Below are 429,963 nucleotides of genomic sequence, written 5' to 3'. Positions count from 1 at the left end.
GAGCCGCACACACAATTCGCTACCATCGCCTCGAAGCTTTCGATGCATGGAAAATTGCGGCCTGTTTCGCCTGAATATCTACGAGCCCCTGGCCTTTCCGGCCAGAGAAACTTAACGTGACAACACCTAGCGAGCAGCCATGGCAATGTCGGGAACGGTAGTAGTCCCGGCCCAACTTCAACGAAGATTGAGCCGGGGTGCTGTTAGTAGTCGGTGATCTTTTTCATGTAGCGGCGACCGTCCAGCATGACCTGTTCACGTTTCGCCGCCAACTTATAGGCAAATTTCCAAAGAGCATCGAAGAAAATCAACGGCACGAAATATCCCTTGAAAGTGTCATCTATGTCAGCGAGATCGAGTTTCGCTGCATCCAGCACCAACATATTGTCCGGCTCGCCGAAACGGTACAGGAAATCCCGGCCACGCTCGGCCAGCGCACGCGTTTCATCGAGCCCAATCATGACGACGAAGCAGGCATTTTTATCGACGACTTCGAATGGGCCATGGAAGAACTCATTGGCGTGGATAGCTTGCGAGTTGATCCACAGCATTTCCATGAGCACGCAGATGGAGAATGAATAGGCTGCGCCATAAACCGGACCGCTAGCCATGGTGTACACGACTTTTTCGCGGCCATAGCGCTCTGCATATCTGGTAAAGGTTTCATCAAAATGCTGCTGACCGCGTTCAATGGCCGGTTGCAGTGCCGGCAGGCTTTCCAGCAGTTTGGGCAGCAGGCTGGTCTTGTCGCGTAAATCGACAATGCCCGCCAGCAACATGTAAAGCACGCTGTAATTGCTGTCGGCACCATCGATCGGGATGCCGGTGGTGTAGGACGCCTGGTATTGCAGCACGTGGTCGGCGGCGGCGGCGAGCGGCGATTGCGGATCCAGCGTCAGGGAGATTACGCAGGCGCCCCGGCGACGGGCATGTTCTGCCGCCCGCACCGTTTCCTTGGTGGTGCCCGTCTGGGAGCACAGAATGACAATGGCATCGCTGTTGAGGCGACGCGGGTCGCGTGTGACGAACTCGTCGCCATTATAGACATCAGAGGTCAGCAGTCCCGAATGGCGATCCAGAAAATACTTGCCCGGATGCATGATTGACAGCGATCCGCCGCAGGCAACCAGAAACACATGCGAAAAATCCCGCTGCGCAAGCGCATTCAAGGTTTCAGCAATATCGGTAGGAAGTTGTTTGGGCATTCTATTCCTCTTTTCAGCGTCTTGAAGAGCCCGGCTGTGCCGATCGGCAGCCGTTCCGGTCCAGTGCAACATTTCCCGGTACCAATCCCGCGATACGTTGACAGTTCTACTTTAGTGTGCGAACGTTCTCACATCTTGTCAATTGGGAAAATAAGAATGATCAAAATCGCGGCGATGGGCGACAATGTCGTCGATTGTTACATTTCGCGTCGGGAAATGTTTCCGGGCGGTAACTGTGTCAATGTCGCTATCCATATGAGCCGTTTTGGGGCCGAGGCGGCCTATATCGGCGTGGTTGCCGCGGATGCGGCCGGAAGGGTCATTCAGACCGCACTGCGCGACGAGGGGGTCGATACTTCGCATCTGCGTATGGAGGCCACAGGCAAGACGGCCTATTGCATCATTGGTCATCGCGGCAATAATGATCGCTATTTCATCCGCTTTGATCTCGGAGTGTCGATGTTTGAGCCGAGCGCTGCCGATATTCAGTTTGCGCGCCGGTTCGATGCCGTCCATATCGGTCAGTCGAGTGGCCTTGACGGCTGGCTGGATGCTATTGCGCCGCAACGCCTGTCCTATGATTTCTCCATCCGTCGCGACGTGGAACACTATCGACGCATCGGCCCGAAATGCTTTCTGGCCGCTGTTTCGGGCGGTGAGCTTTCGCCGGACGAGGTTACGGCGACCATTGGCTGCCTGCGCGAGAGCGGCGCGGATTGGGTGCTGGTCACCCGCGGCACCAAGGGCGCAGTTCTTGCCGGTGCGCAAGGGGTTTTCCATGCCGAAGCAACGCCGATTGTGGCGGTTGACACGTTAGGCGCTGGCGACAGTTTCATCGCCCGCACCCTTTATGGCCTGGTGAAGGGCGAGGCGCCCGCAACATTGCTACAGGCGGCGTCACGCGTTGCTGCGGCGACATGTGGCCAATATGGCGGTACAGGTCATGCCGCGCCGATTGATCTCGGCGAGCCTATAGCCGAGTTGCAGGATTGAGTCGGCTGCGCATGTCTTTTTGAGGTTAAGGCCGGCCAGATCAACCGGGATGGTGGGCGAGCGAACAGCGCGGCTGCCATTCGGCATGCAGCACAATATCCTGCTGCGCCCGATCGGCGCTATCGAGCCGCTCCAGGACTAGACGCGCCGCGGCTTCGCCAACTTCGAGCAGTGGCTGCCGGATTGCCGTCAGTTTAGGGGTAAAGAACGACATCCAGTCCAGATCGTCGAAGCAGACCACGGACAGTTGCTGCGGAATGGAAATATCGAGTTCGCTGATCGCCAGCATGGCGCCGGCTGACATCAATCCATCGGTGGTAAACAGCGCTGAAGGCGGGTTTTCCCGGGTCAGCAACGCGATGGCGTGCTGGCGGGCAATATCGATCGAATAGCTGCCCACCTGGGCAACGAGACTCGGATCAAAGGCGATCCCGGCTTCCTCATGCGCTTCGATATAGCCGAGCAGACGTTGCCAGCTCGGATAAAGCGATGAAATATCGATTTTCTTGTGCTGGCGGTCGTGAAGAAATGCGTTGAGATTCTTGTAGCGGCCATGCTCGAGTTCCGCCAGTACGCCAATGCGACTATGGCCGTCGAGAATCATTTGGGTCACTGCGGCGTGGGCGGCCTGGCGGCCATTGACGGTCACCGAATCTGCCTTCAATCCCTTGACGCGGCGATCGATCTGGACCACCGGACAGCCGCTGGCAACGACATCGTGCAAGTGCTGCGCCTTGAGAATATCACAGGGCGCAATGATGATGCCGTCGGCCTGCTTTTCGCGCAGAAGATCCACTGCCTCCAGCTCACGATCGATCGATTCATCGCTGTTGGTGACGATCAGGCCAAAGCCGCGCGCACGAACCACATCGGAAATACCGCGCAGAATACTGGCGTAAAACGGGCTTTGCATGTCGCCCGCGACAACGCCTATGGTCTTGCTGCGCCCGGTGATAAGACTGCGTGCCAGCAGATTGGGGCGATAGCCCAGCGTATCAGCGGATTTCTTCACCTTGTCGCGGATTTCTTCGCTGGTATAGCCATAGCCGCCCAATACCCGTCCGGCGGTCGCGGTGCTGACGCCGGCCAGGCGCGCCACATCGGCAATGGTCGTCTTGTCGGCGCGTCGTTCACTCATGTCTGCGCGTTCCTTCCAAGCAGTTGCACGCTGCTCAATACCTGTACCGTTTCATAGGCGAAGTTGGGCCTGATCTCAACTTTCAACTTGACGGATGCGATCAATCAATGGCTATATTGTGAGAACGTTCGCATATCATTATCAGCAACGCAAGTAGAAGACGAGCCTCGCACGGGGATAAAATTCCAATCAAAAGGGGAGATAAATGACCAATCGTCGCAAAACCGCATCCCGGCGCATGATGGTAGCGCTGGCGGCGCTGGCCACGGCCGCCGGCATCACCTCGCTGCATGCCGCACCGATCAAGGCACTACAGGACGCTGTGCCGGAGAATTACAGGAAGGGCGTCAAGATTGCTGCCTTCAATGACTGGCCACCGGACGAGTTTGTCGAAGACGGCGTCCTGAAAGGCTGGAGCATCGACATGGCCAAAGCCATGTCGGAACGCATTGGCGTGACATTCGAATTTACCGCAACCAGTTTCGACGCCATCATTCCGGGCCTGGCCAGCAAGCGTTTTGACGCCGGATTTTCTTCCTTCGGTGTGACGCCGGAACGGCTTGATTCGCTTGATTTCATTCCTCAGCGTAAGGAAGGCACTGCCTATGCCTTCTTGAAAGGCAAGGACTTTTCCATCAAGTCGGAAAAAGATCTGTGCGGCCATAGCGTTGCAGTGATGACAGGTGCCTGGGACTACCAATATCTGAAGGAAAAGAGCGCGGAATTGTGCGAATCCGCCAGTGAGAAGCCGATTAACCTGCAGCAATTCACCACCCAGAACGCCGCCGAACTGGCTGTGTCCTCGGGGCGTGTTGAGATGGTGGCGGCCGGATCGGCAAAAATGCACTATATGGCCAAGATTACGGGGCGCTTCAGCGTATCTGAACTGGTCAGCAATCCGGTCTTCAACGGCATTGGCGTGCGCAAGGGTGATGCGCTTGGGCCAGTTTTCCGTGATGCCATCCAGTCCATGATCGATGACGGCTCCTACAAGGAAATCATGGCAAAGTGGGGCGTTGATGGCGCCGGCACCCTGGAAAAGGCGGTTCTGGTTACTAAGGACAATCCGGAGCCAAAATAGTCAGGGCCGATTGAATGAGAACGCCCGTCAGCCGGCGGCGGTGCGAATACAGCCGCGGTCCATTGCGCAAGGGCCGGCCCGGAACACGGGCCGGCGGGTTTGGTAAGTTCGAATACGAATTTCGCTAAACACGATACGGTAGTCTGGAGTAAATCATGGCAAGAACAGCAAAGACGGTCGCGCATCGGCCGGATATACATAGTGTCAAACCGATACCCGTGCGCCATCCGTCTCGATGGATCACCGGCGCCGTGCTCATTCTGATCGCATTGAGTTTTGTCAATATGCTGGCGACCAATGAGAACCTGCAATGGAACATTGTTGTGCGCTACATGTTTCATCCCGACATTCTCGCTGGCTTGGCGCGCACGCTGTTCCTGACTTTTGCCGCAATGATCTTCGGTTTTGCAATCGGCATCATACTGGCCGTGATGCGCCTTTCGGCCAATCCGGTGCTGCAATGGGCAAGCTGGCTGTGGATATGGTTCTTTCGCGGCGTTCCACCCCTGGTTCAGCTGATTTTCTGGTACAATCTGGCGCTTCTGGTTCCCAATCTGACCATTGGCATTCCGTTCGGGCCGACATTGTGGTCCTGGGACATGAACACGCTGATCACGCCGATGAGTGCAGCACTGCTTGGCCTGTCCTTTACAGAAAGCGCCTATGCCGCCGAAACCATCCGCGCTGGCATCCAGGCGATCAATCCGGGCCAGACCGAGGCCGCCGCGACACTTGGCATGACGCGGTTTCAGATCATGAAGCGCATCGTGCTGCCGCAGGCAATCCGTATTATCATTCCGCCGATCGGCAATGACACCATTTCAATGCTGAAATTCACGTCGCTGGTCAGCGTGCTTGCCTTGCCCGATCTGCTCTATTCGGCGCAGATGATTTATTCGCGCACATATCAGACTATTCCGCTGCTGATCGTGGCTACGATCTGGTATCTCATCCTGTCAACCGCCCTGACTATCATCGAACACCATATCGAGAACCACCTGAAATCCCGGCAGATCACCCGTTCCGCGTCATTCCTGTCCAGACTGCTGCCCTTCAAATTTGCGCTTGGATATCAAAAATGAATGAAACGCCCGCGAGCTTGCCACTGCTGCAGGTGGAAAGACTGACCAAATCTTTTGGCAATCACCGGGTGCTCGACGGCATCGACATAACGGTGGAAAAGGGGGACGTGACCTGCATTGTCGGCCCATCCGGCTCCGGCAAAAGCACATTGCTGCGCTGTCTGAACTATCTCGAAGTGCCGGATTCGGGTGCCGTGTTGCTGGAAGGCGAGCCGATCGGCATGCGTTGGCAGGGTGAGCGGCTTTATACGATGTCCTTCAACGAACTGGCACGCCAGCGCCAGAAAATGGGCATGGTGTTCCAGGGCTTCCATCTCTTCCCCCATAAGACCGTGGTGGAAAACATCATCGAGGCGCCTATGATCGTGCGTAAGATTAGCCGTCAGGCGGCCATTGCTGCGGCGATGAAGTTGCTGGAAAAAGTCGGCCTTACCGAGCGCGCGAATTATTATCCCGACCAGCTCTCCGGTGGGCAGCAGCAACGCGTGGCGATTGCCCGTTCATTGGCCATGCAGCCTCGGCTGATGCTTTTTGATGAACCCACATCAGCTCTTGATCCGGAACTGGTCGGTGAGGTTCTGGCGGTGATGCGCCAGTTGGCCGAAGACGGCGTGACCATGATTGTCGTCACGCATGAAATGAACTTCGCCCGCGAAGTCGCCGACCACCTGATTTTCATGGATGGTGGCGTGATTGTTGAATCCGGCCCGCCTAAAAAGGTTATTGGCAATCCACAACATCCGCGTACTAAAAGTTTTTTGAAGCGCGTGGCGTGACAGGAACGAATGATGATAATTCTCAATGCACAGCAAACCGAAGCCGCGCTCGATTATCCGGGATTGATCGAAGCCTTGCGTCAAGCGCATGCGAGCGGCAAACGACCGCAAAGCGACACGACCGTGCTTCAGGATCGGAAAAGCGCAGACAACCAGTTTGTGTCCCTGGTAGCTTGGCTCGAAGGGGAGGCGGTTGCCGTCAAGCTGGTCGGTGTTTTCCCTGCGAATGTCAAACTTCCTGTGGCCCAACCTTCGATCCAAGGCACGGTAACGCTGTTCAGCGGTCAGACCGGCGAAGCACTCATGGTCTGTGATGGCGCCATTGAAACCTTCAAGAAGACGGCGGCAGATTCGGCACTTGGCGCCAGCCTGCTGGCGCGCAAGGACGCCCGTACCTTGCTGGTGGTTGGTGCCGGGGGGCTAGCGCCCCATGTGGTGCAGGCTCATTGCGCCAGCCGACCGTCGATCGATCAAGTCTTTATCTGGAACCGCAACTTCGACAGGGCGGAAAAACTTGCCAGCCGACTTGACATTGCTGGCGTCGACATCGTTGCCGTGGAGAATCTCGATAACACAGTATCGATGGCGGACATCATATCGTGTGTCACCATGTCGACCAATCCGCTGGTTAAGGGAAAACTCCTCAAAGAGGGCGCTCATGTCGATCTGATCGGTGCCTATATGCCGGACATGCGTGAAGCCGATGATGACGTGTTCCGTCGTGCCGGACGGGTATTTGTCGATACGCGCCATTGCTGTGATGGTTCGGGCGAACTCGGAATTCCGCTCGCCACTGGACTGATCAAGCATGAGCAGATCGAAGCTGATTTGATTGAGCTATGTCAGTCAAAACATCCGGGCCGCAGCGATGATCGCCAGATCACGGTCTACAAGAATGTCGGTGGCGGGCATCTCGATCTGTTTACCGCGCAATATCTGTACAGCACTTTTTAGCGGCGGTGGGGCACGTTTAACACACACGATATTGAACACCGGATGGTTGCGAAGGCCCGTTGTTGACTGGCAATCAAAGCTCTCTACGACCGCTTTACGCATTCATCTTCGCATTTAAAACGTGTCTGTCTGTTTCCAATAGCAGACATTCCGCTGAGCAACTGAAATTAACATTCATTCTGAAGGATCTGTTGCAAACGTTTCGTCAACGAGCATTGATATAGGGTTTCCAGCTCTCTAGAAGCTGGATTATTCGATGTTCAAAGGCCATCATTTCGATAAGTCCGTCATCCTTCTGTGTGTTCGATGGTACCTGACTTACAATCTGAGCTTACGCAATCTGAAAGAAATGATGGCCGAGCGCGGCATAACGATGGACGAATTCGGTCTGCATGATTATGCTCCGCTTAGCGTATTCCCTGGGAATATTTCTGACATTAGATCAGCAATTCACCCGCATTATGCGAACATAAAGAAAACTTTTGCTTAATGCCATCACCGCCAGCGCTTAACTGTGTGGATATCATTACGACGCAGGAAGGCGAATTTTCGCTCATGTTCTGTTGAGAGAGCGGCTGCGTGCGGCACCGCTCCCATAAGGTGGCTAATGTTGGGCGCGGTTCTCTTCACGCTTCCATCCAGACCTGATTGAGTATCCTGGCGGCCAGCGCGGCCTTATCCTGGGGCAGAAATCTCCCATAGTGGCTCGCCACCATGTCCGGCGTATCCTGGATTGCATAGCTGGCCTGTTCGTAGGAGCCGGTTTGCTTCAGAATATGAGTAGCCGGGACGTCCCGGACATTGTGCGGACCATGCGGAAGCAATCCTCTTATCGCGCCGCGGTCCGTATAAGGATTATAGATACCGTATCGCTGAATTGTGAGCCGCCAAGCCTCGTAGAATGTCGTTTGATCATAGTCTGCATCCTTGCTGTTTGTCTTGACTGTTTTGACAAACAGCGTGCCCGGATCGCGGGCATTTCTCAACAAGACCGCCCGGTGCCGTTCAATGTATTCATTCAGGAATTTATAGAGGTCGAGCAGATCGGGTAAAACCAGACGAAACGGCTTCGCACCAAAGAAAGACGAATTTGAATTCTTGAACGCATTGGAAGGTCACTCCTCCGAGAGTGCCGCAATTCTTTCGAGAATAAGCTCGCTTGCATCCAGAATATCTTTAGCAAGCGCTGCTTCCGCGGCCTCCGCATCACGCGCTTGGATTGCTTTCACGACGATATAGTGATCTTCAATCATGTGACGGCCGCCATACTCATATATGCCTGCAATCAGCGGACCCATCTGGAGCCAAAGGGTTCCAAGGATTGTAATCAGCGACGGCATCCGCGCAATTTCTGCAAAAGCCGAGTGGAAAATCTGGTTGCACTCTAGAGCATCTTCCCAGCGCTGCTCCTTAATCGCGATCTCGTTGTCACTAATAATGGACCAGAGCCGGGCAATATCTTCGTGTGTCGCTGCAACAGCAGCGCGGCTGACCGCCAGCCCTTCCAGTCGCACCCGAATATCGCGTATCTCGCAATAGCGTTCCGGTGTCAGGATGGGCACGCGCACGTCGCGCGGTGTTTTCTGGATGAGGGCGTTGTCCTGAATGAGCCGAAGCAGTGCATCGCGAACCGGCGTGACCGATGTGCCCAGCGAAGCCGCCAGCTCGCGAATGGTCAGCCGCGTGCCGGGGGCAAACTTGCCACGCATCAAGGCTTCCGAGAGTTTGCGATAAACGACATCGCCTAGGTTCTCGTGCACTAGAGTCTGCAATTCAGCAATTTTGTGCATGCGTGCGCTCTCCACTAACATCCAATATGGCTTTTTATCATATTTGTAGTTTGATGCATCAAATATGTTGCACGAAGGTAAAGTTATCTATAGCTTCCTTTAAAAGAACGATCAGCCTCCACGATTTCGTGTGTCGACAGCATAAGCTTTGCTGTCTCGGGCTGCATCTGGAAATAAGAGGCCGTAATAGCCGGTCCACCGGCTTTGAAAGGGAATTACATGACGAGACAGCCCAATTCCGTTGAAGCTCGCGACATCGCCTATCATTTCCATTCCAACACCAATGCGCGTCGTCACGAAGAAATCGGCCCAGCGGTGATCGAAAAGGGTGATGGCATCTACGTCGAAGACAATAACGGCAAGCGTTATATCGAGGCGATGGCGGGCCTTTGGAGCGTCGGCGTCGGCTTTTCGGAAAAGCGTCTTGCAGATGCTGCGCACAAGCAGATGTTGAAGCTGCCTTATTCGCACACTTTCACGCACCGGTCGCATCCCCCCGTCATCGAGCTAGCCGAAAAGCTGATCAGCATCGCGCCGGTTCCCATGAGCAAGGTCTATTTCACCAATTCCGGCTCGGAAGCTAATGACACCATCATCAAGATGTTGTGGTTCCGCGCCAACGCCATGGGCCAGCCACAGCGCACCAAGGTCATCGGTCGCAAGCGCGGCTATCATGGTGTGACGATTGCATCGGCAAGCGCCACCGGCCTGCCGGTCAATCACAACTCGTTTAATCTGCCGCTGCCGGGCTTCCTGCATACGACCTGCCCGCATTATTACCGTGATGCACTGCCGGGCGAGACGGTCGATGAATTCACCACGCGTCTTGCCAAGGATCTGGAAGACATGATCCTCGCCGAGGGACCGGAAACGGTTGCAGCCTTCATTGGCGAGCCGGTGATGGGGGCAGGCGGCGTCGTTGTTCCGCCGGAAGGTTACTGGGAAAAGATCCAGGCCGTGCTGCATAAATACGATATTCTGCTGATCGCCGACGAAGTGATCTGCGGCTTTGGTCGTACCGGCAATATGTTCGGCTCGCAGACCTTCAATATGAAGCCGGATATTATGACGCTGTCGAAGCAGATTTCGTCGTCCTATCTGCCGATCTCGGCTTTCATGTTCAATGACCGCGTCTATCAGCCGGTGGCGGATGAAAGTGCACGCCTTGGTGTATTCGGTCACGGCTATACGGGCTCGGGTCATCCGGTTGCGGCTGCGGTTGCGGTTGAAAACCTCAAGATCATCGAAGAGCGCGATCTGGTGACCAATGCGCGTGAAACAGGCGCCTATATGCAAAAGCGCCTGCGTGAATTGGCCGACCATCCGCTGGTTGGTGAAGTGCGTGGCGTTGGCCTGATTGCCGCGCTTGAACTGGTTGGTGACAAGGCAACCAAGGCGCCACACGAAAAAGTCGGCACACTGGGTGGTCTCGCCAATGCGGCGATGTTCGGCAATGGCGTCATCACGCGCAACATGGCCGATGCGATTGCGTTTTGCCCGCCCATGATCATCACGCCTTCGCAGGTGGATGATGTTGTCGCGGCAACGAAGAAGTCGCTGGATGAAACGCTGGCCGCAATCGGTCGGGCTTAAAGGCAAAAATCTGAACGAGCGCACCGGGCTTTAATAGCCCGGTGGCGACATGCATTAAAATGTGATTGGATACATTTGAGGCTTATAAGTAGATTATTCAGCGTCAAATGAGAAAAAATAAAACATAATGTATCCAATCTCATTGACAGGGTGGTCATTCTATATAAGCGTTAACGAATAAAAGAAGGCAAAATCGCCTCACAAAATCAACCGCAGAGGGCAAAATGGGAGCTCGTCTCGATATGAATCTGAAATATGCTATTGGCTCGTCCATACTGGCGCTGGCTGTCTCGTTTTCAGCAACCGCACTTGCTGCAGATGGATCCGGAAAATGGTGGCCCTTCAAGATCCAGTCCGCGAAGGACGGTGATCTGAAGTCGGTCTCTGAAATTGAATACACGCCGCTGGAGAAGGCAGAAAAGCCGTGGAACCTCTGCGTTCTCTATCCTCATATTCAGGATGGCTACTGGGTGTCGGTCAACTACGGCATGGTAGAGGAAGCCAAGCGTCTGGGCGTCAATCTGACGATCTATCAGGCTGGCGGCTACACATCACTTCCCAAGCAAATCTCGCAATATGACGATTGCGTCGCGGCCGGCGCGGATGCCATTCTGATTTCGCCAATCTCGGAAGCGGGCGTCGCTGCGAAGATCACTGAAGGCATGAACAAGGGCATCGTCAATATCGCTGTGGCGAACCCCATTCTCGAAACGCCGATCACTGCCCGCGTCACACCAGACTTCTATCAGAAGGGCTATCAGACCGGCGAGTATGCCAAGAAACTTCTTGGCGACAAGGAAGGGAAAGCAGTTGGTTTCCCCGGACCTCAGGGTTCCGGATGGGCGGAAACCTACATGAGCGGCTTCCGGGATTCCGTCAAAGAAGGCAATATCAAGTTGCTGGCCGAGCAGTTTGGTGAGGCCAGCGTTCCAGCACAGTTGCGTCTGGTAGAAGATGCACTGCAGACCTATCCCGATATGAACGTGATCTGGGGTGGGGCCCCAACTGCCGAAGCTGCGATTGGCGCGGTGGAAGATGCCGGGCGTGACGATGTGATGATCGTTTCGTCCTATGAAAACCAGACGATGCTGGATGCGGTCAAGAGCGGAAAAGTTGTTGCTTTTGCAACTGAGTATCCGGTCATGATGGGTCGTATTGGCGTTGATCTTGCTGTTCGTGCCCTTGAAAAGAAACCGCACGAGAAGGTGCTGCTCGTTTCTCCTGGTATTGTCACGAAGGACAATATCGACAGTTTTGATACGACGCAGATCTTCGCCCCAGCCAATACGCGTCCGGTATTTTCGGTCAACGCCAAGTAGGCTGCGTTTTCAGGCAGTTTCGCCTTTCAACAATGCGACGTCGTCTGGCCTCGAAAGAGGCCGGGCGGGGATCATTGATCGGGAATGAACATGCTTCACATCAAAGGGCTGACAAAGAATTTCCGCAACATTGCCGCGTTGAGCAACGTTGAGCTGCACCTGAAGCCTGGCGAGGTCCATGCGCTTCTCGGTGAGAATGGTGCGGGGAAGTCGACGCTCATCAATTTGATCGTTGGAACTTTCGAGCCGTCGGCGGGTGAGCTGACGGTGAATGGAAAGACCTACAACAAAATGAACCCCGCACTTGCGCGTGAACTTGGTATCGCGTCGGTGTTTCAGGAGTTCAGCCTTGTTCCGGATTTGACGGTACTGGAAAATTTGTTTTTGGCGCGCGAAAAGAGTGGCAGGCTTTTCCTCAAGAAAGCGGCTATGCGCGCCGAGGCCCAGCAGTTGCTGGATGAGCTGGAGTTTAATGTTCCGCTGGATGCGATGGTCGGGCATCTGTCGCGTGCTCAGCGGCAAATGATCGAGATTGCCAAAGCGCTTCGGCTTGACCCTAAAATTCTCATCCTTGATGAGCCGACGGCATCGTTGACTGATGGTGAGGCGGAAAAGCTGTTCCGCACTATCCGGCGATTGAAGGAAAAGGGCGTCGGCATCATTTACGTATCCCACCGCATGGCGGAACTACGCAATCTCTCTGATCGCGTGACAGTTCTGCGTGGCGGTAAATATATCGGAACGGTGAATACCGGTGAGATCAGTGACGAAGGTTTGATCGAGATGATGATCGGACGCCCGGTCTCGGAACTGTTTCCAAAGATCACAACCAGTCCGACCGAAGTTGCTCTGAAGATCGACAGGCTTTCGGTTGAAAACGGTACTGTCGTCGATGCCAGCATTTATGCGCGAGCGGGTGAGGTTGTTGGTCTTGCCGGTTTGGTCGGTTGTGGGCGCTCGGAATTGTGTCGCGCCATCTTTGGTCTCGAAACGATATCGTCCGGACGCGTTGAACTCCATGGCAAAGTGGTAGAGCGTCCGACGCCTCCAGTCATGCTGGACAACCATCTTTGCTATTTTCCTGCAGACCGTGGCGAGGAAGGATTGGCCTTGATCCGCCCCGCCCGCGAGAATGTAACCATGGCTGGCTTAAACCTGCCAAGTCTTTCCATTGGCCCATTCTTCAAGCACAGAAAAGAAGCGTCAGTGGTCGCTAGTCCGCTGAAGGAACTGGCGCTTAGCCCCTTCGATCCCGAAAGGCGTGCGCGAGCATTTTCGGGTGGAAACCAGCAGAAAATCATGCTGGCGCGCGGTCTGATGAAGGATTTCGACGTCTGTATTTTTGATGAGCCCACGGTGGGGATCGATGTGGGCGCCAAGGCCGATGTCTACCGATACATCAAGCGTCTCGTGGAGGGCGGTGCCTGTGTCATTGTCTCCACTTCGGAATTGCCCGAGCTGATCAATCTGTCGACACGCATTTATGTCATGCATGAAGGTCGGATCATGGCGGAAATCCAGGAAAATGAAAAATCCGAAGCGAGCGTATTGTCTCACTATTTTGGGGAAAGCGCCGGGAAGGAACTGATAGCATGACGGATACCGTCGCCCGACAAGCTGCCCCTCATAGCGGGCCGCATTTTCTCCAGCGGTTTATCGCCAGTGGCGGTATCGTGTTTACGTTCCTGGCATTGTCCCTGATCATTACCTCGCTGATAGCGCCGAGCTTTTTGAACCGGCTCAATCTGATCAATGTGATGAGAAATTTCTCATTTCTGGCGCTGCCTGCTCTCGCGCAGATGCTGGTTATGACAATCGGCGGCTTCGATCTCTCGGTTGGTGCTGTCGTTGCCGGAGGAACATTGGTTACAGCCACGATCATGCTTGTCGTGGGACCCATGTTTCCGGGAATGGAACTCTACGTAACATTGCTTGTATTATTGGCTGTCCTCGCACTTGGTGGACTGGTGGGGCTTATTAATGGTGCGTTAGTTGCGACCTTTAACATTTCGCCCTTCATGGTCACGCTGGCGGTGACTTCCATCATCATGGGCGTCGCGCTTTATTTCACGCAAGGTATTCCTGTTTACGGCGTGTTTGACGGCTTTATCAAAGGCATCGGTCGAAATCAGATCATGAACATACCAGTGATCATGATCATCGTTCTTGCCGTCGCGATACTTTGTGTCGTGATGCAGCGTCATACAGCTTTCGGACGTCATATCTATGCGGTTGGCAGCGATCCCCGTTCAGCACTTCTTTCCGGCATCAAGGTCAAGCGTGTGATCGTATCCACTTATGTGCTTGCCAGTGTTCTCGCGGCTCTGACCGGTTTTCTGATGACGGCTCGGCTTGGGTCCGGGCAGGCTACCATCGGCAGCACGCTGGCTATGGAAACAATCGCCGCTGCTGTTATTGGGGGCGTGTCACTGCGTGGCGGGGTAGGGCGAGCGGAACTTGTTGTTCTAGCAGCATTGTTCCTGACGGTGATCGGCAATGCGATGAACCTGCTTCAGATAGACAGTAAATTTCAGACGTTGATGCTTGGCGCGGTGTTGATCGGCGCTTTGGGGATCGAACGTTTGCTTCAGGTGAGGAAATGACCATGTCCGACACCACGACTTCCCGGCCTGTCATCAAAAGATCCATGTCGATTTCACATCGCCTCACCAGCCTGGTTTTGCCGCTTGCAATCCTTGCCACTCTCCTGTTGTTCGGCTTGGTGGAACCGCGCGTCTGGTCGCTCGGCAACATCCAGAACATCGTCGTGCAGGCGAGTTTTCTTGCAATCTTTGCGATGGCGCAAACCTTCGTCATTTTGACACGCGGTTTCGACCTTTCGCTTGGCTTCAATATTTCATTGATCAGCGTGGTTTCGGCCATGGTGATGGTCAATGGTGGTGACGGCACGTCCGTATTGCTTGGAATGGGCGCAGCGCTTCTTGTCGGAGCAGCAATCGGCCTGACGAATGGCGTGCTCATCGCCGGGTTCCAGCTCAACGCTTTGGTGGTGACGCTGGGTATGGCCAATATCATCCTTGCTCTGGCTTCGACTGTCAGCGGTGGCTTCCCGATTACTGGCTTGCCTCCAGTCTTCAACGCTGTGCTCTCGCAAGGAAAATTCCTTGGTCTGTCCGCGCCCATATGGGTGCTTGCATTGGTCTTCATTGTGCTCGGTTTTATCCTGACCGCCACCAAATTCGGTCGTAGTCTCTATATCATCGGTGCGAACCCCAAGGCTGCGCGGGCGGCCGGTATTCGGGCAGCGCCTGCTGTCATCTTGGCCTACACCGTTTGTGGGCTGCTGACGGCCATTGGAGCGATTATGCTGACGGCACGTACAGGCTCTGGCGAACCCAATCTTGGTGGAAATCTCACACTGGAATCCATCGCAGCGGCAGTTGTTGGTGGTGTGCGCCTTACCGGTGGTGAGGGCGGCGTGACCGCAGCCCTGATTGGAGCACTTTTCATCACGGTTCTTTCCAACGGTATGAACCTCATTCAGGTTGATGGCTATCTCCAGCAGATATTCCTTGGCCTCATCATCATCGTTTCTCTGGTCGTCGTACAGCTGCAGACACAGCGTTAGTCCAGGGCTTTCGTATTCGCATTACGGGCGGCTTCGCCGTTCATTTATCGACCCCAAAAGAGATATCTTGAGGATCAAATGACATATCAGGTTTGCATCGATATTGGTGGTACCTTCACGGACTGCCTTGTTTCGAACGAAAAAGGTGAAATCTCGATCTTTAAATCGCCGACGACACCGGGCGAATTCGAGAAGGGGTTTATCAATGTCCTCCATGTTGCCGCCGAAGGTTATGATCTAACCCCTGATGCCTTCTTCAAGCAGGTCGACCTTATTGTGCATGGTTCCACCGTTTCGACCAACGCATTGGTTGAGCGTAAAACCGTCAAGGTTGGACTGATCGTTACCGAGGGCCATCAGGATGTACTTGTTCTGCGCGAAGGTCCACGCAAGGGGGCGTTTCAGTGGCGGCTGGATTATCCCGAAGCTTATGTGCCGCGTCACCTGACACGCACCGTCAGTGAACGCATTGATGCGCGTGGACGCGTAGTCACGGCGCTCAATCGCGATGACGTTGTGAAAGCAGCGGAAGACTTCAAGAAGCTCGGAGTCGAAGCGATTGCCGTAGGTCTGCTGTGGTCCGTGGTTAATCCGGAACATGAGTTGGAAATACGCCAGATATTGGAAGAGAAGCTGCCGGGCGTCGCCATCACGCTCAGCCATGAAATCAATCCGATGCCGCGCGAATACAAGCGCATCATCGCCGCTGCAATCGATGCTTCGATCAACCCCATCGTCAAGCGCTATATCGAAAAGCTGCGCCTTGCACTGGACGAGACCAACTTCGGCGGTGAGTTGCTGCTGGCTAATTGTGTTGGCGGTATGATGCCGGTTGCAGAAATGATCCGGAAGCCGATTTACTCGGTCATGTCGGGTCCGACTCTTGCTCCAATGGCCGCGCTTGCCCTTTCCGACGAGCCAGACATTATTGTGGGTGACATGGGTGGAACGACATTTGATGTTTCCGCTTTGCGCAACCATCAGATCATTGTGACGCCTGACAGCATGATCCATCATGACAGTCTCGGCATTCCCAAGGTTGACGTGCGCTCGGTGGGTGCCGGTGGGGGGTCAATCGCGTCGGTAGATGCTGGCGGTCTCTTGCATGTTGGGCCCCATAGTGCAGGCGCGCGTCCGGGGCCTGCCTGCTACAACAAGGGTGGCGAGTTGCCGACAGTTACTGACGCCAATGTCGTTCTGGGGATTGTCGATCCAGACTATTTTCTGGGCGGCAAAATGCAGTTGCGGAAGGATTTGGCCGAACAGGCCTTGTCGAAGGTTGCAGGCGAGCTTGGGGTTTCCAATGAGGAAGCTGCCTATGCCATCTACACGACCTCGAACCACAACATGGTGGCCGCAATTGAAGAAATCACCGTGCGCGAGGGAATCAACCCGCGTGACAGCTTCTTCGTTTGCGGTGGCGGTGCAACCGCTATACATATAGCGGAGATGGCCGATATTCTCGGTCTGAAACGTTATATGATCCCCCGCTTCATGGCCGGTCTTTCGGCTTTTGGCGGTCTGATCTCGGATATCCGTCGCGAGGATACCGGCGTGCTTTTGACCTCGAGCGAACGCTTCGATCCGGAAGGTGTCAACGCAATCCTGTCGCGGCTGATGGAGTCCGGCGACGGGTTTCTTGATGAGGCCGGTGTTACGCGTGAGAACCGGCGCTTCGAATTCAGTTTCATGGGACGGTATGAGTATCAATCCTTCGAGATTGAAGTTCCGTTCACGCCTGAAAATGGCCAAGTCACGCAGGCCCAATTGGCAGAATTCGTTGAAGCATTTCACAAGATGCATGAACGCATTTATTCCATTCGCGCGGATGGTGATGTGGTCGAGTTCACAGCCTGGAAATTGCGTGCGATTGGCAAGCGTACCGGACAGGACGTTTGGCTCAGCCATACGCTGCATAGTCAGGACGGTGCGGTCCAACCGAAGGGTTTCCGCAATGTGTACAGCCACGAAATCAAGGCGAAAGAGGAACTGCCGGTCTACGAACTGGCGGGACTTGGCGCTGGCGCGCAACTTGCAGGGCCGTGCATCGTCGATGCCGAAACCTTTACCGCCTACCTGAAGAAGGGGCACGACGCCACCGTGGATACATATGGCAACCTTGTTGTCCAGGTAGCCTGATCAGAAAGGTTCAGTGATGAATATGAGCACAAAAATATCTGATACGGGTGCGGCCCGTCGCGTAGATCCGTTTCTTATGTCCGTTCTCAAAAGCCGTTTTGAGGCTGTGGTGCGCGAGATGACGCTTGTCGTCATGCGCGCGAGCCGGTCGGCTGTTATCAAGAACGCGCGCGACTTTTCCTGCGCTATCCTGACCTATGATCATCGCCTGGTATCGGTTGAAGACGCTTTGCCTATCCACGTCATGTCGATGGATTTGGCGACACGCCCGATCACTAAACTCTTCGACGATATCAAGCCGGGTGACATCTTCTTCAACAATTGTCCTTTTACGGGCGGCACGCACCATGCCGACTTGATTGTGGCTATGCCGGTTTTCTATCAGGGCAAACCGCTATTCTGGATGATGGCACTGTCGCACCATGCTGATACCGGTGCGCCGACGCCATCAACCTATCTCCCATTCGCGAAGAACATCTTTGAAGAAGGGATGCACTGGCCCTGCGTGCGCATTGCAGAAAACTACAAGGAAAAGGCGGATATTCTGCGCATTGGCTCCATGCGCAATCGCGTGCCGGAAATGTGGCTTGGCGATGTGCGTGCACAGATTGGAGCCTGCCGCACTGGTGAGCGTCGAATTCACGAATTGCTGGAACGCTATTCACCGGAAACGGTGATGGACTTCGTGGAAGACTGGTTTGATTATGGTGCGCGATGCGCAAAGGCCGCCATTGCGAAGCTTCCTGCTGGTCAGTACAGCTACGAAATTCGTCACGACCCGGTGCCCGGCGTTGCCGACGAAGGCATTCCCGTCAAATTGACCATCAATGTCGATCCTGAAAAAGGCGAGATAGTCGTTGATGCGCGAGACAATATCGATTGCGTTCCAGGCGGCCTTAATCTGTCAGAGAACACAGCGACCGGATCATGCCGCATTGGTGTGTTCAACAATCTTGATGAAAGCGTCCCACATAATGAGGGCGCGAAATCCCAGATCAAGGTATTGTTGCGAGATGGTTCCGCAATCGGCAGGCCCAAATATCCTGTTGGAACTTCCGTTGCCACGACCAACGTCAATGACCGGTTGATGATTGCTGGCAATGCGGTGTTCTCCCAGATGGGCGCGCCATATGGTCAAGCCGAAAGCGGCTCGCATCTGCCAGCAGGTGTTGGGGTCATTTCAGGCCAAGACCCGTACAAGGATGGCAAGGGCTATGTGAACCAGGTCTTTGTCGGATATGCCGGTGGAGGCGCTTTGCACGGCCATGACGGCTGGCTAACCTATTGCGGCCCGGCAAATGCTGGTTTGATCCAGCTGGACTCTGTTGAGGTCGATGAATCGATGTATCCCATCATCATCGAGCGGCGCGGTGTTGTTCAGGACTCGCAGGGTTATGGTGAGTTTGAAGGGGCACCGACAGTTGGCGGCGTTTTCTACCCGCTCGACCATGATATGACGATTGTCTACGCCGCCGATGGCACGACCTTCCCGCCACGTGGCGTCTTGGGCGGCGGTACGGGCAAGGCTTCGGAAACGGTCAAGATTGTGGGCCAAGGCAAGGAAGAAACGCTGCCCGCTTTTGCGGAAGTCGTCATTGAAGACGGAGCGAAGATTGCTTTTACAGCTTCGGGCGGTGGCGGTTACGGCGATCCGCTGAAACGCGATCCAAAGCGCGTGCTTGCAACCGCAAACCGTGGCTGGTTGTCCCCGGAAGCTGCCGAAAAGGTCTATCGCGTTGCTTTGGTTTCCAATGATGAGGAACCGGGCACCTTCAAGATCGATCTCGAAAGAACGGCGAGCCTCCGCGCTTAGAGCATCAGCAGACTATAGCGAAGATAGGCCCCCGCATTGCTGACTGTGATGCGGGGGCTATTGTTTGAGCTAGAGCATTTCCAGCAAAAGTGCTTAGCGTCTACACAGGGAAATCAGTCCACTGGACTGATTTCTGATCTTGCTTCGATGCGTGGGATAATGCTTAAAAACAAATAGATAGAGCGGTTCCGCGATTCCGTTTTAACCGGAACTGCTCTAATGACGGCGCAAAAAAGAAACGGCACTCCAACGGAGTGCCGTTTTATAATGTCTGTTTGGTCAGTACAGATTACACCGCGTGTCGTTCCGTGACGAATTTGGTCGTGAGATAAGGTTCGATGGCTTCGCTACCGCCTTCGGAACCATAGCCACTGTCCTTGACGCCACCGAACGGCACTTCCGGCAGAGCCAGACCAAGGTGGTTGATGGTCAGCATGCCAACCTCGACGCGGTGTTCGAGTTCGGCAATCCGTGCTGCCGATTGCGTGAACGCATAAGAAGCAAGGCCGAATGGCAGGCGATTGGCTTCGCTAAAGGCTTCTTCCGCATCGGAGAACGGAATGATCAGTGCCACTGGGCCAAACGGCTCATCATTCATGATGTTCATATCGCGCGTGATATTCGTCAGAACCGTCGGTTCATAGAAATTGCCGGAATTGCCGATGCGTTTGCCACCGGCAGCAAGATTGGCGCCCTTGTCTCGGGCATCGGCCACGAGCGCTTCAATTGCTTCCACGCGACGTTGCGAAACGAGCGGCCCCATGGTGCTGTCGGCTTCGAGACCGGAGCCAACCTTGACGCGACCGACTTCCTCAAGAAACACGTCGACAAACTGATCGACAGCCTTGTCCTCAATCAGGAAGCGGGTCGGAGAGACGCAGACCTGGCCGGCATTGCGGAATTTCGAGCGACCCATCGTGGTTGCTGCTGCCGCGATGTCGGCGTCACCAAAGACCAAAACCGGTGCATGGCCGCCAAGCTCCATCGTGGCGGGCTTCATATGCGCACCTGCCAGCGAGGCAAGGTGCTTGCCGACCGGAACCGATCCGGTAAACGAGACTTTGCGGATGGCCGGATGCGCGATCAAATAGCTCGATATGTCGGCTGGTACGCCATAGACGAAGTTGACGACGCCAGCAGGAAGACCAACCTCATGCAGCACTTCGGCCAGAACAGTTGGGGAAGCGGGGGTGTCTTCCGAAGGCTTGACGACGAGCGAGCAACCGGCGGCGAGCGCAGCGCCCAGTTTGCGGGCCGTCTGTGAAACCGGGAAGTTCCACGGTGTGAAGGCAGCCACCGGGCCGATCGGCGTCTTGAACACTGTCTGGCGAACGAAACGGTCGCGCGCAGGGATGATGCGACCGTATGCGCGCCGGGCTTCCTCGGCGAACCAGTCGAAAATATCGGCGGAGACGTTGATTTCCGCGAGTGCTTCGGCGAGCGGCTTGCCCTGTTCGAGCGTCAGTAGATGCGCAGCGTCCTTGGCACGCTCGCGCAGCAGTGTGGCGGCCTTGCGCAGAATATTCGAGCGTTCGAAGACGCTCATATCGCGCCAGATGTGGAAGCCGCGTTCGGCAGCTAGTGCTGCCGCTTCAAGTTGGGCTTTCGAGGCAACGCCAACCGTTCCGATGGTTTCATTATTGACCGGATTGAGTACGGCGATGGGCGTGCCGCCTTCGCCTTCTACCCATTTGCCATCGATGAACAGTCTGGTGTCGCGGTAGTGAGAATTGGTCATGACGTACTCAATTGCCTGTTTGCAAGCGTTGAAAGATCAGGTTTCCGATAGGTATGGCAGACGTGGCGGCAGGTGATGGTGCATTGCACACATGCAACACACGTTTTGTCTGGTGGAACTTGAAGTCGTGAATAAGCTTACCGTCTCTCGAAACGGCTTGCGCCCTTATCCCTGCCCGGTAAGGCCGAAGGTCGCTTTCCTGCAGGGATGGGCAATATTTCCGGCACTTTTCCAGATAGCTCTTCTTAAACAGGCTATCCTTCATTTCTTCCAGGCCGGACGAGAGATGGGCGGTGATTACCTTCCAGAAACCCGGAAAGGCCGCATAGGTCGCAATATCGCGCAAGTTGGCCGAGAATTTTGGATAACCCTCGCGGGAAAGACCCAAAACGGCATTGGGACCGACGGTCAGGCTGCCATCGATCATCGGCGTCAGATGTATGCCGAGAAACGGCATTGAAGGATCGGGCACCGGATAGATCATGCGTTCGACAAGCTTGTTCAATTCGGGCCGCAAGGCGTAATATTCGCCGCGAAAAGGCACGATCTGGAAATCGATATCGACACCGGACCGGCGGGCAAGGCGGTCGGCCTGCAGACCGGCGCAGGCGATAACCTGCCTGCTTTCCCAAACCTTGTCGCCTGCATGAACGCGCGCGTTATCCGCCCGTTCTTCAATGCGATCCACACTGATATTGAATTCGATATCGCCGCCCGCGGCGCGAATGAGATCGGCCATGGCGCGGCAGACCGCGCGATAATCAACAATACCGCTTTGCTCGACCAACAAAGCGGCAAGTCCGGTCACAGCGGGTTCGAATTCGCGTAATTCACCGCCACTGAGACGGCGGCAGGTGATGCCGTTTGCGGCGGCATTGGTTTCAAGGGCTGCAAGGCGCTGCACTTCCAATTCGTTGGTCGCCACGACAAGCTTGCCCGGAACGCGATAGGCTATGTTGTTTTCGTCACAAAACTGCTTCGTCATGCGTTCGCCAGCGCGGCAAAGCTCTGCCTTGAAGCTGCCGGGCTGATAATAGATGCCCGCATGGATCACACCGCTATTATGGCCGGTCTGATGCATCGCAACGGCGTTTTCCTTTTCCAGCACCAGAATGCGGGCTGAAGGCTCTCTCCTGACAATGGTGAGCGCCGTGGCAAGGCCGACAATACCGCCACCAACGAGACAATAATCATACATGCGAAGAACCGATGTTTGTTGTATGATGCATCATGAATTAATGGCACGAAGCGACATTGGCGTCAATTGGTTTACTGAGAGGACGCCTCAGCTACCAATGAGATGGCTCCGTGAAGCCAGGTTCGTGACAGGGATATCTAGAAAGAAATGTCAGTAAAGGCCGTGCGGTTCCGTTCCAGTTCCATGCGGGTGCGGCGAATGTGGCTGTAAAGGGCTCTTTCTGAATCTTCGACATCTCTTCGCTTGATGGCTTCCATCAGAAGCCCGTGCTCGCATTGTATGATCCAGAACCGTTCACGGCCCAGCAGCGTTGTGTAAGCGCGCCGATAATGCTGTGTCGTATTCCAGATGCGCTCGATCATTGGAATGAGCGTAGGCATGGCCGTCGCACGATAGCTCGCAAGGTGAAATTGACGATCAAGCCGCAGGAATTCTTCCACATCCGTCGTGGCGTCTATGGCGCGACAGATCTCTTCAAGGCCGAGAATATCCTCATCGGTCAAGTGTGGGAGGCTTTCGCCAAGCGCAAGCGGTTCGATCCGCTCGCGAATCTTCCACATCTCCACACACTCATTGATGTCGACACGCGCAATCCAGACACCACTATTGGGAACGATGACGACGAGGCCTTCGCTTTCGAGCTGCTTGAGAGCCTCCCGAACGGGGACGCGGCTCGTGCCGAATTGTTCGGCAAGTTCCTCTTGCCGGATGCGCAGTCCGGGCGCGAACTCGCCGCTCAGAATCTTCTGGCGAATTTCACCCGTTACTCGAAGACCCAACGTGGTTTCATTCATAAAATGGCCCCTTCTATGTTCTGACCGTGCATCAGAGACGCCAGATATAGCAGACAATGTTCGGCGCTCGTCTACTACTTTCACTGTCGGACGAAGAGGCGATCACGACGTCGTGCCAACCGAACTCCAAAGTCGACGCGTCAGACCTTTTTTATAGGCCTTGCCATTCGGGAAGGATACGAGCTCGAGTTGCATTCCCCAGGGTGTCAGGAAATAGACCCAGGTTTGCCCTGCACTCGGACCATCTCTCCGCACAACGGCTCACCGAGAATGCGGACATCATGCATGCGCAAATACTGCACAGCCGAATCAATATCGTCGACATAGAAGGCAAGGTGGTGTCCTCCGACGTCGCTATTGCGCGGCTGGACCGGGTTTTGGTCTGGTGACGAATACTCAAATATCTCGAAGTTGGAGCCATTGCCGCAGCGCAAGAACTGTAGCTTCTTCATGACCGCGCGTGGATGCACGTTAAAGATGTTGTCGCGTTAACTGGGCTGCAGTTGCCTGCCTGACGGGTTGGGCGTAAATTTTGGTGATGCAGACATCAGATATCATCTTCAAGCGCCACCGTTTTCCGCCACAGATCATTGCTCATACGGTATGGCTTTATCTGCGGTTCAACCTTAGTCTGCCTTAAGTTGAGGAAATGCTGCTTGAGCGTGGAATCGACGTATCATACGAGACAGTTCGTCATTGGATCGCCAAGTTCGGACCCCAGATCACACGCAACTTGCGGCGGCGTCAGGCGCGCCATGGCGGTATTTGGTATTTGGACGAAGTGGCCGTCAAATGCGCTGGAGAGAAATTCTGGCTCTGGCGTGCAGTGGATCAACATGGCTTTGTTCTCGAAGAAATCTTACAGAAGCGTCGTGATAAAAGGGCGGCAAAGCGACTGCTCGTGGTGTTAATGAAGCGCTATGGCTTTTCTCCCCAAAGGATCATCACCGATAAGCTCCGCTGCTACGGTGCAGCAAAGGCAGAAGTGGCACCCGGCCTTGACCATTGGTCGCACAAGGGCCTCAATAATCGGGCCGAGAATAGCCATCTGCCGTTTAGGAAACGGGAACGAACCATGCAAGGCCACCGATGTCAGACATCCGTGAACCGGCGGAGTGGCCCAGAAAGTGAGGGACGGATCAAGATTATAAAGTCCGATGCGGCTCGGCCGGCTCGCAAAATCAGGGACGCCCGGCTCAACGCAGACTCGGTCGCCCACCGTAAGATTGTGAACATTTGCACCACAGGCAATGACAGTGCCAGCTCCCTCATGGCCGAGGATCATCGGTTTCTTAACGATGAATGGACCGATGCTGCCATGACGATAATAGTGAACATCGTTGCCACATATGCCAACGACATCCGTCGCGATGCGCACATCGCAATCGCCAAGCGTCAAATCGATATCGATATCGCGCAAAGCCAGTTCGCGTGTCTTTTCCAGAACAAGTGCGAGAGCCATGTTAATCCTAGATACTTGTATAGCCAGCGTCTGCAGTGACAATCGAGCCAGTCATCAGGCTTGAGGCGTCTGAGGCAAGGAACTGGACGATGGAGGCGATTTCCTCCGGTTTGCCCATGCGACCAGTGGGGGTCAGGTCGAGCCAGCGCTCAACCAGCCCCGGCTGATTTTCAAGTCCATGCAGCAATGGCGTTTCGATATAGGTTGGCGCAACCGCATTCACCCTGACACCTCTTTTGGCCCATTCGACTGCGAGTGAGCGTGTGAGGTGGTGTACCCCCGCTTTCGAGGCGTTGTAGTGGCATTGTGGCTGCGGTACATTAACGATATGTGCCGACATCGAACCGATATTGATGATTGAACCCTTGCCGTTATCCAACATTCGACGACCAAAGGCTCGACAGGTGCGGAATACGCCGCTGAGATTGACCTCAATGACACGATCCCATTGATCGTCCGTCATGTCTTCAGCGGCGACATTGTTGACGATACCTGCATTGCAGACGAGCACGTCAAGTGGCTGTATGTTATTCGCCAGCGCGTTCAACTGAACGCTGTCAGTAACATCGAGCTGCCGGGCGCTTGCAGACCCACCGATTTCTCTTGCGGTGGTCTCGGCGCGTGACAGATCAATATCGGTGCAGACCACCGTCGCCCCGGTTTGCGCCAGGGCTTGCGCACAAGCTGCACCTATTCCCTGACCGGCCCCTGTTACCAGTGCCAGCCGACCGCTCAAATCCATTCTTGCACGATAGGACATTTTTGTTCTGCCGTTCCTAAATCAAACCGCGTTTGGCCATGTCTCGCATCAGCGAGCGCATACCGTAAGCCCATGGATACGCCTTGTCCGACGTCGTGACGACATTGCGCAAGGTTCCAAGTGTTGGCGTCGAAATCTCGACGACGTCACCTTCTTTGTGGGTGAAGCCACTGCCTTTTTCCGCACGATCCTGCGTGGGAGCAAACATGGTTCCCAAAAATAGCAGGAATCCATCAGGATATTGATGGCTGGCATTGATGGTCTGTGCGACCAGATCGGCAGGTCTCCGGCTGATCTCGGCCATATTGGAGCGCCCTGACATTTCAAAGCCGTCTTCTCCTTTGACGGACAGTTCAAGTGTTGCATTCTCAATGTCACCGAGCGTAAATCCAGCGTCAAACAGGCGGATGAACGGGCCGATGGCGCAGGAAGCATTATTATCCTTGGCCTTGCCGAGGAGGAGCGCTGATCGACCTTCAACGTCGCGCAGATTGACGTCATTTCCAAGTGTAGCGCCACGTATATTGCCGTTTTTGTCTACCGCTAGCACGATTTCGGGTTCGGGGTTGTTCCACTTCGAAATCCGGTTGACGCCGACTTGCGCGCCATGGCCAACGGCAGACATGGGCTGCGATTTGGTGAAGACCTCAGCGTCAGGTCCAATACCCACTTCAAGATATTGCGACCAAAGCCCTTCTTTCTCCAAGGCAGTCTTTACCTCAACGGCCTGCTCAGAGCCAGCGCGTATGTTGGACAGGCTTCCGCCGATCAGTTCACCGATGCGCTTGCGGATCGCGTCGGCTTTTGCCGGGTCGCCTGACGTCCGCTCATCGATGACGCGCTCGATCATGCTTTGCGCAAAAGTGACCCCACATGCCTTAAGCGCCTGGAAATCACAAGGAGCAAGCCATGAATGGCGAGGTGATCCGTAACCAGTTTCGTACGGAGAAAGAACGAAATCATCAGGCTTGCCGAGCTTTTCGCCCTGTAGACCATCAAAGCGTACTGCGGGATCATTGTCGAGGAAGTCGCTAACTGAGATCACCGAGTTTGTGACATCAATCACTTCACAATCGCGAATGATGACAACACTGGGCGCTGACAGATCGGCGCGCCATACACGCCCGACCAGGCGGGCCTTTTCATGAGAATCGGGAAGCATGCTTCTCCTCCTTATATGTAGTAAAACTATTTAATTTGTTACTGTTTCGTCAAGGTGTAATCAGCCTTTGATGCGGACATCCTTGCCGACTTCGACCGGAATCCACAGCGAATATCGTCGGAAAGTCACTATATTCAACTGTTTTTGTCACCTAAAATGTTTTCCTGCCGCCGGTCTCTTTTTTCGGATTGGCAAACCAGGCACAACGCGATATGTAGTTATGCTATATCAACGATCCTTGTGAACGTTGACGGCTCGGAATTGGGTGGAGAAAATCATGACCGATGCGATCCTATCGCGGATCGATGGCAAGCTGTTCATCGACGGAAAATTCATAGAAGGACGCGGCGCACGTATCGACGTCGAGAATCCGGCGCGTGGCGAAGTCATCGGGCAGATTGCGGCAACGACGCCCGAAGAAATCGAGCAGGCAGTCGCAAGCGCGCGGGTTGCATTTCGTTCATGGTCCAAGGTTCCGGCCAGGGAGCGGTCACAAGCTCTCCACAGGCTCGGCGACCTGATATCCGCCGATGCCCCGCGCATGGCCCAGATCATGACGCTCGAACAGGGCAAACCGCTCAATGAAGCCAAAGGCGAAATCCTCAAACTGGCCGAAGCGTGCCACTTTTATGGCGAGGAGGCTGTGCGCGTCCTGGGCGAAATCGTACCCAACGATCAGAACGGTTATCAAAGCCAGGTCATCCGCGAACCGATCGGTGTGGTCGGTGCAATTACACCCTGGAATTATCCTGCCGAACTTGTTGGGTGGAAACTTTGCGCAAGCCTTGCTGCTGGTTGTACGATCATCATCAAGCCGGCAGAAGTCACACCCTTTACCGCCTTGGCCATTGCTGAAAAGGTGGCGGAGGCCAAGATTCCAGCAGGCGTCGTCAATGTCTTAACCGGCAAGGGCTCGCTCGTTGGCCAGGCACTCGTCGAGCATCCAGACGTTGACAAGATCGCCTTTACCGGCTCAAGCGCGGTTGGCCTTCATATCCAGAAGTCCTGTCCAACCGTAAAGCGCCTTTCTTTGGAGCTTGGTGGCAATTGTCCGCTCATCATAACCGCCAGCGCCGACATTGATGCGGCAGTGAAGGGGGCAGTGCGCCGTTCCTTCCGCAATATGGGGCAGATTTGCATTGCAATTAATCGTATCTATGTGGCGCGCCCGCTCTACGAGACTTTTCTCGAAAAATTCGCGGTTGCCGCCAACGCATTGACCATCGGCGACGGTCTGATCGAACCGGCTGCCGATATTGGGTCCATGGCTTCGCTTGCGCCCCTTGAAAAAACGCGCGAGCACCTGGCTGATGCATTGCAAAAAGGTGCAAGGCTCCTCGCCGGCGGCAAGGCGCCGGAAGGTGAAAAATTTGCCAGGGGGTTCTTCTTTTGCCCAACCATTGTCGCCGACTGTACTCATGAAATGAAGGTCATGAGTGAGGAAACCTTTGGTCCGCTTGTCGGTGTGGCGCCTTTCGACGGGCTGGAAGAGGCTGCGGCCCTAGCAAATGATACGCCTTATGGGCTTGCATCTTATGTCTATGCGCGCGACTTGCAGGAGATCTATCAGCTATCAAGCGACCTTGATTACGGTAATGTCGCCATCAACAATGTCGACGCGGGTATCATGAACGCGCCTTATGGAGGTCGTAAGCAAAGCGGGATCGGCTATGAGCATGGCCGGGAAGGCTTGCTGGAATATTTCAATTTCAAGCATATCCGCCTGCATCACGGCGTCGGAGCCTGACTTCATGACGTCCGCACTTCTAGGTATCGACATCGGAACTTCGGGCTGCAAAGCGCTGCTAGTGTCCGTCGAAGGCGATATTCTGGCCTCCAGCACCGCCACCTACGCGCTGTCGCAGCCTCGTGCCGGTTGGACCGAACAAGATCCCGCCCTTTGGATTGAGGGTGCGCGCAAGGCAGTGGCAAGCGTGATGGCGCAGTGCCCGGAGATTGAACTTCTCTGTGTCGGCCTTTCAGGTCAAATGCATGGCCTTACACCGCTTGACGAAAATAGAAAAATTCTGCGTCCGGCAATCTTGTGGAACGATCAGCGCAACGCTGCTGAAGTGGAGGAAATCACAGCAAAGGCTGGCGGGCTGGATGCTCTGATCGGCCAGACAGGCAATCGCATGCTGGTCGGTTATACCGGGGGCAAAATCGTCTGGATGAAAAATCATGAGCCGGATCTCTTTGCAAAACTGCATCATGTGCTCAACCCCAAAGATTATCTGCGCCTGGTGTTGACGGGAGAACTTGCAACGGAAGTATCGGATGCGTCTGGCACCGGGCTTTTCGATGTGCAACAGCGCAAATGGGCATCGGGGCTGATCGAGACGCTCGATATTGACCCTTCTTTCTTACCCGACTGCCATGAATCTCATGAGATTTCCGGTCGCATCAACGCTTCTGGCGCAGCACTCTTCGGGCTTCCGGTAGGGGTACCTGTAGCGGGCGGCGGCGGCGACAGTGTCATTCAGACCATTGGTTCAGGCGTGATCGAACCTGGTCAATTGCAAACAACAATCGGTACTGCTGGTATTCTGGCAGCGGCCCTGGATAAGCCCGTTCCAAGCGCGGACGGTCGCATCCAGATGTTCTGCAATGTCGCCCCTGCAAAATGGCATGCCATGGGCGTATCACTGAATGCGGGCGGAGCAATGGGTTGGTTCCGGTCAATCCTTGCCGATACCGGGCATGGTGACGATCTTACCTTCGATGCGGTAGCAAAAGCTGCTGCCTCCAGCACTCCAGGTGCGCGCGGACTATTATTCCTGCCTTATCTCAACGGTGAACGTTGTCCGCATCCAGATCCTGCAGCACGCGGTGCCCTCATCGGTCTCACAGCACGCCACACACTTGGCGATGTCTCGCGTAGTGTCATGGAAGGCGTTGTTCACGCCTTTTATGACATGCATGCGCTGATGAAATCTATGGGGATCGAGGGCCGGGTGATCAAGGCATCTGGCGGCGGCGCCCGATCACTATTGTGGCGACAAATTCAGGCCGACATGTTCGGTTGTGATGTGGTGACGACAGAAGGTGCTGCGGAAGGCGGGGCTTTTGGCGCGGCACTGGTGGCGGGAGTGGGAGTGGGCGTATGGAAGGACACGACTGAGGCAGCTGGCATCTTGCGCGAATTGACGTGTCAGAAGGCTGATCGTGCTGATAGTGCTGTCTATCACAAGGCACATGAAATCTATCGAGGGCTTTATCCTGCACTCTCCCGGAGCTTCCACGCTCTCGGCGATCCCGTTTTTGCTGGCTGACCGTCGAACAGGTCCAACCAAAGGATTTTTCCAGTTATGAAACAATATTCAGCTTTGATCTTCGATCTGGATGGAACGCTGATCGATAGTGCGCCGGACATCACCGCAGCGGTGAATGTCTATATGGTATCCAAGGGCTGGCCAGCACTATCCGTCGAATATGTCGAAACCTTTATCGGCAATGGTCCACGCCGCCTGTTGAAGGACATATTCATTGATCAGGGCCTGCCCTTTGACGATGCAACCGTGGATGCTGCGGTTCAAAGCTATATTGAAAACTATCATCGCAACCCGGCCGAGAAGACACGTTTCTTCAGCCACGTTCGCGAAGATCTGCAAAGCCTGCATGCTGCCGGTTTCAGGCTGGGCATCTGCACCAACAAGCCCCACGCCTTGACTCAGGAAATTTTGAAAATCCTCGAGCTCGATCGCCTCATCGAGGTGGCGCTTGGTGCAGACGCGGTGCCAGCCTGCAAGCCCGATCCTGGCCATCTGCGCGCCGTTGTCGAGCGCATGAATCTTAACGGTGCCAACTGGGCCTATGTGGGTGACACCAATGTCGACAAGGCGACGGCGGAGGGCGCGGGGGCCACTTTCTTCGTCGTGCCGTGGGGCGGTGGAGCGGATGTAAATGTCGAGCCGCATCAACGGCTTGCGCGTATCGCCGATCTCATGGAGTATCGTTCACATTAAATAGTGGGACGACGAAGGAACCAATTTCATGACGGTTAGCCTGTTACAGCGCATATTCCATGAAACAGACGGAATGGGGGCCGCCGAACGGCGTATCGCCGAATTTGTGAGCACGTCTCCTGGCGAGGTCATTCATATGAGCATGGCCAAATTGTCCGAGCGCTGTTCGGTCAGTGATCCGACCATCATGCGCTTTTGCCGCCGATTCGGTTTCGATGGCTATCAGGATTTCAAGCTGCATCTGGCACAAAGCCTCGTTCCTTCTGCACCCTTCGCCTATGAACAGATCATCCCCAATGACGGCATAGAGAATATTGTCCGCAAGACCTGTCGCAATTCCCTCAACGCCATCCAGCGTGCTCTGGAGGATCTCATTCCCCAGCAGGTTGAACAGGCTGCCCTGCTTTTGCGCGATGCCGCATGGACCGGTATCTACGCCAGCGGTATTTCTGAAGTCACAGCGATTGATGCCGAACACAAGTTCCAGCGCCTCGGCATGCGGTGTGCGGCGGTCATGGGGCGCAAGAAGCAGTGGATGCATGTCGAAGGTTCGCGACCGCACGAAGTCGCGCTGATCTTTTCGCAGTCTGGTCACACCAAGCAGATGGTGGAGCTGGCCATTGCAGCAAGAGCGGGGGGCGCGCGTGTCGTGTCGATCACCGCAGCCGAAAGTCCGCTCGCCCGTGTCACGGACGCGCTGATTGCCGTTCGTCCCTACGATCAGACCGAGTTGATGACACCGCTCGCATCGCGCCTCAATCATCATCTCGTCGTCAACATGCTCGTCACGGCAATTGCAGTGTCAAGCGGCAGCGAATTTCCCGATCAACTGCCAGCCCTCGATTCCTGGCTGACAGACAAGATACGGGACTAATGATCTAAACAACCGCCGCAGTCGTCCACAACGGCTCCGGCCAATCGGCAGGAAAGACAAATGTCCGCAGAGCAAAATGAAGCCAAGAAAGTCGCAGGTCGCCGGGTCATTGAGGAATTTGTGCGAGACGGCATGAAGCTTGGCCTTGGATCGGGAACCACCTCGCATTTCTTTGTGCGTGAGCTAGGGAAATATGTGGCTGATGGCATGAAGCTGACCTGCACCACGACGTCACGTTCGACGATTGACGTCGCGCGGGAAGTGGGTATCGCCATTACGGATCCAAACGAAATTGGCGAGATCGATCTCACCATCGATGGGCCGGACGAGATCGACCGCCAGTTCAACATGATCAAGGGCGGCGGTGCGTGCCTCTTGTGGGAAAAGATCATCGCACATGCATCAAAGCAGATGATTACGGTTTGCGATGAAACAAAAATCGTCGACACGCTCGGGGGCTTTCCTCTCCCCGTGGAGGTTGTGCAGTTTGCGTGGAAACAGACTGAGCGGATGGTGGATCGCATTTTGCACGAACATGGAATTACTGCCGAGATCGCCCGCCGCATGCGTGACGGTCAGCCTGTGGTAACCGATAGCGGCAATTTCATCCTTGATTGCAAATGTGGCGCGATCACCAAACCGGCTCCCCTCGAAACTGAACTCAACCGCATACCCGGCGTCGTCGAAAATGGCCTGTTTACAAGAGAATCCGCCGGTATGGTGGTCGGTTGTTTCGACGGCACATCCTACGTCAAGTTGCGATAATCTAGTAAAACTTCAAATGGACTGACGTGGCTGGATCCTGTCTGGGCTCCAGATAATCCTAATTTGCGCCGAAAATTGGCATAAGATGACGATTCTTCGGTTTGGGAGGTGCCGTTTAACCTGAATTTTCCTGAATCAGCTTGACAAGCTTGCTGAATATGTAGTGAAACTATATATATGCACTTTGGGAGGTGAATATGGGTATCGATCTTAAACTCAACCGGCGCCACGTTCTGGCAGGGGGGCTCGCACTTGGAGCGGCGGCATTTGCCGGCCGCGAGGCATTCGCGCAAGACCGGGTCTTTCTGCCGTTCAGCAACAAAAGTCTTGACTACTATTTTTTCGTTATCGAGGAAGAGGCGGTAAAGCGTGCTGTCGAAAGCCGCAAATGGTCGTTCCAGGCAACCAATGCCAATTTCGACAATACAAAGCAGCTCGAACAATGGCAGAGCCTGATGCTGTCCCAGCCTGTCGGTCTGGTTGCCGATCCGATTGATAGCCAGGCGATCGTGAGCGCGATCCGCCGCTACAATCAGAAAAAGATACCCGTCGCCATCATCGATACGCCTGCAGATGGCGGGGATGTCGCTATCACCGTCAGCTTCGACAACTATCAGGGCGGTGTCATGGCCGCACGCGAGATCATCGATCGGTTGACCAAAAAGCACGGTAGCCCGCGCGGCAAGGTCCTCAATTGCTATGGAGCACTTGCGAGCGTCGCCTGGCGTCAACGCAAGGAAGGAATGGACGCCGAATTCGCCAAGTATCCTGACATAACCTATATCAGCCGACCCACCGAAGGTCAGCTTGATCAAATGCTTTCCGTAACGTTGTCGACGCTTTCCGAACATCCCGATCTTGATGCCGTTCATGCTCCCAGCGACTCGCCCGCACGCGGCATCACAACTGCCCTGCAGCAAAAGAATCGCTGGAAAAAGGTCGGTGAGGAAGGCCACGTGATTTTCGTCACCATCGATGGCGAGCCGGTTGCAGTCAGAGGCATTCAGGACGGTTACATGGACGCCTGCGTGTCACAAGACCCTATTGCCTATGGTGAGATTGCCGTGGAACTCTTGGAAAAGCACGCAATGAAGGGCGAGGAAGTGCCGCTTGGCGCGTATGAAAATAAGAAATATTTTTGGGAGAAGGGCGAGATCGTCAAGGGTGATACCGGTCCAACCCTCATCATTCCACCTTTCGTCATCAATGGCGACAATGCTGCCGACAAGCGCCACTGGGGCTACGTCGCAGAAAAGGAATGGGGCGTTCCTTATACCTGATCGTGACATACGACGCCCGCGCAACAAGGGTGGGCGTCGTTTCGCATGTGATTGGCGTGCGGTCGCAGGCGGCGGAGAAGTATCATGACAAATATCCAGACAAATGGGCGCGAAAAGGATGCTGGCAAAAGCAACATTGCCTTGCGTGTCGACAACGTTACCAAACGATATGGAACCTTTACGGCGTTGCGCTCCGTTAGCCTCGATATTAATCGCGGCAGTATCCACGGACTGCTCGGCGAAAACGGCGCCGGCAAAAGCACGCTAGTTGGTATCATCTCTGGGCAGCGCGCACCCAGCAGCGGAACGATCTATCTCGATGATAAACCGGTGCATGGCGCAGACGTTAAGGCCATGGAAGAAGCCGGCGTGTTTCTGGTCACGCAAGAGCCTATGATTATCGATCACATCTCTGCCGCCGAGAATCTGATGCTAGGCATTTGGCCTTCCCGAGGCGGCTTTGTGCGTTGGAAGAAGCTGAAGACAGATGCCGCACGAATGTTGAAAGATTCGGGAATTGATCCAACCGTCAATGCCGGCAGGCTCAACGCCGTTGCAAGGCGCAAGCTCAATATCCTGCGCGCCATGTTCTCAGGCGGTAAAGTCATCATCCTCGATGAACCGACTGCCGCCCTTACCGTTCCCGACCGCAGGCAACTGTTCGATTTCATGCGTCAGTTGAAGAGCGAAGGCGTCACCTTCATTTTCATCTCGCATTATAATGACGAGATTCTCGAAATCTGCGATGCGGTTTCCGTCCTGCGCGACGGCTTTCTTGCCGGTGGCAGCCAGGATGTGCAGGCGATGACGTCCGAGCAACTATCCGAACTGGTGCTCGGGCGCGGCCTCGACCTGTTTCAGCGCGAGCGCAAAATCTTCGGTTCTCAAACGTCGGCAATCAGTCTGCGCGGTGTTATCGCCCATCATGTCGATCTCTATGAACTTGATATCCGGCCAGGCGAGATCGTCGGTTTTACCGGCTTGCCAGGTGCCGGCGCAAAAGAACTTGCGCGGGCGATATTCGGCCTCAACCGTGCGAGGGCTGGAACGATCAGTTTTGACGGTGGACCACAGGAAAGTCTACCGCAGCATCCAAAGGCAGCTTTCAGCAAGGGTGTCGCCTATCTGTCCGACGATCGGCGCAAGGATGGCGTTGTTGGCCATTTATCGATCGCTGAAAACATCGCACTGTCCTCACTCGATCGGCGTGCGTTCCTGGGTTTTGTCAAACGCGACCAGGAAGCGCGTCTTTGCGGCGGATATTTCTCCAGTATGGGTATCAAGGCGCAAAGCGCTGCCGCAGCAGTGGATACGTTGAGCGGTGGTAACCAGCAGAAAGTATGCCTCGGTCGTGTTCTTGCGACACAACCAAGGCTTCTTATCCTCGACGAGCCGACACGTGGTATCGATGTCGGCGTCAAGCAGGACGTTTTGCGCATCATCGATGAACTCAGCAACAAGGGCGTCAGCGTTATCATTGTCTCGACCGATACGGACGAATTGGTGCGCGCAGTCGACCGTGTCTGCGTATTCCGCCAAGGCTCCATCGAGGAGATCGTGACCGGCGACTACATCACCACCGACAATCTGCGCCGCCTTTCACAGGCGTGAGCGCAACATCGGTAAAGGAATAAGAGAAATGAGCACTGTCATGACAGCCACTGCGGCCAAAGAGGTCAAACCTAACGAAAAAGCGACACATAAAATCGTCGGCTGGGTTCTCCACAATGTGGTGTGGATCTGGCTGGTGGCGCTAGTCCTCGGTTTCGGGCTGTTCAATGAGTTCTTTCTGACCCTGATGAACATGCAAAACATCACGGTGCAGGCGACGGTTCTCGGAATGCTGGGACTGGCCGTAGCCCTCCCGCTGCTCGTGGCGGAGATTGACCTGTCGATCCCAGCTAATCTCGGATTTTCGTCTGCAATTGGAGCACTGGCCTATTCCTATCTCGGAATGCCCTGGTTTCCCGCTATGCTGGTTGGTGTCGCGGTTGCAACGCTCATTGGCTTCTTCAATGGCCTTTGTATCACCAAGCTGCGAATGGTCTCGCTCATCCAGACGCTATCGATGATGATCATCCTGCAAGGCGCGCTCCTGGCGCTGACGCAAGGCAAGACCCTGACAAATCTGTCCGACGGATATGTCTGGATCGGTCAGGCATCGGTTGCCGGATGGCCCGTTATGCCGTTGATTTTCGTTGTCGCTCTGATCGCGATCGGCGTCCTGCTACGCATGACCATTCTTGGACGTTCCATCTACGCAGTTGGCGGTAACCCGCAGGCATCCAATTCCGCAGGTATTCGCGTGGACCGTATCAAGATTATTGCCTATACGATCTCCGGCTTCCTAGCAGGTGTGGCTGGATTCCTACTTGCCTCGTGGCAGATGGCGATCACTTCGAACCAAGGCTCCAGCTATCTTCTTTATGCGATCGCCGCACCGATCATCGGTGGCGTCAGCGTTTTCGGCGGACGGGGAAACGTGGTTGGGATTCTTGGAGGCGTTCTGCTTCTTACCGTCATTCAGGTCGGACTGGCGATCATCAATATACCCTCCTTTTATGTCGGCATGATTGGCGGCTTCATGATCTTTATCGCTGTTGCCATCGATGCAATCAGGGTGCGCTACTTCGCCTGACCGGCCTCGATACTGCCTGCAGGAACTAAACAAACATGCCTGATCTCGTCGCAAAACTCCGCCATATCGTCGGTCGTCGCCATGTCTTGATCGGCGATACGCAAACCCGGCGCTTTCGCCAGGGATATCGGTATGGTGGAGGCAAGGCTCTTGCAGTCGTGCGTCCGGGCACGCTTCTGGAGATGTGGCATGTGCTTGAAGCATGCCACAAGGCGGGAACGATTATCATTTGTCAGGCCGCAAATACCGGACTGACCGGCGGTTCCACGCCGGTACCGGAAGGCTACGATCGGCAAGTTGTCATCATCAATACGATGCGCCTACGCCGCCTTGATCTTATCGCCGAGGGCGCGCAAGTCATTTCGCAACCCGGCGTCACTCTTGATCAGCTTGAAAAGTCACTGCGTCCCGTCGGAAGAGAGCCGCATTCGGTGATCGGCTCTAGTTGTATCGGTGCTTCAGTTACTGGTGGCATATGCAATAATTCTGGCGGGTCACTGATAAGACGTGGACCAGCCTATACGCAACTTGCCCTGTTCGCCCGAATTGATGCCAATGGCGATTTAAAACTGGTCAATCATCTGGGCATCGATCTGGGGAAAACAGCTGAGGAAATACTGAGCAGACTGGATAAAGGTGATATTCCTGCTGCCAACGTAGACCAATCCTCGAATCTTTGTGCCTCGGATCACGAATATTGCAATCATGTGCGCGATATTTCGGCCACCACGCCGGCGCGTTACAACGCCGATCCACGTAGGCTCTATGAGGCCTCGGGATCGGCAGGCAAGCTTGCAGTATTCGCATTGCGGATCGACACATTCCAAGCTGACGACAAGACACAGGTTTTCTACATCGGTTCCAACGATCCAGGAGAATTGGAAAGCATTCGTCGCGATATGCTTTCAACCTTTGAAAATCTCCCCGTCGCGGGCGAATATATGCATCGCTCAGCTTATGATCTGTCACGACGCTACGGCAAGGACCTATTCCTATTCCTTCAAGCTTTTGGTACAGACAAGATCCCCTTGGCTTTCGGCATCAAAAGTCGTTTTGACGGCATAATAGAAAAGCTTCGTCTCGGCAGCGCAATCAGCGATCGCATCTTGCAATTCGTAACCGGTCTGTTACCCGATCATCTGCCAACCAGGCTCAACAGTTTCCGAGATGGTTACGAACATCACCTGCTTTTGAAAATGGGAAACGAGGGTATCGATGAAGCGCGCCGCTATCTGGCCGAACGCTTTCCAACCTCACATGGAAATTACTTTGAGTGCACCGACGAAGAAGGCAAGGCGGCTTTCCTCAATCGGTTTGCTGTCGGCGGGTCGGTAGTTCGGTATCGCGCTGTTCATGCAAAGACAGTGGAAGATATCGTAGCCCTCGATATTGCCTTGCCGCGCAACGCGCTCGACTGGTTCGAACGTCTGCCTGCCGAACTCGAAAAGAAAATCGATGTCACCATGTACTGCGGCCACTTCTTCTGCCACGTTCTGCATCAAGAATATCTGGTCAAGAAGGGGCAGGATTGCCAGGCTTTGAAAAAGGACATTCTTGCCCTGCTGGAGCAACGCGGAGCGAAGTACCCCGCTGAACATAATGTGGGGCATATGTATGAGGCTGAGGAATGCCTCAAGCAGTTTTATCGGGACCTGGACCCCACCAACACCTTCAATCCGGGGATAGGCCAAACAAGCCGTCTCTTAAATTGGCAGGAAGCCGGACATCATTCGCGCTGTTAGTCAGTTTGTTGAATGAAAAGGTAAATCCGCGCCAATTGGTCGAATGCTTTCCTTTAAGAAAAGCAAATTCCTGATGCGGCTATTTTCGGCCTCACAACACCTGTCTTTAAGCGAAGAATGCAATGCGACGTCTCATGCTGTTAGACGATCGGCGGTCGCTGGAGAATCGTAACATTTTTGCAGTCGAAGTATGACTGCGCGCCCATCACAGCTAAACGAACAGGAGAATGCGTTACGATTCTTGACTGGCAATCAAATTAGCTGCGACCGATAGGGGAACTTCTTTCTGTTGCCAGACAATTCAACCTCCCTTACCAATGTAGGAGGACACGCCCGCCAATCATGCCGAGAAAGCCTGTGATGGCGATGCCGAGCGTGTACCAGATTGCAATAAACGGCATTCCGGATTCTGGACAGTGTAGTGAATAGATAAGAACTCCTACTGCGCCAGCAACGATACCGGCGACAAGACCGGTCAGAGCAGGATCGGCCGGAGCAAGCCGCCGCATGGCAGTAAGCAGAAATCCGAGCATGGGAAGAGCTATGAGAACAATCAACCACGGACAGACCAACGCTGTCCGCCCCCATATCAACACCTCTGCTTGTCCGGGCTCGGCGTTCAGCAGCTGGATTGATGCAACGCCTGCAAGACAAGCCAGAAGTATCGCCAGCGGCAACCAGTGCAATCCCGTGCGAACGGGCCGCGACAAGGTGAATAATGCGGGCATCAGTATCAATAAAAGCAGGACTGCGTAGCCGAATTTCATCCAATAGGCTGCCGTCGTCATCGCCAACAACAAATCCTGACGCACGCCAAGGAAAACCAGCATAATCGCAAGCCCGCATACAATGCCTCCCGTCGCATAGCGCAAGAAAAGCTGGCGCATTGCATGAGGGCCAACCGGTTTGACATCTGCTGTCAGCTTGTCGATCAGATCATCGGTCATGCCCTTTGCCTCCAAATCTTTTCGCTATTGTTGCAAGACCGCGGTGGATGGCGACTTTGACCGCGCTCTGGCTCAAGCCGGTGTCACGTGCGGCTTCATCTATGGATTGTCCCTCGATTTTTACTTTGCGGATCAAACCTGCCGTGCGTTCGGAAACACCGCTCAACATCCGGTCCACATCCATGCGCGCATCGGCGGCTTCAGCATCATCGGACACAGGAACATCCTCTTCCAGAGGTGTAGCAGTCTCGCGCCCGTGACGGCGTAGATGATCGACAAGCTTGTGATGTGCAATTCCATTCACCCAAGGTAGAAACGCCATGCCTCGATCATAGGTTATGCGTCGGGTATGGATCGCCAGCAAAGTCTCCTGAATAAGGTCCTCCGCTTGCGATTTATCGCCGAAAAGACGCCGTAGAAAATAAGGTTTCAGTCGGCGCGACAAATCCTCAAGCAAGGTCCGATAGGCTGCCTTGTCTCCGTCGAGCGCCAATATCATCAGTTTTTTCAACCTCTCTTCGTTCGAATAGGTCAGGTTACAACTCCCAATCACCGGCATATTCGTGAAAGAAGCGGAAAAGGTTACATTTTCCAATGAGGTGATCACATCGCCGTGATCGGTGTAACCATTTGCCTCTGCCTGTCGAAACTCCTCCTGTTACGCGCCGCTGGCGCCCAGATGAACAGGAGTATCGTCATGACCATCAAACAGAACATCATCGTCCTCCCTGCGCTCGCCCTGCTTGCCGCTATATCTTTCACGCCGGTTTCTTTCGCGCAAGACGCGATGAAAACCGACACCATGAAGTCTGACACTATGAAGAAGGATTCCATGGGCAAGCATGACGCCATGAAAGGCGACGCCACGCATAGCGATACAAAAAAGAAAATGAAGAAACATGACGACAAAGCGATGAAGAGCGATGCCATGAAACAGGACGCGATGCAGTCCGACTCCATGAAGAAGCCACAGTAATTGTTCTGGCCCGCCAGTCTTCCCTCACGATTGGCGGGCAAATTACCGGAGCGCAACATCATGAAACAGCTCGTCTATCGCCAGCGTCTGCTGACGCGCCTCACACACTGGATTTGGGCTGCAAGCCTCTTCTTTCTGCTGCTGTCCGGGCTGCAGATATTCAATGCGCACCCTACGCTCTATCTCGGCAACGAATCCGGTTTCGACTATGATAATGCCATTCTGGCAATTTATGCCGTCGATGGCGAAAGCGGCCCTGAAGGTCGTGTCGATATCTTGGGTAAAAGCTTCCAGACAACCGGTTTTCTCGGCGTATCGGGAGCCACAAGCGCTCCCGACTATCAGGCATTTCCCCCAGCGTTGACCATTCCATCCTATCGCGATCTGGCAGCCGGACGTGTGGGTCACTTCTTCTTCGCCTGGGTTCTGGTGGGCACGCTCATGCTATGGCTGGTCGGCAGCATTCTGAACGGGCATTTGAAGGACGATCTGTTGCCATCTGCATTCGATATACAAAGCCTACCCCGTGATTTTCTCAACCATCTCAAGTTTCGCTTCCAGCATGGGAAAACATACAATCCTATGCAGAAACTGACCTATTGCATGGTGTTTTTCGGGCTTTTCCCGATGGTTATAATTACGGGGCTGGCCATGTCTCCCGGCATGGATGCCGTACTGGCGCTGACGGAATGGCTCGGCGGACGCCAGACAGCCCGCACTCTTCATTTTGTAGCCGTTTTCCTGCTTTGCGCATTCGTCGTCATTCATATCGTGATGGTGCTTGCGGCAGGTCCGTTCAACGAAATGCGATCGATGATTTCTGGTTGGTATCGCGCCGATCTTCCGAAAAAAGACGAGGACAGGCACCCATGAGCAAGCTGAATCTTTCCAGGCGAAAGTTCTTAACTTTTTCCGGAGCCGCAGCTTCTTCCATTATGTTGAGCGGTTGTGATGCTTTCGATTTTGTTGGCAACAACGAAAGCGCTACACGGCAAGTCCTCGAAAAGGCGAACGATCTGACCTACCTCATTCAACGGCAACTGCAGGGACATAATGCACTTGCAAGGGAATATGGGGAAAGCGAGCTGCGTCAGGGTCAAAAACCGAATGGTGAAACCAATCCTGCAACGGAAGAATATGAAGCACTTCGCGCAGCCGATTTCTCAGACTATGTTTTGCAGGTTACAGGTCTCGTGGAAAAACCGACAAGTTTTTCGCTAGAGCAACTGCGCAACATGCCAGGGCGCACCCAGATCACCCGCCACGACTGCGTGGAAGGCTGGAGTACAATCGCCAAATGGACAGGCGTCCCCTTGAGCCAGATTCTCGATGTGGCACGCCCCACGTCATCCGCGCGCTTTGTCGTCTTCCACTGCTTCGATAGGGTAGACGGCGCGAAAGGGGCAGCGTCATGTTATGGCAGCATAGATCTCATCGACGCCCGCCATCCGCAGACTATATTGGCCTACGGTCTCAACAATCAGGCCCTTCCGGTGGAGAACGGAGCTCCGCTTCGTCTGCGCGTAGAGAGACAACTTGGATACAAGATGAGCAAATACATCAAGTCGATTGAGCTTGTCTCGAGTTTCGCAAATATTCAGGGTGGGAAAGGCGGATACTGGGAGGATTATGGATATGATTGGTACGGTGGGATATGAAGCGTTGAAACCGCCCGAGCCACTAGTCAATAGAAGCTGTTTTGAAAGGCCCAATTGGCACCACTAGCAGGTAATTCAGGCCCATATCGATCTGTGCGGAACCAAGCCAAATGGCGCTGTATTTGATCCATAATTGGGTCGAAAGATGTGTAAGGCCGCTTTTGAGCTTATACTCCAAAAGTCGCCAGCCCGTTCACGGTCCCGTTCCAGTCATTCAAAGGCTGATGGCCAGCGGCTCATGTCCGTTCGCTGAAATACAGTGAACAGAACTACTTGCAGATTTGTATATGTATGGGTTCTTCTTCGCTGCTACCCAGTTCCATACATTGCTGTTTCGAACAGAAAGTCCAGCCTCCACTCGTCTTGCCAGACGCAGCAAGAAGGATTTCCGGCCTAGGAGGAATGGCCGGGTGATAAACATACCAACCATCTTTCAGAACCGCATCCGCTGGCGGATCCATCCCCGCGCCGGAGCCCTTGATGCGGGCTTCCGACAAGACCAGCCCCTGAGATGAGACATTCCAGGACTCCTGCCATGGCACTTTCTCGACGCTGTGCGTCCATGAGAGAACAAAGCTCGTGGCGGCGATTTTCAGTACGCCGCCAGCCGTTGCAATGCATACCGCCATCAACCGGATGTCGCGACAACGGAAGGCCGCGACCTCCAGAAATGCCACGCAAGAAAGGCCGTACAGGCAGCAAAGCCGAGTTCATCGCTATACGGATATGTCGCGAGCATGAGCGCAATAGCAGCAAACGCCCATATGCGCTCCCATATGTTCAGCGGCGTCCGAAGATGACCGATCGCGGCTGCGCCCCAGAGCACGATACTAAGAAGCGCCTTGATGAACATATAGGCGAATGCAGGCCAGAAGCCGAATTTTTCTGAAAGCGGTCCGCCCTCTTGGAGCATGATGACCGGTTCATACACCGCCATGAAAGGCACGGCGAATCCCGCGACTGCGATCCGGATCGCCTGCATGCCGATCTTCATGCCGGACTCGCGCGCAATCGGCGCTGCCGCAAAAGCAGCAAGCGCTACCGGTGGAGTGAGATCCGCCATGATGCCAAAATAGAAGACGAACATGTGCGACACCAGAAGTGGTACTTCAAGGTGCAGAAGCGCAGGCCCCGCGATCGACGATGTGATGATGTAATTTGGAATGGTCGGAATGCCCATGCCAAGCACAAGACACGCCAGCATGGTTAGCACCAGAGAGAAAAACAGTGAGTTTTCTCCAACACTGACGATCACGCGCGCGAAAGTCGACCCGGCTCCGGTAAGCGCCAGAACACCGATGATGACGCCAACAAGGGCGCAGGCGATACCGACGGGGAGCGCGTTCTTTGCGCCTTCAGCGAGACTTTGAAGACAAAGGCTGAGCGTTTCGCGACCGCCTCGCACTAGAAAGTTAATCGCTACCAGAAGCGCGACAAGCACAATGATAAGCGTTATCCCGCGCAGACTGTAGCCGAAAATGTTGAAGGTTGTACCGAAAGCCGCTCCCGACATAACGCCGAGTGCAACCCAGAACAACACGCGCAAAGGCGTCGACATGGGGCCGGAAATCGGCACGCCCAGAATGATAAGGGCGGTCAGGCTGAGGCCGACAGTGCCAGCAAAAAGTGGCGTATAACCGGAGAAAAGCAGCCATACCAAAGCGATCAGTGGTAAAACAAGAAACCAACGTTTTCGGATCGCCTCAAGAGCGCTGGGCATTTCGCTTTTGTTGAGACCTTTCATCTTGAGACGCCGCGCTTCAAGATCCACCATCACGAAGACAGTGATGAAATAGAGAATTGCCGGAACGATTGCTGCTTTGACGATCTCGACATAGGGCAGACCAAGCGTTTCGGCCATGATAAAGGCGACTGCCCCCATGACCGGCGGCATGATCTGGCCACCCATTGACGCCACCGCTTCGACGCCACCCGCAAAGGCGGGGCGGAAACCTGAACGTTTCATGAGAGGAATGGTAAAGGCGCCGGTGGTCACGACATTGGCGACGCCGGACCCGTTGATTGTTCCCATCAAAGCTGAGGAGATGACCGAAACTTTTGCGGGGCCGCCTCGCGATGCGCCGACCGTGCCCATCGCAATGTCGTTGAAAAGCTGGATCATGCCAGCGCGTTCAAGAAAAGCCCCGAACAGGATGAACAGAAAAATATAGCTCGACGAGACATAGATCGGCGTGCCGTAAATTCCCTCGGTTCCCAGGAACAGAACCTCGACCACCTGCTCGAAATCATACCCGCGATGATTGAATGGCTGCGGCAAATATTGGCCGAACAAACCATACGCCAGAAATATCGCGCAGATGAGCGGCAAGGTCCAGCCCATCATCTTCTTTCCCGCCCAAAAGACGAGTGCGATGACCAGAATACCGATTACAATATCCGGCGTGTTGGGTTCGCCCGCCCGGATCACAAGGTCGTCGTAGAAAACCCAATGATAAAGGCTAAGCGCGAAGGCGAGGATTGCCGCCAGCCAGAACGCCGCCCGTTTCGCAGCCGTCGTGCTCGCATTGGCGTAAAGGCCGAAGAGAAGCAGCAGCAGAAATCCGACATGGACCGAGCGGACCACCTGACTGGGCAATGGGGAATAGGCGGAAGTCCAAAGCTGAAAAACCGAAAAAGCCACGGCAATGGCAAAGAGGACTTTTGCTCCGGTGCCTGCACCCCAGGCAGGAATATGTTCGGCCGATTCTACGGCGCTGTTCTCGCTCTGCGTCATGGACAAACCTTCATCCGTTTATGCATGTTGGAAACAACGGTTTCGGAAACGACGCCATGAAGAAGAATCGGGCCTCAACCGCCAAAAAGGGGGACGGCGCCCGAGATTGTTACGCGGGCGCCAACCGACGAAAGAGCTCAAACCAGCCTATTCGATGCCTTTTTCCTTGTAGTAACGCAATGCGCCGGGGTGGATCGGGACGGGTGACACAATGGTACTTTTGTCGAGCTTGATCGACTTGGCCGAAGAATGGGCGGCAGCCAACTGGTCAAGATTTTCAAACAGACCCTTGGTCATCTGGTAAACCAGCTCTTCGTTCAGATCAGGGCGAACGATCAGATAGTTGATAACAGATGCGGTGGTGACATCCCTGTCCTGTCCGCTGTAGGTATCCGCCGGTATCGTGTTGACCTGATAAGGCGCGCCGATTTTCTCGATGATGTCGGCGGGAACCTCAACAACGTTGATGTCCACAGAGTTGGCGAGGTCGCGCAGCGAGGCGACGCCAAGTCCGGAAGATTGCAAGGTCGCATCCAATTGGCGGTTCTTCATCAGCTCGACAGATTCTGCAAAGGGCAGATATTCAATCTTGCCGAGATCGTCATAAGAAAGTCCGGCAGCCTCCAGAATGGTGCGCGCATTCAGTTCGGTTCCCGATTTGGGCGCGCCGACGGAAAGACGTTTTCCTTTGAGATCGGCCAATGTCTTGATGCCGGATTCCTTGGAGGCGACGATCTGGACATAATTCGGATAGATCGCGGCAAGGGTGCTGAGATTGGTGAGCTTCTTTTTAAAGCCCGCAGCTTCATTGCCTTCATAAGCGTCGCGCAGGGAATCTCCCAGCGTGAATGCGACTTCCCCGCGACCGCTATTAATTAGGTTGATATTCTCGATGGACGCCTTGGTCGCCTGAACCGAGGGGCGCACATCGGGAATGCTCGAATAGATTTTTTCCATCGCAACCCCGAGCGGATAGTAGACGCCGCTGGTGCCGCCCGTCAGAATATTTACAAATTCTTCAGCGCGTGTTTGCGTTACACCGACGGCTAATCCTAGAGCCATGGCCAGACAAACAGTAGGTTTACGATTAAAAAATTGCATGCTTCCTCCTCACCTCGAAAGATACCGCTGGACTTTCAGTTCAGCGGTCAGACAAAAGTCTATGCAGAATGCTTTTCTGCCATATTCGAAAATGTCCTCCCACAGACTTGCCGAACGCTACAGCATTCTTTTTAAAATCCCAAACTGTTTTGGAAATCTGACGTCATCAATATAGATTCGTGCTTTATAAAGCAGCATACGAAGCCGAAATATCGCTGATACTATATATATAACGTATTGTATTTATTATCAATAATAATAATATTTAGATGGGAATCAAATATATAAATTTAATAATTTCAATTATACATTGAATAAGTGGCGAAAATTTCAATTTTGCTGAATGGGTAATTCTTTCAGGGCGGCAGCAGCGATCGAAGACCGATAGAGCGCTTGACAAGCGATAGCTAGCTTTTCATGCTCCAAGACATAATTTGAACAAAATTAACGAGGGAACGGAGAGAAACATGACAGTGAGAAAGTTCAGTCGTCGAGCAGCATTTGCTGTTGTTGCAGGCATGGTTGCCGTTGGAACGGGCATTGCTTTCGCGCAAACTCCTGCGTTTTTTCGCATCGGCACCGGTGGAACGGCAGGCACCTATTACCCGATCGGTGGGCTGATCGCGAATGCTATTTCCGGTGCCGGGGATAAAGGTGTCCCTGGATTGGTGGCCACCGCTGTTTCATCCAACGGATCGGTCGCCAATATCAACGCGATACAATCTGGTTCACTGGAGTCTGGCTTTACGCAGTCGGATGTTGCTTACTGGGCTCACACTGGCACTGGCTTGTATGACGGCAAGGGCAAGGTCGAAGATCTGCGTCTGATCGCCACACTTTATCCTGAAACCATACATCTGGTAGCGCGTAAAGATGCAGGGATCAAATCTGTTGCCGACCTTAAGGGGAAGCGCGTTTCGATTGATGAGCCGGGTTCTGGTACGATTGTTGATGCTCGGATCGTTCTTGAGGCCTATGGCCTGAGTGAAAGTGACGTGAAAGCAGAGCATTTGAAGCCAGGTCCGGCGGGCGAGCGTCTGAAGGATGGCGCGCTCGATGCTTATTTCTTCGTTGGTGGATACCCCACGGGAGCGATTTCGGAACTTGCTACATCGAATGGCATTTCTCTTGTTCCGATTTCTGGCCTCGAGGCTGAAAAGATCAGAGAAAAATACACGTTCTTCTCACAGGATACCGTGCCAGCGGATACCTACAAGGATGTTGGACAGACAGAAACGCTCGCCGTTGCGGCCCAGTGGGTGACGAGCGCAAAGCAGCCGGATGAACTGGTCTACAACATCACAAAAACTCTCTTCAATGATGCAAGCAGGCAGGCTCTTGATGCCGGTCACGCAAAAGGCAAGCTTATCAAGCTTGATACAGCAACCACCAGTCTTGGAATTCCGCTGCACCCGGGTGCGGAGCGGTTCTACAAGGAAGCAGGTGTTCTCAAGTAAGCCTATCCTTTCCAAGTGGAATGAATGGACGCGTTGAAACAGTACTCCGAGATGCGGGCACCAGACCGGTGCCCGCGCAAGGATGGGTTTCATGATATCCAGATGGATATGAAACTAACGAGGGCTGGTGTGGTGAACGGACAAGAAACGAAACTTTCGCCCATGGAATTGGATGAGGCCAAAGCGCGAGAGCTTGAAGAGCAGTTCGATTCCGAGATACGGTTTCGCCCGCTGGCACCGATTGCCGCTCGTATCGTCGGGTTCCTGCTCATCGTTTTATCTTTGTTTCACTACTATACTGCGGGTTTCGGCCTTTTGACGGAAATGGTGCATCGCGGGATCCATCTTTCCTTCGTGTTGGGCTTGGTTTTTCTCGTCTTCCCCTTTTCGCGCAAAGGTTATGATCAGCCTGAAACCTCTTCGCTGCTAAGGCCTCTCGGTATTTCGATCATTGACTGGACGTTGGCGATTATCGCTGTTGTGGCAGTACTCCACGTCCCTTTAATACCGCTTGACGATCTTGCTTTCCGGGTTGGCAACCCGACCACCATAGACGTTGTTCTTGGAGGTTTGTTGGTCGTAGTGCTTTTGGAGGCGACACGGCGTTCGGTGGGCTGGCCGCTGCCCATTATCTCAATTCTGTTCATGCTTTACGCGCTCTATGGACGCTACATGCCCGGCATATTGGTTCATCCAGGTGCGTCTGTAAGCCAATTGATTGATCATCTTTATCTGACGACACAGGGCATCTATGGTATCGCGCTCGGCGTCGTTGCCACCTATGTCTTCCATTTTGTCTTGTTTGGTGTTTTCGCGACCCGTATCGGTTTGGGCCAGTTGTTTCTTGATTGTGCAGCCTGGGTGGCAGGGCGCTTCGCTGGCGGACCTGCAAAGGTCTCGATTTTTGGATCCGCGCTGTTCGGTATGATCTCTGGTTCTTCAGTCGCCAACACGGTCACGGTGGGTTCTTTGACTATCCCTGCAATGATCCGGCTTGGATATAAAAGGCATTTCGCGGCAGCGGTGGAATCGGCATCCTCAACGGGGGGGCAAATTACGCCTCCGATCATGGGCGCAGCTGCGTTCCTGATGATCGAGTTTCTCAACTTGCCTTATACGACTATCATCCTGGCCGCTATTGTGCCGGCCTTTATGCATTTTTTCGGTGTGTTGATGCAGGTTCATTTTGAGGCCAAGCGCAATGGTTTGCGCGGCATGACCAGGGAGGAGTTGCCAGATCTCGGTGAGGCCTTTAAGCGCGATTGGCCGACAGTCATTCCACTCGTGGTGCTGATTGGTGTGCTGTTGTCCGGCTATACGCCTTATCTCGCGGCCTTCTGGGGGATAACCTTGTGTATTGCGGTCGGCCTTCTTAATCCCCGCAAGCGCATGACGGTGGGGGAGATACTAGACGGTCTGCGAGACGGTGCGAAATACGCTCTTGCCGTTGGTGCAGCGGCGGCTACTGTCGGCATTATAGTGGGCGTGGTGACGCTCACTGGGGTTGGTTTCAAAATTTCCTATATAGTAACATCGACAGCCGCCCAGCTCGCTGGTTTTTTTGGGACGATCCTGCCAGTCACTTGGTTTGGACCGCAGAGTCTCACACTCCTTTTTACGCTCATAATGACCGGAATTGTCTGCATCCTCATGGGGTGCGGCATTCCGACAACGGCGAACTACATCATTATGGCCACGATTGCCGCACCTGCTCTGGGGCTTCTGGGTGTGGAGCCTATCGTCGCGCATTTCTTTGTATTCTATTACGGCGTTCTGGCCGACATAACACCACCGGTGGCGCTCGCCGCCTATGCAGCTGCGGGTATGGCGGGGGCCGATCCATTCAAGACCGGTAATACCGCGTTTCGCCTCGGATTGGGCAAAGTATTGGTGCCATTTGTCTTCGTTTTCTCGCCGTCCCTGTTATTGGTAACATCCAATTTCAACTGGCCTGACTTCTTTATAGCGTTTTTCGGTTGCGCCATCGGTATTACCGCACTTGGCGCTGCGCTCTCTGGCTTTTTGTTGGTGAGAACAAAGCCTTGGGAGAACATCCTGATGATCTTGGCGGCGGTTCTATTAGTCGCACCGGAGATTTACTCATCGATGATGGGCTTGCTAATGTTAGTTCCGGTTGGAATTCGGCAATTTTCTGGGTTAAAGACAGCAAAGATGCCTGAAGCCCACTGAAGCTCTTCCATCCAATGCAAATTGCGATGCCCCATGTTACTCTGCCCGCAACCCTCACGATATATATTGTGCCAAATGTTGAATATGACGATGGATACTGCGGTCAGTAGAGAAAGAATTGTGGCGAGAGTTGGCGATAGGACGCCGCATCTCCCGAGACAGAATTTTGACTGGCAATCTGGAAATGCATGCAAGGGCAGATGCTTTTGGCAAATTGAATGACTTTTTGTTTTTGTCTCAGGTGGTAATGCGTAGTTCGATGTTAGCATCAATTCGAGAGCCCTTTGCATTGAGTTCAAGTTCTGGTATGAATTGTTCACACCTGATATGATGCATTGCTAAAGAGAAGAAGAATGGCCAACATCGAAAAACGCACGATTAGCCTTCCTAGTGAGCAGGCAGCCTTCATCGAATCCAAAGTCAAGAACGGTGATTACGCTTCAGTCAGTGAGGTTGTTCGTGCTGGTATTCGAGCATTAAGAGAGCGGGATGAAGTGATTGAACGGTGGTTAAATAATGCGGTTTCTGCATCTTACGATGCGATGAAATCAGATCCATCCCGTGCGGTGACCGTTGATTCTGCCTTTGCCTCAGTTCGTAATCGACATGCTGAACGCGTGAAAGTTCGCAAGTGATCTGCAGATCCGTAGTCTTGTCCCCGGAAGCGGAAACAGATCTTGTGGCTCTTTATGATTGGATAGCCGAAAGAGCATCGCCTGATACCGCACTTGGATACATTGATAGGCTCGAGAGCTATATACGCGGCTTCGACTACGCTTCTGAACGTGGCACTTTGCGGAACAATATACGCGAAGGGCTGCGAACCGTTGGGTTTGAACGCAGAGTAACGATCGCGTTCAATGTCACTGCGCAAGAAGTTATTGTGCTTGGCTTATTTTATGGTGGCCAAAATTGGCAGGAAGCCTTATCTGAGCACTGAAACCGTGATCGTCGTTCTTGACTTTTACTCGGCATAAGAGGGGCTTGATGCGGATACTTATGATCTTGACTTTGAATCAGAAACATAAATTTGCCACTCAATTTGCTCCGCTTACGAAATTCGGGACATATCCGCAAAAACGCTCTGCCGATCCGGAATTGCGTTTAGAAGGCCTCGAAGTTTGAATTGAAGGCGTCACATCGCTTGCCAAAAAGAATACCACGGCGGTCAATGCGTGAAATGTCGAAGTCAGCTTGTGAACAGATTATTGCACTGCCGTTGCTGGGGACGAGGGGCGGGTAGGCTCGGTATTCCATGGGCCGCTCTCGCATCGGCATGATCACGACGAGCCATAAGGCGTGATTTTCGTCTCGGTGACGCTAGACTGAAGGCGTTTGAAAGCTAAGGGAGGAATTCCGATGCCGAGATTTCTGGCTGTTTATACGATTAATTCTGAAGACCTCGCATCCTTTCGACGCCTGTCAAAAGCGGAGCAGGATGCGGTCGATGCGAAGGGAATAGCACAGTGGAGGGCATGGGAAGAACGGCACGCTGCGGTCATCCTGGATCGCGGCGGCATGGTGGGGAAGACGACGCGTGTGACGAAGCAGGGGATCGCTGAAGCCAAGAATCCGTTTTGCGGTTATCTTGTGGTGGAAGCTGAAACGGCGGACGCTGCGGCCAAGCTATTTCTGGATCATCCGCATATTACGGTGTTTCCAGGTGATGGCATTGATATCATGCCTATTGTAACCTGATTTTCTAATTGTCCATCGCTGCCGAACCGGGCCGATCAAGCGGGGCGTTCGGTCAAGGCAGCGCTTATCCTGGATTAACGCCAGAGAAGGGATGAAGCGGACACTCGAAATGCTATAACCTTGGTGACTTAAATGACCCATCCCCACGACCGGCATTGTCCTCGCGCCATTGGCTTGGGGTGACGCCTTCCCATACGCGGAAGGCGCGATAGAAGGAGCTGGTGTCCTGATAACCGAGCAGATAAGCGATTTCCTCGGTGTCGTTGACTCCACTGGCCAACATGTCGCGACCCAGTTCCTGCCGCGAGGCTTCCAGCAGGTGCCGGAATGAAGTGCCCGCCTCGGCAATGCGCCTTTGGAGAGTTCGCGCGCTGAACCCCAACGCGTCCGCCACATCGGCCAGTTCCGGCTTGCCGCTGGCCAGCCTACGCTTGAGCACGATCTTGACCTGTTCGGGCAAGGAGCTTTGCGCGTCGATCTCCTTTAACGCGCTGGATAATGCCGGTGTCAGAATGGCCAGTAGCTCGGGATTGTGCCCCGCAAAGGGCCGGTCGAGATTGGCAGCGTCGAGGACCAGAACATTGCGCGATGAGTTGAAGATGACCGGAGCGGCGAAATAGTCCCGATGAGCTTGGCCCAGCGGCCCGGAGCGGGTCATCTCCACCCGGATCGGCTCGATATGCCGGCCGGTGCCGCGTCGTCCCAGCTCCAGTATGGCGGCAAAGGTCACATCGGCTGCTGCATCCGGCTCCAGTTCGACGGCATGGATCCAGTCCACCAAAACCTGCGCTTCGCGGCCTTTTTCGACGAGAGTGAGTTCCTCGGGCGTGCAGAGCCGTTTGAACCGGGCCAGACGCACAAGACCATCGCGAAAATCCCTGGCGAAGAAGGCCGACATAGTGGCTGGCGGATGCACGGATGTGTCGGTCTCGATGGTCAGAGTCAGGCCGATCGCTGGATCACCGGTCAGCTCTTCAAGGGCACGCCAGAGCGCAAAGTATTGTGCCGTCGTCACCCAAGCGTCGTCTGAGACGTGCAATGTCACCGGCAGCTTTGCCTGTCGGAGCAATGCGGCGGGCGGGATGCGGGCGCGCTCTACAGCGCGCCAGAAGGCGTGAGGAATCTTGCACTTGTCGACAGGGAACCTGGACATGATAACCTCCGCTTTTCTCTTACATCTGGCTCTTGATCATACGGTCGAAAATGCGGTCGCCGAGCCATTTGCGGATCCAGATCATCGGCTTGGCATAAGCGCCGACCGCATAGCGGGTCTTCGGGCGCGATGATGCTATGGCCTTAGAGACAGTTTCTGCGATGACGTCCGGGTTGGTGCCGCGATTGTGGCCGTAGCTGGACTGCATCGACTTGACCACGCCGTTAGCGATCTTTTCATAGGGGCCGTTCTTGGAGCGCTCGGCAATACCCTGCTGTCCGGCATCGCCAAAGCCGGTTTCGATCAGGCCGGGCTCGATGATGACAACGCGGATACCGAATGGCTCGACCTCAAGGCGCAGGCTGTCCGACCAGCCTTCCAGCGCATGTTTTGTTGCATGATACCAAGCCCCGAGCACGGTGTAGATCTTGCCGCCCATGGACGTTATGTTGACGATGGTACCGGCTTTCTTCTCGCGCATGGCGGGCAGAAGCAGCTGCGTCAGGCGCGCGGCGCCGAACATGTTGACCTCGAACTGGTAACGAGCTTCATCGAGCGGGATTTCTTCCACCGGTCCATAAAGGCCGAACCCGGCATTGTTGACGAGAACATCGACGCCGCCGGTCTGGGCCAGAATGGTTTCGACGCCCGCCACGATCTCTTCGTCCTTCGAGACGTCGATGCGCAGTGGCTGAGCACCGAGGTCGGCGAGGTCCGCCATTTTGTCGACACTGCGCGCCGAAACATAAACCTGATAGCCATCGTTGATCAGGCGCTTTGCAATAGACTTGCCCATGCCCGACGATGCGCCGGTGACCAGAGCCGTCTTCTTTCCTTTGGTGAACATCTCAGCCTCGCTGTGTTTCGATGACCAAGAGGTAGGCTGTGTTGCGCGACAATACATTATCGTAGTACGCCAGCACGATAGCAAATTACGCCAAAATGTTCGCAATCTCCTCAAATACCAATGTATCGGCCAGGCAAATCCGGGTTGCCCATTTAACGGTAATAAACGCCTGTCCTGTTTTCTGGCGGTAATTCCAAGTGCGTCCACCGAAACCTGAGCGACCGCTTTGGTCCTCTTAGCTGTCTGTCGGTAATGCGCCCTCATGTCGGACGTTCGAGTTGTCGGAAAGTTTGCTGAAAGCGGTCGTTTCTCTTTTAATATTAGTAGCGACCGCGAAGGGCGGGAAAGCGGATAGTTTGCTCATTAGCAGCCTATGCGAGCAGCGGACGTCGCTTCGCGCTCGCCGTAGTTTAAAGGCATTACTGCAGTCGGTTGTGGGGGGCGCCGCAAATCACATTCCAGCCGACAGCCTTGTGCCCAATAGTTGCCGGACTGTAACGGGCGTAAAGCTCTTCGATTAAGCGGATCCGATTAATACCAAATGCAGACCTTCTGTTTTGATTGAATTCATCCGAGGTAAGTTGGAATGCGCAGCAGAAGCGCTCATCCATGAACGGAAATAGAAATTGGAACGAACGGGTTCTTTGGCCCTGTTAACATCGCGGGTTGTCAAGGTGATTGCTATGTCCTTTACGCTTAAAAGGGTTTGGTATTTTCAAATAACCCTTCGAAAAATTAGTCGTCGCTTCGCTGAGAATGCGAGATCTGCGAATATCGGAAAATCACACAGAATGTTTGGTGTTGTTTGTTAAATAACGACATTAGATATATTGCAGAAACGATTGAAATTACATTTCATTTTGCAGATTTTAATTTGAACTATACATTTATTGAATGGGGTTGATAAAAAGTATTCCAATATACGATGAATAATGAGAATATAAAATCTGACAATTAACGTACTTAAGTCCGCTGATAACAATAGCTGCCAATGGCTTGTAGCTTTTGGATGGAGAAAAACCGCTGACTCCATGACAGTCGGCGGCCTTTCATTTCAAGAACCCAAAGTGGCTTTTAAAGTCGATTATTTGTAAGCGGAAACCACGATTTCAATCAGCGTGTCGCTGCCCAGATCGGCAACGCCAACGGTTGCACGGGTTGGCAGCTGCGAAGGATCGATCCATTCCTTCCAGACCTTATCCATTTCAGGCTTCTTGCTGAGGTCTGTTACGAAGATGGTGGCTGCCAGAAGCTTGGTCTTGTCCGTGCCTGCCTGTGCCAGATAGCTGTCGAGCTTGGCGAGGATTTCGCGGGTCTGACCAGCCATATCCAGGCTTTCGTCATCACAGGTGGTTCCACCGACATAGACAATACCGTTGTGTTCGACGACGCGATGCATGATCGGCGTCTGAATGAAACGCTCAGCCATAGTTTAATCCTTTCAGATGGTTAGGGAATTTTCCGGCTGCTCGCTGGTAACGGCGAAGACAGCATCGGGGGTTTGGGGTAGGGCTGCGATTTCACTGAGCGGCACCGGTTTCACCGGCGCGCGCAGACGATAGAAGCCGACATTTTCCGGCGCGCGGTTTTGCACCTCGGCCAGAATTTCTGTGACGGTGGAACTGCACAGGCGCCCCTGACAAGGCCCCATGCCACAGCGGAACATCGTTTTCAGCTGGTTCGGGCCGGCGATGTTACAGGCCGCCGCGTCGCGGATTGCGCCTACGGTCACTTCCTCGCAACGGCAGACAATCGTGTCTCTGTTCGTCGGTGCGCGAAATGCCGGTGCAGGCTGGTAAAGCGCATCGATAAAGGATCGACCACGTTCGAAACGTCGCGCCAGCGCTTTCAGCTTTACGATTTTTGATGCCAACGATGTTGCCAGTGCCGGAAAGATATCCTGACAGGCCGCGAGCGCAGCGATACGCCCGCTGGGCTCGGCAACCAATGCACCGCCAATGCCGCTACCGTCACCAGCGATGTAGATGACCGGTATGGACGAACGCCCGCTACCGTCGAGTTGCGGTTGAAAACATTTCTGACCGTCGTTCCAAACCAGAGCGCAGCCGGAAGCATTGGCGAGAATGTTGTTGGGGATCACCCCCTGATGCAGGAACACGCTATCGACAGCAAGTCTGTGAGTCTTGCCTTTGGCCGAAAAGCGGATCGCTTCGGCTTCGTCTTTTCCTTCAATGGCTATTTCGGTGACACCGGAATAAACCGGCACCGACTTGCGCACCTTAAAAAGCAGGGAAAGCCCCTTCAAGGCATAGGGCGAGAAAAGGAATGAAAGCAGGTTCGGTGCAGCTTTCGCGTAATTTGCGCCGGGTGTCGTATCGAGCAGAGCAGCAACCTTGCCGCCCGCCTGCAACAACTGCGCGGCGAACATGTAGAGGAGCGGACCGGTTCCTGCCAGAACCACACGTCCGTTGGGCAGGAGGCCGGAAGTCTTCAGCGCAATCTGTGCCGCGCCAACGGTCATTACACCCGGCAACGTCCAGCCCCTGACAGGCATCGGACGCTCCATTGCGCCGGTCGCGAAGATCACCCGGCGCGCGGAGACAATCCCGCTCTTGCCGCCCACTGACACACGCAGTTCGACGCTGTTGCTGTCGTCGCCATCCCGTGGCTCCACACTCCAGACGAGAGCCTGTGGCACATAGGTGGCATTGCTGGCGATAAATGCTTGCAGGACTTCTTTGCCCCGCCAGTAGTCGGTGCCGAGAAACGGTTTGCGGGCAGTCGTATTGTGTTCAATGCCACGGTAAATCTGGCCGCCGGCGGCAGGGTTCTCGTCAAACAGGACCACTTTGGCGCCAGCGATACTGGCTTCCGCCGCTGCCGACATGCCTGCCGGTCCCGCGCCGATAATGGCAAGGTCGTAAAACGCGTCGAGCGCATAAATATCAGAAATTCTCTTGAGCATGGTGATCATGGTTCCACCCGACGTGCGCCGGTCTGCGAAGAAATGACCATTCCATCGACAACGGGCGTCATACAGGCTTGGCGGTTCTGAACACTATCAATGGTGACTAGACACTCGAAACAGATACCCATCAGGCAGTAGGGCGCTCGCGGCTGATCACCAACGACGCTATCTCTGAGCCGGATGATACCCTCTCCAAGCAGTGCTGCAGCGACAGTTACATTGGCAGGCACCGTCAAAGTGCGCGCATCGAATGTGATCGTCACGGTTTCCTCTGGTGTCTCAGTTTTCAGGAACATTTTAGGAGACATGAAACCTCCGGCCGGAGAACGCATGACCAGCAAGTTGTTTGGCATCGGCTGCTATTTCCTGCGCCACGATCAGGGCGTGGTTGGCTGCAAGCGTGACGCCGGAATGGCACATGACGACATACGCGCCCTTGTGGCTTTCGGATTGTTCGTAGACAGGCAAGCCGTCCGGTGTCTTGACACGAAATCCGGCCCAACTGCGAATGACATTGACATCGGCCAGATGGGGGAACGTCCGCACCGCTCTGTTGGCCAGAACTGCGCTGATATCCTGATTGGTGGCGATCTGATCCGTATGGGTTTCCTGACTGTCGCCGATCATGACACCACCCTCATCCGCCTGCCGCAGCGTCGCCGCTGTATAGGGGAAGAAGGGCGCGCATTTCTCCGTTACAAGAATTTGACCTTTGCTGCGCACAACCGGCGCATCGAGACCGACACTCTTTGCAAGCTCTGCATTGCCGTTGCCCGCAGCCAGAATGACGCGTTCCGTGAAGACTTCACCCCATGTGCCACTCAGGAGAAAGCCGCCGTTTTGCGGGGTGATGGACGAGACTTCACAATGCGGTTCGTAGGAAGCACCGAGGTTGATCATGCCCGTATGCAATGCGCGAAACAGGCGCAGTGAATTCACGTCGCCGTCCATCGGCGAATAGATCGAACCGATCACATCCCGGCAGATGGAGGGGACCATTTTAGCAGTTTCCTGGTGGTCGAGTACAACGTGTTCCGGGGCGTCATTGCCAAGCTCTCGTGCTACTGTCGCGACGTCTCCGGCAAACATTTGAAGCTCGCGCTCGTCGAGGCAGAAGGTAAAGGCACCGGTCTGTTTCAACGCCACATCAAGCCCGGTGACATCCCGCAATTCATCTGCGAAAGCGGGCCACAGGCGCGCAGATTGCATTGTCCAACGGGCATAGTGTGGTGCCCCTACGCCTTTGCCCTGTACCCAGATGAGCGCGAAATTGGCACGGGATGCGCGCAGGGACAGGTCTTCCCCATCGAGAAGCATTGGACGCAGACCAGATCGGGCGAGACCCCAGGCGATGGCAGAGCCAACCAGTCCCGCTCCGATAATGATTATGTTTTGGTCCGGCAATCTGCGCATTCGTAAATTCAATCTGTTGTCACAGCGTCGTCAGTGTTGGGCCTGACGAGAGCCAGGCCCGATTGTGTTGGCTCAGTTTTGCGGGCTTACGTCCACCTTGAACCACTTCTCGGACAGCTTCTTCACCGTGCCGTCGGCAATCGCGGCCTGAATGGCAGTATCGAAGCGACCCTTCAGGGCGGTATCTTCTTTGCGCAGACCGACACCGATCATGCCGAAGACCTTGCCCGAAAACAGCGGGCCAGCCAGCTTTGCGCCCTTCATGTCGTCCTTTTCCAGCGCAGCCGCAAGAACTGTGGCATTGGCGACAACCGCATCCACACGACCGCTGGTCAGGTCGAAATTGTGTTCTTCGGCGGTCTTGTACTCACGCACATCCGCGCCATCCTTGAAATATTGCTCCATGAAGGCCGAAGCGGTTGTGGAACCCTGAACGCCGACGGTCTTGCCGTTGATTTTCTTGGCGATTTCTTCGAGAATCGGCTTTGCTGCATCGGAATCGACATTCAGCGGCTTGCCGCCTTCCGGCAGATCGGCGAGGTCGCTGTCTTCCATGACTGCGAAGGAGTTGATGGCCGCCGCATAAGGTGACGAAAACGCAATCACTTCCTCACGCTTCGGTGTGATGCTCATGCCCGCCATGATGGCGTCATACTTGCCCGCGGTCAGCGATGGAATGATGCCGTCCCAGTTCTGGGCGGTGATTTCGCATTTCGCTTTCAGGCGCTCGCAAAGGTCTTTGGCGAGATCAATCTCGAAGCCCTCCAGCACACCGTTCGGGCCGGAGAAATTCCACGGCGCATAAGCACCTTCGGTAGCGATGCGCACAACATCTTCGGCATGCGCGGTCGGGGCAACGGCGAGAACGCCGAGGATGGAAAGGACGCATTTCAGTTTCATATGTTCACCTCTGTTAGAAAACCGATTGATCGGTTCATGCGTTTTGTTTGGAAATGAATTGCCGGAACCGTTCGCTTTTGGGGTTGCCGAAAACCTCGTCGGGCGCGCCTTCTTCTTCAATCACGCCCTGACGCAGAAACACGACACGGCTGGAAACATCGCGGGCGAAGCCCATCTCGTGGGTCACGACCAGCATGGTGCGCCCATCTGCCGCCAGATCGCGCATGACCTTCAACACCTCGGCCACCAGTTCGGGGTCAAGCGCGGAGGTTGGTTCATCGAACAGCATGATCTTCGGACGCATCGCTAACGCGCGGGCAATTGCGGCGCGTTGCTGCTGGCCACCAGAAAGATGCGCGGGATAGAAGTTGCGCTTATCGGCAATGCCGACCCGCTCCAGCAGTGCTTCAGCCTCGGCAATGCACTCCGACCGGTTTCGCTTCTGCACATGGATAGGCGCTTCGATCAGATTTTCGAGGATAGTCAGGTGCGACCACAGATTGAACGACTGAAACACCATCGTCGCCTGACCGCGCAGCCGCTGAACCTGTTTCGCATCGGCTGGACGCGCTGCGCGCCCGGGCTGTTGGTCGAGCTTGTATGCCTCGCCGTGAATAGCCACACTGCCTGCATCCGGCACTTCAAGCATATTGATGCAGCGCAGCAGAGTGGATTTGCCTGAACCTGACGCACCCAGAATGGAGATGACTTCACCCTGGTGGGCCTGCAAGGAAACTGTATGCAGAACCTTGTGCGCACCGTAACATTTCTCGAGGTTCTTGATCTCGACCGCAGGCGTTTCGAAACGTTGCATTATGAGTTCCCTCCGGCGGCATGCACGATGACAGGCTGACGCTGGGCCGCCGACGAGCGATATTCCAGCAGTTTGAAAATTCTGGTGACTACGAAGTTCAGGAGGAGATAAATCGCGCCTGCACAGATGAAGACTTCGACAGGGCGATAGGTGGCGGAAATCAACTTGGCCGCCAGCCCCGTTACCTCCATCATGGTGATGGTTGATGCCAGTGCGGTGGACTTCACCATCAAGATGACTTCGTTCGAATAGGCGGGCAGCATCTGTCGCAACGCTTGTGGGGCCAGAATGCGGCGGACGAGGGTGAAGCCGCTCATGCCATAGGCGCGCGCCGCTTCGATCTGCCCGGTCGCAACCGACAGAACACCGCCTCGAATGATTTCGGCGCTATAGGCAGCCGTATTGAGTGCAAGAGCCAGTACTGCGCACCAATAGGGTTCCCGCAAAAACGGCCAGAGAAAGCTCCGGCGCAGTTCTGGAAACTGGCTGAGGCCGTAATAGATGATGTAGAGCTGCACGAGCAGCGGGGTGCCGCGCAGCACAAAGATATAACCTCGCGCAATGAGGTCCAGTATCAGATTGCCCGACAGACGCATCGTAGCCAGTATGGTGGCCAGCACGGCGCCACTGATAACCGACAGCGCCATCAGTTGCAGCGTCAGCGGAATACCCCGGCACAGCTGAACGAAACTGTCGAACATGAACGGCAGGTCGACAAAGCTCATACTGCCCTCCGGATGCCGCGCATGACGCGCTTTTCGGCGTTATTGAACAGCAAGCCCGATATGAATGTGATGACGAGATAAAGCAGCCCGGCGGTCAGAAAGAAGGTGAAAGGCTTGCGGGTTGATCCAGCGCCGATTTGCGCCTGACGCATCAGCTCAACCAGTCCTACGACCGAAATCAGTGCCGACTCTTTCAAGACAAGCTGCCAGACATTGCCAATGCCCGGAATGGCAAAGCGTGCCGCCTGCGGAACCATAATGCGGCGAAACAGCAGACGCGGTGGCATGCCATAGGCCTTGGCAGCTTCGATCTCACCTTTGGGCAGTGCCAGCACTGCGCCGCGATAGACTTCAGCTTGGTAAGCGCCAGAAACCACGCCGATGGCCAGTGCACCGGTGATGAAGATTGGCGCACTGACGAAGCCTTGCCCGCCGAACAACGCGCCGATCTGGCTTAACACAGCGCTACTGCCGAAATAGAACAGGTAAATGACCAGAAGGTCGGGGATGCCGCGAAGCACTGTCGAATAGCCGGCAGCCGCAATTCTGAGAATGCGCTGCGATGAAAATGAAGCGGCAGCGGCAATCATACCGAACACCGCACCTGCCGCAAAGCCGCAAAAGGCTACCGCGAGTGACATGCCGGTGGCCCGGAGCATATCGTAGCCCCAGCCGTCTTCAGCAAAACCCATCAAATCCAAATATGCGCTGACCGCACCCAACTGCCTAGTTCCCTTTTTATGTCCGGTCCTTTTGCTGCGCCGGTACGTTTATGGGAGTGGTTTGACAGCGGGGATCAATACAGTCAAATTCGAAATGAAGCCTCAAGCATAACCAAATATTATGGTGAAACATGAACCTGCGTCAGGTCGAAGCGTTCCGAACCGTCATGCTGACCGGAAAAATGACGGCTGCGGCGGAACTGATGTCGATCACCCAGCCCGCCGTGAGCCGCCTTATCCGTGACTTTGAGATCGACACGAAACTCAAGCTCTTCAACCGTCGCGGAAACCAGTTGGTCCCAACACAGGCGGCCATGACGCTGTTGCAGGAGGTGGAGCGGGCTTATGTCGGGCTCAATCGCATCCGGAGTTTCGCCGACGAGATCAACCGTCAGAATGCGGGCATGCTGCGGATTGCGGCTATGCCTGCGCTTGCAAACGGGATCATGCCGCGCTTTCTCGCCCGTTTTCTCAAGGCGCGACCCAATATCCATGCCTCTCTCAACGGTATTCCTTCCGCGATGGTTGTTGAGGCCGTCGCATCTGGTCAGGTCGATCTCGGTTTTGCCGACGGTCCGCTCGACAGACCCGGTTTCAATATTGAAACCCGGGCGATACCGGCGGTTGTCGCTGTCCCGCTAGGGCATCGTCTTGCAGACTATCCGGAGGTTTCACCGGATGATCTCGCCGATGAACGTATGATCACGCTGGAGCCGGGGTCGCTGTTTGCCATGCGCGTGGAAGTTGCCCTAGCGCGCATTCCACGGTCGGCCACCATTGAGACACGCCTGTCGCACACAGCGCTGACGCTTGTGGCTGAAGGTGTCGGCATAACGATCATCGATCCGTCGTCGGCAACCGATTTTCGCGGACGTGGTGTGGCGATCCGACCTTTCACAAGCTTCGTTGACGCCGGATTTTTGGCCATTCGTCGCAGTAATGGTCCTCATAACAGTCTCGCTCAACGGTTCATAGACGAGTTCTGGGCCTATCATGAAACGCTACTTGCACAGCCATGAAGATAGGGCTTCGGGGCTCAATCCTGGTAGATGCGCTCCTCAAGGGGCGTTGATGCAATAATAGATTTCAGTCCGGCCAGCATGGCCTTTTCCGCCTTGTTGAGGTTGGCTTCAGGATTGTGGATCAGGAAAACATCGATGGCAGGCGGGTTGTCGTATGGCGGCAGACGCCAGAGAAGGCCGTCATCGATCTCGCGTCGCGCGACGTGTAATGGAAGTGGGCCGATGCCAAGCCCGGTGATGATCATCCGACGCACTTCCTCAAGGCTCGACGAGGTGCCGACAACATCAGGTGAGAGTCGCGCCTCACTGCGCAACAGGGCTACGGGTCGTAGCGCGTCTGCAATATGATCGGTCTGGAACGAAACCGATGGTTCTCCCTTCAGATCGGCAAGGGTCAGTCCGGACTGGCCAAACATCCGGTGCCGGGGGCCGCAGAAAAACCCGAAGAACTCACGATAGACCATGGTGTAGTCCAGCGCGGGGTCGCGATTACTCACCAGACCAAGGCCGAAGGAAGCGCGTTTCTCGCGCACAAGCCGCGCGACCTCTGTACTTGCGGATACGTTGATCGTCAGTGTCGCATTGGGATGCTGTTCATGAAACCGCGCAAGCGCCTGATCGAAGATCGGCGATATGATGTGGCTGGCGACAGAGATGGTGACATGGCCAGTCACATTGTCACCGACCCCGCGCACCAGTTGCGGCAACTGTGAAATGGCGCCAAACACCTCGATACTTTGCTCGTAGAGCAGTTTGCCAACGTCCGTCAACTCAAAATGGGTTGCGTCGCGCTCCACCAGCCGCTGGCCGATGCGGTCTTCCAATCGGCGCAACGCATTGCTTACGCTTGGTTGTTTGAGGTTGAGACGCTCTGCCGCGCGGGTGATGCTTTTCACCTCCGCGATTACCACAAAACTGCGCAGAAGGTTCCAGTCCAGATCCCAGACAAGGCGTTCGGGGCGATGTAGCGACATGGCATCATCCATTCATGAAATCTATGTAATCTATTCCCATTATCTATTTGCTAAATGCATTCATAAAAGCAATCATGAATATTGGAAGGCATCAAAAAGCCTCAAGAAAAACAAACAAAGGGAAGTCGGGAACAGCATGTTTAACAAATTCACGGGTTTCATTGCCGCGGCCGCGATTGCCACCGCCGCAGTTTTTGCGGTTGCGCCTGCACAGGCGGATGATCTTGAAAAGATCAAGGCAGCGGGCGAGTTGAAGATCGCCATGAGCGGCCAGTACCCGCCGTTCAATTTCGTCAATGAGAAGAACGAAGTCGTGGGCTTCGACGCTTCCATCGGTTCGGCGATTGCCGAGCGTATGCAGCTTAAGCCACAGCTTATCACCACCGCATGGGATGGTATCGTCGCCGGCCTTCGGGCAGGCAAGTTCGACACGGTGGTCGGCTCCATGACGATTACGCCGGAACGCGAGAAGGCCGTGGATTTCGTAGGACCTTACTATCACGCGGGCCGCGCGGTTTTCGTGAAGGAAGACTCTACAGTTCAAAAGCTCGACGATCTCAAGGGCAAGACACTGGGCGTCACACTTGGTGAAACCCATGAAAAATGGGCGCGCGAACAGGGCGGCTGGACCATTCGCACCTATAAGGGGCTGCCGGAACTGATGCTCGAACTGAATGCCGGTCGCGTCGACGCTATCGTCGTCGACAACATCCCGGTCATGGTGGCGATCAAGGAAACCGGCCAGAAGGTCCGTAGGCTCGATACGCCTGATATCGAAGGCGGCAGCGTCGCCATCGGCATCGCCATCCGCAAGAACAATCCCGAGCTGAAGGCTACGATGCAGAAGGCTCTCGACGAGATCATGGCCGACGGCACCTATGAGAAGATCTCGATGCAATGGGTCGGCAGCGATATTCGCTGATACGTCATCCCGGCCCGGCATATGTCCGGGCCGGTTGAGAACCGATTGACCGGAGTTTTCCGATGGATTTTGCGTTGATGCAGCGCGTCCTCCCGTTTTTTCTGGAGGCGGCATGGGTGACTGTCCAAATTTCTGCTCTGGCCCTGGTGTTGGGTCTGGCCGTCGCAGCGGTCCTCGTTAACGGCCGTCTGTCCCGCTCGGTCATCCTGCGATGGCTTGCGGCAGCCTATGTGAGCGTCTTTCGCGGAACACCTTGCCTTGTACAGCTCTTCATTCTCTATTTCGGCGGTCCACAGATTGGCATTAATCTGGAGCCGTTTGCCGCTGGTGTTATCGGACTGGGGCTGAATATCGGCGCATACATGTCGGAATCGATCCGCGGCGCAATTCAGAGCGTTGATCGCGGCCAGACGGAAGCCGCCCGTTCCATCGGCTTTGGGCGAGGGCAGACGATGCGGTTCGTCGTGCTGCCCCAGGCCGCCCGGCTGATGATCCGCCCTCTCGGTGTCAATACGATTGCGCTCCTGAAGGGCTCTGCGCTGGTTTCCACCATTTCAGTGGTTGAGCTGACCTATACGGCGCAGCGTTTCATCGGTTCAACCTACAAACCGTTCGAGATTTTCGGCGTTGCAGCCGTTCTCTACATGATCATCATCTATATCGTGGCGCGCGGGGTCGATCTTCTCGACAAGCGCTTCGCGGCGCAGTGAGGGAGGACTGGATGCAAGCTCTCGATTTGAGCATCGTCGCACCCTATACGGATCTACTTTTGACAGGGCTGTGGTGGACGCTGGTTCTGACCGTAGCGTCGGCTTTCCTCAGCTTCGTGCTCGGTATCGTATTTGCGCTGGTGGTGCTTTACGCGCCTAAGATTCTAGCATGGCCGGTGCGGTTCTTCATGTGGCTGTTCATGGGAACACCGCTTCTGTTGCAGCTGTTCCTGATCTATTTCGGGCTAGTTCAGATCGGTATTGATATTCCGGCACTTGGCGCGGGCATCATCGGTCTTAGTCTGCACTTTGCCGTCTATAATGCCGATATCATCCGCGCGGGTATCGTGGCGGTCGATCCGGGTCAGATGGAAGGCGCGCGTTCCATCGGCTTCAGCCATGGTCAGGCTTTGCGCTACATCGTCATCCCGCAGGCGGTGCGCAATACGATCCCGCCCATCGGCAACAATATGATCGTTCTTTTGAAGGATACGTCACTGGTTTCGATCATCGGCATTGCCGAACTGGTGCACAGCGCGCAGCTTGCCATCAGCGAAACCTTCAGCCCGTTCGAATTCTACATCACCATCGCCGCCATCTACTACGTGGTCAATCTGATTCTGGAAGCCAGCCTGCGGCGCATTGAAAGAAAAGTGGAGGTCACGCGATGAGCAGCCCCAAAATCGCAAAACCGATGGTCGAAGTGAAGGGTGCTCGCAAAGCCTATGGCGAGCTGGAAGTGTTGAAAGATATCGACCTTTCCGTGGCGCGTGGCCAGATCGTCGCCATCATCGGCCCCAGCGGCTCCGGTAAGAGCACGCTTCTGCGCTCGATCAATCATCTTGAAACGCTGAATGGCGGTGAAGTCTGGCTCGATGGCGTGCAGGTCAATCAACCTCTCACCGGGCAGGCTTTCGAGAAGCACATCAATGCCGTGCGCCAGCAGATGGGCATGGTGTTTCAGCACTTCAACCTGTTTCCACATTTGACAGTGCTGGAAAACATCACGCTCGGCCCCATCAAACTCAAGGGCATGATGAAGGACGCTGCTCGTACTCTAGCACTGGAGCTTTTGAAAAAGGTCGGGCTTGCCGACAAGGTCGATGTCTATCCCTCGCGGCTGTCCGGCGGTCAGAAGCAGCGTGTGGCCATTGCCCGTGCGCTCGCCATGCAGCCGAAAGTGATGCTGTTCGACGAAGCGACGTCGGCGCTCGATCCCGAGCTGGTGGACGAGGTCAATGCTGTCATGAAGCAGCTCGCCGCTGAACATATGACGATGCTGATCGTCACGCATGAGATGCGATTTGCGGGCGAAGTGGCAGATCGTATCCTATTCATGGATGGCGGTGTGGTGGTGGAAGAGGGGCGGCCGGATCAGATTTTGAGCAATCCGGTGCAGGAGCGTACCCGCTCCTTCCTCAAGAAATATCTGGCTGCGTGAGGTGATGGCATGAACGAGAGAAACGGCAATGAGTTTGCCGATCTTAGGGAATTTCCCGATTTCGGGCTGACCCCGGCGCAGCGACGCGAAGCCGTGCTTGGGCATTATTATGAATATCCCGGCATGGACGGGCCGCGTGGCGAAATCTGGTGCTACACCGATGCCTATTCTTATCTGCCTGGCACAACGGTTCATTTGCAGGTGAGTGCGACCGCGTCGCGTTTCGATATCGAAATCGTGCGGGATGGGGCGGTTGAAACGCCTGTCTTCTCAAAGCGCGGGATAGACTGCAAATGGCAGGAAACGCCTGCCCAATGTTCCGTTGTGGGCTGCGGCTGGGAGACGACATTTTCGTTCAAGACGGATGAGAACTGGCCTTCCGGTGCTTATCGCATCACGCTGAAAGCCGAAGGCAATGACGGTCAGCTGATCCATTGCCACCATCTTTTCATCCTGCGGCCTGTGGCAGGCCGTAAGCCCGGTCGTATCCTGCAGGTTGCAGCGACCGGCACGTGGACGGCCTATAATACCTGGGGCGGTTCCAACCACTATCAGGGCATTACCGGGCCGAATGGCGATCAATACGCGACGACGGTGAGCATCGAGCGTCCGTTCTGCCGTGGCTTTGCGCTGCTGCCGTCCGATGCGCCTCGCGTGCCGCTGGAGTTTGTAACGCCGCCTGCTGCTCCTCCACGCTATCCGCATATGGAATGGGCCTTTGCCAATGGCTATTCCAAGAAATATGCCTCATCCGGCTGGGCCAGCTATGACAGCCTGTTTTTCCGCTGGGCTGAACGAAAAGGCTTTGCGATTGATCTCGCCAGCCAGCATGAGTTGCATTTCTCGCCGGAAATCCTCGACGGTTATGATTGCGTGGCCTTTGTCGGTCACGACGAATACTGGACATGGGAAATGCGCGATGCCGTTGATCATTATGTCGATGACGGCGGCCGTGCGGCCCGTTTTGCAGGCAATTTCATGTGGCAGACGCGGCTTGAGAATGATGGCAAGCGCCAGACTTGCTACAAATATCGCGCCCGCGCTGAAGACCCGGTCTATCGCTCCGCCGATCCACGCCGCACCAGCGGTTGCTGGGAAGCGACGGAAGCCGGACGGCCAGCTGCCGAAACCTTCGGCCTCAATGCGCTGCGCGGGCTTTATGTCGGCTGGGGTGGCTGCGCCCCGCGTGGCGTGCGCGGTTTTCCGGTCTATCGCCCGGAACATTGGGCCTTTGCGGGAACCGGCATCTATTACGGTGATCTCTTGGGCGCTGACGGTCACGCCTTCGGCTATGAGGTCGACGGGCTCGACTATGTGATCCGGGGCGGTCTGCCTGAACCAGAGGAGGGCAGCGGCGCACCTGATGGATTGCAAATTCTGGCGCTCGGCATGTCGTCTCTCAAGGAAGAGAGCGCGGATATTCCAGCCGACGACCAGTTCCTCTCCGATGCCGATGCCAAATTCGTGGCCGATACGCTGATCGGCGACAATGGCGATGCAGCCGTCGAACGTATCAAGCGCGGCTGCGGCATGATCGTCAATTTCCCGCGCGGCAAGGGCGAGGTTTTCCACGCAGGAAGCTGCGAGTGGGTCGCGGCTCTCAAACGTGGCGACCGCATGGTCGAGCGTGTGACCGCCAATGTTCTCAACCAATATCTCAAGCGCTGACAGAGTAACGCAATGCTCAACACAAAAGCACAGAACGAACGCCCGGCATCGCATCTTTTCTACCAGTCGCGCCTGCGCAGGCCGCTGGTGGATCGTGCCGAAGGTATCTACATCTGGGATCAGGACGGACGCCGGGTCATCGACGGCTCTAGCGGCGCAATGGTGGTCAATATCGGCCACGGCAATCGCAACGTGCTCGACGCCATGAAAGAGCAGATGGATCGCGTCACCTTCGCTTATCGTCTGCACTTCGAAAATGAACCGGCGGAAGATCTGGCGCGCATGGCCGCCGAGCGTATGCCGGAAGGTCTGGACAAGATATTCTTTGTTTCCGGTGGTTCGGAAGCGGTGGAATCCTGTATCAAGCTTGCCCGCCAATGGGCGGTTGCAACCGGGCAGGGCACGCGCTGGAAAGTAATTTCGCGTTTTCCATCTTATCACGGCGGCACGCTTGGCGCTCTGGCTGTCACCGGCTATGCGGCCTTAAGCGAGCCTTTCGCACCCATCATGCGCGAAATGCCGAAAGTCCTGGCACCGACCGCCTATCTCGACCGTGACAATCTCACGATGGAACAGCGCGGCCAGAAATATGCTGACATGCTGGAGGAGAAGATTCAGGAAGAAGGTCCTGAAAGCGTGCTCGCCTTCATCATGGAGCCGATCGGCGGAGCGTCGACCGGCGCGCTGGTCGCGCCCGACAGTTACTATCCGCGTATCCGTGAAATCTGCGACCGCTATGGCATCCTGCTGATCCATGACGAGGTGATGAGCGGCGCCGGACGCACCGGCAAGTTTCTGGGCGGCGACCACTGGAACTGCAAGCCTGATCTCATCGCGCTTTCGAAGGGTTTCGCCTCGGGTTATTGCCCGCTTGGCGCAATGGCGGCGCCCGGACGCATCGTGCAGCCGGTTCTGGATGCTGGCGGTTTCCTGCACGGCTTCACGTATGCAGGCAATCCGCTGGCTTGCACGGCAGGCAAGGCGGTGCTTCAGGAGATTGATCGTCTCGATCTGGTCGGCAATGCCGCCCGTATGGGCGATGCGCTGAAGGGCGAGCTGGAAGGATTGGCGAAGCGCTTCCCGTTCGTCGGTGATGTGCGCGGCAAGGGGTTATTGCTGGCAGCCGAATTCGTGTCCGATCCCGAGACCATGAAGCCGTTGCCGAAGGAACTGAATGCCCATCAGCGCATGGTGGATCTTGCGTATGAGCGCGGGCTCATCATCTATTCGCGCCGCACGCGCGGCGGTGTTGAAGGCGATCATTTCCTCGTTTGTCCGCCGATGGTCGTAAGTCAAGAACAAGTTGGCGAGATCACCGCGATCCTTGGCGATACGCTTGAGGTTCTGTCGCGTGAACTCAAGCTGCCCGTGAACGCTTAAGGAAACCGGATCATGACCGACAAAAAGAAAACACAGCGCAAGGTGATCATCACCTGCGCAGTGACGGGCTCCGTGCACACTCCAACTATGTCGCCGCATTTGCCGGTTACGCCGGAGGAGATCGCCAGTGAAGCCATCGCGGCGGCGGAAGCGGGCGCATCTATTCTGCACCTCCATGCTCGCGATCCCCATGACGGCAGACCATCCGCCAATCCGGATCTGTTCATGCAGTTCCTGCCGCGCATCAAGCAGTCGACCGCGGCGGTGGTGAATATTTCCACCGGCGGCTCGTCATTGATGACGCTGGATGATCGTCTGGCCGCGCCGCTCAAGGCGCAACCGGAAATGTGCTCTCTCAATATGGGCTCGATGAATTTCGCGCTGTTTCCAGCCCTCGACAAGCCACGCGAGTGGAAGCACGCCTGGGAACCCGAGCTATTGGAGGCGACGCGTCATTCGATCTTCAAGAACACCTTCGCGGATATGGAAGGCATTCTGACCAGTCTCGGTCAGGGCTGCGGTACACGCTTCGAGTTCGAATGCTATGATGTCGGGCATCTCTATTCACTGGCTTATTTTCGCGACCGTGGGCTGGTTACCGGTCATCTGTTCATCCAGTTCGTCTTCGGTATTCTGGGCGGCATCGGCGCAGACCCGGAAAACCTCATGCATATGAAACGCATCGCCGACAAGCTTTTCGGGGACGACTATTCCTTCTCGGTTCTGGCAGGAGGCAGGCACCAGATTCCAATGATCACAATGGCGGCGGCCATGGGCGGCAATGTGCGTGTCGGCCTGGAAGACAGCCTCTACGACGGACGGGGAAAGCTGGCCAGCAGCAATGCCGATCAGGTTCGGCGCATCCGCAGCATCCTTGACGGCCTGTCGCTGGAAGTTGCCACGCCCGACGAGGCGCGCGACTATTTGGGGCTGAAGGGTGGAGACAGGGTGGCGTTCTGATGCCAAAGATTGAATTGGGTGGCAAAGCGGGCGTTGTGATCCGGCTTGCCGAACCTTCCGATGCCGAACGAATTCACGAGGCAATCCGCGCAATGGGTGCGGGGCTGGGTGCTGCGGGCAAAGTCTCCAGCACGGTGGAAGATTTTCGCCGCCATGGCTTCGGTCCCAACGCGGCTTTTACCAGCCTGATCGCCGAGGTGGACGAGGCATTTGCGGGGCTGGCGCTTTTCTTCCCGATCTTCTCGACATGGCTCGGAAAGCCCGGTGTCTTTGTGCAGGACCTCTATGTCGATCAGGCGTTTCGCGGTCGTGGTGTGGGCGAGGTTCTTCTGCGCCATGTCGCTTCCTGGTCGACAGCACGCGGCGGCGTCTATCTGCGGCTGGCGGTGGATCGGGACAATGTTGCCGCGCAGCGCTTTTACCAACGGCTGGGTATCGGCTGGATCGAAGCCGATCTCGATCATGGCGCTTATGGCGAGGATTTCGCCCGTCTGGCGCGTATCAATGCAAATTAGGGAGCAGTCATGAAAGCCTTCTACGCTGTTGAGCAAACGCTTCACGATCCGAAAGCCTTTCTTTCCAGCGGCGCGCCGAAGCCTAACCCCGAGCAGCCGGAGCGCGTCGAACGTCTGCTCTTTGGCGCAAAGGCTGCGGGCTGCGAGATTATCCGTCCGCAAAATCATGGTCTTGGCCCGATCGCTGCCGTGCACACACCGGAATATCTGGAGTTCCTGCAGCATATCTATCCGCGTTGGCGGCGCATCGAGGAAGCTTCGGAAGAAGTCATCCCGAACATTCATCCGTTGGCGCGTGACGGTCGTTATCCGGCATCTGCCGTCGGGCAGGTCGGCTATCACATGGCCGATACCGCTTGCCCGATAGCTGAACACACATGGGAAAGCGTGTGCTGGAGTGCCTGGAGCGCGATTGACGCCGCCAATGCATTGCTTGCGGGCGAGGTCGCGGCCTATGCGCTCTGCCGCCCACCGGGGCATCATGCCTTTGCCGATGTTTCAGGCGGCTTTTGCTTCGTCAACAATTCGGCGGTTGCCGCTCAGCATCTACGCTCGAAGACCGAACGCGTGGCAATCCTCGATGTCGATCTGCATCATGGCAATGGAACGCAAGGCATCTTCTACGCTCGTCCCGATGTGCTGACAGTTTCGATCCACGCCGATCCGCTGCGCTTCTATCCGTTCTTCTGGGGCCATGCCGATGAACGCGGTGAAGGCGCTGGGCTCGGGTACAATCTCAATCTGCCCCTACCGCGCAAATCCGGCGATGCCGAGTTCCTTGCATCACTCGATACGGCTTTCCGCCGTATCGAAGCTTTCGCGCCAGATGCGCTGGTGGTGGCGCTTGGTCTTGATCCGTTCGAAGGCGATCCTTTCGGCGGATTGTCGGTCACCACCGGTGGCTTTGGACGCATTGCGGAAGCAATCGCAAAGCTTCGTCTGCCAACTGTAATCGTGCAGGAAGGCGGTTATCTTTGCGATGCTCTGGGTGATAATCTCACCGCTTTTCTGGGTGGCTATCAGTCGGTGGCGCGATGAGCGGTCTTGTGACTTTTATAGGCGTCGTACATCCGTGGATGTGCGACGTCATGGGACATATGAATGTTCGGCATTATGCCGGGATGTTCGATGATGCGAGCTTTCAGCTCTTGGGCCACATTGCCGGGAAAATTCCGGATGAGAGTTTCGGTTGGGCGGATGTGCGCTCGACAACGGACTATAAAAAGGAAATGCCAGCCGGAGACTTGCTGACGATCCGCTCACAGGTGTTGAAGGTCGGACGTTCATCAATCACGTTTCGCCAGACAATGGCTGGTTCGCTTGATGGAGAACTGCGCGCCATCAATGAGACAACGTCCGTCTGTTTCGACAAGATTGCGCGACACTCACTTGAACTTGAGCCAGCAATGCGAATGCGAGCGGAAAGGCTCATGTAGGGCCACAATCTGATCGGCTAGCCGCAGGCATGATCTGCTGCCAAATGGCCGCTAACTCCGCTCATAACGCATAAGCGGACGGTCAGCGTCCGGCCCCAAATGTGACGTCTAGCCTAGAAACGTTATTAAGTAATTCAGACAGATAGCATTCGCATTTTAAGATCGTAGGTTCACATCCCATCAAGGCGTTTTGTGATTGTGTTCGGCACAGTGATAAAGGCGATTCTTGACAGGAATCCGCAGTCCTTGAGAATGAAGCACTTCCGACAATTTCTAAGCTTTCCTGATGCTTCGCGCTTTCGATTAGTAGGTTACCCAGTATTCCCAGTTCAGAAGATTTTGGTTTAACGACACCACAACAGTAGCTTTCCGCCAGACTTTAGGTATGCAAAATCGGCATACCGATCAGCGTACTTTCGATTTCTGCTTTCGAGGTGCGGCTCATATAATGATGTATCATTCATCAATATGTCAAAAAATCCAAGAGGACACGATTATATGGCGTATGTAACTGCAGAAATTCGAGCTTCGAAAGTATATCATGGATATGATGAGGATCGGAAAGCTGTCATCGATGATCTTGGCGCGGGAGGATTTGTAACAAAACTCATAAAGGTTTCCAGAATTTTGTCGGTTACCGAAGATTATATTTTTATTGAGTGTCCTCACAACACCGTTCAGACGTGGGAGTATAAGGGAACGCTGGAGGATTTCAGGTTGAAACTGCGTCAGGCGGGGGTCGCGGCGGAATGAGTGCTTCTCCTGCACGTGGGGTTTGAAAAATGAAAATTGTGTCCGTCAACGTTTACTATGTGCGCGGACAGGGCCTGAAGCCCGTTCTGGTGAAAATTCAGACGGATGAAGGCATATCCGGATTAGGTGAGGCCGCCATTTCCTATGGAAGCGGTGGCACAGCTGTTGCGGGTATGATTAAAGATCTGAGCGAACGGTTTTTGCTGGGGGCTAATCCGCTGTCCATCAATCGGATCGTTTCGGACATGTACGACCAGGCGTTCTGGTTAAAGAACCCCGGCGGAATTGCTTGTGCCGGGATGAGCGCCATGGAACAGGCGCTGTGGGATATTCGCGCCAGAGCGTTGAATGTGCCAGTATATGAACTCTTTGGCGGAAAAATTCGCGATGAACTGAACTACTATGCGAATGGCTGGTATTTTGGAGCGACATCCAACTCAGACCTGATTAGAAAAGCTGCCGACGCTGTTGACGACGGACATTATGCCCTGAAGTTCTATCCGTTGGCGCAGATACAGCCAAATGGAACATTGCGGCATCCAAATGGTCGATACTCTGACAATCGTGACGCCGTCACCGCTGGAATCGAACGCGTGCGCGACGTACGAAAGGCGATCGGTTCCGATATCAGGCTTATGCTTGATTTCGGTGGCGGCATTTCTATCGCAGATACCATGCGGTTTTGTGAGCGTATCAAAGAATATGATATCGAGTTTGTGGAGGAAATCACCGATCCCGGCGACCTCGGTGCGTTGTCTCAAGTCGCTTCGTCGATTGATATTCCGATTGCGACTGGAGAGCGGCACTATCTCAGACAAGGTTTTCGCGATCTTCTTGAGAGACGTGCGATCAGTATATTGCAGCCCGATATTGGCAATGCGGGTGGTTTCGCGGAAGTCCATAAAATATCAGCGATGGCTGACGCCTATGGTTTGAAGGTGCAGCCGCATGTGTGCGGAAGTTCTATCGCAGCCAACATCGCGACCCACATGAGCGCCTGTTTGCCCAATTTTTATGTTCAAGAACATTTCCCATATTGGGCTAACATACCCGGATATATTGAAGTGGCTACCGTGCCCTTCGAGGAAACGGTCAGGAACGGACGCCTTCCGATCTCAGAACACATTGGGTTTGGAGTCGAGCTGCATGAGGATGTAATGAAGGAACATCTTTGGGCTGTTATCCGATAAAGGCCGTTACTTCATACTGACGGGTGAACTGCAATCTAACATCGCTATTGTCTGCTATTTCGTTTGCCCTTGGCACTGTTGTAGGCGAGTGTGTGCCACAACTGAAGTGCTGGGATTAAATTTGATGAAAAAGCCAGGGAAACAAAACTGGGAAGTAGGGATGAACCTCATCTACTTTTCAGCCTTCCGGGCAGTGATGCTAACTGGAACGGTAAGCGCCGCTGCTGAACTTATTGGGCGAAGTCAACCCGCCGTCAGTCGGCTTCTGAATAAGCTTGAAACCGAGTTGGGTGTCACCTTGTTTGAGCGCAGAAAAGGGTTGATCACGCCGACATCGGTTGCCCACCTTCTTCTGGATGAAATCGATAGAGCGTATACATCTCTCGATTCTTTGCGAAATTTTGCGGCAACTGTTGCCGAAGGTGAAACCAGCCGTATAACCGCGGCTGTAATGCCCGCCCTTGGGATAAGTTTCATGCCCCAGGCGCTAAAGAAGTTTAAAGATAGCTGGCCTCAAACACGTGTGCAGCTGAATATACGGCTTTCTGCCAAGATCGAAGAATGGGCGGCGTCCCAACAGCTGGATTTTGGTCTTGCTGAACTCCCATTCCGCAGATCTGGCTTTCAAACAGAAGTTTTCAGCGATGCCGCTTATATTGCTGCGGTTCCACGTGACCACCATCTCGCGAGCCACGAAAAAATTGAACCACCGGATCTTCGAAACGTACCATTTGTATCATTTGCATCATTCACTGCAGCTGGCCCGATTATTGCGCAGGCATTCCGCGCTGCAGGTGAAAAACTAGACCCAGCTTATGAAACAACGATTTCCGCTGCGGCATATGAATTTGCCAAAATTGGCTTGGGGGTCGCGCTTATAGACCCTTACACGGCCATTCACCAACTTGATGATCGGGTAACGCTGGTGCCATTCCTGCCTAAAATACCGTTCAACGTGGCGCTTCTTCGCCCTTATTCCCGTCCACAAAGCCGCGTATCGGAAGCGCTTCTGGACCTTCTTTTCAGCGAGCGAGACGCAGTGTTGGCGAAGTTGCCGCACTTTTGACGGATAGGAATCTTTAAGTTGCCAGACTTCCGGGGTCTCAATCCATTATGCATTTACTGCATAATGGAGGCCAATTTTTCTATTTTGAGCATTCCGAATTAGCTGCTGTACTCGCCCGACGCCGAGGAAGGAAGCAGTTAAATGAATATGGAGGCCGCACGGGACGAAAGTTATGATGTGATTGTCATTGGCGGCGGTATCAACGGTACCAGCGCAGTCCGCGAACTCTGCGCCGCTGGGTATAAGGCCTTGCTTGTTGAAAAGGGTGATTTCGCAAACGGCGCGTCGAGCAGATCGTCCAGGATACTCCACTGCGGTCTCAGATATTTTGAGACGAGACATCCGGTCCGCACGTTCGCATCCTCGCCTCTGAAGTTGAAGAACGCGATTTCCATGGCGCGCGCCGCTATGAATGCGCGGGAAGAACTGGTGCGTCTCCAACCAATGCGATGCAAGCCTTTCAAAATGTGCTTTCCTTTATACGAAGCGGATGATCTGCGTGGATGGCACCTGGACATTGGGCTTTCGCTCTTGAAGCGTCTTGGATCGGGTCGACTCCCGCTGAAGTACCAACGGCACAAGCGCAACTTTGATAGCTCAGTGCCTTTGGCAAAGGACCTTCGAGATCGGAAACAACTGAAGTCGATAGCGACTTACCGCGAATACATCATGGACTGGCCCGATAGGCTTTGCGTCGATGCGGCCATCGAAGCAGAAAAGCTCGGCGCTGATGTCCGCTTGTTCACCAATGCGAGCATCAGAGAAAAAAACTCTGATGGGCTGTGGCGGGTCGATCTTAGCTCTGCAGATCGTGAAATGAGCAGCGTGTTCGCACCTATCATTCTCAATCTTGCCGGAACTTGGATCGATGACGTTCTACAGGGGGTGTCCGGGGAGGGGAATGATCGTCTGATTCACGGGACGAAAGGCGCGCATATAGTCGTTCGTCTTCCGGATTATTATCGTGGTCATGGGGTTGCGGCGCTTAACCGATTGGGAATGCCGATTTATTGTCTGCCGTTCAAGGAGGACCTTTATCATATTGGCCCGACCGAAACCTATTTCGAAGGCGACGCTAGTAGCGTTAGGGCCGATGACGTCGATATTGAGTTTCTACTCGATGAAATCAATTTTCTTCTCCCTACTCTCAAACTGACGAAACAGAACGTCGAATTTACCTGGGCCGGTGTGCGGCCGTTGACCTTCAATCCCAAAAATCCTGACGGCGACAGAGTTCGGCAAATCCATGATTTGAAGGGCAAAGGTCATTCGGGAATTTTCGCGATGACCGCCGGACCGGTTATGAGCCATATGAGTGCAGGAAGGGAGCTGCTGGCAACGGTAGATGCAAACATTCCGATGCGGCCTGATCGGCAAAGAAGGCTATTGCAGCAGACGAATACACCGTTGACAACCGATGAAGGCACGTTGTCGTTTCGGCATTATGTCTCGCGAGAACATGCCCAGGATCTGAAAGGTATCTTCTATACCCGTAGCGGCATAGGTTGGGGGCGGCACATAGACCGAGCCACTGCAACTGATGCGGCCAGTGAAATCGCGGATTTGCTAGGATGGGAGCCAGAGCAGATCGAGCGCGAAGTAGACAAGTTTCTTCAATACCAACGGGAAATTCACCGTTCGGGAGAACCTGCAAAATCCTAACGAAACAAAAAAGAGGAGTGAACTGAAATGGGTATGCGCAGACATCAAAATCTTGCTTTGGTGGCAGTTTCCACGCTTACTATGGCGATTTCGCTTTTTGCAAGCCAGGCTCGTGCTGATGGCGAGCGATTGAAGGAAATCCTGGAACGCGGCACTCTCCGTGTTGGTTTGCAAGGGGCTTTCAAGCCCTGGTCTTTCCCAGGTGCGGATGGCAATCTTCAAGGTATCGAAGTTGATCTCGCCAAGAGCGTCTCGGATGCGCTGGGTGTCAAACTAGAGCCCGTCATTATAACATCTGCGAACCGCATGCAGTTCCTCCAACAGAACCGGATCGATCTGATTGTCGGCGGTATGTATGATACTGCGGAACGTCGTAAGGTCATCGGCATTATTGAACCCGCTTACTGGGCCTCGGGGCCGACCTTGCTTGCCAAGAAGGGTGTCATCAAAAGCTGGGACGACATTGCTGGAAAGCCGGTGTGCGGAAAGCAGGGAAACTACTATAATCAACAAGTCGAACGGCAACTGAAAGCAAAGTTGATTGCATTTACCGGAAATTCCGAAGGTAAGGAAGCGCTGCGCGCCGGACGTTGCATTGCCTGGGTCTACGATGATGTCAGCATCATGGCTGATCTCGAGACACCAGAGTGGCAAGATTACGAAATGCCTGTTCAGGCCCTCTATAATAATCCGTGGGCTGCTGCTGTCCCGCTTGAAGAGCGCGATAAGGGCTGGGGCGCATTCATGGCGGGTATGGCATATCGCTGGCAAGCTGATGGTACGCTGATTGAACTCGCCAAGAAATGGAATGTCGCACCGTCTGATTGGTTCACCGAGCAGAATAAGAAGCTCTATTGGGATACCGCTTATCTCGAGCCGAAAGAGTAAGGCCGGTGCTTTCTGATCAGCAGTAGCTCGGAGTGAAGATGATCGAACATATATCAAGTTTCTTCCGCAATCTGAACGAGACTGCGGGCTTGAACTTTATCGTCTTCTATGACGACTACGAGTTCAGCCGCTTTCTCGAAGGGGCGTTGATTTCCCTGCGGCTTATGGCGTTTTCCATCTTGCTGTCGCTGGTGATCGGCGTGTTGGGAGCTTGGGCACAAACGTCAAAAAGCGCGATAATTCGCGTGGCGGTTGATGCCTATATCCAGGCGTTTCGAAATACACCTCCGCTGATCCAGCTTTTGTTCTTCTACTTCGGCCTGGGCGCGTTCACGCCAGCCGTGGACATGGGGGGATATTACGAGCCCATTATCTCTTCTTTTGGTTGGGCTGTAATCTCGCTTGGTATCTTTGGGGGGGCGTTCAACGTCGAGATATTTCGGGCCGGCCTGGAAGCCGTTCCTGAAACGACAAAAGAAGCCGCTGAAAGCCTCAGCTTTTCGAGCTGGCAAATCTATATGTATGTGACACTTCCACTGGCGTTTCGCATTAGCCTGCCAGCTTTGACGAATAACCTGGTGAGTTTGGCCAAAACAACCTCGCTTGCTTATGTTATCGCCGTTCCAGAAATGACCTATGTCCTCAATCAGGTTTGGTCGGACAACATCAACGTGCCTGAGATGATCCTCGTGCTTTTTGTGTTCTATGTCGCGGTCGTGAGTATTCTCGCCTGGGGCCTCCACGCTCTCGAACGCCGTTTGGCATTACCGGGGTATGGACATGAATAAGCGCGCTTTCACAATCGTTCCTTCGCACTACGGCGTAACGGCATTCTCTACCGCTCTGTCGTTGCGATACGGAATTGTTCTCGTTGCAATGTTTTTCGGATCATTGTGTGTTGCTTATGCGCAAACAATGAGTGCCGGAACGCCGACCGCAGTCGAGACACTTTTCGGGTGGGTTCCATTTATCTTGCGTGGCTTTTTGCTGAACCTCTATATGAGTTTTTTAGCGATGGCTTTGGCGACGGTTCTCGGAATTCTGCTCGGTCTCATGCAGATCAGCTTGTTCTGGCCGGTAAGAGCCATTGCGCGCTTGGTGACGCATCTCCTGAGAAACTCGCCTTGGCTCGTTATTCTCTTCATCGCCATGTATATGATGCCAGAGGATTTTCGTCTTCCGGGCGGGATTGTGATACCGTTTCCTGGCTGGATGAAAGCAACCGTCGCTTTTGCGCTGCCCGTCATGGGCAACATAAGCGAGATCGTCCGTGGCGCGGTTCGTTCCATTCCGTCGGGGCAGTGGGAATCGGCCGAAAGTCTTGGCTTTACCCGTGTTCAGACACTTTGGAACATCATATTGCCACAGAGCTTCCGGCGTTCAATACCCCCATGGATGAACTGGTATGCGCTACTCACGCTCTCCACTCCGATGGCCTCTATTTTCAGCGTCAGAGAGTCTGTTGCCAACGCACAGGCTGCAATGGAAGCGTCGGGCGGACGACCGGAATTTCTCTTTCCGTTCTATCTGTTCCTTCTCTGTCTGTTCTTTGCGTACATCTATCCAATCGCACTTCTGACAAGGAAACTGGAGAAAAGATATGCTGCATAATGAGATTATCGATGCACCCCCTCTGGTTTCTCTAAAGGATGTGCACAAGGCGTATGGCGATCTGGAAGTTATTAAAGGGATAAGTCTTGATGTTCGCAAGGGCGAGGTGATCTGCATCATCGGTCCGTCGGGTTCGGGCAAATCGACTCTCATACGTTGTATCAATGGCCTAAGCCCAGTGCAGAAGGGCTCGATAATCGTCGCCGGGCAGGAGGTGAACGATCCCAAGCTCGACAAGCTCGCATTGAGGCGAAAGGTGGGAATAGTCTTTCAGCAGTACAATCTGTTTCCGCATAAGACGGTTTTGCAGAACGTCATGATGGCGCCGATCAAGGTCCTGCGTGAACCAAAACAGGAAGTTGAGGAACGGGCGCGTGCTCTGATTGCAAAAGTCAAACTTACTGGTAAGGAAAACCAGTATCCCGGCCAGCTGTCAGGTGGTCAGCAGCAGCGCGTTGCCATCGCGCGAAGCCTGGCCATGCGTCCTGACGTTATGCTTTTCGATGAAGTTACCGCAGCGCTCGATCCTGAAACCGTCAAGGAAGTATTGGCGACGATAAAGGAACTCGCGTCCGACGGGATGACCTGCATTCTGGTTACTCATGAAATGGGCTTCGCACGCGAAGTGGCCGACCACATCTACTTCACGGATCGAGGTGTGATCGTCGAGCATGCTCCACCGAAAGAGTTCTTTACCTCAGCCAAGGATCCTCGGACCCAACAGTTCTTAAGTCAGATATTCTAGCCGAATTACGACACGACAATCATCAGTAGCATCAGGAACATGCCAGGCCGAGCGCCAGGTATGAACGGGTTTCTATAAACCAAAAGGAAAAGCTATGTACCAGCAAGCCACCAACGGTGTCAAAAATGACCCACTGCTGCAGCCGCTGAAAATCAAGCATCTTGAACTTCGCAATCGCATCATGAGCACCAGCCACGCGTGTGGTTTGGAGATCAGCGGGCTACCGCTTGAAGCCTATCAGCGGTATCATGAAGAAAAGGCCAAGGGTGGAATAGCCCTGTCGATGTTCGGTGGATCCTCCAATATCGATATCGACTCCCCGAATGTCTTTCGGCAACTGAATGTTGGAACAGATGACATCATCCCACATTTTCAGCAGTTTGCCGAGCGTATGCATCGCCACGGCGCTGCACTCATGTGTCAGATAACCCATCTCGGTCGACGCGGCGAAAGTTATGGTGGCGATAGGCTGGCGATGATTGCACCGTCCCCTCTCCGGGAGACGCTTCATCGCAACATCCCCAGAGAGATGGACGACCATGATATTAATCGCGTTGTGAAGGCATTTGCCGCTGCGGCGGTACGATGCAAGGAGGGAGGGCTGGATGGCATCGAGACGCATGCCGGCGGTCACATGATCGGGCAGTTCCTGTCACCGATTTCCAATCGCAGAACTGATCGCTTTGGCGGTTCGCTCGAAAACCGAATGCGGTTTCCGCTGATGGTGCATGAGGCAATCAGAAAGGCCGTCGGTGATGATTTTGTCGTTGGTATCCGCATGGCAGTGGATGAGGGGCCCGATGGCGGCATGGGTTTTGAGGAATCTCTGAAAGTTGCGCAAGCACTTCGCGATATTGGCGGCATTGATTTTTTCAATGCGATTTATGGCATGATGGACACGACCCGTGGTCTGGCTGAGGACGCTATGCCAGGAATGGGATCGCCACTTGCGCCCTGGGTCGAGCCGGTCGGACGCTTCCGGCAGGAGCTCGATATTCCGGTATTTCATGCCGCACGTATTTCCGACGCTGCTTCCGCCCGATACGCTATCCGTGAAGGCAAAATGGATATGTCGGGCATGACCAGAGCGCAGATCGCTGATCCATACCTTGCAAGTAAAATAGCATCGGGACGGGAAAACGAAATCCGGCCATGCGTAGGTGCTACACATTGCCAGTCGCCGCATCGTCCTGCGTGCCTCCATAATCCGGCAACGGGCAGAGAAACGGTCCTGCCTCAGGTCTTTACAAAAACCGACAGCGGCAAACGTAGGGTCATCGTGGTCGGCGGAGGGCCCGCAGGCCTTGAGGCAGCCAGAATATGTGCGGAACGGGGTCATGAGGTTTCGTTGTTTGAAGCGGCACCCGATTTCGGCGGTCAGCTTCTTCTTGGCGCGAAGGGATCGTGGCGCGGTGACCTCATCGGTATCGTCGAGTGGCGGGTGGCTGAACTCAATCGTCTTGGTGTGTCGCTACAAACGAATGCCTATCTTGATGAAAATGAAATCCTGGCACTGAATCCAGATGTCGTCTTGCTAGCAACGGGCGGCATGCCGCAAATTGATCTTCTGCATGGCGGTGATCTATGCGTTTCTACCTGGGATATCCTGGCTGGTCAGTCCAGACTATCAGGTGAAGTTCTTGTCGTTGATGGTACCGGACGACATCCAGCCCCCTTGGCGGTCGAGAAGGCCGTTGGTGCAGGAGCCAGGGTACAATTCGTAACGATTGATGCCCAAATCTGTGAAGAACTGACTTATGCCGAACGGGTACGCTGGAAAAAACTATTTTTGAAATTCGGCCTGTATCCCAAAACTGAAACACGTTTGACGGCAGTCGACCGCCAGGACAACCGCCTGATCGCAACTCTTGTGAACGACATTACCCGGGAAACAGAAACAGTTGTGGTCGATCATGTTGTTGTGGAGCAGGGGAGTATTCCGTCCAACGAAGTTTTTGAAGCGCTTCGATCCAGTTCTTCAAACGACGGTGTGACCGACCTGCAGGCCATGGTTGATGCCAGACCGCAGCCCAACCACGAAAGACCTGGATTTGAACTTCACAGAATAGGAGATGCTCTGGCCAGCAGAAACATTCACTCCGCGATGTTGGATGCAATTAGAATATGCAGCTCGCTTTGAAAACTTTGGGAGCACACTCAGCGTCCGAATTTATCCAGCAGCTGATACCATGCGGCTACTGTACGGACAGCCGGCGCTCTCATAGAGAAAAATGGGATGTCTTCCGGTTTCTGGCGCCGCATCAGCGCCAGATCGGGCTTTTGGCCTTGCAAAAGATCAATCACGTAGCGTCCGAGAAGACTCGACATCGCGATTCCTGTTCCATTGTAGCCAAGCGAGAACCCGATATCCTTGTCGATCAACCCAATCTGCGGAAGACTGTTCATCGTCATAGCGACAAGCCCCGACCATTCATTGGCGATCCTGCAGTCTTTCAGCTGCGGGAAGATTTCAAACATTGCTCTCTCAAGGGTCGCGTAGGCGGCTGCCGAGTCATTTCTGCCAAATGCGCCCCTGCCGCCGAAAAGCAAGCAGTCCCCGCCTCGTCGAAACCAACGCATCATTCTCCGCGTCTCGCTGTAGCTCCGATTCTTGCAAAGAATTTCATCAAAAACAGAACTGGGCAACGCTTCCGTCGAGATGATCGCACTCCGGAACGGTATGATCGTCTTACGCACATTGCTGGTAGCGGTCGTGATGTCGGAATAGGCATTCGTTGCGATCAGAATCTGTTTGCAACTGATCGATCCGGTTTTGGTACAAACGAGTTTTGTCGAACCGTGTTTCACAATGCGAAGAGCGGGACTATTCTCATAAATGAGGCCTCCGGCCAGAAGCACGGCATTGGCCAAACCCCGACAGTAACAAAGAGGATGAATGGTGCCAGCGTGAGAGTTCAAAACTCCTCCGTAAAAGCGCGTACTTCCGGTCTCTGTCGCAACTTCACTAGCTCCAAGCACTGCGATGCTCGTATCGCCGAACATGTCCCTGATCGTCTTCGCTTCTTCCACGAGCGCCACGAATGCGGTCTCGTTATGCGCACAGCGAATGTTCCCGGTTTTCGTCAGTTTCGCTTCCCGGATCTGAAACCGCTCGACATAGCTTTCAACGCAATCCATCGCTTCGTGACCGAGCACGTTCATGCGTTGAGCGATTTGCCGACCGTGAGTTTGCGCCATGGCGCTTAACGATACACGATACTTCGTCGATACCACGCCGCCGTTTCTTCCAGAGGCGCCGAAGCCGACTTCTTCTGCTTCGAGAACAACTGGTTTCAAACCAAGTTCAATCGCTCTTATGGCTGCAGAAAGGCCGGTATACCCACCTCCGATGATGACGACATCGGCGGAAATGTCGTCCTCCAATGCTTTGCAGTTCAGAGGTGGCGTTGCGGTCTCGCGCCACAAAGATCGAGGCAGATTGAGTTTTCGCATCTGGAAAATACCTGAGTTTACCTACAAGTTATTTTCTCTCGCTTTCGACAGCATCGGCGAGTTCTCGCAAGGTCGAAAAATGGAAATCCGGCACCGTGACTTCTTTGGGAACGGGTGTTCCACCGAAGCCCTTGAGGCCCTTTCGACGCTCGATCCAGCAGACCTTGTACCCGAGCTCCTTAGCGACGCCAATATCGTGATACTGGCTCTGGGCAACATGCAGGATTTCATCTTGCTTGAAACCAAATGCCGATTGGCGCCCAAGATTGTAGGAAAAGAAGCGTGGATCCGGTTTTGGATACTTGGCGTCGTCAGCAGTGACGCTGTCGTGAAACGGGTTGCCGAGTTTGTTCGAATTGGCGCTGAAGCCGACACGATCATAGTTGGTCATCGCAACCAGTCTAAAATGCCTACGCAATCGTCTGAGCGCTTCAGCGGAATCCTCGAATGCGGGAAAATCAAAAAAGTGGCTGTGGAATTTGTCACCTGCGGCGCTGTCGCCGGACAGTCCAAGTTCCTTCGCAGCGTAGAGATAAACGTCGCGCATGACCTCACTTGCGCGGCCAGGAAATTTCTCTCTTGCTTTCAGATAGGGCTGGAAAATCTGATCATCACTCAGCCTCTTCGCGGCCTCTCCGCCTGCGACGCGGAAACCATCCAGAATACCCTTCTCGAAGTCGATGCAGGTTCCGACGATATCAAAAGTCAGAACTTTAAAATTTTCGAAGGCCATGAAAGTTGTCTCTCCTGTTCCGGGCAAAAGCCAGTTGTCGGGCTACAGTGGGATGCTTTTGGTCCTTCTATCAATTCCAATAATAATCACCTCTGGGGTTACATTTTCTAATGTCACATATTCGACGACTCCTTCCCTCGCTCAACGCACTCGTCGCCTTTGAAGCGGCAGTCCGATGCGGAACATTTGCAAACGCGGCACGTGAGCTTGGAGTTACAAGTCCCGCAGTCAGCCGCACCATCGGGCGTCTGGAGCTTCATCTTGGAATGCAGCTTTTCAAGCGTACGCCGACGGGAGCAGAACTAACGGAACATGGAGGTGATCTTTTTGCGGAAGTCTCGAAGAGCTTTTCAAACATTGAACGTGTTTTGGCTGGACTAAGACAAAATGCGCAAACGAAGCGACGTACAGTGCGAATATCAGTCTCGGGGGCTTTCGCTACGCATTGGTTTATGCCGCGGATGAACCAATTCCAGGCGCTGTTTCCTGATGTAGACATTCAGTGGCAACTGATCATTGGGCCGCTCGATTGTCCGGTTAACGACGCCGATATCGCGATGCGGTTCGACCCGAAGGTGGATGACCGGTATCGAATTTTTCCACTTATGCCAGAGTTTCTGTTGCCAGTGCGATCTCCGGTTTTCGATTTCAATTCGACACAGTCCCAATCGGGTTTGAATCAGGTGATTACTCTTAGTGGGTCTCAGTTCAGATGGGCAGATTTGTATTCCGTTGATGCGCTGAAAGAGATAGCCCGTGAACTTCAATTCTCGGATTACAATGTCGTTGTACAGGCCGCGCTGATGGGACAAGGCAACGCAATCGGCTGGTTAAGTGTGGTGTCGACCCTGCTAGCCAACGGCTCGCTTGTTCCATCGCATCCTGTTGTCGTTTCAACAGGCCGACGCTGTGATCTGGTGACTTCGATCAAGCCGGATGAATGGATCATTCGCGATATTTGCGACTGGATTATCGATGAATATCGACGGGATGTGAATGAGATAAATAAGACATATGAAGGGCTGATCGACGAATTCTGAGATTTGCTCCGGTAGCGGCAATCCTGATTTTGCTGTCAAATTGAGCAAAAAATCGCGGCGTGTTTCTATCCAAAGCGCGTATGATGTGATCTTGACTGCCAATCAGGTCAAGCCAAGCAGTTCTTTCTTCCAAACTTTTTTCGCATGTTTTCATCATTAACGATGACGGAATGAAGTAGGGATGCCAAATTCCTCCATGAATTTGTCGTTTCTAACAAGCTTTTGCTTTGCTCCCTAACTCTGATCAGAAGTCCCGCATGGTCTTACCACAACCGCGCTGTCCTGCAATAATTCAAGGCGTAGGAGCGCTGCCTTGCAGATTAGCCGCTTTGATTGGAGAGGAGCGACAATCAAATGCCCGGTCGCGGCGTGGCGCATGACTTCGATCGGCACGCCGTAAATCACCTGCACCCCGCTTGGGCTCCATCACACCGGCGGGTCTTGTTTGGGCAATGAGGAGCGACCACTGTGCAGCGCGAAGATGGAATCGCAGAAGCGCGCTGCCATGACGGTGCGATGCCGTTCAATTCAATGGCTTTCTCCACCTTCGCTCGGTCGGTTTCGCCAAAGCGGTTTCATGTCCGCTTGGAAAATGCTCCGGCGAACATTCTGTCACGGGTATCTCACTAATTCACGATTTTCGTGAGCCTGGGAAAAGCAAATCGACAACCTTGGCAGCCGTCGGTTGCGGTTCATGGTTGGTAAGGCCCGGACGCTCGTGGGCTCCGATGAAGACATAATCTGGCTTTCCGGGCTGCTTGACCATAAAATCGATCCCGATAACGGGGATGCCGATTGTCTTCGCTGCCTGGTGAACAGGAGCAGTCACGCAGTGGGACGTACCGACGCCATCTGTTAAAACGATTTAAACAGGCTGGAGAAGGCCACTCAGATGGAATGTCAGCCGAGAGCGCACCTGTTCCCAGCCGTCAAATTATACCGTTCAAAAGCCCCAGGTCGTCAACAGGGACCTATCACGCACTTTCATCGGAACGAGAGGGCTATCACTGCCATCCAAATGGATGGAGACAGTGGAGCACAAGGCTATGTGAACTAATCTTGCTCGTGGATGATCCAAAACTTCTGCAGATCGGTAGGATTGCTCCACGCGGCGATAGCGTCGGGACGAATAAGGAAAATGTCCCCTGCCGCAAACGTCACGCTTCCTTCGTCAGGGTTGGACAAGGTAACCTCGCCGTTGCGCAGCATCATCAGTTCGGAAAAGGAATAGGTGATAGGATGGCGAGCATAAGGCGTAGTAGCCCAAATCCCCCAGGAAAGTGGATCGTCACTCTGGAATTCGTGACGATGGGTCGTAGGAGCGGGCGTTGTGAGCAGCGTTGCATTGGGCGCGCCACCGGGGACCATGGGATGGTCAAGGTCGAGTTTGGTGAATGACACTGGCGCGGTCCCCTGATGAATCGTGAGGATTACGCAATCGGCCGCCTGTGCCTTCCATGCAAAACTGGACGCGGGTAGGCTCGCGGCCTCACCCTTGGCCAGCACGATTTCGAAACCGTTACTGTCCACGAGCGATAAAGAGCCCTTACGAACCATTACAATAGAGGGGAACAGGCTTTTTGTCCCTTTTCCTTCTCCTGAAAGAACAGCGCGTCCGACGCCGAAGGGTTCAGTAGACTGTCCATTCAAAGTGAGGGCTTGGAAAGCTGCTTCCAAATCCGCGGCGCAAGAGGGCGCAATTCCCAGATTGATTACGTTTTTCAACAAGTTCAGTGCTTTCTGCAGAGGGTTTATTTCGATGCGAATCCAAGACTGTCCTTGACCCAATACCAGCGGATGCCAACATCCATGACGGGTTTGCGGATCGCGTGCCAGGAAAGGCGCGGTATCTGCGTGGTGGGATAAACCATGGGGCGGCCTTCGGCGATGTATTCGGCATACATCTTGCCAAAAGCGGTCGCCATCGCTACGCCTCGGCCGTTATAGCCAAGCATTGCGTGCAAACCTGGAGCGGGATTGTGAAGATGAGGCAGGCCATCCATCGTTAGCGCCACATGACCGGACCAGTGATAGTCGATGCCAATGCCATCCAGTTGCGGAAACAGCCTCACCATTCCGGCCTTCAGCGCTTCCATGAGTGCCTTCTTTTCGTTCATTCCCACGGCGCCGCGTCCGCCAATGAGAAAACGCCCGTCTACTGATTGACGCATATAAAAAGCAATCTTGCGCGTTTCGGAAAGTACCACACCCCCCGGCATGATTTCCCCGCGTTGCTTTTCTGAAAGGGGCTCTGTCGCGATCAGCATGCTTTGCACAGGAAGAATGCTTTGGGCGAGACCCGGCACGAGTTTGTCGGTGTAGGCGTTGGTTGCGACGAGGGCCTCTCTCGCGCGAATTGCTCCACGCGCCGTCCGTGTGACCCAATCGCCGTTTTCGTGCGTGAGAGACGTGACGGACGAATCTTCAAAAATCTGAACGCCGCGTGCCGAAGCGGCCCGCGCCAGCCCTCGGGCATAATCCAGCGGTTGTAAGGCGCCGGCGCGTGGATCACGCCATCCACCGAAATAGCGCTCCGTGCCGGAAAGTCTGGCAATCTGCTCGCGGTCCAATATCTCGACTTCGACGCCTTGCGCCTGCCATTGTCGGGCACGCTTGTGAACGGCAGCGGTTGCAAGCTGAGAATGTGCGGCCTGAATCCATCCGGCGCGAACGGGCGAGCATAGGATAGCGTGTTCGCGCACAAGGCTAAAGACAAGATCGGCTGCGCCGCCTACAAGATCGATCATGCGCTTGCCATGTTCGAGCCCATAGGTCGCAATAAGATCTTCCGGATCGTGCTTCAAGCCGGGGATCACCTGTCCGCCATTACGTCCAGATGCACCGAAGCCGACATGACGCGCCTCAAGGACCACGACCGTCTTGCCACGCTCGGCAAGGAACAATGCGCTTGAAAGACCCGTAAAGCCGCCGCCGATAATAACGACGTCCGCATCGTGTACGCCGTTCAGTTTGGGATGGTTCGGCTTTGCTTCGCCAGCTGCGTTCCACCAGAGCGAGCGCGAGAAGCTCTCAGGACTGCTTGCCATTTTCATCTTTCTCCAGCGTTTTTTGGCCTGCCAGGTGATTTCACTCGGGTTTGTTCACCCAGAGAACGAAAGCTTCCGCTTCACTATTATTGAAGAATCTGTGGCGGGTCGTTGAAGGCAGGGCAAATCCGTCACCTGCCGAAAGCAGATATTGAGCATCTTCAATCTGCAACGTGAAACTGCCCGAAATGACGTACCCCAGCTCCTCGCCGGAATGGGTATAGCACTCCTCACCAGAACTCCCGCCCGGAACGATCCGCACCGCGAAGGATTTCATGGTTTCAATGAGTTCTGGCGAGGCGCGATGCTTGATGACACCGCCGCCGTTCAACACTTCGGGCTGTTCGCCCGCCCGCAACACATAGGGATTGGCGCGCGCGGCTGCTGCGAACCCCTGCGGGTCAATGAGCTGCGCCGGACTCATGGAGAGCACATCGGCAATCGTGTAAAGGGTGCGCACAGTTGGCGACACCAGGCCGCGTTCAATCTGAGACAGCGCCCCTGTCGACAGGCCAGACACTTCCGACAGATAGCCAAGAGTGAGGCCCAGTGCCTGCCTGCGCGTACGGATACGTACTCCGATATCCCCCGCATCGTTCGGTGTGGGTTCGCTGATAGGGGCGATCCGCGATATCTCTGCCTTGTTCACTTTTGGCATCTTTTAATGGCTCTCGCTACGAACTTGAATGAATCGGGGTTGATTAGTGTTTAGTATTCTGCTTCATAATCTCCAGGGATTCAATAAACTAAAAAGAAAATCCATCCAGAACATGGAGGGGACATGTCAGAAATGGCTCACAAGGATACGCCCTACTGGTGGGAGGCCGCCCCGCCGCGCAGCGTCGGACAGCGTGCCATCGAGCCGGACTGCGATGTAGCCATAGTTGGCGCCGGTTATGCGGGCCTTTGCGCTGCACTTTATCTGGCGAGAGCCGGGCGCAAGGTTCAGGTTTTCGAGCGGGAACAACTCGGCTTCGGAGCTTCCAGTCGCAATGGCGGGTTTACCAGCGGCAATATTCGTCCCGATGACAAAACACTGATCCGCAAATTCGGTATGGAACGGGCGGTAAAGATTGCTTCTGAAGGCCATGAAGCACGCCGCTTCATGATCGATTTCCTGGCAAAGGAAGGTGTTGATGCGGATTTCAGGCTTGTGGGCCGATTCAGCGGAGCGATGACGCGCGCAGAATATGACGCCATGGCTCGAAGCGCCGAAGCTATCCAGCGAGCAACCGGTGTCGAATCCTATGCGGTTCCTTTTAGCGAGGTTCACCAGCATATCGCGACCGACCTCTATGCAGGGGGTAGCGTGCGCATGGATATTGGCGGCCTCCATCCAGCAAAGTTTCATTCAGAACTGGTACGGCTGGCGATTGCTGAAGGGGTATTGATCCACAGCGAATGTCGCGTGGAAGGCATCGATCAAGGAACTGGTAGAAAAACCGTAATAACTGCACGCGGTCGTGCTCGGGCGCGCGATGTCCTTGTTTGTACAAACGGATATACCGATCATTCGGACCGCTGGCTGCGTCAGCGATTGGTGCCGTTGCGTTCGCGAATAATCGCAACCGAGGATCTGGGCGAGGAACGTGTAAGCGAGTTGGTGCCAGGATTGAAAATGCTCACCGACACCCGGGCGATGACCTACTATTTCCGCCCATCACCGGATGGGCGACGCATCTTGTTTGGTGGCCGGGATGTTACGAGCCGCGGCGATCCAGATAGCGCTACGCAACGCAACTATAAAGAAATGTGCAAGATTTTTCCGCAGCTGGAAGGTGTCGGTATTTCGCATAGCTGGTTCGGCTATGTGGCCATGAATCGAGACATGGTTCCACGAATTTTTCAGCGTAGGGCAGTGCATTATGCAACAGGCTTCTGTGGTTCGGGTGTTGTCTGGGCGCCATGGCTCGGCTTCAAGGTCGCACAGAAAATATTAGGCGTTCCCAATAGCGCAAGCAGTTTTGACTTCCGTGCGCCGCAGTTTGTGCCGACCTGGCGTGGAAAAGCCTGGTTCATGCCGCTGGTTTTTGCCAGCCTTGAACGAAAGGATCGCAAGTTGGAAGCAACAGCATCCAATGAACGGGTGTTGAGAAACAGTGCCGGCTTCCAGGGTAGACGCAAGTGAGCAACGCCAACGCTGCCTACAACGGACTTCACTTTAACAAACGCGGGCTCAAAACCGCCGTTACGAGTAACAGGCTTATCGCTGCATTTAGGAAGGAGAATGCCATGCGTCTCAAGAAAATTTTCGGTTTGGCAGCTTTGGCGGTCGTCATATGTGCCGCGACGTCTGCCTTTGCTCAGGAAACAGTCAAAGTAGGTTCTTCACCTACCGGTTTGCCTTTTACCTTTGTGAACACGGAAACTAAGGCTATGGATGGCGTGTTGATCGATGTTGTCAAGGCCATCGAACCAGATATCGGTATCAAGGCGGAATTCGAGGCCGTGCAGTTTTCAGCGCTCGTGCCGTCGCTCACCGCGAACAAGATCGATATGATTGCTTCGGCAATGTTCATCACTGAAGAGCGCGCAAAAGTCGTGGACTTTTCCGATCCGGTCTATGGCTATGGTGAGGGCGTTTTCGTGCCGGTTTCCGATGACACGACTTACAAGACCTATGCGGATCTCAAGGGTAAGACCGTAGGCGTGCAGGTGGGGACCACCTTCGTCGACCTGTTCAAGAAGAGCGGCCTGTTCAGTGAGGTAAAGGTCTACAAAGGCATTCCCGATATCATTGCCGACGTGAATGCCGGGCGCATCGACGCTGGTTTCGGGGATGGACCGATGGCTGCCTATTACCTCTCTCAAGGCCGGTACCCCAAGGTGAAGATGGTCGAGAGTTATGAGGCTTCGGCCGGTGGCGAATTCGGTCTGGCTCTGCGAAAAGGCGACGAACGTATGTCCAAAATCAATGCAGCTATCGCTCGCATCAAGTCGGACGGCACGCTTCAGAAAATTCTTGCGAAATACGGACTGAAATAATTCCGATGTGATCATGGGGATGATCCCCATGATCAAAATTTCAGGTGTGCTCCGCGCGCGTCCAAGCAAAAGCTCTCCACGCTTTTCGGTCTGCGCCCGAAACGGGGCTACCGGCCGTAGCGCCTCATCCCCGTCTGATCGCGCCAGTTAAACAGAGTTAAAGCTAATGCAAAATTTCCTTATGGACATTCGCGAGTTCTTCCCGATCTTGCTGGAAGGCGTGAAATATACACTCCTCGTGACCTTGGGCTCCCTTGTCCTTTCTACCCTTCTGGGGCTTGTCTGGGCGTTGATGCGGGTGTCGGGAATTCGCTGGCTGTCGACCATTGCCGGGGCTATCGTCAATGTAATCCGCGGCATTCCTATCCTGGTGCAGCTGTTCTATATCTACTTCGTTCTACCGGAATTCGGCATTGCGCTTTCCGCTCTTCAGGCCGGTATCATAGGTCTCGGAATTGCCTATTCTGCCTATCAGGCAGAGAATTTCCGTGCCGGCATCGAAGCTATCGACCATGGTCAGACGGAAGCTGCTCAGTCCATCGGTATGGGCTGGTTCATGACGATGCGCCGCGTGATCCTCCCGCAAGCCGTTCGAGTGATCCTCCCGCCTTACGGCAACATCATGGTCATGCTTTTGAAGGACAGCTCGCAGGCATCGGCCATAACGGTTGCCGAACTGACCCTGCAAGGTCAGCTACTCGCTTCTTCGACCTTCAAGAATATGAGTGTCTATACGCTAGTTGCCATGTTCTATCTCTGCCTAAGCTTGCCGCTGATGATGGCTGTCGGGCGTCTTGAAAAGCTCTTTAGTAAAAGAAACGGACATTGATCATGGCGATGATTGAAATAAAGAACGTCACCAAATCCTATGGTCCGCTTCAGGTCTTAAAAGGCATCAGTGCTGAGGTGCAGAAGGGCGAAGTCGTCTGTCTGATTGGCCCTTCCGGCTCTGGAAAGTCGACGATGCTGCGCTGCCTGAACGGGCTCGAAACCTATCAGGGTGGCGACATTTTGATCGTAGGTCAGCGGGTTGACGCGAAGGATCGATCGATCCGCAATCTCCGCACACGTATGGCGATGGTTTTCCAGCGGTTCAACCTGTTTCCCCATCGCACGGCCCTCGAAAATGTCATTGAAGGACCGGTTTACGTCAAAGGCGAAAACCCAAGTGAAGCTCGTAAATACGGCCAACACCTGCTTCAGCGCGTAGGTCTAGGAGACCGGGCCGACCATTATCCGGGCCAGCTTTCGGGCGGTCAGATGCAGCGTGTTGCGATTGCCCGCGCCTTGGCGATGCGACCGCAGGCGATCCTTTTCGATGAGCCGACGTCTGCGCTCGATCCTGAACTGGTGGGCGATGTGCTCGATGTCATGCGCAGCCTTGCTGACGAGGGGCTCACCATGCTGGTCGTAACGCACGAAATGGGCTTCGCCCGCGACGTGGCTGACCGAGTACTTTTCCTTGATGGCGGCGTCATCGTGGAACAGGGTAATGCAAAGCAAGTGCTCGGCGCGCCACAGCATCCGCGTACGCAGGACTTCCTGCGTCGCGTTCTCAATCATTGATTTATATGGATGCGCGACGCGGGCTGCGTGTCGCGCAAGGGGAGGCGTTATGGCTTTCTATTGTTCCCTCGACGCGACCCGCACCGGGGTGATCCGCGATGTATTTGCGCGCGAATTGCCGGAAGTGGAGTTCCTGTCCGGGGAGTTGGATGCCGATGCTTCGGCAAGGGTACGTCATTTGTTATGTTGGCAGGTTCCTGAAGGACTGCTGGATCGGTTCCCCGCGCTCGAGATTATTTTTTCGAGCGGGGCGGGTGTAGAGCAATTTCTGGAAGCAGGTATCCCTTCTCATATCCGCATTGTCCGCATGACTGAGCCGGGTCTTGCACGCATGATGCAGGAATATGTGACACTCGCGGTGCTGGCACTATTCCGACAGTTGCCCAGTTATTTGCAACAGTGTCGTAACGAGGTCTGGCAGACCTTGCCTCAGCCGAGCGCGCGTCACAGCCGTGTAGGTGTAATGGGGCTTGGATATCTTGGGCAAGCTGCGTTGACGGCACTCAAGCCTTTTGGTTTTCCACTGTCCGGCTGGAGCCGAAGCGAGAAGAATATTGATGGCGTGCAGTGTTTCTCCGGCGCGGAAGGACTTAAAGCATTCACTGCGCAAACAGATATACTCGTCTGCCTGCTGCCGCTCACGGCAGAAACGGAAGGCTTGATCAATGCCGAATTTTTTGGCTGTTTGCCCACGGGGGCAAGCGTGGTTCTGGTCGGTCGCGGGCCGCAGACGGATTATGACGCGCTTCTCGCGGCGCTCGATAGCGGCCAGCTTTCCTCCGCCTTCATTGATGTAACAGCACCGGAACCGCTCCCGTCCGGACATCCACTCTGGTCTCATCCAAAGGTGATCGTTACCCCGCATATCGCTTGCATGACTGACAGCCAAGGTGCGGCAGACGTACTCGTTGAAAACCTGGAACGACTGCGTAGGAGCGAAGCGCTGTTCGGCGAGATCAACCGCGAGCGAGGATATTGAAGCATAGGATGCAGTGGCGGAGTGGACTTGCTTCGGAAAAGTGGAGAGGTTTTCATGAGTTGAAAGGAAACCTTTATGACGAAGCGAGGGTTATGTCGCAAATTTTTCATCAGGTTAAAAGCGGCATGATCTTCAGACGCAATTATGCTGCAAGCTCCGCAAAGACCTCGAATGGCGAGCGGTTGTCATTTGCGAACTGCTTCTTGCGGATCATATGTGCCACTTCGATGCCCGCGATTGTCGCTGAAGCCGAATGAAATGCCTTGAAGCCCAACATGTGTTTGGCAATTCGCTTGATAAACCGGTGATCCTGCTCAAGGATGTTGTTGAGATATTTAACCTGCAGGATTTCAATCATCTTTCTTTGACCGGTGATTTTCAGGATTGTGTTTACAGCTTGTGCTCCGGCCAGATTGGCTCCGCTTTTATCAATGACAATTTTGTCTGGAACACCGTTGGCTGCAATGGCTTTCTTGAAGAAACGCCGTGCAGCACCGAGATTTCGGCGTTCGGCGAGCATGAAATCAAGCGTTTGTCCGTCACAATCAACGGCTCGGTACAGATAGGTCCATTGACCACGAACCTTGATATAGGTCTCGTCAACACGCCATGACGCAAGCGTTCGACGTTTACGCTTCTGTGCCTGATCTGCGATCTGTGGCGCGTAACGGACAACCCAACGGTTCAATGTTGCATGGTCAACGCTCACACCACGTTCGGCCATAATTTCCTGCAGGTCACGATAGGACCCGGGATAGCGCACGTAGAAGAAAACGACGTAAAAGATGACACTTTTAGGAAAATGAGCCCCTTTGAAATCGATTGCCATACCCTGTCACCTCACTCAATTATGCGCTCCGAAGGGACAGTAGCGCAGCAGAAGTGAAAATTTCGCGACAGAACCGTCATCCGACATGTTGCTGTTTGGGCGACGGGATAGAGCGGCTCCAACCTTCCTGTTTTAACCGGAAACGCTCTATATTTTTCGGCGTGGAATCGTGCTCGAATAGATGTTCAACGACTGCAGATAGCGGTCCGCATTTGTCAGGGCTTCCACAGATTGGGAGCGGTTGCGGTTGGCCAGAAGACCACAAAGCACTTCGGAAACGGCCAGCGCAGGGGTCAATGTATGAAAGAAGGTTTGGCTCTCGGTCGAAATCAGTACGCTCTGATTCGCGATTGAGACCAGCGGCGAAACCTCGCTGTCGGTGATGGCCACAATCGACATGCCTTTTTGCCGGGCTGCTGCGGCAAGTTCCAGGGTCTGCAAGGCGTAAGGATTGATCGAGATGACAAACAGGGCGTCGTCGGATGTCGCGCGCATGAGTGCGTCGCCGCCAGTTCCGGCGGGGCCGTCCAGATGGATGGTTTTGTCGCCAAGCAATGTCATCACGTAATGAAAGTTCCAGGCGACGGAATGGCAGGATCGCAGTCCGAGAACATAGACGCGACGCGCTTTCAAAAGGTAGTCGGCTGTGGCGTTCAGTTGTCTGAGAGATTGCGGCTCACAGAGCCGGGCGATCTGGTCTGACAGCCCATGAAGCATACGGCGAGCAAGATCGTTAGTGCCCGCGCTTGAGTCGTCAACGTTGTTTTGAAGCGCACGGGCGGCGAAACCGTCTGCGCTGATTCGGATGACTTGAGCATGGTGGGAGCGTATTTCCTCATAGCTGTTCAGGCCTAGGAATTTGGTCAGGCGCGTGATCGTCGAAGGCTGCACGCCTGCATTGCGGGCCAGCTCCCGCATGGACACGAATGCAACATCCTGTGGATGTTCCAGGATGTATCGTGCAGCCTGCTGGAGCTGATGTGACATTTCGTCAAAGCGTGCAATGATGCGTGCCCGCAGAGGGTCTTCTTGCAACATTTGTATCGTCTTTCGTCCGATAGGGTTCGACAGAATTCAATGGTGTCGAGAAAAAAGTCAAATAATTTCGGAAAGTTATGTCGCTTTTTTCGAAGCCGCCAGGACGAGCTGAATGTTTCATAAATGCATAAAAAATACGTTTGTGCCTACAAAACAGACAATAAAACAAATGTTGCAATCCCGGGCAAAGCCTGCAACAAATGTGTCGAAACGCAGACCGATGAAAGTCTTTTAAGAACAATCGAGAGATACATGACAAGAATTCTCCACCGTTCCATCAGCGCCAGTTTGCCAAGGGCTGTAGCCGGACAGGGCATCTATATCACGGACAGTGAAGGGCGCAGCTACATCGACGGGTCGGGCGGAGCTGCCGTCAGTTGTCTCGGTCACGGCAATGCGGAAGTCGCTGGTGCCATGAAGGCGCAGATCGATCGCATCAGCTATGCGCATACATCGTTCTTCACGACCGATGCGGCTGAATCTCTTGCTGATCGTCTTGTCGCTGCAACGCCGGGCGGGCTGGATCGTGTTTATTTTGTCTCGGGTGGGTCCGAAGCGGTCGAGGCTGCTTTGAAAATGGCCCGCCAGTATTTCGTCGAAACCGGACAGCCCCAGCGTCGCCATATCATCGCCCGGCGCCAGAGCTATCACGGCAACACGATCGGTGCGCTCGCGACGGGCGGCAATGCGTGGCGTCGCGCGCAGTTCCAGCCCATCCTGCCCGAGACCCACCACGTATCTCCCTGTTATTCCTATCGCGATCAGGGCGCGCAGGAAGATGGGGCGGATTATGCGACGCGTCTGGCAGCGGAACTCGAAGCCAAAATCATTGAACTCGGCGCAGATGAAGTCATTGCTTTCGTTGCCGAGCCGGTTGTGGGCGCAACGCTGGGTGCGGTTGGCCCGGTCGCCGATTATTTCAAGAAAATCCGCGCCGTTTGCGACAAATACGGTATCTTGCTCGTCCTTGACGAAGTCATGTGCGGCATGGGGCGCACGGGTACGCTTTTCGCGTTTGAGCAGGAAGGCATTGTTCCCGATCTTGTCACGATCGCGAAAGGCCTGGGAGGCGGCTATCAGCCGATAGGCGCGGTTCTTCTGTCCGAGCGGATTTACCGGGCTTTCGCAGACGGGTCCGGCATGTTCCAGCACGGCCATACCTATATCGGCCATCCCGTGGCGGTCGCTGCCGCCGACAAGGTCGTCGAAATCCTTTCACAAACCGACATCATCGACAATGTCGTCCGTATGGGCGACCGGTTGCAGGCCGGTCTTGAAGCCGCACTCGGACAAAATGCAAATGTGGGCGACATTCGAGGGCGAGGGCTGTTCAGCGGAATTGAGATTGTGGCTGACAGAGACACCAAGGAACCGTTCGATCCCACGAGGAAGTTGCACGCTAAGATCAAGCGCGAGGCCATGGAACGTGGACTCTTATGCTACCCGATGGGCGGCACGATTGACGGTATTCGTGGCGACCATATCCTGCTGGCGCCGCCTTACATCATTCAGCCTGAAGAGGTCGATCTGATCGTTGATCGGGTATCGGCAGCAATCGACGCTTCGCTTCGGAGCTGAAGGATGTCCCACCGCATCGTATTTGCCGGTTTCAATCTTGAGTCCGTCACGGCCGTACCGCAGATCGTCGGAATGCAGGATTTCGAACGCGTATGCGTTCGCGGGTCAGCTCTGATCGAGCAGTTTCGCGGCACGAATACCGTTCCCGGTGGCGTCATCAAGATTTGTGAGAATAACGGTGTCGAACTGATACCGTTGTTCCACACATTGCTTGGCGCATTGGGACCGGCTGCCGATGAGGCGATTGAATTCTATAAGAACGAGATTCTGGCTGGGCTGGATCGATCCGGCGATATCGACGGCATCATTCTGTTCCTCCACGGTGCCTGCTGGGCACCCGGATATGAAGATGTCGAGCGCTTCATCATCGATGCCGTTCGCGACAAAGTGCCGAATATGCCCATTGCCGTCGCCCTCGACTATCATGGCAATATCGACCGGGCGACCTTGCGCAATGCCGATATCGCCGTCGCCTATGGGCACTCACCGCATATCGATATGGGTGAGACGGGAGAACGGGCCGCCACTGCCCTTGTGAGAACGATCAAGACCGGCCTTCGCCCCGGTCTTGCCGTCGCACGTCCTGACATTGTGATTCCGTCGATCATGTCGGCGACCTCGTTGCAGCCTCTGGCAGCCATTATTGCGCAAGCACGTGCCACAGAGGCTGAGAGCGATTGCGATATTTCCGTCATGGCGGGGTTCTCCTATGCCGACAGTCCGAATACTGGTATGTCGGTTATCTGCATGGATTGGTCCGGCGAGATGGTAGCCCAGCGCAAGGCGGACCGGTTGTCGTCGACGCTTCATGAAAACCGTCGGGCACTGCTGGCTGCGGTGCCGGTCTCAGGCGTGGAAGCGGCGATTGCGGATGTCGAAAAACGACCGGCTCAAGGACGGCCCATTATTCTGCTCGAACATGCAGACCGCATGAACGATTCCACGCATGTTCTGCGTGCCTTGATTGACAAGAATGTGGGGCGTGTTCATGTCCCCTTTCTCCTCGATCCGCAGACGGCGCAAGAAGCCCATGCGGCCGGAGCCGGTGCCGGGATTGTTGCCAATCTGGCCGGCAAGACGGACCCTGCCACGGGCGGACCATTGCAGGTCGCTGCCAAGGTCGTCTGGAGCGGCCAGAAATCTTACCGCGTTTCCGGCCGTTATCAGAAAGGCTCGTCGGTCGATCTTGGACTAACTGCCCTGATCGATGTCGGACCAATCCGGATATCGGTGGTTTCCCATTTCGCCTTCGCGGTCGATGGCGATCCATTCTACATTTTCGATGAGCGTCCTGAAGACTACGATGTCATTCTCTTGCGTTCGAAAACCCACTTCCGCGATTTCTATGAACCGATCGCCGACCGCATCATTGTGGTCGATACGCCCGATCTCGGTCCGGCGGATGTGCGCCTGATCCCCTATCGACAGCTCGATACCTTGGATGTCTTTCCGTGGAATGAAGCTTCTTCCAACCATAAAAATAATCTCTCCAGAGGTGTAAAATGACTATTTATCACAAAGGCCTGCCCGCCATCGGCCTTCTGGCGGCAAGCATGTTCGGTGCACCGGCATTTGCCGAAACCACATTGACTGCGGTCATGCAGGCGCCGCTGCGGACACTCGATCCGGCGATCAGCACGGCCCAGATCGTCCGGACACACGGCTTCATGGTCTTCGATACCCTGCTCGGGATGGATGCCAATTATCAGCCGCAGCCGCAGATGGCCGACTATACGGTCTCCGACGACAGGATGACCTACACGCTTACGCTGCGGGACGGCCTGAACTGGCACGACGGGTCGCCGGTCACCGCCGAGGATTGCGTTGCCTCGCTGAAACGCTGGGCCGAGAATGACGGGGCAGGCCGCACCTTGATGGCGCATGTCGCCTCGATCGATGCGGCTTCCGACAAGCAGATCGTCATCAAACTCGCCAAGCCATTCGGTCAGGTTCTGGAACTGCTCGCCAAGCCTTCGCCGATCCCGCCGTTCATGATGCCGAAGCGTCTGGCCGAGACCCCCAAGGGTCAGCAGATTTCCGAAATGGATGGATCGGGTCCCTTCAAGTTCGTCGCCAGTGAGTACCGACCGGGCGATCAGGCCGTTTATGTCAAAAACACCGACTATAAGCCTCGTTCCGAACCGATGAGCTGGACCGCGGGCGGCAAGATCGTCAATGTCGATCGGGTGGTCTGGAAAGCCATGCCCGACATGCAGACTTCGATCAATGCGTTGCAGTCCGGCGATGTCGATCTCATAGAACAGGTGACGACCGATCTCGTGCCGCTTCTGGAAGCCAACAGCGATGTGAAGGTCGGCGTCATCAATCCGCTCGGCAATCAGGTTACGGCGCGTCTCAATCATCTGTTGCCGCCTTTTGACAAGCCTGCCATCCGACAGGCGGCAATCTATGCTCTCGATCAGGAGCAGCTTATGCAGACGGCCATAGGCGATCCCAAATATTACAAGCTCTGTGCATCTGACTATGGATGCGATGTGCCGCTGGCATCGGATGCAGGTTCGGAATTCATTTCCGGTACGCCCGAAGAGCGGATGGCCAAGGCAAAGGAGCTTCTCAAAAGTTCCGGTTATGACGGCACGCCGGTGCTGATGATGCAGCCCACGGACTTAACCGTGTTGAGCACCCAGCCCATTGTTGCCGCCGAGCGGCTGCGCGAGGCCGGTTTCAAGGTCGATATTGCATCAATGGATTGGGCAACGCTCCAGTCCCGCAAGAACAGCACGGCTGCGGTGAAAGATGGCGGCTGGAACATGTTCTTCACCTATTGGGGTGTGACTGGCATCTGGAATCCGCTTGTCAATGTTCTGCTGGATGGTACCGGCAAGGACGGAACGTCCTGGTCCGGTTGGCCGAAGAGCGATGAAATCGAAAAACTCCGTGCCGATTACCTTGTAGCTCCGACACTTGAAGAGCAGAAGGCAATTGCCAGCAAAATCCAACAGATCGCCTATGAAGATGCCTTCTACTACAACGCTGGTGAGTTTCAGTCGGTGGCAGCGTGGCGTGCTGAGTTGAAAGATCTGCAGTCGGGTCCGATCACGCTCTTTTGGGGAGTCACCAAGTAACCCAACCAGAAGGCCGGTACTGAACAGGCATAAGAGCCAACGATAGGGCGATCGGATGATTTATTATTTTGTGCGAAGAGTTTTGATGGCGATACCCGTCATGTTCTTCGTCGCGCTGTTTGTATTCCTGCTGCTGCGACTTACGCCGGGCGATCCGGCGCAGGCGATTGCGGGCGATCACGCGACGCTCGCCCAGATCGACGCGGTCCGCCAGACCCTTGGTCTGGATGCGCCGCTTGTCGAACAGTTTTTCACCTGGTCCGGCAATCTCATTCGCGGCGATTTCGGTGTATCGCTGATCTCGCAGCGACCGACGCTGGAAATGATCGGCCAGCGCATTGGTCCGACGCTCTCTCTGGCCGTTGTCGCCATGCTTCTGACCGTGGTGATATCTCTTCCGCTCGGTGTTTTGGCTGCCTGGCGCCATGGCGGCATTATAGACCGCGCGGTCATGTCGATTTCGGTTCTTGGTTTCTCGTTGCCGATCTTCGTGATCGGTTACATTCTGATCGCGATTTTCGCGGTGCACCTGAAATGGTTTCCGGTGCAGGGCTATAAGTCGATTTCCGATGGTTTCGGACCGTTTCTCTATCGCATCTTCCTGCCGGGATTGGCGCTTTCGTCGATCTATATCGCCCTGGTTTCACGAATGACCCGAGCCTCAATGCTCGAGGTTTTAAAAGAGGACTATGTTCGGACAGCCCGCGCCAAGGGTTTGTCGGAAGTGGTGGTGCTTTTCCGACATGCACTGCGCAATGCGGCAATCCCTATTCTCACGGTCGTCGGTAGCGGTTTCGCGATGATGATATCCGGTGTGGTCGTAACGGAAACAGTGTTCAACATACCCGGCCTTGGACGACTGGTCGTGGATGCGGTGCTCTCGCGCGATTATCCGCTGATTCAGGCGATTATTTTGCTCACCGCAGGCACCTATGTTCTGATCAATCTGATCATCGACCTTTCCTATGCTGTGACCGATCCGAGAATCCGCTATCAATGAGTGAAACCTTGACCTTAAGCTCCCTGACACCTCGTCGTCGATTGATCGAGAACGTCCCGCATTGGACCACGATAGCGGCGTTGATCGTACTCGTTGCAATCGTCGCTATGGCGATATTTGCGCCATTGCTGGCAAATTTCGAGCCCACAAAACTCAACCCCGCCATGCGGCTCAAACCCGCCTCTGCCGAATATTGGCTGGGTACCGATAGTTTCGGGCGCGACCTCTATTCCCGCGTTGTCTATGGTGCCCAGGTTTCCCTGCTGGTTGGCGCCGGTGTGGCAATCGGTTCGTTGGTGATCGGCCTTCCACTCGGCTTGATTGCGGGCTGGTTCAGAGGCGTCGATGCGGTTCTGATGCGCATGATGGACGGTTTGATGGCCATACCCGGCATTCTTCTGGCAATCGCCATTGTTGCATTGACCCAGGCGGGGCTGGTGACGGTTATCCTCGCCATTATGCTGCCCGAGATTCCACAGGTCGTGCGTCTCGTGCGCTCGCGTGTCATCGCCGCGCGAACCGAAACCTTCGTGCAAGCCGCGACCCTTCTTGGCACCCCGACGCCAAGGCTTATCCTGCGCCACCTGTTGCCGACGACGATTGCTCCGCTTATCGTTCAGGGCACCTACATCTATGCTTCGGCAATCCTGACCGAGGCCGCACTTTCATTCCTCGGCGTGGGCATCGGTACGGAAATCCCGACCTGGGGTAATATCATGGCCGAAGGCCGCCTCTATTTCGCGCTCAATCCGTGGCTTGTGTTCTGGCCGGCAATCGTGCTGTCGCTTTGTATTCTGTCTATCAATCTGCTGGGCGATGCGCTGCGTGATCGTCTCGATCCTAAAATGAAGGGGAGGGCCGGTTGATGGCTGAAATAGCACATAAGGGCTCGCCCGTACTCGCGGTTCGCGGATTGAAGGTCGCGACCAAGGGCAAGCGACCTTCTCCAATCCTGCATGGTATCGATTTTGACGTCTATCCCGGAGAGACCGTGTGCCTCGTCGGAGAATCCGGATCGGGCAAGTCGGTCACGTCCCTGGTGACGATGGACCTGTTGCCCAAGGAGGAGTTGCAGGTCGTCGCAGGCGAAGTTTTGCTGAACGGAGAGGACATTCTCAAATCGAATGCCGCCCGGACGAAGGCCCTGCGTGGCGCAGAGATGGCTATGATCTTTCAGGAGCCGATGACCGCGCTCAATCCCGTTTTGACCATCGGTTTGCAGATGGATGAAGTCTATCGTGCGCATCGCAAGATGTCGCCGAAGGATCGTAAAAAGGCGGCTCGCGATGTTTTCGAGTCCGTGCATCTGCCCGACCCTGCCAGAATTTACGACAGCTATCCGCATCAGCTTTCGGGCGGCCAACGTCAGCGCGTCATGATCGCGATGGCGCTGGCGTTGAAACCCAAGCTTCTTATCGCTGATGAGCCGACCACCGCACTGGACGTTACCACCCAGAAACAAATCCTGTCGCTTATCCGGGAACTGCAGGAGGAGCAGAATACGGCGGTTCTGTTCATTACGCATGATATGGGCGTGGTGGTTGATATTGCGGATCGCGTCTGTGTCATGTGTCGCGGCGAGATGGTTGAAACCGGCCCCGTCCATGACGTTCTCGCAAGCCCACAACAGACCTATACGCGTGAACTCTTGAGTGCCGTCCCATCTTTGACCCCGCGCCCGATGCGGGAAAAGCAGGATGCCGGTAATGTCGTGGATGTCAAAGGCCTGGAAAAAATCTACGAGACCGGCAGTTTTCTGGATCAGTTGCGCAGAAAGCCGCCGCTTCAGATCAAGGCCGTCGTCGATGTGAGCTTTTCCCTGTCGCCGGGGAGAACGCTGGGCATTGTCGGCGAGAGCGGATCGGGTAAATCGACGGTTGCGCGTTGCCTTCTCCGCCTGGAGAACCCGACAGACGGTGCCGTCATGGTCAATGGAGAGGACATCGTTCCGCTGCGCGGCGATCGGGCGTTGTCCCGGTCGAGGCGCGCCGTCCAGATGATCTTTCAGGACCCGAACCGTTCTCTCAATCCGCGGCTTCGTGTTGATGAAAGCCTGATAGAGGGGCCGTTGAATATGGGAGAGACAAGGCAGAGCGCAATGCAGCGGGCCGCCGATCTGCTGCAGGTTGTTGGTCTTCCGAGTACCAGTCTGGAGCGCTTTCCACATCAGTTTTCCGGCGGGCAAAGGCAGCGTATCGCTATTGCGCGCGCATTGATGATGGAGCCGGATGTCATCGTTGCCGACGAAGCTGTTTCGGCATTGGACGTTTCAGTACAGGCGCAGGTGCTCGACTTGCTGGCGGAAATACAGCAGCGCTGTAATCTTGCAATCCTGTTCATTACGCATGATCTACGCGTGGCTGCCCAGATTTGCGACGATGTCATGGTGATGCAACGTGGCAAAGTGGTCGAATATGGGGCCGCGAACGAAATCCTCGCCAATCCACGGGAAGACTATACGAGAGCGCTTATCGAGGCAGCTCCCGGCCGTGATTGGGACTTTGCCGCAGGGCGGCGCATTATGGAAGTTGCATGATGATATCAGCCAGTCTTATTCAATTTGATGTGGTGCCGCTTGCCGCTGAACGGAACATCGAACGGATGTGCACGTTCATCGAGACCGAGGCCGCACATGGGGCCAAGCTGGTGATTTTTCCGGAGCTTTCCAATACTGGCTATGTCGAGCCGTTGGTTCCCGGTGGGCCGATGGTGAGCGCCGTACCACATTACGGAAAGGCATTATACGACGCTTGCGCCGATCTCGACGGACCGCAGGTCCAAAAACTAAAAGATATGGCCGCGACTTATGATGTCATGCTGGTGGTCGGGCTTGGCATAAGGGACAGGCGTTTGGCCGGTGTCATGCACAATGCTTCACTTCTGATTACCCCGGCCGGTGTGGAAGGGGTCTATGTCAAGATCCACCAATGGCACAATGAGAAACTCTACTTCACCAGAGGTGATCGTATCTCGACCTATCCCGCGCTCGGCACGCGTCTGGGCATGCAAATATGCTATGATATCCGGTTTCCTGAGATCACACGGATCATGGCCTGCGAGGGCGCGGGCATCATAACATCCATCTGGGCATCGTTCGGCGCTACGTCGGAGCCTGTAGCAGACGAGGGTCTGTACATTCATCGCGCCTATACGCGAGCGGTTGAAAACGGAGTCTATTTTCTAAGCTGTAATCGAGCAGGATCGCATGGGGACCAGCGTTTCATGGGGCGCTCTTGCGTCATCGCTCCGGACGGTCGTGTTGTGGGCAATCTCGCGCATGACCGTGAGGATGTTCTAAGGGTTGAACTCGACCTTGACGACATTGCGCGTTATCGCGCCGCAACAGGCATCTGGACCGACCGAGCTCCGGAACTCTATGCGCAATACGCATCTTCATTTGACAAAACACGATAATAATGAGATCGCAATGACCGATACACCATGCCTTCCCATAAAGGATTCCGATTGGCCTGCAGCAATCGAGGACCTTCGGTCCGGCTTTGCCGGTGCTTTGAATGTCTATCGTACGATGGCGTACCATCCGGATCTCGTGCGGGCTTGGGCGCCTTTGCGCCAGCATATCGTGAAGGATAGTGCACTGGGTCTGGAGCGCTCAGAGCTGGTTATTCTGCGTTCAGCATATCGCATGGGGTCTGCTTACGAATGGGCGCATCATTTGAGCCGTGCGCGTGCGCTTGGAATGTCCGATGAGCGTATTGCTGCTATGCGATCCTCGCCTACCGGAGACGATGGTCTGATCGCAGAAGCGGTCGATTGTCTTTTCGATAAAAGGCGTCTGCCCCGCGATCTTGAAGAAAAGCTGGCCAGCCGAATTGGAAGAGCCGCGGTGTTCGATTTGCTCGCTACGGTTGGCTTTTACTCAGTTCTTGGTTACATCCTCATGACATATGAGACTCCGATTGATGAAGCCGTCGCCAGAGAAATTGAGATTGCACCACTTTAGGTAGATCTGATGGGATGGACGCCTCCGGCTACGTCAAGGCAGGCATAGTTCGAAAATGAAAAGGCATAGCACCGCGCCCGGCGTCGAGTTACGGAAATAGAAGACATGTTCCTGGTCAACCCACCGCGTTTCCAAGGTACCTGACATCTGTTTCCTCGGGTTTACCGTTCCAATCACGGCGTCGGTCCTGATTGATTTCAAGGGAGGGTTATTTTCCCTGAAAAAGAGCGCCCAGTGCCGGTAAAAGCGCGTAAATGTTCTTGACTGGCAATCAGGTGGGGGTGTCTGGGGAAAACGCCTGCTTCTCTAAATTACGACTAGTCCAAATTGTCTGTTTCCATTCCGGTCATTTAACGCTTTTCCTTAGCTTTACATCCAATCAGAGTGACGGCATTTTTGTCCTGATTGGGATCACTTGAACATGATATCGACGGGGGTCACGTTCTTGAGATCGATTTAGCTTCGGAATTGAGGCTGATTTGAATGTTCGTGCGTTAAATTCTAATCAGGTCTCGATTTCACAGCTGGGAGATATCATGGATGGTTGCGAAGGGCCGTCAGGAAATCCTGAACCGAAGCGCGCAACGGTTCGTTTCGCCGATGAAAGGCGACGATAGAGACCTCCGGCATATCGTTGATCGGCAGTGAAACCAGTCCCTGCATGGCGTAATCCTGCGCAGTCATCGCATCCACGACGCCGACTCCACCGCATGCACGAACCAGACTGCAAACAGTTCCGCAAAACGGCACAACGCATACAGGATCATAGTTTAGTCCTTGAGCGGCAAAGGCTGTGCGAATGGTGCCGCCCATGGGCGACCAGTCTGCATTGTAACAAACCAGCGGGTGTTTGGCGATAATCGCGCAGGTAAGTGACTTCAATCTAGCCAGTGGATGATCCGATTGAATGACTGCAACCAAAGGGGTCTGTCCGACAATATAGGAGTGAAATTCGGCCTTTGGCGGTAAAGCCATTTGTAAACCGATGTCAGCCTCCTCTTTGCGCAGGTCCTCTTCGGGTGTGTGAACCTTCAAAAGTAGGCGCTGTCTCCAGTCACGGTAACCTGCATTAAGAAGCACCGGTCCGATAAAACTTTCAACGAGTGCTGGCGTTGCAGAAATCGCCACTGGGCGGGACGCGCGATGACGCAAGGTGGATAATTCAGAGCGCACAAGGGTGTGCGTCGTGAAAATTGGCATCGAGAGCGCAAAAAGCTCATTTGCCTCGCGTGTCGGTTCAAGACGATTGCCGGTACGATGAAAAAGCGAGAAGCCGAGCCTGCTCTCCAGGCGCTTCAATTGTCCGCTCACACTGGGTTGAGATATTCCCAGCAAGCGCGCGGTTTCAATTGTCGTTCCAACGCGCATGAGCGTCCCGAACAGTTCCAGTTCACGCAAATCCATTATCAGCCTATTAATAAGAGATAGCAGATTTATTATTATCCATACGGGTGGTTGTTGTCTAATTTCTTTGTTGAAGAAGCGGTGGCTATAAAAAATAAGGGGATGCCGCTTCAATCACAGCAAATGGTGTAGGAGCACTTTCATGCTTTCCAGGCTCGGCCTAAAAGGCCTTTTTCTCGCCTCTGTCTTTTCGCTTTCCGCTCTCACGGCGCAAGCTGATCCACTGCGTGTCGCTATCGGTTTTGATCCCATCACACTTGATCCGATTGCAACCAGTGACAATGGTTCGATCTGGACCCAGCTGCTCATTTTCGACACGCTCGTTCGCCCGGACAAAACCGGCGAAAAGCTTGAGCCGGGCCTTGCAGAAAGCTGGACCGTTTCTCCGGATGGGCTGACGCTGAAGTTCAAGTTGCGGGATGCCAAGTTTTCTGACGGCACGCCGGTGACGGCCGAAGACGTGAAATTCTCTATTGAACGTGCTGCTTCCAAGGAATCCGGATGGGGTCGGTTCTATCGTCCGATCACAGGCTTTGAGATCGTCAGTCCGCATGAAATCACGATGAAGCTCGCCGAACCTTTTACGCCGGCCTTCAACAATCTGGGGCTTTTTGCCGCTGCGATTCTACCCAAGGCGCAGGTGGAAGCCAAGGGAGCGGCGTTCTTTGATGCGCCCGTTGGATCAGGTCCTTTCCTGCTGAAGTCCTGGGTGCGGGGCTCGAAGGTGGAGCTGGCTAAGAATCCGCATTACTGGCAGCAGGGCAAGCCTTTCGTTGACGAGGCGCGTCTCGATGTCGTCACCGAACCATCTGCACGCGCCATCAAGCTTGAGGCGGGCGAAGTCGATGTGGCGCTCGATCCGCCCGTCAATCAACTAAAGGAGCTTGGCAATAAGGAAGGTATCAGTGTTGGCCAGACCATCCCTTATCGCGCCGACTTCGTGCAGCTCAACACCACACGCAAACCCTTTGATGATGAACGTGTGCGTCAGGCACTGAATTATGCGATTGACAAGAATGCACTGGTACAGGGCGTGCTTTATGGCGCTGGCAAGCCAGCTGCATCAGCCATGCCTGTCATGGCCTATGCCGATGCGAATCTAACGCCTTATCCTTATGACCTGGCCAAGGCAAAGGCGCTTTTGACTGATGCGGGTTACGCCGGCGGCTTTGAGGCCCAGCTTGTGGTCGACTCAGGCGCCGCAACCAGCCGCAATGCAGCTATTGCACTTCAGGCGATGCTGCAACAAATTGGTGTCAAGCTCAAGGTACAGATGCTGGAAGGCGGTACCCAGTGGGAAACGACCAAAGCGGGCAATTACGATATGTCGGTGTCCTACACCACCTCCGATACAATTGACCCCGATCAGATCATCGGTTTTGTCGCCGTTAATCCGGAACGCGCGAATGCCTACCACACCCAGTGGAAGAATGATCGTCTCAACGAGCTTTACGCGGAAGAGCGAAAGACCGCTGATGGGGAAAAGCGTGGTGCTATGTTTAAGGAAATGATCGGTATCCTGCATGACGGCGCACCGTATATTTTCCTCTATCATCCCGCGACAGCCTGGGCGGTGCGCAGCAACGTGAAGGGCTTTGAAGTGCTTCCCACTTCAAACTTCCGCCTTGAGGATGTGAAACTCGAAAAATGAGGTGAGCCATCGCCTCGCGATTCAGCGCCTGCGGGTCGATTAAGGATAGCAGGCGCGAATCCCGCCGCCTATCACGGTTACGGCATTTCCCAGAGCCATGCGGCCGGTCAATTCCGCAAGGTACGGCATTCTTAATGAAGTGAGCCATCGCCTTTTCGAGAGATACTTTCGAAGTCCGGGCGGTACGCCAAAATCGAACGCCAGCGAACGCAATGATTTTTTCCATTCTCAAACGTCTGCTGATGCTGATCCCGGTTCTGTTGGGGATTACACTGATCAGTTTTCTGCTTCTTCAGATAGTGCCGGGCGATCCGGCGTCCCATGCGATGGGAACCCGCGCCAGCCCTGAAGAATTGCAGGCCATGCGTGAACTCTGGGGACTCGATAAGCCGTTATGGGTCCAGTACATCTATTTTCTGCGTGATTGCCTGACGGGGAGTTTCGGGGTTTCGATCTTCCACAAGCAGCCAATCATCGCTCTGGTGATGGAGCGATTGCCCTTCACATTAGCAATCGTGGCTTATTCAACCATTATAGCGCTTCTGATCGCCCTCCCGTTCGCCATTGTCGCCGCGATTTATCGCGGCCGGTTCATCGACAACGTCATCCGTCAGGTGTTTGTGGCGCTCATTGCCATGCCGCCGTTTTGGCTTTGCTATATGCTGATTATCTGGCTAGCGCTTGGCATGGGCTGGTTCGCTACCGGTGGTGTCGGCACTGGCTTCTGGATCAACATAAACCGGCTTTTCCTGCCCTCTCTGGTTGTCGGTCTTTCAACCGCAGCCCTCATACAGCAGAGTCTGCGCGCTGCGCTCATAGACACGATGAAGGCTGATTATATCGACACGGCCCGCGCAAAAGGTCTTCGCCGTCCGGAAATCTTTCTGCGCCATGTGCTGCCAAACAGCCTTATCTCAACAATATCCATCATCGGCGTGCGGGTAAGCTGGATAGTCGGCGGCACCGTCGTGGTCGAGAAGATCTTCTCTGTACCCGGTCTTGGAAGCCTGTTGATCGATGCCATCGTTTCGCGCGATCTGCCCGTCATCCGCGGCCTGACCGTCTTCTTCGCAATCATGGTTGTGATTGTAAATTTGATTACCGACATCTGCTACGCGCTGGCCGATCCACGCGTCAGGATGGAGTAGACCATGTCCATTCCCGGCAAACTTCTGCACACCTGGTCCGGTGCAATTGGCCTGCTCATGCTGCTGATCACACTGGCCGCTACTGTCCTGACACCGATATTGTCACCTTACGATCCCTTCGCGCTCGATTTTGCGGGCGCGATGCAACCGCCGTCTGCGCTGCACTGGTTCGGCACCGATAATTTCGGGCGCGATATTTTTACCCGCATTCTGGCGGGCGCCGTATACGATCTGCGTCTGGCGCTGATCTGTGTCTTCGGTCCCATGATCATGGGTGTGATGATCGGTCTGATCGCAGGTTACTTCGGCGGGATTGTCGATGCGGTGCTGATGCGTATCACCGATATCGTCTGGGCTTTTCCATTCTATGTCCTCATCCTGGCTATAGTCGGGGTGCTTGGGCCCAGTGAAACCAATCTTTATATCGCCTTCTTCATCGTTAACTGGATCGGCTATGCGCGCATTGTGCGCGGTGAAACACTGCTTGTGTCGCGGCTGGAATATATCGACGCCACACGCGTTTTGCGATTTGGCAAGCTGCGTGTGATGCTGCGCCACATCATGCCCAATGTCGTCACGCCGGCGATTGTCTATTCAATGTCCGATGTCGTGCTCACCGTTCAGGCCGTGGCCGCCATGTCCTTTTTCGGCCTCGGTGTGCAGCCTCCCGCGCCGGAATGGGGCCTGCTGATCGTCGAAAGCATCGATTATATGCGCGAGGCGCCCTGGATGACCATTTTTCCGGGTCTCGCCATCGTCTGGATCGGCATTGCATTTTCGCTGCTTGGCGAAGGTCTGTCCACCACGCTGAAACCGAAGGGGTAAGTCATGAGCCTTCTTTCTGTCCGCGACCTCATGACCGAGTTTGGCAGCCCGTCGGGTGTCGTTCGTGCCGTCGATGGCATCAGCTTCGATGTCAATCCCGGTGAAATTTTTGGAATTGTGGGCGAATCCGGCTGTGGCAAGTCAGCCACCTGTCGCTCGATCCTGCGCCTTTTTGGTGGTGCCGCCGCGCGGGTCAGCGGCGGTCAGATACTGCTCGAGGGCGTCGGCGACCTCGTTCCGATGAAGGAAAGAGCACTCTCAAAGATCCGCGGAAGCGATGTCGCCTTCATTTTCCAGGATCCGCTGACGGCGCTCAATCCGACCATGCGTGTCGGCAAGCAGATCAGTGAAGTCATACGCCGCCACAGAAATGTCAGCAAAAAGGCAGCCCGCGAGGCGGCGCTGCAACTGTTGCGGGATGTCCATGTAACGTCGCCGGAGCGCCGACTTGACGCCTATCCGCACGAACTTTCAGGAGGCTTGCGTCAGCGGGTGGTTATCGCGATGGCTCTCGCGTTGCGCCCGCGTCTGATCATAGCCGATGAGCCTACCACTGCGCTCGATGTTACCGTACAGGATCAGATATTGCGGCTCCTCAAAGAACGTCGAGACAGCCTTGGTGCCTCAATCATCTTGGTCACCCACGATCTTGGGGTCGTCTCCCAGATCTGCGATCGTATGGCGGTGATGTATGCCGGGCGTATGGTGGAAACGGGCACGGTGCGCGACGTCCTGGACAAGCCTTCGCACCCCTATACGAAAGCGCTGCTCGCCGCGCTTCCGGGTCAAGCCGCTCGCGACCAGGAACTTGTTCCCATTCAGGGAGCTCCCCCAGGGCTCGTCAATCCGCCTGATGGTTGCCGCTTTGTGCCACGCTGTTTCCGTGCCCAACCTCGGTGCGCGATCGGACGCCCGCCGGCGCTGGAGTTACGTGGCGGCTCATCCTTCGGTCATCTCGATGCGTGCATTCTGAATGAGGTTGCCAATGTCAGTGCTTGATTTCCGGAAGATCGAAAAGAAGTTTCCCGTCAGGCGCAGCCTTCGCGATGTTATTGCCAACCGTCCGCCTGTCAGTCTGCATGCGGTGCGTGGCGTCGACCTTGGTATCGAGCAGGGAGAAATACTCGGCATCGTCGGAGAATCCGGATGTGGCAAGAGCACGCTCGCGCGCATAGGCGTCGGACTGCAGCCCGGCAGCGCAGGGGAGGTGGTGTTCAATGGCCGTCGGCTTGACGGGCCGGACCGTGATGGCCGTCTTCAGATGGTCTTTCAGGATCCCTATTCCTCGCTCAATCCACGCATGACAATTGGCGCGCAGCTGGAAGAAGTGATCTCCCATTATCACCGCAATATTCCTGCCGGCGAGCGTAGGCAGCGGGCGCTTGACGTACTCGGGGAAGTCAATCTGGTAGCCGAAACGGCGTTGAAATTTCCGCATGCTTTGTCCGGCGGACAAAGACAACGCGTCTCGGTGGCGCGGGCACTCTGCGCCAATCCGCAGGTTCTGTTTGCCGATGAACCGGTCTCGGCCCTTGATGCCTCTGTTCAGGCGCAGATCATCAATCTTATGAAACGGCTCAACAAAGATAAGGGTTTGACCATAGTCTTCATTTCCCATGACATGAATGTAATCCGCTATCTGTGTGATCGCGTTGCAGTCATGTATCTGGGTGAGATCGTTGAATTGCAGGACAGTGCCGCCCTATTTGCTTCTCCCCGTCATCCTTATACAAAGGCTTTGATTGCAGCTGTGCCCGATGTTCGCCGTCCGCAGGCAACAGGCGAGCCGATCAGTGGTGAGATACCCGACCCCTTTGCCGTCCAGCCCGGTTGCCGTTTTGCGCCTCGTTGCCCGATTACCGAAGACATCTGCCACCAAAGCCAGCCCATGCAGCATCTTGTCAACGGCGGGCTGGTCCGCTGCTGGAAAGCTGAGCGCGCCTAAACCGTGAACGTCCTGATAGAAAGATCATCCAGTGTTCTTTGAAGATAATTCTGATTGGTCGCGCCGCTGTGAAGTCATCACCAGCTGCCTGACTGACACGTTTGCCGACCGCGGCCTGCGGGCCGACAATTTTGGTTTCGTCGCATTGCGTCAGAAAGGTCCCGGTGAAAAGCCGGATGGCTTTTCATATCGTGGCGACTGGCGCTGCTACCCCTGCAGTCTTGTCAAAGCATTTCATCTGGTCCATGTGCTCAACGCTATTGACCATGGCAATGTCGCCGATCATGAAGAACTGTCTCGCGCCATGCGTGACATGATCCTGTGGTCATCCAACACCGGAACCAATTATGTCATCGACATCATTACGGGTACGACCGGCGATACCATGTTGGAAGGCTCCCAGTTCAACGAATGGCGGGAAAAGCGCGAGCACCTCAACAGCTTCTTTTCCGGGCTCAACTGGCCAGAGTTCGAGGGTTGTAATATCACGCAGAAGCTGATGGACGATGTGCGCTATGGGCGTGAGGCTCAATATGCAGGGCTTGCGGGAGAAAATCTGAACGCGCTGACGCCGCTTGCCGCAGCGCGTCTGTTCAGCGCGCTTTTCTCCAGTCAGCTTCCGCTCTCAGCCGCTTCTGAAAACAGGGCAAAACAGACATTGCTACGTGACCGCAATAGTGCCGAAGCCAGACAGCCGCATTTTCAGGTTACCGAATTTCTTGGTGGCGGTATTCCTGCTGATGCGCAGATATGGAGTAAAGCGGGGAAGAATACCTGGACCGGTGATCCCAAAGCATCCTATTACAAACACGATCTGATCCGAATTGCCGTCACCGGAAAGTCTCCTGTCATCATCTGCCTGATGACACAGGGTAAAGAAATCTGCGAAGAATATCCGGAGGCATTTCCAGAGATTGGAGAGCTATTCTTTGAAACTCTCCTCAACGATTGACAGCCTCGACAACCTAGCGGAAAAATTTTTAACAGGCTATTGCTATGCTCAAAAAGCGAACAGTTTACCTCAATGGAAACTTCGTTCCCCAAGACGAGGCGAATATTTCTGTATTTGACCGCGGCTTCCTGTTTGCCGATGCTGTCTATGAAGTTGTGTCAGTCATTGATGGCAAAATTCTCGATTTTGACGGACATGCAGCCCGATTGGATCGCTCACTTTCCGAGCTGCGCATCCGTCAGCCGCTTCACCGCCAGACGCTTCTTGATATTTTGCGGCAACTGATCATAGAAAACCAGCTCGATCAGGGACTGGTCTATCTGCAGATATCCAGAGGAAACCCCGGCGACCGGGATTTTGCGTTTCCAGACGAAGCCGTTCAGCCGACAGTTGTGATGTTCACACAAGCGGTGTCCAATCTGATTGACGGGCCAAAGTCAAAGACAGGGGTCAAGGTGATTTCTGTGCCCGATCTACGGTGGGCGCGTCGTGATATCAAGACTGTGCAGCTGCTTTACCCCTCAATGGCAAAAATGTTGGCAAAGCAAGCAGGCGTAGATGATGCGTGGTTCGTTCAAGATGGTTTTGTTACCGAGGGCACTGCCAATAACGCGTATATCGTTAAGGACAACAAGGTGATTACCCGTGCACTGTCTAACGATATTCTGCATGGCATTACGCGAACCGCCCTTTTGCGCTATGTGGCTTGTACGACGCTGGAAATTGTTGAACGCAGTTTTACTATTAAGGAGGTGATGGAGGCTGACGAAGCGTTCATCACTGGCGCCTCGACATTTGTCACGCCCGTAATTGCAATCGATGGTGAATCGATTGGTACCGGGAAGCCAGGCCAAATTACACGCGACCTGCGCGCGCTTTATATTTCCGAGGCACGAAAAACCGCCATCTAGAAGGGATTTTGAGTCGGCCGCGATATCCAGAACCGTTGGACAAAGAATAGTATGTTCGGAACTAATGGCCACTACAAAGACGAAGGTTAATTCTATTTCTGACTGGCAATCAGTTCACCACCCCCAAGATTTGTACGAAATGATACCGTGTGAATCAAATCAATACCGATATATCGCTAACGCCCATGCCCTCACGGATGTGTCGAGAGAGTTCTTCAACAAATTTGTCCGGGTTTGTGGCAAGTGCAACTAACCGCGCGTGCCGGTCTGCTATTCCCGCAATATTCAGTTCATGTTTCTGGACATTCAGCATGGCCAGTTCAATCTGATCCTGTAATGCATGATACGACTCCAGAAGACGCCTGTGATCAGCGCATTCGATCAATATCTCATGAAAGCGACGGTCGGCCGCTGCCAGCGACTTGAGATCTCGGTTCTCGGCAGCCGATGCGATAGCAGGTATGGCCGCCGCTAAAGCGGAAGATGTATAACTTCTTTGAAGCGCTAAACGGGCTCCCATGACTTCAAGAGCCGTACGCAAGGTGGCCAGTTCGAAAATATCTCGTTCATTGAAGCTAACAACGATATAGGAACGGTTGGGTGATTTCTCGATCAATCCACCCCTCTCGATTAGCCTCAGGGCCTCACGCAGCGTTGCGCGGCTGACGCTGAGGTCTGATGCTATGCTCGATTCGCGTACCCTTTGTCCTGCTGGCAATTCCCCACTTAGAATTTTTCCTCGCAGACTGGTGGCTAAGATCTGCACCATGTCGCCGGTACGTCCTTGCGGATCGTTTTGCTCGTCTGAAGGCGTAAAATTATTAGACATGGCTCCATCTTTTCTATATGTGTCGACAATAAAATAAAAAGTGCCGACACTTTCATATCGGGAACTTAGAGGGAAATTGATTCCCATGGAGGGGAAATTATGGATGAACATACCGCTCGACAAGTGACACGCAACATAATGCCGCTGCTCGGGATTAGCTTTTTCGTATCAATTCTGGACCGCGTGAATGTTGGATTCGCGTCTCTAACAATGAACGCTGACATAGGCCTTTCGGCTGCAGCTTATGGTTTTGGCGCAGGTATCTTCTTTCTTGGCTACTTTGCATTCGAGATTCCTAGCAATCTCATTTTGCAGAAGGTCGGCGCGCGCCGATGGATAGCGCGTATCATGGTCACATGGGGCCTTCTTTCCATGTGCATGGCTTTGGTACAAGGCCCTTATTCCTTCTATGCGGTCCGTTTCCTTCTGGGTCTTGCCGAGGCCGGTTTTGTTCCCGGTGTCGTCTATTATATGAACCAGTGGTACACGAAACGTGAGATTGGCAGGGCAACCGCGATCTTTTTCGCGTTCGGGCCTATTGCGAATGCTGTTGGTGCACCGCTGTCAACAGCGTTGATCGAGGCCTTCGACTGGCGCTGGATGTTTATCATCGAGGGTATACCTGCCATCATCCTCGGTATTGTTGTCTTTCTGAGGTTACCTGATCGCGTTGAAGACGCAAAGTTTCTTAACAATAGCCAGAAAAGCGTACTGCGCGCACAGTTGCAGGCGGAAGGCAATTCTGCTGCAAAGCATGCCTCGCCACTGTCTGCATTAATGGATTTGCCTACACTTGCGCTCGCGCTCCAGTATTTCCTTATCCTGACAACTGGCTATGCGCTTAACATGTGGCTTCCGCAAATCGTTCGCGAACTGGGTGTTCAGACTTCGATGGTGGGCTGGGTGGTGGCTGTCCCCTATATAGCAGCCGCGCTCGCGATCTATTTCTGGAGCCGGTACACGAAATATACGGATGATCGCCTGTTTTACGTGCTCATCCCCTGTGCTCTTGGGGCATTGGGGTTTGTGATAGGTGCTCTGACGACAAATCCGCTGATTTCGATGTTCGCGTTCTGTTGTGTTGCGGCGGGCATTTATGCCGGCGGGAGTGCCTATTGGGCGCTGCCGCGGCCTGCTGTATCAGGCGCTGCGGCGGCGGCCGCGATCGCACTGGCGAACTCACTTGGAAATCTCGGCGGATTCACCGGTCCCTACCTGTTCGGGATCATTCGCGATACGACCGGTAATTATGAATATGCGCTTTTCGTCGCGGCTGCTTTTCTTCTGTCGGGAGGGCTCATGAGTTTCGTGAACATCCGGCTTGCACGGCGGCGTGAGGCGCTAATTGTTGCTGCCCGCTAAAACTGTGTGGAAGGAAAGAAATTTCAGTCTTCTAACGCTTTTAAAAGGAATGGATTCATGGAAAGTTTTCGTGCTCGCTGCAAGGCACGCTCACCGCTGATAGGAACGTTTTCCGCTATCCCCCATCCTGTCGCGGTCGAAGTGACGGCTGCCACCGGGCTTGATTTCGTCTGCATAGACTGGGAACATTCGCAGATCAGTCGTGAGCGTATTGAGGATCTGATCCGGGCTTGCGATGTTCACTCTGTGCCGGCTATGGTCCGGGTACCGGGTCATACACCGGAAGCGATTGCGGCTGTGCTTGATGCCGGTGCGCAAGGTGTTCTTGTGCCGCGCGTATCAACGGCTCACCAAGCACGGGCCGCAGTTCAGGCAACGCGCTATCCGCCGATCGGCGCTCGAGGGGTTGGACCTGGTCGCGCCGCGGCCTATGGCTATCGTATTCCAGACTATCTAACCGCAGCAAACGATGCCATCGCTTTGGCGATCCAGGTCGAAACGGCTGAAGGTCTGGCCAATATCGAAGAGATCTCAGAAGTTGATGGTGTCGATGTGATTTTCATAGGCCCCGGAGACCTGTCCGTTTCCATCGATGCGATGGGACCGAATGGTCGCGAAAAGCTTGTTGCTGCGATTGAAAAGATCACAAGAACAGCAATTTCTACGAACAAAGCCGTAGGCATTTTCCGCCCGGATACAAGCGACATAGCCGCTTGGTACGGGAAAGGAATCTCGTTCTATCTGCTCGCAAGCGATACGATGTTTCTCGGCGCTGCAATGGCTGGAGGCATATCGCAAACGCGAGCCGCGCTCACTGAAACGGAAAGGAAATCTGCATGAAGATCGTCAAGTGTGATGGCGTTCTCGCCGTTGAGCCGGAACAACATGCCTATCTTGCGGAGCTCGATGCGGCCTTCATAGAAAAGACACTTCTCAATGAAGAGGAGCTGATTGAGGAATGCTACGACGCAGATGCGTTGATGATCTTGCGGGAACCGGTGACTGAGCGTGTTTTGAAGGCGCTGCCAAAACTCAAAGTCATCGGTCGTTTTGGTGTAGGACTCGATTCCATTGATGTCGAGGCCTGTACACGGGCAGGAGTGCAGGTCACTTATGTGCCAGACTCCAATCTGGACGAGGTCAGCACTCACGCCGTGGCAATGATGTTGGCTCTCGCTCGTCGGCTGAAGCGCTACGACACTGCAGTGCGTGAAGGCCGATGGCAAGCTATGGTTGACGGCGAGGGGATTATTCGGCCATCGCATCAAACGCTCGGTTTGATCGGTTTTGGTCAAATCGGTCGTATGACGGCACGCAAGGCCTCAGCATTCGGGTATAAGATCATCGCTTACGATCCCTATATGGCTGCGGACCGCATTGCTGCGACCGGTGTGGAAGCAGCCACGTTCGAGGAAGTGATAACTCAATCCGATATTGTTTCGCTTCATGTTCCCGCCACGCCTGAAACACAGAATATCATCTCACGAGACGTGCTTGCACGAATGAAGAAGGGTGCGATCCTAGTCAACGTTTCCCGCGGCGGCCTTGTGGATGAAGGAGCGTTGGCTGACGCACTCCAATCGGCACACCTGTCTGGCGCCGGCATTGATACGCTGGTTCAGGAACCGGTAGGGATGGACAACCCGCTTCTGAGCGTGGAAAACCTCCTTCTTTCTCCACATGCTGCACATTATTCCAAGCAGTCTTATTCAGAGGTGAGAAACAAGGTATTCGCAGACGTAGTAGCCGTGTTGCGCAATCGGGCACCAAGGTACGGATTTAATTCAGTCCTTAAGAGGGATTGATCTCCTGGTCATGCTGCTTTCAGTAATGACGAGAACAATGGCCTTGGCGCCAACTATATCAGGTGGCAAGACATAGAGCCTCTTCCGCCTTGTGTGCGGAAGAGCATCTTGTTCTTATTTAACTATCAGCGGATCGCCCATTACGGGGGCAGCGGTTCATACCTTTTCAAGGCGTAGCGAATGCTTTAACGACAGTTGGTTTCTTGGCTGGATATCAGGTGACTGTCCGCTTGTCGTTTTATGCGGTCAAGCTGAGTCAGGCGCCCCGTTGCTGCGGGCAGCAAAATAATACCAATTAACCTTAAGTTTGCGGCGAAGGGCGGCGGGTATTGAGCCTGTTTGTGCACCGGGCTGCGTGCCCAGTGCATATCAATCTGTGTTCTGAAATCTGCCACACAAAGAATCAACAAACGCGGCTATCCCACAAGCCGTTATCGTCGCAATCGGCAGAAGGCTCGTAACCACCGCCTCCTCCGTGGCTTATGGAGGCATCAAAAAACGTTATAGATAAAGTTGCTGCGCTGGAGTTTAGTCTAGCTAATTATAATAGCTGGTTCAGTGCTACAGCGGCATCACCATCGATAATGAGGCCGTTGACGATGCCACTTTTCAGAAGCGCTTTGGCCGCAAGCGCTTTCTCCTGCCCGGCGATGAGCAGCACGACTTGAACCTTCTTCAGTTCGGCAAAGCTGAGAGCGATGGTGCGCTGATTCATCTCGTGCTCGACCTGCTGCCCGTCCTTGTCGTAGAAAATGCCATTGGTGTCACCAATTGCACCGGCGGCACGCAGGCTTTCCAGTTCGGATTTGCTGAGCATGTTCTGGCGGCGCAGCAGTGAGTCCTCCGTCAACTCGCCAGCGCTAATGAAGCAGACGGAGGCTGTGCGGGCAATCTCCAGCGCACGCGCCACAGAACGTTGCGAGATGAGGACTTTTCGATCTTCTGCGGAATCAGCAATGAACGGAACTGGCAGGAAAAAGCCTTGCCCGCCCGTGGACCAGAATGGCCGCTGCGACGAGAGCCTGAGTCGAGAATGCCACGAGAATAAGTACAAAACCTTTGCGCCGTTGATGGGCAGGCAGATCACCTGAACAGGCGGTGGTGACTGCTCCATTCGTTGATCGTTTCCGACCACTCTTTGCAATAGAACGCGTAAGCAAAAGGTGTACCGGCACGCAGAGAAACAAATGGAGGCAAGCGAACAGCAAATAGGTCTGTTGCCAGGTAATCCAGTGCTGAAGCGTTGTTATGATGGGCCAGAAAATTGTCGAGGCAAAGCCTGCAATCAGTGTCAGATAGGTAATGCTACGCTGGGCAACATTTGGCGCTAATTGCACCAATAATGCAAAAGCTGCTCCATACTGGACGAGATTAGCGGCGATTTCGATGATCGTCAGCGCGCCTGCAAACGCCAAGGCATTTGGAGAAAACGAACACAGTACGAGAGAGATGGCGGCCAGTATCGAGCCTGTCGTCATCATGCGACCTGCGCCGTAACGATCAATCCATTTGCCTAACCAGGGAGCCAGAAAGCCCCCGGCTAGCAGAGCAACCGACAGCGCTCCGAAAATCCATTCGTTGGAAACGGAGAAGTCCCGCGCCATGGATGGCGCGAGAATACTGAAGGAATAATATAAAGTGCCGTAACCGATATTCTGGGTCAGTCCGAGACCGGCAATGGCCGCAATGGGAAACCGTTCAGCGCTCATATTGATTTCAACGAAACACGCTTTTCGAGTTTGACCGCTTCTTCCTGGCGCTCGCTATATCGGTCTGTGAGGTGATCCGAGATGCCCCGTGTCAGAAGTGTAAACTTCATTAGTTCTTCCATCACATCGATCACGCGATCATAGAACGATGAAGGTTTCATCCGTCCAGCGTCGTCAAATTCCTGCCATGCCTTTGCGACGGATGACTGGTTTGGAATGGTGATCATTCGCATCCAACGCCCAAGAATGCGCATCTGATTGACAGCGTTGAAGCTCTGCGATCCCCCTGAAACCTGCATCAATGCCAGAGTTCGGCCCTGCGTCGGACGAATTGCTCCGCCCGGCAAAGGAATCCAGTCGATCTGCGATTTCATGACGGCGCTCATGGCTCCATGACGTTCTGGACTGGTCCAGACTTGCCCTTCTGACCAAAGCATTGCCTCACGCAATTCCTGAACCTTCGGATGCTCTGCCGAACCGTCGTCTGGCAAGGGAAGACCATTGGCATGAAAGAGACGCGTTTCAGCGCCCATCGCATCGAGCAGACGCTGCGCTTCCAGCGTCAGAAACCGACTATAGGAACGATCACGAAGTGAGCCATAGAGCAAAAGGATACGAGGCTTATGCTTTGGAAAGTCGGCGCGTAGTGCATCCAGGTTGGGCAATGCGAAGGAATTCTGATAGAGGTTCGGCAGGTCCATGTCAGCGCGACTTTCTTTCATAGGTGATGACTTCTCCGTCCTCTTTGGTGAATGACGACACCGGGTTTTCCAGAATGTCGAGAACCAGTTCTGACGGACGGCACAGTTTGGTGCCAAGCGGCGCTTCCACGATTGGACGATTGATCAGGATAGGATGCGTCATCATGAAGTTGACCAGTTCGTCATCGGTCCAGTTGGGATCGGACAATCCCAACTCGGCATACGGTGTGCCTTTCTCGCGAAGGAGTTGGCGAGGCGACATCTGCATTGCAGTGAGCAGTTCGACCAGTCGTTCTCGCGATGGCGGATTTTGCACATATTCAATGACGACAGGCTCTTCGCCGCTGGCGCGGATTATCGCCAATGTGTTGCGAGAGGTCCCACAGTTCGGATTGTGATAAATCGTAACAGACATCAGAGTTTTCCTGTTTCGGTGACTGGCTTTTGATTGGCACCGCGTTCGTACCACCCCTTTGAGCGGTTCACGATCCAGACGACCGAGAGCATGACGGGCACTTCAACAAGAACGCCAACCACTGTTGCGAGCGCCGCGCCAGATGAGAAGCCGAATAGGCTGATTGCTGCTGCTACTGCCAGCTCGAAGAAGTTGGATGCGCCAATCAAAGCTGACGGACCAGCAACGCAATGTTGCTCGCCTGAAATTCGATTCAACAGATAGGCGAGGCCAGAGTTGAAATAGACCTGGATGAGGATCGGGACGGCCAGCATCGCAATGATCATGGGCTGTGCGATGATCTGCTCTCCTTGAAATCCGAAGAGCAGAACAAGTGTCGCCAACAGCGCAATCAGGGACAGCGGCTGTAGTGTTCTGAGCATTGCATCGAAAGCTCGTTGTCCACCGCTGGCGAGAATACTTCTGCGCAGGATTTGCGCGATAATCACCGGAATGACGATATAGAGGACAACCGACAGAACGAGCGTGTCCCACGGGACAGTAATTGCCGACAGTCCGAGCAGTAGCCCGACGATAGGGGCAAATGCCACAACCATGATCGCGTCGTTCAAGGCGACCTGGGATAGCGTGAAATGCGGCTCGCCCTTGGTCAAGTTGGACCAGACGAACACCATTGCTGTGCAAGGGGCGGCCGCCAGAATAATCAGACCAGCAATGTAGGAATCGATCTGGTCTGCAGGCAGATAAGGGCGAAACAGCCAGCCGATAAATAGCCAACCGAGAAGTGCCATAGAGAATGGTTTGACGGCCCAATTGATAAAGAGCGTGACGCCAATGCCACGCCAGTGCTCAGTGACCTGTCTCAATGCGTTGAAATCGATCTTCAGCAACATGGGGATGATCATAAGCCAGATGAGAATAGCAACCGGAATATTGACCCTGGCGACTTCAGCAGATCCGATTGCATGGAATACTGTCGGAAAGAAGTGCCCCAGAGCTACGCCAGCGACAATGCAAAGAGCCACCCAGACAGTCAGATATCGTTCGAATATGGACATCAGTTATTCTCCACATTCCAGGTTGCCTTGCTCAAAATTGAACGCACGACGTTACCCGTGCTCAAGCTGAGCACGCTATAAACCCTAGCTGTCATTGTATCAGTCCGTTTGGTGGAAGGCCGAATTCGTCGGTCTCGTGTTATTGTGTAGTCGCTTTCGGTTCGCAACAGGGTGTTAGGCTTTGTATGAGAGGTTCGCAGAGTTCAGCACTACCGCCGCAACAGTCTTTGATCATGAAAAGGGTCAGTTCGCGAAAACGGTCGAGGTCGGCGCGATAGATAATCGAACGGCTCTGACGTTCACCTTTTATAAGTCCAGCGCGAGATAATATCGCCAGATGTGCAGACATCGTATTCTGCGGTACATCCAGCATGCGCGCCAGTTCACCAGCAGGAATACCCGTAGGTTCGTGTTGCACCAACCTCCGGAATGTATCCAGTCGTGTCGGTTGGGCCAGGGCAGCGAAAGCTGTTATTGCTTCTTCATTTTCCATATATCCAGAATAATGGATATAAAGAGACTGTCAATAGGCAAAGCTGTTTCGAAACGTTGTCGCCAGTTCGTAAAATTGTCCGGCTGTCCAGCCCCTAAGCCGCCCGGAGGCGTATTGCGCAGGAGTTGGGGAAGTCACAACAATAGTTGGTACAGCAGTATTCACACATTGGCAGCATTATTGATATGGATAGCCGCGGATCGCTGTTGAGAACCGCAGCTTATATGACCAAGGAAGCATTTTTAGCGACGCAGCCAGTCTGAGTTAACGGCGATGGAACTGCAGCCATATTTGCTTTCTCCTTACATGAAGCGCATGATGCTCAAAACGGCAGTAAGTGAAACGGGTGCTGTCGTTCAGGTTTCAAATACCTGGCCCGCAACAAAGGAGGACAAAATGTCTTCCATCGCGTTGAATTCCAGAAACATCACTATGATTTCGCGACTTCTAAGGGAGGCTCGTAAAACCGGCGACACACAAGATTTGCGCACTGATGCTGCACGTTATCTGACACGTCGATTTCAGGAGGGAACACGTGACGAAGGTCGACTACAGATCGCCCTGACACAATTTATCAAGAAACATCGAAGAATGGCAAATGCCGTCCATCGTTGCGATGACGAAGGCGACGCAGTAAAAAGCGAAACGTAATGGCCCTTTCATTTCCAAACCCCAGCAGAAGTTTCGATGATCTTGAGATGGGCGTGCGATTTGTCGGCTACGATGGAATGACCTCCGTCCCATTTCTAATCGATAAGCCCGCCCTGGAGAATAATGGCGTCATTGCAGCGACGGAATCATCGCTTCTTGCCGCCTTCGACGTCTCACGGAAACTGATCTACGATGCTGCTCGCGAGGTCTATTCACAGGCTCGGCAAACTTCCTATCGCATCACCGTGGAGGACATGAAGTAGCTTTTTATGCAATGATTGACCCGATCTGCCGTCGCAATTCAGCCTCAGTTGCTTTGCTCAAATTTAAAGCGCATGGTGCATGTCTCGACAGCTTTTGAAACGGGCGCTGTCGGTTGCGAGTGCATACTCCAGCCCCAATACAAGGAGGACGAAATGTCTTCCAAAATTATCAAGCCCTACTTTGGACCTACCGACTTTCGAATGATGCGTGAAATACTGCGACGCGCCGGCTATCGGCTTTACGATACCGCAGAAAACCGTGCCGCTCACATATCCGCAGCAAGGCTACTCATTCAGGAATTTCAATCTGGGCACCCACCATCGCGAGCGATGTCGCAGCTTTCTCGGCAACATCCCTGTAAGAATGTGGAAGTATCTCCAGCGGTGATTTGAACCATCACTGGATTGGTCCGGTATGAAAGAATTAGTTAATTCCTCAAAAACAGGAAGTTTTCAAAATGCCCCGTGGTCAGAAAAGAAGTAACCGAGAAATAAGAGAGCCAAAGAAAGATAAGGTCAAGGAGAAAACTGCGTCAACAGATGTCGTTTCAGGTCGCTTTCCTACTCCTGCCAATGACTTGATCAAAACCAAACGGCATTAGTTATAGCTGTGTCTCCCACTTTTCTTGGTGAGGAGACACAGCCCCTATCGGGGGTACAATCATGCCAACGTCTACATTTAGTTCAATAGGCAATTTGTATTGCGAAGGAAAGAACCTCGGTTCTGTTAGCTACAGTATTTCCATACTCACGGAAGGCGAGAAGACGTTTACAAAGGGCGTCTTGTGGGCAAGCATGGACATACTCCGGCAGGCCTATCTAGGAGATCTTGTTCAATTATCATCGGAAAAAGGCAACGGTTTGCTGAACGTGGATGTAAAGAACGTCGGAATACATGGAAACTCTGACTTCATTATAGTTGGAAAGCAGACGTTTTAGGATATCGCATACCAGTACTTAATAGACGTAGGAACCGAGCACCCACGCGACCAATCCGATGTCGATGCATATGATGAGAAATGCGATCAGATACACGCTCAATTTACGATCCAAAGATTTTTGGGCTGACATTCTATCCTCGCCAGATTGATCACGTGTCATTGAGACGATGCCAGCCCGGTAAGTTCCTCGTGAAACAGGCCTCTCGATCCCCACTCGAAGTCGCCGTATTAAGCCCGACGTCACGAAACGCGGATTATCAGCCATGGGCCAACCTCAATCGGAGCCGCTTTCGAGGAGGCCATCGCAAGACCAAGGATTTTGCAGTGACTTGCGGGGCCGTATAGCCCCCCTCATTCTCCCAGGCTTCCAGTTCTCTTTGATTAGATTGTGATAGCCGTTGGGCGCGAATTGCCAAAAGCATGTCCAGCATCTGCACAGGATTATGGCTTCCGTCGCTGAAAATTTCACAAAGGTGTTTGGCGGCTTCCATGCGAGTCTCTGGCTTTTCGCAACCCTCCAGCGAATATCCGGAACGTTGCAGGAAAGCACGTAGCGAAGGGAAATCTTCTGGGCCAAAGTAGGATAGACGTGAAGCGGAAGACATCGCATGTCCCCTTCATTTTGGGGCAGGAGATTGTTCTCTCCCAACGACAGCGCCCGTTTCAATTGCTGTGCATAATAAACAGTGCGCCTTTTCGAATTAAAGCGCAAGCAGACATGTAATATTTATTTATTTATTTAAAAATAATCGGCTTAGAATTTTTATCAGATAATCATGAGACGGAGAAAATCAACGCGTTGCATTATACTTTTGCATCTTCTCAATTTCATGAATGAATTTTTCCGCATACTGCGCTGTATTAACGTAGTTCAGCTCATTGGAGCCAAGAATATGATGATGCGTGAATACTGCTTTAAGTCGATCCAGAAATTTGGGTTCGGTCTCGGCTAGATGCCCGATGAGAACCTGAAGTATCTGCTCATGTGCAAGAACCTTTCGTTCTAGAGCTGTGGTGTCATTAGCCATTGCGTTTGCTCCTCGGTAAAGAATGACGTGGCGACCTGGTACGTGAGAAACCGCCGCAAGAACGCCGGAGAATATTCGCAAGCTGCGACCAATCTTTAGATGGAGAAGTCATTTGTTCATGAGCATTTCTGAGATCGCTTCTGCTGGCCGTCGTGTCCTCATCATGCCGTGGACGTACAGAAACAGTTTCCAAATTAATGCTATGGGTAAGTTGTTTATTCATTATAGCCTCCTCGTTCGGTTTCCCGGCCACATTAAAGCGCCTTGGCGAGTTCGTTGCCGCACGCAGTAGCGAGCGCGGTATTGGGTTGCTGTGCTCCCAACGGTGTCGCCCACCCTGTCTTCTCGATAAAGGTACCGCGGGAGTAAGCTGGTGCGGCCTTAAAGTCAGCCAGTATGTTTACAACGGCCGGATCGTTTTTCGATTTTTCAAGACAGTAAGGCGTTAGAGCGAGTGCTACCCCGTCGGTCATGTTGGATGCAATCAGGCGCTCAGAAGTGCCTTGTGTTACCCACCCACCTACGGAGAACCCGACAGCAATTGCCGCAATGGCACCAACCGATGCGCCGCCGAGTGCGGGCTTTAACCAATCAAACTTGTTCATGATGGTATCCGATCTTCAGTGATCGAACGCACATAATTATGCGTTGGATTTTGATTATAGCACCAATGTAATCAACTTTTGCGAGAATTCTATATAAATTTTAATTTTAAGTTGTCTTGCGTCGCCGAGTTGAATTTTTGTGCTTACATAATTTTTCCGAACCGAGAAAACTCCCACTGCTAGTGCACCACCTTTTCCAAGCGTGGCCTTACTGGTTGCGAGATTTCACGGGCTTTTGCAGAATACAGTGTGCTCGTTATTGGAACATAGCCACCACCCGTTTGTTGTGCTGAAAATGATAAAGACATTGGGCACATGACAGATCTTAAAAAACCATACCATTCGTCGAGACAGTTTGCTGCGGGCGTGAGACTTTGTGATCTCCCGTCGCAAGTTATAGCAGAGGCGTTGAAAGACGGTTTGAGAGTGAGGTTCTCCAACAATAATGCAGACACGTTTTCGGAGCTTTTGGCGCGCCTCGACGCTGCAGAGAAAAAATATCGCGAGTGAGCCGTCGCTTGATTTTCTCGATTCTAAAAATAAAATTTGTTTGCCAATGACATATGACTTCCAGCCTCGCACGTTTTCGCTACGGGGTTCTTTTTACCGCGCCAAGATCACGTTTTAATAAAAAGAAAGTCAAGACCTTGTAAAAATGCTTGGTTAGCGCTAGATGATACGCATCGAATTTGTTATCGAACGACGTGGCTGAAATTTAAAGCCCTTCTTTTTCTCTCAAATCGTAAAACTCGCAGCAAATTAATTTTCGTTATTATTTAACCGTTCGATTTGAAGGATATTCAATATGACCAACGGAACAGTAAAATTCTTTAATGGCACAAAAGGCTTTGGATTTATTCAACCTGATGATGGCTCTCCGGATGTATTCGTTCATGTTTCGGCTGTTGAGCGTGCAGGTTTGCATGCACTCAATGAAGGCCAGAAAGTAAGCTTCGAACTCGTAGCGGATCGCCGCTCGGGCAAGAAGGCTGCCGATAATCTTCAGGCTATTTGATTGGAGCAATGATATTGTCTCGGGTCTTTGACCACGGATGTACTGGCATTGCTCGTTGAGACAATTGGAAGGTCGGGTCTGCCCGACCTTTTTTATTTGGTCCTTTTTTTCTGACCCGAATGCGGATCCAACAGCCGGAGGGACAGTATAAGATGGGCGAGCCTACCAAAGAAACGATCTTCAAGCAGCCTCGCACACGTATGGAAACAAAAAACGCTGTGACCGACAAGACTGCCAAGGGCATTCTGGAAAACGAAAGAGCAGCAGTTAACGCAAAAACCGCCCGGCTCCGAGCTGCACGTTTGGAGCGCGAGCGCACCAAATTTTCAAAAGAGTAGGATAGAAATTGCAGGTACTCGTTAGAGATAACAATGTCGACCAGGCACTCCGTGTACTGAAAAAGAAATTGCAGCGCGAAGGTGTCTTTCGTGAAATCAGAGAACGTCGCGCTTATGAGAAGCCGTCAGAAAAACGCATCCGCGAGAAAGACGAAGCCATCCGTCGCGCTCGCAAAGATGCAAAAAAGAGAGCGCAACGCGAGGGCCTTTTGCCAAAGCCGAAACGAAAGGCCGCGCCGATGCGGCCACGAAATGCGGCGGCCTCAATTCTTAATAGCCACTGAGTTGCTTTGTTGACTCTCAATTAGCGCGCAATATTAACCCCTTATCGGGGTCCAATCTTCACCCCATTGTAGACGATTAGCGCTTGGCCGGCCCGGCGCTGGCCGGGGTTGCAGAGGGTAGGCCAAGCGCGGGTGATGTGTATCTTCGCTATAGCTTTGAGAGCGGTTTTTGAAGCGCCAGGACTCATTTCCGGTTTCCACGATCTCGCAGTGATGGGTCAGGCGGTCGAGAAGTGCTGTTGTCATCTTGGCGTCACTGAACACCGACGGCCATTCATCGAATGCCAGGTTCGTCGACGATGATCGAGGTACGCTCGTAGAGCCTGCTGATGAGGTGGAACAGGAACTGACCTCCGGCCTGCGCGAACGGCAGATAGCCAAGTTCGCCGAAGATGATAAAGTCGAGGCGTGTGAGATAATCGGCTATTCGACCCTGCTTGCCGTTGCGCGTTTCCGTTTCAAGTCGATCGACCAGATCAACGACGTTGAACAAGCGGTCGCGGGCGCTGTTGCGTATGAGTGCCCGAGCAATCGCGATAGCTAGATGGCTCTTGTCCGGTCCCGTGCCGCCGACGAGAGCAACGTTGCGCTGATCGGCAACGAAGGTGCCGGTGGCCAGTTCCCGCACCAGGATTTCATTGACGGGCGTGTCGGCGAAGTCGATGTCTTTTGCCAATGGCAGCTTGGCAATTCTGAGCTGGTAGCGAATGGACCGGGCCTGTTTCTCGTCGATCCAATTGCAGGAGGTCGCCTACGACGCGCGATGGTTCGTGCTGCCTCCTGATGCCATTGCCCATGACCTCGTCGTAGGCGCTGCGTATTCTGTAGAGCTTCAGCGTGCTCATCAATTCTAGAACTTGCGTGCGTTCCATCAACTTATCCTCCTGAGCCTGTCGTAACGGGCGCAGTCGGCGACCGGCTCATTGGCGAAGCGCATTCAGGATTTGCAAGATCGCAACGGGCAGAACCCATGCGCGGAACGGAGCGCCGTTGCGCAGAGAAGTTGCCTGGCGGGTCTCTTCTCAACATAATGGAGCGATTGGCAGCCAGCCATAAACGCCTTCCAACTCTTTCGGCTTCGCGAAATAGGGAAATACACTATCCGAGAACGGAGTTGATGGCTGCTGCAATAGCAGCATCGCTAACGGGCTTGCGCACGATGGTTATGTCACAAAGCTTTTCGGGAATGAGCACCCTGTCGCTATAACCTGTGGTGAACAGAAAAGGAATCTTCAGTCTGAGAAGTAATTCGGCGATATTCTCCGAAGTACGGTCCCCCAGATTAAAATCAAGGATCACTAGATTGGGTTTCGATCTTTCAATAATCTCAAATGCCTCTGGAGCGTTAGAGGCAAGATTAATATCTTCCGCACCAAATCTCCGCAACGTGTTTTCCATATCAAGAGCGATCAGGCTCTGGTCTTCGACAACCAAAATCTTCATTCCGTTCATATGAACTTTCTCAACAACTCCTTTTTGAAGATCTGGCGTAATTAACTCATCGGTCAATTTCGTCACATATAAGGATGGAACAGAAAACTGTGCCCGAAGTCCATCCCGGTGGTATTCGATCTTGGCTTTTCCGCGGAGGTCGTACTCAAAAGAATTTCGAATTAGCTTGCTACCGAATCCGGTCTGTGAGGGCCAAGTAACGGATGGCCCTTCGGTCTCGCTCCAGAAAATCTCGCAGTCGCCGGAGGCTTGCTGTTTCCACCTGATAGTCAGGCGTCCTTGTGGAATTGAAAGCGCGCCATACTTCGCCGCATTTGTTATCATCTCGTGAAAGACCATGGCGATAACGCTGAATGCGCGTTGATCGAGATGAACCGGTGGACCTTCCAGAGTTATGCGACCAGGGGCATCACCATAAAGGTTGACCTCGGTTTTGAGCAAATCTGCTAGCGAACCGCCGTTTTTGCCGTCCAAAGACAGGTCGTGTGCCGATGCGAGCGCACGTAATCGTCCTTCAAGCGTTTGAGCGTAATCAGCAACATTTGTCGCGTTAGCTCCCGTCTGAAGCGCGATTGACTTCACCAGAGAAAGAATATTTTTCACACGATGATTGAGTTCGGCGTTTAACACCTGGCGTCGCTGTTCGGTTTTCGCTCTTTCCTGTTCAGACAACTCATTTTGCCGGAGTATAACGTCACGCAAATAGGTGCCAATCGACTGAGCTACCGAAAGGTCTGTTGCTGTCCAGGGCGTTGAACGCCCGCGAACTTCTTCCCGCCAGGTATCAAAGCTGCCTCTCGGCGTTAATCTGGGGCCGAAAGGCGTTTCAACGGTGGTTTTCACCGGCTCGCCCGCCCACTCGATAGCGTGCGCCTCTTCGTTGCGGAACAAAACAAGATAATCATTGAACGCCATCGAAAGTGGTATTGCCAGCAGGCCTGCAACGCTTCCGGCATAATCGGCCAAGTGGGCCCTGATTTCCTGACTTGCCCAAAGCTCGCGTCGTGATTGACGGCTTGCGGTTTCGAGCACTTGGCGAGTTTGATGTTCGTTGAGTACGTCGCCACTTTGAAGCCATTGCCCATTCATCCATAATGCAGCTCCGTTGCCGCCAACCAATTCGGAAAACCGGCTGAGTTGTGCCCCCAGACTCTCGCGAATTTCGTCACTGATGCTTAATTGGGATACGATCGCGTCGAGCTTTTCTCGTGCGTCCGCGGTGAGTTGCAATGTTTTGCGTCTTTCACAATCGGCAATATGTAACGAAAAATACTGCCCGAACAGTTCAGCGCCTATGCGTAGGGGAAGAGGGGTGACTTTAGGGCTGTCGTGATGACAAGATATCAGGCCCCATAATGCTCCATCAACGACAATCGAAATCGACAACGAAGCGGAGACACCCATATTCTGCAGGTACTGGCAATGGATCGGGGAAACACTACGCAACTGTGCAAAGGACATGTCGACAGCGGGTTCGTCTGCCGCCAGTGAGGGACAAAGTGCGATCGGCTGATAGGACGTGTCGGAAATCATCCTTATTGTATTGATAAGATAAAGACGCCGGGCTTGAACCGGTATATCCGACGCCGGAAAATGTTGTCCCATAAAGCTGCAAAGCATGGGAGACTTTGCCTCTGCGATGACGCGACCGGCTCCATTATGGAGAAATCGATAAACCATCACGCGGTCGTAACCCAGCATTGCTCTTACAAGGCGCACGCCCGTTGCTGCAGCTTTGTCTACCGTTTCCTCGCGACCAATGCGATGAATGACGCTGCGTGTGAGATCAAGCGCCTGACGGGCACTTTGCCCACGATCCGCGCAGGGCTCTATTTCGACGAATGTTCTTCCCTTGTGTGTATGGATCACAGCGTCAAAGAGCAGGGATTTGCCTGGAAAGCGCAGGCCAAGTACGACAGATGACAAGCCCGGCTCTCTCGCTTTTGCGGCTGCATTACGGAAATCATGGGCATTTTTCTCGCCAACAATCAAAGAAATGGCGATGCCAGGGATCAAATCCCCTCTATAGCCCGTTATGCATGGAATATTGGCAGAAGCAAAAAGGAGATTTTGGCCAGACTGATCCATAACCAGCATTGCGCCGTGCGGTTGGATCGAACCTGGAATGTGGATTGGTTCGCGGTCACAATTAGTGAGATTGACAGGTTCGGACACATCCATTGCGGCAGAACTTTCCCGGACTTAACCGTTCGTGAGCGCACCTTTTCCAGGATTGCTAAATTATCTGAGAGCTGAAAACGGCAAGACGTTGTGACCGCTGACAAACGAAAACATCCATTGAGATTGTATTATTAATGATGGAGCACACAAACAAACACGTCTTTTCAATGGGTTACGTTAAGTACGTCTAAAAGTAACATAGACCGAAAGGATCGTCCGTCCACTATTGGACACAACGGTCGCGAAAAGAGGAACTCGACTGTATGAATTTAACATCGACCCACGAGATGTCGGGCAATTTGCTTCTGATGATGCTCAATGAGGAGGACCGACAAAAGCTGCTGCCGCATACGGTCTTCTACGAACTTGAAGCGGAGGCTGTTTTGCAGAAGGCGGGAGATGACGTTGTTCACACATGGTTTCCGTGCGGGGCAGCGCTCGCGAGTTTTCAGCGCTGGGTCGATGAAGACAATAGCGCCGTCGAAATCGCGCTGATAGGAAGGGAAGGGGCTGTGGGGGGGATTGTGTCGAACGGAAGTCTGCCCGCCTATGCCACTGCCATCGTTCGTAACTCGGGAAGTTTTGTCAGGATCAAAACGGCCGCACTCGAACAGTTGAAGCTGGATTCCATTTCGCTTCGGCACTGGTTTTCCCGCTATTCTGATTGCCTGATGGCTCAGGTATTTCAAACGGCTGCGTGTAACGCGACCCATACCATAACCCAGCGAACTGCCAAATGGCTGCTAGCAGCAGCAGAACGAACCGGCACAGATCAATTTGAGATGACGCACGATCAGTTGTCAGAAATGCTGGGAGTTGGCAGGACTTTTGTAACGCGCATTATTGGTCAATTGCGTAACGAGGGCATTATTGCCACCAGACGCGGATTGTTCATCATAAATGATAAAAGCGCTTTGAAGCGCAAATCCTGCAGATGTACGCAGGAAATCGAGGAGCATTACGACGCCGTAATGCACGGAATTTATTCATGACGTTTTCCTCGTTCACTGCTTGAACTGCTCACCATCTAGAAAGCCTATCTGGCAATGTCGGCAAAACGATATTACGTAGTCTTCACGAGCCTAACGAACGATGGAAATTTTTTCTAATGACCCAACACACTGTCCCGCAACGCCGTTGGGATTTGAAAGCCGCTACCGCGCCCCACCACGACCGAATTGACAGACTTGGTTCGTTATATGGCATGTTCGATTCATTGAATGCCTACAGGAAATATCTAAAGGCCACCTGGCACAGCAGATTGATTCTGGAAACATTGCTGGATGAAAGTGAACTGAAAAGAATATTCTCAGATTGGGATAAACATAAAATTCAATCTGACCTTCAACAGGATTACGCGGACCTGTCCGACGGGGAAGAACTGAAGAGACCGGAATTGAAGTTCCCCGTTGGAACGCGTGTTGATTTGCCTGCCGCGATTGGCACGCTATACGTGCTCGAAGGTTCCGCATTGGGGGCGACATTTCTCATCCAAAAGACTCGATTGCTTGGTCTTGGCGACGAGTATGGTGCGCGTCATTTAGCAAAACAGGTCGGAAATTTAGCTGGATGGAAGAAGACCGTTTCTTTGCTGGAATCCGTACCGCTCGACAAACAGGATGAAAAGCGGTGCATCGAGGCGGCGATTTACAGCTTTCGTACGTTTGAGATCAATTACGAGAAAGCATTTGGTGAGCCATAAGATCGCGAGTAAAATAAGAGCTTGTTCAGCTGTTATGAATTCACTTAGCTAATGCATGATTTATTGCTAAAAAGTCAGAGTTCGAGAGTGCTGCTTGCGATGACGCCCTACATTTGAAATCTGGTGTGATCCAGATTAAATCTGTTTGCGTATAATGCTGATGAACACAAAAGTTTCATTCCTCTCGCAACAGTGGCACATGGAAGCTCAGCATAATTTACAGGTTCTGGCTTCGCTACTTCTGAGCGGATGGGGTTTAATACGGATGAATGGACAGACCGCACCTGAAGACCAGCCCTCAATGGAGGAATTGATGCTGGCGGTCAGTTCCCGACGCGATGTGGACGCTTTCGAGGTGATTTTCAAGCATTTCGCACCCCGGGTGAAGGCTTATATGGCCAAACTGTCTGCTGATACGCAAACAGCGGAAGAATTAATGCAAGAGACTATGATTGCGGTCTGGAACAAGGCAGATCAGTTCGATGTTGCCAAAGGAGCCTTGTCCACCTGGATTTTCACCATTGCACGAAACCAACGCATCGATGCAGTGCGACGCGCCCGGCGCCCGGAGTTCGACCCAACCGATCCGGCCTTTGTGCCCGATGAGGAACAGCCCGCTGACCTGAGGATTGCCGAGCGGCAATCCGCCAGCCAGTTGCGCGCTGCAATGGCCGACTTGCCGAAGGAGCAATCCGCCTTGCTTGAACTCGCTTATTTCGAGGAACGCACGCATAGCGCCATCGCAAAGAAGCTGAACCTCCCGCTTGGTACGGTTAAATCCCGCCTGCGGCTGGCATTCAACAAATTGCGCGCAGCGCTCGATAATTCGGGAGCGCATTGATGGATATCAAGCATCATTTGAGCGACGAACTCCTTTCAGGCTATGCTGCGGGCACGTTGGCCGAGGGTTGGAGCATCGCAGTCGCCACGCATCTTGCGCTCTGCCCGGCCTGCCGTTCAAGGTTCAAGCAGTTTGAACAGATTGGCGGTCAGCTTCTTGACGCGGTTGAGCCGCAGAAACTCGAAGCATCCACATGGGATAGTTTCAAAGACAGGTTGCAGAAGACACCGCAATCAAGGGAACCTTCTGCACCGCGCTTCGAGATAAAGCAGCCTGCCGTGATACCGGAACCACTGCGATCCTACGTCGATGGCGATTTGCCGGACCTGAAATGGAAATCTCTTGGCCGGGGTGCCTATCAGGTGCCAATTGAAACTCGAGACAGCGAAACGCAGGTTCGACTTTTGCGAATTCCCGCAGGAAAGCCGGTGCCAGAACATGGGCATGGCGGTCGCGAACTGACATTGGTGTTGAGCGGCAGTTTCCATGATGGAACCGGGCTCTTTGCGCGCGGTGACATTGAGGAAGCGGACGCTGATCTCGTGCATCAGCCGATTGCCTCGTCGGATGGCGACTGCATCTGTCTTGCGGTGACCGACGCACCGCTAAAGTTCCAGAGTTGGCTTATGCGGCTTGTGCAGCCATTGATTGGCATCTAAAGAAAAGGCGGCATGATTGCCGCGTATTTGATTAGTTCAACACGACAATTGCCGTGTTCAAGGCTGTCGCCAGCGATAGCCATATGAGGTAAGGCACGAATAGCAGTGCCGAGATGCGATCCGGTTGCCATGCGCGAATGATAAACAAAAGCACACAAAGCCAGACGCCGATGATTACGACAAGCCCCAGCACGGTCATGTGAGCGCCGAAGAAAATAGGCGTCCAGACGAAGTTCAATACCATCTGACCAAACCACGGTCCGCGCCGCCGCCAACCACGATCGTTTATCCATGTGCGCCAGCCTGCAGTGGCAATGAAGATATAAAGTATCGTCCAGATGGGGCCAAAGGCAGCGTTAGGCGGGGTAAACCAAGGTTTTTGAAGCGCTGCATACCATTCGCCCGGCGGAAAACCCATACCGATTGCCATTCCTACAACAATGATGACCAGGACGAAGGCGGCCAGAAGACCCCATTTTTGCATATTCTTACTCCAATCTAGCCGCTGATCCGCGACGTAACCCAATAGCCAACATAGGCTGACGCGGTAGACAGGACAGTGCCCCAGACCATGTCTGCGATTGTCAGGGTCCATGACCAGTTTTTCAAAGTGGCCTGATTGGTCAGATCATAAGTCGCATAAGCGACAAATCCGAGAAGCGCCCCGTGAACGAGTGTGACTGTACCACTACCGGCCAGAAGTCCGGGCTTGACCGCGAAGAAAACCAGTCCAAACACGAAAATCACATAGAAAACGACAGCTGGTGCGAGACGAAAACCCGGCGCAAGCATGTCACCCATGACAGGGCGGTAAAACACGTTCGCCATATTGGACAACCAAAAGGAGTCGATTGCCAGAAATGCAACCGCTGTGACCACATAGGCTATGAGATAATCTTTCATCGATAGCTCGCTCTCTTACTTGATGCGGGTCCAGCCCACATTGCGACACAGGAGGCCAGCCAGAACGCAGCCATTGGTCGTCATAGTGTCGCCGTCAACTTTCACGCTGATCTTGTAGGTCAGGTTGCGTTGCGGATCGAAAGCCGTACCTGAATATTGCCCGTCCGCAGTTTCGTTGATGCTCATCACCAGCCGGTCGCCGGTTTTCTCTTTTGGTGTTCCGGGCTTGATCCAGGTGTTGGTCGCGCAGATATCCTTGCCGCATCCCGCTACTCTCACCCGCGCGTTGCCATCTCCGCGCGCCCAGTTACCGTTGATCTCAGCCGGCTGCGCCGAGAAGGGAAACAATACCATCATCATGCCGACCGTCAGTATCCATTTCATCGACGCTTCCTTCGTTAGTAGGTGTGGAGTCTACGCGTGTTCAATCGTGTAGAGCCCAACATTGATTGCACCTTCCTCGAACCCACCTTCGCAATAGCAAAGGTAGTATTCCCAAAGCCGCCGGAATTTATCGTCAAATCCAAGCTTCTCGATTTCAGGCCAGTTGGCGATAAAGCGCTGACGCCATTCGGCAAGCGTAAGCGCATAGGAACGGCCGAAATGCTCGGTCTCCTTTAAAACCAGACCGGCCTTTGCAAGGTCGCGTTCAAGCACTTTATCCGACGGCAGAAAGCCTCCCGGAAAGATGAATTTCTGGATGAAATCGGCCTTGCGACGATAGTTTTCGTAGCGTGTTTCTTCTATCGAAATGACTTGCAGGACGGCTCGACCGCCGGGCTTGAGACAACGCTTCAGGGTTGCGAAATATTCAGGCCAATAGGCTTCGCCAACGGCTTCAAACATTTCGATTGATACAATGCGGTCGAACTGGCCCTGAATATCGCGGTAATCTTGCAAGCGAAGGTCAACGGCTTCGCTGAGCCCGACGTTTTCAACTGCGGCTTTTGCCCAGGTGAGCTGCGACGGCGACAGGGTTATTCCTGTCACATGGGCATTACGACAGTTTGCGAGATAGCCAGCTAAGGCACCCCAGCCACAACCGATCTCCAGAATTCTTTCGCCGCCCTCAAGCGCCAGTTTTTCAGAAATATACTGCAACTTCTGCTCCTGGGCACTTTCAAGGCTATGGGTCGTCTCAGTCCAGATCGCTGATGAATAAAGCATCGAGTGGTCGAGCCACCGGGCATAGAAATCATTGCCGAGATCGTAGTGGGCTTCGATGTTGCGCCGGCTGCCGCGACGCGTGTTTGCATTGAGCAGATGGCCGATACGGTTCAGCGCTCGCGTCCAACCAGATCCGCGTAATGTGGATATAAGCGTATCGCGATTGCGCGCCGCAAAACGGATGACCGATGTGAGATGGGGCGATGTCCATTCGCCTTCGATATAGGCTTGGGCAAAGCCGATATCCCCGCCCGTCAGCAGGCGACGCAGGCTGTTCCATTTAACAATTGCAATTTTGGCTTCCGGTCCGGGCAATCGACCGTTAACGGCAATGACCTCACCGTCGGGCAGCGAAAGCACCAATCGCCCATGCTGAACCTGCTTCAGCAGGCGTTTCAACACGATAGCCGAGGGGCTGAAAGCCGGTCGTTCAGTCCGGGTTGATGCCGATAGTTGATGATATTCGTCGAGCTGGCTCATGCGGCCTTGTTCCTCTGCTGGGCGGTCTCGTTACGAACAGATGTGATGGAAATCTCAGGCGCTGCGGGTCGTTTGCGTAAACCGATGCCCTTCAACCATATTTTCAGCGCTTCCCAGTGAATGCCGCCAATCACTTTCAAGGTGAGAAACGGAATCGAAAAAAACGCACGCAACAAGGTGGCGTCGCTTAGCTCAACCCGGCGTGCCAGATGGCGGGCCGTCAAAAGCAGGCCTTCATCATCAAAACTGTTGATGCGGATGGAAAGCTGGTCTGCGGGAGGCGTGACTTCAAACTCATATCGCAGCTTCATATCCATGAAGGGCGAGACGTAAAAAGCCTTGTCGCAGCTTTGTACGATGCGTCCGTTATCGCAGTTCTGGACCGGGATCATATAGCCGTGGCGCTGGCGGAAAGTGTTATCAACCTCCCAGAGGACCGCCACAAGCTCACCGCCACAATTATAGCAGAAGAAAACACTGAGCGGGTTAAAAGCCCAGCCCGCAATACGCGGCATTGTGAGCAGGCGGATCGCACCACCATCAGGTACTATTCCGGCTGCCTCCATGGCGCGTTCCACTTGCTTGCGTAGCGGCTGGGCGGATCCGTCGCCTCTGTCTTTCCTGTAGAAAGAAAACAGATTGAAACGGTCGAGCGAAAACAGCTTCAGTTTGCAATCAAGCGCTTCCAGCTCATCAAGGTCGAGCAGGAGCGAGTAGATTTTATAGGCCAGCTTATGAACCTTCGGTCGTAAACGCGCATGGGTCACATGGCCGGGAAACAGTGCGGACTGGAAGTTCTCGGTCATGCCAGCGCCCTTTCCCAAATAGGGAAACTCTGGCGAACGATGCGCCCGCTTTCGTGCTCGACCTGCCATGGACGGCGCAGGCCGCCCAGATCTTCTGCCACGGCAAGACCTGCCTGAAGGCCGTCCTCATGAAAGCCGGAGCCGAAATGCGCGCCGCAAAACCATGTCCTGCGCTGCCCCTGCAAGGACCAGATTTCTTTCTGCGCACGATCTGTTGCCATGTCGAAAATCGGGTGTTCATAGATAACGCGACGGATCACCAGTTCCTCGCGTGGTGCACGACAAGGATTGAGCGTCACAAAAGTCTCGGGCGCTTGGCCCAGCGGTTGCAGACGGTTCATCCAGTAAGTGATGGATGGCTGCGCCTGGCCAGTTGCTGCATTGGTTAGGTAATTCCAGCTCGACCACGTCGCACGGCGTTTGGGCATCAGCGAAATATCGTTGTGCAGCACCGCTTCATTTCGTGAATATTGAAACGCGCCGAGAATGCGGCTTTCATCCGCGCCCGGATCGGCCAACATCCGCAAAGCCTCATCGGCATGTGTGGCAATCACAACATCGTCGAACACATGGGAAATACCGTTTCCGTCGATCAACTCGACGGAATGTTCGGCGCGTTGCACGGATTTGATCGGCGTTGAGAGCCTGATCCGGTCTGCATAGGGCTTTGTGATCCGCCTTACATATTCCCGACTACCGCCAGTTACCGTACGCCAGATTGGCCTGTCACGAAGAGCTAGAAGGCCGTGATTGCAACAGAAGCGGACGAAGCTTGCAGCCGGATATTGCCCCACTTCCATGGCAGGGGTAGACCAGATCGCTGCCGCCATCGGATAAAGATGATCTTCACGAAAAGCCCGGCCATAACCATTGCGTGCAAGATAATTATCAAGCGAAACATCGCCCATGAACCTCAGGTCTTTGGGCGCATTGCGATAAAATCGTAAGAGATCGCGGATCATCGACCAGAAGCGTGGACTGACCAGATTGGAGAACTGGGCAAAGAGGCCTAGGCCGGTACCGCCGGAATATTCGTAAGCGCCATTTCCGATTGAAACAGCAAACGACATGTTCGACGCGGCTGTTGGAACGTCAAGCGCGCGAAACAGGGCAGTCAGATTGGGATAGGTCACTTCATTATAGACAATGAACCCGGTATCGACGGCCACAGGACCATGACTGCTCTCAAATTCGACGGTGTTGCTATGACCGCCAATACGGTCCGATGATTCAAACAAAGTCACATCATGCCGTTGCGACAGTAGCCATGCAGCAGATAATCCAGAAATCCCGCTGCCGATGATCGCGACGCTGAGACGTTTGGAGCTACCCGGACGGTTCGTGATATCCATAGTCCCTCTCTTCACCGCGCGTTGAGCTGCGTATGTGCTACATTTTCGTCGTTTTACGTTTTGAGAAGAAGTTTGGTTCAATCCGCGACGAAACTTTTTTATTTTTTTGAGCCGCTTAAGAAACCAAGCAGACAAACAGAACGTATTGCATGAGGAAAAGCGAACTCCCAATAAAGGTCCGCCATGCAACCCGGTCTGCTCTTAGTTGTTGCCATCAGCCTGTCTGCCATCATGGCATTTGCCTGGGCGCTTGAACGAAAGACCGGCAAAAGCGGCTGGATCGACGCTATCTGGTCGTTTTCAGTGGGGGTGGGCTCAGTCATAGCCATTATTCTTGCAGATGCGACATGGCAACGGCGCTTAGCTGTAATGATCCTCATTCTGGTGTGGTCGCTGCGTCTTGGCTTTCATATCGCCAAGCGTAGCATGCGCCATGGCGAAGACCCGCGTTATGCAAAGCTGCTAAAAGAATGGGGCGAAAACGCTTCCGTTCGCTTATATTGGTTTTTGCAGATACAGGCTCTCGCAGCCTTCATTTTGATTCTGGCTGTCTATCTCGCTGTGGTTGGTCGCCCCGGTTTTCCATATGTCTGGGACATGGTCGGGGTTGCAATCATCGCCATAGCGTTGATTGGTGAAGCGCTGTCTGATGCGCAGCTTGCGCAGTTTCGCATGACTCCAGAAGCCAAAACAGAAATTTGCGAAACCGGTCTTTGGGCTTATTCCAGACATCCCAACTATTTCTTTGAATGGCTGTTCTGGTGCGCGTGGCCGTTGATGGCAATTACCGGATCGCCATGGAGTTGGCTGTCGCTGCTTGCTCCGATCCAGATGTATTGGCTGCTGGTGCATGTCTCCGGCATCCCTGCGCTTGAAGAACACATGCTGAGATCGCGGGGTGAAAAATTCCGTACTCTGCAAGGCCGGGTCAACGCGTTTTTCCCTGGTCCCCGAAAAACCCCGGGAAGATTACAGCGTTCGTCATGAATATGGTGAGATTTTTGCGTCTGAAAACATGCCCTGCAACCGTTTAACGAAGGATCAAAGAATGACTGCCAAAGCGCTTGTATGGTTGCGCAACGATCTGCGCCTTGCTGACAATCCTGCCCTCCATGCCGCATTCAAGCTGGGTGGCGCGATCACGGCCCTTTTTGTGCATGAGTCCAATCCGCAATTGCGTGTCCCGGGCGCTGCCGTCCGTTGGTGGCTGGAACAGAGCCTGGACTTGCTGGCAAGAAGTCTCAATGAACGAAATATAGAGTTGATTGTTGCCGACGGCGAAGCGCTCAATATCATCGAACAATTAATTGAGGAAAACAGCTTTGATACCGTTTTCTGGAACCGTCGTTATGCTCCTCAAGAGCGAGAAGTCGATGCAATCATCAAATCCAGCTTAAAGGACAAAGGACTGCGCGTGGAGTCTTTTGCAGGCAATCTGCTAGTGGAACCCTGGGAGATCAAATCCGGCAACGGCGGATCTTATCAAGTTTTTACACCATATGCCAAATCACTGCGCCAGCATGGTGTGAGCAGACCACTACCCTCGCCAGACCGAAGAGTCGAGACGACGACCGTCAAACACACGCCCAAGCAGAAAAACTACAAAGAGGCTGTCTGGTCCAGAAAGATGAGCGGTCTTTGGAAGATCGGCGAAACGGCTGCCATTGACCAACTTTATCATTTCTTTGATACAACTATTCGCGATTATGCCGGAGATCGTGATCGTCCGGACGTTGAAGGTACATCAAAACTATCGCCCCATCTCCGTTTTGGCGAAATCAGTCCACGACAAGCATGGCATGCTACACTGTCACTCATGGATCATGATCAAAGCACTCACGCTGGCGGTGAAAAATTTCTTTCTGAGCTGATCTGGCGCGATTTCCATTATCATCAGCTCTATTATCGTCCTGATATTGCCGAAAACGACATGCGCGACACATTGGCTGATATCCGCTGGCTCAACAATCCGGAGGCGATTGATGCATGGAAGACAGGCAAGACCGGTATCCCAATGATTGACGCTGGTATGCGTCAGCTTTGGGCGACAGGCTGGATGCACAACCGTGTAAGAATGCTGGTGGCATCGGTTTTAAGCAAGAATATGCAGATCGACTGGCGTGAGGGCGAGAAATGGTTCTGGGATACGTTGGTGGACGCGGATATAGCCAGCAACCCGGGGAGCTGGCAGTGGGTCGCTGGCTGTGGTATGGATGCGGCACCTTACTTCCGTGTGTTCAATCCGGTTTTGCAGGGCGACAAATTTGACATGCATGGCGTCTACGTACGCAAATGGGTTCCAGAGATCGCCGCAATCCCGGATCGCTGGATCCACAAGCCATTTGCGGCGCCAGAGCAGATTTTGCGAGAAGCTGGGGTTGTTTTGGGGCAAACCTACCCGCTTCCCGCATTTGGTCTGCCCCCTTCAAAGTGATCCTTCATAAAGTATGGCTTATGAGCCTCAGAAGGACATTGAAATGGTAGCGAAAAGACACAAGGCAGAAGAGATCGTCACGAAGCTTCGTCAGGTTGACGTGTTGAATGCGCAGGGAAAATCGATGGCGGAAGCAATCCGGTCGATAGGTGTGACGGAAGTTACATACTACCGTTGGCGGAGCAATATGGCGGTTTGAAGGGCGACCAGGTAAGGCGCCTGAAGGAGCTGGAAGCGGAGAATGCCCGGCTCCGGCGCGCTGTTTCCGATCTCACCTTGGACAAGACGATTTTAGCTGAGGCCGCCAAGGGAAACTTCTGAGCCCCGCCCGTCGCCGCGCTTGCGTGGACCATGTGATCGATGACCTGAAGGTGTCCGAGAGACGGGCGTGCCGAGTCTTGGGTCAGCATCGTTCCACGCAGCGCAAGATCGCAAAGACTCCGGATGATGAAGCAGCGTTGACTGCGGACATCACGGCGCTCGCCCTCCAGTATGGTCGCTATGGCTATCGCCGCATCACGGCGATGCTGCGCCAGGCTGGATGGATCGTGAACGTCAAGCGGGTTGAGCGCATCTGGCGACGGGAGGGGCTAAAAGTGCCTCACAAGCAACCGAAGCGCGGTCGGCTGTGGTTGAACGACAGCTCGTGCATCCGGCTTCGACCGGAATACCACAACCATGTCTGGTCCTACGACTTCGTCGAGGATCGCACGCACAACGGCAGGAAAATCCGCATGCTCAACGTGATCGACGAGTTCACGCGAGAATGTATCGCCATCAGGGTCGAGAGAAAGCTGAAGGCCGTCGATGTCATCGACGTGCTTTCCGACCTCTTCATCCTACGCGGTGTCCCCACCCATATTCGTTCCGACAATGGCCCGGAGTTCATCGCCAACGCACTCCGAGAGCGGATCGCAGCAGTCGGGGCCAAAACCGCCTACATCATGCCGGGCAGTCCGTGGGAAAACGGCTATTGCGAAAGCTTCAACTCGAAGCTCCGTGACGAACTGCTCAACGGCGAAATCTTCTATACACTCAAGGGGGCGAAGATCATCATCGAAAACTGGAGACAGCATTATAATACCGTGAGGCCTCACTCATCGCTGAGCTATAGGCCACCGGCACCCGAAGCAACGGTCTGGTCTCGCCGAAATGGACCGGCGTCAACACCAATAGTGGCCAGAACGCCAAGTATGCACTAACATTCCAAACGGATCACCCCATCGGGGCAGACCAGCAGCTACTGCGCGAGTTTATTGTCCCAATTCCTATCAGAGGTTCCACTCAGGTCTTCTGATCACCCAGGCAAGACGAGGGGTTTTATCTCATATCCGTTTGCTTCATTTCGCTTGATGTGGCTGAAGGCCGGAGCCGGAAAGTGATAGGGCGCGATGACCCAGTTGTTCAGCGCACAGGTTTCCAGAAGTTTGATCCGCGTTTGGACCGACTCCTCCGGATTTATGCAAAAATTCGATGCCGGAGCATTATTAGGCAACTGGATAGGGTGATGTATCGCATCTGCTGTGAAGACAATAGTTTCATCGCCGCTGCCCAAGATCAGACCGATCATTCCGGAAGTGTGGCCAGGCAATGCAATTGTTTGAAGACCGGCAACGATTTCGCCTGGTTGCACCGCCAAATAGCCGGGGCCGTCGATGATTGGCATGACACTATCTTGCCAGGCGCCATGGAGTAGATTCGACGAATTGGACGTTGCTTGGGCTTTAGCCAACATTGCTTCAAGCTCTCGTGCCGGCGTAACATAAGTCGCCGAAGGAAACGTTGGGCGCCAGCCCCCCCTAGAGTCTGCAATGGTGTTCCAGCCGACATGGTCGGCGTGTAAATGGGTATTGATGACGAAATTAATATGATCGGCATCTAAACCAAGTCCTTCCAGAATGGCAAGAAACGGACCATTCAACCTATCCCATGCGGGTCGATCGGGGCGGTACTTACCATTTCCGATCCCAGTATCTATTAAAACATTTCCAGCACGGGATTGGACAAGATAGATATTGAAACTAAGCGATAATGTATCGGCAAGTCCGTTATCGGCGCTATTCATCGGAGATGTCGGATAGGACTCGTTCCGAGTGAATTGCATCTCACCAAAAAGCTTATCACGCCTCCATTGAACGGGACCGAGATCCGGAATGCAAGTTACAAGCGTCTCGTCCTCAAGTGCCAGTTGTTCAAGGCTGATGCCCAAACTGGCAATCCAGATGTGATTGTGCTTCATAATGCGGGCTCAAGTTTACATTCATCGGCAAACACATCTCCGGACATCTCAGCGATCTTATCTTTCGTCACCAAACTGTACCCACCCTTCCCATCATTTTCGACGCGCATAGCATACCAATCCTGAACCGGATGCTGATTTTTGCCAAACGCAAAGTTACCTCGAACGGATGAGAAATCAGCCTTCAACATTGCAGAACGAAACTTTTGGGGGTCCTTAAAATCACCGCCGGTATGTGCCAGTGCCGCTCCGATAGCCCGCGCTGTATCATAGCCTTGCGCTGCATACATGGTTGGGGTCCGGCCGTACTCGCCCTGAAATGCGGCAACGAACTGCTTATTGGCGTCGTTGTTCAGATCGACATTCCAGGAACCCGAGACATTGAGGCCCTCTGTAATTCCTCCAAGAGAACGCAGGATGGCATGATCCATGGATGGCTCAGCAACCACCATTGGTATCTCATTTAACAGGCCTGACTGCTGGTATTGACGAAGAAACGCAATCCCCAAAGCACCAGGGTGAAACTGGAATACTACGTCAGGTTTTGCAGACCTTATGCGCGCCATTTCCGCTGCATAGTCGATCTGGTCCAGACTTGTGTAGACCTCTTCTATAATTTCTCCCTCGAAAGTACGGCGAAAGCCCTCGACCGCGTCCTTACCTGCCTGGAAATTCGGAGCAAGCACCATAGCTCGCTTAAAGCCGAGAGCCTTTGCATTGCGCCCCGCGCTGCCCTGCATACTGTCGGTGAGCCATGACATGACGAAATAGTTCGCATTGCAGTTAACACCGGCAAATTCAGTGGGCCCGGCATTAGGGCTTATCACGATCTTACCGGCGTCGATTACCTCGGGAATGATAGCCGAGGCCACATTCGAAAAAATCATACCGGTTATGATATCGGCTTGCTCGTCATATAGGAACCGGTCCGCCAACTGGCGGCCTGTCGATGGCTTCAGTCCATCGTCGGCGATAACAACATCGACCTTTTGGCCACCCAGAAGACCATTGCCCTGTTTAACCGCGAGATTGAAGCCGTCGCGCACGTCTTCGCCGAGATAGCCTGCAGCGCCGGTCAGGGTGGTAATAAAACCTATTTTCACGGCGTCGGCCGCATGCGCGTGAGTGCCCCCAAGAGTAGACGATACCAGAAAGGCGCCCGCGATATGTTGCAATTTAGAAAGTCGCATCCATTCAGTTCCTCATTTGACCATAATCGTAAGAGCATGCGGCGAGTTAGCCGCATATCGAAGTAGCAACCGGCAAGAACACCAACATCATTCGATAGTGCTGCATTCCATCATATGTCGAACCATTATCCACTGTCATAGGAGAGATGCCAGACTGGCGGTCCCGCAATGGTCTAGAGACTATTGACCAAACGATGCGAGACGTTCTTCACGACCGTATAGTGATGCAATCCTTCTGCTCCGCCCTCGCGGCCAAGCCCACTATCCTTGACACCACCGAACGGTGTCTCAGCGACAGATGCTTCGAGCGTATTGATCGAGACGTTCCCAGCTTCCAGACCCGACATAAGACGGTCCACATTTTCCGCGGAGTTCGCAAAGCCATATGCGGCAAGACCGAAGGGCAGCGAGTTCGCCTTTTCAATAGCCACATCAAGGGACGGCACTGGATTGATCAAGGCCAGCGGACCGAAAGGCTCCTCGGACATCGCACGGGCATCGCTGGGCAATTCCGCCAGAGCCGTCGGCGGGAAGAAATAACCGTTGTTCTTCAGACGGCGACCGCCAAAAAGCAATTTTGCACCCTTGGCTTCGGCATCGCTAACCAACTCTTCCAGCGCCATAATGCGACGATCATTGGCAACAGGCCCCATCTGCACCCCTTCCTCCAGTCCGTTACCGACACGGATTGACTGCGCCGTTTCAATAAAAGCTGCAGTAAAACGCTCATAAAGGGTTTCATGAACGAAGAAGCGTGTTGGGGAGGTACATACCTGGCCTGAATTGCGGTACTTTCGGCGTGCTGATGCGATGCCCGCCAGAACCGGATCGGCGTCCTCGCAAACGATGACCGGGGCGTGGCCGCCGAGTTCCATAAGAGCGGGCTTCATATGACGCGCGGCGATTTCGGTCAAATGCTTGCCGACAGCTGTTGATCCGGTGAATGCGATGGCCCGAATTTCGGGGCTGGGGATGAGAAATTGCGAAATATCCGCCGGAACGCCGAAAACCAGATTCAACACACCTGCTGGCAGCCCTGCATCTTCAAATGCGCGCGCAATATGCGTAACTGCAGTCGGCGTTTCTTCGGATGCCTTCAGAATAATGGAGCAACCGGCAGCCAGAGCGCCCGCAATCTTGCGAGCAGGTTGGCTCATTGGAAAATTCCATGGTGCGAAAGCAGCGACTGGGCCGATTGGCTCATGCACAACAATATAGCGAATACCGGGCGCGCTTGGTATGACACGGCCATAGAAGCGAATGCACTCCCCCGCATCCCATTCGAAAAATTCGCAGCCCCGGATGACCTCAAGCCGGGCTTCAGCTATAGGCTTTCCGTTTTCGAGCGTGATCGCGCGTGCGATCTCTTCCTGCCGCTCGCGCATAAGCGCCGACGCCTTCATGATGATCGCAGCGCGGGCCGCCGGCGCAGTGTTGCGCCAGACCTGATATCCGTCCCAGGCTGCCTGAAGTGCCGCCTCCAGGTCCCCCCGTTCCGCCACCGCAACCTGGCCGATCTCGGTCTCGTCTGCAGGGTTGATAATTGGAAGCGTATTGGCGCACTTGCGCCATTCGCCGCCTATGAAAAGCTGTACGTCGGATTTTTGCATCAGAAAGCCTCTGCAATCTACTAGTTGGGCCAAGCCCAGATTATCGTTACGGATAGAATGAGGGGGTTTAATTCATGTGACAATTCATATTGAAACTATATATCCATGAGTTTTATCACATGAGTTTGTATGAGTGTCGGCGAATTTTTCACGCACCAAACTGCCAGCCGCGCAGAGCCGCGCGACCACAAAACTTCTTCTAGAAGCCAGTCAACCGATGTTGCGAATCCCGGCGAGCAGGGCCTGCGACATCTCGGTTTCTGGCGAGCACCAGTCCATCAGAATATTGTAATGGTTTCGGTTCGCGACCTCGATTGCCTTCACCCTTCCGCCAGCCACAGCCCAGCAATCGGCATAAGCGCGTGACTGGCGTTTGAAGCCGTCCGCTTCATGCTCTGACCATGCTACGGTTATCGGACACCCACCCACAGGAATGCTCCGGATGGGACTAAGTTGATCGACATCAATAGGACTAAGATTCAGCCACTCCTGCGGGAAAGTTGCAGCCACAGGGGCAAGCTCGAAAAGCCCGCTGACCGGCATGGCAAACTTGACTACATCCTTTGGCAAACCGAATTTGCCCTGCCATCCCTCAGAAAGGAGCGCGCCCGCAAGGTGACCGCCGGCAGAGCTTCCCCCGACCGTTATCCGGTTCGGATCAAGACCATAGTCCCGACCGTGACGCCAAACGAAGGCCAGAGCAGAGCGTACCTCCCGCGTAATTTCGGCAAGAGATACTTCGGGTGCCAGACGATAGTCGACGACGACCGTGGCAATGCCTTCGCGCGCAAGCATTCCAGCCATCATGGCGGAATCTTCCTTGGACAGCGCCCGCCAATAGCCACCGTGAATGAATATAAAAACCGGATTTAGTCCGCCGCTTGACGAAGGGCCGAAAATATCGATCCGTTGCCCGCTTTCTTCGTCGTAAACCACGTCGAAATGCTGCCCCCAATGAACTCGCGGCTCAACACTTGCCTGGCGGTAGCGTTTCATTTCGGCGGCAAAGGTTTCCGGCGAAACGGTAGCTTTGGCATTATAATCGCGATCAAGGCGAGCGGGGTCTAAACCCGTTTCTTCAGCCAGATGCCGAATGTAATGTTGGTTCTTGTTCATGTCTTCATTCCAAGGCTGCTTCTCGCTTTGGGAGAGTGTGTTTCTAAATTGCCGTGGTGGCGACCCGGTTGTCGATAAGGCGGACGAGATTTAGCGCCGTCATTTCCGATGATTTCGGATTGGTCGCGAGCGGGCCGTTTTCAAAACGCAGGTGCATCCTGCCGAAATCGCCTTCGGCAATGATTTCATGCATGTTGAGGCGTGCTGCCGGGTCTGCGACCAATGAGACACGGGTACGATCGAGACCAATCCCGGCAAGCGAGGTAATCACCGCGACATTGGCATTTTGCGGAAAGGCGTCTGCAGCCTTACGGGCCGTATCCGTAAAGAACGTGGTTGCCTCCGTGATTTCATCGAGCGGTATCAGTTGGGCGGCTTGTGTCCCCGCCCAGGCTTTTGCAGGTTTGATGATGCGATGTTCGACGCTTGCAATGGTAAGACGGTTTGCTGCCGAAAGCGCGTCGATCCCGCCAAGCGCGCCGGGTGGAATAATCAGTTTCGCACCGCGGTTCGCCGCGATGTCTTTCAATCTTTGAAAGATCGCATCATCTACGAACGCCGATGTCGATGAAACCGCGAAATCCATTCCCGCGGAAAGAGCCGCTTCACCCCATGGCAAGACGCTTGGGCGCCCCGCAACTTCCACGACAAGTCTTGCGCCGGTGGCTGCGAGTTCGGCGGGATCTTCGATCAGTATGGCGCCGACAGGCAGTCCGTCACGAGTGACCGACCGGTCGCGAACCGCGACTGCACCGATTTTGACTGGACTTTTTCGCTCGGCGAGGAGTTCCGCAACCCGTTTGCCGATAGCTCCCCATCCAATCAGGACGATTGACTCAGATACCCACATAAGCATGCACCTGATCTTGGTCACGTTCGAGATCGGCGCTCGTTCCACGCCAGACTGTTCGGCCTTTTTCGACAATATAATGGCGATCCGCCAGCCGCTTCAAAACGGCGATATTCTTGTCTATCAGCAGGATCGATTGGCCCATTTCGCGCAATTGCATGATGCAATGCCAGATTTCCGTGCGGATGACGGGGGCAAGTCCTTCCGTCGCTTCATCAAGGATCAGAAGATGCGGATTTGTCATCAGCGCACGCCCGATTGCCAGCATTTGCTGCTCGCCGCCCGACAGTGTGCCGGCCGTCTGGTCCGCCCGCTCCTGCATACGTGGGAAAAGCGCATATATCTTGCTGAGATCCCACGGAGACTGCCGCTTGCATCGGTTTGAAGCGGTTGCAACCAGATTTTCCCGCACCGTCAATGTCGGAAAAATCTGTCGTCCCTCCGGCACAAGGCCGACGCCAAGACGCGCCACCTTTTCTGGGCTGTAGCTGGTCGTGTCTCGCCCTGCAATCTGGACTTTCCCCCCTTTGGGGGCGAGGAGACCCATCAACGTGCGTATCGTGGTCGTCTTGCCCATGCCGTTACGGCCCATGAGGGTTACAAGTTCTCCTTCGTTTACTTCGAGCGAAACGTCGAACAATACCTGTGAGTGGCCGTAAGCGGCCTGCAATCCATCGATTTTTAGCACAGTTCCTCCTCTCCACCGAGATAGGCTTCCCGCACAGCTTCGCTCGCCCGTATGTCTTCCACCGTGCCCGTTAGGATGACGCGGCCATAGACCAGCACAGATATGCGGTCGGCCAGCGCGAACACCGCCTCCATGTCGTGCTCGACAAGCAGCATCGAAACCGTTCCCCGCAATCCCTGCAGAAGCTCGATCATTTCCTGGCTTTCGACATGGCCGAGACCGGCCATCGGTTCGTCGAGAAGCAAAAGTTTCGGCTTACCGGCGAGCGCCATGAGCAGTTCCAGCTGCTTGCGTCCGCCACTTGAAAGATCGCCTGCTAGTTTTTCCGGGTGATTGGCCAGTCGGCTTTGGGCGAGAATTACATCAACCTCATGCCAGATGGCGCTGCGGCCTTTCAGACTGTCGAGAATCCTGAAATTATGTCCCTCGCGCGCTTGCACCGCCATGGCGATGTTCTGGCGCACACTCATTTCATTCAGAAGTGTTGATATCTGGAATGTGCGTCCCAACCCGCGACCGACACGTATCGCGGCGGGCAAGGTGGTAATGTCCTCCCCCATCAGGCTGATCGTCCCTGATGTGGGCGTAAGCTCACCGCAAAGCTGGTTGATAAGTGTAGACTTTCCTGCGCCGTTCGGGCCGATCAGGGCATGGATATGCCCTTCCGTGACGTCCAGTGTGACATGATCCGTCGCGACCAGCCCTGCAAAACGCTTCACCAGATTACGGACTTGTAAGATCGCAGTCATGCGGTCACCTCCACTTTGCGGTCCTTGCGAGACAGACGGCAAAGCGCACGCCAACCACCGACAATGCCGCCTTTGGTTCCCAAGACAAGGACAAGCAGAATGATGCCCATGGCGAGCTGCCAATGCTCAGTCCAGGAGGCGAGATAATTCTGCAGGATCAGGAATGCGGCTGCACCCCAGATGGGACCGAAGAAAGTGCCGACGCCACCCAGAATGACCATCACCATCAACTCGCCCGATTTAGTCCAATGCAGTGTGTCTGGGCTTGCAAACCGCATGAAGATGGTGAGAAGCGCTCCAGCCAGACCCGCGCCCATTCCGGCAAGAACAAAGCCGTAGAGCTTGTAGCGATAGGTTTCGATACCCATGGCGGTCATGCGTCGCTCGCTCTGCCGAATACCGGACAGCACCGCGCCGTAGGACGAATGCACGACCCGCCAAAGAAAGCCGAAATATAAGATCATCGAGACGAGGATGACATAATACATCGTCGTCTTATCCCGCAGGCTGAAGCCGAAAAGATCGTTTGCCCGGCGGACAATGATCCCGTCTTCGCCACCATAGGTCTTCAGCGAAACGAAGAGGAAGAAGAGCATCTGGGCGAAGGCGAGCGTAATCATGATGAACTGCACGCCCGAAGTACGCAGCGCCAGAGCTCCAATGATCAGTGCCGCAAGTCCCGCTACCAGCATTGCTGCAGGAACAGTGATCAGAAATTGATCAGAACCCGGAATAAAACCGAAGAGCAGCGTGTCTTCTGCATGGTGAAAATAGAGAATCCCGACGACGTAGGAGCCGATCCCGAAGAAGGCGGCGTGACCAAAAGACACCATCCCGCCATAGCCGAGGATGAGATTGAGGCTGGCCGCAGCGATAGCATAGATCATGATCCGGGCGACAAGGCTTGACGCAGCCGGCTGCCCCAATGCGTCGGCGCCGAAAGGAAATAATGCAAGCGCCCCGCAGCCGAGAAGAACGAATAGAAAGCGATATGACATGTTTCAGGCTCCCACCGGAAAGAGGCCTCTCGGGCGGAACAGAAGAACGATAGCCATCAACAGATAGATACCCATGGAGGCGATGCCCACGCCGAGCGCGTCTGCCTCGGCGCCGGCCATGAACTGGCGCAGTATTGAAGGCAGAAATGCACGCAGGCATGTATCTATGATGCCGAGCGAAATACCAGCAATGAAGGCTCCCTTGATCGAGCCGACGCCGCCGATTACGACAACCACAAAAGTGGCAAGCAATATCTGCTCTCCCATGCCGACTTGAACGGCGAGGATCGGCCCGGTCATGAAGCCGGCAAGGCCCGCGAAGGCAGCCCCGAGCGCGAACACCATTGTGTAGAGAAGACGGATATCGACGCCGAGAGCACGCACCATATCGCGATTGGTCGAGCCTGCGCGGACCAGCATGCCAATGCGGGTGCGGTTTATGAGCAGGTAAAGCCCGCCAGCCACCATCAGACCCGCTGCAATGATGAGCAGTCGAAACGGGGGGTAGCTCAGGCCTGAAAACAGCTCGATCGGTTGAGAGAGCGATGCGGGCAACTGCGTGAAAATTGGCTGGCGACCAAAAATCAGCACGGTCAGTTCATTGAAAATCAGAATAAGCGAGAAAGTCGCAAGCACCTGATCCATATGATCGCGTTGATAGAGTTTTCGCATGACGCCGAGCTCGATCACGATACCGGCAAGCGTTGCTGCCAGAACTGCTGCCGGCAGGCCCAGCCAGAAATTTCCTGTCTGCACAGCCACCCAGGTCCCGATGAAAGCGCCGATCATGTAGAGCGAGCCATGAGCGAGGTTGATAACGCCCATGATCCCAAAGATCAGTGTTAGGCCTGCTGCCAGAAGGAACAACATGACGCCATAGAGAAGGCCATTCAAAAGTTGCTCGAAGATGAGTGTCATTGGAGGAAACGACCTTCATAAAAAATAAAAAGAAGCGTTGCGCGCACTTTCGCACGCGCAGGGCGGTGGCTGTCAGAGCTTGCAATCTGCAGAATAGGAATCACCGTAATTTTCGATCAGCTTCTTCTTGATCTTGGTGGTCGGCATACCATCGTCACCCTTCACGATCTCGAGGAGATACCAGTCCTGCAACGGGTGCTGGTTCGGGCCGAAGGAAAAATCGCCGCGCACCGATTGGAAATCCGCCTTCCGCAGCGCTTCACGCACTGCATCGATATCGTCAACGCCACCGGTCTTCTTCAACGCAGAAGCAATCAGGCGAGCCACATCGTAGCCTTGCGTTCCGTAATATGTCAGCGGGCGGTCAGGGTAAGCGGCTTTCCACTTAGCGACGAGTTCATTGTTTGCGACATTGTCCATATCCGGGCTCCAATGGCTGGTAGCCATGAGGCCGACCGAAGCATCGCCCAATGATTTAAGGATCACAGCATCGCTGGATGGCTCGGACAGAACCATTGGAATCTTACCGAGAAGACCAGCCTGCTGATACTGGCGCAGGAATGCGATGCCCATGCCGCCCGGATGAGACTGGAAGACCACATCAGGATTGGCGGCACGTATCTGCGCCATTTCGGCTGAATAATCGGTCTGATCGAGTTGGGTGTAGATTTCACCGACAATCTCCCCCTTGAACCGACGTTTGAAGCCGGCCAGCGCATCTTTGCCCGCCTGATAGTTTGGTGCGAGAATAAAAGCGCGCTTGAAGCCTTCCTGTTCCGCCGCGATCCCGGATGCCTCATGAAGCGAGTCATTTTGCCACGAAACCACGAAATAATTCGCGTCACAGGCCTTGCCCGCCAAGTTGGACGGCGCAGCATTGGCGCTGATATAGAGGTTGTCGTTGTCGACGATATCCGGCACCGCTGCGCCGGCAACATTCGAGAAGATGATGCCGGTAAAGAGCTTGACGCCGTCCTCCGACATGAACCGTTCGGCGATCTGACGCCCGTTGCCGGGCTTGGCTGCATCATCTTCGACCTTCAGTTCAACCGGTACGCCGCCGAGCTTGCCGCCTTCTGCATCGATGGCAAGCTTCATGCCATCGCGCACGTCTTGACCGAGATAGCCTCCTGGACCTGACAAGGTCGTTATCACGCCAATCTTGACTGGTTCGGCGGCAGTCGCGCCAGTTGTCAGCCCTGCCAGCAGGCCGATCATCAGGAGTTTCTTTTTCACTTCATTTCCCCTTATGTTTTATGCTTGTGCATGGGCGCCCGGCAGTATCGCCGGGCGTGCTCTTGTTAGAGCGCCACCCAACCTTCCGGCGGGTTCTTTCCGGGATGAACGGTTTTGCAATGCGGGCAGGTACGCAGCTTCTCATCGTTGTAGAAAGCGGCGTAAAGAGGCGGCAGATCGTCCACGATGGATTCCAGATCAACTTCAGCACGGTGAACGAGGCCGCTGCATTCGAAACAATACCATTCGACGGCATCAAGAGCGCCTTCAGGACGGGCTGGTTCGATAACCAGACCGATCGAGCCTTCTTGTGGGCGCTGCGGCGAATGGCGGATATGCGCTGGCAGAAGGAAGATATCGCCTTCGCGGATCGGCACATCGTAAAACTCACCCGTCGACGTATCATGCAGCTTCAGCAGCATGTCGCCTTTGAGCTGATAGAAGAACTCTTCGACCGGATCGTCGTGGTAATCGGTGCGCTTGTTTGGACCACCGACAACCGTAACCATAAGGTCTGCGTCCTTAAACACCAGCTGATTGCCGACAGGTGGCTTCAGCAGGTGCTTGTGTTCATCGATCCATTTCTGAAAATTAAAGGCGCTCAGTTTTGTCATTCTCGTTCCCCTTTTCGGTTCGATCAGGATAGTTTGAGACCGCAGCCATCAAATGCCTGCCGGACTGCCCTTTTCTCGGCATCGGTCAACTCAAGCATCGGCGCACGAACAGGCCCGCCGACCTGGCCGAGCAGCTCTTGCCAGTATTTTTGGTGCGAGGTGGGCTTTTCAGCCGGTCGTGACGACTTGAAGGCGTGCCGGACAGGCTCCAGACTTTGCCAGACGGCGCGTGCCTCATCAGCTTTGCCAGCAAAGGCCAGATCGGTATAATCGCGCATGCGGCGATCAACACTTGTCTGCAGCGTGTAGGGCGGCGAAGAGCAGAGATATAGCTGCCAGCCCAATTCGAGAATATTGTCCAGCCACTCATCTTCCGATGCAGTCGAAACCAGAATGCGGTCGCCCGCCAGTTCGGTGAGCTTGCGATACATGTCGCGCGGGACCGAATATTTGATTGCGACGACGGTTTCGATGTCGGCCAGACGGTTGCAGAGTTCGGGGCTCATCAGATAGCCACTATCGGGATGCGACCAGAGCGCAAGGCCGATATCCACCTTTGAGGCGATCGTTTCATAATAGCGCATCAGTGTGTCGTCTTGCGCGCGCAGGAAGTGCAGGACAGGCGCATGGACGACGATATAATCGGCGCCACAGGCCTGTGCATGCTTGGCCAGATCGATGACCACATCCATGTTCTGGTCTGAGCAGGACATGATCGTCTGCGCCTTGTCACCAACTGCCGAGACAGCCAGGTCGAACATGCGTTTGCGTTCGTCAACCGACATGGAGAAAAATTCGCCCTGCTTTCCCGCGACGAAAAGTCCGTCAATGCCGAGATCGTTGACCCAGTGGTCTACATTCTTGCGGAAGCCGCCTTCATCGATCGATCCATCCTCATTGAAAGGCGTGTTTGCCGCAGCCCAGATACCGCGCATCGTAGCGCGCGAGTGGGCTTTGGCGTTCTGACGGTCATACTTCATCGGAAACCTCGCTTCGGGGGCGGGTCAAATCAAAACCCGCGTCTTCCTGATCGAGCCCGACTTTCTTTCATTCGAGAAGTATTGTAAGTAGAATATATTCATAATAAAAAACTCATAAGTGAACCAATGCGCCCCACTCTCCGCCAAATTGAATGTTTCCAGGCCGTGGTCGAACTGGGCAACTTTTCTCGCGCAGCCGAGCGTGTCAGAACGACTCAGGCTAATCTTTCGCATACAATCCGGGATCTCGAGGCCGTGCTGGATGCGCGGCTTTTCGACAGGACGACACGGCGCGTTAGTCTGACGGATGCAGGCCGTGCCTTTGCCGAAGGTGCGCTTGCCGGTCTCGCAGAAATTGATCGCGCCGCCGAAACGGTGCGCGATTTGGGAAAGTTACGGCGGGGCCAGGTCAGTATAGCAGCTCCACCTTTGCTGTGCACAACAGTGCTTCCGCGTCTCGTTCGCCTGGTGGCTGATGAATATCCCAATCTCGTTATCAAGATTGACGATGTGGGGCCTGAAACTGTCATAAAACAGGTGCGCAATGGGCGTTGCGATCTTGGCATCGGCACATTTTCGGGTGAAGACTCGGATGTTGAGAGCCAGACTGCGCTTCGGGATCAGTTGATGGTTTTTGTATCTCCAGAACATGATTTTGCTGGATATAAGCAGGTCTGTTGGTCCGAACTCGACAATCAGCCAATCATCACGCTCACCCAGAAGAGCAATATTCGACTTTTGACCGAACTTGGCTTTGAACAGGCGAAACTGGCACTGCGGCCCCATATAGAAGTCAACCAGATTCATACGGTTCTCTCTCTGGTCGAGGTCAATGCCGGTATCGCCGTTCTGCCCGCCTACGCTTTTACTGCTTTGCGCGGTCGTGGCATTGTAGCTCGCCCTCTGACGGATCCGGCTGTTATACGTGAAGTTCGTCTCATCGCTCCCCGAGATCGTGAGCAATCTGCGGCCACTATCGCAGTTCGTGCGATCTTGCGGAACCTTCTTCGTCAGATGATTCCCGAAATTCCCGGACCTGACTCAAAGACCAAGAAGATTTGACCGAATCAACAGCGGCGCTTTCTAAACCTATTGTGCTGCAGGTCATTCGTTGGACTGGGTAGGGACGGCGAAACTGCCGGGGCGTCGCCGATGGGTCGCAGCGTTCCGTGCTGCTTGCGCAAAAATACCCGTCATCAGTTCCAGCGTGCGCGCTGCGCCTTCCAGGCGCTGAGCCAGTTCCGGTACGTGCTGCACCGCATCTATCAGCAGGGCAGACCGCACTTCGGCATATCTGTCGGTGACGTCCTTTCCCAGCGCGGTAGCTTCATAGGTCACGCCCGCGCGACCACTTCCATTACGCTCGACCAGTCCGCTCTTGATCAGCTTGCGCAGACTATATTGGATGTTCGGGATATCCTCGCGATTGGTCATATATGCAAGATCATGTATGCTCTTGGGCCGGTCGTTCATTCTGATCGTGTGGAGTAGAGCATTCTCCGGCCCGCTCGCTGCAAAATCTATGACCGAGGAAAGGCACTCGGTCTGCCAACGGCCAAAAGCCTCGAATGTGCGCATCAAGGCGTATTCAAATTCTACGACGTCGATTTCCAGTGGGGTATGGGCCAAGTGCCAGGTGCGGTCGAATTTGTCCATGCTCTTGTTCTTGCTTCTGCGCGCCATGTGAATCTCCCTTCCAGGAGGATGCAGCAGCGTTCCTCTTGCGTCTACATAAAATATCAAATAGATTTTCTATTATAAAATTCATCGTAAGGAGGAGAACGATGACAAATTCCCAAAACCGCATGTTTAATTCGGATACGTTCCTACTTGGGACTTTTGCCACCAACTGTTCCAGCGGGTTGACGGTTTCGAAACTACCGGAGCGTTGGAATAATTCCTGGGACAACAATCTGCGATTGGCGCGGATGCTCGATGACGCCGGTATCGACTTTATGCTGCCGATCGCCCGCTGGGTTGGTTACGGCGGTGAAACGAATTTTCATGGCGGCGTTCTTGAAACCATGACCTGGGCAGCGGGCTTGCTTGCCATGACGCGCAACATTACGATTTTTGCGACGGTCCACACCACCGCCAACCACCCGATGGTGGTGGCGAAGCAACTCGCCACGATCGACCAAATTGGCCATGGTCGTGTCGGTCTCAACATTGTCGCGGGATGGAACAAGCCCGAATATGAGGCGCTGGGACTGACACTGCCCGACGACCACGCGACCCGGTACGGGTATGCGCAGGAATGGTATGATATCGTCAAGGCACTCTGGACCCGCACCGAAGCTTTCGACTGGGATGGCACCCATTTCAAATTGAAGAATATTCTGGGCGACCCTCGTCCATCGCGGCAACTGCCGATTCTGAATGCCGCGGGTTCCGGAGAAGGGCGAGCCTTTGCGGTCCGCAATGCCGATTTCCTGTTCACTCCAGCTATAGACCTGTCCCGTTCCGCGGAAGAGATTGCCGCACTGAAGCAGCAAGGCAGCGATGCTGGCCGTGACGTTAATGTGTTGACCTTCTCCCATGTCGTCTGCCGCCCGACTGAAAAGGAAGCTAGGGAGTTTTTGGAATACACCGGTAAGAACAACATTGACTGGGCGGCTGTGGACAACCTCGTGCGACTGTTGTTTAGCCATGCGCAGTCCTTCCCGCATGATCTGCTCGCACTCATTCGCGACCGCATGGCGGCCGGTCACGGAGGGTTTCCTCTCGTCGGTACGCCGGAGCAGGTTGCGGACGGCATCACCGCGCTGCATCAGGCGGGTTTTCGCGGAACCACGCTTTCCTTCTTCGATTACGCTGAAGAGTTTCCTTATTTCCGTGACAACGTCCTGCCGATCCTCGAGGCGCGCGGTATTCGCCCGGCACATCGTTCCGCCGAAGCGGCTGCGTAACGCGACGGGGAGACATATCATGTCGGATGGACTTACCTTCCACGACATGTCCGGCGAACAGAGTGTGGCTGCGTTTCGCGCTGCCATGCGGCTGGTCGTTGGCAATGTCAGTCTTATCACCGCTGGCGTGGGGACAGACCGGTCGGGCCTTGTCGTCATCTCGATGGTGTCCTTGTCGGCACAACCGCCGAAAGTCATTGCCTGTATCAACCGATCGTCCTCGACATGGCCGATCATCGAGCGCTTCGGTCATTTCGGCGTGAGCGCGCTCGGACCGGAACACCAGGCATTGGCGGAACGTTTTTCGGGCTTCGGCGGCATCAAGGGCGCCGATCGCTACGAGGGCGCGGAGTGGATGACGATGGCCACCGGCGTGTCGCTGCTCAAGGATGCGGTCGTGGTGTTCGACTGTAAGCTTGATGAAATGATCGATCGCGGTTCACATTCGATCATTATCGGCTCGGTCAAAGCTGTGGGCACCAAAGATGAGGGTGGGACTTTAGCCTATTGGCGAGGCGGTTACAGACCGTTGCATGTTGCGGCCTGACGCCGATGTACGGTGCGGCTCTGGCCGCACCGTCCGTTATGGCCGCGCCACGACTTTCACACCAGTTTAGTCTCAGCAAAAACCGGACGATCATGGAACCCGGTTCATACTTTTGTTGATGCTCTGGTCCGCTTTCTACGGGTTACGGTTGTGCGGGGCACAGGCGAGGCGTTTCCAAGTCTCTCTTGTGGGGAACTTTCGGTAGATGGCTCCTGATCGGCAAAGGTCGGGATGTCGAGATTAGTCAGGACACGGCGCAACAAACTGAAGAGCTGAGCCGTTTCGGCTTCGTCAAAACCTGCAGTGATGGCCTTCGCATGGCTAGCCGCTGCCGGAGCGAGCTGGTGGTAGATATGTTGTCCACCTTGGGTCAGTTCGACCTGGACCACGCGGCTGTCGTGATCAGAAATGCGACGGACAACGAGTCCATCCCTCTCCATCTGATCAATCAGCCGGCTGAGGGCCGATTGTGGAATCAAGGTCAGCTGCACAAGTTCGCCCATATTGCGAGCGCCTTTGTTCATGATGACCATCAACACTCGCCAGCGCTGAACGGTTACGCCGAAGGGGCGCAGTCGCTCCAAAAACTGTTGGTTGAGACCTGCCGTTATCAGATTAAAAAGTGAGGGAAGGAACTCTTCCAGTTCCAGCGTGCGCGATACTGGCCGGGCGGAAATCTTGGAGTCTTTCTCAACCATGGTGCCTTGCCTCACTTCCTACTTTCTATGTCTGTTCGTAGCGAAGCCGTCTTTCGTCCGCAACCGATGCATTGCTTCCACCGTCAACAATGGGGCGTCTGTTCCCACAACCAGGGTCTCATGCAAAACGGTCACAATTCCCCGGTCGGGTTTGGAACGCGACAATGTCTTATCTATAACGGTAGCGCGTATTCTCATCGTGTTGCCAGAAAGCAGAGGTTTGTGCCAGCGAATCTTGTCAAGGCCCGGTGAAGGCATGACTGCATCGTCCCAAAGGTGCAGATCGAAAAATATTTTAAAGCTTAGCGATAGGGTATGAAACCCCGATGCGATAACCGATGGAAGTCCCACCGAAAGTGCTGCAGCATCCTCAAGGTGGAACGGATTGGGATCGAAACGCTGAGCGAAGTCCAAAATTTCCTCGCGGCTTACGGTATGAGGGCCTGCCTCGAAAATTTGCCCGACAGTGATGTCGTCAAAGAACAATCCCGACATATTTTCCTTTCCGCCGACGAGGCGATCCGCTGGATAGCTGCCTCAAAATAAAGCCGACTACCGGACTCGACACATAAATATGATTTGTCATATAAATATGAAAAAGACAACTGCCTTACAACTTGAGCTTAGCGGCACCAACATTCAGCGGCCGTGCCGTACCGGACCAGAGCGAACTGCGCGATGAAATATGAATAATCATATATTGTATTGAGGGAGAAAAGAAAAATGGCGGAACGCTCATTTGCCAAAGAAGTCGAGGACCTGCGCCTTGGTGAGGGGGAAATTTTCAGGGGTGAGGGCATTCTCGCTATCACCAAGGCTTTACTCCAGTCAGGCGTTTCCTATGTCGGTGGCTATCAAGGTTCGCCGATCTCACACCTCATGGATGTGCTGGCCGATGCCAAGGACGTCTTGAACGAACTGGACGTCCATTTCGAATCGTCGGCGTCGGAAGCGGCAGCGGCGGCTATGCTGTCGGCCTCGGTGATGTATCCGCTACGCGGCGCGGTCACATGGAAATCGACAGCGGGCACCAACGTCGCCTCGGACGCGCTTACTAACCTGGCCTCCGGTGGCGTCATGGGCGGGGCGCTGATCATTCTGGGTGAAGATTTTGGCGAAGGATCATCCATCCCCCAAGAGCGCAGCCATGCCTTCGCGATGAAGTCACAGATGTGGCTTCTGGATCCACGTCCCAATCTAGAATCAATCGTCAAGTCAGTGGAAGATGGCTTCGAACTTTCGGAGGCCTCCAACACGCCGGTCATGTTGCAGGTCCGCATCCGCGCCTGCCATGTGCATGGTCAGTTCGTCACGAAAGCAAACAAGCGGCCCACGTTCACCTTGAGGCAAGCGCTTGAAAATCCGAGACGCGATGTCAGCCGTGTGGTTCTGCCACCCGTCTCTATCTACCATGACAAGGAGAAGCTCGAGCAGCGTTGGCCGAATGCGGTGGACTTCATCCGAACGCGCAAGCTCAACGAGTTCCTGGGACCTGCCGACGGTGACGTCGGCATCATCCTGCAGGGAGGCATGTACAACAGTGTCATGCGCGCGCTGCAATTCCTTGGGCTCGCAGACGTTTATGGCGGATCGCTCATTCCGCTCTACGTTATGAATGTCACTTATCCGATGATCGATGACGAAGTGGCCGAATTCTGCGTCGATAAGAAGGCAGTCATCATGATCGAAGAAGGCCATCCCGCTTTCATCGAGCAGGCACTCATCACCGCGCTCCATCGCAAGGACATCAACACCAAGGTCCACGGTAAGGACATACTGCCACTCAGCGGCGACTACACTGCGTCGGTGATTGAAAAAGGGCTGCGCACATTTTTCAACATCCACGCGCATAAGCTTTTGGGTAACCGTTCTGAAGCGCCGGACGCTACTCCGATACTCGATAACGAGAAGGTAAAAGCTCTCCAGGAGATCGTTCCGCCTCGCCCGGCCGGTTTCTGTACTGGTTGCCCCGAACGCCCAATCTTTGCCGCCATGAAGCTGACTGAGCGAGAGCTCGGCCAGCATCATGTGTCAGGCGATATAGGGTGCCATATCTTCTCTGTCCTGCCTCCGTTCAATATAGGCGGCAACACGATGGGTTACGGCCTGTCCGGCGCGGGTGCTTCCGCCTTCAATGTTGAGGCCGACAAGCGTTCAATCGCTGTTATGGGTGACGGCGGCTTCTGGCACAACGGTCTCTCGACCAGTATAGGCAATGCCGTCTTCAATAAGCATGATGGCGTAATCCTGATAGTCGACAACCACTATTCAGCGGCCACCGGCGGCCAGGACATCCTGTCGTCACGCGCTCAAAATCCCGATCGCTCTACCAACAACGCCATCACCGATGCCGTGAAGGGTGTGGGCGTGAAATGGGTGCGCCAGATTGATCGCACTTACGATGTTGCCAAGATGCGCGACACGTTGAAGGAAGCTCTGACGACTGACGAAAAGGGTCCGAAAGTTATTATCGCTTCTTCCGAATGCATGCTGAACAAGCAGCGCCGCGTGAAGCCGCAGTTCAATAAGGCGGTGAAAGACGGCAAGCGCATGGTCAAGGAACGCTTCGGCGTCGACGAAGATGTGTGCACCGGCGATCACGCCTGCATCCGCCTTTCCGGCTGTCCCTCGCTCTCCGTCAAGCACACTGACGATCCATTGAAGGACGATCCGGTGGCGGCGATCGACAACAGCTGCGTCGGCTGTGGCAATTGCGGCGAGGTTTCCGAAGCCGCTGTGCTTTGCCCCTCCTTCTACCGCGCCGATGTCATTCACAACCCGACCCGTCGCGACCGGTTTATGGCTAAGATTCGGACTGCAGTGATCAGCTTCTTTCAACGTCGCGCCGACCGTCGGCGTGTAACCTTTGCGTGAGATCATCATGATTGACGTAACCTCTCCGAAACTTACTGAAGTTCCATTCAAGCGGCCGATCTCGATCGCGATCCTTGCCATGGGCGGTCAAGGCGGGGGCGTACTCGCCGACTGGATCGTCAACATGGCAGAGACCCAAGGCTGGGCGGCGCAATCCACTTCGGTGCCAGGCGTAGCACAGCGCACTGGTGCGACGATCTACTACATCGAAATGCTTCCTGATTTTGAGGGAAAGCGGCCAATCTTCTCGCTGATGCCGACCCCCGGTGACGTCGACGTAGTGCTGGCGTCCGAGTTCATGGAGGCCGGGCGTGCCATGCTCCGTGGCATTGTCACGCCGGATCGCACGACGCTGATAGCTTCGAGCCATCGCTCTTACGCGGTTGTCGAGAAGCAAACTCCTGGCGATGGAACTGGCGATCCGGTCGCCGTCGTCGAAGCAGCCGGTATCGCGGCCAAGAAAATCATTGCGTTCGATATGCAAACACTTGCCGAAAAGAGCGGCAGCGTCGTTTCCTCGGCGATGCTCGGAGCGCTCGCAGCAGCCGAGATTCTACCGTTTCCGCGCTCGGCTTTCGAAGATACAGTCCGCGCTAGTGGCAAAGGGGTTGAGTCGAGCCTTAAGGCGTTTTCAGCCGCCTACGATCGCGCGCGCGAAGATCGTCGTGATCCGATTACCCGTTCGCCCGAAAAGAACTTCTTGCCGCTACCGGTAACAACCGCAAACACCGAGCTAGACGCTATCGTGGCGCGCATTCGCTGTAGATTCCCGCAGCATGCGCAGGGGATACTGTTTGCGGGCGTATGTCGGCTGGTAGACTATCAGGATCCTGCCTACGCGATGCAATATCTCGATCGGATGGAACGGATTCTTGGCGAGGATATCGCCAATAGCGGATCGGTACAGAATTTCGGCTTCACCTGTGAAGTGGCAAAATATCTCGCGGTCGCGATGGCCTATGACGACGTCGTGCGCGTTGCCGATCTTAAGACACGCAGCAGTCGTTTCGAGCGTGTGCGCAAGGAGATCGGTGCCAAGGATGACCAAATCCTTTATATGACGGAATACATGCATCCGCGCATGGAGGAAGTCGCGGGCACCCTGCCAGCCTGGCTCGGCGGGATGATTGAACGCCGACCACGGCTTTATCAGGCGCTGGACCGCATAATCAACAAAGGCCGTCGCGTGCAGACCGGCACCGTCTGGTGGTTCCTGACGCTTTACGCGGTGGCCGCGACGAAGCGCTTTCGTCGCGGCAGCCTGCGATATAAGCGGGAAATGGCTCACATTGATACCTGGTTGGGTGTCGCTCTGCCGCTTCTGTCGATCAACTATCAACTTGCCTGTGAGGCTGTGACATGCCGCCGTCTGGTAAAGGGCTATTCCGACACGCATGCGCGCGGGAACTCCAAATTCGACCGGATTATGGCCTTGGTTCCGCAGCTTGTGCAGAAGCCCGACGGTGCCATTTGGCTTCGCCGCATTAGGCAGGCTGCGATGCTCGACGAAAATGGTGAGGCGCTTGAAGGCGCGATCAAGACTTTCGAGAGCGCCTACGCACCTTGAGAAACGGCGCTGGGCTCGCTTCGGCCCATTCCCAACGAATGGACCCGCACAGCAGACAGCTGGGGCGGGTCTTCCGTTGTGTTCGCGCTTTTCGCCGCGATCCCAATATTTGAGGCATATGCGAAGGAAAAGGGGCGCGGTTTCCACGCCCCTTTCAGGTCGGTCATCCAATTGTTCCCGGAGGAGCACTCGCTTACACGTTGACCCCATATCGCTTCAGCGTTTTTGCCGCCACCGCGCGCAAGATACGATCGAAGAGAAACCCGAGGCAGCCAAGGACGATGATGCCCACGAAAACCCAATCCGTCCGTCCATAGTTTCGTGCATTCCAGATCAAGGCACCGAGCCCTTCCTGGGCCGCGACGATTTCCGCAGAAACGATGGTGAGGAACGAGTTGCCCATCGCGATCCGCGCACCGGTGATCATAAAGGGCACCGTGGAGGGAACGACAACGGTCAGGAGTGTCTGGACCCTCGTCGCGCCGAGGCTGGCAGCCGCCTTGATGCGCAGATCGGAGTCCGCCATAGAGCCCGCGAGCGCATTGAGTGTTACGGTGAAGACGGTCGTGTAGAAGATCAGCGCAATTTTTGAAGCTTCGCCCGGTCCGAGCCAGATTACGCTTAGAGTGACGAATGCGATCGGTGGAATGAAGCGGAAAAATTCGATGTAGGGATCGAATATTTGCCGAACAAGGCGAAAATAGCCCATAGTCATACCGAGGGGGATGCCTACCGCAACGCCTGCCGCCCAGCCGCAGAAAATCCGGAAGCTGGAGGCGGTGATAGAGGTCCACAACGTTCCATCTTCAACCAGCTCCCAGAAGGCGATTGTTGTGAGGGCCGGTGAGGGAAAGAAGAGAGGCGACATCCTGAGACTGAGGATTTGCCACACAAGCAGGCCGCCGAGGATCGAAAGAGCAACGATTACTCCATGTGAAAGGCGGGCGCGCGCCGATTGCGCCCCGAGGACCTTGGGGGCCCTATCGGCCACAGAACGTGAGACTTCGTTCAAACTCATGCCGCCGCCTCCGTCAAAAGTCCTTGCGCGATCAATGTACGGTTGACCTCCGCTGCAATGTCCTGTCTCAAGCTCTCGATAAGTTCAGCCGCGCGGGGATGCGACAGGTCGCGAGGATGCGGGAGATCGATATTCAAGATCGTTTTCACCTTAGCCGCTGGTCCTGCCGTCATTGTCACTACCCGGTCGGCGAGAAGAATGGCCTCGCCAATGTCATGCGTGACAAAGATGATTGTCGCGCCTGTCTCACGCCAGATTTTATCCACTTCCCGTTGCAGCACCTCGCGTGTTTGGGCGTCGAGGGCGCCAAATGGTTCATCCATCAGGATCACCGACGGTTCGTTTGCAAGTACGCGCGCAATCTGGGCGCGTTGTCGCATTCCCCCTGAAAGTTCACTTGGGAATTTTTGTGCAGCATGCGAGAGCCCGACCATGCGGATATAAGCTTCGGCCTTGGCGGATCGTTCGGTCTTTGATACGCCGCGCAGGCGCGCGCCATATTCGACGTTTTCCTGGACCGTGAGCCAGGGAAAGAGCGCTTCCGAACTCTGAAAGACGACACCCCGATCAATGCCGGGGCCGTGTACAGGTTGACTATCGACGAGCAGCCGACCGGTGACAGGAGCAAAGCCGGCGATAGCGTTCAGCAAGGTCGACTTGCCGCAGCCGGAGGGGCCAAGCAGACAGACGAATTCGCCGGGCTTGATCATGAGGTCGACACCGCTAGTAACGACATGATCACCGATTTGAATGCCAACGCCCTCGATAGTGACTGAATTTCCTCTCGACATCGCGGTCATTCCTTAAAAAATCCCTTTTGAACGTAGTTTTCGATGTTGACGCGCTGCGGTGTGCGCTTCTGCTCATAAAGGAAATCGGCGATGCCAGCGAGGCTGACGAGGTCGGCTTCGGAGAAGTCTCGCGTCTGGAAGGACAGGCGTTCAATCAGAGGCACCGTGTCAGCTGCGCGCATTCTGGTTGCTTTCTGGAAGTCGATGGCAGCGGCGTTCCGATCAGTGGTGATATCGCGATTGACTTCGGCCACGACAGCCAGGAACTTCTTGGCTTCTTCTTGATGCGTCTTTAGCCACTCGCCCTGAGCACTAAGCCACATAGTATAAACGTATCCTACGTCGCCACTTGTCAGAAGTGTCTTGCCGCCTTGCTGCCTTCCCTGCTCGTTGAAGGGCGGCCAGCCGAAGAATGCGTCCACATCCCCGCGCTGGAGCAGGGCCGGAAGATCGGGAGCGCCGGCGGGCACAAGTGTCACAGCGGAGGGATCGAGTTGATACTTCTTGAGTAACATGACGGCAGCATATTCGCTCACCGTCCCCTTGATCACGCCGAGCTTCTTAATCTGGCTGGGATCACCAATGTCAGGACGGCTGATGAGTTCCAGATGGGTCCCTGACTCGCTGACGACAGCAAGCGGCTTGATGTCGGCCCGGGCCAGCCGTATCATCACAGTCTGGTCGGCTGCAATCCCAAAGGTTGCCTGACCCGCGACGACGGCGTCCATTGCGTCGCCTCCTTGCGCCATGCGTAAGAGCTTGACGTCTAGACCGGCCTTTTCAAAGAGCCCCCGTTGTTCGGCGACATAAACCGAGATGAAAGCAGGATCCGTACCAAGCGCGACGGTCAGCGTTTCCGCCTTCGCCGCTGTTGCAGTCAAGGCAAGGCCGCAAAAGGCCGCGTTGATTAGATTTCGAATGATTGACATGCTGCTCCCTCAATTTTTTTTTAATAGCGCACCGTGGCGGGCGCGTTTTACGGCGGCGGCTCCAGTTAGAGATCCACAACAACGACAATCAAACAGTAACGGTGGTCCGAAACAACGGAACGAAAAGGTATTAATCCATTAGAAAAATACATGATTGCCGACCTGAGCGGGAACAACCAAATTTGGGATAGGAATTTGTAACGTCTTAGCGCTGTGCAAATGGCGATAGACCGGACTATCAGGTGTAAGGCTGTCTTTGTAACGGAGTTGGGTGTTTGGTTCCGTCATGTGATGGTGTGGTTTGACGATAAAGGCCTCTGGCCTTAAGTTGTTTGGTAAAGTTTATGGGGTCAGCCAATCACGCACAGGCCGCCCGGAACGATTAAAACTTCGCCGGGACAGGAGCTTCAAAGCGATGTTGAATTTCCAGCTATTCAGATGGACTTTGCGATACTGCGGATGGCCATTGGTTTTCTTCTCCGGGCTGATTGGCGCTAAATTCGCCTTCGACAGCGAACACCCTATGGCATTGTTCACCATAGTGTACGCTGTCGCTGTCGCTATGCTGTTTATTATGGAACGCATTAGTCCGTATGAAGGTAGCTGGCTTGAGGCGGATGGTGAGACCTGGAATGATATCGCTCATACGTTGTTGACTAAGGGACTTGTTCAACTCGCCGCACTTGGTGCGGCGCTGTTCCCTATGATAGCTGCCAGCTTCCTGCAGCCGCTGGCTACGCTTCAGTTCAGCTTTTGGCCGACCACATTGCCTTTTGTGCTACAGGTGGCATTAGCCGTCATAACTGCAGAGTTCGGCCTGTATTGGTCGCATCGCATCGCGCACGAGCGGCTGTTCTTCTGGCGCTTCCACGCACTGCACCACTCCGTGACCCGGCTTTGGGTCGTCAATACCGGTAGGTTTCATGTCATCGACTCGCTGTTCAAGGTCGGGCTAAGCCAAGCTCCGCTTTATTTCCTGGGTGCGCCATTACAGATATTTTGGTGGTTAGGTGCCGTCACCGCCTTTGCAGGCATTCTCACCCATTGCAATGTCGACATGAGGACGGGGATATTTGACTATGTCTTTAGTACGCCTCGCCTCCATCGCTGGCATCACTCAAAGGACATTCGCGAAGGAAACACCAATTACGGCGAGAACATTGTCTTGTTCGACCAGATTTTCAGGACCTATCACAATCCGGATCGACCGTCATCTGCAGACATCGGCATCAAAGGACAGGTCGCAAAGGGATTCCTTGCTCAATTGGCACAACCTTTCTCGAAGGATGGTGTTCGTCAAATCCTTGGTTTGCCTTCAAAAAATTGATGGCGTGGCATTATCAATGCCGTTCAGGATGGAATATATGTCAGCGTTGCTTGCGGCACGCCAACCTGGCGGCAAATATTGCTTGAATCAACCCCGCCAAGTCAGGAAGCGCTTCTCGATCTGTCCGATGATGAAGTTGACGATAAGTCCCATCACAGAAAGGATTGTGACGCCGGCAAACAGCTTTTCAAGATCATAGAGCGATCCGGCTTCAAGGATATATGAACCGACGCCGAACTGGGCACCGAGCATTTCGGCTGCGACCAGCAGAATGATGGCGATGGAGATCGATACTCGCAATCCGGACAGGATTGCCGGAAAGGCAGCGGGCAGGATGATCTTGCGCACGATAGACCACCATCCAAGTCCGAAGCTTTGCCCCATACGCACAAGCGAACGATCCACATTATCGACTGCGCCGTACGTGGCAACCACGGTTGGCGTAAAGGTGCCAAATGCGATGAGCATATATTTCGACATTTCGTCGATGCCGAACCAGATTACGAAGAGCGGCAAAAGCGCGATCTTCGGGATCGGAAAAAGAGCGGCGACGAGCGGCACCAGACCTGCGCGGACATAGCTGAATAAGCCGATCATTACGCCCAGACTGACACCGACTGCGATGCCAAGGCTCGCGCCGATGATAAGCCGCCGCAGCGATGGCAGCAGATGCTGCCATAGAAGGCCGGTCTGCCAGAGCTGGACGAAGGTTTCCAGCACAGCAGATGGGCGCGGCAGTGTCAGATTGGATATGAAGCCGCTGCGAGTTCCGATTTCTGCCAGTGCGAGCAGCGTTATGAAGAGGATCAATGCCATATGGCGCACCGGCTGGGGTGCGAAGCCGCCACCCCGGAAGGGAACCGGGCGTACACTTTGGTCGGGCTGCTTTATCTTTGCGACTTCAACCATTGATCAACTCCTGATCCGCTGCCTGCGCTTCAGCCCGCATCAACTCCCAGAGCTGTTTCTGCTTTTCTTCAAGGACGGGATCACCAAGATGGCGCTCCGAAAGGGGGATATCGATATCGACAATCTCTCTGATCCGTCCTGGCCTTCGTGAAAGTACCACGACCCGATGGCCGAGCCGCACCGCCTCGTTAAGATTGTGCGTGACATAAACGGAGGTGAAAGGCTGGCGTGTCCAAAGCGCAACCAAGTCGTCCATCAACAGTTCCCGTGTCTGGCTGTCGAGCGCGGACAAAGGTTCATCCATCAACATCACGGCGGGGCGCACCGATAAGGCGCGTGCAATTGCCACGCGCTGACGCATACCACCCGACAATTGCTTCGGCAAAGCCTGCCGGAAATCTGAAAGCCAGGTGCGTTCCAGTACATTGGTTATGATCCGGTCCATCTCTGCTCGGCCAAGTCCATGGTCCTCCAGCACGAGTTTGATGTTTCCTTCCACGGTGCGCCATGGCAGAAGCGCAAAATGCTGGAAAACATAGGTGAGGGGATTGAGTGAATCCTTCGGCGGCGAACCGATCTGCAGCACCTCACCCGAAGATGGTCGTTCAAGACCGCCCAGAAAACGCAGAAGAGTGGACTTTCCGCAACCTGACGGGCCGATCAGGCAGACGATCTGTCCCTGCGGGATGGTGAGCGAGACATCTTTTAGAACTTCGACCGCACCATAAGAATGGCCGATGTTCTTAAGCTGCAAATCCATTTCAACTCCAGTTGGAAAGTCCGCCCTCCGATATTAGCATCCCCGTTTGAGATGCCTGTCTTCGGGCTTGGTGCCCGACCAACCGCCGGGCACTGAATGTTCGGTCTCGCTCGATCTCAGATCGTCTTGACGTAGGATGTGTCGAACAGCTTTTCCTGCGTGACCGCTTCCTTCACCATGCCTTCAGACCGGAACCAGTCCAACTGCTCCACGCAGCTGTTGAGCGACAGGGCCAAACCCTTGTTGATGCGCATCGCGCCATCGATCAGGTTCTGTTTTGCGGTCTCGAACGGACTGTCGCTTTCGACATATTTGTGCACGATCTTCGCAATATCGTCGCGTGCTGCATCGTCTGCCGTATTGTCTACAAAGGCGGCATTATAATCATCGATTGCCTTGGAATAGGCTTTGACGAAGGCTTCCGTCATGGCGCGCTCGTCACTCGCATTCTTTGTGGATGTGAATGCCGTTGTGACCTGATAATCCGGTGCATAATCGGAGACGAGGCCGATCTGCTTTGCCGCGCCTTCGCGGATGAGCTTTTTGGCGATATTGGGCTGGATTGCCCAGGAATCGATCTGCCCGGTCGACAGAGCACCAACAACAGCGCCGAGCTTCTGCAAGGGACGAAGCTGGATTTCAGAAAGCGGAGTATTGTTGGCCTTGGCGATCTTGTGCGCCATGAAATGGAATGACGATCCCGCCGTGGTGATCCCGAAACTGTGTCCTGCCAGTTTGGACGGTTCAGTCAGTCCGCCTACGTAGGCCTTGTTGGAGGCCAGAATGACGTTTCCGGTGATGCCTTTTTCTTCTGCAAGCGCGCCGCCGATCACCTTGATCGCGCCTTTGTCGGCGAGACTGATCAGACCGCCACTCATCGCCGTCACACCGAAATCGGCATCGCCAGATGCGATGGCGACGGCCATCGGCTGCGCGGCTTCGAAGAACTTCAATTCGATATCGAGACCGGCATCTTTAAAATAGCCTCGCTCATACGCGATATAGCTCGGCGCGTGGCTCGCCAGATGGAGCACCGCCAGATTACGTGCCGCGGCGCGGGCAGGCGACCCGAAAGCCGTGCTGACGCCCAATGCACCAAGTCCCATCAATGTCTGACGGCGTGTCAGGGTGAAATCCATTCTGGCTCTCCTCCAATGCGAATGTTAGCCCGGCACAATAGATTTCCCGCTAAGCCCGACAAACAAAATTTCATTACGTCTCTACCATGAAAAATATGGAAGATTGCTTCGCATAAAGCCACGTGGGGGGATTTTCAATAAGATTAACGACTAACTTCCTTCGCGATAATCGATGCACCGGCATCGATTTTAAGCAGAAATGGAGCTAATCGTGCCAATATGGAAGCCGATGCGGTCTCGGGCAGCAAATGACCGCCCGCCAGAGCTTCGCCGTCAACATCGCTGGCCCAATCCGCCCAGATATCGAGCGGTTCACGCCCGCCGCCATAGCGTCGGCCCTCTTCCCAGAAGACCAGCGCCGGCACGTGAATACGCCGACCTGCTACCCGATCCGCAAGATCGTCGGTTTCATCCACGCCAGCGCCGGCACGGTAGTCCTCGCATATCCAATGCCGGACGTCAGCGTTGTCAAAGGCTTTTCGATAATCTTCAAGTGCAAGTGGATGCAGCTTGTCGAGACCGTGCGCCATTTTCTGTAGGGTGGTATCGATCATAAAGCGCGGATTGCCACACAATAGCATTTCAGGCAGTGGCTCGGGCTGGGCCAACATGAACCAATGCCAGGCACCCATACCGAATGCTTTGCTCGCACCTTCCCACATTTCGGGTGTCGGTACGACCGTGACAGATACGAGCCCAAGCACCTTGCCCGGATGGTCCAGTGCCATACGATAGGCGACCCGACCGCCGCGATCATGCCCGACCACAACAAACCGGTCGTGACCGAGCGTCTGCATCAACTCGACCAGACTTGCGGCCATGCGTCGCTTGGATCCTGCACCAGTTGGATTGGAAGTGATGCGACTGCGCCCATAGCCCGGCAAATCCGGGACAACGACAGTGTAGGATTGCGCCAATACCGGTGCGATCCGGTGCCATGCGGCCATGGTTTCCGGATAACCGTGCAGCAGCAGGATCGGCATACCTTGTCCGCCTGTCGTGACAGCAAAACAGACCCCGTCCGTTTCAACATATTGCATTTCGAAACCGGGGAAGAGTTGCTCGATTGCTGGTTTCATTACTCACCATCTTAAGCTTGCCTGAAGCGAATTCAGCCAATCTTATAGACGCCTTGCCTGGCTCCGGACAATCAGGATCAAAATGAGGTACGTAAATCAAAAAATGCTTGCTATTCGTTTTTCTTCACGTATCAATTGTTCCTGAGGATAGGGCGGTATGTTTTTTGCATGCTGTCCGATGGGGTGATCTGGGCGCAAATGCCTTTGGGAGGATCAGCCATTCAAAGAATAAACAGCTCCGAAGTGGGCTGTTTTGTTGTGCCGAACTCCGGGGGGCAATGTGTTCGGGGGCGCGGTTTGGTATCAGCCGGTCGTAAGCCGGCGTTGTTTGGAGGAGGTTTGCATGAAACGTCGTAATTTTCTGACCGGCGCGCTGGTTGCCGCAGCTTTGGGCATAGGCGCGATGACATCCACGCCGGTGTATGCTTCGCCGGAAAATCCGGTCATCGGCTTTTCCATTGATGATCTTCGCGTCGAGCGCTGGGCGCGTGACCGCGACTATTTCATTGAGGCGGCAGAAAAGCTAGGCGCCAAGGTCAATGTGCAATCTGCTGACGGTAACGAAGAAAAGCAGGTCAAGCAGGTTGAAAACCTGATTGCGCAGGGCGTTGATGCCATCGTCATCGTGCCGATGAATTCGAAGGTTTTCGATGCGGTCGTTGCCGATGCGAAGGCATCCGGTATCAAGGTTCTTTCCTATGATCGCCTGATCCTCAATGCCGATATTGATGCCTATATCTCGTTTGACAATGAGCGCGTCGGCTTCATGCAGGCGGAAGCCGTCCTGAAGGCCAAGCCCGAAGGCAATTATTATCTCCTCGGCGGCTCGCCGACGGATAACAACGCCAAGCTCCTCCGCGCCGGTCAGGAAAAGGCTCTCAAGGAAGCCATCGATTCCGGCAAGGTGAAGGTGATTGGCTCACAGTGGGTGAAGGAATGGAGCCCGACTGAAGCACTCTCCATCATGGAAAACGCTCTGACGGCCGCACAGAACAAAATCGATGCGGTGGTAGCTTCAAACGACGGCACTGCCGGTGGCGCCATCCAGGCGCTTGCCGCGCAGGGACTGGCCGGGAAGACTGCTGTTTCGGGACAGGATAGCGACCTTGCCGCCGTCAAGCGCCTGATCGACGGTACGCAGACCGTAACGGTCTACAAACCGCTGAAACTCATTGCTTCCGAAGCAGCCAAGCTGACCGTCCAGATGGTCAAGGGCGAAAAGCCTGAGTTCAATTCCAAACTCGATAATGGCGGCAAGCAGGTCGATACGCTTCTGCTGACGCCAACTGCCGTGACCAAAGACAATATCGACATTTACGTCCAGGATGGCTTCTACACCAAGGAGCAGATATCCGGGAAATAAGTCTTTGGGCTGATCGCCTGAGCCCGTCTCAGACGATCAGCCCAACAGAATAGTGCGATCAGAAGTTTTGAAAAATGTTCAACTTCCGGTCCCGCCAATGTGTCGATGCTGTCTGTGACAGCGTTGTCTGGAGTAATTCCGCCGTGGGAGATGGTGTCGGCGGTCTTCGGATGGCTTATTCTGCTGCAACACTGCAAGGTCGTATGCGATGTCCGAATATCTTCTAGAGATGCGCAATATCGGTAAGGACTTTAACGGCGTGAAAGCGCTTGACGGTATTTACCTGAAGGTGCGTCCGGGCGAGTGCGTCGGCCTTTGCGGCGAGAATGGCGCGGGTAAATCCACGCTGATGAAAGTGCTTTCTGGCGTCTATCCCTATGGCGCCTGGACCGGCGAGATTTTGTGGGAAGGCCAGGAGCTGAAGGCCACAGGTATTCGCGATACAGAAGCGGCTGGCATCGTTATCATCCATCAGGAACTCATGATGGTGCCGCATCTGTCGGTTGCGGAGAACATCTTTCTGGGATCGGAGCCGACGAGCGGGGGCTTCATCGATTATGACCAGATGAATGCGCGTGCGACGGAACTTCTGGCGCGCCTCAAGATACACGACATCAATGTAGCACTTCAAGTCTATCATTATTCAGGTGGCAAGCAGCAGCTGATCGAGATCGCAAAGGCGATCAACAAGAATGCGAAGCTTCTCATTCTGGATGAACCGACATCGGCGCTGACTGCAGCCGAAACACGCGTTCTTCTCGATCTCGTCAAGGACTTCAAGGCGCAGGGAATGGCCTGTGTCTACATTTCCCACAAGCTGGATGAAGTGGCTGAAATTTCCGATACGGTGACAGTCATCCGCGACGGCACGCATATCGCCACCAAACCCATGGCGGAACTCACCACGCCAGCCATCATCACCATGATGGTGGGGCGCGAGATGAAAAACCTGTTCCCGCGCGAGCCGCACGATATTGGCGAAGTCATTTTCGAGGCCCGCAACATAAATTGCTGGGAGGTGACTAATCCCGATCGCAAGGTGGTCGACAATGTTTCGTTTGCGCTTAGGCGCGGGGAAATCCTCGGTATTGCCGGGCTCGTGGGCGCGGGGCGGACCGAACTGGTGTCAAGCCTCTTCGGTGTCTGGCCCGGAGCGCATGAGGGGCAGGTCTTTCTGGAGGGCAGGGAACTGAAGATCCGCACGCCGCGCGATGCTGTTCGACAGGGCATCTGCATGGTGCCGGAAGACCGCAAGAAGGACGGCATTCTGCCCATCATGCCGGTGGGCTATAATATGACTGTCTCGGTGCTGGATCGTTTTTCCCTGTGCGGATTGCTCGACAAGGAAGCGGAACTAGCGACGATCCAGCGTGAGATTTTGCGTCTCAAGGTGAAGACTGCCGATCCAATGTTGGAAATCGCGTCACTGTCCGGTGGTAACCAGCAAAAGGCGGTGCTGTCGAAGATGATGCTGCCGGACCCCAAGGTGCTCATTCTGGATGAGCCGACACGGGGCGTCGATGTTGGCGCGAAATATGAAATCTACAAACTGATCTTCGCGCTCGCGAAACAGGGGGTTGCGGTGCTGATGGTCTCTTCGGAAATGCCGGAGGTACTCGGCATTAGCGATCGCGTATTGGTGATCGGCGAGGGCAGGTTGCGCGGCGACTTCGCCAATGAAAATCTCACGCAGGAGCAGGTGCTTGCAGCTGCAATAGGCAAGCCCATAAGCAATGTTGCCTGACCCTCGAAGAACGATTGGTTATCCCGCATTCTTCGGGCTCCAGTTGTTCAACTCCTTTCTGGAATACTCAAATTTGACCGGTGCATGATATGACATTGACGGGCAAAGGCCTCCGAAAGTTTCTCGCGGAATATAAGATCGTAGCTCTCCTGATCGTGGTCGCGCTCATCTGGGCGTTGTTTGCAGTACTCACCTATGATCCGGAGATGGGGCGTTCGCAGTTTCTGACAGCGCGCAATTTTTCTAATCTCCTGCGCCAGATGGCGATCACGGGAATGCTGGCGTCCGCGATGGTTTTCGTCATCGTCGCCGGTGAAATTGATCTTTCGGTCGGGGCGCTTCTGGGGCTTCTAGGCGGCATTGCCGCCGTTCTCGATGTCGTTTACGGATGGCCGCTATGGGCGACGATCAGCACCGTTCTGGTTCTGGGTGTGGCACTTGGCGCTTTCAACGGCTGGCTGACCGCCTATCTTGGCATACCCTCCTTCATTGTTACACTTGGCGGACAGCTCGTCTTTCGCGGTATAGTGCTGGGTATCATGGGCGGCGTCACAATCGCGCCGATCTCGCCAGAATTCAAATATATCGGGCAGGGTTACCTGCCGGGTTGGCTTGGCAATCTCAGCGCAATTGCGCTGTTCGGCGTTCTTATCCTCATGACGCTACGTACGCGGGCCAGCAAGAGCAAGCATAACCTCCAGACACTTTCGCCCGCTATGGAAGTCGCGAGGCTTCTCGGTATCGGTATCCTGATATTGGGCTTCATCCTGATCCTCAACAGCTATCAGGGCGTACCGGTCCCGGTGCTGATCCTGCTGGTGATCCTTGGCGTTTTCACTGTTATCGCAAAACAGACGGTGTTCGGTCGTCACATCTATGCGGTTGGCTCCAATACCGAAGCAACCCGCTTTTCAGGCGTGAATGTAAACTTCGTCAAGATGGCAGTCTTCGCCTTGATGGGACTGATGGCGGCGGTGGCTGGTCTGACGACCACCTCGCGCCTCGCGGCAGGCACACCATCAGCAGGTATGGGGGGAGAGCTGGATGCCATTGCCTCCTGTTTCATCGGCGGTACTTCCATGCGCGGGGGCGTCGGTTCTGTGCTCGGTGCATTGGTGGGCGCGCTCATCATGTCGAGCCTCGACAACGGTATGTCCATGCTCGGCGTCGATACATTCTGGCAGCAGATCATCAAGGGCAGCATTCTTGTTTTGGCTGTATATCTCGACATCGTATCTTCCGGCACACGGCGCGGATGAGTGTAGTCCGATATACAGGGCGACCAAACATAGCGGGCCTTGCCGCTTGCTATAGTCCAGATTCAATGCGGTAGTTTTGACGACTAAAGGACTATGAATTGTTGTCTCTTTGCGAAAGAATGTGATCCAGCATCTGATTTCGTTGAGTGCGCAATGGGCTTCCATTGGACTCTGCTAATAACTTTTGCGCACGGCAAACCGTCGGGTGCCAAGCGGCATCGTCCATACCTGATGGACTGCATCAATCTTGCCCTTCTTCGAGCAGTGAAAAGTTGTTTCAGGCAAGCGGAATTCTGAATTCCAATCTGAACACGGGGAGTGCCGTTGCCCCAAGATGTCCGTAACCTTGGATCAGAAGAAACCCCTCAAAACGCTGCCCGTGTCCAGAATCTTTAAAATATTCGTATTGACCGTCTTGATACACCAGTTCCCTTAGCTACTCTCACTGTGCAAGCGGTACAGAGAATGAGTTCTAGCCACCGCTTATAGCGCTGTAATCGCTAACTTGATCTGATCGAAGCTTTCGGTATCGACCGTTCTTGCGGTCAATGAGTTCGGCATGGCTGCCCTGTTCGGCAATTTTACCGTCTTCGATCACTATGATGCGATCAGCATTGACGATGGTTGCAAGCCTGTGCGCTATCACCAGCGTCGTGCGGCCCTGCGACAGTTCGGCAAGTGATTGCTGGATGGCGCGTTCAGTCTCGGTGTCGAGCGCGGAGGTCGCTTCATCAAGGATCAGAATCGGCGGGTTTTTCAGGAAAATGCGTGCGATGGCGAGACGCTGCTTCTGTCCGCCCGATAGTTTCACGCCACGCTCGCCAATGACTGTGTCCAGACCATGAGGAAGTGAGGCGATCATCGTGTCGAGCCTTGCACGGCTAGCCGCGTCCAGGATGTCGGCTTCGGTGGCGTCGAGGCGTCCATAGGCGATGTTCTCACGGATCGTGCCGGCGAACAGGAAGACGTCCTGTTGCACGATGCCAATGTTAGAGCGCAGGGACCTCAAGCTCATGTCGCGAATATCTGTGCCATCGATGCTGATCGCGCCGACCGGCACCTCATAGAAGCGAGGCAAAAGCGAGCATATCGTTGTCTTGCCCGCGCCCGACGAGCCGACGAAAGCGACGGTCTCTCCGGCGCGGATGGAGAGGTTTATTCCGTCGAATATAAGCTTGCTCGAATTGTAGCCGAAGCGAACATTTTTATAGTCAATGTCACCAGTCAGCCTCTGGATGGAGCGTGCCTGTGGCCGGTCTGCGATATCCGGTATCGTATCCAGGAACTGCGTATATCGCTGAAAGCCCGCAATGCCCTTCGGGTATGTTTCAATGATCGAATTGATCTTATCGATCGGTCGGAAGAACACTCCAACCAGAAGCAGGAAGCCGACGAAGCCGCCCGCCGACAGTTCGCCGCGCACCACGAACCATGCGCCTGCCAGCATCACAACGACCTGCACGAAGCGTGTTGACAGGTAGGACAGTGACATGGACGCCGCCAGAGCCTTGTAGGTTTCCAGCTTGGTCATCAGATAGTTTTGGTTGTTCTCAGCAAACAGTTTCCGTTCATGATCCTCGTTGGTGAAGGCCTGCACTACCCGGATACCGCCGACGTTTTCCTCAATGCGGGCATTGAACTCTGCCACACGTTCGTAAAGCGCGCGCCAGGTTTTGGTCATACGCTTGCTGTAACGAGTGGAAAAGATCGCAGTCACGGGCACAATGGTTGCGGTGATCAGCGCCAGCGGCACATGCACCGACATCATCAAAATAAAAGCGCCGATCAGCGTCATGAGTGCGATGAACAGATCTTCCGGGCCATGATGGGCGACCTTGCCAATCTCCTCGAGATCCTTGGTCAGTCTTGCGACAAGGTGGCCGGTTTTCTGGTTGTCGAAGAAACCGAAAGAAAGCTTTTGCAGATGGTCGAAGGCTTTCCTTCGCATTTCGGTTTCGATCTTGAGACCAAGCATATGGCCCCAATAGGTGACGATGACCTGAAGACCAGCATTGACAAGATAGATCAGGAACAGGCCGAGAGATGCCAGCGCAATCATGCCCAGTTGGTTGGTGGGAAGCAGGCGGTCGATGAACAGCGTCACCGCGACCGGAAAGGCCAGTTCCAGTAGTCCGGCGACGACGGCGCTGGAAAAGTCCAGCACGAACAGCCCACGGTGTGGCCTATAATAGGATGTGAAGCGTTTTAACAGGCCAGCCAAACTGGATCCCTTTCGTTTGGTGTCTTTCAGTAAATGTTGCGAACAACGGAATGGTCCGACGAATTTTTCCGGTGGAAGCTGATTAAGAAGCCGGTTTTGGTGTGACCGGAGATCGTGATGCGCTTGTCTTCATGTTCCCTCTCGGCACGATGAGCGGAGTACCAGCGACTGGATCGGGGATGACCATGGCCGGCAGTCCGAAAACGCGTTCGACCAGTTCGGCATCGACGATGTCTGCCGGGGCGCCCTCTGCTAGGACGGCGCCGTCTTTTATGGCGATCAGGTGCGTGGCATAGCGGCAAGCATGATTGAGATCATGCAGCACTGCGATAATTGTTCGCCCCCTATCATTAAGGTCAGCCAGAAGATCTAGCAGCTCGATCTGATGGGCGATGTCAAGGAAAGTGGTCGGCTCGTCGAGCAGAAGGATCGGCGTTTCCTGCGCCAGGACCATTGCAACCCATACGCGTTGACGTTGGCCGCCGGAGAGTTCGTCCACCGGTCGACCGGAAAGTTCGGTGACACGGGTTGCTGCCATCGCGGCGAGGACGGCTGCCTCATCGGCTTTCGACCATTGGCGCAAAAAGGACTGATGCGGATAACGACCGCGAGCGACCAGATCGGCAACCGTAATGCCGTCCGGTGCGATTGATGACTGTGGCAGCAGCCCGAGCCGCCGGGCGGTTTCCTTGGCCGGTATATCGGTAATGCTTTTGCCGTCAAGGATCACTCCACCGGCAGAGGGTGTTATAAGCCGCGACAGAGCTTTGAGCAGCGTGGACTTTCCACAGGCATTCGGCCCGATGATCGCAGTGAAGGAACCATCCGGAATTGAGACTGACAAATCCTTTGAAATTGTCCGTTCGTCATAGCGCAGCGTCACTGCGTCCGCATGCAGCCTGTAGCCAGAGGGGAGGGTGTTTGCACCATTCATTTGCGACCCTCGCGAATAAGAAGCCAGATGAAGTAAAGACCACCAACACTAACTGTCGTGACGCCAACAGGAAGCTGAACGCCGAATGCGTGCTGTGCAGTCCAGTCAGCAACCAACAGCAGAAGCCCGCCCATCAGTGCTGACGGAATGAGCGCGATACCAGCCGAACGAGTAAGCATGCGGGCGATCTGGGGCGCCGCAAGTGCAACGAAAGAAATTGGTCCGGCTGCGGCTGTGGCGATTGCGGTCAGCGCTACGCCGACGATCATTAGTGAAGCTCGTGTACCGTTGGTGTTGACGCCGGACGCTTTCGCCACATCGTCACCCATTTCGAGTTGCCGCGTGGGGCGGGAGAGGAAGCAGGTCAGCGGCGCGACGAGGCCCAGCACGACCACGACCGGCAGAAGTTGTTCGAACCCCAGGCCGTTCAGCGAACCGGCTCCCCAGATGGCAGCCGACATCGCCATTTGAAGATCGGCCTCCCGTATCATCCACGTGTTAAAAGCCGACAGCATGGCGGCAACACCAATACCGACAATGATCAGCCGAAAACCCTGCACGCCACGCCGGTAAGCAAGAAGATAAACCGCCACCGCCGTCAAGACACCGCCAATCAGGGCCCCGGCGGCGGTCTCGTAATAGCCCCCAGACAGAAGCAGGATGACGACAAGCGCTCCGGTATGGGAACCGGCCGAAAAGCCAATAATGTCGGGGCTACCCAGCGGATTGCGCGTCAAGCTTTGGAAGATGGCGCCGCTCATGCCGAGCGCGCCACCAAGCAGCAAGGCGAGCGCGACGCGCGGTAGCCGCCATTCCACCACGATCATCCGGACCATGTCGTCGCCCCCACCGGCGAGCGCGCCCAGTACATCAGACACGGCGATCGGGTATTTGCCGCTCGCCAGCGATGCCGCCGCAATCACAGCGGCCAGTATCAGCAGTAAAAAAACAGCAAATATCGTCCGCAAGTCCAAACGGGAAGAAAATCGGTCGCCGAATAGACGTATCGCACAAGTTCGAGGGGCAAAGTTGGGCGCAGAAGCAGCGGTATCCATCATAAACCGCTCGCCTTCGGTCGTCGTGCGAACAGGATCAGGATGGGTGCTCCGATAAATGCGGTGACAATTCCAGCTTCCAGTTCACCGGGAAAGACCACAAGTCGCCCGAGAATATCGGCGGCGAGCAGCAAGGTTGGTCCGAATATGATCGTCATGCCGATAATCCAGCGTTGGTCGGGACCTGTGAACCAGCGTACGACATGCGGGACCATCAGACCGACAAAGCTGATCGGGCCAACTGCCGCTGTTGCCGCTCCGGCAAGCAACGTTACCGAGAGAACGACAAGAACCCGTGCGCGGTGGATGTCGGCGCCAAGTGATTGAGCCAGCTCATTTCCGAGCGCGACAGCGTTGAGTGGTCGGGAGGCAACAAGGCCAAGGACCATCCCGATTACCATGAACGGTGCGACCGTTGTCACGACATTCATATCGCGACCGGCGAGTGATCCGATTGCCCAGAAGCGCATCGTGTCGAAAGCACGCGGATTGAGCAGCGTGATCGATGAAGTAATGCCAGCGAGCACCGCTGATAGCGCCACGCCTGCGAGCACCAGACGAACAGGCGTTGCCCCCTCCCGACCTGTTCCGCCTAGAATATATACGAACAACGTCGCGCTGATCGCGCCCGCAAGCGCCGCCAACACGTAAGCATTGAGCGAATGAAACCCGAACATGCCTATCGCCACTGTGACGAAAAAGGCTGCTCCGGCGTTGACGCCCAAGAGCCCCGGATCGGCTAGGGGATTGCGCGTCGCCGCCTGGATGAGCGCACCGGACATGGCAAACGCCGCGCCGCATAGAAGCCCAAGCAGGGTTCGCGGCAGACGATAATCATGAATGATGATGTGATCCGGCAAGTTGGGATCGTAGGCGATAAGGGCGTTGAGGACGGACGCCGGAGCAATTGGTCTCGTGCCGACCAAAAGGCTGAGGGTTGCCATGAAACACAGCAGCAGCACGCTTGCCGATAGGACCCATCCTTTGGACGTAACGCGGATCGAGGAAGCTGGTGCGGTAAGGCTGGATAAGTTCTTGCTCATCCGCGCGACTGTCCTTCGATCCAGTAACCGACCGAAGTTATTCTGTCCTTGCTGATTCCGACAACATCCCGGAAATGTTTACGCACTTCCGAAGCGGCTGTCGCTTCGCCTGCGATATAGAGGTAGCCATCTCCTTGCGGTAACTTGATAGTCTGCGCGATGTCCAGCAGCCGTGTTGGTTTGGAGTCCTTCCCGAAACTGTCATACCAATAAAGCGAGACATCTTGCCCAGCTTGTAGCTCCTGCCTGTCGTCTTGATGCGGCAGCTCGATATGCGCCGAGATCACATTCGACGTTCCCTGTTCTTCGATGATGCGCGCCACGGCTGGCAAGCCCGTAATATCGGCCAGTAGCAGAGTTCATCCGCTTTCGCCCGGCGGAACGAAGCGTCCGAAAGGAGCGCTAACCACGATGCTATCACCGGGGCGGGCTTCCTTGGCCCAGCTAGCGGCTACCCCGTCGTCATGGATGACAAAGTCAATCGTTAAGATGCCTGACGCTGGCACCCATTTACGCACCGTATACGGGCGGGCCGGGGAGAGTTCGCAGGCTGGGGGCGACTTCCATTTGCCATCCAGCAAGATAGGGAGTTCGACCCTGCCACCCGGCTCTACGGGGAACATAAGCCGGGTCCATTCATCTGGCCTTCCACTTGATTGGAACTCCGCCAGACCCTGACCTCCGAATTCGATGCGGATCATGTGTGGAGAGACGCGCACAACCGATATGACCTCGGCGATAAAATACTCATTCATGAAAAGATTCCTTGGCTTTTTCAGCACGGAACGCGGCTTGCGCCAGACGTGGAACAAGCCTTGGGATTTCATAAGGGATTGACAGAACGCTAAGCGCCGACATGGCCCAGACTGACGACGGGTCAACAAGGGCGATGTAGCTGCCGCGCTGCACGACGCGCAGCGTTCGAAATAATGGCTGTTGTTCGGCTACGTTCTGGTTGCCGCTCGTGTACCACATGATGAGAATGTCGGCATCCAGGCGGTCCATCTGCTCCGCGCTCACAGCCAGCAAGGTCCTGTTGGGGTAATGCGTCGATAATGATGCAATCCCCGGAGCCAGTTTCAGACCAAGTTTTTCGAAAGCGGCAACGCGTGGATCGGTGGAGAGATAGACGGAAAATCCGTTGAAGTAGGTTCCAATAGCAAAGGTTTTTCCTGTAAGCACAGGATTTTCAGCGCGCGCGGAGGCGAGAACGCGCTCGACATTTGTCACGAGGTCGCTTGCTTCTGCGGGACGGCCAAGGGCGGCACCCACCAGTTCGGTCTGCTCTTCGAGTGTGGCTTGCCATGGTCCCGATCTATACACCACGGTGGGCGAGATCCGGGAAAGCATCCGATACTCGTTGGCATTTATCCCCGAGGAAACAGCGAGGATCAGGTCGGGCCCAAGACGAGCGACTTCCTCGAAATCCAGGTAAATGCCGGAAAAAAGTGTCGGCCTTTTTCCACTTAGTCGCTCTTCGTTCCACGGTGCAATGCCGCTCTCGAATATAGAACGGCGCGGCATCCAGAGCGGGGGCTTGGCCAAGGCTATGGCGATATCGTCAGAACCCCAGCCGAAAGTCAAAATACGCTGTGGTTCGGATGGCACCGTCGTGGAGCCAAACGCATGTTCGACAGTCACCGGGAACGATCCGGACCGCGAAGTATCGACCGTCGCGGCGCTCACTGTCACAGTTGAGAGGATGAGCGCCAGCAGAGCAATTTGAATGAATAAGCTTCTCAGCCCATATCTGCGCCAAGTCGCCGAATTCGGCCATATGATCCCTGTGATTGCCACCACCATCGGTCGATCAGAACTTATGCGTGAGGCTCAGCGTGACGTTCCTTGGCGCTCCGATAAAATTGCCATAGGCCGTCGAGGTGCTGAGCTTCGAATAATAAGTTTTGTCGAAGACATTGTTCACATTGAGCTGCATCGCGGTGCTGTCGTTGAAGTCGTATTTCGCCATAAGGTCGACCACGGCATAGGCGGGTTGTTCCTTATAAGACGTCGTTGCGGTGTAGTAGGTTTTGCTGAAAGCTCGGACGCCGCCGCCAACGGTCAGGCCCTCCAATTTCTGGTCGAAATCATAGGATGCGTAGAGCTTGAACATGTTTTCGGGCGAGACGGCAGAATTATAGATCTGACCTTCCTTGGTCCCTTCCACATATTCTGCCTTTGCAAATGTGTAACTCGCCGACACGTTCAACTGGTTGGTGATCTTGCCATTCAGCTCGAATTCGACGCCCCGTGTTCGCACTTCGTCGGCAGCGGTGTAGCAAGATGGGCTGCCAGCGCACGCTGTCCCATAATAGATCGGCAGATTGTTTTGATTGGATTGGAAGATCGCGACCGACGCATTGAACCGATCATCAAAGAAGCTGCCCTTTACGCCAGCTTCAACGTTGCGGCCCTCAATCGGTGCAAGAATGCTGCCACTCGGATCGTAGTAAGGTTGCGGCTGGAAGATTGAGGTGTAGCTTGCATAAACTGAAACCGTATCGGTCAAGTCGTAGACAGCACCGACATAGGGTACGAACTTCGCATCTTCCGAGAGCGAGACTTTTTCGACCGGGGAGTTATAATCGTACCAGCTGACACGAGCCCCAAGAATGAACTTCAGATCGTCGGATATCGTAAAGCGGCCCGCGCCATAAAGGCCGGTCTCCGTTATTGTCGGGTCCGTGTTGTAATAATTGGTCGTCATACTTGGCTTACTGATCGCCGAAGGGTCCCAGTTAAAGATATCGACCGCATAAGCCGGTGCGCTGAAAGCCGAGTAGGAGAAATCGTCCCTATGGGTGCTCGCCCCAAAAATCAGATCATGTGTTCGACCAAACAGTTCAACGGGGCCGGAAAACCGTCCATCAATGGCATAGGACTTACTATCGCCATCGTAGATGCGGTCGTTCTTTAGGTAGGTTCCGTTGCTGTAGGTAAGATAGGATGATTCAATCGTGCCACTGCTCCACGAATACTGGGCCGTAACATTTGCTTTCCAGTCGTTGCCGAAACGGTGCTCAAGATCGAAATAGGCGGTCGTCTTGCGCTTGTCGGAATACTCCCAGTCACTGCCGAGGTAGTCCTTTGCCGTCCAATCGTAAAAGGATCCATCGGGCCTGGTCGGATAACCTCCATTCCCGTATCCATCGACATGCTCTTTCTGATGGCTGATACCAAGGCTCGCAGTCGTGTTCTCGGTAAGGTCGGCCTCAATAACCCCATAAAGGACAAAGTTGCGTTGGTCATTGTAGTCCCGGTATCCCTCGCCACCAAGAAATGAACCGGCAAACCGTCCCCGGACAGTTCCTTCTTCGTTAAGGGGGCGAGAGGCGTCAACTTCAATGCGCCCGTTTCCCCATGACGAACCAGTCGTCGTGACAGATGTTTGAGCGACGTCGGTGGGCTTTTTCCGCACCAGATTGATCGACGCGGACGGGTTGCCAGTACCCTGTAGCAGGCCGGTTGCTCCACGCACAACCTCAATCCGGTCATAAAGGATGAGATCGTCCTGGGTGGTTCCGTCTCGCGAAAACGTCGTCACAGAATTCGTCAGTCCATCATACTGAATGCTGTTGACCAAAGAACCACGAGCATAATACTGCCATCGGCTATCACCAAAATCGGGCGTGGCTATCAGGCCAGGCACGTCGTTGATGGCCTGATCCAGCGACGTATAGGCCTTGTCCTTGATCTTCTGATTGGTGACCACGCTGACCGATTGCGGCGTTTCTTTAATCGATAAAGGCAGGCCCGTTGCCGAGCTCATTTCGGGTATCGTATACGCTCCTGTTCCTTCGGTTGTTACGCCCTGACCCTGGACGGTAATTGTTTCCAGTATCACGGAGCCATCCGGTGACGTGGCGGTGGCGGCATGATCCGAACCGATGATCCGAACCGTATTTTGATTGGTAAAGGTATAAGTGAGGCCGGTGCCGGAGAGAAGCCGTTGCAAAGCGACTTCTGGCGACAGGGCGCCGTTTACCGCGGTCGATTTCTTGCCCGAGGCGAGGGAGGATGTAACGAAAATCCCGAGCTTCGTCTGGCGCGAAAAAGCGATCAGTGCCGTCGAGAGTGATTGGGCTGGGATATTGAATTTGGTCGATGTTGCCGATGTCGTGGCGGATTGCGCTTTGGCTTGCTCGACAGCTGGAACGGACATCATGGCCGTCCCGGCCAGCAGAAATGTGACTATGCCCGCTGACCGTCTTATGCGCGCGCTATTTCCGTCACCCATTCCCGAAACCTCGTCTCCAGATTGCATGGAGACCGGTACAAAAGTGGTCTCCTATTGTTGAAGACGCTGAATTCGGAAAAAGTAATTAGTCGTTTCTCGTATTTTTTTCAAAATCATCATTTTTGCGCAATTGCGACCAGCAGATTGGTCGCGCGATAAACCCGCAGATTGAGGCTTTCGGCAATTGTGTCGAGCGCTGCATCGGGGCGATGTGTGTCAAAAACCGCCGTCACGCGAAGATTGCCAGCATCCCCGCTTAGCAACTGGATGCGGCCATGGCGATAACGCTGCAACTCGGCGATTACCTGATTAAGAGGAGCGTCATTAAACACCAGTTGGTCGTGACGCCACCCCTGAACGGTTTCGAGATCAGCATTTTTGACAGGCGATACGCCCTTCGCATCGTAATGGACAAGATTGCCTTCGCTCACTCTTTTTCGGTCGCCAGCCGCACTCACCTCAACCGTGTTATGCGTGACTGCAACCGTTACGCCATCCTCGATCTTGACGTTGAACGCTGTCCCAAGGACTGCGACCTGTCCACCGCCGGCCTGGACGACGAAAGGTCTTGCGGGATCCTTGGCGACGGTAAAGAAGGCTTCGCCCGTCAAGAGCTTAATGGTACGGCGCTCACCACTGTAATTCACATCGATGGCGCTCGATGTTCCGAGTTCGATCTGTGAGCCGTCTTCCAGACTGACGGTCTGACGTTCACCCACGCCTGATCGGTAGTCAGCCATTATACCAACCGGGACCAACTGCCAGCTGGCGATCAGCGCCAGCGCAAGACAGGCGGCGAGCATGACCTGCCTCCAGGAAGTGCGGCGCGCCGCTCCCGCAGCTATGCCGGGCACTCGCGAACGGTGCGACGCAGCGCGGACTGTCGGGCTTTCAGAGGTCAATGCTTGTTTTCCCGGGAGAAGATCGAGACCTTCCCAAACGCGCTCGACCTCCAGCCAGGCACGTTTATGCTCCGGATCGGCGTCAAGCCACTGTTCGAAGCGTTGGCGATCATCCTCGGTGACATCCTCATCCCTGAGGGTCACGAACCATTGGACGGCCTCGTCCTCGATCAGCTGTTTGTCCGCAGTCCCCATCATCTCTCCTGGACGATTGGCTGCATTTTATGGCGCTTACGCTTCACTCGAATCCTCTGCCTCAAACGTTCACGGCGGCTGCACACCATTCGAAGTGTGGCCGTCCTATTTACTTAGACGATTGCCGGAAGAAAACTAATTAGTCGCGCCGTGCATTATTTTCGCGCAACCGGGACTTCAGGCATCCGAGCGCTTTTACCATATGAACCATCACCGTATTTTTGGCGATGCCCAATTTGTCGGCGATTTCCGCGTAGCTCAGTCCCTCGAACTTATGCAGGATGAGGACCTCCCGGCATCGCGCTGGCAGTTCCAGCAAAGCGGCGTTCAGTGCCAACGCATCCTCGCGGGAGATCATCAATGCGTCCGCAAGCGGCTGCGGATCGGCGTAACTGTCAACAATGAGGGCGTTAGGGTCTATTACCGCCGCTGCGCGCCGTTCAACACGATGAACGTCGATGGCGACCGTCTCGGCAGTGCGCTGAACATAGCTCTTGAGGTCCCGGATATCATTGCCGGGCGAACGGAGCAGGCGAATGAATGCTTCTTGGACGGCATCGGCCGCGCTTTGGGCCGACATTCCCTTGCCAACCAGCATGCGCTTCAGGCGGTTCTGCTCTTCAGCGTAAAGTGAAGCAATGCTGGTGAAATTCTGGGTCATTCCGAATACGCGATACCTTGGGACACCGGCACTCCTTAGGGCCGGTCAGATCAAGAACTGCCTTTCTGTATCGAAACCAAAATTTGCGTGCAACGACAGAGATTTAGAGAAATTCTAACCAATGGGTTGTCTTACATAGCCCGCAAGATAAAACTTGCATTAAAAAGTCATGTTTCATGCTGATTTTATTGAAAGTTGGATTTTACATCCTGAGTAAATAGGCCGGACACGCGGCCATGAGATGGGCACATTAATTTCCGCTCTGTTGCCAATTGGCAACGGTATTTGGCGTTATGAGCAACTGCAGAAACAGAACGACAGCCTTCGTAAGATGGCGGATGCGACCTGTTCATCGCATCCGCTATGGCTTTGGATCAGGGACGAGAGGCCTCGCCCGAAATGCCGTTACCGCTGGCGGCAACCACAACCTTGTCATTATTCAGGCTGAAGCTCTCGCGGGTGACAACCAGAATGATGGCCAGAATGATCGCTTCCATGATCGCGAAGGTCAGGAAAGCGCTGACAAAAGACCCACCCGAAACCTTGATGACCACGCCCATGACCCAGGGCGATATGAAGGTCGCAAGAATGGCGAAAATCTCGGCATAGCCAACCGCTGCCGTCGCCAGCTCTTCAGGATATTTTTCGCTGAGGAATGCAAAGATCGCACCGCCGCCGAAAAGTGCCACGCCGCTCAAAAGCGCCATCAGGATGAGCCAGCCGAAGCCAAGCGGTATCGCCATGCCGACGGTGAACATTACCGCGACGAGGACGGCAAGCACCGTTCCGAACTTGATCATCCCTGTTTTGTTCAGGCGGTCGGCGGCGTAACCGCCGATGACGAGAAACACCACCTGCGACAGCCCCATCAAGGTGCCGATCAATGCCGCATCTTCCACGGGCATCTGATGCACAGCAATATATCCGGGAATGACCCAGGTGGCGGTTCCGGCAATGGCCATCGTGCAGGCCGAAATGCCCAGGCTGCCGACGATAATCCATTTCGAGCGGAAGATGCTGGCCAGTGACGCCGTCGAGGTCTGCTGCTTTTCCGGTTCCCAGCTGAAACCCTTATAGCCGATATGAGCCGGATTGTTGCGGGTGAAGAGCAGCACGGCAGCCGCCGTCACCAGCGTTCCGATGGCAAGAATGGCGAAGAAGGTGCGCCAGCCATAGGTGATGGAAAGCGGAATGCCAATCGCGAAGTCCAGCGTGATTGCAAGACTATAGGCCGCGAGGATCAAGCCGATCATGCTGCCGCGTCGCTTCTGCGGGAACCAGCCGATGATGAGTTTCATATTACCGAGGAAGATTGCTGCATCGAAGAAGCCGATGAACAGGCGGAGGGCAATCAGCTGGGCGTAGGTTTGCACATAGACTTGCGCCACCATGCCGATCGCGGTGCAGAACAGGCCGATCAGCAGCAGCGATCGGGCATTCATGCGGCGGCTCAATTGCGACCAGACAATCATGCCGAGACCATAGGTCAGCGCGAATATCCCCTGTGCCAGGCCGGCCTGCGCGGAATCGAGCTGAAGTGTTTCCGAGATGAAAGGTATCACCGCCGCAAAGGCGTACCAGTCGGCGGCGAGAAACATCTCACATAACAGCGCCAGCGCCAGCATGCCCCATTGCCAGCGCTTTATTCTGGATTGATCGAAGTCCGATAGGCTTTCCCATTGCATGGTTTGGTTCCCCTTATTTTTACCTGCAACTTCATGATGCTCCCAGGCGGGAGCGTGCGGTCCCCAATGCTTGAAAACGGACCTCAGACCGTCGACAGGAAATCGCGCACAAGTGTCGCCGCCGCTGGCGTCTCTTCAAACAGCAGATGGCCGGTCGCGCCGAGCGTCTCCAGACGTGCGCCACTGATCCCGCGCTTCCATTCTTCGGCATATTGCGCGGGGATAACCCGGTCTTCCTCGCCCCAGAGGATCAGGGTCGGCATATTCAGCCGGTGCAGCCACTGGCCAAGCTTTTTATTGCCGCGCCCATCGGTCGCGTGGACCCGCGCCAGCGCGCCCATTTCGCGGCCGAGCGCTGCATCGAAACGGCTATCGGGCGCAGATGGAAAATAGCGGAGTGCGACTGCCGGATCATGCGTGAGATGGGCAGGGATATCGGCTGGCGCGACTTGAAACAGATCAGGAAGAGGGATTGCCGGAAGATCGAGACCGGCAGGTGCCGCGAGAAACAGACCGGTGAGCCTGTCCGGCTGCCTGATCGCGTATTCGGCTGCGATCCAGCCCCCCAGCGAAAAGCCGCCAAGGCCGAACTGATCCAGCCCCAACGCATCGAAGAAATCCATGTAATGGAGCACATAATCGCCGATCTGCACGATATCGGCATCATCGTCGCTTTCACCGAAATTGGGATGAAACGGAATGATGAGCCGGTTTCGCGAAGCAATGTCGGTTAGGCTGTTAAAGCCGGGAAATGTCCCGGTTCCGTGCAGAAAAACGATGTCCTTGCCTTCACCCTTCACAAGATAAGTGATGGTTTTGCCTCGGATTTCGACCGTGCGCTTTTCAAAACTGCTCGAGTAATTCAACATCTTTCCACCTTATGCCGCTGGCTTGGTGTGACTGGACCAATTGCTTTCTTATCTGGTCGACGGCGCTGTCGATCCGCTCTTCGAGGGCCGGAGGCAACAGCCCGTCCGGTTCCAGTTCCACCGAACAGGCATAAATACCGGTTGCGACGGTTCCGGCTTCGAAAAAGCCGAATAGCGGACGCAGATGATGCTCGACGACCAATGCGTGACGATGCCCGCCGCCCACCGCGCACAGCACGGTCGGGCGACCGCGCAGCGCAAATGGATGCACGAGATCGAACACATGTTTGAAAAGACCGGGATAGCTTCCCTGATAGACCGGGCAGCCGACGATCAGAGCATCGCAATGCTCGATCTCCGAAATGAGGCTTTCGGACTGCCGGTCCAGTGCCTTGCGATTGACGGTAAACAGGTTCGGCCCGGCATGGGACAGGTCCAGATGCGTGACTGACACATCGTTTTCCGCTTCCAGCTTTGCGGCAATCGCCTGGGTTAGCCGGTGAACTTTCGTCGGGCGATCACACCCGACGAAGCTGACAATATTTCGCATCATGGCTGGTCTCAGTTTTCGCTGATGCCGAAAACGGTCCATCGCGCATCGGGTCCAGGCAGGCCGAGCAGACCCTTGCCGCATTCCTCCACGATCTGGTCAGCGAGCAGAATATGCTGGGTGCCGGAATGGATATCGCGGTAAAAGCGCTGCATGGCCGTGTTGTGCAGCGATGCACCGCGCGCTGCACGATGCGCGAACGTCGCCACATCGGAAACGATATCGTGCATATAGCGCAGAGAGAGCTTCACCATCGTCATCTGGTCGAGCGATGGAACACCACCGGACGCAGTGGTCTGTGAGACATCTTCCCATGTTTCGATCGCAAGCGCTCGCGCCGCCCGATAGCGGGCTTCCGCATTGGCAAACTGGAACCGCAGGCTGGCACTATCCGCACTCTTGCCGAACGGGTCCTGCCGCTGGCGGATCACCTTGGCGAGTTCGTCGAGTGTCCGGCGACCAACGCCAATGGCCCAGCTCGTATGGGTGAGGGCGCTGTAGCCCGCCAGTCCGAGATGGCCCTGCGTCTGACCGCGTTTTGGCGCGGATTGCGTGAAACTATAGACCATGGAATCCGGCACGAAGAGGTCTTCGTCGGTTGCCAGCGTGTAGTCGAAGCTGCCGGTCGCGCGCAGGCCCAGCACATCCCAATTGCCGAGCAGCTGAATTGTCGAGCGCGGGTGATGCGCGACGATGATCTGTGGTGCGCCAGTTTCGTCTTTCAGCAGCGCTTTGCCGCTCGGGTCCTTGGGATCGAGCAGGAAACAGCCGGAATGAATCCATTCCGCGTGAAAGATGGAGCTTCCATAGGCCCAGTTGCCGCGGATCATGTAGCCGCCATCAACCTTGCGGGCGAAGCCGCGCGGCACGCCGTTGCCTGCGATGGTGACATCGACGCCATCCTTGAAGACATTGGCAATCCCCTCATCGTCGAGGTAGATCGCCATGGTCGTGCCTTCCATATTGTTGACCATGGTGCACCAGCCAGACGATGCATGGGCATAGGAAAGCGCGGACATAATCTTCATCGCATCGATGGGTCGCAGTTCCGCGCCGCCAACCTCCTTCGGAAACAGCATCGTGTAGAAGCCGCCCTTGCGCATTGCGTCCACGACGTCATCATGCATCCGCCCGAGTTGTTCCGCTTCTTCGGCCTTTTCTTCAATCAAAGGTAGAATGGCTTGCAGGCGATCGTTGAAGCCCTGAATGACTGCGGAATAGTTGTCGGCGGTGTGAGCCCGGTGCACGCTGGTATCCAAAACGGTTCCCCTTGATTTAGTCGTTGTAAGCGGGAATGATACGAACAAGAGCGGGAACAAACATTCCCCCCGAATGGGGGGGGCTTGGGAATTCGGGAGATAGAATGCCCAGGGAAATACTATCGATAGACGAACGGGTCTCTGCAGCGCTTTCTGTTGCGGAGAGCCGTAATTATGACGATTATACAATAGCTTGCGATTATTTTGCCGCGCATGTGCTGCGCGTGCGTTCGCTTGGAATTTATTTGCTGGAGAATAATCGGCCGCGCCTTTTTCACAGCATCAACACGCCCACAGGCTTTCTTCTCGAATATCAGAACGGGCTGGCAGATTCAGATCCGATGATTGCAGCTGTGGTGCAGAATGCCAGCGCGGTTGCGGGCTCGCGATTGCCCCAGAATGCAGCAGGCAATGTGCCGCTGATGCGCACGCTGCTCTATCGATGGAATTACAATGATAACTTGTGCTGTCCGATTTATGTCGGCGGCAACATCCAGGCACTGATTTATGCCGCTGGTTTCGAAATGCATGCAACGCAGCTTGAAGAGCAGGTTTCATTGTTGTGCCGTTCGTCGGCGCTTGCCTTGCGCAATATTCAGGAAGGGTATCCGGCGAAGACGCCCGGCGCCAATCTGACCAGCCTTTCTCCGCGTCTTTCGACAGTCGCCCGGTTGCTGGCGGCTGGCAATACCAACAAGCAGATTGCACGGCATCTGGAACTTTCGCCCCATACGATAAAGGATTATGTCGATGATCTGATCAAACGCTTCGGTGTCCATAACAGAACCGAAGTGGCCGTGATGATCAACCGCATGAACGGCGGGACGAAAGCCGAGCAGGCCAGCTTTGCCTTGTCAGGACATGAACAGCGTGGCCTTCCGATAGAGCATTTCTGAAAACCCTTTTGGCTCTGTCACGGGCAGAGAAGTGGAGGGCGCGCTTCAACCCTCCTCAACGAACACCTCGTCGCGTTTCTTGCGTATTGATGGAAGCAGCACGACCACGAGAACCGTTGCGGCTATGGCGAGCAGAATTGCGCTGATTGGCCGGGTGAAGAAGGTTGCCGGGTCGCCGCGTGACAGGATCATGGCGCGACGCAGATGTTCTTCCAGCAACGGTCCGAGCACAAAGCCAAGCAACAGGGGAGCCGGTTCGCAGCGCAGTTTAGCCAGCAGATAGCCGATGAAGCCGAAGAAGGCGACCGCATAGAGGTCGTAGACATTGGAATTGACGCTATAAACCCCGATGGCACAGAAGGTCATGATAATGGGAAACAGCACATAATAGGGCACTGTCAGAAGCTTCACCCACAGCCCGATCAGCGGCAGGTTCAGGACGATAAGCATGAGATTGCCGATCCACATCGACGCGATCACGCCCCAGAACAGGGCGGGCTGCTCTGTTGCAACATTCGGGCCCGGAACGATACCCTGAATGATCATGGCGCCGATCATCAATGCCATCACCGGATTGGCCGGAATGCCGAGCGTGAGCATGGGAATGAAGGATGTCTGTGCACCGGCATTGTTGGCGGATTCCGGTCCTGCAACGCCTGCAATCGCGCCTTTGCCGAATTCCTCTGGCGTCTTGGAGATGCGCTTTTCCACGGTGTAGGAAGCAAAGGAGGCGAGAATGGCGCCGCCGCCTGGCAAGATTCCAAGCGCTGAGCCGATGACCGTTCCGCGCAGGATCGGGGCTGCCATGCGTTTGAAATCGTCTCGTGTCGGCATCAGCCCCGTGACCTTCGCCATCAGCACTTCGCGCGAATGTTCGCTTTCAAGATTCCGCAGAATTTCGGCAATGCCGAACACGCCGACCGCAACGGCTACGAAATTAAGGCCGTCGGCATATTCCGTAATACCCAGCGTGAAACGCGGCGCGCCGGTGTAGATATCCGTACCGACAAGGCCAAGCAGAAGTCCCAGAACGACCATGGCCAAAGCTTTGATGATCGAACCATGCGCCAGCGCTACGGACGAAACCAGCCCCACGACCATCAGCGAGAAATATTCCGCTGAGCCGAATTTCAGTGCGATTTCAGTCAGCGGCGGAGCGAAGACCGCCACCAGAAAGGTAGAGACTGTACCGGCGAAGAATGACCCGATTGCCGCGATTGCAAGCGCTGCACCCGCGCGCCCACGGCGCGCCATCTGGTAGCCGTCGATGGCGGTCACGGCGGATGAGGATTCTCCCGGCATGTTGATGAGAATAGCGGTCGTTGAACCGCCATATTGGGCACCGTAATAGATGCCAGCAAGCATGATCAGTGCGGAAACCGGGTCGCCGATCTGAAACGTGACTGGAAGCAGCATGGCGATGGTGGCCGTGGCGCCGATGCCGGGCAGGACGCCGATCAACGTGCCGAGGAGTACGCCTATGAGGCAAAAGCCGAGATTAGCCAGCGTCGATGCGGTTGAAAAGCCGAGCGCGAGATTGCTGAAAAGTTCCATGCTCATGCCCCCTTAGAATGGCCACCAGGGCCCGAAACGCTGATAAGGCAGCGCGAGCGCATAGCTGAACACAATGACGGAAAAGACCGTGATCGCAGCAGCGAGAATGATGGCTGCGAGCGGCTTCATGCGCATTGAGGCGAAAGAGGCGATAAGGCAGGTCAGGCATAGCGAAGGGACAAAACCGAGACCACGAACGGTCAGGCCGAAGAATATCGGCGCGGGCAGAATGAAGAAAAGGCCGCGCCATGCGATTGGGCCCATGGGCTCGCCGGAGACCCGTGTAGCCTGGATGAGAATAACCAGTCCAAGCAGGATCAGAACACCGGACAGGACAAGCGGGAAATATCCCGGTCCCATGCGAAGCGATGTCCCTAAGTCAAGACCCAGCGATTGATAGGCAAAAAAAGCGCCGGTCAGTGTGAGAAGGGCACCGCACAATCCGTTGGTCGGATCGATCGATAGTTTCCGCGAAGACTCGTTCATGGGCCAATCATCTTTCGGATTTGCCGTTGAAAGGGCTATGCCGGTGGTTCGGCATGTGAAGTCTGTCCTTTATCCCGGTGGCTGCGGTTTTAACGCGCAGATGCGGGAAACGATACTAGTGGTCTGATTCCAACATTTGCATCCGTTGGTTCACGCGCTGAGCAAATGTTGGAATCAAAAAGACCACTAGCAAGTATGTGTATCTAGTGGATTTTTCGAATTTGACGTTTGAAACAGCATCTATGTCAGCCGGGATTCAAACGTCAAATTCAATCCACTAGAGGCGCGTTAAAAGGCGCGCCTCTAGTATTTGCCCTATGGTCAGTCTGCGTATTGTCCCGCAGCTTCGATGACCGGCTTCCACCGCGCGACTTCGGACTCGAGCTTGGCCTTCAATGCGGCTGGGGTTGCGTCGGAGTCCGATGACGGCTTCGTGCCCAGTTCCGCGAAACGGGCAACCACATTCTGATCCTTCAGGGCCAGTTGAAGCGATTTCGACAGTCGCTCGGTAATGTCAGTCGGAGTTCCCTTGGGTGCATAAATGCCGTGCCAGATACCAACTTCCATACCGTCCAGACCAGCTTCCTTGGTTGTCGGAAGGTCTTTCAACACGTCCAGACGTTCAGGGGATGTCACAGCATAAGCCTTGATCGTGCCGGCCTGAATCTGCTTCGTCGTGTTGGTCGTTTGATCGCACATGATGTCCACCTGACCGCCGAGCAGATCAGTCATGGCCGGGCCTGTTCCCTTGTAAGGAACTGTGACGAGCGGAGTTTCAATCGCGCTCATGAAAAGCATGCCGCAAAGATGCGATGCTGCGCCGATACCGGCATTGGCCACTGTCACGGTGTCCTTGTTGGCCTTGGCGTAATCGATCAGTCCCTTGAGATCGGTGGGTTCAAGATCCTTGCGCGCAACAATGGTCATCGGAACTTCCGTGACAAGGCCGACATATTCGAAGGCATTCAGCGTGTCATAGGCGAGCTTGCGATAGAGCGTGGCGCTGGTGGCCATGCCAATATGGTGCAGCAGCAGCGTATAACCATCCGGATCGGCGGTTGCGACACGGCCTGCGCCAAGTGTTCCACCTGCGCCGCCAACATTTTCGACAATGACCTGTTGTCCAAGATCCTTGGACATCGATTCCGCGACAAGTCGCGTCACCGTGTCTGTCGGTCCACCGGCAGCGAATGGCACGACCATAGTGATCGTTCGTTCCGGATAATTTTGTGCGTGCGCGGTGAAAGCCGCAGTGGAAATAGCAAGTGTTGTCGCCAGAGTGGCGATAAGCTTTATCATAGTGTCCTCCCAGACTATGTTGCGACGGGCGAGCCCGCATTATGAATTTAGTCCCCACGCCTCTTCGGGCGCTTCGGGTAATCTGATGCGATATTATTCAGTCACTGCAATGAAATGCTTATGCACTGAATTTTCTCTTGAATCGGCGCAACTATCCGTTGCTGTTTAAATTGAATGTAGATGCATCCCGGCGGATTGCCAATGCCCGGACTTCAATGAAAGCACTTATACTACCAAAGTCTGGGTAGCCTGTTCCTCGCGCTTGGACATCGCGTCCATACATTGTCTTGCAGACGTGCAGGAGAACGACACTGCCTTCTATTCGTCCGCACCGTTGCGAAGCAGTTATGAAAGAAGAGATGGCACCGAGCGGGTTTTCAATGTTAATCACATTGGCGGGTCTGGTATTTGTGAATCTTACGCAAATCTATTGCTCGTCGCGCGGAATACCAAAATAATGCATTATATAATATGTGGGCGAGTTCGCGTCAGAAATCGGCGGTTGTAGAGATTCTCGAGCGTTTACGCCGAAAATCGCTTTAAAATGGCGCTTCTAGCGTCATTAAATACCCGAGATCGCTCCCAATATTTGGAATTTTTATCCCGATTGCCAACAGATGTTTTGCAAACCGTCTCCAATGCATAATGCATTATCGGTTGACATTGGGTGCGAACCGTATTTAGATTTCGGCAAGTCATCCATTTAAACGATTTGGGAGGATCGAGGTATGGCTGGTATCAAGTCAGTGCTTGGCGCTGCTTCAGCATTCTTTTTAACGATGGTGTTGCCGGGCGCGGCCCAGAATATTGGCATCGATGAGGCAAACAAGATCGTAACAGTGGGTGCATTCACCCCTGTAACGGGGCCAGTTCCATTTTATTCAATTCTGACGCACGCGGCAGATGCACATTTTCAGCATGTCAACGAAACGGGTGGCGTCGAGGGCTGGAAGATAAAATACGTCACACAGGATGACGGTTATGAACCTGCGCGGTCCGCCGCAGTAACCCGTCAGATGGTGGAAGGCGAGGGTATTTTCGCTCTGGCCGCGTCTGTAGGAACTGCGACCAATGCTGCTGTTCTGCCATATGCTGCAGAAGTTGGCCTATCGCTGATAGGTCCCATTGGCGGTGCTTCGGCTTTTTATGTGAATGACAAAGTGTTCCCGCTCTTGCCAGACTATGGTTGGTCGGCGGCGATGAATGTCGATTATGCAGTCAATGATCTCGGCAAAAAGAAGATTGCTCTTCTTTGGGAAAATGACGAGCTTGGTAAATCCGGCAAACGCGGATTCGACCTTTATATGAAAGAACATGGTCTGGAAGCCGTAGAGTCTGTACCGTTCGATGTGAAGACGACCAGCTTTGCCGCACATATCCGTCGCGTTGAACAGGCGGGTGCCGATGCCGTGGTGCTTTTCGGCTCAAATGCGAACCTTGCCGCAGCATTGAAAGCAGCCGATCAGGTAGGGTTCGAAACGGCCTGGTTTGCACCGTTCTTCACAGCCGACCCATCCACCTACAAGCTCGCCGGCAAGCTGCTCGATGGTGTTTATTTCTCGTCATGGCTGTTGCCAGTGACCAGCGATGAGCCGACGGTTGCTGCATATCGCGAAGCCGTGGGCAAATACTATCCAAAAGATCCGCAAGGTGTGTTCGGCCTCAATGGCTGGAGCAATGCGTCGCTGTTCACCGAAGGGTTTCGCGCGCTGGTCAAAAGTGGCAAGCCTTTGACCCGTGAAAACCTGACGCTGGCGATGGAGAGCCTCAATAATGTGACGGTGGGTGGCGCCAAGGGCGTGAGCTTTATCAAGGGCGATCATCGCGGCACCCGCGCGGAGGGTATCATTCAGGCGCAGGACGGTAAATTTGTTCTGGTGCGTGATTTCAAGCCCTATCCAAAGGTCGTCTTTGAGGCCAAAACTAACTGACACGCGTGCCGTCTCTGGAGGATGGGGAGACATGCGTAAGAGATAGAGCGGTTCCAACGACGACGCGTTAATCGGAACCGCTCTAGAAAATGAAAATGGGAAGGGTAGGAGCATGCAGAAAATTCCGCTGAGCGGTCCAGCGCAGTTGCAAGGTCAGGTGGCCATTGTAACGGGCGGTGCCGGGGCGATAGGCCGAGCCACAGTTATGGCGCTGGCTGAAAGTGGCGCCACAGTGGTGGCGACCGATCTCGCTGAGAGCGCCGATTACGGGCATCCATCGATTGATTATCGCAAGCTGGATGTGACCTCGCGGGAGGCTTCGTCTGCACTCGTTCGCGACGTTAAAGCTCAGTATGGTCGGGTCGATATTCTGATCCTATGTGCCGGAACCATTTCGAACCGCTCGCTTGCCGATGCAAGCGACGATGAATGGCATTCTATCCTCAACGTCAATCTTTTGGGCGTCGCCAACCCGCTGCGGGAAGTCCTTCCGCTGATGGAGGAACAAGCCTACGGCAAGGTTGTGGCGCTGGGGTCTATTGCCGCCAAGATCGGTGGCGTCGCCTCCGGTCCGGCCTATATCGCGGCAAAATCCGGTGTCCACGGCGTTATCAAATGGGTCGCCAAGAGTTTCGCCTCAAAGGGTATCTACGCCAATGTCGTAGCGCCCGGTCCCGTCGAGACACCGATGTGGGAAAGCGTAACGCAAAAGGCGGCGCCATCCGCCAATGGAAATGTCCCGCTCGGTCGTTTTGGTCATCCCGACGATATCGCCCAATCTATTGTCTTTCTTGCGTCGCCACAGTCGAACTGGATCACCGGTACGGTCCTCGACGTGAATGGCGGCATGTTGATGGATTAAGATCATGAGCACGGAAACGATCGGTTTCATCGGACTTGGCGTTATGGGCGGGCCAATGTGCCGCAACGTGGCCACAAAGCATAAGGGTCGTGTACTGGCGCAGGATTTGTCTGCGGAAGCCCTGGCAGCGCTCTCGGACACCAAGGCCGAGGCGGCAAGTTTCGAAGATCTGGCCAAAACGGCCAGTCTCGTCTGCCTTTCCCTGCCCGGCGGGCCGCAGGTGGAGGCGGTGACGGCTCGTCTCGTCGAAGTCGGGTTGCGTGCAGGTGCGATTGTCGTCGATCTTTCCACGACGCCGGTTGCTGTCGCACGTAAAGTCGGTGCGGAGTTAGCCACGCACGGAATTCACTTCGCTGATGCACCGGTGGCGCGCACGCGCGACGCTGCGCAACGGGGCGAATTGTCGATCATGGTCGGCGCTTCACCAGAGAATTTCGCCCGGATCGAGCCGGTCCTGCGCTATATGGCGACCGATATCACCCATGGTGGCGACATCGGTGCAGGGCAGGTACTCAAACTCGTCAACAACATGCTGGTCTTTGAGAATGTGGTGACGATTGCCGAAATGCTGGTATTGGGCGAAAAGGCGGGCGTGTCGCCCAAGATATTGATCGAGGCTGTTTCCAAGGGCTCGGGCGATAGTTTTGCGCTGCGCAATCACGCGATAAAATCCATGCTGCCCCGTGATTTTCCCGACAAGGCATTCTCGCCGGAATATGTGCTGAAGGATATCGGCTACGTCTTTGAACTGGCCGAGCAGACCGGCGTGCCGCTTCGCGCTGCCGATGTCGTGCGTCGCTATTATCAGGATGCGATAGACCAAGGCCACGGCGGGCAATATTATCCCGGTGTCATTCGTGTGGTCGAAGCCGGGCAGACGAAGGAGCGCGACGATGCAGCTTCTTAGCGATCTGTTTCCGCTGGTCTGGTCGGGCCTGATCATGGGTTGCCTCTACGCATTAGGCGCCATGGGGCTGGTGATGATTTTCAAATGCTCCAAGGTCGTGAATTTCTCGCATGGCAATGTCGCGGGTCTCGCCGCCTTCCTGATTTATGGTCTGTCGAGCGGTGCATTGTTAAGCCTCTCATGGGGCACGTCAGTTCTCGTGACGCTTGTGGCACTGGTGGCAGTCGCTTGTCTGGTCTATGCGCTCATTTCGCCGCTGGTCTTCAGCTCGGATCTGACCGCGACGATTTCGACGCTTGGCATCGGCCTGATCGCGCAGGGCGTAACCCTCGTCGTGTTCGGCGCTGATATTGTGTCTCTTGACTTGCCGATCCCGGATTTTCGCTTCGCAATTCTTGGACTGCGCATTACCGGCTATGATCTTACCGTGTTGGGCGTTGTAGCCATCACCATCGTCACGCTGTTTCTGATTATCGATCATACCAAGCTCGGCATTGCGTTCCGGGCGATTTCAGCCAATCCTTTTGCGGCAGAGGTTTGTGGTCTGAGCTTGCGCAATGTGCATCTTTTCGCCTGGGCGGTTGCAGCGGTTCTCGGGGTTATCGGCGCGTTGCTGATCGTGCCGACCACTTTCCTCAGCGTAACCACTGTTTCGGCCTTCATGTTGCAGGCCTTTGCTGCGGCAGTGCTTGGCGGGTTCAGTTCTTTGCCGGGAGCATTGATCGGCGGCGTGCTGATCGGCGTTTTGATGAACCTCTTCAACTATTATGTCTCACCGCAATTCAGCTCGACATTCCTGCTTGGATTGATCCTTGTGGGGTTGAACCTCTTCCCCAATGGCGTTCTTGCCGCAGCCGGTGGAGGTTCGCGTGTCTGACATTCCACTGCGTGTGCAAAACAATAGCATGTCCGAGATGATGCTGCTTTTCCTGGGGCGACCCGCTGCTGTCGTGCTGGCGTTGATCCTGATCGTGCTGCCACTGATTGTTGCGCCGTCCTGGCTGTTCATTCTGGGCATTTGCTATGCCAATAGTCTCGGCGTTCTCTCGGTCAGCTTTCTTGTTCGCTATGGCGGCGAAGTGTCCATCGGCCACTCCGTTTTCATGGCAGCCGGGGCCTACACGGTGGCCATTCTGGAAAAGCACTATGGTGTTTCGATCTGGCTTTCGTTGCCGCTGGCCGTGATGATCGGTGCCGGACTGGGGGTGGCCTTTGCCTGGCCGTCGCGCAAGCTCTCAGGGATCTATCTTGCAGTCACGACCATGGCGCTCGCGCTGGCACTGCCTGAGATCATCGATGCCGGTGATCGGTGGACCGGCGGCTATGAAGGGCTTTATGTGTCGCAATGGTTGCTGCCGTTCGGCACGCTGAACATGCAGCGTTATTATTTTGCCCTCGTGCTGCTGCTGGCCGGCGCCTATGTTCTGGTGCGGCTTCGTCAGTCGCGTCAGGGTATGGCGATGCTTCTGGCGCGCACCCATCCCGCTGCCGCCGATGCGTTTGGCACCAGAAAAGGCTGGGCCCGCATGAGCACCATGGCAATCAGCGCCGCTCTGGCTTCCACCTCGGGTGCCGCGCTTGCCTATGCCAGCGCCACCGTCTCCCCGAGCGGCTTTACACTTTGGTCCTCGATCTTCCTGTTGGTCGGTTCGGTGGTGAGCCTCTATGGTCTGACGCTTGGACGGGCACTGATCGGCGGCGCATTTTTAACGCTCATTCCGCAAATTCTTGCCAGTCAGGGTGCGTGGATTCCAGTCTTCTACGGCACCGCACTTCTAGCGGTCATTTTGATCGGATACCACGGACCACGCATGAAGGCAGTCTTTGATCGGCGCCGTGCGGCGAGGAGGGCCTGATGTCCCATATGTCCCTTGTTGCCAAAGACATTCAGCTTGCATTCGGTGGGATCAGGGTTCTGCAAGGTCCGAGCCTTGAGCTGAACGCCGGTGAGATTACCGGCCTTATCGGGCCAAATGGTGCGGGTAAAACCAGTCTTTTCAATTGTCTGGCCGGAGCATATCGGCCGCAAAGCGGCTCCATCTCATTTGCCGGGGAAGAGCTTTGCAACATGCCATCGGCGGCGCGCGCCGAACGTGGCATCGTCCGAAGCTTTCAGACCGTGGCCCTTTGTCCGGATTTGACGGTCGTCGAAAACGTGATGATGGGGCTTGCCCGAAATTACAAATCGGGCTGGCTCAATGCGTTCTTGCCAATGGCACGGGGGCATCGCGAACGGGAGGAAATGCGGACGCAGGCCATCGCGGCGCTTGAAGGTTTTGGTCTTGCCAATGTTGCGGATGAGTTTCCGGCGCAATTGCCGCCCGGCAATCAAAGGCTCGTGGAAATCGCCCGCGCTATTGTCGGAAAGCCGAAGGTTTTGCTGCTGGACGAGCCAGCGGCTGGCCTCAACAATTCCGAAACGCGCGATCTGGCGCTTGCTCTGGAAAATCTTGTGTCGCCTGAACTCGTCATGGTCGTGGTGGAACATGATATGGATCTGGTCATGTCGCTCTGCGACCGCATCCATGTGCTGAACTTCGGTCAACTCGTCGCAAGTGGTACACCGGACGAAGTGCGCAATGACCCGGAAGTAATCCGCATTTATCTGGGAGGCGATGATGACTGATCTGCTTTCGGCGCATGACATTTCGGTTTTCTACGGTGTTCGGGCGCAGGCGGTTGAGAAGGTTTCCTTTAACGTCGGGCCGCGCGAGGTTGTGGCTCTGCTGGGGGCAAACGGCGCGGGAAAAACCTCGGTCATGCGTGCGCTGGTCGGCCTAGTGAAAGCAAGCGGCGAGATCATCTTCGACGGCGCGCCGATTTCCGGCCTGTCCACACGCGAGCGTGTTGCACGCGGCATTGTCTATGTGCCGGAGGGTCGCGAGATTGTCGGCTCGCTGACGGTGCGTGAAAATCTGGTTCTCGGCGGCTATCAGCTTTCTTCCGGTTTGCGGAAAAGCCGCATGTCCACCGTGCTCGACCTTTTCCCGGAAATCGCCAACAAGGTGGATCGACCGGCTTGGCAGCTTTCCGGTGGTGAACAGCAAATGCTGGCTATCGGGCGCGGCTTGATGGCTGGGCCGAAACTGCTGCTTCTGGACGAGCCTTCGCTCGGTCTCGCGCCGCTTCTGGTCAGGCGCGTATTCGACCGCTTGACGGCCGTTCGCGCAGAAAGCGATCTCTCCATCGTGCTGGTCGAGCAGAATCTGCAAATGACCATGCGCCTTGCCGATCGCATCTATTTTCTGCGTTCGGGCCGCATTGTCGGACATAACCATAAGCAGGAACTGCAAAGTGAAGCGGCCCGGCAGCAAGTCATCGACGCTTATCTGGGCGCAGGCCAGCATCTCGTAGCATGAGGCAATAATGATCCCTGAATACGAAATCTTCGGCATTCGTTACGGCACCAATCCGGGCCGCAAGCGTGGGCAGAGCTTCATCCTCGAAGCCGAGCCGACCGCGCCGCTGGCGATGGATTTTTATTGCTGGTTTTTGCGCAGCCGTGAACGTGTAATCGTGATCGATACCGGCATGGACCCGAAGAAGGCGGAAAAGAACGGCCATACAATGCTGGTCAATCCGCCCGACGCGCTGCGGCAATGCGGCATCGATCCGGATCAGGTCGATACGGTGATCCTGACCCATTTCCATTACGATCATACCGGCCATCTGGCCGCTTTCCCCAATGCGAAATTTCATCTGCAGACGGAAGAAATGCATTATGTCACCGGGCCGTGGATGCAGCGCCACTGGTTCCGCCATGCCTATGCGGTGGACGAAATCTGTCAGGGCGTGGAATTGCTGCACAAAGGCCGCCTGCACCTGCATGACCGCGATCTTGAGATTGCGCCCGGCGTCAGTGTGCACTGGGTCGGCGGACATTGCGCGGGGCAGGAGATCGTACGCGTCAATACTGCACGCGGCTGGGTCGTTCTCGCGTCGGATGCGCTGCATTATTATGAGGAATATGAGCGTGGCGTGCCCTATTCGGTCGCGTTCAATCTTTCAGACATGATTGCGGGGCACGAAAAGATACGCGCTCTTGCCGATAGCGACGATCACGTTTTGCCTGCTCATGATCCACGCGTGGCGCATATCTATCCCGAGGCCGGTGTCGGGCCGAAAGGTTCGGTGTTCCGGCTCGATCTTGCGCCAAAAGCCTCCGCCGTCTGAATTGTTTGCATAATGCATGGTTTTTGGGGTATCTCGATCACAAAGGGCCTTTTGAAGGGGAAATCGCGTGCAATATCAGACCAAGGAAGAACTTGTTGCCGATTTCCTGCGCGAAGGAATCATTTCGGGTCGTTTCCCGCGTGGCTCCAAGCTCAAGCAGGTCGAGCTGGCCGAGATGCTAGGCACGTCGATTACGCCGGTGCGGGAGGCGATGAAACTTCTCGAAGCGGAAGGTTTTGTCGATGGCAATTCGCATCGCGGTGCGATTGTGGCGCCGCTCGATATCCATGCGACCGAGGAAATCGTCGATTTGCGCGTGACGCTGGAGTGCAAGCTGGCGCTGAAAGCACTGCCGCTTTTGGACACAGAGGCAATCGACGAGTTGCGCAAGCTGCAAAGCCAGATCGAGGAAGCGTCCGCCAAGGGCGACCGCGAAGCCGTGCGCGTGATCAATTATCGCTTTCACGAGCGCATCTATATTGCCGCCGAATTGCCGCTGACGCTGAAATTCGTGCGCACTTTATGGGCGCGATACCCGTTCGACCTGATCAACCGGTTGGACAACCGCATCGGACGGGCGAGGGACGAGCATCAGGACATGATGCAAGCCATTCTAGCGCGCGACGAGGCCGCGTTGATTACGTCGTTACGGGTTCATATCCGCTCAGGCTGGGACGAGTTCAAGGCAAGTTACAAGTCCAGTTAACAGGACCAGTATTGCTGCGCTCCCAGCCTCATGATTTTCACAGAGGAAAGGGAGTAGCGCAATGACGCTCAAGAGCATGTTGCTGGTTATGGATATGATGAACGATCTCGTTCATCCGGATGGGGCGGGTGCGAAAACCTATGTGCCCCTTATGCGGGAGCGGGACGTCTATGGCGCAACAAAGCGCGCTATTGCGCGCGCTCGTGCGGGGAAGGTGCCGGTCGGCTATGTCCGCGTCGGCTTTTCACCCGATTATCGTGAAGTCTCTGACCGTTCCCCCGTATTCACGGGCGCACGCAAGGCGGGCATTTTCAAGCTCGGCAGCTGGGGCACCGAAGTCTATGCCGATTTTGCACCCGAAGCGGGCGATGCGGATATCGTCAAGCATCGTGTCAGTCCGTTTTACGGCACAGCGCTTTGCCCTTTGTTGAGCGCCAGGGAAATCGGGCGTCTGGTGCTGGCCGGAGTTTCAACAAATGGCGTTGTGTCGGCTGCGGTGCGCGAGGGCCACGACCGCGACTATGAATGTGTCGTGCTTGAAGACTGTTGCGCCGGTTCCACAAGTGAAGAGCACGAATTTGCGTTGGCCGGGCTGCGCCGATTCTCAAAAATCATGACCTCCGCAGACTTCTGATACGCGATGCGTATCTCGGCGTAACGAGCAATCAAAATAATGCATTATATTTTGATTGCTGTGCTGCAAATTTTGAACAATTCCCGGTAATTCGCCGAAAATCGTTCGGTCCGTTCATTTTGGCGATTGACGACCCAAAAGATAATGCACAATATACAAACTGAGGAGAGATCTTGGAAAGATCGATAGAAGCGGCAGGCCTGGCTCGCGTGCTTCGTGTCAGTCAGGCCAGGCTTTAGGAGGATAAAGTGACGACGATTGAGCTTGAAAAGAAGAATGTGGTCGAGGTTGGTGGTGCACCGGCGGAGGGTCGTATTACGGACGAATCCGTTGCGGCTGCACGCAGCATGATCGGGTTGCAGCTGCGCCCGGAAGGTCCGTATCTTCAGGATGCTTCCACCGACACGTTGCGCAACTGGTGCAACGGTATCGGCGATCTCAATCCGCTTTACCGTGAGCAGGAATATGGCCGCAACAGCCGTTTCGGCGGTCAGGTTGCGCATCCGATGTTCCCGATGGCTTTTGGCTGGGTCGGTCGTACCCGTTGGGGTCTGCCCGGTGTACACGGTTTCTATGCCGGTAACGACTGGGAACTGTTCCGTCATATTCGTCCGGGCGACCGCATCTCCGCCATCGAACGTGTTGTCGGCGTCGAGGAAAAGGAATCAAAATTTTCCGGCCGTCTCGTGCTGCAATATGTCGAGGCAAGCTATTTCAACCAGCATGGCCAACTCGTGGCACGCGCCCTTGGCACCTGCACGCGCCACGAACGCAAGGCGGCGCGTGATACCGGCAAGTACAAGGACATTCAGACCCACGAATATACGCCGGATGAATTCGCCGAGTTGGACGAAGCGATCATGCGCGAGCCGCAGAATATTCGCGGCGCGAATGTGCGTTATTGGGAAGACGTGAAGGAGGGAGAGTCTCTCGATCCGATCGTTCGCGGCCCGCTTTCACTGATGGATACGATGGGCTTCCTCGTTGGTTGCGGTCGCGGCCACACGCATGGCGTCGTGTTCATGGCGGCCATGAAACACCCGGGCCATTTCTTCCGCAATCCGGAAGCGGGTGGCGGTATCGAATATACCGGTATCGGCCATCACCGTGAATCAACCGCCAAGGAAGTCGGTGTGCCGGGCGTTTACGACTACGGTCCGCAGCGTTCGAGCTGGATGGCAACACTTGTCACCAACTGGATGGGTGACGCAGCCTTCCTGAAGCGCTGCCGCACCGAAATGCGCCGGTTCAACACCATGGGCGACAGCACCTGGTGCCGCGGCAAGGTTACCCGCAAATATGTCAAGGACGGCCATGCACTGGTCGATATCGAGATCAGCGGTGAGAACCAGCGCGGCGAACTGACGACGCCGGGTCTGGCAACCGTGATCCTGCCGTCGCGTGACCCGAATATTCGCGTTCATCTCGACGGTTCGAACCTCGATCTCGGACTGCCTGTGGTTCGCTAATCTTTGGAGAATACCCCCATGGTACAAGCACTTCCGCTCCATGGTATCCGGGTCGTGGAGGTTTCCTCCACAGTTGCCGGGGCCTATGCCGGACGCCTCCTCGAGGCCATGGGGGCAGAGGTTATTTTGATCGAGCCGCCCACGGGCAGCCCTTTGCGCACGGTGCCGCCGATCATTGGCGACAGTGCTGTGGGCGCTCTCTTTGCCAGCCTTTCCGTTGGCAAGCGGTCCGTGGTGCTCGATCTGTCTGATACGCAGGACCAGATGGATTTCGATGCCCTTGTGGCATCGGCAAGTATTCTGATCGATGACACCCCACTGGATCGACGCCAGCAATGGGAGCTTGATCAGGGTTCCATTGCGGTCCGTCATCCGCATCTGGTGCATCTTTCCGTGCTGCCCTTCGGGGCCGCTGGTCCCAAGTCAGGCTGGAAGGGTGAGGAAGTCAATCTCTTCCATGCTGGGGGCGAAGGATATCTGATGCCAAATGGCTTGTCCACCAATATGTTTCCCGACCGTGCGCCGATTAAAGTACATGGCTACTTCGCCGAGCGTCAGGGTGGGGTTGCGGGCGCGTTGGCTGCGCTGTCTGCCCTCTGGTCAGGGCAGGGGCAATTTGTCGATGTGGCGGTTCAGGATGCCAATATTGCGGTCGGCGCCTTTGCGATCCAGCGCTATGGTGACGGTTCTCTAGAACACCGGTCGACGCGGTCTTTCCGTTATGGCGGGGTGATCGAATGCGCCGACGGTTATGTCGAGCTTTTGACCCTTGAAGAGCGGCAATGGGAAGGTCTGGTCGAATTGATGGGGCGGCCCGAATGGGCACTGAACCCCACATTGTCGGATTCTGTCGCCCGCAGTGTGCATGGGCCGGAAATCAACGGGCATATCCGGCAATGGGCCAAGGAACAGTTCGTGGAAGAACTGGTTGCGCAGGCGCAACGCCTGGGTGTTCCGATGGCCCGCTACAATACACCGGCTCAGGTTGTTTCGGGAAAGCACGAGCAGGCGCGTGGCATTTTCGCCGGGCTGAATGTGGGCAGATTGAAGGATCTGCCATTGCAAACTGCACCATTTCGCTTTGGTAAAGATCCGCTGCCGCTTTCGGGAGTGGTCCCGGAACTTGGCGCCGATCAAATTTTGGCCGAACCGGACCAATTCAGTTCAGATAAAAGGGCCAGTCCAGGCAGGAGGGCGAGCGTATGAAACCCTTGCAAGGCATCCGAATTGCGGATTTCACCGTCCACGCCGCTGGTCCGTTCTGCACGCATATGCTGTCGCAGCTCGGTGCGGAATGCATCAAGATCGAAAGTGCCGCGCGCCCGGATATTTTCCGCAAGCCACATGCCGTCTACGGCCGCTTTGGCCCGGCGACCTTTGATCAGGTGGCATCGAACAAATTATCCGTTCGGCTCAATCTCAAACATGCCGAAGGTGTGGCGCTGGCCAAGCGGCTCGTTTCCATCTCGGATATTGCAGCTGAAAGTTTTCGAGCCGGCGTGATGCAGCGCCTTGGTCTCGGTTACGATGCGCTCCGTGAGATCAAGCGCGATATCGTTATGGTGTCCATTTCATCGTCCGGCCAGACCGGACCGGATTCGCATTTTGCGGGTTACGCGCCCCTGTTTGGCGCCTGGGGCGGGCTTGGTTATCTGACCGGATATCGTGATGGTCCGCCGGTCGAGATGCGGCATGTCATGGACCATTCTGTCGGGCTCAATGCAGCCTTGGCTACAGTTTCCGCGTTGCACAAACGGCGTCTTACCGGTGCTGGCAGTCATATCGACGTGGCGGCGCGAGAAGTTGCGACCTCCATGATTGCAGAGAGTTTTCTGGCGGCAGCCGCTGGGCACGAACCGGGACGTCTAGGCAATGAAGATGCAATCTGCGCGCCATATGGTGTTTATGCCAGCGCTGAACATGACCGTTGGATCACGCTTGCAGTGCGTACCGACCTTGAATGGCAGGCGCTGGCACGCGTCATGGATAAGCCTGAACTGGCCAATGCCGCTCGCTTCGCCACGCCTGAACAGCGTCATGCAGCCCGCGCGGAACTTGACGGTATCGTCGGCCAATGGCTAGCCGGTTGCGAGCCTGAATCCATTGTCGAAACGCTACAGAAAAACGGCGTTGCGGCACATATTTCATGGACCGCGCGCGATTTGGTCGAAGATCAACATCTGCGTTTTCGCAGGGCCATTGTCGATGTGCCTGAAGGCGATGCGGGAACCGTCCGCGCAGCTATTGGAGCACCCGCACGGTTCAGCCGTTCGGACAATCCTTCGATCGATCGCGGGACACCGAAGCTCGGCGAAGACGAGACATATGTTTTTGGCGAACTTCTGGGCATTTCAAGTCGCGAATATCGAAGACTTGTGGATGACAAGATCATTCACTGAAACGACAGGGCGGACAGATGGATACGCGTGTAAGTGATTTTTCTAACGTAATCGGGCGCAGTGAAAGCCGAACGGCAAGGATCGGACGAGAGCGGGCGGAACAGCTGGCGGCAACGATTGATCTCGCCGAGATTCCCGGCGATGGAACAGCTTTGCCGCCCGGCTGGCACTGGCTGTGGTTCAATCCTTTTGTGAAGCGCTCCGAAATCGGTCCCGACGGCCACCCGAGAAAAGGCGGTTTCTTGCCCGATGTGGGTCTTCCGCGCCGCATGTGGGCTGGCGGGCGCATGACCTATCATGCGCCGCTCCCTTTCGAGGTAATGGCTGAGAAGACAAGCACGATCTCCAACGTTGTAGAGAAAAACGGCAAGGCTGGCCGGTTGGTCTTCGTAACGGTTCGTCACCAGATCAACGCCGATGGGGTTCTTTGCATCGAAGAAGAACAGGATATTGTTTACCGCGAAGCGGCAAGCCCAGACGCGAAGGCTCCAACGCCCACGTCTGCACCGGAAGGCGCACAATGGGACCATGAGATCGTGCCTGATCCTGTTCTCCTGTTCCGCTATTCGGCCCTCACGTCCAACGGTCACCGTATTCACTACGATGTTCCTTATGCCCGCAATGAAGAACACTACCCCGACCTTGTCGTACATGGACCACTGACGGCGACATTCTTGCAGAATTTCGCTGGTGAAATTCGCAAAGGCGCAAGGCTGAAGCGCTTTGCGTTTCGCGGTATGTCGCCCTTGTTCGTTTCCGCACCGTTCCGGCTGCAGGCAAAAACGGGCAGCCAACCGGACGTATTGGAGCTTTGGGCTGTCGGACCGAACAATGGCCTGGCCATGCAGGCGGAGGTAGAGTTCGATGTCTGAGCGGCGACCGTTCGAGATAGCGCGCAGCTTTCTGTTCGTGCCAGGTCATCGGCCCGAACGTTTTGCGAAAGCAGCGGCTACCAATGCCCATCAGATCATCATTGATCTGGAAGATGCTGTGGGACCCGCTGAAAAAGATGCAGCACGCGGCCATGTGGTCGAATGGCTCGCACAGCGCGGAACGGGATTGGTTCGCATCAATGCAGCCGATACGCAGTGGTTCGAGGATGATATCCGTGCACTGGCCGATATACCGAACCTTGTGCTTGTACTGCCGAAGGCAGAACCGGAAACGGTGCAATCGCTCGCCGCGCTTGCACCGAAGACGCCAATCATTGCTCTAGTTGAAACCGTGGCAGGCCTGTTGAATCTGGGCGCGTTGGCTCGGATGCGATCCGTTCGTCGCATCGCCTTCGGTCATCTCGATTTTGGGGCCGATGCGCGCATTCCCGGTACAGGCGGTGTTCTCGACATGGTGCGCTTTCAAATTGCACTGCATGCGCGCGGTGCCGATCTTCCCATGCCGATCGACGGTGTCACTGTGGAACTGACCGATGAGGCGGTGATCGCTGCCGACGTCGCACGCTGTCGCGAACTGGGCTTCGGCGCTAAGCTTTGCATTCATCCAAAGCAGGTCGATGCGGTCAACCTTGGCTTTGCACCGTCCAATAGCGAGCGCGACTGGGCGACGCGGGTGATTGCCGCACTTGAGGCTGCTGGAGGGGCGGCGGTGCAGGTTGACGGCAAGATGATCGACAAACCGATGATGACGCGCGCGGCTGCCATATTGGCGGAAGCGGCATGAAGAATTTGATAAGGGTCGAAGGGGAGGTTTCCATGTCGCACAAGGGTGTTCTGTCTGGAAAACGGGTGATTGAACTTGGCTCAATGATTGCAGCGCCGTTTGCCACCCACATCCTTGATGAAATGGGGGCCGAAGTCATCAAGATTGAACCCCCGGAAGGCGAAACGACGCGCCACCTTGTGCGTGGCGGTCCGAGCGGCACTTTCATCGCATATAATCGTGGCAAGCGCAGTCTCTGCCTCAATCTCCAGACTGAGGAAGGTCAAGCCGCGTTCCAGAAGCTGGTGGTCAGCGCGGATGTGGTTTTGCACAATCTATCGCCGGGTGCGGCACGCAAGCTTGGCGTGACATGGGAGGCTTGCCGGGCGCTCAATCCCGACATTATCTTTTGCCATATCCGCGGCTATGGCGCAGGGCCGATGGCCGAGGAAATCGCGTCAAACCCGATTGCGGAGGCTGCAACCGGCGTGATGTTTTCCAATCGTATCAATGGTCGCCCTTCGCGGCTTGGGCCGTCTTATCTCGATCAGTTCGCGGGCTGCTATGCAGTGATTGCGGTTCTAGCCGCCATGCTGGACAAAAGCGGTTCGCCAGAGCGTCGAAACATCGAGCTTGGGCTTTATGAAGCCGGTCTGCATATTGCGGCCCGGGAACTTGTCGGCGTTCAATTGAAATCGCACTTGCTGGGACGTGCAGAAACTGAACCGTCGCCGGAATTTTCAATTCCCGGTTATGGTGCTTATGAAACCCGCGATGGACGCTGGATTTATCTGGTGATGCTTTCCGACGAGCACTGGCGTCGCTTCTGCCGTTCGACGGGCCTTGCTCCCGATCCGGAACTGGCAACGTTACGTGATCGTCGCCGCAATCGCGAAAAAGTCGAATCTGTAGTCGCTGTTGCGGTGTCGCAATTCGATTATGATGGGATCTCTGCCGCTCTCGGTAAGGAGGGTGTCGGGCATACGGAAGTCTTGTCCGCTGACCGGGTGCTGGCGGCCGCGCAGGCCCGCGAACCGCAGAAATATGCAGATATCGCTTTTGCAGATTATGCCTTCCAGTCGCCGGATTTTCCGGTGCCTGTCTGTCGGGACACCTCACCGGTCGGCGAGCCACCACGCCTTGGCGATCACACGCGTGAGGTACTGGCCGGATTGGGGTATAGCGAGGGCCAGATTGGCGCGATGTTGGATGCTGGTGCAGCCTTTGCTGCCAATTCCGACAAACCTCTCTGGTCCAAAATCGGGGCTGGCAATTCTCTGTAGGCGAGCCTAATTTGTCGCTTTCCCTGGAAAGCAATAGTTGAGGACCCATGTGTGACGGCAGTTCTTACGCGCTGCCGTATCTTCTACGAAATTGAACCGATTACACTGCATAAATTCCGAATTGAATTGAATATCTCGTATATAGCTACGGTCGAGTTATGCCTAAATTTACCCGTCCCGTTAGATAACGGCAATGAGGGGTAAAATGAAAAAATTTGCAGTTGGTGCCACTTTCGCGGCCATGTTCACCGGACTGTTAAGCGCCGCACCGGTCCACGCTGAAGATATCGCTATCGGAGCTGTGGTTCCACTCTCCGGTGCAAGCGCCACCACCGGCAAGGACCAGAGTCGCGGTATCGAGCTTGCGGTCAAGGAAGTCAACGCCAAGGGCGGCGTGCTTGGCAAGCAGTTGAAGGTTATCGTTGAGGATTCCGGCGGCAAGCCGCAGACTTCGATTGACGCGGCCAAAAAGCTGGTATCGGTCGACAAGGTGCCGATTGTCATTGGCGAATATTCCTCCGGCAACACCATTCCGCTTGGCCAGTATCTGGTTCAGGAAGGCATGCCCCACATCAATCCGGCGTCCACCAGTGGTCTCGTTCGCGGAATTGGTGCGACATCCTATAGCGTCGTCGGTCTGGACAATGTCTCGACGGAATTTGCTGCGCAGGACGTCATCGATCATGGCTGGAAAAAGGTCGCCGTGCTGGCGATGAACAATGCTTTTGGCCAGGGTGTTGCGGAAGAGTTCAAAAAGCACTTCACCGCGAAGGGGGGCGAAATCGCAACGACCGTCATGTATACGATTGGCCAGTCCACCTATCGTCGTGAATTGCAGCAGGTGGAAGCCACCGCTCCCGACGCCTATGTCTTCACCGCTTACGGTACTGAAGGCGCGCTCATCATGCAGGAAGCTTATGAGCTGGGAATGCAGCAGGGCAAGCCGTGGTACTCCATCCTGATCACGATGATGAACAAAGATACGCCCGCAGAGTTCAAGGTTGGCCTCCGTGGCATGGACGTGGGCTATATCGGCGAGGGTGGTGCGACCTACAAGGTCGAATATGAAAAGGCCTACGGCGAAGGCTTCCTGTCTGCTTACGGCGGCTATGCTCATGATGCCGTTCTCTTCGCAGCGGCGGCTCTCAACAAGGCTGGCAGCACGGACAGGGCAGCCGTACTCAAGGCGATTGAAGAACTTGGCAAGGAAGGGGTCAAAGGCGCAACGGGCGAGATCCAGTTCGACGCCGATGGCCAGCGCACGCACCAGCCTTATCTGAAGTTCAAGGTCGAAGGTGAAAAGCTCGTCGCCTACGATTGATGGTTAGCAGAGATACCTGCCGCAAGACCTGCGGCGGGTATCGCCTGTTGGACCGGACTGCCGTCCGATGGCGGTGGTTTCGGGGCTTCTTTCCTTTTCACACAGTTCCGGACCAAGGCACACTTGCGCCGGAACTGTCCAGATGGACATGTCTATGTTTCAATTCCTCTTCGACGTCCTGATCAGGTCCGTCGATCTGGCGCTGATTGCCGTCGCATTGAGTGCCGTTTACTCCCTGATCAAGTTTCCCAATGTCGCACTGGTCCAGTATGCGGTGGTCGGCGCCTTCGTTGCCATGTCGCTGCACGCGGTGGGACTGCCGCTCTTCGTGGCCGGGCTCATCGCGGTGTTCCTTGTCGGTTTGCTCGCCGTCGCCCTGAATGTTCTCATTTTCGAACGTCTGTTGAAGGCGGATTCAGCTATCGCGCTGATCGGCTCACTGGCCTTGAGCATGATCCTCTCGGCTGTGTTCCTGCTCACCTACGGCCCGACGGCTTATCGTTTTAAATTGCAGGTGTCGCCCGCAATGCGCGTTCTCGGCGCGCGCATTACTGATCATCAGATCACGACATTGGTGGTCACGGCAGTCGCACTTGGCATTTTCGCGCTCATTCTGTTTAAAACCAGTCTCGGTCGTGAAATGCGCGCGACAGCGACGAATGGTGTGCTTGCTTCGGCCACAGGTATCGACACGCGTCGGGTGACGAACATTGTCGTGTTCCTTTCCGGTATCCTCGCGGCGCTCGGCGGCATCACGCTTGCCATGCGCGGCAGCGTCAGCATCGACCTCGGCACGAATATGATGTTGCCGGTTTTCGCCGCGGCCATTCTCGGCGGGCTTGGCAATGCTTTGGGCGCAATTGTCGGCGCGATCATCATTGCCGCAGCAGAAACGGTCATCACCAACACCAATATCGGCCCGCTGATCGGATCGGATTTCTACTTCCTTCCAGCCAGTTACGCTCCGGTTGCATCATTCATCATCCTTGTGGTGTTCCTGCTGTTCCGCCCGCGCGGCCTGTTTACCAGCGAGGTGAACCGTGTTTGATTTCTTCGTGCATGTCGCATCGATTGCCTGTCTCTATGGAATTCTGGCGCTCAGCCTCAATCTGCAAGCGGGTTTCACAGGGCTCATCAATTTCGGGCTGATTGCGCTTTTCGGTTGCGGCACCTACGGCGCGGCTCTCGCGAATGGCATGGGCTGGCATCCCTTGGCTGGCCTACCTCTCGGCGTCGCGATGGCAGCAGTTTTCGGGCTCTTCTACGCTCGCCTCGGACGCAAGCTGTCGAGCGACTATTGGGGGATCGCCACTCTGTCCATCGCGGAAATTTTCCGCATAACCCTCACCAACGAGCAGGCGCTGACCGGCGGTGCGCAGGGCATTTCCGGTTTGCCTCTGCTGTTCGCCGAACTGAAACCTTACGACGGCGCAGCGCGACTGGTCCTCTATGCCCTCGTTCTGTTGCTGGTCTGGTTTATTTGTCAGCGCATTGTAAGAAGTTCCTATGGTCTTGCGATGAAATTGACCCGCGAAGAGCCGCAACTGGCCCGTTCTCTTGGTTACAATCTCGACGCTATCCGTCGCACGGTCATGCTGGTCAGCAGTGCCATTGCTGCGATTGCAGGCTTCCTATACGCGCATTACCTCACTTTCGTCGGTCCCGATCAGTTGGTAGCGCCTGAAACATTTCTGATCTGGTCGATGGTGATCATCGGCGGTATCGGCAACAATTGGGGTGTGGTCGCAGGCGCTATCGTCATGCAATTTGCCATGGCTTATGTGCCGTTCGTCAAGGATATGCTGGACCTGCCAACCGACTTTGTGGCGGCTGCGCGGCTCCTCATTGTCGGGGGCGGCCTTCTCGCATTCCTGCTCTGGCGGCCCAAGGGTCTGTTCCCCGAAAAAATTGGAGGCAGCTATGGCCGGTAAGCTTCTGGAACTCAGCAATGTCTCCAAGGCATTCGGCGCTCATCGCGTGCTGGAAGGCGTCAATTTCAACGTCGCAGCGGGCGAAATCGTAGGCCTGCTTGGGCCCAATGGTTCGGGCAAGAGCACTGCACTCAACATTATCTCCGGATTCCTCTCGGCGGATGGTGGCAGCATCCGCCTCGGTGGAGCAGATATAACCAACGGTTCGCCACAACGCATCACGGCGCAAGGTCTCGTGCGCACTTTCCAGCTTCCTTCCATGCCGCACAAGATGACGGTTCGGGAAGTGCTGCAGGCGGGTGCAAGCGCCGAGGCCAGCCTCGGTTCTATCTTCAAGGCGTTCCGGTTCGACAACGAACTGGAAACGCTGCTGGAAGCCTTCCGCTTGACGCATGTTGCTGAACTTCCCGCCAGCGCTTTATCCGGCGGGCAGAAAAAACTGCTTTCGGTGGCAACAGCCTTGCGTAGCCGACCAAAACTGCTCTGCCTGGATGAACCGACTGCCGGTGTTCACCCCAATCTCAGAGCCGACATGGTCTCGATCCTCAAGCGCTATCGCGATGCCGGTCTTGCTATCCTGGTGGTTGAGCATGACATGCTGTTCATCCGCGAACTTTGTTCACGCTGTGTGGTTCTTGATCGTGGCGAGATCATTGCAGATTGTACACCGCGGGAACTGGAAGACAATCCGCGGGTTGTGGAAGCCTATCTCGGGAAGGCGGTTGAAAAGGGGAAGACAGCATTATGATCGAAGCCAAGGACATTCGTGCTGGCTATGGTGACGGTGCCGATATTCTTACGGGCATTTCGCTCACAGCCAATCCCCGTGAAATCGTGACTATCCTGGGACCCAACGGCTGTGGAAAGTCGACCCTTCTGAAAACGATAGCCGGTTATGTGCGACCGCGTGCAGGTAGCATTGCGTTTCACGGCCAAGACGTCAGCAATGTGCCGATCCACGAAAAAGTGCGGCACCACAAGGTCGGTTATGTGCCGCAAACGGATAATGTTTTCGGAACGCTCACCGTCTTTGAAAACATCATGCTGGGTGCGCGGCTCTTATCCAAGCAAGAGAAGGAAAATCGCTTCAACACACTCATGGAGCAGTACCCGGCGCTTGCCGGCAAAAAGAACCGCAAAGCCTCGGCACTCTCCGGTGGTGAGCGGCAGATCCTGTCGCTGGCACGGGCGCTCATTGCGGGGCCGGAAATCCTGTTACTCGACGAACCGTCCGCAGGGCTGTCGCCTCTAATGATGCATGATGTCTTCGACGCGATTGCTTCGATCCGCGACAGCGAAAACATGTGCATTCTGATGGTTGAACAGAACGCCTTTGAAGCGCTGGGCATTGCTGATCGTGCTTATGTGCTTTCACTGGGTCAGGTGGCGCTAACCGCGAGGGCGTCAGGCCTGCTTGACGATCCTGCAATGCGAAAGCTCTATCTCGGTGCAGAAATAGAAACGGCTGCCTGAAACGCACTTTCCAGACAGCGGACCTATTTATCGGAGAAGGGGCCCTGGCCCCTTTTCGTATTTGATCAAAGAAACAGCGACAGCGCGCCGTCGTTTTTGATTTCTTCCATAACGGCATAAGTGCGCGTTTCACAAACGCCCGGCCAGGCGAGGACAATCTCCCCCAGAAAGCGCCGATAGGACGCCATATTAGGCAGCCTCGTCTTGACCAGATAGTCGAAGCCGCCAGCGACCATGTGGCACTCCAGCACTTCCGGCGCAAGTCGCACAGCGCTTGCAAATTTCTCGAACACATCCGGGGTTGTTTTATCTAGCAGGACTTCAATGAACACCAGCAAATCGAAGCCGATCAGAGCCGGATCGAGTCTGCAACCGAACCCAGTAATAAAACCGTCGCGTTGGAGACGGCGGAAGCGGTCGCTCATGGACGTTTGCGGAATGCCAAGCCGATGGGCAAGGTCACTATTGGTGATACGAACTTCAGATTGCAGGATCGTCAATATACGACGGTCCGTCTTGTCGAGATCAGGCAAACTTTTCTCCCCGATTTACCAGCTTGCTTGCATTTACGAGCGTGATAGGGCGATTGGCGGTGGCTAATTGCCCGTCAATAGAGTTACAGGAATCACAGCGGCTCGATGTTGAAATATGACCACCAGCCCTTATCGAACGAGCGTTCTCGGATTGATCCTTAAATTAGTTTAATAGATCAATTATTGGTTGTTTACTGGAAGTTTTTTCTAATTTAGCATATATATGCGACATGGCTGAAATTTCCCCGTTGTTTTTCAATAAAGATTGCTGAAATATCTCATATATTTATGAGATGTATATAATTCTTTTGAATTGATACTCGGTTATTCGCAAATTGGAGAGAAATATACTTCATTGCCCCCGCTGCCAAAGGCTCGAACGCTACAAGCGTTTCGGTGGTGCGGGGGAAGTCGCCTATTTGACGGGCGATCGCAGAAGTCAGTCTCGGGACGGGCTTCGCTCGCGGTTTAGGCGATGCGAAGCTCACTTTCAAAAATATTATTTAAGAGGATTCTAAAATTAAGGCGTTTGTATTTATTAACAAAAGATGTACTAAAAAGCCGAGCTATTAACGGTTACACCTCCTGCTTCCACAGTTGATTATATTTTAGAAATATATAGAAGTTTGGAATTTGAGACGACCATTGGGGCGGCCCAAATCGGGGAGAATGGCTGTGCTGAAAAAGCGTTCTTCGGCTTCAATCGGGGTGGAATTATGAAGCTAAAGGGGGACTGTGAATGATCGGACCTACAGCATCTTTGGTGAATCGCCCATCGCATGGGTCTGAGAATTCCTTTGGTACTTTTGATGCAAATTTGAAAGCACGTAGCGTGCTCATCCGTGGTGGCCGAGTGGGTAAGTATAAGGGCATCGTTGGCGGAATAGCGCCTTGTGAAGCAAGTTTTGCGCTGTCTCTATCTGCTTTACCAGCCGTTTCAGCGGCTGTGTTTGCATCACTCTTTGTTTGGTCGTCGCCATCCTTGGCAGGTAACTGCGTCCCATCGGGTTCTGGGGCCTGGACTTGTTCTGGCCCTGCTTCTGGCACCGGAAGCGATCCATCGGTTGGTATCTCATCCTCTCCGCATATAACGATTGTCACGCAGCCGGGATTTGGCCTTTCGACCGGCGCCGACCCGGCCCTTATCGTCGACTCAAGTGGCGGAATAAGCATAACGGACGAAAATGCTTCTTCCATCACGTCCTCTGGTGGCCGCAGCATTGATGTCTACAATGATGTTTCAGGCGACGTCTCGATCACGTCGAATGGCAGCATAACCGGCACTGATGCTATTTATATCGCCAACGCTGGCGCGGGTTCCACTACCGTCACAACTTCGGGTATGGTGACTGGAACAACCAATAACGGCATCTCCATCGTTAATTACAGCGACACAATGGATCTGACCGTAAGGCAGGCGGCCGGAACGATCATTGGTGCTGTAGACGGAATTTATACATCCCAGAACGGAACTGGCGCAACCACGATTACTGTTGCTGGTGATGTGAACGGCACGAGCGCAAACGGCATATCGGCGATAAATGCAGCTACCGCGACAAACATCACTGTTACCCAGACAGCCGGAACTATCACCGGTGGGACGGATGGGATTCACTCAACCAACTACGGAACTGGTGTGACGGTGATCGGTGTCGCCGGTAACGTGAACGGTGGGAGTGACAATGGCATTTGGGCAGAAGCCTTTGGCGCCGCGACAGATATCACGATCACCCAGGCAGCCGGTAGCACGATTACCGGTTATACGCATGGCATTCGCGCCGATAATTGGGGCGCCGGCGCTATATCGATAACGACCGCCGGGATTGTAAACCAGACCCAGACAGGTGCGTCTAATAGTGACACCTATGGTGTCTATGGCTACAATGGAGCATCTGCGACGGATATTGTCCTTATGCAGACAGGGGGATCAATCTCCGGCAATTGGTTCGGCATGTATGCCAAAAATGAAGGGACTGGTTCTACGACAATCGTAAGCTTCGGCGATGTAACGGCGACTGTATCTGGCGGTCTTTATGCATTCAACGCCAGTTCAGCGAAGGACATCATTGTTAATCAGACATCTGGAACGGTCAAAGGTGGAGACTATGGTGTTTACGCAGACAATGCGGGAATCGGTTCGACCACGGTTTCGTTGTCCGGCAATGTGACTGCTTCCGGTGATTATGGTGTCCGTGCAACTAATGGCAGCAGCGCCACCGAATTGACGGTAAAACAGACAGCGGGCGCCATTGCTGGCAGAACTGGTATTTTGGCACAGAACAGGGGTACTGGATCGACGTTGGTCAGCGTTGTGGGTACAGTAACCGGCGGTGCGGGCGCGGGTATTCAGACGATAGCAGCAAACGGCTCGACGATCGATATTGCAGCTTCTGCAACAGTCAAAGCAACATCCGGGATCGCCATTCGGGATGGCGGTGTTGCTGGTAATCCAACCGCATCAGACGCGATTGGCGGTAATGTCATCGTCAATAGCGCCGGAATGGTAACCGGTGATGCGATCCTTGGCCTCGGCAACGATACCTTCAATCTGGCTGGTGGAAGCTATGCCGGTAATATTTACGGCGATGACAGGGACGATCCCCAGAGCAATGACGGTATCGCCAACCATGAAGGCAATGATACGTTTAACTGGACGGGCGGCAAACTGACTGGTGGTTTCTACGGTCAGGACGGTTCCGACACTGCAACGGTGAGTGCATCGACCTATGATGGGTCGCAGGTGCTGGACGGTGGCGATGACACCTCCGTCGCCGATGGCATGATTGATACGCTTACGCTCAAGGGTGTGACCGCGACCACGAATGGCGGCAAGATCACCAATTGGGAAGTCGTCAAGCTGGACGGTGTCAATCTGTCCATCGATAATGGTGCATGGCATGTCGGTGAACCGGATGAAGGAACAACTGGTGTGTTCCTGAACAACGGTTCCACCCTTGACGGCATGGCGTCGCTCGACTTCGACGGCAATATGGCGATAGATTCAAGCTCGACTTTTGTTGGTACGGGCGACGGAGCCGGGGTTTACGCGTTCAGCGGCGATGTGACCAATGCCGGAACCATCACCACGGTCGATGATGCCGTGGGCGATGTTGTGATCATCGGTGGAAATTACAACGGCAATGGCGGACAGATGCTGTTCGATGTTGCGCTCGGTGATGACAACTCCAAGACGGATATGATCATCGTCAATGGCGATACATCGGGCACGACAAATGTTGGCGTCAACAATGTAGGTGGAACCGGCGCGCAGACCAATGAAGGTATCCGTATCATCGAAGTGAACGGCGCTTCCAATGGCTTGTTCTCACTCATCGGCGATTATACGGTTGGTGGCAAGCAGGCGGTCGTTGCGGGCGCCTATGCCTATCAGCTCTATCAGGGTGGCGCTTCGACGCCGACTGATGGCAACTGGTATTTACGTTCGCAATTGACCGATGTATCCAATCCATCAACAACGCCGACAGCGCCGCTCTATCAGGCCGGTGTTCCGACCTATGAAGCCTACCCGCAGGCATTGCTCGGACTGAATGGCGTGCCCACCTTGCAGCAGCGCGTTGGCAATCGTTTCTGGGCCGGTAATGGCAACAAGGTCGTCGCGCAGGGCGCCGATCCGGTCGGCACACCTTATGCCGCTCCCGAAGAGGCAGGCGTTGCGATTGAAGGCAATGGTGTATGGGGCCGCATCGAAGGCGCCCATAATAGCATCGAACCGCGTTTTTCGACCTCTGGCACCGATTACGACCAGAACGTCTTCAAACTTCAGGCCGGGATTGATGGGCTGTTGACTGAAACGGAAAGCGGCAAGCTGATTGGCGGCGTCACAGTCCATTACGCCCATGGCAAAACCGACATCAATTCTGTTTATGGCGATGGTGAGATCAAGACGGACGGGTATGGCTTTGGCGGCACGCTGACCTGGTATGGCGAGAATGGCTTTTATCTGGATGGTCAGGGCCAGATGACCTGGTACACGAGCGATCTCGACTCTATTCTCGCCCGCAGGAATCTTGCCGATGGCAATGACGGCTTCGGTTATACGCTGTCGCTGGAAAGCGGCAAGCGCATAGCCATCGATCCCGCCTGGTCGGTCACGCCGCAGGCCCAGCTGGTCTATTCCAATGTCGACTTTGATGCGTTCACCGATGCATTCGGCGCACGGGTCAGCCTCGACCGGAGTGAAAGCCTGCAGGGCCGTCTCGGCCTGACGCTTGACCATGAGAACTCATGGCAGAATGACAAGGGCTTGCTCAATCGCACCCACGTCTACGGCATCGCCAATCTCTATTATGAGTTCCTTGAGGGAGCCCGGGTCGATGTCCAGGGGGTAAGCTTCGCCAGCCGTAATGACCGTGTATGGGGCGGTCTGGGGATCGGCGGAACCTATAACTGGGATGATGATAAGTATTCGATCTATGGCGAAGGTCTGGTCAACACCAGCCTGAATAACTTTGGCGACAGCTATTCTGTCAAGGGACAGGTGGGCCTGCGCGTGAAGTGGTAATAGGGTCGTTTTAGCCGGTCCTGAAAACCCGAACTGTGATAAAGCCGCTGTCGATCCGCGATGTGATTGGCAGCGGCAACTTGTATTCTTTCAGCATTGCCAGCGCCATGAGAGAGTCCCTCCGCTCATTGGATCACGGTTAGTCCAAACGTTCGCGGGTGCCCAGCGACAACTCTTTCAAGATAATTGCGCATGAGGTCGCTCCTGCATCTCACGCCCCCAAGGATCTTTCGCTAAGGCGGCTTGCTCTGCCGACTTTGGCCACGAGATTGATTGTGGAATCGCGGCCCCTTTCGGCCGCTTCAACGGAGGCGTCAATGGCCGGGACAAGTGTGTCCAGCCGAGTCTTGTCGCCGACTTTGGCCGGACCAATGGACTGAGCGCCCTCCAGACCTCCGTGCAGCATGTGGCTGAATCAGTTTGGGTCAATCTTATCGGAACCATCAGGCTTTTCCGCGAATGCGGTGAACATCACACCGTAAAGCGGTCTCATCGAGCCGAGACGATGTGGACCACCGTGAACAACGGGATTAAACTCTTGTAACTTTAAAAATACAGTTGTAAATGTGCCAAAGATCTTAATGTGCGGAGCGAAATTCATGGCGTTTCGCACATCGATTTGCGGGCAGGTGAGGTTGCCTGGCCTGATTTTGCTTAGGGAGGAATCTAATGAAAAAATTCGCTACTTTGCTGGCGCTTGCCGCCTTTGCATTGCCGACTGTCGCAATCGCGCAGGATGCGCCGGGAACGACGAAGAAGGATAGCTATCGCTTCGTTATCGTGCCGAAGGTCGTGCATCCCTGGTTCGACAAGGTCAATGATGGCGCGCAGCAGGCCGCAGCAGCGCTCAAAGCGCAGACTGGCGCGAATGTTGAAATCGTTTATTCGGCTCCGCAGAGCGCGGATGTCGTACAGCAAAACCAGATCATCGACAGTGCGCTGGCAACCCGTCCTGACGGTCTGGCGCTGGATCTGCTCGACCCGTCTGGCAATCGGGCATCCCTCGAAGAAGCGCAGGGACAGAAGATTCCGCTCGTCCTGTTCGATTCCGTGCCGCCGGAAGGCATGGCTATTACCCATATCGGTTCGGACTTCTGCGAGCAGGCAAAGATCGCCGCGCGCCGTCTGGTCGAGGTGCTTGGCGGTGAAGGCGAAGTCGCGATCATGATGGGCGTGCCGACGGCGCCTAATCACTCCATCCGCGCCGATTGCCATCGTCAGGTATTCGCCGAGCATCCGGGAATCAAGGTTGTTGCTGAAGGCATCGACAATGACAGCATCGAAACCGCTCAGCAGCAGGCAGCCGCAATCATGCAGGCCAACCCAAATCTGAAGGGCTGGGTCGCATCGGATGCCGCAGGTCCGATCGGCATCGGTCAGGCTATTGTCGAAGCTGGCAAGCAGGGCAAGGTCACGCTCGTCGGTCTCGATAACCTGCCGGAAATGCTCGACATGATCCGCAACGGCGTTGCTGATAGCTCTTCGGCATCGCAGCCGGAATTGCAGGGCTACTGGTCGGTCATGGTGCTCTGGGCCCAGGCAACCGGCGCTCCGGTACCGGGCTATATCGATACCGGCAACGCATTCCTGACCAAGGAAAACGTGGGTAATTAATCCCACCGATCACGCTACAGGAGCGTGGAGTTTCTCCGCGCTTCCTTTGTCCAATGCTGTCCAGGATGTCCCTCTATGGCTTATCTTGAAACGCGCGGCCTCGGCAGGGATTTTCCCGGTGTGACCGCTCTGGATGGGGTCGATCTCCAGATTGAGCTCGGACGCACCCATATTCTTGCTGGCGAGAACGGCGCGGGTAAATCCACCCTCGTGAAAATTCTGACCGGGACCGATCACGCATCGCGCGGTCAGGTTCTGATCGATGGGCGCGATCCTGCGTCAGATCCGACGCTCTATAAGAATGTGGCCTATGTCCCGCAGGAACTGACTCTGTTTCCGCAGATGAGCGTAGCCGAAAACCTGTTCCTGCCATTCAGCCGGACAGGTCATGGCGGTTTTTTGGTCAATCGCACGGCGTTGATGGAAGAGGCCAAGACATATCTCGACCGGTTCGGTATCGAAGCGCATCCGCATCAGCTGGTTGCCAATATATCGGTATCCGACCAGCAGCTTTTGCAAATTGCGCGGGCCTGCACCAATTCTCAGATGAAGGTTCTCATTCTGGACGAACCGACATCGTCACTGACGCGTGTCGAGGTGGAGCGCGTTTTCAAGGTTATTCGAAGCCTGCTCGATCGTGACCATGCGATTGTCTTCATCAGTCACAAGATGGATGAAGTCTTCCAGATCGGTGATGATTACACGGTCCTTCGCAATGGCACAAAGATTGAGAGCGGCAAGATCAGCGACGTGACGGAGGCGGATCTCATCCGCGCCATGTCTGGTCGCGATCTCGCGCTGGACGAGCATTTCCGACCGACGGGCGAGATCGGCGCGCCGATCATGGAAGTTCGTGGACTTTCGGGCCCGCGATTTGAAGACGTCAGCTTCGATCTGCGTAAGGGCGAAATTCTCGGTTTTGCCGGACTGGTCGGCGCTGGCCGTTCGGAAGTCATGCAAACCATCTTCGGATTTCTCAAGGCGCGCGCCGGAAGCGTGAAGGTTGAGGCCAAGGATTGGGCATTGAACGACACGTCGCGTTCCGTGGCCGGCGGCATGCTTTATCTGTCGGAAGAGCGCAAGCATCACGGGATTTTCCCGCTGTTGTCGCTGCGCGAGAATATCGGTCTGTCGGTGCTTTCACTGACCAGCGGCTCGCTCGGCATCAATGACCGCCGCGAACGTAACATTGTTCAAAAGATCATTGACGATTACGGTATTCGCACCTCCGGCATGGGCAAGCGCATATCGCAACTTTCGGGCGGTAATCAGCAAAAAGCGATTATTGGGCGCGCTATGGCAACGCGGCCGCGCGTGCTGATCTTCGATGAACCGACCAAGGGCATTGATATCCGCACCAAAACCGAAATCTATCGCATCATGAAGAATCTGGCCGAGGAGGGCGTGGGCGTCATCCTGGTTTCCTCGGAACTGAACGAACTCAAGAAATGCGCAAGCCGTATCATCACGATGCACAACGGGCGCATTACCGGCGAGTACGACGCCACCGAAACCAACAATGAAACACTCGTAGGCGCGATCTTTGGAACAGAGGTAAAAGCCGATGCAAACTAAACCGCTTTCCAACTTGATACGCACGCCGCTTGCAGGCGTCTTCTTTGCCCTGCTGGTGATTTTCGCCCTGTCGGCGGTGATTTCGCCCTATTTCCTGACGCCATATAATCTTTCCGTCGTCGCACGCGGATTGGCCTTTGTGGGTCTCATCACCATTGCCCAGTCGATGCTAATGGTATTGGGAGAACTCGATCTGTCGCTGGGCGTCATCGGCGGTCTGTGCGGCGTCGTCTCCGGCATCCTGATGGTCAAATTGGGAATCGAGCCTTATACCGCCATGCTGTTGGCACTGTGTCTCGGCGCTTGTCTTGGCCTGCTTAACGGCTTGCTGGTCACCGTTCTTGGCTTGCATTCGCTGGTTCTCACCATCGGTACGGCGGGTATTTTCGGCGGCGCTAATCTGGTGCTGACGCGTGGTGTCGCGATTACCGGCATACCGCGTGAGGTACAGTTTTTGGGACGTGGCGACCTCTTCGGCGTTCCGGTGCCGTTTCTGGTGATGATCGCCGCACTTCTGGTTGCAACCTTCGTAATGCTGAAAACGCCGTTCGGTCGCTATATGTATGCCATTGGCAACAACCGCGACGGTGCACGTATGCTGGGTATCCGCGTCAACAAGGTACGCCTTCTGGTGTTCGTCGTGGCGGGCGCCATCGCGGCACTGGCCGGCGTGTTGATGGTGGCGCGTCTGGGAACGGCGCAACCGTCCATCGGCGATAGCTGGGTTCTGGCCCCGATTGCAGCCTCTGTCATTGGTGGTGTCGCAACCACGGGCGGCATCGGCAGCCCGATTGGAGCGATCCTTGGCGCAGGTATAATCGCCATCATCGAAAACATCATCGTGCTGTTTGGCGTCTCGCCTTACTGGCAGGGGATTGTGTCCGGTGCGATTGTGGTTCTCGCTATTTCCTTTGATGCAATCTCGCGCCGCTATCTACGACGCGATGCCAACTAAATCCGCCGCTGAAGTTTGATGAGAGATACGAACATGAATGAACAGGTCAGAACCAAAAAGCTGATTAATGCGCCGGAAAACATCATTGCGGAATTGATTGAAGGCATGGTTGGCGCTCATCCGGATATGCTGCGTGTCGAAGGCGAGACCGGTCGGGCCGTGGTGGCCGTTGATGGTCCCCGCGACGGCAAGGTTGGTATCGTTGTGGGTGGGGGCTCGGGACATGAGCCTGCCTTTGCCGGGTACGTCGGTCGCGGACTGGCTGATGCCGCGGCGGTTGGAAATATTTTTGCCTCGCCATCGCCATCGCATATTGCCGAAGCGGCGCGCGCGGCGGATGGTGGTGTCGGTGTTCTCATGCTGTACGGCAATTACACCGGCGATGTGCTCAACTTCACAATGGCAGCGGAAGAGCTGGCGCAAAGCGGAATGGATGTGCGCCATGTGGCTGTTGCCGACGATGTGGCCTCCGCACCGCTTGACCGGAAGACGGAACGGCGCGGCATTGCAGGCGATTTCTTCGTCTTCAAGGTTGCCGGTGCCGCCGCTGATCTGGGTGAGCCTCTGGCGCGCGTCGAAGCACTGGCGCAGGCCGCGAACGACGCGACACGCTCGATGGGTGTAGCCCTCAGCCCGTGTTCCTTGCCACAGACCGGCAAGCCGAATTTCACCATCGGCGACGAGGATATGGAAATCGGCATGGGGCTGCATGGCGAGCCGGGTATCCGTCGCGAAAAACTTGCGCCTGCCGATGCTGTTACTGACGAATTGATGGCGTCCATTCTGGAGGAACTGGCTCTCAAGCGTGGTGACCGTGTTGCGGTTCTGGTCAACGGACTTGGTGCGACATCGCAGATCGAGCTCTATCTGGTTTTCCGTCGGGTCAAGCAGTTGCTGGATGGCAAGGGCGTGAGCATCCACGCGTCCTGGGTGGGCGAATATGCAACATCGCTCGAAATGGCTGGCGCTTCCATTACGCTGATGAAGCTCGACGATACATTGCAGGCGCTGCTTGATCATCCGTGTCATACGCCTGCGCTGACGGTCGGTGCCGTGCAGCCCAAGGAGCGTCTGGCCAGTCGCAGCCATAAGGTGGAACATACCGCAGAAACTCGCGATCCTGCCCAAGACGCGCCGCGTGAGCTGATCAAGGATGGTGATGTGACGCCAGCCATTTTCAAGATCATGATGGCCAATGTCGGCGAGCAAATCATCGCCGAGAAAAACTGGCTATCGGAGCTGGACGGCGTTATCGGCGACGGCGATCATGGCATCACGATGGAAATCGGCTGGAAGGCAGTGCAGCACGCGCTGGAAGACGCGCCGGAAGACGAAACCATCGAAGCCATCTGCAAGCGCATGGCCAAGGCATTTCTCGACGCGGTGGGCGCATCCTCGGGGCCGCTCTACGCGACGGCATTCCTGCGGGCGGGTACTGCGGTATGCAACCGGTTGAACCTTGATGGTGCGGGCATGGCCGATTGGCTGGCGGCGGCTTGTCAGGGCATTCGTGATCGTGGCCGCGCCGAGCCGGGCGACAAAACCATGATCGATGCATGGGTTCCGGCTGTGGCTGCCGCTGCGGAAGCCGCAAAGCAGGGTCGCTCGACGCTGGATGTCCTCCTTGCGGCCCGCAAGGGTGCAGAGGCTGGTATGCAATCGACGGCTGCCATGGAATCGCGTCGCGGTCGTTCCGCAAAACTCGGTGAGCGTTCCGTTGGCCATATCGATCCCGGCGCAGCATCGACATTTGTGACGCTGCGCGCCATGGCGGAAGCATTGCAGGCATCCGCGAAGAAGTAAGCAATTGCTTGCAGGGGTTGCTTAACGTGGCCCCTGCAACAAAGCCCGGGCTACGCCTTCATTGGTGACGAGGCGATTGACATATCCGCCCCGCAATATGGCGCGGATGATTGGAATTTTATTGAGACCACCAGAAACAAGAACCGAGACGGGTTTGAGTTTCAGCTTGTCCGGCGGCAGGGCGATAATTGAATCATTGAGAAAATGTTCGATCGGTCGTCCCCGAGCGTCGAGAAAGCAGCCCATGAATTCTCCGACTGCGCCAAGTTTCAGCACCGTATCGAGATTGTCTTTGACAACCCGGATATGTGTCAGCGACGTTTCTTGCGTCAGCGGGCCGCATGAAACAAGCCCGATATCGGCAATCTCAGTTCTGGCCAGAACATCGGTCAGTTCATCATTGAGCAGCAGCGCATTGCGGCTTTCCGGGTTTGCGCAATAGATTGGCGCGGTCAGGTAGTGACATTCCACGCCCAATGCACGGGCAAAATCCGTTGCCACTTCGAACGTGTTTGTCGCTGAACCGCTGGTGACGCCGCCAGTTAATCCGACAACCCAGCTCTCGGGCTTGGGACGCAGATGGAGCCTGCGAACCGCAAAGCTCAAGGTTCTGCCAGAGCCGATCCCGACGCCCATGTCGCGCCCTTCAATCAGTTCCGACGCCATTGTGCCTGCGGCTTCACCGATAACCCGCTTCTGCTCGATATAATCGTTGAGATCGGGCACGACGACCGCCTCGACCAGATCGTATCGCGCCGCTACCTTCTCAGCCAGTTCAATGCAGTCTGTCAATGGCAGGTTGACGTTGACTTGCACCTGTCCAGACTCACGCACATGCCCGATGATCTTGTTGACCTTGAGCCGGGTGATGTTCATCCGCTGTGCAATTTCTTGCTGGGTCTGCCCACCGATAAAATAGAGCCAGGCAACGCGCGCGCGTTCCAGCTCGTCATCCAGCGATCCGAAATCCTCGTTCATTTCCGTGCCTTGCACATTGCGCGCGCCTTCAGCTGCCATCCGTCTCGAAACAGTATCTCCACTCATAGCAGGCATATCAATGCTGGCAACCGGCCAGTTTCGCAATGGCAGGAAGCGTGTTCAGGCATGGAATGGAACATGACTTCTTTCAAAGGCGGTATCGGGCGCAATGAGGCGGCGACTCGCTTTGCAACACGATGCGGCCCGGAATCCCCGGAAAGGAGCTATGTCGCCGAAACATAGTAATTACAAGGAGATGGCTAATTGCCAACGATCACGAAATAAAAAAATTGAACACAAAATCACATTTAAATCGTTATAATGTTATAGCCACGTTGTTAATATCTCAGGATGATGTTAGTGGGCTCTGGCCTGCTGACCTTTCTCACGAATATGCGTGCGGCAGGCAAAAAATCAGTGATTGGCAAGGAGGTTGCCGCCATGAATTTCGCCTCGCCCGTATTCGACATGCTGCAACTGGCAAACTGCATCGAAGACGACGTGATTGGCTTGAACGGCTTCGGCGCATCCGCGTCGATGCACGGCGAAATTTCTTCTGGAGCAAGGTGAATAATAATGGCTGGCAATTTTGCGCCGCTGGTTCTGGCTGGCGATAATGACCGCATCGAGGCTGATACCGTTGGAAACTATCTCGATGGCTGGGCAGGGCAAGATGTTCTGCGACTGGCGACAGCCAATGCGATCAAGGCCATTCTCGCGGGGTCGAGCAGGCTTGCCGGGCGCATTGCACGCGGTTCGTTGCCGGGTGATCCGGGAAAGCTTGTTGGCGTCAACAGCGATCAGGATCAGCAGAAAAGCATCGATGTCGGTTCGCACAATCTGTTTGTTGATTTGCTGATTGAAGCGGGTGCGGCCTCCGTTTTATCGGAAGAAGCTGATCTGCCCGTGGCAGGCAAGGCTGATGGTCTGATTGCGGTTGCCATCGACCCGCTGGACGGTTCCGGCAATGTAGGTCTCGGCGCGCCGCTCGGCACGATCTTCTCGTTCTTCCCCGCTGATACGGACGAACCCTTCCTGCAGCCGGGCAGCAGGCAGATTGCAGCAGGCTATGTATCCTACGGCAATTCTGTCGATCTCTGCTTTTCGGTTGGCGATGGCGTGATTTTCGCCACCTTCGATCCGGCGAGCGAACTATTCCAGATTACGCGCCGCAACGTGACCCTGCCAGAACGCGCGTCGGATATTGCGTTCAACGCATCCGTTCAGCGGCATCTTTCTGCGGGCATGCAGGCCTATGTGAATGACGTCTTCCTCGGTAAGGACGGGCCGCGCGGTCGCAATTTCAACATGCGCTGGCTCGGCGCGGCGGTTGGCGACATGCATCGCATCATGCAGCGCGGCGGCCTCTTCTTCTATGTGGATGATCGCCGTGCGGGCTACGAAAAGGGCCGCCTGCGGCTCGTTTATGAAGCAAATCCGATCGCTTTCCTTTGCCGGGAAGCAGGCGGAAAAGCAACCAACGGTTCGACCGCTATTCTTGATATTCTGCCGCAATCCTACCATGAGCGAAGCGCGCTCGTGTTTGGCGTTGCTGAAGAGGTGGATGTTCTGGGTGAATATTACGCGCGTGAGCGCATCTGACCGCGACTGGTAGGGAGACTGAAAAATGGCACGCATCACACTGCGTCAATTGCTCGATCATGCAGCCGAAAAAGGCTATGGCGTTCCGGCATTCAACATCAACAATATGGAGCAGGCGCTGGCGATCATGGAAGCGGCAAATGCCGTCGATGCGCCGGTTATCTTGCAGGCATCCCGCGGTGCGCGTTCTTATGCCAATGATATCATGCTCCGCCACATGATGGATGCAGTGACGGAAATCTATCCGCATATTCCGGTTTGCGTCCATCTCGATCACGGCAATGAAGCTGCTACCTGCATGACGGCCATCCAGGCAGGGTTCACCTCGGTGATGATGGACGGCTCGCTTAAAGCTGACGGCAAGACGCCTGCCGATTGGGACTATAACGTCTCGGTCACCCGCCGCGTCAGCGAAATGTCGCATCTCGGCGGTATTTCGGTGGAAGGTGAACTGGGTGTTCTCGGTTCGCTGGAAACCGGTATGGGCGATGCGGAAGACGGCCACGGCGCGGAAGGCAAGCTCTCGCATGATCAGCTTCTGACCGACCCGGATGAAGCGGTGAAATTCGTCCGCGAAACCAAGGTCGATGCACTGGCCATTGCCATGGGCACCTCGCACGGCGCATATAAGTTCAGCCGCAAGCCGGACGGTTCCGTGCTGGCCATGAATGTGATCGAAGAAATTCATCGCAAGCTGCCGAACACGCATCTTGTCATGCATGGTTCGTCGTCTGTGCCGGAAGACCTTCAGGAAATTATCAACAAGTTCGGCGGCAAGATGAAGCCGACCTGGGGTGTGCCGGTCGAGGAAATCCAGCGCGGCATCAAGCACGGTGTGCGCAAGATCAATATCGACACGGATAACCGCATGGCAATGACCGGCCAGATCCGCCGCATCCTGCAGGAAGACCCAAGCGAGTTCGACCCGCGCAAATATCTGAAGCCAGCGATGGCCGCGATGACCAAGCTTTGCAAGGACCGTTTCGAGCAGTTCGGCACCGCCGGACACGCATCCTCTATCCGTCCGATCCCGCTTGCCGATATGGCAAAGCGCTATCTCGACGGCTCGCTTGATCCGAAGTTCAGCTAAGCTTTAAGCTTGCTGTAAAAATAAAAGCGGACGGTTTCCCGTCCGCTTTTTTTGTCATGTCCTGACGAATAAATCAGCACTTGTTGTACTTGGCGTCGACATCGTTGATGGCGTTCACGTTTCCAGCCGAGCGACCGTTTTCGTCAAAGGTCTGGGCGAGGAATGCATCGGCGATGGTCTTGGCGACTTCCGATCCGATCACGCGCGCGCCCATGGTGATGATCTGGGCGTTGTTCGACAAGGCGGCGCGTTCAGCCGAATAGGTGTCATGCGTCAGCGCTGCGCGAATGCCGGGAACCTTGTTGGCCGCGATGCAGACGCCGATACCGGTGCCACAGACGAGAATGGCGCGGTCATAGGTGCCGTCCAGAACAGCCGATGCAACGCGGTCGGAAAGATTGGCGTAGAACGCGTCGGCGCCAGCCTCGGTGCGCGAGATTTCCGAAACCTCGAAACGGTCCTTGAGGTGGTCGGCGAGAACCTTGGCCAGACCTTCGCCAGCGCTGTCTCCTGCTACTGCAATTTTCATGATCTCACTCCTTAACTAGTCTGAATTCTCAATTCACTTGAATCTTGGCTGCGCATTTGGCCAGAATGTCGAGATAGCCCTCGACGTTCCAGGCGGAGCGTCCGATGAAGAGGCCATCAATATGCGGGCAGGCGATCAGTTCTTCGCAGTTGCCGGGATTGACTGAGCCGCCGTAAAGGCAGGGAACGCGGCGGCCGAGAATGCCTTCAGCGACGGCGATAATTTCTGCCTGTCGGGCATCGGCATAGTCGGCGGAAGCGGGAATGCCGTTTTCGCCGATGGCCCAGACGGGCTCATAAGCGAACAGGATTTCGGCCTGCTTTTGCTCGTCCGACAATTTGGACAGCGCGCCGCGCACTTCTTCCGCGAGAACCTCTGCCGCCCGACCGCTTTCACGGTCCTCCAAGGTCTCGCCGATGCAGATCAGCGGGATCAGCCCGTGGCGCACCGCAGCTTCAACCTTGAGGCCAACAGTCTCGTTGGTCTCGCCGAAATGCTCGCGCCGCTCGGAATGGCCGAGTTCCACAATGTCGAGATTGCAGTCTTTGAGCATCAGCGGAGAAATTTCACCGGTCCATGCGCCTTTATCAGCCCAATGCATGTTTTGTGCGCCGACCTTTACGGATGTGTCGGACAGGATTTCCTTCACTTCGCGCACAGCCGTGAACGGTGGAATGATGAAACGCTGAATATCAGCTGATCGTTCGCCGTCAGCGGCCTTCAGCGCGTCGGCAAAGGCCCGCGCTTCCGCCAGCGTCTTGTTCATTTTCCAGCTCGTTCCAACCCAAAATCTGGCCATGCCCAAATGCTCTTTCCTAGTCTGCTATTGTCAGTTTGATCCCAGCCTGTTCCAGCTCGGCTGTGATTTCGCGGCCAGGGGATGTATCGGTGATGATGGCATCGAAATCGGCGAGGTCGGCCATGACATGTAAAGCGGGGCGCCCGAAGCGCTGATGATTGACCAGAAGGCAGGTGCGTGTCGCCGAAGCGGTCATTGCGCGTTTGGTGCGCACGACATTTTCGTCCATATGATATACGAGTCTGCCATTGACGGCGGGTGTCGAAATGAAGGCGATGTCGGCACTCAGATGTGACAGTGCCTCTTCCGTCAACAGGCCGAAAAAAGCGTTGAACTTGGGCGAGAAAACACCGCCGAGAGCAATGAGATTGATCCCGCTTTCGCCTTTCAGCTCATCGATGATGACCGCGTTATTGGTGATGACGGTCAGCGGCCGCTTTTCGGGAAAAAGCCCGCCCAGAACCGCAGCCGTGGAACCGTCATTGATCATGACGGTCATGCCCGGCTCGATCAGTTCCAGTGCCGCTCTGGCCATCTGAAGCTTGGCTTCATTGTCCTGGCGCACGCGAAATCGAAAATCGCTTTCGAATTGCGAGCCTGCATCCATTGTCGCGCCGCCACGAACCTTGCGCAAAACACCAGATTCTTCCAGCGAATCCAGATCGCGATGGATTGTCATTTTGGACACGGCAAAGCGATCCGACAGATCGTCAAGATCGACGGACTGATTTTCAATCAGTAAATTTATGATCGCCTGTCTTCTGTCGTCGCGCTTCACGCTTGTGTCCGATCTGTCTCGCGAAACATTCAACGACGATAAATCACAAAATCACAAAAAAATCTACAATAAATGTGATTTTGTGACGTTTTCACGTTCGCTATTCGACGAGGAATTTGGCTGTGCGCTCATCGGTGATCAGGCCGTAAAGACGCCCGCTTTTCAGGACTGCTCGAATGGCTTCGGCTTTCGGCAAGCCGCCCGCAAGGGCGATAATGCGGCTCATATCCGCGTTTTCAACCGACGCGGCGATGGTGCGTGCGGTGAGACCGGTTTCCAGTCGCTTGCCATTAGCATCGAAGAAATGTCCGAGCATTTCGCCGACGCCACCGAGATAGGCGATTTCTTCGACTTCGGCGAGTTCGATCATGCCGGATGTCACGAGTTGCGCCTGCGAATCCACAGTGCCGATCCCGACTATTTTCAATTCTGCCCGGCATCCCATATCGAAAACAGTGGTGACGCCGCGCTGGGCAAGCAGCACTTCGCGATCTTCAGCCGTGTTGGCGAAGAACGGCACCGGCATCACATAAGCGGGCATGCCGGTTTTTTCCGCGATGCGATGCATCACGTCATGGGGATTGGCGGCGAAATTGCGTGTAAGGCCGCCGAGAAGCGAGACAAAGCGCAAATCATTTGCCACAACGCGCGGCATATAGTTGACCGCAGCCGACAGGGTGCGGCCATGGCCGATACCGATCACCTCATGGTCGCCATGTTCGATTTCGCGGCGAAGAAAATCCGCGCCCGCGTGGCCAAGCGCGGTGAGGGGCAGGCCTTCCTCACCGATATCGGGTACGACTTCGCAATAATCGAGATCGTATCGATCTGCGAGACGGTTCTCCAGATCGATACACTCGGTAATGTCGCCGTCGATGGTGACCTTGACGGCACCATCCGCAACCGCCTTGGCGATGAGACGATGCGCCTTCACGGAAGGTAGCCCGAGGCGCTTGGCAACAGCCGACTGGGTCATGCCTGCAACAAAGTGGAGCCAGGCTGCACGAAGGGCGAGGGAATCGTCTGCATCTGCCATTTCGAGCTGTCCGGTCCCTTCGCAGGTCAGGCGCGTTTCAATCTGATCTTATCAGAGGCGCGCGCCTTAAGGTCTTTCACTTGAAGCATTATCCTGTCGAACGTGGTGGCGCTTCGGTCGGATTCTGCCCTTCTTTATATCTTCAAATCCTTGACGCCGGTGTCAATGTGCGGGGCCCAGAAAGCCACACTTTCCGCAATCTGCGGAATGACTTCGCGGTCGTTCGGTTCGCGTTCCTTGAACGAGAGTTCGAGGCAAATTTCATTGTCTTGGGCACCGCCCTCGGCGAAAGCCTTCAGCAAAGGTTCCGGCTGAATGCGACCCTTGGCGTTGAAGGCCGCGGTGAACGGACGATGGCCGCCTTTATCCATCAGGCTCTGCTTGATGTGGATGATCGGCGAAACTTTTGGCACCGCGCGTGCCCAGGCATAGGGGTCAAAGTCGTCCGGATTGGCCGATGTGACATCGCCGTGGTCGATATCCGCCATCATCCACATCGGGATCGTCATATGTGCAGCGGTCAGGCGATCCTGAAGTTTCATGCATCCGGCGATGGTTTCGCCGAATTCCCGACCGATACTCATCGGCTCCCAGAATACATAATCCAAACCGGCACCGGCTGCATGGTCGGCCACTTCCGCCCAGCAGTCGATTGCAATGTCTATAAGCTCCTCGCGACGCGCGGGATTGTCAAAGTCTTTATAGGTGAAGATCGCAAACTGTGTGCCGACCGATTTGCCGCCAAGGTCGCCGATAATATCGGCAAATGTCTTGAACCAATCGACATAATAGCGACGCACTTCGCTGTCGGGATGGCCGAAGTGATTGAGGCGACCATAGGGCCCTGTCATGCCCGATGTCACGCGAACGCCTGTCCGCTGCAAGGCCTTGTCCATTGCGCGCGTCAGACGGCGGATCGTGGAGGCTTGCCAGCTGGGATTGATGAATTCATGGGTCAGCTGAAGATCGCGGAGGCGCAGATCGCGGGCCACTGTTTCGATTAGATCATCAGGCTCGGCAAAGCGATTGACCAGCGGGTTGGTGTTCAAAGAGAGCGTAAGGGCCATGTCGTCCTCAGGCAGCAATATGTGTGTTGTCGAACCACTCCGTGACGGCAGCGCGTTCGGCTTCAGTCAGATGCAGGTAGTGCTTGGTGCGGCGGTAGAGAATATCTTGTGCCGTCTTCGCCCATTCTTTTGCGACCAGATAGCGAATTTCGGCCTCGTAAAGATTGCCGCCAAAATGGCGGCCAAGGCCTGGGAGGCCAGCCGCACCGGCGACGACATCCTTGGTCCGCGCGCCATAAAGGCGACCGTAATGGTGCACAAGCTGACGTGGCATCCAGGGATAGCTGTCGCGCAAGCTATTGGCGAAGGTTTCGTAATCGGCGTTGGGTATTTCACCGCCGGGTAGCGGCGCGCCATGCGTCCAGTCGCCCCCCATATTGGGGAAAATATGCTTCAGGCGATGCAGGCCCCGCTCGGCCAATTCTCGGAATGTCGTGATTTTACCGCCGAACACGTTCAGAAGGGGTGCATCGTTGGTTTCATCCAGGTCGAAGACATAGTCGCGTGTGACAGCCGAAGGGTTGCCCTTGCCGTCATCGAACAATGGGCGCACGCCTGAGAATGCGTGCAACACATCTTCCCGGCGCAGCTTTTCCTTGAAATAGCGGTTCACCGCGGCGAGCAGATAATCGATTTCCTTTTCCTCTGCGGCAACGTCTTCCGCGCGGCCCTCATAGGCAATGTCTGTGGTGCCGATCAGCGCCTTGTCGCCTTCATAAGGGTTGATGAAAATCACGCGCTTGTCGTGGTTCTGAACGAGATAGGCATTCGAACCGGCCCAGAATTTGGGCACGATGATATGGCTACCCTTGACCAGACGCACATTCCGGCTTGAGTTCGATCCGGCCACATTGTGGATAACATCCGTTACCCAGGGGCCTGCGCAATTGACGATGCAGCGGGCGCGGAAGCTGCGGTTTTTGCCTGTATCGCGGTTGCGCGTTTCAACGATCCAGCCGCCTTTTTCGCGGCGCGCCGACACGACCGGCGTGCGGGTGAGGATGGTCGCCCCTTTTTCAGCGGCGCCCAGCGCATTGAGCGCGACAAGCCGGGCGTCATCGACCCAACAGTCTGAATATTCGAAGCCCTTGGTATATTGGTCGAGAATCGGTGTGCCTTCCGGGTCGCGCCTGAGATCGAGCGTGCGGGTGCCGGGAAGTTTCTTGCGTCCGCCGAGATGATCGTAAAGAAACAGGCCAAGCCGCACGAGCCATGCCGGACGGTCCTGCGGGCTGTGGGGCAAAACGAAACGCATCGGCCAGATGATGTGCGGCGCCGCGTTGAGCAGCACTTCGCGTTCGATCAGCGCTTCCCGAACAAGACGGAATTCGTAATATTCCAGATAGCGCAGGCCGCCATGGACAAGTTTACCGGAACGTGACGAAGTGCCTTCCGCCAGATCGTCCTTTTCGGCCAGAACGACCTTGAGACCGCGCCCGGCAGCATCGCGCGCAACGCCTGCGCCATTGATGCCGCCGCCAATCACAAACAGGTCACAAGTTTCCGTCTCAGCCATTGCATGCTCCTTGGAATGCCGATGTTTCGGCACGTCTCATCATATTGCGCCAATCCGCCCGGCCTTACCTGTCGGCGGCCAGTTGGTCCCAAACCGGCGCCAGCGCCAGCCGGGATTCCCGATAGGCGAGATAAAGCTCTTCATAATGCCGTGCGCGGGAAGCGTCGGGTGCTTCCGGGGTTCCGAGCAGAGGCTCCACCCATTCGGCGATACAATCATCCATCGTCGCATAGGCCCCAATGGCGACAGCAGCCATCATTGCTGCACCGGCTGCGCCAGCTTCCTCGCGGGAGGAAACGCGAACCGGCGCATTGACGGAAGCGCTGAGTGTGCTGCGCAAAGCGCGTGATCGCGCGGCGCCGCCCGTGATGCGCAGTTCGGCTGGCATGTCGCCCATGGCGGCATAACAATCGCGCGTTGCCATGCCCAGTCCTTCGACCACGGATCGCACCAGTTCGGGGAAACGATCACGGCTCGAAAGACCGATGAGGCTTGCGCGCGCGCTGGCATTGACGAAAGGTCCGCGTTCTCCTGCCTCTGAAATATACGGATGATAGAGGATTGCACCCGGGCGGCTTGCATTGAACCATACGTCGAGGCGCGGGATAAGGTCATTCAGCGAAACAGGCTTGTCCGGTGTCGACATGAGGTCGGCGGCCACCTGCAATATCCAGTCGATATTGATCGTCGCGCCCATATTGGTCTGAACTTGCGTCACAATGCCGGGAATTGGCAATGCGATAACATAGCCGGTGCCTTCCCGATTGAGGTGAATGTCGGCGATCGGCTTTGCGCGCATATGCACGCCTGTCGAGCCGATGGTGGAGCAGCCCGCATCGGTGGTCCCGCCACGAACGCCAGCACCGAGTGCAGTCATGGCCATGTCCACATAGCCGAGGCTGACAGGCGTTCCGGCCAGCAAGCCGGTTGCGGCTGCCGCCTCTGCACTCAACGGATGCATGGTCTGTGTGCCGTCGATGATTTCAGGCAGAAGCTTGCGGCGTTTTTGCAGGCCCAGTGCTTCAATGACGACATCGTCATATTGACGGTTGCGAAAATTGCCGAAGGTGAAGCTTGCTTCCGATGGGTCGGTGGCCCGAATGCCGGTGAGGTTCAGATAGAGCCAGTCCTTGCAGTGAAGCGCGACCTCGGTCTTGTCGAGCAGTTCTGGCGCAACGCTATCCATATGCGCCATCTGCGAGCCTTGTTGGCATGTATTGAGTCCCGTGCCTGTCGCTTCGAAGCGCGCACGGTTCATGGGGCCAGCGGCAAGCCGCGTCACCGTTGTGGCGGCGCGCGCGTCGAGCCAGATCCAGGCATCGGTAACGGGCTGGTTGTTTTTGCCGACAAGCCAAGTGCCGTCGCCCTGGCCGGTGACGGCGATCGCCGCCGCGCGCTCGCGCAGGTTGGGAACTTTTTCTGCAAGGCCGAGCAGGGCGCTGGCGCAATCTTTCCAGGTTTGTGACAGGGACTGGGTCACTGCACCGTGATCGCCGGTATCGTATTTGTTGCGTACGGCGGCAGACTCGATCTGGTGTCCGTTGAAATCAAACGCGACTGCTTTGAGAACGGATGTGCCAGCATCGATCCCGATGATGAGATCACCTTTATGACGCATGGCCGCTACACGTATTTATCGACATCTGGATTCCTCCCACGACTGAAATGCGTCGCCGCAACCCTGTTTTTAATGAAATCGGGCATTCGCGTTTAACTGAGATAACATAGCGGCTCGGCAATGTCTGTAAAATTTTTATGTGTACGAATTATTTTTCACAAACTTGTTAGCCGAAGGGAAGTCACTTCGAGAAGTGAGGCGATTTTTGACCCTTTGGCAGCGGGAAATCGTTCGCGCTTTATGATATAATATATTGAAATAGCATGTTTTTTTATTGAATCTCTCTACGAGAGAGCTAAGCCTCAATCCGGTCGTCAACAGCCGCGATGGCATTTAAATATGTGGATTGAAACAGTCGTTTCTGGTGCCATAACGGGCGGATTTCTCGCCGAAAAACGAACTTCCCCCGTCTGTTCCAAAACATCGGATTGACAGTTATCTATGTTTATAACATCATAATTGGAGTTAATAACACGTCGCTATCATAATGCATGGGGCGATGCCTGTTTCCAGTAGGCACGGAGGAGCGGAGCCCTGGGACCGCGTGGAGGATGTCATGATTTTGTCCGTTGTCCCGGTTGCCGCGCGAGTGGAGAATTTCGCTGGCTCGATCTGACGGCAGGGCTATTCGCAAACAGGTGAGTGTTCACGGCGGTCAGAACTGGCCGCGATCCGTTCCGACAATTCGGCAGGTTTGAATAATGAGTGCACAGACTAATCAAGTTTCGCGAGCTTCGCCCAAGCAAAACCGCGCCATTCTTTGGAGTGTGATTGCGGCTGTGGTCGTTATAGGCGCGATTGGCTTCGATACGAAGATCGTCAAGATCGGTTCTGATTCCGATGTGCGTCAGCAGGCATTTTCGCCTGAGGCTTATGGCGCTTCAGAGTTTCCGAAGGTTAAGTCGAGCATTATCGAACGCGCCGCCGATGCAGCCGAAGTTGGAACGGCGCTGGCAGCCGACAAGACTGCGGCAGGTAAAAAATATGGCGTCGGCAGCGTCAATCCGGTCATTCCTGTGAAGTTCACCGGCGTGGTTGAAGAGCGCAAATCGAACTATAATGTGATCAAGGTCGATGGCTTGCCTGAAGGCATGGCGATCCGGGTCCAGACCGGTCCCGCCGTCAATGGCACGGATTTGCGCGATGCGACCGGCACAATCGAATTTGGTCAGTTCAAGAACCAGATCGAGTTCCAGAATGCAGGTTCTGCGCTCAACAACGAAATGAAGAAGCAGGTTCTGCAAGGCGTGGATGCCGACAATCTCGTCGGCAAGACGGTTTCGGTGACCGGCGTGTTCAAGCTCGTCAATCCAAAGAACTGGCTCGTGACGCCAGTAGAGTTCGCAGTCAAATGAGCGCGGCACCAACAATCGAAAATCCCGGAATTGAAGGCAAGAACGGTGATGTCGTTCTGGCCGCGCAGAATGTCGCCAAATCCTATGGCCGCATTCACGCTCTCAAGGGTGTGAATTTCGAGATACGTCGCGGCCAGGTCACCACGCTTTTCGGCGAAAACGGCGCCGGCAAGTCGACTTTGATGAAGGTGCTGTCGGGAGTTATTCAGCCGACATCCGGCACGATTGTGCTGGACGGCGAACCGGTGACATTCAATTCGTCGACGGAAGCGCGTGACCGAGGCATCTCGATCATCCATCAGGAACTGAGCCTCGCACCCAACATGAATGTGCGTGACAATATCTTCATGGGGCGTGAAATCCGCACGCCGACTGGCGTAAATTTCGCCGAAGAAGAACGCCTCACGCGCGAACTCATGAAGGAACTGGAAGAAGATATCGACCCGCTGACACCGGTAGAAGAGTTGCGTCTCGGCCAGCAGCAGATTGTGGAAATCGCCCGGGCTCTTTCGGTCAATTCCCGCATTCTCATCATGGATGAACCGACCTCCGCATTGAGTGCATCGGAAGTCGAGGTGCTGTTCAAGGTCATCCGCGATCTGACATCGCGTGGCGTTGCGATTGTCTATATCTCGCACCATCTCGAAGAAGCGCTACAGATCACCAATCATGCCGTCGTGCTGCGCGATGGAACGATGACGGCCTATGCGCCGCGCAACGAAATCGATCTGGAATGGATCGTTCGTAACATGGTGGGCGAGAACTTCGATCTTGGGTCTCCTCCAACCGGATATGAATGGGGGGACGTTGCTCTTTCCGTAGAGAACCTGACGGTTCCAGATCCTGCTGGCGCGGATTTCGCGCTGGTTGACCGGCTGTCGCTCAATGTGCGGGCAGGCGAAATCGTTTGCATCTATGGGCTGATGGGTGCGGGTCGCACCGAGCTTCTCGAAACGGTTGCCGGTCGTTTGAAGGCCAGTGACGGTCGTGTGCTTCTCAAGGGCACCGACGTCTCGGGTTTTTCCATCGCCCAACGCATCGAAAAGGGGCTGGTTCTGGTTCCGGAAGATCGCCAGCGTGATGGTCTGGTCCAGACGATGACAGTCGGAAAGAACCTGTCACTGGCCAGCATAGCCGAGATCACCAAAGGCCTCTTCACGTCCCGAAAGAGCGAGAAGAACATCATCGATCAGTCGATCAAAAATGTTCATATCAAGACCGACGGGGGTGACGCGGCGATCGGGTCGTTGTCCGGCGGTAATCAGCAGAAGGTCGTGATCGGCAAGATGCTGGCCACCGAGCCCGAAGTAATCCTGCTGGATGAACCGAGCCGGGGCATCGACATCGGCGCGAAGGCCGAGGTGTTCAAGTTGCTGGCCGAGAAAGCCAAGCAGGGGCTGGCGGTCATTTATACGACTTCCGAAGTTGGTGAATGCCTTAGCATTGCTCATCGCATCATCGTGATGCATCGGGGGCGCATCTCAGCCGAATTTGGTTCGGATGTCTCCAAGGAGAAGATCATGGCCGCCTCGGGCGAAGCCATGGTTGGTCATTGAAAAACTGCTGCATGTCCTCGGTTTTCGAGCGGGCATGCGCAAGTCGAAAAGTTCGAGCACCTGATCTGATGTTACCAGATCGCTGGAATGCTTTAGTTATGGAGCACTGATAGAATGTCAGTCACGAGCACAAAAGACAAAGCGGCAACCCCAGGCGGGGCGAAGCGGAAAACCAATATCGTGCATCTGCTGCTCGAAGGTCGTGCATTTTTTGCTTTGATCGCAATCATCGCTGCCTTTTCGTTCCTGTCGCCCTATTATTTCACGGTCGACAATTTCCTCATCATGTCTTCGCATGTGGCCATTTTCGGGTTGCTGGCGATTGGCATGTTGCTGGTGATCCTGAATGGTGGCATCGATCTTTCCGTCGGTTCCACTTTGGGGCTTGCAGGTGTCGTTGCGGGTTTCCTGATGCAGGGCGTGACGCTGCAGGAATTCGGCATCATTCTGTATTTCCCTGTCTGGGCCGTGGTCATCATCACCTGTGCATTGGGGGCGTTTGTCGGCGCTGTTAATGGCGTACTGATTGCTTATCTGCGGGTTCCAGCCTTCGTGGCCACGCTTGGCGTGCTCTATTGTGCTCGCGGTGTCGCCTTGCTGATGACGAATGGTCTGACCTACAACAATCTTGGTGGCCGTCCGGAACTGGGGAATACCGGCTTTGATTGGCTCGGTTTCAACACGCTTTTCGGCGTTCCGATTGGCGTTCTGGTTCTGGCTGTGCTGGCGATCATCTGCGCCGTCGTTCTCAATCGCACTGCGTTCGGTCGCTGGCTCTATGCTTCGGGTGGAAACGAGCGGGCGGCAGAACTTTCAGGTGTTCCGGTCAAGCGGGTCAAGATTTCCGTTTATGTGATTTCGGGCATCTGTGCTGCCATTGCCGGTCTCGTCCTGTCGTCGCAGCTGACCTCTGCTGGTCCAACCGCCGGTACAACCTACGAATTGACGGCAATCGCAGCGGTCGTCATCGGCGGCGCGGCGCTGACAGGCGGACGCGGCACCATTCAGGGTACGCTGCTCGGCGCTTTCGTTATCGGCTTCCTCTCCGACGGTCTGGTGATCATCGGCGTATCCTCCTATTGGCAGACCGTCTTTACCGGCGCGGTGATCGTGCTCGCGGTTTTGCTCAACAGCATTCAATACTCCCGACGATAGGAATAGGGCCAGGTCCGATTTCGGATGGGCCGTATTCCAAGGGCGTATCGAAAGGTTCCAAGACGGCGATCAACCTCAAAAGCCTCGCCCAATGGAAATGATACCCGCCGGGCAACCGGCACAACACAAACAAAAATGTTACGGGAGTGAGACATGTTTAAGAAGGGTATGCGCGTTCTGTTCGCTGCTGCAGCGGCACTGCCGCTTATCGCCAGCGCTGCCTGGGCTGAAGGTTTGATGACGATCATCGTCAACGACCCTTCGAACCCATACTGGTACACCGAAGGTGAAATCGCCAAGAAGACGGCTGAAGGCCTGGGCTATTCGGCTGTCGTTGGCGGTCACAAGGGCGACACCAACACCGAAAGCAACCTGATCGACACCGCGATAACCAACAAGTCGGTTGCGATCATTCTTGATCCGGCAAATGCTGACGGCTCGGTTGGGGCGGTCAAGCGCGCTGTCGCAGCAGGCATTCCGGTGTTCCTCGTCAACGCCGAAATCAATCAGGAAGGTCTTGCCAAGGCACAGCTCGTTTCCAACAACGCGCAGGGCGCTGCAATCGGCGCAACCCAGTGGGTTGAAAGCGTTGGCGACAAGGGCAAATATGTCGAATTGTTCGGTGCGCCATCGGACAACAATGCGGCAACCCGCTCGAATGGTTACGAAACGGTCCTGTCGCAGTATCCGGATTTGGTGAAGGCCGGTAAAGATGTTGCCAACTGGAACCGCACCCAGGGCCACGACAAGATGCAGGCCCTGTTGCAGGCCAATCCCGACATTATCGGTGTCATCTCCGGTAACGACGAAATGGCTCTTGGTGCAATCGCTGCTCTGAAGAAGGCTGGCAAGCTGGAACAGGTCAAGGTCGGCGGTTTCGACGGTTCGCCGGATGCGGTCGCTGCGATCAAGGCCGGTGAGCTTCAGTACACCGTGCTGCAGCCGGTTGCCATTTTCTCGGAAGCTGCCGTCAAGCAGGCTGACAGCTTCATCAAGACCGGCAAGACCGGTGTTGATCAGGAAAAGCAGCTTTTCGATTGCTTCCTGATCACCAAGGATAATGTCGACAAATATACGGCTCCGTTCGTTCTCGAGCAGTAAGAGCATAGACCGGAGCGCCGGCTCTAACCGGCGCTCTGGATATCGTTCCCCTTTTTGTCTGGCGTAGTCCGCCAGAACCTGTCAGTGACAACGAAATAATGGCTGGGAACGGATGGCAGGCATGACGGTGAGCAACAAGGCAAGCATTGACAATCTGATGACAGATCAAGTGCCGAACGACAGTCGGCATGCGCGTCAGCTGGTGCGCCGCCAGCAGATCGCGGAGACTGTGATGGCCGAGGGGTCGATGCGGATCGAAGATTTGACGGAGCGTTTCGGCATCAGCCTGATGACGGCGCATCGTGATGTCGATGAACTTGTCAGCCGGGGACTTTTTCGCAAGACGCGTGGGGTCGTTTCCGCAGCACCCACCAGCCTGATCGAAGCAAGCGATCTTTACCGGGTGTCGCGGCAGTCGGAAGAAAAGAAACTGATCGCGGAAGCCGCGATGCAATTTGTCGAACCGGGGCAAGCCATCTTTCTGGATGACTCGACCACTGTTCTGCAAATGGTGCCGCATCTTCAGGCCAAGACGCCTTTGACCGTTATTACCAATTCGCTGATCCTGATGAACGAAGTTCGCGATATGCAGGACATCACGCTGATCGGTCTGGGTGGGCAGCTTTACAACTGGTGCAATGCCTTTGTCGGCGGCATGACGATCCATGAAATCCGTCGCCTGCGTGCCGATGTGGCGTTCATCTCGATCGCCGCAATCACCGACGATCTGTTGTTTCATCAATCGACCGAAATGGTTGAAACCAAAAGAGCGATGCGCGAATGCGCAGCAAAAAGTGTGCTTCTGGCCGACCACACAAAGTTCGAACGGCGCGCTTTGCATAATTTCGGCGCCCTGAGTGATTTCGATGTGGTGATCGTCGATGAAAACACGCCCGAGACGCATATCGAACATATGCAGTCCCAGGAAATAAATGTCGTCATCGCCCGTTCGGGCGGTCAGAAAGAATAACAAAATCGCGGCGAACGCGTTTTGCCGAGCCTGCATTACCATACCAGGAATACGATCCATGCCCTGCCTGTTGGGAATCGATAGCGGACTGACCGTCACGAAAGCCGTATTGTTCGACATTGACGGCAGGACGCTGTCAGTCGCGCGCCGCCGTGTCGCCCAGTCGTTTCCGCATCCCCGTCACGTCGAGCGTGACATGGACGAATTCTGGAATGCCACCGCGGACGCGATTGCCGAAGCGATTGCCACGAGCGGCAGGCCTGCTTCCGATATTCTGGCCATCGCCACCACTGCCCATGGCGACGGTATTTATATGCTCGACAGTGAACACCGCCCGCTCGGCGCGGGCATTCTGTCGCTGGATAGCCGCGCTGTCGATATTGCGGAAAACTGGGTGAACGGTGCCGTCGCAGAACAGTCCATCGCCATTACCGGACAATTGCCGCATGCTTCCGCACCTTCGGCCATTCTCGCTTGGGTAAAAGAAAACGAGCCTGAGCGCTTCAGTCGTATCGCACATGTCATCGCCTGCAAGGACTGGCTCCGGTTCTGCCTGACCGGCGAGGTTGGAACGGATCGGACCGAAGCGTCCACCTCCTTCACGGATGTGCAGAGACAGGATTATTCACGCGACGCGCTTGCATTGTTCGGACTGGAAGCCCTTTGGAACGCGTTGCCACCCATGTCGCGTTCGGACGAGATCGTGGGTGGCGTTTCTGCGGCTTGCGCGGCGCGCACCGGTCTTGTTGCCGGTACGCCGGTTGTTGGTGGTCTGCATGATGTTACGGCATCGGCGCTTGGCGTTGGCGGGTTGAAGATGGGCACTGTGGCGGTGGTCGCGGGAACCTATTCGATCAACGAGACGCTATCCTCCGAACCGCATGTGAATCCGAACTGGTTTTGCCGCAACGGTATCGCGCCGGGGGAATGGAACAACATGTCGATCTCGCCAGCGTCAACGGCGAACTACGACTGGTTTCTCGATAAGCTCTGCCCATCCGAGCGGCGTCTATCGGAAGAGACAGGTCGCTCGATCCACGACATGTTGCGCCCGGAAATAGATGCTGCACTGGCAAAGCCCTCAACAGCATTGTTCCATCCTTATCTTTTTGGTTCGCCTTATGGCGCCATGGCAAGCGGCGCTTTTTTCGGTCTGCGCGGCTGGCAGGAACGCGGTGATATGTTGCGCGCCGTATGGGAAGGGATTGCCTTTAATCACCGCATCCATGTCGATCATCTCAAGGAAGGGTTCGCCATCTCCGCTGCGCGGTTGACGGGCGGGGTATCGCGCAGCCCGGCCTTTGCGCAAATGTTTGCCAATGTGCTTGGGATGCAGGTGACCGTCACTGAGACGGATGAGGCAGCAGCCTGGGGCGCAGCGCTTTGCGCAGGCAAAGGCGCGGGTGTTTTTGCTGACGTTTATAGCGATCCGCGCGATCTTGACGCGATCGGCTGCACTTACACGCCAGATGCGGAGCGCAGCACGCAATATGAAAAACGCTTCGCGCTGTTCAAGGAAATTGCCTCGGCGCTTGGACCGTTATGGCCTAAAATTGAAGCCCTTTCGGATTGAAGACAGAACGAATGTATAGCGCGCGATTGCGCAGACAACAGATGTAAAGACGGTGAAATGAACAGTTTCGTAGGCCCTGCCGAAATGAAGACCCGCATCGCCCAACTGGAAGCGGATGGTGTTGACGTCCTTATTCTTGGCGCGGGCATCAACGGTGCGGGGCTGTACCGGGATTTGTGCGAACAAGGCGTGAATTGCCTTATCGTCGACAAAGGCGATTTTGGATCGGGCACCAGTGCCGCACCGTCGCGGCTGATCCATGGTGGTTTGAAATATCTGGAAACCGGGGAATTCGGTCTGGTTGCGCAATCCACGCTGGAACGAAATCTGCTTTTGAAAAACGCGCCGCATAATGTTGAGCCGCTGCCGACCTTTATTCCTGTGTTCTCGTGGACCAAAGGGATCACCGCGGCCTTGCGCACATTGTTCGGTTCCACAACTGCGCCGCGCAGTCGCGGTGCCGTGCTGATCAAGATCGGCCTTGGCCTCTATGATTATTTCGGTGCGCGTGAGCGCGTTATGCCGCGCCACCGTTTTGTCCTGAAGAAGACCGCAACGCAGGAAATGCCGTACATAACGCCCGCGATTGTCGCAGGCGGTATCTATCATGACGCCAAGGTCAGCCGACCCGAGCGGCTGGTCTATGAACTGGTCAGTGACGGACTTCAGGCCAATTCAAAAAGCGCGGCTGCGAATTTCACAGCCTTGGTCAAAGCCGGTGATGGGGCAATCAGCTTTGAAGGTCCAGACGGCGCGGCATTCTCAGTCAGGCCGAAGCTTGTGATCAACGCGGCTGGCCCGTGGATTGACCGGGTGAATTCTGCGCTTGGTAAACCCACCAAGATGATCGGCGGCACTAAGGGGTCGCATATTCTGATCGACCATCCCGAACTGGTGAAAAGCCTTGTTGGAAGGATGATTTATTTCGAGGCCGATGACGGTCGTATCTGCCTTGTTTACGACTATCACGGTCTTGCGCTGGTCGGTTCGACCGACATTCCTTCCGACGATCCGGACAATGTGCGCTGCGAGGACGATGAGACAGATTATTTCATTGAAAGCCTGCGTTCACTGCTGCCGAAATTGCAGTTCGACCGCAATCAGATTGTCTACACCTATAGCGGCATCCGCCCGCTGCGTGCGTCCAATGCCTCAGAACCGGGGTTGATCAGTCGCGATCACTCGGCGCCGGTGATTGAGCCCGATCCGGCGCGTCCATTCGCAATCATCTCGCTGGTAGGGGGCAAATGGACGACGTTCCGGGGGTTTGCCGAAGAGGTTGCGGACACGGTCTTGCAACGGTTGCAACGCACGCGCCTCCGCTCGACGCGCAATCTCGCAATCGGCGGCGGTAAGGATTACCCGCTGGATGACAATGCGCGCCGTGCGTGGGTCGCAAAACAGGCAAGTACAACGGGCCTTGAAGCTGCGCGTGTCGAGCTATTGCTCAAGCGTTACGGCACGACAGCGGGCTCCATCATCCGGGACGAAGCCAAAGTCGGTGTCACCTATTTGCCCGAGACGGATACGGTGAGCCGCGCCGAGATTGCCTGGATCGCTCGCAATGAACTGGTGGTTCATTTGGCTGATGTTGTGCTGCGTCGCACAACGCTTGCCATTGACGGCGCGCTGACCGCCGATAATCTGGCTGCGATTGCGGATATTCTGGCGCTGGAACTGGGTTGGGACGAAGCCCGCAAGGCTGAGGAAATTGAATCGGTGACCGCAGAACTCGCCAAGCGCCACAATGTCATTTTGGCGGCGCGGCCCGCAAAGCGGCGCTGAACCTTTCCAGAGATACGCGACCGGGAGGATGTCGCGTATCCGCTGCTTTCCGCGCTTTGGCTTAAAGCGGTATCGACAGAACTCTATAGGGTTCGAGCGAAAACGCCCTCTTACCTTCTATGCTGACACTCTGCTCTTCTGGCGTGACATTCACGAGCCAGAGTCCACTCTCAACCGCGAAGGCAAGAACGTGGGCCGGGCGGGATGAATGATAGGCGCGCCATTCTTTTCCGGCCAGTGCGGACAAGGCTTTCACGCTGTTGAAAATCGGGCGTGTACGCCCCGCAGGCGTGGGTTCGTTTTCATGCGCAACCAGCCCGAAGGGGCCGGTCAATGTTGATAGCGTCAGACAGTCGAGATTTGCATCTAGCACCCGCGCTGCATAGGCAAAGGCAAATGCTTCCGCGAATTTGCCATTGTGGCGCGGATCGCGATTGGCCATGGCGATACGTTTGCCATTGGGGTTGTCCATCGTCCGGCTCCCATAGGGATTCTGGCGCATGGGAATGGTCGATGGGCCGATGCGGTAGGGTTTGTCGCCATAAATGGCGCGTACCGAACGCGTAATGAAGGCCAGCGCCTCCAGCGTTTGCATGACGCTCAGGTCGTCGGCGGCATGCACGATTGGATTGGTGCAATGCGTCACAAAATCGATCAGGGCGCCCGGCACGCGCTTGCGGTTCAATTCCGTGAAATAGCTCAGCATACCGCCGCCGAGGTTAGCACCCGGAAAAGCGGTGCGCGCGGCGTTATAGACTTCTTCCAGTGGTGGGCAAGGCGGCCAAGCGCTGCCGGGCGGCGTGGACTGGCGATCTATTGACGGTGAGACAATGATAGCGTCGGGCGCAAAGCCTGCTGCTTTCATTTGCGTCGCAATCTGGGTGGTTTCGTCGATGAGTGACCCTTCACAGGGAAGTGCGATCTCCAGCGATGTGCGCCCCTTATATCCAGCGGCAAGAGCAGCAAAGTCTGCAAATGCTGTTGCGTCATGTCCGGCGTGTGGATCGTAATGGAACAGCAAATCCTGCGGAGAGATTTCGCTTAGCAGGCCGGACGAAGCAAGGCTCGCCTTGGCTTCTTCCGGAGTGATGATGATGCCGATACTTGGCATGATGCCGCGCGCGTCGTCAGGCGTAATGAACACTGGTTCGGTGTTTGAAGTGACGGCAGTGGATGCACTCGACCGCTTATCGTGGATGGTCAATACGACCCGCTGATGGATTGGTTCGTTGGCTTCAATCCGATAGGGCCAAGGCAGCGCGAGAGGGCGCACATAGGTTTTATAGGAGGCATCGGACCAGTTGCGCTGATCCTCCATCTCGAAGACATCGCCTTCCATACGGCATTCGACCAACACACCCGGAAGGGCTTCATGGGTGATGGCGCGCATATCCTTAAATGGTTGCCACGGCTCGATGAGATCGGGCAGATGGTTCTGTACATGCGTTCCATCGACATGTTCCACCGTAACCGGCGAACCGGCAAGCCCGACAATCGGATGCAGAATACAAAAGCCGCAGCGGTTGGTTTCGAAGCCGGTTGTCGTTGTAGCCACAGCGTCGAATGTTAGTGTGCCACCAGTATCTGCCGATATGGTCACAGCAACCAATAGCTCGCTATCGCTGGGACCGCTGACATAGGCCTGATAGGCGACAGTAAAACCAGCGGCGTTTCTCTCTACGGTGAAGTCGCGAATAGAAGGGGCATATGTCCCCCAGTCGCGGTCGCGTACGAGATAAGACACCGCGCGCAGCACTTCGACACCATCATAGGTGATGCAGCGCAAATTCCCATCGCTCAGATCGACTGCGAGACGCCCAGCTTGCAGGTGCAGTGGCCGGGCATCGGTTTCTTCCGTGCCATAAAGCAGAAACGGATCGACGCTGCTCATCCCAGCATAGCCTTCACATCGACGCGGTTGCCGCTGGCCGCACTGTCATAAGCTGCATCCACCAGCGCGAAGGTTTTGAGATTATCGGCACCCGACGTTGATGTTTCCGCGCCGGAGGCAAGTTTGTCGATCCAGTGTTGCTGGATCGCGAAGACGCTCTCCTGAATATTGTGCCAGGGACGCGATGCCCAGGACAGCAGTTTGGGTGAAACGTCCGAAACGGTTGTGCCTCTGGCATTGATGACTTCCAGACGGTATCCCTGATAAAGCCGGATTGAGCCTGCTGTGCCATCCAGTTCGATGAGGGTTTCCGGGAAGGGGTCAACCTGAAGTCTGGTCGCATAGCTGACATCGACGACGGATGTGGCGCCATTTTCATGGTCGAGCAAAATGGTCGCGACGTCCTCGCCCTTAATCTTCGGGTTCACGCGTTTGGTCCGCGCGACGAGGCTTGCTACATCACCGAGAATAAAGCGCGCAATATCGAGCGTGTGAATGCCGAGGTCTTCGATGATGAAGCGCTCGCCTTCCGCAAGATACGGCTGGCCTGAGAAGACGTCGAAGCCAGAGCGGAAGGAAAAACGCCCCCAAAAGGGATCGCCTATCGCGCCGCTATCGAGTGCTTTCCGAACGGCCTGTATCGGTGTCTGCCAGCGGAAATTCTCGTGAACCATCAAAGGAATACCGGCATCTTGGCACGTTCTCACCATGGCCTTAGCGTCCTCAAGCTTCTTGGCAAAGGGCTTTTGGCAGATGGCGGGTACTTTATGTGCAGCGGCCATTTCAACCAGCATGCGATGGCTTCCAACTGTCGTGGCTATATCGACAAAATCGATATTTCCATCGGCAAACAGCGCCTCGGCATCGGTATAGCGACGTTCGATCCCGAACTGATCGCCAACGATCTTCAGTCGCTCGGGGTCGCGGTCGCAGATCGCCACGATTTTTGCGCCGGTAACATCGTTCCAGGCGTGCATTTGGTTGATTGCGAAGAAGCCGCAGCCGATGAGCGCGCCCTTGAATTCGGTCATTATCCTGCCTTTGCCATTTGCATGAGCGTGACGCGCTGCTGAAGGCGGCGCTGTGCCTGGTCTACAACCACGGCGATGATGATGACGAGCCCCTTGATGACCATCTGCCAGAAGGACGACACCCCCATCATGACCAGACCATCAGAAAGAATCCCGATCACGAAAGCGCCGATAATCGTTCCACCGATGGTACCGCGCCCGCCCGACATGGAGGTTCCACCCAGAACGGCCGCCGCGATGGCATTGAGTTCAAAAGAGTTTCCAGTTGCCGGGTGCGAAGCCATCAGTTCAGACGAAATGATAAGACCGGCAATGGCGGCGCAAAAGCCCGAAAACATGTAGACGAACATTTTTACGCGGTCGACGCGGATACCGGACATGCGCGCTGCGCGTTCATTGCCACCCACCGCGAAAATCTGTCGTCCCAACGGCGTGTACCGGGCGACATAGGCTGCGCCCAATGCAACGACGATCAGAAGCCAGATGGAAACCGGCAAGCCGAGGATGCTGCCCGCGCCGAGAAAGCCGAAGCCGGTGGTGCCGAGATCTTCTCGCCCGACGAGGTTCGGGAAGGTCTGGCCGTCAGACGACAACAGAGCAAGGCCGCGCGCGACATATAGGGTTCCGAGCGTGGCGATGAATGGCGCCACGTTGAGCCTGGTAATCAGGAGCCCGTTGATGAAGCCGACCGCGACACCCACAGCCAGTGTGATGAGCGATATCTCGATCACATTGAAATAGATTGTATAGCCGATGCCCAGATCGATGCCGTAGATCAAAAGACCACCGGCGACCATGCCACACAGGCCGACAATCGAACCGACTGACAAGTCGATCCCGCCCGTGATGATGACGAAAGTCATGCCCATGGCGAGAAAGGCGTTCAGCGCCACGTGTTTCGACATCAAAATGAGATTGGCTGTCGAAAGGAAGTTCGGTGCGGCGAAGGAGAAAAAGATGAAAACTGCAAAAAGCGCAATGAATGTCCGCAGCTTCATCAGCGTCAGCAAGGCCGATCCGCTCGAAAAGGTTGGGTCAGTGGCTGCCGTGGCGGTTTTGGCTGTCATGACGCGAGTTCCTTGGTTTGCAGATCGTGGTTATGGCCGTGGCCCTTGGCCGAGGCCGCTATGATATCGGCTTCCGTCGCATGCTCGCGGTCAAAGATGGCAATCAGCTTGCCATTGCTGAGCACGGCGATGCGGTCGGATAAGGCCATGACTTCTTCCAGATCGGAGGTTGAAAACAGGATGGCCAAGCCGTCGCCAGCGAGGCGACGCATGGTGCGGAAAACATCCGCTTTTGCGCCAACGTCGATGCCGCGTGATGGCTCGTCCATCAAAAGCACTTTCGGATTGGTCATCAGCGCTTTGCCGATCACAACCTTCTGCTGGTTGCCACCCGACATCGAAGTCACTTCGAAATCCGGGTTCGGGGCTTTGATGGCGAGATCCTTGATGGCCTGCCTGACGGCTTCCTTCTCACGCTTCGGCGCAATGTGGAACAGTTTCGTAAGCCGATCGAGACTGGCCATTGTCAGGTTGCTGGCAATCGACAGAACCTGCACCAGACCCTCGCGCTGACGGTCTTCGGGAATAAGCGCAAGTCCACGCCTTATGCGGCGTGTCGTATCGCGCTCGGTCACTTCCTGCCCGTCTATGAAAATATGGCCGGTCGAATGGCGGTGCTGACCCATGACGCATTCAAAAAACTCGGAACGGCCCGCACCCATAAGGCCGTATATTCCCAGAACTTCACCGGCGTGGACCGACAAGGACACATTATCGACGGCAAGGCCGCCTGTGGCGCGGGGCAGGGTGATGTTTTCGGCGCGGAACCGCTCTTCGCCTATCGTGTGGTTCACCGATTTGGCAAAATCCTTGGCATCGGAGCCGATCATGGAACGCACGATCCATTGCGTATCGATGTTCCTGACTTCTTCCTGCCCGGTGATCTTGCCATCGCGCAGCACAGTGATGTAATCGCCAATGCGCATCAGTTCTTCCAGACGATGCGAAATGTAGACGATGGCGACGCCTTGGCTTTTGAGTTCGGCGATGACCTTGAAGAGAATATCGACCTCGGCGGCTGAGAGCGCAGATGTCGGTTCGTCCATGATGACGATGCGCGCATCAAGTGAAATGGCTTTGGCGATTTCCACCAATTGCTGCTGGCCGATGGGAAGATCGGAAACCAGCATATTGGCATCGATGCCAGCATCCAGACGCTTGAGATATTCGTTGGCCTTTTGGACCTGCGCCTTGTGATCGATGCCGCGTACTCCGCGCATGATCTCACGGGTGGCGAAAATATTCTCGGCCACGGACATATTGGCGAACAGATTGAGTTCCTGAAAGATCATCGCGATGCCGCACTTTTGCGCATCGGCAGGACTGTCGAAAACCACCGGTTCACCGTCGAGAATGATCTTGCCCATGGTCGGGCGCTCAACACCGGCGATGATCTTCATCAATGTGGATTTGCCAGCGCCGTTCTCGCCCACCAGCACATTGACCGATCCGCGTCGCAATTCGAGATTGGCGCGTTTGACGGCGACGATCCCCGAATAGACTTTCGATACGTCTTCAAGTTTGAGGACGATATCGTCTTTGATTGGCTGCTCCGCTTCCATGGCTCACTTCTCCAGCGCAATGGATACGGGCGTGAAAAGCGGTAACTGGCCCTTGGATGGCATGGCGAAGGCGCCACTGGCCTTTACTTTCATGCCGACCAGATTTTCGCGTGGCAGCTTCGACAAAACTTCGTCGTTGACGCGGGTATTGAACGATTTCCCGAACTGCGCCCATTCGATCTGGTTGCGGAATTCATTGAAGTTCACAAAGCTCAAGCTGTCGCGAATGGCCGTTCCGCGAACGGTTGGTCCGATCTGAACACGCGCATCCGCCTTGCCATCGCCATTGCTGTCCACATCGACATAGGCAGCCCGCGATTTGGTCTCGGCGCCAACAACCGTACCTTCCAGCTTGGTTGCGAAGGTCCAAGGCGCGTTGCCCTGCTTTTCGCGGTGGCCGAATTTGTTTCCCGCCGCGTCAGCGTCGGTATTGGCTGCGGTCATGACTTCATCAAGCGTCACGGTCTTTTCCGCGAAAAACGGTTTGACCTTGGAATCCCAGATGTCGGCAACCGAGCGGTCCGGGTTGAAATTGTCACCGCGGGCGACTGCGGCTTCCTCAGCTGTTGGCGTCTTGATGATTTTGCAGCCCGAAAGCGCAACACCACAGGCCAGCACAACAATGGACGCTGACTTCAGCACTGACATGAAGATATCCTCGGTATAGGGAATATGCCGGGAGCATTACGGCTCCCGGCTCTCAACTTTCCGGGGCTCAATCCTTCAAAGCGAAGGTTTCGAGCTTTTCCGCATTGTCGCCATTGATCAGCACGCAATCCATCAGCTGCTTCTCTTCAGCAGGCTTTTTGCCCGACTTGATGAATTCGTCAGCCTGAACGACAGCGGTTTGCGCCTGCGCGTAAGCTGGCTGGAGGACGGTGGCCTTGATGCCGCCAGCCTTGATGGAGTCGCGCACATCGTTGGAGCCGTCGAAGCCGACGACGATCACGTCCTTACGACCGGCCGCTTCGAGAGCTGCCCAAGCGCCCATCGCCATCGTATCGTTGCCTGAAATCACGCCTTTGATGTCCGGATTGGCCTGCAGAATGCTCTGCATTTTGGTGAAGGCTTCCGGCTGGCTCCAGTTGGCCGACTGCTGTGCGACCATCTTCATATCCGGATAGTCGTCGATAACGTCGTGATAGCCCTTGGAGCGGATGCCCGCATTGAGATCGGCTTCGCGGCCAAGCAATTCCACGTAATTGCCTTTTTCGCCCATCAGCTTGACGAATTCTTCCGCGCCGAGCTGGGCGCCCTGATAGTTGTTGGAAACAATCTGCGAGACGGCAATGCCGGTCGCATTGATTTCACGGTCGATCAGGAAGGATGGAATGCCTGCATCCTTCGCCTTCTGCACTGCAGCGATAGACGCTTCGGACCCGGCATTGTCCAGAATAATCGCCTTGGCGCCACGCCCGATTGCCGTATCGACGAGCTGAGATTGCTTGTTTGCGTCGTCGTCGTGAACGAGGATCAGCGTTTCATAGCCAAGTTCCTTTGCTTTTGCCTCTGCGCCCACGGCCTCAGCCTTGAAGAACGGATTGTCGTGTGACGGCGTGATGATCGCGATGAGGTCCGCCGCCCAGGCTGGCATGACTGTGCCTGCCGACAGCGCACCAGCGACGATGGCCAGCGCGATACCGCGCGTCAGTTTCCTGCGTGTGAATTCCATAATTTCCTCCCAGTGTGTTCAGCCCTGTTCCCAGCAGGGCAGTGAAGGAGGGCGCTTGACCCTCCCGTTGATTATCAGGTGATACGGCGAATGCTTTCGGCGATCTCCTGCGGTTCAAACACGTTTTTCCAGTCGTCGCGCATCAGCGCGGGTATGCCGAACTCGATTGCCTTGTTGCAGGCATCCGAGAATACGCCGTCGACTTCCTTGAAGATGACCGCGCCCAGAACATTCATATGGCCGAGCAGGAAGTCGCGGGCCGCTTCTTCCGGTACGCCACGCCGCACGCATTCGTCCATTGCCTGGCGCATGACGACGAGAAGTGAGGCGCAGACGGTTTCCGAAAGACCCGGCTCCAGCATCGCCATTTGTTCGACCGTGACGCGATGCGAGCGCATGACGGGGGCCCAGATCACCTTTGCGATTTCTTCGCCCAGCGCGTAATCCGTTTCCGGCCCCTGCATGAGCGCCGAAACGATATGCTGCTTGGCGAAAAGACCACCGAAATGATCCTTCTTTGCCTGCATGTCCGTCTCGTCGTTGAAGATCGGCGGATGGCATGGGTGGGTGACGAAATAGGTCAGATCGGCGCGTTCGGGCAGATGACCTGCGAAGGGAGCTGCCGCGTCAAGCGCGATCACCATGGTGCCGGGCTTCAGCTTGTCGATAATGCCTGCGGCCACTTTTCCGATGAGGGTGTCCGGCACGGCCAGAATGACAACCTCGGCGCCTGCAAGGCCCTGATCGGCATCGACTGTATCGATGCCCAGATCGTTCTTCAGACGCGCCTTGCCTGCATCGCTGACTTCAATATGGCGGACGTCGAAGCGCGAGCCCTTCAAGTTCTTGGCCAGACGGTAACCCATCTTGCCGCCTGCGCCGAACAAAGCGATTGCTGTCATGGTTGAATTTTCCTCCGGTGTCTTTGGTAACTTAACTGGTATAACCAGTCAATGAGTATTCCAGATTTCAGTTGGGTAAACCGTCGCGTATTTGGCTGAAATAATTGTCAGCGCCGACCTGTCCGCCTTTCAGTGCGATTTGCAGGCCATTGGTCGCAGTATCGCCACCATGCGCAGTGCAAAGCGGCGAGCCGGGTGTTTGCGGAAGCGGCAGCAGCGTGGTCAGCGCATCGACATGCAGCTCGCGCAGGGCGTGACTGGACGTGTCGCCACCAGCTATTACGGCGCGCGGCAGTTTTTCGCGCTCAACCAGACTGCGCAGGATCGAGCCCAGAATGCGCGCCAGTCGATGGCGGCTCCCGGCGATACGGTCGATTTCGCGACCGCGATCAGCAGAGGGGCCGAGCGCCGTGTTGAGAATGACGCTTCTGCCAGCCTGCAAGGTTTTTTGCGCATGTGCGACGGCGGTTTCCATCGCCTGCGCAGCATTTTCGCCAAGGAGTTCGAGCGGATCGAGATCGATGCCGACAAAACCGGCTGCGGTTGCGGTGCGGATCTGGCGTTCGGTCGTCGGCGAAACGCTGCCCGACACCACGGCGATACGATCCACTTTGCCCGGCAGAGGAAAATCTTTCCGAGCGCCGATCAGGCCCGCCTCCCGCCATGCGGCAAGCAGCGCATATTCGATGCCCGAGGAACCGGCGACAAACCAGCCTTGGGGGGCACGTAAACGCCAGATTTGTTCACCTGCGCGCAACTGGCTTTCGGTGCTATCCACATCGAACAGCACCATGCCGGTCGCCTTTTGCGTGATCGCGTCGATACGCTTATCCGCTTCAGATGCGGCCAGCGCTGCACTATCAACCAATTCGGCTTTCAATGTCGTTTGTTGGGCCAGATGCAAACGCAGATCTGCTTCATGCATCGGCGTCACCGGATGACGGCTCATCACCGGATGGCGATCAATCCGGTAGGTCTCACTCTGATAGGCGGCAAAGAGATTGCCGAAGGATGTGTAGCGCTTGAGTTGCGGCGCACCGACGATCAGCGGAACATAAGCCTGCTGGAAGACCGATTTTCCGATCTCGATCGCCTTGCCGATATTGCCGACATGCGGCGCGGAATCGAAAGTGGAACAGACCTTGTAGTGGCAAATTGCGGCATTGAGGCTACGCAGCCAGTCGAAGGCGGGGGTCAGATGCGCCTCCATCCAATCCGGGGTTTCGCTGCGGCTGGTGCCTGCGAGACCGATGGCCCGGCAATGGCCAAAGCGCGATAGAAGCGCGTCATCCGGCTTGTTCATGAACAAGACAGTTTCGATACCATTCGAACTGAGCGCTTCCATTACATCCGTGGAACCGGTCAGATCATCTCCGTAATAGGAAAGCAGCGGTGCGAGGCTGGTCATCCTTCGCCTCCATTGCCGAATTTCGCCAGCGAGGCTGCAAGTTCGGGGTGGTCTTTTGCGTAAACCTCAAGCGGAATGTCGGCCACTGCGGCCTCCCACGCCTGCTGTACAGCGCGAACCCCTGCTGCAGGTCCGCCGGGATGGCTGACGATTCCACCGCCGCACAAATAGAGGAGGTCGGTGGTGCGGCCCGTGCGTGCATAGGTTTCCGGTGCCTGTCCGCCCCATTGACCGGAGCCTGCAACTGGCAGCGGGCAATCGGAGGGATCGAAGAGCGGTGTACTGATCGCCTTGAACGACGAGACGAAGCTTTCGTCCGGCTCCCAATATTTCACGCGAATGCCATTGATCTGAAACTGATCGACGCCGAGCAGGCGCCAGAACTGCTGATAGACGCGGAAATCCATGCCGGCGCCCGGATTGCGGGTCAGAACGTCCCAGCCGTTGCGATGCGCATGCAGGACAAGACCCGAGCGCTTGCGCAGGAAACTCATGCCGCCGAAGCCGATGGAGTTGATATTGACCACGGCGCAATTGCCACCCGCTTCGAGCACCATGTCATGATTGCGCATCATCTCGTCGGGATCGGCATGCGAGATGCCGAAGGCATACATGACCTTCTTGCCGGTCTTCTGTTCGTGATCGAGAATGCGCGGCATGATTGCCGCAATGCGGTCTTTCAGCGGCGAATAAGCGGGGCTCATCAGCTTTTCGTCGTCCTTGATGAAATCCACGCCGGACCTAATCAATTCGCCCACCAGTTCCGCCGTTTCATGGGGGCGCAGGCCAAGCGCGGGCTTGACGATGGTGCCAATGATCGGACGCTTTTCAACGCCGGTGAGCTTGCGGCTTCCCTCAATACCGAATTGCGGGCCAGGATGGGCGTTACGGAATGCCTGTGGCAGCTTCATATCGACGATGCGAATGCCGGTCATGCCCTTGATCGAATAGACCCCGCCGATGGCGATGGTCATGAGAGCGGCGAGATCGGTGCCGACCGCATCAAGCGGAAAAGCAATATCAACATCGGCGCGCCTGATCGGGCCGTGATCGCGTTCCAGTTCTGGCCAGGCTGGAACCTGCGCGTCTTCCAGAGGGCGGATATCCAGCACCTTGGCGGCGACGCGGGCCTTCAATTCCTCCGTTTCACCGGGAACGGCAACAAAAGTGCCGGTGGATTGATCGCTGGCGATCTTGGCCGCCATCTTCTCAATGTTGCCGGTGCTTTCTATGCGATAGGTCAAGCGGATGTTCATCGGAATTGCCGTCACTCGCTGTTTTACTCGCGCCAGCGAAAAGCGCATGGCGTTTGAATGCAAACTGGTATAATGAGTATTCCAATATGTGCAAGAGGAAAAATTGTGAGCCCCTGCACGTGGGTGTGGGTAACGGCTTTCATCTGCGCCGTTGAAGATGCATAAGGGAACAAAGCTCATGACTAGTGAGATGCCATGACCCAGCCAATCGAACCTATCGTTCGCCGTAAATTGTCAGACGAAGTTTTTGACCGGCTTGAAACCATGATCACGTCGGGCGAATTGCTGCCAGGCGATGAAATGCCATCCGAACGGGTTTTGATGGAACGCTTCGGTGTGGGGCGTCCGGCGATCCGCGAGGCAATGCAGTCGCTTGCTAAAATGGGTCTGGTCAGCATTTCGCATGGAGAGCGCGCGAAGGTTCTCAAGCTCACTGCAAGGTCGATATTTCAACAGGTGGACCCGACCGCGAAGATCATGCTCGCGCAGTCGATGGATACGCTCGAGCATCTGAAGAGCGCGCGTATCTTTTTTGAACGCGGCATTGCACGTGAGGCGGCGCAGAAGGTGACTGCGCGCGATATTTCCGAATTGCGGGATATCATTGAACGGCAACGGCAGTCATTGGGTGATGCCGATGCGTTCATCGCCGCGGATATGGAGTTTCATATTCGCATAGCAAAGATTCTGGATAATCCGATCTTTGTGGCGGTCAGCGAAGCCATGCTGGCGTGGCTGAAAGAATACCACACACACATGCTGATCTGGACCGGCAAGGAAAAATACACGCTTGCCGAGCACACCGAAATTCTAGACCGCTTGGCTGAAAATGACGCTGAAGGCGCCGAGGCGGCAATGCTGGCGCATCTGAAGCGTTCACGCGACTTATATGTGAAGTGATCGACCGTTTTGGGTGAATTCCGTCGTAAGTTTGCATTGAGTACGGATTTTTCTGCTGCGTCTGCCCCAGACGTACATATTCCGATATATTTGCTTTTCCGGAAATAGCAGCATGTATAATATTTATTTATTAATTATTATATTTTAAATATATTTTGGTGGAATCCATGAAATATATTTGAATTACTGCGCAATGAAGGCGGGAGCCTTCGTTGATTGTGTCAGTTTTGCAATTAATTAATGTCACTCTTGCCAATTTCAATTTATGTGGTGTAGCTTAAATAAGGGAATGCTGCATCTATCCGCTCTATATCAAAGGTATATACCTGACCGGAGGACCAAAGCATGAAAGCTCAAACTGAGCTTGCGTCACAGATAATTGGTTCAAATCGGCTTGAGAGTTTCGCTGACGGTCCGCCGTCGGGCGGGTAGCGTACGCACTACCAACTGGCACCAACACAATCATTGAGCTCCATTCATCCGCGACTTGTTCTTGGTGGATGACGTTTGAATTGCGGTGCAGTGCATAAAACTGAATAGCATGCGTCTTTATCATCCCCGACAACAAAGGAGAATTGCCGTGACTTTTGTTAAAGCCAAGGATGGAACAGAGATTTTTTACAAGGATTGGGGCCCGAAGGATGCGCAGCCGATTCATTTCCACCATGGTTGGCCATTAAGCGCCGACGATTGGGATAATCAGATGCTATTCTTCCTAAAGGAAGGCTTCCGCGTTGTTGCTCACGATCGTCGCGGCCATGGCCGGTCGAGCCAGGTCAGCGAAGGGCACGATATGGATCACTACGCGGCCGATGCTTCGGCCGTCGCGGAACATCTCGATCTTCGCAATGCCATTCATATAGGCCACTCAACCGGCGGCGGCGAAGTCGCTCGTTATGTCGCCCAACACGGCCAGCCACAAGGTCGTGTCGCCAAAGCCGTGCTGGTCAGCTCTGTTCCACCACTGATGGTGAAGACAGAGAATAATCCTGAGGGCACTCCGATCGAGGTGTTCGATGGTTTTCGCGCCGCTCTCGCCGCCAATCGCGCACAGTTTTTCATCGATGTGCCGGCCGGCCCTTTCTATGGCTTCAACCGCACGGGAGCGGAGCCTTCACAAGGCGTGATAGATAATTGGTGGCGGCAGGGCATGATGGGCAGCGCCAAGGCGCATTATGAAGGCATAAAAGCCTTCTCGGAAACTGACCAGACTGCGGACTTGAAAGCGATTACAGTCCCGACCCTAGTGCTTCAGGGCGATGATGACCAAGTCGTTCCCTATAAAACTGCCGCGCTTATGCAAGACAAGCTGCTGCAAAACAGCAAGTTGATCATCTATCCGGGCTTCTCGCACGGAATGCTAACGGTCAATGCAGATGTGGTTAACGCCGATTTGCTCGCTTTCATTCGCAGCTAAATGATGGATGCGCCGGTATTTTCCGGCGCATTTCACTTTGATTCATTGCGCTTGGCTTTTTGCCAGATGTTGAAAGTTGAACTATTGGAGCGGCGGTTCAAAAAACCAATTGCTCAATTTCCTTTTAATGTGGCCCAGAACATAGGCTGCATGATGAAATTCGGAACGGGAAGTACGTTACGGTAAAGTCGCCTCCGCAGATCGGCGGGCAGGAAAGCCGAGAATAACCTCTATACGGGATAGTTTTTGGGTAAACGCAGCCTGTTTCCAGCACTGTGTTCACCCTCGTTATATTTAAACAGGCTCAACGATATCAAAGGGACTGGCACAAGCGGGTTTTAGCTACACGACTTCAATTCGCCCCTTCATATTGGGATGAAACCGGCAATAGTAATCAATGTTGGCTTTGTCCGTGATGACCCTACTCGCCCGTTTCCCGGGTGGTATCATGATTTCCCATCCACCTTGAACTGCAGCGGTAGGAGCCATCGGGTCCTTATTTGTCCACTCAACGGTCCAGCCTGCCTTTACTTTGACAATGCTCGGTTCCCCACTTCCGTTATGATATACCTTTGTAGGTCCGCGCGTCAGCGATATTGGAAAAGTTCACCATCAGGAACCGGCTTGCCGGTTATCGCGGCTGTGATGTTTTGCGATGCGATCATGGCAAAGGTAATTCCGTTGCCACCGAAACCCATGGCTGCGAATATGCGTTCATATCCCGGTACACGGTCGATGATCGGCAAGCCATCTTTCGTAATTCCGAATGGCGAGGACCAGATATAATCTGGCTTATCGATCGCAATTCCGGTGAGGTCTTTCAGCTTTTTCGCGATGATGGCCGCTTTATATGCCAGCTTCTTTGGATCGTGGCTGCTTTCTTGCGCCTGCTCGTCTTCACCCCCGGCGATGATGCGCCCAAATGCATCGGTTCTCAAATAAAGATAGGGATCAGCAGCTTCCCAGACGAGCATGTTGCGCATCCAATTGGGCACACCAGACATAGGCTTAGAAGCGATTGCCCAGGTCGATATGATGCTGTGCCATTCGGTTTCCATCTGGGGGAGATATTCATAACCGGTGCAAAACACGGCATGTTCCGCAACCAGAACTTCGCCCTTTCGGGTCGCTAGAGCTACGCCGGAGGGCATCTCAGCCATATCGGTGATCTCGACAGGAGAAACAATATGGGCATTGCGCGTCAGCGCCTTGTGCAGAAGCCCGGCGGTCAGCTGTGCTGGATTGGCAGATGCGGAAACATCCGACAAAATCGCGGCGGGACGATCCACTCCGAAGCGCGCAATCAGAGCTGCGCGGTTGAGATAGTCGGCTTTGATGCCGATCTCGTTGCGCGCGACCACCTCTTTGGCCAATGATTGTGCGCCCATTTCGTTGCCTGCGAGATAGAGCGCTGACTTGCGATGCATCTGACAATTGATCTCAAGCCGGGCGGACAAATCGATCAAGTCCTGCACAGCTTGTGCTGACCGAATCCAGGCCGCATTGGCTGGTGCGGCTCCGATTTTCCTGCGCAGTTGCGTGAGAGGTATGTCGATTTCATGCTGGATCATTGATGTGGACGCCGAGGTTGATCCGCGTACAGGTGGCCGGCGGTCAACGATCAACACGCTTTTTCCACTGCGGGTCAGTGCTTCCGCCATCAAAGCCCCGGAGATGCCTGCGCCGATGACGATAACGTCAAAAGACTGATCGGGAAGATGCCGGTACGCTCGCACCCTGGAATTCGGAGTTTTTATCCAGAAGGGGATTCCGGTTCGCAACTTGTCTTTGCGGGTTGCAGCATCATGATCTGCCATGAACAATCTCCTCCAAAGATACGTGAGAACGGGATTTATGAGCGTTTGTGGCAGCCATTGATCTGATCGCGGACTGAAAAGCTGGAACATCTGCCATGGTAATAGGTTTTGAGGCAAACAGTTCCCTTAAAATCATCGAGGTGCAGGCATGACCAAGTCCAAAAAGTGGTCGGCAGAAGTGACCGAGCATAGCGATGCGCTGACACTGGAGCCGCATATTTTCGAAGATAATGATCCGAAGAAGATTGCGCTTTCACTGAAACGTTCGGCCGATCACAGTCGAAAGCGCAAAACCACTCCATTCCAATCGGCGATGTCGATGCTGACTTTTTATATCAATCGTGCTGGCACAAAGCTGCCGAAAGAGCGCAAACGAATATTGGAGCTGGCGAAAACTGAATTGCGCAGTGCTTACGGAAAGCCGGAGAAACGTTAGACAGCCGACGGAACAATCGCCTCTGCGACAGGTTCGGCCCTTCTGGAAAAGAGGAAGGAAATCCGATGAAAACGCTGCAACCCGATACCGCAAATGCTGCCCAATTCAAGAAGAAGGCTCTGGAATTGCAATCGGGCGATCCCCCGGAATTACCATCGCCTGAACCCGAAAAAGTCCCCCAGCAGCCGCCGGATACCATACCCCAGCCCGATGGTGATCCCATTGGTCCTGACGAACCGGACCAAATACCGCCGCTTCCCGATCCCGGGCCACCTTCGCCGGAACCGGACAACCCAAGCCAGCCCATGATGTTTTAATGGCTACCTGGATAGGGGTGGTTCTTCAATAAATGGGCAAGATGGACACAATTTGCAGCGACCATTTTCGTCGTTGAAGCAACGACTTCGGGAATTGTGTTGAGATCGACGAAGTTGGTTGATTGCATCGCTTCACCCACCCAATAGGTGACGGCATTCGCTGGCAAGGTAAAACCAACATCGTTCAAAGCCTGATATAGCTCTGCGGATACGTGATGAGCTCCATCCTCATTGCCAACCACAACCACCGCAGCAACACAGTCATAGGAAGGCATCCGGTTCTTATCGTCTGTTTCGGAAAGAAAGGCATCCATGCGTTCCAAAACACGTTTGCAGATGCTGGATGGCTGTCCGAGCCAGATCGGGGTGCCGAGAATAAAAATGTCCGAATCTAAAATCTTTTGCCGCACCATGGGCCATTCATCTTCGTCGCTTTCGCGGGATGACACACCCGGCTCGATATTGAATGCGCTCAATCGCAGATGTTCGGTCTCTACCCCATATGGAATGAGATGAGAATCCAGATAGCGTAACAGTTCATCGGTCGAGGACGGCGTATGATCCGCCTTGCCTTTCAATGTCGCATTCAGCGCGAGCGCCTTGAGGGGGATGGGGATTGGAGAAGTCGTCGTCATTACGTATCTCTATTTTTCTTCGTGGTGTTGGACTTTGGCTCGCTTAAAGCATCGGAGAGATTTCTGCGGTCGGGATCTGACAGGCTGTGTCCCGCTGCATCGCGTTGTTTGTCGGGATTATCTTCTGCCGGTTCATAACCGCGCGGTCGGTTTTCCGGTGGACCTTCCCATTTTGGTTTTTGATCGGTCGTTCCCGGCTTCGTTGCATGTTTTCCCATTGTCCAGCCTCCATTGATTAGGGAGGTCTAACTTCTCAAAACCACATATGTTTCGAACCAAATCGGTTTCTGTCGAAAGACTTGCGGGAACGCAGTCTACTTCGGGCGGTGTTGTTTTGCTCTTCGGGTCGCATTACGCAGCAATTCCTCAACATTCACTTTTGTAGTTTGTTCTCCGTTTTCGTCCTCAATTGCCGTCCGTATCGCTTCGACTTCGCTTTCGGTGAGGTGTTCAATGCCGATAAGCTGTGAACGCGCGCCTTCCAGACAACGGATGACTTCGTCCAGCTTCGCCTCCACTGCCGTGGAATCGCGGTTTTGCGAATTCTGGATCAGAAAGACCATCAGGAAAGTGATGATCGTTGTGGCTGTGTTGATGACAAGCTGCCAGGTGTCGGAAAAGCCAAATATCGGACCCGAACAGGCCCATATGAGTATGAACCCCAAAGCAACGCCGAACGCATAGGATGTCCCTGCCAGTTCAGCGATAGTCTGGGAGAGACGAGTGAAGAACTTTTCCATGGCAATTGCTCCTCCAGGATAGTGGAAGCCGACACAGCGCTCCATTGAAACTTATTTGACTGGGATCGGTTCCTTCGTGGCGAAGTCTATAAAGTAAAACGGCGTTGTCGAATTCCGAGGCTCCGGAAGAATTCAGCAAGAGGTCGCCGGAACATTTGCTCTACGAGATCGTTGGGCCAGGGAGGTTTATGGCGATGATTACACCCAACAAAACCACCGGTAGTGCCCGTGTCGATAGAGCGCCGGGCGGTCAGAAAGCGGAATCTGAACGGCGCCGCGGATTGCAGGAAGGCCGTATCTATCTGATCTGGTGGATGGTCATTCTCGCGATCATCTGCATCGGTTACGCCACTACGTTCTGGATATGACGAGGAAGCCCAGCCGCACAAGCTTATCAAAAGCCAATCGATTGAGGACACCATCATGACTGAGCAAGAGCAAAACCCGACTCCGTTGACTGAAGATGAGGATATCAAGTTTCTCGCCGAGAACTCGGATCTTTCGCCGCTACAGGCACGAGAATTGATCGAACGTTTGGGACACCGTGACCGGCAGAAGCTTCTCGCAGAGGCCAAAAAGTTCAAGGCGGAAAGCTAGTGTGGTGTCGGATGACAGTTGCCCGGAACAAGTTCGCGGTTCTGCGAGTTTACCCGAACAGGTAATCTGACACGGAATGAGGAAGCCATGGCTATCCGCGCAAACTGGAAAGGCCAGCTGAAAGTCGAGCAGCTTTTGATGCCTGTCGGTCTTTATACGGCGGTATCAACCTCCGAGCGGGTTTCGTTCCATCTGGTCAATCGCAAAACGGGCAATCGTCTCAGCCGCGAATTTGTCGACAGCGATACAGGCAAACCTGTTCCGCGCGAAGAACAGATCAAGGGATATGAAATCTCTTCCGGTCGTTATGTGAGTTTCGATGATGATGAAATCCAGTCGGCCATCCCGGACAGCAACAAAACGTTGAATATCACTCATTTTGTCAAATATGGTGATATCGATGATGTTTATCTGGATCGCCCCTATTATCTGGCGCCTGTTGATGATGACGAGGTCTTCTCGCTTTTTCGCGACGGTATGAAAGCCGAAAACGTTGCGGCGGTCGCAGAGGCGGTGCTTTTCCGCCGCGCGCGCAAAATTCTCATCCGCGCGGAGGGCGATGGATTGATCGCAACGACGCTTAATTTTGATTATGAAGTTCGTCCTGCGAACGAAGCTTTTTCAAATCTCGAAGCATTCAAATTCGACCGGGAAATGCTCGATCTGGCTAAGCATATCATCGACACCAAGATGGGCCGTTTCGATCCCTCAAGCTTCGACGACCGTTATGACGCGGCGCTTGCCGAGCTGATAAAAGCGAAGATCGAAGGCAAGCCGCTCAAAAAGCCTGCCGCTCCAAAGACTGCTGACGTGATCGATCTGAAGGAAGCCTTGCGTAAGAGCGCAGCCATGAGCGCGCCGAAGAAAAAACCGGCGAAAACTGCGACAAGCAAAGCGAAGCCCCGAAAGGCCGGATGATGGGACAGCCGCTTGAAACCTATAACAAGAAACGCGACTTCAGCCTGACGAAAGAGCCGCGCGGCAAGGCGGGGCGGAGCAAGGGCGACCTTTTTGTGGTGCAGAAACACGACGCGCGCCGGTTGCACTATGATTTCAGGCTCGAAATGGACGGCGTGTTGAAAAGCTGGGCGGTCACGCGTGGACCAAGTCTGGTGCCCGGTGAAAAGCGTCTGGCTGTCCATGTGGAGGATCATCCTCTCGAATATGCCGGTTTTGAAGGCACAATCCCCAAGGGCGAATATGGCGGCGGCACAGTCATTGTCTGGGACAATGGGCAGTGGAAGCCAATCGGCGATCCACACAAACAGTACAATAAGGGGCACATGGAATTCGAACTGGATGGCGAAAAGCTCAAGGGCCGTTGGCATCTCTTTCGAATGCATGGAAAGCCCGGTGAAAAGCGCGAAAACTGGCTGCTCATAAAGGGGGAGGATGAGTTTGCGCGGGAGGCAAACGATCCGGATATTCTCGAGGAAGAACCGCAATCGGTAAAAACCGGGCGGGTTATTGCCGAGGTGGAAGATGAAGCGCCGGGCTGGTCATCCAAAACCGGGCCTATCGCTAAAACCCGCGTTGCCAAAGAAAAGGCGCAACCTCTGCCGAAGCTCGCCAAAAAGGCTGCGATGCCGCAGTTCATCGAACCGCAATTGGCGACGTTGGTATCCGCTGCTCCAGAAGGGAGCCGCTGGATTCACGAAATCAAGTTTGATGGCTATCGTATTCAAGCGCACGTTTTAAACGGCAATGTCGTGCTTTATTCGCGCAGTGGGCTGGATTGGACCGAAAAATTCGGCCAAGCGATCACAAAAGATATTCTGGCGACCGGCGTCGACAATGCCATTTTGGATGGAGAAATTGTGGTGGAAAGCGGCGCGGGCTTGTCGGATTTTTCCGCGTTGCAAAGCGATTTGAGCGAGGGGCGTTCGGATCGCTTCGCCTATTATCTCTTTGATCTCCTCTATCTTAATGGCCGCGATTTGCGTCAAGTGCCGTTGGTCGAGCGCAAGGCGCTGCTGGCAAAGCTTATCTCCCCTTCGATGGCCACATTACGCTATAGCGAGGCTTTTGATGCCGACGGAGAAGCTGTGTTGAACAATGCCTGCGGTCTGGGGCTGGAAGGCATCGTCTCGAAGCTGAGCGAGGGCCTTTATAGTTCGGGACGCAGCAAAGACTGGCGCAAATCGAAATGCATCGGACGACAGGAATTTGTCATTGCGGGCTTTGTACCTTCCAGCGCAACGCGCGATGCCATCGGTTCGTTGTTGCTGGGCGTTCAGGAAAAGAGAGGTCTCGTTTCGGTCGGGAGGGTCGGAACCGGATTTTCGGTCAAACTGGCCAAAGATCTTTATAAAAAGCTCAACGCGATGCGTCAGGAGAAAAGCCCCTTTGCCACGACGCTGACAGCTGAAGAAAAGCGCGGCGCGATATTCGTCAAACCGCAGCTCGTCGCAGAGATCGAGTTTCGCGCATGGACCGCAGACAGGAGATTGCGCCACGCGTCTTTCCGCGGCTTGCGGGACGACAAGGCCGCGAAGGAGGTCATCTTGGAGAAAAGTGCCATGCCAGCCCGGCCCGAAAAAGCAGCTCCCGAAGAAGCCGATGTGAAGCTCACCCACCCGGACCGTGTGTACTGGCCGAAAGAGGGTATCACCAAACAGGGATTGGCGGATTATTACGCCGAGGTCTGGCCGCGCATTGAGCCGTTTATCATCAATCGGCCACTGGCTTTGCTGCGCTGTCCGACGGGCATAGATGGTCAGCACTTCTTCCAGAAACATGCCTGGAAGGGTCTGAACGAACATATTGTCGAGGTTGATGATCCGTCTGAGAAGGATGAAGAACCGTACATAGCAATCAAGGATTTCGACGGTCTGATCGGTTTGGTGCAGGCCGCCACGCTGGAAATACATCCATGGGGATCGACCCCTAAAAACTGGGAACTGCCAGATATATTGACGATGGATCTTGATCCCGGAGACGGTGTCGCTTGGGAGCGCGTCGTCGAAGGCGCTTTTGAAACAAAGGAGCGGCTCGAGAAACACGGCCTCACCACTTTTATAAAAACGTCGGGCGGCAAGGGGCTGCATGTCGTTGTGCCGTTAAAACCGAAGGCCGACTGGGAAAGTCTGAAGGCTTTCACCAAGGCAATCGCCGACGAGATGGCGGCGGATAATCCTGATCGCTACGTATCAACCATTTCCAAAGCCAAACGCAAAGGCAAAATCCTCATTGATTACTTGCGCAATCAACGCGGTATGACTGCGGTTGCGCCATACTCGCCTCGCGCTCGTCCGGGTGCAGCGGTTTCCATGCCGCTCGCATGGAATGAAGTAAGCCCGGCAATCGGTCCGACCCATTTCACCATAGTGAACACGCCGACGCGGCTTGCGGCTTTAAAGAACGATCCTTGGGAGGATTTCCGCAAAGCGGCAAAACCTTTGCCGAAGTGGTAAGAGAACGCGCCAAAATAAGCAGTTAGCGCTGTTTTTTCTCGTTGGCGAGACTTTTGCGCAAAGCATCCATGATGTTGATAACATTGCCGCTGGTCGGCGGGGGCGTGGCGCTGGATTTGGCCTTTGCGGGTGCTTTTGTTTTCTTCTTCTTGGCGGCTATCATCGATTTCAGATTCCTCTGAACCGGGTCCTTCAGCAAATCCGGATTCCAGTCTTCCGTCTTATCCTTGATCAGCTTACGAACCATGGAAAACAGCTTTTTATCGGGCTTTTCGCCCCCGATATTTGAAAAATAATCCTCAGGTTTTCGCACTTCATCGCCGAAATGCAAGGTCCATAAGACAATACCTGGTCCACGTGGCTCCAGAAGGACGGCTCGTTCGCGCCGGTACATCACCAGTCGCGCCAAGCCGCAGACGCCGCTTTTGTCCATCGCTTCCCGAATGACGGCAAAGGCTTCTTGCCCAACCTTGTCAGCGGGTGAGAGATAATGGGGCTTGTCGTACCAGATCCAACCGATGCTATCGCGTTCTACGAATTTATCGATATCGATGGTGCGTGTGCTTTCGAGGGCCACCGCTTCCAGCTCATCATCTTCAAGGAGGATATAGTCGCCTTCCGCTTTCTCAAAGCCCTTGATCTCGTCCTGATCGCGCACAGGCTTGTGCGTCACTGAATCGACATAGCGGCTGATGACCCGATTGCCTGTTTTGGCGTTGAGCGTGTGAAAGCGCACTTTCTCGCTGTCGCTGGTCGCTGGCATCAACTCGACGGCACAAGTGACGAGCGACAGTTTCAGATAGCCTTTCCAGAATGCGTGCGGCACCGTTTCATCCCCTTTCAGGTGGAGGATAACCAATTGAAGGCTGGAAGGTTCCGGTTCAGGGCCGCGCTGGAACCTGATAGGCGTTTGGGTGGTTATCAGCGAAGGAGATTCCGCCACAGCCATTTCGGGGAAGCACCATTGCTCGAAAAATCGCCGATCCCGCATCGCCTGATCCATGTCACTGATACCGAGCCGGGCCTAAAGCGCATTCGTTGCGGCACGGGCTTTCGTTATCTCGATTGCCATCGACATGCGGTCAGTGCGGGGGAAAAGGTGCGGATAGCGGCCTTGGCCATTCCACCCGCATGGAACGACGTCTGGATATGTCTCGACCCGTATGGCCACATACAGGCTACAGGCCGCGACGCACGGGGCAGGAAGCAGTATATCTATCATCCTGCTTGGATAGCAGAGCGCGGACAGAGCAAGTTTTCAAGCTTGCAGGCTTTCGGTCAGAAGCTCAGCGGTCTCCGGCAAAAGATCGACGCAGACACGCGGCGACGTTCTCTCGGTCAGGAAAAGGTGGTCGCAACCGTCATCTGGATGATGGATAGACTGTTGCTGCGCGTTGGCAATCCCAACTATGCGCGGGAGAACAACAGTTTTGGTATCACCACCTTGCGCAATCGCCATGTCAAGGACGACGGAGCAGGCTTGCGTCTGGTTTTCACGGGCAAGTCGGGCAAGAGCTGGAACCTGAAACTGTCCGACAGGCGGATTGCACGGATTGTGCGGTCAGTACAGGAGCTGCCGGGGCAGCAAATGTTCCAATATATCGATGACGAGGGAGCCCGGCACGCCGTTTGCTCGCAGGATATCAACGATTATCTGCGAGACGCCATGGGGGCAGAATTTACCTCCAAGCATTTTCGCACCTGGGCTGCGACCGCAGAGGCAGTTGAAGCACTCTGCTCGACGGAATTACCTGAAAGCGAAGCGGCCAGAAAGCGCGCGCTCAATCAAGTGATTGACGGTATCGCGCAATCGCTTGGCAATACGCGGGCGGTTTGTCGCAGCGCCTATATTCATCCGGGCGTTATCGAGCATTGGGAGCAGGGGACGCTAGCTGGCGAAGTGGAGGCCGCCGGAGCGAACCGACTTGTGGCGCCTCGGCTGAGCAAAGCCGAACGCAATACGCTGAAATGGCTGATGGCGAATGCCTGAATAACGGAACTATTTCTCCCACATCTGGTTAGTCGTGAACTGACAAGGAAGGACGCAATTATGAAAACGGCCAAGTTTCTGCTCGGAATTTCGGGGTTAGCACTGGGATTTGCTCTGGCAAGAGCAGCATCGCCGCAAGTGCCCAAAGGCGTTGTGCCGGTGAAACCGTTCGATCTTTCCCGCTATCTTGGAAAATGGTTTGAGCTTGGCCGTATTGAAAACCGCTTCGAACGCGGTCTCACGCGCACAACGGCGGAATATTCTCTGAACGCTGATGGAACCGTCCGCGTCGTCAATAGCGGGTTTGATCCATGGAAAGGCCGTTCGACAAGTGCGACCGGTACTGCAAAATTTGTAGGCGCGTCCGACGAAGGTGCGTTGAAAGTGTCCTTCTTCGGCCCATTCTATGGCGGTTATAACATTGTTGATCTTGATGAGAATTACGAGTGGGCGATCATCGTCGGGTCAAGCCGCAACTATTTCTGGGTGCTTTCCCGATCCACAGTTCTCACCGAGGAACTGAAGGCCCGTGCGGTAGCCGTGGCGTTGCTTCTGGGGATTAATCCCGACGCGATCCACTGGATACCGCAGGAGAAGCCGCTGTAGAGGCCGCTCATTCCACAGGATGATTTGCCATCTCCCTGCAGGATGCGGCGCAGCGTTCGCAAGCCGCCACACATTCTTCCATACCATCCAGCGCGCGACAGCTTTCCGCGCAGTCGTCGCATATCCGGGCGCAGAGCCTGCATAGCTCATTGCGGATGGGGCTCTTAAGCATCATCACGTGCGCCGCAGTACGACAAAGTTCGGCGCAGCCCAGCATGGTTCTGAAATGTTTTGGTTCGACATGTGCGCCTCCACGTTCCAGACAATGGTTGGAAGCCATCTCGATACAAGTGCGATAGCAGTCGAGACAGGCGGCGATGCATTCGGTCTGCTTGGCATCGTGCATTTTCCGGTTCCTCCTTTGACATGTTCGAACCCCAAACCACGAAATGGCGTTATTGTTTCAAATGGAACAGAAGCGTATTTTTGCGGTTATGCCTCGGGATGCTCCAGGAGGAGAGCCGATGGCTAGTGGAAAATGGAAAAAGCGAATCCGTCGGGCCAAGGGTGGCCACGAACTGGAGCAGGCGGCAGCACTTCCCTATCGGTTTGAAAATGGCCACCTTAAGATCATGCTGGTCACGTCCCGCAGCACGCATCGCTTCACCTTGCCGAAAGGCTGGCCGATGAAAAAGCGCAGCCTCGCCGACGCTGCACGTATTGAAGCCCTTGAAGAAGCGGGGATTGAAGGAAAAGTCAGCCGTTCTACGATCGGCCACTATCTGTATTGGAAGCGCCTGAAAAGAGTTTTCATCCCGGTTAAGGTGAGGGTCTATCCGTTGCATGTTCAATGCGAAAACGCCCGTTGGCCAGAACAGAAGCAGCGCCAGCGCAAATGGCTTTCGCCGGATGAGGCGGGTCTGCTGGTGGACGAGCCGCAATTGATGAGCTTCATTGCGTCCCTCGATACCGATCATCGAGCCTAATTTTGTGGGAACATAAACTGCGCTTGTCGGTTAGGTGCCGGTCTGAGCCCAGAAAACTCGTCCAAAGGAGAATGAGATGGACGATTATCACATCCCCAAGCAACTCCGACAAGAGCATAAAAAGACATCAACAACGCCTGATAAGAATTCCGAAAAGTCGAAGGACCAGAAGGCCACTGACAGTCTAAGGGACCGCGATGACAAGGAGCATTGGCTCTACGCGCAACGCGTGCCAGACAAATGAGAACGCTCCTTCTCTTGGCCATCGGTGTGGTGTTGCTTCTGGTGGTAGGGTCTCTATTTTATCCTTCCACCGATGACGATGCTGGAACACAGCCTTCGCCCCATTCTTTACAGACGGATCCTCCCGATTGAAGCGCCCGCTTAAAGCGGGCGCTTTCTTTTAGAGAATCGGCTTTCCGCCCGTGACTGCAATGGTTGCGCCTGACGTATAGCTCGATAGTGGATCTGCCAGCATGACATAGGCGGAGGCAAGTTCCGCAGGTTGGGCGGGTCGTTTCATCGGCGTCTGTTTGCCGAATGATGCAACAGCCTCTTCCGGCAATGTGGAAGGGATCAGGGGCGTCCATACCGGACCCGGCGCCACCGCATTGGCGCGAATGCCTTTTTCAGCCAGCAATTGCGCAAGCCCAGCAGTGAAATTCTGGATAGCGCCCTTTGTCGTTGCATAAGCCAGCAAGGTTGGGTTGGGCATATCCGAATTGATCGAAGCCGTGTTGATGATCGCGGATCCCGGTTTCATATGAGGCAGGGCGGCCTTTGTCAGATAGAACATTGCGTGGATGTTCACACGGAAGGTCAGATCCCATTCTTCATCGCTGATATCTTCCAACGCGTTAAAACTGGCCTGATGCGCGGCATTATTGACCAGGATATCGATCTGCCCAAATTCTTTGGCGGCGCGCTCTGCAATTTCCCGGCAGGTCTGGGAACGCTGAATATCGCATTTCATCAAAACGGCCTTGCGGCCTTCTGCCTCGATCAGCGACCGCGTTTCAAGCGCATCGGCCTCTTCCTGAAGATAGGCGATCAGAACATCAGCACCTTCTCGTGCAAAGGCGATAGCTACCGCGCGTCCGATCCCGCTATCGCCGCCCGTGATGATGGCTTTTCGTCCTTCCAGCTTGCCAGAACCCTTGTAGCTTTCTTCGCCATGATCAGGCTTGGGATTCATCTTTTCCGTCAAGCCGGGCATGGCCTGATGCGGCGTATCGAAGGGAGGGGCGGGATATTGTTTATTCATAACGGGTTGTCCTTCCTCAGCATTATTATCGCTTCGGATCTAACCACCGGAATCCTCCGGTGTTCCCATCATGTGGCGTAGAATGTGTCCGTGACGTTCGGGACTACTGTTCCAGACCGCGACGACGAAAAAGAGCTTCGGCAATGACCGACAGATCATTGTCACGATTACTCAGCACGAAGCCGGTAAAGCCCTTGTTATCACTCGCCGGATTCATGGACAGGGCGAAAATGAACGGCGTTGATCGCGTTTCAAGCGCATCGACGAGCGGCAATACAGTTGCCGGCTCCAGCGCCACATCAAGTATAGCGGCGTCGACTTCTTCGTTTTGGAGAAAATGGAGCGCTTGCTCGGTGGTGTTGACGGGGCCAAGAATTACAGCACCAATCGCACCAAGTTTGCGACCGGTTTCCTCCGAAAGAAGAAAACTGTCTTCGAAAACGAGAATGCGCTTGCCCGAAAATGAATACATGGCCCTATCATTTAGACTTATCATAACAAGTAGTTAGTTAGTCATGTCCGAAGGCAAAACGCAAGATATCGGGCGATGGTTTTGCGCTTCAATCAAAACGCTATGAACAGGCAGTTCGACAGCTTTTCTTTCATCAACCATCGACGATATCGTGCAGCTTATGGCGGGCGCGATGCAGACGGCTTTTCACTGTACCAATCGAACAAGCGCAAATTTCAGCTGTACGTTCATAGCTTTTACCTTCCAGCACCACCAGCGAAAGCACACGGCGATATTTCTGTGGCAAGGTTTCAAGCGCGATCTGCACATCATGTGCTTCGAGCGTATATTCCTGTGAAGCACCGACGCTTGCGGTCGGCGATATACATTCGGCAACACCGGGCGCTTCTCGCTTTTGCAACCGGATGCGGGTGCAAAATGTGTTGCGCATAATGGTGAAAAGCCAGGATTTCAGCGGGGAATAAGGGATATATTTCTCCCGGTTTGCCAGGGCTTTAACGAGCGTTTCCTGTACGAGATCTTCGGCATCTTCCCGTTGGCTATAAAAAGTGCGCGCAAATGCGCGCAATGCCGGGATCATATCAACAAGCTCGTCCGGTTCCAACGTGTAGTCGGAATGGAGGGGGCAAGACATCAGTCTGACCTTTCCGAACCACGGTTCGGTTTGAGTGTGGGGCGGCTTATGCCGCCCCTTTTTTGTCACGAGTTCTTGTGGCTTTGCTGCCCCGCCTTCACATGCTGCTCGTGTGAGCCGCCGCGTGAGGAAGACTGCTGATTATTGCCACCGCTAGCCTGCTTGCCGTCGTTCTTATGGCTTTGCTGACCAGCCTTGACATGTTGTTCGTGGGTGCCACCCTGGGTATGGCTTGGTGTATGACTCTGGGCCATTATCTTTCCTTCCGGTGGGTTTCATGCTTTCCAAGGTTGTTGTGTCGCGCGTGACATAAGCCTAACCCGACCGGCGCGCCGATGTTCCGTGCTGTCGTTGTAACAAACTTCACGTTTGTCCAGAGTTCGGATTAATTGGCAAAATCCGCAGCCATCGCGAGCTCTTTGAGGAACAAGGCGCGTTCTTTCTCGAAATCCGGTCGGCTTCGTAGCCGCAGCAGGTAGGAAGGGTGGATGGTGACGAGCAATTGGATATGCTCACCGTAAGCGAGCAAGCGCCCGCGCATGTCCGCTATCCGAACTGGCTTTCCCGACAGGGATTGCACGGCGGTCGCTCCCAGCGCCACAATAAGTTGCGGGTGGACCAGTTCGATCTCCTGCTCGAGCCACCAGCGACACGCCTCAATATGGCTGGTAGAAGGGCGCTGATGGAGCCTTTTCTTGCCCCGCTGAATATGTCGGAAATGTTTGACCGCGTTGGTGAGATAGCAACGATCGCGTGAAAGGCCTACTTCCGCGAGGCAGCGTTCAAACATCTGCCCTGCCGGACCGATCAAGGGGCGACCGCCTTGATCCTCCTTATCTCCCGGCTGTTCTGCAACGAACATGATACCGGCTCCCACCGGCCCTTCGCCAAAGACTGTTTGCGTCGCATTTTTGTATAGCTCGCAACGCCTACAGCTAAGTGCTTCATGCCGAACGGAGGCCAGGGTAGCCTCCGTAATTTTTGTCGCCGGACGTGTCATTGCGCCCCCGTTGCAGAAGCAGGAGGTTTCGATTCCGTGGATGCGGGCGGCTTGCTGTTGTCATCCATGAAACCCCTGCCGGGGGTCAACTGGCCGTAAAATTCGACCGCTGCCCAGACAATCATCGCCAGCACCAGACTGACAATAAGGATCAGGAAAATCCGGCTTCCCTTCCGGCCTTGCCGGGCATCCTTGGGAGTAACCTCCTTCATGCTGGCTGCTCCACTTCTAAATTATGTCCATCGGCGGCGTTCTTGCTCGATCTGGTCGGATGTGTATGGCGCGCCAGAAGCGCTGAATCCTTCCCAACCTTCATCGACATAAGCATTGCGCCGTTTCCTGATGTCCACACGCGCCCACTCGTCGAAAATCGCTTCCACTTTTTGACGGTTTTCTTCGTCGCACCGAACGACGACCAGCGTGCTGCCCCGGCGGATCGCTTCGGAATAGGCTTGCGCTTCTTCCTCCGGAATGCCGCTTTCCATCAGCGCTCCGACAATGCCTCCTGCAACACCGCCTGCAGCTGCACCACCGACCAGCCCGACGAGGGTGACTGTGAGCCAACCGCCGGCAACGACGGGCCCGACACCGGGAATTGCAAGCAGTCCCAGCCCCGTCAGCAGTCCGGCTCCGCCGCCAGCTACCGCCCCGACACCAGCGCCAGTTTCCACGCCTGTGATGGTGGATTGATCTTCTCTGACAGCATCATCGGCATATTGGCCGTTGGTATTGTTGGATATCAGGCTGATATCGTCAGCTGAAATACCTGCTTCTTGCAGTGCCCTGACAGCGTCGAGCGCTTCGTCATGATTATCGAAAAGACCGGTGACATGTACCATTGTCATCTCCTTCGTTCGTTTTGGGCTGCGTTATTATTGCGTGGTTACGTTGCCCTGAAAGTCGAGTTGAACTTTAAAGGGCTGTCCATCACGCGCCGCTTCGGCGCGCCAGATGCCATCTTCGCCCAGTTTGAGGTTCATGATGTTGGTGTAACCTGCGTCGGTGAAACGCTGCTTTGCCTGCTCTTCGGTGAAACTGTTCTTGCCCGGAACGGGTGCGTTCGGATTGGTCTCGCCTGGCGTTGTAACCGCAGGGGTTTGCGGCTCATCAGAGGGCGCCGTTTGGGCGAAGGCAGTGGTGGCAATAAGAACAAAAGCAACGGCTGCTGGATATCGGACTGAGCTTTTCATGGAATTCCTCCCTTCATCGTGAGAGGTGTCCTAACCAGCGAGAGGCTAGGATGTTCCACTGCCTTGTGTTTTGATCCAAAAGAGTTGGATAATGGCCGTAAGTTTCTGGTTTTACGCTGTATTCTAACGGGCGCCGAGAACCATTTCCCTGATCCAGCGTGTCAGAAGATGGTTATAAGTCTTCTGGTGAACAGCGTCCTCAAGAGCGTGGTCTGCACCATCCAGCATACGCAGGGTCAGTGAATGAGAATGGATGAAAGCGCTTTGATAGCTGGCGATGGTTGGATGGGGTACAATTGTATCGTGTTCGGACTCAACGAGCAGGACGTCCCCGCGAAACTCCCGTGCCTGACGGAGCGCCCGATTTTCCTCCGCTCCGACCAACGCCGAGCGATAGGATTGGAGATCAACCCTATCAAGTTGCGCTTTCGGCAATTGCCAATAACTGTCGCGATAAAGGGCAGGGGCTCTGAGAGCCAACCACCTGACGGGCCGAAATTCCGTCAATAGCGTCGCCAGATAACCGCCATAGCTGCTTCCGACGACGACAATCGAACCATCCTCTACGATCTTCAGGCTTGCCAGCCGGTCATAGGCGGCAATGACATCATCGAGATTCTCTCCGCGCGTTACGGTCTTGTTGCTGGTGACTGTATGTCCGTGACCGCGCATGTCGAATGTCAGGCAAACGCAACCGAGTTCCGAAATTGATTTAGCCCGTTCGATATCGCGTTCCTGATTGCCAGCCCAGCCGTGGAGAAACAAAACGCCTGGAATGGTTGTGTCCGGTGAGATGACCGTGGCGTCCAGTTGGACTTGGTCTACATCAATGGTGGTAGCATTACGGATCATGATAGAGTTTCTCTATTCGTGCATATTTATGGAGCGGCTGGCCGATATCGTCCTCGCCCGCATACACAACAAAATCATCGGCTGCGAACCGGGGTTCTGCACCGAAAGTCTCGCGTGCGACAACCTTCAAGGCGCTGACGGAACTGTCCGCAGTCATCGCCTCCAGAGCGAGCATTTCCGCGGGAGAAGCCCCGCCCACTCGCCATGATTGCTCTAGCACCCCGCAGCAAAAGCCGTCTTCCGTCACGGGTCCGACCAGAACGTCATAGTTTTTACGCGAGGCGACGAGGCCGAAATGCTGTTCGGCTGCGGTATCGTAGCGTTGCGCGCCTTCGATAATTCGATGGGCGACAGGCATGCGCAGTCGAATTCGCAATGCATCCCAGCCTCCGCGTACCACATAGAGCCGACTTCCCGCATAAACGGTCTCGCCATTGAGGTCGCTCGCGGTATATTGGCGACCGAGATAGCTCATGGTCAGACCGGCAAGACTGACCTGCCCAACCGAATAAGTCGATGAGTTTTCAATATCTTCCTCAATTACCATTCCTCTAGCGATATCGCTTTCCGAAAGCGTTTGAAGAAACAGGTCCAGTTCGTGGTTGTTTTGAAAGACACTTTGCTTTTTGCCGCCCGATGCATAGGGATCTTTCAATCGGATCTTTCGCTTGTCGAGAAGAAACGCACCCGCTTGCGCAGCATGGTCATGCGAGAAAACGGAGTAACCGGAGAGGGCAGCACCTTCCAGATCCTTCGCGAATTGGGGCATCCAGCCGGTCGGCAGAGCGTCTTCTTCGGTCCAGGCGGGGTGTGTCGCCAGTTTGGTCGTCATGAATTCCTGATCCACACAGCCACCCCAAAACTGATCGGCATCGAGTTCGGGGTGGCTTTGTCGGATAAGCGAGAAAGTCGGCACAAAGAATGTCCGCACTGCGTCGTCGAAATGCTGCACAGTGGAACCGAGACGGATTCCTGTCAGTTTCGCCAACCGTTCAGCGATGGCCTCGACACTGGCAACATTATGCCGCCTGTCGGAAGACTGGCTGACGACGCAAATTTTCTCGTAGCTGTCCATTAAACTCAGGCAGCTTCGGCGTGACGATTGGCTGACGTTTCAGCAAGCTGGGTCAGGTCCTTGTCGGTCTGGCCTTCTTCCTGCAAGGTTTGATCGAGCAGCTTGGCCACATCATTGTAGCCCAATGTTTGCGCCCAACGCTTCAGGGTGCCGTATCGGGTTATTTCATAGTGCTCAACCGCCTGCGCGGCAGAGATCAGGCCTGCATCCAGAGCGGGGGTCTCGGAAAATTCATCCATAATCTCTTCGCCCTCGGCAATGATACCCTCAATCGCTTCGCATGTTTTTCCCTGTGCGCGCTTTCCGAGAATTTCGAAACATTGCTGCAAGCGTTCGACATGCCCTTCCGTCTGCTCATAATGTTTCATGAAAGCATTCTTGAGCTTTTCGTCTTCGGCGGCGCGCGCCATTTTCGGTAAGGCTTTCAATATCTTGCGCTCAGCATAGTAGATATCTTTCAGCGTATCGTAAAAGAGGTCCTCAAGTGTGCGTTGCTTGGTTCGGGCCATTTCCAACTCTCCCTTTGGTGTTTCAGATGTGGATGCCGCTCCGTTACAGCGACAGGCCTGCCCAACCCATCAGGCCGCTAAATGTTTCATCGTCCCGATAATTCTTGCAGGTTGACGTTCAGGACTTGGATGCGTGTTTCGGCTTTCCCTTTTGCTTGGTGGAAGCCATTCTCTCGAGTTCCGTCTCGCTCATGGATTTTTCCATTTGCTTGGACGCGCCTTGCAAACTGCTTTTGGCTTTGTCTCCGCGTTTTGCGGCGAGGGCCGCCCCGGCGGCCTGTTGCTGTGCTTTCGATTTTGCGGGCATGTCTTTTCCTCCGGCATCAATGCGCTCATTGGAATGGAGTGCTTGGTCCGCTACGCACAGACGCGAAGCGAAATAGCCCTACCAAACCGCGCGATACGGAGATTGTTCCAAAAGGAATGACGACAGATAGCCGATTACTTGCGACCGCGCTGTTCGTCCCTGCATTTCTTCGCGTCCTGACCTGGCACACACTTTGTGTGCTTCTCAATCCGGTCTTTACGATCATGTTTTGGTGGTTGCGCTTTTTCAGGAACGGGTACGTTCTCTGGTGCAGCAGGCTGCTGATTGGACGAAGGCGGCGGGTTTCCCGGCACCTCAGGTTCCTGTCCACCCGATTGGGTCGGCATGCCGGGTGTTTGCGCAGACGCTGCAGTCGAGGCGACTGCAAAAGCTATCGCGATAATGAACTGTTTCATTGCTCTATCCTCATCGCTGCAAGATGAGTAGATCAACAGTCTCGCTGGAATAATGTTCCGACAGGTGCGATGCACCCACAGAGTCGCTGATGCGGGTTTTAATTGTCAGTGAAGCAAAATGGCGGGCGGATTGCTGGGGCCGGCCTCGCCACTTTGCTCCTGATCGAAATCGATCAGCGGTTATTTATCAATGCCTGAACAAGATCGGCTTCCAGATCTTCCGGGTCTTCCAGACCGATGGAGATGCGAATGAGCTGAGCGCCAATGCCCAGATCATTCTTCTGGTCTTCTGGCACAACCGCATGTGTCAGTGAAAACGGATGCTGAATGAGGCTTTCCACACTTCCGAGGCTGACAGCGAAGTGGAAATAGCGGGTCGAAGTCAAGATGCGTTCGACGCGTGCAAGGTCACCTGCGACTTCTATGGAGATGACGCAACCGAAATTGATCATCTGATCCGCCGCCAGTTTATGCTGCGGGTGGCTTTCCAGACCGGGATATACTACCTTGGTCAGCCCCAGTTCTTGAGCTCTTTGTTCGAGATGAGTTGCAAGCTTCAGCGCGGTTTCCGATTGCCGGATGCTGCGAATTTCCAAGGTTTTCAGCGAGCGATGCAAAAGAGCGCAATCGGTCGGCGACATCACGGAACCGAGCGCATTTTGCAAATATTTGACGCGTTCTGCAAGCCCGGCGGGAGCGTTCGAAGAGACCGCAACCACTCCGCCGAGAAGATCGGAATGCCCGTTCAGCATTTTCGTTGCCGAATGGACGACCACATCAATTCCGTAGTCTATCGGGCGCTGGCCAGCTGGCGAGGAGAAGGTGCTGTCGCAAACCGTGATCGCGCCAACCTTGTTGCCGAGTTCCGCGACCAGAGAAAGATCAACGATTCGCAGTGTTGGGTTGGATGGTGTTTCAAACCAGAGCAGAGCGGGCTTGTGATCGGCGACGGCCTGGCGAAGAGCGGCTTCGTCGGAAAAATCCACGAAACTGACATTATGCGCCGCCGTGATCGGCTTGACGTCGGCAAGCAGTCGATAGACACCGCCATAGAGATCGTTATGCGCCAATATCGAGGATCCCGCCGGGAGCGCTTCAATTAATGTCGCCGCTGCTGCAAGGCCGCTCGGAAAAACGAACGCGGCTTCTGCACCTTCAAGGTCTGCGAGGCAGCGTTCCAGACCATTTCGGGTTGGATTGCCGCTGCGGGTGTAGTCGAAACCCTTGCTCGCTCCAATCCCGTCCTGCACATATGTCGTTGCATGGTAGATCGGAGGGATCACGGCTCCGGTCAAAGGATCTGGTTCCTGACCGATATGGATCGCGCGCGTTGCAAAACCAGCCTGATTGCGGGGAGGGTTCTTGGCCAATTTTCCGTCTTTCTATCGTTGGTCTGTGGTGCCGGTTTTGCGCATCAACCGCTCCCCGGATCGATAATATTTTTTGTGTCCAGCCGAACATCGTTCGTGTTTCAATAAGCGATCAATTCGCTCGTATCCTTCAAATAAAGCGGGTGGCCGGGCGAGCCATTATTTGTAATCTTCAGCGCATGGAGCTTAATATTGTTGTTGCGCAGCGCATTCGTGATGAGCTCGCCATGATGCGCCAACTTCTTGTGCAGTGATCCATAGGCCATCACCACGATTGCTGCATGTTTGGCCTGTTCGAGAATTGTCTGAACATTCTCCTCGGTGCAAGGAACAACGCCTTCTTCCAGCAACATTTTTGGATGCGTGGCGCGATAATCCATCACGTTGCATTTTACATAGCGGCTGTAGCCCCAGCGGCGCGTAAACTTCTGCTCTTTGAAAACCGTTGGATCGTCCACATCATAGGCTGCAGTGCTGGGGTTCATGCCGATCCAGAGCACATATCCGTCTTTATCTCCACCGTCCCATTCGCGCGTCAGAAGACGACGGTATCGACCGCATTCGGAAAAGACTGCGTCGCCTCTGATCTCCGGTTTAACCTTCAAGCGAACCTTGCCGCCTGGGTCATGGGATTCGTGATTCATCATCGCTGCGTCTCGAGTTTCCGTGGTCGTCATGTCTTTCTATGGAGGATTTAGCATCCGATGCGCTGAACGCCTAGCGTATTATAATGTGAAGTAGAATTTGCGACCGGGCCGCTCGCCGACCTCGCCTTTGCAGCAGTGCGAGATATGCAGATGATGAAAGGAAGACAGCGGTAAGCCGCCTTCCTCCCTATGGAGTTGTCAGGCACTGACTGGTTGACGCGGGCTGCTATTCTTTTGGGATTGTAGAACCGTTTCTGCGCTTCGATTTACAGAATAAACATAATGAAATGCATCGGCTCTGCCACCTATCAGGCATATATCGTGACGGTTCCAGCTCCACTGTTCCGCATCAAGCATTCTCTCGAACTTTGACGATGTGGTTGCCGACCAGAAACTTGCCGCCCCTGTCGGGATCAGAGCTCTTCCCAGGACGGCGAGGCCGCTTCCAGAATAAATCGCATTGTTCTGTTCTCTTACGAGAAAATCAGGACCATTATCGGTATCCATCAAAATCAAATCATATGCCGCAGGCCGCTGTCGTAACGTCTCCATGACGTCGCCAACCTGAAGTTCAACACGATGATCCCGAATTGGATGGTCGGCCAGATGACCGATGACGGAACGGTTCCATTCGACAATTTCAGGAACGAGTTCACACACGGTTATCTGCGTGTCCTGCGGAACAAAATCGAGCGCTGCTCGAAGCGTGAAACCCATGCCAAGCCCACCGATGAGAATTCTCTTGGGCGTGTGATTTAAGAAGCGCAGTGAACGTTCAGCGAGAACAATCTCCGATTGGAAATTGACGTTCGACATCAATTCCAACCCGTTATATCGAATTTCATAGATATCGCCTCTTTGTCGCAACAATATTTCGTCGCCAGCGTCATTGCCGGCGCGCGCCAACTCAGTCCAGATAGCCATTCAAAAACCCAAACGTTGAAAAGAACGACTGGCCCTGCCAGTGCGAACTAGGTGTTTCGTAGTGATGGGAGTGTCGGGGTCGCTGCAAACTTATGTGTGCAGCAACCCGATGGCATCGTCTGATCTGGCATCCATCATGAGAGGAAATGCCGACACATTCTTCAAACCGTTGGAAATATTGAGCAAGATTTGAAAAATATTCGTCATATCAAAATTCTTGATCACATCCTGATTGTGTAATGGCCTTCTTTTAGTACCAAAGTGGCTTTTTTTATCAAGATGCTCGGGTGAAATGTCGCACAAATCCGGCATGGCTTCAGCAACGTTCGACGTTGACCGTTATTTTCTTTGATAGGTGATCTGTTCGCCGTCTTCCTTGGTAAAGGACGCAATCGGGCTTTCGAGAATATCGAGGACCAGTTCTGATGGACGGCAGAGTTTGGCGCCAAGTGGCGTTTCAACGATCGGGCGATTGATCAGGATCGGATGCGCCATCATGAAATCGATCAGCTCATCATCCGTCCATTTGGGATCGGAGAGGTCCAATTCTGCATAGGGCGTGCCTTTTTCCCGAAGGAGCTGGCGGGGTGTCATCTGCATTGCGGTGAGCAATTCAGCCAGTCGTTCGCGTGAAGGCGGATTTTGAACATATTCGATGATGACCGGCTCCTCTCCGCTGGCGCGGATCATAGCCAGTGTGTTGCGAGAAGTGCCACATTTCGGACTGTGGTAAATCGTAACAGTCGTCAAAGTTTCCCGTTCAGAGTCCGTAGGCGCGGATTATCCCGCCTTCATCTATGAAAAGGAACCTCGTTTCAAGGCAACAGTGGCTGACCTGCCAGAAAAGATTAGGGCCGCTTAGCTGCGGCCCCGACTGTTCTTTATTTAGCAACGATTGCCTGGATGCCGGCGAGTGCACATTCGGCATCCGTTGCGCCCGACGGTGCGCCGCCGACGCCAATTCCGCCCACTAGCGCATCGCCGATCTTGATCGGCAGCCCGCCCGCCTGGATGACGAAGCGTGAATCCATATCCCGCATGCCGCTATTGGCTGGCTTCGACGCGATAAATTCTGCGAGTTCGCCGGAGTCACGGCCAAGAGCTGCCGCCGTGAACGCTTTTCCTGTGGCGCTGTTGCCAGTGTGCGGGCCGGAAAGATCGGCTTTCAGCAGCACCTTCGTCGATCCATCACGCGCAACAACTGCGACGCTCACATTGTTGCCCTTGGCGACACATGCATCGAGTGCAGCCTGAGCGGCTTTGGTTGCCAGATCGAGCGGCAGATAGGGCGTCGTGGGAAGGGTCTGAGCGAAAGCGGTAGCCGGAGCCAGCGACAGAGCGATAATAGCAAGTTTGCGGATCATGGTCGTTCCTCAGTTTCGATGGGTGTGATCTAACTCTGCCCGCCCTGAAACTGAATCCGTAGCCTTTGCGATCTTATCCGTAGTTCTACGGATTTGCACTTCCTTCGAGCCACAGGCGAGTCATTTCCGCTTGCGATGTGGTGCCCAGTTTCACGCCAATGGCTGCACGGTGACTGTCGATGGTGCGTGGAGATAATCCAAGACCATCCGCAATCTGCCGGGTGGTGAAGCCTTGCGCAATACGGTCCAGCACATCGCGCTCGCGTGCTGTCAACATATCGAGCAAGGCAAGTGTTTCGGCTCTCAGCGCCTTGCTGCCCAGCTTGTGGTCCAGCAATTGCTGGGCTTTCTGGATCGCATCGATCAGGTCCTGCTCATCGACGGGTTTGGATAGATAATCTACAGCGCCATTGCGAAAAGCACGGCGGCAGGCTTCGATATCGCCGTGGCCGGAAATAATGATCACAGGCCAGTCGATTTCCTGCGCAGCCAAAACTTCCTGCAGTTTAAGGCCCGTCATCACCGGCATACGAATGTCGAAAATCAGGCATCCGGGCGTCAGTCGTGGCAATTGCGCCAGAAATGCAGACGGATCGGCAAAAGTTTTAACCTCGATATCTATGGTCGAGAGCAGAAGGCTGAGGGCCTTTCTGACTGCTGCATCGTCATCGACGAGGTAAACAGGCTGAACCATTAATTTCAACTTTCTCTGTCGGCAGCCATCGGAAGCACCACGCGAAATAGCGCGCCGTGTTCCTGTGGGATATAGGAAATCTCGCCGCCGAAGCGTTCAACCAGACGTTGGCTCAGCGCAAGTCCAAGGCCGGTTCCCTCGGGACGGTTTGTCGTAAACGGCGTGAAAAGGCGAGGCAGCAGTTCGGGCGCGACACCTGGGCCGTTATCCTGAACCTCCAGAACCGCCATGGTTCCTTCCGTTTTAAGCGACGCTGTTACGTGCCGATCACGATCATCGTCGGTGTCACGAAAAGACTCGATGGCATTGCGCAGAAGATTGAACATTACCTGCTCCATTTCCACCGGGTCTACTGCGGCCAACAAGGGGCTTTCAGGCATCAGAAGGTCTAACCCGACACTTTGCCGTTTTGCTTCTGAGGCCAGCAAGGTTTGTACATTTTGCAGTGAAAGGCGCAGGTCGGCTTTGATGTTTTCCCTGCGTTGCGGACGCGACCAGTTGCGCAACCGATCCAGAATGGCCGAAGCGCGGCGCGCCTGATCCACCATATCGTCAAGCGCACTCGCAAGCGCCGTTGTGTTGTTGCGGCTCAACAGGCGGCGTCCGGCCTGCGCCCCAGCGAGAAGCGCCGTCAGCGGCTGCGTCAATTCATGCGCCATACCGCTTGCCATTTCACCCATCGTGTTGACGCGCGATGCATGGGCCAGGCGGGCTTCAAGGCCGCTCAGTTCTGCGCGACGCTCCGCATGGCGTGTGCGTTTGATTTGGCGAATGATGACCAGCCCCCCGAAGAAAAGCAGGTTTGTGAGAACGAGGATCGGGATCAACTGGTCCAGAGGCAGCAGAGCGGCCCATCCCACCTTCATGGCGGTTTCGAAAAGAAGCGGCTGAGAGGCGCTTCCCAATTGCTTGGAAAAGAGCGCTGCGCCAAATGATACTGGGTTGCTGAAAAGAATTGTTCCATCCGGCATCAGAAGACGGCGCGCAACACCGCTACGGCGCCAGAATGCATCGTCCGAGCTGATCAGGGCGTCAGCATTGATCGATAGCGCCAGCCCATCGTGGGGATCGTCGTTATTCGGGCTGCGCTTTATAATCAGGTAATGCCCGGGACGCGCCGCTGGTGTGATCAGTTTCGGAACGCCGCTCGATGAGAGTGCCGCCGCTCGTATGGTTGCGGTCAGCTCCGGTTCCAGCTCTCTTGTGCCGGTGACAGGCGCTGACGGGTCGATCGGCACAAGTTGAATTTCATCGATCCGTGGATAGAAACGTGTGATGGTCGTAGCGACTTCGAGAAACACGTCGTCTTGTGAGAGTTCGGCAGTTCGCACCTTGGATTGGGCTATCGTCGAAAGCGCAGTCAAATGGGCATCATGCTGAACCGCACGTTGAGAAGCTTCACGATGTAACGTGAAACTGGCTGCCTGGAGTTCGGACAACAATTCGGATCGCTGATAGACTGCAAGGCCGCTGGTCACCAGAAAATTGAGCAGAAGCCATATGATAAATGGGAGCAAGGCAGAGCGGAACCGCGCCCATATGCTTCCATTATGCAGGTTCATAGTTCCATCCTGATACCGATCGCTATTCCGGCAAAACATATCGATACTGATTTGCTGCGCCAACAGGAAATCGTCCTGCGTTCAGGTTCCAGTCATCTGAGCGAGATTATCAACGGTCATAGGGCTGCTGGTGTTTCGCAATAGCGCTATTCCGGTGGCAGATGGTTTGTTCTGAAAGGATATCTTGATCATGGATTTCATGCGTCGCTCATTTTTGTTGTCCGGTGCGGTGCTGGTGCTTGCGGTATCCGCATGTCAAAAAGAACAAGTCCCGGCTGCGCCCAAAGCTCAGGCTGGAATTTGCAAAAAAGATGTCGCAGAAACCCTCGCTGGCAAGGATAGACTTACCGACGCCGCCGCCATGCAGCTGACAGGCGCAACCATCGTCCGCCAAGTGAAGCCCGGCGATCCGGTTACGATGGATTTCAGGCAGGAGCGCATTACTATCGAAACAGACGCCACGACCGGCAAAATCAGTCGTGCATATTGCGGTTAGCTGTTTCTCATAGCTGGGACGCAAATAAACAGCGCAAGAGAAACTTTGCCAATCAGCTAAGTTTTCTCTTGCGCATTGTTCCGATATCTGAATAGTTAGCAATATGGCTAAGCATGATCCAGATCTTTCATTATTGTTCCACGCGTTGGCAGACCCGACACGACGGTCGATCCTGACCCGTTTGGCCGGTGGGCCCTCAGCGGTGACGGAATTGGCTGGTCCGACGGGGCTGCGCCTGCCGACGGTGATGCGACACCTTTCCGTGCTGGAAGAGGCCGGTTTGATCGTCTCATCGAAGGATGGACGAATACGTACCTGCGCTATCCGCCCTGAAGCTATGGAGCCAGCGCGCAGTTGGATGGATGAACAGCGCGCCATTTGGGAAGCACGTCTGGATCGGCTGGATGCGTTTGTGATGAATGTGATGGAGGAGCGCAAGAATGACACGGATTGAGAAGCCCGGTAGCATGGGCGTAGCAGCAGCAGGTGACAGTCGTTTTGCAACGCTTACCTTTGAGCGGAACGTGGCGGCGCCGGTATCCGTTCTGTGGCAGGCGTGGACCGCACCCGCCGCACGCGCGGTCTGGGCTGCGCCAAACTCTGCCGTCGAAGTGGAATTTCTGGAAGCCGACACACGGATCGGCGGTCGCGAGGTTTCGCTATGCAGGGTGAAAGGTCAGCCCGACATTCGCTGCGAATGTGGCTGGCTCGAATTGCAGCCCGCGTTGCGCAGCGTGAATTACGAAGTGATCTCCAGCGAAGGCGTGAAGCAATCGGCAGCATTGGTCACGGCCACCTTTGCCGATAAGGGGGAACGCAGCAGTGTGGCGGTGACGGTTCAGCTGTCTTCGCTGGCCGGGAATATGGAGGCGGGCTATAGCGAAGGCTTCGGCGCGGGTCTAGACAATCTGGCACAAGCCGCCGAGCGCACCATGGTGTTGCAGAAAATCATACGGGCGCCGCGAGCGGTTGTCTGGAAGGCATGGATGAACCCCGAGACGTTGCCGCTTTGGTGGGGGCCGGAAGGTTTTTCGTGTCGCACAAAGAGGATCGATCTTCGTCAGGGCGGCGAATGGGTTTTCGACATGATCGGCCCGGACGGCACAGCCTATCCGAACCACCACCGCTATTGTGAGGTCAGGCCGGAGGAACGGCTGGGCTATACGCTTTTGTGGGGTGAGAACGGGCCGAAACATGCCGATGCATGGGCCGCGTTCGAGGATCAGGACGGGTTTACGAAAGTAACCTTAGGAATGGTCTTCAGCACAGCGGCTGAATTCCAGGATGCCAAGGGCTTCGGAGCGATTGAGCTGGGGACGGAGACACTCGGCAAACTGGATCGTTTTGTCACAACGAAATGAAATTCGCCAGTTCAGCTCTTAAAGCAATCGATGGCGCATTCGTGGGAGGCGGTCGGTTGTCTCCTACGAATGCAGCCCTTTGATCTGTATGCCCACAATTTCTTTAGCCAGGGCAATCCTGTCGGCGTCGGTATCGACGCTTCTGGGTTGATACCAGATCGACAGCCAGTTGATGGCGCCGAGCACTGCTTTGGCCGCTATCGACACGTCGACATGGCGAATGCTGCCGTCCTCGATGCCTTCGCGAATGACCTGCTTGAACAAATCCTCAAACCGGCGTCTGATCGAGATCAGCTCGTTGAGCGTTCTGCGCTGGTCAGGTGTGGTCGCCGCGAGCTTGTGCATGTGAACGCCTTGCACCACCACAGCTTCGAAAGCGACGTTGTTCATCATGGCAAGCGCGTGAGCGGTGAGCATCTCTTCAAGCCGGTACAGGCCTGAGCCATTCAGCGTCATAACCGGCTCAACGGCCTTGAACAGTCGTTCCATGCCTTCGCGGTGCACGTCGAAGAACAAATCCGTCTTGGAAGAATAGTAATGATAGATACGCCCCTTGGTGGAGCCCATCCTGCGCGCCACATCATCAATGCTTGTGGTCGAAAAGCCTTGTTCCATGAAACACTGGGCGGCGGTTTCTAGGATCACGACATTCCCGGTACTGTCCGTGCGGTTAGATCGGCGGCTGTCAGCCATCTGCTACTCCGATTTATGCGTAGGTAAGCGGCAACCAAGCCTAGCAAATTTCGTAAGGAAAATGCCACTAGACAAAGCGATGTTCAAGTGCATACTACTCAGTATGTTGTTGATTAATGCGACCGCGTTCCATTTTTCAGCGCTCGGAGGACAAAAATTTGGAAATACAGCCTAATTCTGCTGCGTCTGCGCGCTCCGCAAGCGCAGAAAGCCAGCTCCTGTACTCGGACTGGATCAAGATCGATCAGCAACTTGTGGATCGGTTTGCGGATGTGATCGACGATCATCAATTCATTCATACAGACCCCCAACGCGCAGCGACTGAAAGTGTGTTCGGTGGCACCATCGCACACGGGTTTCTTGTGCTCGGCCTATTGACCAAGCTCAGCCGCGAGGTTTTGCCGGAGGTTGCAGCCGGTACGGTTGAAATCAACTATGGCTTCGACAAAGTCCGCTTCCTTTCGCCAGTGAAGGTGGGTTCTTCCATCCGTGGCGTGTTCAGTTCCAAATCGGTGCAGCCGAAGGGTAGCGGTCAGCTCCAGACTCTTGCAGCGACCGTTGAAATCAAAGACGAAACCAAGCCAGCACTCGCCGCTGACTGGCTCATACTGACAGTAGGTTGAAGATCACATGGCCATTTCTTTTGAAAATCGTGTTGCAATTGTAACGGGTGCGGGCGGCGGGCTTGGGCGCGCTTATGCCCTCGAACTGGCAGCGCGCGGCGCAAAGGTCGTCGTGAACGATTTCGGTGGCAGCCGCGACGGCACCGGGGGGGCATCGGAGGCAGCCGAAAAGGTCGTTGCGGAAATTCGATCCAAGGGCGGTGTCGCCATTGCCGACGCCGGCAACGTCACGAAGTTCGAAGACATGCAGGTGCTGGCGAAGCGCACGGTCGAAGAATTCGGTCGCATCGATATTCTCATCAACAATGCCGGGATCTTGCGCGACAAGAGCTTCGCGAAGATGGATATGGCCGATTTTCGCGCCGTGGTTGACGTGCATCTTATTGGCTCGGCCAATGCCAGTCGGGCGGTGTGGGACGTCATGAAAGGCCAGAACTATGGCCGCATCCTGATGACGACCTCTACGTCTGGCGTTTATGGGAATTTCGGCCAGTCCAACTATGGTGCGGCCAAGGCAGGCCTCGTCGGCCTGATGAATGTGTTGCATTTTGAAGGCGACAAATACGACATTCATGTCAATGCGATTGCCCCGACTGCTGCAACGCGCATGACCGGCGATGTGCTGGATGAGGAAATGCTGGTGCGCCTCGCACCCGAAAACGTCGTTCCGGCTGCTCTCTTCCTCGTCAGTGAACAGGCGCCAAGCCGCACTGTGCTTCTGGCTGGTGCGGGAACTGTGGCCCGTATGGCGATTGTGGAAAGTGAAGGCGTTTATCTGCCGAAAGGCGAGCGGACACCGGAAGCCGTTGCGGCTGCTTTCTCAAAGATCGATGACATGACTAATTTCATCGAGACGGATGCCGGTTTGGCGCATGTGGACCGCATCATCGCGACGTCCCGCGCCAATGAGGTTATCGAATGACGGCGTCAAAACCCCGACCGAAGGCTGAACCCCGGTCAGCCTATCGGGAGTTCTACGATATGCAGACGCGCTGGAGCGACATGGACATTTATGGCCACGTCAACAATGTCGTCTATATGCAATATTGCGATGCGGCATTGAACCGGTCGCTGATTGCGTCTGGTGCTCTGGAGTTGAACGGCTCTACACCCATTGGTATCGTTGCGCGCAATTCAACGAATTATTTCTCCGAAATTTCCTATCCTGACAATGTCGTTGTCGGGGTTCGCGTCGAGCATATCGGCAATACCAGTCTGCTGTGGGGTTTTGGCATCTTCAAGGATGACGAAGAGTTGACCGCCGCTGTAAGTGAATATGTGCATGTCTATGTAGACCGAGACACGCGACGGCCGGTTCCGCTGACTCCGGAATTGAAAGAATTGGCCGACAGGCTTTACGTTTCGGCGTCAGTGGAGGAGTTTTGATGAGAGAAGCTGTCATAGTATCAACTGCGCGCACACCGATTGGCAAAGCCTATCGCGGAGCCTTTAACGACACGTCTGCGCCAGCGCTGGCGGGTCACGCGATTGCCGCTGCGGTTGAGCGCGCGGGCATTGATGGCGCGGAAGTAGAGGATGTGGTTCTCGGTGCTGCGCTTCAGCAAGGCACGACCCACATGAATATCGCCCGCACGTCCTTGTTGCGGGCTGGCCTTCCGGTTTCAGTTCCGGGTCAGTCTATGGATCGTCAATGCGCGTCGGGGCTGATGGCTATCGCAACAGCCGCCAAGCAGATCACCGGCGATGGTATGACGATTGCTATTGGCGGTGGTGTGGAGCAGATTTCACTCGTGCAGAACGAGCATATGAATGTCTATCGCTGGCGTGATCCCTGGCTGACGGAGCATCTGCCCGCCACTTATATGAGCATGATTGAGACGGCGGAGATCGTTTCAGCGCGTTATGGTATATCGCGTGAGGCGCAGGATGAATATGCGCTGCAATCGCAGCAACGCACCGCGGCTGCACAGGCCGCAGGCCGCCTGAACGCCGAGATTGTCCCGATCCAGTCCACCATGCTGGTCAAGGACAAGGCCACGGGCGAGGTCTCCGCAAAAAGCGTTGAGCTGGCCATGGACGAAGGCAATCGCCCCGAAACCACACTGGAAGGTTTGCGCGGGTTGAAGCCGGTCTTTTCCGGGGGGCAGACAATAGCGCAGGGTGGCTTTATTACCGCTGGCAACGCCTCGCAATTGTCGGATGGTGCTTCGGCATCTGTTTTGATGGAAGCAAAGGAAGCGGAAAAGCGGGGCCTATCTCCGCTTGGTGTTTATCGCGGAATGGCGGTCGCCGGATGCGAACCTGACGAGATGGGTATCGGCCCGGTTTATGCCGTACCGAAACTGCTAAAACAGCATGGCCTGACGGTTGATGATATCGATCTGTGGGAACTGAACGAAGCCTTTGCGGCACAGGTGCTTTATTGCCGCGACAAGCTTGGTATCGACAATGAAAAACTGAACGTAAGTGGCGGCGCTATTTCGATTGGCCATCCTTATGGAATGTCGGGCGCGCGTATGACCGGGCATGCCCTCATCGAAGGCAAGCGGCGCAATGGACGTTACGTGGTGGTGACCATGTGCGTTGGCGGCGGCATGGGCGCTGCGGGCCTGTTCGAAATTTGCTGATAGATACGAAAAAGGCCGGTCAAACCGGCCTTTTTCATGATGTTACCAGCGGCGCTATCAATAAGCGGCTTTATAAATCGCCAAGGCATCCGCCTCAGTGACCTTGCGCGGATTGTTGACCAGAAGCCGCGTCTGTTTCATTGCGTCGCGCGCAAGCAGGGGCAGATCGTCTTCCGTAATATTCACTTCGCGCAATGTCTGCGGCACGCCGAGCTCACGGCTGAGATCCGCCAGTTTTTCGACAAAGGCTTCAGCACGTTTTTCTGCCGACACGGTGCTCAGTTCCGGGAAAACGTCTGCTGCAATTTCCGCATAAATGTGGCTGGCTTCCGGCAAATTGAAGCGCAATACATGCGCAAGCACGAGTGCGTTGGACAAGCCGTGCGGCACATGGAAATGCCCGCCAATCGGGTATGCGAGTGCATGCACAGCAGCAACCGGAGAATTGGCAAAGGCCTGACCGGCAAGCAACGATCCGAGCAACATAGCGGCGCGTGCGTCGCGGTTGCCGCCCTCAAAGACCGCAGTGCGAATATTGGCGCCGAGCAGTTGCAGGGCGTTGCGCGCCAGCGAACGCGACAAAGGATTGTTGTTGGCCGAAGCTGAAGCATAAGCCTCGATGGCATGGACCATCGCATCGATGCCGGTGGCAGCGGTTACCGCTGCTGGCAAGCCGACAGTCAAATCCGCATCCAGGATTGCCATGTCAGGCAATAGCAGCGGGGAGACAACGCCCTTCTTCTCCGATGCTCCCGTGGTGATGATTGATATCGGTGTGACTTCCGATCCCGTGCCCGCCGTCGTTGGTACCAACACGAGCGGCAGGCGTGGCCCGCGCGCGATGTTCACGCCGTAAATGTCGTTCAGCGTTTCACCGCTTTTTGCCAACAGGGCGGCAACCTTTGCAACATCCATTGATGAGCCACCGCCGATGGCGAGAACGCCAGTCGCTTCGTGGGTGACGATCTGGTTCTTCAGCGCCAGAACATTGCTTTCCGGTGGGTCGGCCTGCACATCATCGAAGATCGAAACGGCAATGCCCGCCTGCTCCAAGGCGTTTGTCGCTGGGGACAGCAGTCCGAGCTTACGCAATCCTTTGTCGGTGACGATAACAACGCGCTTGCCCAATAGGTGTCCGGCAATATCGACAATCTTCGCCAGCCCGCCGGTTTGCAGCACGATGGATGGCGTTGTGTTGAAGATGAAATTTTCCATGATGTTCAGGTCTTTCGATTTTGAGAGATCAACTCGCGCGCTTCACCTTGAGCTCGCGATCAATCGTATCTCCAGTAATGCCTTCGCTGCGTAGTACATGTTTCTGAATTTTACCGCTCGAGGTTTTTGGAAGAGATTCCAAAATTCGTACATAGCGCGGCACCATGAAGCGGGGCAGACGACCTGCGAGAAATTCCAGCAGTTCTCCGGCGACGATTTCCTGCCCTTCGACAGGGGTTACGGCGATCAGAACTTCATCCTCGCTCAGTTCACTCGGGACTGCGATGGCTGCGCATTCCTTGACGGTGTCGTGGAAAAGCACTTCGGCCTCCAAAGCGAAGGAGGAGATATTTTCACCGCGCCGCCGGATGACGTCTTTCAGGCGATCCACGAAGAAATAAACACCGTTTTCATCCTTGCGAAAGCTGTCTCCAGTGTGAAACCAGCCATTGCGCATGGCTTCGACGGTAGCTTTCGGATTGTTGTAATAACCTTTCATCAACGCCCAGGGGCGGTCGGAGCGGATGACCAGTTCACCAGCCGTGCCATCCGGCACTTCGATGTCGTTTTCGTCAACCACGCGCAGCTGATACCAGGGGCGCGGCTTTCCGGCGATTCCCTTTTGCGTGATGCCGGGTCCAGCAACAAGCGGGCTGGCGATTTCGGTCATGTTGTAGATGGTCCATGCCTCGACGCCGAATCTTTCCGCAAATAATGGGCCATCCTCGCCGAACGGGGTAATGAAGGCGCGCCGCAGCGGGTGGTTGCGATCATCCGATGAAACCGGCTGTTTCAGAAGGAAACTCGCCATGACGCCCAGCAACAGGCAATAGGTCGAGTTCGTATCCCGAACGGCCTGCCAGAAATGCTGGGTTTTGAACTCGCGCATCATACCGATGGAAAGGCCACGCGCCAGCATCGCATAGACATAAAGGGTGGAGCCGCAATGGAAGATCGGACCGCAGATCATGCAGCGATCCGTTTCATCGACGCAGTCAAAGGCGTCCGGGCCCATCGTATAAAGCTGCACATAAGAGGTTACGACGCCCTTGGCGTTGCCCGTCGTACCCGAGGTGTACATGATGGCAAGCGTGTCCCACGGCTCAATCGGCTTGTCGAGAACAAGTTCGGTTTCGCTGACTGTTTCCACGTCAGACAAAGGCAGAGTTTCCACACCATCGACTGCACAGCTAACAGAGCCTTCGACCACCAGAACCTTGCGCAGTTTGCCGGGTGCGACATCCAGCAATCGTTCCACCAGATCGGCGTGGGCGATCATCAACGGTGCATCCGCATCGTCCAGAATATGTTCCAGAGGGCGACCGAGTGCTGCGGTGTTGATTGGCACATAGACTGCGCCGATATAGTTGATTGCGAACCAGGTGGTGAGCAGATCCGGGCCATTGCCCATAAAACAAAGCACGTGATCGCCGCGTTTTACGCCATGGGATTGCAGCGTTGCCGCGCGCTGGCGAACTCGGTCGCGGGTCGTCTTGTAATCCCACTCCGTCGACGGCCAAAAATGCACGAATGGTGCCGTGGGGCGCTCGGCTGCATATTGATCGAGAAGATATCGCAACACGGAATGGTTACGGTTGAGCGCGCGCTGGTCTGGCGTCATGTTCTGAATTCCTCCTACCCGGCCACAACTAAACCTTCAAAAGAGGGCAGTTGCAAACCTGTTTGGAATATGCAACATACTCGGTAGTATGTCAAAGCGAAAACATCTGGGAGGATGGAAATGGCCATAGTCGATATCAAGCGCGAGGGACCGATTGCGGTGGCGCGCTATGACCGCGGCGGCAAGGCCAATGCTCTCAATGAAGAATCGATCAAGGCGCTCATCCAGGCAGCGGACGAGTTATCGGCGGATGACAGTGTTCAGGTCGTTATCATCGCCGGAACCGAAAGCCGCTTTTCCGGCGGCGTCGATCTGAAAGACGAGAACCTGTGGCGCACCAGTGCGGGCGCCGTTGCACGCCACACGGCCATGTCGCTCGGCGGCGTCATGTGCGATCGGTGGCGGTTGTTGCCGCAGATCACCATTGCAGCGGTTGAAGGTCCGGCAGTTGGTGGTGGCGGCATCCTGGCCTTGGCAGCAGATTTCCGCGTTATGGCGGAGGGGGCCTTCTTTCAGTTTCCGGAAGTCCGTCTGGGCATGACGCTGGGTTGGGGCGGGCTGCCCCTCCTGTCATCGCTAATCGGCCCGACGCGCGCCAAGCGGGCGCTTTTCGCTAATGACCGGATCGGCGAACAGGACGCGCTTCATATGGGTCTTTGCGACAAGATTGCCCCGGCGGGCGGTGCGGTCGAAACCGCCAAACTCTTCGCGCAGACCATCGCCGAATGCCCGCCGTTGGCCTTGCGGATGACGAAACGAGCTATTGATCAAGAACACCGCGCCAACTGGGCTGCGCCTTATGAAGCCGACCAGTTTTATCTGGCGAGACTGATTGCGGAAAGCAGCAGCCAGTCGGGCTGACACCGTTGTAATTTGGGAGGAGGAAAACATGAAAATGAAATCAATGATGCTTTCGGGTGTGTTTGCCACCATGATGCTCGCAAGTCCGGCTTTGGCAGAACCGGTTCGGCTGGGCGTGCTGACGGATATGTCCGGCATGAACTTCGACCTGGCAGGCGAAGGTTCGGTCGTGGCCGCAAAAATGGCGGTGGAGGATTTCGGCGGAAAGCTGAATGGGGAGCCCATCGAGGTCATCGTCGGCGACCATCAGAACAAGCCGGATATCGGTTCGACGCTGGCGCGCAGCTGGATCGACGAGAAGAACGTCAAAGCCATTATCGACGTGCCGACATCATCGGTCGCCATGGCGGTTCAAGAGATCACGCGTGACAAGGACATAGCGTTTCTGGCGTCCACGGCAGGTTCCTCGGACCTGACCGGCAAAGCCTGTTCGCCAACGACGGCGCAATGGACCTGGGACACCTATTCGCTCGCCAATGGCACCGGTCGCGCCATGACGCAGGAGGGCGGCAAGAAGTGGTACTTCATTACCGTTGACTATACCTTCGGCCATGCGCTGGAACGCGATACAGCGGAAGCCGTCAAGGCAAGCGGTGGCGAAGTGGTGGGCGCGGTGCGTCATCCGCGTGAAACCACTGATTTTTCCTCCTTCCTGCTACAGGCGCAAGCATCGGGCGCTGACGTGATTGCTCTTGCAAATTCGTCGGGCGATACGATGACCGCCCTCAAGCAAGCCAGTGAATATGGTATTACCCAGGGCGGCCAGAAGATCGCAGGCATGTTGCTGTTTCTCTCTGACGTTCATAGCGTTGGCCTCGAAACTGCAAAAGGCCTGACGCTGACCACCGGCTTTTACTGGGATTATGATGATCAGACCCGTGCCTGGTCGAAGCGTTTCGGGGAACGGATGAACGGTAAAATGCCGACGATGGTTCATGCAGGCGTTTATTCGTCTGTCATGAATTACCTCAAGGCGTCCGAAGCGGCAAAATCCACCAGCGGCAAGGCCGTGCTCGACAAGATGCGCACGATGGATATCAGTGACTTCTTCGCTCGCAATGCAAAGCTGCGCGCCGACGGTCGTATGGTTCACGACATGTATCTCGTTCAGGTCAAGTCACCTGAGGAATCCAAAGGTCCGTGGGACTATTACAAAGTTCTGCGCACCATCCCCGGTGACGAGGCATTCCGTCCGCTCGACAAGGGCGGCTGCCCGCTTGTGACGCAGTAAAGAGGCTTTTTGGATGACAGCTTCGACTGGCAATGTGACGGCTCTGCGTGAAGCAGGGCCGGCGACCTCGACTTCTCTATCGCAGGCCGCTGCGCGTCCTGTTTTGTCGGCGCGCGGCTTGGGCAAGTCGTTTGGCGGCTTTTATGCGGTGAAGAATGTCGATCTTGATGTGGAACATGCCCGCGTTCATGCGCTGATCGGCCCGAACGGGGCTGGCAAGACGACGGTGTTCAATCTTCTGACCAAGTTTCTGCAGCCGACAAGCGGCGAGATCACGCTTCTGGGCGAAACCATCACCAAAACCGACCCGGCCAAAGTGGCGCGGATGGGACTGGTGCGTTCGTTTCAGATTTCGGCCACCTTCCCGCATCTCACCGTGCTGGAAAACGTCAAGGTGGCGCTGCAACGCCCGAACGGTCTTGCCACGCAATTCTGGCGTTCGCTTTCCGCGCTGGACCGGCTGGATGCGAGAGCCGTCGAGCTTCTGGAGCGCGTCGGCCTTGCCGATGCCCGTCATGCACTGGCTGCCGATCTGTCCTATGGCCGCAAGCGCGCGCTGGAAATCGCCACCACGCTGGCGCTTGATCCGAAAGTGCTGCTGCTGGATGAGCCCATGGCCGGCATGGGCCATGAAGACGTTCACACCATTGCCGCCCTCATTGCCGATGTCGCGAAGGACCGCGCCGTTTTGATGGTGGAACACAATCTCAAGGTGGTGGCCGATATCGCCCACCATGTCACGGTGCTGCAACGCGGCGAGATCCTCGCCTCCGGCAGCTATGCCGATGTCTCGAAGGACGAGCGCGTGCGCACCGCCTATATGGGAACCGAACATGAATAAAGGCCAACCGCTCCTGTCCGTGCGCGGGCTGAATGCCTGGTATGGCGAAAGCCATGCCCTGCATGGCGTCGATCTCGACATCTGGCCCGGCGAAACCATCACGCTTCTGGGCCGCAACGGCGTCGGCAAGACGACAACCTTGCGCGCCATCATGGGCATCATCCGCAAGCGCACCGGCACGATCACGCTGGAGGGCAAAGACATCATGCGCGTGCCTTTGCATCGCATCGCCCATGCGGGTCTTGGCTTCGTGCCGGAAGAGCGCGGCATCTTCGCCACGCTCAGCGTGCACGAGAACCTGCTTTTGCCGCCGGTTGTCGCAAAAGGCGAGCAGAGCTTGATGTCATTGGACGAGATTTACGCGCTTTTCCCGAACCTGCATGAGCGGCGCAACAGCCCCGGCACCAAGCTGTCGGGCGGCGAGCAGCAGATGCTGGCCATTGCGCGCATCCTGCGCACCGGCGTCAAGGTGCTGCTGCTGGACGAGCCGACCGAAGGTCTGGCGCCTGTCATCGTGCAGCGCATCGGCGATGTGCTGGTGGAACTGAAGAAGCGCGGCATGACCATCCTTCTGGTCGAGCAGAACTTCCGCTTTGCCGCGAAGGTCGCAGACCGCTTCTATCTGATGGACCATGGTGTGGTGACCGAAAACTTCCCAACCGCCGAACTGCTCGACCGCATGGCGGCCCTGAACGAAGCGCTGGGAGTCTGACATGACAATGATTTTTGGAATCCCTCTGCAAGCGCTTCTCGGCCAATTGCTGGTCGGTCTCATCAACGGCTCGTTCTATGCCATGCTGAGCCTTGGCCTTGCCATCATCTTCGGGCTGTTGCGCATCATCAATTTTGCGCATGGCGCACAATATATGCTGGGCGCTTTTGTCGGCTATCTGCTGTTGAGCTGGCTTGGCATCGGCTATTGGCCAGCGCTTATTCTGGCTCCGATCATCGTCGGTCTCGGCGGCGCGATTGTCGAGCGCGTGGCGCTGTCACGGCTTTATAATCTCGATCCGCTCTATGGCCTGCTCTTCACCTTCGGCCTGGCGCTCGTGATCGAAGGCACGTTCCGCTATTATTATGGTGCTGCCGGACAGCCCTATGCGGTGCCCCCGTCGCTTGCAGGCGGCAATAATCTCGGCTTCATGTTCCTGCCGAATTATCGCGCCTGGGTGGTGGTGGCTTCGCTGATCATCTGCCTTGGCACCTGGCTTCTGATCGAAAAGACAAAGCTTGGCGCTTATCTGCGCGCCGCCACCGAAAACCCGACACTGGTCAAGGCCTTCGGCATCAATGTGCCGCTGCTTCTCACCTTCACCTATGCGCTGGGTGCTGGCCTTGCGGGCGTTGCCGGCATCATGGCGGCCCCGATCTATCAGGTCAGCCCGCTGATGGGCTCGAACATCATCATCGTGGTCTTTGCCGTGGTGGTTGTCGGCGGCATGGGCTCAATCCTCGGCGCCATCATCACCGGCTATGTGCTGGGACTGGCCGAAGGGCTCACCAAGGTCTTCTACCCGGAAGCCTCCAGCATCGTCATCTTCGTCATCATGGCTATCGTCCTTCTGGTGCGACCCGCCGGACTGTTCGGGAAGGAGGCCTGATATGGCTGATACCGCTCTTAAAGCAACGGCTGCAAGCCATAGCGCCACCCCGACCCGCAAACCGGCGATCAACAGCCTGTCGGCCACCATCCTCATCATCGCCATCGTCGCACTGGCCGCAGCACCCTTCGTGGTCTATCCGATCTTCCTGATGAAGATGCTGTGCTTTGCGCTGTTTGCCTCGGCGTTCAACCTGCTGCTTGGGTTTACCGGCATTCTCTCGTTTGGCCATGCAGCCTTCTTCGGCGGCGCGGCCTATATCACCGCGCATACGGTGAAGGAATGGGGCGTGACACCGGAAGTGGGCCTGATCCTCGGCATTCTTGCCGCCGCAGCGCTTGGCCTCGTCATCGGCTATCTGGCCATTCGCCGTCAGGGCATCTATTCGACCATGATCACGCTGGCGCTGTCGCAGATGTTCTTCTTCTTCTGCCTGCAGGCTGCCTTCACCCATGGCGAAGACGGCTTGCAGGGCGTGCCGCGCGGATATCTGTTTGGCTTCATCGATCTCAACAATCCGATGAACATGTATTACTTTGTGCTGGCGCTGTTCGTGCTCGGCGTGTTTGCCATCTGGCGCATCATCAACTCGCCCTTCGGCATGATCCTGAAATCGGTGCGCGAGAATGAAAACCGCGCCATATCGCTCGGCTACTCCGTCAATCGCTACAAGCTGGCCGCTTTCGTGATGTCGGCTGCTCTTGCGGGCCTTGCAGGCGGTCTGAAGGCCCTCGTCTTCCAGTTTGCAACGCTGACTGATGTAGGCTGGCAGATGTCGGGTGAAGTGATCCTGATGACGCTGCTTGGCGGGATCGGCACGCTGATCGGGCCCATCGTCGGTGCAGCCTTCGTCGTCGCCTTGCAGAACTATCTCGCAACGTCCGACTTCCCCGTCACAATCGTCACCGGCATCATCTTCATGGCATGCGTCATCCTCTTCCGTAAAGGTATCGTCGGAGAGTTTTATGCTTGGCTGGAGCGGAGGAAATAAGCATGAGCGAAGCGTTGCCCATCTATCGCACAAGCGTTTCGCCGGGCTGGATAGACTACAACGGTCATATGGGTGACTATGCCTATGGTATCGTCTTTTCGGATGCCGCCACTGCCTATATGGACCGAATTGGCATTGATGCCGCCTATCGTGAGGCAATTAATGCCACGCTCTATACCCTCGATAGCCGTATCGGATATTTGAAAGAATGCCACGTCGATGAAACATTGAACGTCGAGCTGTCTGTCTTGAATGTCGATCACAAGCGTATGCATGTTTTTATGCGGATGCTGAATGGAGACGGGGAGGAAACGGCCTTCTGCGAGCAGGTTTTGATGCATGTCAGCCGAGCGTCGGGATCGCCGCGTTCAAGCAAAATGCCTGAGTTGGTACAGGAGAAGCTATTTGCCGATCTTGAACTGTCCAAAGCCACCATCAAGCCCGATTGGATCAATCGGCGGATCGGTTTGGAAAAGCATCGTAATTGAGCTACGCCAGCGGCTGCGGTACATGCAGACTGCTCAAGCGTCACACGGCGTATACCTTGGTATATGCCGTGTACCATAATGCACCTTGCAAAACCCATGCATTTTCGTAGCTCGCGAAAGGCGCATCTGGTAAAGAGATGCCGTCGGAGCAACAAGCTCCTTAACACAGGAAAACACAATGCCAAGCGACAGTAGTCGAAAGCTGTCGCCACTGGGGTTGTTCGACGAGAGCTAATCTCATGCTCTTGCCCGGACGCTCGCAGTGGCGCGTCATGAGGTAAGAGATGAATATTGCAGCCGCAATCGCCAATTTTGGCGCGCGCTTTGGTGTGCCTATGCATTCTATTAGCCGCAAAACCGCTCGCAGCAGCGTAACCACTTATAGCCACGTGTTTGAAGTCGATGTGAACCGTGACGGAGCCATCGGGAAGGCTCCCCAGCTGACAACGATCTGGTACGTCAATCCTAAAAACGGACGCGTGGAATGTCGCTGGACAACAGACCCCAAAGAGATTGCACACTATAGGTCGTTGCCGGTGCTGGAACGTTTCGGCCTGTTGCTTGCTGCCGGGCAGCAGAACCGAACGTCAACCTGGGTGCATTGATAAGCGAAATCATTCAAACAGTGGAATTAGACCATGGACGATGACCCCAGCAGGCCCGCTCGGTTATTGCCGGTAGCGTTAATCGAGCAGGCTTTTCACAATCTTGACAGGAAAACAAACCGGACGTCGCTTCGACGGTGCGGCATGGCTTGGCATATCCCTTAAGGGGGGCATGTCAGCGCTCGTGCCGGACGTGGCGGCATGAGGATAATGACATGAACGCCATATTGAAACAGCCCGTATCTGCCGCTGCCCGCAAGGACGACAGGAAACTGTCAATGCGCGCCGTGCGCGAGGCACAAAACAGCGTTGATACGACGCTCGCAAATTTCAGGACGACCATCAACGGCCTGACTGAGACTGAAGCGAAACACCGCCTGATCAAGGACGGACCCAATCATGTAGCACATGAAAAGCGTCCGCATGCGTTGGTACAGTTTCTGCTCGCCTTCAAAAACCCGTTTATCGCCGTGTTGGTAACGCTTGCGGCTATATCGTTCGTTACGGATATCATTCTTCCGCTGCGCAACGGCGAAGACCCGGAATATACCGGCGTGACGATTATCTTGACGATGGTGTTCCTCAGCGCATTGCTGCGTTTCTGGCAGGAATTCCGCTCCGGCAAAGCTGCGGAAGCGCTTAAGGCCATGGTGCGCACAACTGCAACAGTGTTGCGCCGTCAGGGAAGCGGAAACGCACAAGGTGTGGAAGCAAAACTGGTCGAAGTTCCCATGGCCGAACTCGTCGCAGGCGATATCGTCAAGCTTTCAGCTGGCGATATGATCCCTGCCGACGTGCGACTGCTTGAATCGCGTGATCTGTTCGTCAGTCAGGCGGCCCTGACGGGTGAAGCTCTACCCGTTGAAAAATATGACACGCTTGGCGCTGTTGCTCAAAAGTCTGCCGAGGCTAAAGCAACCGTCGGTGATCAGATGGACATGCTTGATCTGCCGTCGGTCTGCTTCATGGGCACAAATGTTGTCAGCGGCACAGCGACTGCTGTCGTGGTCGCAACCGGCGCACGCACTTACTTTGGTTCGCTTGCGAAGGCGGTTGTGGGTTCGCGCGCAGAAACGGCCTTTGATCGGGGTGTTAACAGCGTGAGCTGGCTTCTGATCCGCTTCATGCTGGTAATGGTGCCGGTGGTCCTGCTGATCAACGGCTTTACCAAAGGGGACTGGCCTGACGCCTTCATGTTTGCGCTCGCTGTGGCGGTTGGTCTTACACCCGAAATGTTGCCGATGATCGTTTCCTCGAACCTCGCCAAAGGTGCTGTCGCAATGGCGCGCCGCAAAGTCGTGGTGAAGCGTCTGAATGCCATCCAGAATTTCGGGGCGATGGATGTGCTTTGTACAGACAAGACCGGCACATTGACTCAAGACAAGATCATCCTCGAACACCATCTTGATGCTAACGGCCAATGTGATCCAAGTGTATTGCGGTTGGCATGGCTCAACAGCTACCATCAGAGCGGCGTGAAGAACCTTATGGATCAGGCCGTTATTCGCTTTGCCGAAGACAGCCCCTCAAGCACTGCTTCAGCTCGGTTCTACAAAAAAGTGGATGAACTGCCGTTCGATTTCGTTCGTCGCCGCTTGTCGGTTGTGGTTGAAGGTTTTGGTGGCGAGCATCTGCTGGTCTGTAAAGGCGCAGTGGAAGAAATGCTGGCGATCTCAACCTCAATTCGCGACGGCGATGAAATCAAGCCGCTGGATGATGCGCGCCGTAAAGCGCTTGTCGAACTGGCACGCGATTACAATCGTGATGGTTTCCGTGTGCTGGTGGTCGCCACACGAGAGATCGATCCGTCTTCCACCGTGGCGCGCTATGATATCCCGGATGAGAAAGAGCTGGTGGTGCAAGGCTTCCTCACCTTCCTCGATCCGCCAAAGGAAACTGCACGTCCCGCTATTGCCGCCTTGGCCGAGCATGGCGTTGCCGTCAAAGTACTCACTGGGGACAATGATGTCGTCACCACAAAGATCTGCCGTGAAGTTGGACTGGAGCCGGGCACGCCAATTCTTGGTCGAGAAATCGAGAAGATGAACGACGAAAAATTGCGCGCGACGGTTGAGGAAGCCACAGTTTTTGCAAAGCTCACGCCATTGCAAAAATCACGGGTTCTCAACGCGTTGCAGGCAAATGGTCATACGGTTGGGTTTCTTGGCGATGGTATCAACGATGCCCCAGCGTTGCGCGATGCGGATGTGGGTATTTCGGTTGATAGTGGCACTGATATTGCGAAGGAATCTGCCGATATTATCCTTCTCGAAAAGAGCCTGATGGTGCTGGAAGAGGGTGTTCTCAAAGGGCGTGAAACATTCGGTAATATCATCAAATATCTGAATATGACCGCCAGCTCGAATTTTGGCAATGTGTTCTCCGTGCTGGTGGCGAGCGCTTTCATACCGTTCTTGCCGATGCTGGCAATTCATTTGCTGATCCAGAATCTGATGTACGACATTTCCCAGCTTTCCCTGCCATGGGATCGCATGGACAAAGAGTTTCTGGCAAAACCCCGGAAATGGGACGCCCGGAACATCGGTCGTTTCATGATTTGGGTAGGGCCGACGTCATCGATCTTCGACATCACGACTTTCGCGTTGATGTGGTATGTCTTTGCGGCGAACACGCCGGACATGCAGTCACTGTTCCAGTCGGGCTGGTTCATTGAGGGCCTGCTGTCGCAGACGCTTGTGGTGCATATGCTGCGCACGCAGAAAATACCGTTCATCCAAAGCACTGCCGCTTTGCCCGTGATGCTGATGACCGGTTTGATCATGGCGCTTGGCATCTACATTCCATTCTCGCCGCTTGGAACTATGGTCGGCTTGCAACCGCTACCCTGGGCTTACTTCCCATGGCTGCTCGCAACGCTGTTCGCCTACTGTGTTGTCGCCCAAGGCATGAAGAGTTTCTACATTCGTCGCTTTGGTCAGTGGTTCTGATGTGACGCTGTCGGTGCCTCGCAGCGTCACATCGAAGGAAGTGGCCAGCAGCTATGCTGCTGGTCACTTTTTCATAGAAACGACTGTGTGGCTCGAACGCATGCCGGATCTTGCGAAGTATCATGGTAGATCAAACCAAAGGATTGGAGCTATAAGGTTCAAATGAAGCTTCAAACTTAACACCAGAGAGGAGCGCTAGATGCGAATGAAAGGCCTTCACCGCATGTCTCCGCAGGACATTGCGGCATCTCTGGTACTCGCCATTTTCTGCGCCACCATTTTCGTATTCGACACAGTCACCGATTACGCGATAGCCGCCGCTGTTTTCTATACAGCTATTGTGCTGGTTTCGGCCAGATTGTTCTCGCACCACACAGTGATTGGTGTCGCCGCTGGCTGCATCGTCTTGACTGTTGTAAGCTTCGGTTTGACGCGCTCGGGCTCTTATAATGTTGGTTTCATCAACACGTTGATCAGCATTGTGGCCATCGCGTGCACAGCATATCTGGGCCTGAAACTGGTCGATGCGGAAGCCGAAGCCCACGAGACGCGGGAACGCTTGTTGCGACTTGCACGACTGACCACCCTTGGTCAGCTGACCGGCTCTATTACCCATGAAGTCAGCCAGCCACTGGTTGCAATCGAAACCAGTGCGGGCGCCGGCCACCGTTGGCTGTCACAAACTCCGCCAAACGTGGCGCGTGCTCTATCAACGTTTGAGCGGATATCTGCAGATTCTCATCGTGCGAGTGAAATCCTTGATCGTGTTCGCCGCTTGTCCAAAGGCGAAAAGCCAAAGATCGGGCGCTTTGATTTCAACATGGCTATCCGTGAAATGGCCGATCTGGCCGCAGCAGAGCTTCACCGGAATGGGATACGCCTTCAACTTGACTTGGCGAGCGATCTACCGTCCGCTTGGGCAGATCGGGTGCAAATACAGCAGGTTATCGGCAACCTGATCCTCAATGCCATTGAAGCAATGGCGGGGACGGATAGGGACGATCGGTTTCTCCTGATAAAATCCCAGTTCGGCGTAAATGCCAGCTTGCGGTTTACGATAGCTGATACGGGATCAGGTCTCACGAATGCAACGCGAGAACGCCTTTTTGATGCGTTCTGGACCACGAAAGACGGCGGCTTCGGGTTGGGGCTGACGATCAGCCGCACTATCATAGAGGCCAATGGTGGTCGTATCTGGACCGATGCCCAAGGTGCATTGGGTGCCGGGTCGAATGGCGTGACGTTTCTGCTGGAAGTGCCAGCGGTCAGGATGGGCGAGCAATGACGGCTACACACGAGAACGCAGCGGTCGTTTACATTATCGATGACGATCTCTCGGTTCGGCGCGCCTTGGAAGATTTATTTGCTTCCATCGATATGAAGGTGATCAGCTTTGAATCTGTGCGGAGTTTCCTTGATTTCGAACGCCAGTCCGGCCCGTCCTGCATGATACTTGATGTGCGAATGCCGGAGCAGACAGGTACGGATTTTTTCGCCCAGATGACAGGCCTCGGTATTCGTATTCCGGTTATCTTCATTACCGGTCACGGCGATATCACCATGGGCGTCAATGCCATCAGAAACGGGGCTGTTGATTTTCTGCCGAAACCATTTCGTGATCATGATCTGTTGGACGCTGTCTATCGGGCCATCGACGGCGATAAGAAACGTTTGCAGGACGAACAAGCGCGTTCTGAGATTCACGACCGTTGGATGAGCCTGACAGCGGGCGAACGCGATGTGTTCACGCTCGTTGTCCAAGGTCTATTGAACAAGCAGATAGCCGCTCAACTCGAGGTGAAGGAAATCACCGTGAAGGTGCGTCGTGCGCATGTCATGCAGAAGATGCAGGCAGGATCGCTGGCCGATCTGGTGCGTATGTCCGCTCTGATCGAAACCTAGCAAAACGTAGTTCGCTACACACACAGAAAATGTGCTGTTTGTTACTGTAACAAACTTCATTTTCCGTGCGTTTAAGATACCCTTTTCGATATGAAATGGGGAAACTTGCGATGTCGATCTTCACGCGTACAGGTCTTGGACTGCTGTTGTCCTTCGTTTTGATGAATGGCGTTGCAGCGCAAGAGCATCAGTCGGTAAACGACGCCAATAATCCCCTGACACCGAAGATTACCGTCAACTTCCATAACTATTATGTGCCGGAAATATATGGATTATCCGGTCGGCGGTCCAATCAGTTTCTCCTGCGTGGACTGGTGCCAGCGGAGATAGTCGGTTTGCCGCAATTGTTACGGTATACGCTACCCATCGCCACAGCGCCGGAGTTTCCCGACGGATATGTGACAGGATTGGGTGATCTGACGCTGATGGACATTTTCATTCTCCCCAAGCATGGAGACATCACATTCGGTGCGGGGCCGATATTGGTTATCCCAACCGCGACGGATGACGCACTTGGCAGCGGAAAATGGCAGGTCGGGGCGTCGGGCGTAATCGTTGCGCCGCAAAGTTGGGGTCTTTTGGGCGGCCTGGTGACCTATCAAACATCGTTCGCAGGGCATGGCGACCGAGAGAGGGTAAGCTTGGCAACCGTCGAGCCGATCATCAATTACAATCTGAAGGATGGCTGGTATCTTCGCTCGACAGCAACATGGAACTTCAATCTTGAGGACAATGAAGGGTATATTCCGGTCGGTTTGGGTATCGGTAAAGTTTTCGAGCTTGATAAAGGCATCACCATGAATGCGTTTATCGAGCCGCAATATACGGTTTGGCATCAAGGCGACGGCGCGCCGAAATGGCAGATATTTGCGGGCGTCAATTTTCAGTTTCCTGTTAAAAAATAATAGTGCCTCGTCGCGGCTTTTGTGCGGCGCGTTTGAGCGTATCAAAACTTGTTTGAGGCAAATTGCTGTCTCAGCCATTTGGCAGCGGGTCCGTGCGGGCGGAGCTTGTTCCAGACCAGTTCAAGCGCCACGGGATGGGCGCCACCGTCGAATTGCAGTTTTGGGATAACAAGTTCATCCGCCAATGGTGAATCCCTCAATATATGTTCCGGGATATAAGCCCAACCGATGCCCTGTTTCAGAATTTGCAGAATGACCCAGTGGCTTTCCACCCACCAGACCTCGGCGGCCACGCGAAGCCTGTGTTTTTCGTCCTCGTCACTGCGTTTGCGAACCATGATCTGCCGGTGCGTCCGCAGGTCTTCCCAATTCACGGGGCTGCTCGCAAGGGGATGGTTTCGACCGCAGACAAGCACAAGCGGCACCCAGCCAATGGTCTGGAACCCGAGTTCGGGCTGTATCTGATCCAGCCGCCACATGACGCCAAGATCAACCTTGCCGTTTTTAAGCAGCCCGGCGATCACGGATGAATGCGGAAACTGCAATTCGAGTTCGACATGGGGATAGTGCTTCGCAAACGCGGCGAAAAGGGCGGCGACCGCCGGTTCGGGATAGAGTTCATCCAGAGCAACCACAAGGCGGGACTCGACATGCTCATCGAAGTTTCGTGCGACTGAAATGAGATGTTCACGCCGATCCAGCATCAGACGCGCTTCGGGCAACAGCCTCGCGCCTGCTTCGGTCAGTGCCGGACTGCGCGTCGCTCGGCTGAAAAGTTTGACGTTAAGATCGTCTTCCAGAGAGGAGATCAACACACTGACGGCTGACTGCGCTTTGCGCAGATGGCGGGCCGCAGCCGAAAACGATCCGTGTTCAGCAGCGGCAACAAACGCTTCCAGTTGGTCCAGCTCGACATTCATCTATCGCAAATCCAGATAGTATCTAACTTTTAAAATCCATAATAATAGATAGAAAGGGCGCACCAATATCAAGGAATAAATAAGTGCGTAGTTTTGCAGATCGTGTTCGCCATGCGGCGATGTTTGAAATTATTGGACTGGCAATCTTCATTCCATGCTCGGCGATTATTTTTGATAAGCCGGTGGATGCGATGGGTGTCATCGGCGTCATATCCGCCACCACCGCGACTATCTGGAATTTTCTTTTCAATCTTGGATTTGATCGGGCTTTGCTGCGACTGAGGGGAACGGTGCATAAAACTATGCCCATCCGCGTTGCACATGCCATCTTGTTCGAAGCGGGTCTGATTGTGCTGCTGATACCGTTTATTGCCTGGTATCTGGGCATTTCGATCATCGCCGCGCTGATGATGGACGTGGTGATCGTGCTTTTCTATCTGGCTTATGCCTTTGTTTTCAATATCGCTTATGACTGGTTGTTTCCAATTTCATCACAGCTTCCGGAGAAAAGTGCCGCTTAAAACTGTGCGGTGAGGCACTATTCTGCCTCACCACATTCTATGACGTCAAACTGGCAAACGGTGACGCACCAAAGTTGTCCAATAAGAGCAACCCCAGGCAATAACATCATCGTTGAAGTCATATTTGGGGTGATGGAGATTGGCGCTTGGGCCGTTGCCGATATTGATCATCGCGCCCGGAACTTCGTTTAGCATGAACGCGAAGTCTTCGCCGCCAAGTGTGGCCGGCATGTCGCGCGTGACACGATCAGCGCCAGAGACGGCTTCGGCAGCAATGGCTGCAAGTTCGGTTTCGTGCTCGTGATTGACGGTCACGGGATAGTTGCGCTGATAGTCGAGCGTTGCCGTTGCTCCGAAAGCATCGGCAATGCCCTGCACTGCACGGGTCAGTTTTTCCTCGATGTGATTACGCACGTCCTCGCGAAGCGTGCGAACCGTGCCGGTCAACCGGATTTTCTGCGGAATGACGTTGAATGCATCGCCTCCCTGAATAGTCGTGATCGAAATCACGGCAGAATCCAGCGGATCGATGGTGCGCGCTGTCAGGGTCTGGATTGCCTGAATGAGAGCGGCTGTCACCGGGATTGGGTCGATGGTCTGATGCGGTGAGGCCGCATGTCCGCCAACACCTTCAATGGTGATGTCTAGAACGTCGACTGATCCCATGATCGGGCCGGAATTGATGGTGAAATGCCCGACCGCAAGGTTTGGACGGTTGTGCATGCCATAAACTTCGTTGACCGGCCAGCGCTTGAATAGGCCGTCATCGATCATCGCCTTGGCGCCAGCGCCGCCTTCTTCGGCAGGCTGGAAGATCACGATAACCGTGCCGTCGAAAGCGCGACTTTGTGCCAGTTCGCGGGCCGCACCGAGAAGCATCGTCGTGTGGCCGTCATGACCGCAGGCGTGCATTTTGCCTGGCACTTTCGAAGACCATTCCGCGCCGGTTTCTTCCAGGATCGGCAGCGCATCCATGTCCGCGCGCAAGGCAATGGCACGGCCAGACTTGTTGCTCTGACCGCGTATGACGCCGACAACGCCAGTGCGCCCGATGCCGGTTGCGACTTCATCGACGCCAGCCGCACGCAGTTCATCGGCAACCTTGTCTGCCGTCCGGTTTACATCGTAAAGCAGCTCCGGGTTTTCGTGCAGGTCACGACGAAATGCGACGAGTTCATCGAGCTGGTTCGACGTCCAGTTTTCAACCGGCATATCAGGCTTCCTTCGTATTTTCTTCGGTGGCGTCGAGACGATAGCGAAAATCGCAGTGGCTCGCGCCCTTCATGATGGTCTGCGTGCGTTCCAGCTTCATTGCGGGATTATAGCCGATGCAAAAATCGCCATCGCGATTGCAGGAAAGCAGATGCCCGATATGGCCAAGGCCCATCTCGCGGTACATTTCCGAATAACGGCAGCGCGTGACATTGAAATCGAAATGGTTTTCGCCCTGCGAAATCACGTCGATTTCCAGCGCGTTTTCCTTCGTCCACAGCGGCTGGATGTCGGCAAAATCCTGGATCGTTGGCGTGCGGCCCAGTTCTTCTGCAAAGCTTTTGCCCTGTTCAATTGCCGAACGGCTGACAGCTTCGCCAACTACAGCTTGGGCTTCTTCGTCACCGGAACGTTCGCGCAGCACATCATAGATGTTCTTAATGACCATCGCCTCAATGCGGCGGCGTTCGAGAATTGGCATTTGATTCATGGACCTGACCTTTCACATGAATAAGCTGATTTAGAGATTGGGTTCGGTGAGATCCTTGCGCCGAAGCCAGGCGAGATAGAAAGGCGCGATTTTCCGCGCGACTTTGTGAAAAGGCAATGGCGCGGCCTCTGAAACGGGCAGCGCAAGCTCCTGCACCGATTCTCCATCGAGCGCACGCGCGAATTCGCGACCAAGTGATGTGCCAAGCGCGACGCCACGTCCGTTGCAGCCGATCCAAGCCCAGCCATTGGTGCCAAGCTGATGAACGCGTGGGAAACGATCCCACGTCATGCCGATAAAGCCGCTCCACACATGGGTGATTTCCGGTTCCCCGAGGGCGGGAAAAGCTTCCGCCATGCCGCGCGCAGTCTTGCGCTTTACGCGCTCGGCGACATCGTAGTCACCCATCACAATGCCGCCGGTGATCAGCCGGTTGCGCGCATCGTAGCGGAAGAAGCGCAGGTCACCACGCGTATCGGAAACCGCCTGCCGTCCGGGCAGAATTAACGCGCGCAGATTATCGCTGACGGGTGCGGTTGCCATCTGCCATGAGAGTACGGGCACGATTGTCCGGGCCAGACGCGGGGCAAGCCTTTCGCGAAGCTCGCCGGTATAGGCATTGGTGGCGAGCAAAAAGCCTTTGGCGCGCACTGTGGCGTTGTCGGTATGCACTGCCCAATGATCGCCGACTTGCCGATAGGATGTAACCGGGCTTTGCTCGTGAATGATTGCGCCATGGCGCTCCGCAGCAGCGGCAAGACCGCGCGCGAAGGCCAGCGGATTGATATGGCCACCGGTCGGGTTGAACATGCCGCCGTACCAGAAATCGCTGCCGATCAGTTGCGATGTCGCGGATCGGTCAAGAAATTCCGCCGGAAAGCCGAACCGCTTCCACGCCTCGACACGCATTTGCGAAAGCTTTACCCGACCCGGCGAATGGGCGGGCTGGAACCAGCCTTTTTGTTCGGCTTCAGCCTCGATATTTTCATCGCGCACGATGGAAAACAGAATATCAGCGCTATTGCCGATCAGGCGGGCAAAGCGTTCGCCCGCAGCGCCATAGCGCTTGGCAATCGCATCCGGCTCGGCGGACGTCATGGTCGGGATGACTTGGCCATTGTTGCGACCGGAAGCACCCCAGCCGACCGCATTGCCTTCCAGCAGGATGACGCGCTTACCACGCTTTGCCAGATGAAGTGCTGCCGACAGACCCGTGAAACCACCGCCGACGATAACAACATCGGCTTCCGCGTCACTGGTCAACGGCTTTGCAGCTGTGCGGGGAGGCGCCGTGGCGGCCCAGATAGAGGGCGGAAATTCTACTTTTTGCATGGCGTCACGCATTCTCAAAACGAGGTGGCGTCCAGTTCTTGCCGGGGATCGAGGCAAGCAGGCGCTGGGTATATTCGTGGCGCGGATTGGCGAAGACTTCAGCCGTCGGGCCGGTTTCGGCGATCTCGCCCTTGGACATCACGATGATGCGGTCGCAAAGCTGGGCTGCGACGCGCAAATCATGCGTCACGAAAAGCAGCGACAGGTTCAGCCTTTCACGCAGGTCGGCCAGAAGGCGCAGAACCTGCGCCTGCACCGAGACGTCGAGCGCGGAGACGGGCTCGTCGGCGACAATGATGCGCGGCTCCAAAGCGAGTGCACGGGCAATGCCGATGCGCTGGCGCTGCCCGCCCGAAAACTCGTGCGGAAAACGGTCGGCGGCGGCAGGCGAAAGCTCGACCAGTTCCAGAAGTTCGCGGGCCTTTGCGTGCGCCTCAGCCTTCGGTACACCATGGACAATGGGGCCTTGTGCGATCAGGTCCACGACACGGCGTCGCGGATTGAGCGAGGCCATCGGGTCCTGAAAGACCATCTGGATATCCTTCCGCATGGCGCGCACTTCACGCGGGCTTGCGCTCAGAAAATCCTTGCCGTTCACATCGACCGTGCCGCTGTCTGCTTCCAGCAGGCGCGTGACGATGCGCGAAACGGTCGTCTTGCCCGAACCGCTTTCACCGACGACGCCCAGCGTTTCGCCTTGGCGCAATTCGAACGAAAGGTCCTTTACGGCGGGCACGGCACTGCGTTTGCCGGTTAGCAATCCGCCACGCGCCTTGAAGGTTTTGCGTAAAGCGCTTGCCTTGAGAATAATCGGTTGGGCTTCAACTGACGGCTTCGGTTCGGGCGGGGTGAGTGCGGGAACCGATGCGATCAGCGCTTTCGTGTAAGCATGCTGGGGATGGTTCAACACCTCATTTGCAGGGCCTTGCTCAACCAGCTCACCAAGTCGCAACACGGCGACGCGGTCGGCGATTTCCGCCACCACACCAAAATCATGCGTGATGAAGAGAATGCCCGTGTCATGCTCGCGTTGCAGATCACGGATCAGCTTCAGAATTTGCGCCTGCGTGGTCACGTCGAGTGCTGTAGTCGGCTCATCGGCAATGATGAGCCGCGGCTTCAGGATCAGCGCCATGGCGATCATCACGCGCTGGCGCTGCCCGCCGGATATCTGGTGCGGATAGGCGTTAGAGGCGGATTCCGGATCGGGAATTTTCACCTCTGCAAGCATGTCTAGCACAGCGGCACGGCGTTGCTTGCGGCCAAGTTTGGTATGGAGGCGCAGCACTTCATCGATCTGCCAGCCAACTGTCTTCTGCGGGTTGAGCGCTGTCATCGGCTCCTGAAAGATCATGCCGATGCGGTCGCCGCGCAGCTTTTTCATGTCCGCTTCACTGAGCGAATAAAGGTCAGTGCCTTCAAGTCTGATCGTACCATGCGTCACGCGCACATGTGGTTCCGGCAAAAGGCGCATGATCGCGCCTGCCGAAAGCGATTTGCCGGAACCGCTTTCGCCAACAAGGCAGACGATTTCACCGGGATTGATGGTCAGTGTCAGGTCCTGCAAGGCAAAAGAACGGTCGGCGCCCTTCGGCAGCGCGATTTGCAGGTTGCTGATTTCGAGAACGGGTGCGGCGGTCATTATTTCTTCTGCCTCGGATTAAGCGCGTCGTTCAGGCCTTCGCCAAGCAGACTGAAGGAAAGAACGGTGAGCAGAATGGCAATGCCGGGAATGACCGAGCAGAACCAGTCGGTGCGGAGCACGGCGCGGCCCTGGCCGATCATGTTGCCCCAGCTGGCATAATTAGGATCACCGAGACCGAGGAAGGCGAGCGCGCTTTCCATCAGGATGGACGTGGCCATAACGACAGATGCGAACACGATCACCGGCGGCAAAGCGTTTGGCAGTATTTCGCGGAAGATGATCGATATATTGCCGACGCCCAGATTGCGCGCCGCGTCGATGAATTCGCGCTGGCGCAACGCCAGAAATTCGGCGCGCACCATGCGTGCAGGCGCGGTCCATGAGACAATGCCGATGCAGATGATGATGTTTTCGATGGACGAGCCGAAGATCGCCACCAGCGCCAGAAGCAGCACGAAGCTCGGCACGGTTTGAAAGGCTTCGGTGATGCGCATCAGCACATCATCCACCCAGCCGCCATAATAACCGGCAAGCGCACCGATAACGATGCCGATGACAATCGAGATCAAGGTCGCGACAACGCCAATCAGAAGCGATATCCGCGCACCGTGGAAAATGCCAGCCATAATGTCACGCCCGAGTTGATCGGTGCCAAGCGGCGTTGCCGCATTGAGGAATGGCCAGACAAGCGGATCGCCAGCGCGGCGCAGCGGGTCGCCGGGCGCAATGACATCGGCCAACAGCGCGATCAGAACCACGGCGATGAAAAGGACAAGGCCCAGCACGGCAGCGCGGTTGCGGCTGAAGCGCTGCCACAGAACTTTCGTGCGGGAGACCTGTGGGCGGGTGAGGGAAAGGTCCTGGGATGTCATGACAGTTCGATCCTGGAATCAAGCCGCGCATAGATGAGATCGGTAATGAAATTGACGATCACCACCAACACCGAGCACAGGAAGATTATACCCATCAGCGTGTTGAGGTCGCGCTTGATCACCGAGGTATAGGCAAGCTGGCCAAGGCCGGGCAGCGAGAAGATCGTTTCGATCACAACCGAGCCGCCAAGCACGGTGGAAAACTGAAGGCCGAGCAGCGTTACGACCGGCAGGAAAGCGTTGCGCATGATATGATGGAACATCAGCCTTGCGCCGCTGGCGCCCTTGGCGCGGGCGGTGCGGACATAATCGAGGTCGGCGACTTCCAGCACGCTGGTGCGCATCAGGCGCATGTAGAAGGCAAGATAGATCAGCGAAAGCGCCGTCGTCGGCATGACGAGGTGCACTGCAATATCCCAGACATTCTTCCAGCCGGTATAAAACCCGCCCAGCGTCTTGTAACCGCCAACGGGCAGCCAGCCCAGCTTGACGGAAAAGATAAACATCAGGATGAGGCTGAGAAAGAAGCTCGGCATAGCGTAGAAGACAAGACCGAGCGTCGAGATGACATTGTCGGTCAGCGAATAAGCCTTGCGCGCAGCAAAGGCACCAAGCGTGATGCCGAAAATGAACGCTACGGAAAGCGAAGAAATCATCAGCAGGAGCGTCGGCACGAGCCGCGCCATCAGCACGTCCAACACGGGCAGTTCATAGACATAGGACCAGCCGAAATCGAACCGAGCCAGCTTGGTCATGTAAATCCACAGCTGCACCCAGACTGGTTGGTCCAGACCGTATTCCGTGCGCAGATTGGCGACGAATTGAGGGTCTGCACCGCCCATGTCACCGACAAGCGCGTCAACCGTGTCGCCAGGCGCAAGCTTGATGAGCAGAAACGCCCCGATCATGATGAGAAGGATGACGGGAACCGCCTGCAAGATGCGGCGCAGCGCAAAGGTCAGGATTGGGGGCAGGGACATTGCGGATTATCCTGCAAGATATTCATAGTCAGCATTCTAAAACTGGTGAACCGCTGCCGGGTGACCGGCAGCGGTTGGCATTGCTTATTGGTCGATCCAGAGATCGTACCAGCTTGAAGAATCCCACCGTGGCGTGTTGTGGTGGTTTTTGAGAACCTTGTTGGTCACGCCGACGAACGGATGTTCGATGGCGAAGATGACTGGCAGGTCTTTCATCTCAAGCTGCTGGATCTGGTGATAGAGATCGGCGCGCTTGGCCGGGTCGAGCTCGCTTGCGGCCTTGTCGATCAGGCTGTCCATTTCGTCAGACTTATAGTCGAACTGGTTGGACCATGCCGTGCCGACCGGAGCGCCGGAGCGCAGCCAGACGGTGGTGGAAACAGCCGGATCGGAACGGAACTGGTGCCAGCCGCTTGCCGTGTCGAAATCGTGATCGCGATAGACGCCGTTCAGGAAGCCCGGTGCGTCATTGGTCAGGATTTCAACGTCGATGCCGACTTCCTTCATGGCTTGCGCATAATATTCAGCCCAGAGCTGAGTATATTCGCCCCATGGTGCCGGACGATGGCGCAGCTTGAAGCGGACGCCGTTTTCTTTGACGGGATACCCAGCCTCGTCGAGCAGCTTCTTGGCCTTTTCCACGTCATATGGATAGGTCTGGACCTGATCGGTATAATTTGCACCGCCAGCGCTCGGGATCGGACCGCGACCCGGCTTGGCGTAGCCGCGCATGATCGTCTTGATTGCAAAGTCGATGTCGAGTGCGTGATAGATCGCCTGACGAACCTTCAGATTGGCAAGGATCGGGTTGCGCAGGTTGAACTCGATGGTCGAGTGGGCAACGTTGTTTTCGAAACCCTTGGTGCCTGTGTCGAAGCGGCCATCCTTCTGGAGGCGCTCGGTGTCCGACATGGAAATGCCGTTGAAAGCGGTTTCCATCATTTCGCCAGCCTCAAGCGCTGCCGCTGCCGCTGCCTTGTCCGGCATGAAGCGCCAGATAATGCGGTCGAGGTAAGGATATTCCTTGCCGCGCCAGTAATCATCATTGCGCTCGGCGATGATGTGCTGGCCGCGCTCATATTCGACAAACTTGAACGGACCCGTGCCGACCGGCGCGGAGTTGTACTTGTTCTTCAGGATGTCGGTGCCTTCATAAAGATGCTTCGGCACCGGATGGCCGAGATCAGGCATCGCGGCGACCAGCAATTCCAGCGGCATCGGCTTGGAATAGCGGAACACGGCGGTATGCGGATCGGTGCAGTCGACAGCTTCGAGATTGGCCTGAAGCGTGGTCGAATAGTTAAGCAGCTTCTTCCAGAGGTTCATTGCGCTGAACGAAACGTCATCGCAGGTGAATGGCTGGCCGTCGTGCCAGCGCACATTTTCGCGCAGCTTGAAGGTGATGGCCTTGCCGTCTTCCGATGAAGACCAGCTCGTTGCCAGAACCGGCACGTAGCCCTCGTAAGTGCGGTCGATCAGCGGCTCCATGATGCGACCGGTGATCTGGTAAACGCCGGTCGAGGCGCGCAGCGCAGGGTTGAGTACGCCCTGCTCGGTATTCATATGGACAATGACCGTACCGCCGCGCTTCACTTCTTCAGCGTTGGACGACGCCGTAGCAAGTGAAAAGGCTGCGAGAAACAGGCCAAGGCCAGCTTTTCTGATATGCATTCTATGTTCCCCTGAAGGACGTTGAGGAGGGCTTTCCGGCCTCTTTTCCCGCACGTCCCGATATTGTTCAAGCCCCTGAAACTGCTCTTTAAAGCAGCATTCAATGGCCTTTTCCTTATGCAAGCACCGTTATGCTAGAATCCGCTATGATTTTGTCAAGATAAACTAATTTGTGCGATAAAATTAGTATAATTTCTCGATAACCATGCGTTAATAAATGTCGATTTTCTATCTTGGAGTTTGTTGATGAGCCAGATTTCTCCCGAACAGAGTGAAAATGCGGGCAAAACAAAACCCGGAGCGGTCTGGGTCACCGGCGCCGGTTCGGGCATCGGCGCTGCAATGGCACGCCGTTTCGCAAGCGAGGGTTGGCCGGTGGCCCTGACAGGCCGGAAGGCGGAAGGGCTGGCCATCATCGCGGATGAAATTACTTCTGCAGGCGGCGAGGCCCGGATATTCCCGGCTGATGTGCTCGACCGCAAGGCGATGACAGATGTCGCTGAAGCGATCGTCGAATGGACCGGGCGTCTCGATGTTGTCTGCAACAATGCTGGGCTTAACATTCCGCGCCGCAGCTGGTCGGATATCGATTTCGATTCATGGGATGATGTCATTGACATCAATATCAAGGGCGCGATCAACGTGATTGCAGCCGCGCTTGCACCAATGCGGGCGCAGGGTGGCGGCCTGATGATCCATACATCTTCCTGGGCGGGGCGTTTTTCGTCGCCCGCTGGCGGCGTACCCTATGGCGCCTCCAAACACGCGCTCAACGATTTGAGTGCGAGCCTGAACGCGCAAGAGGGACAAAACGGTATTCGTTCCACGGTGCTTTGTCCCGGTGAGGTGGCGACGCCGCTTTTGGCGCGCCGTCCGGGTTTCGATCTCGCGCGCATGGATGACGTCATTCAGCCGGAGGATATGGCCGAAACCGCGCTCTATGTCGCCAGAATGAATCCGAAGGTCACAATTCATGAGATTGTGCTGGCGCCGACAAAGAAATAAGCCTCAACTCTTAGCATCTGATTTTATCAAAAAAGGAAACTCCATATGTCTCACCCGGTAAAAGGCGTCGACCACGTTTTTCTGCTGGTTAATGATCTGGAGAAAAGTGCCGAGCAATACCGTCGCTTCGGATTCACGCTGAGCCCGCGCGGACTGCACAGCAAGGAAAAAGGCACCGGCAATTACACGATCATGTTTCCGGAAGATTACTTCGAGCTTCTAGGCATTGTTGCCGAAACCCCGGGCAATCAGCACCAGCGCCAGAAACTTGCGGCGCTAGGTGAAGGACTGCATGCCATCGCCTGCCGGATCGACAATGCACGCGAGGCAAAGGCGGAGCTAGCAACACTCGATATAGCGACGGGCGAAGTTGGCACATTCCAGCGCCCGGTGCAGCTGCCGGGCGGCGGCGAGGGCGTCGCAGCGTTTGAAACAGTCTCTTTTGCCGACAGCGAAGTTCCGCAGGGCATGGTTTTCATGTGTCAGCACAAGACCCGCGAAACGGTCTGGCTGCCGGAGCTGATCGAACATGAAAATGGTGCTATCGGTCTCTCGGCTATCGTCATCATTGCTGCCGATCCTGAAACGTCTGCTAAAGGTTTTGCCCGTCTTTTCAAGGCCGGGAAAGCGGTTGAGCAGGATGGCGGATGGAAGGTTCTGACGGGGCCGAACTCGGCCGATCTACTGGTTCTCGATCGCGAGAAAGCGTTGTCATTTTATCCGAATGTCGATTTGGACAAAACACCTGCCAGTGCTTTTGCAGCCTTGCGCATTCGCGTGAGATCACTGGATAAAGCGCGTGCTGCACTGACCGCACATGGCGTGTCCTTTGCGTCAACGGCGGCAGGCGTGGCCGTTCTGCCCGAGAACGCCAGCGGCACAATTCTGGAATTTTCAGAGCAGTAGGCGTTGTGCCCGTAAAGGACTCAAGGCGCGGTTGCCATAAACCGCGCCTACAAGCTACGGTCGAAATGATCCAGTCGCGCAATTGAAATGATTGCGTTGATAACTTTCAGTTGGCTATTTTTTACGCAAATGCTCGATAACATTGCATTTTTGAATGTCATATCTTTTTCTGTAGCGTCATTTCAGGCGCTTGGTATTTGAAAAGAAGGTCGCCCCCCTTTTTCGCGCACAATTAATGCTTAATACTTATTCAAATTGATCAAAAATTATTCTAGAGAGTGATCATTATGAGATTACATACCGACTCTGGAGATGAAATTTTGGTCAACGTCCATGAAAAGCTCGAGCCCATTCTCGAAGATGTCCTCCATCGCAACGCGGGTGAAATTGAATTCCACCAGGCCGTGCGAGAGGTGTTGGAAAGTGTTGGGCGCGTCATTGCGAAACGACCATATTATGCCGACAATGCCCTGATCGAACGCATTTGCGAGCCGGAACGGCAGATTATTTTCCGCGTGCCGTGGGTTGATGATCAGGGTCGCGTACAGATCAATCGCGGTTTCCGCGTGCAGTTCAATTCGGCGCTTGGACCTTACAAGGGCGGGATTCGTTTCCATCCTTCGGTCAATGTCGGCATCATCAAGTTCCTCGGCTTCGAACAGACGTTTAAAAACGCGCTGACCGGCATGCCGATTGGCGGCGGCAAGGGCGGCTCGGATTTCAACCCGCGTGGCCGTTCCGACGCTGAAATCATGCGCTTCTGCCAGTCCTTCATGACCGAACTTCATCGTCATATCGGCGAATATGTGGACGTTCCGGCGGGCGACATCGGCGTTGGTGGACGCGAGATCGGCTATATGTTCGGCCAGTACAAGCGACTGACCAATCGCTATGAAGCTGGCGTATTGACCGGCAAGGCGCTGTTCTACGGCGGTTCCAGGGCGCGCAAGGAAGCAACCGGTTATGGTGCGACCTATTTCGTGCAGCGCATGCTTCAGGCCCGCAAACAGGATTTCGATGGCAAGCGCGTTGTCGTTTCCGGTTCGGGCAATGTTGCCATCTACACAATGGAAAAGGTGATCGAGTTTGGCGGCAAAGTGGTCGCCTGCTCCGATTCCAATGGTTATATCGTTGACGAGAACGGTATCGATCTTGATCTCGTCAAGGAAATCAAGGAAGTGCGTCGCGAACGTATTTCCGAATATGCACGCCAGAAGGGCCAGTCCGTCCATTACATTGAGGGCGGCTCGATCTGGAATGTTCCCTGCGATGTGGCCATGCCGTCGGCAACGCAGAACGAGTTGACCGGCAAGGATGCCAAGACGCTTGTGAAGAATGGCGTTATCGCTGTCGGTGAAGGCGCTAACATGCCCTCCACGCCTGAAGCGGTGAAGATTTTCCAGGATGCGAAAGTTCTCTTCGCGCCCGGCAAGGCTGCCAATGCGGGCGGTGTGGCGACTTCGGCGCTTGAAATGCAGCAGAACGCATCGCGCGATAGCTGGACCTTCGAGCAGACGGAAGCGCGTCTGGCTGAAATCATGCGCAATATCCACGATCTTTGTGCGGAAACCGCCGAGGAATATGGCACGCCGGGCGATTATGTCCTCGGTGCCAATGTCGCCGGTTTTGTGCGGGTGGCAGAAGCCATGGATGCTCTGGGCATTATCTGATTGAACAGGAGGGCGGGGCCATAGGGCTCCGCCTTCAACTTTTCTACGCGGCTCATTATAGAATGACAGTTGCTTCGGTATGAGCTTGCGCTACCATTATTTCCCATCAGAGTTGTTGCTACCATTAGCCAGCTTCCATTTTTGGAAGATGGATTGCCGCGATTCTCGGCAGTTTCGGCGAACCGTCGACGGGTTCGTCATTTTGCTCAAATTGCTCCCACAAATTTTGCAAAATCCACGGCTTGAACGGTTGATCCATCAATGGAACTCTGCTCAATAGTTCTATGAAAGCGGTGACTTAGGGAGGGGATCGCTGAATGTCTGTAATGCCCGAATTGCGTGCTGATACCATAATTTATAACGGCACGATCTGGTGTGGATACGAAGAGGGCACAGTCGAAGCCCTGGCAATCTGGCAAGGCAAGGTGCTTGCCACCGGCACTAAAGATCAGGTCTGGGGCCTCAAGGGCGACAAGACGCAGTTGATCGATCTGGAAGGGCGTTTCGCCACACCGGGACTAAACGATTCTCATCTTCATCTGATATCGGTCGGGCTGACGCTCAAATGGATTGATGCAACGGCTGATGCCGCACCCACGCTGGAAAGTCTTCTGAATGCAATCCGCGAAACGGCCGCTTCTGTTCCTCCGGGCACCTGGATCAAGGCGCGCGGCTACGACCAGACCAAGCTGGATATTGGTCGTCATCCGCATAAATCGGAACTTGATGCGGTTGCGCCAGACCATCCCGTGATGCTCGTGCGCGCCTGCGGTCACGTTTCGATCTTCAACTCGAAGGCCTTCGAACTTGCAGGGATCGATGAAAATTCTCCGGTTCCCGACGGCGGCTTGATCGAGCAGCGGAACGGCGTGCTGACCGGCATGGTTGCCGAAAATGCGCAAGGCGCGGTTCGCAAGGCCATCCCGACCGCGACGACAGAGGAAATGATCGAAGCTATCGAAGCAGCAGGCAATCTGCTGCTTTCTTACGGCATTACCAGCGTCATGGATGCAGCGGTCGGGCAGGTTGCAGGTTTCGACGAAATTCGCGCCTATAATATTGCCAAGCTGCAAAAGCGTTTGCCGGTGCGAACGTGGCTGGTACTGCTGGGCGATCCGGGCCCGTCAATCGTTGAAAAATGCTATGAGGCCGGGCTGGTCTCCGGTGTCGGTGATGACATGCTGACCGTTGGCGCCGTCAAGATATTCCTCGACGGTTCTGCGGGCGGTCGCACGGCCTGGATGAGCAAACCATATCTGGGTGACGACAACAATATTGGCGTGCAGATTTTGCCCGATGCGGAGCTTGAGGCACTTGTGCTTGATGCGCACAAGAAGGGATATCAGCTTGCGTGCCACGCGATTGGTGATGCTGCCATCGGGCAGCTCATCACCGCTTATGAGAAAGCTTTGACTGCCTATCCAGACCCGAACCGCCGTCATCGCATTGAGCATTGCGGATTTTCAACGCCGGAACAGCATGCGCGCATGCAGAAGGCGGGCATTTATCCATGTCCGCAGCAAGTCTTCATCTATGATTTCGGGGATGCCTATATTTCAGTTTTGGGCGAGGAGAGGGCTCTTTCAAGCTATCCGCTCAAGACGTGGAAAGACCTTGGTTTCAAACCGGCAACGGGAAGCGATGCGCCGGTCTGTCATCCAAATCCCTATCCCAACATCTATTCGATGCTGACGCGCGAAACGGGCAAGGGAACGGTGATGGATGCGCGACAGCGTGTGACCATTGAAGAGGCTCTTCAGGTCTATACGGAATATGGCGCGTTTTCGCAGAAGCTAGAAACCGTAAAAGGCAAACTGATCCCGGGACAGGTGGCTGATATTGCAGTCTTTTCGCGCAATATGCTCACCGCGAAGCCGGAGGAAATTCTCAACGATACGCATTGCGTGCTCACCCTTCGCGAAGGTGAAGTGGTGTTCGAACGTTCGTAGGGAGAACAGGCAGCGTAGCCTCGGTTGCGCTGCCTGAATACGTTCATTCATCCGATCTACAAAAATCAGAAGGGGAAGATCATGAGGAAATTTGCGTTGCTTGCGGCGGTGTCCGTCGCATTGTTGGCCGGAACTGCGGCCTTTGCTGCCGATACGCCGCGCTCGGGAGGCGTCGTCAACTTCGTTGCGCCTTATGGCGACAGCTTTTCGACACTGGATATTCAGGCTTCGCCTGCAACACAGGACGAATTCTACGCCAAGGCCATTCATCGCACGCTCTATGACTGGGATGCGGATCTGAACAAGCCGGTTCTGGCGCTGGCGACAGATGTAGGTGTTTCGGACGACAAGCTCGTCTATACTTATAAGCTGCGTCAGGATGCATTTTTCCATGACGGCAAGCCATTGACGGCAGATGATATTATCTGGAGCTACACCCGGATAATGGACCCGAAGAAGGCCATGCCTCCAGCGCGCTATATTGCGGAAATCAAGGGCGCTGAGGATTATGCACAGGGTAAGGCCAAGGAAATTTCGGGTCTGAAGAAGATCGACGATCACACGCTGGAAATCACGTTGAAGCAGCCGATTGATCCGGGCTTCCAGTTCATGCGCAACAATACCGCAATCTATCCTGTGGGTCAGGGCGACAGCGAAGAGTTTCAGCGCCATCCGATCGGTCTTGGACCTTACAAGTTTGCCGAATATGTGCCCGGCTCGCGTCTGACGGTCGAGAAGTGGGACAAATATTACGATAACGGCAAGCCCTACGCCGACAAGATCAATATCATGATCATGGGCGATGCGGCAGCGCGCGATGTTGCCTTCCGCAACAAGGAAATCGATGTGGCCGTGCTCGGGCCGGCACAATACAGCACCTATCGCGCGGATCCGGAACTCGGCAAAAACATGCTCGAAGTTGCTGAAGCCTATACGCGTGCCGTCGGCTTCAACCCCGATTTCAAACCGTTTCAGGATAAGCGCGTCCGTCAGGCGATCAACTATGCCATCGACAGTGATCTGATCATCAAGCGTCTCGTCAAGGATAAGGCTTACCGTGCGGTTGGCTGGCTCCCGAACTCGTCGCCTGCTTTCGACAAGGATGCCAAGCCCTACCCCTATGACCCCGAGAAGGCAAAGGCTCTGCTCGCAGAGGCCGGTTATCCGGATGGTTTCGAATTTGAACTCACTGCCACGCAGAATGAAAGCTGGGGCTTGACCATTGTTCAGGCCATCATCCCGATGCTCGCAAAGGTTGGGATCAAGGTGAAAGCAAAGCCTGTCGAAGCATCGGTTCTTGCCGATGTGGTTCCAGCCGGTAATTTCCAGGCCTATATGTGGTCGCTGGAAAGCGGCCCGGACGCATTGACGGCGATGCAGTGCTTCTATTCCACGACACCGCAGTCGGCCTGTAACTATCAGAAGTTCTCCAACGCGGAATTCGACAAGATTGTCGATGCCGCGAAAGCAGCCAAAACCGACGAAGAGAAGAATGAGCTTCTGAAGAAAGCCAACAATCTGTTGCAGGACGAAGCGCCAGTCTGGTTCTTCAACTATAACAAGGCTGTCATGGCGCATCAGCCATGGCTGCATGGTTTGCAGCCAAATGCGGCCGAGATTGCAATTCAGTCCTATGAAAAGCTTTGGGTCGACGACACGGTTCCGTCCGGTCGTTAATCCGAGCTTCCATGGATCGGCCCGCTCGTTTTCGGGCGGGCCACAAATCCCCTTTGCTCCGGCGTTTCATCGCTGATCCGAAAGGAGGACTGCGTGCTCTATTTTATTGTCCGCCGCGTCTTGCAGATGATACCGACAGTTCTGGCGGTATCGTTGCTGGTCTTCGTCATATTCAGCGTTGTTCCGGGCAGTATTGCTTCCGGCCTCGTCGCCAGTGGCAAAGGCACGAGCGACCCGAAACTGGTCGAAAAAATCACGCAGGAATTCGGTCTCGACAAACCCGTTCACGTGCGTTTTGGCAATTATCTCGTGCAATTGGCGCAGTTCGATCTCGGTACGTCCTATCGCTCGCGGCAGCCCGTTGTTTCGCTTATTCAGGAGCGCATGTGGCCGACATTGAAGCTCGCCTTTGCGGCCATGGGACTTGCGATTTTGATCGGTGTGCCGCTGGGCTTTCTGGCCGCGCTCAAGCCCGGAAGCATACTCGATAGCACGACCATGATCGGCGCGGTGTCGGGCCTTTCCATGCCGCAATTCTGGCTTGGTTTGCTGGCGATGTATCTGTTTGCGCTGACACTCGGCTGGTTACCAAGCTTCGGTTATGGCGATGGAGGCATACGCAATATCATCCTGCCTGCTCTGACTTTGGGCGTTGCGCCCTTGGCGTTGCTGGCGAGAACCACCCGTGCAGCCGTGCTGGAAGTGATGGGGGCCGATTTTATCCGCACGGCGCGTTCAAAGGGCATGAACAGTTTCAGGCTGGTGAAATGGCACGTCATGCGCAATGCGCTGGTGCTGATCATCACGACCATCGGTCTGCAATTCGGATCGATGATGGGGCAGGCCGTGGTGGTGGAAAAGCTTTTCTCCTGGCCGGGGCTTGGTTCATTATTGATCGACAGTGTTTCGCTGCGCGATATCCCGGTGGTGCAGGGTGCAATTCTCGTGATCGTTTTATGGTTCCTCGTCATCAATACGATCGTTGACATTCTCTACGCGGTCATCGACCCGCGTATCAGCCACGAGTGACGCCCATGAAGCTCCGTTTCAATCTCATATTCGGCGGGCTGGTATGCATCATCATTTTGATGGCGGCAGTCTTTGCACCGCTGCTGGCGCATTATAATCCGGTTCTTGATGCCGACCTGATGAATGCCGAACTGCCGCCCGACGCCCAGTTCTGGTTCGGGACCGACGCACAGGGGCGAGACGTCTATTCGCGTATTCTCTATGGCGCGCAAGTGTCTCTGACGGTTGGTATCGTCTCACAGTGCATCAACACGGTGATCGGCCTTAGCTTTGGCATATCGGCTGGCTATTTCGGCGGCTGGTGGGATGATTTTGTCAACGGGTTGACCAATCTGATGCTTGCAATCCCGTCACTGATCTTTGCGCTCGCCATCATGGCGGTTCTCGGTCCGGGCCTGCCAAGTCTCTTGCTGGCGCTTGGGCTGACAAACTGGTCATGGACGTGCCGCATTGCCCGCAGTTCCACGCTTTCCCTCAAGAAGCAGGGCTATGTGCAGGCTGCAAAGATGCTCGGCTACAGCGATATTCGCATCATGATCACGCAGATCGTGCCGAATATGATCGGACCGATCCTCGTTATCGGCACGCTTGGCATGGGCGACGCCATCCTTGCAGAGGCGGCACTTTCCTATCTCGGGCTCGGTATCAGCCCGCCAGATCCAAGCTGGGGAAATATGTTGACCGACGCCCGCGAACTGATCGTCAGCGCGCCATGGGCGGCAATCTTTCCGGGTCTGGCGATTTTCTTCACCGTGCTCGGCCTCAATCTGTTTGGCGATGGGCTGCGCGACTGGCTCGACCCGCATATGAGGACACGCAAGGTATGAGCGAAGAAGCACTTTTGGAGGTGGAAAACCTTCGCATCGATATCGTTTCCGGTTCTTCCCGGCACAATGTGGTGGAAGACGTGTCTTTTACCATTGGCGCGGGTGAAACCTTCGGCCTCGTGGGGGAATCCGGGTGTGGTAAAAGCATAACGGCCTTGTCGATGATCGGCTTGCTGCGCAAACCGCTGGCGATTACCGGCGGCGCCATACGCTTTAAAGGGCAGAATCTGGCTGCCCTGCCGTCCCGCCAGTTGCGCAAGCTGCGGGGCAATCGTATCGCCATGATTTTCCAGGAGCCGATGACGGCACTCAACCCCCTATCGCCGGTAGGGCGGCAGATCGCGGAAATGTTTGTGCTGCATCAGGGCGCGACATGGCATGAGGCTGAACGCAGGGCCGTCGAAGCGCTTGCAAGTGTTCAGGTTCCGGCACCCGATCAACGGGTCAAAAGCTATCCCCATCAGATGTCGGGCGGCATGCGCCAGCGCGTGATGATTGCGATTGCGCTGGCCTGTGATCCCGATCTTCTGATTGCCGACGAACCGACCACAGCACTCGACGTGACGGTACAGGCGGAAATTCTGCGTCTGATGCAGGATCTTTGCACCGCCAGAGGAACGTCTGTGCTGATGATCAGCCACGATCTGGGCGTCATTGCCAAAATGTGCCGTCGTGTTGGCGTCATGTATGCCGGGCATCTGGTCGAGGAGCGCATAACGGCGGGGCTGTTCCGACATCCGTCGCATCCCTATGCGCACGGACTTCTGGCATCGCTGCCACAACTCGGTTCGCGCCAGAAGGAAGGTCAACGGCGACTTCAGGAAATCGAAGGCGTCGTGCCATCTATTTCCGCCTTTCCAAAAGGCTGCCGGTTTGAGCCCCGCTGCACACGCGCAACCGAAATATGCCGTGCGGAAAAGCCCGGCTGGACTCCGCTTCAGGATATGGGTGTGGTGAGGTGTTTTCATCATGAATGACATGCGTTCAACCCAGACGACCGATGCGCTCGTTACTATTGACGATCTATGCGTCTATTTTCCCGTCAGCGGTGGACTATTCAGCCGTTCCAGGCAGTTGCTGCGCGCTGTCAACAATCTCAGCCTGACGCTCAATAAGGGCGAGTGCCTGTCGATCGTTGGCGAATCCGGCTGTGGGAAATCCACCCTTGCGCTTTCAATTGTCGGGTTGCAAAAGCCGACGAGCGGCGAGATTTACTTTGCAGGCCGTCCGATCACTGGCAAGAACGAGCCATCGCGGCTTGAACGCTCGCAAATGGCGCAAATGGTGTTTCAGGACCCGTTCGCTTCGCTCAATCCGCGCCAGACCGTTTATACATCACTCGCTGCGCCTTTGCGGCTGCATGGGGTGGCATCGCGCAGCGAAGTTAACGGGCGGGTCGAAGATATTTTGCGGCTTGTTGGTCTCAAACCCGAGCATGCGAAACGTTTCCCGCATGAGTTTTCCGGCGGTCAGCGTCAGCGCATCGGCATTGCGCGGGCGCTGTTGCTCAATCCGAAGGTGATTGTCCTTGATGAGCCTGTTTCGGCACTTGATGTTTCCATTCGCGCGCAGATCATCAATCTGTTGCTGGAATTGAAGGAAAGGCTTGGCCTGTCCTATATCATGATCAGCCACGATCTCAGCGTCGTGGAGCATATGAGCGACCGCGTGGCGGTGATGTATTTCGGGCAAATCGTCGAAAGCGGGCCATGGGACCGGATTTTCTCCAACCCCACCCACCCTTACACAAGGCGATTGATCTCAGCTATTCCCGATCCGATGACCGAACTTTCCGGTGGGCGTCTGCTCGACGATGGCGCAGCGCCGCCGGCGCCAGAAGGCTATATGTTCTATCCGCAGGGTTTTGGTGGGCATGATGTCCACCAGATACCACCGCCCACGCAATTCATCGACATTGGCGGCGGGCAGCGCATTCGCGTTATTGAGAGAGCGTGAGAAGCAGCGCAGATTGATATCACGCCGATATTGAAATGGGTCGCAGAACGCCCACCAGCATTTCTGTTGGAACGTCATCCGCTTCGCCTGTGACGGCGAAGCGGATGACCAGAATTAATATTACTTCGGCGGAGCCACCGCGACATAGACGACACTGTGTCCGTTATACTTTGGCTCGAACCAGTTTCCGTTGCAGTCCTTATAACTTATGCCGTTGACCACAACGTTGGTACAATCTGGCGGAACATTGGCAATGACCGAACCGATGGCGGCGATAATTTGCCCCGTCGTATCTGGTTCATTTCGGACGGGATGAACAAGACGAAAGGTCAGGAGGCCATTCTCAATTTGATCTCGGCGGAGATTATAACGGACAAGTCTGCGAAATGCGGACAGCCTCGCATTGATCTGACGAACCTCAAATTGCCTGTCCCTGCCTTGAAAGACAACAAACATGCGCTCGAAAAGCGGTTCGGCAAGGTAAGCGCCAAGCAATTTGCGCGTTATTCGAACGAACATAAAGTTTCAGGTGCGGCAGTTGAGCAGTCGCTGGTGTACCAGCTGGATGGAGACCGGATTATTGGCGTGGCGTTCTCCCAGGCCGCAGCGAAGTAGCATATCTCGTGTCCAGTCAAGCATAGGTAAGAAAGTCGGGCATATGGGATTTCGCTTCGCGTTAGCCATGTTCATTGCCATACGGAATGTCATGGGTCTCGCGATTGGTATTTTCGTCTTATCGGCTCCATCATTTGCACAGTCTGCGAGCGACGATATCGATGAATTGGCGCGGAAAGTCTCCAACCCCGCTTCCTTCATGATCAGTGTGCCAGTTCATTCTGATATTGTTTTTGGTCGTGGAAGCGGAAAGGTGCGGGGCTTCTCTCTCTCGATATCGAACCAGTCATTCCTATGCGGTTCAATGATCGCTGGAACGTTATTTCCCACACCGATATTCCGTTAGTCTATTTGTAACCCGTTTGGCGAGGTAGGCAGCACTTTCGAGATCGGTGACAATAACGTACGTTCTCTTTGACTCCATCCGCCCATGGCCCATTCATAGGGGCGATAGGGCCGCTGTTCTCGTTCCCAACGGCGGCAGACGACTTGCTGGGGTCTGGTAAGTTCTCTCTCGGGCCATCGGGTTTGCTGCTTTATCAAACAAGTGCAATCACGACTGGCCTCTCGGTAAACCATATCTGGTCCGTTCTTGGGGCGGATAGCAGGCCGGACATGAACCGAACCGAACTCCAGCCGTTTATGGGCTGGCATATCGGCAAGGGACGAACAATTTCGGCAAATCTTGAAGCTGACTATGACTGGACAGCCGATCAATGGACTGTGCCAGTGTCGGGGGCATTCTCAAAGATCGTGAAGCTTGGCGATCAAACGATGAGCCTGTCGCTTGGAGCGAAATACTGGCTGGAAGGTCCATACGAAGGCCCCAAATGGGGAGAAAGGCGGCCGTAACCTTCCTCTTCCTCCAAGCGGTCAAATAGCGCGGTTGCCACACACCGGAACACGGTGTCAAAGTCCAGCGACCTTTTTCAGATCATCGACAGCGCCGGGGGCGGCTGCAAATACAGGATGGCCTTTCAGGATATTCTCGCCGTTCACAGGGAATGGATGGGTGTACCCGCCAGCTTCGCGCACGAGGCAAAACCCAGCCATGCAATCCCATGCGTGCATGTAAGGCTCGTAGTAGCCGACAAGCCTGCCTGCCGCCACATAGGCGATCATTAGGGCGCCCGACCCGTTGCGTATGAAAGTGCCACCGGCTTCCAGCAGATTTTCGACGATCTTCGCCACGTTTTGCGGAGTGACATAGTTATTTGCGCCAATGCCTGTGACTGCGTTTTGAAGTGTCTTCGTTGAATCGAGCGCCAGTTTCTTGCTATTCAGCGTCGCGCCAAGACCTTTTGCCGATGCATAGAGCTCATCGAAACAGGGTGCCTTGATAACGCCAATGACAGGCTCGCCGTCTTTCAAAACGGCAATCGACACACACCAGTTTGGCATACCGTTTACGAAAGGGCTTGTTCCATCAATGGGGTCTACAACCCAGGTAAAGCCCGATGATCCGTCGTTCAGTCCGTATTCCTCGCCAAGAAACCCGTCTTCCGGAAATTTTTCGGAAACAAGCGTGCGAATAAGCTGCTCCACTTCCCGATCAGCAATGGACACAACGTCTTGGGGATCACGTTTGAATTCTATGGTCAGCGCTTCGCGATTGTTGAAGTAGTCGAGCGCCTTGGCGCCAGCCGCCTGCGCAATGTCTTTGGCAAGCGCCAGCCGCTTTTCCAGGTCGTATTGGAGATTGTTGGTCATTCTTTGCTTCCGGCAAGAGTGATAATCGGCACGTTTTGGCGGGCTATTGATTGATAAGCGCAAGCCCGCGTGACTTGAAGTGTATCGAGACATCCGTGAGCGTTGGCAAGGCCTGTTCCGCTTCGGGGTCAACTATGAAGAGCTTGCCATGTTCGGTTTCGATCTCATACTCGATGTGATCGCCAAGATAAGCGGCATGCGCCACGCGCCCCGGAAAATCGCCTCCGGCGAGCGGCTGCAGGTTAACGGCGTTCGGTCGGATCGCCAGTTGTGCGGCCCCTGTTTTGGCGTTACGCGCAGCGACACGGTGGGTCATTGCGCCAATGCGTATGACGGCCTCGTTATTCTCGGTGGCGATCACTTCGCAGGGCACGACATTGGCCTCGCCCATGAAGTCCGCGATAAAAGCCGATGCCGGTGACTCATAGAGTTCACGCGGTGTGCCTTTCTGCGCAATATTACCATCCTTCATTACGATGATCGTATCGGATACGGCCAGTGCTTCATCTTGATCATGCGTTACATAGACTGCCGTGAAACCAAGCCGTTGCTGCAATTCGCGGATTTCCGTGCGCACGCGCCGCCGAAGCCGTGCATCGAGGTTGGATAGCGGTTCGTCGAGAAGCAGCACTTGTGGTTCCAGCACCAGAGCACGCGCCACGGCCACGCGCTGCTGTTGTCCGCCCGAAAGCTCGGCGGGCAGTCGGTGGCCCATGCCGCCCAAACCAACCAGCTTCAGTCCTTCTTCTGCTCGATCGCGGGCTTCGGCTTTCTTGATGCCGGAAGATTCCAGCCCATAGGCGACGTTATCCAGCGAATTCATATGTGGAAACAGTGCGTAGGACTGAAACACCATCGAAACATCGCGTTCATTGGCTGGCAGATTGGTAACATCCTTGCCGCCGATCAGAATGCGGCCCGAGCTTGGGTGTTCCAGCCCCGCAAGCAATCGCAATGTGGTGGTCTTTCCACAGCCTGAAGGGCCAAGCAGAGTGACCAGCGTTCCCGGTTCGACAATCAGGGACAAATCGGGCAGGGCGGTGAAGTTTCCAAATTTCTTGGAGACATTCTCGAATGTGACGGAGCCGGGGCGGATCGTCGTCATGCTACTTTCTCCTGATTGGCGGATTTGATCGGCGTGACAGCGGCGACACGATTTTCTCGCCTGAGTTTTCGTTCTCCGACAAGCAACTGAAAGCCGGTGATGATGACGATCATCACCACAATCAGCATTGAGGAGTAGGCAATGGCGACCCCGAATTGCCCATTTTCAACCAGTCCGACGATGTAGGATGTCGCCATGTTATACTGCGCGGACACCAGAAAGATGACGGCGCTGATCGATGTGATCGCGCGCACGAAGGAATACACCAGCGCTGCGGTTATGGCGGGGCGCAGGAGTGGCAGAATGACCTTGCGAATGGTGCGGAAGCTGTTTGCCCGCAAGGTCAGGGAAGCTTCATCAAGGCTTTTGTCGAGTTGGCTCATTGCAGCGACGCCGCCCCGAACGCCGACAGGCATGTTGCGGAAAACGAAGCAGGCGATGAGGATTGCTGCAGTGCCGGTCATTTCGAGCGGCGGCAGATTGAACGCCATGATGTAGCTGACACCGATCACCGTGCCCGGAATTGCAAAGCTCAGCATCAATGCGAATTCGAACAGATTGCGGCCGACAAAGCGTTGCCGAACAATCAGATATGCGGTGAGCAAGCCAACAGCGGCTGTGAGCGGCGCTGAGATCAGCGAGATTTTCATGGTGGTCCAGAACGAGTTCCATGCAACACCGGTCCATGCAATGCCGGTCTCGGTCCAGCCAATGGAGAAGGCGCGGGTATAATGCTCCAGCGTCAATGTATTATCGAGCCCCCACTGGCGTACAAAGCCGCCGATAAGGATCATGAGATAGACGATGACGGTGAATATCATCCACGGAATAACCAGCGCATAGACGCCGACTTTCAACCCGTGTGGCAAGGCGGCATGCATGCCTGAATCGCCCTTGCCGGTCACGGTTGCGAAATTTTTGCCCGCGAGCCAAAGGCGCTGGATAAGAAATGCGGTGAGCGTGAAACACAGCAACACCATGGCGAGGACAGCTGCGCGCGATGGATCATTTTGCGCACCCACCACTGCAAAGAAGATTTCCGTCGACAGCACGCCGTTGCTGCCGCCCAAAACCATCGGATTGCCGAAATCGGCCATGCTCTCGATGAAAGCGATAAGGAAGGCGTTGGCAAGGCCCGGTGCCATCAATGGCAGCGAGACCCTTCGGAAAGTGCGCCAGCGGTCTGCGCGCAAGGTTTGCGACGCTTCCTCCATCGACGGCGACACACCCTCAACAACGCCGATGAGGACCAGAAATGAAATCGGCGTAAAGGAAAGAACCTGCGCAATCCAGATGCCGGTCAGGCCGTAGAGCCAACGCCCCGGCTCGACACCGAATATGTTTGAGATCTGTTCCGTGACCACGCCCGCGCGCCCGAACAACAAGGTAAGGGCCAAACCGACGACGAAAGGCGGCGTGATGATTGGAAGGATGGTGAGAAGTCGAAGCCCTTTCTTGAAAGGGAAGTTTGTGCGCGTCGCCACCAGGGCAAAGGCAAGGCCCATGATTGTAGAACCAGAGGCCGTCATCAGTGCAAGCCATAAGGTGCGCCATGCGACACCGCAGCGGCCTTCCCCCACCACGCAGGCGAGGCTCCAGATGGAGGAATCTTGTATGTTTCCGATGAACCCCTCCGGCTTGAATGAACCGTCGAAGTCCTGAACGGAACCGACAAACATGCTGAGCACCGGGTAGAAGACAAATACACCTACCAATGCGACGAGCAAGGTAATGGAGGAAACGACGAAAGCATCGCCTTTCATCACGCCACGTTCAGCAAGACCGAATGCGAAAATTAGCAAAAAGCAGAGAGAGGTCAGGATTGCGCCTGCACCAAAGGCTGGTTGTCCATCGGCGAGCGTGCCAAAGAGACTTTCACTGATTGTCCAATTCCAACCGGAACCGCCAACGGCCAGCCCTTGAAGGACGAGAAACCCCAGACCAAAAAGGCTTGCCCAGATCAAAATGGAACTGCGCCTGCCGACAGGCAAGGCTATGCGGGCAATTGCACAAACAAGCATAAGGGCCGCCGCCACGCCGAGCCAGGGACGGGAAAAAGCAACGATTTGCAGGATGCCGGGTGCAGTTGTGCTTTCGCTGAACAGGTCGCCAAGCCAGCCAAAACCAAGAAAGCCGTCTTCTATCCGATACCAGGGCAGTAAGACGAAGGCCACCAGCGCAAATGCGAGAACAATATCCAGTCTGCGGTTTTGCTGTACCATAGTGCGTCCGCTTCATTTCGGGTCTTGGAATTGTTGCGACGAACGGCGAAGCGTTAGCTGCAACGCCATTCAGGCAGACGCGTTGCCGGAAGCGGCAACGCGTTCAAACGGTGATCGAAGGTTTAAAACCCATCAGTTGGCGTGCGCGCCAATTTCCTTGTCCCAGCGCTCCAAGAGCTCCTTGCGTTTTGCAGGGTCACCATAGGTCTTGAAGTCATAATCGATGAGTTTGATGTCTTCGAAGCGCGGCGATTCCTTCGGCACTTCGGCAGACTTGTTCGATGGAAGCTGGAAGGATTTGGCATCCTTCATATGAGATTGTACTTCCGCGGTCAGCGCCCAGTCATACCATTTCTTGGCATTGTCGAGGTTCTTCGCGCCTTTAATGATGGACATGGAACCGATTTCGTAACCGGTGCCCTCACACGGCGCGACGGATTTGACTGGGAAACCTTCGGCAGTCATCGACACCGCATCATGCATGAAAACGATACCAATGCCGGTTTCACCACGCGCGGCGGATTTGACTGGTGCCGAGCCTGATTTGGTATATTGGGAGACGTTCTCATTGAGCTTCTTGAGGTAATCATAGGCCTTGTCTTCGCCCATGATCTGCACCAGCGTTGCAAGCGCCGTATAGGCCGTGCCGGAAGAGTTGGGATTGGCCATCTGAATTTCGCCCTTGTAGGACGCATCCAGCAAGTCAGCCCAGCATTTTGGTTCTTTGAGCTGCTTCTTGGCAAGAATATCGGTATTGTAGCCCCAGCCGAGCGCGCCGGCATAGACGCCAACCGTGCGATAGTTCGCGCTTTCCGCCTGCTTCTTGGCCCAATCCTGCAACTGATCAAGCATCGGTGATTTATATTCGAGCGTCAGCCCTTCGCCAGCGGCCTGCAAATGGGGATCGCCCGTGCCCGCCCACCAGATATCTGTTTTTGGATTGCGGGCCTCTGCGCGAACCTTGGCATAGGTTTCGCCTGAAGAAAGTCGCACCATGTTTACACTGATGCCGGTGTCTTTTTCGAACATGTTTTTCATTTGCTCGCAGATCACTACATCTGCCGAACAAATCAGATTGAGATTGCTAGCCGCTTGGGCCGCAAAAGCCATTGACGAAATGCCAGCGGCAAGCGCCGTAACCAAAAATGTCGAACGCATTCTTTCCCTCCCGTTTTACGACGCCTCCACGCCGACGTTTTTGCAAACGTGTGCACAGTCTTTGCCTTTTATCGATAGCTGTCAACGGTTTTGCAAAATTCATTCTGAATTTTTCAGAAATAGTTCAATTGTTCTGTTTGTTGCGAAAATATGCACAGCCGTGCAGGGTACGAACTAATTGCATTGGCGATTATATATGAATCGTATATGGTATGTGTATAACACAGCAAATTCGGAGCCAACGATGGGTATAGTGAAGATCGCCGATGATCTGCATGAAGAATTGCGCAAGGCGAGCGATGTCATGTGTCGTTCGATCAACGCGCAGGCAGAATACTGGATGAAAATCGGCATGCTGGCGCAGGCCAATCCAGATATGTCATTCAACGAAATCGTGCAGATGCAGTTGCGCGCCGCCCAGGTGGAAATTCCGGTCATGGCTGTACGGCCATCATGACCAAGACGCCCGCCGAATTGGAACAGATGGCGATTTCAGGAGCGCTGTTGGCTTCTGTTTTCACACTGCTGGACCGTACACCGCTTGCCGGCATGACAACGATGCAGGTCAACGATCTGGTTGAGGGTTACATTACGGATGAGTTGAAAGCGCGACCCGCCAGCAAAGGACAATATGATTATCCCTTTGTGCTGAACTGCTCGAAGGACGATGTCGTCTGCCACGGAATGCCGTCCCATGATGATGTTATCGCTAAAGGCGAGATCATCAATTTCGATATTACGCTTGAAAAGGGTGGCTATATCGCGGATTCCAGCAAGACTTACATGATCGGCGACGTCGCGCCGTTTGCCTCCCGTCTTGTACGCGTGACTTATGAAGCCTTGTGGAAAGGCATTGCAGCGGTTCGACCCGGCGCCACGTTGGGCGATATTGGTTATGCCATTGAGCGTCATGCCAAGCGGAACGATTACAGCATTGTGCGCGAGTATTGCGGCCACGGCATCGGACGAGAGATGCATGAAGAACCGCAGGTTCTGCATTTCGGCAAACCGGGTACGGGGGTTCGCTTGCGCGAAGGCATGGTTTTCACCATCGAACCAATGCTCAATCAGGGAACGGCCAAGGTGAAAACCGAAAAGGATGGATGGACCGTCGTTACACGCGACGGAAAACTATCGGCGCAATTCGAGCACACAGTTGCCGTCACCGGCAATGGCGTGCGTGTGCTGACCTTGCGTCCGGACGAAAAGAAAATGCTGGCAGCCATAAAGCATGCAGTATGACTGCCGGTTTGGCTATCGATTGTTCTCACGCCGCCATGTCTGGAATTTCTGCTCGAATTTCTCCTTGGTGCAAGGATAGAGCCCAATTATCGCTTCACCGTTCTTGACCTCTTCGAGCACGAAATCTTCGTATGTTTCCATCCCGATGCATTCCTCGGCGATTTCTTCGCAAAGATGCGCCGGAATGACCATGACGCCATCCGCGTCGCCGACCAGCACGTCTCCGGGAAACACGGCGGCGTCGCCGCACGAAATCGGTACATTGATGTCGATGGCTTCGTGCAAAGTCAGATTTGTTGGCGCCGACGCTTTTGCGCAATAGGCGGGCATGGATAATTCGCCAATTCCGGTCACGTCACGAAAGCCGCCATCGGACACAATGCCTGCCGCGCCACGCAGCGCAAGTCGCGTTACCAGTATCGACCCGGCGGTTGCCGCGCGTGCATCCTTGCGTGCATCCATAACCAGCACCCAGCCGGGCGGGCAGGTTTCGATGGCAACGCGCTGTTTGTGATCAGGATTGCGGAAAACAGTGATCGGGTTTCGATCTTCACGCGCGGGAATGTAACGCAAGGTGAAAGCCTGCCCGACCATGTTTTCGGGCTTGCGCGCCACTTGAAGCGCGCCTTGAATGAACTGATTACGCAAACCGCGTTTATAAAGCGCCGTAGCAACCGAGGCCGTCGAAACTTTCTTCAGCTTGGCGCGGGTTTCTTCCGAGAGAACATAATCGGTCATGGTCTGCCTCTTAATAGATCACCGGTTCATCAACCGGACGGCCAAAATCGGTTTTCAGAAAATCGAAGTCGCAACCCTTGTCGGCCTGTTCCACATGTTTGGAAAACACAAAGCCGTAGCCACGTTCATATTTGGGTTCAGGTGTCTTCCAGGCGGCGCGGCGTTCAGCCAGTTCTTCGTCTGGAACAAGCATGTTCAGGCTGCGGGCGGGGATATCCAACTCCACCATATCGCCGGTCTTAAGCAGGGCTAGCGGCCCTCCAATGAAGGATTCCGGTGCAGCGTGGAGCACACAGGCGCCAAAACTTGTCCCCGACATGCGAGCATCGGAAATGCGCACCATATCGCGCAGGCCGAGCTTCAAAAGTGCCTTCGGCATCGGGATCATACCCCATTCCGGCATGCCCGGTCCGCCTTGTGGACCGGCATTGCGCAAGACAAGCACGGTGTCCGGCGTCAAGGGATAATCGGGATCATCAATGATCTTTTTCAGCTCGGGGTAGCTGTCTGCAACCAATGCCGGGCCTTTATGACGATGGAATTTCGGGTCGCAGGCCGCAGGCTTGATGACAGCTCCATCAGGACACAGGTTCCCCTTCAATACCGCCAGTGACCCCTCATGATAGACGGGGTTGGAAAGCGGGCGGATAACATCATCGTTCCAGACCTGGACCTTCTCCAGCCCTTCCACCAACGCGTCACCTGTTACGGTGATAGCCGTGGGGTCGAGCTTGTCCGTGAGTTGTTTCATCAATGCGCGGATGCCGCCCGCATAATAGAAATCTTCCATCAGATATGTCGTTCCGGATGGTCGAATATTGGCAATCACCGGTGTGGTGCGCCCGATGCGGTCGAGGTCGTCCAACTCCAATGGAATACCTGCGCGCCGCGCCATGGCAATCAAATGAATGATGGCATTGGTTGAACAGCCGGTGGCCATGGCGACGATAACGGCATTTTTGACAGCAGCAGGTGTAATGATCTGATTGGGTTTCAAATCGTCCCAAACCATATCAACAATGCGGCGTCCGCATTGGGTCGACATGCGTTGGTGGTTGGCGTCGGCTGCCGGTATGGACGATGCGCCGGGAAGGGAGAGGCCCATGGCTTCGGCAATCACGGTCATCGTCGACGCGGTGCCCATCGTCATGCAATGCCCATAGCTGCGCGCAATACCGCCTTCAATGCCTTGCCATTCTTCCTTACCGATGGTGCCTGCGCGGCGCTCGTCCCAGAACTTGAACATGTCAGTGCCCGACCCTAGCGTTTTCCCGGCATAATTGCCGCGAAGCATTGGACCTGCGGGCAGGAAAATGAAGGGTAGACCGGCGCTTGTTGCCCCCATGATGAGTGCAGGCGTGGTCTTATCGCATCCGCCCATCAAAATGGCTCCATCGACCGGATGCGAGCGCAGCAGTTCTTCGGTCTCCATCGCGAGCATGTTGCGATAGAGCATTGTTGTGGGTTTCACGTAGCTTTCAGACAAGGACAGAGCGGGCAGTTCAAGGGGAAAGCCGCCTGCCTGCAATATGCCGCGTTTGACCCATTCGACCCTGTCCTTGAAATGGGCATGGCAGGGCTGCGCATCCGACCATGTATTGATGATCGCGATGATGGGCTTGCCCTCCCAGTCCACCGGATCATAACCCATCTGCATGGTTCTGGAACGATGGCCCGAAGAACGCTGATCATCCGGCAACATCCAGCGCGCAGAACGCAGATCGGCATATTGCTTCCTGGGCATTTCAATATCTCCCCGAAAATTTTCGGCCCTGCCTGTTATCAGCGAGCCTGCTTTAGTTGTGACTGTGCCCCACGGATCGGCGCATGAAAGCTAATCGCCACGCGTATAGTCTTGTGCTGTGAAAGCGCCGCCCTGATAGCGCCGCGTGATCGAATCGCCAGTTTCGGCGAGGTCGCCAAAACGCGAGGCGTCATCCTGCGGCACATAACCGATGCGGCTGGCATCGTCCTTTTCCCACCAGCGCCCGGCATTGGCGGAGATCCCCCAGACGACGGCAAAGCCGGTTTCCTGCGCCTCGACAGATCCGATCAACAACCGCACAAGATCGTCTTGCGAAAGCCAGGTGGCGAGGTGTCGTGCTTCGGTTGGTTCAGGAAGGCAGGAGCCTATGCGCACGTGAACGCTTTCGACGCCGTGTTTGTCGAACATCATTTGCCCAAGCAGTTCACCATAAGCTTTCGACAATCCGTAATAGCCATCAGGCTTGAAGGGATCATCGCTGCTCAGCACCGCATCGCGTTCATAAAAGCCAATCGTATGATTGGAACTTGCAAAAATCACCCTTTGCTTTTCAGCGCGCGCAGCCTCGAAAATATGTGTAACGCCGAGAAGGTTAGCACGGGCGATCAGATTGTAAGGCTTTTCGATACTGATGCCGCCAAAATGCAATATCGCATCGGTTCCGCAAACCAGTTCGGCAACCGCATCGGCATCGCTCAGATCCGCCTGTATGAATTCTGCACCTTCGGGCAAGGCATCGGGGAATGGTTCAATGTCGGATAAGCGCAGACGGTAACCGGCTTGTGACAGTTTTCGGGTGAGCATACGGCCAAGATTGCCGGAAGCCCCGGTCAAAAGGAGGTGTTTCATTCAATTAAATTCCCTTCATGCGCGCCACTTTTGCCCCGGCAACGGTGCTGGTTGCGAGATGCACACCGCCCGATTGCGGAGCTTCGGCCAATTTGTCGGCGGGCGCCAAGCGATGCGAAGTCAGCGCGATCTGCTTCAGACCGGGACCGCAGAAACAAGGCATTGTCGGTGCCGGAACCGGAACCGAAAAGCTTGCGAGCAGATTTCCATCCGCATCGAAGCGATTCAGGACACCAGCCGACACACCCGCACTCCAATAAGCACCTTCGGCATCGCAAGCGCCGCCGTCCGGTCTGCCGGTACCTTCGTCGAGGTCGCGAATGCGTCTCTGGTTGCTAATACGGCCCGCCATGCGGTCAAAGGCGTAACGGTCGATCCATGGTCCCCGGGAATCCGTATGGAACATCGTGGTCGCGTCCGGTGTCCATGCAAGGCCGTTTGAAACCTCAAATCCCTTTGCCATGACCGCAGCTTGCCCATCGGCAGTAACACGATAAAGTTTCGCGATAGGTTCGCGTGTCGGGCGACAATCCATGCTGCCGATCCACAGCGCACCGTCGGGACCGATCTTGCCGTCGTTGAGCCGCGATGTTTCTGGCTCATCATAGCCGCCCCACAGGAGTTGCCTGTCACCGCTATCTGGGTCGAACAGAATGACTTCGCGTGCCAGCGCGACGATCAGCTTGCCGCTTTCGGCAAGCGCGACGCATGGAACTTCGGCTTCAAAGGTCCAGTCTCGAACCGGGCCATGTTCAAGATCGATTTCGTAAAGCTTGCGCCCATTGATATCGCAGGCAAAAAGCTTCGCCCGGCGCTCGTCCCAGACGGGGCTTTCCATCAATGCGCCGCGCAGATCGGCAATACAGTGAAACGGTCCAATCATAATGCGTCTGTCTTTCTGCGGATAACATCCGGGTGGTTAAGAACGAAATCGGAGAGCTCCAAGCCAAGCCCGGCCCCTTCAAAGGGATAGATCATCCCGTTTTCAATCCGTGGCATCACCGTGACCAGATCGCGATACCATGAAGTGTAATAGGCCCGGACCGACTCTTGATAGATGGCATTGGGCGCATTGAGCGACAGGTGAATGGAGGCTGCGAAAACGACTGGTCCCGTGCAGTCATGCGGCGCAATAGGGCGCTGGAAGGCTTCGGCCATGGTGGCGATCTTCTTCGCTTCGGAAAGTCCGCCGCACCATGAAATATCCAGCATCACATAATCGGACGCATCGGCGCGCAGGACGTCGAGGAATTGAGCGCGGGTTGCCATTGTTTCGCTTGCACAAACCGCAATGCCGGATTTCTGGGCATAGACCGCAAGCGCTTGCGGATTCATCATTTTGATCGGGTCTTCCGACCAGAACGGGCGGAACGCCTTTAGCTCGCGCGCAATGGTCAGCGCCGATGTCAGGTCCCACATGGAATGGAATTCGACCATGATTTCCATTTTGTCGCCGACAGCACTACGTATCTGGCGGAACGGCTCCAGAGCCTTGTCCAGATCCTGCGCATGGATGAAGTTTCCCCCCGAAGCCACGGCGAATGGATCAAACGGCCATATCTTCATAGCCGTTATGCCTTCGGAAAGAAGACTTTCGGCAAGCGCGCCCGCGTCACGGTGAAAGGCAAGCTGGTCCTCGTAAGGTCCTTCCTTGCCTTCGTCCGTATCGCCGATATAGCGACGCGCACCGCTTTTGTTATAGGTGTAGCCTGCACAGGTATTGTAGGTGCGGATGGAGTGTCGCGACAACCCGCCCAGCAGCTGGTGGATGGGCTGGCCGGCGACCTTGCCAAAAATATCCCAAAGCGCGATGTCGATGGCGGACGCGGCGCGAATTTCCACGCCGGAAGACCGAAAGCCGACATAAGGCTCCAGCAGGAGTTTGGATATCCGGTCGATCTCCAGTGGGTTCTGCCCGATCAGTTGCGGTGCGATATCACTATGGATATAGGCCGCCACGGCATTCGCGCCGCGAAACGTCTCACCCAGACCCACAATTCCCCCATCGGTGTGGATTTGAACCCACAAGATGTTGTTGAGGTGCGGCAACTGCACCGTCTCCACAGCCGTGATCTTCATCATAGGCTCCTGTTCAGTCTGTCACGTTAATGCGCGGATGGTTGACGGTTGCGCGCGACAATTTGCGTGGGGTTGACGAAGCGCAGCGCCAAAAGAAGCCATACCAGCGAAGTCACCATGTAGATCACGGCCATGGCGTCGATGGATTGGACGGAACGAACACCGGCTGCGAACACCGAATAATAGAGTGCCACGACGAGTGTTTGCGATGTTGGGCCCGCTGTCAGGAAGGTAAGTTCGAACATGGCCACCGTTCGTACCAGAACCAGAAGCATGGCGGCGAGAACACCGGGCAGCAACATGGGCAGGAGCACATGGATGAAGAGTTTGAATGTTCCAGCGCCGAAGACCCGCGCCGCCGCCTCAACCTTGGGGTCTATCTGTTCAATGAAAGGGATCATGACGAGAATGACGAAAGGTACGGTCGGCACGAGATTGGCAAGAACGACACCCCAGAATGTTCCGCCGACACCGAATTTATAAAGAACGGTCGCGAGCGGAATACCGAAGGTTATTGGTGGCACGAGCAACGGCAAAAGGAAGATCAGCAGCACGAATTTCTTACCGGGGAAATCGCGTCGCGCCATGGCATAGGCGGCGGTCACACCGAGAATGCCGGATAGGATCACAACGGCAAAGACCACCTGAAACGTCACCAGCAAGACCTGATCCAGCTGGAATTCCGCCCATGCGGCTGCATACCAGCGTGTCGTGAAGGCATCCGGCAGCCATGTGCCAAGCCAGCGGGTGCCGAAACTCGACACGACGACAGCCGTAATAACCGCCAGAACGTTGAGGACAAAGAAGCCGGTGACAAGCCAGACGGCGGTGATCCAGAGTTTGGAGAGAAGGGATGTGTCGCGAACCATGATTTATCCCTTTCCGCCCGCTGTCGAGCCACGATAGAAAAGTGAGCGGACGCCAAGAAGTGCGCCAACGACGAGCAACTGTACCGCTGCCATGATCATGGCAATTGAAGACGCCATGGAGTCGTCATATTGCTCGAACGCGGCCTGCGCCGCCGCAATGGATATGACGCGCGTAGGGCCGGATGGAGCGCCCAGAAGCACGGCGGATGGGAATACCGCGAAGGCCTGAACGAAGGTGAGGCAGGCCGCCACGACCAGACCGGGAACCAGCAGGGGCAACATGACATATCGAAAGCGCTTCCAGCTATTGGCTCCATGGGTGGCCGCCGCCCGTTCCAGTGCCGGATCGATGCCGGTTATATAGGAGAGCGTCAGTAGAAACGTGAATGGAAAAACGGTGATGACAAGTGAAGCGAACACACCCCAGTAATTATTGGTCAGCTTCAGCGGGCTGTCGATCAGGCCGATGAAAATCAGCGTGCGACTGAACCAGCCTTGAGGACCGAGATAGTTGAGAAGACCTTCCGCGATCAGAACTGTGCCAAGCGTAATGGGCAGGACAAGTATGGTCGTCAGCAGCCGCTGGCGTCGCATCAATCGAACGCGCAAGGCGATTGGTACGGCAAACATTACACTGATGATCGTCACCGGAACAGCAAGCCAGAGGGTCGCGCCGATGGTTTTGTAAAGAAATGGATCGGAGAAGAATTTGGCGTAGTTGGCGAGCGCGCCGCCTCCATCCAGCGGGTTGAACGACAGCACCAGCCCATAGAGGAATGGGTAGATGAAGACACCCACCACAAACAGCAATGCTGGGAGGATCAGTAATGTCACACCGTCGAAGCCGCGATTGGCGAGCCTTTGTCGCAGACTGGGCGTTAATGGCGCCTCGGCGTATCGCTCCTGAGCTAGATCAACCATGCCTCAGTCCTCCGCCGGAAAGACGAGTGCATTGGCTGCATCAATGCCGAGCGCAATCTGGCTGCCCGGTTCGACGCCTTTCGGGCCGTGAAAGATCAATTCCAGACCTGTTTGCGTGCGCGCTGTGCCCACATATTCGCGACCGCGATATTCGATGGTTTCAACGGTTGCCTGCAACGTATTCTGATGGCCCGAGCCGGAAACGACATCGTCGCCGCGTGCCATCAAAACGGCTTCATCGCCAGTTTTTAAGGCGTCAACCGCACGTCCCGTCAGCGCGTTACCAGCGACGTCAATGGTTGCCTGACCATTTTCGATGCGCGTGACCTTGCCGGGGAGGGCGTTTCTGAACCCCATGAAGGCTGCAACATCTCTGTAGAGCGGCGCTTCATAAAGTTCGTTGGGCCTGCCGACCTGACGAATTTCACCATCGCGCAACACCACAATGCGGTCTGCAAGCGACAGGGCCTCGTCCTGATCGTGCGTAACGTAGATCGTGGTGGAACCAAGCTGATTGTGGATGCGACGAATTTCGGCGCGCATTTCGAGGCGCAGTTTTGCATCGAGATTGGATAATGGTTCATCCATCAAGACCAGAGGAGGTTCAATGACAATTGCGCGGGCGATAGCCACGCGTTGTTGCTGACCGCCAGAAAGCTGTCCGGGGAGTTTTTCTTCCTGCCCCTGCAGGCGCACCAAAGCCAGTGCCGCTCGCGCGCGCTTTTCGATCTCGCTTTTGGCGAGCCCGCGCATTTTAAGGCCAAAGCCGACATTTTGCAGAACATTCATATGCGGAAACAGCGCATAGTTCTGGAAAACCATGCCAAAGCCCCGATCCTCGGGCTTCAACTGGTCAACGCGACGATTGTCGATATAGATGCCGCCGCCCGTCGTGCCGAGAAGACCGGCAATACAATTGAGAGCCGTAGATTTTCCGCAGCCGGAAGGGCCGAGAAGTGCGATGAACTCGCCTTTCCGGATGGTGAGGTTGATTTCCCTCAGCGCATTGAAAGTTCCGAATGAACGGCTCATCCGGTCTAGCCGGAGTTCTTGAAAGGACATTGACGCAAACACCATGATTTGTTTGGCGATCATGGGCGCTTCCAGACGAGCAGACGTGGCTCGCCTGGAAATACCCGCTTAAGAGCGCATCCCGAAAAGTGTGAAACGGTTTTCGGAAAGGATGCGCTTTAAAACGAAGGCCTTAGCTGGCCGCGACCTCTTCATCCCAGCGCCGGAATGCTGCGACGAGCGCCTCGGGTTCAAGTGGAAGTTCAATTGGGTTGTTGGCGATCCACTCGGCATATTCGGGCCGACCGAACTCAGCTATGATGTTCTGGCTTTCCTTCGGCGCCATCTCGATCGTAACGTCTTTGACTGCTGGGCCCGGATAGAAATAACCAGCATCGTAAGAATAAGCTTGCTGGTCCGGCCTCAGCGCAAACTTGATAAACTCCATCAGGACGGCGATCTTCTCTTCCGAAACGCCTTTTGGAATTGCAAAATAATGCGCATCACAAACCCAATGGAAACCGTCGAGCTTGCTGACGCCCATTTCCTTCGGCACCACGCCCAGTGCACGTGGATTGATATCCCAGCCGGTGGTGGTCACCGTCATGTCGCGGGTGCCTTCGCCCAGTTCCTTCATCAGGGCGCCAGTGCCTGCCGGATAATATTCGATGTTTTTGTGCAGTTCCTTCAGATAGGCCCAGGTTTTATCCCAGCCCTTGATCGGGTCTTTTGGATTGCTGTCGCCGAGAAGATAGGGGAGCCCCATCAGGAATGTGCGGCCCGGGCCTGAATTGGCTGGACGTGCATAAATGAACTTCTTGGGATTTTCCTTTGTCCAGGCCAAAAGTTCTTCAGCGTTTTTAGGCGCGGTCTTGACCTTGTCGGGATGGTACTCAAGCAGCGGTCCCGACGGGTAATAGGACACCACCACGCCTTTGCCCTTCGACATTTCCTGCATGCGCCATGCTGGCTCAAGATAGATGTCCTGAAGCTTGGGCAAGCCGTTTTCCGGCAAGGCGATGATGTCGGTCCAGATATCATCTGCAAGTCCTGCCGAGAGCGCGTCAGGGCCGACAATGACCAGATCGATATCGATGCGATTGGCGCGCTGTTGGGCCTTGATCTTGCCCGGCAGTTCCGGCGCTGGCGCTTTATTGAAAGTAAAGCGCGAAACGAGCGCCTTTTGTTCGGATGCAAAATTGTCAAATATGGGCTGGGTCAAAGCGAGGTTGCCCGCAGCATCGATAACGTTCAGCGCAACGGGCGATGATGGCAGTTTTGCCGACTGGGCCCAAGCACCTTTCGGCAGCATGATGCCCATACCTGTTGCAAGCCCGGCCCCCGCCATGAATGTACGGCGTGAAATTCCCTTATTCATGTTCTCCTCCATTTTTGGTTCTGCGGTGCGCCCATCTTCTCCCTGTCAGGACGCCCTGATTTCATCTGTCAGACTAAGCCATCTGTCTCCCAACCTGCGACAATCTGCTGGAGCGTTTCGCGGTCGTGTTTTTCGAGTTGCGGCAATCCGGGAAGCCGGACCTTGCCCACGGCAAGCCCCTGAATTTGCAAGGCTTCCTTGACGACCGTAACATTGGCGCCATTGCGGTATTTCGTGCGCATGGTTTCAAATTCAGCGATGCTTTCGACGACCGATCGCGCGCGGTCGTAATCACCGGCCTCCAACGCATTCCAAACAGCAAGCGAACGCTGCGGTGCGACATTGACCAGTCCTGAAGTGAAGCCCCGTCCGCCAAGCGCGTAGAAGGGCAGGGCCCAGCTTTCCGCGAGACCGCAAATCCAGGTCGCGTCCATGCCTTTGGTCGCCCGGCAGCATTCGAAGAAAAGCATCGTGTTTTGCGATGCGAATTTTACCCCGGCAACTTTCGGATGGGTGGCGAGCCTGACCATTTCATCAAGCGGGATCAAGTCAGAACGGATATAGGCGACGATGGGTAGATCAATCGCTTCAGCAATCGCGATAAAATAATCAACCTGCGCATGCGGGGCCGCGAAGGGATCGAGCGGATGATGGATCATCACGCCGTCGGCACCTGCCGCGCTGGCAGCCTTTGCCACTTTTATGGCTTCACGCACCGAACGGCCCGCAGCGGCTGTGACCGCTGTCTTACCGCCGGCAGCTTCAATCGCTATCGATTGCAGGCGAATAACTTCGTCTTCGGTCAGGCTGTAGAACTCACCGGTGTTACCACCGCTGACGATATTATGAACGCCCGCATCGGCGATGCGCGAAACGATTTTCGCCGTTAGCACCGGGTCGATTTCGCCCTGTGCGTCATAAGCGGTTGCATGCACGCCCGAAATGCCGCGAAGCACTTGGCGATAGCCTGCTAGATCCATTGTTTCCTCCCAATAGGCCGGTCAGAAGACCAGCTCGATATGCGTCTCCCCTGCCTTTACGATGTGCTCACGCATCAATCGCTCGGCCAAATCTCCGTTTCTTTTGGTAATCGCCAGCATGATAGCCTCATGCTCGTTGAATGATTGACGCCGAACGTCATCGCGAGAAAGCACCGTCACCCGGGCCGCATGGTCATACATGCGCTGAGCGTTTTGCAGTCGTCGCAGATATTCACAACCGGACGCTTCATGAATGCCGTCGTGAAATTTCTCGTTCAGTTCGATCAATTCATCGACGTCGCCGGTTTCCACCGCCGCGCGCATTTCCTCAATGGTGGCGCGAAGAAAATCAAAAGCTTTCTCGCTTCCGTGTTTTGCAGCCTGCCGCGCAATGATGCTTTCCAGCGCAGCGCGCGCCAGCATCATCTCTTCCGCCTGACGTTCGTTGAAGCAGACAAAGGTGCCGCGACGCGATTCCGTTCGAACCAGCCCTTCGCCCTCAAGCTGCCTCAGCGCTTCCTTGAGCGGACTGGTGCTGATGCCAAGATCGGCTGCAAGCTGACGTTCATTCAATTTCTCGCCGGATTTCAGCCGACCGGAAATAATCGCTTCCCGCAAGCTGTCATGCACATGGTCTCTGAGATTTCTCAGCTTAATCGGCTTGAGAGCTAATGCCTGCGAATCCAAAGCTCAAATCTCCCTGAAACTCCTCGCTTAAAGAAATAGCCGCCTATTTTGTGATATGTCAATATCTGATGTATCAGATTTAATGTCTCTAAGGCCTGCCTGTCACATAATGCATGAAGCGCATTCTGTTATTTTATGGAGGCGGCGTCGGCATGCGATTAAGTTTTACGTAGTGGAAAACAAAAATGGCGCCGCAGCGCCATTCTCAATAAGCCCGAAACTGAGGTGAGAGTTATTCCGTCAGCGCCAGACGACGGCGAAGCCGTGCAGCCCTTCCACCAGCAACGTTGGCTGACAGCTTTTGAAAAGCGTCGAGATAATTGTCCTTGGTGCGAAGAATATGCGCAGCCAGTATCGTGGATAGTTGGTCACGCTTGTTCTCGGCAAAGAGGCTGATCATGTGCGCATGATCTTTATACGAGCGGTCCGGTTCACCTTCTGCGCGAATGGCAAGATGAGTTCTCAAAGATGCCACGCGGCCTAGAATAAGATCGTAAGCATTTTTGAGATAGCGATTGCCGCAGTGATGAAAGAAGGCAAGGTGGAATGCGGTATCGGCGCGGCCATAAGCCTGCATGTCGCCACTATCAATGGCCTCAGTCATGGCTTGCAACTGCTTCTGCAATTCGCTGACCGCCAGCGGAAGCGATTGTTGGGGCGTAAGCGCAATCGCTTGCTTTTCCAATCCAACGCGATAGTCGCAAAGTTCGGCAATGTCCTCCAGCGTCGGTGTGAAGACATAGGTGCCGGATTTTGGGACGATGATCACCAGCCCTTCCATCTGCAACAGATTGAGCGCTTCACGCACAGGCGTTCGGCTGACTTCAAATGCAGAGGCCAGAGTGTCTTCGGAGAGGTTTTCCCCAAAATCGAGCTCGGCGTCGACGATAGCCGCGCGTATTTTATCAGCGATCGTCGGGACAAGACTCTTGCGCGGGGGCGTTTTCGGCTTTGTCATGCCAGTACACGGTCTCCTCAAAGAATTTCCGGCAGCGCGTTCAAGATCGCTGCCGGTAATGTGGTCTAGTCGCGTTTCGCTTTCAAGCTCATGCAGAGGAAGAAGCTGATGATCGGAAATACTGCAAGTACCAGAAGCGAGATAGAAAAACTATCGGTCGCCGTTTTGACCCAACCCACAATATAGGGACCTGTAAAGCCGCCAATCTGTGCAAAGCCGTTGATTGCAGCCAGACCGCCAGCCGCTGCCGCACCAGTGAGGAACTGCGTCGGCAAGGTCCAAAAAACACCGAGATAGGACCAGAGAAAGAACGCACAGATGCAAAGCAGCAGCAGGCCCAGATAGGGGTTGGGCGCAAGCGCGCTGGCTGCGAGGAATAGGCCGCCGAACAGGCCGGCAATGGCCGTGTGAATCTTGCGCTCGCCGGTGCGGTCGGAACTGCGTGAAATGACGACCAGACCGAGTGCCGCGAAAATGAACGGTATGGCCGAGACAAAGCCAGACTGCAGGGTGGTCAGGCCAAAAGTCTTCACGATCTGCGGCAGCCACATAATCACACCATACACGGCGATACCGTTGAACATGTAAACCAGCGTGAGGAGCCAAACCCGGAAATCGCTGAAGATCTCGCGCAGGCTGTGACGGGTATCGGCCTGGACGTTCTTTTCGTCGGCGGCGAGCTGTTCCAGAAGCCAGGCGCGTTCGTCCGCTTCCAGCCATTTGCTGTCTTTCTGCGGTGAATCGACAAGATAGAAGAACGTGATAATGCCCAGCAGGACTGCGGGCAATCCTTCAAGGATGAACATCGCCTGCCAGCCGTGCAGGCCAAACAGGCCTTCACCAGCGTCGATCAGCCAGCCCGAAATCGGTGCGCCGATGACAATTGACAATACGGTTGCGGCCATGAAGAGGGCCGTCGCACGGCCACGTTCTTTGGCTGGGAACCAGTAAGTCAAATAGAGGAGTACGCCTGGCGCAAAACCAGCTTCGGCTACACCGAGCAGAAAACGCAGGATATAGAAGGACGTCGGTCCCTGCACGAAGGCCATCGCACAGGAGACAATGCCCCAGGTGACCATGATACGGGCGATCCAGATGCGCGGACCTACCTTGTGCAGGATCATGTTGCTGGGGATTTCAAAAGCCAGATAGCCGATGAAGAAAATTCCCGCGCCGAGGCCGAACATATAAGGCGTCAGGCCGATATCTTCGTTCATATGCAGTGCGGCAAAGCCGATATTCACGCGATCCAGATAGTTCACGATGAAGCAAATAAAGCAGAACAGGACAATGCGCATGTTGAGCTTGCGGATCGTCCGGTCGCGTAGACTGGTATTCAATTGAGCGCCGTCAGCACGGATAGCATCCGCCATGACATTCCTCCCTAAGCTTTGATGTCGCCCTCCGCGACACCTTTCGGCGGCACCTATAGACTGGAAAAGAAGTACGCACAAGTGGAATACATAATCTAGAACCCTAGTTGACAATCGGATCGATCTGGTCATTCTTGCCGCAGAATGAAACATGACGCCCTTTGTGGCGGGAGGATAGAAGTGCAGCAATCACAATCGGCAAACATCGGCTCCGGTTATTTCGTTGACCGAACGGTTTTGGTCACCGGCGGCGCATCGGGGATCGGACGCGCCGTTACCGACAAGCTGGTCGGTCTCGGCGCGAAAGTTGCGGTGTGGGATATCAATGCTGAACGGCTTGCTGAATGTCAGTCCCTTCACGGCGACCGGGTGCTGACGGCCAACGTCAATGTTGCGGACCGCGCATCCGTTGAAGTTGCCATGAACGCGCTTGTAGGGTCGCTTGGTGGTGTTGATCATCTCTTGAACAATGCGGGTATAATCGGTCAGCGCATGACTGTCGAAGATATGAACGAGCCGGAACTCGACCGGGTTCTCGGGGTCAATCTGAAGAGCGCTTTCTATGTTTCCAGCGCCTTCATTCGCGCTCCTTCCAGTCGTGCGGATCGTTCCGTGGTGAATTTGTCTTCGATTGCCGCGCGCACCGGCGGCATGGTTGGCAATATCGTTTACGCAACTACCAAAGGTGCGATTGCGTCCTTTACTGTCGCACTTGCCAAAGAGCTTGCGCCGAAGGCACGGGTTAACGCATTGGCGCCCGGCGTCATCAACACGGAAATCCAGCAGGACGTTTTTGCCGATCCCGCCAATATTGAAGCGATGGCCAATATGATTCCGCTCAAAAGGCTTGGCACCGCCGCTGAAGTTGCAGATGCTGCGGTTTGGCTCCTGTCCGGAGAGGCGTCCTATATCACCGGTGTTGTCGTAGACGTATCCGGCGGTCGCTAACAGGGAGAGCATAATGAAGAACACAGCTGAAAAATTGAGAGCTGATATTGAGTCGGGTCGTCTGCTTCAAGCTCCGGGTGCCGCCGACGCATTGACTGCACGTCTGGTTGAGATGGCACAATTTCCCGCCATTTACATGACGGGTTTTGGGGCGACGGCCTCGCGGCTCGGTCTGCCGGATATCGGCCTGCTGTCGCAAACGGAAATGACAACCCATGCGCGTGACATGGTCCGCGCGGTTGATATTCCTGTGATTGCTGATGCTGACACCGGTTACGGTGGCCCCGCCAATATCTGGCGAACGGTTGAAGAGTATATTCAGGCTGGCGTTGCTGCAATCCATCTTGAAGACCAGCAATTGCCAAAGCGATGCGGCCAGCGGTCGGGCGTACGCGTCATTCCGGCAGAAGAAAACATTCGTCGTTTGCGTTGCGCTGTCGAAGCGCGCGACCAGCATCCCATGTTATTGATTGCGCGGACGGATGCAATCCAGAGTGAGGGCATCGATGAAGCTATTCGTCGCGCAAAACTCTATCAGGATGCAGGCGCCGACCTCGTTTTTGTCGATGGTATCAAGAAGATCGCTGAAGTTGAGGCGGTTTCCAAGGGCGTGCAAGGTCCCAAGGTAGTCAGCATTGTTGATGGCAACGAGACCACCGCACTCAAGGCAAAAGACCTGGAAGAGCTCGGTTTCAACGTTGCTTTCTATGCGCTTTCTGCTCTTTTCTCTGCGGTTAAAGCCGTTCTAGATACACTTGATGTGTTGAAGGCAGAAGGAACCCCGCATAATCGCGCAAGCGCCATGGTATCATATGCAGAGTTCAGTGCTGTTACTGGACTTGCAGGCTATGATGCACTGGACGATCGTTACGGCTGGCCGGAACACAAGGAATAACCTCAAACGAAAACAGGTGGCCCGCTTTCCGGCGGGTCACCTGTTTTATGTCATAGTCAGGTTGGGGCAGGGGCTGCCCCAAGTGGGTTGTTTGTTATGCCTTGCCTAGACGCTTGCGCAGTTCGGTGTTTTCGGAGCGAAGCTTTGCAGCCAGTTCCTTGCGCAGTTTGAGGTTTTCAGCTTCCAGTGCAACAAGCGCCTTGAGATCGTCGCTCGACGATGCCTTGGCAGCAGCCGGTGCTGCGGTCTTTCCAGCAGCATTCTTCCAGTTGTAATAGGTCTGTTCGCTGACTTCAGCCTGCTGCAATGCAGCTTTCAACGTGACCTTGCCACCCTTGGTAGCCTTTTCAACGGAGGCAAGAATAGAAGCGCGTTCGGCTGGCGAATATTTCTTCACCTTGCGGCCAGCTGGTGCTGCAGCAGCTGCAGCGGCCTTGGGTGCGCTCTTGGCAGCTTTGGGAGCCTTGACTGCCTTCGCCGCAGGCTTTGCAGCGACCGCTTTAGGCTCGGCCTTCTTGCGCGGTGCACGGGTTTTCGGCTTGCTGCTTGCAGGCTCTGCGGCAGCGGTCTGGTTTGCTTCTACAATGGTTTCATCAGCCATGTTCAGTTTCTCCTGAATTGATACTCGGGTAAGCTTTCCGGGTGCCGAATATATGGGACAATGCTTAATGCAACCATAAGTGCCATTACTTTGACAATTTGTGAAGAGATGCCATCCAAAGACATGCGGCGAGCGATCTATTATGAAGGCGGATTGATTGTTGAAAACGGGCCCCGAAATCTATAGGTAGAGCGCAGTACCTGTCGTACACTTCCATGGAATTTGATCGAGAAAGCTATTTTCGGATGAAGAATCCAATCCGCAATGTTGTGGTTGAATATAAGAACCGGCGTGCGCGCAAGAGCGGCAACTCTCTTTGGGGCAACCTTGATCTGAAATCGATTGCCCGTGAAGTGGACGAGGATGTCAAGGCACCGCACGCAGCCGAGCCGTCAAAGCCCGCTATCCCGCAAGCTGACAGCAAGCCCGCTGAGACCATCCAAGAACCCACCCCACAGGGGAAAGCCATTGTTGAGCCGGTGATCTTGGAAGCAATCGCGTCCCCGCAAGAAGCCGAAACGCTTCCGGCTATCGCCACTCCCGTCTCGGCAACGCCTGAAAAGAAAAAGCGAAATACTCGCCGTCACTTGAAGGCAATTGCTGACAAGCCGGTAAAGGCAAAACCATCTCCGAGAGCGAAACTTGATATTCTGGATGAACTGCAAGCGCTTGAGGCCGAGAATGCTACACTAAAACGACAGCTGGCTGAAAAGCTCAACGCCGAAAACCAGAAAATGCGAAAAATGCTTCATCGTATAGAGACGCAGATCGAACTTTAGTCCTGACTGTCTGCCTGTAACGGCACAAGTTTTTCTAGATCGATGGCGACTTATCAAAGGCTGCGAAACATGCATGCCATCGCATCAACGAGCTTTGGCTTCAGGCGCTGGCGTTTCCTTCTTTATGATAAGCCCTTCCAGCAAAGTGCGAAATGTCTGCACAGCCTTTTTTGAGGTGACTTGCGGGTCTTCTGCATTGGCAATCCATTGAGCGGCGCTACTGCTGGCTGCATTAATGAGGCGCGCGGCAGCTTCCGGGTCAATGTCTACGATAATACCAGCCTTTTGGAGATCCGCGAGACTGCGGGCGACCGTTGCAATACAGCCATTGGCATTTGGCCAGCCGGACGGGTCTCCAAGCACCGCGGGACCGTCTCTGAACATGATGCGCTGAATTTCCGGCTCCAGCGCCATCTCAACATAGGCGACATTCTCATCGACAAAGCCCTGCCAGGGTGTCGCGGCGCGGGACGAAATCGCGCAAAGCCTGCCGGTCATTTCAGCATCAATCTGATTGACGACAGCTTGCAGGAGGCCTTTTTTGTCGCCGAAGTGGTGGTAAAGCGCGCCTCTGGTCAGACCGGCTGCGCCCGTAAAGTCATCCATTGAGGCATCGGCATAGCCCACTGTACCGAATGCCTTCCGTCCCGCGGCCAGCAGCTTTTCCCGGGTTTCAGCAATCATTTCGCTACGGGGTTTGCGCACAACATTCTCCAGTTTTCACATACGTGACGTATATTAGTTGACATGCGCCACGTATCAAGTAATTAATTGACATACGCCACGTATGTAAATGGCAAAATCCTTTGCACCAAGGAACAGGTCCATGTCCAACCCCTATAAAGAGATATTCAGCGCGCCCGGCGCGCTTGGCTTTTCCGCCGCTGCGGGCTTTGCGCGGCTTCCAATGGCAATGGCTCCAATCGGGATCGTCGCGATGCTGTCTCTGACGCACGGCGAATATTGGCTGGGTGGCGCAGTTTCCGCTACCTTTGCCTTGACCAACGCGTTTCTGTCGCCGCAGATATCGCGGGCTGTCGACAAATTTGGGCAACGGGCCGTCGTAGGACCGGTAACCATTGTTTCGGTGGTTGCGTTCGCGGCGCTGACTTTGGCTGCCAATCAAAAATGGCCCAACTGGACCCTATTCGTATCGGCCTTTTTGGCCGGAACAATGCCAAGCATATCCGCGATGGTACGGGCACGATGGACCGAGATCTTTCGTGACCGACCAGAGTTGAATACCGCCTTTGCATTTGAGTCGGCTGCCGATGAATTGGTCTATATCGCCGGCGCTTCGCTCTCGGTTGGCTTGACCGTAGCTCTTTTCCCAGAGGCCGGGATGTTGATCAGCACGGTCTTTCTCGCTGTTGGCACCATTGCTTTTCTCGCTCAGCGTTCAACAGAGCCCAAACTCCGTATGCCTGACCAAAATGTTTCGCAGCGTTCCGCTATCAGGCTTCGTTCGGTTCAAATTATCACCCTGGCTTTGGTATTCGTGGGATCGACTTTCGCCACAGCGGAAGTTAGTGCTGTCGCGATCACCAGGGAGCTTGGCCAGCCCAACATGGCAAGCTTGGTTATTGGTGTATACGCCATCGGATCCTTTGTGGTCGGTCTGACGCTAGGCGCGCTCAAACCCAGAATTCAATTGCCGCTACAGCTGCTCATTGCGGTTAGCGTCCTTGCAATCACCGCCCTACCGCTCTTGTTTGCAAGCTCGTCGGTCGCTCTACTGGCCGTGGCTGTCTTTATCAGCGGCATAGCCATTTCGCCGACTTTCATCACAGCTTTCGGTCTCACCGAACGCCGCGTGCCGGAAAGCATGCTGACTGAAGGTATTACCTGGGTCATGACGGGGATCGGTATCGGGATGGCGCTCGGTGCGTTCATCGCGGGCTGGGTCGTCGATAATTTTGGTGCTGCGAACGGCTTCTGGGTGTCGATTGTTGCAACTGTGACGACCGTTTTAATCGTCGGATTGGGACAGAGGGCTTTGTCTGGCGAGCGTACAACATTGGCCGTCGCCGAGCGCTGTTCGGCGCAGCCTGCTGAATAACGGCTTGTATAATCATGAGGCCCCTGACGGAAAGAACGTTGGGGGTCATTTTTTATTTGCATTACCACATAGTGGAGCAATGCTCTATTTTTGATCGCTATTTTTAGTGAGGCCTGTCCGCCTTGCCAGCTCTGCTATCGCCTTCGAATTGTTATGCTTCCTACCAATAAAAAGAAGAGAATTGGTCAACGTTAAATCCACGCAAGACAAGGGCGAGGGGCAATCCTGTTGGATGCAATCTCGCCGATGTGAATTATCGCGCGAGAAATAGGACAAACATTGTGCGGGCTGATCCCATAGACGAGCAAAAGCCCGCGCCGTGGCAAAGGGTTCTCCTGCTACAAGGACCAGTTGGGCCTGCGTTCCGCCTGCTTCGGAGATATCTGACGCAATTGCGCTATCATTGCATTCAAGTGTTGTTCAATCCGGGTGATCGGCTCTTTACGGGGCGACGGAACGGCACACTCGTTTACACGGGCGGTATAGATGGTCTCGAAGACTGGCTGCTTGTTCAGGCGAGCACCCAGAAAATCACACACATGGTTCTCTTCGGTTCAGAACGCCCAGTTCATATCATAGCACGCCGAGTGGCCGCGCAACTGAGCATAGTCGTGATATCTCTTGAAGAAGGATATATCCGCCCCGGTGCGATCACACTGGAATTCGGAGCAAACAACGCCTTTTCTCCAATTGCCGGGCAGCTTCCGCCGCGCAGCTTCCGAATTGATCGTGAAGATACTTACCCTGACAATCGGGGTCATTTCTCCGCTATGTGTATCTATGGTGGGCTATATTACGCGTCTGTCGCGCTTTTTGCGAAACGCAGACAACGGCGGCTTATGCACCGTGATATCGGCATTCTCCGTGAGTTGCCCCACTGGTCAAAAATTTCCACCGTTGGTTTTGGGGGCAATCGAAGAATAGCGCAATCATCGAACGCCTGCTGGAGCACAGTGTCGGTCAATATTTTGTGGTGGCTTTGCAGGTTTCACAGGATACCCAGTTGAAACGCTCCGCCCGAGGGTGGGACAATGCGCGTCTGATAACTGAAGTGCTTGATAGCTTTGCAGCATCGGCTCCGCAACATCTGCGGCTGGTTTTCAAAATACATCCGTTGGAGCGGGGTGATGACAATGATCGCAAGCTGATAGACGAACTGTCGGTTAATCTCAGCATCATTGTGATTGCGGAATTATCATCCGCGACGGCCATATCGTCTATTATGATGATATCGCGACGCTGCGGATCAGCTTTGCAGAGGCTTGATCTTGAAAGCCGGCCCTTCCGGCCCGACTTTTGCTTCCGATGGCAAGTTGTTAGCTTGCCTTTTTTGTAATCAGCGTCAAAGCGCCATTTTCCGAAAGACTGGCTGCAATGACATCTTGTTCGTTCATGCCCTTCTTTTGCAGGGCGTCGCGCGCCTCGGGGAACGTCTTCACCGATGTGCGCAGTTTGGTGAGGTCATCGGCGCTGCGTTTTTCGACTACGGCTTGAACCTCTTTCTGGCTTTCAGCCGGCAGTTCCTTGATATCTACCACAGATACAGTCTGTATGGTTGGGGCTGTTGAAGGTTGCTGAGCCGCTGGCGCAGAATTGGCCGGGGGCTGTGGTGCCTGTTGCTGAGCCATTGCGGCAGGGGTCAGGGCGACGAGAGTTACGAATGCAAGCGATGCAATTCTTGGCATCATCATTCCTTTCCAGAAATTCTGCTAGAGGCGATTTGGGTGACGGAGCCAGTGCACAGGTCGAATGTGACCGTAAAGAGTTTCTTTCGGGGCTATTCCAAGGTTAAACCATGTTTCGGTCAAGGCGCCCGCATCTTAACAAATTGTGTGGGCGACATTCATTGCGTCGTATTTGACCTGTATGTCATGACAAAAATTGCTATAACAGTTCAATCGACACTTTGTCATGATGGAGCCGGTAAGCCTATGTGGAAACCCGTATTGGAGCTGCGCAAAGGCGCAACCAAACACCGACTTCTGACAGAAAAAATTGTCGATGATATCGAGGGCGGTATTCTGCAACCGGCAGCCCGGATGCCTACGCATCGCGAGCTTGCGCATCAACTCGGACTTTCTGTGCAGACTGTCAGTATCAGCTATAAGGAAGCAGAACGACGCGGTTATTTGCGTGGTGAAGTTGGACGCGGAACTTACGTTTGCAATCGCGTCACCGAACTTGCGGACCGTTTCATGCTGGATCGAGATCCGAGCGGCACCGCTGATATGTCGATCATACGAGCTGTCTATACGGAGGCGCATGAGCGGGCCTCCAAGCATCTGTTTGAACAATTGAGCCAAACGGAAAACGCCAGTTTCATGCGTCCATGTCGGCCAATCGCCGGGCTGGATCACCATCGCGCCGTTGCTCAGGAATGGCTGCGTAGCTTATCTGTTGATGTTGATCCGGGCCGTATCGTCATTACCAATGGAGCGGCACATGGCCTGTTTCTTGCGGTCGCGACAATTGTTCAGCCGGGCGAGGTGGTGCTGACGGAACGCTTGACCGACCATGGCATTATCGGGCTCGCAAATGTGCTGGGTTTTACGCTGCGCGGCCTGCCAATCGACGAACAAGGTGTCATGCCGGATGCTTTTGAGATGGCGTGCAAAGCTGGTGATGTCCGCGCGCTCGTGCTGATACCGACACTGGGCAATCCCACAAGTCATCTCATGTCTGCGCAACGTCGTATGGCGATCGCGGAAATCGCCGCCAGATACGATGTTTGCGTTATCGAAGACGAAGTTTACAAACCGATCCTAGAAGAACGGCTGCCTTCTATGCCGGAATTACTACCGGACTTGGGCTTCTTCGTAACAAGCTTCACGAAGACTGTCATGACGGGGCTTCGCACCGGTTATCTCGTTGTTCCATCGCAATATTCCATTCGTGTTGCATCGATTTTGCGCGTCACAAGTTGGAGCGGGGTCAATCTTCTGGGCGAGATGGCAAGCCGCTGGATTGAGGATGGCACCGTCAAGGAACTCATCGAAATCCAACGGGGCGAATTGCGTACAAGACAGGCGCAGGTGAGTGACGTCTTGGGGCCTCTGATCGCTGGGAGCAACCCGTTGTCCCTGTGCGCCTGGCTCAAAATCCCACGCCACTGGTCCGAAGACGGGTTGGTAAGAGCGCTGGCCAATAAGGGGGTCGCAGTGACGCCATCCGATCCGTTTGTAGCCGGGGCCGACCGCGGCGAAGGGGGCATTCGAATTTGCCTTGGCGGACGGCTGTCACGCACAACCTTGCACAAAGCACTTGAAACCATCCGTGAAACCGCCGCACAACTTCCACCAGTTTATGATGTTGGCGCTATAGCCTGACCCTAAAGGACAGACTGGAGAAACTCCTTGGTGCGCGCTTCTTTCGGTGCTTGAAATATCTGTTCGGGCGTGCCCTGCTCGCAGATGCGCCCTTTGTCGAAAAAGCAAACACGATCAGAGACTTCGCGCGCAAAGCGCATTTCGTGGGTTACCAGCAGCATGGTGAGATCATGCTCCTGCGCAAGACTGCGGATGACTGACAACACCTCGCCAACAAGCTGCGGATCAAGCGCCGATGTCGGTTCATCAAACAGCAGGACACGCGGACGCATTGCCAGTGATCGTGCTATGGCAACACGCTGTTGCTGACCGCCCGATAATTGGGTTGGATAGTGATCCTTCTTGTCCGAGAGGCCGACAAGAGAAAGCAGGTCCAGCGCGCGTGCTTCGGCTTCCGCACGTTTAAGACCAAGGACATGGACGGGCGCTTCGATGACATTGCGCAATACGGACATGTGGGGGAAGAGATTGAAGCTTTGAAACACCATCCCGACATGCGATCTGATCTTCCGTAAATGTGCTTCGCTGGCATAGAACGGTTCTTTACCGCCGGTCTCATGATAGGGCATTCCACCCAATTCCAGTGTGCCTTCCTGAAAGGGTTCAAGTGTCATGAGAATACGCAATACAGTAGATTTTCCGGAGCCGGATGGGCCAATGAGCGTAACTTTTTCGCCTGTTGTGACCGAGAAATTAAACTGATCCAATACGGTCAGTGCCCCAAAGCGTTTGATGACGTTCTGAAAACGTATGATTTCCTGCGTCATTTGAGAGCGATCCCGTTCTTTGGAAGTGTTCGTTCAAGCAGACGGATGGCTGCTGAACAGATGAGTGTTAAAATGAGGAAAATCAGGCCGACCATCGATAAAGGTACGAGATATTCAAAGGTACGGTCGCCGATAAGGTTGGCAAGATTGAGCATGTCGACGATGCTGACGACCGAGAGAACCGGCGTTTCCTTTAGCATCGAGACCAGATAGTTGCCCATGGCCGGAATGATCCGGGGAACCGCTTGCGGTATGACGATATCGCGATATGTCCTCCACGGCGTCAGATTGAGCGCGCGGGCCGCTTCCCATTGTCCGCGAGGAATGGCCTCAATGCCGCCGCGATAGACTTCGGATGTATAGGCCGAATATTGCAGGCCGAGCGCCAGAGCGCCGGTTAAAAATGCTGGCAAGACAATGCCATAGACTGGCAGTACGTAATAAAGAAAGAAGAGCTGCACCAAGAGCGGCGTATCCCTCAAGAACTCCACCACAACAGCCGTGGGCCAGGAAACGATTTTGTAACGGCTGCGCCGCAAAAGCGCAAAGACCAATCCAAGCGCCAAGGCGATGGCAAAACCGGTTGCTGCAGCTTTCAGCGTTACGGTCAGACCGATAGCCAGGATCGGCAAGATCGATATGGCGAAGGACAGTGTGGACGTGGTGTCCCAGGCATAACCATAGATCATGCGAAACCTCCAGCCATGGTCTGGCGGCGAAGGCGTCGTTCCAGCCATCTTATTGCAGTCGCAAGCAAAAGAGCCATCGCGAAATAGCCAAGCAGTGTTAGGGAATAAATGGTCACGCTATCCAATGTCAGGTTGCGCAATCTTTGGGCCTGAAATGTCAGGTCGCTGATAGCGATCAGGGACGCAAGAGCGGTATCCTTGAGATTATGGATGGCGAGATTGCCAAATGCAGGCATCATCTCGACAATAGCCTGCGGCAAGACAATGTGGAACAGCGTGTGTCTTTTGCCAAAATTGAGCGCGCGTGCAGCTTCATGTTGGGCTTCTGGTACAGCCTGCAGCGCACCGCGCACGACCTCGGCACCATAAGCACCGATATTCAGGCCAAGACCCATGATGCCCGTGGTGATTGGGTCAAAGGAAATGCCGATCAGCGGCAAGGCATAGTAGAGCCAGAACAGCTGTACCAGAAGCGACGTGCCCCGGAAGACTTCGATATAGACCACGGCGATCGCCGACAGGATTCTCCCGCCTGCAAAGCGCGCTATTCCCGCCGCAAACGCGAATATGGTGCCTATCACCATCGAGCTCAAAGCAAGTACGATGGTGACTTGCGCACCTTTGAAAAGGGCGGGTAAATATTCCGTCCAATGCATAGGGTCGTCTCCCGGGCAGAGAGACCCGCCGATATTATTGAGATCGGCGGGCGCTGATAAGCTTACTTTGCGTTGCACAGTGCTGCTGTGTCTACAGTGCGTGCAGCTTCTACGCTTTCTTCGCTAAGTCCATAAGTTGTCAAGATTTTCTTGTAGTCGTCGGTCTTCTTGAATTCGATAAGCTCTTTGTTAAAAGCTTCATAAAAGTCCTTGTCTTCAGGGCGGAAACTAAAGGCGCCGAAGCTTCGCGCAGATTTCCCGTCAACGACAGGGTCGGTGAATGGATGAGCCTGTTCCAGCTGAGGGGAGTTTTCGACAAGCTTTGCAACCGTGAGTTCGGTTGCAGCATAAGCATCGGCTCGTCCTGTCTGTACGGTGGAGGGCGCATCGGCATTGCCCTGGATCATCACGATCTGGGATTCGTCAATCCCCATTCCATGCAGGAAGTCGATTTGGTCGGCTCCCGATACGATGGCAACCTTCAGGGATGGGTCCTTCTTGATGTCGTCGTAAGAGTGAATTTTTTTGGGGTTGCCTTTGGGCACCAGAAGACCTTCACCATAGCTGGAATTGGCAACGGTAAACTGCACCTGCTTGCACCGTTCCGGCAAGACATTCTGTTCAGCAGCGACAAATTCAAAACGCTTGGCTTTCAAGCCTGGGATAAGCGAGCCGAATGGCGTGACCGTCCAGTCAACTTCTTCAATGCCAAGCTTTTTGAAGATCGCTGCCGCCACGTCAGGGCCAATACCCTTCGCCGCGCCGCTTTCGTCCATGTAACCGTAGGGCATCTCGTTGGCGGTTGCGCCACGAACAAAGCCAGCGCTTTTCAGGTCGTCGACCGTGACGGCCTGAGATGGCAGGGTGAGGGCAATGGTTGCTGCCGCAGAAAGCAGGGCAGTAATCGTATAAAGTTTCATGCGCATCGTGTTCACTCCTCTTTGAAATTACCGGTTTGTTTTGCCCCGGCTTATTGCTTCGGTAGTTCAATGGGTTTCAGTTAACGCGTTACGGGTTCCTCGCAGATTGTGGCAATGACCGAGAGGCAGTCACCCATCTTGACGAGCCCCGGAAAGTGGCGCGCAGCCAGAACGCCGTCGAGCTTAGCGCGGTGTTCCTGCGGCGCACTGCCGGTTCGCGCTATGTTATGGACGCGGGCGATGAGGTCACCCTTCCGAATTTCGGAACCCAGATCGACGAGCGGTTCCAATAGGCCGTCTGTGTCTGCAAAGCCGAAACAATCCTCTGACGGCATATCGAGCCAGACCGTCGGCGACTGTTCAATCTCACCTTCCAGAATGCCGGAATGGCGCAAAAGGTTGCGCACGCCGCGTTTTGCTATTGCGGCCGTGCGGGCGGATATGGTTCCACCACCTGCGAGCTCGGTTGTCACAAAGACCTTCCCAGCTTCTTCCGCAGTGGTGTCATACATGCCCACCGCATCTATCTCGATCATGCGCATGGAATAGGGCGCGGAGAAGGCCTTGACTGCGGCAAAGCAGCGGCTTTCCTGTACCTTGTCGGGCAGAGCATGTGCAGCCGCATAGGGTAGGAAATCCAGCGTGCGCCCCCCTGAATGGAAGTCCAATACGATGTCGGCTTCTGGCATAAGATAGCGCGTGAAGTAGTCGGCGATTTTCTCCGTGACCGTACCGTCAGGACGGCCCGGAAAACTGCGATTGAGATTGCCCTTGTCGATAGGGGAGGTGCGGGTGCCCTTCTGAAAGGCTGGGAAATTCATCGCAGGAACAATGATGACGCGACCTTTGATTTGCTCCGGCTTCAGACTTGCTGCAAGATCATAGAGCGCCACAGGCCCTTCATATTCGTCGCCGTGATTGGCGCCGGTCAGCAGTGCCGTCGGACCATCACCGTTGCGGATCACGCAGATTGGGATCATCACTGAGCCCCATGCGGAATCGTCCCGAGACCACGGTAGCCGCAAATGGCCATGCTGGATCCCATCCCGCGTAAGAGCGACAGTCGGTGTGATCGGGGAGGGGCGTGGAGGTGGCGTTGTGTGCATCATGAAACTAGTCCTTGACCACCAGCTTGCGTGGTACGTTTGAAAGGCATTCGACGCCGGTTTCGGTGATGACGATGCTTTCTGTGATTTCCAGCCCCATGGTTTCAAGCCAAAGCCCCGTCATGAAGTGAAAGGTCATGCCTGGCTGCAATTCAGTGCGATCACCAGGCCTCAGGCTCATCGTGCGCTCACCCCAATCTGGCGGATAGGAAAGACCGATCGAATAGCCTGTGCGATTATCTTTAATGATGCCATATTTTTTGAGAACACCGAAAAACCCAGAAGCAATGTCTTCACAGGTGTTGCCGGGCCGGGCAGCCGCGAGACCAGCCTCCATCCCCTCCAGTGTGGCCTTTTCGGCATCGAGAAATGCCTGTGTAGGCTTGCCGAGAAAGACAGTCCGAGACAGCGGGCAATGATAGCGCTTGTAGCATCCAGCAATCTCGAAGAACGTACCTTCGCCTGATTTCATCGGCAAATCGTTCCATGTGAGGTGGGGGGCGGAAGCATCTGCGCCAGAGGGCAAGAGCGGTACGATGGCTGGATAATCACCGCCAAATTCGCCCACACCGCGTGTTCCGGCGTCATAGATTTCTGCCACAAGATCGCATTTGCGCATGCCCGGTTCTATCGTATCGACGATACGTTTGTGCATGGCTTCGACAATGCGGCCAGCCTTGCGCATGTAATCGATCTCAGTGGGGCTTTTGACGGCGCGCTGCCAGTTCACCAGTCCCTGTGCGTCCTTGAACCGCGCATTCGGTAAGTGCTTTTGCAGAGCGTGATGGGCCGCTGCCGTATACCAATAATTGTCGAACTCCACCGCTATCGTTTTATTGCCCCAACCTTTGTCGTCAAGGATGGATGCCAGCAAATCCATGGGGTGACGTTCCAGTGACTGCACATAATGATCCGGATAGCCAATAATGCTGTCGTGGCTGATCCAGGCCGTGCGTTTTGCGCCGTTTCCGTCTTGACGGCGCCCATACCAGATTGATTCTCCATCCATTGCAAGGACGACGCATTGATGAACATAAAAGGACCAGCCGTCATAACCGGTCAGCCAATGCATGTTGGACGGATCGGTTACAATGATGATGTCGAAACCAGCCTTCTCCATAGCGCGTCTGGTCTTGGCAATTCTGGCGTCATACTCGGCGCGGGTGAAATTGAGTTCAACGCTCATTGGTTGGCTCCAGCAGATTTGTTCGAGTCGATTTTGGCACCAGCGTTGCGCTTGGTTGCGCGTTCCGTGGCAAGACGTGCAATGGCCGTGTCCTGAACGCCGGTGCCCGTCAGGTCGCAAAATGTGATGTCTTCGGCATTACGGAGGAAACTGCCCCCCTCTGAAATGATCTGTCCGAGTTCAGGGAAATGGGCATCGGCAGCAACGATCCCGGCGTCGATTGCGTGATGCAATTCCCCCAACCTGCGCGTCTGGCTGAGGCTGTCCGCGACATACAGGATCGGTCGGCGAAAGATCGCGGGTTCTATTTCGTTCTTGTGTTCGGCATCCGAACCCATGGCGGTGAGATGTTGCCCCGGCTCCAGCCAGTCAGCCTCAATGAGTGGCTTTTCTGACGGTGTGGTCGTGACGATGATATCGGCCCCCGCACAGACCTTTCGCGCATCTTCAACGGGAACGACCGGGATTCCTAGCTTCTGTTCCAGGACCGCCGCTGCGCTTGTCGCTTTCTTGAAATCGCGTGCCCAGATGCGGGCTTCCCCGATCGGGCGCACCAGAGTGAGGGCTTCGAGCTGCAATGGGGCCTGTATACCCGCGCCATAGATTGCGGCTGTGTTGGCGTCTTCTCGGGCCAGATATTTTGCAGCGACCGCGCCCGCTGCTGCGGTGCGCACGTCGGTCAGATATCCATTGTCGAGCAGCAGGGCTTCGATCAGCCCGGTTTTTGCGGAAAACTGGATCATCAGGCCGTTGGTCGAAGGCAAGCCAATGGAAGGATTGTTGAAGAATCCGGGGCTGATCTTGATCGCGAAACTATCGAACCCCGGAATATAGGCGGTTTTAACATCGACTTCCCCGCGCTCGGCGGGAATGTCGAGCCGCAGGATCGGCGGCATACGGACGTCCCCACCTGCAAGCGCGCGAAACGCATCTTCGACACAGGCGACTGTTTCCAGATCGAGCGTAATGAACTGACGAAGATCTGCTTCGCTCAATATCCGCATTTCAGCCATCAGCTCGCTCCCCCACAAAACCATTCATGATCATGCGATGTTGTTTGGGATCGATATTGCCACCAGAAACAATAATCGCGGTTGGGGTTGAAACCTCAAGTTTGCCACTAAGAAGCGCACCAACACCGACGGCGGCTGCGCCCTCGATGACTTCATTTTCGTGAAGGGCCATGTGTCTCACACCTGAGGCAATCTCTTTTTCGTCAAGCAAAAGCACGTCATCCAGCAGATCGCGGCACATGGCGAAGGTCCAGCGATTATCAAGGCCGATGCCGCCGCCTAGCGAGTCCGCCAGCGTATCCACTTCTTCTACATTGACGGGATGGCCGACGGCGAGACTTACCTGCATTGCAGCGCCCCGCCGCATTGAAATGCCAACTATTCGGGCTTTGGGTTTATGTGCTTTGACTGCGGCGGCTATGCCTGCCGCCAGCCCACCACCGGAAAGCGGGATAAGCACGGTTTCCATGTCAGGCATAGTTTCCAGCAACTCAAGCCCGATGGTTCCTTGGCCCGCGATCACGTGTGGATCATCGAAAGGCGGGACCGCATTCATGTTCTCATCGCACACAAGACGGACGACTTCCTCCATCGCGTCATCTTGAGACTTTCCGACAATGCGAATATTGGCACCCAGTCGCTCAATCGCCTCGACTTTGTTTCGCGGAACGAGTGAGGAGAGGCAGATAGTGGCTGTGAGACCTTGCAGAGAAGCCGCATGGGCCAATGCGCGACCATGATTTCCTGTGGAAGCGGTGACAAGTCCAAACTTTCGCTTGGAAGCAGGCACGTTGAGAGCGGCGTTCGTTGCACCACGCAACTTGAAGCTGCCGGTGGTTTGGTGATTTTCAAGTTTGAGGAAGATCGGTGCCCCGGACATTTCACTGAGGCGTTTTGTGCGAACGAGCGGGGTCCGCACAATTTGGCCACGCAGCCTGTCGTGCGCCTGTTCGATTTCCCTGATGCTCACCATTGCAGACACGTCTTTAGCCTCTCAAAACCTGTCGAGGAATGGAAAGTCTGCAGCCAATTGGAATGGTGCTGAAACGCAGGACGCAATAATGCACCATATGCGAAACCGTGTGGTCGCAAGCTCGTTCCCCATGTCTTGATTATTTTCGTTGCAATATGTGTGAAAGACAGGAAAGATCATGTCAATGATTATATTGGATCATTACAATTAGATTTGCGCATTGTTCTGGCGGCTAGCCTTGCCAGCCCTGTCTGCTCATGCAAGGAAGAGCGCACTGAATTCTCAATGGAACCGGATCAACCGAATGAAATCTGCCCTTAAGCTCGATGCTGTTGATCTGCGTATTCTCGATGCGGTGCAGGAGAATGCGAAAATCACAAAACTTGCATTGGCGGAAAAGGTCGGGCTGTCGCCGACGCCGTGTTGGCTGCGCCTTCGCAAACTGGAAGAAGCTGGCGTAGTGACCGGTTATCATGCGCATATCGCCTACCGTAAAGTCGCTCCCATCGCGCATGTCATTGTGCAGATTACACTTGGTAATCATCGTCAAAGTGACTTTGATCGGTTTGAACGTGCCGTTTCGGCGTTGCCGGAAATAATTTCGTGCTGGTCGGTTGGTGGTGGTGTGGACTATTTCCTGATGGTCGCTGCGCGCGATATTGATAGCTACCAGCGGCTGATCGACCGGCTTTTGGACCAGAATATCGGTATCGAGCGCTATTTCACCTATATCGTGACCAAGCTGGTCAAGGATTGGAAGGGCGCTGCGCCACTATCGCTTCTTGCCGACGATCAAGCGTAGACCAAGCGGACTATGCACTGGGCCAAGTTTGGTCCAAATAACCAGTGGCGTCGGTCGCTTTGGTCCAAATCAACGGTGCTCCTATGAGATGCTTTTCCTGAATTGGGAGAAGCACGATGAATGCCGTTCTGGATCATCCGATACAACATGACGGGCTTAAAAGGCTGCGTGACAAACATCTCTTTCGCGAGCTGGCCTATATCAACGGGCGTTGGGTGGCTGGAGAGAAGGCGGAGACATTTCCGGTTGTGGACCCCGCGACAGGGCAGCGCCTGGCACGGGTCGCAAGCCTGAATGGAACCCAGACGCTTACAGCAATAGATGCGGCGGAAAAGGCATTTCCTGAATGGGCGCAGCTGCTCCCACAGGAGCGGGCGCGCATTCTGCGGCGATGGTACGAACTGATCGTCCAGAACCGGGATGACCTGGCAGTACTGATGACGCTTGAGCAGGGCAAGCCGTTTCCGGAATCTCTCGGTGAAATCGATTATGGCGCGTCTTTCGTTGAATGGTTTGCAGAAGATGCAAAACGCCTGAACGGTGAAACAATAGCGAGCCATCTGCCGGATGCAGAGATGCTGGTACGTCGCGAGGCTCTCGGCGTTGTGGGGCTGGTAACGCCATGGAATTTTCCAAACGCGATGATTACGCGGAAGGCCGCTGCTGCTATTGCAGCGGGTTGTCCGGTCGTTGTTCATCCGTCATCCGAGACGCCGCTTTCCGCACTTGCTCTCGCGGAACTTGGCGAAAGAGCGGGCTTTCCCGCTGGTGTGTTCAACGTTGTGACAGGCAAGGCGGCGCCAATCGTCGATACGCTTTGCAATGATACGCGCATACGCGCTTTGAGCTTCACGGGTTCTACTGAGATCGGCAAGCTGATCGCTTCCAAATGTGCGGCAACGGTCAAGCGCCTTGTCATGGAACTTGGCGGGCATGCACCATTGATCATTTTCGATGATGCCGATCTGGAGCGAGCTGTAGACGTGGCCATGGCCGCGAAATTCGCAACCTCCGGTCAGGACTGTTTGGCTGCAAATCGTATTTTTGTTCAGCGCGGCATTCTTGCGTCTTTCACCGAAGCCTTTGCGGCGCGCATTGCTGCGCTCAAGGTGGGCCAAGGCTTTGAAGCGGGAGTAGATATCGGGCCGCTGATGCATAGCCGCGCGGTCGAGAAGGTCGAAGAACACGTGGCGGATGCGCGTTCGCAAGGAGCGCGGGTACTCGTTGGCGGCAATCGCATCGGTGACAATACGTTGTTTTATGAACCGACTTTGCTTGTCGATGTGCCTGATGATGCGGCTATCATGCAGGAAGAAACCTTTGGCCCGGTGGCAGCTATTGCTGCATTCGATCAGGAAGATGAGGTCATCGCGCGGGCCAACGATACAGAATACGGCCTTGTCGCTTATGTTGTGACCGCCAATGGCGCACGGCAGCTGCGGATGGGGCGTGCTCTCGAATACGGCATGGTCGCCATCAATCGCGCCAAGATCACCGGTGCGCCCATACCCTTCGGCGGCTGGAAACAGTCCGGACTGGGACGCGAAGGTTCCCATCACGGCATCCACGCTTTCACCGAACTCAAATATCTCTGCATCGATACCGCCGCATGAATGTGTCGCGCAATGAAAGGAAACTGACAGTGTTAAACAACAGCAACGAATTGACCGCCTGGGACCGCGATCATTTTTTCCACCCATCGACACATATGGGAATGCATGCACGTGGTGAGAATCCAACCCGTGTGTTGGACGATGGCAAGGGTGTGTTTATCGCCGACGTGAATGGACGTCAGAGCCTTGACGCCTTTGCCGGACTATACTGTGTGAATGTCGGCTATGGCCGTAAGGAGATCGCCGATGCGATCGCTGAACAGGCCCATAAACTCGCCTACTATCATGCCTATGTCGGCCATGGTACGGAAGTGTCAATTACGCTTGCCAAGATGATTATCGATCGTGCGCCCGATCATATGAGCCGCGTCTATTTCGGCTTGTCGGGTTCCGACGCCAATGAAACCAACATCAAACTGATATGGTATTACAACAATATTCTGGGGCGCCCCGAGAAGAAGAAAATCATCTCGCGCTGGCGCGGTTATCATGGCTCCGGCGTCATGACCGGCAGTTTGACCGGTCTTGCGACTTTCCATAACGCCTTTGATCTGCCGCGTGCGCCCATCTTGCATACGCAGGCGCCTTACTTTTTCCGCCGCGAAGATCGCTCGATGAACGAAGAGCAATTCTCACAATATTGCGCCGACAAGCTTGAAGAGATGATCCTGGCGGAAGGGCCTGACACAATTGCTGCTTTCATCGGCGAGCCTGTGCTGGGTACGGGGGGTATCGTGCCGCCTCCAGCAGGATATTGGCAGAAGATACAGGCCGTGCTCGACAAATACGACATTCTGCTCGTGGCAGACGAAGTCGTGACAGGCTTTGGCCGCCTCGGCAGCATGTTTGGCTCAGACCATTACGGGATGAAACCCGATCTGATTACCATCGCCAAGGGATTGACATCGGCCTATGCGCCACTTTCCGGATCGATCGTCTCGGATCGCATGTGGGAAGTGTTGGTCAAGGGATCAGACAAGATGGGACCGATTGGTCATGGCTGGACCTATTCGGCGCATCCGATCTGTGCTGCTGCCGGTGTAGCAAATCTGAAGCTCATTGACGAACTGAAGCTGGTGGAGAATGCTGGTTCAACCGGCGCTTATTTCCGCAAGGCGCTTCAGGACGCTATCGGCGATCACAAGCATGTCGGAGATGTGCGCGGTGAGGGGCTGATGGCCGCTATCGAGTTTGTGGAAGATCGCGATGATCGTCAATTCTTCGACCCGTCACTCAAGATTGGCGCACAAATTTCGGCCGCCCTTCTTGCCAATGGCGTCATCGGGCGTGCAATGCCCGAAGGTGACATTCTGGGCTTTGCGCCTCCGCTTTGTCTGACGCAGGAAGAAGCGGATCAGGTCGTTTCTGCAACGAAAGCGGCGATTGAAAGCGTTTTCGCAGACCGGTGATAACAAGGCCGCACGGGGCCAACTTCACGAGGGAGTGGCCCCACCTTGTTGACGATATTTCTGCATTCTGCGACATTCGCTTTATGCAGAACTCCATCCCCATTAATCAGGACTACCTCGTTACAAGGCTTAAAGCGCTTCTTTCGATACCAAGCCCAACGGGTTTTACGGATGAAGCCGTCCGCTATGTCGCCCGTGAACTGGAAATGCTCGGTCTGGAAGTGATGCTGACCAGACGCGGTGCAATTCGGGCCCGTAGACCGGGCGCATCCCGGCGCCCGGCGCGGGGTATCGTATCGCATGTGGATACATTAGGCGCGCAGGTTAAGTACCTGAAAGATAACGGTCGTCTTGAACTGGTCTCCATTGGAAACTGGTCTGCCCGTTTCGCAGAAGGCGCACGGGTTTCCATCTTTTCCGGCAAGGGAACCTATCGCGGGTCCATCCTGCCATTAAAGGCATCCGGGCACACCTTCAACGAAGAAGTCGACACTCAGCCGGTCGGCTGGCCCCATGTCGAATTGCGGGTTGATGCACTGGCACGCAACAAGGAAGACCTTGTTCAGCTTGGGATTGATGTGGGCGATATTGTTGCTGTCGATCCCGCGCCAGAGTTTATTGATAACGGCTTCATCGTCTCTCGCCATCTGGATGACAAGGCAGGCGTGGCCATCATGCTCGCCTCACTCGAAGCCATGCAGCGAGGCGGGATCGAAACGCCGGTTGACACCTATTGGCTCTTCACCATCGGCGAAGAAGTTGGGGTCGGCGCGTCGGCTGTGGTGGTTCCCGATATTGCCTCTCTCGTTGCCATCGATAATGGAACGACCGCGCCGGGGCAGAACTCGTCGGAATTCGGCGTAACGCTCGCTATGGCCGACCAGACGGGGCCCTTCGATTATCATCTGACCAAGAAGCTTTATGAACTCTGTGGCGAACAAGATATTCAGGTACAGAAAGACGTGTTCCGGTATTATCGCTCGGATGCGGCTTCTGCCGTGGAGGCAGGGCATGACGTACGGACCGCGCTGTTAACATTCGGCGTTGATGCGTCCCATGGGTATGAGCGCATTCATTTGAGCGCCTTGACCTCAATTGCTAAACTGGCCGTTCATTATGCAATGAGCGACGTGGAAATTAAACGTGACGCCGAAGAAACAGCCAAGGGTTTGAAGGGCTTTACGCATCAAAAATCCACCAAAGCCGAGCAGGATTTGAAGCCTGAAGACACTCCCGCCGAATAGCAGAAACCTTCACAGTTTAAGGGCGGGCCGAGGTCCGCCTTTTTCAGCAGTATGAAATTTATTATGATAATTAGTTGATCCAGAAAAGTTTATGCCTATAAATTAGTGTTAGCTAAATAGGCATAACGAAAGGGGATCGCTCGATGAGAAGATTATTTCGTGCTGCGCTGGCGGCAATGGCGCTCGCAATTGCGGGGCCGGCAATGCCGTCCCTGGCTCAAACGCCGCCCAACGTGCTGATCGTGGGGCAGATTGCGGAGCCGCAATCGCTCGATCCGCATACAGTCACCGCAACCAATGATTTCCGTATTCTGGTCAATATCTATGATGGTCTCGTGCGCTATAAGGATGGGACACTCGAGGTTGAGCCTGCATTGGCCGAAAGCTGGACCATTTCAGATGACGGCAAGACTTATCGGTTCAATCTGCGTCAGGGTATCAAATTTCATGATGGGTCCGATTTCAACGCCGAGGCGGTGAAGTTCAACTTTGATCGGATGTTGAAGGAGGATCATCCTTTCTACAACACCGGGCCATTTCCCCTTTCCTTCAATTTCTCGTCGATTGAAGCCGTCAATGCGATTGATCCGACAACAGTCGAGTTCAAATTGAAAGAGCCATTTGCGCCATTTCTGTCCAATCTGGCTTATCCGACGGGTCTTATCGTTTCGCCCGAAGCTGTGAAGAGATATGGCAAGGAGTTTGGGCGGCATCCATCGGGAACAGGTCCGTTCAAATTTGCCGAATGGCAATCCGGTCAACGCGTTGTGGTGGAACGAAACCCCGATTACTGGGACGGCGCGCCCGCTTTGGAAGCCGTTGTGTTCCGCCCAATAACTGATCCGAATACCCGCGTTGCAGAAATGATGGCTGGTGGCCTCGATGTCATGGTGGAAGTGCCGCCAGACAATCTTGCCACGTTCAAACAGGACGCGAATTTTGCCGTAGCGGAACAGGCCGGACCTCATGTCTGGTTCACTATTCTGAATGCAAAAACTGGCCCTTTCGCTGATAAGAAGGTACGGCAGGCTGCAAATTATGCAGTCAACAAACAGGCGCTTGTCGATAATGTTTTGCAAGGCTCCGCGACTGTTGCAGCCGGTCCCATTCCACCGGCGTTCAACTGGGTTGAAGACAAGACGGAGGCTTATCCCTATGACCCCGAAAAGGCCAAAGCATTGCTGGCCGAGGCCGGTGTCACCAATCCGGAAATCACTTTCTATGTGACAGAGGGCGGCTCTGGCATGCTTGATCCCATCACCATGGGGGCGGCGATCCAGGCGGATCTTCAGGCCGTTGGGTTCACGGTTAAAATCGAGACTTACGAATGGAACACCTTTCTGGGCCGCGTGAACACGGGTCTCGGAGGCAAAGCCGATATGGCCGAAATGGCTTGGATGACCAATGACCCGGATACTGTGCCGTATCTGACGCTGCGGACTGATGCCTTGCCTGACAAGGGCGGATTTAATTCCGGCTATTATTCCAACGCGCAACTGGACGCGCTTCTTGAAAAAGCGCGCACGTCGAACAGCCAGGCCGAACGCGGCAAGCTCTACGGCGAGGTACAGGCGATTGTGCATGACGACGCGCCATGGCTTTTCGTAGCCAATTGGAAACAGAATGCGGTGACAACTGCTGCCGTCAAAGGCTCCAAGCTGCAACCGTCCTTCCTGCTGCATCTGAAAACGGTAACAAAGGAGTAAGCCTCAAGCCCGCTTGCCAAAGTCTACGGCAGCACTATCCCCGGATTTAAAGGAGGGCTTGAAATGCCAGCCTATATTTTAAAACGCCTTGTAGCGGTGATCCCCGTGTTGCTGGGACTTTCGATCATTGTTTTTCTCGTGATGGCCATGATCCCCGGCGACACGGCAACCGCATTGCTCGGCTCCTATGCAACGCCTGAAAACGTCGAGCGGGTAAACCGCGATCTTGGTCTGGATAAGCCTCTCGTGCAGCAGTATTTCATCTGGATCAGCAATCTGCTGCATGGCGATTTCGGCCGTTCCTTCATTCTCAACAGGCCGGTACTCGATGAGGTTCTGGAACGATTTCATGCGACAATGATCCTGGCTGGCGTGGCGCTCGTCCTGTGTTCCATCGTCGGATTGCTGGCGGGCATCGTCTCAGCCGTACGTCAGTTTGGTTGGGCGGACAGGGCGATCACCTTCGTCGTTCTTGCTGGAATTTCCATCCCCTCATTTTGGCTCGGTCTCCTGCTGATTTATCTTTTCGCTGTTCATTGGCGGATTCTGCCAGCATCCGGTATGTATGCCGTCTATGGCGGCGGTGATCTGAAGGACTTGATCTGGCACCTGATCTTACCTGCTGCAACACTTGCCGTTGTGGCGGCGGGTGTTATCGCCCGATTGACGCGCAGCGCGATGCTGGAAGTTTTGCGACAAGACTATATCCGCACCGCCCGCGCCAAGGGGCTGAACGAGCGACGAGTGATCTACCGCCATGCGTTTCACGCTGCACTTGTCAGTGTCATTCCCGTGATCGGTATACAGGCAGGGTTTGTGCTGGGCGGAGCGGTCTATATCGAAACCGTATTTCAATGGCCGGGCATAGGCGCGATGCTGGTGAAGGCAATATCCACGCGCGATATTCTGCTGGTCCAAGGCGGTGTGTTTGTGGTGGCTGCGAGCTACGTCCTTTTCAATCTGGTTACCGATATTTTCCAGACCATGCTTGATCCGAGGATTCGCACATGAGTTTGCTGACACAAAGTGCGGCGGTTGCGGCGCAGACACGATTGACCTCATGGGGGCTGCTCATGAGCAATCGGCTGGCCGCTTTCGGCTTTTTTCTGCTGGTCGCGATCTGCCTTGTCGTTCTGGCGGCGCCTTTGCTGCCGTTACCCGATCCGGATGCCACGTCACCCGCGACGCGGTTGCAGCCCTTGTTCACGTCCGGCCATTTGCTTGGAACGGATCAACTGGGCCGGGATATCCTGAGCCGGGTCATCTGGGGGACGCGTGTATCGGTGGCAGTGGGTTTTGCTGCTACTTTGATCGCGGCTGTTATCGGTTCTTCTATCGGTCTCGTCGCTGGTTTTATCGGTGGGCGCACCGATAATCTCATGATGCGCGGTGTCGATATGCTGATGGCATTTCCCTACATCCTGCTTGCTTTGGCGATTGTGGCGGTTCTTGGCCCCGGGCTGATGAATGCGCTTTTTGCAATAGCCGTCGTCAATATCCCGTTCTTTGCGCGCAATGTACGCGGTGTTACGCTGGGTCTCGCACATCGCGAATTTATCGACGCGGCGCGGCTTTCTGGAAAAAGCTCCATCTCGATACTAGCGAGCGAAGTCCTTCCCAATGTGATGCCGTTAATCGTCATCACCATGTCTACGACTGCCGGCTGGATGATCCTCGAAACGGCTGGTCTCAGCTTTCTCGGTCTGGGCGCGCAGCCGCCACAAGCTGATCTGGGTTCGATGCTGGGTGAGGGCAGGGCGCAGCTCTTCAATGCCCCGCATGTGTCGATTGTTCCGGGGCTGATGATTTTCCTGCTTGTGATTAGCTTGAATGTCCTTGGAGACGGTGTACGCGACGTTCTTGATCCACGCCTACGGTCCGGAGCCCTTGCGCGTCCCGGTGCACGAACCCAAGTCGCCAGAGATCGAGTTACAAAACCCGAAATATCGGGCAATGCGGCATTGTCGATTAATGGGTTGGAAACAGGGTTCGTCAGCGGCCGGCATTTCTCCCCTGCCGTCAAAAATGTTTCTCTCCAGTTGGAACGGGGGGAATGTCTCGGCCTCATTGGAGAAAGCGGGTCAGGAAAGAGCGTTACTGCGCTTTCAATCATGGGGCTTGTCGCATCGCCGCCCGGGCTTATCCGCCAAGGTTCCATATTTCTTGAGGGCAGGGATGTTCTTTCCATGCCGGAGACTGAACTGACGGCCCTTCGCGGCAGCAAGGTGGCCTATGTGTTTCAGGACCCGCTCACGACATTGCATCCAATGTATTCCATCGGCTGGCAGGTCGAGGAAGCGATCGGAGCGCATCGGCGCATCACTGCAACGGAGCGGCGCGCGCAAGCAATAGCACTGCTTGAAAAAGTTGGCATTCCAGACGCCAGAGAACGCGCCAGTCACTATCCGCATCAGCTTTCCGGCGGCCAGCGCCAGCGTGTTGGCATTGCAATGGCTCTGGCAAATGATCCCGATATCATCATTGCCGACGAACCGACGACGGCGCTCGATGTAACGGTACAGGCCAGAATTCTCGATTTGCTGCGCGAATTGCAGCGTGAACGCGGCATTGCGCTGTTGTTCATCACCCATGACTTTGGCGTGGTTTCAGAAATCTGCGACCGCGTTGCGGTGATGAAGGATGGCGAGATTGTCGAGACGGGCACGGCGAGGGCAGTCCTGTCCAACCCGCAGCATGACTATACCAAGCGGCTCATTGCGTGCGTGCCGGAACTCGGACAGGGCGCAAGTTTTCTGGACAAAGTAGCTAAAGTCTTTGGACGCGGGAATAAAGGCATGACAGCATGAGTGAAATTGCTATCCGTGCACGCGATCTGACCAAAACCTTTGGTGGGGGACGAACGCTCTTCGGTCGAAAACGCCATCAGGTTGATGCGGTTAAAAAAGTATCTCTTGATCTGCGGCGGGGGGAGACCCTTGCGGTGGTCGGCGAAAGCGGCTCCGGCAAGAGCACCCTTGCGCGCATGTTTGTCGGGCTGACGGAACCCACAAGTGGGACCATGACAATCGCGGATCGCGATGCGACCGATCTGCGCAAAGCCGGGGCTTCAGCATTTGGCAAGGTCATCCAATATGTCTTTCAGGACCCTGTCGCTTCGCTCAACCCGCGCAAGACGATAGGACAAATTCTTGACGTTCCGCTTAAGCTTCTGGGCAAACTCGACACGGCGCAGCGCAAACAGAAGATGGTGCGACTGCTTGATGCCGTGCAGATGCCAAAAGACACGCTGGAACGCTATCCGCATGAGTTCTCAGGCGGGCAAGCACAGCGGATTGCCATAGCGCGAACACTCGCAGCGGAGGCCGAGATTATCGTGCTGGATGAACCAGTCAGTGCGCTTGATGTTTCGGTGCAGGCTCAGGTTCTATTGCTCCTGGACCAGCTCAAACGGGAGTTCGATCTCTCTTATCTTTTCATAAGTCACGATCTTGCGGTTGTGGAAGCAATTTCAGATCGGGTGGCGGTGATGTACTTCGGAGAAATTGTGGAACAAGCCCCGACCCATGATCTTTTCGCTCATCCGCAACACGCCTATACGCGACAATTGCTGGAAAGCGCACCCCGCATCAGGAAAGAGTAGAAGCGCATGGTCAAGACGGACCTTAAAAACAAGGACGAAACACGGGCGCGTGCGCGCGTGAATAAAGCCAAGCGCAGGCCGGAAGAGATCGCCGACCGCATCAAGGATTTCATTAGGGCGAAAACCATGGAGCCCGGTGATCGGCTGCCTCAGGAAAAGGAATTGATCGATCAGTTCAAAGCCGCCAAGGGGACTGTTCGTGAGGCAATGAAAGCACTTGAAACGCAAGGGCTTATCTATACGCGTAGCGGGCCGGGCGGCGGCGCATTTGTGGCAGAGCCATCGGCACGACATGCTATGGAAATGCTGGGCAGCTTCTTCTTCTTCGATCAGCCGAGCTTGAGCGAAATCTATTCCATTCGCAAACTTCTGGAACCGGAAATTGCTGCATTGCTGGCGGGCAGGCTCATGCAAGGCGATGTCGTCCAACTGGAAAACACCATGCGCCTTTATGATCGCCCGCCTATCGATCTGGACGACCAGTACCAGCAGCGTGTGGCGGAACTCGATTTCCATTCGCTGCTGGCGCGATTGTGTCCCGACCGACTGCTCGGTTTCATCTGCGGGCTGACGCACCATCTTCTGCGGAACTTGCCTGTCGCACGGAGCATCTATGCAGATCCCACGCCTGCATCCCGTGAAGCTGGCCTTGTTTTCCAGCATCGTCTGCTGGCCGCACTTATAGAGAACAGACCAGAGGATGCACGACGCATCGCCTACGAACATATGCTGGCCGCCGAAGATTATATGCTCGCGAAGGCCAAGACAGTTAGCGGAGCTGATTAGGAAAAACCGATAAAAATGGGAACCATCCCGGCGCTCTTGCATTTGCAACTATGAGGGCCGCCGCCAGTTGATATGCGACGGCCCCTTTCGTGAGGGCATAGCCCGTAAGCTGTGAAGCAGTTTTCGGGCTGTGCAATGAACGAGGGCAGGGACAAACGGATTCCCGTTTGAAATCGCTCTCGTGATGACAATGGAGGTTTTGACCCTTTTTATGTGTGGAATTTGCGGAGAAGTCAGGTTCGATGGCGGTTCGCCATCGGTTTCGGCAGTCTCGAAAATGGCGGATGTTTTAAGCCCCCGAGGGCCGGACGCATCTGGTATCGTCATCCGGGGCAATATTGGCTTCGGTCACAGAAGACTGAGGATCCTCGATCTTTCCGAAAAATCGCAGCAACCAATGATCGACGCCGACTTCGGTCTCACACTGGTTTTCAATGGATGCATCTACAATTTCCGCGAGTTGCGTGCAGAACTTGAAGCAAAGGGTTATCACTTCTTCTCCGATGGAGACACGGAAGTGATCCTGAAGGCCTGGTATGCGTGGGGAGAAAATTGCGTCTCCCGATTTTTGGGTATGTTCGCTTTCGCAATCCACGAACGGGATACGGGAAGGATTATCCTCGCCCGCGACCGTTTCGGGATAAAGCCGCTCTATCTTGCTGAGGTCAACGGCGCATTGCGTTTTGCGTCTTCGCTGCCAGCATTGGTGAAAGCCGGCGGCGTTGATACTTCAATCGACCGCGCTGCTCTCCACAATTACATGAGCTTTCACGCGGTCGTTCCACCGCCGCGCACGATCTATGAAGGTGTGCGTAAGCTTCCGCCTGCAACGATGCGCATCTATGAAGCCAATGGCAATTTCAAAGACCGGATTTATTGGCAGGCGCCCTATCGCCGACTGCCGGGTGACAGCGCTCTGAGCCGGGAGGAATGGCAGGAGCAATTGTTGGATATGCTCCGTGTGGCAGTCAAAAGACGCATGATTTCTGATGTTCCGGTCGGCGTTCTTCTTTCCGGTGGCGTGGATTCCAGCCTCATCGTGGGGTTGCTGGCCGAAGCAGGGCAGACTGGCCTTATGAGTTTTTCTGTCGGTTTCGAAGAAGCCAATGGTGAGAAAGGCGATGAGTTCGTCTATTCGGACCTGATAGCCAAGCATTTCGGAACGGATCACCACAAAATCTTTGTTCCGTCGGCGGATCTCATGGGCGCCTTGCCTGGAACCATTGCCGCCATGTCGGAGCCGATGGTTTCCTATGACAATGTGGGCTTTTACCTTCTCTCGAAGGAAGTGTCGAAGCACATCAAAGTTGTCCAATCAGGTCAGGGCGCGGACGAGGTATTCGGTGGCTATCACTGGTATTCGCCTCTCATTGATTCCAACGATGTGGTCAGCGACTATGCCAAGGGATTCCGCGACCGGACGCATGCGGTGCTTGCAACGCAATTGTCTCCAGAGTGGATGTCCGAACAGGATTACAGCCAGCAACTTCTCGAACAAAGGCTGCTTGAGGATGGCGCCGATACGCCCGTGGATCGCGCGTTGAGGCTCGATACCAATGTGATGCTCGTGGACGACCCGGTCAAACGCGTCGATAACATGACGATGGCATGGGGTCTGGAAGCGCGGGTGCCCTTCCTTGACCATGAACTCGTTGAACTGGCAGCGCGGATACCTCCTGAGGAAAAGCTGCGCGATGGCGGCAAAGGCATCCTCAAGGATGTAGCGCGGAAGATCATCCCAAGCGAGGTCATCGACCGCAAGAAGGGTTATTTTCCGGTGCCGCAGCTCAAATATATCGCCGGGCCCTATCTCGACATGTTGCGCGATGCGTTGTCATCCCAGAAGGCGCGCGAACGTGGGCTTTTTCAGCGCGATTACCTGGAGCGTCTGTTCACAAAGCCCTCAGACCACATCACGCCACTGCGTGGATCGGAATTGTGGCAGGCGGGCCTGTTGGAGATGTGGCTCCAGACGCAGGAGGCATAAATGCATAACCATGGTGAGGAACGTATGACCCGGCAGAAAGCCAGGGGCGGCAAGGCTCTTTCGCATCGTCTGACCCGCTTGCGCACGCCTGAAAGTGCTGGGTTTTACCAGGAGCATTCTCAAGGCCATAAGGCGGAAACTGATAGCAGGCATCGCAATGTAGCACTCGATTGCGGCTGGGGCCGTTTGTTGTTTGCTCAGACATTCGACAGCAACCAAGCCATTATTGACGCCATGCGGGCCGAAGCTCCGGCAAGTAGAGATATCCTGTTTTATGTCAGCGATCCGCATGTGCTATTGTCGCTGGCACCGCAAGAGATTTTTCTCGATCCGTCGCATACTTACCGTCTGGAACTGTCGACCTACCGGGCTGGCGGGCGTCGCACACGTGGCATCACCATTCGTCGCGCCATTTCGGAAATTGATGCAGATGGTATCAACGGGGTCTATGCAGCGTGCGGGATGGTTCAGCTTCGGGAAGATTTCTTTTCTGCCGAGCGGGTCAACCGCGCTGTGACCTATTTTGTCGCTCAGGACGACGCCACTGGCGAAATTGTTGGAACGGTCACTGGCATCGACCATCAGCGCTTGTTCGACGATCCTGATCGCGGGGCGTCCCTCTGGTGCCTCGCGGTTCATCCGCAGGCGCGTCAACCCGGTATTGGTGAAAAGCTGGTGCGCATGCTGGCCGAACATTTTCAGGCGCGTGGGTTGCGTCATATGGATTTGTCGGTGCTGCATGACAATGAAAACGCTATCCGTCTGTATGAGAAACTTGGATTCAATCGCGTTCCGCTTTTTGCGGTTAAGTGCAAAAACGCCATCAATGAAAAGTTCTTCGCATCTCGTCTCGAAGCCGTTGAGGCACTTAATCCCTATGCGCGGATCATTGTGGATGAAGCAATGCGCCGGGGTGTCCAGGTTGATGTAACAGATGCGGAAGGCGGCTTCTTTCGTCTCTCTTACGGGGGGCGTTCGGTTCATTGTCGCGAAAGCCTATCTGAGATGACCTCCGGCGTGGCGATGTCGATCTGTGATGATAAGGCCGTGACCCGACGGGTTGTTGAAAAAGCGGGACTGACCGTGCCAGCGCAGATCTCCGCCGACGCACGCCCTGAAATGCTCGAAGCTTTCTTGCGTCAACATGGGAAGCTTGTCGTCAAACCGGCGCGCGGAGAACAGGGCCGGGGGATCTCTGTTGGAATATCCGATATGAAGCAGCTGCAAACGGCAATCAAACAGGCGCGCACTGTTTGTGATCGGGTTCTGCTGGAAGCCTGTTTTGATGGTGAGGATTTGCGTCTGGTTATTATCAATTATCAGCTTGTCGCAGCAGCGGTGCGTCGCCCTCCACGTGTGTTGGGTGACGGAAATACACCTGTGCGAAAGCTCATCGAGATTCAATCACGTCGTCGCTCTGCCGCCACTGGTGGTGAAAGCCGTATTCCGATCGACGCTGAAACTAAAAGATGTCTCCAAGAGCAGGCGCTATCGCTCGATAGCGTACTAGAAGACGGCCATGAAATCACGGTGCGCAAGGCTGCCAATCTGCATACTGGTGGGACCATTCATGACGTCACATCTATTGTCGATCCCGAGCTAGTCAATGCGGCTTGTCGTGCCGCGCGTGCAATCAATATTCCGGTGGTCGGCATCGACTTTATGGTCAAACAACCGGATAGACCGGAGTACATTTTCATTGAGGCCAATGAGCGACCAGGGCTAGCCAACCATGAACCAAGACCAACAGCGGCCAAGTTTGTTGAGTGCCTGTTTCCGCAGCTTCACCACGACGGTTGAAATGGTTCTGCATCAACATACTACATGAATAAGCCATGTTAAGCTGCTATCATGTAACGGTGATTTCTTAGTACAAAAGTAAAACAGGTGACCCGCTTTCCGGCGGGGCACCTGTTTTGTGTCATGGTCGGGTTGGGGCAGGGGCTGTCCCAAGTGAGTTGTTTGTTATGCCTTGCCGAGACGCTTACGCAATTCGGTGTTTTCGGAGCGAAGCTTTGCAGCCAGTTCCTTGCGCAGCTTGAGATTTTCAGCTTCCAGTGCAACAAGCGCCTTGAGATCGTCGCTCGACGATGCCTTGGCAGCAGCCGGTGCTGCGGTCTTTCCAGCAGCATTCTTCCAGTTGTAATAGGTCTGTTCGCTGACTTCAGCCTGCTGCAATGCAGCTTTCAACGTGACCTTGCCACCCTTGGTAGCCTTTTCAACGGAGGCAAGAATAGAAGCGCGTTCGGCTGGCGAATATTTCTTCACCTTGCGGCCAGCTGGTGCTGCAGCAGCTGCAGCGGCCTTGGGTGCGCTCTTGGCAGCTTTGGGAGCCTTGACTGCCTTCGCCGCAGGCTTTGCAGCGACCGCTTTAGGCTCGGCCTTCTTGCGCGGTGCACGGGTTTTCGGCTTGCTGCTTGCAGGCTCTGCGGCAGCGGTCTGGTTTGCTTCTACAATGGTTTCATCAGCCATGTTCAGTTTCTCCTGAATTGATACTCGGGTAAGCTTTCCGGGTGCCGAATATATGGGACAATGCTTAATGCAACCATAAGTGCCATTACTTTGACAATTTGTGAAGAGATGCCATCCAAAGACATGCGGCGAGCGATCTATTATGAAGGCGGATTGATTGTTGAAAACGGGCCCCGAAATCTATAGGTAGAGCGCAGTACCTGTCGTACACTTCCATGGAATTTGATCGAGAAAGCTATTTTCGGATGAAGAATCCAATCCGCAATGTTGTGGTTGAATATAAGAACCGGCGTGCGCGCAAGAGCGGCAACTCTCTTTGGGGCAACCTTGATCTGAAATCGATTGCCCGTGAAGTGGACGAGGATGTCAAGGCACCGCACGCAGCCGAGCCGTCAAAGCCCGCTATCCCGCAAGCTGACAGCAAGCCCGCTGAGACCATCCAAGAACCCACCCCACAGGGGAAAGCCATTGTTGAGCCGGTGATCTTGGAAGCAATCGCGTCCCCGCAAGAAGCCGAAACGCTTCCGGCTATCGCCACTCCCGTCTCGGCAACGCCTGAAAAGAAAAAGCGAAATACTCGCCGTCACTTGAAGGCAATTGCTGACAAGCCGGTAAAGGCAAAACCATCTCCGAGAGCGAAACTTGATATTCTGGATGAACTGCAAGCGCTTGAGGCCGAGAATGCTACACTAAAACGACAGCTGGCTGAAAAGCTCAACGCCGAAAACCAGAAAATGCGAAAAATGCTTATGAGGTAGAGGTTAATAATTTATCCGATTGATTGTTTGAATATCTTTCCCGGCGCCTAAACCTGTATTCCTGCCTAAGCAGTAATTATCGTGTCTTATTTGATTTGGAAAAATATGTCGATTTAGTATAAACAATCCGGCGACTGGGGAGTTTTTCGACTTCTTCAGCATCGAAGAGGCGAGACATGGATGCAAAGTCGGTCTATATCACAGTGATGCTGATCATTCTTGCGAATGGCGGCGTTCTGAGCGCAATCCTCTCCGATTTTCCGACCACGTTAAGACCTGCTGCTCGTATCTGGCAATGGGCTACTCTGCTCGTCGCCCTTGGATGTGGAATATTCGCCGCCGAAGTTTACTTGCCGTCGAACCTGGCGATCATTACGGCAAATGTGGTTTTGATGATAGCGCTGAGCATGTATCATCTGGCCATCAGACAGTTTCACGGTTTGCCCCTTTACTCGCACGTTCTGTTGGTGCCGGTCTTGGGTATGCTCCCGTTTCTTTATTACGTTGTCTTCGTTCCAGACATCAAAGTGCGGGTGGTCATCGTTTCGATTCTTTGGGCTATCATCATGTTGGCCTCGACAGCTATCCTGATCAGTCCCGAACACTCAAAGGAGTATCAATCCCGTAGTCGGTTTGCGATGGCTGTAATTTACATAATGGCGGCGCTTACTACGATACTGCGCGCAATCCTTTACGTTTCGCTAGATACACAACCGAATTTCACGATTGCGGACAACACCCACTGGATGAACAGCGTGACGCCAGTGTTTCTATCTGTATTGCCGGTTATTGGAACCACAACATTTTTGCTCATGTGCTCCGATCAGGTCAAACGCCGTTGGCAGAATGCTGCATCACGCGATTATTTAACAGACCTGCCAAACCGGCGTTCGCTGATTGCGTATGGTACGTCGATCATAGGGTCCACCGAAGAAACATCCAGTCACCGGGCAGTTGCAATCCTCGATATCGATCAGTTCAAATCCATCAATGATAGCTATGGTCATTTTTCAGGCGACGTCGTTTTGCAAACGCTTGCACAAAGACTAAAAGCCATTTTGCAGGCTGATGATTTTATTGCTCGTACAGGCGGTGAGGAGTTCGTAATCATTTTTGGCGAAAAAAGCAGCCGTGATGCAGAAATGGCCGCCGAACTAGTCCGTAACGCCGTTGCGGGAAACGTGTTTTCTATAGGCAACGCGTCAATATCAGTCACGGTGTCGATCGGACTTGTCGTCCAGAACAAATCGATGAAGTTCGATGACGTGATGATACATGCTGACAAGGCGCTGTATGTCGCAAAGAATAATGGACGCAATCGGATTGAAGTCGTTGCGATAGACACGGCGTGATAGCTCGACCGTTGCAGGTGTGAGTTCCATAAGATAGATTACGCGATCCAATTGTATAACAGGGGTGGGTTCTAGCTTGAAGTGCGACTTGCAAGCGAGGTAGTTTCGTATCAAGGGTTGATCCATTCAGAGGCCATGACCACGCCAGCAGGGTCATAGCTGAATCGCGCCCTGCGATTGCCCTCCCGCCGAAGCTGAAACCAATCCAATGTGTCGGCGCGGAAAGCCAGCACGCCGAAGTGCTCTTTACCATCAGCACCGTCTGCAAGTTCCGATACAAAGGGCTGCTCGTCAGTTACAAAGGCAAGCTCATCTCCGGGTGGGCCTCCTGCATAGGTCGCACGCGTCCTAGCAGGGAGCATTTCCCAAGCTGTTTCGGCAACTGGGCTACCCGGCGCGTGAAGCTCTACCGTTCCCTGCAATCGAAGCTGCAAACGCGTCTGTGAACAGTAACCGAGCAAGGTCGCATAAGGATGCGCGCCAAATTCACGCCATTTGGCGCTGCGTGTATCCGTGTGGAATTCAAGCATCCGTTTGGTCACGTCGGTTCGCCGAAGCACAACCATTCGCGCCTGAGGGAGGTTTTCGGCATCAACCGAACAGAGATTCACATAACGGAAGCAGGATTCCGGAGAAGACGCCGCCGCTTCAAGCTCGGCCCAAGCAGCAAGTTCCACTTCCTCGATAGGTTCCATTCTATGTCACTCCATATGATAAAAAGCGGCGCTGGCCCAATGACCGACACCGCTTCTTGATTGTTCCAAACAAGAACCGATCAAACGGAACGGGTCACACCACCGTCAACGCGAAGGTTCTGCCCGGTGATGTAACCTGCCCCATCAGACACCAGAAACGCGATCGTCGCGGCGATTTCCTCTGCCGTGCCATAGCGATTCATCGGCACGCTGTCGCGCCGCTCATCAGTAGACGGAAGACTGTCGATCCAGCCGGGCAGCACATTGTTCATACGGATGTTCTTGGCGGCATAGTTATCCGCGAAGATCTTGGTGAAGCTGGCCAGACCCGCCCGGAATGTTGCCGAAGTCGGAAACATAGCCGAAGGCTCCGAGGCCCATGCCGTCGAAATATTGACGATAGCGCCGCCGCCCTGTGCTTCCATAATCGGCGTTACCAGACGGATCGGGCGCACGGCGCTCAGGAAGTAAACCTCCATGCCCTTGTGCCAGTCTTCGTCGGTCAGCTCAAGGATCGGCGCACGCGGACCATGACCGGCAGAATTAACCAGTGCATCCACCCTGCCCCACTTGTCCATCGCCAGATCGACAAGTCGCTTCACATCGTCATTGACCAGATTTGAGCCGGTGACGCCCACGCCGCCCAATTCCTGCGCCAGCGCTTCGCCCTTGCCGGACGAAGACAAGATCGCTACGCGATATCCGTCCTGTGCCAGCTTTCGTGCAGCCGCAGCGCCCATGCCGGAACCGCCAGCGGTGATGATTGCAACTTTTTCTCCAGACATCAAAGGCTCCTTTGTTTCGATATTGAGCACACTATGCCAAATTTTGATAAGACTTTCGCGCCAGAAAGAAACGCATTATACTGTAGAAAATCTACAGGCTAATCCATGAACCCGTCACGCCGCAAATTGCCTCCATTAAATGCCCTGCGCGCCTTTGAAGCTTCGGGCCGCAGGCTGAATTTCCGCGCCGCAGCGGACGAATTGCGTGTCACGCAAGGCGCTGTTGCACAACAAGTCCGTGCGTTGGAGGATCATCTCGGCCTGACGCTTTTTCATCGCCTGCCACGTGGATTAGCCCTGACGACGCAAGGTGCGAACTATCTGGCGGATGTGACCCGTGCCTTCGATACGCTTGGAGACGCCACCGGACGGCTTCTGGACAGACCGGAGACGGTTACGATTAGCGTTACGCCGACTGTCGCGGCGAAACTTCTTATTCCACGACTGGCCAGACTTCATGCAGATCTCGCAGGCGTGGAATTGCGCACCGTTGCGACGGAGGCGGTTTCCGATTTTGACCGGGACAATGTGGACATTGCGGTGCGCCTCACGCGGCCGCCTTTCCCGTCTACGCTTGATGCAAAACTGTTGTTTCGTCAGGAACTGGTAGCTGTTGCCAGCCCCTATCTCATCGACGGTAGGTCTTTGCCACTGACAAGCGAACAGCTTCGGGAAATGCCGCTTCTGCACGATGCGCATAATCACTGGCCCGAGCTTCTTGGCTCAAAAGGAAAACTGCCAGGTGCGATGTTCAACCAGACAGCACTTGCACTGGATGCTGCTCTCGCCGGTCAAGGCGTCGCTCTCGCATGTAGAGCCTTCGTCGCGTCCGACCTGGCGACCGGACGACTGGTGCAAGTGGCCGAGCCTACAATCATGATAGAACCAGATTATTACCTTATCCGCAAACGCTCAATCTCACCGAGAAAGGCGGTCGATGCCGTTTGGACCTGGTGCTCTGAGCGGTTGCTTCTGCCCGAAATGAAGTAAGGCTGAAACAGCATAGTCTTGCTAAGGGTTAGCCGACGTCCCGAAACTGTCTGTTTTCTAGGACCCAGAAGAAGACAATTGTTATGACGAGCACGATCAGAAGCAGGATGAATGCTGCTGCCGAACCCTCGTTGAGGGAGAGTCCAAGAAACGCCTGTCTATAGGCGAAGAAGCTCAAGACTTCCGTCGACGTGCCGGGGCCACCCTTTGTGAGAACATAAGTCAGATCATACGTGCGGAACTCATTGATCAGCTGGATGATGATGGCGATAGCCGCAACGGGACGCAACATCGGCAGCGTCAAGTACCAGAACTGTTCGATCTTGCCAGCGCCGTCTACTTCCGCCGCCTCGTAAGGATCGCGCGGCAACGAAGCCAGTCCAGCCGCAAGGATAAGCACGACAAAGGATGTTTGCTGCCAGATATCGATGGCTGCCATAGACCAGATCGCGAGGTCGGACGAGCCAAGCCAGTCAAGCCTTGGCAGACCTATGGTCTCCATCATGTGGTTCACGATACCCAGATTGGGCTGCAGCAGCATACGCCAGATAAGGGCGACACTTACCGGAGACATGGCCATCGGTATGGTCAGGATTGCGAAGTAGATGGGTTTGGTTTTCACGACCGCGTTCAGCATGAGCGCAATCCCCAACCCGAGTATAAACTCGGCAACCACGGTGACGATCGAGTATTTGACTGTCAGCCATAGTGAACTCCAGAACTGCGCATTGCTCATGATCCGCGCGTAGTTTTCAAAGCCCGTGAACGGTAACAGCGATGGCCGCATCAGTGTCATCGAGGAAATCGACATGAGAACGGCATACAGAAGCGGCAGCCCCATGACGACTGCAAGTGTCAGTAATCCTGGCAAGGAAAACGCCCAGCCGGTTTTCCAGGTTCGGTCGATTGCAGTGGTGGACGTGGACATACGAATGTTTCCTAGAATGCCGTCGGGATGAAACTGAAAATTTTCTGCCGCCCTCCCTTCAACAGGGAGGGCGGCAAAGCATTATTTCTTGAGAAGGTCTTCCAGACCGGAAGCGGCTGCCTTTATGGCTGCGTCCGGCGCAATCTCGCCGCCTGCCGCCTGCGATACTTGCGTGCCGAGAACATCTTCATACTGCGCCGAATAGGCGAATATCGGGAACGACTTTCCAGAAGCGACAACATCCAGAGCCTGTTCATAGAACGGGTACTTCTTCAAGACGTCGGCGTCCTTGTAGACAGCTTCGCTGACAGGCGCATGGCCCTCAAGCGCGCGTGCGACGCCGATCTTTTTGCTCTGTACCCACTTGATGAAAGTCCAGGCTGCTTCCTGTGCTTCTGGTGATGTGTTCTTCGGAATGCCCCAACCCCAGCCACCGCTTTCGCCGTGGCCACCCGGCATCACGGAAAGACCGACCTTGCCAGCAACATTCGGGCACTTTTCGGCATTGTCCATCTGAGGCAGCATCCACCAATAGGTGACCATGCTGAAAGCTTCGCCGCTGCACATGAGGCGCATCGTATCATCCAATGTGGCCGACAGTGCGCCTTGTTGCGCCGCATTCTTGATCGCATCGACATAAAGCGTCAGCGCCTTGACGGCTTCCGGGCTGTCGAGCGTAACCTTGCGGTCCTTGTCGAGATAGCCGCCACCTGCCGAGAACAGGTAGTTGGAGAACTCCATGCTGTTCGGATCGCCACGCTGGCCCTGCATGGCCGTGCCCGCAACATTTGCCTTCGCCTTCATGAATTTGGCGACCTGCACATAGTCTTCAAGCGTTTCTGGCTTCTTCAGCTCGGCATTGAACTCGCTTTTATAGGCTTCCTTGAGCTTTGGATCGTCCAGCAGGTCTTTTCGATAAAGCATTCCCATCGAGTAGTTGTACATCGGCAGGATCGGCATGGCCTGGTCGGTCCGGCCAAGCAGATCGAGTGTTGAGGGGATAAATTCGGACAGATCAAGCTTGTCGCGTTCGGCAAGAGGCTTCAGATCAGTCAACCAACCGGCAGCGGGAAATTCGCCCGCCCATAGAAAATCTACCTCAAGGAGATTGTAATAGCTTTCCGGCGAGACAAGCTGCGTGGCGAGCTTGTCATGCATGTCGCCATAGCCCACTTTTTCAAATTCCACCTTGATGCCGGTTTCCTTCTCGAAGTCCGGCAGCAGTTTTTCAATGATGTGCGTTTCGGGCACATCTTCCATCAGTGCGCGCAGCGTAACGGTTTCCGCGTGTGCGTATCCCGCACCCGCCAGAAGAAGCAGGCTGACGCTCGCCAATAATTTGTTCCCATATTTCACCATTTTCGTGGTTCCCTTTGTTATGTTTACCTGCATGCAATTTATCTTGGCGTCATTTGACGCTGCCGAATGTGAGCCCCTGCACGATGAAGCGCTGGATGAAACGCGATGCGATCACGAGCGGCAAAATGGCCAGAATGACGCCCGCCGCCACTTTCGCAATCTGAACCCCGTTGGAGGTCTGTAGAGAGGCAAGACCGACAGGCACGGTCGCTGTCGCCGGGCCGCTTAGCACCAGAGCAAACAGGAATTCGTTCCAGGCAAGGATGAAGCCCAGCACACCTGCCGCTGCGATACCGGGCAGAGAAACAGGCACGACAATACGCCAGAACGCACCCCAGGCGCTGGCGCCATCTGTCTGCGCTGCCCATTCCAGATCGACAGGAATACCCTCGAAGAAACCCATGAGAATCCAGATCAGGAACGGCAGATTGATTGCAGCATAAGCAATCGTCAGGCCGAGCACAGAATTGGTCATGCCCACTGAGCGGAACAGCATGAAGGCTGGCAAGACAATAGCCACTGGCGGAAGCATCTGAGTGGCAAGCACGGTGAAACGGGCCAGCGGACCGCCGGTCTTGAAGCGCGCAAAGGCATAGCCCGTCATTGCCGCAAAGGGCAGCGCGAGTAGCACAGAGCCCGTCGCCACAATCAGACTGTTGAGGTAATAGACGCCAAAGCGCTTTTGCGTGAACAGATCCACATAGTTCTGGAAGGTGAACTGAGGCATCAGTTCGGTGGAATAGGCCATCTGCTCCGGAACAAAGCTTGTTCGAAGAGTCCACAGCAATGGTAACAGGATCGCAAGCGATACGATGAAAAGGCCCGTATGGATGACTATCTTGCGCATCACCGTCTCCTAGACCGTCACAAGGCCGGGTTCTAACGGTGGTCGTTTGATGACCTTTTCCGTCTGGGCATCAAAGAGATGCATCGGTTTGGTATCGATGAACAACCGTACCTTTTGCCCGACTTCAGCGGTAAAGTGGCGGCTCACGCGGGCATTCAGTTCCAGCGGTTTGTCGTTTCCAATCTGCCCGATGACGACCGTCTCGACGCCCAGTTTTTCGACCGCAACGACAGTCAGATCGAGCGGTTGCCAATCGGGATTGTTCTGGGCTTCGTAGATGTCTTCAGGCCTGATGCCTAACAGAAGCGGTTTGCCGCTGCTGGCCGCATAATGCGGCTTATGCATCGCTGGAATGCGAATATCGACACCATCGCCCTTTGCCTGCAACTCGCCATCGTCAGATGGCATTAGTTGCACAGGGATGAGATTCATCGGCGGTGTCGCCAGAAACTTTGCAACAAACGTATCCGCAGGATTGGCATAAACCTCCAGAGGAGCCCCCACCTGAACCATCACACCGTCGCGCATGATACAGATGCGATCTCCCATGGTCATGGCCTCGACCTGATCGTGCGTCACATGGATGATGGTCTTGCCAAGCCTGCGATGCAGCTTGACCAGTTCCAGCCGCATTTCTGCGCGCAATTGTGCATCAAGGTTTGAAAGCGGTTCGTCGAGAAGAAAGGCGTTGGGCTCGCGGACAATCGCCCGGCCAAGCGCAACGCGCTGGCGCTGCCCGCCGGACAGTGCGGCAGGTTTGCGATCAATATATTTGTTCAGCCCCAGCATATTGGCAGCATCGGAAACCTTGGCTGCAATCTCGGCAGCGGGCACGCCACGCATCTTGAGACCGAAGCCCATATTCTGCCGCACGCTCATATGCGGATAGAGTGCATAGGATTGAAACACGACCGCAACATTGCGATCTTTTGGCGGGAGCCGCGTCACGGATTTACCGCCAATACGCAGGTCGCCGGAGGTGATGCCCTCAAGCCCTGCTATCATGCGCAATGTCGTCGATTTCCCGCAACCAGATGGTCCGAGAAAAATTACAAACTCGCCGTCCTCGATCTTGAGATCGACATCACGCACCCCATAGGCGCCATTGGCGTATAGTTTGGAGACGTGTTCTAGTTCGATCGACGCCATTCAGGTCTACCCTTCTGCACGATCAGCGACACGGGCCATTTTTAGCCGGCCGCCGTTATTCCCCTGGAGGTGACTGCACTTTGTCAGCCATTCTTGTTCGTGGGCGCCTCACATCTGGCGTGAAGCGCCTTGTCTGCACTAGGTCGTATAGACGCCGCCGGTCACATTGATGCCTTGTCCGGTCATAAAGCGCGCGCCATCCGAGCAGAGGAACACAACCACTTCAGCGACATCTTCCGGTTCTTCGAGACGACCCAGCGGAGTCTGCGATACATAATCGGCAATGACCTGTTCAGGTGTAATGCCGCGCAGTTCTGCTTCCCATTCCACTTCGCGCGATTGCATGGAGGTTTTGACGAAACCGGGACAAACTGCGTTCACGCGAATTCCATTCGGCGCGAGTTCACGCGCCAGTGCTTGTGTCCAACCAAGAACTGCAAATTTGCTTGCTGAATAATGGGCCAGAAGCGGTGCCCCAATCTTGGCGGCGAGCGATGCCGTATTGACGATCACGCCCTTGGTGTCGCTGGCGAGAAAATAGCGGGCGGCAATCTGATTGGTCAGAAACACGCCACGTGTGTTCACGTCGAAATTGAAGTTCCACTCTTTGTCAGTGAGGTCGACGGCACGGTTCATCGTGGAAACACCGGCATTTGCCGCGACAATATCAAGACCACCCCATTGGGCGATCAGAGCTTCGAAACCCGCCTCGACGGATGCGCGCTGGCTGACGTCCATCGCCAGTCCGACAGCATCCCCGCCAAGTTCGCTTGCTGCGCGTTTCGCAGCATCACCGTTGATATCGGCAATTGCGATACGAACGCCATGGCGCGCCAATGCACGCGCTATCGCTTTGCCTATGCCGGAAGCAGCCCCCGTCACAATGGCGCGCTTTCCGTTCAGTTCGCTGGCCAGTTTGCCCGGCATTGCAGCGTTGGTCATTTTGTTCACCCTCGGAACGAATGTTATCGATCACGAAAAAGCATATTCACTGTTTGATTATGTTGGCAATACATAAAATTATGTTCGTTTATGTTTTTTTGCGATTGATTTTGTTCGATCCTTCTCCTAATGAATAAGTTGAATGTCTGGTCGAACCACCGGAGGAAAGTATGACGGACAAGCAAAAGGACATCCAGCCAGCGGAAGCAAAACGGCTGCCTGCCCGCGTTCGCCATGCCCATCTCGTCGACGCCGCACGCAAGCGTGGATTCCTCCAGGTTGTTGATATCGCTGCTGAACTTGGCGTCTCTGAAATGACCATTCGCCGTGATCTCGTTGAACTGGAGCGCGATGGCCTGCTGGTTCGAACCCATGGCGGAGCGGTTATCGACGAGGACGCGCCGGAGCCTTTTCTCGACCGCGAGGAACCTGCTTTTTCAGCCCGCCTGCGTGAACACAATCCCGAAAAGCTGAGCATCGTTGCCAAGGCACTGGAGCTTGTTGAACGCCGCATGAGCGTCGCGCTTGATGTCGGTTCGACCACTTATCTTCTCGCCGAAGCCTTGTGTGACACCGTGGGCGTCAAGTTTTTTACATCCAGCCTCCGGACCGCGCAGCTTCTCGGTGGCGCACAACGCGAAGTCTATGTCCCTGCGGGTCAGATCCGCGGTGAAGAGCTTTCCATCTGCGGCAAGTCGGCCTGCGATGAGTTCGAGCGCCTGTGGTTTGATATCGCCTTTATTGGCGTTTCGGGCATTACGGCAGATGGTCTCTTCGATTATTCGCCGGAAGACAGTGACCTGAAGCGGGTTTACCTGCGCCGCGCCAATCGCAAGGTGCTTCTCTGCCATAGCGCCAAGTTCAACCATATGTCCCTCATCAGGATCGCCGATCTCGACGAAATCGACACCTTGATCAGCGACGCGGCCCCTCCACCGAATATCGCCAGCGCGCTTTCCAGAGCGAATGTCGAGATCATTATCGCTCCCCCAGTTACAGGCATTTGACCGGAAATTTCCATGAGCTGCGTTCTAGGTCTTGATATCGGCACCACCTCTACAATCGGCATTCTCGTGCGACTTCCGGACGAAGTGCTCGGCATCACATCGCGACCCGTTACCCTGACGTCGCGTCAGCCCGGTTGGGCTGAAGAAGACCCGGAACAATGGTGGAGCAATTGCTGTGCCATCATTCAAGAGCTGATTGGTGCAGCCGGCATCTCAACCACCGAGATTGTAGGCGTTGGCGTCACTGGTATGCTGCCTGCAGTTGTTCTCCTTGACGAGAATGGTGCTGTGCTTCGACCGAGCATTCAGCAAAGCGATGGACGTGTCGCCGCTGAGGTCGCGGAACTGCGCAGTGAAATCGAGGAAGTTGAATTCATTGCCAAGGCTGGCAACGGCATAAACCAGCAGCTTGTCGCCACCAAGCTGCGCTGGATCGAACGGCACGAACCAGAGGTCTTTGCCAAGATCGCAACCGTTTTCGGCTCCTATGATTACATTAACTGGAAACTGACCGGAGAACTGCGGATTGAACAAAACTGGGCTCTGGAAGCTGGTTTTGTCGACATCGCAACCAACGAGTTGTCCCCGGAGTTGATCGCCCTCACCCACCTGCCTTTGTCGGTCGTTCCAGCGAAGGTCTCATCTCATGCGGTCATGGGAACGATAACGAAATCCGCTGCCCTCTCCACAGGCCTTGCAGAGGGGACACCGGTCGTCGGCGGCGCTGCCGATATGATTGCCTCAGCGCTTGCGGCAGGTGTTTCGCAAGAAGGTCAGGTACTGCTCAAATTTGGCGGCGCGCTGGACATTCTGGTTGCGACCGCAAAGGCAGCGCCAGATCCGCGCATGTTCCTCGACTACCATCTGGTACCGGGGCTTTATATGCCGAATGGCTGCATGTCGACCGGCGGTTCCGGGCTCAACTGGTTTGCCGAGAACTTTGCAGGCGGCGAAAAGCAAGCTGCAGTTGATGAGGGTTTAAGCTTGCACCAGCATCTCGATACGCTTGCCGCGAAAATCGATGCGGGCGCTGACGGCGTGGCGATTGTTCCGTATTTTCTTGGCGAGAAGACGCCTATCCATGACCCCTTTGCCCGAGGCACCATTACCGGTCTTAGTCTCAATCACAAGGTCGGCCATGTTTGGCGGGCATTGCTTGAGGCCTATGCCTATGCTGCACGCCACCATATCGAGGTGCTTCAGGATATGGGACACCACCCCAAGCAATATCTCGCTTCTGACGGCGGCGCGAACAGCCGCGTCTGGATGCAGATCGTGGCGGACGTGCTTCAGGCTCCAATTCGTCAGCTCAAAGGGCATCCAGGCTCATCATTAGGCGCAGCCTGGGCGGCGGCTGTGGGCGCAAACGCCGTAGACGGCTGGTCGGGAATTGCCGCCTTCGTTGAAAATGGCGATCTCATCCAGCCACGGCCTGAAAATGCAGTGACTTACAACAGCGGTTACCAACGTTTCCGCGAAATCTACACCAACCTCAAGCCGCTTTACAGAGAGTAATCACAACGATGACGATCAAAGCCATCGCATGGGATATTGACGGTACGCTCGTAGATAGTGAGCCGCTTCACCATAAGGCACTTCTGGCCGGCACGGCGCATTTCGGCACCGATCTCAGCGATATTCCAGAAGAACGATTTCGCGGGGTCCATATGGATGCTGTCTTTGAAGCTGTCAAACCGCGATTGCCAGCCGATTTGAGCTTTGAGCCATGGATCGAACGCATTCGTGACCATTACATCGCCCATGCGGGCGAACTTCGGCCCATCACGGGCGTCCTGCAAGCAATGGACGCGGCAATGGAATACGGTCTGTTGCAGGTATGCGTCTCAAATTCCGGTCGAAATATTGTCGACACCAACATCGCCGCGCTTGGAATTGCAGACAAGCTTCGCTTCTCCATCAGCATCAACGATGTGCTGCATGGCAAGCCTGATCCAGAGCCTTATCTGGCTGCGGCCGAGCGGCTACGCCTTGCTCCAGCACAGATGATAGCAATCGAAGACAGTTTGACCGGAGCAATCTCAGCACATGCCGCAGGCATGAAGGTCGTCGGCTACGGTTTGGCTGAACAGCCCGGAAATCCAATCGACCACTACCTGGATAACTACGCAGAGCTACCGGCAATCCTGCGCGCTCACATGTGAGCGTGCAGACCGCATGAAGATCAACCGACCCGAGGTCGGAAGAAGAATACGAAGCTAACGCCGTCTCCGGATTGAACCGAAGACCGGCACAACAAAGGGGTTCACCATGAGCAAGTTTTTTGATCTTTTCCCGACGAAGAAGCCCATCATCGCGATGGTGCATCTTAACCCGATGCCTGGCGCTCCGCTTTATGACGCGGAAGCTGGCATCGAAGGTATCGTCGAGGCAGCGCGTCGCGATCTTACTGCTTTGCAGGACGCTGATGTCGATGCTGTCATGTTCGGCAACGAAAACGACCGTCCATACGAACTTGCTGTCGACGTCGCTTCCACGGCGACCATGGCCTATGTCATTGGCCGCCTGCGTGGTGAAATCGCAAAGCCTTTTGGCGTTAACGTTCTCTGGGACCCCAAAAGCTCGGTCGCTTTGGCCACGGCAACCGGCGCGTCCTTCATGCGCGAAATCCTGACTGGCACTTATGCCTCCGACATGGGGCCATGGACGCCAAATGCGGGTGAAACGATGCGCTATCGCAATCGTCTTGGCCGTTCGGATCTTGTCATGCTGGACAACGTATCTGCTGAATTCGCGGATTCAATGGATCGCCGCCCCCTCCCCGACCGGGCACGTTCGGCGGTCTTCTCGTCCATTCCGGATGCCGTTCTGGTGTCGGGCACGATCACCGGTGAAGCCGCCAATGTTTCGGACCTCGAAGCCGTCAAGCGGGTCCTGCCTAACACGGCGGTTCTGGCCAATACGGGCGTGCGTCATGCAACCGTCGCCGATATCCTCAAGATTGCCGATGGCTGCATTGTCGGTTCGTCGCTGAAGGTCGATGGTAACACCTGGAATGCGGTCGATCCGGAACGCGCCAAGGAATTCATGAACATCGTGAAGAAAGCCCGCAAGGACTGATAAAAAGACAATCGCGCGCGGTGACTGTTCGCCGCGCGCGATTGACGCCTATCACGCTCCCAAAGGCTGCGCCAGACGCGCCCGATGTCGGCTCAATCGCTCGATCAATATCGGCAAGCCCGTACCCACCACAATCAGACAACCTATTACGACCTTTTGCCAATAGGATGGCACACCCGCCATCAACAGCGTTGTATTGATCATTGTGATGACAAATACACCAAGTAGCGTCCCGAGCACTGTACCGTGACCGCCTGTTATTCGGGCTCCACCGAGAACAACGGCTGCGATGACATTCAGCTCCATGCCGACCAGATCGAACGGATTAGCCATGCGCGACAGGGTCATATGGGTCATGCCAGCCAGACCAGCAATTGCGCCCGCCAGAACATAGATCAATAGCTTGACGCGCCCCACGCGAATGCCAATACGAGCGGCAGCTTCTTCAGAACCGCCGATGGCGTAGATTTTGCGCCCGAACAGCGTGAAGTTCATGATGAAGGCGACGAATACAGCGACCCCTACCAGAACAAAGAATGACATTGGAAGCGATACCATCTGGCCCAATGCGTTCTCCATCCGCACCAGAATGCTGCGCGCAAAATTGATAACTTCACGCGGCACTGACGTGACGTACACCGTCCCGACGAAGGTCAATAACGCCCCCCGAAAAAGGCTCATTGTACCAAGGGTGACGATAAGCGTCGGTAGACCGAGTCCACCGACCAGTATTCCATTGATAAGACCAAGACTGGCCCCTATGAGGGCTGCCAGTCCGAAATAGGCGATAATCGGAACATGGATATCAATACCCATGACGATTTTTACCGTCGCATACATCGCAAAGGCGCCGATTGCCGTGCAGGACACGTCAATGCCGCCGGATGCCAGCACCATCATAACGCCAAGCGCGAATATTCCGGTCACCAGTGAGTTACGTGCCAGGTCTATCAGCGTTGCCGGTGAAAAGAACGCAGGATTGAGAATGCTCAGCACAATCGCAAAAGCAACGGCTGTCAAAAAGACGACACCCTGTGGTGTCGAGAGCACCCGGATCAATGAATAGTTCATGGCCGGTCCTCCCGAATGACTTCCTGATAGAGTGTTTCTTCGTCGATATCACCGGCATCGAAACTGGCCACAATTCTTCCCTTCACCATCACCTTGATCGTGTCGGACAGTGCAATGGCTTCGCCAATGTCGTCGGTCACCACCAGAACCGCTGTTCCCGAACGGCTCAATGCGAGCAATAGTTCGTGGATTTCCCGTTTGGAGCCGACATCGACGCCGACTGTTGGACCATTGAGGATAAGCAGCTTCGGCTTTCTCTCCATCCATCGCGCCAGAACGACACGCTGTTGATTGCCGCCTGACAGCGTCACCACAGGTGGGAAGACACTGGGTGTCTTGATACGCAACCGCTTAACGGCTTCGCGCGCGCGCTCGGTGAGGCTCGACGCGCTGACAATGCCACCTTTAGTATCCGCTTCAAGACTTGAGACGATGATGTTTTCACGGATCGGCTGATTGAGAAAAAGGCCTTCTGTCAGTCGATCTTCCGGCACATAGGCAATGCCGTGTTCCATCGCGTCTGCGGGAGCCGTAAGATGCAATGGTCCATTCACGTCTTCAATGCGACCCTCGTCCGACGCAAGACATCCAAACAAAGCCAGCGCAAGTTCCGTTCGCCCTGACCCCAGAAGGCCCACAACGGATATGATTTCGCCCGCGCGCAAATCGAGATTGATCGAGACAAACTGGCCGCGTCGTCCAAGATTACGCACTTTGAATATGGCTTCCGAAGGCGTAACCGCCTCACGCGCCAGACGCTGGCTGTCAATTGGTCGACCGGACATGGCCTCTACCAGACGCGCTGGATCGAATTCACCTATCGGTCCTGCCACCACGACATGACCATCACGCAGAACCGTGACGCTGTCGCAAACAGCAAAAACTTCCTCGATCTTGTGACTGACAAACAGAAAGGCAACGCCTTCCGCCTTCAGCGCAAAGACGATATCAAGAAGCTTGGCGACCTCGCTGCGAGTCAAGGCCGTGGTGGGTTCATCCATAACGATAATGCGCGCATCATTGGCAAGCGCACGTGCAATGGCAACCAGCTGCTTGGAAGCAACAGGCAGTCTTTCCACCAGAATATCGGGATCAATATCGACCTTCATTCGTGCAAGCGTTTCAATCGCCCGCTTACGTCCAGACATGCGATTGAAGAAACGCTTGTTCTCGGTCACTGCCGCCAGAAAGCTGACATTCTCCCAAACAGTCAGATTGGGAAGAAGCGCAAAGTCCTGATAGATGACTGAAAGCCCCGCTGCTATAGCGGCTTTTGCGTCATTTTCGATGAACTTGCCGCCAATCGTGACCGTCCCGGCGTCGGCACGAACGACACCGGATAATATCTTGATCAAAGTCGATTTGCCCGACCCGTTTTCACCGGCAAGACAGCGCACCTCGCCCGGTCGCAGGCTTAAACCCACATCTTCCAGTACCCGGACGGGACCGTAAGACTTGGCAACAGCCTGCATTTCCAGAACAAAAGCGCCGGAATTCTGCGTATCACTCATGCAGCTCTCCCATAGAGGCCGCCGGTTGTCCCGGCGGCCCATTGTCCATGGATCAGAAGTCGTAATTGCCCATATTTTCCTTGGTCACATCGACCCAAGCCTGGCCATAGACAACCTTGTCCTTGAGCTGAACCTTGTTGTAGCCTTCGACACCTAGGTCCATGCCATCGGTTACGGCCTTGCCATCAATGGCCATTGCGGCGAGCTTGTTCATGGCGATACCAGCCTTGGCCGGGTCCCAGAACGAGATCATGTTGATCGTGCCGCTTTCAAGATATGGGCCTGAAACCGAGACAAGGCTGGTGCCGACAATCTTGACCTTGCCCTCAAGACCCGCTTCCTCGACCGCAAGCGCCGCACCGGCGACATCTTCACCTGCGGAGCCCTGAATACCCTTGAGATTCGGATAGGTTCTCAACAGTTCCTTGGTCTTGGCATAGGCCGTCTGTTGCTGCTCGTTGCTCTCGATCTTGTCGGTCGCGAGCTTCATCTTCGGATAATGCTCTTTCTGATAGGCAATGGCTGCATCAACCCATTCATTGTGGGTTTTTGCCGTCAGATGGCCAACGAATACCGCATATTCGCCCTCTTCGCCCATCGCTTCGGCCAGCGCCTTCATCAGATGTTCGCCATAGGCGCCATTGTCGAAAGCTTCGACGTCATAGGTGACATTCTTCATGCTCGATGCTTCGTGGCCGATTACCTTGATCCCGGCCTGCAAAGCCTTGCCGAGCACGGGCTCCAAAGCTTCCGGGGAATTCGGCACCACGGTGATCGCGTCCACCTTTTTTGCAATCAGGTCTTCGATCAGCTGAACCTGCAGCGCAGCATCAGCCGAAGCGGGTCCGATCTGAGTGGCGTTGTTTCCACTTTCCTTGGCATATTCCTTCACGCCGGTTTCCATACGGTTGAACCAGGCAATGCCGGAAAGTTTGACGACAGTGACGAAGGTGTGTTTTGCGTCCTGCGCGTTCGCATAGAATGCACCACCAGCAACAATAGCTGCGCTGACGGCAAGACCGGCTGCCATTTTCCTCAAGCTGATATTCATTGTTATTCCCTCCGTTGGTTCACCCCTGCTTGCCTCCCCGGCAATCAGTCAGGCTGTGTTCTGGCGAAGCTTCTGCGGCTTTCACCAATTCCTTTCCGGACGCGTGACTGCGTCCGGCCTCCCTTCAAGCCGATGCGATCCGCATCAGATCGGCTGTCCGCTCGTAGAGCTTCTTGAACGTATCGAAACCCTGCTGATAGACGCGCTTTGTCCCCGCATCAGGTTCAATGCGCCGCTCCACCGGGTTCCATTGTTCAATGTCAGCCTTCGCCACATCGCCCACCGCAAGCGCCCCCAGAAAACAGTTTCCGTAGGCCGCACCGATAGTCTTGCTTCTCACAAGCTGAAGCTTTTCGCTGACATCGGAAATGGCCTGTGACCAGACGGCATTTCTTGTACCACCGCCCACAGCAGCGATGCGCTCCAGCGGAGCATGTGCTTCGTGATAGGTATTGAAAATGTCGTTGACGCCATAAGCGACGCCTTCAAGAAGCGCACGATAAATGTCAGCGCGGATATGGGTCAGATCGAGACCGAAAATCATGCCTCGTGCTGACGGATCATGAACAGGTGTTCTCTCACCGGAAAAATAGGGGAGTACGAAAAGCCCTTTTGCGCCGGGCGGTGACGATACGGCTTCTTCCGCCAGTGCTTGCAAGGCGCTGGCGGCGGGCAACTCGCGAGCGAACTGCTCCTGAAACCACCGCGTCAGCGTTCCGCTGGTCGACGTGCCGGACATACAGGCATGTTCTCCACGGAAAAGCCAAGGCGCATACCACAGCCGCGTATCAGCGATGCGTTGATCCGTGACCAGAATGATGAACATGGTCGAGCCATACATGACCATCATTTCGCCAGACTTCTGCACGCCGACGCTGACAGCCTCAGCGGCGGCATCGATGGTGCCAGCGATCACAGGCGTTCCAACAGCGAGCCCGGTCGCGGCTGCGGCCTGCGGTGTCACTGCTCCCGCAATGTCGGTTGTCCAGAGAAGATCGGGCAGCCGCTCACGTGAAACGATGCGTTCGGCAAAATCGTCAGTCCAGTCCTGCCGTGCAACGTCATAAAGCGGCGAGAACCCGGCCGCGGAATAGTGATCGATCGTATAGTTGCCCGTCAGCCTGTGAACGAGGAAGGAGGAGGAATTGAGAAACTTGTGCGTGCGGTCAAAAATATCAGGATGGTTCTTCTTCAACCAAAGGATTTTCGGGCCGACCGATTGCGAGGTCAACGCATTGCCGCCTTCCCGCATCAGGCGTTCAAGCCCGATTTCAGCGGTCAGTTCCTCTATCTCAACAGCTGCGCGCGTGTCGACACCATAAAGAACGGCCTTCATGAGCGGAGCGCCGTTTTCATCAACCGGCAGCATACATGGGCCAATGCCGCTGGCCGCGACTGCGCGAATATCGCTGGCCGCCACTGAACTTTGTTCGATCAATTCACGACTGATCGAACAAAATTCACCCCACCAGTTTTGTTCAGCATCATGTTCCGCCCAACCCGGTTGTGGAACCAGCATGCGATGCGGACGTGCGGCAGAAGCGACGATCCTTCCTTCCTCATCGGAAAGAACGCCCTTCGATTCAAATGTGCCGATGTCGATGCCCAGATAATAGCGCATCAGGTGTAAAGATCCCTGTCGAGGCTGAAGTCCTTGTTGATCCTGCCAATAGCCGCGACCAGAAGCGCAGTGAGACTTTCAAGATCACGCAGATCGCACATTTCAAGCGCCGTATGGGTATAACGGCACGGGAAACACACATCGATACAGGCAACGCCCTCATTGACGAGTTGCACGTAAGACGAATCCGTCAATGCGCCTGTATGGGCCGTGCGTTGCAACGGAATGGCTTCGCTGGCAGCGGCGTCGGAGAATAATTTCGGCAGTGCCGGATGGGGGATCGTTCCATTGAGCGTGCCGCGGCCATGGAAAGAGTAAAGGCTGATGGCTGGACCGCCGCCCAACTGAATTTCACCGCGATGAGCCATATCCGGCGTATCGGCATTGAGCCCGATATCAAGCTGAATGGCGATATCCGGTTTGATGGCCTGCGCTGCGACCATGGCACCACGCAGGTTGAACTCTTCCAGAACCGCGAAAACAAAATGAACTGTTGGTCGTGGACCACCTTTCGCGAGCTGACGGGCAACTTCCATCACGACGGCACAACCGGCCCGGTCGTCAACCGACGTTCCGATAACGCGATTTTCGTTGAGATGGATGACGCGCGGTGCATAGACCACCGGCGTACCGATTTCGATGCCGAGCGCCTTTACATCCGCAGCGCTTTCCGCGCCGACATCGATGAAAAGTTCGGCATAGGGCGTAACCTTGTATTTTTCTTCGGCTGGCGTGGCATGATGGCTCTTATTCGCAATGACGCCGTGAACGTCGCGCCCTTCGCCGACACAAAATAGCACCGCTTGCGCAGGCAACGCCTTTTCCGGAATACCGCCCAACCGCTCGATACGGATCAGGCCATTATCCTCGACCTTGCGCACGATGAAGCCCAGCTGATCCGTATGCACAAACAGCATGACGGAGGGCGCATTTTCATCCCCCTTCATCGTTGCAATCAGATTGCCCAGACGATCGGTTGCAAATTCGAGCGGCAAATCAGCCAGATCGCGGGCGATGAGACGCCGTACGCGATCCTCATGGCCCGACAGGCCAGGCGTCAACATCAATGCTTCGAGCGTTGAACGTAATCGATTTTTCATGCCGTACGGGCCTTTCTTTGTAAAACGGACGCAAGGCCAAGTCGGCCTGCCAGAACGCGTGCCGACATGACGACCACAAGCAGGCCACCAAAGAACAGATCGCGTGAAAACGCACTGAACGACAGAAAATTCAGTCCGCTCGATATGAGCTGGAGACAGATGACGGCTAACGTCACACCGGTCACGGTGCCAAAGCCGCCGGCTGGCGAAACGCCTGCCAGAATATTGATGAGAATGACAAGAAGCAGATAGGAGCTACCATAATCGGCATTGGCGGAATTGACACGCGCCAGAACCACAAGCCCGGCAATTGATGCGATGAGACCGGCAATAGCGTAGATACGAAGCAACAGACCTTTTTCGCGCGTGCCCGCAAAATGGGACGCGACGGGATTGGCTCCGAACAGCCGCAGGTGGATACCAACCGGTGTTCTCTTCAGCAGAAAGCCCAACAGAAGCGCTGTGGCTACAAACAGGACGAGTGGCAGTGGCACCACGCCGCCGACCGACCAGTTGCCAAAGGCTGTGTACCACTGTGGCAGGCCCGTAATTGCAGGGCCGCCGGTAATTACGATACCAATCCCGGAGAACAGCTGCATCGTGCCAAGCGTAGCCAGAATTGGCGGAAGGCGCAGATAGGCAATCAAAAAGCCGTTGAGCAGCCCGCAAGCAACGCCTATCAGAAGCGCAACCGGAATGGCGAGGATGGCGAGTTCGGGTCCTGCCCTCATCATCACTGCTGCGACGATAGCGGCGAGATTGGCTGTGGCCACGACAGAAAGATCTATGCCACCAGACACCATCGTCGGCAGAACGGCCAACGAAAGCAGCCCGAATTCAGGAAACTGAAATCCCATTGAATTGAGGTTTGCAGCCGTTAGAAAGCCCGGCGCGAGCAGGCTCAACACTCCAAAGATGGCAATAGCCAGAACGGCCAGCCCCTTCAGATAATTGCCCGTCGTGTCCTGTCTTGCATCCATTGGCGCTCTCCCCTGCGCTGGTTGCCTTGGCCCGCTTAGCGGGCGAAAACGTGTTTGGCGATTAGCATTTCAGTTCCTCCCCCGAGGCGCCCGTTATACGGTTTCCAGAAAAGGCAGTTGGTCGCGATAAGGCTGTAAAGAGCCTTCGAAACCAATATCGGTGATAAAGCCGCTCAAATCCTGCAGCCCACAAACCGGCGCAAAACTGCGGCATCCAAGTTTACGCTGATCGGCGACAAGTATCGTCTTATGCGCAATGGCGATTGCTGCGCGTTTCACTTCTGCTTCCTCGACGGTAGACGTGGAAACACCGTCAAGATCGACACAGTCGGCGGACAGAAAGAAACAATCGGCGCGGATATGGCGTAGCGTTTCCGTGGCCCAGGCCCCGATGAGCGAATAATAGTCATTTCTGACCCGACCGCCGATGATATGCACTTCCGTTGCGCCGACGGCCGCCGCTTCGGCAATCTTCAGGTCCATCGTTACAAGCGTGATCGCCCTGCCCGCAAGCGCGCGCGCGACAGAAAGCGCTGTCGTGCCGGAGTCAAGAATAACGGTGGAATTATTGGCAACATAAGCAGCAGCTGCTTCGCCAATCCGCGCCTTGGCGCTCTGGCTTATGCGCAGCTTTTCCAGAAACATCGGCTCGGCAACACCCTCGCCCGCACCGCGGGCAACGACCCCGCCGTGAATTCTCAGGATCAATCCCGCCTGTTCCAGCGTGATGAGATCACGACGCAATGTCGGAAGCGAAACACCCATGATGCCAGCCAGATCCGAGGTGCCAATACGCTTCGCATCGGCGATGACGTCCATCATCTGCCGGTGACGTTCCTGCGGAAAACGTGTTCTTGCTTCGCTCATGTCCTGCTCCCAACGTGAACATTAATGATCGTTTTGAGCGAGTCAAGCGATTCCGTTCATATTCGGAACTGTGCAGAGCGGCGTTCAGACAGCTTGGGAAAGCATAATTTAGAAGGTCTGCAGCGGTTCAAACCAGCATTGCAAGGCAGCGCTTTTTCAGATCAGCCAATATGGACGCGCTGCGGTCGCGCGGACGCGGTAGTCCGACATCGAACACATCACGCACCCGACCGGGATTAGGCTCCATGATCAAAACCCGGTCAGCGAGATAAAGTGCTTCTTCCACATCATGCGTGACGATAATGATGGAGACCTTGTTCTTCTCCCAGATAGACAAAAGTTCATCTTGAAGACGCATCCGCAGGATGGAATCCAAGGCACCGAAAGGTTCATCCATAAGCAGAATATCGGGTTCTTGCGCCAGCGCTCTGGCTATCGCCGCGCGCTGCGCCATCCCGCCTGAAAGCTGCTTCGGATAGGCCTTCGCATAGTCACTGAGACCAACGAGCGCGAGGTAATGCTGTACTCTTTCGCGCTTGGATGCGGGCGGAAGATCAGACTTGTCGAAAGCCAACTCGACATTGCCCTCGATAGTTAGCCACGGGTACAAGCGATGATCCTGAAAGACCATACCTGTTTTCGCCGGAACCGTTGTGGTTGAAACGCCACGTGTAATTGACCCACGATAGTCGCCATCCAGTCCGATAATCAGCCGCAGCAACGTGGACTTTCCGCAGCCAGACGCACCGACAATGGATATGATCTCGTTGTGCCCGACCTGAAAATTGATATCCCTCAACACCGGGCGAGGTGCGCCATCCAGAACAAAGGACTTGCTGACATGTTCGATTGAAAGGGCGTTCGTCAATTCTCTGAGCTCCAGGGCGATATAATCGATGTGACATGGCGAATGATGGACGCGAGCAAGACGCCGCCCGTTGCCAGGGTGAAGACGCCGACAATCACAATGTCCATGCGAAACTGGTCGCGCGCGCTGGCAATGTAGCTGCCCAATCCACGACCATTTCCAATGGCGTATTCCGCACCGACAGTTCCGATCCAGGCCGATAGAGCGGCAATCTGCAAACCAACATAGATATTCGGAAGCGCCGACGGCAGGCAAAGCCGGCGAATGCGGGTCCAGCGCCGCAAATTCAATGTATCAGCGACTTCAATCAACGAGGACGGCACCTGCCGCACACCCTGCTCTGTTGCAAGAAAGAGCGGGAAAAATGTCGAGAGAGCGGTAAACACAAGTTTGGTGCCCTCACCATTTCCAAACCATGCCGTCAGCAGTGGTATCCAGGCAAAGAGCGCAACCTGACGCACGGCATGAATAGACGGTGCAAGCGCCAAACCGGCCCAGCGGTAGCTGCCAACAACATAGCCGAGTGCAAGCCCAGCAATGCACCCGATAGTGCCACCGATCATCACGCGAACAATGCTTGCCAAAAGCCCCGCCCACAATTCGCGCCCCGAAGGGTCAAAGAACGGCGCCTCCAGCACCTGCAAGGGATGAATGGCCATGGGGCCAGTGATCAGCCCTGCGGATACACCACCCCACCAAACGGCGACCGCCACAAGCGGCACCACTGTGCCACGAGGAATCCGCAAAGCGGAACGTTCAGCCTTAGACATGACTACCCTTCCGCATCAGCGCTTCCGCCCGCTTCAGGAGAAGGTCGAGGGCAAAGCCGACAACGCCCACAACGATCATGCCAACAATAACGATATCGAGCTGGAAAAGCGTGCGGCCCCAAACCATCATGTAACCAAGCCCGTCAGTGCCCGCGAGCATTTCCACAACGATCAGGGAAACAAATGCCTGACTGAGCGAAAGCCGGACGCCGCTCGCGATATAGGGCGCCATGGCCGGGATCGTCAGCTTGAAAAACCGGGTACGCGCACGGAGGCCGAGAATGTCGGCAACCTCGTTGAACCCTTTAGGAATGTTCCTTGCTCCTTCGGCAGTACTGATAGCCATGGGCACGAAACAGGCTTTGGAAAGGATGATGATCTTCACGCTTTCTTCGATGCCGAATAGTAGGATCAGTATTGGCAGCCACCCAAGTGAGGGTACTGCGGCAAGCGCTCTGAAGCTTGGTCCCAGATAGGCCTCTACGATTTTAGATTTCCCAATCAGGAAACCGAACGCCAAGCCGAGAGATGCTCCAATCAGAAAACCCTCGGCAATGCGTTGGAAGCTGACGATGGCGGCAGAGAATATGTCGCCATCCGCCAGAAGATCCAGAAAGGTGTTAAAGACCCAATCCGGACGTGGAAGTACCTGCGGCGAAACCCAGCTGTTGGCCGACGCGGCCCACCAGAGAACTAGCAAGCAGACCGGCCCGGTCAAGACCAGAACTGAGCTTTTGATGAGAAACTGCAGTTTCGCCAGTCGCTCGTCTTTCATTCTCCGGGAGACGCTAAAGTCGGCTCCAGCTTCCAACGTCGCCATCAGCTTTCTCCGATCAGTTCAGAAGTTCACCCGTTGCGGAACGATCAGGCCACAACGACTGAAGGTTCAATGTCTTGACAGCATTGTCCACGTAGCTTCTATCGACCCATGTATCGAGATCGATATCATGCCTAATGAGCTTCTGCTGCTTGTCGAAGTCGATGCCGCTGCGATAACGCGCCGCAAAGAACCCATAGAGACGCGGATTGTATTTCTTACCAAGCTCGCCGCCTTCATTGGACTTGCGAATGACCTCTATTGGCGACCCTGCCCGCGACCAGATACTGAATGCCTCTTCCCGGTTTTTGTCATCCGACAGCCATTGCGCGGCTTTGACAAAGCCCGTCACGACTTTCTGCGTTGCTTCCGGATAGGCTTTACGGAACTTATCGGTGACGAGGAATGCGCCGAAACCGTCACCGGTCGCGCCAACCGCAGAGGATTTGTAGAAGATCTTGGCCAGACCTTTATCCTCAAGTGGAAGCAGGAAGTCTGCACCGAATACGGCATCGACGCTCTTTGCTGCAATAGCCGCAAGCTGGTCCGCATTTTTCAGATCGACGATGGTGATATCTTTTTCAGATAAGCCAGCATTCTTCAAAGCGGTAATCAACGCCCAGTGAATGATGGTTGCCTTCTGGATGGCGACTTTTTTGCCCTTCAAGTCGGCAATCGTTTTGATGTCGAGGTCCGGCCTGGACGCACCAAAGATCGTGGTGCCGCCATAGGACGCCAGAATGACGGTATCGAGACCATTGGCCTTCCCAATAATATTGGGAACCGCACCATAGGACGCAAAGTCCAGTTGACCGTTAGACAGCGCTTCGTTGATCGCTGGACCCGTTCCCGTGAAATAGGTAAACTCGATCTTGGTGGGAGTTCCCTTGAATTCATCCGCGATGAAGCCTTTGGCGTCCGCTATCGCCTGAAGGCCGACGCCGAACGGCGTACCAAAGCCGAAGCCCACATCACCGAAACGAATAGTTGCTGGTGCATCCTCGGCCAGCGTAGGAGCAGCCGCGGCGGTTATAACGCCGACCGCCAGCAGGAAGGTCGATAAAAATCGTCTCATAAATTTCTCCAGTCAGGGTATGATTTTTCCGGTCTCGAATATCCGGTAACTCCAGTCGCCAGCCGTTCCGCGCGGCTTGGCATTTTTCCATCCCATCTCTCGACGGAAACTGCCCATCACGCCACGCGCAATCAGCTCGCTCTCGGTCGCGCCTTCAATCGCCTCGGAAAGCGGTGATACGTAGAGCGCGTCGGTTGGGCAGAAAAGCTCGCACAGGAAGCAGGTCTGGCAGTCCGACTGGCGCACGATGATGGGCGCGCTGTCGGGAACCGCATCGAACACATTGTCCGGGCAGGCGTCGACACACAGGTCGCATTTGATGCAGCGATCTTCACTGACGATCTCTATCATGACGCTGCCCTCACTCGATTATCCGTCTCAAACGAAGCCCAGATGTTTTCAATGCCCCCGGAGTCAATTGGCTTTGCCATATTCGGGTTCGTCTCCGGAAAATCTGTGCGGCGCTGCAAGCCACGGCTTTCCTTGCGTAACAGCGCACTTTGGGTCGCCCATCGGGCAGTCGCAATAAGCGCTTCGACCTCTCGCACCTTTGTCGTGCGGTGCAATCGCCAACTTTCGTCACGCCAAAGCGAGGCCAGTTTTTCGGACACTACCGACAACCGATCATGGTTTCGGAAGAACCCACCATCCAGCGGAAGAACCTGCTGCTTAACGTCGTTCAAAACTGCATCGACATCGCGGGTCGCATGATCTGCCCGTTCTCTCAATTGACCACTGGCGGAACGCACTTCCCTGTCGCGCCAGTTCGCGCCCAGCGATTGAACGAACTTCGTGGCATCCTCGCCAGCCCAGGAACCTGTCGCCATCGCCCAGCTGGAGTTTGGGCCGCCGCCACCGCTGGACGCGCCCGACATTCCCTGCCGGGTTGCCGCGTCTCCGGCAGCAAACAAGCCGGGGATCGTTGTCGTTGCGCGACCGTCGATCTTGAGACCACCGGTGCCGCGAACCGTCCCTTCGTGGCGAAGGGTAATTGGAAAGCGCTCAGTGAAGGGATTGATCCCCATGCGATCAAACGGCACAAAGATATTCGGCTGGCCGCGACGAAATCCTTCTTGCAAACGCGGTGGCGCTTTATCCAGAACGGCGTAGACCGGTCCCTTGATCAACATGCGCGCGACAACGCTCTGGCGGTCACCTAACGAGGAAAGTTCATTGCCCTGCTCGTCGCTGAAAGTGCCCCAGAAATACACCACGCCTTTCGTAACGCTTGAATAGGCTGGCGAAATACCGAATTGGGCGGAAAACTCCATGCCTGAAAGAACAGCACCAGCTTCCGCGGCCATGAGATAACCATCGCCGGTGAGGTTGTTCGTGCCAAGCGCGCCGCTGCGAAACGCGCAGCCGCCTGTCGCAATGACCACCGCGCCAGCGCGGATGTGCAGCAACTCACCCGACCGCCGATATCGCGCTATTGCACCTGCAACCGCACCGTCGGACACAAGCAATTCTTCTATCGGGCAATGATCGATAACCCGCACGTGCACCTTGATCAGCTTCTGTCGCATGAACCGCAAATAGTCCGGACCGCGCAGCATTCCGCGATAGGGCCTGCCATCCTCGTAAGTTGGAAAATTGTAGCCCCATTGGGCGAGCAGATCGAGGTTCTCGACAGTCCGGTCAAGCACGCGCTCAATACGTTCGTGTTCCGCGAGGCCCTGCCCGAGCCGCACCCTTTGGGCAACGGTCGCGCTCCGTTCGGCGGTGCCGCGATGGGTGTATATCGTGGTGGTATTGCCTGCCGCCGTGGCGCCGCTGGTGCCGACATAACCCTTTTCGACAAGGACGACGCTCGCGCCCCTGGCCGCTGCATTCCATGCGGCCCAGCACCCGGCTGGTCCCCCTCCGATCACAAGCACGTCCGCTGATATTTCTACTGTATCTATATTCATGGTCTCTCACATTCGCGAAAAACCTATAATTTATATAGAATTTATCAAGGAAGGTCTGATTGGCGTCAGGGAGGTGGGTTAAAATAGTTTTCCATAATGATAAAACGCGCCGCAAAGACTTAAAGGTCTGCGGCGCGAAACTGAAATATTAGGCAGCGGATCGTGGTCGTGTCGGGATTTGCCTTAAAGCACCATTTTTGGCATGCCCTCGGGCCTGAGATAGCGCCTCAGAGCCGCGATACGGAAGATGGCGTTCACGGCCCCATAACCCTTGTAGCCACGCCGTTGCACGACTTCGAAGAAGAAGCCCTGATCGTCTGTCGGACTGTACAATTGAAAATATTCGCCGGTTTCATCGCGATCATAAAGAACATTGGCTGCTTTCAACTGGTCCGTAAAATCCGGATCAAGCCCAAGTCGCGCTTCAAGATCGTCATAGTAGTTGGGCGAAATCTCCAGCGTGTGGAAACCGTTGGCTTTTAGCGCGGCAGCGGTTGCAAAGATATCGTCGGTCGCGAAGGCCAGATGCTGAATGCCGGAACCAAAGGTTTCGGCAATGAAGCGGCCAGCCAGTGTGCGCCGGTTTTCAGCGCCATTGAGCGTGATGCGCAGCGATCCGCTGTCATTTTCAACGACCTGACTGCGCACGACACCAGCCGGATCGACAATGTCGACCATAGGCGATTTTCGCGATTCCGTGAGGGATGTATAGAACAAAAGCCAGGTCAGAAGTTCGTCGAACTTCATCGTCTGCGCCACATGGTCGATATGGGTGAGGCCCACGCCCTGGAAGTTGCTGGTCTCCGCGACAGGTTCGAACTCAATGTCGAAGATACGGGCAAGATCGGTCTTTTCATCAAGGAAATAAATAAGACCGCCCCCAACACCGCGTATTGCTGGCATGCCAATTTCGCCCGGATCGAGCGGCTGTTCGAATGGCTCTGCGCCCAAGGCAATCGCGCGTGCTTGCGCCGCCGCAGCATCATCGACAACGAGGCCCATGGCATAGGCTGTTGTCCCGTGCACCGCATAAGCGGAGCTTGCGAAGCCGCGTATATCAGTGTTGACGACCAGATTGATGTCGCCTTGACGATAGAGCACGACGTCCTTGCTACGATGCTTGCCCGCGAGCTGAAAACCCAAAGCGCCGAGCACCGATGCTAGTTTATCGGCACTTTCGGCATGCGCGGTAAATTCGATGAACCCAACCCGATCCACTTTGGCTCTCGCGGGCATTTCGGTCACCGTCAGCCGGTTTTCCGGCTCCACACGACGGACCTGATCGCCGAGATAGATTAGCGAGCGACGGCCATCGGCGGCGATAGACGCGGGCAATCCGCCTCGGAACTGATCATTGAAAATCTCCAGCGAGAAATAGCCGTCATAACCGGTGGCGGCCACGGCGCGCATGAAATCCAGAACCGGCAAATCGCCCTCGCCCGGCATGTTGCGATAATGACGGCTCCAGTAGAGCAGATCCATATCGATCAGCGGCGCGTCGGCCATCTGAACGATGAAGAGTTTTTCCTTTGGAATGGAGCGTATCGAATTCACGTCGATCTTGCGCGCCAGCGTGTGGAAACTATCAAGGATCAGGCCAACATTGGGATGATCTGCGCGACGCACAATCTCCCAGGCATCGCGATGATCATTAATGTGGCGACCCCAGGCAAGCGCCTCGTAACCCACGCGCAAATCGCGGCGGGCGGCACGTTCGCCAAGCTCGCGGAAATCATCGGCTGCCCGATCAATCCCACCCATAGCAACCGGCGATATATTCGAGCACACCAGTACGAGGTCTGTACCAAGTTCCTGCATCAGATCGAACTTGCGCTCGGCCCGGTCGAACGTACGGCTGCGCAATGGTTCAGGCATGCCTTCAAAATCGCGGAACGGCTGGAACAGAGTGATTTCCAGTCCCAGATCGCGTGCCATACGTCCCACCTGACGCGGACTTTCGTCAAAGGTGAGAAAGTCGTTCTCGAAAATCTCGACACCGTCGAAGCCAGCTTTGGCAATGGCTTCGAGTTTCTGTGGCAGATCACCACTGATCGAAACCGTTGCTATCGAAGTTTTCATGAGAGACTCTCCTGGTCCGGTTTACCGTATATCCGCGTTTAAAGGGTTGGTGCTACTATCGGCGCTTTTGGATTATCAAGCTCGACATGTCCGCCAAGGAACAGCTGCCCCACGCGCGGGTCTGCTAGAAGCTTTGCGGCTTCGTCGTGCATCCGCGTTTGCCCGAGCTCGAGAACCAGACCGTAATCCGACATGGCAAGTGCTGCCTTGGCGTTCTGCTCGACCATCAGGATGGTGACGCCCTGATCACGCAGGCGAATGAGTGTTTGAAACACCTCTTGAACGAGATTGGGTGACAGACCGATGGACGGCTCATCGATCAAAATGAGTTTGGGATCAAGCAAAAGAGCACGGGCGACCTCCAACTGCTTCTGTTGGCCGCCGGACAGCTCGACTGCCTTGCGATCACGGAACTGTCGCAGCATAGGAAACTGGTCCATGACCTGTTCGATACGGGCGCGGACCTTGGCAGGATCGGGCGATGTGATGCCCCCAAGTTCAAGATTGTGGTAGACGGAAAGCTGCGGCACGACATTGCGCCCTTGCGGCACATAGGTCACGCCGTTGGCGATCATCTGGCGCGGCGTATTGCGGGTGACGTCTTTTCCGTCCAGCAGGATTTGCCCCGAATGGATGTTCAGGAGGCCAAAGATCGCCTTGAATACGGTCGATTTACCGGCTCCATTAGGCCCAATCACGGTCGTGATGGTGCCCTTTGGAATGGAGAAAGACACGCCGTTCAAAATGGTGATCTTGCCATAGCCGCCGTGAAGGTCTTTGAGTTCAAGCATATGTCATCCTCCCAGATAAGCGTCGATAACCATCTGGTTTGCCCGGATTTCTTCGGGTTTGCCTTCAGCAATGATACGGCCTTCCGCCAGCACAATAATGCGCGTGCAAAGGCTCATGACGAACTCCATATTGTGTTCGATGACCACGAAAGTCGTTCCATGTTCGGCATTATAGGCGACCAAACGATCTTTGAGATTGGCAAGCATCGTCAGATTGACGCCGCCAGCCGGTTCATCGAGCAGAACAAGACTAGGGCCTGCCATGAAAGCCATCGCCGCATCGACCAGCTTTTGCTGGCCATAAGAAAGCGACCCCGCCAATTCATCACGCAGATGGTTGAGACGGAAGAACGAAATCATCTGTTCCGCTTCTTCGGTCAGTCCGGCATCGCCCGGTCCAAACAGCCGGGAAACCATGGTTCCCTTGTGTTCCTGACCTGCCAGAATGATGTTCTCAAGCACGGACATCTTCGGGAAGACGGAAAGCTGCTGGAAAGTGCGTCCGACGCCAAGCTTGCTGAGGTCGGATGCCCGCATGCCGGAAACGTTCTTGCCATTGACCTGCACTTCACCGCCATTGGGCTGAAGCTGGCCAAGAATGCAATTGAACAGCGTCGACTTGCCGGAGCCGTTCGGTCCGATCAGTCCGAGTATCTCGCCCTGATTGACGTCGAAGGACACATCGCGAACGGCGTGAATGCCGCCGAAACGCTTCTCGATATTGCGTATGGAAAGTACAGGACTGCTCATTTCAGCCGCGCTCCTTCGCTCATGTCACCGCGCACCTGACGCTTCGGCCAGAATTTTTCGCGGAACTTGCCCCACACTCCGATCAAACCCGAAGGCACGAAGACCAGCATGACAATCACAAGTACCGAGTAAATGATCAGATAGTAGCCTTCGGTGAAGCGAAGTACTTCCGGCAGCAGAATAACGACTGCGGCTCCGATGAAGGGGCCGAAGAAGAAGCCTGCGCCACCCACAACGACCATCAGCAAAATGCGCAGTGAATGGACGAGACCAAAGGAACCCGGCTCGATAAACTGAACCAGCGGTGTGATCAGTGATCCGGCAAGCCCGCCATAGACCGAGCCGATGGCAAACGCCAGAAGCGTGATGCGACGTGTATCAACGCCAAGGCTTTCAGCGCGGATCGGGTTCTCGCGCAGAGCTTTAAAGGCGCGTCCCCAAGGGGAACGCACAATACCCCACATGATCAACGCGGCTATGATCGTCACGCCAAGCGTAAAATAGTAGAATGGCATCTGCTTGGTCGTTGCGAAAAGACCAAGATCAGGACGCGGCATGCCGACAAGACCGTAATTCCCGCCGGTCAACCATTCTTCGTTGCGCAACACCAGAAAGACCAGAGTGTTGAAGGCAAGCGTCACAAAGGCCAGAAAGTGTCCTTTGACGCGCAAGGCTGGATATCCCAGCACAAGGCCGACAATGAAACACAGGACGAGGCCGAGCGGCATTGCCAGAAACCAGTGCCATCCGGCCAGTGTCAGAAGCGCCGTCGTATAGGCGCCAATCGCCATGAAGGAAGCCTGCGCCAGTGAGATCTGACCTGCATAACCAAGCGTCAGGTTAAGCCCCATCGCGGCAATCGAGAAGATCAGCCAGGATGTCAGCACGTAGATGATATAGTTGCCCTGCCCAATCGGTGCGAGCATTGATAAGAGCAACAATATGGCAATAGAAATAATGCGTTTATGTGCGGTCATCACACGGTCCTCCCCTCGGAAGTGCCCATGATGCCCTGTGGCCGCACGAGGATGATCACGATCAACAGTACCAGCGGCAGCGCCGCGCGATATTGCGCAGTAACATAAGCCGCCGTGAGATTATCGAGAACGCCGATCAGCAATCCGCCAACGAGTGCACCACGGATCTGGTTGAAACCGCCGACGATGGCCGCGATGAAGGCGATAAGGCCAAGCGTTTCGCCATTGGAGAATTTCGCAAGATAGACGGGGCTGATCAGATAGGACGCAAGCGCCGCCAGAGCCGCATTGATCAGAAACGTATAGAGGATCATGCGCTTGACATTGACGCCGAGGATTTCAGCCACCGCCGGATTTTGCGCTGTTGCCTGCATGCAGCGCCCCGTACGTGTCCGGTTGAGGAACAATGTCAGCAAAACGACAATACCCAGCGACAATCCCAGATTGAGCATGTCTCGCAGCGAAAGGACCGCGCCGAAAACATCAATGGGATCGTTCGGGAACATTGACGGGAACGGTTGCGCTTCTGCCGAATAGAACTCTTTCACGCTCTCTTTCAGCAAGATGCCCAAAACCATCGTTGCGATGATCAGCGTGATACCCCCATGGGGCAGAATGGGTTCAACGATCAGCTTCTTGAACAGAAGCCCAAGCACGATCAAGGCGACCACAAGCCCGATGAGCAAAGCAGGCCAGAACGGCACGCCGAAAATGGTCATTGCCGCCAGAACGAAGAAGGCCGGCAGCATCACGAATTCACCCTGAGCGAAGTTCACGGTCTGGGCTGCTTGCCAAACCAGCGTGAAACCAATCGCAACAAGTGCGTAAATGGAGCCGGTCGCAAGACCGGATAACAAAACCTGTAGAAACTGGGACATGACTTTACCCGTCTGAGGCGGCAGCCAGGCCGCCGCCTCTGCTGAAAGGATTGATCAGTTTGCCGGAACAGTACCAATGACCGTCGGCACACCGTCCTTCACCTGAACCATGAAGCTTGGGCGGGACATTTCTCCGCGGTCATCCCAGCAGGTGTCGAGAAGCACTTTCGGATAATCAGCCGCCTTCAGGCAAAGACCATGCATCTTTTCAGCAAATGCTTCCCCGTCGAGCTTGCCCACCATGTCGGTGACATATTTGGTGGTCCAGACGCCGACATAGCCCTTGAGCGCGTCATGCGTTGGCTTGCGCTTGTAGGCTTCTTCGAACTTCTTGGAGAATTCGCCGATACCCGGCACCTCGGTTGCGGCAGCGGTGATGCCGACATGCGCGATAGCACCGTCAGCCGCACCACCGGCAAGCTCAACCACCTTGGCTTCCGTCAGCGTCACTTCGCCAACCAGAGGCATTTTCAGGCCCTGCTTCTTGGCTTCGATCAGAAACCGCGCAGACTCTTCTTGGTTCATGTAGACGAAGATCGCCTCGGGATTGGCCTGCTTCAGTTTGGCAACGTCGGCGGCGTAATCGGTTTGCGCCTGCTCGGAGGCAACGTCGGCAATGATTTCGATCCCCGCCTTCTTCATTTCCTCAACGAAAACGTCATGGCCACCCTTGCCGAATTCGTTGTTGAGCCACGCGACACCGACCTTCTTCGCCTTCAGCGTGTCGGTGAAGTAGGACGTCAGTGCTGGAACGCCCTTCTGAGCGCCGGTCGAGGTGCGGAACACGAACGGGTTGCCCTTTTCGACAATGCTCGGCGATTCAGAACCGACGAATTGCGGAATGCTGTTCTGCTGGGCAACCAGCATATTGACCATGGTTGAGCCGGAATAGATCGTGCCGAGAATGGCATAAGCGCCGTCGTCGATGGCCTTCTGCACCAATGCGCGCGAGACCTGCGGATCGGTCTGGGTATCATATTCACCCAGTTCGACCTTCTTGCCGAGAATGCCCCCGTCAGCATTGACTTCGTCGATTGCGATCTTGATGCCATCGCGCCAGTTCGTGCCTGCCGGAGCACCCGGACCGGACAGTTCGACCACCATGCCGAGCTTGACCACGTCTTCCGCCTGTGCAGCTCCAACAGTCGCGAATATCGCCGTCGACAGCGCCAGAAGTTTCTTACGATAATGCATTTTAGTTCCTCCCCTTAAGTTCATAGAGATCAAGATATAGGGATAAGCCTACCCTTTCGTGGACGTCGGCAACGGAGCGCGACCGCTATGGTGCAGATGCCCGTATTGACCAGTCAGAAAATCCGCCAGGACCTCCGCCTGCGCATCGAACATTCCAGCACCAATCATCGTCTGGCAGCCCCGTTTTCTAGCTTCCTCAATAAATGGCGATACGTGCGGTTTGGTAATCACGCAAGCAGCAAACTGCTCTGAACGCAACTTTGTTACGTTTACCGGTAAGGGATCGTTCGATTTCAAGCCCATCGGTGTCGCATTTGCAATCAAATCGAACCCGGATGGGTCGTCGCTCCCCATAGCGACCTTACCCGTATAACAAGCATCAAGCTTGCGGATCACAGAATCACGTTTCTCTCCGTCAACATCGTGAATAGCGAGGCGGGCGGCACCCCGCCTCAGCATTTCCAGCCCAATGGCCGTTCCCGCACCGCCGCACCCGACGAGAAGCACAGTTTTCCCCTGGACATCGAACCCTTCCCGCTCAATCCCGTTGAGAAAGCCGACCCCATCCGTATTGTCGCCATACCAACCATTTTCGACCCGTCGAACGACATTGACCGCCTCAATGCAAACCGCATTGTCCGTTAGCCCTGTGCAGAGCTGAAAGGCCTGCTGCTTATGCGGTATCGTCACCAGCAAGCCGCCGACGTTATCGACCTCTGTTAATGTGCTGAAAACGGCAGACAGACCGGATGATGAGACATGGAATGGAACAACAACCGCATTTTCACCGCGCGCCCGAAACAGTTCCGTCATGATTTCTGGCGAACGCACCTGTTCAATGGGGTCGCCCACCACAGGGAAAAGACGAGTTGCTCCATTAGGAAACGGCTTCAAGTCTTTCAAATGTCGGGCATTATCGTCATGCGTCATTTCTGTACTGATCCCGGTCTGCGCGCTCGTTCTTGCGTCCTTCCATGATCAGCTTAGCGAATGGTAGAGATAATATCGCCTACCAAATCAATAGCAATCCATAACATCATGTTAATTCACACGCTTCAGTCTTTACGACTGGATGAACTCACAGCATTCATCTCCTGACGCAACACATCAATGAAATGTTCGGCGTAGACGGAAAGCGGCAGATCGTTGCGGTAGGCGATGTAAGTATGAAAGGCGCTCTCGGCGTCAATTGGAATGCTCTTCAGCCCCCGTACCACGCCATGCGCGACGGTAAACTCGTCGATGATTGCAATGCCGAGCCCTGCCGCCACCAGACTGCACACGGTCGTTCCAAAACGGGCTTTGATATTCATGCGATAATCGAGGCCTGCATTGGTGAACATTGCCGCCATGATTGCTCCATATGGATCTTTCGGATTAATGCCGATCAGCGGAAATTCCGACATTTCCTCCGGCGTTATCTTTTCCCTCGAAGCCAGCGGATTTGCTTCCGGCACAATGCAAAGCAATCGGCCCTTCGCAAGCGGCTCGAACTTGATCAGCGGATGCTCGAAGCGCGATGATATTGCAACGATCTCACCGCGCCCTAACAGAAGATAATCAACGGCTTCTTCGATTTTGAGAATGTTCAGGTCGAGGATGAGGTCGCTGTAACGCTCCCGTACCTTTGCCACAGCACGCGGCACCATGACATTGGCGATGCTCGGCACGGAAGCCACGCAAAGCTCCTGCGCTTTGCCTTTGCTTAAATCTGCAACAGCCGATTGCAGGTCGTCGATTTTCCGATGCACCGTATCCAACAAATCGAAGATGTTGCGGGCCTGCGACGTTGGAACATAGCGCCCGCCACGACGATCAAAAAGCCGGATGCCAAGCGAATCTTCCGAATATTTCATCAGCCTGCTGATGCCCGGAGCGGAGACATTCAAGAGCTTGGCCGCGCCGGCAATCGTCCCGGTCACCATGATGGCCCGGATCACTTCGATTTGTCGCAATGTCAGCATTTGTTTCCCGCCTGTTTATTCGTTACGCAGGCATATTCAACAAATGTAGCCGGAATTGCCACAGCTTCCTACAAAACCCATAGAATCCTTAAGTCACCGACGGGATCATGACATTCGAACGAAGCAGCTAAGGCATATTCTTCATCATTTCCGGGCTCATCGGCATCATGTTCTCATTGAGGTGATGCATAACCCAAAGTGATCCAGCCAGTGCGATGCCGACAATGATGAGTGTAAAGATCAGCGCCATCAGCGTCCACCCGCCTTCGGAGCGGGGGCTCATGTGCAAGAAATAGACCATGTGAACAACAATCTGGACAGCGCCAATGCCCATGACCAGCATGGCAGTCAACTGCCTGCTGGCGAAGACATCGCCCATGACGAGCCAGAATGGGATGGCGGTGAGAATAACCGACAGGACAAAACCCGTCATGTATCCGCCAAAGGTCGCATGGACTTCATCCGCGCCCGACCCATGATTGTCGTGATGGCCCGATTGGGCTCCATGGTGCTCGCCTTGTACGCTCATCCCAGAACTCCCAACAAATATACAAAGGAGAATACGCCAATCCATATAACGTCGAGAAAATGCCAGAACATCGAAAGGCACATCAATCGTCTGCGGTTCTCGACAATCAGGCCATGACGTACGACCTGCAACATCAGCGTGACCAACCAGATGATGCCGAAGGTGACGTGCAGTCCGTGGGTGCCAACGAGCGTGAAAAATGAGGATAGGAATGCCGAACGGCCCGGCCCGGCGCCTTCGCGAATAAGATGGCTGAATTCATAAATTTCGATTGCAAGAAACAATGCGCCGAAAATACCGGTAATGCCCAACCAGAACAGCGTTGCCGTCTTGTCATCGCGCTGCATCTGCAACATGGCGAAACCATATGTGATGGATGACAGGAGCAGCATTGCAGTGTTGATAGCCACCAGATTAAGGTCAAACAGGTCTGCCGGCGACGGTCCGGCAGCGTAGTTGCGACCAAGCACGCCATAGGTAGCAAAGAGAACAGCAAAGATCAGGCAGTCGCTCATCAGATAGAGCCAGAAGCCCAGCATGGTGCTGTTTTCCGGATGATGCTCTTCCGTCAGATAAAACTGCGGCTTCTCGGTTTGGTCCAGATGTGTTTCTGTCATGGTGCGACCTGTTCAGCGAGAAGTTTTGAACGTGCATCTTCTGTCGCCGTCACCGCTTCAGCGGGGATATAGAAGTCACGCTTATAATTGAATGTGTGCCCGATCGCGGCGAACAGCAAAGCAACGAAAGACACAATCGCCAGCCACCAGATGTACCAGATCAAGGCAACCGCAAGAACGACGCTCAACCCGGCAAGAACTACGCCAGCACCCGTATTGAGCGGCATATGGATGGGGCGATAGCCAGTAAGCGGGCGCTCGTAGCCGCGATTTTTCATGTCATACCAGCTGTCGTGATCATGCACGACAGGGGTGAAAGCAAAGTTATAGTCCGGCGGCGGTGATGATGTTGACCACTCAAGCGTCCGTCCGCCCCATGGATCGCCAGTCAGATCGCGCAGTTGTTCCCGCTTCAAATAGCTGACCACCAGCTGAATGAGAAAGGATGCAATGCCGAGCGCAATCAGAAACGCTCCAAAGGCAGCCAGAACAAACCATATCTGCAACGATGGATCTTCAAACTGGCTGACGCGGCGCGTAACGCCTTTAAGGCCCAGAACGTAGAGCGGCATGAAGGCAAAGAGAAAGCCGATCTGCCAGAACCAGAAGCTCATGGTACCCCAGAATGGATCGAGCTTGTATCCGAAGGCCTTAGGCCACCAGTAGACCAGTCCCGCCATCAGCCCGAAGACAACGCCACCAATAATCACATTATGAAAATGCGCAATGAGAAAGAGCGAATTATGCAACACGAAATCCGCAGGTGGAATGGCGAGCATCACGCCAGTCATGCCGCCGATCACGAATGTCACCATGAATCCCAACGTCCATAGCATTGGCACTTCATAGCGTATGCGTCCACGATACATCGTGAAGAGCCAGTTGAACATCTTCGCGCCCGTGGGGATGGAGATGATCATCGTCGTTATGCCGAAGAACGCATTGACAGACGCGCCCGACCCCATGGTGAAGAAGTGATGCAGCCACACGAGATAGGAGAGGATCATGATAACGCAGGTCGCATAGACCATTGAAGCGTAACCGAACAGGCGCTTGCCGCAGAATGTCGCCACCACCTCGGAGAAAATGCCGAATGCAGGCAGAACGAGAATGTAGACTTCCGGGTGCCCCCATATCCAGATGAGGTTGATATACATCATCGGATTGCCACCAAGATCGTTGGTGAAGAAGTTTGTCCCTACATAACGGTCCAGGGATAGCAGTGCGAGCGTTGCAGTGAGAATGGGGAACGTTGCCACAATGAGAATGTTGGTGCACAAAGACGTCCAGGTGAATATCGGCATCTTCATGAACGACATGCCCGGCGCGCGCATCTTGACGATTGTGGCTATCAAATTGATGCCCGACAGGGTAGTGCCGACCCCCGCAACCTGCAAGCCCCATATATAATAATCGACCCCGACATCGGGACTGTAATCAATACCGGACAAGGGTGGATAAGCCAGCCAGCCCGTGCGGGCAAACTCTCCAACAAAAAGCGACATCATGATAATGATTGCGCCGCCGGTCGTCATCCAGAATGAGAAATTATTGAGAAACGGAAAAGACACGTCCCGCGCGCCGATCTGAAGCGGCACCACATAGTTCATCAGGCCCGTCACAAATGGCATGGCCATGAAGAAGATCATGATCACGCCATGGGCGGTAAATATCTGATCGTAGTGATGGGGCGGCAGATAGCCCTCATAACCATTAAAGGCAATAGCCTGCTGGATACGCATCATGATCGCATCCGCAAAGCCACGCAAAAGCATGACCAAGGCCAGAACGACATACATGATGCCGATCTTCTTGTGGTCCACGCTGGTGAACCACTCGTGCCAGAGATAACCCCACAGCTTGAAATAGGTAATCAAACCCACAATGGCGATCCCGCCAATTGCTACCACGATGAAGGTCAGCAGAAGGATGGGTTCGTGATAGGGTATCGCCTCAACAGAGAGACGCCCGAAAATCATACTCGTAGGACTGTTTCCGCCAATCATGATAGAACATTCCCGAAGTTATATTCACGCGATCATCGCGTTTTCAATGTTTGGACCTGAGTACTCGTCTAATCTCTACCGTAGTTTCACACCCAACTTTTTCACGCGATCGAACTGATCCAGCTTCATGGCATGTTGTGCATGTCATGCCCCTGTTCCTGATGGGTGTCCGGAGTGGTCTGAACGTCTGTCGCCGCAGATTGAGCTTGGTCACGGCTATATCGATTGTCGTGTTCAAGCTTGAGCTTGTTTTCCCGACTGTCGATGCCACCACCACCCGTCCGATCAATGTGCATCATGTCGCTCATGCACATCTGGCCGGGACGAACACACATATTCAATATGGCTTGAAAAAGCCCGTTTTCGACTGCGCCAAAATACCGAACGGGCTCCCGGACACTGGGCTTTTCGAGCTTCAAATAGGTATCGCGGTTTAGCGCGGTTCCGTTCTGCTTGACCTGACTGATCCAAGTGTCGAAGCCGGAATCATCGAGACCGTGAAACTGGAAGCGCATATGTGAAAAGCCTTCACCGCTGTAGTTCGATGAGAAACCTTCATATTCACCAGCCTTATTGATCACCGCGTGCAGTCGTGTCTGCATTCCGGGCATAGCGTAAATCATGCCCGCAAGTGCTGGAATATAAAAGGAATTCATTACAGACGAGGCGGTGATCTTGAAATCAATCGGCCTGTCGACGGGGGCCGCCATCTCGTTGACTGTGGCCACACCGTACTCCGGATAGAAGAACAGCCACTTCCAGTCGAGCGCCACAACCTCCACCGTCAGCGGCTTTGTTCCCGCCTCGACCGGTCGTGTGCTGTCTATTCTGTCCAGCGGCCTGAAGGGGTCAAGCTTATGCGTGTTGACCCATGTAATCGCACCCAATGCAATGATAATGAGCAAGGGCGCGGTCCAGATAACCACTTCCAGCGCGGTGGAATGATGCCATTCAGGATCGTATTTAGATGCACTATTGGATTGCCTGTATCGCCACGCAAAGAAAAGCGTGAGGAAAATAACCGGCACAATAATGATCAGCATCAGGATCGTCGATATGACGATAAGGTCCCGCTGCTGGGCTGCAATGTCTCCTGACGGGGACATGACGACCATATTACACCCGGCCAGCCCCAAAAAAAGTGAGGCCAGTATCGTATTTCGTATGAAACTAAAGAATGCGTCCATGTTAAACCCGACCTACATTCTGTTCCTTTAATCATGATAAGGCACAATCGCATTTCGGGAAGACCCATTTTTCAGTTTATGAAATTTTCACGGCAAAGGAGCTTTTAAGCAACTATATCTGCTTTTTTTTTGCCCTGTTCCTTGATATCGTGCCACCGTGCGACATCATAAAGCACATGATACGTTTCCCTCGGAGAGTTTCATGAGTTCGTCCGCCACGCCGACATCGACTGGTCTTGAACAAGACGCGCGACGCATCCACAGCGACGGAAAACCCTTGTCTCCGGGAAACGTCGCCATCGGTGTCGTCATCGGTCGCACATCCGAATTCTTCGATTTTTTCGTTTATGGGCTCGGTTCCATTCTGGTTTTCCCCAAGCTGATTTTCCCGTTCGCGCCTGATGCGGTATCGGCGACATTGATGTCATTTGCCGTCTTCTCGCTCGCATTCATTGCGCGTCCCGTCGGTTCTTTCATCTTCATGTGGATTGACCGCCATTACGGACGAGGAACAAAACTCACGCTCGCCCTCGTTATTTTGGGTGGCTCAACCGCTTCTATCGCGTTCTTGCCCGGCTATGAGACGATCGGTTATTGGGCCGTGTTCCTGCTTGCCCTGTTCCGGTTGGGGCAAGGCTTTGCGCTTGGCGGCGCTTGGGATGGTCTGGCTTCGCTGCTCAGCCTGAGTGCGCCCCAGAATAAACGGGGCTGGTACGCAATGATACCGCAATTGGGAGCGCCCATCGGCTTCGCGCTCGCCAGCATTCTCTTCGCCTATTTCGTACATAATCTCAGCGAAGCAGACTTTCTCGCTTGGGGTTGGCGCTATCCATTCTTCGTTGCCTTCGCGATCAATGTAGTCGCGCTCTTTGCGCGCCTTCGCATCGTTGCGAGCAGTGAATTCGGCGCGGCGATGGAAGCGCAAGAATTGCAGCCGCGACCGGTGTTTGAAATGCTGAGCAAGCATAGCATCGACGTCCTGCTCGGCGCATTCGTGCCGCTGGCAAGCTTTGCCATGTTCCATCTTGTGACGATTTTTCCACTCAGTTGGGTTGTCCTTTCAGGAACGCAGCCGGCAGAACGTTTCCTCTGGGTGCAGGTAGCTGGCGCTGCAATCGGCGTCATCGGCATCATCTTGTCGGGCTTTGTCGCCGATCGCATCGGACGACGCAGCGAATTGATGGTCGGCGCCATCATCATCGCGATATTCAGCTTCTCCGCGCCCTTCCTTCTCGATGCGGGCAGCGCGGGACAAGATGCTTATATCCTGATTGGTTTCGGCGTATTGGGGCTGACATTCGGCCAGTCTTCTGGTGCGGTCTCCTCCCGTTTCACGCAGTATTATCGCTATACCGGTGCGGCACTGACATCGGATCTTGCTTGGCTCGTCGGAGCAGCTTTTGCCCCGCTCGTCGCTCTTGGCCTTGCAAGCAGCCTTGGGATAATTTTCATCGGCGGGTATCTGATATCCGGTGCAATCTGCACGCTGGCTGCCTTGCGCCTGTCGCGGGTATTGGATCACAACTGACGGATATTTCGGCAAGCCAAATCAAGATTGTCTTGCCGAAGATTACTATCGTTTATGCCAACGGCTTATAGGCGATGACGTCCATTTCCACCTTGGCGTCGACCATCAATGGCGATTGCACCGTGGAACGCGCTGGCGGATGGTCGATAAAGTGCTTTTGGAACACAGCATTGAAGCTGGAGAAATCGCGCGCATCATCCAGCCAGACATTCACTCTGACGACATCAGCCAAAGTACAGTCCGCGAGAGCCAGCACGTCCTTGATGTTGGTGATCACCTGCTCGGTCTGGGCAACGATATTGCCCACCACCACCTCACCGTTGAGCGTTGGCACCTGTCCGGAGACATAAACGAAATCGCCGGCCCGAACCGCTTTTGCAAAAGGGCGGCGCTGACCGCCTGCCTGATTGTCAGCCGTCTCGTAACGGATCAGTTTTTCGTTGTTCATATGTCATGCTCCTTATTCAACGATTGAGGTCGCTATCATTCACGCAGCAGATAAGCGTCCGCCCCATTCCGTGAAATCCTGCACCAAATGCCCAGGAGAAACCTCAATATAGTTGCGTTTCGGCGGAACATAATCGAGCGGTCGCAATGGGCTTTTAATTTCTTCGCCAAGTTCCGGGCGCACCAGTCCTCGTGAAGCCGGGTCGGGAATCGGGACGGCCTCTATAAGACGGCGCGTATATGGGTGCTGGGGGTTGCCAAAGATCGCTTCGCGCGGACCAATCTCGACAATTTCGCCGAGATACATCACTGCCACGCGGTGGCTGATCCGTTCCACGACAGCCATGTCATGGCTGATGAAGAGATAGGCAAGATCATGCTGCTCCTGCAAATCAAGCAGGAGATTCGCCACTTGAGCCTTGACCGAAACATCGAGCGCCGACACCGCCTCATCCGCGACGATCAGCTTTGGCTTCAACGCCAAAGCGCGCGCGATGGAAATTCTTTGTCTTTGCCCCCCTGAAAATTCATGCGGAAAGCGGTCTGCAATCGAAGCCGAAAGCCCGACCTGCTCCAGCAGTTCTGCAACCCGCGCCCTCGCTTGGCCTTTGCCCATCATCTTGTGGGCCAGAATGGGTTCGGCAATCGCCGCGCCAATGCGGATGCGCGGGTTGAGCGAGGCAAAAGGGTCCTGGAAAATCATCTGCGCATTGCGCCGCATTTCGCGCAACTGCGACGCGCCAAGCCTGGTCACGTCCTGTCCATCAATGACGATATTTCCAGATGTCGGCTGCAGCAGACGCATGATCGTGCGACCGGTTGTCGATTTCCCGCAACCGGATTCTCCTACCAGTGCCAGTGTCTCTCCAGGGCGAAGGTCGAAAGAAACATCTTCAACGGCGTGAATGCGACCGTTTGGAAGTTCAAACCGAACCACAATATTGGAGGCTTCGAGAAGCGGCGCTCGATCCGCAGGCAGGGGCTTTGTCTGCGCGCCCTCGGCAGCTTGTCCGGTTTTCGGATCGACTGTCGGGAACCGTTTTGGAGCCGTTGCGTCTCCCATGGTTCCCAACCGGGGAATGGAAGCGAGCAGAGATTTTGTGTAAATTTCTCTCGGCGCAGCAAAGAGTTCTTCCGTACGGCCAGTCTCGACCATATCGCCACGGAACATGACCACTGTGCGATCTGCGACCTCTGCAACCACGCCCATATCATGCGTGATGAAGAGAACGGCCATGTTCTCTTCCTGCTGCAGTTCACGAATGAGATGGAGAATTTCGGCCTGAATAGTCACGTCCAGCGCTGTCGTCGGTTCGTCGGCGATCAGAAGCTTTGGGCGGCAGGCAAGCGCCATCGCAATCATCACCCGCTGGCGCATGCCACCGGAAAATTTATGCGGATATTCTTTCAAGCGGGATCGGGCTGCTGGAATGCGAACGCGCTCCATGAGGCGAACGGCTTCCTCTTCGGCCTGCTTCCAGCTCAGTTTTTGATGAAGCACCAAAGCCTCGGCCAATTGATTGCCAATCGTGAAGACGGGATTGAGCGATGTCATCGGTTCCTGAAAGATCATACCGATCAAGCCGCCGCGCACCGAACGCATTTCCGCTTCCGATACTTGCAGAAGATCGCGCCCATCGAGCAGAATTCGGCCTTCTGACTTTGATTTTGCAGGTGGCAGCAATCGCATCGTGGAAAGCGCAGTGACACTTTTCCCCGATCCGCTCTCGCCGACAATGGCAACCGTCTCGCCAGCATTCACATGGAAATTGATATCGCGGATGACGGGCCGCCAACCCTCTGCGGTCTTGAACGATGTCGTGAGGTTCTCCACCAACAAAACCGGGCGGGTATCACTGCTGGACTCTTGATACATGGTCAGCTTTCCTTCGCGAGACGCGGATCAACCAGATCGCGCAGGCCATCGCCGACAAGTTGCAGCGAGAGGACGGAGAAGACGATGGCAAGGCCGGGAAACAACATGAGCCAGGGCGCGTTGTTCATATATTCCCGTCCCGATGCCAACATGGTTCCCCAGGTCGGCATATCCGCCGAAACGCCAACGCCTAAGAACGATAGGCTTGCCTCTGCCAGCATTGCAGATGCGAAGACGAATGTTGCCTGTACCAGAATGGGAGAGGCCAGATTGAGCAGTACGTGACGTAACAATATCTGCCAGGTGGGAAGTCCCAGCGAAATTGCCGCCTCGATATAGGGCATCTCGCGGATCACCAATGTCGAGCCGCGCACGATACGCGCAAGTCGTGGCGCATAGGTGATCCCAAGCGCAATGATGACGGTCATCAACGAAGGGCCAAGTGCTGCAACAAGCGCAATCGCAAGCAGAATATCCGGGAAGGACATCATCGCGTCGAGCAGTCTGGAGATAGGCGTATCCAGCTTGCGAAAATATCCGGCCGTTACGCCGAGTATGACGCCCAGAATGGTCGAGATCATAACCACACCAAGACTGACGAGCAGCGAAACGCGTCCCGCAAAGATCGCGCGCGAGAAAATATCGCGTCCGAATTCATCCGTGCCGAAAATATGCTTCCAGGAAGGGCCCTGAAGCTTGTTCACGATAGAAAGTTTGTTCGGTGCATAAGGTGCAACCCAAGGTGCGAGAATAGCTGCCAGCACCACGGCGAGCAGGATCAGCGCACCGAGCAAGATCGCCCGATTGCCGAACAGACGTCGAAAGCCCGACGCAAAGGGCATGGAGAAAGAAGCGAGCGTCACAGGCGTACCCTCGGATCTACGAGAATATAGAGCATATCGACCACAAAATTGATCAGTACATAGATAGCGGCCACGACCAACAGCGTTCCTTGGATCACCGGATAGTCGCGGCGGAGCACCGCCGACACCACCAGATTTCCAATGCCCGGCAGACCGAATACCGTCTCCGTTACGACGGCACCCGCGACCAGCATCGCGATGGAAAGTCCAATGACGGTGATAATGGGCACAAGCGCATTCTTGAAGGCATGCTTCAGGATCACGCGGCCTTCGGTGGCGCCCTTTGCGCGTGCCGTCCGCACATAGTCATCCCCCAGCACATCAAGCATGGCTGCCCGGGTAAAGCGGGTGATGAGTGCGGAATTGACCACGCCAAGCGCGACGGCGGGCAAGATCAGATGGTGCAATCGTTCCAGAAAGCTAGTGTCGGGACCACCATAACCGGATGCCGGGAACCAGCCATATTGAACCGCGAAAATCTGGATAAGGAGCAAGCCCAACCAGAAACTTGGCACGCTTGCAGCTACCATGGTCAGCACGACCACAGTCTGATCGAAGAAGGTTCCTCGTTTCACGGCTGAGAAAACCCCGACCGGCAAGGCGATCAGCACCGCGATCAATATGGAGAACAGCGTGAGAAAGAATGTCGGCTCCGCACGCGAAGCAAGGGCTTTCGTCACCGGCTGGTTGAGAAAGATGGACTGACCAAGATCGCCTTGGAAAATGCCCAGCACGAACTGGCCGTATTGCACCAGAAGGGGCGCATCCAGCCCCATCCGTGCTCTCAAATCTGCAATGTCCTGCGGGGTCGCGTCAGACCCCAGCATGACGGCAGCGGGATCGCCCGGCGTAACCCGGACAATGACGAATACAACTGTCACGACAAGGGCAAGCACAACGGCCATGCCTATCAAGCGGTGCAACAGTGCCCGGGCGATCCTCGACATGGTCTGCCTCACTTCTTCGGGGCTACATTCCAGAAATGCGGCCAGTAGGTTGGCGTGTAACCGGCAACCCCGTCCGCAACACCGGAAACCGCATTGAAATTGCCGACCTTATAGAGCGGAGCATCATCATAGATGACAGTCTGGATGCCTTCCCACGCCTTCTGCTTGGCTTCATCGGTCGTCGCATCCATATAGGTCGCGACGGCTTTGGCTTTCTGGTCCGACACATACCAGCCCGGATATGTATCGGTGATGGTGTTGATCGTCGTCGGATCTCCCGGGAAATTCGAATGGGTGATGAAGATATCCCATTCCTTCGGATCGGCGCGACGCGTCGTCAGCGTAGCCCAGTCGACAACCTGCATATCAACTTTGAAGCCTGCCGCTTCAAGATAGGCTTTCGCCACCTCACCGATCTTGTAATGGAACTCATATTGGCGGCTGGTCAAGAGCCGGATCGGCGTGCCGTCATATCCGGCATCCTTCAGGAGCTTGGCAGCTGTTTCAGGGTCGCCTTCGCCATAGCGGGCCACGCCGGCTTCAGTGTGCCAGAACGACCCTTCAGGGAAGATGGAGCCATCGACGCTGTAAAAACGGTCATCGGAGAAAGCTGCGAGCATCATGTCGGATGCATTGAGCGCGGCCTGAACCGCCTGACGCAGTTCCTTTTTGACGAGCGCGCCTTCCTTCATGTTGATATTCATGGAGGCCCAGCCCGAGTTCTTGAAGATGACTGGTTTGGCCTTCCCGCTTGCTTCAACACGCTCATAGGCGCTGACGGGAAGCGAGTCTGCGAAATCAAACTGTCCGGAAATCAGTCCTTCAACGCGGGTGTTGGCATCGGGAACGGGCACAAAGCGCAGTTCCTTGGCAATGGCCTCGCGCTTACCCGCATAATTGCTCGGCTCGCCTTTGGGAGACTTATAATCGTCAAAGCGCACGAGCTGCGTATACTGATCGGGCTTGCGCTCCTTGAGCGCATAGGGGCCGGTGCCGACGAACTGCGTCAGCGTGTCGGCGATGGTCTCGGACGAAATGATGATCGATGCCTGCGATAACGTCGCCAGCAGTGGTGCATAGCGCGACTTGAGTTTGATGATGACCGCATGGTCGCCATCTTCGCTCAGGCTTTCTACGATGCCAGCAACCTGCTTGCCCTTGGAATTGATTTCCATCCATCGCTTCAAGGATGCGACGACGTCCTTGGAGTCAAAATCGCTGCCATCGTGGAACTTCACACCTTCTCTCAAGGAAATCTTGTAAGTCAAACCATCTTCGGAGATTTCCGGCATGCCAGCAGCGAGCAACGGAACCGACTTCCACTGTTCATCATAGGTATAAAGCGTCTCAAAAATATGCTGGTCAATCGTCAGGACAATGTCGGTTGGGGTCTGCATCGCATCCAGTGTTGGCGGCTCGCCGATGGTTGCGATGGTCAGAACGCCATCCGACGATTGCGCGAAAGCCATCACGCTTGAACATAGAAGTGCTGCAGTAGCCCCCAGCAGAAAACGTTTTTTCATGGTTACTCCCCTTTTTATGTAATCGAACCGACTGAGTGTTCGCTGTGGTTAGTCCAGCCCCAGCGGATCGGCGACCCGCGGCCAGAGTTCCAGACTTGCTTTCCGATATGGTGTGACCGCTGGATTGGTTGGGTATGAAGTTGGAGCCGCTATATAGACAATCTCCGAGGCGACAGGCTGGAAACCGGCCTGAAAGTGGTTGGTCGATTTGACGACAAGGAAATCCTTTCGCGCAAAATCGATCCCCAGATTGGAGAAGATATCCGGCTCATAGGTCTGTGTGCGGCTGGTAATCAGAATGATATCGATCTGTGTTCCCACAGGACGGATTACCGCCACACGCCCCAGATTGACCCGGCTGTTACGAAAGCTCTGCCAGCCTGCGTCCACGACCTTCTCGATGGTCACACGCAGATCGAGTGGCTCGCCGCCCTGCCATGACGACTTTCCGCCGACACGGATTTCAAGCTCAGCCCCCTCGCCTGCCGCATGGCAGAAAGCCACGGCGACAGGATCCCAGATGGTGGCTACCGCGAAATTGTCGAGCTTGCGCTCCAACATGCGGCGCAGAATATAGGTAGCGTCGCCCGCCACGCCCCCGCCCGGATTGTCCCAGATATCGGAAACAACAACGGGACGCGATGGGTCACTGGCGCGACGTTCCAGGACGCGATCCAGACCGGTTTCCGTATCAAGCATCTCCATGGCCGTAAGCTTTCGCATACGGTACAGTTCATGGCCCAGTTGACGCGCAAGCTCGTCGCCTTTGGCTTTGTCATTATCGGTAACCACGATAATCCGTGTCCCCATGTCGGGCGTGTCGCCAGCCATGAAACCATGGATTACGGAAATGGAAAGGATGCCATTCTTGCCCTGCAGGGCCACAAGGCGATCCACATAAGACCGCATTGGCTCGCGATTGGTGGGATAAATGGTGATCATGCGGCAATCGAAGGTCGAAATGACAGGCTTGATTTCCCCACGCAGAGTCCGGAGAGCCAGATCAACGACATGTTCTCCGCGCTCTTCGAAATCCGTATGCGGGAACTCCAGAAACGTTGCCATGACGTCGAGATTGGCCACACGTTTTGCAGTTAGGTGACTATGGGGATCAAATTCCGCCGCGATCAGAACATCAGGGCCGACAACTGCGCGTACTTTTTCCAGAAAGTCCCCTTCCGGATCATCGTAGCCCTGCGCCACCATCGCGCCATGCAGTCCGAGAACAACCGCATTCAAGGGAAGCGCGGCCTTCAGTTCAGCCAGTATGGTATCGCGCAATGTCTCATAGGTCTGGCGTTGAATGAGACCCGCAGGCTCGGCCCAGCACGAGGTGCCTTCGACAACGGTAAAGCCCTCAGCTTTGCCGCGACGGCGCAAAATCGGCACAACGGATGAACACAAGGTCGGCGTTTCCGGGTGCTCGCCGGGCTTGGCGTAAAAGGCTGCCTTAAACGCCTCCATATCCGTTGGAACGGGTGAAAACGTATTTGTTTCCGTAGCCATCGAGGCCGTGAATATGCGCATGGTATGGTTCCAGGTGTATGGCTTGATCAAAAGTCGTGTCGGCATCTGTTCGCGCGGAAAACTCGACGCCCGTGCGCGCGCTCGTTTCAGGTTTGTCACTCACGTCGCGTCGCAAAAACAGTTCACGCAGACCGGCGACAATGCCGACGCAACAATTGAAATCGGGATATGATGGTGGTCTCCGCCTCG

At 55.0% G+C, this 429,963-nt stretch carries 413 protein-coding genes and 8 pseudogenes; 205 read left to right on the top strand and 216 right to left on the bottom strand.

Annotation, left to right across the window (positions count from 1 at the left end; translation table 11 throughout):
• Positions 1-203: 203 nt before the first annotated feature.
• Complete coding sequence (locus ABWW11_RS14210) at positions 204-1,205, bottom strand: SIS domain-containing protein (protein WP_036586989.1); 1,002 nt, start codon at positions 1,203-1,205, stop codon at positions 204-206.
• Here ABWW11_RS14210 and ABWW11_RS14205 point away from each other — a divergent pair.
• The gene (locus ABWW11_RS14205; protein ID WP_319081128.1) at positions 1,137-2,198 is read left to right on the top strand and encodes a PfkB family carbohydrate kinase; all 1,062 of its coding nucleotides are present in this window, start codon (positions 1,137-1,139) and stop codon (positions 2,196-2,198) included. The genes ABWW11_RS14210 and ABWW11_RS14205 overlap by 69 nt on opposite strands.
• A 40-nt stretch (positions 2,199-2,238) precedes the next feature.
• On the opposite strand, the gene ABWW11_RS14200 is transcribed toward ABWW11_RS14205, so the two are convergent.
• A complete protein-coding gene (locus ABWW11_RS14200) occupies positions 2,239-3,336 on the bottom strand; it encodes a LacI family DNA-binding transcriptional regulator (RefSeq protein WP_109365697.1) in 1,098 nt (365 codons plus the stop codon).
• A 205-nt stretch (positions 3,337-3,541) separates the two neighbouring features.
• Between ABWW11_RS14200 and ABWW11_RS14195 the strand changes: the two genes are divergently transcribed.
• The 5 genes and pseudogenes from ABWW11_RS14195 to ABWW11_RS14175 all read left to right on the top strand — a co-directional run.
• Positions 3,542-4,417 (top strand): transporter substrate-binding domain-containing protein, encoded by an 876-nt coding sequence (locus tag ABWW11_RS14195; protein WP_109365698.1) that lies wholly within the window; start codon positions 3,542-3,544, stop codon positions 4,415-4,417.
• A 155-nt stretch (positions 4,418-4,572) separates the two neighbouring features.
• Positions 4,573-5,499: an amino acid ABC transporter permease gene (locus tag ABWW11_RS14190; protein WP_051517825.1), complete on the top strand. Its 927-nt coding sequence runs from the start codon at positions 4,573-4,575 to the stop codon at positions 5,497-5,499.
• The gene (locus tag ABWW11_RS14185) at positions 5,496-6,275 is read left to right on the top strand and encodes an amino acid ABC transporter ATP-binding protein (RefSeq protein WP_319081130.1); all 780 of its coding nucleotides are present in this window, start codon (positions 5,496-5,498) and stop codon (positions 6,273-6,275) included. The genes ABWW11_RS14190 and ABWW11_RS14185 overlap by 4 nt, the downstream gene beginning before the upstream one ends.
• A 12-nt stretch (positions 6,276-6,287) precedes the next feature.
• Entirely contained in the window at positions 6,288-7,229 is a 942-nt protein-coding gene (lhpI, locus tag ABWW11_RS14180; protein ID WP_036586996.1) for a bifunctional Delta(1)-pyrroline-2-carboxylate/Delta(1)-piperideine-2-carboxylate reductase, read from the top strand.
• 256 nt (positions 7,230-7,485) lie between these two features.
• A pseudogene (locus ABWW11_RS14175) lies at positions 7,486-7,623 on the top strand (IS6 family transposase); the annotation flags it as partial.
• A 232-nt stretch (positions 7,624-7,855) separates the two neighbouring features.
• Here ABWW11_RS14175 and ABWW11_RS14170 read toward each other — a convergent pair.
• A pseudogene (locus tag ABWW11_RS14170) lies at positions 7,856-8,344 on the bottom strand (hypothetical protein); the annotation flags it as partial.
• Entirely contained in the window at positions 8,345-9,019 is a 675-nt protein-coding gene (locus tag ABWW11_RS14165) for a GntR family transcriptional regulator (RefSeq protein WP_109365702.1), read from the bottom strand.
• Between the two features lie 219 nt (positions 9,020-9,238).
• On the opposite strand from ABWW11_RS14165, the gene ABWW11_RS14160 reads away from it, so the two are divergent.
• From ABWW11_RS14160 to ABWW11_RS14130, 7 genes are all read left to right on the top strand, one after another.
• Positions 9,239-10,612 carry an aspartate aminotransferase family protein gene (locus tag ABWW11_RS14160; RefSeq protein ID WP_109365703.1) on the top strand — a complete coding sequence of 458 codons (1,374 nt, stop codon included), beginning with the start codon at positions 9,239-9,241 and terminating at the stop codon, positions 10,610-10,612.
• A gap of 224 nt (positions 10,613-10,836) precedes the next feature.
• Positions 10,837-11,931, top strand: a complete 1,095-nt coding sequence (gene torT, locus ABWW11_RS14155; protein ID WP_244597018.1) for a TMAO reductase system periplasmic protein TorT — start codon at positions 10,837-10,839, stop codon at positions 11,929-11,931.
• Positions 11,932-12,021: 90 nt separating this feature from the next.
• Complete coding sequence (locus ABWW11_RS14150; protein ID WP_109365705.1) at positions 12,022-13,527, top strand: sugar ABC transporter ATP-binding protein; 1,506 nt, start codon at positions 12,022-12,024, stop codon at positions 13,525-13,527.
• On the top strand, positions 13,524-14,534 hold the full coding sequence (locus tag ABWW11_RS14145; protein ID WP_109365706.1) for an ABC transporter permease: 1,011 nt from the start codon (positions 13,524-13,526) through the stop codon (positions 14,532-14,534). The genes ABWW11_RS14150 and ABWW11_RS14145 overlap by 4 nt, the downstream gene beginning before the upstream one ends.
• 2 nt (positions 14,535-14,536) lie before the next feature.
• On the top strand, positions 14,537-15,520 hold the full coding sequence (locus ABWW11_RS14140) for an ABC transporter permease (RefSeq protein WP_109365707.1): 984 nt from the start codon (positions 14,537-14,539) through the stop codon (positions 15,518-15,520).
• Between the two features lie 78 nt (positions 15,521-15,598).
• Positions 15,599-17,659 (top strand): hydantoinase/oxoprolinase family protein, encoded by a 2,061-nt coding sequence (locus ABWW11_RS14135; RefSeq protein ID WP_109365708.1) that lies wholly within the window; start codon positions 15,599-15,601, stop codon positions 17,657-17,659.
• A 76-nt stretch (positions 17,660-17,735) separates the two neighbouring features.
• The gene (locus ABWW11_RS14130; RefSeq protein WP_244597019.1) at positions 17,736-19,472 is read left to right on the top strand and encodes a hydantoinase B/oxoprolinase family protein; all 1,737 of its coding nucleotides are present in this window, start codon (positions 17,736-17,738) and stop codon (positions 19,470-19,472) included.
• 289 nt (positions 19,473-19,761) lie between these two features.
• Here ABWW11_RS14130 and ABWW11_RS14125 read toward each other — a convergent pair whose 3' ends face one another.
• The 4 genes from ABWW11_RS14125 to ABWW11_RS14110 all read right to left on the bottom strand — a co-directional run bounded on the left by ABWW11_RS14125 (position 19,762) and on the right by ABWW11_RS14110 (position 23,654).
• The gene (locus ABWW11_RS14125) at positions 19,762-21,210 is read right to left on the bottom strand and encodes an NAD-dependent succinate-semialdehyde dehydrogenase (protein WP_109365710.1); all 1,449 of its coding nucleotides are present in this window, start codon (positions 21,208-21,210) and stop codon (positions 19,762-19,764) included.
• A 7-nt stretch (positions 21,211-21,217) separates the two neighbouring features.
• Positions 21,218-22,408 (bottom strand): L-2-hydroxyglutarate dehydrogenase, encoded by a 1,191-nt coding sequence (gene lhgD, locus ABWW11_RS14120; RefSeq protein ID WP_109365711.1) that lies wholly within the window; start codon positions 22,406-22,408, stop codon positions 21,218-21,220.
• Positions 22,409-22,545: 137 nt separating this feature from the next.
• On the bottom strand, positions 22,546-23,202 hold the full coding sequence (locus ABWW11_RS14115) for a GntR family transcriptional regulator (protein ID WP_109365712.1): 657 nt from the start codon (positions 23,200-23,202) through the stop codon (positions 22,546-22,548).
• A 206-nt stretch (positions 23,203-23,408) separates the two neighbouring features.
• Positions 23,409-23,654, bottom strand: coding sequence for a VOC family protein (locus ABWW11_RS14110; RefSeq protein ID WP_210205531.1), 246 nt, complete (start codon positions 23,652-23,654; stop codon positions 23,409-23,411).
• An 86-nt stretch (positions 23,655-23,740) separates the two neighbouring features.
• Here ABWW11_RS14110 and ABWW11_RS14105 point away from each other — a divergent pair.
• A pseudogene (locus ABWW11_RS14105) lies at positions 23,741-24,313 on the top strand (IS6 family transposase); the annotation flags it as partial.
• Positions 24,314-24,349: 36 nt separating this feature from the next.
• On the opposite strand, the pseudogene ABWW11_RS14100 reads toward ABWW11_RS14105, so the two are convergent.
• The 3 genes and pseudogenes from ABWW11_RS14100 to ABWW11_RS14090 all read right to left on the bottom strand — a co-directional run.
• Positions 24,350-24,664, bottom strand: a pseudogene (locus tag ABWW11_RS14100) (alcohol dehydrogenase catalytic domain-containing protein); the annotation flags it as partial.
• 7 nt (positions 24,665-24,671) lie between these two features.
• Positions 24,672-25,424, bottom strand: coding sequence for an SDR family NAD(P)-dependent oxidoreductase (locus tag ABWW11_RS14095; protein WP_109365713.1), 753 nt, complete (start codon positions 25,422-25,424; stop codon positions 24,672-24,674).
• A 16-nt stretch (positions 25,425-25,440) separates the two neighbouring features.
• Positions 25,441-26,586: a fumarylacetoacetate hydrolase family protein gene (locus ABWW11_RS14090; protein ID WP_109365714.1), complete on the bottom strand. Its 1,146-nt coding sequence runs from the start codon at positions 26,584-26,586 to the stop codon at positions 25,441-25,443.
• Positions 26,587-26,863: 277 nt separating this feature from the next.
• Here ABWW11_RS14090 and ABWW11_RS14085 point away from each other — a divergent pair, with 277 nt between their 5' ends.
• From ABWW11_RS14085 to dld, 9 genes are all read left to right on the top strand, one after another.
• A complete protein-coding gene (locus ABWW11_RS14085) occupies positions 26,864-28,333 on the top strand; it encodes an aldehyde dehydrogenase family protein (protein WP_109365715.1) in 1,470 nt (489 codons plus the stop codon).
• Between the two features lie 4 nt (positions 28,334-28,337).
• Positions 28,338-29,858: a xylulokinase gene (gene xylB, locus ABWW11_RS14080; RefSeq protein WP_319080255.1), complete on the top strand. Its 1,521-nt coding sequence runs from the start codon at positions 28,338-28,340 to the stop codon at positions 29,856-29,858.
• A 36-nt stretch (positions 29,859-29,894) separates the two neighbouring features.
• Positions 29,895-30,551, top strand: a complete 657-nt coding sequence (locus tag ABWW11_RS14075; protein ID WP_078341183.1) for an HAD-IA family hydrolase — start codon at positions 29,895-29,897, stop codon at positions 30,549-30,551.
• A 28-nt stretch (positions 30,552-30,579) separates the two neighbouring features.
• Positions 30,580-31,425, top strand: coding sequence for a MurR/RpiR family transcriptional regulator (locus ABWW11_RS14070; protein WP_078341184.1), 846 nt, complete (start codon positions 30,580-30,582; stop codon positions 31,423-31,425).
• A gap of 60 nt (positions 31,426-31,485) precedes the next feature.
• Positions 31,486-32,190: a ribose 5-phosphate isomerase A gene (gene rpiA, locus ABWW11_RS14065; protein WP_109365716.1), complete on the top strand. Its 705-nt coding sequence runs from the start codon at positions 31,486-31,488 to the stop codon at positions 32,188-32,190.
• 197 nt (positions 32,191-32,387) lie between these two features.
• Entirely contained in the window at positions 32,388-33,470 is a 1,083-nt protein-coding gene (locus ABWW11_RS14060) for a sugar ABC transporter substrate-binding protein (RefSeq protein WP_109365717.1), read from the top strand.
• Positions 33,471-33,554: 84 nt separating this feature from the next.
• Positions 33,555-35,081 (top strand): sugar ABC transporter ATP-binding protein, encoded by a 1,527-nt coding sequence (locus ABWW11_RS14055; RefSeq protein ID WP_109365718.1) that lies wholly within the window; start codon positions 33,555-33,557, stop codon positions 35,079-35,081.
• Positions 35,082-35,109: 28 nt separating this feature from the next.
• Positions 35,110-36,108 carry an ABC transporter permease gene (locus tag ABWW11_RS14050; RefSeq protein ID WP_109365719.1) on the top strand — a complete coding sequence of 333 codons (999 nt, stop codon included), beginning with the start codon at positions 35,110-35,112 and terminating at the stop codon, positions 36,106-36,108.
• Between the two features lie 35 nt (positions 36,109-36,143).
• Positions 36,144-37,850 (top strand): D-lactate dehydrogenase, encoded by a 1,707-nt coding sequence (dld, locus tag ABWW11_RS14045; protein ID WP_109365720.1) that lies wholly within the window; start codon positions 36,144-36,146, stop codon positions 37,848-37,850.
• A 311-nt stretch (positions 37,851-38,161) separates the two neighbouring features.
• Here dld and ABWW11_RS14040 read toward each other — a convergent pair whose 3' ends face one another.
• Together ABWW11_RS14040 and ABWW11_RS14035 are read right to left on the bottom strand one after the other, a co-directional pair.
• Positions 38,162-38,797, bottom strand: a complete 636-nt coding sequence (locus tag ABWW11_RS14040) for an NrsF family protein (protein WP_109365721.1) — start codon at positions 38,795-38,797, stop codon at positions 38,162-38,164.
• Positions 38,787-39,296, bottom strand: coding sequence for a sigma-70 family RNA polymerase sigma factor (locus ABWW11_RS14035; RefSeq protein ID WP_029926457.1), 510 nt, complete (start codon positions 39,294-39,296; stop codon positions 38,787-38,789). The genes ABWW11_RS14040 and ABWW11_RS14035 overlap by 11 nt, the downstream gene beginning before the upstream one ends.
• A gap of 198 nt (positions 39,297-39,494) precedes the next feature.
• Here ABWW11_RS14035 and ABWW11_RS14030 point away from each other — a divergent pair, with 198 nt between their 5' ends.
• From ABWW11_RS14030 to ABWW11_RS14020, 3 genes are read left to right on the top strand one after another with little or no spacing between them, the layout of a single operon-like run.
• Positions 39,495-39,773, top strand: a complete 279-nt coding sequence (locus ABWW11_RS14030; RefSeq protein ID WP_109366388.1) for a pentapeptide MXKDX repeat protein — start codon at positions 39,495-39,497, stop codon at positions 39,771-39,773.
• A gap of 60 nt (positions 39,774-39,833) precedes the next feature.
• Positions 39,834-40,646, top strand: coding sequence for a cytochrome b/b6 domain-containing protein (locus ABWW11_RS14025; RefSeq protein WP_109365722.1), 813 nt, complete (start codon positions 39,834-39,836; stop codon positions 40,644-40,646).
• Positions 40,643-41,431 carry a molybdopterin-binding protein gene (locus tag ABWW11_RS14020; RefSeq protein WP_109365723.1) on the top strand — a complete coding sequence of 263 codons (789 nt, stop codon included), beginning with the start codon at positions 40,643-40,645 and terminating at the stop codon, positions 41,429-41,431. Before ABWW11_RS14025 ends, ABWW11_RS14020 begins: the two co-directional genes overlap by 4 nt.
• 269 nt (positions 41,432-41,700) lie before the next feature.
• Here the strand turns inward: ABWW11_RS14020 and ABWW11_RS14015 are convergent, their stop codons facing one another.
• The 3 genes from ABWW11_RS14015 to ABWW11_RS14005 form a co-directional block, all read right to left on the bottom strand.
• Positions 41,701-42,060, bottom strand: a complete 360-nt coding sequence (locus ABWW11_RS14015; RefSeq protein WP_109365724.1) for a DUF1850 domain-containing protein — start codon at positions 42,058-42,060, stop codon at positions 41,701-41,703.
• Positions 42,060-44,165 (bottom strand): TRAP transporter permease, encoded by a 2,106-nt coding sequence (locus ABWW11_RS14010; protein WP_109365725.1) that lies wholly within the window; start codon positions 44,163-44,165, stop codon positions 42,060-42,062. Before ABWW11_RS14010 ends, ABWW11_RS14015 begins: the two co-directional genes overlap by 1 nt.
• 147 nt (positions 44,166-44,312) lie before the next feature.
• A complete protein-coding gene (locus ABWW11_RS14005; RefSeq protein ID WP_319080256.1) occupies positions 44,313-45,266 on the bottom strand; it encodes a TAXI family TRAP transporter solute-binding subunit in 954 nt (317 codons plus the stop codon).
• Between the two features lie 467 nt (positions 45,267-45,733).
• Here ABWW11_RS14005 and ABWW11_RS14000 point away from each other — a divergent pair, with 467 nt between their 5' ends.
• From ABWW11_RS14000 to ABWW11_RS13980, 5 genes are all read left to right on the top strand, one after another.
• Positions 45,734-46,723, top strand: coding sequence for a TAXI family TRAP transporter solute-binding subunit (locus ABWW11_RS14000; protein WP_124915703.1), 990 nt, complete (start codon positions 45,734-45,736; stop codon positions 46,721-46,723).
• Between the two features lie 108 nt (positions 46,724-46,831).
• Complete coding sequence (locus tag ABWW11_RS13995; protein ID WP_319080289.1) at positions 46,832-48,913, top strand: TRAP transporter permease; 2,082 nt, start codon at positions 46,832-46,834, stop codon at positions 48,911-48,913.
• A 353-nt stretch (positions 48,914-49,266) separates the two neighbouring features.
• Positions 49,267-49,548 (top strand): type II toxin-antitoxin system ParD family antitoxin, encoded by a 282-nt coding sequence (locus tag ABWW11_RS13990; protein ID WP_109365726.1) that lies wholly within the window; start codon positions 49,267-49,269, stop codon positions 49,546-49,548.
• Entirely contained in the window at positions 49,545-49,853 is a 309-nt protein-coding gene (locus ABWW11_RS13985; protein WP_109365727.1) for a type II toxin-antitoxin system RelE/ParE family toxin, read from the top strand. The genes ABWW11_RS13990 and ABWW11_RS13985 overlap by 4 nt, the downstream gene beginning before the upstream one ends.
• A 419-nt stretch (positions 49,854-50,272) precedes the next feature.
• Complete coding sequence (locus ABWW11_RS13980) at positions 50,273-50,611, top strand: hypothetical protein (RefSeq protein WP_109365728.1); 339 nt, start codon at positions 50,273-50,275, stop codon at positions 50,609-50,611.
• A gap of 112 nt (positions 50,612-50,723) precedes the next feature.
• Here the strand turns inward: ABWW11_RS13980 and ABWW11_RS13975 are convergent, their stop codons facing one another.
• From ABWW11_RS13975 to ABWW11_RS13930, 10 genes are all read right to left on the bottom strand, one after another.
• Positions 50,724-51,764 (bottom strand): AraC family transcriptional regulator, encoded by a 1,041-nt coding sequence (locus ABWW11_RS13975; protein ID WP_109365729.1) that lies wholly within the window; start codon positions 51,762-51,764, stop codon positions 50,724-50,726.
• A 19-nt stretch (positions 51,765-51,783) separates the two neighbouring features.
• Positions 51,784-52,611, bottom strand: a complete 828-nt coding sequence (locus ABWW11_RS13970) for an oxidoreductase (protein ID WP_109365730.1) — start codon at positions 52,609-52,611, stop codon at positions 51,784-51,786.
• Between the two features lie 1,084 nt (positions 52,612-53,695).
• Positions 53,696-54,040 (bottom strand): RidA family protein, encoded by a 345-nt coding sequence (locus ABWW11_RS13965; protein WP_109365731.1) that lies wholly within the window; start codon positions 54,038-54,040, stop codon positions 53,696-53,698.
• Positions 54,041-54,052: 12 nt separating this feature from the next.
• Positions 54,053-55,546: an FAD/NAD(P)-dependent oxidoreductase gene (locus ABWW11_RS13960; RefSeq protein ID WP_109365732.1), complete on the bottom strand. Its 1,494-nt coding sequence runs from the start codon at positions 55,544-55,546 to the stop codon at positions 54,053-54,055.
• Entirely contained in the window at positions 55,543-55,836 is a 294-nt protein-coding gene (locus tag ABWW11_RS13955; protein WP_109365733.1) for a (2Fe-2S)-binding protein, read from the bottom strand. Before ABWW11_RS13955 ends, ABWW11_RS13960 begins: the two co-directional genes overlap by 4 nt.
• A 1-nt stretch (position 55,837) precedes the next feature.
• Complete coding sequence (locus ABWW11_RS13950) at positions 55,838-56,953, bottom strand: NAD(P)/FAD-dependent oxidoreductase (RefSeq protein ID WP_109365734.1); 1,116 nt, start codon at positions 56,951-56,953, stop codon at positions 55,838-55,840.
• Between the two features lie 72 nt (positions 56,954-57,025).
• Positions 57,026-57,853: a lysine/arginine/ornithine ABC transporter substrate-binding protein gene (locus ABWW11_RS13945; RefSeq protein WP_109365735.1), complete on the bottom strand. Its 828-nt coding sequence runs from the start codon at positions 57,851-57,853 to the stop codon at positions 57,026-57,028.
• 34 nt (positions 57,854-57,887) lie between these two features.
• Positions 57,888-58,667: an ABC transporter ATP-binding protein gene (locus ABWW11_RS13940; RefSeq protein ID WP_109365736.1), complete on the bottom strand. Its 780-nt coding sequence runs from the start codon at positions 58,665-58,667 to the stop codon at positions 57,888-57,890.
• Complete coding sequence (locus ABWW11_RS13935; RefSeq protein WP_109365737.1) at positions 58,667-59,392, bottom strand: ABC transporter permease; 726 nt, start codon at positions 59,390-59,392, stop codon at positions 58,667-58,669. Before ABWW11_RS13935 ends, ABWW11_RS13940 begins: the two co-directional genes overlap by 1 nt.
• Entirely contained in the window at positions 59,389-60,084 is a 696-nt protein-coding gene (locus ABWW11_RS13930; RefSeq protein ID WP_109366390.1) for an ABC transporter permease, read from the bottom strand. Before ABWW11_RS13930 ends, ABWW11_RS13935 begins: the two co-directional genes overlap by 4 nt.
• Positions 60,085-60,245: 161 nt before the next feature.
• Here ABWW11_RS13930 and ABWW11_RS13925 point away from each other — a divergent pair, with 161 nt between their 5' ends.
• Positions 60,246-61,133, top strand: coding sequence for a LysR substrate-binding domain-containing protein (locus ABWW11_RS13925; protein ID WP_109365738.1), 888 nt, complete (start codon positions 60,246-60,248; stop codon positions 61,131-61,133).
• 17 nt (positions 61,134-61,150) lie between these two features.
• On the opposite strand, the gene ABWW11_RS13920 is transcribed toward ABWW11_RS13925, so the two are convergent.
• Positions 61,151-62,110: a LysR family transcriptional regulator gene (locus ABWW11_RS13920; protein WP_109366392.1), complete on the bottom strand. Its 960-nt coding sequence runs from the start codon at positions 62,108-62,110 to the stop codon at positions 61,151-61,153.
• A 136-nt stretch (positions 62,111-62,246) separates the two neighbouring features.
• Between ABWW11_RS13920 and ABWW11_RS13915 the strand changes: the two genes are divergently transcribed.
• The 19 genes from ABWW11_RS13915 (at position 62,247) to ABWW11_RS13825 (ending at position 81,197) form a co-directional block, all read left to right on the top strand.
• Positions 62,247-63,032, top strand: a complete 786-nt coding sequence (locus ABWW11_RS13915) for an ABC transporter substrate-binding protein (protein ID WP_109366391.1) — start codon at positions 62,247-62,249, stop codon at positions 63,030-63,032.
• A gap of 62 nt (positions 63,033-63,094) precedes the next feature.
• On the top strand, positions 63,095-63,742 hold the full coding sequence (locus tag ABWW11_RS13910; RefSeq protein WP_109365739.1) for an amino acid ABC transporter permease: 648 nt from the start codon (positions 63,095-63,097) through the stop codon (positions 63,740-63,742).
• 11 nt (positions 63,743-63,753) lie between these two features.
• Complete coding sequence (locus ABWW11_RS13905; RefSeq protein WP_319080257.1) at positions 63,754-64,413, top strand: amino acid ABC transporter permease; 660 nt, start codon at positions 63,754-63,756, stop codon at positions 64,411-64,413.
• A gap of 23 nt (positions 64,414-64,436) precedes the next feature.
• Positions 64,437-65,183, top strand: a complete 747-nt coding sequence (locus ABWW11_RS13900; RefSeq protein WP_167836143.1) for an amino acid ABC transporter ATP-binding protein — start codon at positions 64,437-64,439, stop codon at positions 65,181-65,183.
• 9 nt (positions 65,184-65,192) lie between these two features.
• Positions 65,193-66,851 carry a N,N-dimethylformamidase beta subunit family domain-containing protein gene (locus tag ABWW11_RS13895; protein ID WP_109365742.1) on the top strand — a complete coding sequence of 553 codons (1,659 nt, stop codon included), beginning with the start codon at positions 65,193-65,195 and terminating at the stop codon, positions 66,849-66,851.
• Positions 66,852-66,863: 12 nt separating this feature from the next.
• On the top strand, positions 66,864-68,231 hold the full coding sequence (locus ABWW11_RS13890) for an aminotransferase family protein (RefSeq protein ID WP_109365743.1): 1,368 nt from the start codon (positions 66,864-66,866) through the stop codon (positions 68,229-68,231).
• Positions 68,232-68,243: 12 nt separating this feature from the next.
• Positions 68,244-69,191 carry a 3,5-dioxohexanoate:acetyl-CoA acetone transferase gene (gene kce, locus ABWW11_RS13885; protein WP_109365744.1) on the top strand — a complete coding sequence of 316 codons (948 nt, stop codon included), beginning with the start codon at positions 68,244-68,246 and terminating at the stop codon, positions 69,189-69,191.
• A complete protein-coding gene (locus ABWW11_RS13880) occupies positions 69,191-69,706 on the top strand; it encodes a GNAT family N-acetyltransferase (protein WP_109365745.1) in 516 nt (171 codons plus the stop codon). Before kce ends, ABWW11_RS13880 begins: the two co-directional genes overlap by 1 nt.
• Positions 69,707-69,715: 9 nt before the next feature.
• Positions 69,716-70,744 carry a histone deacetylase family protein gene (locus ABWW11_RS13875; protein ID WP_109365746.1) on the top strand — a complete coding sequence of 343 codons (1,029 nt, stop codon included), beginning with the start codon at positions 69,716-69,718 and terminating at the stop codon, positions 70,742-70,744.
• Entirely contained in the window at positions 70,741-71,142 is a 402-nt protein-coding gene (locus ABWW11_RS13870) for an acyl-CoA thioesterase (protein ID WP_109365747.1), read from the top strand. Before ABWW11_RS13875 ends, ABWW11_RS13870 begins: the two co-directional genes overlap by 4 nt.
• A gap of 498 nt (positions 71,143-71,640) precedes the next feature.
• Positions 71,641-71,895 carry a hypothetical protein gene (locus ABWW11_RS13865; RefSeq protein WP_109365748.1) on the top strand — a complete coding sequence of 85 codons (255 nt, stop codon included), beginning with the start codon at positions 71,641-71,643 and terminating at the stop codon, positions 71,893-71,895.
• 29 nt (positions 71,896-71,924) lie between these two features.
• Positions 71,925-73,085 carry a mandelate racemase/muconate lactonizing enzyme family protein gene (locus ABWW11_RS13860; RefSeq protein WP_109365749.1) on the top strand — a complete coding sequence of 387 codons (1,161 nt, stop codon included), beginning with the start codon at positions 71,925-71,927 and terminating at the stop codon, positions 73,083-73,085.
• Between the two features lie 124 nt (positions 73,086-73,209).
• Positions 73,210-74,151, top strand: coding sequence for a LysR family transcriptional regulator (locus ABWW11_RS13855; RefSeq protein WP_244597021.1), 942 nt, complete (start codon positions 73,210-73,212; stop codon positions 74,149-74,151).
• Between the two features lie 141 nt (positions 74,152-74,292).
• Positions 74,293-75,813, top strand: coding sequence for an FAD-dependent oxidoreductase (locus tag ABWW11_RS13850; RefSeq protein WP_319080258.1), 1,521 nt, complete (start codon positions 74,293-74,295; stop codon positions 75,811-75,813).
• A gap of 27 nt (positions 75,814-75,840) precedes the next feature.
• A complete protein-coding gene (locus tag ABWW11_RS13845; protein WP_319080259.1) occupies positions 75,841-76,701 on the top strand; it encodes a transporter substrate-binding domain-containing protein in 861 nt (286 codons plus the stop codon).
• A 38-nt stretch (positions 76,702-76,739) separates the two neighbouring features.
• Complete coding sequence (locus ABWW11_RS13840) at positions 76,740-77,489, top strand: amino acid ABC transporter permease (protein ID WP_319080260.1); 750 nt, start codon at positions 76,740-76,742, stop codon at positions 77,487-77,489.
• Positions 77,482-78,312: an amino acid ABC transporter permease gene (locus tag ABWW11_RS13835; protein WP_319080261.1), complete on the top strand. Its 831-nt coding sequence runs from the start codon at positions 77,482-77,484 to the stop codon at positions 78,310-78,312. The genes ABWW11_RS13840 and ABWW11_RS13835 overlap by 8 nt, the downstream gene beginning before the upstream one ends.
• On the top strand, positions 78,302-79,057 hold the full coding sequence (locus tag ABWW11_RS13830; protein WP_319080262.1) for an amino acid ABC transporter ATP-binding protein: 756 nt from the start codon (positions 78,302-78,304) through the stop codon (positions 79,055-79,057). Before ABWW11_RS13835 ends, ABWW11_RS13830 begins: the two co-directional genes overlap by 11 nt.
• Before the next feature lie 94 nt (positions 79,058-79,151).
• Positions 79,152-81,197: an oxidoreductase gene (locus ABWW11_RS13825; protein WP_319080263.1), complete on the top strand. Its 2,046-nt coding sequence runs from the start codon at positions 79,152-79,154 to the stop codon at positions 81,195-81,197.
• A gap of 17 nt (positions 81,198-81,214) precedes the next feature.
• On the opposite strand, the gene ABWW11_RS13820 is transcribed toward ABWW11_RS13825, so the two are convergent.
• A complete protein-coding gene (locus tag ABWW11_RS13820; protein WP_319080264.1) occupies positions 81,215-82,510 on the bottom strand; it encodes an NAD(P)/FAD-dependent oxidoreductase in 1,296 nt (431 codons plus the stop codon).
• 28 nt (positions 82,511-82,538) lie between these two features.
• Entirely contained in the window at positions 82,539-83,243 is a 705-nt protein-coding gene (locus ABWW11_RS13815) for an HAD-IA family hydrolase (RefSeq protein WP_319080265.1), read from the bottom strand.
• Between the two features lie 110 nt (positions 83,244-83,353).
• Between ABWW11_RS13815 and ABWW11_RS13810 the strand changes: the two genes are divergently transcribed.
• On the top strand, positions 83,354-84,283 hold the full coding sequence (locus ABWW11_RS13810; RefSeq protein WP_319080266.1) for a LysR family transcriptional regulator: 930 nt from the start codon (positions 83,354-83,356) through the stop codon (positions 84,281-84,283).
• A gap of 631 nt (positions 84,284-84,914) precedes the next feature.
• On the opposite strand, the pseudogene ABWW11_RS13805 reads toward ABWW11_RS13810, so the two are convergent.
• The 4 genes and pseudogenes from ABWW11_RS13805 to ABWW11_RS13790 all read right to left on the bottom strand — a co-directional run.
• Positions 84,915-85,127, bottom strand: a pseudogene (locus ABWW11_RS13805) (N-acetylglutaminylglutamine synthetase); the annotation flags it as partial.
• A gap of 209 nt (positions 85,128-85,336) precedes the next feature.
• The gene (locus ABWW11_RS13800) at positions 85,337-86,008 is read right to left on the bottom strand and encodes a cupin domain-containing protein (RefSeq protein WP_319080267.1); all 672 of its coding nucleotides are present in this window, start codon (positions 86,006-86,008) and stop codon (positions 85,337-85,339) included.
• Between the two features lie 26 nt (positions 86,009-86,034).
• Positions 86,035-87,330, bottom strand: a complete 1,296-nt coding sequence (locus ABWW11_RS13795) for an NAD(P)/FAD-dependent oxidoreductase (RefSeq protein ID WP_319080268.1) — start codon at positions 87,328-87,330, stop codon at positions 86,035-86,037.
• A 40-nt stretch (positions 87,331-87,370) separates the two neighbouring features.
• Positions 87,371-87,988: a cupin domain-containing protein gene (locus tag ABWW11_RS13790; protein ID WP_319080269.1), complete on the bottom strand. Its 618-nt coding sequence runs from the start codon at positions 87,986-87,988 to the stop codon at positions 87,371-87,373.
• A 132-nt stretch (positions 87,989-88,120) separates the two neighbouring features.
• Here ABWW11_RS13790 and ABWW11_RS13785 point away from each other — a divergent pair, with 132 nt between their 5' ends.
• From ABWW11_RS13785 to ABWW11_RS13765, 5 genes are all read left to right on the top strand, one after another.
• The gene (locus tag ABWW11_RS13785; protein ID WP_319080290.1) at positions 88,121-89,458 is read left to right on the top strand and encodes an NAD(P)/FAD-dependent oxidoreductase; all 1,338 of its coding nucleotides are present in this window, start codon (positions 88,121-88,123) and stop codon (positions 89,456-89,458) included.
• Positions 89,459-89,562: 104 nt separating this feature from the next.
• Entirely contained in the window at positions 89,563-90,315 is a 753-nt protein-coding gene (locus ABWW11_RS13780) for an ABC transporter substrate-binding protein (protein ID WP_319080291.1), read from the top strand.
• Between the two features lie 166 nt (positions 90,316-90,481).
• Positions 90,482-91,144, top strand: a complete 663-nt coding sequence (locus ABWW11_RS13775) for an amino acid ABC transporter permease (RefSeq protein WP_319080270.1) — start codon at positions 90,482-90,484, stop codon at positions 91,142-91,144.
• 8 nt (positions 91,145-91,152) lie between these two features.
• Complete coding sequence (locus ABWW11_RS13770) at positions 91,153-91,881, top strand: amino acid ABC transporter ATP-binding protein (RefSeq protein WP_319080292.1); 729 nt, start codon at positions 91,153-91,155, stop codon at positions 91,879-91,881.
• A 49-nt stretch (positions 91,882-91,930) separates the two neighbouring features.
• The gene (locus ABWW11_RS13765) at positions 91,931-92,860 is read left to right on the top strand and encodes a 2-hydroxyacid dehydrogenase (RefSeq protein ID WP_319080271.1); all 930 of its coding nucleotides are present in this window, start codon (positions 91,931-91,933) and stop codon (positions 92,858-92,860) included.
• 142 nt (positions 92,861-93,002) lie between these two features.
• On the opposite strand, the gene ABWW11_RS13760 is transcribed toward ABWW11_RS13765, so the two are convergent.
• Together ABWW11_RS13760 and ABWW11_RS13755 are read right to left on the bottom strand one after the other, a co-directional pair.
• Positions 93,003-93,689, bottom strand: a complete 687-nt coding sequence (locus ABWW11_RS13760) for an IS6 family transposase (RefSeq protein ID WP_319080272.1) — start codon at positions 93,687-93,689, stop codon at positions 93,003-93,005.
• 147 nt (positions 93,690-93,836) lie between these two features.
• On the bottom strand, positions 93,837-94,727 hold the full coding sequence (locus tag ABWW11_RS13755; RefSeq protein WP_319080273.1) for a MurR/RpiR family transcriptional regulator: 891 nt from the start codon (positions 94,725-94,727) through the stop codon (positions 93,837-93,839).
• Positions 94,728-94,979: 252 nt separating this feature from the next.
• Between ABWW11_RS13755 and ABWW11_RS13750 the strand changes: the two genes are divergently transcribed.
• The 8 genes from ABWW11_RS13750 to ABWW11_RS13715 are packed head-to-tail and all read left to right on the top strand — an operon-like array spanning position 94,980 to position 104,355.
• Positions 94,980-96,305 carry an aspartate aminotransferase family protein gene (locus ABWW11_RS13750; RefSeq protein WP_319080274.1) on the top strand — a complete coding sequence of 442 codons (1,326 nt, stop codon included), beginning with the start codon at positions 94,980-94,982 and terminating at the stop codon, positions 96,303-96,305.
• Between the two features lie 3 nt (positions 96,306-96,308).
• Entirely contained in the window at positions 96,309-97,811 is a 1,503-nt protein-coding gene (locus ABWW11_RS13745; protein WP_109365753.1) for a M81 family metallopeptidase, read from the top strand.
• Positions 97,808-99,391, top strand: coding sequence for an ABC transporter substrate-binding protein (locus ABWW11_RS13740; RefSeq protein ID WP_109365754.1), 1,584 nt, complete (start codon positions 97,808-97,810; stop codon positions 99,389-99,391). Before ABWW11_RS13745 ends, ABWW11_RS13740 begins: the two co-directional genes overlap by 4 nt.
• A 55-nt stretch (positions 99,392-99,446) precedes the next feature.
• Positions 99,447-100,391 (top strand): ABC transporter permease, encoded by a 945-nt coding sequence (locus tag ABWW11_RS13735; RefSeq protein WP_078341195.1) that lies wholly within the window; start codon positions 99,447-99,449, stop codon positions 100,389-100,391.
• Positions 100,388-101,257, top strand: a complete 870-nt coding sequence (locus ABWW11_RS13730) for an ABC transporter permease (RefSeq protein ID WP_109365755.1) — start codon at positions 100,388-100,390, stop codon at positions 101,255-101,257. Before ABWW11_RS13735 ends, ABWW11_RS13730 begins: the two co-directional genes overlap by 4 nt.
• Complete coding sequence (locus ABWW11_RS13725) at positions 101,257-102,927, top strand: ABC transporter ATP-binding protein (protein ID WP_319080275.1); 1,671 nt, start codon at positions 101,257-101,259, stop codon at positions 102,925-102,927. Before ABWW11_RS13730 ends, ABWW11_RS13725 begins: the two co-directional genes overlap by 1 nt.
• The gene (locus tag ABWW11_RS13720; RefSeq protein WP_244597022.1) at positions 102,924-103,805 is read left to right on the top strand and encodes a carbon-nitrogen hydrolase family protein; all 882 of its coding nucleotides are present in this window, start codon (positions 102,924-102,926) and stop codon (positions 103,803-103,805) included. Before ABWW11_RS13725 ends, ABWW11_RS13720 begins: the two co-directional genes overlap by 4 nt.
• Positions 103,806-103,818: 13 nt before the next feature.
• Positions 103,819-104,355 (top strand): carboxymuconolactone decarboxylase family protein, encoded by a 537-nt coding sequence (locus ABWW11_RS13715; RefSeq protein WP_109365757.1) that lies wholly within the window; start codon positions 103,819-103,821, stop codon positions 104,353-104,355.
• A 534-nt stretch (positions 104,356-104,889) separates the two neighbouring features.
• Here ABWW11_RS13715 and ABWW11_RS13710 read toward each other — a convergent pair.
• A complete protein-coding gene (locus tag ABWW11_RS13710) occupies positions 104,890-105,759 on the bottom strand; it encodes a LysR family transcriptional regulator (RefSeq protein WP_078340278.1) in 870 nt (289 codons plus the stop codon).
• Positions 105,760-105,901: 142 nt separating this feature from the next.
• Here ABWW11_RS13710 and ABWW11_RS13705 point away from each other — a divergent pair, with 142 nt between their 5' ends.
• From ABWW11_RS13705 to ABWW11_RS13675, 7 genes are all read left to right on the top strand, one after another.
• A complete protein-coding gene (locus ABWW11_RS13705; protein WP_109365758.1) occupies positions 105,902-107,410 on the top strand; it encodes an ABC transporter substrate-binding protein in 1,509 nt (502 codons plus the stop codon).
• Positions 107,411-107,622: 212 nt separating this feature from the next.
• Positions 107,623-108,558 (top strand): ABC transporter permease, encoded by a 936-nt coding sequence (locus tag ABWW11_RS13700; protein ID WP_109365759.1) that lies wholly within the window; start codon positions 107,623-107,625, stop codon positions 108,556-108,558.
• Positions 108,559-108,561: 3 nt separating this feature from the next.
• The gene (locus ABWW11_RS13695) at positions 108,562-109,383 is read left to right on the top strand and encodes an ABC transporter permease (protein WP_011982799.1); all 822 of its coding nucleotides are present in this window, start codon (positions 108,562-108,564) and stop codon (positions 109,381-109,383) included.
• Between the two features lie 3 nt (positions 109,384-109,386).
• Positions 109,387-110,382, top strand: a complete 996-nt coding sequence (locus tag ABWW11_RS13690) for an ABC transporter ATP-binding protein (RefSeq protein ID WP_109365760.1) — start codon at positions 109,387-109,389, stop codon at positions 110,380-110,382.
• Positions 110,369-111,328 carry an ABC transporter ATP-binding protein gene (locus ABWW11_RS13685; RefSeq protein ID WP_011982801.1) on the top strand — a complete coding sequence of 320 codons (960 nt, stop codon included), beginning with the start codon at positions 110,369-110,371 and terminating at the stop codon, positions 111,326-111,328. Before ABWW11_RS13690 ends, ABWW11_RS13685 begins: the two co-directional genes overlap by 14 nt.
• 31 nt (positions 111,329-111,359) lie before the next feature.
• Positions 111,360-112,280 carry a serine hydrolase gene (locus ABWW11_RS13680; protein WP_109365761.1) on the top strand — a complete coding sequence of 307 codons (921 nt, stop codon included), beginning with the start codon at positions 111,360-111,362 and terminating at the stop codon, positions 112,278-112,280.
• Positions 112,281-112,324: 44 nt separating this feature from the next.
• A complete protein-coding gene (locus ABWW11_RS13675) occupies positions 112,325-113,191 on the top strand; it encodes a D-amino-acid transaminase (protein WP_109365762.1) in 867 nt (288 codons plus the stop codon).
• A gap of 154 nt (positions 113,192-113,345) precedes the next feature.
• On the opposite strand, the gene ABWW11_RS13670 is transcribed toward ABWW11_RS13675, so the two are convergent.
• Positions 113,346-114,020, bottom strand: coding sequence for a GntR family transcriptional regulator (locus ABWW11_RS13670; protein ID WP_181375961.1), 675 nt, complete (start codon positions 114,018-114,020; stop codon positions 113,346-113,348).
• Positions 114,021-114,119: 99 nt separating this feature from the next.
• Between ABWW11_RS13670 and ABWW11_RS13665 the strand changes: the two genes are divergently transcribed.
• Genes ABWW11_RS13665 through ABWW11_RS13655 form a run of 3 tightly spaced genes read left to right on the top strand, consistent with a single transcriptional unit; the run spans position 114,120 to position 117,187 of the window.
• On the top strand, positions 114,120-115,382 hold the full coding sequence (locus ABWW11_RS13665) for an MFS transporter (RefSeq protein WP_109365763.1): 1,263 nt from the start codon (positions 114,120-114,122) through the stop codon (positions 115,380-115,382).
• A gap of 57 nt (positions 115,383-115,439) precedes the next feature.
• Positions 115,440-116,222 carry an HpcH/HpaI aldolase family protein gene (locus ABWW11_RS13660; RefSeq protein WP_109365764.1) on the top strand — a complete coding sequence of 261 codons (783 nt, stop codon included), beginning with the start codon at positions 115,440-115,442 and terminating at the stop codon, positions 116,220-116,222.
• Positions 116,219-117,187: a C-terminal binding protein gene (locus ABWW11_RS13655; RefSeq protein ID WP_109365765.1), complete on the top strand. Its 969-nt coding sequence runs from the start codon at positions 116,219-116,221 to the stop codon at positions 117,185-117,187. Before ABWW11_RS13660 ends, ABWW11_RS13655 begins: the two co-directional genes overlap by 4 nt.
• Positions 117,188-117,728: 541 nt before the next feature.
• Here ABWW11_RS13655 and ABWW11_RS13650 read toward each other — a convergent pair.
• The 6 genes from ABWW11_RS13650 to ABWW11_RS13625 form a co-directional block, all read right to left on the bottom strand.
• A complete protein-coding gene (locus tag ABWW11_RS13650; protein WP_319080276.1) occupies positions 117,729-118,241 on the bottom strand; it encodes a sugar-binding domain-containing protein in 513 nt (170 codons plus the stop codon).
• Positions 118,138-118,896 (bottom strand): MFS transporter, encoded by a 759-nt coding sequence (locus ABWW11_RS13645; protein WP_319080277.1) that lies wholly within the window; start codon positions 118,894-118,896, stop codon positions 118,138-118,140. Before ABWW11_RS13645 ends, ABWW11_RS13650 begins: the two co-directional genes overlap by 104 nt.
• The gene (gene arsH / locus ABWW11_RS13640) at positions 118,893-119,618 is read right to left on the bottom strand and encodes an arsenical resistance protein ArsH (protein WP_109365766.1); all 726 of its coding nucleotides are present in this window, start codon (positions 119,616-119,618) and stop codon (positions 118,893-118,895) included. The genes ABWW11_RS13645 and arsH overlap by 4 nt, the downstream gene beginning before the upstream one ends.
• Positions 119,599-120,012 (bottom strand): arsenate reductase (glutaredoxin), encoded by a 414-nt coding sequence (arsC, locus tag ABWW11_RS13635; protein ID WP_100651581.1) that lies wholly within the window; start codon positions 120,010-120,012, stop codon positions 119,599-119,601. Before arsC (ABWW11_RS13635) ends, arsH begins: the two co-directional genes overlap by 20 nt.
• On the bottom strand, positions 120,012-121,070 hold the full coding sequence (arsB, locus tag ABWW11_RS13630) for an ACR3 family arsenite efflux transporter (RefSeq protein WP_109365767.1): 1,059 nt from the start codon (positions 121,068-121,070) through the stop codon (positions 120,012-120,014). The genes arsC (ABWW11_RS13635) and arsB overlap by 1 nt, the downstream gene beginning before the upstream one ends.
• 139 nt (positions 121,071-121,209) lie before the next feature.
• Positions 121,210-121,563, bottom strand: coding sequence for an ArsR/SmtB family transcription factor (locus ABWW11_RS13625; protein WP_109365768.1), 354 nt, complete (start codon positions 121,561-121,563; stop codon positions 121,210-121,212).
• A gap of 273 nt (positions 121,564-121,836) precedes the next feature.
• On the opposite strand from ABWW11_RS13625, the gene ABWW11_RS13620 reads away from it, so the two are divergent.
• From ABWW11_RS13620 to ABWW11_RS13610, 3 genes are all read left to right on the top strand, one after another.
• A complete protein-coding gene (locus ABWW11_RS13620) occupies positions 121,837-122,214 on the top strand; it encodes a hypothetical protein (protein ID WP_109365769.1) in 378 nt (125 codons plus the stop codon).
• Entirely contained in the window at positions 122,214-122,477 is a 264-nt protein-coding gene (locus ABWW11_RS13615) for a DUF1488 family protein (protein WP_109365770.1), read from the top strand. The genes ABWW11_RS13620 and ABWW11_RS13615 overlap by 1 nt, the downstream gene beginning before the upstream one ends.
• Before the next feature lie 153 nt (positions 122,478-122,630).
• A complete protein-coding gene (locus ABWW11_RS13610) occupies positions 122,631-122,870 on the top strand; it encodes a hypothetical protein (RefSeq protein WP_124916094.1) in 240 nt (79 codons plus the stop codon).
• A 1,339-nt stretch (positions 122,871-124,209) separates the two neighbouring features.
• Here the strand turns inward: ABWW11_RS13610 and ABWW11_RS13605 are convergent.
• Both ABWW11_RS13605 and ABWW11_RS13600 read right to left on the bottom strand, forming a co-directional pair.
• Positions 124,210-124,446, bottom strand: a complete 237-nt coding sequence (locus tag ABWW11_RS13605; protein ID WP_109365772.1) for a hypothetical protein — start codon at positions 124,444-124,446, stop codon at positions 124,210-124,212.
• Between the two features lie 254 nt (positions 124,447-124,700).
• Positions 124,701-125,051, bottom strand: a complete 351-nt coding sequence (locus ABWW11_RS13600; RefSeq protein WP_319080278.1) for a hypothetical protein — start codon at positions 125,049-125,051, stop codon at positions 124,701-124,703.
• An 805-nt stretch (positions 125,052-125,856) separates the two neighbouring features.
• Between ABWW11_RS13600 and ABWW11_RS13595 the strand changes: the two genes are divergently transcribed.
• From ABWW11_RS13595 to rpsU, 3 genes are all read left to right on the top strand, one after another.
• Positions 125,857-126,066 (top strand): cold-shock protein, encoded by a 210-nt coding sequence (locus tag ABWW11_RS13595; protein WP_109365776.1) that lies wholly within the window; start codon positions 125,857-125,859, stop codon positions 126,064-126,066.
• A 152-nt stretch (positions 126,067-126,218) separates the two neighbouring features.
• Complete coding sequence (locus ABWW11_RS13590; protein WP_109365777.1) at positions 126,219-126,404, top strand: hypothetical protein; 186 nt, start codon at positions 126,219-126,221, stop codon at positions 126,402-126,404.
• An 8-nt stretch (positions 126,405-126,412) separates the two neighbouring features.
• Entirely contained in the window at positions 126,413-126,688 is a 276-nt protein-coding gene (gene rpsU, locus ABWW11_RS13585; RefSeq protein WP_109365778.1) for a 30S ribosomal protein S21, read from the top strand.
• A gap of 159 nt (positions 126,689-126,847) precedes the next feature.
• Here rpsU and istB read toward each other — a convergent pair.
• Together istB and ABWW11_RS13575 are read right to left on the bottom strand one after the other, a co-directional pair.
• Positions 126,848-127,560, bottom strand: a pseudogene (gene istB, locus ABWW11_RS13580) (IS21-like element helper ATPase IstB); the annotation flags it as partial.
• 226 nt (positions 127,561-127,786) lie between these two features.
• Positions 127,787-130,321, bottom strand: a complete 2,535-nt coding sequence (locus tag ABWW11_RS13575) for an HWE histidine kinase domain-containing protein (protein WP_109365779.1) — start codon at positions 130,319-130,321, stop codon at positions 127,787-127,789.
• A 263-nt stretch (positions 130,322-130,584) separates the two neighbouring features.
• On the opposite strand from ABWW11_RS13575, the gene ABWW11_RS13570 reads away from it, so the two are divergent.
• From ABWW11_RS13570 to ABWW11_RS13555, 4 genes are all read left to right on the top strand, one after another.
• Entirely contained in the window at positions 130,585-131,313 is a 729-nt protein-coding gene (locus ABWW11_RS13570) for a Crp/Fnr family transcriptional regulator (RefSeq protein ID WP_109365780.1), read from the top strand.
• Positions 131,314-131,429: 116 nt separating this feature from the next.
• A complete protein-coding gene (locus ABWW11_RS13565; RefSeq protein ID WP_109365781.1) occupies positions 131,430-132,023 on the top strand; it encodes a biliverdin-producing heme oxygenase in 594 nt (197 codons plus the stop codon).
• A 301-nt stretch (positions 132,024-132,324) separates the two neighbouring features.
• Positions 132,325-132,864: a sigma-70 family RNA polymerase sigma factor gene (locus tag ABWW11_RS13560; RefSeq protein ID WP_109365782.1), complete on the top strand. Its 540-nt coding sequence runs from the start codon at positions 132,325-132,327 to the stop codon at positions 132,862-132,864.
• On the top strand, positions 132,864-133,523 hold the full coding sequence (locus tag ABWW11_RS13555) for a ChrR family anti-sigma-E factor (RefSeq protein WP_109365783.1): 660 nt from the start codon (positions 132,864-132,866) through the stop codon (positions 133,521-133,523). The genes ABWW11_RS13560 and ABWW11_RS13555 overlap by 1 nt, the downstream gene beginning before the upstream one ends.
• Positions 133,524-133,554: 31 nt before the next feature.
• Here ABWW11_RS13555 and ABWW11_RS13550 read toward each other — a convergent pair whose 3' ends face one another.
• From ABWW11_RS13550 to ABWW11_RS13525, 6 genes are read right to left on the bottom strand one after another with little or no spacing between them, the layout of a single operon-like run.
• Positions 133,555-134,007 (bottom strand): TspO/MBR family protein, encoded by a 453-nt coding sequence (locus ABWW11_RS13550; RefSeq protein WP_109365784.1) that lies wholly within the window; start codon positions 134,005-134,007, stop codon positions 133,555-133,557.
• Positions 134,008-134,021: 14 nt separating this feature from the next.
• Complete coding sequence (locus tag ABWW11_RS13545; RefSeq protein ID WP_109365785.1) at positions 134,022-134,426, bottom strand: DUF2177 family protein; 405 nt, start codon at positions 134,424-134,426, stop codon at positions 134,022-134,024.
• A gap of 15 nt (positions 134,427-134,441) precedes the next feature.
• Positions 134,442-134,810 (bottom strand): DUF2147 domain-containing protein, encoded by a 369-nt coding sequence (locus ABWW11_RS13540; protein ID WP_109365786.1) that lies wholly within the window; start codon positions 134,808-134,810, stop codon positions 134,442-134,444.
• 30 nt (positions 134,811-134,840) lie between these two features.
• Entirely contained in the window at positions 134,841-136,073 is a 1,233-nt protein-coding gene (locus tag ABWW11_RS13535) for an SAM-dependent methyltransferase (protein ID WP_109365787.1), read from the bottom strand.
• Positions 136,070-136,879: a DUF1365 domain-containing protein gene (locus ABWW11_RS13530; RefSeq protein WP_109365788.1), complete on the bottom strand. Its 810-nt coding sequence runs from the start codon at positions 136,877-136,879 to the stop codon at positions 136,070-136,072. The genes ABWW11_RS13535 and ABWW11_RS13530 overlap by 4 nt, the downstream gene beginning before the upstream one ends.
• Positions 136,876-138,231 carry an NAD(P)/FAD-dependent oxidoreductase gene (locus ABWW11_RS13525; protein WP_109365789.1) on the bottom strand — a complete coding sequence of 452 codons (1,356 nt, stop codon included), beginning with the start codon at positions 138,229-138,231 and terminating at the stop codon, positions 136,876-136,878. Before ABWW11_RS13525 ends, ABWW11_RS13530 begins: the two co-directional genes overlap by 4 nt.
• Before the next feature lie 183 nt (positions 138,232-138,414).
• Between ABWW11_RS13525 and ABWW11_RS13520 the strand changes: the two genes are divergently transcribed.
• The 3 genes and pseudogenes from ABWW11_RS13520 (at position 138,415) to ABWW11_RS13510 (ending at position 141,867) form a co-directional block, all read left to right on the top strand.
• Complete coding sequence (locus tag ABWW11_RS13520; RefSeq protein ID WP_319080279.1) at positions 138,415-139,218, top strand: DUF1295 domain-containing protein; 804 nt, start codon at positions 138,415-138,417, stop codon at positions 139,216-139,218.
• Positions 139,219-139,279: 61 nt separating this feature from the next.
• The gene (locus tag ABWW11_RS13515; RefSeq protein ID WP_109365791.1) at positions 139,280-140,665 is read left to right on the top strand and encodes a cryptochrome/photolyase family protein; all 1,386 of its coding nucleotides are present in this window, start codon (positions 139,280-139,282) and stop codon (positions 140,663-140,665) included.
• A gap of 43 nt (positions 140,666-140,708) precedes the next feature.
• Positions 140,709-141,867: pseudogene (locus ABWW11_RS13510) on the top strand (IS3 family transposase).
• Between the two features lie 95 nt (positions 141,868-141,962).
• Here the strand turns inward: ABWW11_RS13510 and ABWW11_RS13505 are convergent.
• The 12 genes from ABWW11_RS13505 to ABWW11_RS13450 form a co-directional block, all read right to left on the bottom strand.
• Positions 141,963-142,904: an MBL fold metallo-hydrolase gene (locus ABWW11_RS13505; protein ID WP_109365792.1), complete on the bottom strand. Its 942-nt coding sequence runs from the start codon at positions 142,902-142,904 to the stop codon at positions 141,963-141,965.
• Positions 142,901-144,094: an ABC transporter substrate-binding protein gene (locus ABWW11_RS13500; RefSeq protein WP_109365793.1), complete on the bottom strand. Its 1,194-nt coding sequence runs from the start codon at positions 144,092-144,094 to the stop codon at positions 142,901-142,903. The genes ABWW11_RS13505 and ABWW11_RS13500 overlap by 4 nt, the downstream gene beginning before the upstream one ends.
• 173 nt (positions 144,095-144,267) lie before the next feature.
• Positions 144,268-145,704: an NAD-dependent succinate-semialdehyde dehydrogenase gene (locus tag ABWW11_RS13495; RefSeq protein WP_109365794.1), complete on the bottom strand. Its 1,437-nt coding sequence runs from the start codon at positions 145,702-145,704 to the stop codon at positions 144,268-144,270.
• Positions 145,705-145,914: 210 nt separating this feature from the next.
• Positions 145,915-146,820, bottom strand: a complete 906-nt coding sequence (locus tag ABWW11_RS13490) for an alpha/beta hydrolase (protein WP_235892055.1) — start codon at positions 146,818-146,820, stop codon at positions 145,915-145,917.
• A gap of 43 nt (positions 146,821-146,863) precedes the next feature.
• On the bottom strand, positions 146,864-147,670 hold the full coding sequence (locus tag ABWW11_RS13485; RefSeq protein ID WP_109366396.1) for an aspartate dehydrogenase: 807 nt from the start codon (positions 147,668-147,670) through the stop codon (positions 146,864-146,866).
• Positions 147,657-148,358, bottom strand: a complete 702-nt coding sequence (locus ABWW11_RS13480; RefSeq protein WP_121539610.1) for an ABC transporter ATP-binding protein — start codon at positions 148,356-148,358, stop codon at positions 147,657-147,659. Before ABWW11_RS13480 ends, ABWW11_RS13485 begins: the two co-directional genes overlap by 14 nt.
• On the bottom strand, positions 148,352-149,107 hold the full coding sequence (locus ABWW11_RS13475) for an ABC transporter ATP-binding protein (protein ID WP_109365796.1): 756 nt from the start codon (positions 149,105-149,107) through the stop codon (positions 148,352-148,354). The genes ABWW11_RS13480 and ABWW11_RS13475 overlap by 7 nt, the downstream gene beginning before the upstream one ends.
• Positions 149,104-150,105, bottom strand: a complete 1,002-nt coding sequence (locus tag ABWW11_RS13470) for a branched-chain amino acid ABC transporter permease (RefSeq protein WP_109365797.1) — start codon at positions 150,103-150,105, stop codon at positions 149,104-149,106. Before ABWW11_RS13470 ends, ABWW11_RS13475 begins: the two co-directional genes overlap by 4 nt.
• 3 nt (positions 150,106-150,108) lie before the next feature.
• Positions 150,109-151,023: a branched-chain amino acid ABC transporter permease gene (locus tag ABWW11_RS13465; RefSeq protein WP_109365798.1), complete on the bottom strand. Its 915-nt coding sequence runs from the start codon at positions 151,021-151,023 to the stop codon at positions 150,109-150,111.
• A 72-nt stretch (positions 151,024-151,095) separates the two neighbouring features.
• Positions 151,096-152,259: an ABC transporter substrate-binding protein gene (locus tag ABWW11_RS13460; RefSeq protein ID WP_109365799.1), complete on the bottom strand. Its 1,164-nt coding sequence runs from the start codon at positions 152,257-152,259 to the stop codon at positions 151,096-151,098.
• 65 nt (positions 152,260-152,324) lie between these two features.
• A complete protein-coding gene (locus tag ABWW11_RS13455; RefSeq protein ID WP_109365800.1) occupies positions 152,325-152,873 on the bottom strand; it encodes a 3-hydroxyanthranilate 3,4-dioxygenase in 549 nt (182 codons plus the stop codon).
• Positions 152,874-152,896: 23 nt separating this feature from the next.
• A complete protein-coding gene (locus tag ABWW11_RS13450) occupies positions 152,897-153,853 on the bottom strand; it encodes a dihydrodipicolinate synthase family protein (RefSeq protein WP_109365801.1) in 957 nt (318 codons plus the stop codon).
• 126 nt (positions 153,854-153,979) lie between these two features.
• Between ABWW11_RS13450 and ABWW11_RS13445 the strand changes: the two genes are divergently transcribed.
• Positions 153,980-154,915, top strand: coding sequence for a LysR family transcriptional regulator (locus tag ABWW11_RS13445; protein ID WP_109365802.1), 936 nt, complete (start codon positions 153,980-153,982; stop codon positions 154,913-154,915).
• A gap of 42 nt (positions 154,916-154,957) precedes the next feature.
• Here ABWW11_RS13445 and ABWW11_RS13440 read toward each other — a convergent pair whose 3' ends face one another.
• On the bottom strand, positions 154,958-155,536 hold the full coding sequence (locus ABWW11_RS13440; protein ID WP_319080280.1) for a winged helix DNA-binding protein: 579 nt from the start codon (positions 155,534-155,536) through the stop codon (positions 154,958-154,960).
• A 101-nt stretch (positions 155,537-155,637) separates the two neighbouring features.
• Here ABWW11_RS13440 and ABWW11_RS13435 point away from each other — a divergent pair, with 101 nt between their 5' ends.
• Both ABWW11_RS13435 and ABWW11_RS13430 read left to right on the top strand, forming a co-directional pair.
• Positions 155,638-156,762, top strand: a complete 1,125-nt coding sequence (locus tag ABWW11_RS13435; RefSeq protein ID WP_109365804.1) for an LLM class flavin-dependent oxidoreductase — start codon at positions 155,638-155,640, stop codon at positions 156,760-156,762.
• Positions 156,763-156,781: 19 nt separating this feature from the next.
• On the top strand, positions 156,782-157,309 hold the full coding sequence (locus tag ABWW11_RS13430; RefSeq protein WP_235892054.1) for a flavin reductase family protein: 528 nt from the start codon (positions 156,782-156,784) through the stop codon (positions 157,307-157,309).
• Between the two features lie 104 nt (positions 157,310-157,413).
• On the opposite strand, the gene ABWW11_RS13425 is transcribed toward ABWW11_RS13430, so the two are convergent.
• Together ABWW11_RS13425 and ABWW11_RS13420 are read right to left on the bottom strand one after the other, a co-directional pair.
• Entirely contained in the window at positions 157,414-158,007 is a 594-nt protein-coding gene (locus ABWW11_RS13425; protein WP_109365805.1) for a MarR family winged helix-turn-helix transcriptional regulator, read from the bottom strand.
• 18 nt (positions 158,008-158,025) lie between these two features.
• Positions 158,026-158,502, bottom strand: a complete 477-nt coding sequence (locus ABWW11_RS13420) for a MaoC/PaaZ C-terminal domain-containing protein (RefSeq protein WP_109365806.1) — start codon at positions 158,500-158,502, stop codon at positions 158,026-158,028.
• Positions 158,503-158,730: 228 nt separating this feature from the next.
• Between ABWW11_RS13420 and ABWW11_RS13415 the strand changes: the two genes are divergently transcribed.
• Both ABWW11_RS13415 and ABWW11_RS13410 read left to right on the top strand, forming a co-directional pair.
• The gene (locus tag ABWW11_RS13415; RefSeq protein ID WP_319080281.1) at positions 158,731-160,881 is read left to right on the top strand and encodes a thiamine pyrophosphate-dependent enzyme; all 2,151 of its coding nucleotides are present in this window, start codon (positions 158,731-158,733) and stop codon (positions 160,879-160,881) included.
• 7 nt (positions 160,882-160,888) lie between these two features.
• Positions 160,889-162,448: an indolepyruvate oxidoreductase subunit beta family protein gene (locus ABWW11_RS13410; RefSeq protein ID WP_319080282.1), complete on the top strand. Its 1,560-nt coding sequence runs from the start codon at positions 160,889-160,891 to the stop codon at positions 162,446-162,448.
• Positions 162,449-162,641: 193 nt separating this feature from the next.
• Here the strand turns inward: ABWW11_RS13410 and ABWW11_RS13405 are convergent, their stop codons facing one another.
• The 3 genes from ABWW11_RS13405 to ABWW11_RS13395 are packed head-to-tail and all read right to left on the bottom strand — an operon-like array spanning position 162,642 to position 165,186.
• Complete coding sequence (locus ABWW11_RS13405; protein WP_109365810.1) at positions 162,642-163,466, bottom strand: ABC transporter permease; 825 nt, start codon at positions 163,464-163,466, stop codon at positions 162,642-162,644.
• Positions 163,463-164,257 carry an ABC transporter ATP-binding protein gene (locus ABWW11_RS13400; RefSeq protein WP_181375962.1) on the bottom strand — a complete coding sequence of 265 codons (795 nt, stop codon included), beginning with the start codon at positions 164,255-164,257 and terminating at the stop codon, positions 163,463-163,465. The genes ABWW11_RS13405 and ABWW11_RS13400 overlap by 4 nt, the downstream gene beginning before the upstream one ends.
• A gap of 5 nt (positions 164,258-164,262) precedes the next feature.
• The gene (locus ABWW11_RS13395) at positions 164,263-165,186 is read right to left on the bottom strand and encodes an ABC transporter substrate-binding protein (protein ID WP_109365812.1); all 924 of its coding nucleotides are present in this window, start codon (positions 165,184-165,186) and stop codon (positions 164,263-164,265) included.
• Between the two features lie 415 nt (positions 165,187-165,601).
• Between ABWW11_RS13395 and olsE the strand changes: the two genes are divergently transcribed.
• The gene (olsE, locus tag ABWW11_RS13390; RefSeq protein ID WP_319080283.1) at positions 165,602-166,513 is read left to right on the top strand and encodes an ornithine lipid hydroxylase OlsE; all 912 of its coding nucleotides are present in this window, start codon (positions 165,602-165,604) and stop codon (positions 166,511-166,513) included.
• An 87-nt stretch (positions 166,514-166,600) separates the two neighbouring features.
• Here olsE and ABWW11_RS13385 read toward each other — a convergent pair whose 3' ends face one another.
• The 4 genes from ABWW11_RS13385 to ABWW11_RS13370 all read right to left on the bottom strand — a co-directional run bounded on the left by ABWW11_RS13385 (position 166,601) and on the right by ABWW11_RS13370 (position 170,400).
• A complete protein-coding gene (locus ABWW11_RS13385) occupies positions 166,601-167,422 on the bottom strand; it encodes an ABC transporter permease (protein WP_109365814.1) in 822 nt (273 codons plus the stop codon).
• Positions 167,415-168,182, bottom strand: a complete 768-nt coding sequence (locus ABWW11_RS13380) for an ABC transporter ATP-binding protein (protein ID WP_109365815.1) — start codon at positions 168,180-168,182, stop codon at positions 167,415-167,417. Before ABWW11_RS13380 ends, ABWW11_RS13385 begins: the two co-directional genes overlap by 8 nt.
• Before the next feature lie 116 nt (positions 168,183-168,298).
• On the bottom strand, positions 168,299-169,321 hold the full coding sequence (locus tag ABWW11_RS13375) for an ABC transporter substrate-binding protein (protein WP_109365816.1): 1,023 nt from the start codon (positions 169,319-169,321) through the stop codon (positions 168,299-168,301).
• A 143-nt stretch (positions 169,322-169,464) separates the two neighbouring features.
• A complete protein-coding gene (locus ABWW11_RS13370; protein WP_109365817.1) occupies positions 169,465-170,400 on the bottom strand; it encodes an alpha/beta fold hydrolase in 936 nt (311 codons plus the stop codon).
• A gap of 343 nt (positions 170,401-170,743) precedes the next feature.
• On the opposite strand from ABWW11_RS13370, the gene xylF reads away from it, so the two are divergent.
• From xylF to ABWW11_RS13355, 3 genes are all read left to right on the top strand, one after another.
• A complete protein-coding gene (gene xylF, locus ABWW11_RS13365; RefSeq protein WP_109365818.1) occupies positions 170,744-171,763 on the top strand; it encodes a D-xylose ABC transporter substrate-binding protein in 1,020 nt (339 codons plus the stop codon).
• Positions 171,764-171,971: 208 nt separating this feature from the next.
• Positions 171,972-173,507, top strand: a complete 1,536-nt coding sequence (locus ABWW11_RS13360; protein WP_319080284.1) for a xylose ABC transporter ATP-binding protein — start codon at positions 171,972-171,974, stop codon at positions 173,505-173,507.
• A gap of 89 nt (positions 173,508-173,596) precedes the next feature.
• On the top strand, positions 173,597-174,766 hold the full coding sequence (locus tag ABWW11_RS13355; protein WP_109365820.1) for a sugar ABC transporter permease: 1,170 nt from the start codon (positions 173,597-173,599) through the stop codon (positions 174,764-174,766).
• A 472-nt stretch (positions 174,767-175,238) separates the two neighbouring features.
• On the opposite strand, the gene ABWW11_RS13350 is transcribed toward ABWW11_RS13355, so the two are convergent.
• The 14 genes from ABWW11_RS13350 to ABWW11_RS13285 all read right to left on the bottom strand — a co-directional run bounded on the left by ABWW11_RS13350 (position 175,239) and on the right by ABWW11_RS13285 (position 190,365).
• The gene (locus ABWW11_RS13350; RefSeq protein ID WP_109365821.1) at positions 175,239-176,987 is read right to left on the bottom strand and encodes an ABC transporter ATP-binding protein; all 1,749 of its coding nucleotides are present in this window, start codon (positions 176,985-176,987) and stop codon (positions 175,239-175,241) included.
• 82 nt (positions 176,988-177,069) lie between these two features.
• Entirely contained in the window at positions 177,070-177,921 is an 852-nt protein-coding gene (locus ABWW11_RS13345) for an ABC transporter ATP-binding protein (protein WP_319080285.1), read from the bottom strand.
• On the bottom strand, positions 177,918-178,844 hold the full coding sequence (locus ABWW11_RS13340) for a FecCD family ABC transporter permease (protein WP_244597025.1): 927 nt from the start codon (positions 178,842-178,844) through the stop codon (positions 177,918-177,920). Before ABWW11_RS13340 ends, ABWW11_RS13345 begins: the two co-directional genes overlap by 4 nt.
• A gap of 131 nt (positions 178,845-178,975) precedes the next feature.
• Positions 178,976-180,019 carry a FecCD family ABC transporter permease gene (locus ABWW11_RS13335; protein ID WP_109365823.1) on the bottom strand — a complete coding sequence of 348 codons (1,044 nt, stop codon included), beginning with the start codon at positions 180,017-180,019 and terminating at the stop codon, positions 178,976-178,978.
• A complete protein-coding gene (locus ABWW11_RS13330) occupies positions 180,016-180,369 on the bottom strand; it encodes a siderophore-interacting protein (RefSeq protein WP_353410600.1) in 354 nt (117 codons plus the stop codon). Before ABWW11_RS13330 ends, ABWW11_RS13335 begins: the two co-directional genes overlap by 4 nt.
• Before the next feature lie 9 nt (positions 180,370-180,378).
• Positions 180,379-180,774, bottom strand: coding sequence for a siderophore-interacting protein (locus ABWW11_RS13325; protein ID WP_319080286.1), 396 nt, complete (start codon positions 180,772-180,774; stop codon positions 180,379-180,381).
• The gene (locus tag ABWW11_RS13320; RefSeq protein WP_109365825.1) at positions 180,767-181,822 is read right to left on the bottom strand and encodes an ABC transporter substrate-binding protein; all 1,056 of its coding nucleotides are present in this window, start codon (positions 181,820-181,822) and stop codon (positions 180,767-180,769) included. The genes ABWW11_RS13325 and ABWW11_RS13320 overlap by 8 nt, the downstream gene beginning before the upstream one ends.
• A 7-nt stretch (positions 181,823-181,829) precedes the next feature.
• Positions 181,830-184,256 (bottom strand): TonB-dependent siderophore receptor, encoded by a 2,427-nt coding sequence (locus tag ABWW11_RS13315; RefSeq protein WP_181375964.1) that lies wholly within the window; start codon positions 184,254-184,256, stop codon positions 181,830-181,832.
• Between the two features lie 116 nt (positions 184,257-184,372).
• Positions 184,373-185,353 carry a FecR family protein gene (locus tag ABWW11_RS13310; RefSeq protein ID WP_319080287.1) on the bottom strand — a complete coding sequence of 327 codons (981 nt, stop codon included), beginning with the start codon at positions 185,351-185,353 and terminating at the stop codon, positions 184,373-184,375.
• 139 nt (positions 185,354-185,492) lie between these two features.
• The gene (locus ABWW11_RS13305) at positions 185,493-186,014 is read right to left on the bottom strand and encodes an RNA polymerase sigma factor (RefSeq protein ID WP_109365828.1); all 522 of its coding nucleotides are present in this window, start codon (positions 186,012-186,014) and stop codon (positions 185,493-185,495) included.
• Positions 186,015-186,388: 374 nt separating this feature from the next.
• Positions 186,389-187,699, bottom strand: a complete 1,311-nt coding sequence (locus ABWW11_RS13300; RefSeq protein ID WP_319080288.1) for an MFS transporter — start codon at positions 187,697-187,699, stop codon at positions 186,389-186,391.
• Between the two features lie 83 nt (positions 187,700-187,782).
• Positions 187,783-188,568, bottom strand: a complete 786-nt coding sequence (locus tag ABWW11_RS13295) for an alpha/beta fold hydrolase (protein WP_109365830.1) — start codon at positions 188,566-188,568, stop codon at positions 187,783-187,785.
• On the bottom strand, positions 188,543-189,121 hold the full coding sequence (locus ABWW11_RS13290) for an NAD(P)H-dependent oxidoreductase (RefSeq protein WP_109365831.1): 579 nt from the start codon (positions 189,119-189,121) through the stop codon (positions 188,543-188,545). The genes ABWW11_RS13295 and ABWW11_RS13290 overlap by 26 nt, the downstream gene beginning before the upstream one ends.
• 8 nt (positions 189,122-189,129) lie before the next feature.
• Positions 189,130-190,365, bottom strand: a complete 1,236-nt coding sequence (locus ABWW11_RS13285) for an acyl-CoA dehydrogenase family protein (RefSeq protein WP_244597026.1) — start codon at positions 190,363-190,365, stop codon at positions 189,130-189,132.
• A gap of 116 nt (positions 190,366-190,481) precedes the next feature.
• On the opposite strand from ABWW11_RS13285, the gene ABWW11_RS13280 reads away from it, so the two are divergent.
• A complete protein-coding gene (locus ABWW11_RS13280) occupies positions 190,482-191,273 on the top strand; it encodes a LuxR family transcriptional regulator (protein ID WP_244597027.1) in 792 nt (263 codons plus the stop codon).
• Between the two features lie 45 nt (positions 191,274-191,318).
• Here ABWW11_RS13280 and ABWW11_RS13275 read toward each other — a convergent pair whose 3' ends face one another.
• The 3 genes from ABWW11_RS13275 to ABWW11_RS13265 all read right to left on the bottom strand — a co-directional run bounded on the left by ABWW11_RS13275 (position 191,319) and on the right by ABWW11_RS13265 (position 194,612).
• Positions 191,319-192,827 (bottom strand): tripartite tricarboxylate transporter permease, encoded by a 1,509-nt coding sequence (locus tag ABWW11_RS13275; RefSeq protein ID WP_109365833.1) that lies wholly within the window; start codon positions 192,825-192,827, stop codon positions 191,319-191,321.
• A 12-nt stretch (positions 192,828-192,839) separates the two neighbouring features.
• On the bottom strand, positions 192,840-193,313 hold the full coding sequence (locus ABWW11_RS13270) for a tripartite tricarboxylate transporter TctB family protein (RefSeq protein ID WP_319081323.1): 474 nt from the start codon (positions 193,311-193,313) through the stop codon (positions 192,840-192,842).
• A gap of 321 nt (positions 193,314-193,634) precedes the next feature.
• A complete protein-coding gene (locus ABWW11_RS13265) occupies positions 193,635-194,612 on the bottom strand; it encodes a tripartite tricarboxylate transporter substrate-binding protein (protein ID WP_109365835.1) in 978 nt (325 codons plus the stop codon).
• Positions 194,613-195,340: 728 nt separating this feature from the next.
• On the opposite strand from ABWW11_RS13265, the gene ABWW11_RS13260 reads away from it, so the two are divergent.
• The 21 genes from ABWW11_RS13260 (at position 195,341) to ABWW11_RS13160 (ending at position 215,357) form a co-directional block, all read left to right on the top strand.
• Positions 195,341-196,543 (top strand): ABC transporter substrate-binding protein, encoded by a 1,203-nt coding sequence (locus ABWW11_RS13260; RefSeq protein WP_109365836.1) that lies wholly within the window; start codon positions 195,341-195,343, stop codon positions 196,541-196,543.
• Between the two features lie 112 nt (positions 196,544-196,655).
• Complete coding sequence (locus tag ABWW11_RS13255; protein ID WP_109365837.1) at positions 196,656-197,405, top strand: SDR family NAD(P)-dependent oxidoreductase; 750 nt, start codon at positions 196,656-196,658, stop codon at positions 197,403-197,405.
• A 4-nt stretch (positions 197,406-197,409) separates the two neighbouring features.
• Positions 197,410-198,312 carry an NAD(P)-dependent oxidoreductase gene (locus ABWW11_RS13250; protein ID WP_244597028.1) on the top strand — a complete coding sequence of 301 codons (903 nt, stop codon included), beginning with the start codon at positions 197,410-197,412 and terminating at the stop codon, positions 198,310-198,312.
• A complete protein-coding gene (locus tag ABWW11_RS13245) occupies positions 198,299-199,189 on the top strand; it encodes a branched-chain amino acid ABC transporter permease (protein ID WP_109365839.1) in 891 nt (296 codons plus the stop codon). Before ABWW11_RS13250 ends, ABWW11_RS13245 begins: the two co-directional genes overlap by 14 nt.
• The gene (locus ABWW11_RS13240; RefSeq protein WP_244597029.1) at positions 199,182-200,168 is read left to right on the top strand and encodes a branched-chain amino acid ABC transporter permease; all 987 of its coding nucleotides are present in this window, start codon (positions 199,182-199,184) and stop codon (positions 200,166-200,168) included. The genes ABWW11_RS13245 and ABWW11_RS13240 overlap by 8 nt, the downstream gene beginning before the upstream one ends.
• Positions 200,168-200,938, top strand: coding sequence for an ABC transporter ATP-binding protein (locus ABWW11_RS13235; protein WP_109365840.1), 771 nt, complete (start codon positions 200,168-200,170; stop codon positions 200,936-200,938). The genes ABWW11_RS13240 and ABWW11_RS13235 overlap by 1 nt, the downstream gene beginning before the upstream one ends.
• Positions 200,931-201,671: an ABC transporter ATP-binding protein gene (locus ABWW11_RS13230; protein ID WP_109365841.1), complete on the top strand. Its 741-nt coding sequence runs from the start codon at positions 200,931-200,933 to the stop codon at positions 201,669-201,671. The genes ABWW11_RS13235 and ABWW11_RS13230 overlap by 8 nt, the downstream gene beginning before the upstream one ends.
• A gap of 7 nt (positions 201,672-201,678) precedes the next feature.
• Positions 201,679-202,485 (top strand): N-acyl homoserine lactonase family protein, encoded by an 807-nt coding sequence (locus ABWW11_RS13225; RefSeq protein ID WP_109365842.1) that lies wholly within the window; start codon positions 201,679-201,681, stop codon positions 202,483-202,485.
• Positions 202,486-202,552: 67 nt separating this feature from the next.
• A complete protein-coding gene (locus ABWW11_RS13220; RefSeq protein ID WP_109365843.1) occupies positions 202,553-203,191 on the top strand; it encodes a GntR family transcriptional regulator in 639 nt (212 codons plus the stop codon).
• A gap of 61 nt (positions 203,192-203,252) precedes the next feature.
• Positions 203,253-203,825, top strand: coding sequence for a cysteine hydrolase family protein (locus ABWW11_RS13215; RefSeq protein ID WP_109365844.1), 573 nt, complete (start codon positions 203,253-203,255; stop codon positions 203,823-203,825).
• 248 nt (positions 203,826-204,073) lie between these two features.
• Positions 204,074-205,294: an FAS1-like dehydratase domain-containing protein gene (locus tag ABWW11_RS13210; protein WP_235892047.1), complete on the top strand. Its 1,221-nt coding sequence runs from the start codon at positions 204,074-204,076 to the stop codon at positions 205,292-205,294.
• An 18-nt stretch (positions 205,295-205,312) separates the two neighbouring features.
• Entirely contained in the window at positions 205,313-206,500 is a 1,188-nt protein-coding gene (locus ABWW11_RS13205) for a CoA transferase (RefSeq protein ID WP_109365845.1), read from the top strand.
• Positions 206,497-207,693: a CaiB/BaiF CoA transferase family protein gene (locus ABWW11_RS13200; RefSeq protein ID WP_109365846.1), complete on the top strand. Its 1,197-nt coding sequence runs from the start codon at positions 206,497-206,499 to the stop codon at positions 207,691-207,693. Before ABWW11_RS13205 ends, ABWW11_RS13200 begins: the two co-directional genes overlap by 4 nt.
• A 17-nt stretch (positions 207,694-207,710) precedes the next feature.
• A complete protein-coding gene (locus tag ABWW11_RS13195; RefSeq protein ID WP_109365847.1) occupies positions 207,711-208,565 on the top strand; it encodes an HTD2 family dehydratase in 855 nt (284 codons plus the stop codon).
• Positions 208,558-209,370 (top strand): HpcH/HpaI aldolase/citrate lyase family protein, encoded by an 813-nt coding sequence (locus ABWW11_RS13190; protein WP_109365848.1) that lies wholly within the window; start codon positions 208,558-208,560, stop codon positions 209,368-209,370. The genes ABWW11_RS13195 and ABWW11_RS13190 overlap by 8 nt, the downstream gene beginning before the upstream one ends.
• A 32-nt stretch (positions 209,371-209,402) precedes the next feature.
• The gene (locus ABWW11_RS13185; protein WP_109366402.1) at positions 209,403-210,632 is read left to right on the top strand and encodes a CaiB/BaiF CoA transferase family protein; all 1,230 of its coding nucleotides are present in this window, start codon (positions 209,403-209,405) and stop codon (positions 210,630-210,632) included.
• A gap of 205 nt (positions 210,633-210,837) precedes the next feature.
• Positions 210,838-211,953 carry an ABC transporter substrate-binding protein gene (locus ABWW11_RS13180; RefSeq protein WP_244597032.1) on the top strand — a complete coding sequence of 372 codons (1,116 nt, stop codon included), beginning with the start codon at positions 210,838-210,840 and terminating at the stop codon, positions 211,951-211,953.
• Positions 211,954-212,107: 154 nt separating this feature from the next.
• Complete coding sequence (locus tag ABWW11_RS13175) at positions 212,108-213,001, top strand: branched-chain amino acid ABC transporter permease (protein WP_109366404.1); 894 nt, start codon at positions 212,108-212,110, stop codon at positions 212,999-213,001.
• The gene (locus tag ABWW11_RS13170; RefSeq protein ID WP_109365849.1) at positions 212,994-213,884 is read left to right on the top strand and encodes a branched-chain amino acid ABC transporter permease; all 891 of its coding nucleotides are present in this window, start codon (positions 212,994-212,996) and stop codon (positions 213,882-213,884) included. Before ABWW11_RS13175 ends, ABWW11_RS13170 begins: the two co-directional genes overlap by 8 nt.
• Positions 213,874-214,632, top strand: a complete 759-nt coding sequence (locus tag ABWW11_RS13165; protein WP_109365850.1) for an ABC transporter ATP-binding protein — start codon at positions 213,874-213,876, stop codon at positions 214,630-214,632. Before ABWW11_RS13170 ends, ABWW11_RS13165 begins: the two co-directional genes overlap by 11 nt.
• Positions 214,629-215,357: an ABC transporter ATP-binding protein gene (locus tag ABWW11_RS13160; protein ID WP_109365851.1), complete on the top strand. Its 729-nt coding sequence runs from the start codon at positions 214,629-214,631 to the stop codon at positions 215,355-215,357. The genes ABWW11_RS13165 and ABWW11_RS13160 overlap by 4 nt, the downstream gene beginning before the upstream one ends.
• A 65-nt stretch (positions 215,358-215,422) precedes the next feature.
• Here ABWW11_RS13160 and ABWW11_RS13155 read toward each other — a convergent pair whose 3' ends face one another.
• The gene (locus ABWW11_RS13155; RefSeq protein ID WP_319080413.1) at positions 215,423-215,890 is read right to left on the bottom strand and encodes an Lrp/AsnC ligand binding domain-containing protein; all 468 of its coding nucleotides are present in this window, start codon (positions 215,888-215,890) and stop codon (positions 215,423-215,425) included.
• A gap of 1,342 nt (positions 215,891-217,232) precedes the next feature.
• Here ABWW11_RS13155 and ABWW11_RS13150 point away from each other — a divergent pair.
• On the top strand, positions 217,233-220,412 hold the full coding sequence (locus ABWW11_RS13150; RefSeq protein ID WP_319080412.1) for an autotransporter outer membrane beta-barrel domain-containing protein: 3,180 nt from the start codon (positions 217,233-217,235) through the stop codon (positions 220,410-220,412).
• Between the two features lie 139 nt (positions 220,413-220,551).
• On the opposite strand, the pseudogene ABWW11_RS13145 reads toward ABWW11_RS13150, so the two are convergent.
• A pseudogene (locus ABWW11_RS13145) lies at positions 220,552-220,911 on the bottom strand (dihydroxyacetone kinase subunit L); the annotation flags it as partial.
• Positions 220,912-221,081: 170 nt separating this feature from the next.
• On the opposite strand from ABWW11_RS13145, the gene ABWW11_RS13140 reads away from it, so the two are divergent.
• From ABWW11_RS13140 to dhaL, 4 genes are all read left to right on the top strand, one after another.
• Complete coding sequence (locus ABWW11_RS13140) at positions 221,082-222,026, top strand: substrate-binding domain-containing protein (RefSeq protein ID WP_109365855.1); 945 nt, start codon at positions 221,082-221,084, stop codon at positions 222,024-222,026.
• A 75-nt stretch (positions 222,027-222,101) separates the two neighbouring features.
• Entirely contained in the window at positions 222,102-223,601 is a 1,500-nt protein-coding gene (locus ABWW11_RS13135; RefSeq protein WP_109365856.1) for a sugar ABC transporter ATP-binding protein, read from the top strand.
• A complete protein-coding gene (locus ABWW11_RS13130; RefSeq protein WP_109365857.1) occupies positions 223,591-224,556 on the top strand; it encodes an ABC transporter permease in 966 nt (321 codons plus the stop codon). Before ABWW11_RS13135 ends, ABWW11_RS13130 begins: the two co-directional genes overlap by 11 nt.
• A gap of 18 nt (positions 224,557-224,574) precedes the next feature.
• Positions 224,575-226,359: a dihydroxyacetone kinase subunit DhaL gene (dhaL, locus tag ABWW11_RS13125; protein WP_353410433.1), complete on the top strand. Its 1,785-nt coding sequence runs from the start codon at positions 224,575-224,577 to the stop codon at positions 226,357-226,359.
• A gap of 21 nt (positions 226,360-226,380) precedes the next feature.
• Here dhaL and ABWW11_RS13120 read toward each other — a convergent pair whose 3' ends face one another.
• A complete protein-coding gene (locus ABWW11_RS13120) occupies positions 226,381-227,376 on the bottom strand; it encodes a sugar-binding transcriptional regulator (RefSeq protein WP_244597034.1) in 996 nt (331 codons plus the stop codon).
• Between the two features lie 321 nt (positions 227,377-227,697).
• Here ABWW11_RS13120 and ABWW11_RS13115 point away from each other — a divergent pair, with 321 nt between their 5' ends.
• From ABWW11_RS13115 to fba, 3 genes are read left to right on the top strand one after another with little or no spacing between them, the layout of a single operon-like run.
• The gene (locus tag ABWW11_RS13115; protein ID WP_109365859.1) at positions 227,698-227,907 is read left to right on the top strand and encodes a hypothetical protein; all 210 of its coding nucleotides are present in this window, start codon (positions 227,698-227,700) and stop codon (positions 227,905-227,907) included.
• Complete coding sequence (locus tag ABWW11_RS13110) at positions 227,908-228,939, top strand: class 1 fructose-bisphosphatase (protein ID WP_109365860.1); 1,032 nt, start codon at positions 227,908-227,910, stop codon at positions 228,937-228,939. It abuts the gene before it with no gap.
• Between the two features lie 25 nt (positions 228,940-228,964).
• On the top strand, positions 228,965-230,029 hold the full coding sequence (gene fba, locus ABWW11_RS13105; protein ID WP_109365861.1) for a class II fructose-bisphosphate aldolase: 1,065 nt from the start codon (positions 228,965-228,967) through the stop codon (positions 230,027-230,029).
• 73 nt (positions 230,030-230,102) lie between these two features.
• Here fba and derI read toward each other — a convergent pair whose 3' ends face one another.
• The 7 genes from derI to ABWW11_RS13070 all read right to left on the bottom strand — a co-directional run bounded on the left by derI (position 230,103) and on the right by ABWW11_RS13070 (position 237,372).
• Positions 230,103-230,558 carry a D-erythrulose-4-phosphate isomerase gene (gene derI, locus ABWW11_RS13100; RefSeq protein ID WP_109365862.1) on the bottom strand — a complete coding sequence of 152 codons (456 nt, stop codon included), beginning with the start codon at positions 230,556-230,558 and terminating at the stop codon, positions 230,103-230,105.
• Between the two features lie 28 nt (positions 230,559-230,586).
• Positions 230,587-231,357: a triose-phosphate isomerase gene (locus tag ABWW11_RS13095; protein ID WP_109365863.1), complete on the bottom strand. Its 771-nt coding sequence runs from the start codon at positions 231,355-231,357 to the stop codon at positions 230,587-230,589.
• Positions 231,358-231,373: 16 nt separating this feature from the next.
• Positions 231,374-232,135 carry a DeoR/GlpR family DNA-binding transcription regulator gene (locus ABWW11_RS13090; RefSeq protein ID WP_109365864.1) on the bottom strand — a complete coding sequence of 254 codons (762 nt, stop codon included), beginning with the start codon at positions 232,133-232,135 and terminating at the stop codon, positions 231,374-231,376.
• Between the two features lie 100 nt (positions 232,136-232,235).
• Positions 232,236-233,171 carry a sugar-binding transcriptional regulator gene (locus ABWW11_RS13085; RefSeq protein ID WP_109365865.1) on the bottom strand — a complete coding sequence of 312 codons (936 nt, stop codon included), beginning with the start codon at positions 233,169-233,171 and terminating at the stop codon, positions 232,236-232,238.
• A 134-nt stretch (positions 233,172-233,305) separates the two neighbouring features.
• Entirely contained in the window at positions 233,306-234,238 is a 933-nt protein-coding gene (locus ABWW11_RS13080) for a TIM barrel protein (RefSeq protein WP_109365866.1), read from the bottom strand.
• Between the two features lie 7 nt (positions 234,239-234,245).
• Positions 234,246-235,754 carry a glycerol-3-phosphate dehydrogenase gene (locus ABWW11_RS13075; protein WP_109365867.1) on the bottom strand — a complete coding sequence of 503 codons (1,509 nt, stop codon included), beginning with the start codon at positions 235,752-235,754 and terminating at the stop codon, positions 234,246-234,248.
• Between the two features lie 64 nt (positions 235,755-235,818).
• Positions 235,819-237,372, bottom strand: coding sequence for an FGGY-family carbohydrate kinase (locus tag ABWW11_RS13070; protein WP_109365868.1), 1,554 nt, complete (start codon positions 237,370-237,372; stop codon positions 235,819-235,821).
• Between the two features lie 701 nt (positions 237,373-238,073).
• Here ABWW11_RS13070 and ABWW11_RS13065 point away from each other — a divergent pair.
• From ABWW11_RS13065 to ABWW11_RS13035, 7 genes are all read left to right on the top strand, one after another.
• On the top strand, positions 238,074-238,727 hold the full coding sequence (locus tag ABWW11_RS13065; RefSeq protein ID WP_109365869.1) for a DUF2291 family protein: 654 nt from the start codon (positions 238,074-238,076) through the stop codon (positions 238,725-238,727).
• On the top strand, positions 238,724-240,283 hold the full coding sequence (locus ABWW11_RS13060; RefSeq protein ID WP_109365870.1) for a sugar ABC transporter ATP-binding protein: 1,560 nt from the start codon (positions 238,724-238,726) through the stop codon (positions 240,281-240,283). The genes ABWW11_RS13065 and ABWW11_RS13060 overlap by 4 nt, the downstream gene beginning before the upstream one ends.
• Before the next feature lie 114 nt (positions 240,284-240,397).
• Positions 240,398-241,438, top strand: coding sequence for an ABC transporter permease (locus ABWW11_RS13055; protein ID WP_109365871.1), 1,041 nt, complete (start codon positions 240,398-240,400; stop codon positions 241,436-241,438).
• Positions 241,439-241,591: 153 nt separating this feature from the next.
• Complete coding sequence (locus tag ABWW11_RS13050; protein WP_109365872.1) at positions 241,592-242,539, top strand: D-ribose ABC transporter substrate-binding protein; 948 nt, start codon at positions 241,592-241,594, stop codon at positions 242,537-242,539.
• A 121-nt stretch (positions 242,540-242,660) separates the two neighbouring features.
• Entirely contained in the window at positions 242,661-243,509 is an 849-nt protein-coding gene (locus ABWW11_RS13045) for a DeoR/GlpR family DNA-binding transcription regulator (RefSeq protein WP_109366407.1), read from the top strand.
• A 58-nt stretch (positions 243,510-243,567) separates the two neighbouring features.
• Positions 243,568-245,082, top strand: coding sequence for an FGGY-family carbohydrate kinase (locus ABWW11_RS13040; protein ID WP_109365873.1), 1,515 nt, complete (start codon positions 243,568-243,570; stop codon positions 245,080-245,082).
• Between the two features lie 57 nt (positions 245,083-245,139).
• The gene (locus ABWW11_RS13035; RefSeq protein WP_413464682.1) at positions 245,140-246,867 is read left to right on the top strand and encodes a glycerol-3-phosphate dehydrogenase/oxidase; all 1,728 of its coding nucleotides are present in this window, start codon (positions 245,140-245,142) and stop codon (positions 246,865-246,867) included.
• Between the two features lie 61 nt (positions 246,868-246,928).
• Here ABWW11_RS13035 and apnL read toward each other — a convergent pair whose 3' ends face one another.
• From apnL to oiaX, 9 genes are all read right to left on the bottom strand, one after another.
• The gene (gene apnL / locus ABWW11_RS13030) at positions 246,929-248,758 is read right to left on the bottom strand and encodes a D-apionate lactonase (RefSeq protein WP_109365875.1); all 1,830 of its coding nucleotides are present in this window, start codon (positions 248,756-248,758) and stop codon (positions 246,929-246,931) included.
• A complete protein-coding gene (locus ABWW11_RS13025; protein ID WP_109365876.1) occupies positions 248,755-249,789 on the bottom strand; it encodes a Gfo/Idh/MocA family protein in 1,035 nt (344 codons plus the stop codon). The genes apnL and ABWW11_RS13025 overlap by 4 nt, the downstream gene beginning before the upstream one ends.
• Positions 249,789-250,856, bottom strand: coding sequence for an ABC transporter permease (locus ABWW11_RS13020; protein ID WP_109365877.1), 1,068 nt, complete (start codon positions 250,854-250,856; stop codon positions 249,789-249,791). The genes ABWW11_RS13025 and ABWW11_RS13020 overlap by 1 nt, the downstream gene beginning before the upstream one ends.
• Positions 250,853-252,418, bottom strand: a complete 1,566-nt coding sequence (locus tag ABWW11_RS13015; RefSeq protein WP_109365878.1) for a sugar ABC transporter ATP-binding protein — start codon at positions 252,416-252,418, stop codon at positions 250,853-250,855. The genes ABWW11_RS13020 and ABWW11_RS13015 overlap by 4 nt, the downstream gene beginning before the upstream one ends.
• 3 nt (positions 252,419-252,421) lie before the next feature.
• Entirely contained in the window at positions 252,422-253,066 is a 645-nt protein-coding gene (locus ABWW11_RS13010) for a DUF2291 family protein (RefSeq protein ID WP_109365879.1), read from the bottom strand.
• Positions 253,067-253,133: 67 nt separating this feature from the next.
• A complete protein-coding gene (locus ABWW11_RS13005; protein ID WP_109365880.1) occupies positions 253,134-254,090 on the bottom strand; it encodes a D-ribose ABC transporter substrate-binding protein in 957 nt (318 codons plus the stop codon).
• 74 nt (positions 254,091-254,164) lie between these two features.
• Complete coding sequence (locus ABWW11_RS13000; protein WP_109365881.1) at positions 254,165-254,992, bottom strand: phosphogluconate dehydrogenase C-terminal domain-containing protein; 828 nt, start codon at positions 254,990-254,992, stop codon at positions 254,165-254,167.
• A 67-nt stretch (positions 254,993-255,059) separates the two neighbouring features.
• Positions 255,060-256,400 (bottom strand): four-carbon acid sugar kinase family protein, encoded by a 1,341-nt coding sequence (locus ABWW11_RS12995; RefSeq protein WP_109365882.1) that lies wholly within the window; start codon positions 256,398-256,400, stop codon positions 255,060-255,062.
• Complete coding sequence (gene oiaX, locus ABWW11_RS12990) at positions 256,397-257,656, bottom strand: 3-oxo-isoapionate-4-phosphate decarboxylase OiaX (RefSeq protein WP_109365883.1); 1,260 nt, start codon at positions 257,654-257,656, stop codon at positions 256,397-256,399. Before oiaX ends, ABWW11_RS12995 begins: the two co-directional genes overlap by 4 nt.
• Before the next feature lie 195 nt (positions 257,657-257,851).
• Between oiaX and ABWW11_RS12985 the strand changes: the two genes are divergently transcribed.
• Positions 257,852-258,556, top strand: a complete 705-nt coding sequence (locus ABWW11_RS12985; protein ID WP_109365884.1) for a transcriptional regulator NanR — start codon at positions 257,852-257,854, stop codon at positions 258,554-258,556.
• Positions 258,557-259,097: 541 nt separating this feature from the next.
• Positions 259,098-259,973, top strand: a complete 876-nt coding sequence (locus ABWW11_RS12980) for an alpha/beta fold hydrolase (protein ID WP_210205534.1) — start codon at positions 259,098-259,100, stop codon at positions 259,971-259,973.
• A gap of 587 nt (positions 259,974-260,560) precedes the next feature.
• Here ABWW11_RS12980 and ABWW11_RS12975 read toward each other — a convergent pair.
• Positions 260,561-261,790, bottom strand: a complete 1,230-nt coding sequence (locus ABWW11_RS12975) for an NAD(P)/FAD-dependent oxidoreductase (RefSeq protein ID WP_319080411.1) — start codon at positions 261,788-261,790, stop codon at positions 260,561-260,563.
• A 148-nt stretch (positions 261,791-261,938) separates the two neighbouring features.
• Here ABWW11_RS12975 and ABWW11_RS12970 point away from each other — a divergent pair, with 148 nt between their 5' ends.
• Both ABWW11_RS12970 and ABWW11_RS12965 read left to right on the top strand, forming a co-directional pair.
• Positions 261,939-262,226 (top strand): DUF3175 domain-containing protein, encoded by a 288-nt coding sequence (locus ABWW11_RS12970; RefSeq protein ID WP_109365888.1) that lies wholly within the window; start codon positions 261,939-261,941, stop codon positions 262,224-262,226.
• Positions 262,227-262,291: 65 nt separating this feature from the next.
• Positions 262,292-262,543 carry a hypothetical protein gene (locus ABWW11_RS12965; protein WP_109365889.1) on the top strand — a complete coding sequence of 84 codons (252 nt, stop codon included), beginning with the start codon at positions 262,292-262,294 and terminating at the stop codon, positions 262,541-262,543.
• On the opposite strand, the gene ABWW11_RS12960 is transcribed toward ABWW11_RS12965, so the two are convergent.
• From ABWW11_RS12960 to ABWW11_RS12950, 3 genes are all read right to left on the bottom strand, one after another.
• The gene (locus ABWW11_RS12960; protein ID WP_319080415.1) at positions 262,540-263,154 is read right to left on the bottom strand and encodes a flavodoxin family protein; all 615 of its coding nucleotides are present in this window, start codon (positions 263,152-263,154) and stop codon (positions 262,540-262,542) included. The two genes, ABWW11_RS12965 and ABWW11_RS12960, sit on opposite strands and share 4 nt — an antisense overlap.
• Before the next feature lie 23 nt (positions 263,155-263,177).
• Positions 263,178-263,396, bottom strand: coding sequence for a hypothetical protein (locus tag ABWW11_RS12955; protein WP_109365890.1), 219 nt, complete (start codon positions 263,394-263,396; stop codon positions 263,178-263,180).
• A 96-nt stretch (positions 263,397-263,492) separates the two neighbouring features.
• Complete coding sequence (locus tag ABWW11_RS12950) at positions 263,493-263,918, bottom strand: low affinity iron permease family protein (RefSeq protein WP_109365891.1); 426 nt, start codon at positions 263,916-263,918, stop codon at positions 263,493-263,495.
• A gap of 194 nt (positions 263,919-264,112) precedes the next feature.
• Here ABWW11_RS12950 and ABWW11_RS12945 point away from each other — a divergent pair, with 194 nt between their 5' ends.
• The 4 genes from ABWW11_RS12945 to ligD all read left to right on the top strand — a co-directional run bounded on the left by ABWW11_RS12945 (position 264,113) and on the right by ligD (position 267,928).
• Entirely contained in the window at positions 264,113-264,286 is a 174-nt protein-coding gene (locus ABWW11_RS12945) for a hypothetical protein (protein WP_181375967.1), read from the top strand.
• Between the two features lie 55 nt (positions 264,287-264,341).
• Positions 264,342-264,515 (top strand): hypothetical protein, encoded by a 174-nt coding sequence (locus ABWW11_RS12940; RefSeq protein ID WP_181375968.1) that lies wholly within the window; start codon positions 264,342-264,344, stop codon positions 264,513-264,515.
• A gap of 87 nt (positions 264,516-264,602) precedes the next feature.
• Positions 264,603-265,433, top strand: coding sequence for a non-homologous end joining protein Ku (gene ku / locus ABWW11_RS12935; RefSeq protein ID WP_109365893.1), 831 nt, complete (start codon positions 264,603-264,605; stop codon positions 265,431-265,433).
• The gene (ligD, locus tag ABWW11_RS12930; RefSeq protein ID WP_109366410.1) at positions 265,433-267,928 is read left to right on the top strand and encodes a DNA ligase D; all 2,496 of its coding nucleotides are present in this window, start codon (positions 265,433-265,435) and stop codon (positions 267,926-267,928) included. Before ku (ABWW11_RS12935) ends, ligD begins: the two co-directional genes overlap by 1 nt.
• A gap of 22 nt (positions 267,929-267,950) precedes the next feature.
• Here the strand turns inward: ligD and ku (ABWW11_RS12925) are convergent, their stop codons facing one another.
• A complete protein-coding gene (gene ku, locus ABWW11_RS12925; protein ID WP_109366411.1) occupies positions 267,951-268,754 on the bottom strand; it encodes a non-homologous end joining protein Ku in 804 nt (267 codons plus the stop codon).
• Positions 268,755-268,892: 138 nt separating this feature from the next.
• Between ku (ABWW11_RS12925) and ABWW11_RS12920 the strand changes: the two genes are divergently transcribed.
• Together ABWW11_RS12920 and ABWW11_RS12915 are read left to right on the top strand one after the other, a co-directional pair.
• Positions 268,893-269,918: a DNA topoisomerase IB gene (locus ABWW11_RS12920; RefSeq protein ID WP_109365894.1), complete on the top strand. Its 1,026-nt coding sequence runs from the start codon at positions 268,893-268,895 to the stop codon at positions 269,916-269,918.
• Between the two features lie 60 nt (positions 269,919-269,978).
• Complete coding sequence (locus tag ABWW11_RS12915) at positions 269,979-270,524, top strand: lipocalin family protein (RefSeq protein WP_109365895.1); 546 nt, start codon at positions 269,979-269,981, stop codon at positions 270,522-270,524.
• Positions 270,525-270,531: 7 nt separating this feature from the next.
• Here ABWW11_RS12915 and ABWW11_RS12910 read toward each other — a convergent pair whose 3' ends face one another.
• Positions 270,532-270,870, bottom strand: a complete 339-nt coding sequence (locus ABWW11_RS12910; RefSeq protein WP_109365896.1) for a four-helix bundle copper-binding protein — start codon at positions 270,868-270,870, stop codon at positions 270,532-270,534.
• A 61-nt stretch (positions 270,871-270,931) separates the two neighbouring features.
• Here ABWW11_RS12910 and ABWW11_RS12905 point away from each other — a divergent pair, with 61 nt between their 5' ends.
• Together ABWW11_RS12905 and ABWW11_RS12900 are read left to right on the top strand one after the other, a co-directional pair.
• Positions 270,932-271,450 (top strand): NUDIX hydrolase, encoded by a 519-nt coding sequence (locus ABWW11_RS12905; RefSeq protein ID WP_244597036.1) that lies wholly within the window; start codon positions 270,932-270,934, stop codon positions 271,448-271,450.
• Between the two features lie 76 nt (positions 271,451-271,526).
• Positions 271,527-271,694 carry a hypothetical protein gene (locus ABWW11_RS12900; protein WP_181375970.1) on the top strand — a complete coding sequence of 56 codons (168 nt, stop codon included), beginning with the start codon at positions 271,527-271,529 and terminating at the stop codon, positions 271,692-271,694.
• A 159-nt stretch (positions 271,695-271,853) separates the two neighbouring features.
• Here the strand turns inward: ABWW11_RS12900 and ABWW11_RS12895 are convergent, their stop codons facing one another.
• From ABWW11_RS12895 to ABWW11_RS12800, 20 genes are all read right to left on the bottom strand, one after another.
• Positions 271,854-272,714 (bottom strand): SDR family oxidoreductase, encoded by an 861-nt coding sequence (locus tag ABWW11_RS12895; protein WP_109365898.1) that lies wholly within the window; start codon positions 272,712-272,714, stop codon positions 271,854-271,856.
• Between the two features lie 103 nt (positions 272,715-272,817).
• Positions 272,818-273,186, bottom strand: coding sequence for a response regulator (locus ABWW11_RS12890; RefSeq protein ID WP_235859007.1), 369 nt, complete (start codon positions 273,184-273,186; stop codon positions 272,818-272,820).
• A gap of 133 nt (positions 273,187-273,319) precedes the next feature.
• Entirely contained in the window at positions 273,320-273,820 is a 501-nt protein-coding gene (locus ABWW11_RS12885; protein ID WP_109365900.1) for a sigma-70 family RNA polymerase sigma factor, read from the bottom strand.
• 65 nt (positions 273,821-273,885) lie between these two features.
• Positions 273,886-274,074 carry a hypothetical protein gene (locus ABWW11_RS12880; protein ID WP_109365901.1) on the bottom strand — a complete coding sequence of 63 codons (189 nt, stop codon included), beginning with the start codon at positions 274,072-274,074 and terminating at the stop codon, positions 273,886-273,888.
• Between the two features lie 131 nt (positions 274,075-274,205).
• Positions 274,206-274,820: a UdgX family uracil-DNA binding protein gene (locus ABWW11_RS12875; RefSeq protein WP_109365902.1), complete on the bottom strand. Its 615-nt coding sequence runs from the start codon at positions 274,818-274,820 to the stop codon at positions 274,206-274,208.
• Positions 274,817-275,032, bottom strand: a complete 216-nt coding sequence (locus ABWW11_RS12870; protein ID WP_109365903.1) for a hypothetical protein — start codon at positions 275,030-275,032, stop codon at positions 274,817-274,819. Before ABWW11_RS12870 ends, ABWW11_RS12875 begins: the two co-directional genes overlap by 4 nt.
• 21 nt (positions 275,033-275,053) lie before the next feature.
• Complete coding sequence (locus ABWW11_RS12865; RefSeq protein ID WP_109365904.1) at positions 275,054-275,659, bottom strand: hypothetical protein; 606 nt, start codon at positions 275,657-275,659, stop codon at positions 275,054-275,056.
• Positions 275,660-275,692: 33 nt separating this feature from the next.
• Positions 275,693-276,010: a PepSY domain-containing protein gene (locus ABWW11_RS12860; RefSeq protein WP_109365905.1), complete on the bottom strand. Its 318-nt coding sequence runs from the start codon at positions 276,008-276,010 to the stop codon at positions 275,693-275,695.
• A 123-nt stretch (positions 276,011-276,133) separates the two neighbouring features.
• On the bottom strand, positions 276,134-276,862 hold the full coding sequence (locus ABWW11_RS12855) for an alpha/beta hydrolase family protein (protein ID WP_109365906.1): 729 nt from the start codon (positions 276,860-276,862) through the stop codon (positions 276,134-276,136).
• Positions 276,852-277,937: a DUF3182 family protein gene (locus ABWW11_RS12850; protein WP_109365907.1), complete on the bottom strand. Its 1,086-nt coding sequence runs from the start codon at positions 277,935-277,937 to the stop codon at positions 276,852-276,854. The genes ABWW11_RS12855 and ABWW11_RS12850 overlap by 11 nt, the downstream gene beginning before the upstream one ends.
• A 5-nt stretch (positions 277,938-277,942) precedes the next feature.
• On the bottom strand, positions 277,943-278,446 hold the full coding sequence (locus ABWW11_RS12845) for a YciE/YciF ferroxidase family protein (protein ID WP_109365908.1): 504 nt from the start codon (positions 278,444-278,446) through the stop codon (positions 277,943-277,945).
• 118 nt (positions 278,447-278,564) lie between these two features.
• Entirely contained in the window at positions 278,565-278,753 is a 189-nt protein-coding gene (locus ABWW11_RS12840) for a DUF3008 family protein (protein WP_109365909.1), read from the bottom strand.
• A 134-nt stretch (positions 278,754-278,887) separates the two neighbouring features.
• Entirely contained in the window at positions 278,888-279,169 is a 282-nt protein-coding gene (locus tag ABWW11_RS12835; protein WP_140025695.1) for a hypothetical protein, read from the bottom strand.
• 173 nt (positions 279,170-279,342) lie between these two features.
• Positions 279,343-280,539, bottom strand: a complete 1,197-nt coding sequence (locus tag ABWW11_RS12830; protein WP_109365910.1) for a trans-sulfuration enzyme family protein — start codon at positions 280,537-280,539, stop codon at positions 279,343-279,345.
• A gap of 101 nt (positions 280,540-280,640) precedes the next feature.
• Positions 280,641-281,216 (bottom strand): DUF1643 domain-containing protein, encoded by a 576-nt coding sequence (locus ABWW11_RS12825; protein WP_235892044.1) that lies wholly within the window; start codon positions 281,214-281,216, stop codon positions 280,641-280,643.
• A gap of 168 nt (positions 281,217-281,384) precedes the next feature.
• The gene (locus tag ABWW11_RS12820; protein ID WP_109365911.1) at positions 281,385-282,110 is read right to left on the bottom strand and encodes a spermine/spermidine synthase domain-containing protein; all 726 of its coding nucleotides are present in this window, start codon (positions 282,108-282,110) and stop codon (positions 281,385-281,387) included.
• Positions 282,111-282,449: 339 nt separating this feature from the next.
• On the bottom strand, positions 282,450-282,860 hold the full coding sequence (gene arsC / locus ABWW11_RS12815; RefSeq protein WP_109365912.1) for an arsenate reductase (glutaredoxin): 411 nt from the start codon (positions 282,858-282,860) through the stop codon (positions 282,450-282,452).
• A gap of 131 nt (positions 282,861-282,991) precedes the next feature.
• Complete coding sequence (locus ABWW11_RS12810; RefSeq protein WP_109365913.1) at positions 282,992-283,474, bottom strand: GlcG/HbpS family heme-binding protein; 483 nt, start codon at positions 283,472-283,474, stop codon at positions 282,992-282,994.
• Between the two features lie 85 nt (positions 283,475-283,559).
• On the bottom strand, positions 283,560-284,168 hold the full coding sequence (locus tag ABWW11_RS12805) for a response regulator transcription factor (RefSeq protein WP_109365914.1): 609 nt from the start codon (positions 284,166-284,168) through the stop codon (positions 283,560-283,562).
• A gap of 5 nt (positions 284,169-284,173) precedes the next feature.
• On the bottom strand, positions 284,174-285,730 hold the full coding sequence (locus ABWW11_RS12800) for a sensor histidine kinase (RefSeq protein ID WP_109365915.1): 1,557 nt from the start codon (positions 285,728-285,730) through the stop codon (positions 284,174-284,176).
• 190 nt (positions 285,731-285,920) lie between these two features.
• Between ABWW11_RS12800 and ABWW11_RS12795 the strand changes: the two genes are divergently transcribed.
• From ABWW11_RS12795 to ABWW11_RS12785, 3 genes are all read left to right on the top strand, one after another.
• Complete coding sequence (locus ABWW11_RS12795) at positions 285,921-286,226, top strand: I78 family peptidase inhibitor (RefSeq protein WP_244597037.1); 306 nt, start codon at positions 285,921-285,923, stop codon at positions 286,224-286,226.
• A gap of 103 nt (positions 286,227-286,329) precedes the next feature.
• Positions 286,330-286,680: an ArsR/SmtB family transcription factor gene (locus ABWW11_RS12790; RefSeq protein WP_109365916.1), complete on the top strand. Its 351-nt coding sequence runs from the start codon at positions 286,330-286,332 to the stop codon at positions 286,678-286,680.
• Positions 286,667-287,587, top strand: coding sequence for an SRPBCC family protein (locus ABWW11_RS12785; protein ID WP_109365917.1), 921 nt, complete (start codon positions 286,667-286,669; stop codon positions 287,585-287,587). The genes ABWW11_RS12790 and ABWW11_RS12785 overlap by 14 nt, the downstream gene beginning before the upstream one ends.
• 63 nt (positions 287,588-287,650) lie before the next feature.
• On the opposite strand, the gene ABWW11_RS12780 is transcribed toward ABWW11_RS12785, so the two are convergent.
• A complete protein-coding gene (locus ABWW11_RS12780; protein ID WP_109365918.1) occupies positions 287,651-288,280 on the bottom strand; it encodes a TetR/AcrR family transcriptional regulator in 630 nt (209 codons plus the stop codon).
• Between the two features lie 164 nt (positions 288,281-288,444).
• On the opposite strand from ABWW11_RS12780, the gene ABWW11_RS12775 reads away from it, so the two are divergent.
• The 4 genes from ABWW11_RS12775 to ABWW11_RS12760 are packed head-to-tail and all read left to right on the top strand — an operon-like array spanning position 288,445 to position 291,491.
• A complete protein-coding gene (locus ABWW11_RS12775; protein WP_413464683.1) occupies positions 288,445-288,903 on the top strand; it encodes a MaoC family dehydratase in 459 nt (152 codons plus the stop codon).
• A 7-nt stretch (positions 288,904-288,910) separates the two neighbouring features.
• Positions 288,911-289,825: an SDR family NAD(P)-dependent oxidoreductase gene (locus ABWW11_RS12770; protein ID WP_319080410.1), complete on the top strand. Its 915-nt coding sequence runs from the start codon at positions 288,911-288,913 to the stop codon at positions 289,823-289,825.
• Positions 289,822-290,289, top strand: a complete 468-nt coding sequence (locus ABWW11_RS12765; RefSeq protein ID WP_094513360.1) for an acyl-CoA thioesterase — start codon at positions 289,822-289,824, stop codon at positions 290,287-290,289. The genes ABWW11_RS12770 and ABWW11_RS12765 overlap by 4 nt, the downstream gene beginning before the upstream one ends.
• Entirely contained in the window at positions 290,289-291,491 is a 1,203-nt protein-coding gene (locus ABWW11_RS12760) for an acetyl-CoA C-acyltransferase (RefSeq protein ID WP_109365920.1), read from the top strand. The genes ABWW11_RS12765 and ABWW11_RS12760 overlap by 1 nt, the downstream gene beginning before the upstream one ends.
• Positions 291,492-291,548: 57 nt before the next feature.
• On the opposite strand, the gene ABWW11_RS12755 is transcribed toward ABWW11_RS12760, so the two are convergent.
• Together ABWW11_RS12755 and ABWW11_RS12750 are read right to left on the bottom strand one after the other, a co-directional pair.
• Positions 291,549-292,706 (bottom strand): iron-containing alcohol dehydrogenase, encoded by a 1,158-nt coding sequence (locus ABWW11_RS12755; protein WP_109365921.1) that lies wholly within the window; start codon positions 292,704-292,706, stop codon positions 291,549-291,551.
• 28 nt (positions 292,707-292,734) lie between these two features.
• The gene (locus tag ABWW11_RS12750; RefSeq protein WP_319080409.1) at positions 292,735-294,327 is read right to left on the bottom strand and encodes an AMP-binding protein; all 1,593 of its coding nucleotides are present in this window, start codon (positions 294,325-294,327) and stop codon (positions 292,735-292,737) included.
• A gap of 120 nt (positions 294,328-294,447) precedes the next feature.
• Between ABWW11_RS12750 and ABWW11_RS12745 the strand changes: the two genes are divergently transcribed.
• From ABWW11_RS12745 to ABWW11_RS12690, 12 genes are all read left to right on the top strand, one after another.
• Positions 294,448-295,188, top strand: coding sequence for an enoyl-CoA hydratase/isomerase family protein (locus ABWW11_RS12745; RefSeq protein ID WP_094513366.1), 741 nt, complete (start codon positions 294,448-294,450; stop codon positions 295,186-295,188).
• 28 nt (positions 295,189-295,216) lie between these two features.
• Entirely contained in the window at positions 295,217-296,419 is a 1,203-nt protein-coding gene (locus tag ABWW11_RS12740; RefSeq protein ID WP_109365923.1) for an ABC transporter substrate-binding protein, read from the top strand.
• A gap of 13 nt (positions 296,420-296,432) precedes the next feature.
• Positions 296,433-297,260 carry an ABC transporter ATP-binding protein gene (locus tag ABWW11_RS12735; protein WP_109365924.1) on the top strand — a complete coding sequence of 276 codons (828 nt, stop codon included), beginning with the start codon at positions 296,433-296,435 and terminating at the stop codon, positions 297,258-297,260.
• Complete coding sequence (locus ABWW11_RS12730) at positions 297,253-297,972, top strand: ABC transporter ATP-binding protein (RefSeq protein ID WP_109365925.1); 720 nt, start codon at positions 297,253-297,255, stop codon at positions 297,970-297,972. The genes ABWW11_RS12735 and ABWW11_RS12730 overlap by 8 nt, the downstream gene beginning before the upstream one ends.
• Position 297,973: 1 nt before the next feature.
• Positions 297,974-298,861, top strand: a complete 888-nt coding sequence (locus ABWW11_RS12725; RefSeq protein WP_094513372.1) for a branched-chain amino acid ABC transporter permease — start codon at positions 297,974-297,976, stop codon at positions 298,859-298,861.
• 1 nt (position 298,862) lies between these two features.
• Entirely contained in the window at positions 298,863-299,852 is a 990-nt protein-coding gene (locus ABWW11_RS12720; RefSeq protein WP_109365926.1) for a branched-chain amino acid ABC transporter permease, read from the top strand.
• 2 nt (positions 299,853-299,854) lie between these two features.
• Positions 299,855-300,340 (top strand): thioesterase family protein, encoded by a 486-nt coding sequence (locus ABWW11_RS12715; RefSeq protein ID WP_109365927.1) that lies wholly within the window; start codon positions 299,855-299,857, stop codon positions 300,338-300,340.
• Between the two features lie 284 nt (positions 300,341-300,624).
• The gene (locus tag ABWW11_RS12710; RefSeq protein ID WP_109365928.1) at positions 300,625-300,945 is read left to right on the top strand and encodes a hypothetical protein; all 321 of its coding nucleotides are present in this window, start codon (positions 300,625-300,627) and stop codon (positions 300,943-300,945) included.
• Between the two features lie 215 nt (positions 300,946-301,160).
• Positions 301,161-303,893, top strand: coding sequence for a magnesium-translocating P-type ATPase (gene mgtA / locus ABWW11_RS12705; RefSeq protein WP_319080696.1), 2,733 nt, complete (start codon positions 301,161-301,163; stop codon positions 303,891-303,893).
• A 199-nt stretch (positions 303,894-304,092) separates the two neighbouring features.
• On the top strand, positions 304,093-305,178 hold the full coding sequence (locus ABWW11_RS12700) for a sensor histidine kinase (protein ID WP_109365930.1): 1,086 nt from the start codon (positions 304,093-304,095) through the stop codon (positions 305,176-305,178).
• Complete coding sequence (locus ABWW11_RS12695) at positions 305,175-305,795, top strand: response regulator transcription factor (RefSeq protein ID WP_109365931.1); 621 nt, start codon at positions 305,175-305,177, stop codon at positions 305,793-305,795. The genes ABWW11_RS12700 and ABWW11_RS12695 overlap by 4 nt, the downstream gene beginning before the upstream one ends.
• A 161-nt stretch (positions 305,796-305,956) precedes the next feature.
• On the top strand, positions 305,957-306,700 hold the full coding sequence (locus ABWW11_RS12690; protein ID WP_319080695.1) for a hypothetical protein: 744 nt from the start codon (positions 305,957-305,959) through the stop codon (positions 306,698-306,700).
• Between the two features lie 41 nt (positions 306,701-306,741).
• On the opposite strand, the gene ABWW11_RS12685 is transcribed toward ABWW11_RS12690, so the two are convergent.
• Positions 306,742-307,620 carry a LysR family transcriptional regulator gene (locus tag ABWW11_RS12685; protein WP_109365933.1) on the bottom strand — a complete coding sequence of 293 codons (879 nt, stop codon included), beginning with the start codon at positions 307,618-307,620 and terminating at the stop codon, positions 306,742-306,744.
• Between the two features lie 83 nt (positions 307,621-307,703).
• Here ABWW11_RS12685 and ABWW11_RS12680 point away from each other — a divergent pair, with 83 nt between their 5' ends.
• The gene (locus tag ABWW11_RS12680) at positions 307,704-308,141 is read left to right on the top strand and encodes a PACE efflux transporter (RefSeq protein ID WP_109365934.1); all 438 of its coding nucleotides are present in this window, start codon (positions 307,704-307,706) and stop codon (positions 308,139-308,141) included.
• Positions 308,142-308,186: 45 nt separating this feature from the next.
• Here the strand turns inward: ABWW11_RS12680 and ABWW11_RS12675 are convergent, their stop codons facing one another.
• From ABWW11_RS12675 to ABWW11_RS12645, 7 genes are all read right to left on the bottom strand, one after another.
• A complete protein-coding gene (locus ABWW11_RS12675; RefSeq protein ID WP_109365935.1) occupies positions 308,187-309,353 on the bottom strand; it encodes a M20 aminoacylase family protein in 1,167 nt (388 codons plus the stop codon).
• Between the two features lies 1 nt (position 309,354).
• Complete coding sequence (locus ABWW11_RS12670) at positions 309,355-309,843, bottom strand: L-2-amino-thiazoline-4-carboxylic acid hydrolase (RefSeq protein WP_109365936.1); 489 nt, start codon at positions 309,841-309,843, stop codon at positions 309,355-309,357.
• Between the two features lie 30 nt (positions 309,844-309,873).
• A complete protein-coding gene (locus ABWW11_RS12665; RefSeq protein WP_109366415.1) occupies positions 309,874-311,175 on the bottom strand; it encodes an NAD(P)/FAD-dependent oxidoreductase in 1,302 nt (433 codons plus the stop codon).
• Positions 311,176-311,179: 4 nt separating this feature from the next.
• Positions 311,180-312,817, bottom strand: coding sequence for an ABC transporter ATP-binding protein (locus tag ABWW11_RS12660; RefSeq protein WP_109365937.1), 1,638 nt, complete (start codon positions 312,815-312,817; stop codon positions 311,180-311,182).
• Positions 312,817-313,692: an ABC transporter permease gene (locus ABWW11_RS12655; protein ID WP_109365938.1), complete on the bottom strand. Its 876-nt coding sequence runs from the start codon at positions 313,690-313,692 to the stop codon at positions 312,817-312,819. Before ABWW11_RS12655 ends, ABWW11_RS12660 begins: the two co-directional genes overlap by 1 nt.
• Positions 313,689-314,672, bottom strand: coding sequence for an ABC transporter permease (locus tag ABWW11_RS12650; protein ID WP_109365939.1), 984 nt, complete (start codon positions 314,670-314,672; stop codon positions 313,689-313,691). The genes ABWW11_RS12655 and ABWW11_RS12650 overlap by 4 nt, the downstream gene beginning before the upstream one ends.
• Positions 314,673-314,756: 84 nt before the next feature.
• Positions 314,757-316,343, bottom strand: coding sequence for an ABC transporter substrate-binding protein (locus ABWW11_RS12645; protein WP_109365940.1), 1,587 nt, complete (start codon positions 316,341-316,343; stop codon positions 314,757-314,759).
• Positions 316,344-316,589: 246 nt separating this feature from the next.
• Between ABWW11_RS12645 and ABWW11_RS12640 the strand changes: the two genes are divergently transcribed.
• The 3 genes from ABWW11_RS12640 (at position 316,590) to gdhA (ending at position 319,924) form a co-directional block, all read left to right on the top strand.
• The gene (locus tag ABWW11_RS12640; protein ID WP_109365941.1) at positions 316,590-317,348 is read left to right on the top strand and encodes an SDR family oxidoreductase; all 759 of its coding nucleotides are present in this window, start codon (positions 316,590-316,592) and stop codon (positions 317,346-317,348) included.
• Positions 317,349-317,393: 45 nt separating this feature from the next.
• Positions 317,394-318,254 carry a VOC family protein gene (locus ABWW11_RS12635; protein ID WP_109365942.1) on the top strand — a complete coding sequence of 287 codons (861 nt, stop codon included), beginning with the start codon at positions 317,394-317,396 and terminating at the stop codon, positions 318,252-318,254.
• A gap of 320 nt (positions 318,255-318,574) precedes the next feature.
• On the top strand, positions 318,575-319,924 hold the full coding sequence (gene gdhA / locus ABWW11_RS12630; RefSeq protein WP_413464704.1) for an NADP-specific glutamate dehydrogenase: 1,350 nt from the start codon (positions 318,575-318,577) through the stop codon (positions 319,922-319,924).
• Positions 319,925-320,048: 124 nt separating this feature from the next.
• Here gdhA and ABWW11_RS12625 read toward each other — a convergent pair whose 3' ends face one another.
• Positions 320,049-320,183, bottom strand: a complete 135-nt coding sequence (locus ABWW11_RS12625) for a hypothetical protein (protein WP_280176216.1) — start codon at positions 320,181-320,183, stop codon at positions 320,049-320,051.
• A 67-nt stretch (positions 320,184-320,250) separates the two neighbouring features.
• On the opposite strand from ABWW11_RS12625, the gene ABWW11_RS12620 reads away from it, so the two are divergent.
• The 8 genes from ABWW11_RS12620 (at position 320,251) to ABWW11_RS12585 (ending at position 328,829) form a co-directional block, all read left to right on the top strand.
• A complete protein-coding gene (locus ABWW11_RS12620) occupies positions 320,251-321,873 on the top strand; it encodes an amidohydrolase (protein WP_353410594.1) in 1,623 nt (540 codons plus the stop codon).
• An 81-nt stretch (positions 321,874-321,954) separates the two neighbouring features.
• On the top strand, positions 321,955-323,550 hold the full coding sequence (locus ABWW11_RS12615; RefSeq protein ID WP_109366416.1) for an ABC transporter substrate-binding protein: 1,596 nt from the start codon (positions 321,955-321,957) through the stop codon (positions 323,548-323,550).
• 93 nt (positions 323,551-323,643) lie between these two features.
• Complete coding sequence (locus tag ABWW11_RS12610; RefSeq protein WP_109365945.1) at positions 323,644-324,579, top strand: ABC transporter permease; 936 nt, start codon at positions 323,644-323,646, stop codon at positions 324,577-324,579.
• Positions 324,580-324,584: 5 nt separating this feature from the next.
• Positions 324,585-325,406, top strand: a complete 822-nt coding sequence (locus tag ABWW11_RS12605) for an ABC transporter permease (RefSeq protein WP_109365946.1) — start codon at positions 324,585-324,587, stop codon at positions 325,404-325,406.
• Entirely contained in the window at positions 325,403-326,383 is a 981-nt protein-coding gene (locus ABWW11_RS12600) for an ABC transporter ATP-binding protein (protein WP_319080694.1), read from the top strand. Before ABWW11_RS12605 ends, ABWW11_RS12600 begins: the two co-directional genes overlap by 4 nt.
• A complete protein-coding gene (locus ABWW11_RS12595) occupies positions 326,376-327,362 on the top strand; it encodes an ABC transporter ATP-binding protein (RefSeq protein WP_109365948.1) in 987 nt (328 codons plus the stop codon). The genes ABWW11_RS12600 and ABWW11_RS12595 overlap by 8 nt, the downstream gene beginning before the upstream one ends.
• Positions 327,363-327,674: 312 nt before the next feature.
• Complete coding sequence (locus ABWW11_RS12590) at positions 327,675-327,977, top strand: hypothetical protein (RefSeq protein ID WP_181375972.1); 303 nt, start codon at positions 327,675-327,677, stop codon at positions 327,975-327,977.
• 615 nt (positions 327,978-328,592) lie between these two features.
• Positions 328,593-328,829 (top strand): hypothetical protein, encoded by a 237-nt coding sequence (locus ABWW11_RS12585; RefSeq protein WP_109365950.1) that lies wholly within the window; start codon positions 328,593-328,595, stop codon positions 328,827-328,829.
• 57 nt (positions 328,830-328,886) lie between these two features.
• Here the strand turns inward: ABWW11_RS12585 and ABWW11_RS12580 are convergent, their stop codons facing one another.
• The 4 genes from ABWW11_RS12580 to ABWW11_RS12565 all read right to left on the bottom strand — a co-directional run bounded on the left by ABWW11_RS12580 (position 328,887) and on the right by ABWW11_RS12565 (position 334,172).
• Positions 328,887-329,687, bottom strand: coding sequence for an inositol monophosphatase family protein (locus ABWW11_RS12580; RefSeq protein ID WP_109365951.1), 801 nt, complete (start codon positions 329,685-329,687; stop codon positions 328,887-328,889).
• 43 nt (positions 329,688-329,730) lie between these two features.
• The gene (locus ABWW11_RS12575) at positions 329,731-330,792 is read right to left on the bottom strand and encodes an ABC transporter ATP-binding protein (RefSeq protein WP_109365952.1); all 1,062 of its coding nucleotides are present in this window, start codon (positions 330,790-330,792) and stop codon (positions 329,731-329,733) included.
• Complete coding sequence (locus ABWW11_RS12570; protein WP_319080693.1) at positions 330,789-333,014, bottom strand: ABC transporter permease; 2,226 nt, start codon at positions 333,012-333,014, stop codon at positions 330,789-330,791. Before ABWW11_RS12570 ends, ABWW11_RS12575 begins: the two co-directional genes overlap by 4 nt.
• Before the next feature lie 132 nt (positions 333,015-333,146).
• A complete protein-coding gene (locus ABWW11_RS12565; RefSeq protein WP_109365954.1) occupies positions 333,147-334,172 on the bottom strand; it encodes an ABC transporter substrate-binding protein in 1,026 nt (341 codons plus the stop codon).
• Positions 334,173-334,416: 244 nt separating this feature from the next.
• Between ABWW11_RS12565 and ABWW11_RS12560 the strand changes: the two genes are divergently transcribed.
• Both ABWW11_RS12560 and map read left to right on the top strand, forming a co-directional pair.
• Positions 334,417-334,629, top strand: coding sequence for a ParD-like family protein (locus ABWW11_RS12560; protein WP_109365955.1), 213 nt, complete (start codon positions 334,417-334,419; stop codon positions 334,627-334,629).
• The gene (gene map / locus ABWW11_RS12555; RefSeq protein WP_319080692.1) at positions 334,626-335,414 is read left to right on the top strand and encodes a type I methionyl aminopeptidase; all 789 of its coding nucleotides are present in this window, start codon (positions 334,626-334,628) and stop codon (positions 335,412-335,414) included. Before ABWW11_RS12560 ends, map begins: the two co-directional genes overlap by 4 nt.
• 12 nt (positions 335,415-335,426) lie before the next feature.
• On the opposite strand, the gene ABWW11_RS12550 is transcribed toward map, so the two are convergent.
• The 13 genes from ABWW11_RS12550 to ABWW11_RS12490 form a co-directional block, all read right to left on the bottom strand.
• A complete protein-coding gene (locus ABWW11_RS12550) occupies positions 335,427-336,152 on the bottom strand; it encodes a ribonuclease activity regulator RraA (protein WP_109365957.1) in 726 nt (241 codons plus the stop codon).
• Between the two features lie 10 nt (positions 336,153-336,162).
• A complete protein-coding gene (araD, locus tag ABWW11_RS12545) occupies positions 336,163-337,896 on the bottom strand; it encodes an L-arabinonate dehydratase (RefSeq protein ID WP_109365958.1) in 1,734 nt (577 codons plus the stop codon).
• A 90-nt stretch (positions 337,897-337,986) separates the two neighbouring features.
• Entirely contained in the window at positions 337,987-338,766 is a 780-nt protein-coding gene (locus ABWW11_RS12540) for an NAD-dependent epimerase/dehydratase family protein (protein ID WP_109365959.1), read from the bottom strand.
• A gap of 4 nt (positions 338,767-338,770) precedes the next feature.
• On the bottom strand, positions 338,771-339,649 hold the full coding sequence (locus tag ABWW11_RS12535) for an SMP-30/gluconolactonase/LRE family protein (protein ID WP_109365960.1): 879 nt from the start codon (positions 339,647-339,649) through the stop codon (positions 338,771-338,773).
• Positions 339,646-340,845, bottom strand: a complete 1,200-nt coding sequence (locus ABWW11_RS12530) for a mandelate racemase/muconate lactonizing enzyme family protein (RefSeq protein WP_109366417.1) — start codon at positions 340,843-340,845, stop codon at positions 339,646-339,648. The genes ABWW11_RS12535 and ABWW11_RS12530 overlap by 4 nt, the downstream gene beginning before the upstream one ends.
• A 26-nt stretch (positions 340,846-340,871) precedes the next feature.
• Complete coding sequence (locus tag ABWW11_RS12525) at positions 340,872-341,714, bottom strand: ABC transporter permease (protein ID WP_109365961.1); 843 nt, start codon at positions 341,712-341,714, stop codon at positions 340,872-340,874.
• A 3-nt stretch (positions 341,715-341,717) separates the two neighbouring features.
• Complete coding sequence (locus tag ABWW11_RS12520) at positions 341,718-342,635, bottom strand: ABC transporter permease (RefSeq protein WP_319080691.1); 918 nt, start codon at positions 342,633-342,635, stop codon at positions 341,718-341,720.
• Between the two features lie 3 nt (positions 342,636-342,638).
• Positions 342,639-343,712, bottom strand: a complete 1,074-nt coding sequence (locus tag ABWW11_RS12515) for an ABC transporter ATP-binding protein (RefSeq protein ID WP_181375993.1) — start codon at positions 343,710-343,712, stop codon at positions 342,639-342,641.
• A 127-nt stretch (positions 343,713-343,839) separates the two neighbouring features.
• Entirely contained in the window at positions 343,840-344,994 is a 1,155-nt protein-coding gene (locus ABWW11_RS12510; RefSeq protein WP_319080697.1) for an extracellular solute-binding protein, read from the bottom strand.
• A 98-nt stretch (positions 344,995-345,092) separates the two neighbouring features.
• Positions 345,093-346,004 (bottom strand): dihydrodipicolinate synthase family protein, encoded by a 912-nt coding sequence (locus tag ABWW11_RS12505; RefSeq protein ID WP_109365963.1) that lies wholly within the window; start codon positions 346,002-346,004, stop codon positions 345,093-345,095.
• Between the two features lie 21 nt (positions 346,005-346,025).
• On the bottom strand, positions 346,026-346,634 hold the full coding sequence (locus ABWW11_RS12500; RefSeq protein ID WP_319080690.1) for a GntR family transcriptional regulator: 609 nt from the start codon (positions 346,632-346,634) through the stop codon (positions 346,026-346,028).
• Positions 346,635-346,923: 289 nt separating this feature from the next.
• A complete protein-coding gene (locus tag ABWW11_RS12495) occupies positions 346,924-347,649 on the bottom strand; it encodes a GntR family transcriptional regulator (protein WP_109365964.1) in 726 nt (241 codons plus the stop codon).
• 65 nt (positions 347,650-347,714) lie between these two features.
• Entirely contained in the window at positions 347,715-349,022 is a 1,308-nt protein-coding gene (locus tag ABWW11_RS12490; RefSeq protein WP_109365965.1) for an MFS transporter, read from the bottom strand.
• Positions 349,023-349,202: 180 nt separating this feature from the next.
• Here ABWW11_RS12490 and ABWW11_RS12485 point away from each other — a divergent pair, with 180 nt between their 5' ends.
• Both ABWW11_RS12485 and ABWW11_RS12480 read left to right on the top strand, forming a co-directional pair.
• Positions 349,203-349,970: an SDR family NAD(P)-dependent oxidoreductase gene (locus tag ABWW11_RS12485; RefSeq protein ID WP_140025324.1), complete on the top strand. Its 768-nt coding sequence runs from the start codon at positions 349,203-349,205 to the stop codon at positions 349,968-349,970.
• A 13-nt stretch (positions 349,971-349,983) separates the two neighbouring features.
• On the top strand, positions 349,984-350,865 hold the full coding sequence (locus ABWW11_RS12480; RefSeq protein WP_109365967.1) for an isocitrate lyase/PEP mutase family protein: 882 nt from the start codon (positions 349,984-349,986) through the stop codon (positions 350,863-350,865).
• Positions 350,866-350,959: 94 nt separating this feature from the next.
• On the opposite strand, the gene ABWW11_RS12475 is transcribed toward ABWW11_RS12480, so the two are convergent.
• Positions 350,960-351,466, bottom strand: coding sequence for a transposase (locus ABWW11_RS12475; RefSeq protein ID WP_109365968.1), 507 nt, complete (start codon positions 351,464-351,466; stop codon positions 350,960-350,962).
• Positions 351,467-351,681: 215 nt separating this feature from the next.
• On the opposite strand from ABWW11_RS12475, the gene ABWW11_RS12470 reads away from it, so the two are divergent.
• The gene (locus ABWW11_RS12470; protein ID WP_353410346.1) at positions 351,682-352,245 is read left to right on the top strand and encodes a hypothetical protein; all 564 of its coding nucleotides are present in this window, start codon (positions 351,682-351,684) and stop codon (positions 352,243-352,245) included.
• A gap of 84 nt (positions 352,246-352,329) precedes the next feature.
• Here ABWW11_RS12470 and ABWW11_RS12465 read toward each other — a convergent pair whose 3' ends face one another.
• Positions 352,330-352,950, bottom strand: a complete 621-nt coding sequence (locus ABWW11_RS12465; protein ID WP_319081072.1) for a TetR/AcrR family transcriptional regulator — start codon at positions 352,948-352,950, stop codon at positions 352,330-352,332.
• Between the two features lie 121 nt (positions 352,951-353,071).
• On the opposite strand from ABWW11_RS12465, the gene ABWW11_RS12460 reads away from it, so the two are divergent.
• The 3 genes from ABWW11_RS12460 to ABWW11_RS12450 all read left to right on the top strand — a co-directional run bounded on the left by ABWW11_RS12460 (position 353,072) and on the right by ABWW11_RS12450 (position 355,640).
• Positions 353,072-354,304, top strand: a complete 1,233-nt coding sequence (locus tag ABWW11_RS12460; RefSeq protein ID WP_319081076.1) for an MFS transporter — start codon at positions 353,072-353,074, stop codon at positions 354,302-354,304.
• Positions 354,305-354,585: 281 nt separating this feature from the next.
• Positions 354,586-355,311, top strand: a complete 726-nt coding sequence (locus tag ABWW11_RS12455) for a capsular polysaccharide export protein, LipB/KpsS family (protein WP_319081071.1) — start codon at positions 354,586-354,588, stop codon at positions 355,309-355,311.
• Positions 355,275-355,640 (top strand): capsular polysaccharide export protein, LipB/KpsS family, encoded by a 366-nt coding sequence (locus ABWW11_RS12450; protein WP_353410341.1) that lies wholly within the window; start codon positions 355,275-355,277, stop codon positions 355,638-355,640. Before ABWW11_RS12455 ends, ABWW11_RS12450 begins: the two co-directional genes overlap by 37 nt.
• Here the strand turns inward: ABWW11_RS12450 and ABWW11_RS12445 are convergent.
• Positions 355,621-355,932 carry a hypothetical protein gene (locus ABWW11_RS12445; protein ID WP_319081070.1) on the bottom strand — a complete coding sequence of 104 codons (312 nt, stop codon included), beginning with the start codon at positions 355,930-355,932 and terminating at the stop codon, positions 355,621-355,623. The two genes, ABWW11_RS12450 and ABWW11_RS12445, sit on opposite strands and share 20 nt — an antisense overlap.
• A gap of 303 nt (positions 355,933-356,235) precedes the next feature.
• On the opposite strand from ABWW11_RS12445, the gene ehuR reads away from it, so the two are divergent.
• Entirely contained in the window at positions 356,236-357,630 is a 1,395-nt protein-coding gene (gene ehuR / locus ABWW11_RS12440; RefSeq protein ID WP_319081075.1) for a MocR-like ectoine utilization transcription factor EhuR, read from the top strand.
• A gap of 2 nt (positions 357,631-357,632) precedes the next feature.
• Here ehuR and ehuA read toward each other — a convergent pair whose 3' ends face one another.
• The 8 genes from ehuA to eutB form a co-directional block, all read right to left on the bottom strand.
• Complete coding sequence (gene ehuA / locus ABWW11_RS12435; RefSeq protein WP_319081069.1) at positions 357,633-358,397, bottom strand: ectoine/hydroxyectoine ABC transporter ATP-binding protein EhuA; 765 nt, start codon at positions 358,395-358,397, stop codon at positions 357,633-357,635.
• Complete coding sequence (ehuD, locus tag ABWW11_RS12430) at positions 358,394-359,086, bottom strand: ectoine/hydroxyectoine ABC transporter permease subunit EhuD (protein WP_140025311.1); 693 nt, start codon at positions 359,084-359,086, stop codon at positions 358,394-358,396. Before ehuD ends, ehuA begins: the two co-directional genes overlap by 4 nt.
• Complete coding sequence (ehuC, locus tag ABWW11_RS12425; RefSeq protein WP_319081068.1) at positions 359,083-359,742, bottom strand: ectoine/hydroxyectoine ABC transporter permease subunit EhuC; 660 nt, start codon at positions 359,740-359,742, stop codon at positions 359,083-359,085. Before ehuC ends, ehuD begins: the two co-directional genes overlap by 4 nt.
• A 62-nt stretch (positions 359,743-359,804) precedes the next feature.
• Positions 359,805-360,668, bottom strand: coding sequence for an ectoine/hydroxyectoine ABC transporter substrate-binding protein EhuB (ehuB, locus tag ABWW11_RS12420; RefSeq protein ID WP_319081067.1), 864 nt, complete (start codon positions 360,666-360,668; stop codon positions 359,805-359,807).
• A gap of 74 nt (positions 360,669-360,742) precedes the next feature.
• Positions 360,743-361,771, bottom strand: coding sequence for a N(2)-acetyl-L-2,4-diaminobutanoate deacetylase DoeB (gene doeB / locus ABWW11_RS12415; RefSeq protein ID WP_319081066.1), 1,029 nt, complete (start codon positions 361,769-361,771; stop codon positions 360,743-360,745).
• A gap of 4 nt (positions 361,772-361,775) precedes the next feature.
• Positions 361,776-362,954 (bottom strand): ectoine hydrolase DoeA, encoded by a 1,179-nt coding sequence (gene doeA, locus ABWW11_RS12410; protein WP_319081065.1) that lies wholly within the window; start codon positions 362,952-362,954, stop codon positions 361,776-361,778.
• The gene (locus ABWW11_RS12405; protein WP_319081064.1) at positions 362,951-363,967 is read right to left on the bottom strand and encodes a cyclodeaminase; all 1,017 of its coding nucleotides are present in this window, start codon (positions 363,965-363,967) and stop codon (positions 362,951-362,953) included. Before ABWW11_RS12405 ends, doeA begins: the two co-directional genes overlap by 4 nt.
• Positions 363,960-364,940: a hydroxyectoine utilization dehydratase EutB gene (gene eutB / locus ABWW11_RS12400; RefSeq protein ID WP_319081074.1), complete on the bottom strand. Its 981-nt coding sequence runs from the start codon at positions 364,938-364,940 to the stop codon at positions 363,960-363,962. Before eutB ends, ABWW11_RS12405 begins: the two co-directional genes overlap by 8 nt.
• 304 nt (positions 364,941-365,244) lie before the next feature.
• On the opposite strand from eutB, the gene ABWW11_RS12395 reads away from it, so the two are divergent.
• From ABWW11_RS12395 to ngg, 11 genes are all read left to right on the top strand, one after another.
• The gene (locus ABWW11_RS12395; protein ID WP_319081063.1) at positions 365,245-365,742 is read left to right on the top strand and encodes an Lrp/AsnC family transcriptional regulator; all 498 of its coding nucleotides are present in this window, start codon (positions 365,245-365,247) and stop codon (positions 365,740-365,742) included.
• A gap of 116 nt (positions 365,743-365,858) precedes the next feature.
• On the top strand, positions 365,859-367,355 hold the full coding sequence (locus tag ABWW11_RS12390; RefSeq protein ID WP_319081062.1) for an NAD-dependent succinate-semialdehyde dehydrogenase: 1,497 nt from the start codon (positions 365,859-365,861) through the stop codon (positions 367,353-367,355).
• Between the two features lie 29 nt (positions 367,356-367,384).
• The gene (locus ABWW11_RS12385; RefSeq protein ID WP_319081061.1) at positions 367,385-368,764 is read left to right on the top strand and encodes an aspartate aminotransferase family protein; all 1,380 of its coding nucleotides are present in this window, start codon (positions 367,385-367,387) and stop codon (positions 368,762-368,764) included.
• A gap of 83 nt (positions 368,765-368,847) precedes the next feature.
• Positions 368,848-370,008: an osmoprotectant NAGGN system M42 family peptidase gene (locus ABWW11_RS12380; protein WP_121537913.1), complete on the top strand. Its 1,161-nt coding sequence runs from the start codon at positions 368,848-368,850 to the stop codon at positions 370,006-370,008.
• Positions 370,009-370,151: 143 nt separating this feature from the next.
• Positions 370,152-371,714: an ABC transporter substrate-binding protein gene (locus ABWW11_RS12375; RefSeq protein WP_319081060.1), complete on the top strand. Its 1,563-nt coding sequence runs from the start codon at positions 370,152-370,154 to the stop codon at positions 371,712-371,714.
• A 63-nt stretch (positions 371,715-371,777) separates the two neighbouring features.
• Entirely contained in the window at positions 371,778-372,725 is a 948-nt protein-coding gene (locus ABWW11_RS12370; RefSeq protein ID WP_319081059.1) for an ABC transporter permease, read from the top strand.
• The gene (locus ABWW11_RS12365; RefSeq protein ID WP_319081057.1) at positions 372,722-374,521 is read left to right on the top strand and encodes a dipeptide/oligopeptide/nickel ABC transporter permease/ATP-binding protein; all 1,800 of its coding nucleotides are present in this window, start codon (positions 372,722-372,724) and stop codon (positions 374,519-374,521) included. The genes ABWW11_RS12370 and ABWW11_RS12365 overlap by 4 nt, the downstream gene beginning before the upstream one ends.
• Complete coding sequence (locus ABWW11_RS12360; protein ID WP_319081056.1) at positions 374,518-375,315, top strand: ATP-binding cassette domain-containing protein; 798 nt, start codon at positions 374,518-374,520, stop codon at positions 375,313-375,315. The genes ABWW11_RS12365 and ABWW11_RS12360 overlap by 4 nt, the downstream gene beginning before the upstream one ends.
• 6 nt (positions 375,316-375,321) lie before the next feature.
• Entirely contained in the window at positions 375,322-376,101 is a 780-nt protein-coding gene (locus ABWW11_RS12355; RefSeq protein ID WP_319081055.1) for a FadR/GntR family transcriptional regulator, read from the top strand.
• A 211-nt stretch (positions 376,102-376,312) separates the two neighbouring features.
• Positions 376,313-378,088: an N-acetylglutaminylglutamine amidotransferase gene (locus ABWW11_RS12350; RefSeq protein WP_319081073.1), complete on the top strand. Its 1,776-nt coding sequence runs from the start codon at positions 376,313-376,315 to the stop codon at positions 378,086-378,088.
• Positions 378,089-379,888, top strand: a complete 1,800-nt coding sequence (ngg, locus tag ABWW11_RS12345; RefSeq protein ID WP_319081054.1) for an N-acetylglutaminylglutamine synthetase — start codon at positions 378,089-378,091, stop codon at positions 379,886-379,888.
• A 165-nt stretch (positions 379,889-380,053) separates the two neighbouring features.
• On the opposite strand, the gene ABWW11_RS12340 is transcribed toward ngg, so the two are convergent.
• A complete protein-coding gene (locus ABWW11_RS12340) occupies positions 380,054-380,560 on the bottom strand; it encodes a transposase (protein WP_109365968.1) in 507 nt (168 codons plus the stop codon).
• A gap of 215 nt (positions 380,561-380,775) precedes the next feature.
• Here ABWW11_RS12340 and ABWW11_RS12335 point away from each other — a divergent pair, with 215 nt between their 5' ends.
• Entirely contained in the window at positions 380,776-381,318 is a 543-nt protein-coding gene (locus tag ABWW11_RS12335; RefSeq protein ID WP_109365969.1) for a hypothetical protein, read from the top strand.
• Positions 381,319-381,494: 176 nt separating this feature from the next.
• Complete coding sequence (locus ABWW11_RS12330) at positions 381,495-382,670, top strand: GGDEF domain-containing protein (RefSeq protein ID WP_109365970.1); 1,176 nt, start codon at positions 381,495-381,497, stop codon at positions 382,668-382,670.
• A gap of 110 nt (positions 382,671-382,780) precedes the next feature.
• Here the strand turns inward: ABWW11_RS12330 and ABWW11_RS12325 are convergent, their stop codons facing one another.
• The gene (locus ABWW11_RS12325; RefSeq protein ID WP_121537891.1) at positions 382,781-383,365 is read right to left on the bottom strand and encodes a pyridoxamine 5'-phosphate oxidase family protein; all 585 of its coding nucleotides are present in this window, start codon (positions 383,363-383,365) and stop codon (positions 382,781-382,783) included.
• Between the two features lie 80 nt (positions 383,366-383,445).
• A complete protein-coding gene (locus ABWW11_RS12320; protein WP_078337470.1) occupies positions 383,446-384,150 on the bottom strand; it encodes an SDR family oxidoreductase in 705 nt (234 codons plus the stop codon).
• 105 nt (positions 384,151-384,255) lie between these two features.
• Between ABWW11_RS12320 and ABWW11_RS12315 the strand changes: the two genes are divergently transcribed.
• Entirely contained in the window at positions 384,256-385,140 is an 885-nt protein-coding gene (locus ABWW11_RS12315; RefSeq protein WP_109365972.1) for a LysR substrate-binding domain-containing protein, read from the top strand.
• Positions 385,141-385,168: 28 nt separating this feature from the next.
• Here ABWW11_RS12315 and ABWW11_RS12310 read toward each other — a convergent pair whose 3' ends face one another.
• From ABWW11_RS12310 to ABWW11_RS12290, 5 genes are all read right to left on the bottom strand, one after another.
• Positions 385,169-386,068, bottom strand: a complete 900-nt coding sequence (locus ABWW11_RS12310) for a carbohydrate ABC transporter permease (protein WP_109365973.1) — start codon at positions 386,066-386,068, stop codon at positions 385,169-385,171.
• An 81-nt stretch (positions 386,069-386,149) separates the two neighbouring features.
• Entirely contained in the window at positions 386,150-387,427 is a 1,278-nt protein-coding gene (locus ABWW11_RS12305) for an ABC transporter substrate-binding protein (protein ID WP_109365974.1), read from the bottom strand.
• Positions 387,428-387,476: 49 nt separating this feature from the next.
• Positions 387,477-388,274 carry a carbohydrate ABC transporter permease gene (locus tag ABWW11_RS12300; RefSeq protein ID WP_078337097.1) on the bottom strand — a complete coding sequence of 266 codons (798 nt, stop codon included), beginning with the start codon at positions 388,272-388,274 and terminating at the stop codon, positions 387,477-387,479.
• A 9-nt stretch (positions 388,275-388,283) separates the two neighbouring features.
• The gene (locus ABWW11_RS12295) at positions 388,284-389,423 is read right to left on the bottom strand and encodes an ABC transporter ATP-binding protein (RefSeq protein WP_109365975.1); all 1,140 of its coding nucleotides are present in this window, start codon (positions 389,421-389,423) and stop codon (positions 388,284-388,286) included.
• Positions 389,424-389,561: 138 nt separating this feature from the next.
• Positions 389,562-390,365: an SDR family NAD(P)-dependent oxidoreductase gene (locus ABWW11_RS12290; protein WP_235858937.1), complete on the bottom strand. Its 804-nt coding sequence runs from the start codon at positions 390,363-390,365 to the stop codon at positions 389,562-389,564.
• Positions 390,366-390,535: 170 nt separating this feature from the next.
• On the opposite strand from ABWW11_RS12290, the gene ABWW11_RS12285 reads away from it, so the two are divergent.
• From ABWW11_RS12285 to ABWW11_RS12270, 4 genes are all read left to right on the top strand, one after another.
• Positions 390,536-391,372, top strand: a complete 837-nt coding sequence (locus ABWW11_RS12285) for a DeoR/GlpR family DNA-binding transcription regulator (protein WP_109365976.1) — start codon at positions 390,536-390,538, stop codon at positions 391,370-391,372.
• A 12-nt stretch (positions 391,373-391,384) separates the two neighbouring features.
• On the top strand, positions 391,385-392,887 hold the full coding sequence (locus ABWW11_RS12280; protein WP_109365977.1) for an FGGY-family carbohydrate kinase: 1,503 nt from the start codon (positions 391,385-391,387) through the stop codon (positions 392,885-392,887).
• Between the two features lie 8 nt (positions 392,888-392,895).
• Positions 392,896-393,534, top strand: a complete 639-nt coding sequence (locus tag ABWW11_RS12275) for an HAD family hydrolase (protein WP_109365978.1) — start codon at positions 392,896-392,898, stop codon at positions 393,532-393,534.
• A gap of 106 nt (positions 393,535-393,640) precedes the next feature.
• Positions 393,641-394,450, top strand: coding sequence for a BtpA/SgcQ family protein (locus tag ABWW11_RS12270; RefSeq protein WP_109365979.1), 810 nt, complete (start codon positions 393,641-393,643; stop codon positions 394,448-394,450).
• Between the two features lie 51 nt (positions 394,451-394,501).
• Here the strand turns inward: ABWW11_RS12270 and ABWW11_RS12265 are convergent, their stop codons facing one another.
• The 25 genes from ABWW11_RS12265 to cyoA form a co-directional block, all read right to left on the bottom strand.
• Positions 394,502-395,521: an ABC transporter permease gene (locus tag ABWW11_RS12265; RefSeq protein ID WP_109365980.1), complete on the bottom strand. Its 1,020-nt coding sequence runs from the start codon at positions 395,519-395,521 to the stop codon at positions 394,502-394,504.
• Positions 395,518-397,032: a sugar ABC transporter ATP-binding protein gene (locus ABWW11_RS12260; protein ID WP_109365981.1), complete on the bottom strand. Its 1,515-nt coding sequence runs from the start codon at positions 397,030-397,032 to the stop codon at positions 395,518-395,520. Before ABWW11_RS12260 ends, ABWW11_RS12265 begins: the two co-directional genes overlap by 4 nt.
• A gap of 52 nt (positions 397,033-397,084) precedes the next feature.
• Positions 397,085-398,083 carry an autoinducer 2 ABC transporter substrate-binding protein gene (locus ABWW11_RS12255; RefSeq protein ID WP_210205536.1) on the bottom strand — a complete coding sequence of 333 codons (999 nt, stop codon included), beginning with the start codon at positions 398,081-398,083 and terminating at the stop codon, positions 397,085-397,087.
• A gap of 124 nt (positions 398,084-398,207) precedes the next feature.
• Complete coding sequence (locus ABWW11_RS12250; RefSeq protein ID WP_109365982.1) at positions 398,208-399,704, bottom strand: FGGY-family carbohydrate kinase; 1,497 nt, start codon at positions 399,702-399,704, stop codon at positions 398,208-398,210.
• The gene (locus ABWW11_RS12245) at positions 399,704-400,768 is read right to left on the bottom strand and encodes a M42 family metallopeptidase (RefSeq protein WP_319080236.1); all 1,065 of its coding nucleotides are present in this window, start codon (positions 400,766-400,768) and stop codon (positions 399,704-399,706) included. Before ABWW11_RS12245 ends, ABWW11_RS12250 begins: the two co-directional genes overlap by 1 nt.
• A 32-nt stretch (positions 400,769-400,800) precedes the next feature.
• The gene (locus ABWW11_RS12240; protein ID WP_109365984.1) at positions 400,801-401,784 is read right to left on the bottom strand and encodes an ABC transporter permease; all 984 of its coding nucleotides are present in this window, start codon (positions 401,782-401,784) and stop codon (positions 400,801-400,803) included.
• A 93-nt stretch (positions 401,785-401,877) separates the two neighbouring features.
• Entirely contained in the window at positions 401,878-402,651 is a 774-nt protein-coding gene (locus tag ABWW11_RS12235; RefSeq protein WP_109365985.1) for a DeoR/GlpR family DNA-binding transcription regulator, read from the bottom strand.
• A gap of 127 nt (positions 402,652-402,778) precedes the next feature.
• The gene (locus ABWW11_RS12230; protein WP_109365986.1) at positions 402,779-403,519 is read right to left on the bottom strand and encodes an ABC transporter ATP-binding protein; all 741 of its coding nucleotides are present in this window, start codon (positions 403,517-403,519) and stop codon (positions 402,779-402,781) included.
• Complete coding sequence (locus ABWW11_RS12225) at positions 403,516-404,289, bottom strand: ABC transporter permease (RefSeq protein WP_235858935.1); 774 nt, start codon at positions 404,287-404,289, stop codon at positions 403,516-403,518. The genes ABWW11_RS12230 and ABWW11_RS12225 overlap by 4 nt, the downstream gene beginning before the upstream one ends.
• Positions 404,282-405,109: an ABC transporter permease gene (locus ABWW11_RS12220; RefSeq protein ID WP_109365987.1), complete on the bottom strand. Its 828-nt coding sequence runs from the start codon at positions 405,107-405,109 to the stop codon at positions 404,282-404,284. Before ABWW11_RS12220 ends, ABWW11_RS12225 begins: the two co-directional genes overlap by 8 nt.
• Before the next feature lie 13 nt (positions 405,110-405,122).
• Entirely contained in the window at positions 405,123-406,181 is a 1,059-nt protein-coding gene (locus ABWW11_RS12215; RefSeq protein ID WP_319080237.1) for an ABC transporter substrate-binding protein, read from the bottom strand.
• A gap of 12 nt (positions 406,182-406,193) precedes the next feature.
• Positions 406,194-406,532, bottom strand: coding sequence for a 4Fe-4S dicluster domain-containing protein (locus ABWW11_RS12210; protein ID WP_109365989.1), 339 nt, complete (start codon positions 406,530-406,532; stop codon positions 406,194-406,196).
• The gene (locus ABWW11_RS12205) at positions 406,529-408,091 is read right to left on the bottom strand and encodes an FAD-dependent oxidoreductase (RefSeq protein WP_319080238.1); all 1,563 of its coding nucleotides are present in this window, start codon (positions 408,089-408,091) and stop codon (positions 406,529-406,531) included. Before ABWW11_RS12205 ends, ABWW11_RS12210 begins: the two co-directional genes overlap by 4 nt.
• Before the next feature lie 183 nt (positions 408,092-408,274).
• Entirely contained in the window at positions 408,275-410,170 is a 1,896-nt protein-coding gene (locus ABWW11_RS12200) for a bifunctional sugar phosphate isomerase/epimerase/4-hydroxyphenylpyruvate dioxygenase family protein (protein WP_109365991.1), read from the bottom strand.
• Positions 410,171-410,208: 38 nt separating this feature from the next.
• Positions 410,209-410,961: an ABC transporter ATP-binding protein gene (locus ABWW11_RS12195; protein WP_109365992.1), complete on the bottom strand. Its 753-nt coding sequence runs from the start codon at positions 410,959-410,961 to the stop codon at positions 410,209-410,211.
• 3 nt (positions 410,962-410,964) lie between these two features.
• A complete protein-coding gene (locus tag ABWW11_RS12190) occupies positions 410,965-411,711 on the bottom strand; it encodes an ABC transporter ATP-binding protein (protein WP_109365993.1) in 747 nt (248 codons plus the stop codon).
• Positions 411,708-412,688, bottom strand: coding sequence for a branched-chain amino acid ABC transporter permease (locus ABWW11_RS12185; RefSeq protein WP_109365994.1), 981 nt, complete (start codon positions 412,686-412,688; stop codon positions 411,708-411,710). Before ABWW11_RS12185 ends, ABWW11_RS12190 begins: the two co-directional genes overlap by 4 nt.
• Complete coding sequence (locus tag ABWW11_RS12180) at positions 412,688-413,566, bottom strand: branched-chain amino acid ABC transporter permease (protein ID WP_109365995.1); 879 nt, start codon at positions 413,564-413,566, stop codon at positions 412,688-412,690. Before ABWW11_RS12180 ends, ABWW11_RS12185 begins: the two co-directional genes overlap by 1 nt.
• Before the next feature lie 54 nt (positions 413,567-413,620).
• Entirely contained in the window at positions 413,621-414,760 is a 1,140-nt protein-coding gene (locus tag ABWW11_RS12175; protein WP_124915458.1) for an ABC transporter substrate-binding protein, read from the bottom strand.
• A gap of 48 nt (positions 414,761-414,808) precedes the next feature.
• Entirely contained in the window at positions 414,809-415,690 is an 882-nt protein-coding gene (locus ABWW11_RS12170) for a shikimate dehydrogenase family protein (protein WP_109365997.1), read from the bottom strand.
• 125 nt (positions 415,691-415,815) lie between these two features.
• A complete protein-coding gene (locus ABWW11_RS12165; RefSeq protein WP_121537867.1) occupies positions 415,816-416,724 on the bottom strand; it encodes a LysR family transcriptional regulator in 909 nt (302 codons plus the stop codon).
• Positions 416,725-416,851: 127 nt separating this feature from the next.
• Entirely contained in the window at positions 416,852-417,253 is a 402-nt protein-coding gene (gene cyoD / locus ABWW11_RS12160; RefSeq protein WP_109365999.1) for a cytochrome o ubiquinol oxidase subunit IV, read from the bottom strand.
• Positions 417,250-417,870, bottom strand: a complete 621-nt coding sequence (gene cyoC, locus ABWW11_RS12155) for a cytochrome o ubiquinol oxidase subunit III (RefSeq protein ID WP_109366000.1) — start codon at positions 417,868-417,870, stop codon at positions 417,250-417,252. The genes cyoD and cyoC overlap by 4 nt, the downstream gene beginning before the upstream one ends.
• Positions 417,867-419,876: a cytochrome o ubiquinol oxidase subunit I gene (cyoB, locus tag ABWW11_RS12150; RefSeq protein ID WP_109366001.1), complete on the bottom strand. Its 2,010-nt coding sequence runs from the start codon at positions 419,874-419,876 to the stop codon at positions 417,867-417,869. Before cyoB ends, cyoC begins: the two co-directional genes overlap by 4 nt.
• 125 nt (positions 419,877-420,001) lie before the next feature.
• Positions 420,002-421,063 (bottom strand): ubiquinol oxidase subunit II, encoded by a 1,062-nt coding sequence (gene cyoA / locus ABWW11_RS12145; RefSeq protein WP_109366002.1) that lies wholly within the window; start codon positions 421,061-421,063, stop codon positions 420,002-420,004.
• 202 nt (positions 421,064-421,265) lie between these two features.
• Here cyoA and ABWW11_RS12140 point away from each other — a divergent pair, with 202 nt between their 5' ends.
• Entirely contained in the window at positions 421,266-422,591 is a 1,326-nt protein-coding gene (locus tag ABWW11_RS12140; RefSeq protein ID WP_109366003.1) for an MFS transporter, read from the top strand.
• Between the two features lie 52 nt (positions 422,592-422,643).
• Here the strand turns inward: ABWW11_RS12140 and ABWW11_RS12135 are convergent, their stop codons facing one another.
• The 6 genes from ABWW11_RS12135 to ABWW11_RS12110 are packed head-to-tail and all read right to left on the bottom strand — an operon-like array spanning position 422,644 to position 429,774.
• Positions 422,644-423,039 carry a RidA family protein gene (locus ABWW11_RS12135; RefSeq protein WP_109366004.1) on the bottom strand — a complete coding sequence of 132 codons (396 nt, stop codon included), beginning with the start codon at positions 423,037-423,039 and terminating at the stop codon, positions 422,644-422,646.
• Between the two features lie 39 nt (positions 423,040-423,078).
• On the bottom strand, positions 423,079-424,914 hold the full coding sequence (locus tag ABWW11_RS12130; protein WP_171317679.1) for an ABC transporter ATP-binding protein: 1,836 nt from the start codon (positions 424,912-424,914) through the stop codon (positions 423,079-423,081).
• 2 nt (positions 424,915-424,916) lie between these two features.
• A complete protein-coding gene (locus ABWW11_RS12125) occupies positions 424,917-425,756 on the bottom strand; it encodes an ABC transporter permease (protein WP_109366424.1) in 840 nt (279 codons plus the stop codon).
• Between the two features lie 17 nt (positions 425,757-425,773).
• Complete coding sequence (locus tag ABWW11_RS12120) at positions 425,774-426,724, bottom strand: ABC transporter permease (RefSeq protein ID WP_371830807.1); 951 nt, start codon at positions 426,722-426,724, stop codon at positions 425,774-425,776.
• Between the two features lie 8 nt (positions 426,725-426,732).
• A complete protein-coding gene (locus tag ABWW11_RS12115; RefSeq protein ID WP_109366006.1) occupies positions 426,733-428,247 on the bottom strand; it encodes an ABC transporter substrate-binding protein in 1,515 nt (504 codons plus the stop codon).
• 48 nt (positions 428,248-428,295) lie between these two features.
• A complete protein-coding gene (locus ABWW11_RS12110; RefSeq protein ID WP_109366007.1) occupies positions 428,296-429,774 on the bottom strand; it encodes a M81 family metallopeptidase in 1,479 nt (492 codons plus the stop codon).
• Positions 429,775-429,963 lie beyond the last annotated feature (189 nt).

The organism is Brucella sp. NBRC 113783, from assembly GCF_040372265.1.
Classification (GTDB): Bacteria; Pseudomonadota; Alphaproteobacteria; order Rhizobiales; family Rhizobiaceae; genus Brucella; species Brucella teleogrylli.
The sequence above is the reverse complement of the archived record's forward strand: the minus strand, read 5'-3'. Positions and strand labels throughout refer to the sequence as shown.

Bases quoted from the DNA above. Each gene is read 5' to 3' on its own strand.
- ABWW11_RS14205 (WP_319081128.1), top strand. From the start codon at position 1,137: ATGCGAAAAATCCCGCTGCGCAAGCGCATTCAAGGTTTCAGCAATATC.
- ABWW11_RS14210 (WP_036586989.1), bottom strand. From the start codon at position 1,205: ATGCCCAAACAACTTCCTACCGATATTGCTGAAACCTTGAATGCGCTT.
- ABWW11_RS14200 (WP_109365697.1), bottom strand. From the start codon at position 3,336: ATGAGTGAACGACGCGCCGACAAGACGACCATTGCCGATGTGGCGCGC.
- ABWW11_RS14195 (WP_109365698.1), top strand. From the start codon at position 3,542: ATGACCAATCGTCGCAAAACCGCATCCCGGCGCATGATGGTAGCGCTG.
- ABWW11_RS14190 (WP_051517825.1), top strand. From the start codon at position 4,573: ATGGCAAGAACAGCAAAGACGGTCGCGCATCGGCCGGATATACATAGT.
- ABWW11_RS14185 (WP_319081130.1), top strand. From the start codon at position 5,496: ATGAATGAAACGCCCGCGAGCTTGCCACTGCTGCAGGTGGAAAGACTG.
- lhpI (WP_036586996.1), top strand. From the start codon at position 6,288: ATGATAATTCTCAATGCACAGCAAACCGAAGCCGCGCTCGATTATCCG.
- ABWW11_RS14165 (WP_109365702.1), bottom strand. From the start codon at position 9,019: ATGCACAAAATTGCTGAATTGCAGACTCTAGTGCACGAGAACCTAGGC.
- ABWW11_RS14160 (WP_109365703.1), top strand. From the start codon at position 9,239: ATGACGAGACAGCCCAATTCCGTTGAAGCTCGCGACATCGCCTATCAT.
- torT (WP_244597018.1), top strand. From the start codon at position 10,837: ATGGGAGCTCGTCTCGATATGAATCTGAAATATGCTATTGGCTCGTCC.
- ABWW11_RS14150 (WP_109365705.1), top strand. From the start codon at position 12,022: ATGCTTCACATCAAAGGGCTGACAAAGAATTTCCGCAACATTGCCGCG.
- ABWW11_RS14145 (WP_109365706.1), top strand. From the start codon at position 13,524: ATGACGGATACCGTCGCCCGACAAGCTGCCCCTCATAGCGGGCCGCAT.
- ABWW11_RS14140 (WP_109365707.1), top strand. From the start codon at position 14,537: ATGTCCGACACCACGACTTCCCGGCCTGTCATCAAAAGATCCATGTCG.
- ABWW11_RS14135 (WP_109365708.1), top strand. From the start codon at position 15,599: ATGACATATCAGGTTTGCATCGATATTGGTGGTACCTTCACGGACTGC.
- ABWW11_RS14130 (WP_244597019.1), top strand. From the start codon at position 17,736: ATGTCCGTTCTCAAAAGCCGTTTTGAGGCTGTGGTGCGCGAGATGACG.
- ABWW11_RS14125 (WP_109365710.1), bottom strand. From the start codon at position 21,210: ATGACCAATTCTCACTACCGCGACACCAGACTGTTCATCGATGGCAAA.
- lhgD (WP_109365711.1), bottom strand. From the start codon at position 22,408: ATGTATGATTATTGTCTCGTTGGTGGCGGTATTGTCGGCCTTGCCACG.
- ABWW11_RS14115 (WP_109365712.1), bottom strand. From the start codon at position 23,202: ATGAATGAAACCACGTTGGGTCTTCGAGTAACGGGTGAAATTCGCCAG.
- ABWW11_RS14110 (WP_210205531.1), bottom strand. From the start codon at position 23,654: ATGAAGAAGCTACAGTTCTTGCGCTGCGGCAATGGCTCCAACTTCGAG.
- ABWW11_RS14095 (WP_109365713.1), bottom strand. From the start codon at position 25,424: ATGTCCTATCGTGCAAGAATGGATTTGAGCGGTCGGCTGGCACTGGTA.
- ABWW11_RS14090 (WP_109365714.1), bottom strand. From the start codon at position 26,586: ATGCTTCCCGATTCTCATGAAAAGGCCCGCCTGGTCGGGCGTGTATGG.
- ABWW11_RS14085 (WP_109365715.1), top strand. From the start codon at position 26,864: ATGACCGATGCGATCCTATCGCGGATCGATGGCAAGCTGTTCATCGAC.
- xylB (WP_319080255.1), top strand. From the start codon at position 28,338: ATGACGTCCGCACTTCTAGGTATCGACATCGGAACTTCGGGCTGCAAA.
- ABWW11_RS14075 (WP_078341183.1), top strand. From the start codon at position 29,895: ATGAAACAATATTCAGCTTTGATCTTCGATCTGGATGGAACGCTGATC.
- ABWW11_RS14070 (WP_078341184.1), top strand. From the start codon at position 30,580: ATGACGGTTAGCCTGTTACAGCGCATATTCCATGAAACAGACGGAATG.
- rpiA (WP_109365716.1), top strand. From the start codon at position 31,486: ATGTCCGCAGAGCAAAATGAAGCCAAGAAAGTCGCAGGTCGCCGGGTC.
- ABWW11_RS14060 (WP_109365717.1), top strand. From the start codon at position 32,388: ATGGGTATCGATCTTAAACTCAACCGGCGCCACGTTCTGGCAGGGGGG.
- ABWW11_RS14055 (WP_109365718.1), top strand. From the start codon at position 33,555: ATGACAAATATCCAGACAAATGGGCGCGAAAAGGATGCTGGCAAAAGC.
- ABWW11_RS14050 (WP_109365719.1), top strand. From the start codon at position 35,110: ATGAGCACTGTCATGACAGCCACTGCGGCCAAAGAGGTCAAACCTAAC.
- dld (WP_109365720.1), top strand. From the start codon at position 36,144: ATGCCTGATCTCGTCGCAAAACTCCGCCATATCGTCGGTCGTCGCCAT.
- ABWW11_RS14040 (WP_109365721.1), bottom strand. From the start codon at position 38,797: ATGACCGATGATCTGATCGACAAGCTGACAGCAGATGTCAAACCGGTT.
- ABWW11_RS14035 (WP_029926457.1), bottom strand. From the start codon at position 39,296: ATGATATTGGCGCTCGACGGAGACAAGGCAGCCTATCGGACCTTGCTT.
- ABWW11_RS14030 (WP_109366388.1), top strand. From the start codon at position 39,495: ATGACCATCAAACAGAACATCATCGTCCTCCCTGCGCTCGCCCTGCTT.
- ABWW11_RS14025 (WP_109365722.1), top strand. From the start codon at position 39,834: ATGAAACAGCTCGTCTATCGCCAGCGTCTGCTGACGCGCCTCACACAC.
- ABWW11_RS14020 (WP_109365723.1), top strand. From the start codon at position 40,643: ATGAGCAAGCTGAATCTTTCCAGGCGAAAGTTCTTAACTTTTTCCGGA.
- ABWW11_RS14015 (WP_109365724.1), bottom strand. From the start codon at position 42,060: ATGGCGGTATGCATTGCAACGGCTGGCGGCGTACTGAAAATCGCCGCC.
- ABWW11_RS14010 (WP_109365725.1), bottom strand. From the start codon at position 44,165: ATGACGCAGAGCGAGAACAGCGCCGTAGAATCGGCCGAACATATTCCT.
- ABWW11_RS14005 (WP_319080256.1), bottom strand. From the start codon at position 45,266: ATGCAATTTTTTAATCGTAAACCTACTGTTTGTCTGGCCATGGCTCTA.
- ABWW11_RS14000 (WP_124915703.1), top strand. From the start codon at position 45,734: ATGACAGTGAGAAAGTTCAGTCGTCGAGCAGCATTTGCTGTTGTTGCA.
- ABWW11_RS13995 (WP_319080289.1), top strand. From the start codon at position 46,832: ATGAAACTAACGAGGGCTGGTGTGGTGAACGGACAAGAAACGAAACTT.
- ABWW11_RS13990 (WP_109365726.1), top strand. From the start codon at position 49,267: ATGGCCAACATCGAAAAACGCACGATTAGCCTTCCTAGTGAGCAGGCA.
- ABWW11_RS13980 (WP_109365728.1), top strand. From the start codon at position 50,273: ATGCCGAGATTTCTGGCTGTTTATACGATTAATTCTGAAGACCTCGCA.
- ABWW11_RS13975 (WP_109365729.1), bottom strand. From the start codon at position 51,764: ATGTCCAGGTTCCCTGTCGACAAGTGCAAGATTCCTCACGCCTTCTGG.
- ABWW11_RS13970 (WP_109365730.1), bottom strand. From the start codon at position 52,611: ATGTTCACCAAAGGAAAGAAGACGGCTCTGGTCACCGGCGCATCGTCG.
- ABWW11_RS13965 (WP_109365731.1), bottom strand. From the start codon at position 54,040: ATGGCTGAGCGTTTCATTCAGACGCCGATCATGCATCGCGTCGTCGAA.
- ABWW11_RS13960 (WP_109365732.1), bottom strand. From the start codon at position 55,546: ATGATCACCATGCTCAAGAGAATTTCTGATATTTATGCGCTCGACGCG.
- ABWW11_RS13955 (WP_109365733.1), bottom strand. From the start codon at position 55,836: ATGTTCCTGAAAACTGAGACACCAGAGGAAACCGTGACGATCACATTC.
- ABWW11_RS13950 (WP_109365734.1), bottom strand. From the start codon at position 56,953: ATGCGCAGATTGCCGGACCAAAACATAATCATTATCGGAGCGGGACTG.
- ABWW11_RS13945 (WP_109365735.1), bottom strand. From the start codon at position 57,853: ATGAAACTGAAATGCGTCCTTTCCATCCTCGGCGTTCTCGCCGTTGCC.
- ABWW11_RS13940 (WP_109365736.1), bottom strand. From the start codon at position 58,667: ATGCAACGTTTCGAAACGCCTGCGGTCGAGATCAAGAACCTCGAGAAA.
- ABWW11_RS13935 (WP_109365737.1), bottom strand. From the start codon at position 59,392: ATGAGCTTTGTCGACCTGCCGTTCATGTTCGACAGTTTCGTTCAGCTG.
- ABWW11_RS13930 (WP_109366390.1), bottom strand. From the start codon at position 60,084: ATGGGTTTTGCTGAAGACGGCTGGGGCTACGATATGCTCCGGGCCACC.
- ABWW11_RS13925 (WP_109365738.1), top strand. From the start codon at position 60,246: ATGAACCTGCGTCAGGTCGAAGCGTTCCGAACCGTCATGCTGACCGGA.
- ABWW11_RS13920 (WP_109366392.1), bottom strand. From the start codon at position 62,110: ATGTCGCTACATCGCCCCGAACGCCTTGTCTGGGATCTGGACTGGAAC.
- ABWW11_RS13915 (WP_109366391.1), top strand. From the start codon at position 62,247: ATGTTTAACAAATTCACGGGTTTCATTGCCGCGGCCGCGATTGCCACC.
- ABWW11_RS13910 (WP_109365739.1), top strand. From the start codon at position 63,095: ATGGATTTTGCGTTGATGCAGCGCGTCCTCCCGTTTTTTCTGGAGGCG.
- ABWW11_RS13905 (WP_319080257.1), top strand. From the start codon at position 63,754: ATGCAAGCTCTCGATTTGAGCATCGTCGCACCCTATACGGATCTACTT.
- ABWW11_RS13900 (WP_167836143.1), top strand. From the start codon at position 64,437: ATGGTCGAAGTGAAGGGTGCTCGCAAAGCCTATGGCGAGCTGGAAGTG.
- ABWW11_RS13895 (WP_109365742.1), top strand. From the start codon at position 65,193: ATGAACGAGAGAAACGGCAATGAGTTTGCCGATCTTAGGGAATTTCCC.
- ABWW11_RS13890 (WP_109365743.1), top strand. From the start codon at position 66,864: ATGCTCAACACAAAAGCACAGAACGAACGCCCGGCATCGCATCTTTTC.
- kce (WP_109365744.1), top strand. From the start codon at position 68,244: ATGACCGACAAAAAGAAAACACAGCGCAAGGTGATCATCACCTGCGCA.
- ABWW11_RS13880 (WP_109365745.1), top strand. From the start codon at position 69,191: ATGCCAAAGATTGAATTGGGTGGCAAAGCGGGCGTTGTGATCCGGCTT.
- ABWW11_RS13875 (WP_109365746.1), top strand. From the start codon at position 69,716: ATGAAAGCCTTCTACGCTGTTGAGCAAACGCTTCACGATCCGAAAGCC.
- ABWW11_RS13870 (WP_109365747.1), top strand. From the start codon at position 70,741: ATGAGCGGTCTTGTGACTTTTATAGGCGTCGTACATCCGTGGATGTGC.
- ABWW11_RS13865 (WP_109365748.1), top strand. From the start codon at position 71,641: ATGGCGTATGTAACTGCAGAAATTCGAGCTTCGAAAGTATATCATGGA.
- ABWW11_RS13860 (WP_109365749.1), top strand. From the start codon at position 71,925: ATGAAAATTGTGTCCGTCAACGTTTACTATGTGCGCGGACAGGGCCTG.
- ABWW11_RS13855 (WP_244597021.1), top strand. From the start codon at position 73,210: ATGAAAAAGCCAGGGAAACAAAACTGGGAAGTAGGGATGAACCTCATC.
- ABWW11_RS13850 (WP_319080258.1), top strand. From the start codon at position 74,293: ATGAATATGGAGGCCGCACGGGACGAAAGTTATGATGTGATTGTCATT.
- ABWW11_RS13845 (WP_319080259.1), top strand. From the start codon at position 75,841: ATGGGTATGCGCAGACATCAAAATCTTGCTTTGGTGGCAGTTTCCACG.
- ABWW11_RS13840 (WP_319080260.1), top strand. From the start codon at position 76,740: ATGATCGAACATATATCAAGTTTCTTCCGCAATCTGAACGAGACTGCG.
- ABWW11_RS13835 (WP_319080261.1), top strand. From the start codon at position 77,482: ATGAATAAGCGCGCTTTCACAATCGTTCCTTCGCACTACGGCGTAACG.
- ABWW11_RS13830 (WP_319080262.1), top strand. From the start codon at position 78,302: ATGCTGCATAATGAGATTATCGATGCACCCCCTCTGGTTTCTCTAAAG.
- ABWW11_RS13825 (WP_319080263.1), top strand. From the start codon at position 79,152: ATGTACCAGCAAGCCACCAACGGTGTCAAAAATGACCCACTGCTGCAG.
- ABWW11_RS13820 (WP_319080264.1), bottom strand. From the start codon at position 82,510: ATGCGAAAACTCAATCTGCCTCGATCTTTGTGGCGCGAGACCGCAACG.
- ABWW11_RS13815 (WP_319080265.1), bottom strand. From the start codon at position 83,243: ATGGCCTTCGAAAATTTTAAAGTTCTGACTTTTGATATCGTCGGAACC.
- ABWW11_RS13810 (WP_319080266.1), top strand. From the start codon at position 83,354: ATGTCACATATTCGACGACTCCTTCCCTCGCTCAACGCACTCGTCGCC.
- ABWW11_RS13795 (WP_319080268.1), bottom strand. From the start codon at position 87,330: ATGGCAAGCAGTCCTGAGAGCTTCTCGCGCTCGCTCTGGTGGAACGCA.
- ABWW11_RS13790 (WP_319080269.1), bottom strand. From the start codon at position 87,988: ATGCCAAAAGTGAACAAGGCAGAGATATCGCGGATCGCCCCTATCAGC.
- ABWW11_RS13785 (WP_319080290.1), top strand. From the start codon at position 88,121: ATGGCTCACAAGGATACGCCCTACTGGTGGGAGGCCGCCCCGCCGCGC.
- ABWW11_RS13780 (WP_319080291.1), top strand. From the start codon at position 89,563: ATGCGTCTCAAGAAAATTTTCGGTTTGGCAGCTTTGGCGGTCGTCATA.
- ABWW11_RS13775 (WP_319080270.1), top strand. From the start codon at position 90,482: ATGCAAAATTTCCTTATGGACATTCGCGAGTTCTTCCCGATCTTGCTG.
- ABWW11_RS13770 (WP_319080292.1), top strand. From the start codon at position 91,153: ATGATTGAAATAAAGAACGTCACCAAATCCTATGGTCCGCTTCAGGTC.
- ABWW11_RS13765 (WP_319080271.1), top strand. From the start codon at position 91,931: ATGGCTTTCTATTGTTCCCTCGACGCGACCCGCACCGGGGTGATCCGC.
- ABWW11_RS13760 (WP_319080272.1), bottom strand. From the start codon at position 93,689: ATGGCAATCGATTTCAAAGGGGCTCATTTTCCTAAAAGTGTCATCTTT.
- ABWW11_RS13755 (WP_319080273.1), bottom strand. From the start codon at position 94,727: ATGTTGCAAGAAGACCCTCTGCGGGCACGCATCATTGCACGCTTTGAC.
- ABWW11_RS13750 (WP_319080274.1), top strand. From the start codon at position 94,980: ATGACAAGAATTCTCCACCGTTCCATCAGCGCCAGTTTGCCAAGGGCT.
- ABWW11_RS13745 (WP_109365753.1), top strand. From the start codon at position 96,309: ATGTCCCACCGCATCGTATTTGCCGGTTTCAATCTTGAGTCCGTCACG.
- ABWW11_RS13740 (WP_109365754.1), top strand. From the start codon at position 97,808: ATGACTATTTATCACAAAGGCCTGCCCGCCATCGGCCTTCTGGCGGCA.
- ABWW11_RS13735 (WP_078341195.1), top strand. From the start codon at position 99,447: ATGATTTATTATTTTGTGCGAAGAGTTTTGATGGCGATACCCGTCATG.
- ABWW11_RS13730 (WP_109365755.1), top strand. From the start codon at position 100,388: ATGAGTGAAACCTTGACCTTAAGCTCCCTGACACCTCGTCGTCGATTG.
- ABWW11_RS13725 (WP_319080275.1), top strand. From the start codon at position 101,257: ATGGCTGAAATAGCACATAAGGGCTCGCCCGTACTCGCGGTTCGCGGA.
- ABWW11_RS13720 (WP_244597022.1), top strand. From the start codon at position 102,924: ATGATGATATCAGCCAGTCTTATTCAATTTGATGTGGTGCCGCTTGCC.
- ABWW11_RS13715 (WP_109365757.1), top strand. From the start codon at position 103,819: ATGACCGATACACCATGCCTTCCCATAAAGGATTCCGATTGGCCTGCA.
- ABWW11_RS13710 (WP_078340278.1), bottom strand. From the start codon at position 105,759: ATGGATTTGCGTGAACTGGAACTGTTCGGGACGCTCATGCGCGTTGGA.
- ABWW11_RS13705 (WP_109365758.1), top strand. From the start codon at position 105,902: ATGCTTTCCAGGCTCGGCCTAAAAGGCCTTTTTCTCGCCTCTGTCTTT.
- ABWW11_RS13700 (WP_109365759.1), top strand. From the start codon at position 107,623: ATGATTTTTTCCATTCTCAAACGTCTGCTGATGCTGATCCCGGTTCTG.
- ABWW11_RS13695 (WP_011982799.1), top strand. From the start codon at position 108,562: ATGTCCATTCCCGGCAAACTTCTGCACACCTGGTCCGGTGCAATTGGC.
- ABWW11_RS13690 (WP_109365760.1), top strand. From the start codon at position 109,387: ATGAGCCTTCTTTCTGTCCGCGACCTCATGACCGAGTTTGGCAGCCCG.
- ABWW11_RS13685 (WP_011982801.1), top strand. From the start codon at position 110,369: ATGTCAGTGCTTGATTTCCGGAAGATCGAAAAGAAGTTTCCCGTCAGG.
- ABWW11_RS13675 (WP_109365762.1), top strand. From the start codon at position 112,325: ATGCTCAAAAAGCGAACAGTTTACCTCAATGGAAACTTCGTTCCCCAA.
- ABWW11_RS13670 (WP_181375961.1), bottom strand. From the start codon at position 114,020: ATGTCTAATAATTTTACGCCTTCAGACGAGCAAAACGATCCGCAAGGA.
- ABWW11_RS13665 (WP_109365763.1), top strand. From the start codon at position 114,120: ATGGATGAACATACCGCTCGACAAGTGACACGCAACATAATGCCGCTG.
- ABWW11_RS13660 (WP_109365764.1), top strand. From the start codon at position 115,440: ATGGAAAGTTTTCGTGCTCGCTGCAAGGCACGCTCACCGCTGATAGGA.
- ABWW11_RS13655 (WP_109365765.1), top strand. From the start codon at position 116,219: ATGAAGATCGTCAAGTGTGATGGCGTTCTCGCCGTTGAGCCGGAACAA.
- ABWW11_RS13645 (WP_319080277.1), bottom strand. From the start codon at position 118,896: ATGAGCGCTGAACGGTTTCCCATTGCGGCCATTGCCGGTCTCGGACTG.
- arsH (WP_109365766.1), bottom strand. From the start codon at position 119,618: ATGAAAGAAAGTCGCGCTGACATGGACCTGCCGAACCTCTATCAGAAT.
- arsC (WP_100651581.1), bottom strand. From the start codon at position 120,012: ATGTCTGTTACGATTTATCACAATCCGAACTGTGGGACCTCTCGCAAC.
- arsB (WP_109365767.1), bottom strand. From the start codon at position 121,070: ATGTCCATATTCGAACGATATCTGACTGTCTGGGTGGCTCTTTGCATT.
- ABWW11_RS13625 (WP_109365768.1), bottom strand. From the start codon at position 121,563: ATGGAAAATGAAGAAGCAATAACAGCTTTCGCTGCCCTGGCCCAACCG.
- ABWW11_RS13620 (WP_109365769.1), top strand. From the start codon at position 121,837: ATGGAACTGCAGCCATATTTGCTTTCTCCTTACATGAAGCGCATGATG.
- ABWW11_RS13615 (WP_109365770.1), top strand. From the start codon at position 122,214: ATGGCCCTTTCATTTCCAAACCCCAGCAGAAGTTTCGATGATCTTGAG.
- ABWW11_RS13610 (WP_124916094.1), top strand. From the start codon at position 122,631: ATGTCTTCCAAAATTATCAAGCCCTACTTTGGACCTACCGACTTTCGA.
- ABWW11_RS13605 (WP_109365772.1), bottom strand. From the start codon at position 124,446: ATGGCTAATGACACCACAGCTCTAGAACGAAAGGTTCTTGCACATGAG.
- ABWW11_RS13600 (WP_319080278.1), bottom strand. From the start codon at position 125,051: ATGAACAAGTTTGATTGGTTAAAGCCCGCACTCGGCGGCGCATCGGTT.
- ABWW11_RS13595 (WP_109365776.1), top strand. From the start codon at position 125,857: ATGACCAACGGAACAGTAAAATTCTTTAATGGCACAAAAGGCTTTGGA.
- ABWW11_RS13590 (WP_109365777.1), top strand. From the start codon at position 126,219: ATGGGCGAGCCTACCAAAGAAACGATCTTCAAGCAGCCTCGCACACGT.
- ABWW11_RS13575 (WP_109365779.1), bottom strand. From the start codon at position 130,321: ATGGATGTGTCCGAACCTGTCAATCTCACTAATTGTGACCGCGAACCA.
- ABWW11_RS13570 (WP_109365780.1), top strand. From the start codon at position 130,585: ATGAATTTAACATCGACCCACGAGATGTCGGGCAATTTGCTTCTGATG.
- ABWW11_RS13565 (WP_109365781.1), top strand. From the start codon at position 131,430: ATGACCCAACACACTGTCCCGCAACGCCGTTGGGATTTGAAAGCCGCT.
- ABWW11_RS13560 (WP_109365782.1), top strand. From the start codon at position 132,325: ATGGAGGAATTGATGCTGGCGGTCAGTTCCCGACGCGATGTGGACGCT.
- ABWW11_RS13555 (WP_109365783.1), top strand. From the start codon at position 132,864: ATGGATATCAAGCATCATTTGAGCGACGAACTCCTTTCAGGCTATGCT.
- ABWW11_RS13550 (WP_109365784.1), bottom strand. From the start codon at position 134,007: ATGCAAAAATGGGGTCTTCTGGCCGCCTTCGTCCTGGTCATCATTGTT.
- ABWW11_RS13545 (WP_109365785.1), bottom strand. From the start codon at position 134,426: ATGAAAGATTATCTCATAGCCTATGTGGTCACAGCGGTTGCATTTCTG.
- ABWW11_RS13540 (WP_109365786.1), bottom strand. From the start codon at position 134,810: ATGAAATGGATACTGACGGTCGGCATGATGATGGTATTGTTTCCCTTC.
- ABWW11_RS13535 (WP_109365787.1), bottom strand. From the start codon at position 136,073: ATGAGCCAGCTCGACGAATATCATCAACTATCGGCATCAACCCGGACT.
- ABWW11_RS13530 (WP_109365788.1), bottom strand. From the start codon at position 136,879: ATGACCGAGAACTTCCAGTCCGCACTGTTTCCCGGCCATGTGACCCAT.
- ABWW11_RS13525 (WP_109365789.1), bottom strand. From the start codon at position 138,231: ATGGATATCACGAACCGTCCGGGTAGCTCCAAACGTCTCAGCGTCGCG.
- ABWW11_RS13520 (WP_319080279.1), top strand. From the start codon at position 138,415: ATGCAACCCGGTCTGCTCTTAGTTGTTGCCATCAGCCTGTCTGCCATC.
- ABWW11_RS13515 (WP_109365791.1), top strand. From the start codon at position 139,280: ATGACTGCCAAAGCGCTTGTATGGTTGCGCAACGATCTGCGCCTTGCT.
- ABWW11_RS13505 (WP_109365792.1), bottom strand. From the start codon at position 142,904: ATGAAGCACAATCACATCTGGATTGCCAGTTTGGGCATCAGCCTTGAA.
- ABWW11_RS13500 (WP_109365793.1), bottom strand. From the start codon at position 144,094: ATGCGACTTTCTAAATTGCAACATATCGCGGGCGCCTTTCTGGTATCG.
- ABWW11_RS13495 (WP_109365794.1), bottom strand. From the start codon at position 145,704: ATGCAAAAATCCGACGTACAGCTTTTCATAGGCGGCGAATGGCGCAAG.
- ABWW11_RS13490 (WP_235892055.1), bottom strand. From the start codon at position 146,820: ATGAACAAGAACCAACATTACATTCGGCATCTGGCTGAAGAAACGGGT.
- ABWW11_RS13485 (WP_109366396.1), bottom strand. From the start codon at position 147,670: ATGTGGGTATCTGAGTCAATCGTCCTGATTGGATGGGGAGCTATCGGC.
- ABWW11_RS13475 (WP_109365796.1), bottom strand. From the start codon at position 149,107: ATGACTGCGATCTTACAAGTCCGTAATCTGGTGAAGCGTTTTGCAGGG.
- ABWW11_RS13470 (WP_109365797.1), bottom strand. From the start codon at position 150,105: ATGTCATATCGCTTTCTATTCGTTCTTCTCGGCTGCGGGGCGCTTGCA.
- ABWW11_RS13465 (WP_109365798.1), bottom strand. From the start codon at position 151,023: ATGACACTCATCTTCGAGCAACTTTTGAATGGCCTTCTCTATGGCGTC.
- ABWW11_RS13455 (WP_109365800.1), bottom strand. From the start codon at position 152,873: ATGACAAAACTGAGCGCCTTTAATTTTCAGAAATGGATCGATGAACAC.
- ABWW11_RS13450 (WP_109365801.1), bottom strand. From the start codon at position 153,853: ATGAAGTATGACCGTCAGAACGCCAAAGCCCACTCGCGCGCTACGATG.
- ABWW11_RS13445 (WP_109365802.1), top strand. From the start codon at position 153,980: ATGCGCCCCACTCTCCGCCAAATTGAATGTTTCCAGGCCGTGGTCGAA.
- ABWW11_RS13440 (WP_319080280.1), bottom strand. From the start codon at position 155,536: ATGGCGCGCAGAAGCAAGAACAAGAGCATGGACAAATTCGACCGCACC.
- ABWW11_RS13435 (WP_109365804.1), top strand. From the start codon at position 155,638: ATGACAAATTCCCAAAACCGCATGTTTAATTCGGATACGTTCCTACTT.
- ABWW11_RS13430 (WP_235892054.1), top strand. From the start codon at position 156,782: ATGTCGGATGGACTTACCTTCCACGACATGTCCGGCGAACAGAGTGTG.
- ABWW11_RS13425 (WP_109365805.1), bottom strand. From the start codon at position 158,007: ATGGTTGAGAAAGACTCCAAGATTTCCGCCCGGCCAGTATCGCGCACG.
- ABWW11_RS13420 (WP_109365806.1), bottom strand. From the start codon at position 158,502: ATGTCGGGATTGTTCTTTGACGACATCACTGTCGGGCAAATTTTCGAG.
- ABWW11_RS13415 (WP_319080281.1), top strand. From the start codon at position 158,731: ATGGCGGAACGCTCATTTGCCAAAGAAGTCGAGGACCTGCGCCTTGGT.
- ABWW11_RS13410 (WP_319080282.1), top strand. From the start codon at position 160,889: ATGATTGACGTAACCTCTCCGAAACTTACTGAAGTTCCATTCAAGCGG.
- ABWW11_RS13405 (WP_109365810.1), bottom strand. From the start codon at position 163,466: ATGAGTTTGAACGAAGTCTCACGTTCTGTGGCCGATAGGGCCCCCAAG.
- ABWW11_RS13400 (WP_181375962.1), bottom strand. From the start codon at position 164,257: ATGTCGAGAGGAAATTCAGTCACTATCGAGGGCGTTGGCATTCAAATC.
- ABWW11_RS13395 (WP_109365812.1), bottom strand. From the start codon at position 165,186: ATGTCAATCATTCGAAATCTAATCAACGCGGCCTTTTGCGGCCTTGCC.
- olsE (WP_319080283.1), top strand. From the start codon at position 165,602: ATGTTGAATTTCCAGCTATTCAGATGGACTTTGCGATACTGCGGATGG.
- ABWW11_RS13385 (WP_109365814.1), bottom strand. From the start codon at position 167,422: ATGGTTGAAGTCGCAAAGATAAAGCAGCCCGACCAAAGTGTACGCCCG.
- ABWW11_RS13380 (WP_109365815.1), bottom strand. From the start codon at position 168,182: ATGGATTTGCAGCTTAAGAACATCGGCCATTCTTATGGTGCGGTCGAA.
- ABWW11_RS13375 (WP_109365816.1), bottom strand. From the start codon at position 169,321: ATGGATTTCACCCTGACACGCCGTCAGACATTGATGGGACTTGGTGCA.
- ABWW11_RS13370 (WP_109365817.1), bottom strand. From the start codon at position 170,400: ATGAAACCAGCAATCGAGCAACTCTTCCCCGGTTTCGAAATGCAATAT.
- xylF (WP_109365818.1), top strand. From the start codon at position 170,744: ATGAAACGTCGTAATTTTCTGACCGGCGCGCTGGTTGCCGCAGCTTTG.
- ABWW11_RS13360 (WP_319080284.1), top strand. From the start codon at position 171,972: ATGTCCGAATATCTTCTAGAGATGCGCAATATCGGTAAGGACTTTAAC.
- ABWW11_RS13355 (WP_109365820.1), top strand. From the start codon at position 173,597: ATGACATTGACGGGCAAAGGCCTCCGAAAGTTTCTCGCGGAATATAAG.
- ABWW11_RS13345 (WP_319080285.1), bottom strand. From the start codon at position 177,921: ATGAATGGTGCAAACACCCTCCCCTCTGGCTACAGGCTGCATGCGGAC.
- ABWW11_RS13335 (WP_109365823.1), bottom strand. From the start codon at position 180,019: ATGAGCAAGAACTTATCCAGCCTTACCGCACCAGCTTCCTCGATCCGC.
- ABWW11_RS13325 (WP_319080286.1), bottom strand. From the start codon at position 180,774: ATGAATGAGTATTTTATCGCCGAGGTCATATCGGTTGTGCGCGTCTCT.
- ABWW11_RS13320 (WP_109365825.1), bottom strand. From the start codon at position 181,822: ATGGTGGTGGCAATCACAGGGATCATATGGCCGAATTCGGCGACTTGG.
- ABWW11_RS13315 (WP_181375964.1), bottom strand. From the start codon at position 184,256: ATGGGTGACGGAAATAGCGCGCGCATAAGACGGTCAGCGGGCATAGTC.
- ABWW11_RS13310 (WP_319080287.1), bottom strand. From the start codon at position 185,353: ATGGGGACTGCGGACAAACAGCTGATCGAGGACGAGGCCGTCCAATGG.
- ABWW11_RS13305 (WP_109365828.1), bottom strand. From the start codon at position 186,014: ATGACCCAGAATTTCACCAGCATTGCTTCACTTTACGCTGAAGAGCAG.
- ABWW11_RS13300 (WP_319080288.1), bottom strand. From the start codon at position 187,699: ATGCAATGGGAAAGCCTATCGGACTTCGATCAATCCAGAATAAAGCGC.
- ABWW11_RS13295 (WP_109365830.1), bottom strand. From the start codon at position 188,568: ATGTTGAATTACTCGAGCAGTTTTGAAAAGCGCACGGTCGAAATCCGA.
- ABWW11_RS13290 (WP_109365831.1), bottom strand. From the start codon at position 189,121: ATGATGCGAAATATTGTCAGCTTCGTCGGGTGTGATCGCCCGACGAAA.
- ABWW11_RS13280 (WP_244597027.1), top strand. From the start codon at position 190,482: ATGCCCAGGGAAATACTATCGATAGACGAACGGGTCTCTGCAGCGCTT.
- ABWW11_RS13275 (WP_109365833.1), bottom strand. From the start codon at position 192,827: ATGGAACTTTTCAGCAATCTCGCGCTCGGCTTTTCAACCGCATCGACG.
- ABWW11_RS13270 (WP_319081323.1), bottom strand. From the start codon at position 193,313: ATGAACGAGTCTTCGCGGAAACTATCGATCGATCCGACCAACGGATTG.
- ABWW11_RS13265 (WP_109365835.1), bottom strand. From the start codon at position 194,612: ATGATAAAGCTTATCGCCACTCTGGCGACAACACTTGCTATTTCCACT.
- ABWW11_RS13260 (WP_109365836.1), top strand. From the start codon at position 195,341: ATGGCTGGTATCAAGTCAGTGCTTGGCGCTGCTTCAGCATTCTTTTTA.
- ABWW11_RS13255 (WP_109365837.1), top strand. From the start codon at position 196,656: ATGCAGAAAATTCCGCTGAGCGGTCCAGCGCAGTTGCAAGGTCAGGTG.
- ABWW11_RS13250 (WP_244597028.1), top strand. From the start codon at position 197,410: ATGAGCACGGAAACGATCGGTTTCATCGGACTTGGCGTTATGGGCGGG.
- ABWW11_RS13245 (WP_109365839.1), top strand. From the start codon at position 198,299: ATGCAGCTTCTTAGCGATCTGTTTCCGCTGGTCTGGTCGGGCCTGATC.
- ABWW11_RS13235 (WP_109365840.1), top strand. From the start codon at position 200,168: ATGTCCCATATGTCCCTTGTTGCCAAAGACATTCAGCTTGCATTCGGT.
- ABWW11_RS13230 (WP_109365841.1), top strand. From the start codon at position 200,931: ATGACTGATCTGCTTTCGGCGCATGACATTTCGGTTTTCTACGGTGTT.
- ABWW11_RS13225 (WP_109365842.1), top strand. From the start codon at position 201,679: ATGATCCCTGAATACGAAATCTTCGGCATTCGTTACGGCACCAATCCG.
- ABWW11_RS13215 (WP_109365844.1), top strand. From the start codon at position 203,253: ATGACGCTCAAGAGCATGTTGCTGGTTATGGATATGATGAACGATCTC.
- ABWW11_RS13205 (WP_109365845.1), top strand. From the start codon at position 205,313: ATGGTACAAGCACTTCCGCTCCATGGTATCCGGGTCGTGGAGGTTTCC.
- ABWW11_RS13200 (WP_109365846.1), top strand. From the start codon at position 206,497: ATGAAACCCTTGCAAGGCATCCGAATTGCGGATTTCACCGTCCACGCC.
- ABWW11_RS13195 (WP_109365847.1), top strand. From the start codon at position 207,711: ATGGATACGCGTGTAAGTGATTTTTCTAACGTAATCGGGCGCAGTGAA.
- ABWW11_RS13190 (WP_109365848.1), top strand. From the start codon at position 208,558: ATGTCTGAGCGGCGACCGTTCGAGATAGCGCGCAGCTTTCTGTTCGTG.
- ABWW11_RS13185 (WP_109366402.1), top strand. From the start codon at position 209,403: ATGTCGCACAAGGGTGTTCTGTCTGGAAAACGGGTGATTGAACTTGGC.
- ABWW11_RS13180 (WP_244597032.1), top strand. From the start codon at position 210,838: ATGAAAAAATTTGCAGTTGGTGCCACTTTCGCGGCCATGTTCACCGGA.
- ABWW11_RS13175 (WP_109366404.1), top strand. From the start codon at position 212,108: ATGTTTCAATTCCTCTTCGACGTCCTGATCAGGTCCGTCGATCTGGCG.
- ABWW11_RS13165 (WP_109365850.1), top strand. From the start codon at position 213,874: ATGGCCGGTAAGCTTCTGGAACTCAGCAATGTCTCCAAGGCATTCGGC.
- ABWW11_RS13160 (WP_109365851.1), top strand. From the start codon at position 214,629: ATGATCGAAGCCAAGGACATTCGTGCTGGCTATGGTGACGGTGCCGAT.
- ABWW11_RS13150 (WP_319080412.1), top strand. From the start codon at position 217,233: ATGGTGACTGGAACAACCAATAACGGCATCTCCATCGTTAATTACAGC.
- ABWW11_RS13140 (WP_109365855.1), top strand. From the start codon at position 221,082: ATGAAAAAATTCGCTACTTTGCTGGCGCTTGCCGCCTTTGCATTGCCG.
- ABWW11_RS13135 (WP_109365856.1), top strand. From the start codon at position 222,102: ATGGCTTATCTTGAAACGCGCGGCCTCGGCAGGGATTTTCCCGGTGTG.
- ABWW11_RS13130 (WP_109365857.1), top strand. From the start codon at position 223,591: ATGCAAACTAAACCGCTTTCCAACTTGATACGCACGCCGCTTGCAGGC.
- dhaL (WP_353410433.1), top strand. From the start codon at position 224,575: ATGAGAGATACGAACATGAATGAACAGGTCAGAACCAAAAAGCTGATT.
- ABWW11_RS13120 (WP_244597034.1), bottom strand. From the start codon at position 227,376: ATGGCAGCTGAAGGCGCGCGCAATGTGCAAGGCACGGAAATGAACGAG.
- fba (WP_109365861.1), top strand. From the start codon at position 228,965: ATGGCACGCATCACACTGCGTCAATTGCTCGATCATGCAGCCGAAAAA.
- derI (WP_109365862.1), bottom strand. From the start codon at position 230,558: ATGAAAATTGCAGTAGCAGGAGACAGCGCTGGCGAAGGTCTGGCCAAG.
- ABWW11_RS13095 (WP_109365863.1), bottom strand. From the start codon at position 231,357: ATGGCCAGATTTTGGGTTGGAACGAGCTGGAAAATGAACAAGACGCTG.
- ABWW11_RS13085 (WP_109365865.1), bottom strand. From the start codon at position 233,171: ATGGCAGATGCAGACGATTCCCTCGCCCTTCGTGCAGCCTGGCTCCAC.
- ABWW11_RS13080 (WP_109365866.1), bottom strand. From the start codon at position 234,238: ATGGCCCTTACGCTCTCTTTGAACACCAACCCGCTGGTCAATCGCTTT.
- ABWW11_RS13075 (WP_109365867.1), bottom strand. From the start codon at position 235,754: ATGGCTGAGACGGAAACTTGTGACCTGTTTGTGATTGGCGGCGGCATC.
- ABWW11_RS13070 (WP_109365868.1), bottom strand. From the start codon at position 237,372: ATGCGTCATAAAGGTGATCTCATCATCGGGATCGATGCTGGCACATCC.
- ABWW11_RS13065 (WP_109365869.1), top strand. From the start codon at position 238,074: ATGAGTGCACAGACTAATCAAGTTTCGCGAGCTTCGCCCAAGCAAAAC.
- ABWW11_RS13060 (WP_109365870.1), top strand. From the start codon at position 238,724: ATGAGCGCGGCACCAACAATCGAAAATCCCGGAATTGAAGGCAAGAAC.
- ABWW11_RS13055 (WP_109365871.1), top strand. From the start codon at position 240,398: ATGTCAGTCACGAGCACAAAAGACAAAGCGGCAACCCCAGGCGGGGCG.
- ABWW11_RS13050 (WP_109365872.1), top strand. From the start codon at position 241,592: ATGTTTAAGAAGGGTATGCGCGTTCTGTTCGCTGCTGCAGCGGCACTG.
- ABWW11_RS13045 (WP_109366407.1), top strand. From the start codon at position 242,661: ATGACGGTGAGCAACAAGGCAAGCATTGACAATCTGATGACAGATCAA.
- ABWW11_RS13040 (WP_109365873.1), top strand. From the start codon at position 243,568: ATGCCCTGCCTGTTGGGAATCGATAGCGGACTGACCGTCACGAAAGCC.
- ABWW11_RS13035 (WP_413464682.1), top strand. From the start codon at position 245,140: ATGAACAGTTTCGTAGGCCCTGCCGAAATGAAGACCCGCATCGCCCAA.
- apnL (WP_109365875.1), bottom strand. From the start codon at position 248,758: ATGAGCAGCGTCGATCCGTTTCTGCTTTATGGCACGGAAGAAACCGAT.
- ABWW11_RS13025 (WP_109365876.1), bottom strand. From the start codon at position 249,789: ATGACCGAATTCAAGGGCGCGCTCATCGGCTGCGGCTTCTTCGCAATC.
- ABWW11_RS13020 (WP_109365877.1), bottom strand. From the start codon at position 250,856: ATGACAGCCAAAACCGCCACGGCAGCCACTGACCCAACCTTTTCGAGC.
- ABWW11_RS13015 (WP_109365878.1), bottom strand. From the start codon at position 252,418: ATGGAAGCGGAGCAGCCAATCAAAGACGATATCGTCCTCAAACTTGAA.
- ABWW11_RS13010 (WP_109365879.1), bottom strand. From the start codon at position 253,066: ATGTCAGTGCTGAAGTCAGCGTCCATTGTTGTGCTGGCCTGTGGTGTT.
- ABWW11_RS13005 (WP_109365880.1), bottom strand. From the start codon at position 254,090: ATGGAATTCACACGCAGGAAACTGACGCGCGGTATCGCGCTGGCCATC.
- ABWW11_RS13000 (WP_109365881.1), bottom strand. From the start codon at position 254,992: ATGACAGCAATCGCTTTGTTCGGCGCAGGCGGCAAGATGGGTTACCGT.
- ABWW11_RS12995 (WP_109365882.1), bottom strand. From the start codon at position 256,400: ATGACCAGCCTCGCACCGCTGCTTTCCTATTACGGAGATGATCTGACC.
- oiaX (WP_109365883.1), bottom strand. From the start codon at position 257,656: ATGAACATCCGCTTGACCTATCGCATAGAAAGCACCGGCAACATTGAG.
- ABWW11_RS12985 (WP_109365884.1), top strand. From the start codon at position 257,852: ATGACCCAGCCAATCGAACCTATCGTTCGCCGTAAATTGTCAGACGAA.
- ABWW11_RS12980 (WP_210205534.1), top strand. From the start codon at position 259,098: ATGCGTCTTTATCATCCCCGACAACAAAGGAGAATTGCCGTGACTTTT.
- ABWW11_RS12975 (WP_319080411.1), bottom strand. From the start codon at position 261,790: ATGGCAGATCATGATGCTGCAACCCGCAAAGACAAGTTGCGAACCGGA.
- ABWW11_RS12970 (WP_109365888.1), top strand. From the start codon at position 261,939: ATGACCAAGTCCAAAAAGTGGTCGGCAGAAGTGACCGAGCATAGCGAT.
- ABWW11_RS12965 (WP_109365889.1), top strand. From the start codon at position 262,292: ATGAAAACGCTGCAACCCGATACCGCAAATGCTGCCCAATTCAAGAAG.
- ABWW11_RS12955 (WP_109365890.1), bottom strand. From the start codon at position 263,396: ATGGGAAAACATGCAACGAAGCCGGGAACGACCGATCAAAAACCAAAA.
- ABWW11_RS12950 (WP_109365891.1), bottom strand. From the start codon at position 263,918: ATGGAAAAGTTCTTCACTCGTCTCTCCCAGACTATCGCTGAACTGGCA.
- ABWW11_RS12945 (WP_181375967.1), top strand. From the start codon at position 264,113: ATGATTACACCCAACAAAACCACCGGTAGTGCCCGTGTCGATAGAGCG.
- ABWW11_RS12940 (WP_181375968.1), top strand. From the start codon at position 264,342: ATGACTGAGCAAGAGCAAAACCCGACTCCGTTGACTGAAGATGAGGAT.
- ku (WP_109365893.1), top strand. From the start codon at position 264,603: ATGGCTATCCGCGCAAACTGGAAAGGCCAGCTGAAAGTCGAGCAGCTT.
- ligD (WP_109366410.1), top strand. From the start codon at position 265,433: ATGGGACAGCCGCTTGAAACCTATAACAAGAAACGCGACTTCAGCCTG.
- ABWW11_RS12915 (WP_109365895.1), top strand. From the start codon at position 269,979: ATGAAAACGGCCAAGTTTCTGCTCGGAATTTCGGGGTTAGCACTGGGA.
- ABWW11_RS12910 (WP_109365896.1), bottom strand. From the start codon at position 270,870: ATGCACGATGCCAAGCAGACCGAATGCATCGCCGCCTGTCTCGACTGC.
- ABWW11_RS12905 (WP_244597036.1), top strand. From the start codon at position 270,932: ATGGAACAGAAGCGTATTTTTGCGGTTATGCCTCGGGATGCTCCAGGA.
- ABWW11_RS12900 (WP_181375970.1), top strand. From the start codon at position 271,527: ATGGACGATTATCACATCCCCAAGCAACTCCGACAAGAGCATAAAAAG.
- ABWW11_RS12895 (WP_109365898.1), bottom strand. From the start codon at position 272,714: ATGAATAAACAATATCCCGCCCCTCCCTTCGATACGCCGCATCAGGCC.
- ABWW11_RS12890 (WP_235859007.1), bottom strand. From the start codon at position 273,186: ATGTATTCATTTTCGGGCAAGCGCATTCTCGTTTTCGAAGACAGTTTT.
- ABWW11_RS12885 (WP_109365900.1), bottom strand. From the start codon at position 273,820: ATGTCTTGCCCCCTCCATTCCGACTACACGTTGGAACCGGACGAGCTT.
- ABWW11_RS12880 (WP_109365901.1), bottom strand. From the start codon at position 274,074: ATGGCCCAGAGTCATACACCAAGCCATACCCAGGGTGGCACCCACGAA.
- ABWW11_RS12875 (WP_109365902.1), bottom strand. From the start codon at position 274,820: ATGACACGTCCGGCGACAAAAATTACGGAGGCTACCCTGGCCTCCGTT.
- ABWW11_RS12870 (WP_109365903.1), bottom strand. From the start codon at position 275,032: ATGAAGGAGGTTACTCCCAAGGATGCCCGGCAAGGCCGGAAGGGAAGC.
- ABWW11_RS12865 (WP_109365904.1), bottom strand. From the start codon at position 275,659: ATGGTACATGTCACCGGTCTTTTCGATAATCATGACGAAGCGCTCGAC.
- ABWW11_RS12860 (WP_109365905.1), bottom strand. From the start codon at position 276,010: ATGAAAAGCTCAGTCCGATATCCAGCAGCCGTTGCTTTTGTTCTTATT.
- ABWW11_RS12855 (WP_109365906.1), bottom strand. From the start codon at position 276,862: ATGATCCGTAATGCTACCACCATTGATGTAGACCAAGTCCAACTGGAC.
- ABWW11_RS12850 (WP_109365907.1), bottom strand. From the start codon at position 277,937: ATGGACAGCTACGAGAAAATTTGCGTCGTCAGCCAGTCTTCCGACAGG.
- ABWW11_RS12845 (WP_109365908.1), bottom strand. From the start codon at position 278,446: ATGGCCCGAACCAAGCAACGCACACTTGAGGACCTCTTTTACGATACG.
- ABWW11_RS12840 (WP_109365909.1), bottom strand. From the start codon at position 278,753: ATGCCCGCAAAATCGAAAGCACAGCAACAGGCCGCCGGGGCGGCCCTC.
- ABWW11_RS12835 (WP_140025695.1), bottom strand. From the start codon at position 279,169: ATGAAACAGTTCATTATCGCGATAGCTTTTGCAGTCGCCTCGACTGCA.
- ABWW11_RS12825 (WP_235892044.1), bottom strand. From the start codon at position 281,216: ATGACGACCACGGAAACTCGAGACGCAGCGATGATGAATCACGAATCC.
- ABWW11_RS12820 (WP_109365911.1), bottom strand. From the start codon at position 282,110: ATGGCTATCTGGACTGAGTTGGCGCGCGCCGGCAATGACGCTGGCGAC.
- ABWW11_RS12810 (WP_109365913.1), bottom strand. From the start codon at position 283,474: ATGATCCGCAAACTTGCTATTATCGCTCTGTCGCTGGCTCCGGCTACC.
- ABWW11_RS12805 (WP_109365914.1), bottom strand. From the start codon at position 284,168: ATGGTTCAGCCTGTTTACCTCGTCGATGACGATGCAGCAGTCAGAAAG.
- ABWW11_RS12800 (WP_109365915.1), bottom strand. From the start codon at position 285,730: ATGAACCTGCATAATGGAAGCATATGGGCGCGGTTCCGCTCTGCCTTG.
- ABWW11_RS12795 (WP_244597037.1), top strand. From the start codon at position 285,921: ATGGATTTCATGCGTCGCTCATTTTTGTTGTCCGGTGCGGTGCTGGTG.
- ABWW11_RS12790 (WP_109365916.1), top strand. From the start codon at position 286,330: ATGGCTAAGCATGATCCAGATCTTTCATTATTGTTCCACGCGTTGGCA.
- ABWW11_RS12785 (WP_109365917.1), top strand. From the start codon at position 286,667: ATGACACGGATTGAGAAGCCCGGTAGCATGGGCGTAGCAGCAGCAGGT.
- ABWW11_RS12780 (WP_109365918.1), bottom strand. From the start codon at position 288,280: ATGGCTGACAGCCGCCGATCTAACCGCACGGACAGTACCGGGAATGTC.
- ABWW11_RS12770 (WP_319080410.1), top strand. From the start codon at position 288,911: ATGGCCATTTCTTTTGAAAATCGTGTTGCAATTGTAACGGGTGCGGGC.
- ABWW11_RS12765 (WP_094513360.1), top strand. From the start codon at position 289,822: ATGACGGCGTCAAAACCCCGACCGAAGGCTGAACCCCGGTCAGCCTAT.
- ABWW11_RS12760 (WP_109365920.1), top strand. From the start codon at position 290,289: ATGAGAGAAGCTGTCATAGTATCAACTGCGCGCACACCGATTGGCAAA.
- ABWW11_RS12755 (WP_109365921.1), bottom strand. From the start codon at position 292,706: ATGGAAAATTTCATCTTCAACACAACGCCATCCATCGTGCTGCAAACC.
- ABWW11_RS12750 (WP_319080409.1), bottom strand. From the start codon at position 294,327: ATGACGCCAGACCAGCGCGCGCTCAACCGTAACCATTCCGTGTTGCGA.
- ABWW11_RS12745 (WP_094513366.1), top strand. From the start codon at position 294,448: ATGGCCATAGTCGATATCAAGCGCGAGGGACCGATTGCGGTGGCGCGC.
- ABWW11_RS12740 (WP_109365923.1), top strand. From the start codon at position 295,217: ATGAAAATGAAATCAATGATGCTTTCGGGTGTGTTTGCCACCATGATG.
- ABWW11_RS12735 (WP_109365924.1), top strand. From the start codon at position 296,433: ATGACAGCTTCGACTGGCAATGTGACGGCTCTGCGTGAAGCAGGGCCG.
- ABWW11_RS12730 (WP_109365925.1), top strand. From the start codon at position 297,253: ATGAATAAAGGCCAACCGCTCCTGTCCGTGCGCGGGCTGAATGCCTGG.
- ABWW11_RS12725 (WP_094513372.1), top strand. From the start codon at position 297,974: ATGACAATGATTTTTGGAATCCCTCTGCAAGCGCTTCTCGGCCAATTG.
- ABWW11_RS12720 (WP_109365926.1), top strand. From the start codon at position 298,863: ATGGCTGATACCGCTCTTAAAGCAACGGCTGCAAGCCATAGCGCCACC.
- ABWW11_RS12715 (WP_109365927.1), top strand. From the start codon at position 299,855: ATGAGCGAAGCGTTGCCCATCTATCGCACAAGCGTTTCGCCGGGCTGG.
- ABWW11_RS12710 (WP_109365928.1), top strand. From the start codon at position 300,625: ATGAATATTGCAGCCGCAATCGCCAATTTTGGCGCGCGCTTTGGTGTG.
- mgtA (WP_319080696.1), top strand. From the start codon at position 301,161: ATGAACGCCATATTGAAACAGCCCGTATCTGCCGCTGCCCGCAAGGAC.
- ABWW11_RS12700 (WP_109365930.1), top strand. From the start codon at position 304,093: ATGCGAATGAAAGGCCTTCACCGCATGTCTCCGCAGGACATTGCGGCA.
- ABWW11_RS12695 (WP_109365931.1), top strand. From the start codon at position 305,175: ATGACGGCTACACACGAGAACGCAGCGGTCGTTTACATTATCGATGAC.
- ABWW11_RS12690 (WP_319080695.1), top strand. From the start codon at position 305,957: ATGAATGGCGTTGCAGCGCAAGAGCATCAGTCGGTAAACGACGCCAAT.
- ABWW11_RS12685 (WP_109365933.1), bottom strand. From the start codon at position 307,620: ATGAATGTCGAGCTGGACCAACTGGAAGCGTTTGTTGCCGCTGCTGAA.
- ABWW11_RS12675 (WP_109365935.1), bottom strand. From the start codon at position 309,353: ATGCCGGTTGAAAACTGGACGTCGAACCAGCTCGATGAACTCGTCGCA.
- ABWW11_RS12670 (WP_109365936.1), bottom strand. From the start codon at position 309,843: ATGAATCAAATGCCAATTCTCGAACGCCGCCGCATTGAGGCGATGGTC.
- ABWW11_RS12665 (WP_109366415.1), bottom strand. From the start codon at position 311,175: ATGCAAAAAGTAGAATTTCCGCCCTCTATCTGGGCCGCCACGGCGCCT.
- ABWW11_RS12660 (WP_109365937.1), bottom strand. From the start codon at position 312,817: ATGACCGCCGCACCCGTTCTCGAAATCAGCAACCTGCAAATCGCGCTG.
- ABWW11_RS12655 (WP_109365938.1), bottom strand. From the start codon at position 313,692: ATGACATCCCAGGACCTTTCCCTCACCCGCCCACAGGTCTCCCGCACG.
- ABWW11_RS12650 (WP_109365939.1), bottom strand. From the start codon at position 314,672: ATGTCCCTGCCCCCAATCCTGACCTTTGCGCTGCGCCGCATCTTGCAG.
- ABWW11_RS12645 (WP_109365940.1), bottom strand. From the start codon at position 316,343: ATGCATATCAGAAAAGCTGGCCTTGGCCTGTTTCTCGCAGCCTTTTCA.
- ABWW11_RS12640 (WP_109365941.1), top strand. From the start codon at position 316,590: ATGAGCCAGATTTCTCCCGAACAGAGTGAAAATGCGGGCAAAACAAAA.
- ABWW11_RS12635 (WP_109365942.1), top strand. From the start codon at position 317,394: ATGTCTCACCCGGTAAAAGGCGTCGACCACGTTTTTCTGCTGGTTAAT.
- ABWW11_RS12625 (WP_280176216.1), bottom strand. From the start codon at position 320,183: ATGGATCAACCGTTCAAGCCGTGGATTTTGCAAAATTTGTGGGAGCAA.
- ABWW11_RS12620 (WP_353410594.1), top strand. From the start codon at position 320,251: ATGCCCGAATTGCGTGCTGATACCATAATTTATAACGGCACGATCTGG.
- ABWW11_RS12615 (WP_109366416.1), top strand. From the start codon at position 321,955: ATGAGGAAATTTGCGTTGCTTGCGGCGGTGTCCGTCGCATTGTTGGCC.
- ABWW11_RS12605 (WP_109365946.1), top strand. From the start codon at position 324,585: ATGAAGCTCCGTTTCAATCTCATATTCGGCGGGCTGGTATGCATCATC.
- ABWW11_RS12600 (WP_319080694.1), top strand. From the start codon at position 325,403: ATGAGCGAAGAAGCACTTTTGGAGGTGGAAAACCTTCGCATCGATATC.
- ABWW11_RS12595 (WP_109365948.1), top strand. From the start codon at position 326,376: ATGAATGACATGCGTTCAACCCAGACGACCGATGCGCTCGTTACTATT.
- ABWW11_RS12590 (WP_181375972.1), top strand. From the start codon at position 327,675: ATGAACAAGACGAAAGGTCAGGAGGCCATTCTCAATTTGATCTCGGCG.
- ABWW11_RS12585 (WP_109365950.1), top strand. From the start codon at position 328,593: ATGAACCGAACCGAACTCCAGCCGTTTATGGGCTGGCATATCGGCAAG.
- ABWW11_RS12580 (WP_109365951.1), bottom strand. From the start codon at position 329,687: ATGACCAACAATCTCCAATACGACCTGGAAAAGCGGCTGGCGCTTGCC.
- ABWW11_RS12575 (WP_109365952.1), bottom strand. From the start codon at position 330,792: ATGACGACGATCCGCCCCGGCTCCGTCACATTCGAGAATGTCTCCAAG.
- ABWW11_RS12570 (WP_319080693.1), bottom strand. From the start codon at position 333,014: ATGGTACAGCAAAACCGCAGACTGGATATTGTTCTCGCATTTGCGCTG.
- ABWW11_RS12565 (WP_109365954.1), bottom strand. From the start codon at position 334,172: ATGCGTTCGACATTTTTGGTTACGGCGCTTGCCGCTGGCATTTCGTCA.
- ABWW11_RS12560 (WP_109365955.1), top strand. From the start codon at position 334,417: ATGGGTATAGTGAAGATCGCCGATGATCTGCATGAAGAATTGCGCAAG.
- map (WP_319080692.1), top strand. From the start codon at position 334,626: ATGACCAAGACGCCCGCCGAATTGGAACAGATGGCGATTTCAGGAGCG.
- ABWW11_RS12550 (WP_109365957.1), bottom strand. From the start codon at position 336,152: ATGACCGATTATGTTCTCTCGGAAGAAACCCGCGCCAAGCTGAAGAAA.
- araD (WP_109365958.1), bottom strand. From the start codon at position 337,896: ATGCCCAGGAAGCAATATGCCGATCTGCGTTCTGCGCGCTGGATGTTG.
- ABWW11_RS12540 (WP_109365959.1), bottom strand. From the start codon at position 338,766: ATGAAACACCTCCTTTTGACCGGGGCTTCCGGCAATCTTGGCCGTATG.
- ABWW11_RS12535 (WP_109365960.1), bottom strand. From the start codon at position 339,649: ATGATTGGACCGTTTCACTGTATTGCCGATCTGCGCGGCGCATTGATG.
- ABWW11_RS12530 (WP_109366417.1), bottom strand. From the start codon at position 340,845: ATGAAGATCACGGCTGTGGAGACGGTGCAGTTGCCGCACCTCAACAAC.
- ABWW11_RS12525 (WP_109365961.1), bottom strand. From the start codon at position 341,714: ATGGTTCGCGACACATCCCTTCTCTCCAAACTCTGGATCACCGCCGTC.
- ABWW11_RS12520 (WP_319080691.1), bottom strand. From the start codon at position 342,635: ATGGTTGATCTAGCTCAGGAGCGATACGCCGAGGCGCCATTAACGCCC.
- ABWW11_RS12515 (WP_181375993.1), bottom strand. From the start codon at position 343,712: ATGGTGTTTGCGTCAATGTCCTTTCAAGAACTCCGGCTAGACCGGATG.
- ABWW11_RS12510 (WP_319080697.1), bottom strand. From the start codon at position 344,994: ATGGCGGGGGCCGGGCTTGCAACAGGTATGGGCATCATGCTGCCGAAA.
- ABWW11_RS12505 (WP_109365963.1), bottom strand. From the start codon at position 346,004: ATGGATCTAGCAGGCTATCGCCAAGTGCTTCGCGGCATTTCGGGCGTG.
- ABWW11_RS12495 (WP_109365964.1), bottom strand. From the start codon at position 347,649: ATGACAAAGCCGAAAACGCCCCCGCGCAAGAGTCTTGTCCCGACGATC.
- ABWW11_RS12490 (WP_109365965.1), bottom strand. From the start codon at position 349,022: ATGGCGGATGCTATCCGTGCTGACGGCGCTCAATTGAATACCAGTCTA.
- ABWW11_RS12480 (WP_109365967.1), top strand. From the start codon at position 349,984: ATGAAGAACACAGCTGAAAAATTGAGAGCTGATATTGAGTCGGGTCGT.
- ABWW11_RS12475 (WP_109365968.1), bottom strand. From the start codon at position 351,466: ATGGCTGATGAAACCATTGTAGAAGCAAACCAGACCGCTGCCGCAGAG.
- ABWW11_RS12470 (WP_353410346.1), top strand. From the start codon at position 351,682: ATGGAATTTGATCGAGAAAGCTATTTTCGGATGAAGAATCCAATCCGC.
- ABWW11_RS12460 (WP_319081076.1), top strand. From the start codon at position 353,072: ATGTCCAACCCCTATAAAGAGATATTCAGCGCGCCCGGCGCGCTTGGC.
- ABWW11_RS12445 (WP_319081070.1), bottom strand. From the start codon at position 355,932: ATGGCTCAGCAACAGGCACCACAGCCCCCGGCCAATTCTGCGCCAGCG.
- ehuR (WP_319081075.1), top strand. From the start codon at position 356,236: ATGTGGAAACCCGTATTGGAGCTGCGCAAAGGCGCAACCAAACACCGA.
- ehuA (WP_319081069.1), bottom strand. From the start codon at position 358,397: ATGACGCAGGAAATCATACGTTTTCAGAACGTCATCAAACGCTTTGGG.
- ehuD (WP_140025311.1), bottom strand. From the start codon at position 359,086: ATGATCTATGGTTATGCCTGGGACACCACGTCCACACTGTCCTTCGCC.
- ehuC (WP_319081068.1), bottom strand. From the start codon at position 359,742: ATGCATTGGACGGAATATTTACCCGCCCTTTTCAAAGGTGCGCAAGTC.
- ehuB (WP_319081067.1), bottom strand. From the start codon at position 360,668: ATGCGCATGAAACTTTATACGATTACTGCCCTGCTTTCTGCGGCAGCA.
- doeB (WP_319081066.1), bottom strand. From the start codon at position 361,771: ATGATGCACACAACGCCACCTCCACGCCCCTCCCCGATCACACCGACT.
- doeA (WP_319081065.1), bottom strand. From the start codon at position 362,954: ATGAGCGTTGAACTCAATTTCACCCGCGCCGAGTATGACGCCAGAATT.
- ABWW11_RS12405 (WP_319081064.1), bottom strand. From the start codon at position 363,967: ATGGCTGAAATGCGGATATTGAGCGAAGCAGATCTTCGTCAGTTCATT.
- eutB (WP_319081074.1), bottom strand. From the start codon at position 364,940: ATGGTGAGCATCAGGGAAATCGAACAGGCGCACGACAGGCTGCGTGGC.
- ABWW11_RS12395 (WP_319081063.1), top strand. From the start codon at position 365,245: ATGAAATCTGCCCTTAAGCTCGATGCTGTTGATCTGCGTATTCTCGAT.
- ABWW11_RS12390 (WP_319081062.1), top strand. From the start codon at position 365,859: ATGAATGCCGTTCTGGATCATCCGATACAACATGACGGGCTTAAAAGG.
- ABWW11_RS12380 (WP_121537913.1), top strand. From the start codon at position 368,848: ATGCAGAACTCCATCCCCATTAATCAGGACTACCTCGTTACAAGGCTT.
- ABWW11_RS12375 (WP_319081060.1), top strand. From the start codon at position 370,152: ATGAGAAGATTATTTCGTGCTGCGCTGGCGGCAATGGCGCTCGCAATT.
- ABWW11_RS12370 (WP_319081059.1), top strand. From the start codon at position 371,778: ATGCCAGCCTATATTTTAAAACGCCTTGTAGCGGTGATCCCCGTGTTG.
- ABWW11_RS12365 (WP_319081057.1), top strand. From the start codon at position 372,722: ATGAGTTTGCTGACACAAAGTGCGGCGGTTGCGGCGCAGACACGATTG.
- ABWW11_RS12360 (WP_319081056.1), top strand. From the start codon at position 374,518: ATGAGTGAAATTGCTATCCGTGCACGCGATCTGACCAAAACCTTTGGT.
- ABWW11_RS12355 (WP_319081055.1), top strand. From the start codon at position 375,322: ATGGTCAAGACGGACCTTAAAAACAAGGACGAAACACGGGCGCGTGCG.
- ABWW11_RS12350 (WP_319081073.1), top strand. From the start codon at position 376,313: ATGTGTGGAATTTGCGGAGAAGTCAGGTTCGATGGCGGTTCGCCATCG.
- ngg (WP_319081054.1), top strand. From the start codon at position 378,089: ATGCATAACCATGGTGAGGAACGTATGACCCGGCAGAAAGCCAGGGGC.
- ABWW11_RS12340 (WP_109365968.1), bottom strand. From the start codon at position 380,560: ATGGCTGATGAAACCATTGTAGAAGCAAACCAGACCGCTGCCGCAGAG.
- ABWW11_RS12335 (WP_109365969.1), top strand. From the start codon at position 380,776: ATGGAATTTGATCGAGAAAGCTATTTTCGGATGAAGAATCCAATCCGC.
- ABWW11_RS12330 (WP_109365970.1), top strand. From the start codon at position 381,495: ATGGATGCAAAGTCGGTCTATATCACAGTGATGCTGATCATTCTTGCG.
- ABWW11_RS12325 (WP_121537891.1), bottom strand. From the start codon at position 383,365: ATGGAACCTATCGAGGAAGTGGAACTTGCTGCTTGGGCCGAGCTTGAA.
- ABWW11_RS12320 (WP_078337470.1), bottom strand. From the start codon at position 384,150: ATGTCTGGAGAAAAAGTTGCAATCATCACCGCTGGCGGTTCCGGCATG.
- ABWW11_RS12315 (WP_109365972.1), top strand. From the start codon at position 384,256: ATGAACCCGTCACGCCGCAAATTGCCTCCATTAAATGCCCTGCGCGCC.
- ABWW11_RS12310 (WP_109365973.1), bottom strand. From the start codon at position 386,068: ATGTCCACGTCCACCACTGCAATCGACCGAACCTGGAAAACCGGCTGG.
- ABWW11_RS12305 (WP_109365974.1), bottom strand. From the start codon at position 387,427: ATGGTGAAATATGGGAACAAATTATTGGCGAGCGTCAGCCTGCTTCTT.
- ABWW11_RS12300 (WP_078337097.1), bottom strand. From the start codon at position 388,274: ATGCGCAAGATAGTCATCCATACGGGCCTTTTCATCGTATCGCTTGCG.
- ABWW11_RS12295 (WP_109365975.1), bottom strand. From the start codon at position 389,423: ATGGCGTCGATCGAACTAGAACACGTCTCCAAACTATACGCCAATGGC.
- ABWW11_RS12290 (WP_235858937.1), bottom strand. From the start codon at position 390,365: ATGACCAACGCTGCAATGCCGGGCAAACTGGCCAGCGAACTGAACGGA.
- ABWW11_RS12285 (WP_109365976.1), top strand. From the start codon at position 390,536: ATGACGGACAAGCAAAAGGACATCCAGCCAGCGGAAGCAAAACGGCTG.
- ABWW11_RS12280 (WP_109365977.1), top strand. From the start codon at position 391,385: ATGAGCTGCGTTCTAGGTCTTGATATCGGCACCACCTCTACAATCGGC.
- ABWW11_RS12275 (WP_109365978.1), top strand. From the start codon at position 392,896: ATGACGATCAAAGCCATCGCATGGGATATTGACGGTACGCTCGTAGAT.
- ABWW11_RS12270 (WP_109365979.1), top strand. From the start codon at position 393,641: ATGAGCAAGTTTTTTGATCTTTTCCCGACGAAGAAGCCCATCATCGCG.
- ABWW11_RS12265 (WP_109365980.1), bottom strand. From the start codon at position 395,521: ATGAACTATTCATTGATCCGGGTGCTCTCGACACCACAGGGTGTCGTC.
- ABWW11_RS12260 (WP_109365981.1), bottom strand. From the start codon at position 397,032: ATGAGTGATACGCAGAATTCCGGCGCTTTTGTTCTGGAAATGCAGGCT.
- ABWW11_RS12255 (WP_210205536.1), bottom strand. From the start codon at position 398,083: ATGAATATCAGCTTGAGGAAAATGGCAGCCGGTCTTGCCGTCAGCGCA.
- ABWW11_RS12250 (WP_109365982.1), bottom strand. From the start codon at position 399,704: ATGCGCTATTATCTGGGCATCGACATCGGCACATTTGAATCGAAGGGC.
- ABWW11_RS12245 (WP_319080236.1), bottom strand. From the start codon at position 400,768: ATGTTGACGCCTGGCCTGTCGGGCCATGAGGATCGCGTACGGCGTCTC.
- ABWW11_RS12240 (WP_109365984.1), bottom strand. From the start codon at position 401,784: ATGGATGCAAGACAGGACACGACGGGCAATTATCTGAAGGGGCTGGCC.
- ABWW11_RS12235 (WP_109365985.1), bottom strand. From the start codon at position 402,651: ATGAGCGAAGCAAGAACACGTTTTCCGCAGGAACGTCACCGGCAGATG.
- ABWW11_RS12225 (WP_235858935.1), bottom strand. From the start codon at position 404,289: ATGTCTAAGGCTGAACGTTCCGCTTTGCGGATTCCTCGTGGCACAGTG.
- ABWW11_RS12220 (WP_109365987.1), bottom strand. From the start codon at position 405,109: ATGGCGACGTTGGAAGCTGGAGCCGACTTTAGCGTCTCCCGGAGAATG.
- ABWW11_RS12215 (WP_319080237.1), bottom strand. From the start codon at position 406,181: ATGAGACGATTTTTATCGACCTTCCTGCTGGCGGTCGGCGTTATAACC.
- ABWW11_RS12210 (WP_109365989.1), bottom strand. From the start codon at position 406,532: ATGATAGAGATCGTCAGTGAAGATCGCTGCATCAAATGCGACCTGTGT.
- ABWW11_RS12205 (WP_319080238.1), bottom strand. From the start codon at position 408,091: ATGAATATAGATACAGTAGAAATATCAGCGGACGTGCTTGTGATCGGA.
- ABWW11_RS12200 (WP_109365991.1), bottom strand. From the start codon at position 410,170: ATGAAAACTTCGATAGCAACGGTTTCGATCAGTGGTGATCTGCCACAG.
- ABWW11_RS12195 (WP_109365992.1), bottom strand. From the start codon at position 410,961: ATGCTTGAACTCAAAGACCTTCACGGCGGCTATGGCAAGATCACCATT.
- ABWW11_RS12190 (WP_109365993.1), bottom strand. From the start codon at position 411,711: ATGAGCAGTCCTGTACTTTCCATACGCAATATCGAGAAGCGTTTCGGC.
- ABWW11_RS12185 (WP_109365994.1), bottom strand. From the start codon at position 412,688: ATGACCGCACATAAACGCATTATTTCTATTGCCATATTGTTGCTCTTA.
- ABWW11_RS12180 (WP_109365995.1), bottom strand. From the start codon at position 413,566: ATGTCCCAGTTTCTACAGGTTTTGTTATCCGGTCTTGCGACCGGCTCC.
- ABWW11_RS12175 (WP_124915458.1), bottom strand. From the start codon at position 414,760: ATGCATTATCGTAAGAAACTTCTGGCGCTGTCGACGGCGATATTCGCG.
- ABWW11_RS12170 (WP_109365997.1), bottom strand. From the start codon at position 415,690: ATGACGCATGACGATAATGCCCGACATTTGAAAGACTTGAAGCCGTTT.
- ABWW11_RS12165 (WP_121537867.1), bottom strand. From the start codon at position 416,724: ATGCTGACATTGCGACAAATCGAAGTGATCCGGGCCATCATGGTGACC.
- cyoD (WP_109365999.1), bottom strand. From the start codon at position 417,253: ATGAGCGTACAAGGCGAGCACCATGGAGCCCAATCGGGCCATCACGAC.
- cyoC (WP_109366000.1), bottom strand. From the start codon at position 417,870: ATGACAGAAACACATCTGGACCAAACCGAGAAGCCGCAGTTTTATCTG.
- cyoB (WP_109366001.1), bottom strand. From the start codon at position 419,876: ATGATTGGCGGAAACAGTCCTACGAGTATGATTTTCGGGCGTCTCTCT.
- cyoA (WP_109366002.1), bottom strand. From the start codon at position 421,063: ATGGACGCATTCTTTAGTTTCATACGAAATACGATACTGGCCTCACTT.
- ABWW11_RS12140 (WP_109366003.1), top strand. From the start codon at position 421,266: ATGAGTTCGTCCGCCACGCCGACATCGACTGGTCTTGAACAAGACGCG.
- ABWW11_RS12135 (WP_109366004.1), bottom strand. From the start codon at position 423,039: ATGAACAACGAAAAACTGATCCGTTACGAGACGGCTGACAATCAGGCA.
- ABWW11_RS12130 (WP_171317679.1), bottom strand. From the start codon at position 424,914: ATGTATCAAGAGTCCAGCAGTGATACCCGCCCGGTTTTGTTGGTGGAG.
- ABWW11_RS12125 (WP_109366424.1), bottom strand. From the start codon at position 425,756: ATGCCCTTTGCGTCGGGCTTTCGACGTCTGTTCGGCAATCGGGCGATC.
- ABWW11_RS12120 (WP_371830807.1), bottom strand. From the start codon at position 426,724: ATGTCGAGGATCGCCCGGGCACTGTTGCACCGCTTGATAGGCATGGCC.
- ABWW11_RS12115 (WP_109366006.1), bottom strand. From the start codon at position 428,247: ATGAAAAAACGTTTTCTGCTGGGGGCTACTGCAGCACTTCTATGTTCA.
- ABWW11_RS12110 (WP_109366007.1), bottom strand. From the start codon at position 429,774: ATGCGCATATTCACGGCCTCGATGGCTACGGAAACAAATACGTTTTCA.